The organism is Paraburkholderia dipogonis, assembly GCF_042680985.1.
Classification (GTDB): domain Bacteria; phylum Pseudomonadota; class Gammaproteobacteria; order Burkholderiales; family Burkholderiaceae; genus Paraburkholderia; species Paraburkholderia phytofirmans.
The window spans coordinates 1-348,726 of sequence record NZ_JBHUFR010000034.1; the positions used below are offsets into that span (position 1 = coordinate 1).

The window sequence follows — 348,726 nt, forward strand, 5'->3', positions numbered from 1 at the left end:
TACATGCTCCTTGAGCTACATGTTATGCCTTACACACAAAATTTATGACAGGCCCCCTTTCCGGAATTCGCGCAGGGGAAACGCCAATGGACCACCGCGAATTCAAGGAAAGGCCAACGTCGCAAGGAACAAAGAAGAGATCGCCGCGAAGGCAACAAAAACCACTAAACAGCAACACGTCCCTTAACAATATTCAAAGCGGTATCTTCGATCATATCCTCCTGCCCGCCGACAAGCCGCTGCCTCCCCAGCTCGACCAGAATATCCCTGGCGGCCACGCCGTACTTGGCTTCAGCCCGCTTGGCAAACAACAGGAACGACGAATAAACTCCAGCATACCCAAGCGTCAACGCATCCCTGTCGATGCGAACAGGCGCATCCACGATAGGCAAAACAAGATCCTCGGCCACATCCGAAATCGAAAACACATCAACCCCAGTCTCAATCCCCATCCGCTCGCAAACGGCAACAAACACCTCCATCGGCGTATTCCCAGCCCCCGCCCCAAGCCCACCCGCAGCAGCATCGATCCGGTTCGCGCCGGCGGCAACAGCAGCAATCGAATTCGCCACGCCCATCGCCAGATTGTGATGCCCGTGAAATCCCAGCTCAGTCTCCGGCTTCAACGCGGCGCGCACGCAACCAATCCGCGCGGTCACGTCATCAGGCAACATGTACCCCGCCGAGTCGGTGACATAAATACAATTCGCCCCATACGATTCCATCAACTTCGCCTGCTCGACAAGCTGCTCAGGCGGCGCCATATGCGCCATCATCAGAAAACCAACCGTATCCATCCCTAGCTTGCGAGCAAGACCAATGTGCTGCTCGGACACGTCCGCTTCAGTGCAGTGCGTCGCCACGCGAATTGTCTGTACGCCGAGCCCATGTGCCATGCGCAAATGGTCCACGGTGCCGATGCCGGGAATCAACAGCGCCGACACCTTCGCCTGCTTCAGTTCGCCCAGCACGGCGCTCAGATACGCCTCGTCTGTATGCGCGGGAAAACCATAGTTCACCGACGCGCCTCCAAGACCATCCCCATGCGTGACTTCGATCAACGGCACGCCGGCGGCATCGAGACCACGCGCGATGGTGCGCATCTGTTCCAGTGAAATCTGATGACGCTTGGGGTGCATGCCGTCGCGCAACGTCATGTCGTGCACGGTAACGCGAGTTCCTTCGAGAGACATGGTCGGCTCCTTACGCAGTGACGGGCGATGCTGCCAGCATCTGTTGAGCGAAGACTTCAGCGGTGCGCGCGGCGGCTGCGGTCATGATGTCGAGATTGCCGGCGTATTTCGGCAAATAGTCGCCGAGGCCTTCGACTTCCATGAACACGGAGACGCGCCGGCCGTCGAAAACGGGGCCGTTTTTCAGCTTATAGCCAGGCACATACTGCCGCACTTCATCCACCATTGCGTGCACTGAGGCGGTGATTGCATCGATGTCCGGATCGCCTTCGGTCAAACAGTGAATGGTGTCGCGCATGATGAGCGGCGGCTCCGCCGGATTGATCACGATGATCGCCTTGCCCACGGTTGCGCCGCCGATCTGTTCGATTGCCAGCGACGTGGTGCGCGTGAACTCGTCGATGTTCTTGCGCGTGCCGGGTCCGACCGAGCGCGACGACACGGTGGCGACGATCTCGCCGTACGCCACGCGCTGTACGCGCGACACGGCATACACCATCGGAATGGTCGCCTGGCCGCCGCATGTGACCATGTTGACGTTCATCGCCTGCTGGTCGTTCTGCGCGGCGAGATTGACCGGTGGCACGCAGAACGGACCGATCGCGGCGGGCGTCAGGTCGATCACCCGTACGCCGCGCGCGGTCAGCTTGTCGGAGTGCTCGCGGTGCACGTACGCGGACGTGGCGTCGAAGGCAATACGAATGTGGTCGGCGGCCAGGTGCGGAAGCAGTCCGTCGATGCCCTCAGCGGTTGTTTTGAGGCCCAGTTCGCGGGCCCGTGCGAGGCCTTCGGAGGCGGCGTCGACGCCGACCATCCAGACTGGTTCGAGGACCGCGCTGCGACGCAGTTTGTACAGCAGATCGGTGCCGATGTTGCCGGGCCCTATCAACGCGCATTTGATCTTGCTCATTCAATGCATCCTTAAGTGAGAGACGGTCGAGACTTCAGACGAAACGCACCGCGCAACCGCCGATGCCTTCAATATGCATTTCCAGCTCGTCGCCACGGGTCACGGGAATTAGCGCCGCGAGCGAACCGGACAGCACCACCTCGCCCGCGAGCAGGGGCATGCCGAGTTCGCCGAGCGTATTGGCGAGCCAGGCGACAGCATCGGCGGGATGGCCGAGCGCCGCGGCGCCGATACCTTCGGCAACGCGTTCGCGGTTTTTGTCGAGCGTCATGCGGCAGGCGGCCAGATCGAGCGAGTTCGTCGGCACGCGCTCGTCGCCGAGCACGTAGACGCCGCACGAGGCGTTGTCGGCGACCGTATCGCCGATGCGGATCGCCCAGTCGCGAATGCGCGAATCGACAATCTCGAAGCACGCGCCCACCGAGCCGGTGGCGGCAAGCACGTGTTCGCGCGTGACGCCGGGGCCGCGCAGATCGTGTTGCAGATAGAACGCGATCTCGCCTTCCGCGCGCGGCTGGATCAGCGTGTCGATGGGGATCGCCTCGCCGGCGGCGTAGTGCATGCCCGAAAGCAGCACGCCAAAGTCGGGCTGCCGCACGTCGAGCATGTCCTGCACGACCTGGCTGGTCACGCCGATCTTTTTGCCGACGACGGTTTCACCGGCCGCGAGCCGGCGTGCGATGAACTGCTGTTGCACACGGTAGGCGTCGGCGAGCGGCAAACCTTCCGGGCGCGCGGAGAACGGCGCGACCGGCGTGCGATCGAGCCAGGCGCGATAGAGCGTGTCGCCGAGTTTGGCGTGAAGTGTCGAGGTCATGACCGGTACGAGTTGAAAGTTACGAGCGGCGCCGCACTAACGCGGCGCCTGCTCCTGCCCGCAAAGACGAGCAAACGGGTTCAGTTGCCCGCGCCGCGAATCGCGTCAGGTGAGAAGTAGGCTTCAGTTAATTGCGAGCCACGCGTGAGCACGGGCATCGGTTCCTGATTCACGAGACGGTCGGCATAATAGGCGCCCGAGATCAGGTCGTGATAGAACACGGCGGTCGAATAGAAAGTTTTCGCATCGAATGCATAGAGCGTCGGCGCGAAGTTTGTGCGCCACAGCGTGCCGCGCGCGTCGTAGTTGTCAGCGGCCACGGCATTCCAAGTGTCTTCGTCGAGATACAGCACACGTTTCGCGTATTGATGGCGATAGCCGGACTTGAGCGTCGCCTGCAACACCCAGACGCGATGCAGTTCGAAGCGCATGTACTGCATGTTCTCGTGACCCTTGGTGAGCAGATCCGTGTACTTGATCGACGGGTCCATCAGCTTGTAGTTGTCGTACGGAACATATACCTCGCGCTTGCCGACGATTTTCCAGTCGTAACGTTCGCCCGAGCCGTTGAAGAGGCGGTCGTCGTCGACGGTGCGGAAACCCCCCGGCCCTTCGGGCTGGTCGAAGCCGAACTCCGGCGCCTGCCGCACGCGCCGCGTGCCGGGGTTATACGACCAGGTGCGGCGCGTATCCGAGCCTTCCTGATCCCACATCTCGAAGCCGGTGATGATCGTGCCGCGATCGGAGAGCGGCAGCATGGTGGTCTGGCGGAAGAAGCTCTTGCTGTTCAGTGCATTCTTCGGATCGAAGCGGTCCGCGCTGCGCGGCCCGTAGATTGCGTATTGCACCTTGCCCCACGCGATATTGCCGTCCGGATAGACGACGGCCTGATCGTAAGTCGCGGTTTCGCCTTCAATGGTGGAGGCGAAGCGCAGATTCCACATTGCCTCGACGCCGTTCTTCGGTACGGGGAACGGCGTGACCGGCGGAAACTCCTTCAGGCCGTTCTGGTCCTTCGTCATCGTCGTGGTCGGCGCGTACAGGCGGATGTCTTTGTACACGGCATCGCCGTAACTGAAATCGCGGTGGCTCGGATAGACCGGAATCTTGAAGGTGTCGGGATACTTCTTGAGCAGCGCTTTTTCGCCGTCGGTCAAGCGCGCTTCGTATTGCTGCATGTTTTGCGCGGTAATCACGAAGAGCGGCTTCTCGCCTGCATACGGATCGGGAAAGCGCTGGCCCTGCTTGTAATCGACGCCGGGCGGCGTGCCGAACCACTTGCCGCTCCATGCGGGGATCGTGCCGTCGGCGTTGGCCGCGCGCTCGGCGCCCATCGGCGTGAGCGGTCCTTCGAGTTTTGCAATATCTTCCGGGCTGGTTTTGGCGAACGATACGGCTGCGAACGCGGCGCCGGCAGCGAACACGCAGACACGCAGTGCGGGATTGAAAATTCGACTCATGACCAAATCCTCTTGCAGTAAAAAGACGGCTGATTCAAAGGGTGATGCGTGTTGCAAGGCGCCGCGGATTCACCTTCGGGTTCAGCGCGGCGCGTCGATTTAGAACGAATAGGTCGCGGTTGCGAGCACATAGTCGCGATCGGCGAGCGGGCGGTTGGTCGGGTCCGGACGGCCGAGAAACTTCGCGTAGACGAGCGCGAGTTTCAGGTTGCTCAGACGCGTGAAGTTCACGCCGACCGTCACGCGGTGATCGCCGACACCGGTCATCGAACCGAGCGCGCCGGCCAGTGCCGATTTGCCGGTAAAGTCGTCGGCGTAAGTGATTGGCACGTCGACGTCCCAGCCGCTGAAGACGTTCTTGTAGCTGAGCGTCCAGGCCACTTCGAAGGCGGCGGAATTGCGCGTGTTGGCGAGCGTCGACGAGCCGAGCAGCGGCGTGATGTTGCCCGCGTGCACGTACGACACTTCGCCCACCAGCGTTTGCGAGGCGGCGAGGAAGGTCGGGCCGATCGAATAGATCGCGGAGAGATTCGACTGCCAGATGTCGCCGCGAGTGGTCTGCGCGCCGGCTGCCGTATTCACGAGCACGGCGGCGCCTTGCCGGTACGAGGTTTCGCCCGCCACGTTCACGCCGTTCAGATCAGTGGAAAAACTCAGGCCGCTGAGCTTGATGTTGTCGAAGTACTTCTGCTGATAGCCGAGCGTTGGGAAATAGGTCGTCACGACGCTGGGGTTCATGTCGTTGTAGTGCAGGTAGTAGGCGCCGATTTCCGTATCGCCGAGCACGCGCCAGCGCGCGCCGAGACCCCATTGGCCGCTGTTGCCGGGACGAATGTCGTCACCGCGCGGAATATGAATGCCGCCAGGTCCGATGATGTATTCCGCGCCGGGGCCGACCACGTCGGAATAGCTCATGTAACTGCCGGGCGCGCTCAACTGGTTCGGCTGGAAAGAGAACTGGTAATAGCCGAGCAAACTGAAATTCGGCGCGATCTGCCATTGCGTGGAGATCTGCGGAACAGGCAGCAGAATGTCCTTCACTTCTGCGCCCGCGACGAAAGATTTGGTGGCGTCAGCAGGGCCTTGCGCCCCCGCGATGTTCGGGAAGAACACGCTCTCGCCCCACGCCACGACCTGATCGCCGATCTTCACGTTCAGGCTCGTGCCGCCTAGCTTGAATGTGTTGTACACGTAAGCCGCGAGCAATTGTGTGCGGCCGCCGGCCCAGTAATTCGCCTGCTCGGTGAAGTTGTTGTAGACGCCGCCGTGATTCACTGTGCCGGGTGCGTCGTTGTAGTTCGGATGTTGATAGGCCTGATCGTAGAACGTGTCGGCGCGCACGAACACGCCCCAGTCGTCGTGCTTCAGATTCACTTCGCCGAGCAGGCTCACCTGGTTCTGGATCAGCTTGTTTTTGGCGAAGTTGCGGTCGCCGTCATCGCCGTTGATGTTCTCCGGCGTGAGCAGGTTGCCGCTCGGCGCACGGGTGCGCATGCCGAGACCGTAGCCGAGCGTGAAGGTGTAATCGAGCGTGGTGTCCGCGCCGAGATTGAGCGTGTCGCCCGCGTGGGCCGGGGCCATCGTGAGCGTCGCCGCGGCCAGCATCGCGAGTTTGCATGCCGCGCACAGCACGCGCATCGCTGGTGCGCGCTCTCGTGTTCCGTTGATTTGCATTCTGTCTCCTCTGTGGTCACATCTGAAATTTGTTGTGCTCAGAGGTTAGGCGGCGCGTGCTGCGTGAGAATCGTCAAAACGGACTAGTCGATTGTCCTGGGGACGTGCGCACTACTGGCGTGCAGATTCGTCGGACTTCGCGGTGAAGGCTCGATGCAAGCCAGTGGCGGCGAGAAAGGCCGGCACTTCGCCGCCGCCTTCGAGAATCAGATTGCTGCCCGATGCATACGCCGCGTGCGGCGACGCCAGGAAGAGGCACGCGGACGCGATGTCGGTGGGCTGAGCGAGACGTCCTGCGGGAATCGTTGCTTCGATGCGAGCGAGCGAGGCGTCTGGCGCGTCGCTTGGCGATGAGCCGGTGTGTCCGTTGGTGGCGGCCTCGGTGTGCACGAGACTCGGACTCACCGCGCAGACGCGTACCTTCGGCGCCCATTCGACCGCCAGCGAACGCACGGCATTGAGCAGGCCCGCTTTGGCCGCACCGTAGGCGGCTGTGCCTGGCGAGGCCCGCAAGCCGCTCACACTGCCGATGAACAACAGCACGCCGCCTTCGCGCTGGCGCTGCATCAGCGCATTGGCGCGTTGCGCGAGTTGCAGCGGCGCGAGCAGGTTCAGGCGGATGACCGCGTCGGTGAAACGCGGCGAGGCATCGGCGGCGAGCGCGAACGGGGCGCCGCCCGCGTTGCTGACCACGATATCGAGGCGGCCAGTTTGGCGATCGACCTGCGCGAGCATGGCGTCGATTGCGTCGATATCGCGCACGTCTGCGGCGATGAAGCGCGGATTTGGACTTGGCGCGTGCGCGGACGGATCGCGAGGCGTGTCGTCATGAGAGCTTCCCGACTGCTCTTCACGCGGATCGTGCCGCTCGGGCGAGCCCGATGCGGCGCTCTCCGGTGGCGTCCGTCCACACACATAAACCGTCGCTCCAGCCGCGACGAACGCTTGCGCGATGCCCGCACCGATCCCCTTGGTGCCGCCCGTCACCAGCACCACCTTGCCGCTGAAATCGAATCCTGTCATTGCCGCTGTCTCCGTCAGTTCGTGTGGGCCCGATGGTAGGAGAAATGCGGCGGCGCCTCGTAGTCTGAAAGGACGATGCCGATCCGCGTGTTCGCGCCGATGATGATTGCGCTGGCGACTCACATACCATTTGTCGCGCCGAAGAGCGCGGCGCGAAAGGAGACAAGCGCGCATGACCGCAACGCCCACCGAGTTTCAGGAAGCCGCGCCGCAATCGCGCGCAGCTTTGCGGCCGCCCCCCGGCGTTTTCACCCAGGTGCCCGGCGGCCTCACGCTCCATCACTTCGAAGCCGGCAGCGGCGCGCCCGTCGTGTTCATTCACGGCAGCGGCCCTGGAGCGAGCGGCTTCAGCAATTTCAAACACAACTACCCGCAATTCGCGGCCGCCGGCCACCGGCCGATCGTGGTCGATCTGCCGGGTTACGGCGCATCGTCGAAACCTGCCGGCGCGCACTACACGCTCGATTTCTTCGTCAGCGCATTGCGTGCGCAACTCACGGCCAACGGCATCGGGCGGGCCACACTGCTCGGTAATTCGCTTGGCGGCGCGATCGCGCTGCAATACGCGCTCGACTATCCCGAGGACGTCGAGAGTCTGATCATGATGGCGCCCGGCGGCGTCGAAGAGCGCGAGACGTATTTCAGAATGGACGGCATCCAGAAGATGGTGGCGCTGTTCACGAACCGGCAGATGAACCGGCTGACCATGCGGCAACTGCTCGAAATGCTGGTGTTCGATCGCAGCCTCGTTACCGACGCGCTGGTCGACGAACGTCTGCGCGTGTGCGAGCAACAGCCGCCCGAAGTGCTCTCGACCATGCGCGTGCCGAATCTCACCGCGCGCCTCGCCGAGCTGAAGTGTCCGGTGCTCGGCTTCTGGGGCAGCGACGACCGCTTCAATCCGGCGAGCGGCGCGATGCGCTTCCTCGAACATTGTGCCGACGCGCGCTTCGTGCTGATGAATCGCTGCGGCCATTGGGTGATGGTTGAACACCGGCGGTATTTCAATCGCGAATGCCTGGAATTTCTCGCGGAACGGCGCGGCGCTTGAGGCATGCTCCAGAATACGGCGCGCTGCACCGCGTGACGTGACAACGCGTGACGCCGCGCAAGGCGGACCATCCAACTACAACATGACGGAGACGGTATGACATTTCCCTATCAGCTATTCGACATGAGCGGCAAAGTGACCGCGATCACGGGCGGCGCGCGCGGCATCGGCGCGCAGACGGCACGCACGCTGGCGGCGGCCGGCTCGGCGGTCGCCGTGCTCGACGTGCTCACCGAATCCGGCGAACAACTCGTCGCCGAGATCAACGAATCGGGCGGCAAGGCGGCGTTCTGGAAGATGGACGTGACGCAGGAAGGCAGCGTGCAAAGCGTGTTCGGTGAAATCGCCGCCCGTTTTGGACGACTCGACGCGCTGGTGAATAACGCGGGCATCGAAGGCGCGAATCTGCCGACGCATGAAATGACGCTGCAGCAGTGGCAGCAAGTCATCGAAGTCAATGTCACGGGTGTGTTCCTCTGCACCAAGTACGCGATCCCGCACATGCTGGCCGCGGGCGGCGGCTCGATCGTGAATCTGTCGTCCATGTACGGCCTTGTCGGCGGGCCGGACGTGCCGGCGTATCACGCGTCGAAAGGCGCGGTGCGCTTGATGGCGAAGACCGAGGCGATGCTGTACGCCACGCAGAACATCCGCGCGAATTCCGTACACCCCGGCTTCATTCGCACGCCGTTGCTCGAAGAAGCCTTCGCCAGGCTCGGCGACCCGGAGCAGATTTTCGCGCACATGAAAACGCTCGTGCCGCTTGCGAAGATCGGCGATCCGCAGGATATCGCCGCGGGCATTCTCTATCTGGTCTCGCCGGCCGGCCGCTACGTGACGGGCACGGAACTGGTGATCGACGGCGGCTATACCGCACGCTAGGAGCGCGAATGAACACGAGTGAAAACATGAAGGCGCGCCTCGTCGAATATATCGAGGCGTTCAACGCGGCCGACGCGGCGCGCGTGATCGCGCTGTTCGCCGATAACGCAAGTGTCGAGGATCCGGTCGGCACGCCGGTGAAAGAAGGCCGCAGCGAGATCGACGCGTTCTATGCATACGCCACTTCGGTGGGCGCGCGGCTCGAGCTGATGGCGCCGCCGCGCGGCTCGCACGGCAATAGCGCGTCGATCAGCTTTCGCGTGCATGTCGCGTCGCAAGACGGACAGCCCGCATATATCGACGTGACCGACGTGATGGATTTCGACGCCGCCGGCAAGATCGTGCGCATGCGCGCGTACTGGGGCGCCGACGACTATCACCTGTCGTCGCAGTCAGCCTGACGCGGCCGGCGTGAAGCGATGGCGCTCTACGAGTTCAACGGCAAGCGGCCGCGCGTCGATCCGTCGGCGTATGTGCATCCGAGCGCCGTGCTGATCGGCGACGTGACGGTGGGCGCGTGCTGTTACATCGGGCCGTTTGCGAGCCTGCGCGGCGATTTCGGCGCCGTGGTGGTCGAGCGCGGCAGCAACGTGCAGGACGCCTGCATGCTGCATACGGGTGTCGACAACACGTGCTGGCTCGGAGTCGACAGCCATATCGGCCATGGCGCGATCGTTCACGGCGCGACACTCGAACGGAACACCATGGTCGGCATGCACGCCGTGGTGATGGACGGCGCGGTGCTCGGCGAGGCCAGCATCGTGGCCGCCTGCGCGTTCGTAAAGAAGGATTGGCATGTGCCGCCGCGCGTGCTGGTGGCGGGCGTGCCGGGGCGGGTGGTGCGTCTGCTGGACGATGAGGAGATTCGCGCGAAGTCATCGGGTACGCGCGCGTATCAGCAGCTTGCGGCGGATTGCCTGCGCACGATGCGCAGCGTGTGAGCCTCGCGAGCGGCGCTGCGGGGCGTGAGAAATTGCCTCGGTGGAGCAGTCCAGCCGCCTGTACGACGCAGCAGGCGCGCCGAGATGATCCGATTGCGAGAGGCCCGCAGCCGACACGCGCCTGCGTGCCGGCTGCGACCTTGCCAGCCTCTACGTCACATAGGCCTGCGCGACATTGATCAACTGCACGCGGTTGCGCACGTTGAACAACTGCCTCAGGCGACGCAAGTGGTAGTCGACGTTATGCGGCGACAGCCCGAGAAAGTAGGCGATTTCCTTGTCCCGCTGACCCTGCACGACCGCCTTCAGCACCGCATGCTGCAACTCGCTCAGCGTGACGCGCTGCTGCTGCGCGGGCGCGATGCCGATCACGCTCTTCGCGTGCGTCCAGATGAATTCGTGGATCGTGTGCGCGAACATGAGCGTCTCCGCCACGATCGACTCGGTCATCCAGCGCGGATTGCCGATCTCCGAGTTGAAGCACAGGCTCGCGCTCAACTCCGGTTCCGGCAGCGGCATTTGCGTAAGAATGCCGCTTTTGCGCCCGGTCACTTCCAGCATGTCGATCAGCCCGCCGAGCCGTTCGCTGCGCATTTGCGCACGCGGCAGGTCGGCGCGCATGTCGGCCGTATTCCAGAGAAACGGCAGGCCGGTGGGCGACGCGAGCGCCACGCGCGGGTCGAGCTCGAAATAACGCTCGCGGAAATAACGCGTGAGCCAGCTCTGCGACTCGTAGCTGGTCAGCACGAACATCGTCTTGTGATGCGCCGACGTGCGCGTGGCCGAATAGCTGAACGAGTCGAAGCCCAGTTGCTTGATGCGCTGCCGCACGAATTCGATGCGGTCCTGCGCGCTGCCAAAGCGCACCAGCGGACTGATGACGGGTGCGGCGCGCCGCGCGGCGGGCGAGGGCGTGCCGATTTCCTCCTCGGTGAAGAGCGTGAGAAAGCCTGTGGGCGCCACGCCTGTTGCGGTGCGGTTGGGTGCCCTGGATGCTTCAGCCGCGTGGGCTGATTTCTCGAGTTGCCGCGTGCCGGCCGGGTAAGCCGGTTGGGCGGCAACCGCCGAGTTGTATGCTGCCGACGCGTGCCCGGCTTCACCTTGCGGCGAACCGGTCAACCAGTGCGGCAGCGTATCGCATTCGTGTTCCATGAAACGGTAGCTCCGGCGTTCGAAACGCGTGAAAGACGACAACCTGAATGATTAGCTATTTCCAGAAATTGCGGTAGCCGGTTCCTTGCTATCATTTTTCAGTTCTTGCTCCGACAGAGGATCGGCAACGCGGGCATGGCAGGGTTCACTCTTCATATGGCACCTCCCTGGGAATGGACGTGATGGGACGAATTCCAAAACTCACAACGACGCTCGCCTACGACCGCTACATGGCGGGCCAGAAACTGGTGTCGAGCGTCGATCGCCCGTGGCGGCACCTGGTGCTGCGCTCGTATCTCGAACCGGCCGAGCAGGAACTGCTGGAAGCGCCCGGCCTGCAGGACCTCACGCTGATGACCCTCGCGAGCGGCGCCGAGCATCTCGAGCGCAACCTGAACGGGCGCTGGGAAAGCGCCGATCTGCGCGTGGGCGACCTCTGGTTCGTGCCGCCCGCGCCGATCTCGTGGCGCTGGCGTTCGATCAGCGATGAGCCGCTGTCGACCGTCCATTTGCACATCGAGCGCAGCCTGATCGACAGCGTCGCCGATCAGATGGAGCTTGGCGGCTCCCGCGAGCTGTCGCTCGGCGACGCGATGCAGTTTCGTGATCCGCTGATCGCCGCCATGCTTGCCGCATTGCATCGCGCGGCCGCCGATCCGTCCGACTCGCGTCTCTATGTCGATGCGCTGGTTCACGCGCTCGCCACGCATCTGTTGCAGCACTATGCGCGCGGCCGCCCTGCGTCGGCCCGAACGCCGGCGCGCCCGCAACGCCTCGTGCCGCGCCGGATCCACCGTGTAACCGATTACATCCGCGCCAATCTCGACGGTGATCTGGCGATCAGCGAACTGGCCGCACAGGCGGGGCTAAGCAGTTTCCATTTTGCGCGGGTGTTTCGCCGCGAGACCGGCGAGACGCCGCATCAGTACGTGTCGCGATTGCGGCTCGAGGAAGCAGCGCGGCTATTGCTTGCCACCGATCAGACCGTGCTGCAGATTGCGATCGCGGTTGGTTTCGAGAATGCCAGTCATTTCTCCGTGCAGTTCAAGCGTGGCTACGGCGTGACGCCGCTCGCTTACCGGCTGCGCGGCTGAAGTACGGATTGCGCGGCTGGAAGTGGCCGGCTGGTCAGCAGGCAGTGGCGGGACGACGGTTAACGGTTTGACGCAGCCGCATGAGGGCACCGGAGCCTCGCCGTTTGCGCCGCCGGGCAGTACTGCCGCCCTGCCTCCGACCGCATGCAGGGCTGGCTCGCGGGAATGTACAGTCCGATGAGCCGCCTTGGGGGAATCACGCACATCGCGCAGTGTGCTGCGCATTGCGCGGCTTGCAAACTACGAAGTTTCGTGGCGGCCAGGCGGTTGGACCTGGCATGGACGTGCCGATGTGGCTTGCCGGGCGTTGTTCGCTCAAAACGTCGGCACTGGTCCAACTGGCCTGACCAGCGATGGCGGAACTGTATCTGTCGAAGCCTTGCATCGGACGACAGAATCATGTGTCTGCGGCCTGGCTTCCGCCCTGCGTCAAAACCTCCGACCGACCATTCCAATTCACTCTCACACTGGAAACCTGGCGATGACCCGACTCCGAATCACCTCCTGCGGCCATGTCTTTACCGCCGAAACCCATCCGGACGCGCCGCAAACCGTGGCTGCCTTCCTGAAGCTCCTGCCGTACCGGCAAAAACTCATTCACGTGCGCTGGAGCGGCGAAGGCTGCTGGGTGCCGCTCGGCGACTTCAAGCTCGAGAACGACGGCGCGGCGGTCGGCTTCGAGAATCACACGAGCCATCCGTCGGTCGGCGACATTCTGTTTTATCCCGGCGGCTACAGCGAAACCGAGATCATTCTCGCGTACGGTTCATGCTGCTTCGCGAGCAAGCTGGGGCAACTCGCGGGCAACCACTTCCTGACGATCGTCGAAGGCAAGGAGAAGCTGCGCGAGCTCGGCACCAAGGTGTTGTGGGAAGGCGCGCAGGACGTGCTGTTCGAGAAGATCTGAAGCGGCGGGCGCGGTGTCGCGCAAGGGGTTGCCAGCGGGCGGTGTTCACGCGGAGTTGTTTCTGCGGGACGCGCCGGTGCGGACAGGTCCTAACCCTGGTTAATTTTTGTTCCGTAAATCGCGCATACTGGAGGCGCCCGGGCGGCTTGCGCAGCGCTCATTCTTTGCCTCCTGAGCGCGGTTTGCAGTCCATGCGGTCGCGTTGAGTGCGTCCCGAAGGAAGTCTCCTTGGGGGCGGCGCGGAACACCTATTTTCGCCGCCATGCGGCGCCAGGTCTCCCACATGACAGACTCGCACGTACTGCCGCTCACCGCTTTCGCCAAACAGTTGCGTCTGCAACAGGTCGAACTGACCGAACGGTGGATGAAGGCTGTTTTTCACGACGCAGAATTGACCGAATCCGACCGGCTCACTTACGAGCAACTGGCCGATCACATCCCGAACATCCTCGACGAAATCTGCAGCGTGCTGGAGAGCCAGGATCTCGACCAGGCCGAGAGCGCGATCGAACACGACGCGCGCCTGCACGGCAAATTGCGCTGGAAGCAAGGCTACCGGATCGACGAACTGGTGCGCGAGCTCGATCTGTTCCGGCAGATGCTGACCGGCGCGATCGTCGAATTCAGCGAGGCGCGGCCGTTTTTCACGCGGCGTCATGAGGAGCGGGCAAGGCATTTCATCGAGGAAGCCGTGAGCTTCGTCACGCTGACCTCGATCCGCGAGGTCGTCAACGAGCGCGACCGCAAGATCGACGACTACACCGGGCGCCTCGAGCGCGCCAATCACGAACTGACGCTCAAGCAACGGCTGGTCGGCGATCTGTACGAGTCGCGCATGCAGATCACGCGCAGCGTCGTGCACGATTTGCGCAACTTTCTCAACGTGTTTTCGATGGCGCTGCAACTGATCAGCCGCGCGCCGGCCAAAGTCGAGACGGCGCTCGCGCTGGCCAACCGTCAGGCGGCCGATATGAAAACGCTGGTCGACGAACTGGTCGAATACTCGGTGGTGCTCGGCGACGACAGTCCGCTCGCGCTGGAAAACTTCGCGCTGCGGGAGTTGTTCGACGAACTGGTGATTTCGTGCGAAAGCGCGATCGAAGCGAAAGGGCTGCGGCTTCTGACCGCCTTCGACGGCGCGCTGGACGTGGTCGTCTCCAACCGTCTCAAACTCAAACAGGTCGCGCTCAATCTGTTGACCAACGCGGCCAAATACACCAAGGCGGGCCAGGTCGAATTGAGCATGACGGCGACGGAAAACGATCGCTGGCGCCTGCGCGTCTCGGACACGGGCGTCGGCATCGGCGCGTCGGACCGGGAGCGCGTATTCAAGGAGTTCGAGCGCGCCACGGATGAGGACATTCCGGGCGCGGGCCTGGGCCTCGCGATCGTCAAGGAATTGTGCCGGGTGCTGCAGGGCGAGATTCGTTTCGACTCGCAGGAGGGCAAGGGGACGATCTTCGAGATCAGTTTTCCGATGCGCCTGGAGGCCGGGAACGGCTGATCGATCTGCCTGGACGCGGCACGGTCCGCTGTATCAGTTCACATCTCTTCACGTGTAGTTCTCCTGTATGACTTCCATTTGACTGCCGAGGGTAGACTCATTTTGGTCGATGTTCGTCCTGTTTGAGGACTTCGATAGGAATTAGCACTGTCTTGTGCGCTGATTTCGGAAAAGTCAAAACTGCTGCTTAGAAATGCCTAAAAATAACGAGTGCGATATAAGACGTTTGGCATTTTAAGTCTTAAAAGGGTTATGCCTTTTTTCCAATATAAGCTAAAAAATCGCTTTACACGGTATATTTGTGTTCGGCGACTTTGTGTCGTAACGAAGTGATAACGCTGTCTTAAGTTTATGTTGGATCGCGTTAAATAATTAGGATGGCATAGTAAAAGTCCTGGTGCATGGATCTTCTAAAAAAGATTGGGAGGAATGTTGAGCAAGTTTTGTAAGATCGAATGGAGTAGCACGGCCCGCACATGCGCGGCGGCGTTCGAGGTGGCAAAAAAACGTGGTGGGCGAGGGGTTGCGGGATATAGCGCGCTGGTAGCCGCAGGCACCAGTCTGTTTGGGACGTTGGTGATGGCTTTGCCTGCGAGAGCGGCTGGCGAGTCGCCCAACCCGATCATGAACGCGCCTGTCGAATGGGATGTCGCCGATCTGGCGACTGTCAGCCAAACGCCCGAATCCAACGTGAGCCGTTCAAAAACGCTAACGCTTGCAACTGCTGCGTTGAGCGATCCAGTACCTGTCACCCAGTTCATTGCCGTCAGTCAGTTCACCACACCCGCTTTGACGACCTCCGCGTCGGGAGGCGAAAACGCAATGGCGGTCGGTGTCGGTGCGACGGCCATCGACAATAATGCGCTCGCAATCGGCACGAGTTCCGGCGCTGCGCGGGTCAATACGACCGCCGTCGGCGCGGGAGCCGCTGCGTTGGCATCCAATGCGACGGTGGTGGGCGCCGGCGCGACAAGCAACTATTTTGCGGAGAACGGGGTTGCAATCGGCTATAACGCAGCCGTCCAGAACGTCAATGCGTTGGCTATCGGGACAAACGTCCAGACGAACGCGGCGAACTCGATCGTGGCGGGCAGCGGCGCCTTTATCACGGAGGCCGCCACGAAGGCAATCGCGTTTGGTTCCGGCGCGACGGCCACGGCAGCGGGCTCGGTCGCGCTGGGTGCGGATTCCTCCGCGGACCGGTCGAATACGGTCTCGGTCGGTAGCGCCGCGCTGCAACGGCAGATCGCCAATGTCGCGGCCGGCACCCAGGGCAGCGATGCCGTTACAGTCTCGCAGTTGAAGGGCATGGCCGGCGTGCTGGGAGGCGGCACCGACGTTGCCGCTGACGGAACGATCGCGAAGCCCGTCTATAAGGTCGGAGGGAGGATATACAACGATGTCGGCTCCGCGCTCGCGGCCGTCGTCACGTCCAGCACTCAAGCCAGCGCCGATTCCGTTCAGTACGATTCGACCTCGCATGATAGCGTCACGTTGGGCAGCACTACCGCGCCGGTTCGGCTCACCAATGTGCGCGCCGCGACTCTCGCTGCCGGCAGTTCGGACGCCGTCAACGGCGCGCAGCTGTTTGCCACCAATCAGGCCGTCGCGCAGAACACCAGCAGCATCACGAACCTGGATCAGCGCGTCACTGACAACACGACGAGCATCAGCAATCTCGATCAGCGCGTCACCGACAACACGACGAACATCAGCAACCTGGATCAGCGCGTCACAGACAACACGACAAACATCAGCAACCTCGATCAGCGCGTCACCGACAACACGACAAGCATCAGCAACCTCGATCAGCGCACCACGACGATCGAAGGCGACGTGAGCAATATCACGAACCAGATCACCAACGGTGAGATCGGGCTCGTTCAGCAGGATCAGACCTCGCGTAATCTCACCGTGGCGAAAGACACGGACGGCGCTCGCGTCGATTTCACCGGCACGGGCGGCGCACGCGAGCTGACGGGGATCGCGGCGGGCACCACGGACGCATCGGCGGTCAATCTCGGTCAGTTCAAACCGATGGTGGCCGCGCTGGGCGGCGGCGCGCAGATCAACGCCGATGGTTCGCTGACCGGCCCCACCTATCACGTGCAGGGCGGCACGCAAACCACCGTCGGCGACGCGCTCGGCTCGCTCGACAATGGCCTTAGCACCTTGCAGCAGAGCATGGAGACCGGCGGTATCGGCATGGTCACGCAGGATCCCGTGTCGCGCGTCATCAATGTCGGTGCAGTGACGGACGGCAAGCTGATCAATATGGCCGGCACCGCGGGCCATCGCGTTATCACAGGCGTGGCGGCCGGCGCGCTCGGTCCGGCCAGCAGCGACGCGGTCAACGGCTCGCAACTGTATGCGCAGGCGGCGAGCACGGCGGTAGCGCTCGGCGGCGGGGCGACTGTCAACGCGGACGGTTCGGTCTCGGCGCCGTCGTATAGCGTGGGCGGCACGGTCGTGAACAATGTCGGCAGCGCGATCACCAACCTGGATGGCCGTGTGACGCAGAACAGCAGCGATATTGCCGGTTTGCAGACCACCGTCGGCAATCTTGGCGGCGCGGTCGCGAATGCGGTGCAGTACGACAGCTCGGCGCACGACAGGATCACGCTCGGCGGCGTGGCGGCCAATGCCCCGAAAGTCCAACTGACCAATCTGCAGGACGGCACGCTGTCGGCCGCCAGTACCGACGCAGTGACGGGAGCGCAACTCTGGAACACCAACCAGACTGTCAGCACGCTTAGCCAGCAGATCAACGTGGTGCGGAACAACCAGACCACCGGCAGTCCCTACGTTGCCGTCAACAGTTCGGGTACGGCGGCGCAGGCAATCGGCAACGGTTCTGTGGCGATCGGCGGCGGTGCCAAAGCATCGGCGCCGAATTCGGTGGCGATCGGCGAGGGTTCGGTGGCCGATGTGACGAACACGGTTTCGGTCGGCTCGTCCGGCAGCGAGCGCCGCATCACCAACGTCGCCGCCGGGCAGGGGCCGACCGACGCCGTCAACATGCAGCAGTTCCAGGGCGGCTTGAGCGACATGGCGCGCAATGCCTACTCCGGAACGGCATCGGCGCTGGCGCTGACGTCGATCCCCGAAGTCGACGCGACGAAGAATCTCGCCATCGGCGTCGGAACGGCCGGTTACAAGGGGTATCAAGCGGTGGCGGTGGGGCTGTCGGCGCGCGTCACGCAGAGTCTGAAGGTGAAGCTCGGCGCGGGCATCAGTTCCGCCACGACCGCGGTCACGGCCGGCGCGGCGTATCAGTGGTAGCGGGGAGGCGGGAAATCGGCGTGCTTGAAATGCGCCGGTAGACAGTCAGCGAGTGACACCCGCTGCAGCGGCACCCCGCACGTCTGAACGCGCGGGGTGCCGAACGACATTTACTTGAAGAGCTTCATCGCCTGCGAGAGCGTATTGACCACGCCCCATGCGAGCGGCAGCGTCACATACAGCCAGAAGACGGCGAGTTTGACCTTGCTGGTCTGATTCACGGCTTGAACGGTCGACATGCGTGTCTCCTTAAGCGCCTTTGGCGAGTTGTGCGTCGGACATGTGGTGCTTGTCGTCCACACGCTTGATCAGCAGGTTGCAGATGAAGCCGACTACCAGCAGCACGGCCATGATGTGAACGGTCATCGTGTAGGCGTCCGCCTTGGCGACGCCTTGTGCGACTTCGTAGGCGCGAATGTAGTTCACCAGCACCGGACCGGCGACGCCCGCCGCGGCCCACGCCGTCAGCAGCCGCCCGTGAATGCCGCCGACGAACGCCGTGCCGAACATGTCGGCGAGATAGGCCGGCACGGTGGAGAAGCCGCCGCCGTACATCGTCAGGATCACGCAGTAAGAGAGCACGAAGAGGGCGATGTGGCCCGACGCCGCGAAACCCGGCACGAGGTAATACAGCACCGCGCCGAGCGCGAAGAAGATGAAGTAGGTGTTCTTACGGCCGATCCAGTCCGACGCCGACGCCCACACGAAACGGCCGCCCATGTTGAAGAGCGACAACAGACCGACGAAACCGGCCGCCGCGGCTGCCGTCACCGTGTCCTTGAAGCTCTCCTGAATCATCACCGAGGCCTGGCCGAGAATGCCGATGCCGGCTGTCACGTTCAGAAACAGCACGAGCCAGATCAGATAGAACTGCGGCGTCTTCAGCGCCTGATCGATGTGCACGTGATTGCGCGAGATCATCTTGTTCTGGCCGGTGGCGCCCGGCGTCCAGCCGGCCGGTTTCCAGTCCGCGGGCGGCACGCGGATCGCAAGCGCGCCGATCGTCATCGAGATGAAGTAGGCGATGCCGAGCACGATGAACGTTTCAGCCACGCCGATGCTGGTCGCGGTGCGAAAGTGGTTCATCAACGCCACGGACAGCGGCGCGGCGATCATTGCGCCGCCGCCGAAGCCCATGATCGCCATGCCGGTCGCCATGCCGCGGCGGTCCGGGAACCAGCGGATCAGCGTGGACACTGGCGACACGTAGCCGAGTCCCAGTCCGATTCCGCCGATCACGCCGTAGCCCAGATAGAGCAGCACGATCTGATGCAGATACACGCCGAGCGCGGAAACCAGGAAGCCGCCGCCGAAGCAGCATGCGGCGGTAAACATCGTGCGGCGCGGGCCGACGTGTTCGAGCCATTTGCCGGCGAAGGCCGCCGACAAACCGAGGAACACGATCGCCAGCGAAAAGATCCAGCCGAGCGAGGTCAGCGACCAGTCATCCGCGCTGGATTGCGTAATGCCGATGACCTTGGTCAGCGGACCGTTGAACACGGAAAAGGCGTACGCCTGGCCGATACAGAGGTGGACGGCAAGGGCCGCGGGCGGAACCATCCAGCGCGAAAAACCTGGCTTCGCGACGGTGGCCTGTTTGGAAAAGAAGGGGGCGGAGCCTGAATTCCCGCTCGGCTCGGTGATACTGCTCATGGTCGGTCTCCGGGGTGACGAATGAGTTGTTATCGGCGCGGCACACCAATGCTTTAGGTCTAGCGGCGTAAAAAATGCGATTTTTGCTGCCGCCAATATATGTATTTCGATTGCATATGGCGTGCTCGAATCTGCGACGAAATCAACTTCGTCGAACGATAGGGCGCGATCATGCCCTTGGCAATATGAGATGCAAATACATAAGGTGTTTGCCTGGTGAAACACGACCGTAATCTGCCGAATCGCGGCTTGGCGGTGCCGTCGTCCGGAATAAACTACCGGGTGCCCAAAGCAAATCGGGCCGGCAGTGGCATCTTTCGCCACCCCGGCCCGCTTGACCGCGATCGGGAAAACTCAGGCGACGGTGCGCCCGGTCTTCATCTTCGCCGCCACGAGCACCGAGATCAGGCAGCCAATGGCCAGATAAGCCGCCACCGGATGCCACGAGCCGCCGGCAAAGCTGACCAGCGCAACCGCGATAAACGGCGTGAAGCCGCCGCCGACCACACTCGCCACCTGATAGCCCACGCCCGCACCGCTGTAGCGATACTCGGTGCCGAACAGTTCGGTGAACATGGGCTGCTGCACGCTCACCACCATGTCGTGCGCGACGTTGGCGAGCATGACGGCGAACACCACGATCCACACCGTCGAGCGTGCTTCCAGCGCGAGGAAGAACGGCACCGCGCTCAGCATGCCGACCAGCGCGCCGATGATATACACGCGGCGGCGGCCGAAGCGATCCGCCAGCAAGGCGAAGCACGGAATCGTCACGCAACTCAGCGCGCCCACCAGCAAACCGATGGTGAGGAAGAACTCGCGCGGCATGTGCAGATTCGCAGTCGAGTAGTTCAGTGCGAAGGCGGTCACGATATACATCGTGAACAACTCGGCAAGACGCAGCGCAATGATCAACAGGAACGCCTTCGGATGCCGCAGCAAGGCTTCGACGATCGGCAGGCGAACGCTGCGTTCGCCGTGCTTGCCGACTTTCTCGACGAATTCCTTCGACTCTTCCATGCTCGAGCGGATCCACAGCGCGATCAGCACCAGCACCACGCTGAACAGGAAGGGCAGGCGCCAGCCCCAGCTCAGGAACGAGGCGTTGTCCATGGAACGGCTGATCAGCGCAATCAGTCCGGTCGAGAGCACGAGGCCCACGCCGTAGCCGACCTGCACGCCGCTGCTGTAGAACGCTTTCTTTTTCTCGGGCGCACTTTCGACGGCCATCAACGCCGCGCCGCCCCATTCGCCGCCCACCGCGAAGCCCTGGATCGCGCGCAGACTGACGAGCAGCGCCGGCGCCCACCAGCCGATGCTGGCGAACGACGGCAGCAGGCCGATGGCGGCGGTCGACAGACCCATCATCATTACCGTCAGCACCAGCATGCGCTTGCGTCCGAGCCGGTCGCCGTAGTGTCCGAATACGAAGCCGCCGAGCGGGCGGAACAGGAAGCCGACGCCGAAAGTGGCGAACGCGGCGAGCGTCCCCATCGCCGGGCTGACTTTGGGGAAAAACTCGGCATTGAACACGAGCGCGGCGACGATGCCGTACAGCAGGAAGTCGTACCAGTCGACCACGGCGCCGACAAAGCTGCCGAGCGCCGCCTGGCGAGCCTGGCTGCGCGCTTTGCGGCTGTCGACCGTGGCGGCCGACGGGATGGTGGTGCTCATGAAATTGTCTCCTTGAAACGCTCGGGCTGCCGGGATCGTGCGGCGGACGCAGGACTGTGGCCGCTCGCGATCGATTGCAGAATGTGCGAAGGTTAATGATGCGGAGTCGATCCCACAATCCACATCCGCGCGAAATTGCGCGATCATCGAACATGACTGCGCGAATAGCGCGCGTTTTGCGCGTTTACACCGAGTGTCGCGTACTCGCGCATCGCAATGAACCACCCGAAAGCGGCCCGTGCTACCGTGAGAGCGTAGTCCTGAAAACAACAACGACTGATATACTACATACGGAATATTGATTTTTGCGGCATTGCAGCATATGATTGAGTCATTCCTTCACTCAATCATCCGGAGCTACAAATGGAAGTTGTTCCTCTCTCGCTGCTCGCCGTTGCTGTTGTTGGTTTAGGCTCTGCCGCCACCGTGCTGTTGACCCGCTGGATTCCGCAGCCGGTCGCGCAGCTTGCAGCGCAACATGGCCGCTTCGTCGGTCTGGGCGACCAACGCGCGGCAGTGGCAAGACCGTATCGTGCGCATGTTCAACAAGAGGCGATGAATGTCGTCAGAACTTCAAACTGAATCAGTGGCCACACCGTTGACGTTGTCATTGCAGCCGATCGGCGCGAGCGCGAGCTTGCGCGATCAGGCGTATGCCATGCTCCGCCAGGCTATCGCCGACGCGGATATCTACCAGAACCGCGAAGAAATCCGCCTCGACGAGCGGGTGCTGAGCGAGTCGCTCGGCGTGAGCCGCACGCCGGTGCGTGAGGCCATGACGCTGCTCGAACAGGAAGGTTTTCTGCGCATGGTGCCGCGCCGCGGCATCTATATCGTGCGCAAGAGCAAGCGTGAGATCGTCGAGATGATCCAGATGTGGGCCGCGCTCGAAAGCATGGCGGCGCGCCTTGCCACGCTGCACGCCACGGACGAGGAAATCGCCCGTCTGCGCCACATGTTCGACAACTTCCGCGACGCGACGCCGGCTGAACACATCGCCGAGTATTCGGACGCCAACATCGCGTTTCACCAGGCAATCGTCGAGTTGTCCAAGTCGCAGATCATTCTCGACACGATCAAGAACATCTTCATCCACGTGCGCGCGATTCGCCGCATGACCATTTCGCAGAGCGACCGCGCGTCGCGCTCGATCGTCGATCATCTGCGCATCATCGAGGCGCTGGAGAAACGCGATACGGAGCTGGCCGAGCGTCTCACGCGTCAGCATTCGCTCGATCTGGCGGCGTTCGTCGAGGCCAATTGCGATTTTCTGGATTGACGCGGCTGCCGGCCTGAGCGGCGCTCGATGGTTGGGTAGGACAGGAAGGGCCCGCGGTGGAGACACCGGCGGGCCTTTTTGTTTGCGTCGGACGCAGACGGCGCGTGGCTTTCCGGGCAGTGCGGGATAAACCTCGCTTGACGGTCTTAAAAATATGGTATGTGATATATCAAAAGACGCGAACCGAAAGTTGACGTTTTTGCCGCGAGGACGAGCCGCGTAGCCAATGCGGCGGAGCACGCACCGAATTTGCCAGGAAATTACAAGTAGACGCCCTTTCAACAACTACGTTGCTCGTGACCAGAGTACGGCGCTAAAGCGCAAGCCCTGGTCGACACAGGAGACAGGACATGAGCAAAGCACTCGACGGTGTGCGCATTCTCGACTTCACGCATGTGCAATCCGGGCCCACCTGCACGCAACTGCTTGCATGGTTCGGCGCGGATGTCATCAAGGTGGAGCGGGCGGGCGCGGGAGACATCACGCGCGAGCAATTGCGCGATATTCCCGATGTGGACAGCCTCTACTTCACGATGCTCAACCACAACAAGCGCTCCGTCACGATCGATACGAAGAATCCCGAAGGCAAGCAGGTGCTCGAGGCGCTGATCCAGAAATGCGACGTGCTGGTCGAGAACTTCGCACCTGGCGCGCTGGACCGCATGGGCTTTACGTGGGAACGGATTCAGGAACTGAATCCGCGCATGATCGTCGCGTCCGTCAAGGGTTTCGGTCCTGGGCCGTACGAGGACTGCAAGGTCTACGAGAACGTCGCGCAATGCGCGGGCGGCGCGGCCTCGACCACCGGGTTCGACGACGGCCCGCCGGTCGTGACAGGCGCGCAGATCGGCGACAGCGGCACCGGCCTGCATCTGGCGCTCGGCATCGTCACGGCGCTGTATCAGCGCACGCACAGCGGACGCGGTCAGCGAGTACTCGCCGCGATGCAGGACGGCGTGCTCAACCTGTGCCGCGTGAAACTGCGCGACCAGCAGCGGCTCGAACGCACCGGCGTGATGAAAGAGTATCCGCAATATCCGAACGGAGAGTTCGGTGAAGCGGTGCCGCGTGCGGGCAATGCGTCGGGCGGCGGTCAGCCGGGCTGGATCCTGAAGTGCAAAGGCTGGGAGACCGACCCGAACGCCTATATCTACTTCATCACGCAGGCGCCGGTGTGGGCCAAAATCTGCAACGTGATCGGCAAGGAGGAGTGGGCCACGGATCCCAACTATGCGACGCCCGCCGCGCGCCTGCCGCACCTGAAGGACATCTTCGCCGAGATCGAACGCTGGACCATGACGAAGACCAAGTTCGAGGCCATGCAGATCCTGAACAAGTACGACATTCCGTGCGGACCGATTCTGTCGATGAAGGAAATCGCCGAAGAACCGTCGCTGCGCAAAACCGGCACGATTGTCGAAGTCGATCATCCGACTCGCGGCAAGTATCTGACGGTTGGTAATCCTATCAAACTGTCCGACAGTCCGACCGAGGTCACGCGCTCGCCGTTGCTGGGTGAACATACCGACGAAGTCATGGCCGAGCTGGGCTATTCGCCCGAGCAGGTCAGTGCATTGCGCACTGCCGGCGCGATCTAGGCCCGATCCACGTAAACAGGGAGCGACGTATGGATACATGGATGCGGTTCATGTCGAGCGATGGCGGCGTCGTGTTCGGCCGTGTGGAAGGTGGCTATCTGCACGAGTATGAAGGTCTGGAGCACCCGGTGCCGACTGGCGCCGTGCTGTCGACGCGCGCGCTGACGCCGCTCGCGCCGTGCGCGCCCGGCAAGATCGTCGCGCTGTGGAACAACTTTCACGCGCTGGCGGCGAAGCTCGACAAACCGGTGCCGTCGCACCCACTTTTTCTATTGAAGCCGGCTGGTTCGGTGATCGGCTCGGGTGAGCCGATCAGGCGGCCGCTCAGCTATGCGGGCAAGATCGTCTATGAAGGCGAGCTCGGCATTGTGATCGGACGGCGCTGCTGTGATGCGAGTGTTGAAGAGGCGGCCGCAGCGATTTTCGGCTACACGCTCGTCAACGACGTCACCGCTGCCGATCTGTTGAACGAGAATCCGCACTTTCCGCAATGGTGCCGCGCAAAGGGCTTCGATACGTTCTGCTGTATCGGGCCGGCGATCGTCTCTGGTTTCGATTGGCAGCAAGCGCGTCTTGTCACCATGCTCGATGGCGTGGAGCGGCAGAATTATCCGCTCGCCGATATGGTTTTCTCGCCCGCCGAGCAGGTGAGTCTGATCTCCCAGGACCTCGCGCTCGAACCGGGCGACGTGATTGCGTGCGGCACGTCGGTCGGCGTCGGCTCGATCAAGGATGGCGCGACCGTGACGGTGACGGTCGACGGGATCGGCACGCTGAGCAACACCTTGAGCGCCGCGCGCGCGGGCGCCGCCGCGGGCGCGCAGCCGGTCGCGGCAGGCGCTGTCTGAAGGGTTGACCGATTGCGCGATCCGTTGGAACCGCGCCCTGCATTCCGGTACGGAGGAGCACGCATGCCGCTAGCGTATGACAGTATCGTCTGGTGTTCGCTGGCCGTGGTGTTTGCTTCCGTGTCGGCTGTGGCGCTTGCCGCAGTCGGGCAACTGCCGCTCGAACGGCGACCGAAGCGTCGTCCTGAATGGCACGCCGGGGCATTGGCCGCCGCGCTCGCAGGCCTTTTCGCGGCCGGCATGGGTGCAAGCGACGGCGTGGTCGGCGCCGCGGTAGCGGGCGCGGTGCTCGGCGCGTGGCTGGTGCGCCGGCGCAATCTGGCGCGGCGTCCGCGCCTCGTTGCGCTGTTGGGCAGCAGCATGGGGCTCGCTGTGATGGCGGGCGGTTTCGCGCGTTATCTGTCGGCGGCGGCGCAGGCGAATGTGGAGCGCGTCGAACTCTATGTCGCCGTGTTCATCGGCGCGTTGATCTTTGCCACCTCGACCGTTGCGTTCTGCAAACTGCGCGGTGCGCTGCAACTCGGCGTGGTCGCGCGCCCGGGGCATGGCGTCGTCAACCTGTTGGCACTGTTGCTGTGTGGCTGGCTCGGCTATGGATTCGTGACCGAGCCGGCGCAGCCATTCGGACTCGCCGCGCTCCTCGCAATGAGCGCGCTGGCTTGTGCGATGGGCGTGCATCTAATGCTCAGCCGCGAGTATTCCGACGGCCACGAACATGGTCACGCTTCAGGCACACTCGCCTTTGCCGCGCGTTGCCATAGCCTGACGATGGGCAAGCATGGGCTGTTGGCACGAATCGAATGGCGCGGTGGAGAAGAGCAGGGCTGGATGCTGCGCGACGTCACGACAGACTGTGTGCGTACGGCGGCCTACCCGTATCGTCGAAACGGCAGCAATGGCGTGAGTGCTCAAGTGCGGCAACGTGCGTGCGACCGCCACCGGCCGGCTCGCGCGACGACTCGGCGCACGCTATGAGTGCTCGCACATTCAGGTGGGCTGGTATGACGTTTCGCGGGACCGTGATCCCGCGAACACACTCACTCACCCGCCAACGCGAACTCGCTGAAGTACTGAGCCTTCTTGTGCAGAATCATTTGCGCGAGAAAGTCGGCGTCGTATGCGCTATGCAGATGGGCGTGAAAGCGCTCGATGTAGGCAGTAATTCGAGCCGCCTCGCTGTTGAATTCCTTGAGCACGTCGAGCGTGGCGCGATCCCAGCGGAAGCGCAGGCCGAGGTCGCTGAAGGCAGCGTTGTACGCGCTCAGGTGGGCGTCGTCGGGATGGATTGCGGCAACGCGAGCAGTGTGCGCGCCGGGTTGAAACTCAACCGAAGCGTGATTCATGACCGGCCTCCTGGGCAAACGAGTGATGGAACTCGCTTGCAGCATAGAAGTCCTGACGAATCCGCAATAGTTAAAGTTTCATTGGATCTCCATAGCCTACTGCTTATACACGCTCAATTCCTTGACGCGCGTGATCTTCTCGATCAGATTCGCGCCTTCCTCCATCAGGAAGCGTTTGAACGCGACAGCCACGGGCGGCAGGCGCTTGTTCTTTCGATGCACCACGTACCAGTTGAGCATGACCGGAAAGCTCTCGACATCGAGCACGACCAGGTGGCCGAGTTGCAATTCGAGGCTGATGGTGTGCGCGGACAGAAAGGCGATACCCATGCCCGCGATCACGGCCTGCTTGATCGTCTCGGTGCTCTTGATCTCCATGGCGATCTTGAGGTTGGCAAGCCGCCCGGCGAAGCCTTCTTCCATCGAATTCCACGTGTCCGAGCCGCGTTCCCGCACGATAAACGCTTCGTTCGCCAATTGGCTGAACTTGATGTTGCGCTTGTTGGCGAGCGGATGCGTTGGCGCCGCCACGATTACATACGGGTGCGGTGCAAACGGCTCGTTGGTCGCGTCGGTCTCGTGCGGCGGACGCACCATCACCGCGAGATCGGTCTGGTTGGTAGCGAGTTGATGCAGCAGTTCCTCGCGATTGTGCACGGCGAGATTCAGCACGACACCCGAATAGCGGCGCGTGAATTCGGCCAGCAGCCGCGGAAAGAAGTAGTCGCCGGCGCTGATCACCGCGACATTCAGCTTGCCGCCGGAGACGCCTTTGAGTTGACTCATTGCTTCGTCGACTTCGTGGAACTGCTGAATGATCGCGCGGCTGTAGTGAAGCATTTCGGTGCCGGCCGGCGTCAGATAGATTTTTTTGCCGAGTTGTTCGAACAGCGGCAGCCCGGCGTGTTCTTCGAGTTGCCGGACCTGAGTGGAAACGGCCGGCTGGGTGAGGTGCAATTCCTCGGCGGCGCGCGAGAAGCTCAGGTGGCGCGCCACCGTTTCGAAAACCTTCAGTTGCCGCAGAGTCGCATTCCGCATCGTCATGGCCGATGTATAAGCAAATGTGAATCAACATAATAACAAACTTTAATTATTAGTAATTCAGCAATGACCCTAGCATGGCTCTGTATAAGAAAGCGGAATTGCCGCCACAGCGCCTGGCGAAAAACTCGGGTTAACGCTTGGATTCGAGGCCTGATGGACGAAGCAGCCGGCCTCGAGGTGTAAAAGGCATTAAATGATCGGAATAAAGCACTTTCCAGAAAGCGATGATTTAAGCCGGTCTATTTTTTAAAGCAGCGAATTAAAGACGCAAATATCAAATATTACCGAAGAGCACGGCTTTTCGGGTCACAACCATAAGGTGAAACGCATACAGCGCGGCGCGTCGCCGAGACGATTTCCTTCGGGACGCTGACCGGCTGCACCAGACAAATAGTGGAGACAAAGCGAATGGACGATATCAGTCAGCAGACTACGAGCCGCGCATTTTGGGGCAACCGTTGGTGGCAACTCGTCATCGGCATGGTGTGCATGGCTCTCGTGGCCAATCTTCAATATGCGTGGACGTTGTTCGTCACGCCGATGAACGCGCGGCATCACTGGGGCGAAGCGTCCATTCAACTTGCGTTTGCAATTTTCATTCTCACGGAAACGTGGCTCGTGCCGCTCGAAGGCTGGCTCGTCGACAGGTTCGGACCCCGGCCCGTGGTGGCGGGCGGAGCGATTTGCGCGGGCATCGCGTGGGTGATGAATTCGTACATCACGACGCTGCCGATGCTGTACGTTTCCGCGGTCATCGCCGGCATCGGTGCGGGCGGTGTGTACGGCACCTGCGTGGGCAATGCGTTGAAATGGTTTCCCGACAAGCGCGGACTCGCCGCGGGTCTCACCGCCGCGGGCTTCGGCGCGGGCGCCGCGGTGACGGTGATTCCGATCGCCAACATGATCACGCGTTCGGGTTATGAGCACACGTTCTTCTTCTTCGGCATTCTGCAGGGAGGATGCATTCTCGCGCTCGCGCTGCTGTTGAAGAAGCCGAACCTGCGCTCGCAAGCGGCGCCAAAGAAGAAATTCGCCGTGTCGAAGGTCGACTTCACGCCGGGTCAGATGATCAAGACGCCGGTGTTCTGGGTGATCTACGTATCGTTCGTCGCCGTGGCCGCGGGTGGTTTGATGGCGACCGCGCAGATTGGTCCGATCGCGAAAGACTGGGGCCTCGCACGCATCCCGATGACGATCTTCGGCATGACCTTGCCGCTGCTGACAGCCACGCTTTCCATCGACAACGTCTGCAACGGTTTTACGCGTCCGCTGTGCGGCTTCATCTCCGACAAGCTCGGCCGTGAAAACACGATGTTCGTGATCTTTATCGGCGAGGGCCTGGCGTTGCTCGGCCTGATGCAATACGGCACCAACCCGTATGCTTTCATGACGTTCGCCGCATTGATCTTTTTGTTCTGGGGCGAAATCTTTTCGATCTTCCCGGCGATCTGTGCCGATACCTTTGGCAGCAAATATGCCGCGGCCAACGCGGGCACCTTGTACACCGCCAAGGGCACGGCCTCGCTACTGGTGCCGATTGCGTCGGTACTGTCGGCGACGGGCGGATGGAATCTCGTGTTCATCGTCTCAGCGGTCGTGACGATCGCCGCGGGCGTCGCCGCGAAGTTCGTACTCGCGCCGATGCGCTCGCGCTGGATCGAAACGCACAACGAGCCGCAAGGTGCGCTGGCCGTTGCCGGCAACGGTAACGGCAACGCATCCCGCTTGAGCCATTGGCCTGAGCAGACAGGAGAATAGGCGAATGGCCTACACCCGGCAGTGACGTCATGAATGTTTCGTTGCAGCAACTCAAGGTGTTTGTCGCCGTCGCGCGTGAGCGGAGTTTTACGCGCGCGGCGCGTGAGTTCGACTTGACGCAGTCGGCGGTGAGTCGTTGCGTGCGCGAACTCGAAGAAGCCGTGGAATTGAAGCTGTTCGACCGTACCACGCGCCAGGTCGAACTGACGCATGCGGGCGCGAGCCTCGAACGAAGAATCGGCCGGCTGCTCGATGAAATCGAACTCACGCTGCGTGAAGAGCGGGCCGCATACGACGGCCACACCGGCGTGGTGGTGCTCGCCAGCAATCCGGTGTTGTCGTCGAGTTGGGTGGCGCAGGGACTCGCGCGCTGCGCGGCGGCTTTTCCTGAGCTAGCCGTCTGCATCAGGGATCAGCCGCAAAGCGGCGTGCTCGCGAGCGTCGAACAAGGCGAGGTGGACTTCGGCGTGGTCTCGATGGCCGAGCCGCTAGCGGACGACCTGTTGCACGCGCAACTGGTTTTCACGACGCCACTCTATGCGGTGATGCCGCCTTCTCATCCGCTTGCCCGCCACGCGAGTGTTGCATGGAGCGAGTTGCATGAATGGGCGCTCATCACGCTGAACGCCGACACGGGTGTGCGCGCGGCGCTCGAACTTGCCTTCAACGCGAACGGCGTGAAACGACGGCCAGTGCAGGAACTCGGACATGTCGCGGCGGTGCTGCGCATGGTCGAACTCGGGCTCGGCGTCGGCATATTGCCCATCGACACGCATTGGCCGGCAGTAGGCGCATCATTGGTCAGCCGGCCGCTCGCGCCCGCGATGAATCTGGCGACACTGCTCGTGCATCGCCGCAACCGTTCCCTCCGGCCCAACGCCGCAGCAGCCTGGGCACAGTTCTCCGCCACTTCGCAGACCGCCGGCGTGTCGCCGTCCGCTTCGCAGATTCAGACGAAGCCGACCGTTGCGCGCGACGGCGCCGTTCTCCACGAGCCCTAGCGTCCTTTACCCCAAAACGGCACGCACGCACTCAGCCCACGCAACATCCAAGCAAGGAGCTTCATGATGGAAACTGAAACCGACCTCAGGCGCCATGATCTGCTGATCGACGGCAAACGCCTGCCGCCCGGCACCGGCGAATATTCCGTCGATATCAACCCCGCCACCGAAGAGCCGATCGCGCTGGTTGCGCAAGGCAGCGCCGCCGACGTGGATACCGCCGTGCGCGCCGCGCGCGCTGCGTTGAAAGTATGGAACGGCATTCGGACCGCTGAGCGAGCGCGCATTCTGATGCGCCTCGCCGGCCTGATGCGCGCGAATCTCGACGAACTCGCCGCGCTCGAAAGTCTCGACGCCGGCAAGCCGATCGCGGCCGTGATGCGCCAGGATATTCCCGCCGCGATCGATACGCTCGAATACTACGCAGGCTGGTGCGACAAGATCAACGGTCAGGTCGTGCCGGTGCGACCCGATGCATTGACTTACACATTGCGTGAACCGGTCGGCGTGGTCGCCGCGATCGTGCCGTGGAATTTCCCGCTGATGATCGGCATGTGGAAGATCGCGCCGGCGCTCGCGTGCGGTTGTACGCTGATCGTCAAGCCTGCGGAGATTACGCCGCTGACCGCGTTGCGCATCGGCGAACTCGCACTCGAAGCGGGTGTGCCGCCGGGCGTGCTGAATATCGTCACCGGCAAGGGACGGGTGGTCGGCGATGCACTGGTCGCGCATCCCGGCGTCGACAAGGTGACGTTCACGGGCTCGCCCTCCGTGGGACGCGGCATTCTGCAAGGCGCCGCCGGCAATTTCAAGCGCGTCACGCTGGAGCTCGGCGGCAAATCGGCCAACCTGATTTTCCCGGACGCCAATCTCGACAACGCGGTGCGCGCCGCGGCGTCGGGCATCTTCTTCAATACGGGGCAGGTGTGTTCGGCGGGTTCGCGGATTCTCGCTCATCGCGATGTGTACGACGAAGTGGTCGAGAGGCTGGCCGCGCGCGCGAAGTCGATCAAGGTCGGCGACCCGTCGTCGCGCGAAACGTCGATGGGGCCGCTCATCTCCGCGGCGCAGATGAAGACGGTGCTGGGCTATGTCGAGACAGGTCGCGCCGAAGGGGCGTCGCTCGTCACAGGCGGCGCGCGGGTGGGCGAGCGCGGCTTCTTTGTCGAGCCGACCGTGTTTGCCAACGTCGAGCATGAAATGCGCATTTCACAGGAGGAGATTTTCGGGCCGGTGGCAAGCGTGATTCGTTTCGACGACGAAGCCGACGCGCTACGGATCGCCAACGGCACGCTGTATAGCCTCGCGGCGGGCGTGTGGAGCGCGGACATCGGCCGGGTGCATCGGGTTGCGCGGGATCTGAAGGCGGGGACCGTGTGGATCAACACCTACGGCTACACCGATGTGCGCCTGCCTTGGGGAGGATCCGGCGACTCTGGGTTCGGCCGCGAACACGGTGACGTCGCGATCGAGAACTTCACCGAGCCTAAGGCCGTGTGGCTTGCCATTGATCAATAGCCGTAAAAAAGGATCGAACGCCTTATGGCGTTCGATCCTTTGATGTTTGCGTTTGCCGATATGCGGGAGAGCGAACGAGTTTATGATCGTTCGCTTTCCTGAGTTTCAATCTCCCTGCAATGCAATCCTTTCACGCAGTTTGATGAGCGCCAGCACGACGTCGATAGTCGGCGTCGGCTCGGCGACGAGATGACCCATTTCCTGCACGACCGTCAGCAGCGGATCGATTTCCATCGGTCGACGATTCTCGAGATCGACCAGCGTCGAGGTCTTGTGCGCGCCGACCGCGCCCGCGCCATCGATGCGCTTTTCCACGTCGACGCGAAAGTGCACGCCGAATTGCTCCGCGATGCGCTTGGCCTCGAGCATCATCGTGCGCGATACCGCGCGCGTGCCGGGGTCGCTGGTGAGCACGTCGAGCGTGGCGTGAGTCAATGCGCTGATCGGGTTAAAGCACAGGTTGCCCCATAGTTTCAGCCAGATTTCGTCGCGGATATTGTCACGGATCGGCGCCTCGAAACCTGCCGCCTGCATGATTTCGTGAAACTGTTGAATACGCGGCGTGCGTTCTCCGCTCGGCTCTCCGATAGGGAATTTCTTGCCGTACACGTGCTTGATCACGCCGGGCTCGACGATTTCGGCAGCCGGGTAGAGCACGCAGCCGATCGCCCGTTCGGGGCCGAGCTTGGTCCACTGACTGCCGTCCGGGTCGACGCTCGCGAGACGCGTGCCGGCGAAGCGGCCGCCATGCTGATAGAAGTACCAATACGGAATGCCGTTGACGCCCGTGACGACGGCCGTGTGCTTGCCGAGCAGCGGCTGCATTGCATCCACTACGCCGGGCAGCGAATGTGCCTTGAGCGTAATGATCACGAAGTCCTGCACGCCGAGCTCGCGCGGGTCCGACGTGCAGCGCACAGGCGCGCTGAACGTCTCGCCGTCCATGATCAGACGCGCGCCATGCTCGCGCATGGCCGCGAGATGCGGACCGCGCGCGACGAAACTCACATCCGCACCGGCGCGTGCGAGTTGCACACCCATTAAGCCGCCGATCGCTCCCGCTCCGAAGACACAGATCTTCATGATGCCGCTCCTCTGACGATGAATAGTCGCTTGCCCGATGCCGTGTCTTGCGGTGCACGGTTTGCGGGTCATTGTTCGAGCATACGGGGGTGCGACGATTGCAGATAGTTAAAGTTTGTGGAGAGGTGCATTAGGGATTGGTTATGGATGACACGGCGTCCGAGAAACATGGGAATAGGACTGGACTGAATTGGAGGCCAAAGTGGAAAGAGGGACGAATGCGGCGATCGATTGGGAAATGTCTCAGGCCTGCCTGATCGTCCTAGGCGCAGAATGCGGCCTCTTTAAGAAGTTACGCATACAGGCGGCATCGCAACAAGGATATTGAGAGTGGTGCCATGAAATCAAAGGTTGATGTGAGCTATCCCGTCGTGTTCTTGCGTGTGGCATCTATATGTGAGTGGCGCGGCGTCGGATCGACGGTTCCGCGCTAGGCCACACCTCATGCACACGGTGATTCGTAAAACCGCTGGCCGAGATTTGGCGGAGATGGAGAGCGTCCTGGCACGCCTGCTCGACCCGATGTTGATCGCGTTGTCGGCGGCGCTGGCCGAGCTGCTGTTCGTGCCCGGCTCAGGGCATTCGATTCTCGAAGGCGCTTTCGTCGCGCTCGATATGGCGTTCGCGGTTTTGCTGCTGCCGTGGTTCGGCGTGTATGACTCGTGGCGTGGCCGCTCGAAATGGCGTCTGAGCGTCAATCTGGTGTTCGGCTGGATCGCGGTGCAGGTCTGTGGGCTTGCCATATTGTTTTTGCTTCATCGCGCTGCGTCGGTGTCCCGCCTTTGGTGCGTAAGTTGGACCTTGATCGCGGCAGCGGCGCTCGTTTCGTCACGGTGGGCGGTGCATGCGGTACTCAGCCGGATGAGGCGCGGCGGCCGGAACTTGCGAATGGTTGCCGTGGTGGGCGCCGGCGCGCATCGCGACGCGGTGGTGGCCAACATCATGAGTTCACCGGATGCAGGCTTCCGGGCGGTCGCCACTTTTAACACGCGCCAGGATGGCGAGTCTGAGTTGCACGGCTTGCCGTCGTTCGAGAGGTTTGGCGAATTCGCGGACTGGGTGCGCCGCGAACGGATTGAGGAGGTATGGCTCGCACTGCCGATGTCCGAAGAAGACACCGTGCTGAGGGTCCTCGACGAATTTAGTCACGATCTTGTTAATTTGCGCTTCATTCCTGATGTGCGCAGTCTCGCGATGTTCGATCGCAACGTGATCGATCTGATCGGCGCGCCGGCCATCAATCTGATGGCCTCGCCGATGACGCCGTACGCGCTGGTTCAGAAAGCGGTCTTCGACCGGCTATTCGCGAGTGTGGCGCTGTTGGCTTTGTTGCCGGTGATGGTGTCGATTGCGGTTGCCGTCAAGGTGACTTCGAAGGGACCGGTGTTGTTTACCCAGCGGCGCAAGGGTGCGGATGGGCGCGTCTTTCGCATTTACAAGTTTCGTTCGATGCGTGAGCACGTGGCGCGGCCAGGTGTGGTTCTGCAGGCGAGGCGTGGAGACCCGCGTGTGACTCGTGTCGGTGCGTTTTTACGTCGCACGAGTCTCGATGAGTTGCCGCAGTTTCTGAATGTGTTGCGTGGAGAAATGTCGGTGGTTGGGCCGCGGCCGCATGCGATCGAACATGATGATCAGTATCGGGGCGTTGTAGATGGGTATATCCATCGATACCGGATCAAGCCGGGTATTACCGGGTGGGCTCAGGTGAATGGTTTTCGCGGTGAGACGGATCGGGTTGAGAAGATGCAAGCGCGGGTTGAGCACGATTTGTACTACTTGCGAAACTGGTCGTTTGGGTTGGATATGCGGATTGTGCTGGCAACGGTGGTGAAGGGGTTGCTGCATCGGAATGCGTATTGAAATGCGGTTCTATAACTGACTTCAAGCAAATCGTTTGTAAAGCAGTATTCCGCTTGAACAGGCGCATGTCCGAATGGAACACGAATCAATTTGCCCAATGTCGGGCAGCGAGAGCGTCGCTTCGGCACGTTTGCTTGAATAGGTTGAACACGATGTTAGCGGTATTTTTAACCAGGCCGACTTTCAGGCTTGGAGTGTTGATGACGGCGGTGAGTTTGTTGGCGAGTGCGTGTGCTGTGGCGCCGGGGATGAGAATGGAGACGTCTCAGGCGCAGGGCCACTCGGGTACGTATGCCACTTTGCGCACTGCTGGGGGATCCGGCGATGACGCGTCGGGCGAAAAGGGAAGTGCAACGACTGCTGCGCCAGACATCGCGATAACGGAACTCGACGCTGCGCTGCTTTCGCAGCTTGCAAAAAGCCGCAAACAGCAGCAGCTCGAGGTTTCGCAATTGCTCTCTGGCGCACCCCGGGCCTACACCGTCGGTCCCGGTGACGTGCTGCAGATCGTCGTTTGGGATCATCCGGAATTCGCTGCCGCACTCGGCTCTTCGCAAATCCAATCGTCGGCAAGGCCGGGAGATCCGCTTGCGGGATTCGTGGTCGACCAGAACGGTGGGCTGACATTTCCCTATGCGGGTACGCTGCATGTGGCGGGTCTGCGCGTCGAAGAGATTCAGCAGCGGCTAAGCAGCGCGCTCGCGACATATTTCGTCAAGCCGCAAGTCACCGTGCGAATGGCGTCTTATCGCGCGCACCAGGTCTACGTCGACGGCGAAGTGCGTAGCCCTGGTGCATTGGCCGTCAACGACGTGCCCATGACCCTTTACGAAGCAGTCAGCCGCGCGGGTGGTTTCAGTGAAACGGCCGACCAGAGTGATCTTGTTCTGGTGCGTGGCGATCACTCTTATCGCGTGAATCTGACGCAAATGCTCGCTCAGGGATTAACCCCGTCGCGTCTCTATCTGAATCCCGGCGATCTGCTGCGTGTCGTCTCGCGTGATGAAAACGACGCGTACGTGATGGGCGAAGTGAACAAACCGGTTTCGGCGATTCCGCGCCGAACGGGCCGCATGACGCTGGCTGATGCACTTTCGCAGGCGGGCAGTGTGAATGCCTCGACTGCCGATGCCGCTCAGATGTTCGTGATCCGCAGCTCACTGACCGGGACGCCGCAGGTGTTTCACCTCGATGGTCATTCACCTGTCGCGATGCTGCTCGCCAAGGATTTCGAATTGCAGCCGAAGGACGTGGTGTACGTCGACGGTAGCGGCCTGGTTCGCTTCAATCGCGTGCTGAGTTTGTTGATGCCGTTGATCAGCACGGGGCTGACTGCAGGGGTGATTGCGAAATGATCACCCGTGTGCTGGTTGTCTGCGCCGGTAACGTTTGCAGAAGCCCGATGGCGGCGGCTCTCCTGGCACGGCGTCTCCGGTCCGTGGCCATCGAGTCTGCCGGTATCACGGCGCTTGTCGGTCATGAAGCCGATCCCATCGCTGTCGATTTAATGCACGAGAGTGGCCTGGACATACGAACCCACCGTGCTAAACAACTTGTTTCATGGATGCCCGCAACTTCTGATCTCGTGCTTGTCATGGACAGTTTCCAGCGGCGGCACCTTGAACAGCGCTTTGCATCGTTGCGCGGTCGTATCTATCGACTCGGCGATTTGTCCACTACACCACATTCATGTACGGGATTCGACATACCCGACCCATACCTGAAAGGTCGTGAGTCATTCAAAGAGAGCCTGAGGCTCATTGAAGCGAGTGTCGAAGGATGGTCTGCACGCATCGCTCACATATGCGAAACGACCACAGTTCCCAGCTTGTCTGTTGGCATTTCGCCTTCCTGACAGCTTCAATAAAATCTGATCTGCCGCACAATGAAACCGTTGCAATCGCCTGAGAACGAGGCGTCAAAATATATTGATGAAATCGACCTGATCGGGTTGCTGGACGTAGTCGTCGAGTACCGATGGGCCATCCTCAAGAGTTGTCTTGCCTGCCTTCTACTGGCGGCGGCATTCGCTTTTCTGTTGCCGCCGCGCTATCAGGCGGACATTTCAGTTCAGGTGGAGGATGGCGGCGGCGCGGCGGCAGGGCAAGGTCTGTTGGGCGATGTGTCGTCGCTCTTCGACTTCAACTCTCCGACCTCCGCCGAACAACAGATCATGGCCTCGCGGCTCGTTGTGACCAGCGTAGTCGACGAGCTACATAGTTATATCGTCGTGCATCCATGCCGTTTCCCGCTTATCGGAGATTTCGTATCCCGGTTCAACGATTCGACGGTGCGCCCGGGGATTTACGGTATCGGCGGTTGGGCATGGGGTAAAGAAAGTGCCGAAATTGTCAGGTTCGACGTGCCAAAGCGCGTGGAAGGAGATCAATTCACGCTCACGGTGTTTCCGGGCGGCCGTTATCGATTTTCCGGTTGGGACCTTGATGAGCCCGGTTTCGGTCGGGTCGGCGAGACCGAGCAGTTTCGGACGAGTCATGGGGTGATAACGCTGCTCGTGAAATCGCTCAATGCAGAACCCGGAACGAAATTCAAGCTTAGCCGGAAGTCCCGCATCGACGCGATTACCGATATGCAGAGCGGTCTGGACATCCAGGAAAAAATCAAGTCGTCGGGCGTTCTCATCGCAAGCCTCAAAGGAACAGAGCCGGCGATGCTGCGAGATCAGATGCAGGCCGTCGGCCGCTATTACGTGAAACAGAATGTCGAGCGTAAAGCCGCTGAGGCCGCCCAATCTCTGGCCTTTCTGAATACTCAGGTGCCGGTTTTGAAGAAGCAACTCGAGGATGCTGAAGCGCGTTACACCGAGTTCCGTAATAAACAGCATTCTGTCGATTTGTCGGAAGAAGCCAAGATCGCTCTTCAGCAGACGGCGGATGGCAAAACACGGATGCTCGAACTGCAGCAGAAGCGTGATGAACTTGTATCTCGCTTTACCGGTTCACATCCTGATGTGATTGCGCTAAACGCGCAAATTACTACGCTTCGAGCTCAACAAAGCGTTTTCGACTTGCAGTTTAAGCGCTTGCCAGATGTCCAGCAGGAAGCGGTACGCTTGATGCTCGAGGTCAAGATCGATACCGATCTGTACACGGCGCTGTTGAACAATGTCCAACAGCTGAAACTGATCAAGGCAGGCAAGACCGGCAGTGTGCGCATTGTCGATACGCCTGTCCTGCCTGAGAGCGTCTTCTTTCCGAACCGGCCCGTGACGATCGCAGTGGGTGCATTCGTCGGATTGCTGTTGGGCTTGATCTTCGCGTTTATCCACAACTTCCTGTTCGCAGGAGTTGCGGAGGCGGCAGAGATTGAACGCCATGTCGGTTTGCACGTCTTTGCAACGATTCCAGAGACGTGCGTCCAACAACGATTTGATAGGGAGACCACTGGCGATGTAGCGCGTGTTCGTCTGCTCGTGAAAGACGCGCCTCGCGAACCGGCCGTGGAAAGCCTGCGGAGTTTGCGTACGGCTCTCCAGTTTGCGATGTTGAATGCCACAAATAACGTAATCCTGATCTCGGGTCCCACCCCCGGCGTCGGAAAATCTTTCGTGTCGGCGAATTTCGCGGCGCTCCTCGCGACGAGCGGAAAGCGGGTATTAGTTATCGACGGAGATCTTCGTAGAGGTTGTCTCCACCAGTACTTTGGCCGGCAACGCGAACAAGGCCTGACGGACGTCATAACAGGAAAGGCATCGTTCGATCGGGTTGTGCATCGGAACGTGATTCCCAATCTGGACTTTATCGCCACGGGTCCGCTGCCGACCGATGCTGCGGAAGTGCTCACGCATGAGTGTGTCGGGCGGCTTCTTGCGGACAGCGCGCATAAGTACGACGTAGTGCTTGTCGACTCGCCGCCGGTTCTTGTTGTGACCGACGCGGTCGTGTTGGCGGACCATTGCGCGACAGTGTTGATCGTTGCGCGGGCGGGTCGTACACGCGTCGCCGAACTGGCGGAATCCGTGAAACTGTTTGCGCGCGCCGGGATTGCTGTCACGGGTGTGCTTCTGAATGGCCTCGATCCAAAGTCCGGACGGCGTGCGTATGGGCGAAAAAACGGTGACTATCGGTACGTTCAGTACAGCTACGAAGAGCCGCGTCCTGCTCGCGCGTCCCGCTGGCGTCGACTGATTACCCGCCTCGGACGGGGGCGGTAATGCAGACCGAGACGTTAGATATCACCGAACGAGGTTTCGTCGGTGTCCAGGACTCGCCGCTCGTCGTACGGGCATGTCGAAACTCGCAGTCACCGGCGTTGCGAGTGGCACTGGTTGTCGAAGCTGCGGGTGGCGGCGTGGCAGTTCATATTGCGGATATGGTAAGGGGTTGCCGCGCTCACGGTGATGTCGCCATCCACCTTATCGTCCCGACTGGAGCTCGTTTCGATGGAACTGTTATCGATAAGGACGTGCTCGCGCAATGCGACACGATTCATCGCTTGCCGATGCGTCGCAGCGTCGGCAGTGCGGATACAGTCGCTTTCGCGCGACTGTTCAAATGCTTGAATCGGATCAAGCCAAACATCGTTCACAGCCATAGTTCGAAGGCGGGGGCACTCGCACGACTGTGCATCGGGCCATGGAAGCATGTTTACACGCCGCACGCCGTCTACACGCTCAATCCATATCTGCCGAGTGCGCAGCGGCGTTTTTATGGATTGATCGAAAGTTTTCTCGGGCGCTTCCGGACTGACCGCGTCATTGCGGTGTCGGTCGACGAAGCGCACCATCTGCGGCAAGTGCTGCGCATTCCGGCGGATCGCGTCGAGACGATTTTTAACGGCGTGCCAGCGACAGCGCTCCTCCCTCCCGTTATGACACGAGCTACTCTGGGGTTGCCGCTCGAGTCGGTCATCGTCGGCTTCGTGGGTCGCCTGGACTACCAGAAGGGCGTCGACCGTATCGTTCGAGTCGCACAGGAGCTGCTGGAACGCGGCGTAGATAACGTCGTTTTTGCGATCATAGGTCCTGGTGATTTTGCCGCGTGCTCTGGGCTTGGTGAAGGAAGCATTCCTGCGAATGTGCGCGTGCTCGGGCCGATTGCGGAGGCACGCCGTTATTTCTCCGCCTTCGATATTTTCGCGCTTCCCAGCCGCTACGAAGGCTTTCCCTACGTCGTCCTTGAAACCATGGCCGCTGGCGTCCCGATCGTGTCAACGCGAGTTTCCGGCGCCGCCGAATTGATCGGCGCGGAACTGATAGGCTCCGTGGTGCAAAACGACGACGACACAACTCTTTTCTCTGACGCGATTGTTGCGCTCGCACAAGACCCGATGATGCGGGAACGCATGAGCCTCAATTGCAGGCGCGCTGCCGAGCGCTTCTCTACTGCCGCTATGGTCGAGCGGACCGTAGATCTTTACAAGCGTCTGATTATGGAAACTCACTGATGCAGCACCGGACGCATGTTGTTCTTCTCCACGCGTACAGCGCCAATAACTCCGGCGACGGGTTACTTGTCGACCTCTCGGTCGAACTCCTTAAGCAGGCCTTTGGAGATACGACCCGCGTGTCGATCATCGCAGCGGATCCAGCTTCATTTCCACAATATTCTGACGTTTATCCTGCACCGGTTCTTGCTGAACATGGCATGGCGCGAATCGGCGGAGTGGCCAGCGTCGTGCTTCCTATCGGCAATAACGGACGAACACGCGAGTTGCTAAGACTTCTGAAGACGGCTGACGTTGTCGTCGGCGTAGGCGGAGGCTACCTGCGTGCTCGCAACTGCATGGAGATACTGAAGCTTGAAGCTGGTCACCTGCTGCAGATGCGGGCAGCGTGTCTGTCGGGCAGGCCTGTTGTTTATCTGCCGCAGAGCATTGGACCGTCGATGCCGGCTGAACCGTTGCGCTTGCATCTCTCCGGGATGCTCGGAAAGTTTGCCGCTGTGTTCGTTCGTGATGACCGCTCGGCGGCTTTCCTTGCACACAACGCTAACACTCATCGCGCCCCGGACATGGCGGTGCTGGACTTCGAACGGCGTGCCGCGCAGATTATGACGCGGGCGGCAAAGGCGCGTCCGGGTGTGAGACATGTCGCCTTCGTGCTGCGCCGGGCGCCTAGTTGGACAAGACGACAGCGAGAGCGTTATGAGACCGCAACACGGCGGCTGATTCAGTTGTTGCGTGAGACATGCCGGATCAGCTTTGTCGTCCAGAGTACAGGCCGCGGTAATGACGACGTTGCTTACTACCGAAGTATCGGCATCAAAGGCGATCTGATGCCGCTGAAGGAGTTGCTGGTCGCGGATACGCCCGACGTTGTGGTGTCGGTTCGCTTGCACGGCGCACTCGAGTCAGTGCTGAATGGAGTCCCTTCTTACCATCTTAGCTATGAACGCAAGGGATTTGGTGCATATGCCGATCTCGGGGTGGAAGAGTGGGTGGCGAATGCAGCTGATTTCGACCCCGACAAAGTTGTTGCAACGATCCTCGCCTCCGGTGCGATTCGTGAATTCTGGACGAAGGCGTCGTCTGGCTTTGAGCGTATCCGCGCGGGACGTCAGCGGGTAATCGCCGCTCTCCAAGCGGCGCTAAGCACATAGCGGGGGAAACACTTGCTCGCTCGTTTCACCTTTCGTGTCGCGTCTCTGTCGCTGAAATTCGCGTTGACGATCATTGTCGCCCGCACGCTCGGCTTCGCAGCGGTGGCCGTCTATGGTTTGGCGGTCGCTGCGTCGGTCGTGTCTTCGAAATTGCTTGGACTGGGTTTTAGCACCGAAATCAACCGGCGATTGAGCGCCGAGAGCCCGTCCCAGGCGATCCAAGACGCGCGCCGGTTACTCGTGCTTTATTGCGCTGTATATGTTGCGATCGCCATTGTACTTATAGTCGTATGCATTGCCGGGGGTTTCGACGCGTTCCCTCCAATCACGCGAGGCGTTTTTTTTGGCGTGATGCTCGTGGCCTTCTCCGAGCACGCTGGCCTTGAGACGACTTCGTATGTCTTTTCACTCCATCAACCGCGCGCGGGGGCTGTGCTGCTCTTCATCCGCACCGGCGCGTGGGCAGGCGTCGCGATTCTCAGTTTGCTTGCCGGTTTGGTCCACTCCATTGAGGCGGTCTTCGCCCTTTGGTGGGGGGCAAATATCATTGCCACGGTCGCGGCGTACCGGTGCATTCAGTGTCGGGGGCATCAGTCCGGTTTCGAGCAGCGAGCTCAGGCGCCGCGCGTACCAGGCAGCACACGTTCAGTGTGGATGGATGGCTTGCCCTTCTTTATAGCGACTACTGCACTTTCCGGATTGCAATACGGCGAGCGATTTCTCGCAAGCGATGTGATTTCGACCGACACGCTGGGTCGCTATGTATTCGCATGGTCTGTCGCTAACTCCGTTCAGACGATTGCCTATGCCACGATCGTTGTTACCGCTGCGCCACGGCTCGTCCGCTCGCTGAGCGCGATCAATGGCGATTTCCCGGCAACTCTGCATCGAGCAGTTCGATCGAGTGTCGCCATCACGTCTCTGGCTGCCGTCTTTATTCTGATCACGCACAAGCTTATCTTCTACACCGCCCACGAACCGGGCGGCGGTCGTGAACTCACGATGCTGTTCATACTGCTTGTCTCGTTCGTTCTGCGGTCAATTACGGATGTCTACTGGGTCGGCGCGGTTGCGCTGCGTCTAGGTAAGCAGGTTGCCGTTGCGACTGTCTGCGTGGCGGCCCTGGCCGTGCCGGTTGAATGGATGTTGATCACTCGACTCGAGGCAATCGGTGCGGCACTTTCGCATTTGACAGCAAGCGTGGCAATTATGGCTATTCTGGTGTTCATCATCAGGCACAACCGTGTGGCAAGTGTCGCCGCTCTGCTAGAGAGGAAGACGTCGCATGCTTCGTAAGATACTCTCTGCCGGTCCACGACTCAGCACGGGCGTAGTCCGATTGTTCACCGGCCTTGCAATCGTGATGTACTTCACGATGTATTGGAAAGCCAGTGCATTTCTACCTGAGTTCGTGTTTCGAGATTCGGAGAAAATTCAGTCGCAGGTTGGCGGATCGAGCACGTATCAGGACACATCTTTCGACGCGGTCGCGAAGTTGTATTCGTCACTCGGAAATACCGGAAGCAATCTTTTCGTGCTGACCGTCGGCGGCTTGTTCATTGGGCTGATGGTCGGCTATTCGAAGCGCGTCGGCGGTTTGCTGCTGAATATTGTGCTGATTGCACCGTGTGTGTTCTTCAATCTGTTCGTGGCCAGCAAAGACACGCTCGTCGTTCTGATGTCGATCGTGCTCGTTCTAATAGCGCGGAGATGGCGTGTATGGCAGGTAATGATCGCCATGATCACTATATACTCCGCATACGCCTTGACCGTGCGCATCTACTTTGAACTAATCCTTGTCATCGGCATTGGTGTCTGGTTTTTTCGACGGGCGTCGCTGCGGATAAAGACGCTTTTGATTTTCGCGGTGGTGCTCGGGCTCTACGTACTGCCGAACAGCGCGTACTTCGTGTTGCTTCATCCACGCGACATGGCGGTGGATTATCTCGTTGCAGGCTCGCCCTACGGTGCGCGTACCGGCTTCTATAACTTGGTCGAACCGCAATCGTTTACCGCGTTTTGTGCGGACTACATCTATGCGATTCTAAGGTTGACGGTGCCGGTTCTGTTTTATCCTGGTCCAAAAGAGTTTGCAATGCTGCTGTTCGTAGGGCTCGCCGTCGCGTCGGTGTTCGGTCGGAAATCTTTTCATGAGGGCAACCGTACAGACGCTGTCGATCTGCTAGCAAGCCTCGTAATAGGGCATATGGCAGTTTCAATGCTGTTCGAGCCTGATCTTGGTAGTTACATCCGACATCTGTCAAGCGTTGCGCTCTCTTGCGCTTGGCGACTCAACTACCTCGGACCGCGAAGAGTCGGCGCAAGCAGGAATGTTTTGACTGGTCGCCCGCGGATCGATTCAGGATCGCGGGAATCGATCAATCGACGAGAAAATATCCATCCCACTAAGGTTCAACACCTGTGAGCACGCAGAGCGATCGATCGAGAGTTTTTGAAAACGTCCAGGCCGCGCGTGCACTGGCTGCGTTAGCCGTTGTCGCGTACCACATTGGTGTGCTGCCGTTTGGGCAATGCGGGGTCGATATATTTTTTGTGATCAGCGGATTTATCATGTCATACGTTGCTCCGGGGGAGGGGAGGGGATTTCTGCCGAGACGTCTTGTTCGGATATTGCCGCTCTACTGGTTGTCGACGCTTGGCGTGTACTTCATCGCCATGTTTAGCCCGCACTGGCTGAACACAACGACAGCGGGCGCGGTCTATCTTGTGAAGTCGCTTCTATTCATCCCATACATGAAGGCGAATGGACACTGGGGTCCACTCAACCTTAATGGGTGGACGCTTGAATATGAGATGTTTTTCTATCTTGTCATCTCACTCGCGATGTTGCTGGTGCAGTCGCGATTTGCGACAACTGCTTCTGCTGTCTTGCTTGCCACTTACTGTGCACTCACTGCGTCGATCAAGCCCTCAAATCCGGTTGTCGATTACCTTGGGCAGCCGTTTTTGCTGGAGTTCGGCCTTGGAGTGCTTTCGTACTGGCTTTTGCAATGGGTGCGCACTGAGTGCTTGCCACAGTGGTCCTCGTTGACGCTCGCTGTATTCAGTCTCGCGACAATGCCGGCGTACTTTTATCTGCACGGTGCGCCAAACGGGTTCACTCGCACTCTTGCGTACGATATTCCGGCATTCGTATTCATCGCATCTCTGATCGCTTTGGAAATGAGAGGTTGGAGTACGCGGAGTTACCTCACAGACGGGCTTGGCGCCGCCAGTTACGCGATCTATCTGTTACATCCCTATGTCGTCGGTATTCTGGAAAAACTGTTGACGATCCAGCCGGATCTCAATTCATGGCGAGGCGCGTCGGCGACTCTCATCGTGATTGTTGTCGTATGCGTGGTCGGGGTCATATGTCATGTTTTCGTCGAGAGGCCTACGGTTGCTTACCTGAACCGCCAGTTCGGGCGACGCCGGACCCCGGCGGCCGGTCCCGCATGATTGCATTTAAAGCGCTAGTGAAAGCAGGCGTGGTCGCATTTTGTATATGCAGCGCGGCAGCGCGTGGGCAGGCACAGCCGTCCGGACAATGGAAGCTGGATAGCGAAGGGCTCGCGAAGGTGGGTACTCAAGTCAAGGTCGAACGCTTCACGTCCGCAGCGGCGACGCAGATCAAAGCTGCTGGATTTAGCTTTGTTCGCTTCGGTGTGTGGGTGAACGCGATGCAAACCGCTGCGTATCAAAAGCGCGTAGGCGCTGCGTTTGCCGCGGCTCAGGAGGCAGGCTTACCTGTTCTCGTCACTGTCCGCTCCACTATCTCGCTTGTCTTGCCTTCGTCGAATGGGTCAGCTCGTAATGCACAACTGCGCGACGCCGCAAAGCAGTTGACCTCGGTCATAGGGGGCGTCGTCAGCGCTTACGGGAATAACGTGCTTGCTATCGAACTCTGGAATGAGCCGGAGTTGACAACATATTGGCCGACCGGTAACGCCGATACGACATTTCCAATTTATATGCAGGCCGTCTGCGCTGGATTAAAAACTCTTCACAAGTCGATTCCCGTCGTTGGGTTCGGTTTCGCGACGGTTCCGGCACGGGGTACGCAGTCGGACAAGCTGCTGGAGAGTATTCGAGGGTCGTCGGCACACTGCATCGATGCCGTGTCGTACCACGCTTATGGAATGAACGAATTGCAAATTCAACAAGCGTCCAGGTACATTCGCTCGCGGTACGGCCTGCCAGCGCTGATCACAGAGTGGGGCATTTCGTCGGGAGGCAAGGGAGGACTAACCGGCCAGGCAGCGCACATCAATTCGTTTCTCATGGGTCGCCAGTCGTTGAATACACCGCTGATTTCGATCTACGAATGGCAAGATACGGTGAACGGCAAGAATGCCCGTGAGCGGAATTTTGGCTTACTCGATGCCTTGGGGGCGCGCAAGCCGGCGTTCGGTGCCGCAGCGATCGCATTGCGCAACCAATGACCGCTGATTTAGCGAGTTTTCTCCGATTTGCCGATCCGTTCCGTCAGCTTGCAGGCGAGCGCCGTCAGTAGCATGAGACAAACGAGCGTCTCGCCGACCGCGAAGGCCGGTGCAGTAGTCACATGACGTTTGGTTTCACTCATTCGTGTTTGCGCGCGTGATATGGCGTGATTCTACAGGCAGAGTTGGCTGCTTCCTTCCCCCTCACCCCCGCCTCACCATCAAAACCCCCACCCCAATCGCCGCCAGAAAACCCCCACAACACCGATTAAACCATCGCCTGACTCTCGCACGCACCAACCACTTCCCAAGATACATCCCCGCCCACGAATACAACGCGATAGCGGACCACTCCAACACCAGAAAACTCGCCCCCAGCACCGCAAACTGCGGCAACATCGGCTTCGCGATATCGACAAACTGCGGCAAAAACGCGGTGAACACCAGAATGGCTTTCGGGTTACCTGCAGCCACGAGGAACTCTCTGCGTGCAACCCGCGCAAGCGAGGCATCTTCCTGCTGCGTCGTGTCGATGGTGGGCGCATCGCTGCGCCACAACTGAATGGCCAGCCAGATCAGATAACCGGCGCCAGCCAGTTTGATCGCGAGAAAGAACCACTCCGACGCGTGCAACACGACGGCGAGACCGGTTGCGGCAAGCACGAGCATCATCGCGAATGCAACCAGACGCCCCGTGCCGCCGACGAACGCGGTCATGAAACCATGACGCGCCGCCACATTGATCGACAGCAGGTTATTGGGCCCGGGCGCGAGATTGATCGCGAAGCAGGCGGGCAAAAAGAACAGCCAGGCGGTAACGGACATGACAGCTCGCACATAGAAAGAATGCAATTGCGACGGGCCGCGCGGCAAGACGGCGCGCGCGGCACCCTCATGCGATTGTAGCGAAGCTGGTGAAGCCGATGTCGAGGGTGCGCTTAATTCACCGCTTTGACAAACCCCGGATCGCCGATCAACGCGTCGACGCTCAGCTTGACCGTATCTTCTATGGCGATAGTACTGCTGGTGAACTTCGGCGATTTTTGCTTGACCATCTTGGTGGTTGAGAACACAACCTTCTGGGTCGCGGCGTCGGTCACCACGTAGCGCATTTTCAATGTCCAGAACGCGGGCGAGCGCGTGTCGTCCACCGTGAATTTCTCGATGCTGCCGCTGAGGACCCGCTTGCCCTCGTCAAGATGAAAACCGGCGACCCGCAGGCTCTTCACAACGCCATTGCGCACGGTTTCATTGATGTCGTTCTTGAGCACGATGCCCGTCATCGCCGTGTTTTCGATGCGGTTCGGCGAAACTTGTCCGCTGCGAGCGGGCATGTAGGCGAAGTCACTCGCAGGGGCGACGCTAAGCCAGCCGGTCGGATGCGCTACCACGCGTGCCGAGCTATTCAGGCCGAACCACGACCACGAGCAGGCGGAGAGCATCAACGGCAGCGCGATCGTGCCGCATCCTTTGAGCACGGTCGAGCTTAACGGTGAACGCGTGGCATTGAGCGACTGCGGCACAGACGCGCTCCGATGCGGCGACTCAGGCGCTGTGCTGGAAAAAGCGGCGGTCGAGGTCAGAGGAGTTACCCTATTAGATTGAGTCATTCCGGAGGAATAGCCGACATGGTAACAGCGGCCGGCACTCTGGCATCTCTTAATCAGGGAGCACTCGGCTGCTCCCAGGGGCGAGGCACGCCACGCCGTCAGAAGAAGCCGGCTTTTCCCTGAGTCATATCCACCAGCGCCCGCTGCGCATCATCCACCGCGTTGATGGGCAAACGGATCGTCATCTTCACCAGCATCGCGTAGGCGCTGTCCACGAGCGCGTAGCCTTCGGCATCGATCCATCGGCGCACTTTCGCCTCGTCGGCGTAACTGACCTCGACGGTCAGCGAAACCTGCGCGATCCGCTCGACGCGCGGCGCATCCAGCAGCGCTGAAGCGATCGCATCGGTGTACGCGCGCACGAGTCCGCCGGCGCCGAGCTTCACGCCGCCGTAGTAGCGCACGACGGCGGCCAGCACGCCGTCCAGGTCGTGATGCCGCAGCACTTCGAGAATCGGCCGGCCGGCGGTGCCAGAAGGCTCGCCGTCGTCGGACATGCCGGACTGGCCGCCGGCCAGCAGCGCCCAGCAGACATGCGTCGCGGCAGGATGCTCGTCGCGCAGGCGCCGCAACTCGGCCATCGCGGCGTCGCGGTCGGCAACCGGTATCGCGTACGCTATAAATCGGCTCTTGCGAATCTCGAGTTCCGCGCTCAACGCCGCGGGCAGGGTGTAAGTGGGCAAGGCAAGGAGTTCGGTAGATAAAAAGTACGGGCCGCACGCGGCGGCGTGCCCGCCATGGTAACGGATCGGCGGCCGCCGACGGAGTGTCTCCGATACGACCCTGCACGGCCTGTGCGCCTGGTTTGCGTGCATTGTGCCGGTCCGCTCGTCGCGCGTTCATCGCGTGAGTCATGGCAATGCCCGGACGGCAGGCACGGCGCGCGCCAATCAGAAATCACACATTCGTCTACAATCTTCCGCTAAACGCGCGTGCCTGTTTGCTGAAACCAACGCGTCATCAAGGAGACAACATGCTTGACCTATCCACGTTAGGGACTTTCGTTGCCGTTGTTCTCGGGCTCTTTCTGATTCCGGGCCCGGCCGTGCTGCTGGTGTTGACGCGCACCGTGCATGGCGGCCGCAAGGCCGGCATTCTCACCGGCCTCGGCATTGCGGTTGGCGATTTCATTCATACGCTGGGCGCATCGGTCGGCCTCTCGGCGCTGCTGATGACTTCGGCGCTGGCCTTTAACGCGGTCAAGTTCGTCGGCGCCGCCTACCTGGTTTATCTGGGCGTTCGCGCGTTGCGCGAGAAACAGGCCAGCGCGCACATGCCGTCCGTCGCGCCGGTGTCCGCCTCGAAAGCGTTCTTTCAGGCCATTCCCGCTGAAGTATTGAATCCCAAGACCGCGCTGTTTTTTCTCGCGTTTCTGCCGCAGTTCGTTCGTCCCGAACACGGTTCCACGTTTCTGCAGTTCACCACGCTCGGGCTGATTTTTGTCGGCATGAGCGCGCTCTATACGACGCTGATCGTGTTGACGATTCGTCCGCTGGGCAGATTCGTCAAGCGTCTGACGTGGCTGACGCGCTGGCAGAACAAGATCATCGGCGTGCTGTTCATTTCGCTCGGCCTGCGCGTGGCCACGCAAACGCGTTGATCGAATGGCGCGGCCTCGCTTGACCGCAGCGGCAGCGAGGTTGCGTTTGCGCTAGATATTGCGGCGTTGTCGCCTGAGGCGGCCTTCGCGCGCGTATTCCATCTGGCCTTCGGTGCGAACCGCAAGCCTTTCCTGCTCGGCGCGGCTCATTTGCCGCGTATCGTCGATCTCGCCGACCCGCAGCACTTCCTGGGCGATTCTGATGCGCAGTGTCATCAACGGTTCGCCACGCTCGACCAGCGCGCGGTCCGCGGCGCGCGCCTGCTGGACGCCGCCGTCGATCAGGTTGCGCAGTTCCAGCAGCGTGAGCCGCTGCCGCTGGATTTCGAGGATGAGCCGCTGGACGGCCTGCTCGTCGCGCGTGCGCCACCAGGCGCGCAGCTCGGCGAGCGTGGGAGGTTCGAAAGGTGGAAGGCGCATTGCTCAGACTAAAAGTACTGTATGTATGTACAGTATATCTTGTCTTTTTACGGGAACGCGTAGAGCGTGTTCCCAGTTCATCGCAGTGGAAGAAGGCGTGTAGCGCTCAGGACAGCGCAAGCATGATTGACGTGGAAACCACGATGATGAAAAGACACGCGGCGGTGAGAATGTCGTACGGATAGTTCATGTTATTGAGCATCTGACGTAGCGGTGTGAAGGACCATCATAGGGATAAGCGCGCTGTCCTACTGTTAAGCTTTGCAAGACATAAGCGCGGTCCGGCGACGTATGACTGGAGGACAAAGATGAACGGAACAGCAACGCACGTGCCCACGCATGGACCGAAAATCGATTTCTGGTTCGACTTCGGCAGCAACTACAGCTATCTCAGCGTCATGCGCATCGAAGCGGAGGCGGCGGCGCGAGGCGTGCAGATTCACTGGCGTCCGTTCCTGCTGGGGCCGGTGTTTCGCGACCTCGGTTTCGACAACTCGCCGTTCGTGCTTCAGAAGGAGAAGGGCGCGTATGTGTGGAAGGACATGGAACGGCAATGCCGCAAATATGGCATTGCCCTGAAGCGTCCCACCACATTCCCGCGCGCCGCGCTTCTTGCGATGCGCGTGGCGCTGCTCGGCGCGCAGCGTGAATGGATCGCCGCCTACTGCCGCGAGATCATGCAGTTGAACTTCGCGCATGACCGCGATATCGGTTCGATGGAGGTGGTGAGCGAAGCGCTCGACGAGTTGGGTTTGCCGGCGAGAGAGATCATCGCCGAAGCGCAAAGCGACGCGAACAAACTGCGCTTGCGTGACCAGACCGCGGCGGCCGCGGCTCGCGGCATTTTTGGCGCGCCGACGTTTTTTGTCGGCGATGAAATGTTCTGGGGCAACGACCGGCTGGAAGATGCGTTGGACTACTGCGCATCGATCGCCGCGAGTGGCTAGCGTGTGGAATGCGCGGCGCCCGATCGGCGCGGCGTTGTGTTACTCGTTGCCGTCCTGGCAAAAACGGCGGCCCGGCACGTGCGACACGACAGCCTGTGCGATCTCTAACGGCGTGCTCTCGGCGGGCACCACCCGGCGGCTCGATTCGGGCGTGTGCTTCATGGTCCATTCGACGAGCCGGTACGAGCGGCCCCAAGGATGCTGGAGCGGGTCCGAGACCTTGCATGAATGAATCTGGCTGACCCACTCGTTGCCGGGCATGGCGCGCAGATGCTCGAATACCGTGTCTTCAACCATGGTTTGACTCCTTCTTCGCGGGCCTGCAGTCCGTCTTCTGGCGCGTAGTCGACATCCGGGGAAAAAGCGCCGCCGATGTTCTGGCGGCTTCAACAGGGGATGTTGTGCCTCATGGTTGCAGCAAAGAATTAAGCCAGACTTAAGAGCGCAAAAAGCGGATCGCGTAAAAGCGTAGTTGCCGCGATCAGACCCTCAAGCCCTCGCAAAATCAGCCGTTATTACAGCGATTGGGGTCGCCAACCCCGCTTCGCCTTCGGGCCCGCCCCTGATAACGTGACGAACCTCGCCCAAACGCCGCTTTCCGAGCGCCTTCGTTCGCTCGTCGATACCGTGCAGCACAACGAGCGCACGCTGCGGCGCTTCCAGAACGTCGAGTTGCGGTTGATCGGTGCTCAGGACTTCGCATCGTTTCTCGACACGCTGTTCACTCAATTGCCGCGGGAATTTTCGCTGACGGGCGTGACGCTCTGGCTCGACGACCGCGCGCCGATGCTGCGCGAACTGCTCGAGCCGGCCGCCTTGCGCGCACTCGATCAGTCGAAGCTGCTGGTCTCGCGAGAAGGCGGCCTTGCCGCGCAAGGCTTGTGCGAAGAGGGGCGGCCTTGGCTCGGCAATCTGCACGGCATGGGCGATTCGGCACGGCGCGCATTCTTCGGCGCCGGCCTGCCACCCGCGAGCGCAATCGTGCTGCCGCTTGCCGCGGGCGATGCCGTGAGCGGCTATCTCTGTCTCGGCAGCGACGACCCGGCGCGTTTCGCCGAGGGCATGGCCACCGACATTCTGGAGCGCTTCGCGAGCATCGTGACAGCGAGTCTCGACAACGTCGCGCATCGCGAGCGGCTCAAGCAACTGGGCATGACCGATTCGCTGACGGGCCTCGCCAATCGCCGCTATTTCGACGAGCGGATGCGCGAGGAGATCATGCGCGCCTGTCGCTACGGCGTGCCGGTGGCGTGTCTGTTCATCGATATCGACAGCTTCAAGCGGATCAACGACACCTACGGCCATCAGACCGGCGACCGCGCGTTGGCGGCGGTGGCGGCTTGCGTGCGGCAACAGGTGCGTCTCGGCGACACTGTAGCGCGTTATGGTGGCGAAGAATTCGCCGCGCTGCTGCAAGGCGACCGGGCCGACGCGCTGACCGTCGCCGAGCGTGTGCGGCTGGCGGTCGAACGGCTGGCTTTGCAGGACGATCATGGCGAGCGCATCGTCCTGACGGTGTCGATCGGCGTGGCGGCGCGCACGATCGGCGGCACGCCGGCCGAGTCGGCCAAACTGGGCGGCGCGATGATGGAAGAAGCCGATCGCGCGATGTATCAGGCCAAACGCAACGGCCGCAATCGCATCGAGGCGCTGGCTAAAGCGGGCGATATGGAAACGGCACGTTGATCCGAGGCGCTGAAGCTCGCGCCGAGTTCGCGTGACCGGCGCGACTGAATGACTGGCGTGATGGACGCCAGCGGTAACTCAACGCGGCAATTTTCCGCACGGCATGCGAAAAACTGCGAGCCTGGCCTTCGCATGCCACCTGAAGCTCGCGTTCAAGTACCCGGCGCATCCGGCGGCACACCCAGCAACTGCAGCGCTCCACCCGTCACGCCGCTGAACACCGGGCCGGCCACCGTCCCGCCATAAAACGCCTTGCCCGCCGGATCGTCGATCATCACCGCAACGATCAGCCGCGGGTCGCTCATCGGCGCCATGCCGACGAACAGCGCTCGGTAGCGGTTTTTCGCGTAAGTCGCGCCGACCTGTTTGCGCGCCGTGCCGGTCTTGCCGCCGATCCGGTAGCCTTCCACCGTCGCCGCGCGGCCTGTGCCGCCCACGCCGGTCGCCATTTCCAGCATCGAGCGGATGGCGCGCGCGGTGGCCGGCGCCGTGACCGCGTGGCCCTTGTCGCCGGATGGCGCGGCCGCGTCCGTTGCGTTGCGCAATAGACTCACGCGATGCATCGTGCCGTCGCCGGCATAGGCCGTGTAGACCTGCGCCATCTGCAGTAGCGACGTGGACAGCCCATAGCCATACGCCATGGTCGCCTGTTCGATCGGACGCCAGCGTTTGTACGGACGCACTTTGCCGGATGCCACGCCCGGAAACGTCAGCTCCGGACGCAACCCGAGCCCGTATTCCTGATACTTGGTCCAGATCTTTTCGGCCGGCAGATTCAAGGCGAGCTTGGCGAGCGCGATATTGCTCGACTTCTGCACGGCTTCGGCGACGGTCATCACGCCATGATTCGAGGTGTCGTGAATGACGGCCGGCCCGATCTTGTACCAGCCGGGCGCGGTATCGATCACACTCTGCGGCCGCACCTTGCCCTCGTCGATCGAGAGCGCGACGACCACCGGCTTGATCGTCGAGCCCGGCTCGAAGGTATCGACCACCGCGCGATTGCGCAACTGGCGGCCGGTCAGGCGGGCGCGGTCGTTCGGATCGAAGCTCGGGTAGTTGGCGAGCGCGAGAATTTCGCCGTTGCGCGCGTCGAGCACGACCACGCTGCCGGCTTCGGCGTGATGTCTGGCGATCGCTTCCTTGAGCTGCGCATAGGCGAGCTGCTGGATCCGCCGGTCGATCGTCAGGTGGATGGTTTCGCCGTTTTGCGCGGGCACGAGCGGCCGCGTCTCGGACACCACGCGGCCCAGCCGGTCGCGGATCACTTCGCGCTGGCCGGGCACGCCGAGCAATTGCTCGTTGGCGGCGAGTTCGACGCCCTCCTGACCGTTGTCTTCGATATCCGTGAAGCCGACCACGTGCGCCGCCGACTCGCCTTCAGGATAAAAGCGCTTCGAATCCGCGATCTGCGTGATTCCGGCGAGGCCCAGTTTCGACAGATGCCCGGCGGTCTCGGCATCCACCTGACGCTTGAGCAGGACGAACGTCTTGTTGCCGTTCAGCCGACGGCGCAGTTCCGCCAGCGGCAGATCGAGCAGCCTGGAGAGCGGCGCGACTGCCGCTTCGTCGATCAGCTTGGGCGAAGCCCAGATCTCGTAGGTTGCGAGGCTGACAGCGAGCATGGAGCCGTTGCGATCGACGATCCGCCCGCGCGTCGCGTCGAGTTCGATGGTGCGCTGATAGCGCTTTTGCCCTTGATCGACGTAGAAGTCCTGGTTCACCACCTGCACCCAGAACGCGCGTCCCGCGAGCGAGGCGAACGCGCCGAACACCAGCAGAACGATGAATTTCGAACGCCACATCGGCAGGCGTGCGGCCAGCAGCGGGTGCTTCGCGACGGGCGCGTAGGGATCGTGCGACTGCGATTTCTTCTTCTGGATCATTGGATGCGGTAACGAACAGCTCGATTAACTTGCGCCGCCTGAATCGGCGGCGGTGAACACTTTGAGTTGCCAGCGGAAACGCACGGCCAGCATGCGCACCGCGAAACCGCCCGCGAGCACGCCGACCGAAGCCGGCCCGGGCGCCACGCCGCGGGCTTGCAAGGCTACATACGCGGCGCCGGCGCCGAGCGCGATGCTGGCGTACAACTCCTGACGCAACACCAGCGGCATCTGATTGCACAGCAGGTCGCGCAACATGCCGCCGCACACGCCGGTGATCGCGCCGGCCAGCACGACGATGGCGGGGCTCACGTCCGTCGTCGCGGCCACGTCGCAGCCGATCACCGTAAAGGCGATCAGGCCGATCGCATCGACCGTGACGAAGAGCCTTTGCCAGTTGCGCAGCCACTTCGCGCACGCCGCGGCAACCGACGCCGCTCCGATTGTAATAAGAACGTAATCTGGATGCGAGATCCACGCAAGGGGATAGTGGCCGAGCAGCACGTCACGCACCGTGCCGCCGCCGAGCGCGGTGACGGTGCCGACAAAGCACAAACCGAAGCGATCCATGCCGCGACGCATGCCCATGAGCGCGCCGGACATGGCTTCCGCGACGATCGCGAGCAGATAGAGGAGATGGAGCAGCATGACGGCAAGCCTCTGGAACGGCGCTCGCGAACGGCTCCGGTGTGGAGCGCACCCGCGCGGCGTGCGTTGAAAAGCGGCCATTATCGTAAGCGTGCCGTTAGCATGAAAATGCCTTAAGCAAAATTCGGCGATGCCAAATTTGGCTTAACTTGGTTGCGGTTCGGCGCGTGGTAAGCGTTTGCTGAACAAGCCGACGCTAGATGTTGTGGAGGAGGTGGTCCGAGCTAGACCGAGGCGCGCGGGCGTAAAAAAACCGCGCGGACTTCAAAAATCCGCGCGGCTGTTTCGTTCGATTAATGCGTCGACTCCGACGCGGCGTGTTAAAGAGGCGCTCCCTGCCTGTTGAGCGCCTTCTTTTTTGTGGGCTGCTTCTGCTGCTTTCCGCTGATGATGTCAGGCCGCGCAAGAAACGCTCAAGCCGGCAGCGCGAAGCTCGAAATCGCTTCGCGCAGCACACCCACCTGATCCTTCAGCGAATGCGCCGCGGCCGCGGCCTGTTCAACCAGCGCCGCGTTCTGCTGCGTGACCTGATCCATTTCGCCGACGGCGCGATTGACCTGCTCGATCCCCGCGCTCTGTTCGCGCGAGGCGTTGCTGATTTCCTCGAGAATCTCGTTCACGCGACGCACCGACTGCACGATCTCGCCCATCGTCGAACCGGCGTTGGCGACCAGCGACGCGCCGGCTTCCACCGTGTTCGTCGAGGTTTCGATCAGCGCCTTGATTTCCTTCGCGGCGGTTGCCGAACGTTGCGCGAGGCTGCGCACTTCGGCGGCGACCACCGCGAAGCCGCGTCCCTGTTCGCCCGCGCGGGCCGCTTCGACGGCGGCGTTGAGCGCCAGGATGTTGGTCTGGAAAGCAATGCCGTCGATCACGCCGATGATGTCGCCGATCTGCCGCGAACTGTTGGTGATCTCGCCCATTGTGCGAACCACGTCGTCGACCACGCGGCTGCCGCGCGTGGCGACGTCCGCGGCCTGGCCGGCGAGATGCGCGGCCTGCAGCGCGCTGTCCGCGTTCTGCTTCACGTTGACCGTCATCTGGTCCATGCTCGACGCCGTTTCAACGAGCGCGGCGGCCTGTTCTTCCGTGCGTTGCGAGAGATCCGTGTTGCCGGCGGCGATTTCGGTCGCGCCGATGTTGATGTTCTCCGTGCCGAGACGCACGCGCGACACTGTCTCGACGAGGCCGGCCTGCATCGTCTGAAGCGCGTGCAGCAGGCTGCCGGCGTAGTCCGACTGGAGCGGCACGCGCGTGGCCAGATCGCCGCGCGCCATCAACTGCGCGTGTTCGACGGCCACTTCGAGATCGCCGCCGAGCGTGCGGCGAATACTGCGCAGCACCAGCAGCATGACGGCGGTGGCAATGGCGCCGAGCGCGACGGTAATGACGAGCCAGCGCAGCAGATTGGCGTAGAACGCGCTTTGCACGTCGTCCATGTACATGCCGGTGACGATATACCAGTCCCACGGCGTGAAGTGACGCGAGTAGCTGGTCTTGGCCACGGGTTTGTCGCTGCCCGGCTTGGCCCACAGATAGTCGACGAAGCCGCCGCCGTCGCGATTGCCCGCGTTGACGATATCGACGAACAGATGGTTGCCCGCCGGGTCGGTGAATTGCGTCAGATCCTTGCCGACCATCTCCGGCTTGAACGGATGCATCAGCATGACGGACTGTGAATTGTTGACGGAGATGTAGCCGTCGGTGCCGTAACGCATCGCCTTGAGGGAGTCGAGCGCCTGCTTTCTGGCTTCCTCTTCGGTGATGGTGTGCTGTTGGGCGAGCGTGTAGTAACGCTCGACGATGTGGTTGGCCTGGTCGATCAGCGATTTCAACTGATCGCGGCGATCCGAGATCATCGAGGCGCGGTTTTGCCATGCGCCGAAGCCGCCGATCAGGATCAGGCCGATCCAGAGGACGGCGATCATCGAGGCCAGTTTTTTGTTCAGAGTCATAGCGGTTTCTGCTTTCGCACAGTGGTCGGTCAGGGATTGGATTCGCTTGCGGCGAGTGGCTTGTCGCTGACTGTGTTTACGGCGCGGCGGCAGTGGCTGCGCAGGGCAGGGGAAACCCGCTATTGGATATTTTATTCGTCTGACTAAAGAGACTTTTTCTTCGTGAAGGCGTTTTTATGCTGCGTTCGCACTGGCTTGATTATTGAATGCTGATTAAATCGGGCTTTCCCTCTATTGCCGGTGTGAAAATGGTGCTTATTGGCGAATCGATATTAAGCGTTAAGTTTTTTGTAAATAAAAACGGATATTAAAACCTCAACATCGCCACAATCGCCTGATGACAAAAACGAGCGGATGCGCCGCTCATCGAAGCGTGGTCGTGTGGTTGCGTCAGGATTCCACAAAACGCCAATAAAATCCAAGCAATTTATCGCATTGGCGGGTTGCAAAAAACGACACATTTTTCCACTTATCCGCAAATGGAGAAAGCCGCTGTCACGCAAAAGACGAATAAATAAAAATTCCGCTATAGTCGCCATTTTCCAGACGCCAGTCGGGCAATAGAAGAGCATCAATAAGCCCGCCACCAGGAGTACATAAAATGAACGCCCGCGAACCCGCTTTCGTCTCCGCTTCCCGTAGCGCGCGCCTGCGCCAGATGCTCGTCAGCAACGAACTCGAATTCATGATGGAGGCCCATAACGGCCTGTCCGCCCGCATCGTCCGCGAAGCCGGCTTCAAGGCCATCTGGGGTTCGGGCCTCGCGATCTCCGCGCAATACGGCGTGCGCGACAACAACGAAGCAAGCTGGACGCAAGTGGTCGACACGCTCGAATTCATGGCCGACGCGAGCGATCTGCCGATCCTGCTCGACGGCGATACCGGCTACGGCAACTTCAACAACGTGCGCCGCCTCGTGCGCAAGCTCGAACAGCGCGGCATTGCCGGCGTGTGTATCGAAGACAAGCAGTTCCCCAAGACCAACAGCTTCATCAACGGCGAAGCGCAACCGCTCGCCGATATGGACGAGTTCTGCGGCAAGATCAAGGCCGGTAAAGACTCGCAGTCCGACGAGAATTTTTCGATCGTCGCGCGGGTTGAAGCGTTGATCGCCGGCTGGGGCATGGACGAAGCGCTGCGTCGCGCGGAAGCGTATCGCCAGGCCGGCGCGGACGCGATCCTGATTCACAGCAAGCTCTCGCGTCCCGACGAAATTCTCGAATTCGCGCGCGAGTGGGCCGGCCGCGGCCCGCTCGTGATCGTGCCGACCAAGTACTACAGCACGCCGACCGAAGTGTTCCGCGAAGCCGGCATCAGCACGGTGATCTGGGCGAACCATCTGATCCGCGCGGCAACCTCGGCGATGCAAGCCGTCGCCAAGGAAATCCACACGAGCGAAACGCTCGTCAATGTGGAAGACAGCATTGCCGCCGTCAACGAAATTTTCCGCCTGCAAGACGCCGACGAATACTCGGAAGCGGAAGACCGTTACCTGTCGAGCGGCCGTGCGGCCGGTTCCGTGGTCGTGCTCGCGGCAAGCCGCGGCAAGGGCCTCGAAGCCGTGACCGAAGACCGTCCGAAGGTGATGCTGCCGATCGCCGGCAAGCCGCTGCTGCGCTGGCTCGTCGATGCGTTCAAGAAGCAGGGCGTGAACGACATTACCGTGGTCGGCGGCTATCGCGCCGATGCGATCGATACGGCCGGCATCAAGCTCGTCGTCAATGAACAGCATGCGCAGACGGGCGAACTCGCGTCGCTCGCCTGCGCGGTCGACAAGCTGGCCGGCGACACGGTGGTGTCGTATGGCGATCTGCTGTTCCGCAGCTACATCCTGCGCGATCTGGTGGAGAGCGAAGCGGCGTTCAGCGTGGTGGTCGATTCGTCGTTGACCGACGCGGAAAACGCCAGCGTGCGTGACTTTGCCTGGTGTTCAGCCGCCGACGACCGCGGTCTGTTCGGCAATAAGGTCGTGCTGCGTCATGTGTCGAGCGGGCAGGACGCCACCTCGGCGATCGCGTCGCAAACGCCGCATGGCCGCTGGGTTGGTTTGCTGAATGTGCGCGGTGAAGGCCGTGAGCGCTTGCAGGCTGTGATGAAGCAGTTGCAGGCGCGCGCGGATTTCGCGTCGCTCGACATGCCCGCGTTGCTGAACGCGCTGATCGAAGCGGGCGAATCGATCGAAGTGCAATACGTGCACGGCCACTGGCGCGGCGTGAACGACCTGGAAGACTTCCGCCGCGCGGGCGACTTCGCGCATGCGCAAGCGCCGTTCGCGGCCGCTGTCGGTGCGGTCGATAAAGGGGCGACGAACGCAGCCGGCGGAGCCGCGCAATGATCGAGGCAGCGCAGTTCGTCGAGGCGGCGCGCGAGCGCGGCTTCGACTGGTATGCGGGCGTGCCGTGCTCGTATCTGACACCGTTCATCAACTACGTGTTGCAGGACGAATCGCTGCATTACGTGTCCGCGGCCAATGAAGGCGACGCCGTCGCGCTGATCGCGGGCGTGACGCTCGGCGCGCAAAACGGCCGGCGCGGCATCACCATGATGCAGAACTCTGGGCTCGGCAACGCCGTCAGCCCGCTGACCTCGCTCACGTGGACCTTCCGTTTGCCGCAATTGCTGATCGTCACGTGGCGCGGCCAGCCCGGCGTCGCCGACGAACCGCAGCACGCGCTGATGGGCCCGGTTACGCCCGCGATGCTCGACACCATGGAGATTCCATGGGAAACCTTCCCGACCGAAGCCGACGCCATTGGCCCGGCGCTCGATCGCGCCATCGCGCATATGGATGAAACCGGCCGCCCGTACGCGCTCGTGATGCAGAAGGGCAGCGTGGCGCCGTACGAATTGAAGGACAGCGGCGCCAACGAACGCCGCGCGCCCGTCATGCCGCAATCGCAGTTCACGAATGTGGCGGCGAGCGAACTGGCTTCGCGGCACGACGCGCTGAACAAGGTGATTGCCCACACGCCGCTCGAATCGACGGTGGTGCTCGCGTCGACGGGCTTTTGCGGGCGCGAACTCTACGCGATCGACGATCGTCCGAACCAGTTGTACATGGTCGGCTCGATGGGTTGCGTGACGCCGTTCGCGCTGGGTCTCGCGCTGTCGCGTCCCGACCTGCACGTGGTCGCGCTCGACGGCGACGGTGCCGCGCTGATGCGCATGGGCGCGTTCGCCACCCTCGGCGCATACGGTCCGTCGAATCTCACGCACGTGCTGCTCGATAACGGCGCGCACGATTCGACCGGCGGTCAGGCGACGGTGTCGTCGCAGGTTTCGTTTGCGGGCGTGGCCGCGGCGTGCGGTTATGCGTCGGCGGTCGAAAGCGACGACGTGAACGTGATCGACGCCGTGTTCGAAGCGGCGCCGCTCGACGGCCCGCGCTTCGTGCGTCTGGCCATTCGCCGCGGCACGCCCGACGGGCTGCCGCGTCCCACCATCACGCCGCCCGATGTGAAGACGCGTCTGATGCGCCACATCGGCGCCGCTTAAACTCAAGGAACACTTATGCTGCTGCTCAATCCCGGTCCGGTGACGCTCACCGAGCGCGTTCGCAACAGCCTGTTGCAGACGGATCTGTGCCACCGCGAAAGCGAGTTTTTCGATCTGCAGGAAGAGGCGCGCACGCGCCTCGTCGATCTGTACGGCCTCGACGCCGGCGAATGGCAGGCCGTGCTGATGACCGGCTCCGGCACGGCGGCTGTCGAAAGCATGACCGCCGCGCTGGTGCCGCAGAACGGCAAGCTGCTCGTGGTGGAAAACGGCGTGTACGGCGAGCGCATTTCGCAGATCGCCGCGCAGTACGGCATCGCGCATGAGTCGCTGAAGCACGACTGGATGCAGGCGCCCGATCTCACGAAGATCGCCGAACGCCTCGACGCGGACAAAGCGTTCACACACGTCGCCGTGATTCATCACGAAACCACCACGGGCCGTCTAAACGATCTGGCGGCGCTCGGCGCATTGTGCCGCGCGCGCGGACTGCGTCTGCTGGTGGACGGCGTGAGCAGCTTCGGCGCGGAAACGATCGATTTCGCCGACGCCAGCCTCGACGCGGTCGCCGCCACGGCGAACAAATGTCTGCATGGCGTGCCGGGCGCGTCGTTCGTGCTGGTGCGCCGCGCAGCGCTCGCGCAAGCGGCGAGCCGCACGTATTACCTGGATCTCGGCCGTCTCGCGAAGTTGCAGGACCAGCGCAATACGCCCTTCACGCCGTCGGTGCATGCGTATTACGCACTCGTCGAAGCGTTGCGCGAACTCGCCGACGAAGGCGGCTGGCGCGCGCGTCACGCACGCTACGCGGCGCTGGCCGAACAGGCGCGGGCGGGCCTTGCCGAGCGCGGCATGGGCAGCGTGTTGGCGCCGGGAGAGTCGTCGGTGGTATTGCGCGCGTACCGTTTGCCGCAAGGCATTGCGTATCCGCAATTGCACGACGCGCTGAAGTCGCGCGGCTTCGTCATCTATGCAGGGCAAGGCGGTTTGTCGGCCGAGCTGTTCCGCATCTCGACGATGGGCAACATTCACGCCGCCGACATCGACCGTCTGTTGCAAGGCTTTACCGAACTGATGCGCTGATGCACGCTTCCGGTGGCCGGCCGCGCAATGCGGTCACACCGGGTCTTTGTCCGGCGGCCCATCGGGGCGCTGCGGTTCCTCTGTGTGATGGCCGGGTGACGGCGGCACTAGCGGATCGGCTTCCGGGTCGCGATTCGGGTCGGCGTTGGGGTCGGGAATCGGACTGGTATGCATGTCGTAGCTCATGGCAGCACCTTTGGGGGGAGAAGAGGCCGGTGCGGCGACGGCGTCGAACTCACGCCGGCCGTTCTCTTCAAGCGTAGGCCTTTCCGGCGCACCGCGTCTCCTACTTTTTCAAGCGACGACCCACGCTGAGCTGCCAGTAACGCTCGGTCGCGAAGACGTCGTCGTAATTGCCCGCGCCGAATGCGCGCAACTGGCTCTCATAGGCATAGACCGCCTCGCGTTTGAGTTGCGCGCGGCGCTGTGCGTCGATGGTGTGGCCGGCGCTCGGACTGGCCGGCGTCGCGACGATGCCGCGCTGCGCGAGATCGGCGAGCCGCGCCTGCACCACGCCGGGCGTGCGCCGGTGAATCGCTTCCTCGTAGCCGAACCAGGTGAGATGCGACAGGCGCGGCAGGATTTCACAGCAGGCTTCGAACACCCGCACGTGATCGTCGTGATACAGGCCGAGCGGCATCAGCAGCGTGTTGGCGGTGGTGCGGTAGATGGTTTCTTCGAGCGCCGCCGCCATTTTGCTGATCGAGGGCGAGTCCAGATATTGACTGTCGCGAAACGGCATGCGCAGCGGAATCGCGTCGAGCACTTCGAGTGCGCGGTTGTCTTCCAGCGTTCGTTCGTGGATGGCCTGATGGGCGTCCGTGAAGCCTGCCTTTTTATCCCATTCGGTATGCATCGTGTGCTCGGGCGGCGCGGCGAATACCGTGCAGACCGCGGCGTCGGGATGGGCGGCGAGCAATGCGCCGCAACTGAAGACGGCGTCGTCGAAATGGGGCGAGACAATGAAAAGGCGTGGGCTGGTTTCGCTCATGGGGCGTGTGTTGGTTCGCGACGCGCGGGCCGTGGACGAAGCGGGTAGAGGCCGAGTGTCGCGCCGATGCTTGGAAAAATGCGGCGTCACATCAGCTTAGGCGGAATCGTCGCGGCTTGCGCGGCGGGTTTGTGATTTGCAAGCCGCGTGCCTGAGGGCGTGGCGGGTAGTGGGTCCTGCAAAGGCTCACCTTTGCTGGGGCTGAAGACACGTGGTTGTCTCGGTCCCACGGCTGTCGGAAGCAAAAATGGCACCGGGTCTCGCCTGCGCCCGGACGCTCGAGCCGGCCTTAAAGTGCTTCCAATTCGGGAGCAGGTCGGCTCAGGTTAACCGCGCACATGTGAGCGACAAAACCTCATAACCGCACACATGTGAGCGGCTATCGGTATTTCTCAACTGGTGAGCGTCGGGCCCTTCGGGGTAAAAAAGCTACGCCCCTTGCGCCGCCAACCCTGCCGCGTGCCTGAACGCCGCCACCATGCCCGCGACGATATCCTCGCGCAACCGTCCATCGGCCATTTTCAGCGCATACGACGGATGCCACGTCGGTACGATCAGCCGGCCGCCGTGATCGATGGTCTGCCCCAGATACTCCGACAGATTGACGTGCGCGCCCGTCAACGCCTTCAGCGCCGTCGCGCCGAGCGTGACGACCACGCGCGGCGCGACCTGTGCGAGCTCGTGGTCCAGCCAGTACTGGCAAGCCTCGACCTCGCGCCGCGCGGGTGTGCGGTGGACGCGTTGCTGTTCCAGCGTTTCCCATTTGTAATGCTTGACGGCATAGGTCAGATAGAGCGCCGAGCGTTCGAGGCCGGCGCGCGCCAGCACCGTGTCGAGCAGTTGACCGGCGGGGCCCGTGAAGGGCGCGCCGTGCTGGTTCTCGTGCTCACCGGGTTGTTCGCCGACCACCATGAGCGCGGCCCGAGCCGGGCCGGCGCCCGCGATGGCTTGCTTCGCGTTGCGCCACAGCGCGCAGCGTCGGCAGGTGGGCAGCGGGCCGGTGGGCTCGCGCAAGGGTGGCGTCACCGCCGAATATTCGAGCGGCGGTATCTCAGGAATGGTGACGGTGCCACGCTGCGCGCCGAGGCGGCTTCGTTCGCGCGCGAGTTGCGCGGGTAGCGGCGGACCGGCGGGGGGTGTTTTCCAGTAACGCAGCGGCATGGGCGTCGGCGTGCCATTGAATACGCTGGCGTAGTAGGCGAGCCAGAGGGCCTCGGTGGGTTCACTGGTCGTGGCTTCGCCGGCCATGGCGGCGGGGGGCAATGTCGGCGTGGTCGGGCCGTTCCGCTGACTCGGCGGCAAAGTCGGAGCAGTTGGCCCGTTCGGCTGGCCCGCCGGCAATGTCGGCGTGGTCGGCTCGCTCCGCTGACTCGGCGACAATGCTGGCGTGGCTAGCCCGTTCAACTGGCCGATCGGCAAAGCGTGCGTAACGTGCCCGCTTTCTTCCGTTGCCGGCCGACTGATTTGCAGCAGCATGCCGTTCCAGAACACCGCGCCTTGCGGCGTCGCCAGCATCCACGTGGAATCGCCCATGCGCTCGGCAAAACGCTCGGCGGCCTGCGCCAGCAGATCATGATGCGGCTCGTACCAGCCTACGAATTCCGGCGCTCCCATGGACGGATCGCGCCGCCTGAACAGAGTGAGCGCCACCAGATCACTGGTTTCATGCTCGACCGACTGGATGCGCTGATCGAGCAACGCGCCGTCGGTGTCTTGCGGATCGAGGACGTGGCGCTCGCCGTGTGTCCAACGCCACAGGATGCGATAGAGCAGCGACCAGCGGTCCGGCGCGTAATAGCAGGCCGCCGTTTTCAGCCAGGCGAGCAGTTCACGAGGAATCGCGGGCGTGGGAGTTGCCGAAGCGGTGGCGGAACCTTGTTGAGCGCTTGCGTTGCCGCTATCCGAGCGGGCCGAATCACACGAATCGCATTCAACCCACTCGATCCGCGCAGGCTCGACGCCTTGCCGCAGCAGTTCCCGCGCCGCATGGCGCCAGGCGGCAAAAGACGGTTCGATAGCAATGCGTTTCATGCGGACGCGCCGCGGCTCTGCGCTGCTGAACGCATGAATCCGTGCGGACTGAAATACTGTATGGATATACAGTATGCGCCTGAATGCCGGTCCAGATCAAGCGTGTCGCTGCAGGAGACGGAATTCGCGACCGGGGTGCTTCCACTGAGCCTAAGTCAGGGCCAATGGCGTTTCATGATCGAACCAAGCCCGATAGCGGCCGGTGGCCGATCGACCTTCTGCAAACCTTCCAATGTTCGCCAAAGCGGCGCCCACAGCCTTACACCCAATCGAGCAAGCAGCCACCGCCGCCGATTGATGATGTAATTGGCGCCCTCACTCTCTTTTCATTCACCGGGGACAATTGCATTGGCTAACGAACAAACCCTTGAACGCTGGATTGCAGAAGAACGGGACGTGCTTGTCAAAATCAATGCGGGGCCGGGACCCGGTCTGGCAAGTCTGGGGCAGATTGCGGGCAAGTCGGGACTGGAAGTACTGCAAGCGATCGTCGCGGGCGAATTGCCCTACGCCGCGATCGCAAAGACGCTCGACTTTATCCTCATGGAGGTCGCTGCAGGACACGCGGTGTTCCAGGGCACGCCACTCGCCCAGCATCTGAATCCGCTGGGCACGGTTCACGGCGGCTGGATGGCGACGCTGCTCGACTCCGCGCTTGGCTGCTCCGTGCACACAATGATGCCGCCCGGGCGCGGCTATACGACCGCCGAACTGAGCGTGAACTACGTGAAAGCGGTGACACCGCGCCTGCAGCGTGTCCGCGCCGAGGGCAAAGTGATCCACTGCGGCCGTCAACTGGCGACCGCGGAAGCGCGTCTGGTCGGCCCCGACGGCACGCTTTACGCCCATGCCACGACAACCTGCCTTGTGTTCGAGCTACCTAGCCGAGCTACCTAACCGATAAGCCGGGATCTCACGCGGGCCGCCGCCCGCGAGATCGTCGGCCGCGTAGCCCACGTCATCACCACGCTGTCCTTCGACCTTCGAGCAATCGACCGGCCTACAGCTTGCGCAAATCCTCAGGTGTATCGACGTCGCGCAAAATCCCCGCATCGTCGACGTCGAGGCGCGTCACCTGCTGAGACATGAATAAGGATCTGGCGCCGGTATCGCCGTCGAGCGCCAGCAGCGCGCCGCGGTGCTCGATGCCGAAGCCGACCGGATGCCCGCGCTGCCCCTGGTAAAACGGCGCGACCAGCGAAGCACCACCGTCCAACGCGCGCGCCACGTCTTCGATCGTGGTCGTGGCGATGCGCGGCATGTCGGCGAGCGCGACGATCCAGCCCTCGGCCTCCGCGCTGGCCTCGACGCCGGCGGCAAGGCTCGCACCCATGCCGCGTTCGGCTTCCGCCGCGAACACCACGTCGCAGCCGGCGTCGTTGAGCAGTCGCGCGAGCGCGTCCGAACCCGGCCGCACCACGGCGACCACCTGTGTCACGACCCGCAGCAGCCGATGCGCGGCTTCATGCGCCACCGGCGTGCCGTCGGGCATGCGTGCCAGCAGCTTATTGTGCAGGCCGTCCGGGTCGAAGCGCGAGCCGAACCCGGCGGCAAGCAACACGCCAGTGGCGAGCGAGGCGTAGGCCATGGGCGGGCACCGGTAGAAGGGATGAGGTCGATTGTGCGATGCAACGCGGCCACAGGCAAGCGCCAATATCAATGCGCGGCGCTTGCCGCCTTCGATTCGCGCCGCGCCGCAAAAGCGCGCCCCTCAAACCTGCATCGCGTCCATCACCCTATCGAGCGTGACGGGCAAATCGCGCACGCGCACGCCTGTGGCGTGATAGACAGCGTTGGCGATCGCCGCCGGCACGCCGGTAATGCCGATTTCGCCGATACCTCGCACCCCGAGCGAGTTGATAAACGGGTCCGGCCGGTCGATAAAGGTAATGTCGAGCGAGCCGATATCGGCATTCACCGGCACGTGATACTCGGCGAGATTCGCGTTGGTGAAGCGGCCATAGCGCGTATCGAGCGAGGTCTCTTCCTGCAGCGCCGCCCCGATGCCCCACACGATGCCGCCCATCAACTGGCTGCGCGCCGTCTTCTGGTTAAGCACGCGCCCCACGTCGTACACGCCGACCACGCGCGCCACGCGAATCGTGCCGAGATCGGCATCGACATGCACCTCCGCGAACACCGCGCCGAACGAGTGAAACGAGTACTTCTGCTTTTCGTCGCCGGGCTTGACGGTCGCGCTCGCCTCGATCGGCTTGCCGCCCGAGCGCGCGATGATCGCTGCCGCCGGATCGCGCTTGCCCGGTTGCGAGCGGCTGATCACCCAGCCGTTTTCCACGGTGATGTCGTCGAGCGCGATGCCGTGCACGGGCGAAGCCTGATCGGCGAGCGCCAGCGCGATCAGCTGGCTGCGCGCCTGGTTCGCCGCGTCGCGCACGGCTGGCGAGACGCTTGCGGCTGATTGCGATCCGCCCGACACCGGCGCTCTGGGCAGCGATGAATCGCCGAGCGCGAAGTGAATATTTTCCGGCGCGAAGCCGAGCGCGTCGGCGGCCACCTGGGTCATGACGGTGTAAGTGCCGGTGCCGATATCCTGCGTGCCGGACGCGACCATCGCGGTGCCGTCCGGCAAAATCCGCGCGATGGCGCTGGCTTCGCTGCGATTGGCCGGATAGGTCGCGGTTGCCATGCCCATGCCGATCAGCTTGCCGCCGTCGCGCATGGAGCGAGGCGCGGGCGTGCGCCGCGACCAGCCGAATTTCTCGGCGCCGATCTGATAACACTCGCGCAGGGACTTGCCCGACCACGGCTTGTTTTCCTGTGGATCGGCCTCGGCGTAATTCTTGATGCGCAGCGCGAGCGGGTCCATCTTCAAGGCCGTGGCAAGTTCGTCCATGGCCGATTCGAGCGCGAACGAACCGGTCGTTTCGCCCGGCGCGCGCGTGAAGGTCGGCGTGCCGAGGTTGAGCGGCACGATGCGGTGCGTGGTCACCTGATTCGGCACCGCGTACAGCATGCGCGTGACCATGCAGCAGGTCTCGGTCCAATCTTCGATCACCGAGGTGTTCGAGACGCTGTCGTGGCGCATGGCGGTCAGCGTACCGTCGTGGCGGGCGGCGAGCACGAAGTGCTGTTCGGTGCGCGGCCGCGCGCCGACCGGCCCGAACATCTGCGGCCGTTCGAGGACGAGCCGCACGGGGCGGCCGGTCTGCTTCGCCGCCATCGCGCACAACGACACGTGCGACCACGACGAGCCCTTGCAACCGAAACCGCCGCCCACGAACGGCGAAATTACGCGCACGTGGGACGGTGACATGCCGAACGTCTTCGCAATCGCCAGTGCCGCGCCGCTGACACCTTGCGTCGAATCGTAGAGCGTGAGTTGCGGGCCGTCCCAGCGCGCCATCGTGGCGTGCGGCTCCATCGGATTGTGATGTTCGATCGGCGTGGTGTACGTCGCGTCCACGTGCACCGCGCCGCTTCGCAAGCCATCGTCGAAGCTGCCGCGTTGCGTGTCGGTCTGCCGGCCTTGCGGTTTGTCCGGCGCATGCGCGTTCGGCTTGGCTCGCGTGAAGTCCACGGTCGCGGCGCTGCTCTGATACGTAATGCGCAATCGACGCGCGGCGTCGGTGGCGTGTTCGAGCGTGTCGGCCACCACCACGGCGACCGGTTCGTTGCTGTAGTGAATCCGATTGTCCTGCAGCAGCGACAGGCGGCGTCCGGCCGGCGGCGCCAACGCGGGCTTGCCGCCGTTCGGCAGACGCGGCGCGTTCTGATACGTCATCACGAGCAGCACGCCGGGCAGTGACTGCGAGCGGCTCGCATCGATCGAGGCGATGGTGCCGCTCGCAATCGTGCTGGTGACGAGCACCGCATGCGCGAGACGCGCTTCGGGAAATTCGGCGGCGTAGCGCGCTTCGCCGGTGACTTTGAGCAGACCGTCGGTGCGGTCGACGGGTTGACCGATCAGACTCATGCGACACCTCCCGCGCGGCCGGCGGCCTGGTTGACAGCGCGCACGATCGCGCGTTGCGCGAGCTGCACCTTGAAACGATTGTCGTGTTGCGGCCGCGCTTCGCGTAACGCGGCCGCGGCGGCGTTGCTCAGTGTCGCTTGCGTGAGCGGCTGACCGTCGAGCATCTGTTCCGCGACGCTCGCGCGCCACGGTTTATGCGCGACGCCGCCCAACGCGATGCGCGCCGTCTTCACGCGGCCGCCGTCCATCTGCAAGGCGGCGGCGACCGAGACCAGCGCGAATGCGTAACTGGCGCGGTCACGCACTTTCAGATAATGGGAGTTCGCGCTGAAGAGCGGCGGCGGCAGATCGACGGCAGTGATCAGTTCGCCGGGTTGCAACGTGGTATCGACATCGGGCCGGTCGCCGGGAAGCCGATGAAAGTCGGCGAACGCAATGGTGCGTTCGCCAGCGGGGCCGCTCACGCGCACCACGGCATCGAGCGCGGCAAGCGCCACGTTCATATCCGACGGATTCACGGCGATGCATTGCGGACTCGCGCCGAGAATCGCATGAGTGCGATTGCAGCCCTCGAGCGCCGCGCAGCCGCTGCCCGGCATGCGCTTGTTGCACTGCGTGAAGGCGGTGTCGTAGAAATAGCCGCAACGCGTGCGTTGCAGCAGATTGCCGCCGACCGTCGCCATATTGCGCAGTTGCGAAGATGCACCCGCCAGAAATGCTTGCGAGAGCAACGGGTATTGCTCGCGCACCAGCGCGTGGTTGGCCGCATCGCTATTGCGCACCAGCGCGCCGAGCCGGATACCGCCGTCAGCCAGCGTCGTGACCGTATCGAGTCCGCTGATATGCGTGATATCGATTAGCCGCATCGGCCGCGCTACGCCGCCCTTCATCAGATCGAGCAGATTGGTGCCGCCGCCGATGAATACCGCCCCCGGCTGCTGTGCCGCTCGCACTGCGCCGGCGACATCGCCGGCGCGTTCATAAGAGATCGCATCCATGCATTCGCTCCGTCAGGCGTTGGGGTTGTCGTTGCCGCTGACTGATTCGGCGCCTTCGTGCACCGCGCGTACGGCGGCCACGATATTCGCGTACGCGCCGCAGCGGCAAATGTTGCCGCTCATGCGCTCGCGGATTTCATCGTCGGAAAGTTGCGCTGGGCGGCTGCGGACATCGGCCGTGACGGTGCTGGCGGTGCCGTTGCGGAATTCGTTCAGAAGGGCAGTCGCGGAACACAACTGCCCGGGCGTACAGTAACCGCATTGAAAGGCATCGTGTTCGATGAAGGCGCGCTGTATCGGACTCAATACGCCGTTGGCGGCAAGCCCTTCGACCGTCGTGATGTTCTCGCCTTCGTGCATCACGGCGAGCGTCAGGCACGAGTTGATGCGGCGGCCATCGGCGAGCACCGTGCATGCACCGCACTGTCCGCGATCGCAGCCTTTCTTCGTGCCCATCAGGCCCGCGTATTCCCTTAATGCATCGAGCAAGGTCACGCGCGGTTCGAGTTGCAGCGTGTATGCGCGGCCATTCACGGTCAGCGTGACTGGACGCGGCGGCACGGCTTGCCGAACCTGAGCCGGCGGCGCGGTTGGGGTTTGGGTTTGCGCGCGCAGATGCGGCGCGGCGCCGACCGTGGCGGCAGCGGCAGCAGATTGAAGAAAGCGGCGGCGTGAAGGTTTGGTTGGGATGGCGGCTGGGACGTCGCCCGGATCCTGACTTTCGTTACGCGAGGACATGACGTTCTATTGACTCCATTGAAAGGTCAATGCAGGCTAGCGATGCGTCGGTATCCGAAGCGTCGCGATCCATTGGACAGCACGCAGCAATTTGGGTGCCGTTGCATTCACAACGGTATTAGCAAATATCGGAGACGAAAAACGTGAAGTCCACACTCAGAGTCGAGCCCGCGCAACAACCGGTGCCGGTGGTGCGAACCCTTGCGATCACGTTGGCCATGTCAGTCGTACTGACTGCCTGCCACGGCGGCAATGACGATAATTCGCCGCCGCAAGCGAACGCGCTACCGGGTTTCATTACCGCCTCCTCGGTAAAAACGCAGGCCTACGACGGCAATACCGACGATCTGCTTACCGCGGGCCTCGGCAAAACCGGCCTCGGGTCGGCCACGGCGCCGGCCATTGCCAACGCCGCGCAACCTACCGCCGCCGAACTGCGGCGCCTCGCCATCTGGTCGAACTATCGCGCGCTCGTCGACATGACGGCGAACGGCGGCTATGGACGCTTCTGGGGGCCGAACGTCGATCTGAACGGCAACGACACGCTCGGCGAAGGCAAGATCGCCGGCAAGGAATATCTGGCTTACGCCGACGACGGCAGCGGCACGCAGAACGTCACCATGCTGGTGCAGATACCGGCGAGCTTCAATCCGGATCAGCCGTGCATTGTCACGGCGACGTCATCCGGTTCGCGCGGCGTGTACGGCGCGATTTCGGCGGCCGGCGAGTGGGGGCTCAAGCGCGGTTGCGCGGTGGCGTACACCGATAAAGGCAGTGGCAACGGTGCGCACGAACTGTCGACCAATCGGGTCACGCTAATCGACGGCACCTTGCAGGATGCCACCGCCGCGGGCAAGGCCAGCCTCTTCACGGCCAACCTGGGCAACACCGATCTCGCGACTTACAACAGCCAGTTTCCGAATCGCTACGCGTTCAAGCATGCGCACTCGCAGCAGAATCCCGAGAAGGATTGGGGCAACGATACGTTGGAAGCGATCCAGTTCGCGTATTGGGCGCTCAACGATTCGTACGGCACGCTCAACGGTTCAACCCGCACCGTGCGTTACGCGGGCGGCAGCATCACCACGATCGCGGCTTCGGTGAGTAACGGCGGCGGCGCGTCGCTCGCGGCGGCGGAACAGGACACGTCCGGTTGGATCACGGCGGTTGTCGTCGGCGAGCCGCAGATCAATTTGCGCTTGCCCGCGCAGGTGTCGGTAGCTCAGGGCGGCGTGCCGGTCGGCGCATTCGGCAAGCCGCTCGCCGACTACATGACGCTCGCCAACCAGTTGCAACCGTGCGCGGCGCTCGCGCCCGCCGCGGCCGGCGCGCCGTATCTGACGGCGCTGCCGCTCGCCACGACCACGGCGATTCGCACCGCACGATGCGCGTCGCTGGCAAGCGCCGGCGTGATCGCGGGCGGGAACGTGACGACCCAGGCGATCAACGCGCTCGCGCTGCTGCATCAGAACGGCTACCAGACCGACTCCGATCTGCTGCAAGCGCCGATGTGGGACTCGCAAGCGGTGCCGGCCGTCGCAGTGACTTACGCGGATGCGTACGCGAAAGCGAGCGTCACCGCCAATCTTTGCGACTTCAGCTTCGGCACGACGAGCGCGACGGGAGCAGCCGGCGTCACACCGGCCGTGTCGCCGATGCTCACGGTGTTCGGCAATGGCAACGGGGTGCCGCCGACCAACGGCATCAACCTCGTCTTCAACTCGGGCGGCGGAGCGGCGGACCACCGGCTGGCGACACCCGATGGCAGTTACGCGGGCGCTTCCTGCCTGCGTACGCTGTGGACCAACGGCACGCTGACCAACAGCGTCGAGGCCATTCGCGTGAACGCGAATCTGCATGGCAAGCCCGCGATCATCGTGCAGGGCCGCGCGGATGCGCTGGTGCCGATCAACCATGCATCGCGGCCGTATCTCGGCCTGAATCAACTGAGCGAAGGTGGCGCGAGCAAGCTCTCGTTCTACGAAGTGACGAACGCCCAGCATTTCGATGCGTTCCTCGGCGTGGCGGGCTTCGATACGCGCTTCGTGCCGCTGCATTACTACAATATCCAAGCGCTCAATCTGATGTGGAGTCATCTGAAGAGCGGTACGCCGCTGCCGCCGTCGCAGGTGATTCACACGGTGCCGCGCGGCGGCACGGCGGGCGCCGCGCCCGCGCTGACCACCGCCAATCTGCCTGCGATCGCGGCGAGTCCGGGTATCAACGCGATCACCGTGACCAACGGCGCCGTGAACGTGCCGAACTGAGTCGCGCGGACTGCACGCGCCGCGCTCACAACGGCGGCCATCACGCACGCGAGCCGGCGTGCGTGAGCCGCCGCGCAGCGAGCACGGTCGTCCGGGTATAAGCGATGCTACCGCTGTTGTGTTGAAGTGAAGCGCGTTCAAAGGAGAGCGAATGCAGTTCGACTACCGGCATTTCCATATCGATTGCCGCGCCCGCCATGACGATGACGGCCTCTACTACGCGAGAGCGAAGATCACTCGCGTGCCGCGCAAAAACGAGCACGTCCAGTCGCACGATTCCGGTGACATCGACGCCTTTTCCGACTAGGCCGATGCGATTTCATGCGCGAAGTCCTGGGCGATGGAGTGGTGCGACGCGGCGGCGCAATAGCACGCATTGCAGGGAGGACATGCCGTGGCCAGGCTTCGAATCGCGACCTTCAACATCAACGGAATCCGCTCGCGCCTGCCGGCGCTGCTGCAATGGCTCGAACGCGAGGCGCCCGACATCGTCTGTTTGCAGGAACTAAAAGCAGTGGACAGCGCGTTTCCCGTCGAGCAACTGCGCGACGCGGGCTACGGTGCGATCTGGCAAGGGCAGAGCGCATGGAACGGCGTGGCGATCCTGTCGAAGGGCGAGGCACCGCTGGAGAGCCGCCGTGGCCTGCCCGGTTTCGAGGACGACACGCACAGCCGCTACCTCGAAGCAGCGGTCGGCGGCGTGCTGGTGGCGTGCCTCTATCTGCCGAACGGCAATCCGCAACCGGGCCCCAAGTTCGACTACAAACTGGCGTGGTTCGATCATTTCATCGAGCACGCGGCGAAGCTATACAAGAGCGCTCATCCGGTCGTGCTGGCCGGCGACTTCAACGTGGTGCCGACCGACGAAGACATCTACAACCCGCGCTCGTGGCTGAAGGATGCGCTGCTGCAACCCGAGAGCCGCGAACGCTACCAGCGGCTGCTCGCGCAAGGCTGGACCGACGCGCTGCGAACACATTTCGGCGACGAACGCGTCTACACCTTCTGGGACTATTTCCGCCGGCATTGGGACACGAACTCAGGCTTACGCATCGACCATCTGCTGCTGAGCGCCGACCTCGCGCCGCGCTTGCGCGACGCGGGCGTCGACCGCTGGGTGCGGGGCGAGCCGCACGCGAGCGATCATGCGCCGACGTGGGTCGAGCTGGAGATGGGCGCGGCGCGCCGCAAGAAAAGCGGCGCATAAGGGGATGGATAAGCGATAGCGCGCAAACGGTGGTGCAAAAACGCTGGTGCATAAACGCGAACCGGGCGATCGCCTGAAGCAGATCGCCCGGTGGTCAACCGCGTCGAAAATTAACGGCGATAGTCGCGTCCCGCCGCGCCATGCGCCCACAGCGCGCCGGCCACGAAACCGGCGAGCGCGACCACCGCGATCGCGGTGAACGGGCTTTCCGCCGTGGTCTCGCGCACGAGACTCGTCGTGCTCGCGGCCAGTTGCTGGGCTTTGCCGCTGAGCTCTTTCGCCTTGCCGGCCAGTTGCGTGCCGGTGTCGCCCAGCACGTCGCCGACGGCGCTCTGAACCTTGCCCGCGACTTCCTTGACCGCGCCTTCCGCTGTGTTAGCTGCCGAATTGGTGTCCATACGTTTTTGCTCCCATTGTCAAATTTACGTGTGAGCCATTGCGATCGCAACGCTGCCACACCAAGGTGTCGCGCACGCCGCGCTGAAAAGCGCGACTTACGTCCACCAGACAGCGCGCAAGAAGCGCGCCCGAGGGAGCGGGAAAAAACAGGGACGCCAGGCCGGCGTTGCTTCAGTGCCGTCGCCGGGAATTGATTCCCACGAATAGGGCCATCAACATAAGGAAGCCGCCGAACAGTAGCGCCGGATTCACCATGGCGTGTGTGAAGCCGAGCCTCTCGACATTGATGAACGGATAGGGGTAGAAATCCGACAAACGCCCGCGCCAGAAGGTCACGCCGAGGTAGGTCAGCGGATACACCAGCCACCACAGACAATGCCGCAGCTTGAGATGAAAGCGCGGCACGAACAGCACCCAGTAGAGCGCGGCGAGCATGGGCAGGACGCTATGGAGCGATTCGTTGAGCAGCATCCGGAATGCCGTGGGCGTCCAGTAACCTCGCAACAGCAGGTTGTAGGCGATCCCCACGAACGCCATGTACACCACCACGGCGGTGACGACGGTAGGCTGCCGGAAAAAGCGCGCGGGCGTCGATCTGTGTCTACGCAAGGCCACGCAGGTGAAACAGATCGCGCAGGCGAGCGCCGTGAGATTGGTGAGGTAACTGCTCATGCGGGCCAGGCCGTCGAGCACGCTGAGCCCGCTGGCGAGCGTGCGATCGATCGTCACCTCGGCTTGCGCGACGATCGAAATCCACGCAATGACGGCGATGATCGCGGCGAGTGTCACCGACGATACACTGGGCGTATGCAGCGGAAGTTCGGGCTCCCGTTGCTCGGAAAGGGCAGGGCGCATGAGTTCGATTTTATACACGCAGGCGCCGTGCAATGTGCGTTATCGAGCGCACCCGCCAAATCTATCGGACACGCGGCCGAAAAATGCTACGGCGTGCTATGCGAACCGGTCACCGGCTGCAGGCGTCCGACCACGGCGGGAATGGCCGAGCTTGCCGGCGTGGCTTCGTCGATCGCGGTGCGTCCGCCATCGTGAAAGAACGCGAGTTCCGCGGCCTTGTTCAATACGAGAATGCTGATGCGCCGATTGGTCGGCTCGTCGGCGACTTGGCTGTTCAGCGGTAATACGTCGGCCAGTCCGCGCACCTGTAGCAGCTTTTCGCCATGCATGCCGCCGGCGACGAGCGAGCGGCGCGCGGCGTTCGCGCGTTCCGACGACAGTTCCCAGTTCGAATAGCCATCCGGGCCCGCGGTGTACGGCACCGCATCCGTATGGCCGGCAATCGAAACGCGGTTGTCGACATCGTTCAGCGCTGCGCCGATCTGCGTGAGGATCGTCACCGCATACGGCTGAAGCTTCGAGCTGCCGGAAGGGAACATCGGCCGGTTCTGCGAATCGACGATCTCGATACGCAGCCCTTCGTTCGTGATCGAAATGCGGATCTGATCCTTGAACGCCTTCAATGTGGGGCTTTGCTCGATCAAGGCGGTGAGCTTCGCCTTCAGTTGTTCGAGACGCGCGGCATCGGACGGCGTCACCGACGGCGTGGCCACGGCGGGCGGCGCCAGTTCGCTCTGGCTTTTCTTGCCGACCGCGGGCCGCGTATCGGAGATGTCGCGGCCGCCGCCTTGCACCACGCTCGGACGCGCAGCGGCCGTGCTTTCATTGCCGCCGAGCAGGCTCGACAGCGGCGTGTTGAAATAATCTTCGATGCCCTGCTTGTCGAACTTCGACGTGGAGCCGAGCAGCCACATCAGCAGGAAGAACGCCATCATCGCGGTGACGAAATCGGCGTAGGCGATCTTCCATGCGCCGCCATGATGGCCGCCGTGGTCGCCGCCTTTTCTCGACCGGCGCACGATCACCGGCGCGGGTGCCTGCTCCTCCCGCGAGGCGCGCGATCTTCTTTCGCTCATCATGGCGCTCCGCGTCAGGCCGACTTCGGCATCTTGGTGGCGCGTACGGCGTCGTCGAGTTCCTGGAAGCTCGGACGGTCGGCGGTGAACAGCACCTTGCGGCCGAACTCGACAGCGATCGGCGGCGCGTAGCCGGAGAGCGACGCGAGCAGCACCGCTTTCACGCACTGGTACGGCTTGGCCTCGGCGCGGCCCTTTGCATTGAGCAAATCGGCGACCGGGCCGATGAAGCCATACGCGAGCAGAATGCCGAGGAACGTGCCTACCAGCGCGCCGGCGATCATCTCGCCGAGCACGGCGGGCGGTGCGCCGACCGAACCCATGGTGTGCACGACGCCCATGACCGCGGCGACGATACCGAAGGCGGGCAGGCCGTCGGCCATTTTCTGAATCGCATTGGCCGCGACCGACGCTTCCGCATGATGCGTGGCCAACTCCTCATCCATCAGGTCCTGCACTTCGAGTACGTTCACATTGCCGCCGGACATCATGCGCAGGTAGTCGACAATGAAGTCGAGCAGATGATGATCCTCCAGCACGTGCGAATACTTCTGGAAGATCACGCTTTCTTCCGGCGCGCCGACGTCGGCTTCGAGCGACATCATGCCTTCCTTGCGCGCCTTCTGAAGCAGTTCATAAAGTAATGCGATCAGCTCCAGGTATTTTTCCTTGGTGTAACCGCCGCCTTTAAAGCATGACGGAATCGCCTTGATGGTTTTCTTCAGCGTGGAAGTCGGATTGCTCACGACAAATGCGCCGATTGCCGCACCGAAAATACAGAGTAGTTCGAACGGCTGAAGGAGCGCCGGCAAGTGCCCACCCACGCCGACAAAACTACCGATCACGGAACCGATCACCAGAAGCCACCCGATTGCAACAAACATGCTCTCTCCGATTATCTTGCGCGGCGCACGGTCGATCAGAACAGGTCCTGTTTCAAGGACTTTTCTGGTGCGTCACAAAATTTTTTGCATGTATGGGTAAACGGCTGAATTCGCTGTTGCTGAAGTGCCAGCCCGGATGAAACACCAAAAAATTCACTAATCGGTTAGTTTTTGAATGGGTGCCGGTAAATTTGTCCGTGTTTTGCGATGGTTGCAATTGCAACCTGTATTCGCCGAGCGCGTAAAAACCTGAGCCAATATGCCGCTGATGCAAAACGGATGCGTAACCTTTTTACCGATTCGGTCTGCTAGCATGACCGACAGACTGGTCCGGCGGCATCCCGTGTGACGCCTTGCCGCGTCACGAATCTCCGTCGATCATGAACACTGGCAGCGCTAGCGACTCAACCGGAGAAGAATCCCGCATGCGGACTCTGATATCTGCTGCCCGACGCTGTCTCATTCCCAAAGCGGCAGCCTGCGTTACGGGACTCGGCCTGTTGGTCATTTCCACCCTCGGTCACGCTCAGGAATTTTCGCTATTCGGCGGTGGCTCGCGCGCGAGCAGTATTAATACCTATACGTGGGCCTTCAACTATCAGGAAGGCCTCGGGCAATATTTCGCGGCGAGCTTCACGTGGCTTAACGAAGGGCATATTCCCGATCATCATCGCGACGGCCAGATGATCCAGTTGTGGGCGCGTATTCCCGTCGGCAGCCCGCAGTTCGTCGTGCAAGCGGGCGTCGGCCCCTATCGCTACTTCGATACGACCACCTCGGAGCAAGGTGGCAGTTATTCCGACACCCACGGCTGGGGCGTGGTGTACAGCGTGCGCGGGGCGTACTACGCGTCGAACCGGTGGATCACGCAGCTTCAGTTGAATCGCGTGCATGTTCAGCGCGGGCCGGATGCGACCAGCGTGATGTTCGGCGTCGGCTACCAGCTCGACGCGCCGGGTTCGCCCGGTCCGCGCGACTGGGCAAGCGGCAGCGCGCACAAAGTCACCAAGAACGAAGTGGCGGTGTATGTGGGCAAAACCATCGTCAATTCGACCAGTTCGCCGAGTGCGCTCGGCGGCGCAGTCGAGTACCGGCGAGGCCTTGCAACGTATCTCGACGTGACGATCGGCTATCTTCACGAAGGCAGCAGCAAGGTGGCACGCCGCGACGGTTTCACGAGCCAGTTGTGGGCTACCCGCGCGTTCCTCAACGACAAGGTTGCGCTGGCGCTCGGCGTGGGTGCCTACTATGCGATCAACGAGAACGAAAACAGTGCGACGCCGGGGCCGGGCGCCGGCAAGTTCTCTGGCCTCGTCACGATTGCGGGCTCCTATCGGCTGACCGGGCACTGGAACGCGCGGCTCGCATGGAACCGTGTCGTGACCCGTTATGATCGTGACTCGGATGTGATTTTCGGCGGGCTGGGCTATCGGTGGTGAGGGCTCATGCGTCGGTTGCCGGATGTCGTCGTGCCAGAACAAGCAGTTTCTCGAACCGCCATTCAAGATCTGGAAAACGGAGAAGAGCATGAAAGCCAGCACCATCGCCGAACGGGAGGCCCGGGGCCGTGCCGCTCGCGAGCATTCGAAACGTTCGAGCCATAAGGCGGTAGGCGAACTGCATCGCAACCCGATCGAGTTGCTCAAGCAAAGCAGCGAGGATCGGGTGCACAACCTCGTGCCGCTGCGCTATGGGCGCATGGCCGTCTCTCCGTTCACGTTTTTTCGCGGCACCGCCATCCTGCAGGCGCACGACCTCAGTCAGGTGCGCGACTCCGGCCTGACCATGCCGATCTGCGGCGACGGTCATCTGATGAACTTCGGTGGCTTCGCCACGCCCGAGCGGCAACTCGTCTTCGATCTGAACGATTTCGACGAGGTGTCGGTCGGGCCGTTCGAGTGGGACCTGAAGCGTTTGACCGCAAGCCTTGTCGTCGCCGCGCGCCATATGCGCCTGAGTCGGGGCGCGGCCGAAAATCTCGTGATGACGGCGGTCACCGAATACCGCGATCGCATGTCGCAATATGCGCAATGCGGCGCGCTCGAACTCTGGTACGACCGCATCACCTTCGACCGCATGGCGGAAACCGCGCTGACGCCCGAAGGCCGCCGCGCCGTGCGGCGCGGCATGGAAAAGGCCGCGAGCCGGACGCACGAAAACCTGCTCGAGAAAATGGCGGAGCGCGACGGCGAACACTGGACGATTCGCGACGCGCCACCGGCGCTGTTCCATGTGCTCGGCGCCAACACGCTGTTCACCGAGGAAGAGACCGAAGCGTTCAGAACCGGCAACACGCGCAAGATGCTCGAGCGCATGTGGGGCGAGTATCTGAAGACGATGTCGCATGACCGGCGCGAACTGCTCAGTCATTTCACCGTGCAGGATACGGTTTTCAAGGTGGTGGGCGTGGGCAGCGTCGGCACGCGCTGCATGGTGGTGCTGATGGTCGATCACATGGGTAAGCCGCTGTTCCTGCAAATGAAGGAAGCGCGGCCTTCGGTGATCGCGCGGTTCTATAAGTCGCCAGGCAACAAGCACGAGGGCGAGCGCGTCGTGCAGGGACAGCGCATGCTGCAGGCCGCGAGCGATATTTTCCTCGGCTGGGCGACGGGGCCGCTCGGGCGGCATTTCTATTTCCGGCAGCTGCGCGACATGAAGCTCTCGGCGAACATCGAGCTGTTCGATATCGATCTGCTGGAAGGCTATGCGCGGTTATGCGGCTGGGTCATGGCGCGCGCGCATGCCAAGGCGAGCGGGCAGGCCGTCGAAGTTAGCGCATATATCGGCCGAGGCGACCAGTTCGCGGAAGCGCTCGCCGGCTATGCGGCGGCCTACGCGGATCAGGTAGAGCGCGATTACGAGGTGTTCCTGAAGGCGTGTCGCAGCGGCCAGCTCGAGGCGCGCACGGATGAAGACATGGCAGCGGATTTCCGCATGTAACGCTGGTGCTCGCTTTCTTTGCTCCGCGATGGAACTGCGCGCGAGCCGCGTGGCCTGCGCGCGTACGCGTCTATGCGCCTCAGTTGTCCACACGCGCTTCGCGTAGCGTCACGAAACGCAGATGCCGTTGCCGCGCCGCGTCGATCACACGCGGCAGCACCGCGAGGATCAACGGTGTGCCCTCGGCCGTAAGGGCGGCGTTGCCGTCGTGCAGCAGCAGAATGTCGCGTGGCGCAAGGCCGTCGAGCAGTCGCCGCGCGACCACCTGAGGATCGCGCTCACGCGTGTCGTAGCCGCGCCGCGTCCATGCCGCGAGCCGCAGATCGAGCTTGCGCAGGACCGGTTCGAGAAAGATATTGCGCAGCCCGGCCGGCGCGCGGAAGAACATCGGCCGTTCGCCGCTCAGGGCTTCGAGCGTGCATTGCGCGGCGTCGATCTCGCGTGTGAGGGCGCCCGGCAACGTCACGGAAAACGTGTGGACGTGAACCTGCGAATGGTTTTCGAGCGCATGCCCGCGCGCGACGATGTCGCGCGCGAGTTCCGGATAACGCTGCGCCATTGCGCCGATGCAGAAGAACGTGGCGCGCACGCCGAAGGCGTCGAGCAGGTCCAGCACTTGCGGCGTGACGGCCGGATCGGGACCGTCGTCGATGGTCAGCGCGATCGCGTCGGCGTTGCGCGCGTGGGCCGGCAGGCGGGTCCAGTTCGGACCGAGCAGTGAAGTGCGCGGCAACAGGCCGGCCACGGTGAAAATGGCGTGATTCACAAAAATCGCGGCGAGCCACCAGGGCCATGCGCCGGGCGCGATCAGCCATCCTGCCAGCACGATGACGTGCCATGCGGCGGTGGCGGTGAGCATCGCGGGATAGCCGGTTTGCGGCCAGCGGCGCGACGGCGCGTCGTGGACGCCATGGGGCGGCGTGGAAAGTTGTTTCATAAAGCGTGCTTCCTGTCTTCCTTCCTCCTTCCTGGGAAGGGTTTGAATCGCGCGCGTGGCGCGCAACGGCAAACGATACCATTGATGCGCGCCGCGACGCTTGCGCGGCCAGGAATAGCAAATAAATGAAAGCGCGCCGAAAGACGCGGTGTTCCAGCGACGGCGCGCTTCGCGTGCGGATGCTCTGCAGCCTGCATCGACTGACTACGAGGAGATGTGACGTGACGGATACAGGAATCAAGAAGGTCGCGCTGGTAACGGGCGCGGGCAGCGGGATCGGCCGCGCGTGCGCGCTCAAGCTGCTGGAACACGGTTATAGCGTCGTGCTGGCCGGCCGTCGTCAGGCGCCGCTCGACGCCGTCGTTCGAGAAGCGCAGCAACTCGGGGGCGACGCGCTCGCGGTGGCGTGCGACGTCACGAACGCTGATAGCGTCGCCGCGTTATTCGAGACGATCCGCGCACGCCGCGGCCGGCTCGACCTGCTGTTCAACAACGCGGGCCGCAATGGTTCGCCCGTCGATATCGACGAACTCGATATCGGCGAATGGCGCTCGGTGGTCGACACCAATCTCACCGGCGTCTTTCTGTGCACGCGCGCGGCCTTCGGTCTGATGAAAACGCAGAATCCGCGCGGCGGGCGCATCATCAATAACGGTTCCATCTCGGCGCATGCGCCGCGGCCGAACAGCATTGCCTATACCGCCACCAAGCACGCTATCACCGGGCTCACGAAAGCCGTGTCGCTGGACGGACGCAAATACGACATCGTGTGCGGGCAGATCGATATCGGCAATGCCGCGACGGAAATGGCCGAACGCATGGCGCGCGGCGTGCCGCAGGCGAACGGCGAGATCGCGGCCGAGCCGCTGATGGACGTTCAGCACGTGGCGGACGCCGTGCTGCACATGGCCGAACTGCCGCTGTCGGCGAACGTGCAGTTCATGACGATCATGGCGAGCAAGATGCCATTCGTCGGCCGGGGCTGACGGTCTCGCGCGAACAGCAGGCGGCGCGGGATCAACTTATACTGTTCGCTTCCCGCCTTGATGGAACGCGATTTGCCGTGCCCCGAGCCACACCGAAGGACGACCCGCAGCCGGTGCCGCCCGTGCAACCCGATCTCGACGACTGTTGTCATAGCGGCTGCAATCCGTGTGTGTTCGATCTCTACGACGAAGCGCTCGAACGCTATCGAACCGCGCTGGCCGAGTGGCAAGCACGGCAGGCTCAGCGCAAGACGCCAACGCGGACGGCAACGCGGCAGACCAAGCCGCGTTCGCACCGTTGAACGGCGTTCGGGATGTTGCCTCGCGACCGCCGCAGCCCTTCACCATGCCCGTCATGACCGACCTTCAGCCCGCGCCTCTCGAACCCCTGAACGACTCACACACGCTGGACGACCTGCATCGCTTCGTGCAGCGTTATCCGCGGCTGTTCGTGCTGACCGGCGCGGGCATCAGCACCGACTCCGGCATTCCCGGCTATCGCGACGACAACGGCGAATGGAAGCGCTCGCCGCCCATCACGGTGCAGGAGTTTCTCGGCACGCTGGCCATGCGCCAGCGCTACTGGGCGCGCAGCATGGTCGGCTGGCCAGTGGTGGCGCACGCGCAGCCCAACGCCGCGCATACCGCGCTGGCCCGGCTCGAAGCGGCCGGCCACGTGCCGACGCTGGTGACGCAGAATGTGGATGGCCTGCATCAGCGCGCGGGCAGCCGCGAGGTGATCGAACTGCATGGCGGCATAGACGGTGTGACGTGTCTCGACTGCGGCATGCAGCACTCGCGTGCGTCGATCCAGCAGACGCTTGAGGCGGACAATCCCGCGCTTGTCGACGTGACTGCCGAAACCGCCGCCGATGGCGACGCGCATCTCGAATGGCACGATCTTGGCGGGTTCCGCATTCCGTCGTGCTCGAACTGCGGCGGCTTGTTGAAACCCGCGGTGGTGTTCTTCGGCGAAAGCGTGCCGAAGGAGCGCGTGGAGGCGGCCTCGCACGCGCTCGACGCGGCGGACGCCGTGCTGGTGGTCGGCTCGTCGCTAATGGTTTATTCCGGCTACCGGTTTTGCGTGTGGGCGCAGAAGCAGGGCAAGCCGGTCGTCGCGATCAATCTCGGGCGTACGCGCGCCGATCCGCTGCTTTCGCTGAAAGTCACGGCGCCTTGCGCGGAGACGCTGACCGGGCTGGCCGGCCGGCTGGCGCTGGATTGAACGGCCACACCGAAAAAAGGAACGCCGATGTTGACGTCGATCGCACAGCTCGAAGCCCTCTACGGTCAACCACACGAGCGCGCCGTACGCAAAGAGATTGCCTATATCAACGAGGACTACCGCGCGTTCATCGAAGTCGCGCCGTTCGCGGTGCTCGCCACCGCCGGCCCGGAAGGCCTCGACTGTTCGCCCCGCGGCGACGCGCCGGGCTTCGTGCGTATCGTCGACGAACGCACGCTCGCGCTGCCGGACCGGCTCGGCAACAATCGGCTCGACAGTTTGCGCAATATCATCGTCGAACCGAGGCTGGCGTTGCTGTTCATCATTCCCGGCGTGGGCGAAAGTTTGCGCGTGAACGGCCGCGGCCGTATTACCGACGACCCGCAATGGCTGGACAGTTTCGCCGTCGAAGGTAAACTGCCGCGCACCGTGCTGCTGATCGACGTGGACAGCGTCTACTTTCATTGCTCGAAAGCGTTGGTGCGCTCGAAACTGTGGGACCCGGCGCATCACGTCGAACGTTCGCGGCTGCCGAGCGCGGGCGAGATTCATCGGCGCATCAATGGCGCGCATTTCGACGCGGCAACCTATGATCGCGAACTCGCCGAACGCGTACGCACGACCCTGTACTGAAACCGAAGCAGAACCAAAGCTGACCATGACCGATTCCCAACTGGCGCTGCGGCAACGTTCGCCATCCGCTGAACGCAACCGCGAACCGATCCTCGCGGTGTTGCGCGCGGCGCTGCCGGCAAACGGCCGCGTGCTCGAAATCGCGAGCGGCACCGGCCAGCACGCGATCTGGTTCGCCCGCGCGATGCCCGGACTCGACTGGCAACCGAGCGACGCCGACGCCGGCGCGCGCGATTCGATTGCCGCGTGGGTCGCGCACGAAGGGCTCACGAACGTGCGCGCGCCGCTCGCGCTCGACGTGCATCAGCCGGACTGGGGCGTGGACACGCTCGACGCCGTCGTGTGCATCAACATGATTCACATCTCGCCGTGGAGCGCGGCGCAGGCGCTGTTTGCGGGCGCGGGGCGCCGTCTCGTCGACGGCGGTGTCCTGTACCTGTACGGCCCATACAAACGCGGCGGAGCGCATACTTCTCCGAGCAACGATGCCTTCGATCAGCAGTTGCGCGGCCGCGATCCGGAATGGGGCGTGCGCGACATGGAGGAGGTCGTGGCGTTGGGCGCGTCGGTCGGACTGGTGTGCGACGAGCCCATCGCGATGCCCGCCAACAATTTCAGTCTGGTGTTCAGGAAACGCGCGGACGCGACGCGGGACTGACGCACGTTAAATGCGGTTAGGCGTGGCTGAACGTAACTAAGCGCGGCCAAGCACGGTTAAACGCCGGTTCACAACTGGTTCGACGCGATGTAAAACGCCGCTCGTTGCCCGCTAACGAGCGGCAAGCTGGCATTTCTTTTATTCTTTCACCCTCGACGTTGCGCCGACGTTCTTTCCGGCGCGGCGCTACGACATTTTTTGGACTCTGGAGAATTCACATGGGCAAACAGGCAATCGGCGTGGTGGGGCTGGCGGTCATGGGCCGCAATCTGGCGCTCAACATCGAGAGCCGCGGCCACGCGGTGTCGGTGTATAACCGTAGCCGCGAGAAAACCGACGAACTCATCGCCGAATATCCGGACAAGAAGCTGGTGCCGGCTTTCACGCTGGAAGAATTCGTGGAGTCGCTGGAAAAGCCGCGCCGCATTCTGCTGATGGTGAAAGCAGGCGAAGGCACCGACGCCACCATCAACCAGTTGAAACCGCTGCTGGACAAGGGCGACATTCTGATCGACGGCGGCAACACGCATTTCACCGACACCATCCGCCGCAATCAGGATCTCGCGAAGTCCGGACTGCACTTTATCGGCACAGGCGTGTCGGGCGGTGAAGAAGGCGCGCTGAAAGGTCCGTCGATCATGCCGGGCGGTCAGCGCGACGCGTACGACCTCGTGGCCCCGATCCTCACCGAAATCGCGGCGAAGGCGCCGGACGGCGAACCGTGCGTCGCCTACATGGGACCGGACGGCGCGGGCCACTTCGTGAAGATGGTGCACAACGGCATCGAGTACGGCGACATGCAGTTGATTGCGGAAAGCTACGCGGTGCTCAAGCAGGTGGTCGGGTTGTCGAACGAAGAGCTCGGCAAGGTCTATACCGAGTGGAATCAGGGCGAGCTCGACAGCTACCTGATCGAAATCACCTCGAAGATTTTCGGCAAGAAAGACGACGAGACCGGCAAGGATCTGGTCGACGTGATTCTCGATCGTGCCGCGCAGAAGGGCACCGGCAAGTGGACGAGCCAGAACGCGCTCGACCTCGGCGCGCCGCTGCCGCTGATCACCGAGGCTGTGTTCGCGCGCGTGCTGTCGTCGCTGAAAACCCAGCGCGTGGCCGCGAGCAAAGTGCTGGAAGGCCCGGCGGCCAAGCCGCTCGGCGTCGAGCGCGACGCCTTCATCGAATCGGTGCGCCGCGCGCTCTACTTCAGCAAGGTGATTTCGTACGCGCAAGGCTTCGCGCAACTGCGCGCGGCGTCGGAAGAGTACAAATGGGATCTGGATTACGGCACGATCGCGAAGATTTTCCGCGCGGGCTGTATCATCCGCGCCCGCTTCCTGCAAAAGATCACGGACGCCTATACGAAGGACAAGGCGATCGCCAATCTGCTGCTCGATCCGTATTTCCGCGACATCGCCAAGAATTATCAGGCGGCGTTGCGCGAAGTGGTGGTGGCCGCGGTCAATGCGGGCGTGCCGGTGCCCGCTTTCGCGTCGGCGATCGCGTATTTCGACGCGTATCGTTCGGAACGTCTGCCGGCGAACCTGGTGCAGGCGCAGCGCGATTTCTTCGGCGCGCATACGTTCGAACGCATCGACAAGCCGGGCAGCTTCCACGCGAACTGGAGCTGAGCGTTTGAATCGCGGCCCGGCGCGCCCTTGCAGCAAGGTGCGCCAGGCCGCCAAAGCGCTTCAAATTCGTGACAATCAATTATTGCTGAAAGCCAGCGGCCAGATAGGGCTTTGAGACAACCCGTCTGCTACTGTTGCGAAATTCGAAATAGAGTTTCGTCGTTTTAGGGGTTTCCCCTATGTGCCGGCCCTCCTAAACTTCTACTTAAGCGCTACGGAACAACTAATCCGCAGCGAATTACAAAACAAGTTCTGGAGGTTTACATCATGAAAGCTCTTATCTCTGCAGTCGTAGTCGCCGCCGCTCTGGCCGCTCCTGTCGCTTCTTTTGCTCAATCGAATCAGCCGGTTACGCGCGCTCAAGTTCGCGCGGAACTGGTTCAGCTGGAAAAGGCCGGCTACAACCCGGTCGGCGATCAGATCAACTACCCGGCTAACATCCAGGCCGCGCAAGCACGCGTCGATGCGCAAAACGGCAGCGCTCAAGCTGTGAACAGCGGCTATGGCGCACCGATCGCCGGCAGCTCGCAAGCTGGCCGTCCGGTGAGCGGCAACGACCGTAACTCGGTCTACTTCGGCAACTAATTTGCGCCGAAGCTGAGGGAAACGCCGCCTGATTGTTTGGCGGCAAGCAAATGAAAACGCCGTCCGGGTTGCCGGGCGGCGTTTGTCGTTTACGGCGCCATTTGGGCATCGGTATCTGAGCAGATGCCGGTGCGTGCTCGCCGACGTGCGGTTTTGACTGGACGAACCGGCATTGGCGACGCAGAAACCGGCGGGCCAAGCGGTGAGTAAGAACGCGGCACACCGAAGGTGCCGCTGAGCAGCCGCCGAAAGAGGCGCGGCGCGGAGGATGCAACCCGGATCCAACCCGCCAGTCCAGCCCTAATGCAGCGAGCGATGCCGGCGGCCTATTTCATCGAACAACGCGCGGCTGGGTTCGAGGGCGAGCAGCCAGGATTCATCGTAGCCGCTCAGATTGTCGAGCGCCTCGCGCAGCCGCTCGATCGCCAGCGCGGGAATCTCGACGCTCGCCTCCACGCCGCTCGACAATCCCGCAATGCTGGCCAGTTGGACGAGGGCGTCGGCGGCTTCGGCCACGTCGGCGGCGAACACCAGATGCGTGTTCAGCAACTCGACCAGACCGGGCGACGCCGCGACATCGTCGACGTTGAGTTGTACGGCCAGAAAAGTGGCTTTGTTCATTCTCAACTCCCTCGCAGAATTCAGACGTTTTGCTTTCGGCGCGTCGGGGCGGCAAGAACGAGTATAGGCGAGGGCCTCGTGGATTCAATGCTCACACAAATTGCCGCGTGTCCCGCCGACGGCGAGCATGCCGTCCCGGCGCACCTATAATGGGGCCAGCCGGAAGCCGGTTCGCGCGAGTTCTGGCCGCACGCCGTGCCCGACGGATGGTCCGCCATGCCGGCGCCGTTTTTTCTCAACTGCCTCGTGACGATGAAGATCATTCGCAGCAAGAATTTCACCGCGACGCGCGCCTGGGGCGCGCTCGATATCGCCAACATGGGCGGCATCACGACGCGCCTGCACTGGACCGATCAGCCTTATAAGTGGCATGTCAACGACGGCGAGGAAGTGTTCGCCGTGCTCGACGGCCGCGTCGAGATGCGTTATCGCGAAGGCGGCGTCGAACAGTCGGCCATTCTGGAGACGGGCGACGTGTTCTACGCTTCGGTCGGCACCGAGCATGTGGCTCATCCGATCGGCGCGGCGCGCATTCTCGTGGTCGAGGCGGAAGGGAGCGTCTGAATTCTGGCAGACGGCTGGCGCCAGGCCGGCGCGGTTCCCACCCCGCACGACGGCATAATGGATAACCGCTGCCACGCCCTCAAGACGAGCGGCACGGCAAATGCTACCGCATCGATTGAATCCGATTGACCGAACAAAGTGTCGAGGAAAATCAAATGACCAGACCATGGCAATTGACGGGGACCCGGTTGCTGGCAGCGGCCGCGCTCAGCATGATATTCGGCGGCTGTACGAGCATGCCGTGGGAGAGCACGCCGTTTTACAGCAGCACACCTTCCCGTCCGACCACGCTCAGCACGGTGCCGGTTCCCGCCGGTTTCTACCGGGTCAATCCGGGCGACACGATCGGCGCAATTGCATCGGCATATGGCCGCAAGCCGCAGGAGATCGCGGCGTGGAACGGCCTCGCGGCCAACGCCGCCGTCACGCCGGGACAAGTGCTGCGGGTCTCGCCGCCGATGGCCTCGGGCAGCGTCGTGACGCCGCCGGTCGCCGTCGGGCCGAACGGTTCCACCACGCCCGGCGTGCCCGGCGCGCCCGCGGCAGCCGCCGGACCGCAGCAGGGCGTGTTGCAATGGCCGCTGCGTGGACCAGTGCTGAGAGCCTTCGCGCCGGGTAGATCGAACGGCATCGTGATCGGCGGCCGGGCGGGCGATCCGGTCAAGGCGGCCGCTACCGGCCGTGTGGTGTACGCCGGCACGGGTATCGAGGCGTACGGCCCGCTCATCATCATCAAGCACGACGACTCGCTGATCACCGCTTACGGGCAGAACAGCACGCTGCTCGTCAAGGAAGGCGACGCGGTCGCGCAGGGGCAAACCATCGGCGAAGTCGGAGTGGACAGCCGCGGGGTGGCGTCGATCCAGTTCGAGGTCCGCCAGAACGGCCAGCCGGTCGATCCGCTCGCGTGGCTGCCCAAGTCGGGCGGATGAGCTTCTTGCCGCCGCGATTTCAGCGCCTCGTTAATTGAATATACTGTGTGGCTGAACTGCCGGCGCCGTTGCCGCCCGTCGATGCCGACGGTGCGGCGCGTCGACCGGCTGGCATAGGCTGTCATTCACAGACGCACAGGGACACACAATGATCGATTTGCGCAGCGATACCGTAACCCGTCCGACTCCGGCGATGCTCGCGGCCATGTCGGCCGCCGAAGTCGGCGACGACGTCTGGGGCGACGACCCCACCGTGTTGCGTTTGCAGGCCACCTTGGCCGAACGCACCGGCAAGGAAGCAGGCCTGTTCTTCCCGAGCGGCACGCAAAGCAATCTGGCGGCGTTGATGGCGCATTGCGCGCGCGGCGACGAATACATCGTCGGCCAGTTGGCGCACACCTATAAATATGAAGGCGGCGGTGCGGCGGTGCTCGGCAGCATCCAGCCGCAGCCGCTCGAAAATGCCGCGGACGGCTCGATCCCGCTGGAGAAGATCGCCGCGGCGATCAAGCCCATTGACAACCATTTCGCGCGCACGCGGCTGCTGGCGCTGGAAAATACCATCGGCGGCAAGGTGCTGCCGGCGGGGTATGTCGCCGAGGCGGTGCAGCTTGCGCGTCAGCAGGGCCTGTCGGCTCACCTCGACGGCGCGCGTGTTTATAACGCGGCAGTGGCGTCGGACAAGCCGGTCGCGGCATTGTGCGAGCCGTTCGATTCGGTTTCGGTCTGTTTTTCGAAGGGACTGGGCGCGCCGGTCGGTTCAGTGCTGGTCGGCAGCCGGGCGCTCATCGACGTGGCGCACCGCTGGCGCAAGGTGCTGGGCGGCGGCATGCGTCAGGCCGGCGTGCTGGCGGCGGCTTGTCTGTACGCGCTGGATCACAACGTCGAGCGCCTCGCCGACGACCACGCGCACGCCGCGCATCTGGCGGCGGGTCTGGAAGCAATCGATCAGGTCAAAGTGCAGTCGGTCGCCACTAACATGGTGTTCGCGCAGTTTCCGCAGCAGCATTGCGCGCCGCTCGAAGCTTGGCTCAAGGAGCGCGGCATTCTCACGCAGATGCTGTACGCGTCGCGATTCGTGACGCATAAGGACGTGTCGCGTGGGGATATCGATACGTTTATCGCCGCGGTGAAGGGGTATTTCGCGGCGCGGTAAAGCGGAACGGCGAACGCCGAATGCCAAACGCCAAGCGGCTGCGGCCAACACCGCAAAGCAACGCAGCAGCAAAAATCCGTGATCCAGCAGCAAACCAAAGCGGACGCCCTGTCACCTCAGCGCGCCCGCCTTTTTATTTCATCGACGCCTTCGCATGCACGCCTGATCGATGCGACGGCGCCAGCAACCTGAGCCCGCTCGCGAGGCTCGCCGCGCCTGCAAAGAAAGCGCCGGTGCTCAGCGCCAGCGTCGGCCCATGCCGGCCCGCAATCCCGAAACTCAGTGCGACCAGCGCCGCGCCGGTGGTTTGCCCAAGCAGCCGCGCAGTCGCGACGATGCCGCTCGCGCCGCCGCTACGCTCCGGCGGCGCGCTCGCCATCAACGCCTTCAGATTCGGCGACTGGAAGAACCCGAAGCCCGCGCCGCAAACCGCCATGCGAATGCCGATGTCGAGCACGTGCGGATGCACCGGCAGAAGCGCCAGCGAAGCCATCCCCGCCGACATCACCGCGAGACCGATCGCGCCGAGCAGTCCGGGCGGATAGCGGTCGGACAAGCTGCCGGCCAGCGGCGCGGCCAGCGCGACCACCACGGGCCACGGCGTCATCAGAAAGCCGGTCTCGACCTGGCTGCGATGCAGCACGTCCTCGAAGTAGAACGGCAGCGAGACAAACGCCAGCCCTTGCGCGGCGAACGAGCACACGGCCGTCACCGCCGACAACGCGAACACCGGCCGCTTGAACAGATCGACGGGCAGCATTGGCGCGGGATGGCCCGCTTCGCGGCGAATCAACAGGAAGCCGAACACCAGCGCAATCGCCGCCGCGCTCAGCACCAGTTGTGTCGACGCGCGCTGGGCCGCCTCGCCGAGCGCGAAGATCAACGCGGCGAAGGTGATGACGTTCAGCAGCGCCGCGACCGGATCGAAGTGGTGCTTGCCGCGCTCGGTGTGCGGCAGCGCCGGCCAGGCGAAGCCCAGGGCCAGCAGGCCGAGCGGAACGTTGACCGCGAACAGCCACGGCCACGCGGCCACCGACAGAATCAGCGAGGCCACCGTCGGCCCGACCGCAAACGACACGCCGACGATCAGCGCGTTGGTGCCGAGGCCGCGTCCGAGCCGGTGAGGCGGATACAGATAGCGGATCAGCGCGGTATTCACGCTCATGATCGCGCTCGCGCCGAGGCCTTGCAGCACGCGCGCGGCGGCCAGCAGCGGCAGCGTCGAGGCCAGCGAGCACGCCAGCGACGCCAGCGTGAAGAGCGCAATCCCGCCGATATAGATCCGCCGATGCCCGACGATATCGCCGAGCGCAGCGAGCGGCAGTAGCGTCGCGACCATCGCGAGCTGATACGCATTGATGATCCACACCGATGCCGCCGGCGCCGCATGCAGGTCGGCGGCGATGGCGGGCAGCGCGGTGTTGGCGATGGCGGTGTCGAGCGTGGCGAGCGCGACGGCGAGCATGATCGCGGCCATCGCGCGGCGGTTGGCGGCGGACATCGGGACGTCCGCGGGAAAAGGGTGGGCGGCGGGGTGGGCGGCGCTGGGTTTGTCGGACAAGGCGGTGGCTCGTCGGGTTGAGCATGCCCGCGCGCAGCCGGCCGAGTCGAGGCGCGCGGCGCGCGAGTGGCAGAAGTTGCGGGACGTGAGACGCGCGTGGCCTGAATCCAGCGTTCGAAGCATTTCAGGCGGCCGCGCGGCGAATGTAGCGATTGTTACAGAGACGCCGAAAACGTGCTGGGACCCGGGCGGGAAAGGGCGCCGATCACGCTGCCTACAATGCAACTAACGGTCAAGTCCGCGCGCGCTTCGCGAACTGATCCGCGCTCGTGTTGTCACACGCCACTCCGGCACAACCACTTAGCAGACGAGGCGCTCCGATTTGACCACGCACCGAGCCACCCGCTCATTCATCCACGCGTCACGCGGCGAAAAAATAATGGCGTTGCCTTCCATCCAGCGCGCATTGGGCGTTTCGCAATCGTTTGCCTGTTTTGCGCAACCGATGCACGCGCGCAGTGCCGCGCACACATGGCTTGCACCTCGCGCGTGCGAAAGCGTGCGAAAAAACGCCGCCTTGGCTGATGTCGGCGGGCATGGCATGTGCGTAACCAGGCGTTCGCGCCCCCCGGTGTCCGGTGGCCTTAAAATGTCCTACTCTGTTTCTTAACCCGCCTGACCGGCTCGCGCCTCCCGCCCGTCATCTGTGCGGTCCGCGTATGTCGCGTCTTTTTTCCCGGAGGCTTCGATGACAGCCGTCGATCTGGAATTCGACCAGCTCAACAGTACCGTCGACGCGCTACGGCGCTCAATTTCCAATCGCATGATGTACGGCGTCGGTAAGGACGCCGTCACCGCGCATCCGCATGACTGGCTGCACGCCGCGGCGCTCGCCGTGCGCGACCGGCTGGTCGCGCGCTGGATGAAAACCACGCGCCTGCAATACGAACAGGACGTGAAACGCGTCTACTACCTGTCGATGGAGTTCCTGATCGGCCGGACCTTTACGAACGCCTTGCTCGCGCTCGGCATCCACGATCAGATGAAGGAAGCGCTGGCGAGTCTCGGCGTGGACATGGATGCGCTGACCGATATCGAGCCGGACGCCGCGCTCGGCAACGGCGGCCTCGGCCGGCTCGCGGCGTGCTTTCTCGATTCGATGGCGACGCTCGGCATTCCGGGTTTCGGTTACGGCATTCGCTATGAATACGGCATGTTCCGTCAGCAGATCGTCAATGGCGAGCAGGTCGAAGCGCCGGACTACTGGCTGCGCGCAGGCAATCCGTGGGAGTTTCCGCGGCCCGAAGTCACCTACATGGTTCACTTCGGCGGCCGCACGGTGCAGCGCGGCGAACACGTGGAATGGATCGACACCCAGCACGTGAACGCCACCGCGTACGACACCGTCATTCCGGGTTACGCGACCGACGCGACCAACACGCTGCGCCTATGGTCGGCGCGCGCCGCCGAGGAGCTCGACCTCGGCGCGTTCAATCGTGGCGACTATCGCAACGCGGTCGACACCAAGAACATGTCTGAGAACGTCTCACGTCTGCTGTATCCGGACGACTCGACGCCGGCCGGCCGCGAACTGCGTTTGCGCCAGGAATACTTTTTCGTTTCGGCGACCATGCAGGATCTGATTCGCCGCTATCAGCGCACGCACAGCACGTTCGGGCGCTTCTCCGAAAAAGTGGCGGTGCATCTGAACGATACGCACCCCGTGCTGGCGATTCCCGAGCTGATGCGTCTGCTCGTGGACGTCCACCATCTGCAGTGGGACAAGGCGTGGAAGCATGTCACGCAGATCTTCTCGTACACGAACCACACGCTGATGCCCGAGGCGCTCGAAACATGGGACGTCGAGTTGCTCGCGCGGCTGCTGCCGCGCCATCTCGAGATCATCTTCGAGATCAACGCGCAGTTTCTCAAGCACGTCAGCGAGCAATCGGGTCATGACGCCGAGATGATCCGCCGCATTTCGCTCGTCGACGAATACGGGCAGCGGCGCGTGCGGATGGCGTATCTGGCGATCGTTGCGAGCCACAAGGTAAACGGCGTGTCGAAGCTGCACTCGCAGTTGATGACGCGCGATATCTTTGCGGACTTCGCGCGCGTCTTTCCGGACCGCTTCACCAATGTCACCAACGGCATTACGCCGCGCCGCTGGCTCGCGCAGGCGAGCCCGTCGCTGTCCTCGCTGATCGATCAGCAGATTGGCAAACACTGGCGCAGCAATCTGTTCGAACTGGAACAGCTGCGCAACCTGCGCACGGACAGCGGGTTTATCGAGGCCTTCCGTGAAGCGAAGCGGCAGAACAAACTGCGGCTCGTGCAACGTCTCGCGCATCACACCAAACTGCATTTCGATCCGGACGCGCTGTTCGATCTGCAGGTCAAGCGCATTCACGAATACAAGCGGCAACTCCTCAACGTGCTGCATGTGATCGTGCGCTACAACCAGATTCGCGCGAATCCCGAGCGCGACTGGGTGCCGCGCGTGGTGATGTTCGCCGGCAAGGCCGCGTCCGCGTATCGCATGGCGAAGACCATCATCAAGCTTATCGGCGACGTGAGCGAGAAGGTCAATCACGATCCGCTGGTCGGCGACCGTCTGAAAGTGGTGTTCGTGCCGAACTACGGCGTGAGCGTGGCGGAGCTGATCATTCCGGCCGCGGATCTGTCGGAGCAGATTTCGATGGCCGGCACGGAAGCATCGGGCACCGGCAACATGAAACTCGCGCTCAACGGCGCGCTGACGATCGGCACGATGGACGGCGCGAACATCGAAATCTGCGACGCAGTGGGCCGCGAGAACATCTTCATCTTCGGCCATACCGCGGACGAAGTAGACAACCTGCGCGCCACCGGTTACCGGCCGCGGCAAATCTACGAAGAGAACGCGGAACTGCGCACGGCGCTCGACCAGATTCGCACGGGCTTCTTTTCGCCGGACGATCCGCTGCGCTTCTCGGATATTTTCCACACGCTGGTCGATTGGGGCGATCACTACATGGTGCTCGCCGATTTCGCCGCGTTCGCCAAGGCGCAGGACGAAGTGGACGCACGCTTCGTCGACAAACGTGCATGGACGGAAAGCGCGATCGAGAATGTGGCGGGCATGGGGCAGTTTTCGTCGGATCGCACGATCGGCGAATATGCACGCAACATCTGGCATGTGAATCCGCTGAATATCGAATAGCGGAACGGTTGCTTCGTTTCAGCGCCACGTGGACATGGACGTGGAAAGGCCGTGCGATGGCTGGTGAATCGCACGGCCTTTTCATTGACTGATGCCGCAGCGGTTATTGCGCGAACTTCTCGACCTCGTTCGCGGCGCGCAGGCCAAGCTGGCTGTGCGGAAAGTCGAACAGCACGTCGATATTCTGCATGCCCATCAGGCCGATCACGATGCGGTCGGCGCCCGGTTTCGCCTTGACGATCGTCACTTGCGCGCCTTCATAGCGATGCACCCATTTACCTGTGCCGAGCGCCGCGTTGTAGTTGCCTTGATTGAGCACCTTGCCGACTTCGTCGTCACCGGTCCAGTTCGGTGCCTTGTCCATTTCAATGCGAATCATGTCGGTGCTGGCCGTGGCAAACACCAGCGGCGCGCAAAAGGTCATCTTGTCGCCGACGTTGACGCAACCTCTCGGCCATTGCGCCGTGCCGTCTTGCAAGACGGTCATCGGCGCCATCGTGTAGTCCTTCATGAGCGCGCTCGACGGACTCAGCACGAAGTAAGGCTTTGCAAAATTCGCGTGCACCAGATAGCGCTGGCCGATATTGCCGGGCAACGCGCGCAGCGGTTGCGTGCAGCAGGTGTCGTCCGGTTGCGCCGCGCCGATGCCGAGCAGACCCGAGAATGCCCACCCGAATTCGCCGGTGTAGCCGTCCATGCCCACGCAGCGCCGGGCGTTGGGTTGGCAGTTCACCAATTCGACGGCTTGCGCGTCGACTTGCGCCGGCTTCGTGCCCGCGAGACTCATCGGCAGTTTTACGGCCGCGCCGGCGACTTGTGCGCCATTTGCCAACGGCAGCGAACTCACCGGACCGGCGTTCGGATAATTCGTGGCCGGCAGCACCGACTTCAGCACGCGCACGCCCTGCGTGCCCGTGTCCAGTGCGACATACACCGCCTTGCCGTCGAGTTGGATCGGCAGGCCGAGGCGAGCGTGGCCCGCGTCGACGCGCTCCACTTGCAGCGGAATCAGCAGGCCGTCCTGGCCGCCGTTGATCAGTGAGGCAGCCGGCGCGGGCGGCGTGGGCGTGGGAAAGGTCACGGCGCAGCCGCTGAGCGCGGCGAGCGCACCGGTCACGACAAGCGTGGCCGCGCTGAAACGACGCCGGCTGAGGCGCAAATGCCGGCGCGCGGCATCGAGGGACGACAGGAACATAGATCACACGCTTTGCAAAGAGCGGGTCCCTGGCGAAGGCGAGGCATTGCAAGCGGCGAGGAGGACAACGCGAGCGGCAATCGCGCTGGATTGGCCGCGGCGTGATCGAAAAACCGGGTCGCTTGCGAAACCTGCGGGAGGGGACACGCGATAACAGGAGCGGCGACTCTACATGGCCGCTCGAGTGCATCTGCAAAGATGTGTAAAGACACGGGCGCGGCCGGCAACCGGCCCGTGCAAGTGTCGATCTACATTAATAGTCGCGCGGACGGCGGATCACAGTAGATTGCGCGCGGCCGAGCGTGGCGCGATCGAGTTTGACGGTCAGCAGGCCGATCACGTCGTCGAGCGTGCGCGACGTGACTTCGACGCGGAACGTCACGCGCTCGCGTTGCCGATCGATGGTGACGACATACAGACGCAGGTCGTCGCCGAGCGCGGCGTGCAGCGCGCGCCGCCCGTTGGCCGACGACGTGCCGGGCACGGTGACCTCGATAATGACGAGCGGCACGACGATATGCGTGCGGCGCGGCAGCCGCGGCGCGTGTGGCGTGCGCGAGGTGCGCGAGGTGCGAGTAATGGGAAGATCGGGCGTAGCGGCGGACGTGTGCATAGGGTTGCGCCGACCCGGTGGGCGGCGCGCGTTGTTGACACCCGTCCACTCTAGCGACGCGCGTCTCAAGGACGCGCAAAAGCTGCCGCGCGGCGAATCAAAATCGTGTTAACGCGCGAGTTGCGTGTGGCGTGCTATCGCGGCAACTAGCACCTGAAAGCTGCGAACCGCGTTGTCAAACCTTCGGCGCCGCGGCTGTGGCCTTCGCCTCATTCACGGCGACGGCAACGCGTTCGACGAACTCGCGATCGACGCTCATCAGCGCTTCGCGATCGCCGTTCGCCGTCTGCACCATCAGACGATGCGTGATGTCCTGGGTCAGCCAGGTGAGCCAACCGACCACGGCCAGCATCGTGCCGCACACGATGCCCACCGGCGAGCGTAATATCGCGCCGACAATAACGCCGGCGATGCCGAGCAGGGAAAGCGTGACCGGCAAGACCTTGTTTTTCGGCACGGTGACGACACGCACGTCCACGATCTCGCGCAGCGGAAAGACCTGGCCGGCGGACGAGAGTGCGTTGCGCGTGACCGACACGCCGCGATCATTGAAGGGTGTTTCCATCGAGTCGAATGCAAGCGGTGGCAAAGGGCGCAGCGTACCAGACTTCGAATGCCTGAAGTTACGGGACCTTTCCCCGTCTGACAGGCTGCGCGCGATCACCATCTATGCCGTGCGGACGAACAGCGCGCGGAGCTTGCTCGAGAATTCACCGCCCTGTCTAAAAAAGCGCCCGATGAACACGAGGTCGCCAAGCACCTGGACCTGCCAGATGTTCGGCCTGAGCCACGATGCGCGAGCCCTCGCCACTGTCAGCCGGCATATCGCCGGCGGGATCGGCCCGGCGCCGGCACAGCGACTGCGCCGCCGGTCTCAATCAAACGCCTTGTCGTTCGGCGCTGCGTACAACTTCTCCAGCGCCTCGCTCATCGGAAAATCGAAGTTGATGCCTTTGGGCGGCACCGGCTTCATGAACCACTTGTCGTACAGGGTTTTGATCTCACTGCCTTTCATGACCCGAACCATGACGTCGTCAACCAGTTTCTTGAACTCCGGATCGTCCTTGCGGAGCATGAAGCCATACGCTTCCGACGACTGAGGCGCTCCCACAATGACCCAGTCGGCGGGCCTGGCCGTCAGCGAGCGCGCGCCCGCGAGCAGCACGTCGTCCATCATGTACGCCACCGCACGGCCGGTTTCGAGCGTGACGCGGCCTTCGCCGTAATCCTTCGCGCTGATGATCTGCATGTTCATCTTTTTCTCCTCGTTCATTTTCCTGAGGAGACGCTCCGACGTGGTGCCCTGATTGGTCACGACGGTCTTGCCGGCCAGGTCCGCGAAATCCTTGATGCCTGAGTCCTTGCGCGTCAGAAGACGCGTCGTGGCAACGAAAAACGTGTCGGAAAACGCGACCTGATTTTGCCGGGAGGTCAGATTCGTCGTCACCCCGCATTCGAGGTCGACCGTGCCGTTCTGAACCAGTGGGATGCGGTTCTGCGAAGTAACTGGTATGAAGCGGACGTGCAGATCGGGGTGACCGGTTTTGGCCTTCACCGCATCGATGATCCTGTTGCAAATGTCCTGAGAAAATCCGATCACCTGGTTGTTCGTATCAACGTACGAAAACGGCACCGACGTCTCGCGGTGACCGATCGAAATCGAATCGCCGCTGCGGATTTTTGCCAGGGTCGACTGTGGCTCCTCGGCCGAAGCGCTGGTCGAAACAACGGCAAAAGTCGCGAGGGCCATCAGCAGCGTGTGTTTCATAGCAATTACCCCATCGTGGTGAGAACCAGTCTCTGCGCACCTGCGCGGCTGGCCTGATACATATGTTGCCAGAAAAATATTAAATGCAACATATGTTAACCACCGATGTGTAAAACGTTCAGCGGCTTGTTGTGGCGCAAGCCGCCGGTACGGGCATCGACGGGGGGAACGTTAAATGCTACCCCACCGGACAGAGTCGCATGGCGGCATTGATACAGCCGCACGACCTGCACATCGAACCAAGGAGACAGCACAATGACCACTCGGCCCACCAATCCGCCGGACTTTGCACGCCGGAAAATTCTCGCCGCGCTGGCAAGTTCCATCGCATTGTCGGCATGTGGTGGTGGTGGAGGCGGTGGCGGGTCAGGCGGTTCGACGAATCCTGTGATCGGTGCGATCCCGCCTGATCGCGCAAACCTTCCGCGTCCCCCATTGCCGGACCCGTCGACTTCCGGCATCGACCATATCGTGCTCGTCACGATGGAAAACCGGTCCTTCGACCATTTGCTGGGGTGGGTGCCGAACGCCGAAAGCGCACAGGCAGGGCGCACGTTCACCGATGCGTTCGGCGCGGCGCGCGGATCGTTCGCGCTCACCGCCAATGCGGCCTACGGCTTCCAGGGCTGCGCCTATGCTGACCCGAATCACGCGTACGAGGCCGGGCGCGTCCACCTGGCAAACGGCGCGATGAACGGCTTTCTGCTCACGCCGGGCACCAGTCTCACGCCCGGCGACTTGCTGCCGATCGGCTATTTCCAGGCCGCGGATCTGCAGTTCTACCAGGGGGCGGTCGCGCAGTACACCGTGTGCGACTACTACATGAGCGGCATTCTTGCCGACACCTACCCGAACCGGGTCTACCTGCATAGCGGTGAGACGGACCGTCTCAGCGACACGCTCGACATATCGTCGTTGCCGACCATCTGGGACCGGCTGGATGCAAAGAACATCTCGTCGACGTACTACTTCCACGACGTGCCGTTCACGGCGCTCTACGGAACCCGCTATGTCGGGCGTTCCAAACTGTTTGCCGATTTTCTCACCGATGCCGCCGCGGGCACGCTCCCGTCGTTCTGCATGGTCGATCCGAGTTTCGGCGGCGAATCGCAGGGAACCTCGAACGACGACCATCCGCACGCGGACGTGCGCAACGGCCAGGTGCTGTTGGGACAGATCTACGACGCGCTGCGCACGAGCCCGAACTGGAGCAAGACGCTCGTGATCATTGTCTACGACGAGTGGGGCGGCTTCATGGAACATGTCGCGCCGCCGGTGAGGACCGTGTCGGCTGCTGAAAGCGCGTTGGGCAACGACGGGCGGCTCGGGTTTCGCGTACCGTGCGTGCTGCTCGGACCACGGGTGCGTGCGAACAATGTGTCGCGCTATCCATTCGATCCCAGTTCGATCCACCAGTTGCTTGCCTGGCGCTTCGGGCTCGATCCGCTCGGCGCGCGGGGCAGCGACCCGGCAACGGTCAACCTCGCGTATGCGTTGGATCTGGCGGACGCGCCACGCACCGATGCGCCGGCCATCGCCGTCACACAGGGTGTCTTCGGCGCGGCGTGCTCGACGTCGGCGGCTACTGGCGCTTCGGGCGCGACCGGCATCGGACAGCTCGACAAGAGTCAGGTCACAGCGCAAAGCGCCGTTCCCAATACGGCGGTCAGCGCGGTGGGCGGCCGCTTTGCGGAGCTGAGAACGCAGGCCGACGCTCTCGGCTTCCCGCGTCCGCAGTAAGCAGGCGTCGAAGGCGAGGCGCCGCGTTGTCTTAACCCGCCTTCGGCACGCCGGCGTCCCGATGATGGTCGGCGGCGAGAAACATATACATGGCGGGCACCACGAACAACGTAAAGAGCGTGCCGATCGACAGCCCCGTGAAGATCACGAGGCCCATCGCATTGCGGCCCGCGGCGCCCGCGCCCGAGGCAACCACGAGCGGCAGAACGCCGAGCACCATCGCCGCCGTCGTCATCAGAATCGGGCGCAGCCGCACGCCCGCCGCTTCTTCCAGCGCTTCGCGCTTCGACCGGCCGGCGTGTTGCAGTTCGTTGGCGAACTGGACGATCAGGATGCCGTGCTTGCTGACGAGCCCCATCAGCGTGACGAGCCCGACCTGCGTGTAGATGTTCAGCGTCGTCAAACCGATGTTGATGAAGATCAGCGCGCCGAACAGCGCCATGGGTACCGAAACCAGAATCACGATCGGGTCGCGGAAACTTTCGAATTGGGCCGCAAGCGCAAGGAACACGATGATCGTCGCGAACAGCAGTGTGATGACGAAACCGCCGGACTCCTGCACGAACTGCCGCGATTGCCCCGAATAATCCGCCGAGTAACCCGCGGGCGCGGCCTGTGCGGTCGCCTTGCGCAGAAAATCGAGCACCTCGCCCTGTGACACGCCAGGCACGATCACGCCGGAGATCGTCGCCGAGTTGAGTTGCTGGAAATGGTTGATCGATTCCGGCACGACCTTGTGTTCGAGATGCGCGATCGTCGATGCCGGAATGACGCTGCCGTCCGGCGTGCGCAGATAATAATCGAGCACCTGCGAAGGATTCAGGCGGTCGGTCTGCAACACCTGCGGAATCACCTTGTAAGAGCGCCCCGCGATCGAGAAGTAGTTGACATAGCCGCCGCCGAGCGCCGACCCGAGCGCCTGCCCGACGTCGCTCTGCGAGAGCCCGAGCGAAGCGACCTTGTCGCGGTCGACAACCAGCGTGGCTTCCGGCTTGTCGAGCTTGAGATCGCTGTCGACGAAGAAAAACATCCCGCTCGCTCGCGCTTGTTGCAGAACTGCCTGCGAGACCTCGTTGAGGTTCTCGAACGGTTCGGTCGTGCTGATCACGAACTGCACCGGCAAGCCCTGCGAGCCCGGCAGCGGCGGAAACTGGAACGCCGCGACGCGCGCGCCGGCAATCTGATTCCATTTCTGCTGCAATTCCTGCTGCAGCGCGGTCGCGCCCTTGCTGCGCTGATCCCATGTCTTGAACAACACGCCGCCGATCCCCTGGTTGAGTGTCGGCGCGCCGGTGAGCTGGAACATCTGCGAGTATTCGGGCAGCGCTTTGGAGATATTGAAGACCTGGTCCGCGTACGTTTGCATCTGCTGGATGGTCGCGTTCGGCGGCCCCTGGATTTGCGACAGCACGATGCCCTGATCCTCCTGCGGCGCGAGTTCCGATTTCGACGTCATGAACAGATAGATCGTGCCGGCGAGCAGCAGCGCGCCCATCACGATGAACACGGGCCAGGTGTCGAGCGTGGCGTGCAGCAGACGGCCATAGCCGCGATGAACGCGATCGAACTGGCGGTCGACGAAGCGCGCGAAGCGCCCCGACTCCTGCTCCGCGCGGAAAAAGCGCGAGCACATCATCGGCGACAGCGTGAGCGCGATCACGCCGGACACCGTCACCGCGCCGGCCAGCGAGAAGGCGAACTCGGTGAAGAGCGCGCCCGTCAGGCCGCCCTGAAAGCCGATTGGCGCATACACGGCGATCAGCACGACGGTCATCGCGAGGATCGGCCCGCCGAGCTCGCGCGCGGCGATCAGCGCGGCATCGAGGGGCGCCTTGCCTTCCTCCTTCATGTGTCGATCCACGTTCTCCACGACGATGATCGCGTCGTCCACCACGAGTCCGATTGCAAGCACGAGCGCGAGCAGCGTCAGCAGATTGATCGAATAGCCGAGCAATTGCATGACGAAGAACGTGCCGATCAGCGACAGCGGCATCGCGATCAGCGGCACGACGACCGCGCGGAAGCTGCCGAGGAACAGGAAAATCACCGCGGTGACGATCAGCAGCGCTTCCACCAGCGTCTTGATGACTTCGACGATCGCCGTGTTGACGAAATCGGTTGCGTCGTACACGATCTCGCCCGTCATGCCGGTCGGAAACTGCTTCTGCAGGCCGGGAAAGATGGCCTTCACACGCTTGGCGACATCGAGAATATTGGCGTCCGGCGCGACCTTGATGCCGATGAACACCGAACGCTTGCCGCTGAACGCGACGTTGAAGTCGTAGCTGTCGGCGCCGAGCACGACATTGGCGACGTCTTCGAGGCGCACGATCGCGCCGTTCTTCTGCTTGATGACGAGTTGCTTGAAGTCGTCGACGGTATGGAGGTCCGTGCCCGCGTTCAGGTCGACGCTGACCATTTGCCCTTTGGTCGTGCCGAGCGTCGCGAGATAGTTGTTGTTGCCGAGCGCCGTGAAGACGTCGGCCGCCGTCACGCCGTGCGCGGCGAGCCGTGTCGCATCGAGCCACGCGCGCAGCGCGAACTGCCGCCCGCCGAGAATTTCGGCGGTCTGCACGCCTTCGATCGAATCGAGCTTGGGCTTGACCACACGCAACAGGTAATCCGTGACGTTGTTGCTCGGCAGCACGTCGCTGTAAAAGCCCATGTACATCGCGTCGGTGGTCTGCCCGGTCTGTACCGTCAGCACCGGCTGCTGCGCTTGCGGCGGCAACTGGTTGCGCACCGAGCCGATCTGCGTATTGATCTCGGTGAGCGCGCGGTTCGCATCGTAGTTCAAGCGCAGCGTGGCGATAATCGTCGATACGCCGGTGCTGCTCGTCGACGACATGTAGTCGATGCCTTGCGCCTGGGCAATCGCCGCCTCGAGCGGCTGCGTGATGAAGCCCGCAATGGTGTCGGCGTTCGCGCCGTAATAGGCCGTGGTGATCGTCACGACGGCGTTTTCGGTCTGCGGATACTGGCTGACTTTCAGGGCGGCCAGCGAGCGCAATCCGAGCACGAGGATCAGCAGGCTGACCACCGAGGCCAGCACGGGCCGCCGGATAAAGAGATCGGTGAAGGTCATCGCGCGGTCTCTCTATTGTTCCTGAGGCGTCGGGTTCGGATTGTCCGTCGGCTGCACGCTGTTATTGATGACGAGCGGCGTGCCGTTTTTCAGCTTGAGCTGCCCGCTCGTCACGACCTGCGCGCCGTCGTCGACCCCTTTGAGGATCGCGACCTGATCGCCGCGCGTCGGGCCGGGCGTGACGAACACCTGCTGCGCGACGGGCAGCGCCTTGCCCTGCGCGTTGGGTTGCGTGCCCGGCTTGACGATGAATACGGTCGCGCCATAGGGGTTGTACGTGATGGCGGTTTGCGGCAGCGTCAGATAGCGCTGGCCCGCGCCCGCGTCGATCTTCACGTTCGCGTACATGCCCGGCAGCAGCTTGCGCTCCCGGTTGTCCACGCTGGCTTCGATCTGCACGTTGCGCGTGGTGCTGTCGACCTTCGGGCTGACCGACTGGATCTTGCCCACGAACGTTCGGCCGCTGTACGCGTTGGTATCGACCACGATGGTCTGGCCGATCGCTAGCTGGCCGAGTTGCTGCTGCGGCAGATAGAAATCGGCGTAGATCGGATCGATCGCCTGCAGCGTGACGATCGCGTCGCCCGGATTGATGTATTGCCCCGGATTGATCGTGGTGATGCCGAGGCGCCCGGCAAACGGCGCGCGAATCGTCTTCTTGTCGACGAGCGCGGCCTGTTGCGCGACTTGCGCCTTCTTGACCTTCAGGTCGGCGGCGTCGGCGTCAAGCTGCGCCTTGGCGATCGCCTTGATGTCGTACTGCGCCTTGTCGCGCGTGTAGACCGTCTGCGCGAGTTCGGCGGATGCCTCTAGCGACCGCAGCAGCGCCACGTCGCTGTCGGCGTTGAGTCGGATCAGAATCTGGCCGGCTTTCGCCTCCTGTCCCGAGCTGAAGGCGACTTCACGCACGAGGCCCGCGACCTCGCTGGTGACGTCCACGCCGCGCACGGCGCGCAGGCTGCCGACCGCCGCGAGCTGCGGTTGCCACTGCTGATAGCGGGCGACGACCGCCGAGACCGTGGCGGGCGGCGCCGCGTTGCCCGACATGAATTTCGCGATCATGTGCGCGCGGAACACGTTGAAGCCGACGAGCGCGGCCAGCAGCAGGCCCACGCAGATCAGCATGATCACCATCCGTTTTGTCATCGGTTTTCGTTCGGTCATCGTGATGTCCTTGCACGGCATTGGGCGAAGCGTGTTGCAACGAGCGGTGCGGCGAGCGTCTTGCCGGGCTATGTCAATGCGCGGCTGCAGATGCGGATGCTGCTGCGGCGGCGGCCGGCACGGCGGCGTTCCACCAGCCGCCGCCGAGCGCCTGGAAGAGCGCCGCCGTGTCGGCGTAGCGGGCGGCCTGCGCCTGCGCGAGGCTCACTACCGTTTGCTGGTACTGGCGTTGCGCATCGAGAAGCGACAGGTAGCTCACTCCGCCGACGCGATATTGCCCACGCGTCAGTTCGAGCGAGTCGTTCGCGGCGCGCCACGCCTGGGTCTGCGCTTGCAGGCCGGTCGCATCGTGATCGAGCGCGCGCAGCGAATCCGCGACGTTCTGGAACGCCAGCAGCACCGTTTCGCGGTATTGCGCGTCGGCCTGCTCGTACGCCGCCTCCGCCGCGCGCTTCTGCGCGCTCAGTTGCCCGCCGTGGAAGACCGGTTGCAGCAGGCCCGCGCCGAGGCTCCAGATCGTGCTGCCCGCCTTGAACACCTGTGCCGGCGTGAGCGCTTCGGCGCCGTAGCTGGCCGACAGCGTAATCTGCGGATACATCGCGGCGGTGGCCACGCCGATTTGCGCGCTGGCCTGATGCAGCACGGCATCGGCGGCGAGAATGTCGGGCCGCTGTTGCACCAGCGCGGATGGCAGGCTGACAGGCAGCGTTTCGGGTAACGAAAACATCTCGAGCCTGAATTCGGGCAAGGCGGTGTCGCTGGGCAGCTTGCCGGCCAGCACGGCGAGCTGGTGGCGCACCTGGTCGAGTTGCTGTTGCAGTGGCGGCAGCGTCGCGCGCGTCTGCGCCAACAGGGTCTGCTGCGCGAGCACCGCCGTGCGGCCCACGCCGCCCAGTTCGAACTGCTTGCCAAGCACGGTGAATTGCTCGTCTTCTTGTGCGGCGATCTGTTCGGTCGCCTCGATCTGCGCGCGCAACGACGCTTCCTTAACGGCTGCGGTCACGATGTTCGCCGACATCGCGAGATAGGCGGCCTGCAACTGGAAGCGCTGGTAATCGACTTGTGCGTGCAACGCTTCGAGTTCGCGCCGCGTGCCGCCGAACACGTCGAGTTTGTACGACACGTTCACCGATGCGTTGTAGAGATTGAATTCCTCGACGAGTCCGGGCTCGCCGAACGCGATGCCGTTCAGTTTCTGGCGCGTGGCGCCGAGTTGCGCATCGACGCTGGGCAGAAGGGTGCCGCCGGCTTGCGCCGAGAAGTTTTCGCGCGCCTGCCGCAATGCCGCTTGCGCGGCGGCAATGTTCGGACTGTTGACTAGCGCCTGACGGATCAGCGTATCGAGCGGTTCGCAATGAAAGAGCGCCCACCAGGCGGCGGGAATGTCCTGTCCCGGCACGAAGCGCTGCGGCAAGCCGGCCGCCCCTGGCGAAGAGGCCGTTTGCTGGGGCAAAGGCGAGGCGGTGTAGGTGTCGGTAGCCGGCGCGGGGGGAGAGCGGTAGTCAGGACCAACCATGCAGCCGGCCACTGCGGCGCAGCCGCATAGCACGACGCACAGGCGCAGCTGCCGGACAATACGCTGATTGACGTCGATCATCGATCCACCTTATATCGCCCGCGTTTTGACTAAACGAGCGAGCGGACGCGGATATTCGGGCAACGTGAACTTTCGGTGTTTCCTTTCCTGCCTGACGCCGGAATTGACCATCTGGGACGATCGCTACGCGTAGCCTAGCATGGTCGATTGCTGCGCTCGCACACGAGATCACGTAGGCAGTGCGCTCGACGATCTTTCAAACGGGCACGCGTCAGCGTGCCCGGTGCCTTGCCGCGCGCAACGTTCATTCATACGCGTCGAACCTGATCAGGCGTTTCGGTCATATCTTACGGCGACCTGATCATAGAACGCAGCGTCTGCCGATCGTACATTTGAGCCACCGGAATGCCAGGTCAGCCGCCTGGTTCTGGGCCGGTAGCAACGTGACATCACGCAGACCAGGGCATGCGCATCCAGACCGCGCTCGCCACTCTGCAATGAGATTTTCCGAAGCTGAACAATCCACGTTTTGTCGAGGAGCTGGAACATGAATGCCAATGCACAGACCAAAGAATCCCATATCGTCAACGGCCTCAATGTCGACGATCTGTTCTCCCTGATCGAGGGCGTCAAGGGCGATGCATCGAAAGCGACCACCAGTTGGCGCGTGGCGACGACCTGGCAAGGCCAGGCCCATAGCCACTCTGAGATCGAGGGATTCGCGATTGGAGGGCAGGACGTGTCGCGCAGATTCACGATCGATATCGACGAGCCTCGCGAACTCGGCGGCTCAAACCAGTTCGCCAATCCTCAGGAGCATCTGATCGCGGCGCTGAACGCCTGCATGACGGTGGGCTACGTGGCGCAGTGCGCTGTGCGCGGGATCACGCTCGAGTCTCTCGAGATCGAAACGGAAGGCGACATCGACCTGAGAGGATTTCTTGGACTCGATCCGAATGTGGCCAACGGCTACGAAAGCCTGCGTTACACCGTTCGTATCAAGGGTAGCGGCACCAGGGAGCAGTTCGCTGAGATCCACAGCGCTGTGATGGCCACTTCTCCCAATTTCTACAATCTGGCGAAAGCCGTTCCTTTGAAATCGACTCTTCTGGTCGGGTGAGCTGGGCGATGCAGGGCGGCGCGAAATTTACGACGATATCGGTTGATAGATCAGTCATGCGAACTTAATTCGAGCCGTGTCGTCTCCATGCGCGTTGAGCGCAAGGCTACGACAAGGAAAAATCAGGCTAGTCGCGGTAATCGGATTTCGGGTCGTCGATCAAACGGAGCGCGGCTTGCCACGCCAGCTCCGAGATTTCCGCCGAATCCTCGCGATCGAACTGACTCGCGGTCAATTCGCAGACTTCGCGCGGCGGGATACGCAACGCACTGCCGCCCGCCAGCGCCTGAATCTGCGCCTGGCACGCACGTTCGAGGAAGTAGATCTCATCGAATGCTTCGGCGGCCGTGGCGCCCGCCGCGAGCAAGCCATGATTGCGCAGGATCATCGCCTTGCAGGTGCCGAGATCGCGAACGAGGCGTTCGCGCTCGCCGAGTTCCAGCGCGATGCCCTCGTAATCGTGATAGCCGAGCTTGCCGTAGAACTTCAACGCATGCTGACTGATCGGCAGCAGGCCTTGTTCCTGCGCGGATACAGCGGTTCCGGCTGCCGTGTGCGTGTGAATCACGAAATGCAGATCGTCCCGCGCGGCATGAATGGCCGAGTGGATCGTGAATCCCGCGGCGTTCACGCGAAACAATGCGGGCTCGGTGCGCGCGCGCTCGTCGACGACCTTGCCCTGGTGATCGATCTTCACCAGATCCGAAGCGCGCATCTCGTGGAACAGGACGCCATAGCGATTGATCAGGAACGCGGCCGGCTCACCCGATGCGCTCGGCAAACGCGCGGTGATGTGCGTGTCGATCATGTCCGTCATGCGGAAATGCGCGGCGAGCCGGTAAAGCGCGGCCAGCTCTTCGCGCACGTGCTGCTCGCTAGTGGACCGTGCGCTGCGTGCGGCACGCGCTTCCAGCGCAGAGTCGGATATTTGCGTCGTTTGCATTTGGAAAGGCTCCGGGGTTCGCACGCTGTTGTGTGCGTGGTGTTCGCGGGCGGCGAGGCTGGCAAGCGTCGCGGCTCGGTAAACAATACGCCGTTATCGTCGCGCGAATGATCCCGGGATGTAAAAGCACTCGCCCAAAAAGAAAAAACGCCCCGCAGGGCGCTTTTCCAGAACCTCGATCCAGCAGGGAACTCGCATTCCCCGCTGTGCGAGTCTCGCTTTAGAACTTGTGACGGATACCGACGCGGAACGCCAGCTGGTTGTCCGAACCCGTGCCCGACGTGCTGAAGTAGCTCGTGCTCGAACCGATCTGCGCTTGCACGTCGCCCGTTGCCGCATTGTGGCCCGAAGCGATCTGGTAGATACCCAGTGCATACACGTCCGTGCGCTTGCTCAGCGCGTAATCGACGCTCAGGTCCGCCTGGTTCCAGTGACCGCGATTCGCGTTGCTCAGGTGCATGTACGTGTAGCCCGCGCCTGCCGTCAGCGCCGGCGTGAACGCGTACTTCGCGCCCGCTTCATAGGCGGCGAACGTCGTCGTGCCGCCCGTGATCGGCTCGAAGCGCGTGTTCGTGTACAACGCCCACAGCGTGGCCGCAGCGATCGTGTAACGGCCGCCGACACCGAACGTGCGCAGATCGCGCACGGTGCCCGTCGTCACGTTGGCCATCGCCGTCGAGAACACCGGGGTCGATTGTGCCGGGAAGCGGATGTCCGTGTAAGCCGCGCCGACGCCGAACGGGCCGTTTGCGTAGTTCACGCCGAAGCTATAAGCGCGCGACGAACCCGCGGTCGTGCCGACCGTCGGCGAGCCGGCAAATGCGCCAGCCTGGTTCGAGAAGCCGTACATCGCGCCGAAGGTCAGGCCCGCGAAATTCGCGCTGCTGAACTTGACTGCGTTGTTGATACGGCTCGACGTCAACTGGTCGACGTCGTTGATGTGGTAAGCGTAGTTACCCGCGACGGTCTGGCCGCCGGTCGAGTAGTTGCCGCCCAGGTAGTCCGTCGAAAACGAGTACTGGCGACCGAACGTCAGCGAGCCGATGCCGTCCTTCGACAGACCGACATAAGCCTGACGGCCGAACAGTGCGCCGCCCTGGCCGAGCGTGCCGTTGCCGCTGTTAAAGCCGCTTTCCAGCACGAACAGCGCCTTCAGGCCGCCACCCAGATCTTCCGTGCCGCGCAGGCCCCAACGGCTGCCTTGGGCCACGCCGTCGTCGTACTTGAAGAGGTTGTCGTGACCCGTTGCGGTCTTCGAGTTGTTCACGTAGCTGATACCGGCATCGATCACACCGTACAGCGTGACGCTGCTTTGCGCGTGGGCGGCGGTGGCGAAGACGGCGAGAGTAGCGGCGGCAAATACTTTCTTGTTCAAGACTTTCTCCGATTAAAAATTAAGCGATCGCCACGCCGAACTCTTCGGCAAGGTCGTGCGATGGCCCGCAATTTAAGGGAACGCAGAGTAAGGTATGTGACAGCATCGGTTATTTTTGAAATCTGTCGCGGCTGCGCGACACTCACATAGCGCTGCCGGTGCAAATCGCGCAGGGCACGCGCGTATAAGCTTTTTCCGTAGCGTGGATATGAGTGGATGGATAACGGGGGTTTGTCGGGCGCCGCGGGCGGAGCGTGATGCGAATCCCGGGGCGCGTGCAGGGATTCCGCCTTGGGTGAAGAGGCGGATAGCGGCGCATAAAAGCAAATCGCCCGCTGCGATAGCGGGCGATTTGTGTTTCGGTTCAAGCCTTTACGGGCGCACCGCGCAAACGGCTGTGATTGGCCTCGGTTGCCTTTAGTTGCTCAACAGCGACCCGCTGCGGAACGCCTTCGCGCCGGCGATGCGCGCGAACTCTAGCCCGGCCGTCGCGAAGCGCGTCAGATGCCGTGCGTACAGCACGCCGGCCACGCTGCTTTTCAGCGTGACGACCTGCTCCGTCAACGGGTCGACGATATCGGCGATCTCATGACCGACATCGACCCAGGTGCCCACTTCGCAGCGATACACCAGCACGCCGCTCATCGGCGCGACGATCGGCTCGGCGCCCGCGAGCGGCGTGGCGGCGAATTCGAGCGGCGGCAGCGGCGCGGCCGTGCCGTCGATCACGCCACGCGAGGTCAGATATTCGATGATCGCCTGGGCATCGTGCTCCGCGTACTCGTACGACACCTCGCGCTGGCCGCGCAATTCGATCGTGACCGAGATCGAGCCGTTCGGAATCGGAAAACGGTCGCCGTAGCGGCCACGCAGATCCGACCAGCAGAAGCTGTGGATTTCGTCGAACGGGTTGCCCACCGAATTGAGCGCGAGCAGCGACGCCTTGGCGTCCAGATAGCAGGCGAGCGGCTCGACTTCCGGCCACAGATCGGGGTTCGTATAGAGGTGCATCGCGGCTTCCCAGTCGCAGTGCAGGTCGAGCACGACGTCGGCGTCGTACGAGAGTTTTTGCAGTGCGAGGCGCTGCGATTCGAGCTCGGTTGCCGGCTGCTGCGCATCGAGCGCCTCGCGCATGGCGGTGCGGATGGCGGTGCGGTTGGCGTCGAGATCGTCGCTCAGGCGCGACTCGATCACCGGCTGCACCAGCGCCGACAGATCATGGAAATTGCGGTTGAAGTTCTGCGCCGTGTTGGTTTCGAAGCGTCCAGTCAGATGGCCGAGAAAGTGCTGATTCAGGCCGATCGGATTGGCTACCGGCACGATCACGACTTCGCCGCGAATCTTGCCGGCCGCTTCCAGCGCGGCCAATTTGCGGCGCAGCGCCCATGACACCAGCATGCCGGGCAACTCGTCGGCATGCAGCGACGACTGGATATAGATCTTCTGCCCGCCGCCAGGACCGTAGTGGAAACTCGTGAGGTTGCGGGCGGTGCCGAGCGTCGGGGCAATCAGCGGATGGGTTTGGGTTTGCATGGTTTTCAAATCCGCGGCCGGGTGGGGCGCGCCGCGCTATCTCGTTGATAACAGTGGGGAAACTTGCTCGACGGCCGGTCACTCGCGGGCCGTTGGGCGGCGCCTCGTGAACGCCTCGATCGCACGATCTTAGCCGATATGACGCAGTGTGTGGTTTTATGCGGCGCTGCAAATGAAACGGGCTCCGCCTGTGGCGGAGCCCGTTTGTACAAACCGGCAGGGCGCGCCGTCAGACGCGCCTGGCTGGCTGAGTTGCCAATTAGCCGCCGTACACGTCGAAGTCGAAGTACTTCTTCTCGAGCTTCTTGTACGTGCCGTCCTTGATGATCTCGGCGATTGCCTTGTCGACCTTCGCCTTCAGATCCGTGTCTTCCTTGCGCATGCCGATGCCTGCGCCGTTGCCGAGGATCTTCGGATCGTCGAGGTTCTTGCCGACGAAGTCGAAGCCGGCGCCGCGCGGCGTCTTCAGGAAGCCGATTTCAGCTTGCACCGCGTCTTGCAGCGCTGCGTCCAGACGGCCCGACAGCAAGTCGGCATAGACCTGATCCTGGTTCTGATACGGCACGACCTTCGTGCCCTTCGGTTCCCAGTAGGTCTTCGCGTAGGTTTCCTGGATCGTGCCTTGTTCCACGCCAACCGACTTGCCCTTGAGCGAGTCGGCCGTCGGCAGAATGCCCGAACCCTTCTTCGCCACGAGGCGCGTCGGCGTGTTGAACAGCTTGTTCGAGAAGGCGATCTGCTCGGCGCGTTGCGGCGTCATGGACATCGACGACAGCACGCCGTCGAACTTCTTCGCCTTCAGGGCCGGGATCATGCCGTCGAAGTCGTTTTCCACCCACACGCACTTGGCCTTCATGCGCGCGCAGATTTCATTGCCGAGGTCGATGTCGAAGCCAACGAGCTTGCCGTCCGAGCCCTTCGACTCAAACGGGGGATAGCTGGCGTCAACGCCGAAACGGACGGTCGACCAATCTTTAGCGTGTGCGCCAATCGAGACGGTAGCAAGCAGAGCAACCGTCAAAGCCGCTAGCAGTTTTTTCACTGTTTAACTCCTCGGTGTAGTTCAAATTCGCCCGCATGCGATTGTGCCGCTGCGGGTCACCCGGCGCGACTCACGACCGGGCTTGGGTTGAAGCTGCCAGCCGGGGCGGCCAGCAGCGCGCGCCAAGCTTATCAGTTCAAAAAGATTGGGTAGCTAGTGAAACACCGGATGGCGCGTGAGGATAGCTTCTAATGCCTGAATGTGGTGGGAATTCAAAGCGGCTGCGCTGCGTATTTCCTGGGATAGGCTTCGCCTCGCATTTGTAATCGCCTGGTAATGAAGTTGGCTAATTGCGTGTGCATTGCCGGGCTTGCCCGAATCACGCGCGATTCAAGTCGCCCGAGCGCGGGCGGACCCAAGACCGGCCGCTTACTCCACTTGCTCCATTTACTCCGTTGACTCTTTGCCTGGCGATTCCGCGCGCCCGCCACCGACCTCGCCGCACCATAGTTCGCCTTTGTCCATCATCCGCGCGTCTTGCGCGGACATACCCGCGCAGGTGCCGCGCATGTCGGGCGTCTCGCGCTCGACGCGCGCGAGCGCGGCACGCTTCATTTCGCCCTGCAGCCAACTGCCGAAGCACGCAATCGATCCGGCCGCGACGGCCACCCACATCCACTCTGTTTTGCTCAAGCGCATTGTCTGTTTCTTGTCCGGCTCTTCGTTTGCCCGAAGACAGGCCGCGTTGCATCCGGCGACGCTGCCGTCGACCGCCGGCGGCGGCCTGGGCAAGAGATCGTTTATCGGCATCGGCACGGGTCTTCTTTAGAGGCGGCGGCCTCCGTTCCGGATGACGTTTATTCAGGGCGGATTGTCGCGCGGCATTACAGCATGCGGTTCTCGCATTCGCGCGTTTCGATCGATCAATGGCGAGTTAAAGTTTTCGCATAACGTGCCGTTAAATGCAGATGAGCGGGTTTGCTGCATCACGTGCGACCGGTAATTTTTTCGACTCTGGCTAAGCCAAAAACCAAAAATGGTTTTCTTAGCGCTATCATCGATGCTCCTCGCGCTCAGCCACATGCAGCATCGAGCGCATCTGTCTGAAGAAAGTCACCGGGCAACCTGTCCGCGGATCGGGTCCGCGTGTTTGCGCTCGTCAGAAAGGCCTTCTGCTAAACGGTGTTGGTTATGCACATGATGTTGACGGCAGATGCAAAGCGCTTTTTTAATCGATTCTTCCATGCACGAATCGCTGCCGTCGTGGCGCGCCCACGTTTGTTGTTTTGCGGCGTTTGTCCGGGATTTTTGACATTTCTGATCGGCACGGTTATTTGCCTGGGCCTTTTCTCGGCGTCGCCGGTTAAAGCCGACGAGAAGATTCTGCGCGTGCTGGCGTGGCCCGGCTACGCGGACGCCGACGTCGTCAAGAATTTCGAGGCGCGCTACAAAGCCAAAGTGGAAGTGACGCTGGTCGATTCCGACGAGGCGCTGTGGGCGCAGATGCACGCCAAAAACACGCCGCCTTTCGACGTGCTCGCCGCCAATACCGCGGAAATCCAGCGCTACACGCAGGCGAATCTGCTGGCGCCGCTCGATCTCGCCAGCGTGCCGAATACCAAACGACAATTGCCGCGCTTTCAGGCGCTCGCCTCGATTGGCGGCCTCACGTCGAACGGCAAGGCCTACGCCATTCCGTTTACGTATTCGTCGATGGGCCTGATCTACGACCGCAAGCAGGTCGCCGTGGCGCCGCGCTCCATGCGCGAATTGTGGAATCCGCGCTATCGCGGCAAGGTGCTCGACTTCAATAGCGCGCAGCACAACTTCTCGTTCACGGCGCTGGCGCTCGGCTATGCGCATCCATTTCAACTCGATGCCGCGCAAATGCGCGCGATTGCTCACAAGCTCGTCGACCTGCGCCGCAATCTGTTGACCTATTACACGTTGCCCGAAGAGGCGACCGCGTTTTTCATCCAGCATAAGGCCGCGCTGATGTTCGGCAACTACGGCACCCAGCAGGTCGAATTGCTGCGCCGCGCGGGCGCCGATGTCGGCTACGTGATTCCCGACGAAGGTGCGCTCGCGTGGCTGGATTGCTGGTCGATGACGCGCGCGGCGGCCGATCCGCCGCTGGCGCTCGCGTGGATCAACTACATGCTCGAACCGGACGTCAGCGCGTTGTTGACACAACGCCAGGGACTCGCCAATACGTTGACGGCACCGGCGGAAAACAGCGATAACGCGCGCATCGTGTGGATCGGCCCGGTGGAAGATATTCAGCGGCGCGAGGACCTGTGGGCCAGAATCGTGTCCGGGGACCGGTCGGAGCGCTTTTGATGATACGGCCAGGGCTGACCTTCAAACTATCCGTGCTGCTTGCGTGCATCGGCGTGCTGGCGTCCGGCGCGACCGGCTATTACGCGTATCACGCCAACCGCGCGATGCTCGTGAACGAAGCCGAGCGCAGCCTGCTCATGTCGACGGAATTGCTCGGCCAGCGCTTTTCCACCTCGATCGACGATGTCGCCGCCGACGCGCTCGTGCTCGCGAGCATGCCGTCCACGGCGGAGGTCGCGCAAACCGACGACGGCGCCGGCCCGAACGCGGCGCGCGAACGGCTGGCGCGGGTCTATTCCAGTTTCATGGTGCATCACCCGGAGTACCTGCAAGTCCGGCTGATTTCGCGTCAGCACTATGGGCTCGAACTGGTTCGCTTCGACCGCGACGCCGACGGCCTCGTGCGCGTCGAAGGGGACAAGCTGCAGGAGAAAGGCCAGTTCGCTTACGTGTTCGACACGCTGGCGTTTTCGCCGGGCCGCATCTACACCTCGCCGATCACGGTCAACCATGAATACGGTTCGCATGCCGCGCAGGGCAAGCCGACCTTGCGGCTCGGCACGCCGGTGTCGAACGGCAACGGCGCGGTGGTGGGCGTCATCGTGATCGACATCGATCTGGCGGGCTTGTTCAAGCGCGTGCAAAGCGATTTGCCGAGCGACTATCAGGTCTATCTGGCCAACGAGTGGGGCGACTTCCTCGTCAATCCGGATGCCTCGAAAACCTTCGGCTTCGATCGCGGCCGGCGCGTGCTGATGCAGGACAGTTTCTCCGTCACCAAACCGCTTTTCGAACAGACGCAAAGCGAGGTGCTGGTCAACGGCCTGGCGCGGCCGCACCAGGCCGCCGGCCAGGTGCTCGCTTTCGTGCGCCGGCCGTTCGGCGATCTGGAAGGCAACCGCTTCATCGTGCTCGGTCTCGCCAAACCGCTCGACGACGTCCTGTCCGGCGCGAACCTGCTGGGCAACCGCATCGTGCGCATGGTGCTGATTTTCAGCGTGCTCGCGCTGTTCCTCGCGGTTCTGTTCGCGCGCGCGCTGACCAAGCCGCTGCATAGTCTCGCGTACGCTGCGACGCATCTGTTCGCCGAGCACGCCATGGAGACGCTGCCGCTCAAACGCACCGACGAAATCGGCGTGCTGGCGCGCTGCTTCGACCGGCTGCGCCGCGAAATCAAATCGCAAATGGACGCGCTGCACGCCAAGCAGCGCGAGCTTGTGCATCTCGCCACGCACGACGTGCTGACCGGACTGCCGAACCGCGTGCTGTTCATGGAGAAGCTCGAAAACTCGATCGACGAAGCGACGCGGCGCGAGGAGGGCCTGGCCGTGCTGTTCGTCGACCTGGATCGCTTCAAGCAGATCAACGATCAGTTCGGCCACGCCGTCGGCGACAAGGTGCTGGTCGCGGTGGCGCGCCGTCTGAAGCAGGTGCTCTGTTCCGCGGATGTAGTGGCGCGTCTGGGCGGCGACGAGTTCATCGTGTTGATCGAGGGCCCACGTTCGGCGGAGGCGGCGCCCGCCATTGCCTCGCGCATCATGGCGGCATTGAACGAGGAACTCCAGGTGGACGGGCAAGGCATGACGGTGGGCGCGAGCATCGGCATCAGCCAGTTCCCGGACGACAGCGGCACGGCCGAGGAACTGCTGCTCAACGCGGATGCCGCGATGTACGCGGCCAAATCCGGCGGACGCTGCGCCTATATGCGTTACCACGATGTGCTCGACATGCGCCGCCGTGAACAGTTCGAACAGGCGCATGCAGCAGCGGGCGTCGGCGCAACGGAAGGGCACGAGGCCGAGCCGACGGCGTGATCCGGCCGAGCGACGCGCGCACTGCCGGCCTGGACCGGCGGCGATTCTGACCGATATCGCGGTGGCCTGCTGCATCGCTTGTCGAAGGCAACGGACTTTGCTCGCGGCTTTCCGTGTTCTTTCTAACTGCTTTCCGCCTCCGTCGCCCGCCTCTATCTTCCCGCCAAAACCGCGAGGCAAGTTTGCCTCGATCCCCGCTTCGCCGAGCGTCGAAGCAATCGTTTGCGCCGATCTTGAGGCAAGTCTTTTTGATTTTCAGCGAAGCGTTTCTGCCATATCAACTTTGCCGCGAGCCTGCCGAAAACTCCGATATAGCAACGAATTTGACGGGAGACTTCCGTGAAGCGACAGATAGGGTTATGGGCTGCCGTTTTCGCGTTCGCCGGATGCGCGCAGATGCCTCCGCCGACTGCGGCCCAGCCGGCCAAGACGCCGAACGAGGTGATCAGCTTCGACATTCCGCCCGATGCGCTCGGTGCGCGCGATCCGCAACTCTCGGCCGTGCTCGCCAAGGCGGGCGCGCTGGCGGCGGCGCAGCCGCAGTCCACGGTCGTGCTCGTGACCGCGCTGGGGCAGGACTTCGCGTATCTGAATCAGGCGGTGTGGAAGGGCGTGCCTGCACAGCGCACCGCGCGCGTGAACTTCGAGAATCGCACCGCCGGGTTGGGTCAGCCGTATAGCGTGTCCATCCGGACGGTCCAGTGAAGGAGGGCAGCGTGACGGTTCGCATCGTTTTTCTGACGCTGGCCACGCTTGTGAGCGCGCCGGCCCTCGCCGGTCAGCCGGGCGCGGACTTGCAATCCGGCGGCGCAATCCCGGCCGCATTTCCCGCCGCGGCGGACAAGGTGTATCCGCCGTTGCCGTCGCTCGCGATGCTCCCGCCGCCAGGCGCGGGCGACGACGACTTGCCGCTCAAGCCGGTTACGCATCGCAAGAAGCAACATGTGGCGGCGCAGGCGCAAGAGCGCAGAAGTCCGCCGGCGCCGGTCGTGCGCATCGTCGTATCCGACGCTTCGCATGCCTATCTCGACTCCGTGCAGCGCCAGATCGAACAGGCGTTGGCGAAGTAATCCGGCGGCGCTGCGGCGCTCGCCCCTTTATCGCTAACAAGCGGAAGGATGCAGCATGTCCTTGAAGATCTTTCTGAGCGCGCTCGCCTGCCTGTCGGTGTGCGGCGCCGCGCAAGCGGCCGACGACTGCTTCAACGAAGCCGCGGCTTATCAAGGCGTCAACCCGTGGGTGCTGCGAGCGCTGGCGTGGTACGAATCGAAGGGCGACGCGAGCGCGATACGGCAAAACGTCAACGGTTCGATCGACGTGGGCCAGTTGCAGATCAACTCGATTCACTTCGGCGATCTCGCGCGCGAAGGCGTGCCGCATCGCGCCCTGATCGATCCGTGCGTGAACGTGTACGTGGCAGCGTGGCTGCTGAAGCAGAAGATGGTCAAGCACGGCAATACGTGGCGCGCGATTGGCGCTTACCACTCGGAAACGCCAAAACAGCGCGATGCCTACGCGCGCGGAATTCAGAAGGTGCTGGTGGCGTGGGGGCAGTTGCCGTCCACGCCCTGAGGTTGTTCGCGAGGCGTGATGCACATGCCGGGCACACGCCGGTCACACGCCCCGCGTACAGAGAAAGACCCTTGAAACAAGGTCTTTTCTGCACATTTCAAACTTCAAACGATCCGTGACCCGCCGCGATACGTCGCGCGCGGCACCGGCAGCTCGTCGAGCATCGTCACGCGCACGAAGTCCGCGCGCAAGCCGCTTTCGATCGCGCCGCGATCATGCAAACCGGCGGTGCGCGCCGGCTCGGCGGAGACCGTCGACATTGCGCGCGGCAAGGTCCAGCCGGCTTTGTCGACCAGTTCGAACACGGCGGTCATCAGACTCGACGGCACATAATCCGAGGACAGGATATCGAGCAAGCCGGCCTGCGCCAATTCGAGCGCCGACACGTTGCCCGAATGCGAGCCGCCGCGCACGATGTTCGGCGCGCCCATGATGGTCGAAATGCCGTGCTCGCGCGCGGCCTCGGCGGCGATGCGGGTGGTCGGGAATTCGGCGAGCACGATGCCTTCCTGCTTGGCCTGTTCGACGTGTTCGATCAGGGTGTCGTCGTGGCTCGCCACTGGAATGCCGAGCCGGTTGCAACGCGCGACGATCTCGCGGCGGTGCGCGTCGGCGTAACGTGCCTGTTCCACCGACAGTTCGGCCAGCGCGGTCTCGACGTGTTCGTCGCTCAGCTTGCCGTTGCGTTCCTGGAAACGGCGCCATTGCTCGCGGTCGTGCCACTGGCGCTGACCCGGCGTGTGATCCATCACCGAGGCGAGCCGCAGCAGCGGATGGCCGCACAATGAATCGAACACTTCCACCACGTCGGCGGTGGCGATTTCGCAGCGCAGATGCAGGAAGTGTTCGGCGCGAAGCAGCTTGCGCTCGGAAAACCGCGTGAGCGATGCGGCGCATTGCGTCTGCAGATCGCGGCCCCGCAACCCCACGTTCGTACGCGAGCCGATGGCGAGCGCATCGAACACGGTGGTGATGCCGGCCGCGGCCACTTGCGCGTCGTGGATCACGAAGGCGGCATCGGTATTCCATTGCACGCCCGGGCGTGGCGCGAGATGCTTTTCCAGATTGTCCGTGTGCAGTTCGATCAGGCCGGGCAACAGATAGTCGCCGTCCCAATCTTCAGCTTCGCGCGCGCTGGTCGTGCCGCGCTCGACGTCGCGAATCAAGCCGTCTTCGACGCGTAGAACGCCGGTGAATACTTCGTCTCGCATCACGATGCGAGCGTTCCTGATCAACATCGACTTGCTCCGTAGTCAGTCAGACTTGAATGTGGCTGTATGGGTGTTTTTGCATCGACGCCGTATGCGTCAGTGTAGTGCGGTTTCGCGCGGCTTCGTGTGATACGTTCAGTGACGCAGCGGCGGCTGCAGTGCCAGGCGGCGCGTGGCCACCTTGCTGCGCGTATCTTCATCATGAAAGATGCCGACGATCGCCGCGCCGCGCTCGCGTGCCTCGACGATCAGATCGGCGACCACGTCGCGGTTTTCCGCATCGAGCGAGGCCGTCGGTTCGTCGAGCAGCAGCAGCGGATGCTCCGCGATCAGATCGCGCGCGATATTCACGCGCTGCTGTTCGCCGCCGGAGAACGTGGCAGGCGCGAGCGACCAGAGCCGCTCCGGCACGTTCAATCTGGCCAGCAACGCGGCGGCGCGCGAGCGCGCTTCGCCTTCCGGCACGCCGCGCGAGAGCAGCGGTTCGGCAACGAGCGTGAGTGTCGGCACGCGCGGAATCACGCGCAAGAACTGGCTCACGTAACCGACCACGCCACGGCGCAGACGCAACACATCATGGGGTTCGGCGCCGGTGATCGACACAGGCCGGCCGTCGTTCGCCGCATCGCGAATCGCAATCGAGCCGCTGCTCGCCAGGTAATTGCCGTACAGACAGCGCAGCAGCGTGCTCTTGCCCGCGCCCGACGGCCCGACCAGCACCACGCACTCGCCGCGCTCGACTTCGAGCGAGACGCCCGCGAGGGCTTCGATCCGCACGCCGCCCTGGCCATGCAACGTAAACGTCTTGCCGATGCCGACCGCGCGCAGCATCAGCGCGGCGTTGTCGATGAACGCGCGCTCGCCGGCGCGCGCTTCACTGCTTGTTTCAATGGATCGCATTGTGAGCCTCAAGCCGGCAGAACCGAGGAAACCAGCGTCTGCGTGTACGGATGCTGCGGATCGTCGAGCACCTGATCGGTCAGTCCCGCCTCGACGACTTCGCCGCCCTGCATCACCATCAACCGATGCGCGAGCAAACGCGCCACGCCGATATCGTGCGTGACGATCAGCACCGACAGATGCAGCGTGGAGGTCAGCGTGCGCAGCAGATCGAGCAGACGCGCCTGCACCGATACGTCGAGACCGGCCGTGGGTTCATCCATGAAGACGAGCCGCGGACTGGTGACGAGATTGCGCGCGATCTGCAAACGCTGCTGCATGCCGCCTGAAAACGCCGCGGGAAATTCGTCGATGCGAGAAGAGTCGAGTTCGACGCGCTCCATCCACTGCGTAGCCGCGTAACGGATATCGCCATAGTGTCGCGCGCCGACGGCCATCAACGGCTCGCCGATATTCGCGCCGGCCGAGACGCCGCTGCGCAGTCCGTCGCGCGGATTCTGCTGGACGAAGCCCCACTCGGTGCGCATCAGCAAACGGCGGCGCGGTTCGGATAACGCAAGCAGATCGAGTTGGTCGCCATGCGTGGCCGTGTAGTGAAGCGAGCCGCTATCGGCGGCGGTTTTCAGTGCGAGCGTATTGAGCAGCGTGGTCTTGCCCGAGCCGGATTCACCGACAATGCACAACACCTCTCCAGGATACAGATCGAAGCTGACGTTTCTGCAGCCGTTGCGGCCACCGTATTGTTTGGTGAGCGAGCGGGCGCTCAGAAGCGGCGTCATGCGGGCTCTCCCTTGCATGCTTCGCGCGACGGCAGGTCGAGATCCGCGTCGCCGCGGCGTTCGTGACAGTAGTCGCTATCGGAGCAGACGAACATGCGTTTGCCTGCGTCGTCCACGATCATTTCGTCGAGAAAGCTTTCCGTCGATCCGCACAGCGCGCAGGCGTGTTGCCACTTCTGCACCTCGAACGGATGATCGTCGAAGTCGAGGCTGCGCACCGGCGTGTACGGCGGAATCGCATGAATGCGCCGTTCGCGGCCGGCGCCGAACAATTGCAGCGCGGGGTTCATATGCATCTTCGGATTGTCGAACTTTGGAATCGGTGAGGGCGAAGCGAGGTAGCGATGATTGACGATCACCGGGTAGTCGTACGTGGTCGCGATGCTGCCGTGATGCACGATATCTTCGTAGAGCTTCACGCTGATCAGGCCGTAATCGGCGAGCGCATGCAGCTTCTTGCATTCGGCGACGCGCGGTTCGAGGCGAAAGAGCGGCTCGGGCATCGGCACCTGATAGACCAGAATCTGCTTTTCGGTGAGCGGCGCTTCGGGAATGCGGTGACGCGTCTGGATGATCGTCGCGTCGACGGTGCGGCGCGTGGTCGCCACACCGGTCGTGCGCGCGAAGAAGCGGCGAATGTTGACCGCGTTGGTGGTTTCGTCGGAGCCCTGATCGATCACCTTCAGCGTGTCCTGTTTGCCGATGATCGCCGCGGTGACCTGAATGCCGCCGGTGCCCCAGCCGAACGGCAACGGCATTTCACGCGAGGCGAACGGCACCTGATAACCCGGCACGGCCACGGCCTTGAGCAAGGCCCGGCGCAGCATGCGTTTGGTCTGTTCGTCGAGGTACGCGAAGTTGTAGCCGTCGGCGGCGCTGTCGTATGACGCCGTGGGCGCGGCAGCGAAAGATGTGTCGGGCGCGTTCATGCTGCCTGCTCCTGCTGACCGCTGGGTTGATCCATGCCTTCTTCCTGGCTCTGCATGGCGTGCTTCGCGCGCAAACGGCGCACGAGTTCCAGCTCCGATTGAAAGTCGACATAATGCGGCAGCTTCAGATGTTGCACGAAACCGGACGCCTCGACGTTATCGCTATGCGAGAGCATGAATTCGATATCCTGCGTCGGCGAGGCAAGCGTTTCGCCGAGTTCTTGGGCGCGCAACGCGCGGTCGACGAGCGCCATCGCCATGGCCTTGCGCTCCGAATGGCCGAACGCGAGACCGTAGCCTTGTGTGAACGTGGGCGGCACCTCGCCGCTGCCGGCAAACTGGTTGATCATCTGGCATTCGGTGATGTCGATATCGCCGATCTCGACCGTTTCGCCGAGCTCGCCGAGTTCCATTTCCACGGCGATCGTGCCGAAGCGGATCTCGCCCGCGAACGGATGAGAGTTCGCGTAGCCGCGCTGCGTCGCGTAACCCATCGCCAGCAGAAAGCCTTCGTCGCCGCGCGCGAGATTTTGCAGACGTGTAGCTCGGCTCGCGGGAAAGGCGAGCGGCTCGCGCGAGAGGTCGCCGGGTTCCGGCGCGTTCGGCGTGGGACGTTCCTGTTCGATCAACCCTTCCTTGTCGAGCAGGCTGACGACGCGCGGCATTGCTTCTGTTTCCACTGCGGCGGCTTGACTCGAAGGCGACGGCGCTGCGCTTGCTACCCCAACACCTTCAGCAAGCAACGCAAAATCCAGCAGACGTTGCGTGTAATCGTAAGTTGCGCCTAGTAACTGCCCGCCGGGCACGTCCTTGAAGGTCGCCGAAATGCGACGCTCTGTTTGCATCGCTTCGGTATCGATCGGCTGCGTGTAGCCGAAGCGCGGCAGCGTGGTGCGATACGCGCGCAGCAGAAAGATCGCCTCGACCAGATCGCCGGCAGCCTGCTTGATGGCGAGCGCGGCGAGCTCTTCGTCGTAGACCGAGCCTTCGGTCATCACGCGCGCCACCGCGAGGCGCAGTTGTTCGCGAATCTGCGCGACGCTGAGTTCGGCCAGCCGCGTGTCGCCGCGGCGCGCCTTGTCGAGCAGACGCCACGACGCTTCGATCGCACGTTCTCCACCCTTGACGGCAACGTACATCAGTTCACCTTCGCTTGAGTTGTGCGCGGCAGGCCGATCAGGCGCGCGCCGCAGATGAGATAACAATCGACACCGCAAGGAAACAGCGGCGCGAGCGCGGCGCGTTCGCGCCAGAAATGTTCGGGCAGGCCGACCGGCGCGATCGTGGCCGTGTGCTGGATACCGGGGCCGCTCAGCACGACCGGGGTGCCGCCCGTCAGCGCCTCGACGCGGATCAGCAACGTGACCGACTGCTCGGGCGATTCCGCCGCGCCGAGTGCGAAGCTTTCCAACGGCGGCATCGCGTTGGCGTCGTGGATATAGGCGAACGCGGCTGATCCCGGTTCGTCGACGAGCGGTGCGCCGGTGTGAAAGCGCAGTGCCGAGGCCAAGGCCGTATCGGATTGTGCGAGCCACACGGGCGTCGCGTAGTCGCAGAGCGCGAGCAGCGCGGCGAAGGCGGCAAGTTCTGCGCGCGTGGCCCGCACTTCGGGCAGCACGTTCTCGACCACGCCGACCGTGCCCGGCCGCGACAGCACATCGAGCAGGGTGCGGAACACCGCCTGGGTGTCATGCACCGGGTCCGCAAAACCCGGCGCTAAAGTGGACAACGCGGTAGACAACGCAATCTGTGAGTCTTCCATCAGTCGCCCCGGACCATCGTGAAGAATTCGACGCGCGTGGCCGCGGCGTCCTGTTGCCTTCCGGCGCGTTTCGCGGCCAGTTGCGCGGCAAACGGCTCGATCAGTTGCCGATGCAAGACGGCGTGATGCTCAGGCATTTGCAGGAGCGCGTCTGCTAGCGCGGCCAGTTCGGCGCGGCGGCGGTCGCGGCCGAGATGACAGGCCACGCCGACAGCGGCGGCAGCGTCGCCGGGCGCGCGCAGACGCAAGGTGGCGCGCGTGACCGTGGCTTCGCCGAGATTGAACGGGTCCCCGCTGCCGCCGACGCGCCCGCGCACCATCGCGAGCCCGATCTCGGGCGGTCGCAGCCAGTCATACTTTGGAGTGGGGATGTCGTGCAGCGCGAGTTCGAGCGCGGCTTCGAGATCGGCGCGCGGCGTGCGGGCCAGCACGGCCATCCATGCGCGCCGGGCAGCCGATGACGGAGCGGAGGAAGGTGAGGCGGACGTGGCACTCATCGAATTTCCCTGTTGATCCAGCGAGTAGACATTTGACCATCTATTCATCTAAACGTCTAGACGTTTAGGGGTATGCTTGTCGAGCCGTATAGCGCGTGACGGCCGTTTCATATTTCCATCACGGCTTGCGCACTACAATGCACGTCATAGCGAATATTTGAACCCAAGGGAATGACAGCACCATGACATCGAACGACAACGCGACGCCGGGCACGATGCTCGAACGAGGCGCGGGCGTTGCCGTGTGGCGGCAGATCGAGCAGATTCTGGCGGCGGAAATCGCCGCCAGCGGTTTCGGCGAAGAAGGGCGCCTGCCGAGCGAGGGCGAACTGGCCAAACGCTTCGACGTGAACCGGCATACCGTGCGCCGGGCCATGCTGGGCCTCGCGGCGTTGGGCCTCGTCAGCGTCGAGCAGGGGCGCGGCACCTTCGTGCAACCCGGCGCCATCGACTATACGATTGGCCGCCGCACGCGGTTTACAGAAAACTTGCGTCAGCAGCATCACGCGGCGGCGGGCACGATGTTGTCGGCCGCGCGCGTGAAGGCCGAGCCGAGCGTCGCGAAGGCGTTGAGCCTGCGGGCCGGCGCATCGGTTTATCGGATCGAATCGCTGCATGAGTCCGACGGCGTGCCGCTCACGTTCGCGCGCAACTGGTATCCGGCGGCGCGTTTCGCGGACCTGCCGGAAGTGCTGGAGCGCACCGGCGGGATCACCAAGGCGATGGCGGAATTCGGTGTGAACGACTATCTGCGCAAGTGGAGCCGCATCGGCAGCGTGCTGCCCGAGCCGGAGGTGGCGCGGCGTTTGAATATCAATCGTCAGCAGCCGGTGCTGTGGGTCGAAAATGTCGATGTCGATCTGCAAGGCACGCCGGTCAAATACGGCTTCACGCACTTCGCCGCGGACCGAGTGCAACTGCTGGTGGAGCACGACCTATGAGCGGCGGTGAATGGACCGCCGAGGCTCGTTTTGCCGTGTATTACGCGCCGTCGCGTGAATCGGCGTGGTGGCGGGCCGGCTCGGCATGGCTCGCGCGCGACGCGGAAAGCGGCGAGCGCTGCGAGGCGCCGCAACCTTCGGAACTCACACGTCCACTCTTCGAGTTGACCGAAGCACCGCGCCGCTACGGCTGGCACGGCACACTGGTCGCGCCGTTTCGACTCGCCGATGGCGTGACGCAGGCACACGTATTGCGAGCCACGCGTGAATGGGCGCGAACGCAAAGCGCATTTGCCTTGCCGGTGGAAGCGGCGACACTCGGCGACTTCGTTGCACTGAGACCGGCCGACCCGGAGGGCGAAAGCAGCATTCGTCATGTGGCCGCGAGCGCGTTGCAAACGCTCGATGCCTTGCGTGCGCGCCAGTCCGCCGCCGAGTTGGCGCGTCGTTTGGCAGCTCCGCTCAGCGAACGCCAGCGCGCGTTGCTGATGCAATGGGATTACCCATACGTGTTCGACGAATTCCGTTTTCACATGACGCTCTCCAGTTCGCTCGCCGATGCGCGGGAACGCGCCGCGCTGGTCGCATGGTGGCAGGCGCGCACACCCGCGCTCGGGCCGCTGCGTGTCGATCACGCCGCGCTCTTCGTCGAACCGGCGCCCGGCGAGCCGTTCGTGTTGTGGCAGCGTGTGCCGTTCCGGACCGACGAGGTGAAATAACGATGACAGGTCGTTTGATTTATGTAATGGGGCCGTCCGGCGCGGGCAAGGATTCGTTGCTGGAGTTCGCGCGCAAGCGTTTGATGGGTGAGCCGATTCTGTTCGCGCATCGCTATATCACGCGGCCGAGCGGCAATGGCGAGGCGCATGTGGCATTGAGCGTCGAAGAGTTCGCGGCGCGTTCCGTGCTCGGCCTGTTCGCGCTCGAGTGGTCGAGCCACTCGCTGCGCTATGGCATCGGTATCGAACTCGACGCGTGGCTTGCACGCGGCTGCACGGTGGTCGTCAACGGCTCACGGCAGCATTTGCAGCACGTGCTGGCGCGTTATCCGCACACGGAAGTCGTGCACGTGGACGCCGCGCCGCATATTCTCGAAGCGCGGCTTGGCGCGCGGGCTCGTGAGTCGGCGGAACAGGTGGCGGCGCGGCTCGCGCGCCGCGCGCCGTTCTCGTTGCCGGATGGCGTGCGCTGCACCACGATCGATAATTCCGGCGCGCTCGACGAAGCGGGACATGAGTTGATCGCGTTCTTAAAAGCGGAAGCCGACGTTCAGTAAGCCGTACTATCCGGCCGTCACCATACTCTCCCGCGTCGCATCCTGCAGGCACGATGCGAACTGCAGCACGGCCGGCGTCGGCAGCAGGCCGCGCCGCGAAATGATGCTGAGATCGTAGCTCGGCAGCACCTCTTCGATCTGCGCGATGCGAATGCCGAGCGGCGCGACCATCTGCGCAAGCGGCCGCGTGAAGCAGCCGATCACATCGGTTTGCGACACGAGGCCGAGCGTCACCGCGAACGACGACGGCGCACGTACCAATCGCTTCGGCACCGGCAAGCCGTGCGCGGCGAACATCGCCATCATCACGCTGTGCGGGAAGTGATCGGCGCCCACGGTCACGATCCACTCCGCGTCGAGCAGCTCATGCAGGCGCGTCACGTCGGCAAGCGGATGCCCGGCGCGCATGGCGACGACGAACTGCGTCGAGTAGAGCGGCGCCTGCACCAGATCGCTGTCGAGCGCCTGCACGTGATGGATCGCCGCGATATCCAGCGCGCCGTTGCGCAAACGCGCGACGGCGTCCGGAATCGTCACTTCTTCCAGATGCAGATTGACCAGCGGCATCGCGCGGCGAAACTTCGAGACCGCATGCGGCAGCGCCGTGAGCGCGATCGACGGCATGGTGCCCACGCTCACCTTGCCGGCCAGTTCTCCTTTCACCTGTTCGACCGCTTCGACCGTGCGCCGCATGTCGCCAAGCAACTGCTCGGCGCGCGGCAGCAGCGCGAGCCCGCATGCCGTCAATTCGATGCCGCGCACGCTGCGCACCATCAACTCGGCATTCAACGCGCTTTCGAGCTCGCGGATCGTGTGCGTGACGGCCGGTTGCGTCACGCCGAGTTCGCGCGCGGCGGCGCGCAGACTGCGGTGATGGGCGGCGGCGACGAACGCTTGCAACTGCTGCGGTTTCATTGGGGTAATCCCGTATATAACGCTTGTTAATCGGGGTGAAAAAAACAGCATCTTATTCGAACAAAACGGCGTGGCTATAGTGCTCGCCTGTTTGCCGCGTTTTCACGCGGCCTGAATCCATGGAGCCATAGAGATGAGCGAAGCCGCGCGTTTTACCGAAGTGTCCGACCTGGCGCCCGCCGCCGAGAGCCTGCGCGAAATTCGCCATCACATTCACCACCACCCGGAACTCGCCTACGAGGAACACCAGACGAGCGCGCTGGTTGCGCAGAAGCTCGAAGAATGGGGCTGGCAGGTCACGCGCGGCGTCGGCAAGACGGGCGTGGTGGGCACGCTGAAGGTCGGCGACGGCAAGCGCAGTATCGGCATTCGCGCCGACATGGACGCGCTGCCGATCATTGAGCAAACCGGCCTGCCGTATGCGAGCGGCACGCACGGCAAGATGCACGCATGCGGCCACGACGGCCACACCACGATGCTGCTCGGCGCCGCGCAACGTCTCGCGGCCACGCGCAATTTTTCGGGCACGGTGCATCTGTATTTTCAGCCGGCCGAGGAGAGCGGCATCGACAGCGGCGCGCTGAAGATGATCAACGACGGCCTGTTCGAGCGCTTTCCGTGCGACGCCGTGTTCGGCGTGCACAACCATCCCGGCGAAGAACCGGGCGTGCTGCTGTTCCGCAAAGGGCCGTTCATGTCGGCGGGCGACAAGGCGATCATCACGATCGAAGGCGTCGGCGGCCACGCGGCGCGTCCGCATCTGACCGTCGATCCGGTCGTGGTGGCGGCGAGCATCGTAATGGCGTTGCAGACCATCGTCGCGCGTAACGTCGATCCGTCGCAGCCGGCGGTGGTGACGGTCGGCTCGATGCATGCGGGCACCGCGAACAACGTGATTTCGAGCAGCGCGAAACTGGAGTTGAGCGTGCGTTCGTTCAGCCCCGAAGTGCGCGCGCTGCTGAAGAAGCGCATTACCGAACTCGCCGAAAGTCAAGCCGCGAGCTATGGCGGCAAGGCAGTGGTGGAGTACATAGAAGGCTATCCGGTGGTGGTCAATTCGGATGCCGAGACGGATTTCGCGGTGGAGGTGGCGCGCGAACTGGTCGGCGACGACAAGGTGGTCGCGCAGACCGATATCCTGATGGGCAGCGAAGACTTCGCCTTCATGCTGCAAAAACGGCCGGGCACGTTCCTGCGCATCGGCAACGGCGCGGGCGAGGACGGCTGCATGGTGCACAACCCGCACTACGACTTCAACGACCGCAATCTGCCGGTCGGCGCGGCGTTCTGGACGCGGCTGGTGGAGCGCTATCTGGGGCAGTGATCGGTTCGGCAATGAAAGCCGCAGTCAGCCGGCGCCCACAAGCATAACAACGAGGAAGACCACGCGATGAGCACCACGACCCATCCGAGCCGCGCCGTCGAAGCGAACCAACCCGCCGGCCGCGGCGCGATTGCCGCCGCGGTGATCGGCAACTGGCTCGAGTTCTTCGACTTCACCGTGTACGGCTTTTTTGCCGTGATCATCGGCAAGCTGTATTTTCCGTCGGCGGATCCGACTACCTCGTTGCTGCTGTCGGTGGCGACCTTCGCGGCGGGCTTTATCACGCGGCCGCTCGGCAGCGTGATGCTCGGCGTGTACGCGGACCGCAAGGGCCGTAAAGCCGCGCTCAATCTGACCATCATGCTGATGGCGGTGAGCACCGGCCTGATCGCGATCGCGCCGACTTATGCGCAGATCGGTCTCGCCGCGCCTTTGCTGATCGTCTTCGCGCGGCTCGTGCAGGGCTTCTCGCAAGGCGGAGAGTTCGGCGCGGCCACGTCCACGCTGCTCGAACAGGGCGGCGGCACGCGGCGCGGTTTTCGCGCGAGCTGGCAACTCGCCACGCAAGGCGGCGCGGCGCTGATGGGTTCGGGCATCGCGGCGGCGCTGTCCGGCGCGTTGCCGAAAGACTCGCTGGAAAGCTGGGGCTGGCGCATTCCGTTTTTGCTCGGCGTGCTGATCGCGCCGGTCGGCATGTACCTGCGCCGCCGTCTGGCCGACGACGCGGCCAGCGCGCACAGCCACGCGATCGAGCGCGGCGTGCTGCATGAACTCTTCACGCAGCACGTGCGCACGCTCATCCTGATCACGCTGACGGTGATGGGCGGCACGGTTTCGACCTATATCCTGACCTTCTACATGCCGACCTACGCGATTCACACGCTCGGCTTGCCGATGTCGCTGTCGATGCTGGTGGGCGTCGCCGCGGGCTTCGTGATGCTCGTCACGTGCCCGCTGTTCGGCATGCTGTCGGATCGCATCGGCAGCCGCAAGCGGCCGATCCTGTTCGGACGCGGCGTGCTGGTGCTGCTGCTGTTCCCAGCCTTCATGCTGATCAATCGCTTTCCGCAGTTGCCCGTCATCATGTCGCTGACCGCGCTGATGCTGCTGTTTTATTCGATGGGTTCGGCGTCGGAGTTCGCCTTGATGTGCGAGTCGTTTCCGCGGCGCGTGCGCGCCACCGGCATTTCGATCGCGTATGCGTTGAGCGTGTGCGTGTTCGGCGGGACCGCGCAGCTCGTCGCCACGTGGCTGATCAAGCTGACCGGCAGCAAGCTCGCGCCGGCCGGTTATGTGGCGGCGTGCGTGGTGGTGTCGTTGATCGCGGTCTCGATGCTGAAGGAAACCGCGGACAAGCCGATCGATTGATGGCTTGCCGGAGCAGGGCGCTGTCGCGGCGCGGCGCCCGCAATCGCCGCGCTTACCCGCGCCGTGCCACCATCTCCGAGACGGTTTGCGCGGCGTGCTGCAGCGGTTCGAGAAACGCCTTCACCATCTGCTTGCCCGAATTGCGCTGTGCATTGCCGCTGATATTCATCGCGGCGATCACGCGCCCCTGGCGATTGCGGATCGGCGCGGACAGCGAAATCAAACCGCCTTCCAGTTCCTGATCGACGATCGCCCAGCCCTGGCGGCGCACCTGCGCGATCAGTTTCTTCAACTCTTCCTTGTCGGTGACCGTGCGCGGCGTGTGTGCGTAGAGCGGCGTCGAACCCAGCGTCGCGTCGAGCGCTTCGTCGTCGAGCGAAGCCAGCAGCACGCGGCCCATCGACGTGCAATAGGCCGGCAAGCGGCTGCCGATCGACAGGTTGATCGTCATGATCTTGTGGGTCGGCACGCGCAGCACGTAGACGATCTCGGTGCGGTCGAGCACGGCTGCCGAGACGCTCTCGTGAACCTGCGCCGACAGTTGTTCCATGACCGGCTCGGCGAGGTTCCAGAACGGCATGGAGGTCAGATACGCGAAGCCGAGATCGAGGATCTTCGGCGTGAGGCGGAACAGGCGTCCTTCGGCCTCCACATAGCCGAGCGTCTGCAGGGTCAGCAAAATGCGGCGCGCGCCGGCGCGCGTGAGGCCGGTGGCGGCGGCGACGTCGGTCAGCGTCTGTTCGGGGCGCGTGGCGTCGAACGCACGGATCACCGCGAGGCCGCGAGCGAACGACTGCACATAGGAGTCGCCCGGTTTGTCCGGGGCCGGTTCGGCACTGACGGGAACGGCGGAAGACGGCGGCAGGGCTTTGCTCATGGACCTTGAAGATGCGTTCGAGGAACTGCGGACCCGCGCCGCGCCTGAATCCCGGCGCGACGCGCTAAAGGCGTGACGATAGCTTAAGCCTTCTGATTCGCCAACTTTGCAACCCGACGTACAAAAATCCCAGGGTTTGCATGGATGCAGCCGGCATCTAAAATTTGTATGATGACCCGACAACATGATCAATCGAGGCATCGATGTTCGACAAGATTCCTGCGCGAGCGCTGAGCGACACAGTCGCGCAGCAGCTTCTCAAGCAGATCGACAAAGGCACGTTCGAGCGCGGCGGCAAGCTGCCGACCGAGGCCGTGCTGGCGCAGCAGTTCGGCGTGAGCCGCACGGTGATCCGCGAGGCGATCTCGCGGCTGAAGAACGAAGGCGTGGTCGAGCCGCGCCAGGGCAGCGGCGTGTTCGTCGCCGCGCACGGCACGGTGCGGCCGCTGCGGATCGACTACGCGGAAGCGGTCGAGCCCGGCTCGGTGGTGCAGATTCTCGCGCTGCGGCGGGCCATCGAGGCGGAAGTCGCATCGGAAGCCGCGATGCGCCGCAGCGACGCCGACATGGTGTCGATCGACGCGGCGCTCGCGAAGATCGACGAGGCGGTGGCCGAAGGCGAGGACGGCGTGGCCGAAGACGTCGCGTTCCATCGCGCGATCGCGGCGGCCACCGGCAATCCGTATTTCCTTAAAACGCTCACGTTCCTGAATCAGTACCTCGAAGCCGGCACGGTCGTCACGCGCCGCAACGAAGCGTTGCGCGAGGACTTTTCGCGTCAGGTGCGCGAGGAGCATGCGGCGATCGCCGCCGCGATTCGCGCGGGCGATCCGATGGCGGCGCGCAATGCGGCGCGAACCCATATGTACAACGCGGCGCGGCGTCTCGCGGAAGCGGGGATTTGCTGAGCTTCACCGCTGAGCCTGAACGCCCAGTGTTACGCGCGAGCGTCCAACGAATTCATAGAGGTCAAGCATGTCCAGAAATGTCGGTGTCATCGGTCTTGGTGCAATGGGCCTGGGTGTCGCGCGCTCGCTGCTGCGCGCGGGTCTGAAGGTCCATGCATGCGATCTGCGCAGCGAGGTGTTGAATGCGTTCGTCGCGCAAGGTGGCGTGGGTTGCGCGACGGCCGCCGAACTCGGCGCGCAATGCGAGGTGGTCGTCACGCTGGTCGTGAATGCCGCGCAAACTGAAGCCGTGCTGTTCGGCGAGCAGGGCGCGGTCGCGGCGATGAAACCGGGCGGCGTGGTGATCGCCAGCGCGACCGTGGCGCCGGACTTCGCTATCGAACTCGGCAAGCGGATCGAGGCGGCCGGTTTGCAGATGCTCGACGCACCCGTCTCCGGCGGCGCGGCGCGCGCGGCCTCCGGTGAGATGACCATGATGACGTCCGGTCCTGCTGCGGCCTACGCCGCGTGCGAGGACGTGCTCGCCGCGATGGCCGGCAAGGTGTATCGCCTCGGCTCGGAACACGGCGCCGGGTCGAAGGTGAAAATCATCAATCAGTTGCTGGCGGGCGTGCATATCGCGGTGGCCGCCGAAGCCATGGCGCTCGGCTTGCGCGAAGGCGTCGATCCGGATGCGCTGTACGAAGTCATCACGCACAGCGCGGGCAATTCGTGGATGTTCGAGAACCGCGTGCCGCACATTCTGAACGGCGACTACACGCCGCTGTCGGCCGTCGATATTTTCGTCAAGGATCTTGGCCTCGTGCTCGATACCGCGCGCCGCTCGAAATTCCCGCTGCCGTTGTCGGCGGCGGCGCATCAGATGTTCATGATGGCGTCCACGGCCGGCCACGGCGGTGAGGACGATTCCGCGGTGATCAAGATTTTCCCCGGCATCGATGTGCCGGCGGCGAAGTGAGGAGGTCGGCGTCATGACGGCTACAAAGAAACGCGCGCTGCTCGGCTGCATCGCCGACGACTTCACCGGCGCCACCGATCTCGCCAACATGCTGGTGCGCGGCGGCATGCGCACGGTGCAGACCATCGGCGTGCCCGCATCGAATGAAACAGTGGAGGCCGACGCGCTCGTGGTCGCGCTGAAATCGCGCACGATTCCCGCCGCCGATGCGGTCGCGCAATCGCTCGCGGCGCTCGACTGGTTGCGCGCACAAGGCTGCCGGCAGTTCTTTTTCAAATACTGCTCGACCTTCGATTCGACCGACGCGGGCAATATCGGCCCGGTCACGGATGCGCTGCTCGACGCATTGTCCGCGGACGGCAACGCTAGCGCGTTCACGATCGCCTGTCCGGCATTTCCCGAGAACGGCCGCACGATCTTTCGCGGGCATCTGTTCGTCGGCGACACGTTGCTCAACGCGTCGGGCATGGAGAACCATCCGCTCACGCCGATGCGCGACGCCAACCTCGTGAGCGTGTTGCAGCGGCAGACCGGATCGAAAGTCGGGCTCGTGCGTTATGACGCCGTGGCGCAAGGCGTGTCCGCTGTGCGCGACGCTTTCGATACGTTGCGCAATGATGGCGTGCGCATGGCGATTGCCGATGCGGTGTCCGATGCCGACCTCTACGTACTCGGCGAAGCATGCGCCGATCTCACGTTGATCACAGGCGGCTCAGGTATCGCGCTGGGTTTGCCGGCCAACTTCCGCCGCGCGGGTTTGCTGAAGGAGCAGGCCGATGCCGCGCACTTGCCGCAGGTGAAGGGATTGTCGGCGGTGCTCGCCGGCAGCGCGTCCAAAGCGACCAACGCCCAGGTTGCGGAGTGGCGCTCGACACGGCCCGCGTTCCGCGTCGGTCCGCTTGCGGCTGCGCGCGGCGAGAACGTCGTCGAGCAGGCGCTGGCTTTCGCCCAGCCGTACCTGGACCAAGCCGAGCCCATGCTGATCTATGCCACTGCCACGCCCGACGAAGTCAAGGCAGTGCAGCGCCAGCTCGGCGTGAATGAAGCAGGGCATCTGGTTGAAAAAACGTTGGCGGCGATCGCGCGCGGTCTGCACGAACGCGGCGTGCGCAAGTTCGTGGTGGCGGGCGGCGAGACCTCGGGCGCCGTGGTGCAGGCGCTCGACGTGCACACGCTGCGCATCGGCGCGCAGATCGATCCCGGCGTGCCGGCCACCGCCACGACCGGCGCCGAACCGCTCGCGCTCGCATTGAAATCCGGCAACTTCGGCACGGCCGACTTCTTCGAAAAAGCGCTGCGGCATCTGAACGGAGCCGCGCAATGACCGGCGCGCCCGCACTCCATACCACGGACGAAGCGCGCGTTCGCGAGGAAATCTGCGAAACCGGCGCGAGTCTCTATCGACGCGGCTACACGGTCGGCACCGCCGGCAACATCAGCGCGCGGCTCGACGACGGCTGGCTGATCACGCCGACCGATGCCTGCCTCGGCCGGCTCGATCCCGCCGATATCGCCAAGGTCGATCTCGACGGCAACGCGGTGTCCGGCGGCCGGCCGTCGAAAACGCTGGCCTTGCATCGCGGCATCTACGCGCGCAACGGCGCGGCGCGTGGCATCGTCCACACGCATTCGACGCATCTGGTCGCGCTGACGCTTGCGGGCGTCTGGCGCGAGACTGACGTGCTGCCGCCGATCACGCCGTACTACGTGATGAAAGTGGGCCACGTCCCCCTGATTCGTTATAAGCGGCCCGGCGATCCGCAAGTCGCCGAACAGATCGCCGCGCTCGCCGACAGCGTTCGCGCGGTGCTGCTCGAACGTCTTGGTCCGGTCGTGTGGGAGCGTTCCGTGGCGCAAGCCGCGTATGCGCTCGAAGAACTCGAAGAGACCGCGCGTTTATGGTTGATGACGAATCCGCGGCCCGCACCGCTCGACGAAGCCGCCCTCGAAGAATTGCGCACCGTGTTCGGCGCGCGCTGGTAGCAAACCGACATAACAAAGCCCGGCCGCGCTCGATGCGATGCGCTGCGCCGCGCCACCCATTCAAGGAGACAATGCATGAGTTCGTATCAGCCCGCATCCAGCCGTCCAACCACGGCAGCCGCCATAGGACAACCCGGCGCAGAGGAAGTCGAGCGCACCTATAAAAAAGTATTCTGGCGCATCGTGCCGTTTCTGATGCTCTGCTATGTGGTCGCCTATCTGGATCGCGTGAATGTCGGCTTTGCCAAGCTGCAAATGTCGCAAGACCTGGCATTCAGCGAGACGGTGTTCGGGCTCGGCGCGGGCGTGTTCTTCATCGGCTATTTTCTGTTCGAGCTGCCGAGCAATATTTTGATGCACAAGCTCGGCGCGCGTATCTGGATCGCGCGGATCATGATTACCTGGGGCTTGCTCTCGGCCGTGTTCGTCTTCGTGAAGACGCCGACGCAGTTCTACATCTTGCGCTTTCTTCTCGGCCTCGCCGAAGCCGGTTTCTATCCCGGCGTGATTCTGTACCTGACCTACTGGTTCCCGTCGCATCGGCGCGCGAAGATCATTGCGGTGTTCATGTCGGCGATTCCGGTGTCGGGCATCTTCGGCAATCCGCTGTCCGGTTGGATCATGCAGACGTTCCACAACAGCTCGGGTTTCGCGGGCTGGCAATGGATGTTCCTGATCGAAGCGATCCCCGCCATCGCGATCGGCATCGCCACGATCCTGTATCTCGACAACGGCATCTCCGCCGCGAAGTGGCTTAGCGAACGCGAAAAGCGCCTGCTCACCGATGAAATCGCCGCCGCGCAGCCGCAGGAAAAAACCCAGAAGCATTCGCTCGGCGCGGTGTTCCGCGATCCGCGCACGTGGTGGATGTCGCTGATTTATTTCGCGTTCGTCACCGGGCAATACGGTCTGACGTTCTGGATGCCGACGCTCGTCAAATCGACCGGCGTGACGGGCGCATTCAATATCGGGTTGCTGAGCGCGATTCCGTTCCTGTGCGCGATCGTCGTGATGAACCTGATGGGGCACAGTGCCGACAAGCGGCGTGAGCGCCGCTGGCATCTGATCGTGCCGGCGCTGTTCGGCGCGGTCGGCTTCACGGTGGCGGCTTCGTTCGCGGACAACACGGTGGTGTCGATCGCGTTTCTTTCGCTCGCCGCCGCCGGCGTGCTGACCTGCGCGCCGCTGTTCTGGTCGCTGCCCACCGCGTTCATGTCCGGCGCGACCGCCGCGGCCGGTATCGCGATCATCAATTCGATCGGCAATCTCGCGGGTTTCGCGAGCCCGTACATGATCGGCTATCTGAAGGATCTCACGCATAGCACGCAAACCGGCATGTATGTGCTGGCCGGCATGCTCGTGATCGGCGCGGTCGCCACGTGGCTCACGCCGGCCAGATTGGTCAACCGGTAAATCGACACTCACGCGCGGCATGCATCGCTGCCGCGCGCCGCATCACACTGTTTTCAAGGAGTCGCTGCCATGCCTCGCTTCGCCGCCAATCTCTCGATGATGTACAACGAGCACGCTTTCCTCGACCGTTTCGCCGCCGCGGCGCAAGACGGCTTCGAAGCGGTCGAGTTTCTGTTCCCCTACGATTTCCCCGCCGACGAGATCAAGGCGCGCCTGAACGCGAGCGGTCTGACGCAAGCGCTTTTCAATGCGCCGCCCGGCGACTGGGCCGGCGGTGAACGCGGGATCGCCTCGCTGCCGGGCCGCGAGGACGAATTCCGCCGCGGCATCGATACCGCGCTCGACTATGCGCGCGTGCTCGGCAATCGCAAGCTGCATGTGATGGCCGGCCTGATCGGCGCGGATCAGCCGCGCGCGAAACATCGCGAGGTGTACCTGAGTAATCTCGCGCATGCCGCCAAGGCGGCGCAGGCCGAGGGCATCACGGTCGTGATCGAGCCGATCAATACACGCGACATGCCGGGCTTCTTTCTGACCCGTCAGGACGAAGCGCAAGCGATCTGCGCGGAAGTCGGCGCGGAAAATCTCAAGGTGCAGTTCGACTGCTACCACTGCCAGATCGTCGAAGGCGACCTGGCAGTGAAACTCAAACGCGATATGGCCAGCATCGACCACATTCAGATCGCCGGCGTGCCGGAGCGCCATGAACCCGATACGGGCGAACTGAACTACCCGTATCTGCTCGAGTTGATCGACTCGCTCGGCTACGACGGCTATATCGGCTGCGAATACCGGCCGCGCGCGGGCACGTCCGCCGGTCTCGGCTGGCTCAAACCGTATCTGAACGCGACCCGCTAACAAGGACGAACACATCATGAACGTACTGATTACCGGCGGCGCGGGTTTTCTCGGCCAGCGTCTGGCGCGTGAACTGCTCGCGCGGGGTTCGTTGAAGGACCCGCAAGGCACGCCGCAGCCGATCACCGAACTGGTGCTGCTCGACGTCGTGCAAGCCAATGATTTTGGCGATCAGCGCGTGCGCACCGAAGTAGGCGACATCGCCGAGCGCAGCGTGCTCGAACGCGTGATCGACGACCAGACTTCGGCGATCTTCCATCTGGCCGCGATCGTGAGCGGGCAGGCCGAAGCGGATTTCGATCTCGGCATGCGCATCAATCTGGATGCATCGCGGTTGCTGCTGGAAATTTGCCGGCAGCGTGGGCATCGGCCGCGCGTGCTGTTCACGAGTTCGGTCGCGGTCTATGGCGGCGAGTTGCCCGAGGTCGTGCAGAACGACACCGCACTGAATCCGCAGTCTTCGTATGGCGCGCAGAAGGCGATCGCGGAGTTGCTGCTCAACGATTACGCGCGGCGCGGTTTCGTCGACGGCCGCGTGCTGCGGCTGCCCACCATCAGCGTGCGGCCGGGCAAGCCGAATGCGGCGGCGTCGTCGTTCGCGAGCGGCATCATTCGCGAACCGCTGAACGGCGAAGCGGCGGTGTGCCCGGTCGCGGGCTCGACGCGCCTGTGGCTGTTGTCGCCGCGCAAGGCGATCGAGAGCCTGATCGCCGGGCTGGAACTCGATTCCGCCGCGCTCGGTAACCAGCGCGTGCTGAATTTGCCGGGCATTTCGGTGAGCGTCGACGAAATGGTCGCCGCGCTGCGCGAAGTGGCGGGCGACGCGGCCGCCGCGCGGATCGTGTTCGAGCCGGATGCGCGCGTCGAGAAAATCGTAGGTAGCTGGCCGGGACGGTGGGATACGTCGCGCGCCGAAGCGCTGGGGTTGAGCGGCGAACGCAATTTTGCCGACGTAGTCCGCAGCTATATCGAGGACGAGCATATCCAGCTCCGCTAGAAACACGCCTCACGCAGTCCTCAGCCTCGTGCCGGCGCCATGAAAACAGGGACGCCGGCACGGGCGCATCTTTCGTCTGATCCTTCGCAAAAACGCTCGCGGCCTGCACGTATTCCCTGGTGCGGGCCTGGCCGTGCTTGACATGGTTTCGCTCACACGCCTATTATCGTGTCTAGTTGTTCGATATATGACCGTATGTTCGTATCAAGAACAAATCGCGACATTCTCGAGCCCACCGTTCATCATCCTGCGCTAAGCTGAATTGACGCGGCGGCCGCCCGTTAGCCGCTTGCCGTCGCGCTTGCCGGTGCGTCCGGTTTGCGCCCGGCCGGAGTTACGGCCGCGGCGCAGCGCACGCAGCACATCAACTGGAGACATCACATGACCGAAGCATTCCTGTGCGACGCGATTCGCACCCCCATCGGCCGCTATGCGGGTTCGCTCTCGTCGGTACGCGCCGACGATCTGGGCGCCGTGCCGCTCAAGGCGCTGATGGAGCGCAACAAGGACGTCGACTGGAACGCAATCGACGACGTGATCTACGGCTGTGCGAACCAGGCCGGCGACGACAACCGCAACGTCGCGCGCATGTCGCTGTTGCTGGCGGGCTTGCCGCAGGGCGTGCCGGGCACGACGGTGAACCGCCTGTGCGGTTCGGGCATGGACGCGGTCGGCATCGCGGCGCGCGCGATCAAATCGGGCGAAGCCGCGCTGATGGTGGCAGGCGGGGTGGAAAGCATGAGCCGCGCGCCATTCGTGATGGGCAAGGCGCCCACCGCGTTTTCGCGCCAGGCCGAGATTTACGACACGACCATCGGCTGGCGTTTCGTCAATCCGCTGATGAAGAAACTGTATGGCGTCGATTCCATGCCGGAAACGGGCGAGAACGTCGCCACGGATTACAACATCAGCCGCGCGGATCAGGACGCTTTCGCGGTGCGCAGCCAGCAGAAAGCGGCGCGTGCGCAACGCGACGGCACGCTCGCGCAGGAAATCGTCGGCGTGACGATCGCGCAGAAGAAGGGCGATCCGATCACGGTGCTGCAAGACGAGCATCCGCGTGAGACGAGCCTCGAAACGCTCGCCAAACTCAAGGGCGTGGTGCGTCCGGACGGCACCGTTACGGCAGGTAACGCGTCGGGCGTGAACGACGGCGCGGCGGCCCTGCTGCTCGCAAATGAAGAGACCGCCAGGCGCTTCGGCCTGACGCCGCGCGCGCGCGTGCTGGGTATCGCCACGGCCGGCGTCGCGCCGCGCGTGATGGGCATCGGCCCGGCGCCCGCCACGCAAAAACTGCTGGCGCGCCTGAACATGACCATCGATCAATTCGACGTGATCGAACTGAACGAGGCGTTCGCTTCGCAAGGCATCGCGGTGCTGCGCGCACTCGGCGTGGCCGACGACGACGCCCGCGTCAATCCGAACGGCGGCGCGATCGCACTGGGCCATCCGCTCGGCATGAGCGGCGCGCGTCTCGTGACCACTGCGATGTATCAACTGCATCGCACGCAAGGCCGTTTTGCGCTGTGCACGATGTGTATCGGCGTCGGTCAAGGCATTGCGATCGCGATCGAGCGGGTGTGATAGTTGGGCGGCTTGGTTCGCGCCACGGTTGAAGTTTTCGGATAAAACAGCCTCGTCGCTCACGTGACGAGGCTGTTTCTTTTTGTGCCCAACGCGCATTGACCGTATAACGAATTTGCATCTGACACGGTTTGAAAGCGCCTTCGATTACGGCGGAATACCCAAAAAAATATTGATTGCCGACTCGATCGCCATACAGTATGCGCTTAATGCTGTGTGCATTTTAAAACCTGTCGTTCATTATGAGTCGCGGTGAAATTGTCACGTCGCGGCCATGTGGCAGGATGCCGCTGCGACGCCGCACCGCGGCACATTGCATAGCTGCGCGCATTTATTTGAAAATCACAATTCAATCAATTGCAGGCTGTTGTAAGGCATGTAAAATCATTTGCGCCGTAGCTTTTGAAAACTATCATCTTGAAGGCACACGGGCATTCATAAAGTTATAAATCGGCATCCCGCGGTTTCAGAGCGGCATCATGCTGGGCCAAACAATTTCTCAAGGAGCATGCATATGCAGGCAAAGACGATTGCAGCAGCGTTGATGTTCGCGGCGTTCGCCGCAGCACAACCGGCCTCGGCGCAAGATGCCATGGCCAGTGCCGCGCAAGGTGTCGTCAGCGCGGTGGAGCCGGTGCATGTGAGGGCGCAGATCGTCGGTATCGATCCGGGCACGCGTACGCTTACGCTCAAGGGGCCGGACGGCAACGTGGTGGTCGTGCTCGTGAGCCAGCAAGTGGAGGGTTTCGACAACCTGAAAGTGGGTGATCAGGTGGACGTGCTCTACAAGAATGCGCTGCTCGTGAAGGCCGAGAAGGTCACCGGCAAGGACAAGGGCCTACGCGCGCGTGTCGACACGCAGGTGTATGCCCCGGCCTCGGGTGGATTCGAATCGGCGCGCCAGATCGAGATGCTCGCCACCGTGCAGAAGATCGATCGCAAGAAGCGGCTGGTCACATTGCGCGGCGCGTATCAGACGCAAACGCTCCAGGCCGGTCCGGAGGTTGATCTGAAGGACGTCAAGGTCGGCGATACGATCCATGCGGTATTCGTTTCGGCAGCGGCGGTGCAGGTGACGCCGAAGTGAAGGTCACGAGCGGGCTCGCGTGATTGCGCGGTGATTGCACGTTCATTGGCAGCCGCCATGCGAAGCAAACACCCCTCATTGCAGGGGTGTTTGCTTTTTTCTCACCGCGTGCGATGTCTCGCTAAACCGCGCCGCGCTAACACGTGGGCCGCTAACGCGGCGCAGGCGGTCCCAAACTCAACCACGCGAGCCGCCCCAGCCAGCGCCTGAGCAGGCCGCCTCGCGCCGTTAGCGCGTAGCTCAACGACACGCGCGCAACGCATTCGCCATCCGTACTGAGCCACACACGCTCGCCGCGTTGCACCTGGAATGTGTGGCCCGGATCGAGCCAATGATCGTAAGGTGAACTGACGCGTGTGAGCCAGAGGCGCGCGCCCTGCACGGCGAGCGTGCTATCGGCTTCGACACGCCAGCTCAGCGTCGCGCCTGGCATCACTGAAAAATGCAGCACCAGCTTCGGCAGAGGCTCGTCCTGCCGATACGCCACCAGACTCGAGTCATCATCCATGCACTGCGGGCTTGCCTGATCCATCTCGTTCTCCGTCATCAAGCCGGCTGACGGAGGCGCCCACAAAACAAAAGGCCCCTTCCGTTACCGGCGGGGCCTTTGGGATGTGTTACGCAGATTCAGACTGCTAACGCGCACGTACTCCCAATGGCCAGCCGATGATGGCTCGCTTCGGGTGTGTAATCGCATTTGCGATGGAGATGTGCGTCAACATGGGATCGAGTGTGCCGTTTTGCCGCAGGTCTTGTCAATCGAAAAGATCGTGATCCATCCGAACGGGTACGCGAAATCGAATACGAAAACGCGTAGTGCTACTGGCGACCAGCGCTCCTTTTGCATACGGGCAGCGCATCACATTGACACCCAGCGCATCACCGTCGATGCGGCGCGACGATGCCCAACGACGCAATGCGCCGATACAAAGTGGCGCGCGACATACCGAGCGCTTGTGCCGCCGCATTGGGCCGCCACTGATGGCGTGTAAGCGCGTCGATAATGCGTGCACGTTCTTCGCGCGGGTCCTGCCGCGCGTCGCGCTGCCGGCCGTCATGCGGATCGATCCGCAATAACGCTGGTTTGCGCACGGCCTCGGGCGCGAGCAATACCGCTATATCCGGCGCGACATGGCGCAATTCCACGCGCGCGCTGTCGCAGATCGCACACGCGTAGCGCAGCACGTTGCGCAACTGGCGAATGTTGCCCGGCCATGCGAATCCTGCGAGACGTTCGGTGAGTTGTGGGTCCAGCGTGAGCACGTGGCCGGCCATTTGCGCTTCTTCGTCGAAGACCGCTTCGATCACGTCGCGGATATCCGCGCGCTCGCGCAGCGGCGGCATCGGCAAAGACGCGCCGCTTAGCCGGTAATAGAGGTCTTCGCGGAACGTGCCGGCCGCGATCATCTGCGTGAGATCGCGGTGCGTGGCGCAAATCACGTCGATATCCACGCGCACGGGTGCATCGCCGCCGAGCGGCGTCACTTCGCCTTCGGCCAGCACGCGCAGCAGCCGCGTTTGCAGATCGAGCGGCATGTCGCCGATTTCATCGAGAAACAGCGTACCTGTATGCGCTTGCGCAATCTTGCCGCGCGCGCCGCGGCTGCGCGCGCCGGTGAAGGCGCCGGGCGCGTAGCCGAACAATTCGCTTTCAATCAGCGATTCGGGAATCGCGCCGCAATTCACCGCGATAAACGGCCTCGCGCGCCGCGCGCCCGAATCGTGCACCGCGTGCGCGAACACCTCCTTGCCGACGCCGGTCTCGCCGAGAATCAGAATCGGCAGACGCTTGCCCATCACGCGCAACGCGACGGCCGCGTTGTGCGCGATCTGCGGCTCCGCGCTGTGCAGAAAACGTCCGAGCGCGCTGAGTTGCAGATCGTTTTGCGGCGCGCTTTGCGACGACCGCGCGGCGCCGTCGTTCAGCGTGGACGCCGCGCGCGAGATGCGCCTGAGCGGCGCGCGAATCCGCGCATATAGCGTGGTCCCGGTTGCGCGCAGGCGCAAGCCGACAATCGCATCCGTGCGCGCGATGTCGTGCAGATGCGAACCCGATGTGTCGAATACATCGTCGATGTGGCGCGGACCGTTGAGCGCCGGAATGCATTCGCGTGCCTTGCGATTGGCGGCGACGAGATTGCCGCATTCGTCGAAGGCGATCAGCACTTCGGGCTGCGCCTCGACAAAGTTGCGGCTCGAATGCCCGAACAGAACCCAGTGCTGGCTAGTTTGATTGAGGAAGTACCCGTCTTCGATCAGACCGGCGCTTTGCCGCACGAGTTGAAACACGAGCCGCTGACTATCGCGGTTATCCGGCGACTGCACGGCGGAGGCATCGAGCACGCCGATCATCTCTCCCGTCGGCGCGAAGATCGGCGCCGCGCTGCAGGTAAGCGTGGTGAATGCCGCGCGGAAATGATCGGTCTTGTGCACGATGATCGGCGCAAGATCGGTCAGCACGTTCGCCACGCCGCAGGTGCCTTCCTCGCGCTCGGACCAGCACGAACCGATATACAGGCCCGCGTGCTTGAAATCGCTGCGGCGATCGCGGTCGATGCGGTAGTCGATGGTGACGCCGTGCGCGTCGGTGAGCATCACGCAATAGTCGGCGACGCGAATCATGTCGTGCAGACGTGACAGGCATTGACCCGATGCACGCAGAAAAGCTTCTTCCTTGCCTTGCACTTCGCGCAATTCCGCCGAGCTCAGCACACGCGGTCCGATCACGGCGCCGGGGTCGAGCCGGTATTGTTCGAACGATCGCTGCCACGACGAGACGAGCCGCGGAGAATCGGCGGGCGCGGGCAGGCGTCCTTCAATGGCGCCACGCACGCGGTCGATGTGCTGGGTCTGCGAAACGTAAGGCATGGTCGGCTCCAGGCGAGCGACACACAGTGAGATCAGGGCTTCTTGTATCACATCCCGCTTGATGATTCACACTGCAATGCAGCACGCGAGACGCGTGAGACGTTTGTCTCAGTCTCAGGGTGAGACGGGGCGCCTTTGCGGTGAGGATCGCGGCGCATCAACGGTTTGTGCTGTCTCTTCGACCCGACCGTCCGGGCCGCGAATGTCGCGCACGCGAGGTGTGAGACGCCTCAAACGCTGTGTCACGCGGCTGCGGCTCACCGCATCATCTTCCGTTTCGACGCGTAATGCCCTTTAAACAAGGCACTTTCGTGCGGCGGCACGATTTTTCAGCATATTGGCACACCCTTTGCAGTGTCCTGCGCATGACAAAGCGCTGCCGTTCGACGACGGCGCAGACAGGAGACAAGCACAGTGCCATCGCCCATCACCGTCGGCGTGATCGCGAACCCGGCGTCGGGTCGCGACATTCGTCGCCTTACTTCCTACGCGTCGGTGTTTCCGACCTCCGAAAAAGCCAACATGGTGGTGCGTCTGTTAGCCGGGCTCGGCATGCTTGGCGTGACCCGCGTGCTGTGTTTGCGCGACCGGACCGGCGTGGCGGCGCTGCTGCTGCGCGCACTCGACACGCACGACGCCGTCGCCGCGCAGCAGCGCTGGCCGCAAGTCGAGTTCATCGAACAGCCGATCACCGACAGCGTCGCCGATACCCACGCTGGAGTCGCCACGATGCTGAAAGCGGGCGTCGAACTCATCGCCGTACTGGGCGGCGACGGCACGCATCGGGCAGTGGCCGCGCATTGCGCAAGCGTGCCGCTGCTGACTTTGTCCACCGGCACCAACAACGCCTTTCCAGATTTGCGCGAAGCCACCGTGGCCGGTCTTGCCGGCGCGCTGGTCGCCACGGGCGCGGTGCCGCCGGATGTCGCGCTGATGCGCAACAAGCGGCTCGTGGTGCGCTGCACGGCCGGGCCCAATCGCGGCCGCGAGGAGATCGCGCTGGTCGATGTCTGCGTGAGCCGTCAGCGCTTCGTCGGCGCGCGGGCCGTGTCCGATCCGGCCGATATCGAAGAACTCTTTCTCACGTTCGCCGCGCCGGACGGCATCGGCCTCTCGTCGATCGGCGGAGCGTGGGCGCCCGTGGAGCGCACTGCGTCGCACGGTTTGCATCTGCGCTTTGCCACACCCGGTGAATCCGGCGTGCCGCTGGTAGCGCCGATTGCGCCGGGCCGCGTCGAGCGCGTGCTGATGCGCACGTGCGAACGCTTCGAAGTCGGCGTGTGGCGTCCGCTGGAAACGGAGCACGGCACGCTCGCGTTTGACGGCGAGCGCGAAATCGAACTGGAGCGCGGCGACCGCTATGAGATCGCGCTGGATTGGGAAGGGCCGTTGACCGTCGACGTCGAACGCACGCTGCGTTTCGCGGCGTCGCGCCAACTGGTGCGGGAAGTGGCGAACGTGGTTGCGTATCAAAAGTAGGTTGTGAGCAGGCAGTGCATTCATTCAAAGGAGACACACCATGTCGGTTTCAACTGAGTTGAGCAAGGAAGATCTACTGAAGGCGTATCGCATGATGCGCACGATCCGCGAGTTCGAGGAGCGTCTGCACGTGGAATTCGCGACCGGCGAGATCCCCGGCTTCGTGCATCTGTATGCGGGCGAAGAGGCGTCGGCGGTCGGCACGATGCTGCATCTGAACGACGCCGACTACGTGGCGACCACGCACCGCGGTCACGGCCATTGCATCGCCAAGGGCGTGGACGTGCGCGGCATGATGGCCGAGATCTACGGACGCAAGACCGGCGTGTGCCATGGCAAAGGCGGCTCGATGCATATCGCCGACCTGTCGAAAGGCATGTTGGGCGCGAACGGCATCGTCGGTGCGGGCGGTCCGTTGATTTGCGGCGCGGCGCTGGCGGCGAAGTACAAGAAATCGGGCGGCGTGGGCGTGTGTTTTTTCGGCGACGGCGCGTCGAATCAGGGCGTGATTTTCGAATCGCTGAATCTGGCCTCGGTATGGCGGCTGCCGGCGATTTTCGTGGCGGAGAACAACGGCTACGCGGAAGCGACGTCGTCGACGTGGTCGGTGGCGACCGACAACATCGCGGATCGCGCGAGCGGCTTCGGCATGCCGGGCGTGATCGTGGACGGCTTCGATTTCTTCGCGGTGCATGAAGCGCTCGGTGAAGCGATCGAACGCGCGCGCCAGGGCGGTGGGCCGACGCTCGTCGAAGTGAAATTCTCGCGCTATTTCGGCCATTTCGAAGGCGACGCGCAAACCTATCGCGCGCCCGGTGAAGTGCAGAAACTGCGCGACGAGAAGGATTGCCTGAAGCGTTTCGAAGAGCGCGTGGTGCGCGCCGAAATGCTGAGCGTGGATCAGTTGCGTGGTGTGGATGCCGAGGTCAAGAGCTTGATAGACAGTGCGGTGACGGAGGCCAAAGCTGCGCCGCTGCCGACCGCGGAAGATCTATTGAGCGACGTCTACGTGTCTTATCCGTAACGCACGGCATTGCACATCTAAACGATTCTGGAGGCAGACATGGCACGCAAGATCACATTCTCTCAGGCGATCAACGAAGCACTGAGTCAGGAAATGGCCCGCGACGAAACCGTCATCGTGATGGGCGAAGACAACGCGGGGGGCGCCGGATCACCCGGTGAACAGGACGCGTGGGGCGGCGTTCTCGGCGTCACGAAGGGACTGTTTCACAAGTATCCGGGGCGCGTGCTCGACACGCCGCTCTCGGAAGGAGGCTATATCGGCGCGGCAGTCGGTGCGGCGGCCTGCGGCATGCGGCCGGTCGCGGAGTTGATGTTCATCGATTTCATGGGCGTGTGTTTCGACCAGATCTTCAACCAGGCGGCCAAATTCCGCTACATGTTCGGCGGCAAGGCGGTCACGCCCGTCGTGATCCGCGCAATGCAAGGCGCCGGCCTGCGCGCGGCGGCCCAGCACTCGCAGATGCTGACTTCGTTGTTCACGCACATTCCCGGATTGAAAGTGGTTTGTCCGTCGACACCGTATGACGCGAAGGGTCTGCTGATCCAGGCGATCCGCGATAACGATCCGGTGATTTTCTGCGAGCACAAGTTGCTATACGGCCGCGAGGGCGACGTGCCCGAAGAGTCGTATGCGATTCCGTTCGGCGAGGCGAACGTGGTGCGCGACGGCGACGACGCCACCATCGTCACCTACGGACGCATGGTGCACTACGCCACCGAAGCCGCGGAAAAACTCGCGAAGGACGGCATCCAGGTAGAAGTGATCGACTTGCGGACAACCTCGCCGCTCGACGAAGAAACGCTCCTGGAGAGCGCGAACCGTACCGGACGCGTGGTCGTGGTCGACGAAGCGAACCCGCGCTGCTCGATCGCCACCGACATTTCCGCGCTGATCGCACAGCGCGCGTTCCACTCGCTCAAGGCGCCGATCGAAATGGTCACCGCCCCGCACACGCCCGCGCCGTTTGCCGGCGTGCTCGAAGACATGTATATCCCGTCGGCCGCGCAGATCGCCAAGGCCGTACTAAAAGTGAGGGCTTGAACGATGCCGATCCATATGATCACGATGCCCAAATGGGGCTTGTCGATGGAGCAGGGACAGGTCAACGGGTGGCTCAAGGCCATCGGCGACAAGGTAGTGAAGGGCGACGAGATTCTCGACGTGGAAACGGACAAGATCTCGTCAGGCGTCGAGTGTGCGTTCGAAGGCATCTTGCGCCGGCAGATCGCGCAGGAGGGCGACACGCTGCCGATCGGCGCGTTGCTGGCCGTGGTCGCCGACGCGCAAACGCCGGACGCGCAGATCGACGCCGAGGTCGAAGCATTTCAGCGCGACTTCGTGCCGGCCACGTCGGCGGATGGCGACAGTGGGCCGCAACCGGAGAGAGCGCAGATCGGCGGACGCACGGTGCGTTATCTGAAACTCGGCGAAGGCGGCACGCCCGCGCTGCTGATTCACGGCTTTGGCGGCGATCTGAACAACTGGCTGTTCAATCACGCCGACCTCGCCGCGCATCGGGCCGTGTGGGCGCTGGATCTGCCGGGTCACGGCGAATCCGGCAAGGCGCTCGAGACGGGCAGTGCCGACGAGCTCGCGGACAGCGTGATCGCCTTCATGGACGATCGCGGCATCGACAAGGTGCAGTTGATCGGCCACTCCATGGGCGCGCTGATCGCGATGACCGTTGCCGCGAAAGCGCCGGGGCGTGTGGCGTCGCTCGCGTTGATTTCGAGTGCGGGTCTGGGCAAGGAGATCAACGGCGACTACATCCACGGTTTCACAGAAGGCAGCAATCGCAATGCGCTCAAGCCGCAGTTGGCGAAACTCTTCGCCGATCCGGGTCTCGTGACGCGTCAACTGGTGGAGGACATCGTCAAGTACAAGCGGCTCGAAGGCGTGCCCGAGGCGCTGCGCAAGATTTCTGCCTCGGCCTTCGACGGCAATGCGCAACGGGCGAGCTATCGGGACCGGCTGGCGGAACTCGCGCCGCGCGCGCTGGTGATCTGGGGCGCCGGCGATCAGATCATCCCGGCCGCGCATGCGCAGGGTCTGCCGGGCGACATCCGCGTTCATGTGCTCGAAGGTAAGGGGCATATGGTGCAGATGGAGGCTGCGTCCGACGTGAATCGTCTGCTCAACGATTTTCTGGGGCGCTGAAATGGACGCCGCATTGCATGGCGACAGCGTCACCGCGCTCGGTCAGCACGGCAAGCGCAGCGCTGACAAACTCGCGCGGATTCCGGTGAAGATCGTGCCGGCCACGGACGGCGAGGTCTTGCCGAAGCCGCCGTGGCTGCGCGCGAAGCCGATGATGAGCGAGACGGTCGCCGGCATTGCGGCGATCCTGCGCGAGCACCGTTTGCATTCGGTCTGCGAGGAGGCAATGTGTCCGAACATTGGCGAGTGTTTCGCGCGGCGCACCGCGACGTTCATGATCATGGGCGGTATCTGCACGCGGCGCTGTGCGTTCTGCGACGTCGCGCACGGCCGCCCGGCGCCGCTCGACGAAGCGGAGCCCGAGCGGCTCGCCGATGCCGTGGCGGCGCTCGGCCTGCGCTATGTCGTGGTGACGTCGGTGGATCGCGATGATCTGCGCGACGGCGGCGCGGCGCATTTTGCCCGCTGCGTCGCGTTGTTGCGCGAGCGCGTGCCGGGCATTCGGGTCGAAGTGCTGACACCGGATTTTCGTGGACGTGTCGAGCGGGCGATGCAGGCGTTTTCGGGCGCGTGGCCGGATGTGTTCAATCACAACCTCGAGACGGTGCCTGCCTTGTATCGTGCCGCGCGTGCGGGCTCGGATTATCAGGGCTCGCTGCAACTGCTCGCGCGTGTCAAGCAAGCGAACCCGACGATGCTGACCAAGTCGGGATTGATGGCCGGATTGGGGGAATCCGACGAAGCGCTGCTCGACACGATGCGTGATCTGCGCGCACATCACGTAGACATCCTGACGATCGGGCAGTATCTCGCGCCCTCGCGTTTTCACATGCCGGTACGGCGGTATGTGACGCCGCAACAGTTCGACGCGTGGCGCGAGGCGGGATTGGCGATGGGTTTTCGCGAAGTCGTGGCGGGGCCGCTGGTGCGCTCGTCGTATCAGGCCGACCAGATTGGCGATATCGCCATGGCGCGCGTGCCGCAATGATATGAAGAACGGCTGACGTCCTCGCTTGTCGTTGCGCACGACAGGCGAGGAGCGGCAGTCGCGCCGGTTACATAGCACGCGCGATCCGCGATTTGCCTGCAACAATTTATGTCGGAATATGTCACGCGGCGTGAAAAACGCCCGCAAACCCTTGTCGCGCGGGCCTTCTTCGTGGTGAAACAGGGCGACATATCTTCCGGGTCGATTATGTCGGCGTGTCCTTCTATAGTCCGTTTCGTCGCCACGCAGCAGTGACACATGTGGCCCGAATCCCAGAAGGACATATCGTGAAAAATCATTCGTTCATCGTCCCGGCCACCGCCGCTGCATCCGCTTCTGTTTCCGTAACGACCCCGTCAGCCGCTCGCGGCGCGCTGCGCAAGCTCGTGCTCTCCGCCACGGTCGCCGTGCTCGCGCTCGGCAGCGCATCGGCATTCGCCTGGTCGCAACACGGCACGGCCTACACCTCGCGAGGCACCTATAACGGCGCACGGTACGGCTCGTGCGGTGGCAACAGCTGTTCGCATGCGGGCGGTGTCGCCGGCCCCTACGGCGGACTGGCGACCAACACCGGCACTGTGACGCGCAATGCGCCGGGTCAGTTCTCCAATTCGGGCACCGCGACGGGACGCTACGGCAACTCCGTCCAGCATGCAGGCGATACCAATTGCGCCGGCGGCACGTGCTCGCACACCGGCACGCTCACGGGACCCGACGGCAAGACAGCGACCACTTCGGGTGATGTCACGAAGAACGGGGCGGGCCAGTATTCGTCGTCGGGGTCGGTGACGGGCTCGAACGGCAACACGGTCAACCACTCGGCGTCGACGAATTGCGCCGGCTCGACATGCTCGCGTTCGGGCACCGTGACCGGTTCGGATGGCGGCACCGTCAATCACTCCGGCTCCGCCACGCGTGTCGCGCCGGGCGTCGTGACGACCTCGACGAGCGTGACGGGCACGCACGGCAACACGGTGACGTCGAGCGGAACGGTGGTGGCGACGACGGGTGTCGTCGCCACGGGAGGCACGACGGTGGTCGTCGCGCCGAAACCGGTTGTGGTCGCGCCGCCGGTTGTGTATGCGCCACCGCCTCCGGTCGTGGTGACGCCGGCGCCGGTTGTGGTCGCACCGCCGCCGGTCGTGGTGACGCCCGCTCCTGTGGCGGTTGCGCCGAAGCCGGTTGTCGTGACGCCCGCACCGGTTGTGGTTGCGCCGAAACCCGTGGTGGTCGCGCCGCCGGTTGCTTATGTGCGGCCGCCAGTCGTCTACGCACCGCCGCCCCCGCCGCATGCCGTGTATGTCGCACCGCGCGTTGTCTACGTCGCTCCGGCGCCGCGTCCGGTCGTGTGGGTGCCGGGCCACTGGATCGGGCGTGTCTGGGTGCCGGCGCACTGGTCCTGATGGGTGCTGCCATGCGAGTCAAATCCCGGGTGACACTCGAGGCGTGCCGAGCGTCGCTCAATGATTCATCGACACGGCGGATTTATAAAGCAGGCGCGTTGGCAGCGATTGTCGTTGCCGCGGGCGTGGCCATTGCGATGAGCCGCTTCGTCGTGCCAACCGATACACGTGGAGCGAGTGAGTCGTCACAGGAGTGCTCTGCTCGCTACGCCGCGTTGCTCGATCTTGCGGAATTGGCGAGACGTGATGGCAAATCATCGGAGGTGGTGGTGCGCGGGCTGAGCGACAGAGGCGGCGCGATGAGCGGATGTTTGTCGAGGGGTGGCGCGAGGGCGGAGTAGCGTTGTGGTTGGTACTCGCGGCAATCGCGGCACTCACGTCATTCACAGCGCTCATGGCACTTGGGCCACGTCACGCAACGCACTCATGCTACGAAAAAAGAGCGCTTCCGGTTGCAGAACCGGAAGCGCTCTTCGCGTTGCGTGGCGTAGTGACTTGCCGGCTTAGCGGCCTTGCTGCTGCAAATACTGCCTGACGTCGCTCAGCGTCACGCTGCCTTTATGGGCTGCGTCGATCTGATCGAAGTGCTTGGCCACGAAGCCGAGACCTTGGGTCTGTGCCTGCGCTTTCGTGACCGAGGCGCCATTGCTGAGCGCCGAATTTGCCCCAAGACGTGCTTCGAGCCGTTGTTGCGCCTGCTGCTGCAATTCCGTGCCGGTCGACGGCGCGATCGGCGCCGCACGATTCTGCGGAAAGAACGGACCGTCCACGCCGTGTGCGCCGGCAGGCGGAGTCGCGGGCGCCACCGCTTGCGGCGGCAACGCGTACGCGTTGCCGACCAGGCAGCCGAGCGCGATCAATGGGGCGACACGCCGCAACTTTTCGATAAGAGACATGATGACTCGCATGGGTTGAGTGAATAGGGTAGCGCGAACGGGGTTTATCCGACCGGCTTCGCGCAGGTGTCCATGAAAGGCTCCATCAGGGCGACGTCACTTGCGCCGTGGCGGTAGCGGTCGGCTCGCTGGCGGGACTTTCGTCGGGCCATGGCGCCGGCAGCGTCCACAGCGCCAGCGCATCGGGCAACGGCGTGCCGCGATAGAAACGCACGAGATCGCGCTTCATGAGCGGACGGGCGACGTCGTCGAGATAGATCATGTGACCACCCTGGAAGAAATTGACCTGCAAATCAGGGTTCAGGCCGGGCACGGTCTGCAGTCGCGCCAACTGTTTCTCGGTATTGAAGAACGGCGTGGCCAGATCATGGAAGCCGTTTTCCGAGAGCACCCTGAGTTGCGGATTGAGCGTCAGCGCGCCGAGCAGGTCGGGAATCGTGTCGGGCAACGCTTGCCCGTCGTGCGAGAAATCCCAGAGCTCGATGATTCTGTCGTTGAGCGGCATATAGGTCGCGTTCGGCGCCGTGTAGCCGAGATAGTCCGGCATCTGGGTGGCGAGCGCCGTGGTGAACGGCTGCGAGATCAGGATGTCGGACGGATCGGAATCGCTTTGCAGACGTGGATCCGAATTGGGCAGCGACACGCGCCCGTCATAGCGGCCGATCGTCGTGCCGGGCAGCAGGCTCGTCGAGAATGGATCGCGGTTGAAGTAGCCCTGCAAGGCCTGCACGGTCAAACCCGACGGCAAGGTCCACGACTCGAGCGTGTTCGCGTTGGGGAAGACGGGCTTGCCCAACGCGCCGGGTATGCCGAGCTGGCTGAGCACCCACGACTGCGAGTAGCGCCTGAACTTCTTGTATTCCGCCGTGACGAAAAGGCTCGTTTGCAACGCATAAAGATCCAGATTGAGCGGTGCTGGCGAGGCCTGGTTGTAGTACGCCGCAACCGCCGCGTAGCCTGGGAAGTAACCTGCCAGCGTATCGGTATCGAGCGCCAGTTCCTCCGATGAACCGGTAATGGCGACGGCTTCGATCGCATCCGAGAAATAGTTCAGGATTGCAGATTGCAGGACGATGCCGGTCAGATGCACGCCGGCGGATTCGAGCGCGAGCGCCAGCATGTCGGTACGCGGCGTGCCGTACGACTCGCCATACAGATAGATCGGCGAACTGCTGCGATTGTTGACCGCCAGATACCGCTGGATGAAGTCGCGCATGATGTTGACGTCCGCGTCGGTCGTCCAGTACTGCTTGTTCCTGTTCGGCTGAATCGCTTCGGAAAGCCCGGTGCCCGGCGGGTCGATGAAGACCATGTCCGTGGTGTCGATCAGGCTGTCCTGGTTATCGACGAGCGCATAGTTCGGCCAGTTGCCGAACAGCGGGTCGGGCGTAGCCACGCGCGTCGGTGCGAATGAGCCGAGCCGCAGCCAGATCGACGAAGAGCCCGGGCCGCCGTTATAGACGAACGTGATGGGGCGCGCCGCGCCGTTCGCGCCCGGTGCGGTGTATGCCACATAAGACATCGTCGCTTCCGGGTTGCCGCTCGCGTCGGCGGCTGTCAGATGGCCGGTGGTGGTGGTGTAGTTGATCGGCGTCCTGCCGAACGTCCACTGATAGTGCATGACCGCCGCCTTTTCCGAAGCCTGCGCGGGCGCGAGGCCGTCGTTGGGCTTCGTGGAATAGGCGACGAGGTCGATCAAGGTCTGATTGGCGGTCGACGCTTGTGGCTGCGAGGCCGCTTGCGCGCTGAGTTGTTGATTCGCAGCGGTCTGCTGCATGCTCACCGCCGTGCCGGAGGACGAACCGCCGTCCCCGCCGCCGCAACCGCCGAGCAGCATGGCCGTTGCAGCAATTGTCATTGCCAGAGCTCCCGGAGCCGGCAGCCTGCGCTGACGGGAAGGGCGGTTGCCTCGAAAACGCTCGTCTCGTTTCATCTCTATCCTCGGTGGTGGATTCAGATACCTTTTTACAAAGGCCGCCCGTTGTGGATGGAGATGCATCGGAGTTCGAATTATTCTGGATGCATCGCCGCAACATGGCGGTGGAGACCAACTTGCTTAAAAATTCATTGCCATTTTGCCGGCTATGCTGGATGCGTAGAATAACTAAGTATTGTGATTGGATATACGGGTTATCTTCGGTATGTTTTTCCGCAATCGAATATTCGTATATTGGCGGCAAATAAAAAATAGATGACGTTGTCGTCTTTTGTCAAGGACGCGACGAATTTCCGTAATAAGGGCTTTGCAAAGCCATGCGTAGATTCATGCAAAAGTAAGTGCGCACGGACTTCACGGCGCAATTAATTCGCTGATTATTTATTACAGAATTAAAGTTATTGTTTGCTAAATGTAATGAGCAATCGTTGCAGCATTGGCCGATCAGCTCGATTGATTTTCCGGGCGAATCAGATTGCGCTCCAGATATATCGCGCCGGCAATCGGATTGAAGACGTAGGCCGGAATCCGTGCGAAACCTAGCGATGCGTAAAGATCGAGCGCCGCCTGCATGGTCGGCAGCGAGTCGAGACGAATGCGGTGATATCTCGCTTCTCTCGCGATATCGCAAATCCGCGTTGCCAATTGCCTGCCGGCCCCCAAACCGCGTCCCGATGGACGGACATAAAGCCGCTTCATTTCGCACGTGGTGTCGTCGAGAGGCCGCATGGCGACGCAGCCAATCAGTTCTTCCCGGTGGTACGCGAGAAGCATCCGGCCGCGCGGCGCGGCGAATTTGCCAGGCAAGCCGGCGAGTTCGGATTCGAAGTTCTGGAAGCCGAGATCGACGTCGAGGCTCCCGGCATATTCGCGGAAGATGGCCCGGACCGTTTCCAGTTGCCGCGGGAATTCGGCGGTGGTGATCTGGATCATGGGTGTTCGTTGACCGCGCGGTCCTATTGCGCTTGCGCCAGCACCAACGGGAAGCGTATTTCGAACCTGGTGCCCACACCTTCGCGCGAAACGAAATCGATGTGCCCGTTCAACACGCGGCACAATTCCTTGACGATGGCGAGACCGAGGCCCGTGCCGGGAATATCGTCGCCGGCGGCGCGCTCGAATTCGTCGAAGACGCGGTCCGCATCCGATGGCGCTATGCCCACGCCGGTATCCGCGACGCACATCGACCAATGCTCTGCACCGGCCATCGCGAAGTTCAGTTCGATTTGCCCCGACTTCGTGTACTTGGTCGCGTTGGAGAGCAGATTGACGGCGATCTGTTTGAGCTTGAGACGATTGGACGTGACGGCGGTCAACGCCGGATCGAACACCGCGCGCAATGTGAGTCCTTTTGCTTCGATCGACGGACGCGACGAGGTGACGAGTTCCTCGAACAACTCGCGCGGGTCGACCTGTTCGAGTGCGAGCGGGGCACCGTCGCCGAGCACCACGGAATACTCGACCATCTGATCGACGAGCTGTTTCATGTCCGTGGCCTGGCGGTTTGCCAGCGACAACGCCGTATCGGCTTTTGCCGGCACGCGCGCGATCAATTGCAACGCGATGGAAAACGCGTTCAGAAAGTTGCGCAGATCATGGACCACGCTGCGCGTGATCTGCATGCGCGACTCGTACAGATCGCTCACCAGCCGCTGCTTCAGCACCAGTTCGTGATTGGCGCGCTCGAGCCGGCCGGTGTACTCGTCGATCTTGCGGTCCCGTTCACTCACCACCTGCTTGATCGACGTGAGCGTCACCATGCTGAACGTTTCGGCGATCAGGCGCCGTGCCCGGCTTTCATGGCGGCGCGTGAACGTGCTGTCGAGCGCGGCGAATTCCTCGAGCGCCGCGGCGAGCACCTGATGAAAGAGATCGAGCTCGCGCACGAGTTCCTCGATGCGATAGCCTTGGCGCCAGCGCACCTCGCCATGCTTTCTCGCATTGCGCTCGATGGCTGTCTCGACCCGTTCGAGGTCTTCGACATCGAGTGCCGCGCACAGTCCGTCGAGAATTTCCGGCAAATGATCCGCGAGTTGCTGGTAAGTGAGTTTGTCCGCTTCGACGAGATCGGTGTCGCCGAATACGGCATTCATCCATTGCTCGGTCAGTCGGGTCCGCTCCGCGCGGACGAAGTCGGCAAAATTGCGCAACGGGCTAACACGTGTTTCGGTCATGATGGCGCAGTGGGATGAAGTTTCTACAACACTACAAGGGGCTCGCAGCACTCGGGCGCGCCGGACCCGACTCGCATCGCGGTCTGGCAGGCATGTAGTCGAGGCTGACGTCACTTGAAGGCCGGTCCGGCCAGCGTTTCGCCCTCACGTGCTCCGGAAGGTCGTGGCAGCCGATTATTCGCGATCATTATCGCCGGAACCGCGGGGAGTGGAACACCTTTTGCGTAGCTATCGAAAGGGTAGACAATACCGTCTACGCGGACGTTCGGCGGCCCCTGATGCACTCAATCCTGCTGGTGGACGATGAGCCGGAAATCCTCGCGGCGTGGCGCCTGATACTCGAAAACGAAGGCTATGAAGTCGGTTGCGCGAGCAACGGCGTGGAAGCGGTCGCGCAAGCCGTGGCCTGTGTACCGGCCTTGATCATCACCGACTGGATGATGCCGCTTATGGACGGCGCCGAGTTGTGCCGACGGCTGAAAGCGATACCGGCGCTCGCTAATGTGCCGATTCTCGTCCATACCTCCGTTCCGCCAAACGAGGGCGCGGGCAAGAATTGGGATGTCTGCCTGAGAAAGCCTGTTGGCGCGACACTCTTTCTGACGACGGTCGCGCAATTGTGCAAGCAACGGCATTAGCTACTGACGGCTCGCAGTGCAACGGGCAATTTATTCCGAGCCGCGTATGTCGTTTGGCTCAGCGACCGGCAATATCGCCCTGTGAGTTTCGCGTCGCTGCATCAGTCGGAATTGATCGCCTTTAAAAAATCCACGAACGCGCGCAACGGCGCCGGCAAATGACGACGCCCCGGATAGTAGAGAAACGGGCCCGAAAAACGCTGCCACCACGGCTCCAGAATCGGCTCCAGCGCGCCGCTGTCGAGATGCGGGCGCAGCAGGTCTTCGAACAGGTGAACGACACCCACGCCCGCGACGGCCGCGCTCACCGCGAGATCGATCGCCGCGCCCGGCCGCACCAGCAGCGGCCCCGATGGATTCAGCTGCAAGACTTCGCCGTCGCGCTCGAAATACCAGATCGGCATGGCGCCGCCGGCGAATTGACCGCGCAGGCACGCGTGCGAAAGCAACTCGCTCGGATGGTCGGGACGTCCGTGCGTGTCGAGATAGCCCGGCGCCGCCGCCGTGGCGAAACGTTGCACGCGCGGTCCGATCGGAATCGCGATCATGTCCTGCTCGAGCCGCTCGTCGTAGCGAATGCCGGCGTCGCAGCCGATCGACAGCACGTCGACGAAGCCATCCTCGACCACGACCTCGACGCGGATGTCGGGATACGTCTTCAGGAACGCGGCGACGATGCCCGGCAAAACGATGCGCGCGGCGCTCGACGGCACGTTGAGTTTGAGCGTGCCGGCCGGTTTGTCCCGGAACACGTTCAGCACGTCCAGCGCCGCTTCCATTTCGCTGAAGAGCGGCGTCAGCTTCTCGATGAGTCGCAAGCCGGCCTCGGTCGGCGCCACGCTGCGCGTGGTGCGGTTGAGCAGGCGCAAGCCGAGCCTGGCTTCGAGGCGGCGCACGGCGATACTCAGACTCGACGCCGACACGCCGCCCATGCGCGCCGCGTCGCGAAAGCCGCCCGCGCGGGTGACTGAGACGAAGGCAGCGAGATCATTCAGTTCCATGGCGATTGTGCAGAATGTTGAACAACCCGTACACGTTAGACGGCTTTATTCAACGGTGCAACCCGGTCCATACTTGCGTTCAACCACTTACCTAGGAGCGCGTCATGTCGAATCCCAGCACTACGGATACCTTCCCGCTCGCCGGCCACCTCGTGCGCCGCATGGGCTACGGCGCCATGCAACTGGCCGGCCCCGGCGTATTCGGTCCGCCGAAGGATCGCGACGCGGCGCTCGCGGTGCTGCGCGAAGCGGTGGCGTCGGGCGTCAATCACATCGATACGAGCGATTTTTACGGGCCGCACATTACCAACCAGTTGATCCGCGAAGCGCTGCATCCTTATCCCGGCGACCTCGTGATCGTCACCAAGGTGGGTGCGGTGCGCGGCAGCGACGGCGCGTGGCTGCCGGCGTTCGAACCAGACGACATCGAGCGCGGCGTGCACGATAACCTGCGCAATCTCGGTCTCGACGCGCTCGAAGTCGTCAACATGCGGGCCATGGGCGATATTCACGCGCCTGCCGAAGGGTCGATCGAAAAGCAGGTCACGGCGCTGGCCGAACTGCAACAACGTGGGATCGTGCGCCATATCGGCTTGAGCAACGTGACGGCGACGCAGATCGAGGAGGCGCGGCGCATCGCGGAGATCGTCTGCGTGCAGAACCACTACAACCTGGTTCATCGGCACGACGACGTATTGATCGGCCAACTCGCGGAGGCGGGCATCGCGTACGTGCCGTTTTTCCCGCTGGGCGGATTCACGCCGATTCAGTCGTCGGCGCTGTCGGAGATTGCACAAACACTCGGCGCGACGCCGATGCAAGTGGCGCTCGCCTGGCTGTTGCAGCGCTCAGCTAACATTCTGCTGATCCCCGGCACGTCGAGCGTCGGGCATCTGCGTGAAAACCTGCAGGCGTCGCAATTGAAATTGTCCGCCCAGGTGTGCGCGGAACTGGATGCGATCGGCGGTGCCACACAGTTCTAGTCGCCGATCACACAAGGAATCCTGTGCATGCGGCGTCATGATCGGCCTGTTATCCCTGACGCGACAGAACCGATGTTCCACCGGTATCAACCGGGAGATCATTTCCGCCAGGGCGCTGGATCGAAGGCTCGTTTCGCGGCTTCCAAAAACACGCGCTGACGGATCGTCAGCCCCTGCCGCGTGGGCGTGAGGGCAATGACCGGTGCGGGTTCGAGGCGCCACGCAGGCAGCACGCGCTTGAGCTTTCCCTCCGCAATCAGCCGGGCGCAATCCCATTCGGATCGCGCGACGACGCCCAGACCGTCCAGCGCCCAATCCCTTACAACGGTACCGTCGTTCGAAGACAATGCGCTGCTCAACCGAACCGCGACGGCTTTGCTCGTCCGTTTGCCCGCTGCATCGTGTTGAGTGAAACGCAGACGTGTCACGTCTTCATCGTTCTCTCGCAAGGTCAGGTAGGCGTGCAGGGTCAGCTCGGACGGGTGCTTGAGCTTCGACAGGCCGCGCGCCAAGGCGGGGCTCGCACACAGGAAGCGGTCGTTCGGCGCCAGAAAATGTCCTACCCAGGACGAACGTTTGATGTGGCCGATGGAAATGACGACGTCCGCGCCTGACGCGGCGGCGAGCGGACTCTCAACCAGGATGAGCGAAATCGCGAGGTTCGGATGCGAGCGATGCAGATCGCGAACCAGCGGCCCGACATATTCGCGACCGAACCCAAACGGCGCCACGACGCGCAACTGGCCGCTCACGCCAGCCGCCTCTCCGGAAATGCGGGAAGGAATCGACTCGATCCTCTCGAGAATGTCGATGGCCTCCTGAATAAGCCGCTGCCCCTCGTCAGTGAGGGAAATTCCCCTGGCCGCGCGCGTGGCAAGACGCACTCCCATACGCTCCTCGATGCGCTGAAGCCGCACCGTGACCGCGGGCGGCGTGAGATCCAGCAGCCTTGCGGCCGCGGCAAGCGATTGCGACGCACCGAGCGCGCGGAGCAGTTGCATGTCTTCTAATCGGAGCATTAAGCACCTGTTAATGAGGAATTCATTGAATATTAAACACGGGAAATATTATTTTTCCTATAGTGGCTCACGTAATGAGGCTTTGTAAAACCCGCCAATGCCGCCGCTATCCGGCTTTGTCCCGGCAGCGGCAGGCAGACTTCCTACCCCTATGAGCGCTCCCCATGGATAAACGTGAACGTAGTGAGCAGTGCCCGAGGACGATGAACCCCGAGGGACTGACGCCGCCTGGCGGCCACTACAGCCACGTCTCGATAGCCAACAGGATGGTTTTCGTCTCGGGGCAGTTGCCGATCGATCCGACAGGACGAAAACTCACAGACAAGCCTTTCGAAGCGCAGGCAGGGCAGGTGTTGGCCAATCTCGCTACGGCGCTGGCCGGCGCGGGCAGCGACGTCACGAAACTGGTCCAGGTTCGTGTGTATATCGTCGATATCGAGTATTGGCCGACCTTCAATGAGATTTATGCGCGCTGGGCCGGAGCGGCGAGACCCGCACGCGCGGTGGTCCCGGTTCCTGCGCTGCACTTCGGTCTGAAGATCGAGGTCGAAGCGGTGGCTTGTGTCTAGTCGGTCCGATCGAATCGGTGCGCCAGCGTTGGAGAGTGCAATGCGTTTTAGTTCTTACTGGCTGGAGACGGCCGAGCCATTTGTCGGCAATGCGCCTGATCTGCATGACGGACGCTGCGACGTGGTCGTGGTGGGCGGCGGGATCACCGGCTCGGCGGCTGCATTGGCGCTCGCCAAGAAAGGCGCGCGCGTCGTTGTCTGCGAGGCGGGCACCGTGGGGCAGGCGGCGTCGGGCCGCAACGGCGGCATGTGCAACAACGGCTTCGCACAGGATTACGCTTCGCTCTCGCAGCGGATCGGCGTGGAATTGGCCAACCGGCTGTATCTCGCGTTCGACGCAGGGGTCGACACGGTCGAGCGGCTGGTCAGGGAAGAGTCGATCGATTGCGATTTCGTTCGTAGAGGCAAGCTCAAGCTCGCGGCGAAGCCGGAGCATTTCGACAAGCTCGCGCGAAGTCAGGCGTTGCTCGCCGCGGGCGTGGACCCCGATACGCGTCTCGTGACGAAGGCGGAGCTTCGCGACGAGATCGGCTCGGACCGCTATCACGGCGGGTTGATCTTCGAGAAGAGCGCCGGGATGCATGTGGGCCGCTATGTCCGTGGTCTCGCGACGGCTGCGCAGGCGCGCGGCGCGCAGATTCTGGAGCATGCGCCGGTTCTGGATTTACGAAGAGAATCCGGCGACGCCTATGTGGCGCGAACACCGCGCGGAGAAATCCGCGCACCGCAAGTGCTGTTGGCGAGCGGCATCTCGCAACTGGGACCGTTCGGCTGGATCCGGCGCCGAATCGTGCCGGTGGGGGCGTTCATCATCGTCACCGAACCTTTGCCGACGCAACGGCTCGATCAGCTGCTGCCGACGCGCCGGATGGCCACCGACACGAAAAACTTCGTCAACTTCTTTCGCGTCACGCCCGACAACCGGATATTGTTCGGCGGTCGCGCGCGCTTCGCGGCGTCGAACCCCCGCTCGGACGAAAAAAGCGGAATGATCTTGCGGCAGCAGATGATCGCCGTGTTTCCCGAATTGGCCGACGCGCGCATCGACTATTGCTGGGGCGGCATGGTCGACATGACGGCCAATCGCCTGCCGCGCGCGGGTGAGCGAGACGGCATGTACTACTCGATGGGCTATAGCGGACACGGCACGCACATGGCCACGCTGATGGGTACGCTGATGGCGGAGATCATGGACGGACGCGCCGATCTCAATCCGTGGAAGGACTTCGACTGGCCCGCTATTCCGGGGCACTTCGGCAAGCCGTGGTTTTTGCCTTTCGTGGGCGCATGGTACCGGCTCAAGGACACGCTGCAATGACTTCACCCGGTCGCCAACGGCCGGGAGCACGGGATCGAAGGCATGGAAGAGTACATGGAGGTCAAGTCGACACTCCGGTTCTACGATTGAGGGGCCGCCGCGCCTGACGTGATAACGCTGCAAACTCGATGCCATTAGTTTGGTAAAAAGACTCGGATTGGAAACCTACGGAATCCGAAACTTAGTTGAGAACGCATCATGCGCACTGCCGTGCTCACCCTCCAGGTGGCACGACGCTTTTGCAGTAGCCGCGCCTCCCGCCCTTCTAAAAGTCAGCGACCTTGCCCCATGCCGAGTCGGCAAATCGGGCAGGCCGATAGGGGATAGGATCGACGATCGGCGCCGCAGCGGTGGCCAGATCCGCGATCAGATGTCCTGCGCCGGGCCCGATCCCGAACCCGTGACCGGAAAAGCCCGCGGCCAGGATCAATCCGGGTACGCCCGGCACTTCGCCGATACCCGGCACGCCGTCGGGTGTGCTGTCGACGAAACCTGCCCACGCGTGTGTGATTTTCGCGTTGCCAAGTTCGGGCAGCAGTTCGATGGCGCGGCGATGCGTTTCCCTCACGGTAGGCATGTCGGGTTTCGGATCCAGAATGCGTACCCGCTCCATGGGCGTGGGCGCGTCGAGCTGCCACCGCTTGAGCGTCTCATGACCGCCGCGCACGCCTTCCAGTCCGCCCGGAAGAAGGCTGCGCCAACGCTTGGCGAACATGGGCACGAATTGCGGGGCGAATCGCAGGAACTGCGGCGTCACGTCCACGCGCGCGCGTCCGCTGATCGCCAATGCGTAGCGTCCATCGGTTCGGCGAGTGATCGATACGCCGGAAGTGAACAACGCATCCGGCAAGGGAGTCTCGACAGGCGAGACGCTAAGGATAGACTGGCGGATCGATGCCTGGGGAAAGCGGATGCCGAGTTGGCGGCAGAATGCGGACGCCCACGCGCCGCCGGCAAGCACGACTGTCCGGGTCTTGATGACTCCGGCTTCCGTGACGACGCCGCAGACCCGGCCGCCCTCCAGTTCGATGCCGCGCGCCGCGCAGTGCTGGGTCACGCTGCCCCCCAGCTTCATGAGCGCGGTTGCCACGGCGGGCGCGGCTTTCGCGGGGTCCGCCGTGCCGTCGCTGGGCGAGAAGACGCCGCCTTTCCAGGGCCGCCCCGTCGCCTTCCCGCGCTCGGCGGCTTGCTTGCTATCGAGCAGGTAGGTCGTCACGCCCGCCGTCTTGGCAAAATCGCCCCAACTCGCCCAACGGGCCAGCTCCGCATCGTCATTGCTCAGATACAACAGCCCGCAGCGATGAAACCCCGTGTCCTCACCGGATTCGACGGCAAATCGTTCCCAAAGATCGAGGCTCTTGCTTGCGATCGGCAATTCACGCTCGTCGCGGTTTTGCTGTCGGCACCAGCCCCAATTGCGGCTCGACTGCTCGGCGCCAATTCTTCCCTTCTCGACCAGGGCGACTGAAACGCCGCGCTGGGCCATGTAATAGGCAGCAAAGACACCGATGATGCCGCCTCCGATCACGACCACGTCGGCGGCGGCAGGCAGCGTGGGCGATGTTTGAATGTGAGTCAGCGGAGGGGACATGATCAATTTCGTTCGACTGGAGCCTGGACGGTTTGCGTAACGTAGAACTTCGCCACGCGTTCGCTGCTTTCCCATCCGATCGACGCACCCTGCGGCACGAAGAGTGCGTCGCCGGCGCCGAGCGACAGCACGCTGCCGTCAGGCTCGGCGAATCGCACGCCGCCGGCCAGAAGATGCATGAACTCATTGACGCGATGCGGGCGGATGATCCGATGGTAAGGCGTCGAATCCCACGTACCCGCTTTGTACTGCGCGTCGTCGTCGGTGAAGACGTTATCGCTGCGGCATTCGGGAGCCGGGCCCAGCAGTACCTCTGCTGGAAGCGTTGCGGATGGCTTGAAGTCGGCTTCCGCGCGCAACGGGACAAGGCCTGTCTTCGTCGGCCTCTTGCTGGCCGCGGCGCAGAACACGAATAGCGCGCGCGATTGGGCCATGAAGCGAAGCGCGGTACCCTTGCCGATCACCGCGCCTTCTTGCGGGCCCAGCACCAGCGGCGCCATGCCGGCCGCTTCGAGTGTGAGCGAGCCTTCCATGACGACGATGGTTTCGATGTGGGGAAAACTCGCCACGTCGAGCTCGCCGATGAAGCTGACACGACCCGCGGCCATCGAGTCCGGTCCTTCCCATGCGATCTCGCGATGGCGTGCGAAGGGATCGTTCTGACCGAAACCTGCCCTGCGGAAGGAGGTCGAAACAGGCGCACCTTCAATGCGGTGCAATACGAATGCTGTGGTCACGTCTACTCCTATGAATTGCGCGGATGATGATTCGTGCCTGCAATTATGCGGCGCGAGCCTCTCCGGATGATTAACCCTCCAACAAGCGGACGTTAAATGCCGGTTAATGCAGAAACGCTTGTCGGGGACCTGGTGCACTGCCGGGACTTCTGCGCGTACAACGTGCTCGCGTGATGCCAGTTATCGGCGATCACAGTGCGGCAAGCACCGTATCCAACTCCGTCAACAGGCGGTCGGCATCGTTAGCGCCAAAGACCAGCGGCGGGCGGATCTTCAGCACACTCGCGTCCGGCCCGGTCGCGGAAATCAGCACGCGCCGCTGGCGCAAGCCGTTGACGATCTTGAGTGCCGTCGCGATGTCGGTGTCCTTCTTCGCGCGGTCACGCACGATCTCGACGCCGAAATACAGGCCCGTGCCGCGCACGTCGCCGATGCATTCGTATTTCCTCGCCAGTGCGTTCAAGCCCTCGAACAGGATCGCGCCGACCCGCTGCGCGTTGTCGGGCACGTGTTCGTCGCGCAGCACGTCGAGCGTGGCCTGCGCGGCCGCGATCGCGACCGAATTGCCGCCGAAGGTGTTGAAGTAACGCATGTCCTGCCCGAAGCCGGCGACGACCTCGGGGCGCACGACCAGGCCCGCCACCGGATAGCCGTTACCCATCGGTTTGCCGAGCGTGACGATGTCGGGCACGACGCCATGGCGCTCATGCCCCCACATATGCGTACCGCTGCGCCCGAAGCCGGACTGCACCTCGTCCGCGATGAACAGGCCGCCGGCGCGGCGCACCACCTCGGCTACCGGTGCGAGTACCTCGGTCGGGTGGGCGAACACGCCATCCGACGAGAAGAATGAATCGGCGATAAACGCCGCCAGACCGCCGCCGTGACGGCGGATGTCCTCGATCTGCATCTCAACCTGTGCGGCCATGCGCTGGCCAATCTCCGACGGCGGCACCCTGTACGAGTCGGGAGCCGGCACCGTGCGCACGTAAGGGCCTAGCAAGGCCCTGCGGCCCAGCGACGGCGAAAAGCTCGAGGTGAGATGCGAATTGCCGTGATAGGCCTCGCTGGTCACGATCACGCCGGTCTTGCCGGTGTACTGCATCGCGATGCGCGTGGCCAGGTCGTTGGCCTCGGAGCCGGTGCAGGTGAACATCATCTGGCCCGCGCGGATCGACGTGTTGAACGTCGAGAGCAGGTCCTCGGCGTAGTCGAGGATCGGCTCCTGCATGTAGCGGGTATGCGTGCAGAGCGTCGACAGCTGGCGGGTGACGGCATCGACGATGCGCGGATTGGCATGCCCGACGCAGACGACGTTGTTGTAGGCATCGAGATAGTCGTTGCCCTGGTCGTCGTACAGATAGACCTTCTCGCCGCGCACGATCTTGACGGGCTCGGCATAGAACAATCGATACGACGGACTGAGCAGCCGTAAGCGGCGCGCAATGTGCCGTTGCGTGCCGGCGTCGAGGTGATCGAGCGACGCCGGATCGAAGCCGTTCGGCATGTCGCCGCGCAGGGCGTCGTGGGATTGGCTGCTAGCGGCGGCCTCGGTTTGAGCGGCCGGCTGCGACGGGGTGGTGATATTCATAGGGCGGTCAGGATCGGTGTGGTGAGCGGTGCGATGGAAGAACTAGAGCAAGGCGTTGGAAACAGTCTCAGGGTCGCGCTGCATGTACCAGCGCAAATGCTCCCATCCCGGCCGTGTGAAACGCAGGATGTAGGCTTCGTTTTCCGGGAACAGCGTGGCGCGCCATGAGGTCAGCAACGCGCGCGCCGCGACGCGCGCCATGGCCAGGTGCGGAATCAGCAGCAGTTCGTCGCGGCTGAGTTCGGCACGCGCGAGATAGCCGCGCAGCAGGTCGCGCGCGTCGGCGAACAGGTCGTGCGGGCCGTTGGCATCGAAGTCGAGCGGAAACTGGTTCATTACCGCCGTGGCGACGTCGATCGCTACTGCCGTGTGCACGGTGTCGCCGAAGTCGATGATTCCGCTGACGAAGTTCCGGTCGCCCGGGTTGGCGACGATATTCGAGCGGTTGAAGTCGTTGTGTACGACCTGCGCGGGACATTGCCGCAGGGCCGGCTCGATCGCGGCGAAGCGTGCGAACGCCTCCGCGATAAAGGCGCGATGCGAAGGATCGGCGATATGTGTTTGCAGCCCCGTTAGATTCGCCAGATGCTTGACGTCCCACGCGAGTACGCGGTGCTGGTGCGGATGATGGAAACCGGCCATGGCCGCTTGCAGTCGCGCCAGCATCTCGCCGATCGCGTAATGATCGACCGCGGCGCTCCCGCTCAGCGCATCCAGCGGCATGCCTTCGAGGTAGCTATAGAGCCGCGCCGTACGATACGGCTGCGCGGGCGACGTCACGGGTACGACGAATTGTCCGTCGATACCCGGCAGCACGCGCGGCACCGGCAAGTCCGGCGCGACGGCGGCAACATGGCGCATTGCGGCGACCTGCAAGTCGAGTTCTTCGGGCGTCTCGCCGGGGTTCGAGATTTTCAGTACGTATCGCGCGCCGTCGCTTGCGTCGATGCGGAAGGTGTCGTCCTTCTCGGTCGCAAACCGTGTAGCCGCGCCGTCGATGCCGTAAACACTGCGGGTGATCGCGAGCGCATCGAATGTATTCAGGCGTGAAAAGCCGACCGACAGGCTGCTCCCCAACAGGGTATCGAGCGCAACGGCGGACGTTGTGCATAAGCTTGCAGAAGTGCTGGGCGTGAACATGGGCAATACGGCGCGAGAAGAGTGGGCTGCGGTAGGGCAGGACGTTTCCGACGCGCTGTCAACGTGGGGACAGGCGTCGGATCGGTCGCGCGATGCGAATCCCGGCCCGCCGTCGAACACGGCGGTCAAGGAGGCGCAAATTGCTTACAGGCCAAGCTGCTCGGCCAGTTCGACGATGCTCCGGACGGCCGTATAACCGTATTCCGGCGCTTCCGGTTCATGGCCGCGCAGCACGTGCGCCTTGTGGACGATGCCGAGATCGTGCGCGGTCATCAGGTCGTAGCGCGGGCTCGACGAGACGTGCAGGATTTCGTGAGGCTGAACGTCGAGCTTCCTGAACATGTATTCGAAGCCTTGCATGCGCGGCTTGTAGGCCTGGGCATCTTCGGCCGTGATGACGGCGTGAAACGGAGCCCCGAGCTTTTCGATGTTGCTCGCGATCTGCGCGTTGTCCGCGTTGGTCAGGCCCACCAGCTTGTATTTCTTCGCGAGGCGCGAGAGACCTTCCGGGACGTCCGGATGCGGGCCCCACGTCGGCACTGCCAGGTAGAACTTTTCGGCCTCGCTTTCGGCGAACGGCACGCCCGTGCGTTCGCAGGTGCGGCGCACGGCGTTCAGGACGACCTGGCGGTAGGGTTTCCAGGCGCCGAGCACTTCGTCGCGGCGATAGGCGGCGAACAGCTTGACGAAGTTTTCCAGCGCGTCGCCGTGGAGCCGGTTCCCGTAGATTTCGCGCGCCATGTCGGCCATGCGAAAGTTGACGAGGGTGCCGTAGCAGTCGAACGTGATGAATTTCGGCTCGAAGTCGATCATGTCTTCAGTCTCGATGAGTGACGAATCCCAAGGGACTCTTGAATGAAGGGCTTGCCGCACACCGGTTCGGGCAAGCACCGACGGAAATGTCGGTAGATGAAATTTAAACGGGAATGACTTCGCTACTACACCGAATTGATGACGGAAAAAAACAGCTTTTTACCCGTTGTTGAGGGGATTCACGGCAGTTCCTGCGGCGAGACGTGACGCGCTGCAAAATCAGGAACAAATAGCAGGATCGTCTTATCGTCGGGCGTGCGTGTCGGGCTACTATTGCGATCGTGGAGTACGCCGAGGCGCTCGTGTGGAGGCGCCTGACGGAAAGGAGGCAGGGCGGGGATGAAAACGGATTGCACACTCGACCGGCTGGACTTGCGCATTCTCGCCGAGTTGCAAATGCGCGGCCGCATGACCAACGTGGAACTGTCCGACGCTGTCGGACTGTCGCCCAGCCCGTGCCTGACGCGCGTCAAACGGCTCGAGACGGCCGGCTTCATCGCGGGTTACGGCGCGCTGTTGAAGATCGAGAAGCTCGGCGACGTCCAGATCGTGTTCGCCAAGATCACACTCGCGGATCATCGCCGCGAAGACTTCGTGCGTTTTATCGACGCCATTCGCGACATCGACGAGATCATGGAGTGCCATCACGCGACGGGCGGCTACGACTATCTGCTCAAGTTCGTGACGCGCGACGTCGGGCACTACCACAGCGTGATCGAGGGGCTGCTCGAGCGCGACATCGGGATCCAGACGTACTTCAGCTACGTGATTGTGGAGTCGCCCATCGTCAGGAAGCGCTGGCGTCTCGACGCGCTCTTTACCGCGAAGTGAGGCTCGCAATCTTTATTTTCTGAGCGACCAGTTCCGTGCAGAACGCCAGAACCTTTTCGAGCACGGGCGACTGGGTCCGCCCGGCCAGCGTGACGAAGGCATAAGGCGCGTCGATCTGGAGCGGCCGGTCCAGCTTGACCAACACCAACTCTCCTTTTTCGAGCGACGCCCGCGCGGTGCCCAACGCGCCGAGAAAAATGGCGTCGGTGGCGTTCACCGCTTCGACGAGGGCAGCCACCGAGTCGGCAGACGCTCGCAGCAGCCGGCCCGCGTGAGCCGACGGACCGAATTGCTCCACCAGGGTGCGCGTCGCCTCGTCGCTGAGCATCGTGGAGACAACCGGAAAATTGACGATCTCGTCGAAGCTAACCTTGCGACGACGCGCCAATGGGTGCCCGCGCCGGCACATGAATCCCGATTGCACTGTACCGATCAGATCTATGTGCAGATCGTCGTGAGGATGCACCGCGCGTGAATGCACCAGCAATGCGTCGAGCGCGCGCTCGCGAAGCGCGGCGAGCTGTATCTCGGGACTCGTCGTGGAGAGATGCACGCCGACTTGCGGATAGTGGCCGAGCATGTAGGTGAGCAAAGGCCCCGCGAACATCGCGTTCGGCGCGTATCCAAGCCCCAGTCTGAGCACGCCGCCATCGCCCTGACTCAACAACTCGGCGGTGCGTTTGAGATCGACAGCTTCCGACACGATCCGCCGCGCCTTTTCCGCCACCGCCACGCCGAACGGTGTCAGTTCGTTGCGCTTGCCGATCCGGTCAATCAAACGCGCGCCCAGATCCTGTTCGAGCATCTGGATGCTGCGGCTCAACGCCGGTTGTGTGAGATGCACGAGTTCAGATGCGCGGCTGAACGAACCGGTGTCCGCGACCGCCAGAAAATGCATGAGGTGGTGCAGGTTCATTTGCTGCAAGTCTCCTTTGGCAACTAGGTATCAGACAATGTAATCATAATTAGAAAAACAATGCATTGGACACATGGATTTCGGATTTTTACTCTTTGGGTCACGTTGAAACAACGAGACACAAGGAGGAGACATGAAATTCACACGCTTCAGAACAGTCATCGCCACACTGGCGGTCCATTCGCTCGTGGCATGCGGGGGCGGAGGTTCGGCCGGCGGCCTTCAGCCGTCGGCCGTCTCGACGAAACAAGGCCCGATTACAGGGACCGAAAACGGCAACTTGGTTTCCTATCTGGGCGTGCCGTACGCCCAACCGCCCGCCGGCGCCCTGCGGTGGCGTCCTCCGCAACCCGCGGTGCAGCGTGGCGGCACGCTCAACGCCACTGCGTACGGCAAAGCCTGTCCGCAGCCCGTGGCGAACAACGACATCACAGCAGACCAGATGTCGGAGGATTGCCTCTACCTGAACGTTCAGAAGCCCGTGTCAGCCACACCCGGCAGCAAGCTGCCCGTACTCGTCTATATCCACGGTGGCGCATTCGTGCAGGGCTCCGGCGCCCAGGTGGACGGTTCGACGATCGCGAGCAAGGGCAACCTCGTCTACGTGTCTTTCAACTACCGGCTGGGCGCCCTTGGTTATCTGGCGAACCCGGCGCTACAGGCAAATACTCGGGACCCCAACCTCGGCAATTTTGCTGTGCTCGATCAACAGGCAGCGCTCCAATGGGTCCACGACAATATCGCCGCGTTCGGCGGGGACCCGGACAACGTGACGATCTGGGGACTGTCGGCCGGCGCGACGTCGACCTTCACGCTGCTCGAATCGCCGGCATCGAAGGGACTATTCAATAAGGCGGTGATGGAAAGCGGCGGTGGCGGCCCTTATTCCAACCTCCAACCGAGCGACGCCGCGGCACAAGGCAACACGCTGATCGCGGCCACGGGGTGCTCGATCGCGCCGGACGTAGTGGCCTGTTTGCGCTCGCAATCCGCGACCAATATCGTCGCGGCCCAGGCGTCTGGTAAATGGCGTCCCACCGTGGACGGCCACGTCGTCACGCAGGTGCCTTCTCTCGCGTTTGCCGCGGGCAACTTCAACCGCGTGCCGGTGATGATCGGCGGCGTGTACGACGAAGGAACCCTGTTCGTTCCGCCGATCCTGCCGGCTGCGGCTTATCTTCCGGCGTTGGCCTCGCTTGCACCGGCCGGCTACGACATGACGCAGATCGACGCCGCGTATCCGCTCGCCAGCTATCCAGTCCCGGCCCAGGGTTTTGCTCGCGCGATGGGCGACGCCATGTATGGATGCGGCAACAGCTCGCGCCGTGATGAACTATCGGCCTGGGTGCCTGTGTATGGCTGGGAGTTCACCGACCCTGCGCTTTCGTTCCCCAGCAATCCAACGAGCTTTTATCCCGGTTCGCAGCATGGCCTCGATGCGACGTACTGGTTCGGTCCCACGGATGTAGCCACCGCCAGCACCAATCCGGCAATGCAGGTGCTCGGCGAAAAGATGAAGACGTATCTCGCCAACTTCGCGCGCTATGGCAATCCGAACGGAAACAGGACCGATGCCACGCTGCCCAATTGGCCGCGCTACGCGAGCCCGGCTGACCGGTCGATGGTGGAACTGACAATTCCGTCGATCACCGCATCGAACACGGCGTTCGAAACGTCGCACAAATGCAGCACGCTGTGGGGCAAAGGCGTATTCCCCGCGATCTACTGAACTTGCAGTACCAGACTGGACGACCCATGATTCAAAAAGTTATCGACTATCTGAGTGCCGGCCACGCCGGCATACTGTCCCGGCTCGACACATTGCTGCGAATTCCCAGCGTCAGTACCGATCCGGCGTTCGCGCCTCATATGCGTGAAGCCCGAGCCTTTCTGCTTGCGCGCCTCAGAGAGATGGGACTCGCGAATGTGCGCGAACTGGACGGCGGAGGCGAACCGGCCGTGTTCGGCGAGTGGCTCGGGGCACCTGGCAAGCCCACCGTGCTGATCTACGGCCATTACGACGTGCAACCCGCCGAACCTGGCGACTTGTGGCGTACTCCACCGTTCGAACCCACTCACGAGGATGGCCGCATCTATGCGCGAGGCGCGTCGGACGTCAAAGGCTCGACCACGATCGCGATGGAAGTGGTCGCCGCGTTTCTCGCAGTGTCCGGTTCGTGTCCGGTGAATGTGAAGGTTTTTCTGGAAGGCGAGGAAGAAACCGGCAGCCCGACGCTAAAGACCATCATCAAACGTCATCGCGAGTTGTTGTCGGTGGATGCGGCATTGTCCGCAGACGGTGGTCGCGCCAGCGCGGCGTTTCCCACCATCAATACGGGAGCGCGCGGGAGCGGTCAACTGGAATTTCGCCTGCGGACAGCGGACAAGGATCTCCATTCGGGACGGTATGGCGGTTGTGTGCGCAACGCCTTGCATGAAATGGCGTCGCTCGTCGCGTCGTTGCACCGGCCCGATGGTACGGTTGCGGTGCCGGGATTTTATGCGGGTGCTTGCGAGCCGAATGCGCGTGAGAAGGCCGAGACGGCAGCGTTTCCGTTCGAAGTGAACGCTTTCTTCGATGAGATTGGCGCGAGCCGTCATGGCGAGCCGGGCTACAGCGTGCGCGAGCAGATCACGCTTCGGCCCGCACTCGACGTCAATGGCATGTGGGGCGGCTATACCGGGCTCGGTGGGAAGACGATCGTTCCGCACACAGCGAGCGCGAAAATCACCGTGCGCATTGTCGAAGGGCAGACTTCAGAGCAGGTATTGAGCGCCGTCGTGCAGCATCTGCTTGAAGCATGCCCCCAGGACGTCGAGCTGGAGATAGTCAGCCAGTTTAACGGCGCGCCTGCCTCGACACTGGCGGAAAGCCATCCGCTCGTGCGAGCTGCGCAGGCCGTGTTGCAACGCGAATATGGCCGCAAGCCGGTGCATGTGCGGCTCGGCGCGAGCGTGCCGATCACGGCCGTGTTCAAGGAGATGCTAGGCGTCGATACGCTGATGTTCGGCTACAACCTGCCCGACGAAGACGTGCACGCCCCGAACGAATTCTTCCGCCTGAGTTCGATCGGAGAGGGCACGCGCGGCTGGGCCTTGTTGCTCGACGAACTGAGCCGCTTCCCGGTGGAGGCCTTCAACAAGCCATGACACCACTCGTTCGTCACTCCGATCAGGAGATGCAAATGCAAAATCAAACAACCCACATACCGGTCTATGAACCCGCTGCTACGTCACGAACGAATCTGCTGGTTGCGACCACGATCGGCAATGCGCTGGAGTTTTTCGACTTCACGGTATTCGGCTTCTTTGCGATCGTGATCGGTAAGAACTTTTTCTCGCCGCTGAATGCGCAGGGCCAGTTGTTGTTATCCGCGATGACCTTCGGTGTCGGCTTTTTAGTCCGCCCATTAGGCGGCGTGCTGATCGGCATCTATGCCGACCGCGCCGGTCGGCGAGCCGCAATGACGCTCACCTTGACTCTGATGGCGCTCGGCGCGTGCATGGTCGGCCTCGCGCCGACCTATGCCGAGGTCGGCATCGCGGCGCCGTGCATCATGATCGTCGCGCGGCTGATTCAGGGTTTCTCGGCAGGCGGGGAAGTGGGTCCCTCCACCGTCGTGTTGCTGGAAAACGCACCTCGCGGATCGCGCGCGTGGTACACGAGCTGGCAACTCGCCAGCCAGGGCATTGGCATCGCTCTCGGCGCGGCCTTCGCAACGGTGCTTTCATACGCGTTGCCTGCCGACGCACTCTACGGCTGGGGATGGCGAATTCCGTTTCTCTGCGGTGCCGCGATTTTGCCGGCCGGCGTGCTGATTCGCCGGCGTCTCAGCGAACTCGAGCCCGTTACGGAACCCGTCGGCCAACGCGCACCGCATCGTCCTTTGAGCACCTTGCTAAGTGGCCACGGCAGAAATCTGCTTGGCGGCATTCTCCTGCTGATGGGCGGCACCATCACCGCATACATGGTGATTTTCTTTATCCCCACCTATGCCGTCCATGCGTTGAAGCTTGGCGAAACTGGGTCGTACGCGTGCGCGCTCGCCAGCGGGGTTCTCCTCGCGGTGCTGTCGCCGGTGGCGGGAAAGATCGCCGATACCGTGGGACGCAGGCTTCCAATCGTCGTGGGCCGCCTGATCCTGATCGCGAGCCTCTACCCGGCGTATGCGTGGCTCAGCAGCGCGCCGAGCCTGTCGCGTCTGTTCGTGGTGATCGTCGTGTTGATCGTTCCGTACACGCTGCAGGGCTCGCCTTCGGTGACCCTGATACCCGAGCTGTTTCCGAAGTCGATCCGCGTCACGGCAACCGGCACTGTCTACAGCCTCGCGGTTGCCGTCTTCGGCGGGCTGACGCAACCGGCGGCGCTCTGGCTGGCCGACTTCACCGGCAACCGGTTTGCCCCGGCCATCGCAATCACCGCGGGTCTTCTGTTGTCCACGCTCTCGCTGCTCATCATCCGACCGCACGTCGAGGAACCGCTGAGCGGCTGAACATCCTGTCCAGTGTTCCGGCGCCGTGAGTGACGCCGGGATCGCGATCGTTCCATCAATCTGATTTTGTTAGCGCTATGCCGTCGTGTCCCCGTTGGGCACACGCGGATCAACACGTCCTTAAAAAATGGAGATCCAGTTGAACAAGAAAAGTCTGGCTTGGGTTCTGGCCGCGGCGTTGCCGGTAATGGTCCACGCACAGGGATCGGTCACGCTCTACGGCGTGATCGACGAAGGCATCAATTACCAGTCCAATGCGGGAGGAAAAGCGCTATATAACCTGTCGAGCGGGGTTATTCAGGGCAGCCGTTGGGGCTTGAAGGGCAGGGAGGATCTCGGCGGAGGCACTGCCGCTATCTTCGTGCTGGAAAATGGATTCGACATCAATACCGGCGCGTTGGGGCAAGGCGGCCGGATGTTCGGCAGGCAGGCATACGTGGGCCTGTCGTCCAACCGGTACGGTGCGTTGATGCTTGGACGACAGTACGATTCGGTGGTGACCTCGTTGGGTGAGTTTGCTGTCGGCGACCAGTGGGGCGGGTATATCACCGCTCACCCGGGCGACCTCGACAATTTCAACAATACGATTCGCACCAATAACGCGATCAAATACACCAGCAGCAGTTTCGCTGGTCTTTCGTTTAGCGGAATGTACGCGCCTGGTGGCATTGCCGGTTCGGTGACCGGCAATCAGGCCTGGTCGGTCGGCGCCAATTACGTGCGAGGCCCGCTCCGGATCGGCGCGGCATACCTGAATGCGCGTACGCCGAACGCCGGGTTTTTCAGCAACAGCAGCTCGACCGCCGTCACGCCGGCCACTGTTGCGCTGAGTTCTCCCGTGACGACCGGGTTCATCTCAGCTCACAGCTACAGTGTGGCGGCCGCGGCCGGTGCTTATACCTTTGGCGGGGCAACGGTCGGCGTAACTTATTCGAACATTCGCTATGCCGGTCTCGGCGATCTTTCGGCCGGCGCGAACCCGCACGGCTACTCGGGCACCGCGGTGTTCAACAACGTCGAAGCAAATGCTAGCTATCAGCTGACTCCCGCGTTGCTATTGGGCGCAGCCTACGACTATACGAATGGCGGCGGTGTTTCGACGCCAAAAGGAGAGAAACCGGCCGCCACTTATCATCAGGTTTCGGCGGGCGCCGACTACTCTCTCTCGAAGCGCACGGACATTTACGCGATCGCGGTTTATCAGAAGGCCTCGGGTGTCGATTCGCGCGATTCGACCGCAGTCGCCGCGGTTAATCTGCTTACGCCGTCGAGCAACGATCATGCGGCTGTCGTGCGCATGGGAGTTCGACACAAGTTCTAATTTACTGGTGTGCGTGACGCCTGAAAGCACGGGTTGCCGTCCGGTGGAAACCGGGATGTTTGCCATGTGGCTGGCTGATGGAAGCCGGATGATTCGAGAGGTTCACGTCCGATTCCGCGAGGGGCCGCGGGTGTAATTCCCGCCGTCTACTCACTCGTAGCTGACGACAGTGGAAGGTCGGGTCTATCTCGCGGCCACCATTGACGGCGCGCGCGTCGTAGATCTTTCATACAGAAAGGCGCGTCTCCTGCCGCTACGCCAAGCTGACGAGATCGTATGTTTCGCTGAAATTTGGTTGTAAGTCGCCATTGCTAGAGTCGTCGACAGAATTTTGCCGCCGTATGCCGGACAGTTTTCTTCGGACTTCTGGAAAGGGAAGCGCGACAAACCATGAATAAAGCTCGTACGTTCTGGCTCATTCTGACGCTGCTTTTTACGGCGCCTGCCTGGGCGTTCCAATCGCGGGTCGTCGTCATTCCGAGCGCGGCTATGCATAAGTCGCTCGAAGCGACCGTCGTGCTGCCCGATCAATACGCGCGCGGCAAGGCGGCCGACCGCTTTCCGGTCGTCTATCTGCTGCACGGCTCGGGCGGCGACTACACCGACTGGACTACGAATTCGCAGATCGGCAAGTTAGCCGACCGCTATCACGTGATACTCGTGATGCCCGACGGCGGCCACGAAAGCTGGTACATCGACAGTCCGGTCGATCCGCACAGCCGTTACGAAACCTATGTGGGAACCGAGGTGGTGAGTTACGTCGACGCGCATTTCCGCACGATCGCGACACGTCAGGGGCGCGCGATTACCGGCCTGAGCATGGGCGGTTTCGGCGCCTTGCATATCGCGCTGGACCGGCCGGATGAATTCGGCGCGGCGGGCAGCATCAGCGGCGCGGTGGATCCGCGTGGCTGCGAGGATGAGCCCGGCATCGACCAGGTATTTGGCGATCCGATGCGGCACGCCGACTTCTGGAACAACGAGGCGATCGTCGAGAATGCGCGCAGTTTCGGCAATGCGCATATCGCGCTCACGATCGACTGCGGGGTGAACGACTCGCTGGTGCAATCGAACCGGACGCTGCATGAGCGGCTCGTCGAACTCGGCGTGCCGCACGACTACGCGGAGCGGCCCGGCGGCCACACCTGGAAATACTGGGCCAACGCGGTGCAATACCAGGTGCTGTTTTTCGCCGGGGCGTTCAAGCGCAACGGGGCCACGGCGCCAAGCGCCGCAGCTTGATGAGGCTGTGCGCTGTGTGAAGTGGGGCGGTTTCAAAAGCCGCCCGATGATCCGTCAATCGATGCCGTGAAACACCGCGTCGTCCGGACCGAGATAGGCGGGCGGGCGCCATGCCGCATCGCGCATGGAATGCTGGACCAGTTTCTCGACCCCCAGCAGCACCGCGAAAATCGCCATCCGCACCGGAATGCCGTTGTCGGTTTGACGGAAGATCGCCAGCCGTGAGTCGTGATTCAAGTCCACGCTCAGATCGTTTGCGCCTGGCCGGCTGTCGCGCGGCAGCGGGTGCATGATCAGCGTGTCGGCGCCGCATACGCTATCCACCAGCGCCTGGTTGATCTGGAAATCCGGCGTGTAGCCTTCGAACGATTCGTCGGTGAAGCGCTCTTTCTGGATGCGCGTGGCATACACCACGTCGGCGCCACGCAGCCCGGTGCTCAGGTCGGTGGTCTGCTCGATCACGTGATCGTTACGCGAGATCTGCTCGATGATATAGCTCGGCATTTCGAGCATGGGCGGCGAGATCAGCGTGAACTTGATGCCGCGGTGCAGCGCCAGCAGCTTGACCAGCGAGTGCACGGTGCGCCCGTATTTGAGATCGCCGACCAGCGCGATATGCGCGCCGTCGACGATCTTGCCCAGGCGCGAGAACTCGCGCTGAATCGTGTACAGGTCGAGCAGCGCCTGGCTCGGATGCTCGCCCGGACCGTCGCCGCCGTTGATCACCGGCACGTTGGTGGCGCGCGCGAATTCGGCCACCGAGCCTTGCTCGGGATGGCGGATCACCAGCGCGTCCACGTAGCCGCTCATCACGCGGCTGGTGTCGTAAATCGACTCGCCCTTGGCCATCGACGAAAACGTGAAGCCGGTAGTGTCGCAAACGGAGCCGCCCAGCCGGCAGAACGCCGCGCCGAAGCTCACGCGGGTGCGCGTGCTGGCCTCGAAGAACAGGTTGCCGAGCACCGCGCCTTCCAGCACGCGGGAGATTTTGCGGCGCCGGGCGATCGGCTGCATGATGTCGGCCACGCGAAACAGCGCTTCCACCGAGTCGCGCGAGAATTGATCCACGGAGAGCAACTGTGGCTTGCCCTCGAACAGCATCTGGCTGGCGAGCGACTGCGAATCTACGCTTTGCGTATATTTTTCGCCCGGCTCGCCGTGCACCACGATTTCCGACACGAAGCGCTCGACAATCTCCGGCATGGCCCGCGATTCCTGCGAGTCGTCCGGCAGCAGCCACGTGTCGAGCGCCCGGCGCGACACGCCGATGCGGCTCGCGAACGTGTCGCGCGTCATGTTCAGGCGACGCATCGCATCGCGTAGGAAGGCTTGTTGCGGGACGCTCATGGGGCACCTGTCGGAAGAGGGAATGGCGGGCTGATGTACGCGGTGCGTATATTAGTTTTCCTGCGGCAGAAGTCAAGCAATTTCGCGATGGACTTTGCCAAGCCGCGCCGGCCGCGGTTACACTGCGTCTCATGCATTCCGGCCCTACGCTCAGACTCCGCCCGTCGACCTCCGCACGTCTCGCTCACGCGAGCGTGGTTGCCGCACGCGCGTGGGGTTCGAACGCCGGCGCCAAAGCCAAAAAACAGCCGCTCATCTGACCGGAGCTCGCTGTTCCGTCAGATGTGCGACGGAACCGCCGGTCAACGCCCGCCTGGGCAATTTCCTGTCTTTCCTCCCTCGCACCGCCTGACGGAATCGATACGGTCGTCATCGAGGTAAAGACATGTCTATTTTTTCGGGTATCTGGGTTCCGCTCATCACGCCGTTCGCCGACGGCGCCGTCGATCACGCCGCCCTGCGCGCGCTGGTGCGCCGCTATACCGGCGCGGGCATCGCCGGGCTGGTGGCGCTCGGCACGACCGGCGAACCCGCCGCGCTCGACGCCGCCGAACAGGACGCCGTGCTGGCGACGATTCTCGACGAAGCGCAGTCCGCCGCTCATCTCGCGCGGGATGGGCAAGCGCTGCCGGTGGTGGCCGGCGTGTCGGGCAATCACACGGCGAGCATGCGCGAGCGCATCGGGCAACTGGACGCGCTGCCGCTTGCCGGCGTGTTGATGGCCGCGCCGTATTACATCCGGCCTTCGCAGGCGGGCATCGTCGCGCACTTCATGGCGCTGGCCGATGCCAGCGAGAAGCCGGTCGTGCTGTACGACATTCCGTATCGAACGGGAGTGCGGCTCGAACTCGACACGTTGCTCACGCTCGCGGCGCATCCGCGGATTCAGGCGGTGAAGGACTGCGCCGGTTCGCTCGACACCACGCTCGCGCTGATCCGCGACGCTCGCTTGCAGGTGCTTGCCGGCGAGGACATCAATATTTTCAACACCCTGTGCCTGGGCGGCAGCGGGGCGATCGCGGCGTCCGCGCATGTGCGGCCCGAGCGCTTCGTCGAGATGTATCGCGCGCTCGCGGCAGGGCGGCTCGCCGACGGCCGACGCATTTTCCACGCGCTCGCGCCATTGATCGAGGCGCTGTTCGTCGAACCGAATCCCGCGCCGGTCAAGGCTCTGCTGGCCGCGCAAGGCCTGATACGCGACGAGCTGCGCATGCCGATGACGCGCGCCAGCGGTGCGCTGATCGAGCGGCTCGAAGCGCTGGCTGAACGGGAACGGAGCGAGTCGCAGGAGACCGAAGTATTGGTCTGAGCGGGCGCTCATGGCGAAACGGGGGCGTACGGTGCCCGGCATTCGCGCCGCGCGTGGCACATCGTCCTATCGTCCCGTATTTGAGATGATGCTTCGTGATGCCAGGGGATAATCGGCGCCCTCTGTCATTATCGCGGCCGGCGCGTATCCGGTCGATGGCGTATGCAGTTAGCCCCGTTCGCTGATCTTCTGTCCTGTCTGCAATCGCCCGGTCCGTGCCGCACGGTCGGCGCGCTTGGCGCGTTGCCGGTTTCGACCACGTGTCGTGCCGCGCGCGGGCGGGCGCTCGCCGCGGGCTTGGCGCGCGCTTGGAGCGGCGTGCAATCGCCTGGCACGTGTCGCACGGCCGGCGTGCCGGGCGCGTTGCCGGTTTCTTGCATGCGTCGTGCCGCGCGCGGCCGGGCGCGCGCCGCGAACCCGGCACGCGCGAGGAGCCGCTGATGGCTTCCGTGTTTCGCGCCGGCAGCCGGCTTGCCAGCGGCTCGGTCAGTTTCGTCACGCGCCGTACCGCGTTGACGCTCGCCCTGGGCGCGGCCGGCGGCACGGCCGTGCTGGCGCTCGCCGCGGGTGTCGCGATCGGTACGCACTGGTCCGCGCGCCACGGGGCCGGCGATCAGGCGGCGGTCCGCGTCGAGCACGACTATGCAATCGACCAACTCGGCAAGCTGAACGCGTCGATGGCGCAGATCGAACCGCGCATCGCGCGACTCACGGCGCAGGTCGGCGATTTGCGCGATTTCGAGGCGCGCCTGAACACGCCGCGGCCCGCGCCGCGCGCATCGGCGGCGCCCGCCGCACCATATGCGGCGTCTGCAGCGTCCGAACCGGACACCTCCGCCACCGATGGCGAAGGCGAGGGCGGCCCAGCTTTGCCGCCGCGCCGCTGTAGCGACCTCGCGCCCTTGCTGGGCCGCCATGCCGATGCCGAACGCACCGGCCAGCAACTGGATTGCCTGGCCGCGACCCTCTCGGCGCTCGAACGGCAGACCGCCGATCACGCCGTCGCATATGCCGCCTTTCCGGGCCGCATGCCCGCCGACGGCGCGCGCTTCGGGTCGCCGTTCGGCAATCGGACCGATCCATTCACGCACCGGTTGAGCTTCCATCCGGGGCTCGATCTGGTCGCTAAAACCGGCACGCCGATTCTGGCGGCGGCGGGTGGGCGCGTGGTCTTCGCCGGCGAGAAGTCGGGCTATGGCAACGCGGTTGAAATCGATCACGGCAACGGGCTCATGACTCGCTACGGCCATGCGTCACGGATCGTCGTGCATGTCGGCGATCTGGTGCTGCCGCGGCAATACATCGCCGATGTCGGCTCGACCGGCCGTTCCACTGGCCCGCATCTGCATTTCGAAGTCCTCGTCGACGGCGCGCCAGTCAATCCGGCGGCCTATCTCGCGCTCTTTGCGCCGACGGCTCATGGCTGAGCGGCGCTTTCCGCGCGACGCGGCCAGTCTGACCCACCGCGCCTACACGCTTCGACCCGCGCGCTCGCTGGTGTTTCGCGCAACGGTGTGGGCCGTGGCGTGTGTCCTGTGCGCCTGCGCGGGCGCGGCGGCGCTCACGGGCTGGCACGCGAGGCGCGCCGGCATGCCGCCGGCGCAGTGCAGTCCAGCGCCCGTCGACGAAGCAACGAAGCAGAGCGAGTTGACCCGCGCGCGGCTCGCGCTGGCGCAAGAGACGGCGGCGCGCGCCGCGGTGCAGAAAGCGGCGGACAGCGCCGCGTCCGAGGTGGCGCGGCTCAACGCGGAATTGCAGTTTCTGAGAGGTCAGAGCAAAGGCCGGACGTCGGCATCCGCCGCGGCGTTGCGCCGGTAATCGGGCGAAATAGGTTAACCGCGAACCGCGAACCGCGAACCGCGAACCGCGAACCGCGAACCGCGAACCGCGAACCGCGAACCGCGAACCGCGAACCGCGAACCGCAAACGGCAAACGGCAAACGGCAAAGCAAGCAAAGCAACCCAACCCAACCGCACCAGCCGCACCCCGCCTCGTCGCCCCGCCCAGCATCACGCGACGACCCTTTTCATTTCCAGGAAAACCAGAATGTTCAACAAGAAAAAAACCGCGGGCATCCAGCAGACCAAGCTCGCCACCCTGATCGCGCACGACGTGCGAATCACCGGCGACCTGCAGTTCAGCGACGGCCTGCGCATGGACGGCCACGTGACGGGCAACGTCAGCGGCGAGCCGGGCGGCCAGACGCTGCTGGTCCTGAGCGACCGTGGCTCGATCGAAGGCAGCGTGCACGGTTACGACGTCGTGATCAACGGCCGGATCGTCGGCGACGTGATTGCCGATCACTTCGTCGAGTTGCAGAGCAATGCGCATGTGACCGGCAACATCTACTACCAGCAGTTGCGGATGGATTGCGGCGCTTCGGTGGACGGCAAGCTCACCAAGCGCGACGCGGCGCAGGCGGCGACGCCGCATCTGGTGTCGGTGGCCGACAGCGCCTTCGAAGAGCGCAAGGCCGGTTAGGCGCCGCCGCGCCCAGCCGGCGAATCAGACCGTTCCAGGCAGCGACTGGCGTGGCGTCGGCGTGTCGTGGCCAAGCGGGTCGCCGGGCGCGGTGCGCCCATCGCGTTGCGCGCGCAATTCGCGGTTCGCGGCGAGACGCTCCAGAGCACCGCGTTCGAGCGTCGCGAGCATGTCCCGCTCGACGATCTGCAGTCTGAAAGCCAGCACGATCAGGCCGCTCGCCAGCAGCAGGTCGCCCGCGAACACCACGGCGTAGAGCGCCGACGTGGTCCGCGGATTGCCGAGCAGCAGCGACAGATTGGTGCGGTCGAGCAGCACGAGCACGAGCGGCACGATAGTGTTGAGCGTAACGATCGTGCCGCCGATCATCGCGATCAGACGAGCGGGCCCGAGGTGCGGACGGCGCCGGCGGCATACTTCATACAGCGTGGCGGCGCGAACCGGCAGAAAAAACACCACGAGCAGGGCCGCGCGCAACACGGTCGGCACTTTGAAGATGAGCGCGCCGGCATAGAGCGTGCAGAACACGGCGGTGACAGCGAGACCCGTGCGCCACCGCGCCGTCGCGCCGAACAGTTCGCGTGTGCCGGCCCAGATCAGCGTGCGGCTTTGCAGCGCGAGCGTCGCGGTGGCGATCAGCAGCGCGTCGTGACGCCAGGTGAGATGCAGGGTGAAGCAGGCCGACGACGCGGCGAGCAGATAGAAACCGACCGCCCAGAAGCGGAACGCGCTCACGCGCGTGAACATGCGCGAGAGCGCGGTCGTGAGCAAGGCGCAGCACAGAAACGTGATCAACCACAGCGAAGTAAACGTCGCCACATCGAATTTCATGAAGTCTCCAACACCTGACCTGCCTGTTATGGTTCGCTCGTAAAACGAAATTCCGCGCCGACCGCGCGGCGCGTTTCAGACGATCGCCGGGTTCACGCGGCCACCATTCTTTCGCGCAACAGGTCGGCGAAGTCGTCGGCGCCGAGCGGCTTGCCGAGCAGGAAACCCTGCATCTCATCGCACCGCATCGTCTTGAGCATGCCGAGTTGCGATTCGGTTTCGACGCCCTCGGCCACCACATCCATTTCCAGCGAATGCGCAAGCGCGATGATCGCGGACACGATCGCACTGCCTTCCGGGCCATGCGCGTCGAGACCGTTGGTGAAGAAGCGGTCGATCTTCAGTTGCTTGACGCGAAAACGCTGCAGATAGGCGAGGCTCGAATAGCCGGTGCCGAAGTCGTCGATCGCGATCTCGAAGCCGCTCGCCTGGAATTCGCGGATCATTTCGATGGTCTTGGGCGCGTCCTGCATGGCCACGGTTTCGGTGATCTCGAACATGATCTGCTCGCAGGCCACACCTTCGGCCTCGACGATCTCCAGCATGCTCGCGACGAGGTTCGGCTGCAGCAACTGGCGCGGCGACAGATTGATCGCTACTTTCATCGACGGCAGGCCCTGCGAGACCCATCGGCGAATCTGCCGGCAGGTTTCTCGCACGACCCAATAGCCGATCTGCACGATCTGCCCCGAGCGCTCGGCAATCGGAATGAACTCGAGCGGCGTCAGCGCGCCGAGTTGCGGGTGATGCAAACGGATCAGCGCTTCGGCGCCCGCCAGCGAGTTGCCGCTGCCGTGAAACTTGGGCTGGAAGTGCAGCGAGAAATGGCCGGCGGCGAGCGCGTCGTGCAACGCGTTCTGAATCTGCAGCGTGCGCGTGGCGGCCTCGTTCATGCTGCGCTCGAAGAAGCGATAAGTGCTGCGGCCCGCGCGTTTGGCCTCGTACATGGCCGCGTCGGCGTGCTTCAACAGCGTCTCGACGGAGTCGCCGTCGTGCGGATAGAGGGCGATGCCGATGCTCGGCATGACCTGCAGCGGCTGCGAGTCGGTCCACACGCCGAGGCGCATGCGCTCGAGCACGCCTTCCGCGAGCGCGCTGGCGTCTTCGCGCGAACCGAGGTTTTCAGCCAGCACCACGAATTCGTCGCCGCCCAGCCGCGCGACGGTGTCGGTCTCGCGGACACATTGCAGCAGGCGCTGCGCGAACGCCGTCAGAACCTGATCGCCGACGGAGTGGCCGAGCGAATCGTTGATGGTCTTGAAGCCGTCGAGGTCCATGAAGAGGATCGCGAACAGCGTGCGCTGCCGCCGCGCGCTGAGGATCGCGCGCTCGATGCGGTCGGTCAGCGTGCTGCGGTTCGGCAGGCCGGTCAGTGTGTCGAGCGTGGCGAGCCGGACGATCTGGCCGTTCAGCCTGGACACCGCGCCGATCAGCAAGGCGTTACGCGCGTCGAAACGCGACAGCATCAGCGTGACCGTCAGAATGGCAAAGGTGAGCAGGATCACGGAGGTCGCGAGCCACGTGGCGTTTACGCCTTTGGCCGCGCCGCAGATGGCGCCCGGCAAAAAGTCGGCGGCCGCCATGGCCGTGTAATGCATGCCGCTGATCGCCACGCCCATCACGAGCGCCGCGCCCAGACGCTTGCGCACGACGTGGCGCGTGTCGTCGTTGCTGAGCGCACGGGCCATCCACAGCGCGGCGGTCGATGCGCCGATCGCGATCGCGAGCGAGGCCGCGAACCACTCCGGCTGATAGCGGATGCCCGGCGCCATCTGCAAGGCCGCCATGCCGGTGTAGTGCATGCCGGCAATGCCGAAGCCCATCAGCACGCCGCCCGCCAGCAGGTGGCCCGCCGTGAGCCGCTGACGGGTCGTGACGTACAGGGCCAGATAGGAGGCACCGATCGCGAGCCCGAGCGACGCGGCGGTCGTCGCGAAGTCGTAGCCGAGCGGGATCGGCAGCGAAAAGGCGAGCATCGCGATGAAGTGCATCGACCAGATGCCGACGCCGAGCGCGGCGGCGCCGCCCAGCCGCCAGGCGTGCCGCAGCCGCGCCGATGCCAGCAGGAAAATGCGGCCGGTCAGGTCGAGCGCCGTGTACGACGCCAGCGTCGCGACGACGAACGAGATGGTGACCAGCCAGGGGTTGTATGAGCTCTGCATGTTTAGTCCAACCGCAAAAGGGAAGCGGCTGAACTTGTTATCGACAGTTCGAGGTTTTTATTTAATTGATTCTCAATATGTTGCGTATTGGCTTCGACCGGCTTCGACCGGCTTCGGCCGGCTCGCCGGCGCACAGGCGACCAGAAGGCCGACGCTGTCACATTTCACACATACAATTTGTTCTGGCCTACTCCGGGAGACGATGTGATGGCGCAGAACGAATATGTGCTTTTCAAGGGCAAGTTGAAACTTGGCGTCCCGTTCCTCGACGGTTACAAGGGCGATCCGCACTACGTGATCGTCAGCGAGGATTCGAGCGGCAAAGAGTTCCGCATTGTCACGAACGTCAAATCGGACAGCTCCCTGACCGGCGCAGCGGGGTATCTGGTGCTCTACGCATGGAATCAGTATTTCGACCATCCGCTGACCGCGGACCTTCAGAAGTTGTCCGCCGGAGTGAGCACCTCGGGCTTCCCGAAGCTGGATTACGTCCACGACCCAAGGCTTGTCGATCTGAGCACCATGCGTCCAATCCCGCTGGACACGGAGACGGAACACAACGACATCAACGCTTTGCTCAACGAGATGCTCAAGCTGGATATGTCCGCGGCGCCCGTCGAATTCGTCTATCCGACGCCGGGTTACAGCGACAATCGCCGGGGATGGAAGCCGACCACGGACGTGACGATTTATGGATTCGGTTTTCTCTTCGAACCGCAGAAGGACGGGCTGCACGAGACGCACATGAATCAGGGGAATCCGAAACCGCAGTCAGGCAGCAAGATGAAAGACCATTCCTCCGAAAACGGCACGTTTCAGGACGGAGCGGTCATCGTGGAGGTCGGCGGCAAGTTTCAAGCGCTGTTTGTCGCGTTTCAGACGCAACTTGTTCCGACCGATAACCGTGGCCGCCCTATACCGGGCACGTCGCATCCGATACTCGCAACTGTGTAAATCCACTGCTGCGCGGGCGCACGCTGTGACGGGTTTTAGCGCCGGCAACACCGTGGCGTGATGTTACCGGAATCTGTCATTTGCGCCGCTGGCTGACTGTGCATGAGAACGGGACAATGCCTTGCAATGATCCACGCACAAGGAGATACATATGTCCGCTGTCTCATCCGTACCCGCCGCCGACAGCGCCACGGCGCTCGCCCACTTCAGCGCGTCGCTGTCGTTCGAAACCGACTGCGCCGACGTCCATGCGGCGTTCGCGAGCGACGACCCGCGTTCAGTCGATTTCATCCTGCTCGACGTGCGCGGTCCGCAGCATTTCTCGCGCGGCCATGTGCCAGGCGCGGTGAATCTCATGCACGGCAAGATCGTGGCGTCGAAGCTCGCCACCTATCCGCCCGATACGCTCTTCGTCACCTATTGCGCGGGCCCTCATTGCAACGGAGCGACCCGCGCCGCAATCAGGCTCGCCCAGCTCGGCCGCCCCGTGAAGATAATGATCGGCGGCATTACGGGCTGGCTCGACGAGGGTTTCCAGTTGGCCAGCGTCGATGAGACGTTGCCTCGGCACGATCCGCCTGCTCTCGATTGACTTTTCGTTGTCGTAGTCTTTGCTTTCGGTCGTGCAGGCGCATCAGGCGGCTTGATCGTGGCATCGTGCGCCACGCCGGACGAGTGCGGCGGGATCATCGATCTCCGGTAACATCACGCCATGCACAATCATCTTGTCGTCGCACTCGCTTATGACCGGCTCTGCACCTTCGAATTCGGCTGTGTAACCGAACTGTTCGCGCTCGAGCGCCCTGAACTCGGCGTGGACTGGTATCGCTTCGCGGTCTGCGCAAGCGAGCCGGGGCCGATCCGGGCGGCGGGCGGCATCACGCTGGCCGCGCCTTACACGCTTAAGCTGCTGGAACGCGCCGACACGATCGTCATTCCCGGCTGGCGCGATGCCGACGAAATGCCGCCCGAACCGCTCCTGAAGAAAATCCGCGCCGCCTACGCGCGCGGCGCGCGCCTCTGTTCGATCTGCTCCGGCGTGTTCGTGCTCGCGGCGGCGGGCGTGCTCGACGGCAAGGCCGTTACGACCCACTGGCGCTATGCCGACACATTGCAGCAGCGCTATCCGCAATTGCGCGTGCAACCGGACGCGCTGTATGTCGACGAAGGGCAGATCATCACCTCGGCGGGTTCGGCGGCGGGGCTCGACATGCTGCTGCATCTGGTGCGGCGCGATCACGGCAGCGCCGTGGCGAACCGGGTCGCGCAGCGGCTCGTGGTGCCGCCGCATCGCGAGGGCGGCCAGGCGCAGTTCGTGCCGCGTCCCATGTCGCAGGACGACAGCGGCCGTCTGTCCAGACTGATGGATTGGGTGCGCGGTCATCCCGCTTTGCCGCATACGTTGCGCTCGCTCGCCGAGCGGGCGGCGATGAGCCCGCGCACCCTGCAGCGGCAGTTTCACGATGCCACCGGCATGGCGCCTTATGAATGGCTTGTGCGCGAACGCGTGGCTGTTGCGCGCGATCTGCTCGAAGCGCAGGCGCCGCTGCCCATGACGCGCGTCGCGGAACTGGCGGGCTTCGGTTCCGAGGAATCGTTGCGGCGGCACTTCCGGCGCATTGCATTGACGAGTCCGGGTGCGTACCGCAAGCGGTTCGGCGCGCGCGAAACGGCCTAGGGCGCAGGACGCGCACGACGCGCAAGCACTGTCGAAGGTCAATACCATGAGCGGGCGTCGACATGCCGCGCTGTGGTCTACTGTCGAACAGTTGGCCACCGCGCCGCGCGGCCTGCGCCCTCGGTCGCGGCAATGCGCAACTTGCCTGCATTCAAAGGAAACTCATGCTCGATATTGCCAAGACGATCGCCAGCTTTAACGCCGGTCGCGATCCCGAACGGCTCGCGATGAAATACCAAGCCATGCGCACGTCGCCGTTCGTGTTTTTGCGCGGCACGTGTCACCTGTTTTACGAGCGCCTGCCGCGCGACAAGGTGTTCGACGACGCGCCGCCGGTGTGGATCTGCGGCGACATGCATCTGGAAAATTTCGGCAGCTACAAGGGCGACAACCGGCTCATCTACTTCGACAACAACGACTTCGACGAAGCCTGCCTCGCGCCGAATTTGTACGAACTGGTGCGTCTGTTGACGAGCGTGCTGGTCGGCGCGAGCGATCTCAAGCTGAGCCGCGCGCAGGCGCTGGGGCTGTGCCACACCGCACTGGAAAAGTATGGCGCGGCGCTGGCGCATGGCAAGGCGCGCTGGATCGAAGCGGAAACCGCGACCGGCATGGTGCGCGATCTGTTCGTCGCGCTTGCAAGCCGCACGCGGGCGGCGCATCTGGACCGGCGCACGGTGCTCAAAGGCAAGACCCGCATGCTGAAAGTGGACGGCAAGAAAGCGCTGGCGGTCAGCGACGCGCAGCGTGCCGCCGTCACGCAGTTCATGCAGAAGTTCGCCGCGGGCGAGCCCAATCCTGACTTCTTCCGCATTCTCGACGTGGCGCGCCGCATTGCCGGCACGGGGAGCCTCGGCGTGGATCGCTACGTGATTCTCGTCGAAGGCAAAGGCTCGCCTGACGGCAACTATCTGATCGATCTGAAAGAGGCGCTACCTTCTTCCGTGACACCGCACGTGAGCACGCCGCAGCCGGCGTGGCAGACGGAAGCGCAACGCGTCGTCGAAATTCAGCGGCGCAATCAGGCGGTCTCGCAGGCGTTCCTGCATGCGGTCGAATTCAATCAGCGTTCGTATGTGCTGCGCAGCCTGCAACCTTCGGAAGATCGGGTGGCCTTGAGCGACTGGGACGGCAAGCTGCCGCGTCTCGAAGCGGTGGTCAGCAGCATGGCCGAGTTGAGTGCGTGGGCGCATCTGCGCAGCGGCGGGCGGCAGAAGTCGTCGATCGCCGACGATCTGATCGCGTTCGGCAATCGCCAGGACTGGCAAGTACCGTTGGTGGGAATCGCGACGCAGTGCGAAGCGCAGGTGGCGGCGGACTGGAAAACCTACTGCGATGCCTATGACAACGGTGCGTTCAATCTGAGCGCGAAGCCATGAGATCGCGTCGCGTCGGCGGCGCCTGAGAGGGCGTCGGCCACGCGTGCAACGCATGCGCGCCGCCTCTCGCCAAGGCTGTCGTAATGCCCGGCGCATCACCGTGCCGGGCGTGCCAGGCATCGCTCCAGACAAACCCTGATTGCTGCGTCGAATCCGCCGCTGCTATCGTTCGCAGGTCCTGTGGAAGCGCTTCCACCCAGCTTTCAGGCATGGGTGTTCTAGCTTCCGCCGTACCCGGTTCAACGACCTCAGCGAGGAATCCGTGGCAAACGACGCATCCGTTGTATCCGACGCTCTGTCTCCCCGTTCCCCATCACTCGCCGATCCTTTCACGCCGCCCGCGGATTCGTCGCTGTGGCGCAAGAACTTTCTGCTCGGCGCGGCTACCGCTTCGTATCAGATCGAAGGCGCGGTGAACGAAGACGGCCGCCTGCCCTCGATCTGGGACACGTTCTCGGCGAAGCCCGGCAAGGTGCTGGCCGGCGACACCGGCGCGGTGGCCTGCGATCACTATCATCGCTGGGAAGCCGACGTCGATCTGCTAACCGGCCTCGGCCTCGAAGCCTACCGGCTCTCGATCGCCTGGCCGCGCGTGATGGACGCGGCCGGCGCGCCGAACCGCAAAGGACTCGACTTCTACAAGCGCCTGCTGGCGCGGCTGAAAGAGAAGGGCATCGCGACCTTCGTCACGCTGTATCACTGGGACTTGCCGCAGCATCTGGAAGATCGCGGCGGCTGGCTCAATCGCGATACCGCCTACCGTTTCGCCGATTACGCCGACCTGATGAGCCGCGAACTGGCCGGCGGCGTCGACGCATGGATGACGCTCAACGAGCCGTGGTGCTCGGCCTATCTCGGCTACGGCAACGGCCACCACGCGCCGGGACTCGCCGACGCGCGCTACGCCACGCAGGCCATGCATCATCTGCTGCTGGCGCACGGTCTCGCGGTGCCGGTGTTGCGCGCCAACGATCCGGCGTCGCAAGTCGGCATCGTCGCCAACATTGGACGCGGCACGGCCAACAGCGAGAGCGCCGCCGATCAACGCGCTGCGCATCTGTTCGAGGTGCAGCACAACGCGTGGATTCTCGATCCGCTGCTCAAGGGCAGCTACCCGCCGGATCTGTTCGAGTTGTGGCCGGGGACCGAGCCGCTGGTGCTCGACGGCGACATGCAAACCATTGCCGCGCCGCTGGACTTTCTCGGCATCAACTATTATTTCCGCACGAATGTCGCGAGCGACGGCGCGCATGGTTTCACGGATGTGCCGCTCGAAGGCGTCGAGCGCACGCAGATGGGTTGGGAAGTGTATCCGGACGGCCTGCGCGATCTGCTGACCGGTTTCAAGGCCACGTACGCGAACCTGCCGCCGATCTACATCACCGAAAACGGCATGGCCTCGGACGACAAGGTGATCGACGGCCAGGTGGAGGACAGCCAGCGCATCGCGTTCCTCAAACGCCATCTCGCCGCGGTCGATCAGGCGATCAAGGCAGGCGTTGAGATTCGCGGCTATTTTCTCTGGTCGCTGATGGACAACTTCGAGTGGGCCTTCGGATACGAGCGGCGCTTTGGTATCGTGCATGTCGATTACGCGACTCAGAAACGCACGATCAAACGCAGCGCGAATCTGGTGTCGAAATTCCTGAAGGAGCGCAAGGCACGCACTGAATAGCAGGTGAAAGCTGGTTTGTATGTCGACTTGAAACACGGGCGCCAGGGCTTGGCGCAAGTTGGTTGCATGATCGAGAGGAGACGGAATGAACAGCAAAAAACGGGTCTTGCGAGGCGTGGTTGCGGCACTGGCGTTGTATGGCGTCGTCGCGCAGGCGGAGCCCTTGAAGGCCAACGTGATTCACTGGTGGACCTCGGGCGGCGAGTCGGCCGCGATTCGCCAGTTTGCCGATGCGTATAACAAGGCCGGCGGGCAGTGGGTCGACAACGCGGTGGCGGGCGCCGATCAGGCGCGCTCCACGGCGATCAACCGGATCGTGGGCGGAGATCCACCCACGGCTGCGCAGTTCAATACCTCCAAGCAGTTTCACGACCTGATCGATCAGGGCCTGCTCAACAATGTCGACGATGTCGCCGCGAAAGAGAACTGGAACGGCGTGTTCCCGCAGTCGATTCTCGACAGCATCAAGGTGAAGGGACATTACTACGCCGCGCCCGTCGATATTCATATGCCGGCGTGGTTCTTCTACTCGAAGCCGGTGTTCCAGAAAGCGGGCATCGCCGGCGAGCCGAAAAGCTATGACGAGTTCATCGCCGATCTCGGCAAGCTGAAATCCGCGGGCGTGATTCCGCTCGCGCTCGGCGGCCAGCCCTGGCAGGAGAAAATCACCTTCGACGCGGTGCTGGCGGACGTGGGCGGCCCCGATCTCTACATGAAGGTGTACCGCGACCGCGACATGAACGCCGTGAATTCGGACGCGTTCAAGAAAGTGCTGGCCTCGTTCAAACGCCTGCACGATTTCGTCGATCCGGGTTCGCCGGGCCGCAACTGGAACGACGCCACGGCGCTCGTGATTTCCGGCAAGGCGGGCGTGCAGATCATGGGCGACTGGGCCAAGGGCGAATTCTCGGCGGCCAATCAGAGCGCGGGCAAGGACTTCGGCTGCTTCCCGGGTTTCGGTCCGCATTCGCCGTATCTGGTCGCGGGCGACGTGTTCGTGTTCCCGAAAACAGACAATCCCACTACGATCAAGGCGCAGAATCTGCTTGCCACGGTGATGACCTCGCCGGCCGCGCAAGTCGCATTCAGCGCGAAGAAAGGCTCGATTCCGATTCGTCCCGACGTGGACGGCAGCAGTCTCGACATCTGCGCGAAGGAGGGCATTGCGATCATGAAGGACAAGTCGCGTCAGTTGCCGAATCCTGAAATGCTGCTCTCGCCTGACACGCAGGGCGCGTTGATCGACGTCGTCACCAACTTCTGGAACAAGAACCAGTCGGTCGACGACGCGCAGAAAGCGTTCGCCAGTGCGTTGAAGAGCTAGGTGCGCGGCATGCACGCGCTCAAGCTGCCGGCCGGAGGGTCGTCCAGGGCTCATCAGACGCGGCTGAAAAAGCCGCTCAAGAAGCGTTTCCCGATCGCGGCGTGGCTGGCGCTGCTGCCGATGGTCCTGACCGTCGTCTTCGCCTATCTCGGCACGATGGTCTGGACCGCGCGCGTGTCGCTTAGCAATTCGCGCACGTTTCCGTCCGGCGATTTCGCGGGCTTCACGCAATACGCGCGGCTCTTCAATAACGACCGCTGGCTTTTGTCGTTGCAGAACATCGTGATCTACGGCGCGTGCTTTATCGTGGCGTGCATGGTGATCGGTTTGCTGCTGGCGATTTTCATCGATCAGCGCGTGGTCGCCGAAGGCGCGTTGCGCACGGTGTTTCTCTATCCGTATGCAATGTCGTTCGTGGCGACGGGGCTCGTCTGGCAGTGGATCCTGAACCCGGAACTGGGCGCGCAGGCCGTACTGCACAAGCTCGGTTTCGCACACGCGCGTTTCGACTGGATCGTCGATCAGGACTGGGTGATTTACACCATCGTGATCGCGACGGTGTGGCAGGCCTCGGGTCTGGTGATGGCGTTGTTGCTGGCGGGCCTGCGCGGTATCGACGACGAGTTGTGGAAAGCCGCGCGCATCGACGGCATTCCGCGTTGGCGGGTCTACGTCAGCATCGTCGTGCCGATGCTGGGACCGTCCATCTCCACCGCTTTCGTGCTGCTGTTCGTGATGGTCGTGAAGCTCTACGACGCGGTGGTCGCGATGACGCAAGGCGGCCCCGGCACGGCGAGCGAAGTGCCGGCGAAGTTCATCATGGACTATCTGTTCGGCCGCGCCAATATCGGGCTCGCTTCGGCGGCGTCGATCGTGTTGCTGGCCACCGTGCTGGCGATTCTCGCGCCGTTCTTCTATGCCCGCAGCCGCGCGGCCCTGCGTAAGGAGGTGTGATGAACACGCTCAGCCCGCCGTTGAAAGGCGGCACGCCGCCGAGCCGCGCGCGGCCGCGTCGCCGCCGTACGGCGTTCACCCCGGCGCGCCTCGGCGTCTACGCGTTCCTGCTCACCGCGGCGCTGTTCTTCCTGCTGCCGCTCTACGTGATGCTCGTCACCTCGGTCAAGCCGATGAGCGAGATCCGCCTCGGTAATCTGCTGGCATTTCCCACGCATTTCACGCTCAGCGCGTGGAGCGCCGCGTGGCAGTCAGCCTGTACCGGGCTCGATTGCAACGGCATTCAGGTCGGTTTCTGGAACTCGGTGCGCATCGTCGTGCCGAGCACGATTCTGTCGATCGCGATCGGCGCGGTGAACGGCTACGCGTTGTCGTTCTGGCGGCCGCGTGGCGCCGGCCTGCTGTTCGGCGTCCTGCTGATGGGCGCGTTCATTCCCGTGCAGGTGATGGTCTATCCGCTCGTACGCGTGCTGGCGAGCGTGCATCTGTTCAGCTCGCTGCCGGGCATCGTGGTGATTCACACCATCTTCGGCATGCCGGTGATGACGCTGCTGTTCCGCAACTACTACGTGTCGATTCCGCAGGAGCTGTTCAAGGCGGCGCGCATCGACGGCGGCGGCTTCTGGCGTATCTTCGTGCAACTGATGCTGCCCATGTCCACGCCGATCATCGTGGTGGCCGTCATCATGCAGGTCACGGGCATCTGGAACGACTTCATTCTCGGCCTCGTGTTCGCCGGCACCAAAAATCTGCCGATGACGGTGCAGCTGAACAACATCATCAATACGACGACCGGCGAGCGCCTCTATAACGTCAATATGGCGGCGACCATTCTGACCTCCATGGTGCCGCTCGCGGTGTACTTCGTTTCGGGCCGCTGGTTCGTGCGCGGCATTGCATCCGGCGCCGTCAAGGGATAGGGCGATGACAAACGTGGCTAATATGGCGAACGCGGCGGAAATGGCGGAAATGGCGGGCGTGGCGGGTGTGGCGGGCAGTCCCGATGCGGCGGACGCCGCGGGCCTCACGAATCCGGCCAACGTGGCCGTGCGTAATCTGACGATTCAACTCGGCGCGAACACGGTGATCGAGAATCTCGATCTCGACGTGCAAGCCGGCGAATTCGTCGTGCTGCTCGGCCCGTCCGGCTGCGGCAAATCCACCTTGCTGCACAGCATTGCCGGCTTGATCGACGTGACTGACGGCAGCATCGAGATTGCCGGCGAAGACATGACCTGGGCCGATCCGAAAGACCGGCGCATCGCGCTGGTGTTCCAGTCGTACGCGCTGTATCCGACCATGAGCGTGGAGCGCAACCTGTCGTTTGCCTTGCGCATCAACGGTACGGCGAAAGCGGAAATCGCGCGGCGCGTGGCGCGGGCCTCCGAGATGCTGCAACTCGGGCCGCTGCTCAAGCGCAAACCGGCGCAGCTCTCGGGCGGACAACGGCAGCGGGTGGCGATCGGCCGCGCAATCGTGCGCGAGGCCGACGTGTTCCTGTTCGACGAGCCGCTCTCGAATCTCGACGCCAAATTGCGTACCGAACTGCGCCGCGAACTGAAGCAACTGCACCAGCGTTTGGGCGCGACGATGATCTACGTCACGCACGATCAGGTCGAGGCCATGACGCTTGCCACGCGCATGGCGGTGATGCGCGGCGGCGTGATCCAGCAGTTCGGCACGCCCGCCGAAGTTTACGCGCGCCCCGACAACCTGTTCGTCGCGACGTTTCTCGGCACGCCCGCGATGAACCTGCTCAAGGGCACGCTCGAAACACGCGACGGCGCGCTTAGCTTCTGCACCAGGCATTGGCGGCTCGACGTGTCGGCGTACCCGTTCAGGGGCACGCCGGCGAACGGCTTGCCGTGCGTGCTCGGCGTGCGGGCCGAAGACGTGCGGCTCGCCGAGGGAGCGAGCGAACACGCAAAAGTTTCGCTAGTGGAGCCGATGGGCAACCACCGCGTCATCTGGCTCGACTATCATGGAGTGCAGGTCGCATCGATCGACCAGACGAAGACGCCGTTGGCGATAGGGGACACCGCGGCGTTTTCGTTCGACAGTACCCATGTCTCTCTGTTCGACGACGCGGGCGGCGCGCGTTTATAGCGCCGGCACGCGGCGTCACTGACACTACAACATGCTTGACGGAGATCCGCGTGGCAACACTCAAAGATGTCGCGGCACTGGCCGGCGTGGGCATGTCGACCGCGTCGCGCGCCATTTCTGGTAAAGGACCCATCTCAGCCGATGCCGCCGCCCGCGTGAAAGCGGCCATCGAACAGTTGAACTTTCGTCCGTCTTCCATCGGCCGGGCCATGGCCACGCAGTCGCTGGGCATGGTCGGCATTTTCGTGCCGACGTTCTTCGGCTCCTACTACGGCACGATCCTCAAGCAGACCGACGAAGAACTGCGCGCGGTGCGCCGTCACGTGGTGGTGGCGACCGGCTGCGGAGAGGTCTCGCCGCGCGAGCAGGCGATCGAGGCGGTGCGCTTTCTGATAGGCCGCGATTGCGACGGCGTAGTGGTGATCAGCCACGATCTGCACGACGAAGACCTGATCATGCTGCACAAGATGCACCCGAAAATGGTGTTTCTGAACCGCGCGTTCAATCAGTTGCCGGAGGCGTCGTTTTGCGCCGACCACCACCGTGGCGGCGAACTGGCGGCGCGCACGCTGCTCGATCACGGGCATCGCGAGATCGTGGTGATTTCGGGGCCTTTCACTTCTTCGGACAACCAGATGCGCCTGGACGGCTTCTTCGCCGAACTGCTGCGCGAGGGCATTGCGCGCGACGACGTCACGCTGATCGAATCGGACTTCTCACCGGAAGGCGGCTACGTCGCCGCGCAAAAGCTGCTCGGCACGAAGCGCCGTTTCACGGGCCTGTTCTGCGCGAACGATACGATGGCGGTGAGTGCGCTGGCCTGTTTTCACCAGGCGGGCATCTCTGTGCCCGGCGAAGTCTCTGTGATCGGTTACGACGACGATTATTCGGCCGCGTATGCCGCGCCCGGACTCACCTCGGTGCATATTCCGACTGCGGAATTGACGCAGAATGCCGTGCGCTGGCTGGTCAATCAGTGCTACCGGACCACATGGGAGATCTTCCGCGAGTTTCCGGTGAGCGTGACGATGCGTGAGTCGGTGGGGCCGGCGCAGGGTGCGATAAAGGCGGCGCGGTTGAGCAGCACGTCGTAGCTGCTTTTCGTGCGGGAAGGCAGCGAGGCGCAGGCTGCCCCCGCCGCTCGCGCGTGCAGGTTCAGGTGCCGCTGCGCAGCGACTGCTCGTAGCGCAGGCGCGCTTCTTCGTCGAGCCGCGTATCTTCCAGTTCCTGAAGCACGGCTTCGAGATCGATCGGCGTGGTATCCAAGGCGACGCGGCCGGTCAACGCGGCGTCGACATGCAATGCGCCCGCTTCGTACAGCGACCAGATTTCCTTGCCGTAACGGGTCTCCAGTAACGCCGGTGCGAAGCGGCCGAAATACGTGGCGAGGTTGTCGACGTCGCGCTCGAGCATGGCGGGCGCTTCGAGATTGCCGGCGGCATCCACGGCCTGCGGCAGGTCGATGATGACCGGGCCGTCGGCGGCAAGCAGGATGTTGTATTCGGACAGGTCGCCGTGAATCATGCCGGCGCATAGCATGCGCACCACTTCGTTCACCAGCCGCGCATGCAGTTCGAGTGCGCGTTCCTCCGTCATCTCGACATCGTTCAGACGCGGCGCGACGTTACCGTCGGCGTCGGTCACCAACTCCATCAGCAATACGCCGTCGGTGCAGATGAAAGGTTGCGGCACGCGCACGCCCGCGTTAGCGAGCTGAAACAGCGCGTCGACTTCGGCGTTTTGCCAGGCTTGTTCCTGAACTTCGCGGCCATAGCGGCTGCCTTTTTCCATCGCGCGTTGCTGGCGGCTGTTCTTGACCTTGCGGCCTTCGCGGTAGGACGCGGCCTGACGGAAACTGCGCTGCTTCGCGTCCTTGTAGACTTTCGCGCAGCGCGTGGCGTCGCCGCTGCGCACCACGTAGACCGTGGCTTCCTTGCCGCTCATCAATTGGCAGATGACTTCGTCGATCAGGCCTTCTTCGACAAGTGGGAGCAGACGTTTCGGAGTTTTCATGCGACCGCCGAAGAGCGGTGGGAAGCGCGGCGGGGATAAGCGGCCGGCTGCGAGGGCAGGTGATGCGGGATTCGGGTCATGCGGGATTATACGGGGAGAGCGCCTAGAGCATAGAAACAGCCATGATCCGGGCGCTGAACTCGAACGCTGCTTGCCCGATGATTTCAATGCGCTTTCGAATCGCTAGAACCGTCCATCTAATTGCCGGGCGATGAAGAGGCGAGTCGATGTGCCGGTCGGAATGGAGCATGAACTCGCAAGCGTTTGCGCAATGCGTTGGCCGTTGAACATACGGCTCGCCAGAATTAATGCCGTATTTTCTGCTTATTTCTCGACGCGACCGGCTGCGGACTCACGCGAGATTGTTGTAGCTACCAACACAGTCTTTTGCTGTTTTCCCCCATTCAATTCGCATGCCGATCGCGTAGACTCGCCGGTAACAAGATGTTACGGGGTGCAAGATGTTGGCCGTGTTCTTCATTGCCTGCCCGATCTGTATCGCCGCGTTGTTTGGTTTCGCGCGGCACGTCGATCCGGTGACAGGACAGTTCAAGCGTTGAGGCAGTCAGCCGGGTGTTGTCCGCAGCGCCAACCGAGCGTGCGTGCTGCGGTGTTCGCTTTTCTTGAGCCGATCTCGCTTCAGGTCTTGCCTTTAAGTGCCGAATCGCGGCACGATGCGCGATAAACCTGGATTAGGGCAGTATCGCGTATGCGAGATTTTCTGGCGGCTATCACGGCGCGCGTCAGCGTGCTGAAGGGCGTCCTTCCTCTGAACCGTGCCGCGGCGGCGCGCGATGCGTTGGCCGGTGTGCAACTTGCGTCGATGGATATTCCGCAGGTGCTCGGCTACGCGCGTATTGCCGGCATGCCGGCTGTGACGGGCCTGTACACGGTCTTTCTGCCGCTGATCGCCTTTGCGTTTTTCGGCGCTTCGCGGCATCTGGTCGTGGCCGCCGACTCCGCGACCGCCACCATCTTCGCGAGCCGGCTTGCCACCATGGCGCCGGCCTCCAGCGCGGAATATGCCGCACTCGCCGCAATGGTCGCCTTGCTGACCGCTGCCTTGCTGTTCATCGCGCGGATTTTCAAGCTGGGCTTTCTCGCCGATTTTCTGTCGCGTACCGTGCTGGTCGGATTTCTTGCCGGCGTGGGCGTGCAGGTCGGCATTGCGATGCTCGGCGACATGTTCGGCTTGCCCGGACACGCCGCGCGCAGCGTCGATCAGCTCATGCTGGTGGTGCGCGAAGCCGCCCAGATCAATCAGCCGACGCTCGCCATTTCGCTGCTGGTGGTCGTCGCCATTCTGACGTGCAAGCGCTTTCTGCCACGCGTGCCGGTGCCGTTGATCGCGGTCGTGGCGGGCATCGCCGCGAGCGATCTCTATCGCTTTCCGGCTCACGGCATCGCCGTGCTCGGCCCGGTAGCGGGTGGGTTGCCGCCACTGCGCGTGCCGTCGGTCACATGGCAGCAGATGCTCGATCTGCTGCCCGTGGCGGCGTCCTGCTTCGTGATGATCGTCGCGCAGAGCGCTGCCGCGAGCCGCGTGTTCGCCGAGCGTCATCACGAAGCCGTCGATACCAACGCCGACTTGCTGGGCATCGCCGCGGCCAACGCGGCGGCGGCGTTTTCAGGCGCCTTCGTGGTGAACGGCAGCCCGACGCAAACCGCCATGGCCGATCTCGCCGGCACGCGCAGCCAGTTCGCGCAGTTGGTCTTCGCGGCGGTGGTGGTGGCGGTGCTGCTGTTTTTCAGCCGCTTTTTGCAGTATCTGCCGCACTGCATTCTGGCCAGCATCGTGTTTACGATCGCCATCGGCCTGATCAATCTGAAGACCTTGTTTGCGATCCGCCGCGAGAGTCCCGGCGAATTCGCGCTGGCCGTGTTCACCGCGGCGGCGGTGGTGCTGATCGGCGTCGAGCACGGCATTCTGGTGGCGGTGGCGCTCTCGCTGCTGCGTCACGTGCGCCACAGCTACCGTCCGCATACGATGATTCTCGCCCCCGGCGACGACGGCGTCTGGGTGCCGGTGCCCGCCGTGCCCGGCATCCAGACCGCGCCGGGCATGATCGTCTACCGCTTCGGCGCCGATCTGTTTTACGCGAACGACCACTTTTTCGTCGACGATACGCGGCGCCTGATCGACCTCGCCCCGAGCAAGGTGCGCTGCTTCGTGATCGACGCAAGCGCGATCACCGACATCGACTATTCGGCTTCCCGCTCCGTCGGCGAGTTGTGCCAGACGCTGAAAAGCGAAGGCATCGAGGTCCTGTTCGCGCGCGTGAATCGCTATTTGCGTTCGGATATGGACCGGCACGGCATCACGCCGATCGTCGGGGAAGGTTGCATTTTCGACACGTTGCACGAAGCGCTGCGCACGGCGGGTGTGGAGAAGCCCGACCGGCATGTGAAAGAGGCTACGTAAGCGCGGTTTTTTGCATGGGCAGCGCGACGCGCAGCTTTTGGCGTGGCGCTTATTCGTCAGCGAAGAAATAGCCGATGAAGAAACACCCACCCGCGATAACAGCGCCCAGCACCGCCACCGTATAAGCGAGCGCCGTACCGTGCCACAGCCCGTCGAACCACTGATGAAGCTGCGCCATCAGCACCGCCGCATTGCCGCCAATACGCTGCAATTCGATCTGATAGCGCGGATCGGCCACGCTATACATGGAGACGGCGCTGTCCGGCGGCGGTGTGGTCGCATAAATGATCACGGCCAGAATCACGCCGGTCACGAACGCCGTGACGCCCGCGAGGTACAGCCGCTTCTGCCATGGCGAGTGCCGTGCTGCCGGATTCGCTTCGTTGCCGCCGCTCATCGTATTCGTCTGTCCGCTTCGATTGTCACGGCGACAGTATCGCAGAGCGGCGGCCGTCTCCCGACGCGCTCAGTTTTTCGAAGTCAGCAGCTTGATGCCGGCAATGCCGAACATGATCGCGAGCGACCCGTCCAGCCAGCGCCTGATCGACGCGTAGATGCGCCGTGCGGAAGCGGTCGAAAACAGCACCGCATAGCTGCTGAACACCGATACGCCGATGCACATGCAGCCGAGCACCACCGGCGCGGTATGCGAGGTGCCACCGGCCGGCGACATGGCCAGCGAGACGATCGACAGCCACACCAGAATCGCTTTCGGATTGGTGAGATGCAGCAGCAGGCCGCGCAGATAGAGACGCTTGAGTGGTTCGTCGTCGCGCGCCGTGCCCGTGGGCAACGCCTTGGGACGGAACGCGGAGCGCGCCGATTTAAAGCCGAGCCACAGCAGATACAAGCCGCCGGCAATCTTGATCGCCACCAGACATTCCGAGTAAGTGGCGAGTACCGCCGACAAACCCAGCGACGCCAGCAGCGCCCAGAAGAACGAACCCGACACCACGCCGAGCGCGAAGGTCAACGCGGAACGGCGGCCCGAGCTCATCGCCAGTGACATGATCGCGAGATTGCTCGGCCCGGGGCTCGCCGTACCGACGAAGTAGGCGCTGTAGGCGATCAGGACATCGGCGGTGAGGAAGGTGCTGGCGATCATGGGCTGGACCTCGGCGGCGGGCAGGGCGTGCGGCTCAGAGCGCACGCGGATAAGGGGCGCGAGACGTCGCGCGAACGCAGATTTTGCGCGTGGGCGGAAGAATCCCACAGATACAGTTCGTTGCTCCGGCAACAGCACAATCGCGCGGACGCGGCGGCGCAGGCTCACGCACCGGCTGCCATGCCGATGCAATCCGCGAGCGCGCCCGCCACCGCCTGGCGGCTATGCCGCGGACGCTGCACGAGCCCGATCTCCCGTTGAAACGTCGATTCACCGAGTTCAAGCGCAACGACGCCGGCCGGCCATTTGCCGAGCCCTGCGCTATTCGGAAGCAGCGCCACGCCGATGCCACGCGCGACCAGTTGCACGATGCCTTGCAACTCGTCGAGCTCGATCACGTCGCGTACATTGACCCGCGAGCGCCGCAGAAACCGGTCGACCAGCCTGCCGCCGAACGAGGTGCGGTCGTAGCGGATAAATGGCTCGCTGCGCAGGAGTTCGCGCCAGGACCGCGCCGCGCCTTTGCCGCGCACGAGCGGCTTGGGCACGAGCAGCACGAACGGCTCGGTGACGAGCGTGCGCCATTCGAGTTCGGACGGCAGCGCGAACGGCGGTTTGATGATGACGGCCAGATCCAGCTCACCGGAATCCACTTGCCCGAGCAAGCCCAGCGACACGCCCGGCACGACCCGAATGCGCCAGCCGGGGCGGTCGTCGCGAAAGCGCGCGAGTGCGTCGGCGAGAAACGACACTTGCGCGGATGCAATCGCGCCGACTCGCAGCATGCCGCTTTCCGCCGCGACCGCGCCACGTTCGGAGAGCCGCGCGTAGAGCGTCATCATTTCTTCGGCGAGCGCGAGCGTTTCGCGGCCGGCGTCGTTGAGCGAGGCGGAACGGCCGGTGCGGTCGAATAGCGCGAAGCCCAGCTCTTCTTCGAGCCGCTGCATCTGCGCGCTCACGGCGGATTGCGTCAGGCCGATGCGCGCGCCGGCGCCCGAAAACGTGCCGTATTGGCTGACGGCGATAAAAGTCTTGAGTTCGCTCAGCATGTTCCATTGATCGAATTTGGTGATGGTGAGGTCAAATATATATCGTTTTTCACCATTTTTAGTCATGGTTAAACTTTGCCTCACGCGTGCGGCCCTTTAAGCGTCGGCACGTTCAACCCAATTTCAATCAGCGAGTTTCCCCATCATGAGCGTTGCCGATACCGTCTTGCCGCCGTTCCATCTGGCGTTCCCTGTTCATAGCCTTGCCGCCGCGCGCGAGTTTTACGGCGAATTGCTCGGCTGTCCGGAAGGGCGCAGCTCGGACGCGTGGGTCGATTTCAATTTCTACGGCCATCAGATCGTCGCGCACCTCGCGCCGGAGGAAATCGGCCACCGTCACACCAGCAAGGTCGACGGTGACGCCGTGCCGGTCCGCCACTTCGGCGCGGTGCTCTCCATGGCGCAATGGCAGGCCGCCGCGGACAAGCTGCAGGCGGCCGGTATCGACTTCATCATCGAGCCGCACGTGCGTTTCAAGGGTGAAGTGGGCGAACAGGCAACCATGTTCTTCCTGGATCCGTCGGGCAACGCGCTGGAATTCAAGGCGTTTGCGGATATGTCGGCGTTGTTTGCGAAGTAGAGCCGTTGTCGATCTGGCAAGTTGACAGCGATCGACCAGGTTTTGAATGCGCGTGAAGTATTTGCTGCGCGCAAAACAATTCATGCGATGTTTCGCGACGCGCTCGCGTGACATCGCGTGACGTCGCGTTAAAGCAGCACCTCAATTTCGGCTATCTTCCCTCATCAAACGTTTGCTTCGCGGCAAACTCCCTCGCAGTTCGAACCTCGTTCTTCCTTGCATTAACCTTCCTGACAATTCCGCCATTTTGGCGCCATGCAGGTGTTGGTGCTAGCGATCTAGCATAAGCGCTGATTCACCCATCCCTTACCTGCATTCATTCGGGCGCGTTTCATGTGGATCGTCAACGTTGCGCTTAAACGGCCATACACGTTCATCGTGATGGCCATTCTGATCTTGCTGGCGACGCCATTCGTGCTGTTCACCACGCCGGTCGACGTGCTGCCGGAAATCAATATTCCGGTTGTCAGCATCATCTGGACCTATACGGGCTTGTCGGCCGAAGACATGGCCAACCGCATTACCTCGGTCAACGAGCGCAGTCTGACCACCACGGTCAACGACATCGAGCACATCGAATCGCAATCGCTCGCGGGCATCACGATCCTGAAGGTGTTCCTGCAGCCGAATGCGAACATCCAGACCGCGATCGCGCAGACGGTGGCGGTCGAACAGGCGCAGCTCAAGCAGATGCCGCCGGGCGCCACGCCGCCGCTGGTGATCAGCTATTCGGCGTCCAGTATTCCGGTGATCCAGCTCGGCCTGTCGAGCCCGAAGCTCTCCGAACAGGCGCTCAACGATACGGCGCTGAACTTCCTGCGTCCGCAACTCGTGACGATTCCCGGCGCGGCCGTGCCGTATCCGTACGGCGGCAAGTCGCGGCTGATCTCGGTCGACCTGAACACGCGCGCGTTGCTGGCCAAAGGTCTCACGCCCTCCGATGTGGTCAGCGCGTTCAACGCGCAAAACCTGATCTTGCCCACCGGCACGGCAAAGATCGGCGCGAAGGAATACACGATCAACATGAACGGCTCGCCCCCCACGCTGGAAGGGCTCAACGATATTCCGGTGCGCACGCTCAACGGCGCGACCACGTATCTGCGTGAAGTCGCGCACGTGCGCGACGGCTTCTCGCCGCAGACCAACATCGTGCGGCAGGACGGCCATCGCGGCGTGCTGATGTCGGTGCTCAAGAACGGCAGTGCGTCGACGCTCTCCATCGTCAATACGCTGAAGGGGCTGCTGCCGAACGCGCAGGCCGCATTGCCGCCCGATCTGAAGATCACCGCGTTGTTCGACCAGTCGGTGTTCGTGAAAGCGGCGGTGCAGGGCGTGGTGCGCGAGGCGCTGGTGGCCGCCGCGCTGACCGCCGCGATGATCCTGCTTTTTCTCGGCAACTGGCGCAGCACCTGCATCATCGCGATCTCGATTCCGCTGTCGATCCTGTCCTCGCTGATCGCGTTGCACGCGCTCGGGCAGACCATCAACATCATGACGCTCGGCGGTCTCGCGCTGGCGGTTGGGATTCTGGTGGACGACGCGACGGTGACGATCGAGAACATCGAACGGCATCTGCATATGGGCACGAATCTGCACGACGCGATTCTCGACGGCGCGGGTGAAATCGCGATTCCCGCGCTGGTGTCGACACTATGTATCTGTATCGTGTTCGTGCCGATGTTCTTCCTGACCGGCGTGGCGCGTTACCTGTTCGTGCCGCTCGCCGAAGCCGTGGTGTTCGCGATGCTGGCTTCGTACATTCTCTCGCGTACGCTGGTGCCGACCCTCGCGATGCTGCTGATGGGTCACGCGCACAAGCCGAAGCCGGGCGCGAAGCCGAATCTGTTCATGCGCCTCTATCACCGCTTCGATCGTGGCTTCGAGCGCATGCGCGCCGGCTACATCATGATTCTGAGCAGCTTGCTGGTGCGTCGCGGCAGGTTCGGCAGCGTGTTCCTCGGCTTTTGCATCGTGTCGATGGGCCTGATTTTCGTGCTCGGTGAAGACTTTTTCCCGAGCGTCGACGCCGGCGACATTCGCCTGCATATGCGTGCGCCGACCGGCACCCGCATCGAGGAAACCGCGCGTCTTGCGGACCAGGTCGAAAACGTGATTCGCGAGGTCGTGCCGCACAAAGAGCTCGGCACGATTCTCGACAACCTCGGTTTGCCCTATAGCGGCATCAACCTTTCGTACAGCAACGCGGGCACGATCGGCACGCTCGACGGCGAAATCCAGGTGGCGCTCAACGAAGACCACAAGCCGACGCAAATCTACATGGACAAACTGCGCGCGCTCCTGCCGCAGCGTTTTCCGGGCGTCGAGTTTTTCTTTCAGCCGGCCGACATCGTCACGCAGATTCTCAACTTCGGCCTGCCTGCCGCCGTGGACGTGCAGATTTCCGGCGCGAATCAGGAAGGCAACTTCGACGTTGCGCGCAAGCTGCTGAAACAGGTGCGCATGATTCCCGGCACGGTGGACACGCACATCCAGCAGAAACTGGACGAACCGGCGATCAATCTCCAGATGGACCGCACGCGGCTCCAGCAACTCAATCTGAGCGCGAGCAACGTCGCGCAAAACGTGCTCATTTCGTTGTCGGGCAGTTCGCAAACCTCGCCGGGCTTCTGGTTCAACAATCGCAACGGCGTGGAATACAGCGTAGCGGTGCAAACGCCGCAGTATCAGGTGTCGTCGATCGATGAACTGTTGCGCACGCCGGTCTCCGGCGCGGCCAACGGCCCGACGCAATTGCTCGGCAACCTGGTGCGGGTTTCGCCGAAGAGCCAGTTCGCGGAAGTGACGCACTACAACATCAGGCCGGTGATCGATCTGTATGTGAGCGTCGAGAAGCGCGATCTGGGCAGTGTGGCGAATCAGGTCGACAAGCTGGTGGACAACGTGCGGGCGTCGCTGCCGCGCGGCAGCCAGATTACCGTGCGCGGCCAGGTGCAGACCATGCGCAGTTCGTTCTTCGGTTTAGGTCTCGGCGTGGCGATGGCGATCGTGCTGGTGTATCTGTTGATCGTGGTGAATTTCCAGTCGTGGGTCGATCCGCTGATTATCGTCAGCGCGTTGCCCGCGGCGCTGGCGGGGATTGTGTGGATGCTGTTCCTGACCGGCACGCACCTGAGCGTGCCCGCCTTGACCGGCGCGATCATGACGATGGGCGTGGCCACCGCCAACAGTATTCTGATGGTGTCGTTCGCGCGTCAGCGTCTGTCCGCAGGCGCGCCGCCGCTGACCGCCGCGCTCGAAGCCGGCGCGAGCCGGATCAGGCCGGTGCTGATGACGGCCTTCGCGATGATCATCGGCATGATTCCGATGGCGCTGGGTCTCGGCGAAGGCGCCGAGCAAAATGCGCCGCTCGGCCGCGCGGTGATCGGCGGCCTGCTGTTCGCCACCGTGTCCACACTGTTTTTCGTGCCGCTGGTGTTCGCGGCGATTCACTCCCGCCTCGCGCGCCGCCACCACAGCGATGGTGACAATGGTGACGACGGCGGCGCGAATCACACGGATTCCCGCGGCGACGGCCCCGCGCCCGAGCACGGCAGTGCTGGCAAGCCCGCGTAAAGTTAAATGACGGCTGACTGAGATGGCTCACTGAGATGACCGAAAAAACACATGCATCGCTAGCGATTCCCGCGCGAGAGACGGAAGGCGGCCACGCCTTGCCGCCGCGCCATCAGGAATGGAAACGCGCCAAAATCGCCATGTGGATCGTGCTGGCGCTGCTGGCCCTCGGGGCCTTGCGCACCGTGATCGCCAACATCGTGCAGAACCGTTCGGTGGCGCAGACCACCAAGCAGAACGCCACGCAGTATGTGAATGTGGTGAGTCCGACCCAGACCGAAGGCGGCGGCAACACCTTGCTGCCGGGTACGCTGCGCGGCTTCGTCGAATCGCCGATCTACGCGCGCTCCACCGGTTATCTGCTGCACTGGTACGCGGACATCGGCACGCGCGTGAAGCAGGGCCAGCTGCTCGCCGATCTCGACACGCCGGAGATCGACCAGGAACTCGCGCAGGCTTTGGCGCAGCGCCAGCAAACCAGTTCGAGCCTCGGCCTTGCGAAGAGCTCGCTGGAGCGTTGGCAGCAATTGCGTCAGCGCGATGCGGTCTCGCAGCAGGAACTCGACGAACGGCAAAGCACCTACTCGCAGGACGTGGCCAATCTCGCCGCCGCCGATGCCAATGTCAAGCGCCTGCAACAGCTCGAATCGTTCAAGCGCATCGTCGCGCCGTTCGCGGGCGTGGTCACGCAACGCAACGTGGATGTCGGCGACCTGATCGATGCGGGCAGCGGCACCAGCCGTGCGCTTTTCGCGCTCGCGCAGTCGGACCCGCTGCGCGTCTATGTGCAGTTGCCGCAGGCGTACGCGCAAAACGTGTCGGTGGGACAGAAGGTGGTGGTGACGCAGGCCGAACTGCCGGGCCAGCAATTCCACGGCACGATCACGCACATCTCCGGCGCGATCGACGTGCCCACCCGTTCGCTGCAGGTCGAAGTGACACTGCCGAATCCGGACAACAAACTGCGGCCGGGCGCGTACGTCCAGGTCGCGGTGCCGGCCGTGGCGCACGCGCAATTGACGGTGCCGGGTAACGCGCTGCTGTTTCGCGCCGAAGGCCCGCGCGTCGCGGTGGTCGATGCGAAGGGCAACGTGCAGTTGCGCAAGATCGTGATCGCGCAGGACCTCGGCCAATCGCTCGAAATCGAAAGCGGCATCGAGCCGAGCGACAGGATCATCATCAACCCTAGCGATTCGATCGCGGACGGCGATCACGTGCAGGTCCAGCAGCCGCAAGCCAACGGCAAGGGGGCGTCGTGAAGCACGTGGCCACATGCCGCGCGTTGACGACGCTCGCAGGTGCGGCGCTGCTCGCCGCGTGCACGGTCGGGCCGAATTACGAAAGGCCGCAGGCCGAAGTGCCGCCCACCTGGCAAACCGATTCGTACTGGCGCGTGGCCGTGCCATCGCATGCGCCGATCTCGCCGGACTGGTGGAACGCGTTCAGCGATCCGACGCTCGCCACGCTGGAAACGCAGGCGCTCGCGCAGAATCAGACGCTGGTAGCGGCCAGCGCGCACTACGAGCAGGCGCGGGCGACGCTCGCAAACGACCGCGCGCAGCAGATTCCCGAAGTCGATCTCGCGGCGCAGGGATCGCGCTTCCGGATTTCGCAGAACCGTCCGCGAACGAACTACGGCACGCCTACGACGTCGACCGTGCAAAACAATGTGCAGCTCGGCCCCACCATCAGCTACGACACCGATCTATTCGGCCGGATACGTCGCGAGGTGGAGGGCGCGGCGGCTTCCGCGCAGCAATCGGCGGATGATCTCGCCAACGCGCGGCTCGTGCTCACCACGGATCTCGCCAGCGACTATTTCTCGCTGCGTGAGCTCGACGCCGAGATCGACGTGCTGAATCAGTCGGTCAAACTGCAGCAGAAAGCGCTCGACTACGTCACCACGGAACACGATCTCGGTTCGGTGTCCGGCCTCGACGTGTTGCAGCAGAAGTCGCTGCTCGACTCGACGCGCGTGCAGGCGCAACTGCTGCTGAATCAGCGCGCGCAGTTCGAACATGCGATCGCCGCTTTGGTCGGCGTGCCCGCGCCGCAGTTTTCGATCGAGCCGAAGGTGCTCGCGGTGCAGGTTCCGTCGATTCCGCTTGGCGTGCCCAGCGACGTGTTGCAACGGCGGCCGGATGTCGCTTCGGCGGAACGCGCGATGGCCGCGGCGAATGCGCAGATCGGCGTCGCCAAGGCGGCGTTTTTCCCGAGTCTCACGCTGGCGCCGAGCATCGGTTGGGAAAGCACGCAATTCGCCAGTCTGCTGAGCGCGCCGACGCTGATGTGGACGCTCGGCGCGGCGGTCGGTCAGGTGTTGTTCGACGGCGGCCGCCGGGCGGCCAACGTGAAATTCGCGAGCGAAGGCTACAAGGCCACCGAGGCTAACTATCGCCAGACCGTGCTCACCGCGTTCCAGGAGGTGCAGGACGGCATCACCGGACTCTCCGTGCTGGACGGCGCGGCGAAGCAGTCGAGCGAGGCCGTCACCGATGCGCGGCATCTGCTCGCGCTCGCCAACGACCGCTATTCGGGCGGCCTCGTCGCTTACCTCGACGTGATCACCGCGCAGCAGTCGCTGCTCACCAGCGAGCGCCAGGACGTGCAGATTCACGGTCAGCAAATGACGCTGTCGGTCTCGCTCGTGAAGGCGCTCGGCGGCGGATGGGACGTCGGCGCGGACATGTCGAATACGCCCGCGGGCGTGCAGCCCAACGACGCTAAGGAGGCGATGGCTCCCGCGCGGTGAGCTGGCAGATCATGAAGCAGCAGGGCAGCAACAGGGGCAGCAGAGGAAGCACGCGGCGGTGCGCAAGACGATTGCAAGGCGTTTCGTATAATGCACATACAAGGGGACGCGCATGAAATTGCTGATTGTTGAAGACGAGCACAAGGTGGTGGACTACCTGCGCTCCGGTTTGACAGAGCAGGGCTGGGTCGTCGACGTCGCGCTTGACGGCGAGGAGGGCATGCATCTGGCCACCGAATTCGATTACGACGTGATCGTCCTCGACGTGATGCTGCCCAAGCGCGACGGCTTCAGCGTGCTGAAAGCGCTGCGTATGCGCAAGTCCACGCCGGTCATCATGCTCACCGCGCGCGATCACGTGAACGATCGCGTGCGCGGTCTGCGCGAAGGCGCGGACGACTACCTCACCAAACCCTTTTCGTTTCTCGAACTGGTCGAGCGCTTGCATGCTTTGGCGCGCCGCACGCGTTCGCAGGAGTCGACGCTGATTTCCGTCGGCGATCTGTTCGTCGATCTGATCGGCCGGCGCGCGACCCGCGACGGCGTGCGTCTCGATCTCACCGCCAAGGAATTCCAGCTGCTCAGCGTGCTGGCGCGCCGGCAAGGCGACATTCTGTCGAAGACCGCGATTACCGAACTCGTCTGGGACGTCAACTTCGACAGTCATACCAACGTGGTCGAGACCGCGATCAAACGATTGCGCGCCAAGCTCGACGGCCCGTTCCCCTCGAAACTGCTGCATACCGTGCGCGGCATGGGGTACGTGCTCGAAGTGCGCGAAGAGGCGGAGCAGTCATGAACCGCTCGATTGCCCGGCGCCTCGCATTGATGTTCGCGTTCGTCGCGCTGTTCGTGTTCACGCTGGTCGGCACGGGGCTTTTTCTGGTGCTGCGCACGCAGCTCGAACACCATCTGCGCGAGTCGCTCGACGACCGCACGCAGATCGCGCGCATCATCGTGTATCACGCCGTGACGCCGGAGAAGTGGCGCATGGCGCGCGAAAAGCTCACCGACATGACACCGCACGACGGCAGCACGGTGTATGCGGTGTCGAGCGCCGATCCGTATTTTCATTACGGCACACCGGTCGGCGGCTCGGTGGTCACGAGCTGGGCGGGTGGTTATTCGCGCGTGACGCCGGCCGGCGGCGGTCAGGACATGCTGACCTCCACGGCGACGATCCCGGCTTACGGCGCGCGTCCTGCGGTGCAATTGCAGGTGGCCGCCAGCTATTCGCCCAATGTGCGCACCATGCGCGTGTTCGGCCTGGCGCTGGCCGCATTGTCGGCGCTCGGCAGTCTCGCCGTGTTGTTGCTCAGCTATTCGGTGACGCGGCTCGGCCTCGCGCCGCTCACGCGCCTCACGCGCGACGCTTCCGCCGTGAGTCCAAACAACCGCTCGCAGCGTTTGAATACGGCCTCGCTGCCGCTCGAACTGAACGACCTGGCCAACTCCTTCAATGGTGCATTGGAGCGCCTCGACGGCGCGTATGGCCGCCTCGAATCGTTCAACGCGGACGTGGCCCACGAACTGCGCACGCCGGTGACGATTCTGATCGGCCAGACAGAAGTCGCGTTGACACGTAATCGCTCGGTCGACGATCTGCGCCATACGTTGCAATCGAACCTCGAAGAGTATGAGCGCATGCGGGCGATCATCAACGACATGTTGTTCCTCGCTCGCGCCGATCAGGGCGAACGTGCGACGGGCCTCGTCGACGTATCGCTGGCCGCGGAAGTCGCGCATACGCTGGAGTTTCTGGAGATACCGCTCGAAGAAGCGCGGGTGCGTGCGCAATTGCGCGGCGACGCCATGGCGCGCGTGAACCGCTCGCTGTTCGGCCGCGCCTGTACGAATCTATTGATGAACGCTATCCAGCATTGCGAGCCGGACGCGGAGATCAGCGTGACGATCGTGAGTGACGAGGACCAGGTGCGCGTCGCGGTGGCCAATCCCGGTGAGCCGATCTCGCCGGATGTGCTCGAACATCTGTTCGACCGGTTCTATCGCGCGGAAGTCTCGCGCACGAATAGCCGCGAAAACCACGGCCTGGGTCTTGCGATCGTGAAGGCGATCGCGGAGATGCATCGCGGCAGCGTGTCGGCGCAAAGCGCGCACGGCATCAACACCTTTGTGTTTTCGGTCGCGGCGGTTTCGCCGATCGAAGCCGGCGTGCCGGCAGCGCGCTCGAACCCGAATGCGGCTGCTGACGCAAGCGGTTATTCGTCGCTGGCGAAGAGCAAGTCGGCCTGAACCGGCAGACGCCGCAGCAGCCGGCACGTGCACTAAAAATCCAGCGTGAACTGAGCCGGCGCGTCGCTCTCAGTCGCCCCCGGACGTTGAAGGTTACCCGCCTTGACGCCCAGCAGCCTGATGGATTTAACCAGGTCGACCCGTTTCAGACACTGGGTGGCCGCATGACGCAGCGCCTTGGCGTCCGCAACCGGTTCCGGGAGCGTGACGTCGCGCGTTACTGTCTGAAAATCGTTGAAGCGAAGCTTGATCCCGATCCTGCGCGCGAGATAGCCTTTACGCTGCAAATCCAGCGCCACCTGTTCGCATAAACGGGTGAAGGCGGTGCCGAGTTCCTGCCTGTGTCGCACGGCGTGCAGGTCTTGCTCGAAAGTGGTTTCCCGGCTCATCGAGACAGGCTCGCTATGAGTCACCACGGGCCTGTCATCGAGCCCATGGGAAACTCTGCGAAGCCATGACCCATAGCTGCGTCCGAACTGTTCGATCAGCCATTGCTCGCTGCATGCGGCAATTTCGCCGATGGTCGTTATGCCTAGAGACGTGAGCTTGGCGTTGGCCTTCGGCCCAATACCGTTGATTTTTTTGGCAGCCATCGGCCAGATCCTGGCTTGCAAATCTTCAAGCCGCAAAATCGTGATTCCGTCTGGCTTTTGTATGTCCGAACACAGTTTTGCCAAGAGCTTATTGGGTGCAATGCCAACCGAACAGGTGAGATTGGTCGCCTCGAAGACGGCCGATTTCAGCTTCCGTGCGATTTGCTCCGATTCGTCGTTCAGGAGCGACAGGTCGGCGTAGACCTCGTCGATTCCCACGTCCTCGATTGTCGGACTGACGGACCGGATTGCGTCCTTGAACAGTCGCGAGTACGTTCGATAGAGATCGAAATTCACCGGAAGCAGGATGGCATCCGGCGCCAGCCGGGCCGCCTGCATCGTAGGCATGCCGGAATGAACGCCGAAGGCCCGTGCTTCGTAGGTTGCGGTCGTCAGGACGCCTCTGCCCGCATAGTCGCGTAACCGCGCGAATTCACGCGTACCGTCCGCGTTGATTCGGGGCGCGTCGGAACGCCGGCCGGCAACCACCATGGCTTGGCCCCGCAGTTCTGGATACTGCGAAAGTTCACAGGACGCAAAGAATGCGTCCATGTCGATGTGGGCTATGCGCCTGTCATCTGGCATGCCTTGATACTCAAAAATAGCGCTTATCGGAGCCCGTAGTGATGAACGTCGATATAGCGAGAAGTCGCGTTCTGCGGCGCAAATAGCTAGACTGTACATTCATACAGTGTTCTTGTCAGGTCGTGGACCCCCGGAAACTGGTTTGCGCTGCGATCCGAATGCAAAATGCTTTTTACCTCGGCCACAGGTGGCTTTCGTTAGAATCTGTTTTCGATCCTTATAGTCGTCTAAAACCGGAGACAAACGTGCCAGGCTTACTTCCCGATGTCGACCGCGAGGGACTCCTCGAATATTCAGTCGTTTACACCGACCGATCCATCAATCATATGTCGCAGCTTTTCCAGGGCGTCATGCGCGATATTTCAGGTTCTCTGAAGAAGGTCTACAACGCGAAGTCGGCGGTGGTCGTGCCGGGCAGCGGGACTTTCGGCATGGAATCCGTGGCCCGGCAGTTCGCGACGAACAGGAAGTGTCTGGTCATCCGCAATGGCTGGTTCAGCTTTCGCTGGTCGCAGATTTTCGACATGGGCGGCATTCCGTCTGAAGCGATCGTGCTGAAGGCGCGCCCGGTCGAACAGGGGAGACAAGCTGCGTATGCGCCGCCGCCGATCGAAGAGGTGGTCGCCGCTATCAGGGAACACAAGCCGGATCTGGTGTTTGCGCCGCATGTCGAAACCGCATCGGGGATCATGCTGCCGGACGCTTACATACGCGCGGTGGCCGACGCGGTGCATGCCGTCGGCGGCATGTTCGTGCTGGATTGCATTGCCTCCGGCACGGTCTGGGTCGATATGCAGGCGAGCGGCGTCGACGTGCTGATCAGCGCGCCGCAAAAGGGATGGAGCGCGTCACCGTGCTGCGGGCTGGTCATGTTGAGCCCGCTCGCCCGCGAAAGAATCGACGCGACCACGAGCACCAGCTTCGCTTGCGATCTTCGCAAATGGCTGCAGATCATGGAAGCATACGAGAACGGCGGGTTCGCGTACCACGCAACGATGCCTACGGACGGTCTCGCTACATTGCGTGACGTCATGAAGGAGACCGAGGCATACGGCTTCGACAAAGTGAGAGCGGAGCAGCTTGAACTCGGCAAGCGCGTTCGCTCGCTCCTTGCGGACAAGGGTTTCAGGAGCGTGGCGGCCCAAGGTTTCGAGGCTCCAGGCGTCGTCGTCAGCTACACGGACGATGACGGGATTCGATCCGGCAAGAAGTTCGCCGATGCAGGGTTGCAGGTCGCGGCTGGCGTTCCGCTGCAATGCGACGAGCCTGAGGATTTCAAGACCTTCCGGATTGGCTTATTTGGCCTGGACAAACTGCACGACGTTGAGGGCGCGGTGGCGAGGCTCGCGAAGGCGGTGGGCACTATTGTTTAGTCTATCTACATGGTTTCAGGGGTAGGGGCTCGCGTATTTCCCGGAGGCGCGCGCCATTTTCCTTTTATCGGATCGTGTTCGATCTAGTTCGCGGATTTGCCGGCGAGGACGGGGCGCCAGATGAGCGGAGCGTGACTTGCCGCCGGCGCCGCGCTCGCTCCAATCAAACCGTGGTTGGCTCTTTCTCCGCGAGGCAGGATCGCATCGAAACTTGCGGCCACGACTCATCAGTCGAACTTGACCAGGTCCTTGAAGATCAGTTGACCCCAGCTATTTCCCCGCCCCTGAACAAGCAGTCCACCTTCCGAAAGGCCGCCGAGTTTGATCGGCGCGAAACCGAGATTTTCCGCAAGCGCACCAATCTCCTCCGCGGCGCCCTCGTCGTCGCTTGCCAGGAACACGACTCTCCTGCCGCCCTGTACGGCCGGATCCTGGCCAAGGACGGTGGCGCCCAAATGATTGAAGCCCTTGACCAGCCGGCCACCAGTGAACGCCCGCGCGACGACCTTTGAAGAAGGTTGTTCCCCCAGTTCCTCCGGGGGCACGCCGTAGGCATTGGTCACGTCGACGATAGTCTTCCCCTGCCAGGTGGGCAGCGCCTTGGCGACATCCTGGTGCGACTTGAAGCCGACAGCCAGAAAGACGATATCCGCCTTGACCGCTTCCGCCAGTTTTTTGGGAATGATCTCAGGTCCGATCGCGGCCGCAGCGGATGCGAAGCTTTCCGGGTTGCGAGTAGTTGCAACGGATACTTCGATGCCTTTTCGGGCAAACGCCCTGGCGAGCGCCTGGCCGATCTTGCCGAAGCCAATAATTGCGTAGCTCATAGATTTTCCTTTGGTGTGCGAGGCCCTACGGGCTCCGAATATCGAATGGAGTGACCGACGGGCGCAGCGCGTCAGAGTTGCGCCAGGCCGCCGTCGACGGCAACCTCGCTGGCGGTCATGAAACTGCTGTCCGGCGACGCGAGAAAGGCGGCCGCCGCTGCGATCTCTGCCGGATCGGCCATGCGCTGAAGCGGAGTCATCGAGGCGAAGACCTTCTGGCCTTCCTCGCCTAGCGCTTCCTTCGCGAGTTCGGTCGCCGTCGCGCCGGGTGACAGCACGTTGACCCGGATACCGGTGCCCTTCAACTCCTCCGCCCAGGTCCGTGCGAGGTTGCGCACCGCCGCCTTGCTCGCGCTGTAGGCGCTCATTGCCGGGGCGCCCGTGGTGCCGGCGCTCGATCCGGTCAGGATGATCGAACCACCCTTGCCCATCAGCGGCAGCGCCTTCTGTACCGTGAAGATCGTCCCCTTTACGTTGGTGTCGAAAGTTTCGTCGATGTGCTCGGCGGTGATCTTGCCCAGCGCCAGTTGGCCTCCGGTCCCGGCGTTGGCGAAAACGATGTCGAGGGCTCCGCGCTCGGCCTTCACCGCCGCGTAGAGTCGGTCGAGGTCGGCCGGATCGGAGACCGAGCCCTTCACCGCGCGGGCATTGGGCCCGAGGTCGGCTACTGCGGTGTCGAGCGCTTTCTGCCGCCGGCCGAAGATGAAGACGAAGGCGCCTTCCTCGATGAACCGCTTTGCTGCGGCCCGGCCGATGCCGGTAGCGCCACCGGTGATCACGGCGGTCTTTCCATTCAGTCTGGTCATGTCACGCATCCTTCGAAACAAAAGCGAGAGAAACGATTCTGGACCTATTGATCCATGAGGCCAATTGACTGAATATCTATGGATACCATCTACTTTTTAGATATCTATGCTCGACAACGTCACCATCAATCAACTTCGGGCCTTCGTTGCCGTGTGTGACCAGGGAAGCTTTTCCGGGGCGGCACGGGAGCTGAGGCGTGCACAGTCGGCGATCAGTCACGCGATCAACGCGCTCGAGAGTGCCTTCGATGTGTTGCTGTTCGAACGCAACGCCCGCAAAGCCACGCTTACAGCAGCGGGCCGTAGCCTCCTGCCTGATGCTCGCGGGGTGATCTCGCGCACCGAGGAAATGAAGATGCGCGCGGTTGCGATTGCTGAAGCCGGGGTGCCACAGGTCTCGATTGCAGTGGATACCTATTTTCCGCGCGCGCACCTGATTGAATGCCTGCGCAGGCTGCAAGCGGACTTTCCGACCGTTGCGATCAATCTGCGCATGACGACCATGCAAGGCGGCGAGCGCCTGGTTCTCGAAGGAACGTGCGCATTGGCGGTGACGATCACCGACGTGCCGGAGCTGAGCCCAGGTACCATAGAAAGGCAGCATTTATGTGAAGCGCAAATGGTGACCGTCTGTGCGCCATCGCATCCGCTGGCTGCAATCGGAGGGCCGATTCCGCGGGAGGAATTTGGCCGGCACATCCAGCTCGTCGTAACAGACAATCAGCCCGATGCGGAAAAGACCCAACAGGGGGTCGCCGGTGAACGCCAGTGGCTGGTGAATGACCTCGGCGCGAAGCACGATTTGCTCAAGGGCGGCTTATGCTGGGGGCACATGCCGCATCATGTGGTTGCGCAAGACCTCGCGAACGGAACACTTGTCGAACTCCAACGACGCGCATGGCACATGCGCGCCCTCACGTTCATGATCTCGCAGCGGCGCGGCTACGCGTTTTCCGAATGCGAGACGCGGCTGGTTGCGCTTCTTGGCAATCGTCAACGCTTTGCGAAGGGGGCCGGCAAGCGCTCGGTCTCACGCGCAGGCAGAACTGCGTGAAGGCCGCTATGCGTGCCACTTGAGTGATCTGCGACGCGTTCGATGACCTGGTGCAGCTATGCAAAACATTGACGCAGGTTCTTCTCGCCGTTACCGAGTCCCCGCTACACAACGTAAAGCCAGGCGAGCAATGTGAAGACTGAAAAGAGCGTGGTCATCGAGATCACTGCACCCACTACGTTCTTTTCGACGTCGTATTCGACCGCCAGCACGTACGCACTCTTGGCCGTGGGCACGGCAGCACACACGACGGCGGCAACGGTCGCGGTCCGGTCGAGGCCAGCCGCAAGGCAAAGCCCATAGACCACGAGCGGCATGATGGCAAGCTTGAGCGACGTGAGCAACGCATAGAGACCCAGCCGCTCGCGCAGTTCGGCGATTGTCAGATCGAGTCCAATCGCGAATAGCGCGCATGGCGTCAACGCTTCACCGAGAATGGTGAGAAACGACACGACGGGTCCGTACAGCTTCAAACCGAGGATCGACCAAAGCAATCCGAAAATCGTCGCGACGATGACGGGATTGGTGGCGATCTGCCGCAACAGCGCAGCCGTCCGTATGTTGCGCGATGTATCGTAGCGGCCGATCTCGAGCAGCAGAACCAGTATCGGAAACATGACGGCGCCGACAAATACGGTCGCAATCGCCGCCGCGAGCACGCCCGCCTGGCCGAAAAGCGTCTTCAATATAGGCAGCGCGACGAATCCGGTGTTCGTCATCGACACGGCTGCAGCCAGTATTCCGCTCTTCCCGATGCCTGCGCCCCACGCGATTCGCGCGAACATCATGACCGCCACGAAGCAGATCATGGCGCCGCCGCCGAACGCGGCAAGAAAGCGCCAGTCAAGGAGCGAGTGAAGCGCCTCGTCAGCGATCGTCAGGAAGACCAGGGAAGGCATCGCCACGTAGTAGGCGAAGCGCATCAGCGGCGCGGCGAGCGCGCGCGGCATGTAGCCGGAGGCGCCGGCAGCCCACCCAGTCAGAATGATGGCGAAAATCGGAAGTATGGTGCCGGCGAGATGCATCGTGACCTCCCGTAGCGATGGGACTTGAGCACATCAACGCTCGTCCCTGACTGGCCGTCATTATCGGAGAAAACGTGGTGCAACGCGCATCGGTCGACACACTTCAGCGCGGCACGAGCGCGGGCCGCGTCCGCATTTTTTCTATTGCGCCGTTTGCTGGCGCTGGTATTCGTTCTTTTTCATCTGCAGATACTCTTGCCGGCTCACCTCGTGCAATTGGCGCGGGTACTGCTCTGTCGCATCGAACCATGTGGCAAAGCGTTGATCGACGCGTTTGTCGGCAGGCAGGGAAAGCGAACCCAGGTACGCGTCGATGGCAAGGTAATAACGCATCGTATTGCGCTCGACGAGGCCGCGCACACCGCCCACGTAATCGCCATTCGACGCCTGCGTAAAGCCCACTTTCGCGCTGCCTATGGTCGCGAGATAGGTCTTCATTGCGATGCGGCCGGCCATGCCGAATCCGTACGAATACGTGAGATGCAGGAACGTGCGTCCTTTGCCGATATCGACGGCTTCCAGCACGATGCGGTAGTCCTTCGTGCTGAGCGGCCCTTCCGCGGCGCTCAGATCGACCTGGAAGTAGTCGGGGCTCGTCGCAACTGAACGGTAGTCGAGCTGCACACGTGAGGTATCACTGAGTTCCTGTTCCGTCTTCTTGCCGACGTTCATGCTGATGGTCGCGCCAGTGCTGCCAGAAGTGGCATGACAGTACTTCGTGTTCAGATGCAGGATGAGTACGTCGCACCAGGTCGCGGGGCCTCGTTGCGGATCGTTGAATGCGCTGTTGACGGTCGCGAACGGATAATCGACGACGGCGTAGATATCGCCCTTCAACGCGTTCTGCGTTTCCTGCGAGTCGAGATGGATCGGGCGATGAAACACATTCGACTTCAGCTGCGGCGCTAGCGTGTCGTACTCGCCTTTGAGCGCCGCAGCATTGTCGTCGGCCCATGTGAGCCCGCCGGGCCAGAGACCCGATAGCGTGAGCGCAACGAGTGCGAGCCGTTTGATGATTCGCGTGATCCGTTGGATGTTCATAAAAACACGCTCCTGCTGGTTGGATAAATTTCGCGCTCCGGGCAGCGCAGCCGCTCATTGCCGCAGTGCGACCTCTCGTATGAATGTTACAGCCGAAGCGGAATTTACAGTCGTTTCGGTCCGCAGTCTGCCGGGCACGCAGAAGCGATAACTTGCGCTGCATGCCTGAAGGCCACGGGCCAGTCCTATTTCTTTTTCGCAGACGTTGTTTTGCGCACGTGCGCCGCCGTATCCGCGAACAGATCGATTACTACCCCGCGCAGCCAGCGATTCCCTTCGTCCTGCTGGACCCGTGCGTGCCAAAGCAGATGAATCGGCGCGGCGGGCAGCGCCACGGGCAACGCGCGCAGGCCGAGCGAAAACGGCTCGGCCAGTTGCAGCGCAAGTCGCTCCGGCACCGTGGCGATCAGATCCGTGCGTTGCAGGATATAGCCCACGCTCATGAAATGCGGCACCGTCAGTCGAACCTGGCGCCGCACGCCGCGCCGTTTCAGCCAGTCGTCTACCTGCCCATGCCCGGTCCCTGCCGACACCACGACGAGATGTTCAGCGTCGCGCCAGGCAGTGAGCGTCAGCGGCGCGTCCTCGAGCGGGTGGCCTCGCCGGAATACGCAAACATAGGGTTGATCGAACAGGCGGCGCTGATAAAAGCCGCCCTGCAGTTGTGGCAGCAAGCCGATGGCGAGATCGACCCGGCCGTCCGCCATCTCGTCGCGCAGATTGACGCTGGTGTTGCGGACCGTGTTAAGCGCGATGCCCGGTGCTGCGTGCGAGAGACGTTCGACCAGCGCGGGCAGGAATACGACTTCGCCGATATCGGTCATTCCGATCGTCATGGTGCGCGTGGCGACTAGCGGATCGAAACCGCTTTCGGGGTTGAGCGCAGCGTGAAGCGTCGCGAGCGCCTGCGAGACGGGTTCGGCCAGACGCAGCGCGAACGGCGTGGGTATGACACCGCCTGGCCCGCGCACGAACAACGGATCGCCGAGCCGGCGGCGCAGCTTCGCGAGTGCATTGCTGACGCCGGGTTGGCTCATGTTCATCTGCGCGGCGACGCTCGACACGCGCCGCTCCTGCATCAGCCGCTGAAAAAGCAGCAGCAGATTGAGGTCGAGATCGCTCAGTTCCATGGCTTCGACATGACGGATTCTCATTGCTTTGAGTGATGAAGCAGATTCCTGCCATTTTATTGCAGGATGAACGCCCCGTACTGAGAATACCTACATGGCGCACACATTCGATGCGACCTTGGCGCGCACCACGCCACCTCAGAGCGGTTGATCGAGATATTGGAGACACTTTCATGAAACAGATGGATCTGAAGATTGCCATCGTCGGCGCGGGTATCGGCGGCCTCACGCTTGCGCTCGCGCTGCGCGAACATGGAATCGATGTGCAGCTGTACGAGCAGACCGACGAACTGCGCGAGGTGGGAGCGGCCGTCGCGTTATCGGCCAATGCCACGCGCTTCTACGAACGCATGGGACTGCGCACGGCCTTCGACGCCGTGTGCGCCGAAATACCGGGCCTCATCTATCGCGATGGACGCAGCGGGGAAGTCATCGGACACCACCGCGGCGCGCCCAGCTATCGCGAGCAATTCGGCGGCTCGTACTGGGGTGTTCATCGCGCGGATCTGCAGGCCGTGTTGTCGAAGGCTGTCGGCCTCGATCGCATCAACTTGAGCCATCGGCTCGTCGATCTCGCACAGCAACCGGATCGCGTCAGCCTCACGTTCGACAACGGCCGGCGCATCGAGGCGGATCTGGTGATCGGTGCCGACGGAGCGCGCTCGATCACGCGGCGCTGGATGCTCGGTTACGACGACGTGCTGTATTCAGGCTGTTCAGGCTTTCGCGGCGTGGTGCCGGCCGGGCGCATGGACCTGCTGCCCGATCCCGAGACCATCCAGTTCTGGATCGGACTACAAGGCCATCTGCTGCATTATCCGATCGGCGACGAGGGCGATCAGAACTTCTTGCTTGTCGAGCGTCATCCATCGCCGTGGCCGTCGCGTGACTGGGTCATGTCAGCTAGCGAGGGCGAGCAACTGCGCCTGTTCAAGGACTGGCATCCGGCGGTAACGCAGATGATCACCGCGGTGCCGATCAGCCAGCGCTGGGGGCTTTTCCATCGTCCTCCGCTCGGCCGATGGAGCAAGGGCCGCGTGACCCTGATCGGCGACGCCGCGCATGCGCTCGTGCCACACCACGGTCAAGGCGCCAATCAGTCGATCGAGGATGCCGTCGTGCTGGCCGAACAACTCGCCAAGGCCGGCCCAGGCAATTGGCGCGAGGCGCAGGAAGCCTACGAGCGCCTGCGCCGGGGCCGCACGCGCAAGGTGCAGTACGCGTCGATTACCACTGCGGACGTGCTGCATCTGCCCGACGGGCCGGCTGCGCAGGCGCGCAACGCGCGCCTCGGCGCACGCGACAGTGTGCTAAATCATCTGGACTGGATCCACGGTTTCGACGCCCTCACAGAAGAGCCGAACGAACGTCAGGGTGGTACCTGGCTTTAACGCCACGATGCTTGCTTGCTCACCGACGGCGGCGCGAAGACTTTCTGCGCAGCGCGGGTGAGCGTAGGGTAAAAATGTGAACGCAGAAAAGCCCGCAACCGTGCCGTGAGGGTTGCGGGCTAACCAACTGCAGTTTGCAAACAGGTCCTCAGAACCGGTAGCTCACCCCGATCTGCAACACCGGATAGAGCTTGTAGCGCTCCACCTTGTCGCTGATCTTGCGCTCCTGCTCGTCGATGTTCGACTGCGGCGTGAACATCGAATAGATCGCCGGCACGTTGTAGCTGGCGCGCGGGCGTCCGTACGCCACGCCGAGATCGAACGTCATGCCGAACCCTTTCGAAACCGGCTTGTGACCGTAACCGATGCCCAGGTAAGGCATCACGCGCGGCAGCGTGACCGTCGCCGAGGGCGCGGCGCCGACGGCAGGCACGAAGTCGTCACCGATCTTATAGTTGCCTTGGGCGTTCGGCACGGCATGTGCGCTCAGTTCGTCGTCGTTGACTAGTGCGCCGGCTGTCACGCGAAAGCCACTGGAGCTGAACGGGAACAGATCGAGATACAGGCCGCCTTGCAGGAGTTTGAGATGGCCGTCGTACTGGTTGTCGTTGGCGTGGACCGAATGCGACAGGCCGAATCCCTCGATTTCCGCGTGCACGCCCGCCCATGAATTCAGCGGCAGCGCCGCTCCGACACCCGCGCCGAGCGTACCGCCATGCACATACACCTCCTGCGCCTGTGCGGCTCCCATCATCATCGTCGCTGCCATCGCGACCACAGCCGCATTTGTTACCTGTTTCACCGCACCATCTCCCGACAAGGATTGTTTCCGTGTGGCGACTGTACGGTTTAACCATGCGGTTCAAATGAACGAATAGCGGGCAGTTATGGCAGTTCCTCGCGCTCAAGTTTTATGGTTCGAAAAAAACGGAATTTATGACCTGTAATTCCTGCCGAACTGGCGATTCAATCGCAAGTGGTGCGCAGAATAGCCTTGTTTTAAAGGGCTATTCGGTGAATCGAACAGAATGCCGCGCCTGGATAATGACTCTCGCAGAAGACCCGTTCGCCACGCACACGGCACTCCAGAAATGGGTCATTCATCTGATAAAAGGAGCGCGTTGCGCTTTATTTTGCGTGTGTCGTGATGTGTGCGCGACCGGCTTTATGGATCTGGAGCAGTCATGGTTTTGTCTCAGGCGTCGCGATCGTTCGGCATCGCGGTCGTTGCAGCCGCAACGGCATTATTGAGCGCGTGCGGTGGTTCGGGCGGCAGTAGCGCCAGCACCGGCAGCAACGTGCTGAAGTTGTCTTCAGCGGTGCAAAGCGAGCATGTCGCGCGCTATGCCGGCGCGTTCGGCATGTTGTCGGGGCCGGGCGTCGCGGTGATCTATACCTCGGTGGTGCAGTCTCTGGTGACGGGTGTCACGGCCGGCACACCCAATAGCACGACCGCTTGCCCGGCCGGCGGTTCGATCAGCGTGGCGACACAGAGTGCGGGCGCGAGCGGCCTGCAAAGCGGCGAGACCGCGGCCGTCAGCTTCAATCAGTGCGTCGGCCAGGTAAAGGCGCCCGGCGTATCCGACAGCGCGTCGATTACCGGCACGGTGAGCGTGCAGATTCAGAGCTCGCAGGGCGTGGTCGGCAAGGCGTCGAACGACTGGTCTTACACCGCTGTTGAAACGGCCAACGCGTTGACGCTGGTTTCTGCGAACAGCACGACGGTGGTGAACGGCACGGTTAGCTTCACCATGAGCTACGACGCGAAGACGGGCGTCACCACCACCACCGCGAGCGCGCCGACCGTGACGCTCAGCCGCGCGCAGCCGGCGGGTTCGGGTAACATCAGCGGCACCATCACGATTACGTCGCTGAATTACTCACGCGTGCACGGCACGGATCCGGTTACAGACACGCTCACTACCAGCGGCAGCATCAGCGTGAACGTGGCCGATGCGGTGATCGCCTTCAACGTCGCGACGCCGGCACCGGTCACGATCAGCGGCGGGAATGTGCAGGCCGGGGTGATCCAGCTGTCGACGAGCGATACCGTCGAGACCATCACGCCGAAAGACGCATCAACGGTCGGCATCACGGTGACATCGAATGGGCTGACGGGGACTTACACGGAAAGCGTGGGCACGTTCCGCGCGTTGGTGAGCGGCTGAGCGAAGAAGCGCACTGACGTGGAGAGCAGGGGGCGGGTTGCGGCAACGTGACGGTCGAAGGACCGGTTGCCGCAACCGTGCGACGCATGCGCAAGAAACATGCGCGAAGACATGCGCGAAAAGTGCTTACTGCTTGATGCCTTCGGCCTGAATGTGCAGCGTGGTCTGCATCTTGAAGCCGTAGGTCTTGCCGAAGTCGACGCCGAAGTCGTCGCGATTGAACGTCGCGGTCGATTCCGTGCCGCACACTTCACGCTTGAGCATCGGGTTCATGATGCACTTGAACGATTCGATCTTCAGATTGACGGGCTTGGTGATGCCGTGCATGGTCAGCGTGCCGATCACTTCCACCGGTTTGTCGCCGTCGAAGCGGATCTGCGTGCCCTTGTAGGTCGCGGTGGGGTACTTGGCGGCGTCGAAGAACTTGTCCGTGACCAGTTCCGCGTCGAGCTTGTCGTTGCCGATATCCACCGAGCTCATGTCGATCGTCACGTCGACCGTGCCGGTCTTCGCCGCGCGATCCAGCACCACGGTGCCGCTGCTCTTCTTGAACTTGCCGCGCCAGATCGACAGGCCGCCGAAGTGGTCGGTTTCAAAGCTCGGGTAGGTGTGGGTCGGGTCGAGCTGATAGGTATCGGCTGCCATGGCGTTGAACGACAATGCGGCGGCCAGCGCGCCTGCGGCGAGCAGAAGTTGTTTCTTCAAGGTGTTCTCCAGGTTTCAGATAGTGCTGCGACGCTTCGTGTCGAATTATTTCTTCGAAGCGACGAGGTGAAATTTGATGACGACTTCGTCGGCGACTACCGACGTGTCTTTCCATTCGCCGGTGCCCACGTCGAATTGCGAGCGCTTGATCGGCAACGCGCCGTCGAAGGTCTGCGTGGCGCCCTGGCTGGCGATGGTGACGGGCACCACGACGGTTTGCGACTTGCCCTTGATGGTGAGCTTGCCGGTGATCTTGTACTGGTTGCCGCCCGCCGGCGCGATCGCGCTGGAGACGAAGGTCGCGGCGGGGAAGGTGGCGCTGTCGAACCACTCCTTGCCTTGAGCCTGCTTGTTGTAGTCGTCGGCGCCGAGGTCGTAGCTGCCGGTGTCGATCGACACGTTAGCGCTGCCGGCGGCCGGCTTGGCCGGATCGAAATTGAGTTGCGCCGAGAACTTCCTGAACTTGCCGTCGACGGGCACGTTCATCTGTTTCGTGGTGGCGATCACGCTGCTTTTGGTTGTGTCGATATCGGCATGCGCGAGACTTCCGCCGAAGAGCGAGAAAGCCGCGACGCCGGCGAGCGTGACGCGTTGAGCGGAGTGGTAAAGGTTAGTTTTCATGGTGGTACGCATCCTATCGAACCCGCGTGCGTTGATTGCGCACCGCTGGGAATTAGATTGCCAACAAGCCGTAGCCAATCGCCGGCTGTTACTTGAGGAATGGAATCATGCGGGCCAGCAATCCGTCGCGGTCGACGAATTGATGCTTGAGCGCCGCCGCCACGTGCATCGCCACCAGCGCGAGCAGCGTGTAATTGAGCAGGATGTGGACGGTGCGCAGGCTCGCCTTGAGCGCCTGATCCGGGCCGATGATGGTCGGCAGCGGCACGATGCCGAGATACACCACCTGAATGCCGGCGGCGGAACTATAGAAATAGCCGGACAGCGGAATCGCCAGCATCAGCACGTACAGCACGCCGTGCACCAAGTGCGCGGCGGCCTTCTGCCATGCGGGCGTGGCGCTGTCGAGCGCCGGCGCGCGGTGGGTGGCGCGCCACAGCACGCGGGCCACGGCGAGTGCGAACACGGTCACGCCGATCCACTTGTGCCAGGAGAAATACTTCAGCTTGGTGGGCGTGAAGCCGGGAATATCGGTCATGATCCAGCCGATATAGAAGCCGCAGATAATCAACGCCGCGATCAGCCAATGCAAGGCAATGGCGGCGCCATGGTAACGGTCTGAACGGACAGGGCTGGAATTCATGCTTTGACGTTCTTGGGTTAATTGGTATCGGGGTATGGCAGGTGAGTGCGAATGGTAGGGATGCCAATGAAAACTGAATAGCTGGGGAGAAGGGAACAGATTGTTGTAGCCGTGACGCTAATGTCGCTGGAATAAAACGGTGCAGCGGCTGTAATGGGCCGGGTGGTCGTCCGCTGTGTTAATTTGCCGGCTGAACCGCGAGGAGAGTTGAGACCGATGAACAGGCTTGAGAACAACAATATTGCGCTGGGCGCGGATTTTCTGCGGCACGAGATGACACCCGCGGCACCTGCCGCGGCCGGGGTGGAAGGCTACATGGAGCACGACGCGGCTGTCTACCGCACGTTGCTCGAATCGACCAAAGCGATTCCATGGAAGATCGACTGGGCGACCATGGAGTTCGCCTATATCGGCCCGCAGATCGAAGCCCTGCTGGGCTGGGCGCCGTCGAGCTGGAAAACCGTGCAGGACTGGGCCGCCCGCATGCATCCCGAGGACCGCGAGAAGGTGGTCGAATTCTGTGTCGCGCAATCGCAGGCGGGCACCGATCACGAAGCGGACTACCGCGCGTTGACGAGCCGGGGTGAATACGTGTGGCTGCGCGACGTGGTGCATGTGGTGCGCGACGCGCGCGGCAACGTGGAGTCGCTGGTCGGCTTCATGTTCGATATCAGCGAGCGCAAGAAGACCGAGGAGAAGCTGGCTGCGTTGCAACGCGAACTCGAGGCGCTGTCGTTCAAGGACAGCCTGACCGGCGTCGGCAATCGCCGCGCGTTCGACGCCAGCCTGGAGCGTGAATGGAGCGAGGCTTTGCGTCATGCGGCGCCGCTCTCGCTGGTCATGGTCGATATCGACTTCTTCAAGTCGTACAACGACTACTACGGCCACGTGCAGGGCGACGAATGCCTGCGGCGGGTGGCGGGCGTGCTAAGCAGCGCGGTGCGGCCGGGCGACTTTGTCGGCCGCTTCGGCGGGGAAGAGTTCGTGCTGATCCTGCCGAACACCGGCGCCGACGCCGCTCGCCAGGTAGCCGAACGCTGCCGCAACCGCATTGCGACCGAAGAGATCGCGCATGAGCGCTCGCCGTTCCGGCAGACGGTGACCGCCAGCTTCGGCGTCGGCACCACGATTCCGGCCGCGGTGGCCGATCCGGTGGCTTTCGTGAATCTGGTGGATACGCAGCTGTACCACGCGAAAGACAACGGCCGCGATTGCATTGCGGCGGTGAACCGCGTGCAATGAAGCGCGCGCACCGGCATGGCCACGGGCGCGCAACTTGCTATTTGAGCGCCTGCGGCCGCCGCCTCATCGGCAGGCTTGCCCGGCCAGGCCGAACATCGCGCTCGCGCGTCATCAACCATTCAGAGCTCGCCAAGTGAATTCCGTTTTTCTCTCCTGGGGTATCGCCGCCGCCGCCACGGCCGGCGTCATCACCCGGCCGTTCAAATGGCCCGAAGCCGTGTGGGCCGTGGCCGGCGCGCTGCTGCTGGTCTCGCTCGGGCTATTGCCGGTCGATCTGGCGCTCGAGGCGATCGGCAAGGGCACCGACGTCTATCTGTTCCTCTTCGGCATGATGCTGCTGTCGGAAGTGGGACGGCGTGAAGGTCTGTTCGACTGGGTCGCCGTGCTCGCGGTCAATCATGCCCAGGGATCGCCGCGCAAACTCTTCTTGCTGGTCTACCTGGTCGGCGTGGTGATCACCGCGTTTCTTTCGAACGACGCCACCGCCGTCGTCCTCACGCCGGCCGTGTTCGCCGCCGCCAAAAAGGCGAAGACGCATCCGCTGCCCTTGCTGTTCGTCTGCGCGTTCATCGCCAATGCGGCGAGCTTCGTGCTGCCGATCTCGAATCCCGCCAACATCGTGCTGTACGGCAATCACACGCCCGCGCTCGGCGCCTGGCTGATGCGCTTCACGCTGCCGTCGCTGCTGTCGATCGTCGCGACCTACGCGATGCTGCGCTGGAGCCAGCGCGACGCGCTCGCCGGCACCTGCGAGGCGAATCTCGATCCGGTCGAACTTTCGTCGAGCGGCCGCGTGGCGCTCGCGGGCATCGCGGTGACGGCCGCCGTGCTGCTGACAGTCTCCGCGTTCGATATTCCGCTCGGCATGCCGACCGCGATACTCGGCGCGCTGACCGCGCTGATCGTGCTGATTCTGGAGCGCAAATCGCCGCTGCCGATGATCCGCGAAATCTCGTGGAGCGTGCTGCCACTGGTCGCCGCGCTGTTCGTGCTGGTCGAAATGCTCGATCACACCGGTGTGATTACGGCGGCGGCGCAACTCACGCGGCGTGCCGCGCAGCAGCACGAACTGGCCACGGCGGGCTGGGCAGGCGCTGTCATCGCGATCGGCAGCAACCTGATGAACAACTTGCCGGCGGGTCTGATCGCCAGTTCGACCGTGATGCAGGCGCACAGTCCGGAGCGTGTGATCGATGCGCTGCTGATCGGCGTCGACCTCGGCCCGAATCTGTCCATCACCGGTTCGCTGGCGACGATCCTCTGGCTCAACGCGATTCGCCGCGAAGGCGAAGACGTGAGCTTCATGAAGTTTCTGAAGGTGGGCTCGCTGGTGATGGTGCCGGCGCTCGTGCTCGCGCTCGGCGCGCGGATTCTGACGGGTTGAGGGAGCGAATCTCGCAGCGAGGGCGGCGGCGGGTCCGGGCCGCCGCGTTGTCACCGCTTTACCACTGCGTTACCACTGCGTGCCGGTGGGACGCAGCCGCGGTTCGGCTAACGACGCATCGTCCCCTTCCGTCAGCGAGCGCAGTGTCGCCTCGAGCCGCGCGATGCGCGCGCGCTGTATCGGCATCAAGGTCGGTCTGGGCAAATTTCGCAGGCGACTGTGCCAGTAGGACAGCGGAATGCGATCGTTGGTGGAGATCATCCCGAACACTCGTTCGAGGTGGGCGATCTCCTTGTCGAGTTCCTGGTAGTTCATCTGATGTTTCCACAAAGGCTGGCGGCTTGCCCGAAATTTGCCCGGCAGGCCGCTCGCGAGTTCTATGGTTGGACGGACAGGTCCAGCGAACGGACATGCGCCAGGCCATCAACAGCATCGAGCATGCGATGTTCCACGTTCGCTGGAACGGAATCGCGCTGCGTTCGGCCTCTACGTTCGGCCTTTCTCTATAACCGCTATACCCACCGCTTTATTCCAGGGGCACATTCAGAGTTTTTCAGCACGGATTCGCGCTCCACATCGCGCCGCGGATAGTGCTCAGGACAAGGGGAATCCACCAGGCATTGCCGGCGGCCGCATGTCCTATGCTGATTCCACGGCCTAAGCCGTAGCTGGCACATCCGCCGGCGACACGCCGGGTGCGCCTAACGCGGCATCATCATGACGGGCTGGGCGTAGGTCACCGCGGGGGCGGGTACGACCGCGTAGTTGGTCGGCGCGGGAACGACGACGGTGGTGTACAGGGGAACGGGCTTCGGCGCCGTCACGACGGCCGCGACCGGAACCGCCACGGGCAGCGGCACCGGCGGGGGCGCCACCACGTACACGGGATTGACCGGCACGGAGTAGTAGACCGGGCGCGGCGGCGGGGCGTAGACCACGGCGGCGGGCAGATAGACGACCACGCGAGCGGACGCCGTCGACGAACAGACGAGGCCGATGGCGGTGACAGTGGAGGCGCAGACGAGACGGATGGTCAATTGGTACTCCTGATGCGTTGAGCAGTGCGAGGCGTCTTCAGGTGAAGAGGCGGGCCGGCTGATACGGGTCACGTGGTCACTCAGCCGTTGCGGCGAGGCGCTGTCGGCGCCGGCAGACGAAAGATACGCAAAGCGCCGTCAAAACGGCATTGCAAACTCATTTCATTCCATGTCACGCAGCGGCGGGGTTTTGGCATGAGAGCGGGTGCAGGGCGTGCCTGCTGCATTGCGGCATGGCTGTGTGGCGGTACTCGTGGTGGCTCACGGCGACGCCTCAAAAGCCATGACATAAATCGACATGATTCTGAAGTTGCCTTGCGACGGCGCTTCCCCAAGAATTCGGCCTGTCATCGAAACGGATCGCGGCAAACGGCAGGCGACGCTCGGTGGCTCAATCGAAGGAGTCAGTCATGAAGAAGTTGATCGCTATCGTGTTGCTGTGCTGCGCATCCACCGTCACGTTCGCGCAGGCCGCGCCGCAAGGCGGCAACCAGCAGCGCATGGAGCGCATGGCGCAGCAGCTGCAATCGCGCTTTGCGAATGCCAATACCACGCACGACGGCAAGCTCACCAAAGACCAGGCCGCCGCCGGCATGCCGATGGTCGCCAAGCACTTCGACGAAATCGATACGCAGAAAGCGGGCTACATCACCCTGCCGCAGATCGAGGCATTCATGCAGGAACGCGGGGCAGCGCACTGAGCCGCGCGGGCATCGGTGGGACCATGGGGCCGTGGCGCGGCGCGGTGTGCCGCCTGCGCGCGAGCCGTCCTGCCGAATCCTCAGCCGTCCTCCGAAACCAATAAAAACGCGCGATGAAACCTGCCACGTCCCGCCATCTGCGTATCGCCGGCGCGTCGATCGTCGTATCGATCAGCGCGGCGCTCAGCGGTTGCGTGAGCGTCGGCCCGGATTTCAAACAGCCAGAAGCGACGCTGGAGACCCAGTGGCTCGAAAGTCTGCCCGGCGCGGCGCAGGCAACGCCTGCCGCGCAAGCCGCCTGGTGGACCGCGTTCAACGATCCCGTGCTCACCGCGCTGGAGCAGCGCGCGTATGAGCGCAACCTGTCGCTGCAAGTGGCCGGCCTGCATATCTTCAAGGCGCGCGCGCAGCTCGCGACCAGCGCGGAGAATCTGCTGCCGCAGTCGGGCAGCGTGTCGGTGGGCGCCGACCATATCAACACGAGCGGCGTCGGCCCGATCCCGCCGGCCCATCTGTGGGCCGAGCATTTGCGCGTGAACGTGGGCTGGGAGATCGACTTCTGGGGCAAATATCGCCGGCAGATCGAATCGGACCGCGCGCAATTGCGCGTCTCGGAAGCCGCGTATGACAACTCGCTGGTGTCGCTATTCGGCGACGTCGCCAATGCCTACATCGATCTGCGTGCGCTCGAACAACGCATCGTCGTCGCGCAGCAGAATCTGAAGTCGGTCCAGCAGAGCCTCACGCTGACCCAGGCGCGCTACAAGCACGGCGCGTCGAGCCAGCTCGACGTCGAACAGGCCGCCACGCTGGTGGCGGAAACCGAGGCGCAAATTCCGCCGCTCATCAAGGCGCGCGCGCAGGATCGCGACACGTTGGCCGTGCTGCTCGCCGATCCGCCCGACGCCGTCGACGCGCAGCTCAAAGGCAGCAGCGCGATCCCCGTGCCGCCCACGCAGATCGATGTCGGCATTCCCGCCGATCTGCTGCGCCGCCGGCCCGACGTGCGCCAGGCCGCGCTCAACGCGGCGGCGCAATCGGCGCTGATCGGCGCGGCCAAGGCGAAGCTGTATCCGTCCTTGTCGTTGACGGGCCTGTTCGGGCTGTCGTCGGGCGAACAGCACGGCATTGGCTTGACGCAATGGGGCAGCAAGACCATCGGCCTGTTTTCCGCCGGCATCACGCTGCCGATCCTCGATCGCGGTCAATTGAAAAACGCCGTGCGGATTCAGGACGCGACCTTTCAGGAGGCCGTGCTCGATTATCAGAACACGGTGCTGCAGGCGCAGAAAGAAGTGGAAGACGCGATTGCCGGGCTGCGCACCTCGCTCGACGCGCTGGCCGCGTCGGCACGCGCGTCGGATGCCTCGCAGCGCGCGCTGCGGCTCGCCAACGCGCAATACCGCTCGGGCTCGGTCACTTACGACACGGTGCTCGACGCCTCGCGCTCCGCATTGCGTGACGGCGATTCGCTCGCGCAGAACCAGGGGCTCGCCGCGCTCGCCGCGGTAGCGCTGTATCGCGCGCTCGGCGGAGGCTGGGAAGTGGCGCAAGGGCAGCAGGTGGTGAGCGAACAGATTGCCGAACAGATGGCGCGGCGCACGGATTGGGGACGCCTGTTGAACCCGCCCGCGAATTCCGCGTTGGCGCGCGTGAGCGGAGGCGAGCCCGAGAATGGGAAATAACAGAATGGCAGAAAAGAGTCTGATAAGCAGACGTGTCGCGGCGGGGATGTGCATCGTGTTCGGCATGGCACTGGCCGCTTGCCGTGACGGCAACACGCCTGCCGCCCAGAATGCGCCCTTGCCGCAAGTGAGCGTGACGCGTCCGCAGCCGCGCGAGGTGCGCGAGCAGCTCGACCTGAGCGGCACGGTCGCGCCTTCCGCCACCGTCACGCTGGTGGCGCGCGTGCAGGGCGTGCTGAAGGAAATCGGTTTTACCGACGGCGCCAACGTCAAGCAGGGGCAGTTGCTGTTTCGCATCGAGCCGGACACGTACCGCGCGCAGCTCACGTACGACCAGGCCGAACTCGTCAACGCCGAACAGGAATTGACACGCCAGAAGCAGCTCACGGCCGATAACGCGACCTCGGAATCGTCGTTGCAGAAAGCGCAGACCACGCGCGACCAGGCGCTCGCCAAACGCGACATGTCGCGCATCAATCTCGGCTATACGGAGATACGCGCGCCGTTCGCCGGACGCATCGGCGCGCGTTCGTTCGACGTCGGCAATCTGGTGGGCGCGTCCGATTCCACCAAGCTCGCCACACTGGACCGCATCCAGCCGGTGTACGTGAATTTCACGCTGAACGAACGCGACGCGAACCGCATCGGCCTGTTCACGAAGCCGCCGCGCACGGTGCGGGTGAACGTGCTCGGCGCGCCGGCCGGCAAGGGCGAGGACGCCGGGCTGGAATTCGTCGATACACGGGTCGACTCCAGCAGCGGCGCGATCAGACTGCGCGCGGACATCGCCAACAAGGATGCGCATCTGATTCCGGGTATGTCGGTCGAGGTGCATATTCCCGCCGGCGCGCCGCAAAACGTCTTGCTGGTGCCCGACACCGCATTGCTGCGCGAGCAGGCCGGCGCTTTCGTGCTGGTCGTGAACAGCGCGAGTGTGATCGAGAAACGCGCGGTGGTGACGGGCGGACTGTTCGGCTCGCTGCGCGCGATCACCTCGGGCCTGAACGCCGGCGATCAGGTCGTGACGGGCGGCGCGCTGGCGGTGGCGCCGGGCACCAAGGTGCAGGTGGCGGCCGCCGCGACGCAGGGCCAGTCATGATCCGCTTCTTTGTCGAGCGGCCGGTCTTCGCCAATGTGATCGCACTGATTGTGATGCTGCTCGGCGCCGTCGCGCTGATCAATCTGCCGATCGCGCAATATCCGCCCATTACGCCGCCCACCGTGCAAGTGGTGGCGCGCTTTCCCGGCGCCAGCGCCGCGACGCTGATCGACCGCGTGGCGCTGCCGATCGAAACCCAGGTCAACGGCGTGGAAAACGCGCTGTACATGCAGTCGACCAGCACCAACGACGGCACTTACACACTCACCGTCACGTTCGCCGTCGGCACGGATGTCGACAAGGCGCAGGTGCTGGTGCAGAACCGCGTCTCGGCGGCGACCGCGCAATTGCCGCAGGCGGTGCAGCAGCAGGGCGTGACCGTGCGCAAGCGTTCGACCGCGATTCTGCAGCTCTACACGCTGCAATCGCCGGATCCGAAATACGATTCGCTGTTTCTGAGCAACTATGCGGTGATCTATCTGCGCGACACGCTCGCGCGTTTGCCGGGCGTGGGCGACGTGACCGTGTTCGGCACGGGGCAGTACAGCATGCGCGTATGGCTCGATCCGCAGAAGCTGAGCGAGCGCAATCTGACCGCCGCCGACGTGATGAACGCGATCCAGAGCCAAAGCAAGGACGTGAGCGCGGGCCAGCTCGGTTCCGAGCCGAACTCGGGCGGCCAGGCGTTCCAGCTCACGGTGACGATGCGCGGCGCGCTTTCCGACCCGCACGAATTCGACGACATCATCGTCAAGGCCGATCCGGATAACGGCGGCCATTTCGTGCGGATTCGCGATGTGGGGCGGACCGAACTCGGCTCGTCGAGTTACGGGCAGTTCTTCAATCTAGACGGCAAGCCGGCGGCGGGTATCGCCATTTATCAGTTGCCCGAAGCAAATGCGCTGGAAGTGGGCAACGCAGTGAAGGCGACCATGGCGCGTCTGGCGAAAGACATGCCGAAGGGCGTCAGTTATCAGTTGCCGTTCGACACGACCACCTTCGTGCGGCAATCGGTGATCGACGTGTACAAGACGTTGTTCGAAGCGGCCTTGCTCGTGCTCGCGGTGATCCTGCTGTTTTTGCAGAACTGGCGCGCGATGCTGGTGCCGGCCACGACGATTCCAGTGACTATCATCGGCACGTTCGGCGCGATCTATATGCTCGGCTTCTCGATCAACCTGCTGACGTTGTTCGCGATCGTGCTGGCTATCGGCATCGTGGTGGACGATGCGATCGTGGTGGTCGAAGGCATCACGCAACATATCGAACAGGGCAAGACGCCGAAGCAGGCCGCCATCGACGCGATGTATGAACTGCTCGGGCCGATCGTCGGCATCACGCTGGTGCTGATTTCGGTGTTTTTGCCCTCGGCGTTTCTCGGCGGCGTGACCGGACAGATGTACCGTCAATTCGCCCTGGTGGTGGTGGCCACCACGGTGATCAGCGCGATCAACGCGGTGACGCTTAAACCGGTGCAAAGCGTGCGCTGGCTGCGGCATGCGCGGCCCGGCAAACCGAATATCGTGTATCGCGTGTTCGACAAGGGCTACGCTCGCGTCGAAAAGGGCTACGTGCGCGTGGTGTCGTGGTTCGTCGCGCGCTGCGGGCTTGCGCTGGTGATCGCGCTGGTGCTCGGCGCGGGCTCCGCTTTCCTGTTGACGCGCATTCCCACCAGCTTCATTCCGCTCGAAGATCAGGGCTACGTGCTGATCGCCGCGCAACTCGCCGACGCCGCTTCGCTCGGACGCACGCGCGAGGCGAGCACGCAGATAGAGAAACGGATCGGCGCGATTCCGGGCGTGAGTCATGTGGTGTCGATTGGCGGCATCTCGCCGTTGGACAACAACGCCTCGCTGCCGAATTCCGCACTGATCTACGTGACGCTCGACGACTGGAGCAAACGCGGCAAAGGCGAAGACCTGCGCTCGTTATATTTGCGCATGAATAGCGAACTGGCGAAGCTGCCCGATATCCGCTCCGTGGTGATCGTGCCGCCGCCGATCCAGGGGCTCGGCAACAGTGGCGGCGTGCAGATGCAGGTCATGCTGACCGACGGCTCGCAAAACTATCAGCGCCTGCAGGACGCCACCGATGCCTTGATCGCCGGCGTATCGAAACGCCCCGAATTGCAGCGCGTGTTCAGCCCGTTCCGCGCGTCCGTGCCGACTGTCGAACTCACGCTCGACCGCGCCAAGGCGGAGTCGCTGCAAGTGCCGGTCGGCAATGTGTTCGATCTGCTGCAGGACTACGTCGGGTCGAGCTACGTGAATCAGTTCACGACCTTCAACCACACGTTCCCGGTGTTCGTGCAGGCCGACGGCGCATTTCGCCGCGAAACCGACGACATTCGCCGCTTGCAGATCCGCAGCAACAGCGGTCACATGGTGGAGTTGGGCACCTTCATCGACGCGCATACGAGCGTCGGCCCGGCCGTAGCGACGCTGTATAACCTCGCGCCGGCCGCGGCCATCAACGGCAATCCGGCGGCGGGCTACAGCACGGGCGACGCGATCAAGGCGTTCGAGCAGGAAGCCGCGCGCATTTTGCCGGCAGGCATCGGCTATGAATGGACCGCGATGTCGTATCAGGAGAAACTGGTCGGCAATTCGGCGTACTGGGTGGTCGCCGTGGGCGTATTGCTGGTGTTCTGCGTGCTGGCCGCGCAATACGAAAGCTGGCTGCTGCCGGTCGCCGTGGTGCTGGCGGTGCCGCTCGCCTTGCTCGGCACGGCGGGCACGCTCGCCGCGCTCGGCGCCGCCAATAACCTGTACACGCAGATCGGTCTCGTGCTGCTGATCGCGCTGTCGGCGAAGAACGCGATCCTGATCGTCGAATTCGCGCGGCATCTGCGCGCGCAGGGCGTCGGCATAACCGAGGCGGCGATCGAAGCCGCGCGCCTGCGGTTCCGGCCGATCATGATGACTTCGTTCGCGTTCATTCTCGGCGTGGTGCCGCTCGTGATCGCCACCGGCGCGAGCGCCAGCGCGCGACGCTCGCTCGGGATTGCGGTATTTTCGGGGATGCTCGCTTCCACCTGCATCGCCGTGCTGTTCATTCCATCGTTCTACGTGCTGTTGCAGCGCCTGGGCGAACGGCACGCGGCACGCAAAGCGCCGCCCGACGCCTAGCCTGAATCGAGGAGCTTTCGCATGGATCGCCCCGCCAAAATCATCGTGCTCGACGACGAAGTCGAATTGCGCAACATGCTGCAGCGCTTTCTGCGCGGGCACGGCTTCGACGTGCGCGTCGCCGAGGACGGCAAACGCCTCGACCGTTATCTGGAGCGCGAGCCCTTCGACCTGCTGGTGCTCGATCTGATGATCGGCGAAGAGGACGGCCTCGCGATTTGCGCCCGCTTGCGCGGGCAGGGCCAGACCTTGCCGATTCTGATGCTGACCGCGAAGGGCGACCCGCTCGACAGAGTGGTCGGGCTCGAAACCGGCGCCGACGACTACCTCGCCAAACCGTTTCTGCCGCGTGAACTGGTGGCGCGCATCAACGCGCTGCTGCGCCGCCAGAAGCTCGCCTCGGGCGATGTCACCGTTACGTCGCAAAGCGTGAGCTTCGGCGATTTCTCGCTCGATATCGTCAAGCAGCAGCTGTCGCGCGCGGGCGAATTGCTGGAGATTCACTCCGCGCAGATGCTGCTGCTGATCGCGCTGGCGTCGTCGCCGAACCGGCCGGTGAGCCGCGACAATCTGCTGGCGCGCGCACGGGGTCGCGATCACGATGCGCTCGATCGCAGCATCGACGTGCAGGTGCTGCGGCTGCGGCAGATCGTCGAGGACGATCCGTCCAAGCCGCGCTTCATCAAGACCGTGTGGGGCGTCGGCTACATGCTGGTCGCGGACGTGGACTCATGAAGCGCCCGCTATGGCATCGGTTGCTGCCGAGAACGCTGCTCGCGCGCAACATCGCGCTGCTGATCGCGCTCGTGATGTTGAGCCAGGTGTGCGCGCTCGGTGTGTTGCTGCACTATGTGCAGCGGCCGCGCGTCGAGCGTGCGGCCGCCGTGTTCGCCACGTATGTGACGACGCTCGACAATCTGCTCGCGGCCACACCGCCCGCGGCGCGTCAAGGCTTGACCGCGCGCCTCGACGCCCGCGCCGAGGCGCCGGACGAAGCCGCCGCCGCGCCGCCGCCGAATCTCATGCGCGCATACCGCACCTATCAGCGCAACGTGTTTCTTGAAAGCTTGCGCGCGCACTTGCCCGCCGACATGCCGGCGCGCTGGCAAACGCTGGGCGGCCAACGCCTGTGGATCCGCATGCACGCGCCGGCCGATGCGCCGCACACGCCGTACTGGATCGCGCTGCCGATTCCCGAAGACGCGCAGGGCAACGGACTCGACGCCGCCATCCTGCTGTCGCTCGGACTGGGCGCGCTGGCGGCGCTGACCGGCTACCTGATTCAGCGCCACCTCAACCGGCCGCTTCAGGAGTTGACGCGCGCGGCGCGCCGCGTGAGCGCCGGCGAAACGCCCGCGCCATTGCCGACCGACGGCCCCACGGAAATCGCCGCGGTGAGCGGCGCCTTCAATCAGATGACGCAGGCGTTGCAGCAAGCCGAGGCGACGCGCGCGCTGATGCTCGCGGGCATCTCGCACGACATCCGGACGCCGTTGACCAAGCTGCGTCTTTCGATGGCCATGGCGATGCCCAACGACAGCGACAGCAGCTTCGTGGTCGCCGCCGAATCGTATCTGGACCAGATCGAAACGATCTTGCAGCAGTTCATGGACTACGCCGGCAGCGGTGAGCGCGAGCAGCCGGAACCCGGCGATCTGAATGCGTTGATCGAACGGCTGGCGGGGGATTTCGCGGGGCTGGGGCACGAGTTCGAGCTGTCGCTCGCGACGTTGCCCGCCGTGCCGTACCGGCCGATCAGCATGATGCGGCTGCTGATGAACCTGATGCAGAACGCGATTGTCTACGGCGGAAGCGGACTGGCGGTGCGAAGCTGGGGGACGCGCGAGGCGGTGTACGTTGCAGTCGGCGATCGCGGTAAAGGTCTTTCAGCTCAGGAGCTGGAGCAACTCAAGGCGCCGTTTCAGCGCGGCCGCAATGCGCGTACGCACAGCGGCGGCACCGGGTTGGGACTGGCGATCGTCGAGCGCATCGCGCGTCTGCATGGCGGCAGTCTGGAGTTTCATGCGCGCGAAGGTGGTGGGCTGGAAGTGTGGGTGGTGCTGCCGACCCGGTGAGCTATCCGTCTTATCGCAACGGTGGTGGCCCAATTCGATGCAGCTAAAAGCAGCAGCCGCCCAAAATCGGAGTTCCAGGCGTTAATAATCGGCACGGTCTCGACGTCTTATCACTAACTGCGGGCAGTTAAAAGTTCGGATTTCCGCATAGCTTGTTTCAGCCAAGGTAAGGACTCGCACGCCAATAGTTATGCTGTACTGCGGCGAATGAGCGGCACCACACATATGTTGAATGTTTGCTGCATATGGATCCGCGCTTGTTCTAATGTTAATTGAATCGTATTTTTTGAAATTAATTGTTTTATCTGTGCACAGAATTGGCACTGGCGGGGTAGTGGCATAACTGCTTTGATCGGAGGGCGACATGTCAGGCTCTGACACTATAGGACTGTGTCTGGTCTCCTTTGTCACGATTGAGTGGGGTTTGCTGGATCCCATAAATCAGATAGTGAAATATCACAACTTCAAGAGCAAAAAATTTGGAAGGTTGAAGAAGGTTGTTGGCTGCATCGCCATTGATGTCACCAAATTCGAGCCGGCGAATCCTCATAGAGAGCTGTCTGTAATTGTTTCGTTTGGAATCGTTCTTTTGTTTTGTGCAATCTTCGCTTTCTTTGTCGCTCCTCTGGTTGGAATCGGTCTTTTGTGTGTATTCGGGATATTTATACGCGGACAACAATGTCGTGCTTTTAATGCAGAGTATGAAGGTTTGATTTCTGCAAAACGATGACATTTATCTGAGGCGGCGAGGCCTACCATGATGACTCAATCGCGTCGCACGGCATTGCTATTCAGGGCCGTGCTCGTCTCGCTGCCTATCTTCTGGTGCAGTTCTGTGTGGGCGCCACCGATGGCGCGTCCGGCTTTCCATCCGATTGAAGTTCGCCCAGTTGAGCCGCCAAAGCAGGTTGAATCCGTTAAGGAATCTGACAAGATTGATGTTCTTAAGGACCCCAATGCACCTCTGCCGAAGCCGACCGGTACTGCGTCGACTCAGGTAGAAAGTCCGTGGCATCGTATTACTGATTCGCTCGGTGCTCCGACTAACTCGATACAGCAGGCCTATGTGGCTCTCATTGTGCTTGTGGACGGACGCGGAGTATTGACAACCAATTACACGCAGACCGGCCAGACAGAAGCGCAAACAATTATTCTACAAAATCCGGAGCTTTTTCAGGCGGACGCGTTGGTGCCGCATGTAGCCAGGTTGCTAGGCCCCAATGTGCAGGTAAGCGATTTGCCTGTAAAAATCGTCTTGACGCAAGCAATCGATTCTGATCAATTCAATATGATTTTTGATAAAAAATTGCAGACATTCAGAATTGATATGTCGAATTTCAGAAGTGCCGAGCTCTATACGAAAGACGGTGCAAACGTTTATCTGCTTGAGAAGGTAAATCGTCCCAAACCCCCTCCGCGCTGGATGGCGAAATTAAACAAGTGCTGCGTTTTCACCGGTATCCCGCCGGACTTCACCGGCTGGAATAGGCTTCACGACATTCCTTTTAAAAAAGACTCGGCTCGGGTGATATCTCTTTTCCCGGATGCGGCGACTGCGAAAGCCTTAAAGGATATCGGCGACAGCAAGAATATCGTCCATCCTGATCAAATCAAAACAAATCCCGAAGTTGCGATTCGAGAAGCGTTCGCCTCTGGTGACGCCGGCTCCCCTGTGGTGGTAATCGGCCACGTGGCAGGAGGCGCTTTCAGGGTGGAGGGCGCGGACGGCTTCGACATCAGCTTTGAAATGCTCACAAATCTCGCGAGGGACACTGGACGTCCCTTATTCCTCATAGGATGTTATACCGCGGACCAGTTCCAGGCACCGGTAAACGGTCCTGCGAATCGCGACTACGCGGTGGGGACGGTAAATCTTCTTTATCCACGAGAAGTCGCGCCAAAAGTGGTGGCAGCGCTGAAATCGTCGTCGAACGTGCAGGCGCTGGTGGAACATATGTCTGATCCGGCTTTATACCTCTGGATATCGAGTGATTTTCTCGTTAATGCGGACAGCGCCGGCGCGAAGACGTTGCGCGCGCCTATTTATAAGGATACGACAGATGGAAAGCGGTCCATCGTCGGTTTCCTGTTTGTTTATTTGCCGTGCAAATTATTGGGGGCATGCGCATGAGCAGAACTATCGCGGGAAGAGCACCTTTTAATGAGCTTGCCTCTTTGCTCGGCCAGCTTAATCCTGATGCTTTGCAGAAGGTGGTGGGTAATTTTCCAGAGTTTGCCGGGGAAGTCAGGAGCGGCCCAGACGCGGGCGGCGAAGATGAGAGTCGCGCTTCAGCGCTCGCGCGCGGAGCATTTGCAATAAAACTTTGCGACGCGGCTTCATCTAACGCGATGGCCGTTGCGCGTTCTATTCTCGCGAGCGCAAAAAAGGTCGACACAGCGAGGTTTGCAGCGATAGTTCTCGGAGGTGTTTTCGGGGCTAGTACCCTTACCTCGCTCGGTTTGGCGAGCGGCAGCGCAACCAAAATTTCTGCGATAGCAACTTCTTTCGTAGCGCTGCTAAATTCTGGCGTAGCTTTTTTTTCGAAGAAATATTCGACGGCGAGGATCAACAGAGCCGCGGAATTGAACAAGGCGGCCTACGCTCTGTCGATCATGGGAAATCAGTTGGCTTCGGCGATCGCCGCGGATCTTCCTACGGATCAGATCGTAGAGATCATGGAGCAATGCAACAAGGTCGCGCTCGACGTCAACAAGGAGTCGGACCTGATCCCTTTTGGTTAGGTTCATTCCACAACTGCCGGAGGCGCCGATATCACTTCCGGTCGAACCACGCATCCAGCCCGACCCGGAACGCCACGCCCGCGATCACCGGCACAGTCAGCATGAGGATGATGCCGAAGTTCGGAATCTCGTCGCCGTACGTAATCGGACCGTAAAGCACCACGGTCGCGACGATCGCGAAGACCACGACGCCGACGGCGACCATCAGAAGATTGCGCGCGGCGATCGGCATGACCTTGCGCGGGGCCTTGTGCGGTGGGGTGCCGGCAGCGGGGACTTTGTCGGGTTGGACGGGCATGATGGTTCTCGTGACGAAAAGACAGGCTGCGTGAGGAGCAACGGTGAACCGGACTCCACGAAAGGCGTGCGATGGGCATCATACCAGGGTGCGTGCGTGGCGCGCATTTCACGCCGCGCTGGCCACGAGGCCCACGGCCGCGATTGCCGGCACGAGGGCGGCGATCGCGCTGAACCGGTAATCCCGTTGATGCAGGAACACGCCTAACATCAATATAAGCCGGATTACCGGCGGCGGGATAAAGAGCGCGATGCGGATGATCGCGATAGACATCTGCGGCGCCGTCGCACAAACAGGTGATCGCCGGGACGATGCCGGCGCGGATGGCGCGGATGGCGCGGATGGCGCGGATGGCGCCGATTGCACCGATCGCGACGTGGATATCGATGTGGCCGAACAGTGTCAGAACCTTCGGCCAGGCGTAGGTTCAATGGTGATCGTCCGGGAGCGGGCGCTACCCGTGACTGCCACCAGCAGCCACCCCATAAAAGGCGTAGAAGTCTTCAATAGGCGCTTCCACCGCGAGCGCCTGAAGTGGAAAGCAGCTCGCCAGATCGCGAACATTCTTCACGTTCGACAACCGCCGGATGAAATCCCCAGCGGCATCGATTCTGACTAGCCCGTTGCGATCCAGAAATTGCCCCCACAAGGGCATGTTGCGAAATCGCGCTTCAGCGACCACGGCGCTCGCGACGTAAGCTTGCGGAAAGCACCGTCGATAAGCGCGCAGGTTATAAAGCCATGAAGTTCCGGCGACGCGTGTCGCTTCCTGCTGGTTATGTGCTACGTGGTCGAAAAGCGCGCTGAGTTCGGCGAGCCGTTCAGGCAGACGATCGATGCTCAAAGGAGAGATCGCGGCCGGTTCGATATTCCGGAAGTGAATGCGCACGCATGCCGGACCTTGCGTCGCATACGAGAAGCAGCCAAACGTCTTGACTATCTGTGTCCGGAAAACTTCGGTTTTCTGCTGGAGGTAGAAGCGATATGTCCAGTCGGATATGTCGGCCGTTTGGCTCAAACCAGCCGCGTAGCACCGCCACGTCGGATGATCCCGATCAAAGGCCCGACCCAGACCAAAGCGGACGTAGATATTCGTGTAGTCGAGCAACACCTGGCCGATCGGCCTATCGGTCAGCGCGGCTACGGCCCGCGCAAAGCGGATTTGCAAAGCAAAGAACTCCTTGCTGTATCGCATCCGGGCATCCTTCATATACCAAAGTCTGTCAACGCGAGGAAGCGGCATCGGCGGCCAAAGTCCACGCCGCCTTTGTCTGTGGCCGCATCAGCAGATAGAACGCAACCGCGTGCGTCAGCATCAGCAGTGGCACGTAGATGATCGGGATCGCGTAGGTGGCGCCGAACTGCCCGGCCATGGCGGGAAGGTCGAGGCGGGTCGCATGATAATAGTCGACGATGATGTCGGCCGCGCCCACGATATTGAAGGCGAACACAAGGAAATAGAAGAGCGGACGCATCCTGAAGGTGAGCAACGCCAGCATGGCCAGCACGCCGGTTGCGAAGTCGGCATAAGCGGCGAACTGGGAGAAGCCGGCCGGCAGATTGGGGCCGACCACGCCTGGAAGGATGAACACAAGCCCGAAGAACCGGAAGCTGTGCAGCGTAGCAATGGCGCGCAGCGCGCCGGCGCGGTCCATCGACTTGAGCCGGGGCAGGGCGTACACGACGAGGCAAGGCAACCATGCGACATAGCCGAGAACGAGCTGTGTCTGGAAAAGGATTTCGGGTGACATTGCTGAGCTCCTGTCAGGTGTTGATCGGCGCGGTATCGAGCACTGCGGTCAAGAGGCCGAGCCGGCCCTGCGGAAGATTTCGTCCTGGATGCGCCGGAAGGTTGCACGAAAGTCGGGGGCCATCGCCACGCCGCGAGTCGGCGTGCCGGCGCTCCTGATCCGCAAGCAGAGTCTAAGTCCGCTTTCGGCGAGCGACTATCCGCGATAATATTCACGGGTCATGAAGCAGAACTTCACAGTCCGGCAAGGCGCGCTCGACGGCGTCGAGGCGTTTCTCAGCGTGGCCGAGCACCGCAGCTTTCGTCGTGCGGCCGCGCAGCTCGGCGTGACGCCTTCAGCCATCAGCCAGACCATACGCATGCTCGAGGCACGCGTGGGCGCCGCGCTTTTTGTGCGCACCACACGCAGCGTCGGCCTGACAGAAGCAGGCGAACGTTTCCTTTCACGGGCGAAGCCCGCCTTCGAAGAACTCATCGGTGCGAGCGAACTCGCGCGCGAACTCGGACAGAAACCGGCTGGGCTGTTGCGCCTCTCGGTGCCGAGCGCGGCAGTGCCGATCGTGTTGGAGCCGCTGATCGCATCCTTTTGCCGGGCCTATCCCGAGGTGGAAGTCGAGGTGGTCGCCAGCGCGGAGTTGGTCGATCTGGCGGCCGACGGATTCGATGCCGGCGTCCGCATGGGCCAGTTCATCGAAGCCGACATGGTCGCGGTGCGTCTGACTCCACCGTTTCCGCTCATGGTCGTTGGCAACCCTGATTATTTTCGCCGATGCGGCCGACCGGAGCGCATCGATGATCTGCGAAGCCATCATTGCCTGCGCATGCGCCGCTCGAACGGGTCCATCGCGCCGTGGCCGTTCGTCGACGGCGAAAAGACAGTCGAGGCAATCGTCTCAGGTCCGCTTATCGCGCAAGACTATCCGACACTGCTCGGAGCAGCGATTCGGGGAGTGGGGCTGGCGCACGTGCCCGGGCCGATTGCCGCGGCGCCGATTGCCGATGGCCGCCTGGAAACGGTGTTGATGCCGTTCGCCGTCACGACGCCAGGCGTTTTTCTATACCACTCGGGCAGACATCAGGTTTTGCCCAAGCTGCGCGCATTCATCGAACACGTTAAATCCAAACACTGAACCGAGTCGCCGCGCAGCGTCATTCGGCGACCATCAGGGTATGCAACCAGCCGGCGTATCGAACGCGCGTAATGAATAGCGCCGGTTAGGCGCCAACTTCGAGCGACGTTCGCACTGACTCAATGTCATGTTGCGATTGAAGCGCCTGCGCTTATTCGCGGCTGGTTGTCATCTCTCTAGAAACTATTGTTGGCAACTACTGTTGGCCGGCGGCCGGCGACACGACGCTCGGAGTCGCCAGCGTGTTGTTGGTCTTGGGAGCGCTGGTGCCGGTCGAAGTGCTGTTCCCGCTCGGCAGGCCCGAGTTCGGCGCCGGCCGGCCAGCCATGCCGCTATCCGAGTTGGTGCCGCTTGGCGTGCCGTAGCCACCGGTCGCGCCGTTCATCTGGTTCATCTGGTTTGCCGGACTGGCGGTGCTACCCGACGTACCGGCGCCGCTCGAGCCTCCGGCCGCCTGTGCGAAAGCGCCGCCCGACAGAGCGAGTGCGGCGACGGCCGCGATTAAGCTTCTGGTTGCCTTGTTCATGATCCGTCTCTCCTTGTAGAGCTGGAAAAAGACGCAGACGATTGCCGCCTGCTTGATCACGAATGGAGCACTTACCGTGCCGCGTGCTTTGATTTGCAGCTAGCGGATTTTTTTGGCATCCGCCAGGTTCATCATTCCGTTCGGTCGTGCGACTGCAACGTCGGCCAGACGTGGGATACACCGGGAGCCCGCAATCTATGCAAAGTTGAAATTCACGAAAGCACGATAACTCGTGGCTATGGCGAGGTGGCTGCGTTAACGCAAAGCCAATGGAAAAAGTCCTAATGGACCTATTTTTTAAACCGCCATTAAAACGGTTCAAGGCGCGTCCTCAATTCCCTCCAGAACGCTCATCAGAGTTCTCGCATTCCGCTGCCCCTGATCCTCGAAGCAATTGTTGAAAATGACATGCGTGCGCCCGGCACGTCGCGCGATCGCGCGGATCGGGACGGCCAGTTCCGTCAGTTCCGCCTCGCTGTAGTCATAGTCGAAGCGATCCGCCGCGCTCGCCGCGCCAGTCGCGCTCCACGTCTGCGTGTTGCGTCCATGCAGACGCACCATCGCCAAGGCAGGATTCGTCACCTCCCACACCGTATGCACACGATTGCTCACATCCGGTGGTGCGTCGACGATCACATGCACGATGCCGCGCTCGCGCAAAAATTCCAGCGACCACGCCGCGTGCTCGTCATCGAACCACGACTGATTGCGAAACTCGGCCGCCATCATGTAGCCCGCCATCCGCGCCCGGCACTCTTCGACCAGCGCGAGGCCATCCGGCGCGCGCATGATCCACGGCGCAAACTGAAACAGCACGGCGCCGAGCCGCCCGCTCGCGCGCAACGGTTCGAACGCTTCCAGATAGCGCCGCCACAATTCATCGCGGATATCGTCCGGCATGTCGCGGTAGTACACGTTCTTCTTGCGCGCGCTGGTGACGCCTTCAGGCAGCGCAGTCGCAATGTCTCGCGGCAACGCGTCGGGCGATGTCTGATGCCCGGTGAAAAGACGAAACGCCTTGAAGTTGAACGTGAAGCCTTCGGGCGTGCGCTCGAACCACAATTGTGCATTGCTCGCCGAAGGCATCGCGTAGTAGGCCGAATCTACTTCGACCAGCGGGAACTGCGAAGCGTAAAAACGCAGACGTGCCTCGGCGCTGCTGCTGCCGCGCGGATAAAATCGCTTGCAGGCAATCAGTGTCTTGTCGGTCCAGCCAGCGGTGCCGCAGCGAATGTCCATCGGCGAAGTCGGTTGAATGGGTGGCGTGCGCCGCCTAGGATGCTTCTTCGGTGTGATCGATCCAGTCCGCGAGTTCGCGCCGCAGTTCCGCGATATCGAGCGGTTTGCCGAGCAGCCGCGCGCCTGGAATCGCGTCGCCGATCTGCGCGCTCTTGCCGTAGCCCGACACCAGCAACACGCGAATGCCCGGCTGCTGCCGCAACATGGCGCGGGCGAGGCTGTCGCCGGACATGCCGGGCAACGTGAGATCGGTGAAGAGGATGTCGAAGTGCTGCGCGGGTACGAGCGGCAGCGCTTCTTCCGCGCTCCCGACCGCGGTGCAATCGAGTCCTAGCGCGTTCAGCACGTCGCTGAACGCTTCGCGTGACTCCATGTCGTCTTCGACCAGCAGTACGCGAGCCGGCGTGCCGGGTGAGCGCGCCGTCGCCAAAGAACACTTGGTTTGGGGAATGGCCTCGACCTCGGGCGGCTGGCTTTCCCGACTGGATTCCCCGGCGGAGTCGTAAGCAGCGGGCGGCACGCAGGCGGCGATCTGTCCTTCGGTCACGGACGCGGGCAACGCCGTACCGGCCGCCACGGCAGCACCGGCGCGCAACACGCCGCGCACCTTGCGGGCGAGATCGTCGCGCCGGTACGGTTTCGAGAGCAATGTAATACCGGCGTCGAGTTTGCCGTGGTGGACGATTTCGTCGCGCGCATAGCCGGAAGTGAAGAGCGTCGGCACCGCGGGCGAGCGCGCCGCGGCACGCTGCGCGAGTTCCACGCTTTTGATCTTGCCGGGCATCACCACATCCGTGAACAGCAGATCGATCGGCACGTCGCTGTCGATGAACTCGATCGCCGCGTCGCCACTCGACGCGGTCAGCACCTTGTAGCCGAGTTGCGCGAGCATTTCGACGGCGGTCAGGCGCACGTCGGCATCGTCTTCGACGACCAGAATCGTTTCGCCGCCGCCGCCGGGCGCCGCGGTGTCGTCGACCGCTTCCGAGGTTTCGGCTTCGCGGCAGCGCGGGAAAAACAGCGAGACCGTCGTGCCGCGTCCCACTTCGCTCTCGATCAAGGTATGGCCGCCGCTTTGCCTGAGAAAGCCGAACACCATGCTCAGGCCGAGGCCGGTGCCGTGGCCGTCGGGCTTGGTCGTGAAGAACGGTTCGAACACGCGTTGCAGGATCTCGGGCGGCATGCCGGCGCCGCTGTCGGTGACGGAAAACACCACGTATTCACCCGGCGACAGCTCGGGTTTGTCCTGGCAGAACGCGGCGTCCAGCACCCGGTTGGCCGCTTGCACGGTAAGCGTGCCGTCGCCCTGCATGGCGTCGCGCGCGTTGATCGCGAGATTGAGCAGCGCGTTTTCCAGTTGATTGCGATCGGCCTGCACGTTCCAGAGATCGTCGCTCAGGACCGTGTCGATGCGCACGGTTTCGCCGAGCGCGCGATGCAGCATCTCGCTCATGCCGCTCAGCAGGCGGCGCGGATTCAGCACAGTGGGAGAGAGCGGCTGGCGCCGCGCGAAGGCGAGCAGATGCGCGGCCAGTTTCGCGCCGCGCTTGACGGCGTCCGTCGCGGCGGACAGGCGGCGCAGCGTGGCCGGGTGGCCGCCGGCCTCGGCGGCGAGCATTTGCAGGTTGCCGTTGATCACCTGCAGCACGTTGTTGAAGTCGTGCGCGACGCCGCCCGTGAGGCTGCCGATCGCTTCCATCTTCTGCGCCTGGCGCAATTGTTCCTCGGCCAGAGCGCGCGCCGCGAGCGCGTCGGCGACTCGCTGTTCGAGCGTCTCGGTCAACTGGCGCAGCGACTGTTCGGCGATCTTGCGTTCGTGAATATCGATCAGCACGCCGGGAAAACGCGTCGGTTCGCCATGCTCGTCGAACTCGCACTGGCCGTTTGCCTGCACCCACATGTAGTCGCCGTCGGGCCGCCGGATTCGAAACTCGGCGCGAAACGGCTGCCGCGTGTGGATCGCCTCGGCGGTCAGTTGGTCGTTGAGCGCCTGGTCGTCCGGATGAATCATGCGGATGGCGGCGTGGCGCTCGACTCCTTTCGCGGCTTCTTCCTGCCGAAAGGAAAAGGTGCGCGCGAAACGTTCGTCGCCGCTGACCTTGCCCGTGCGCACGTCCAGCACCCATGTGCCGAGCACCGTGCCGGTATTGAGCGCGAGCTGCAGCCGTTCGTTGGTTTCGTGCAGTTCGGCTTCGGCACGCTGCCGCCAGCGTTCGGTGAGCACGCGCGTGGTGGTTTCGACGACTACCGCCAGCACGCCGGCCGGCGCGCCGCTGTCGTCGGCGACCGGGCTGTAGTAGAGATCCATCCACACGTCTTCCGGTTTGCCGTCGCGCAGCAGCACCAGTTCCTTGTCGCGATACGACAGCGTGCCGCCCGCGAGACACGTGGCCATGACATGCCGGTTGAAATCGGCGACTTCCGGCCAGCCGTGTTCGACCGGACAGCCGAGCAGATAGGGATGCCTGCCGCCCGCGAAGATCGCGTAGGCGTCGTTGTAGATCATGTAACCGGGCTTGCCCCACAGCAGCACCAGCGGCACCGGCGAGGCGAGCAGCAACTGGACGGTGGCAGTCAGGCTGCGCGGCCAGTTTTCGATGGCGCCGAGGCCGGCGGCGACCCAGTCGAATGCGCTGATGCGCTGCGCCATCTCTCCGCGCCAGCCGGAGCAGCCGTGGTCTTGTGCCGGAAAAGGCATGCTGCGCTCCACAGAGGTCACGTCGATGAAAGTGTCCCCACTCTGCCGGCGCGCGTGACGCGCTTGCACTCGCAGCAGGAGGCGGGATAAAGCTTCTGCCGTGCACCGTATGCCGGCTGATGGCTGACACGCGGTTGCGATAATTGTAGGCCACAACGCAAGGCCTGCGACTTGTCTCGCATGCGTGGTGGGGTTTAAGCGAACCTTTGTCCGCGAACGATTCGCAAGACTGTCCAGTTGATGCGCGCGGACACTTCGGCGCGCGGAATGCGGTGCACAGGTGGGCATTTTATGCAAAAAAGCTGGTACGCCTTTAGATGCCTTATTCCCCTTACAGATTGCATTCAGACGCAGGCGCGAATCCTGCTGCCCGCATGTGTTCGCGCGCGCCGACAGGCGTACCGTGGAGCTGAACACCACGCGCAATTCGAACGTAGATCAAAGCGGACCCTGCGAATGACAAAGAAAAACATCACACGAAACAAGCTGTCTAACAAGCTGCCCAAGCCGGATGCGCGTCAGGCGCTGTTGACCACACGCCGCAATGCCAGGATGGCGCGCTCGGCACACGCCTATGTTCGCGGCAACACCAGCAAGTTCTATGAATGGCTCGACGGCATCGAAGGCCATGCATTGCCGGAGGGACCCGCCATCTGGATTTGCGGCGACTGCCACACGGGCAATCTCGGACCCGTCGCCGACGCGCAAGGACGCGTCGAAATCCAGATTCGCGACCTCGATCAGACCGTGATCGGCAATCCGGCGCACGACCTGATTCGTCTTGGCCTGTCATTGGCGACCGCCGCGCGCGGTTCGGACCTGCCGGGCGTGACGACGGTACGCATGATGGAAGCGATCGCGGACGGCTACGAGCGCGCCTTCGACGAAACCGCGGAGATCGCCGACATCCACGCGGAAAAGCCCGAAGCGGTGCGCGTGGTCATGCGGGAAGCCGTGCGCCGTTCGTGGCGTCATCTGGCGGAGGAGCGCATCGAAGATCTCGAGCCGACCATTCCGCTCGGGCCGCGTTTCTGGCCGCTCGCCAAAAGCGAGCGGCGCGAGATCGAGACGCTGTTCGAGAAAGGCTCGTTGGCGCGGCTCGCCACCGTGCTGCGCGGCACCGGCGACGAGGCCGATGTGGAAGTCCTCGACGCCGCCTACTGGGTGAAAGGCTGCAGTTCGCTCGGCAGGTTGCGCTATGCGGTGCTGCTCGACATCGACGGCGCGGCGGTGGAGGGCGACGACCTGTGCCTGATCGATATCAAGGAAGCGGCGCAAGCGGCCGCGCCACGCTATCCCGGCGTGCGCATGCCGCGCGATAACGCGGAGCGCGTGGTGGAGGGCGCGCGGCATCTGTCGCCCTCGCTCGGCGAGCGGATGCGTGCGGCGCGACTGGCGGAGCGCGCAGTCGTGATTCGTGAACTGCTGCCGCAAGACATGAAACTGACCATCGAGCAGTTCACCCGCGACGAAGCGATGAAGGTAGCGCGCTTTCTGGCGATGGTGGTCGGCAAGGCGCACGCGCGGCAAATGGATAGCGCCGAGCGCAAGGCGTGGCTCACCGAGCTACGCAGAAATCGTTCGAAGACGCTCGATGCGCCGGGTTGGCTGTGGACGGGTATCGTGGAACTGGTGAGCAGTCATGCTGCCGGCTATCTCGAGCATTGCCGGCGTTACGCGACCGGGCGCGATGACGATTGACGCGTCGTGCTCGCGGCGGCGGCAGTCCAGACCGGGCCGCGCCGCCGTGAGACACGCAAAGGTCAATTCGACAACGACAGATAAGGCGAAACAAGCGGCGTGGGCGGGAACGGCTGCAAGCCGGTCTGCTTGCTGAAGCTATACCGCACATAAACCGCTGCAAGATACTCGCGATATTCATAAGCATTGCCGAGCGAAGCGGTTGCCCCGAACGCCAGTTGCGGCGCGAGTTGATATTCGCCCACCGCGCTGAGCGAATACGACACGCCGGTCTTGCTTTGGCCGGGGTACTGCTGGTTGCTCTGCACGCTCGTGCCGAATTGCGCAGCGTTCCCTACTGCCGAACTCTGCCGGTTAGAACCGTCGTTGAGCGGGAAGTAATTCGACGCATCCTGGCGGTAGTGCTGCACCCCGATCGAACCCTTCACGTCGTATGTGAACGCGCCATTGCGTCCGGTCCACTCGATCGGCAAGTTCAGAATGACGTATTCCTGCGGGCTGAAATAGCCGCCCTGGCCATACGTGAAGTAAGACAGATTTTTGTTGTAGCCCATCACCGTCGTATTCACGCCGATCGTGAAGGTCTGGTCGGCGTCTTTCAGCAGGCGTGTGTAGACGCCGCCGCCGCCCTTCACGGCGACATTGCCCTGCACGTTGTCGCCCTTGTAATACTGCACCGCTCCGTTCACGTACAGGCCGCTCGTGCCGTCGTCCCATGCGAGGCTGGCAAGGCCGCCGGTCGAGGTGACGCCACCCCATTCGAGCCCAGAGCCGGCATCGTGCGCGCCGGCGTAGGACAGCAAACTGTCGGTCACCGCGCGGCGCGCCACGGCCAGCGAATACGAGACCTTGTCGGTGATGCCGCCGTTGTACTGCGCGCCGCCCACGATGTTGGTCTCGCGGAACCCGATCGGCGTCACGCCGATGTCGCCGCTGAGGCTGCGGCCTTCGTAGCCGACCGACAGGCCCACGCCACTTGCAGTCTGGTTGCCGTAGTTGTTGGTGCCCGCTTTGGCCGCTGCGGTGGACGCGTCGTTCGACAGGCCGGCGCCGAAACGCGCGAGCGTCGACACATTACTGGCCGCAGTGCCGGCGTCGAGGGTGACAGGCGTCGCCGTGACGACAACGTGGCCGTTGCCTGCCTTGATGCGCCCCTGGATCGGCGCTTCGATATCGGTGAGGTTGGACAGGCCGTCCTCGCCGGTGCGGTTCCGGAACACGATGCCGCCCGAGATGCTGCTCGACTGCTCGCGATTGACCTGCGCCAGTTCTTCCGCGACACCGAGCGTTTGCGTGTTCGCCACGTTGGGCTGCGCGTAGGTGTTGGCGTTGCTGTTCGCGCCGGGTTGCGCCGGATAGTACGGCTGGGCGTAACCGGTGGGCGGCTGCGGAATGTACGGCTGCTGCTGCGCGTAGTAGCCCTGATTCGCGTAAGCCTGCTGCTGCGGCGGTTGCGGTTGATAAGGCTGTTGCGCGTAGCCCTGCTGTTGTTGCGGATACGCCTGCTGACCGTAGTAAGGCTGCTGCGGATAACCTTGCTGTTGCCCGTACGGCTGCTGCGCATAAGCGGTTGCTTTGCCGCTATTCTTCGATGCGCTCTGCTTCTTGCCGGCCGCACGCTTCGTGCTCGGCGTGCCATACGGTTGCGTTTGCATCGAACCGGCACTGGCCTGGGCCTGGCGTGCAGCCGGCGACATCGGCCAGGGCGTCGCCGCATAACCATCCTGCGCGGGGTATGGCTGCTGCTGGGGGTACTGCGCCGGCTGCGGATATTGAGCCTGCTGCGAATAAGGCGCCTGCTGCGGATAAGCCGGGTTGTACTGCGGAGCCTGCTGCATCGGCGGCTGTCCTTGCCCCGGATAAGGCTGCAACGGCGCGCCCGACTGGCTCGACCCGTAAGTCTCCTGGCCGTAGCCACCGGCTTCGGCGCCTGGACGCGGCGCGTTATACGGCAGGGCGGCAGGCGCACGGTTCGGCGCATAAGGCTGCGCGGGCGCTGTGTAAGGCGCGACGTAAGGCGCGGGCTGCGTAGGCGGCGGATAGTTCGGCACGGTCTGTGTCGGCAAGGAAGACTGCGAATACGGAAGCGCTGAACGCGCGGCGTTATAACTGCCGCCGGCGAGTGCGGCGTTGTCGGCGTCGGTCGGCGTGACCGTGGCGGTTTTGCCTTCGAAGGGATTGGTGCCCGGCAGCGGCGTCGCGCCGATCCGGCGCATCGCCACTTCCCAGCCGCGCGGCACGTTGCTCGCCGGACTGCGCGGCGTGTTGGCCATCAGCGGCGTGTTGGCGGCGACCAGCGAGCGCTGCAGATAAGTCGAGGCGAGCGACAGCTTGCCTTGCGCGCGATACATGCGGCCGACGGTGGCGAGCACGCCAGGATCGGCAGGCGCCGCGTTCAAGGCCTGTTTCGCGAGTGTTTCGGCGTAGCTGAACTGCTTCGCGCCGGCCGCGGCGGAGATGGTCGCTTGCAGCAGGTTCAGATCGTCGGGCTTGCGCTGCAGCGCGACGCGATAGCTGGCGAGCGCGTTGCGATCGTCGCCGGCCGTCGAATAGAGGCGGCCGAGCGCGGCTTGCAGATCGGGATTGTCGGGCATGGCCGCGAGCCACGGTGCGATCACGTCATAGGCACTGGCGAGATCGCCGCGCTGACGCACCGCATCGCACTGCTTGATGACGATGCCGAGATTCAGATTGCCGAAGTCGGTGCGTTGCTGCGGCGTCAACTGCATCGACGCGAGCCGGCGCATCACCATGCCGAGTTCGGCTTCCTGCTGCGTGGCCGACAGAATGCCCGCGTATTGCAGCAGCAGATCGGTGTTGCCGGGCGCGGCGTTCATGGCGGTGCGCACGAGTCCGAGCGCGCGGTTCGGGTCGCCGGCCTGGCTGTAAGCGGCGGCGATCACGCCGATCAGTTCGGGACTATTGCCCGCGACCGGCTCGGCTGCTTGCAGCGTGGCGAGCGCCTGTTGCGTCTGCCCGTTGCGCGCCATCCGCGTGGCGAGGTCGGCTTGCTGATGCACCCACAAGCGGTGTTGCAAGGTGGTCATCGCGTCGGTGCGCTGCGCGACCGGAATGCGCTCAAGTTGCGCGAGACCCGCCGACCAGTCCTGCGTTTCCGCCGACAGCAACGCGCTCGCGTAGAGCGCGTCGGTCATGTCGGGATGCGCGGCGAGCAGACCATCCATCATGCTGCGCGCGTTGGCGACCGCGCCCTGGCGCACGTAAATGCGCGCGAGGTCGAGACGCAGCCACGGGTCGTCGGGCGTGTTCAGCAGCGCGTCTTCGAAGAGACTGCGCGCGCTGCCGAGATCGCCGCGCGCTTCGGCCGCGCGCGCCTGCGCGGCCTGCGCTTCGCCACGCAGACGGTTGATGCCGCCGGCCTTCGACTGCTGTTCGGTGTTGAGCTGATTGGCGAATTGCAGCGCCTCGTCGCCGCGGCCTTGCGCGGCGAGCGCGCCGACCAGCCCGCGCACCGCGTCGGGATTGTCGGCCTGACGGCGCAGCGCCATCCGGTAGGCCTGTTCCGCGCCGCTCGGGTCGCCGTTCGCGAGCAGCATTTCGCCGAGCAGCACCTGCGCGGTGACGTCGGACGGATTCAGCGCGATCGCGCGTTCGAACAGCGACTTCGCCTTGGCGAATTCGCCGTTGCTGCGCGCGCCGATCGCGTCGCTCGTGTAGGTCCAGTAGCTCGCGCTGTCGAGGGCGGTTTTCCAGCGCGCCGGATTGCCGTTGCGCGACGCGCGTTCCAGATAGTTGCGGGCTTCCGCGAAGTGCTCCTGCTTCAACGCGGCGATGCCCATGCCGCCGAGCGCGTCGGTGTCGTTCGGGCTGGTGGCCAGCACCGAGGAAAACTTCGCGCGCGCCGTGGCCACGTCGTTGCGGTCGAGCGCGCTGAAACCGTCGGCGATGGTGCGGCCGCGTGCATCCACAGCCGCATTTTCCTGTGAACGCGCGCGGGCCGCGCTGTCCTGCTGCACCATCGAATCGAAGCGCGCCTTGACCGCGGCGTCGTCGGCGGCGGTTTGCAGATAGGCCTGATAGAGCGGGGCGTCGGAGGGCCGCGCGTCGAGCCACAACAGCGCCTGACGCCAGCTCTTTTTCGCCGACGCGCCGACCGTGCTGTCGCCCGCCAGTTTCTGCAGACGCGCGATGCCGTCGCGGCGCGTCACGTCGCGATAGGTCAGATGCTGCGCGTAGGCGAGGGCGTAACGCGGGTCGTCGGGGTTGTCGCGCGCGAGCTGTTCGAGACCGCGGCGTGCCTGATCCCAGCCTTGCGGCGTGGCCGAGAGCGCCTGGTAATACTCGAGCTGCAATTCGGGCGTGGCCGGTTTGCCGGTCAGCGCGCGCTGATATTCCTGCACCGCGCTCGCGCTTTGACCGCTTTGCGCGAGCCGCCGCGCGTCGTTCACGGTCTGGTCGCGCAGGCTCGATTCGCCGAGACGGCGGCCGAGTTCATCCAGATTCGGATAGTTCGGCGCGGCTGCCTTCAGACGCGCCAGATATTGCTGCGCGCCGGCGCCGTCCTTGCGGTCGGCAAGCACCATGCCCATGCCGAACAGCGCATCGGGCTGCCTGGGATCGATGCGCAGCACCTTCAGCCACGCCTGCTCGGCGAGGTCGCCGCGCTGATGCGACTGCCAGTACTTGCCCTGATCGATCAGCACGTTCAAGGGATCTTTCGACGCCTGCGCCAGCGCATCCGGCGAAACCGTCGCCACGCAGCAGACCGCCGTGAGGCTCAGCGCGAGGCGCAATGACAACGCGAGGGCGCTCAGTCGCATGCGTTTCTCCAACTCGGCACGAGACGTCCGGCTTCGTCGAAACGATATCGGCCGTCGATGAAACCCGTGCCGAACAAACCCAGCACACGATCGTAATAAACCGGCTCGCGGCCCGGCACGTTGGTGTCGAGCGCCGCTAGATGCGTGCGCGCGAGGCCGAGGCCGCGCTCGTCGCCGAGCGCCTTGAAGTACGGCGCGAGCGCAGCCCAGTAACTGAGCGGTCCTTCGCCGCTGGCCGCGCCGCTGGTCGAAGAAACCTTCTCCGGCGGAAAGCCGGTTTGCGCGACGCGCGCGCGCATGCCGCCGAGCGCCGCGAGCCAGGGCTTGGCAAGCGGATCGGCGGGCGAGGCGAGTCCGGCCCACAGATAGACGCGGATCGCGTCGTAGCTGCCGGTGTCGCCGTTTTTTGGATCGACCACGAACTGGCCGTTTTGCCAGGCCGCCCAGTCGGGCGCGAAGCCTTGCGGCGCGGTGGTCTTGATGAGCTTGTAGGCGCTGTCGGCGAGCTTGCCCCACGGGCCGTTCGGCATGTCGCGCGCGAGCGCGCGCAGCACCGGCAGCGGCAGATAGCTCGGATTCAGGCGTGTCACGCCGCCGCTCCTGAAGCCTTGCGGTCCGGGCAGCAGCATCGGCCCGACGCCCGGCAAGGTGGTCATTTCCTGACGCGCGATCTGCGCGGCCAGCGCCTCGCCCAACTGCGTGTAACCCGCTTCATGCCACAGGCGGCCCGCTTGCAGCAGATCGTAGGCGATCCACAAGTCGGAGTCCGAAGCGGAATTCGGATCGAGCACGCCGTACGAGCCGTCCGCTTTTCTGCCCCATTGCCACGACGGCAACCGCATGTTCTGCGCGTCGAACTGATTGCCCGCGAGATTGGTGCGGGTCCAGCCCAGCAGCCGGTCGAAGGTGGCGCGGTCGTTCGCGACCAGCGCGAAGAAGAGCGCGTACGACTGGCCTTCGGAAGTAGTTTGCTGCGCCGGCGTGGAGTAGTCGATCACGCGGCCGTCGGCCTGCACGAAGCGTTCGACGAACGCGCGATAGCCGCTCCAGTCGCCACAGGCGCCCGGCGCGGCGGTGGTCTGGGCCACCTTGACGAGATTGGCGAAACTCGCGGACGCCGCCAGCCCGAGCGTCAGCGCCACGCCGATTTTCTTGTTGATTCGAACCCGCATATCAGTCCTATTAGTCCCTCAGGCGGCGCGCGGCGATCGAGCGCAGCGTCCGGTAGAACAGGCCCGCGATGATCAGCGCGGCGAGCACGCCGCCCAGCATCAACAGCAGCGGATGCGACGACAGCGCCCAGCGCAGATATTCCTGCGGCGACAGATGGCCGACGTAATACGCCTCGCCGTTCGAGGTGATGGTGACGGTGCGGCCGTGGATCACGGCCATCGCGCCTTGAATCTGCGGCAGCACGTCCGAGTCGAGCAGCGCCGCGGACAGGTCGGCGTCCGACTGGCCGGCCGCGCTCACCAGCGCGACGGCGCTGCGGTTTTTTTGCAGCGGCGATTCGAAACCGGTCAGCAACGCGTCGCCGTTCGAACTCACGAGAGTCAGATCGGCGCGCGCCGGCGTGCGCTCGACGCCGCGTTCGCCATGCCACCAGTCCTCGAGTTTGAAGACGATGTCGGTGAGCTGGAAGGTGCGCGAGTCGCCGTCGCTGGAGAACGGCATCGACTTGGCCCAGCGCTGCAGCAACGGTTGCTTGCCCGGCGCGCCGAAAATCAGCAAGTCCTTGTTGGCGAACTTGTCGGCGTCGTCGGCGGTACCGACTGTGACGCCCGTTACCGGATAGCCGGTCGAGGTCCCCATGCGGCCCATGGTCAGCAGAAACAGGCTGTAGTCGCTCGAATCGGCGTCGTTCGGCAGGATCACGGCGGTCTCGGAGAGGTCCGCCATGCGCGTGAACGGGAAGCCGCTATTGGCGAACGCGGCCAGATCCGGCAGCGCCATGTAGTGGGGGAACGACGAGAGGTCGATGGTCGAGTTCGGATCGATTGCGCCGACCACGTTGTCGAGCAGACGCCCATGACATTCGCCGGTATTCGGAATGTCATAGTAGAAGTGCAGACGCACCTGGGCGCGCGGCGTCAGCAGCAGCGGCGGAATATGCAGGGTGCGGCGCGCTTCGGCGGTCTTGTCGGGCAGCACGGTGGCGAAGTAATGGCTCAGCTCGAACACGGAAGCGGATTCGGCGGGAATCGGCAGCGCCTGCACGAAGCCGTTGTTCACGCTCACGTTCAGCGACGAGCGGTCGCGCAGCGGACGCACCGTGTAACGGTAGCGCAGATCGATCGGCGCGCCCTTGGTGTGCCACATGAACAGATCGGGCGGCACGCGCAGATTGACCCGCACGGCGTCGGCGTCGTAACCGGACACGGTCAGATCGCGCGGATCGGTGAGTTCGCCGAAGCGCACCGGACGATTGGTGGGCAGCCAGTTCGGCGCGTCGTACGGCGCGCGCGGCGCAAGTTCGTTCAGTTGCGTGATGGTCGCGCTCTGGCCCGTCAAGGTGTTCTGGCCGATGCCGAGCGACTTCGCGGCGGTTTTCAGTTCGGCTTCGGTGCGTCCGAGCACGAGCAGCAGCTTGCCGCGCGCCGGCGCTTCGCGATCGACCACCGCGATGGTCGGGCCGGAGATCGCCGGAATGTTGACGCCGGCCGGGCGTTGATCGGAAGTCGCGAACACGACGGCATTGCCCGACAGCGGCGCGTTATCCAGTTGCGCCGGAAACACCGCGCCGCGATAACCGGCGAGGGCGCCGAACCACGACGCCACGATGCCGCCCGCTTCGAGCGTAGCGTTGCCCGGCTTTTGCGGGAACACGAACGGCAGCTCGAGACGGCGCACGTCGCGGCGGTCGAAGAACGGCTGCGGCAGCGCGGCCAGATCCGGCTTGCTGGCAAGCGACGCATAAGTCAGATCGAGCGAACTCGCATTGCTGACCGTGGCCCACAGCGAGGAATTCGCCGGATCTTCGCAGCTCGTCGTGTAATGGCCGATCAGCTGCACGTTCAAATGGTTGAACTCGGTGATGAAGCGCGGATCGATCGTGACGTCGCGCGCCACCAGCATGCCGGCCTGTTCGTGCGGCACGGGCAGGGTGGCGGCGACTTCGCCGTTCACCAGCACCTTGAGTTGCGAGATATTCGGCAGCAGCGCGGGCGAGTAGCTATACACCAGATGCAGGACCGCGCCCGTCACCACTTCGTCGCCGCGCACGGAAAACGCCACGCCGTTCTGGCCGTCGGTGCCGCGCAACTGCAGCGGGTCGAGCGCGCCGAGATCGGCGAAGGTCAGCGTCTGACGGCGGCCGCCCGGCACCAGCGTGCCCGGTTCGGCGGTGGTCGGCGTCTTGACGCCCAACGCTTTCACCGACGACGCGGCGAGCGCCGGCGTCGGCGTCGCCAATTGAGGCTGCGCCAGTGCGTTCGGATCGTAGGGCACGGCCGGACCCGGCGCGCTCGCAGTGCCGGCGCCGGTCGCGGTCGGCACATTCGACGCAATCGGCACATTCGGCTTGCTCTGAACGGAGCCCGCGGCGCTCTGCGCGGCATCCGTCCCGTTTGCAGCGACGCTCGCCGCCACGACTTCAGCCGCCGAGGCGAGCGGCGCGGCCAGCGCCGTCTGCAATGCCAGCCAGCAGGCCAGGCCGCGCATCAGCCGTTGCGAGCCGGGGTGCGCCACGCGATGCATGCTCGATCCGGTCCCGCTGCGCTCGTGATTCGAGCGTTCGATGTTGCCCTTCGCCATCCAGTTGCGCATAGATCAGTCTTTCGTTTTTAGCTTCTTGACGTCCATTGGACGGCTTTTCATCGAACTGCGAAGGTCGGCATAAAGATGCTCGAACAGACCCGCGATACCGCGCGCGCCTACCGTCAGCACATGCGACAGGCCGCGCAATGGGGTGTCCTGCTGCCGTCCTTCCGCCCAGCCGGTCCAGGCGTCGGCGCGTGCAAAGGTGGTCTTGACGAACTCGTACTCCTGCTCGCGCGTCATTGCGGAGAAGCGCAGGCCCACGCGGCCCGGCGCGGTAAAGCCGACGGTCGCGGGGAACGCGTATTCCTCGTCGCCGCGAAAGAGCGAGACGGTCACGCGCTCGTGCATCGGCACCTGAATCGCGGCGGGCAGCGCCACGCCGACGCCGCCTTCCGAGTAGTCGATGGTTTCGCAGGCGAGCGTGCGGCCGGTCGAGAATTTCAGCATGACGGGCATCTGCATCGCCACGCGGTGCACCGCGCGAATCTGCCGGCGCTCGCTCGCGGCGGCCACGCTTGCGCCGAGAATCAGCATGTTGTACGTGGTCCAGCCAAGGTTGAGGATGGTGGTCTGCACCACGCTGCGCACATGCCAGTTCAAGTAGATGTGCACGACGCCCACGCAAAAACCGATCAGGTTCAGCAGCAGCAGAAACAGATACGGCCGCGAGATCGCCCAGTCGAAATAGTTCTTCTCGATCTGGCCGCCCTTGGCTGTCACGTTGAACTTGCCGAGCTTCGGGTTGATCAGCGCGAGCAGGGTCGGCGCGGTGATGTACGAGGCCAGCACCGACTCGTACACTTCCGCCCAGAACGAATGGCGGAACGAGCGCTGCATGCGCGAGTTGGTGATGCTCGCGTGCATCATGTGCGGCAGCGCGTAGATCGCGATCGTGCTGGCGGCGGCTTCGATCACGTGCGCGCCGAAGAACAGATACGACAGCGGTGCGGTGAGAAACACCAGGCGCGGGATGCCGTAGAAGAAGTGCATCATCGCGTTCAGGTAGCACAGGCGCTGGCCGATTTTGAGGCCCTTGCCGGTGAGCGGATTGTCGATCCGGAAAATCTGCGTCATGCCGCGCGCCCAGCGAATCCGCTGGCCGATGTGGCCGGAGAGACTTTCGGTGGCCAGCCCCGCGGCTTGCGGAATCGCCAGATACGCGGTGGTGTAGCCGAGCCGGTGCAGCTTCAAGGCAGTGTGCGCGTCTTCGGTCACGGTCTCGACCGCGATGCCGCCGATCTCCTCGACCATGGTCCGGCGCAACAGCGCGCACGAGCCGCAGAAGAAGGTGGCGTTCCACAGATCGTTGCCGTCCTGCACGAGGCCGTAGAACAGTTCGCCTTCGTTCGGCACCTTGCGGAAGGTGCCGAGATTGCGTTCGAACGGGTCGGCGGAGAAGAAGTGGTGCGGCGTTTGCAGCATCGACAGCAGCTTGTCGCGCAGGAACCAGCCGAGGCCGATCTGCAGGAACGAGCGGGTCGGAATGTGATCGCAGTCGAAGATCGCGAGGTATTCGCCGCTGGTGATCTTCAATGCTTCGTTGATGTTGCCGGCTTTCGCGTGGCGGTTGTGCGTGCGGATCGTCCAGTTGACGCCGACCTCTTCGCAGAACGCCTTGAACTCGGGGCGGCGGCCGTCGTCGAGCACATGGATGGAAATCTTCTCGGCCGGATAGTCGAGCGCGAGCGCGGCGTAGATGGTGGGCTTCACCACCGAAAGCGGCTCGTTGTAGGTCGGAATGAACACGTCGACGCTCGGCCATTGGTCGCGCGAGGCGGGCAGCGGCATCGGCGTGCGCTTGAGCGGCCAGGCAGTCTGGAAGTAGCCGAGCAGCAGCACGACGGTCGAATAGACTTCGGCGGAGACCAGCAGCAGACCCCAGCCGGCGTCGAGCGGATGCTCCCAATAGGTGGTCGCGGTCAGCCGCCAGTACATATAGCGGCCCGACGTGACCACCGACAGCATGATCATCACCATCGTCGCGTAACGGCCTTGCAGGCGGCGGAACATCAGCGCGGTCACGAAGCAGCAGGTCGCGAACGTCAACTGTTCATAGAACGCGAGCGGCACGGTGAACACGAAGTACAGCATCACCAGCGCGAACAGCGTGACGAGTCCGGTGACGATGCGGCTGTTCCAGAAGCGCGCGTCGATGAAACGTTCGATCCGCGACGGCTCGGCGGGCTCGAGGCCCGGCGATGGAGACGTACTCATGCGACGTTCCTCGGCGAGACGGCGATCGCGTCGAGCGCCGCGAGCAGCCATGCGCCGCACGACCTGAAATCGGCGGCCGCCTGGCTGAGTGGATCGTAATGAATCAGCGTGGTGTCGCACGCGAGCGCCTCGCTCACGCCTTCGTCCAGATGGATCACGCCCGGGAACAGCTTCGTGCCGAGCATCTGGCGCAGGACCTTGAGCACGTCTTTGGTCAGCTGGCGCGACTGGTCGATCTGGTTGATCACGTAGCCTTCGCCGCCGAATTCGGCGCGCGGCGCCGCGTAGGCTGCGATCAGCCGCTCCATCTGCGGAATCGCGGCGTACGAGGCGGCATCGGCGAGCACCACGTTCAGCGTGAAGGTGGCCGCCGTCAGGGCGGTTCGCACGTACGTGGACGAACCTGGCGGCGTGTCGATGATCACGATGTCGGAGGCGTCGAGTCGCAGGTTCTGCAACGACTGCGCGAGCCAGCGCGGATCCAGGTCGATGTGCGCTTCGAAGCGGCGGCGGTCGTCTTCGAGCAATGCGCCATAGGGCAGCACGGTCACGCCGTCGATGCCGTCGAACATCACGGATTGCCACGGGTCGCCCGTCAGCGTGGCGCGCGACAGACCGTCGATGCTGTCGAGCGGCACGCCGAAGTGCAGACGCAGGGCGTTCTGCGGGTCGAGGTCGAGCGCGATCACACGCCGGCCGCCGGCGGCCAGCACGGAAGCGAGGTTGGCGGCGAGGGTGGTCTTGCCGACCCCGCCTTTGGCGGACACCACCGCGATGACTTTCATGAGCGACGAGGGCCGTTGATCAGCCACGAGTTGGAAGGGGCGGGCGTGGCGGCGCGCGCGGCGCCGGAAGGTGTTGCGGCTTGAGCGGGGGCGCCACGCAAACGGTCGAAGACCGACTGCAATGGCGCGGATGTGTCGTTGGCCTTGGCCGGTTGCGGCGGCGCGGATGCGAATGCGGGTTCCGGCGCGAAGAGCTTGCCGAGGATCGAAGCGGGTTGCGACGGGGCGGCGGGTGCGGCGGGCGCGCTGGACGCAGTCGGCACGGTCGAACTCGCGTAAGCACGCGCCTGCGCCGGGGATTGCGCCCAGCTGGGTGCGGCGGCGGACGCGACCGTTTGCATCACCGGCGGCCGCAACGGAATCGCCGGCGGCACGGACGCCGGTTGCGCGGCGTGAGGCACGGGGGCGAGCGGCGCTGTCTGTGCCGGAATCGCAGCGGAAGCGAACTGCGCCGCAGCCGGCACGCTTTGAACCGGAGCCGGTGCCGCAGTTGGCGCGGCTTGTGCAGCTACCGGCGCGACAGCATCCCCTCGAACAGCGCCAACCGCCGCTGGTGGACTCGCGTCGTTTTTCGTTTCGAGTTCGCCAAAACGCGACGCGCCTTTCGGCGCGTTCACCGGCGCGGCCACGGCAACCGGCGGAATGTCGCGCCGATGCGAACGCGTGAACAACGGCGCCTTCGCGCGCGTAACAGAGGCTGCGTCTTTTGGCGTGGTGTCCTGACGATCGACGGCCACCGGCGCTTCGACCGCCTGCGCCTGAGGCTTGGGCTCGCGATGCTGCCCGATGGCGGGAATTGTCGGCTGGGTCAGATCGAGCGTCACTAAGAGCGGCCAACGGGTGCGCGCCGAACGCGCTTCGTTTTCGCGGCCGATTTCCTGGTACGCGTTGGCGTCACCGCCAAAATGATCGAAAAGTTTTTCGATGTCGCTCGATGAGCTCATAGTGCCGCCGTCTTGTTCATGACTTGCCTTGTGCCGATCCTAACTTGTGTTCGCGGCGCTGAAACGCTGGTCCTGCCTGCCTGTCTTTTGCTTCACTGCTGCTTCACGCGCACCGGTCTGGCGCGTTCCTCTACTGCTCGTTGCTATGGTGTCCACGCACAAACGCGGCCCAGCTATCCGGCCACATGTTCATCAACGTGCGGCGTTCAAACCGGATGACGGCCCAGACGAAATTCGATCGCGGTGTTCTCGCTGTACCCACTCGTTTGCGCGACCGACAAGCCCTGCGCGCCCAACGCGCTCAACCAGGTCTGATACACGCCTTCGAGAAACGCCGGCGTCCACGTGAGCGCCGCGCCGCCGAACGCCTGCAATGGTGCGCAGTAGTGAACGATGCGCAGTGACTCGGGTTCGTCCGCCAACTCGACGTAGCCCCAATCCATTTCATGCCAGTACGAATTCAAGGTCCGTGCGAGTTCGGCGGTCGATTCGCAGGCGGGCAGCGGATGCGCCGCCGCAAACCGGCTGCCGACGCGGTGCATCAGTTGACGCAGTTCGTCGCGACCGATCTGCGCTTCGAACTCGGTGGCCAATGCGGTGAGCATGCCGCGCCACTGCGGCGAGATCTGGCGTTCCAGCAGGTAATCGAGAATTGGGACCATGTTTTCCGGGAAATGGCCGTCGCTTCAGCCGCTTAAAAAAATTAGATGCCACGACCGGGTGTAGAGAAAAAGTCTTGCGGGAAATCGCGTATTGCACGCTGCCTAGGTTAGTTTTACCGGGCTGTCTAGTCTGTCCGCCACACTTCGAAGCAGTCTACTTAAGACATTAACTTTTAGCCACTTCCCAATCGTCTGTTTATACGCGCAACTCATTGCGGCGGATGCATTTTGGATTAAGTAATTTTTGCTGCTTGATTCGCCTCATTGCTTAGCTACCTTGGATGGCCGGTAAGAATGTGTCTGCTATGACTCTGATAACGGCTGAATTCGCCAAGTGATTTAGCAGTTTTGTTTCGTGATAAATGCAACGTTTTGCGATTGCCGGACGGCAGTGATCTTTCTCCTGCGGCGAATCCTTGCTGAATCTTTCGGAGCCCTTGCGCGCCGAATTTTTGTCCGAGCCGCTAAGCTTGCGAACTTGCATCAAGATGCGCACGGAAAAAGAACGGGCGTACGCGGCAAATGCCGACGATGCCGTTTGATTCATTCACCGCAATGCTCAATCCACTCAGTATTCTTCTGGTCACCGTGTTGTCGAGCGCCATGGCGATGGCCGTGCTCGGCTCGTTGTGGCGCGCGGCGATTCCAGGCGTCGGTTACTGGATCTCGGCCAACGCGATCGCGATCGTCGCGTTGCTGGCTTTCGCGTTGCAAGGCCATGGGTCGCGCTGGCTGACCTTCGTGGCGTCCAACGTGTTGCTGGCCGTTTCGCTGCTGCTGGTGCTCGAAGGCTGTTTGCGCTTTCTGGGCCGCCGCGTGCGGCCGTGGCCGGCGTACGTCGGCCTTGTCGTCGTGCTGTTCGGCATCTCGTACTGGACCTTCGCCGCGCCGGACTTCAACGCGCGCGTCGCGCTGGTGTCGGCGTTTCACGCGGCACTTTATGCCGCGCTCGCCGCGCTCCTGCTGCGCGGCCGTCCCGCGAACCGGCCGCGCTATAGCTACTATTTCCTCGCGGTGGCGGCGATGCTGCTATGCGCGGGGCACACGTCGCGCGGGCTCATGTACGGTTTCGGTCTGCTGACGCAAACCAGCCTGCTGCAGGTGTCGCCGTCCAACATCATTTTTCTCGCGCTCGGCATTCTTGCGCCGCCCTGTCTTTCGATCGGCGTGGTGATGCTCGCGCACGACCGCCTCGCCGAGCGGCTCGAACGGCTGGCCAATGTCGACGACCTGACCGGCGCGCTGTCGCGCCGCGCGTTTCTGGCGATCGGCGACGCGCTGCTGAAAGCCTCGCTGCGTACCCGCTCGCCGGTGGCGCTGGCGATCATCGACATCGACTCGTTCAAGGCGGTCAACGACAACCACGGCCACGCCGCGGGCGACCAGGTGCTGAACCACTTCGCGACCTTTGTCGCCCGCAACCTGCGGGTCGGCGATGTGTTCGGCCGGCTGGGCGGCGAGGAATTCGGCGTGCTGTGCCCGGCCACCAGCGCCGCCGAAGCGGTGAGCCTGCTCGACCGTCTGCGGGGCCGGCTGGCCGGGGCCGCGGCGGACGAGTTGCCGCGTGGGCTGCGGTACACCTTTAGCGTTGGCGTGGACCAGCTGCGACGCGATGAATCGCTCGCCCAACTGATGGCGCGCGCGGACGGCGCGCTGTATGCGGCCAAGGCGTCGGGCCGCAATCGCGTCATGGCGGCATAGAGCGGAAGGCCGCGGAGGAGAAATCTTCGTTCGATTTGTGCGGAAGGCATAAATATTTGTCAGATCTTTGCCGATATCCATTGGCAGAGTGACCGGAACCAGGCTGATATCTATCAATATGCTTTCCACCGCAACGCAGCAACCGTTCGACGCCGGTTTGCGCGATCGCTTCCACCGGCGCTCGCTCGAGCATCAGCGTCCACTGTCCACCGTGACCATGGCGTTCACCGTGGTCGCGTTCCTGTGCTTCGTCGGGGCCCGCGATCTGGTCGACGGCCCGGCCGCGCCGCTCGGCTACCGGCTCACGTGCGCGCTGCTGCTCGCCTTGCTGGTGCTGGCGATTCCTCGCGCCAGGTCGACGTGGAGCTTCGGCCTGATCGGCGTCGCTTACTCGCAGGTGCTGGTGGCGGGACTCGCGATGAACATCGTGGGCGTCACGCAACCGTTGCTGTGGACGCTGCCCGCGATGGTCGTGATCCCGATCTGCGCCGCGCCGCTCTGGCTCACGCCGACGCACTTCGTCACCGGCAGCGTGCTTTTCTATGCGACGGCGTTCGCGCTGCTGTTCGGCGCGCCGCTGACGCACGACGTCGAGACGGTCGTGTGGATGTGGATCGTGGCGATCGGCGTGCCGACTTCCGTCGTGTTTCACTTCGGCTTCTACCGGTTTCGCCGCAACCACTTTCTGCTGGAGAGCCAGCTCGCGCAACTTGCCGCGACCGACCCGCTGACCGGCCTGCAAAACCGCCGCGCGTTCGTCAAACAGGCCGAGCGCCGCCTCGACACAGTCACGCCGGACACGCGGACGAGCGCGATCTTTCTCGACATCGACAACTTCAAATCCCTGAACGACCGCTTCGGCCATGCGATCGGCGACCACGCGCTGTACCAGGTCGCCCAGGTGCTGATGGAAGAGGCATCCACGGACGACAGCGTGAGCCGGATCGGCGGCGAGGAATTCGCGCTGCTGCTGCGCGACGGTCTCACCGGCGCGCTTCATGTGGCCGAACGGCTGCGCCATGCGATCGCCGCGATCGAGCGGCCGGACGGCCGCCTGACCGCGAGCTTCGGCGTGGCCGAGCACCGCAGCGGCGAAAGCATCATGGTGCTGCTCGATCGCGCCGACGAAGCCTTGCTGCGCGCCAAGCATTCCGGCAGAAACCGGGTGTGCGCCGAGCGCGCGCTGCCTCGCGAGGCGCTGCAGCTGCTGGCCGACGACGGGTCCGACGAGAACGGGGCGCCGGTGCGGCGGCATCGCTGGGAGGAGTACTACCTCACCTCGCATTTCCAGCCGCTCTACAGCTTGTCGCATCAGAAGCAGGTGGGCTTCGAAGCCTTGCTGCGCGGCGAGCAGGACGACGGCAGCCTTGTGCCGCCCGCGGTGCTGTTCGCGCCCAGGCCTTCGAGCGACGAAGGCGGGCTCGATCGCGCGAGTCACGTCGTGCATCTGGCCAACGCGCGCAAGTCGCTGCCGGGCGACGCGTGGCTCTTCCTGAACATTCTGCCGGCCACGTTCATCGCCGATGGCTACGCGGACCAATTGGCGATAATCGTGCGGTCCGTCGGACTCGAACCTGAGCGCGTGGTCCTGGAGATTCTCGAATCGCACGGCGGCAGCGTCGACGACATGTCGCGGGCGGCGGCGCTCTATCGCGAACACGGCTTCCTGATCGCCGTCGACGATTTCGGCGCCGGCCAGTCGAATCTCGACCGGCTGCTCAGGATTCGCCCGGACCTCGTCAAGCTCGACGGCGAACTGATTCGCGCGACCGGTCACGGCACCGAGCAGCCGATTCTGCCGAAGCTCGTTTCGCTGCTGCACCTGGCGGGGATGCTGGTGGTCGTCGAAGGCGTGGAGACCACAGAAGAACTGATTCTCGCGGTGGAATCGAATGTGGATTTCGCGCAGGGCTTTCTGCTGGGGCGGCCGGCCAAAGAGATCGCGCCGCCGGAGTCGGTGCACCGGCGCATCGACGAGGCTTTCGATGTGATCGCGCAAGGCCGGGCGCATCAGTACGCGTTGTTCGAAACCGAAGTGGAGCCTTACCGGGCCGCCTTGCGCCTTGCTGCCGATGCGTTGCTGGCCGGTGTGGCCATGGAAGAGGCGTTCGCCCGGCTCGCGAGGTTCGAGCGCTGCATCAGCTGTTTCATTCTCGACGACGCGGGCAGGCAGATCGGTCACGAGGTCCAGGGGCCCGCCTGGAGCACGGACGGGGCTTCGCTGCAACCCGTGGCGAATCCGCGCGATGCGCGCTGGGATCATCGGCCGTATTTCCGCAATGCGGTGTTGTTGCCGGGCGTGGCGGTGTCGAGTAATCCTTATCTTTCGCTGGCGAGCGGCAGGCCGTGTATCGCGGTGACGCTGGCGTTGCAATTTGCCGCCGAGCGGTCCGTGATCGGCGTGGAACTGGACTGGTCGGCGTCAGGCTTGCCTTGGCCCGCGGCGGAGTAGATTTTTTTCTTCCCTCAGTGCGGGCCTGGCTGTTCACGCCGAACAGGCCGCGTCAGTATCCGCCCTTGGGCGATGCCGCCATCGTCGCAGTCTTTTTATACGACGCCGCCAGGTCCGCCGCCGCGCGGCTCAGTAAACCCGTGTCCGTGCCGACTGCCACAAAAGTCGCGCCCGCTTCGAGGTAGTCGGCGGCAATCGCCGGGTCGGGCGCGAGTACGCCGGCCGATTTACCCGCGCGCAGCACAGTCTGGATGCCGTTGCGAATCGCTTCGCGCACGCGGGCGTCGCCGGGTTTGCCGAGCAAACCCATCGACGCGCTGAGGTCCGATGGACCGAAAAACACACCGTCGACGCCTTCCACTGCCGCGATCGCAGACAGATTCTCCATACCCTGCAAGCTTTCCACCTGTACCAGCACGCACAATTCGTCGGCGGCCGTGTTCAGGTAATCCGGTATCCGGTTCCAGCGCGATGCGCGCGCCAACGCACTGCCCACGCCGCGAATGCCTTGCGGCGGATAGCGCGTGGCCGCGACCGCGTCGGCGGCCTGTTCGGCGGTGTCGATCATCGGCAGCAACAGAGTCTGCGCGCCGATGTCGAGCAATTGCTTGATCAGCGCGCTGTCGCTGCGCACCGGACGCACCACCGGATGCGACGCATACGCGGCCACCGCCTGCAATTGCGCGAGCGTGCTGCGCACGTCGTTGGGCGCATGCTCGTTGTCGATCAGCAGCCAGTCGAAGCCGGCGGTGGCCAGCAACTCGGTCACGTAGGCGTCGGCGAGCGCGGCCCACAGGCCGAATTGCGGTTTGCCTTCGGCAAGCGCGCGCTTGAAGGTGTTGTGCGGCAGAGACATGTCGTGTCGACTCGAATAAGCTCAGATGAAATTCAAACCGATGCCGCCCAGCGGACCGTAGTCGACATGGAACGTGTCGCCCGCGCGCGCGACGATCGGGCTGGTGAACGAGCCGCTCAGGATTACGTCGTTTGCGTTGAGCGACTCATCGTATGCAGCGATCTTGTTGGCGAGCCAGGCCACACCGGTAGCCGGATGATTCAGCACGGCGGCCGCGAGACCGCTTTCTTCGACCGCGCCGTTCTTGTAGAGCAACGCGCCGACCCAGCGCAGGTCGACATCCAGCGGACGCACCGGACGGCCGCCCAGCACGATGCCAGCGTTCGCCGCGAAGTCGGAGATCGTGTCGTAGACCTTGCGCGGGGCTCTGGTTTCGCGGTCGAACTGTTCGATGCGCGCGTCGATGATTTCCACCGCCGGCGTCACGTAAGCGGTCGCGTCCAGCACATCGAACAGCGTGACGCCGGGACCCTTCAACGGCTTGCTCAACACGAACGCCAGTTCGACTTCCACGCGCGGCGCGATGAAGCGGTCCGCGCGAATGTCCTGGCCGTTTTCAATGAACATGCTGTCGAGCAGGGGCGCGTAGTCGGGCTCGTCGATCTGCGACGAGCGCTGCATCGCGCGCGAGGTGAGGCCGATTTTGCGGCCCTTGATCACGTGGCCCTCGGCGAGTTTGAGCTTGACCCACTCGCGTTGAATCGCGTAGCCGTCCTGCACGGTCATCTGCGGATAGGCGGCGGAGAAGTGGCGCAGTTGCGTGCGCGTTTTCTCCGCGTGGTCGAGTTGTGCCGCGAGGTCGCGGATCGTCTGTTCGTCTAGCATGATGGATTCTCTCAGTGCCGCTATTCAGCCTTCAGGCGTGCGTGCAGGTTGTTGTGTTTCCACGTACCGGCTTCGCTGAATTCATTGATCTCCAGCGATAAAGCGAGCCCGTGCTGTGCGAATTCAGTGGCGAAGTGCTGCTTGATCAGCGCGAATAGCGCGTCGCCGGTGGCCTTTTTTGCCGCTTCGGAGCGGCCCGCGCCGATCTTCAGGTTCGCGTGCAGGAAAGCGGCGTCGGCGCGTCCGTCGGCGATGCAGTACTGTTCGCAGCGCAACGCGCGCACGCGGATGCCGCCGAGCGGATAGATGCGCTGTTCGTTCTCGCGTTGCGCGTCGAGGCACTGCGCGAGCGCCTTGCACAGTTGGCCGATGCTTTCCGCGCCGGCGAGATTGGCGCTGTATTCGAGTGTCAGATGCGGCACGGTGAACTCCTTGTCTGGTGTTCAGGCGGGTAGCGGCGTAACGGGGAAGATCGCGTTGATCTGGCCGGTGCCCGAACTGCCGAAATACGGCGTGACGACTTCCGCCTTGCCGTCGTATCGGTCCCAGCCGAGCGCGCCGAGCAGCATCGCGGTGTCGTGCATGCCGCCTTCGCCCCAGCATTTTTCGTTGTAGAGCGGCAGCATTTCGCAGAAGGTTTTCCAGTCGCCGGCTTCCCACAACTCGACCACCTTGCGGTCCATCTGTTCGAGAAACGGACTCCACACCTTGTGCATGAACTGCTCGGCCGTGCCGTTGTTGGCGAAGTGGTGGCTGAGCGATCCGCTCGCCAGAATCGCCACGGTGCCGTCATAGCGCTCTTCGATGGCCTTGCGCACCGCGAGGCCGAAGCGCGCACTGGTGTCGAGGTCGTGCCACATGCACCAGCCCGCTACCGAGACGGTCTTGAAATGCTGATCGCCATTCATATAACGCATCGGCACCAGCGTGCCGTATTCGAGTTCGAGCGTGGTCTCGCTGTGCGCGCGGCTTTTCACGCCCATTTCGTTGGCGACTTCCGCGATCAGATTGCCGAGTTCGACATTGCCCGGATACGCGTACGGCATGTTCTTGATGAAATGCGGCAACTCGTTGCTCGTGTAGACGCCTTCGAATTTCGGCGCGCAATTGATGTGGTATTCGCTGTTCACGAGCCAATGCACGTCGAACACGACGATCGTATCGACGCCGAGTTCGCGGCAACGCCGGCCGATTTCATGATGGCCGTCGATAGCCGGCTGACGGCAGCCTTTATGCGGCCCGTCGAGTTCGGACAGATATAACGACGGCACATGAGTCACTTTTGCTGCCAGCGCGAGTTTGCCCATCGCGGTCTCCTATTCGGTGTGACTGGCTCTGCGCCAGGCACTCATGTCATAGCGCACGAAGCGTGTTGGCGACTCAAGCGCCCCAGCGCGGAATGTGATGCGAGCCCAGCGACACGCAAACATTCTTCGGTTCGAGAAACACTTCATAGCTCCACGTGCCGCCTTCGCGGCCCACGCCCGATGCCTTGGTGCCGCCGAACGGCTGGCGCAAGTCGCGCACGTTCTGGCTGTTGACGAAGCACATGCCGGCTTCGACGGCGGCGGCAACGCGCAATGCGCGGCCGCTGCTCTCGGTCCAGATGTAACTCGACAGGCCGTAAGAGATGTCGTTGGCGAGTTTGATCGCGTCGGCTTCGTCGTCGAAGGGAATCAGGCAGGCGACCGGGCCGAAGATCTCTTCCTGCGCGATGCGCATGCGGTTGTCGACATCGACGAACACGGTGGGTTGAACGAAATTGCCTTTGCGCATGGCGTCGGGCAAATCCGGCATGTCGAGGCCGCCGCACGCGAGCGTCGCGCCTTCTTTCGGGCCGAGTTCGATATAGCTGCGCACCTTCGCCAGATGGCCCTGACTGATCATGGGGCCGACAATGGTGCTGTCGGCCAGCGGATCGCCCACCGTCAAACGCTTTGCACGTTCGATGAAACGTTCGGCAAAGCGTGCGTAAATAGAGCGCTGCACGAGAATGCGCGAGCCCGCCGTGCAGCGTTCGCCGTTGTTGGAGAAGATCATGAATACGGCGGCGTCGAGCGCGCGTTCGAAATCGGCGTCGTCGAAAATCACGAATGGCGACTTGCCGCCGAGTTCCATCGAAAACTTCTTCAATCCCGCGGTTTGCACGATGCGGTTGCCGGTTGCCGTCGAGCCCGTGAACGACACGGCATGCACGTCCGGATGCGCGACCAGCGGCTCGCCGGTGTCCTTGCCGAAGCCGTGCACCACGTTCAGCACACCGGCGGGGATGCCGGCTTCGAGCGCGAGGTTGCCGAGCATCGAGGCGGTAAGCGGCGAAAGCTCGCTCATCTTCAAGACAGCGGTATTGCCGAACGCGAGACAGGGCGCGACTTTCCAGGTGGCCGTCATGAACGGCACGTTCCATGGCGAGATCAGCGCGCACACGCCGACCGGATGAAACAGCGTGTAGTTCAGATGCGTATCGGTCGGATACGTATGGCCGTCGACGCGCGTGCACATCTCGGCGAAGTAGCTGAAGTTGTCGGCGGCGCGCGGCACGAGCTGCTTGCGCGTTTGCGAGATCGTCTGGCCGGTGTCTTTCGTTTCGGTCTCGGAGATCTCCGGCACGTTCTTCGCGATCAGTTCGCCGAGCTTGCGCACCAGTTTCGCGCGTTCCGCGGCGGGCCTGGCGGCCCACGCGGGAAAGGCGTCTTTGGCGGCGCGCACGGCGGCGTCGACTTCTTGCGCACCGCCGCGCGCGACTTCGGCGAGGACTTCTTGCGTGGCCGGATTGACCGTTTCGAAGTAGTCTTTCGCCGCGCTCGCTTTACCGTTGATCAGATGTTCGATTCGCATTGCTTTGTCCTTTCGTGCTGTCGATCAGGCGCGGTTGAAGTCCGCGTCGCCCGCAATCGTATTGACGAGACGGCCCAGACCGTCGATTTCGCAGACCACTTCGTCGCCCGCGTTGACGTTGACGATGCCTTCCGGCGTGCCGGTCAGGATCACGTCGCCGGGCGCGAGGGTCATGAAGCTGCTCAGGTATTCGATCAGCGCCGGGATGTCGGTGACGAGATCGCGCGTGTTGCCGTGTTGCTGACGCGTGCCGTTCACGAACGTGCGTAATTCGAGTTGCGTCACGTCGTCGACGTCGGCGGCGTCGACGAACCAGGGGCCGAGCACCGTGCCGCCGTCGCGATTCTTTACACGCAGGTTGGGGCGGTAATAGTTTTCCAGGTAGTCGCGGATCGCGTAGTCGTTGGCGATCATGTAGCCCGCTACATGCTGCATGGCGTTGTCGCGCTTCACGTTCTCCGCGGTTTGCCCGATCACCACCGCCAGCTCGCACTCGTAGTGCATGAAGGTGACGTCGGCGGGGCGGCGTGTCACGCCGCGATGACCGATCACCGTGCCCGGTCCCTTGAGAAACACGAGCGGCTCTTCCTGCTTGTTGAACTGCAATTCCTTCGCATGCTCGGCGTAGTTCAGGCCGAGCGCGAAGATCGTGCCGACTTCGATCGGCGCGAGCCACACGACGTCATCCTCGCGACGCACGCGGCCATCGGCGAGACGCACGCCATTGGCATCGGGATAGGCTTCGTGAATCGCGCCTGCATATGCAACGCGGCCGCGGATCATGGCTGTTCCCCTTCGTGTTCTTCGGCGCCGACGAACGACACCGTGAGCGGCGGCATGGCGCCGATCGAGAGCGTGGCCGTGTCGCCGATATGCGCGACAGGCGAACCATGCGGCACGCCGAGCGTGATGACGTCGCCCGCACTGAGCGTCATGAAGTCGGTCACGTCCGCGAGCAATTGCGCGATATTGCGTACCGACGACGCGGTGCTCGCCGTGAACGCGTCTCGTGACCCGAACTGAACTCGGATCGCCAGGTTGTCCGGCGTCGCAACATGATGCGACGCAACCACGGCCGGCCCGACCACGCAGAAACCATCGCGCGCCCGGAATCGCACCGACGGCCGGTACACGTTCGCATGCGGCACGCTGAGATCGGCGACCAGCGTGTAACCGGCGATATAGTCGAACGCCTGTGCCACGCCGACCCGTGTTGCAGTGCGGCCGATCACGATGCCAAGCGACGCGCCGACTTCCACGCCCAACGCATCGTCCGGCACGACGACCCGCGCGCGATGCCCGGCGAGCGTATTGCGCGGCTTCAGATAGAGCACCGGCGCTCGTGGCGGCGCTTTATACGGCGCGGCGTGCACCGCGTCGCCCAGCGCCGCGAGCGCGGCGCGGTCGTTCAGCAAGGTTCCATAGACAGCGCCGCGAACCGGCGCGCGGCAGGCCGTGCCGCGTGCGAGCAGCGCGGCCGCCGCGCACGCATCCACGTCGCGCGGCAGCGCCTCGCCCTCGGGATGCAGCAGATGATCGGCAAGTGCGAACATAAATTAGCTGTCTCTCGGCAAAAACACTAACATGTTAGTAGTATTGCGCTTGATATGATCCATGGTCAATAGCCTGTCGGCTGATCGCGGGTTTTCCCTTAAGTTTCGACGGCTGCTTTTACCTCATCTTCCAACATGTCCGCTTCCGCCTCGACCCGAGTTTTGCATCGCAACCTGCCCATGCTGTTGCTGCGCGCCAGAGAAAAAATGATGGAGCGGTTTCGTCCGCTGATTACCGCGCATGGATTGACCGAACAGCAGTGGCGCGTGATTCGCGCGCTCAATGAGCACGGCCCGATGGAACCGCGCCACATCTCCGATATCTGCACGATTTCGAGCCCGAGCATGGCCGGCGTGCTCGCGCGCATGGAGAGCATGGAACTCGTGACCAAGGAGCGTTTCGCCGAAGACCAGCGGCGCGTGCTGGTGTCGCTCACGGACACGAGCGCGGAATTGGTGCGCGTGATTTCGAAAGATCTCGAAGCGCACTACCGCGAGCTGGAGCGCAAGGTGGGACTGGAGATCGTCGAGCGCGTGTATCGCGCGGTGGACGATCTGCTGGCGGGTCTGGAGGAAGAGGAGGAGTGAGGTAGGGGCTTAGCGGTGCGGGTTGGGGCCGCGCAACAGAAACGTCATGCGCTGGCGCCCCGGCGTCACCAGCCGTGAAAGCGTCGCCACTCCACGCTGTTGCCGTCCGGCGCCACCGCGTGATACTCGGGAAACTGCGCGCCGGTAGCGCACGCGTGATTCGGCAGAATGCGCAGTTTCATGCCGATGGGGAAGCGCTGCGTGACATCGTCGTGGGCGTCCGCGTTGTCCGCGGTCGGCGAGAGAATGCCGTGCTCCTGGTTGGCGCCGCTGACCACGTAGCCGGGCAGCGCCGTGCCGTTCAGCAGACACGGCTGGCCATAGGCGAAATCGTGCGACTGCTTCGCCGTGCCGCGATCCCGGCTCATCGCCATCCAGCCCGCGTCGAGAATCGCCCAGCCCTTTTCCGCCTGATGACCGATCACGGTGGCGAGCACGCTGAGCGCGATGTCGTCGAGCGCGCACACGCCGACGTTGTGCATGACGAGGTCGAACAGCACGTACACACCGGCGCGCACTTCCGTGACGCCCTCCAACTGCGTGGCGGCGAGGGCCGTCGGCGTCGAGCCGACGCTGACCGCCGGGCAGGCAATGCCGGCTTCGCGCAGCCGCTGCGCGGCGCGCACGCAGCCGGCGCGTTCCTGTTCGGCAAGCGCGGCGAGTGCTTCGGGCGTATCGAGCTCGTAGCTCGAACCGGCATGGGTCATCACACCGCCAACGTTGACGCCGTTCTCATGCAGAATCCGGCCGACTTCGAGCAGTGTGTCCTGTTCCGGTGTAATGCCTGAGCGGTGCCCGTCCGTATCCACTTCGATCCACACCTCGAAGGTCTCGCCGTGCTGATCGCCGAATGCGGCGATGGCCGAGGCGGCGGTCGGATTGTCGACCACCAGCTTCAGATTGCAGCCCTGGCGGCGCAGCGCGAGCGCTCGTGGCAGCTTCGACGGGACCATGCTGACGGCGTAAAGAATATCGTCGACACCGGCGGCGAAGAACGCCTCGGCTTCCTTCAATGTGGACACCGTGATGCCGCGCGCGCCGGCGGCGATCTGCGCGCGGACCACGTCGATGCATTTGGTGGTCTTCACGTGCGGACGAAACGCGACGCCAAGCGTGTTCATCCGCCCTTGCATACGCGCGATGTTCCTTTGCATCCGTGCGATGTCGATCAACGCGGCTGGAGTTTCAATCTGGTCGAGTTTCATGCTTTCACCGGGAAATGGGGTTATGCGTGGTCATGCTGGTTTGCGCCGAAGCGGGCGAGCCACGGGACGAGCTTGTCGAGCGTCGGTGACTCGAGTTCAGGCGCCTGCGCGCCGTCTACGAGCGGCAGGCCGACGCGGTTGTGCCAATACGTCCGCAAGCCGACGGCGGCGGTGCCGAACATGTCGTAGCTGGAGCCGGCCACGAACGCCGCTTCGTGAGCTTGCACGCCGAGTTTTTCGAGCGCGAGGCGGTAGGGCAGCGGGTCCGGTTTGTACACACCGGCCTCTTCGGCGGTGACGATCGCGTCCCAGCGGACCGGCAACAGATGAGCCGCCTGTTCGCCCAGACGCGTGGAGCAGTTGGTGACGACCGCCAGCTTGCAATGCGGCGCGAGCGTTTGCAGCGCGTCGAGGGCGCCGCTCCACGGCATGAGCGTCAGCCAGTCCACTTCGAGTGCGAGCGCGGCGGATTCGGGCAAGCCGACTTGTGCGGCGGCTTCGCGCACCAGTTGTTCATACGCAATGTACGAGCCGCAGCCGTAGGTCAGCCGCAGATAGGCGGCACGCCATGTCCGGCCCGCCTGTTCGGAACCGGCCGCGCGATTCCATGAGGTCCACGAGTCGAGCAGGGCGGTCAGAAGATCGAACAGGACCGCTTTGGGATAGGCGGCAGGCACGGAGGCAAGAGTCATGATTGAGTTGAGCGGCCACGGACGGTGAGCTGATTATAGAGTTGGATCAGCGGCGCGGCGTTCAGATAGGCTAACTCATAGATTCAGGCAGATTGAACAGTGCGTTTTGCGGCTGCGCGCAAGCGGGTTTTGAACGTTCATCGCCGCCAGGGCGGCTGCGGCCTGAACCTGGTTTGCAGATACTGCATGAAATGGCGCGTACGCGCCGGCAGGCCCGCGCGTTGGTGCGTCAGCGCCATGACGTCGGCATCCGGCGCTTTCCATCCGGGCAGCAGACGGACCAGCTTGCCCCTCGCGATATCGTCGGCCACGTCCCATTCGGAGCGCAGGATCACGCCGCGTCCTTCGCATGCCCACTGGCGGATCACGTCGCCGTCGTTGCAGCTCAAATGGGCGGACACGCGCACGCTGCGGCGCGTACGGCCCTTGCTGAACTGCCACAGCGAGACATCTTCGTTGTTCTCGCGCAGCACGATGCAGGGCAGTTTGCTCAACTCCTCCGGAGAATCCGGCGTGCCGATTCGCCTGATCAGCGCGGGCGCCGCGCAGACGAAGCGCGCATTCGGTGCAATCGTGTAGCCAATCAGATTCGACACCGGCAACTCGCCGATATGCACGACGATATCGAAACGATCCATCGTCTCGGTCAGCGGCTTGTCGGAGAGCGTAAGGGCGACGTCGACGTCGGGGTTGCGCTGCTGGAAATCGGCAATCACGGGCGCGAGATGCCGCCGCCCGAAGCCTAGCGGCGCATTGATTTTCAGCGTGCCGACAAGTCCGCCGCGGCGCATCTGCAAGTCTTCGAAGAGCGCGTCGAACTGCTGGACGAGGTCGGCGCCCCGTTCGCACAGCAGCGTGCCTTCTTCCGTGAATTGCAGGCGGCGTGCCGTACGGTTCACCAGCTGCGCGCCCAGCTTTTTTTCCAGTTGCTGAAGGCGCTGCGTAACCGCCGAGGGCGATAAGCCCAGCTTGCGTGCCGCGGCGACCAGACTGCCGCTTTCGCGCAGCGTCAGCAGGAAACGGATATCGGCCGAATCGTTCATTTGAGCGCCGTTTGAGTTCGGAAGTCTGGCAGCTTAAAGTGTTTGGACTCGCGGTTCCAGTTCCGTCTGGCACACGCGCCGGCGAATGCGGCGCGGCTTGCAAGGTAAAGTGATGCCTGCCTTCATGCAGTCGACAGCGCGAGCCGGTAAAGTATGCGTTTGCGCCGATTACCTGTTGCTTTCATTTGAAGAGAAGTCCACATGCCGTTGTCCAATGGGCCGTCGAATGGTCCGTCGAATGGTTCGTCAAGCGATGCCGCGCGGAACAGCGCCTTGAAACAGGCGGTGTTTCTGCATACAGGCTGGCGTAGTGCGGGAACGTGGGTCTGGTCGCGACTGCGCGAACTCGACACCGTGACCGCCTTTTATGAACCGCTTAGCAACGTGCTCGCGGATCTGAGCCTTGCCGATGTGTCCGCGTCGCGCCCCACGCTGACGTCGGGTCACCCGCCGCTCGACGCGCCGTATTTTGACGAATATCGCCCGTTTTTACGCGCCGGCGCTCGCGGCGTGGACGGTTACCGCCGGGGTTTCAGTCTCGATCGCTTCGCCGGCATACCGAATGCGGAATTTCCCGCCATGCAGGCCTATTTGCGCAATCTGTGCGAGCGCACCGCCGAACAAGGCAGCGTACCGGTCTTCAAGTTCTGCCGTTCGTCCGGCCGGCTGCCGTGGCTGAAACAGGCTTTTCCGCAGGCCATGCATGTGGGCGTGCTGCGAAATCCCGCGTCGCAGTTCGCTTCGGGGTGGCTGCTCAGCCGGCAATGGAGCAATCCATTTTTCGTTGCCGCGCCGTTTCGGGTGCTGGGGCTGAATCAGGCGGACCCGCTAGTCCGGCAGGCAATCGAGATCTGCGGCGTGAGCTTGCCGCCGTCCGCGCCCACTTCGGACGACGCTTATGCAATGGCTTGTGAGCAGTATGCGCGCACGGCGGAGGGTAATAACGCGTATCGGGCGTTCGTCGCGCTGTGGATTCTGTGTACGTTGCGTATGGCGGGAGGCGTCGATCTGCTGGTCGACATGGACCGGCTTGGAACATCGCGCGACTATGCGGCGGGTTTGCGCGCCGTGTTCGAAACGCAGAGCGGTTTGTCGCCCGACTTCGGCAGCGCACGCGATCTGGTGGAGGAGACGCGGCGTGGCGCGGCGCGCATGAGCGGCATCGACGGAAGGGCGATGCGTGCCGTGCATTCCGCCGCGCTCAAATTCCTCAAGGCACAGGGCGGCGCGGATGCCGCCTTTGTCGAAGTGATCCGCGAGAAGATGGTGTTGGCCAATGAACTGACCGACGCATGGCGCTGATGGTGCATTCGCCGCGCGACGGCAAACAACCCCGAGCGCGGCGACGCATACTCGCCGTCATTCAAGCGGCCGCTGACACGGCAGCCCGCAACCCCAGCGAATAACTGTCCACACCAAAGCCGCAAATCTGCCCTTTGACGATTTCCGCGAACACGGACACATGCCGGAATGCCTCGCGCGCGTGGATGTTCGACATATGGATTTCGACCACCGGTACCGTCAGGATCGCCAGCGCATCGCGAATACCGTAGCTGTAGTGCGTCCATGCACCGGCGTTGATCATCACGCCGTCTGCGTTGTCCGTGAAAGCCTGGTGGATGCGTTCGCACATGGCGGCTTCGCTATTGGTCTGAAAGCTCTCGACCTGCACGCCCAGTTCCTTGCCCAATGCCTGCAGGCTGCTGTCGATTTCGGCCAGCGTCACGGTGCCATATTGCGCGGGATCGCGCTTGCCGAACATATTGTGGTTGATGCCGTGAAGCATCACGAACGTTTTCATGGGGTGTCCCTGGAGCAATGAATTCAGTAAGGGCGGTGCGGCATCAGTGCGCTGCCGCGGCCGCGGACGTCGTGTCGACCACGGCACAGGTATTGGCCGCTTCGACGATCGCCTCGGTAATGCGCAGATTCTGCAGACCGTCGCGGGCGCTCACGAGCGGTTCGACTTCTTTGCGGATCACGCGCGCGAAATGTTCCAGCTGGAGCTTGAGCGGATCGTCGCGCGTCATCTCGGCGACGCCGACCTGAAACGGCTTCCACCACGAACGATCCTCGGCCTTGCCATAGGTTTTCAGGCGCATGGTGGGCACGGCAAGCGAGCCGAAGGTGCCTGCAATGACGTAACAATCTTCATCCGGATACGTCGGATAAGCCTTGTTTTCCTGCGAGGTCTGCTCCCAGCTACGCGCGCTCGCGGCCGTGTCCGACAGCATGAAGCTGCCGAGCGCGCCGCTCGCGAAGCGCAGGTTGATCGCCACTGTGTCTTCGACCGGAAAGCCGCGTGTGGCGCGCGACGAAAACGCCTGCACGGCCACGATGTCGCCGCACAGCATGCGCAGGTTGTGCACCTCGTGAATCATATTCAGCAGGATCGGACCGCCGCCCGGCTCGCGCCGCCAGGGGGCGTCGGCGTAGTACTCATCCGGTTTGAAGAAGACCGCGCTGCCCATCACCGCGACCAGTGTGCCGAGCCGGCCTTCGTCGATCAGTTGCTTCGCACGGGCCATGATCGGACTGTGTGCGCGATGATGCCCGATCAGCAACGGCACGCCGCGGCGTTCGACCTGGCCGGTCAGCATTTCGGCCTCATCGACCGTGGACGCGATCGGCTTTTCGAGCAGCGTGGGCACGCCGGCCGCGAGACAGGTCAGCGCGTGCTCCACATGCAACTGGTTCGGCGTGGCCAGGATTACGCCGTCCGGGCGATCGCGTTCGAGCAGTTCATCGAGCGTCCGGTAAAGCGGCACGCCGGCTTGGGCAGCAAGCGCCTGTGCCGCCGGCGACGGGTCGACGATCGCCGACAGCGCGCACGTGCCGCTCTGCCGCGCGACAGCCATGTGAGCGCGGCCGATATAGCCCGCGCCGGCCACGGCGATGCGGATCCTGGTCATGGATCGATTCCTTTGAAGTTCGATAAAAATGGCTTACGCAAGGGCTTTTTTGGTTTCGGCCATGGTCTCGGCGCGCATCCGGTCGTAGCTGACCTTATCGATCGGCACCGCATTCGGTTCGCCAAGATCGCTCAGCCTGACGCGGTAGTTCTCGCGGGCGGTCCATGCGGTCACCGCGGCAACGATGGTGATGGCGAACGTGATCGTGCCGATGATGAGCGGCACATTGGTCGATCCGGGCGGCGCGACATAAGCGAACAGCGCGGGCAGCAGAGCGGTGATCGTCGTGCCGATGTTCTGACCGATGGCCATCGCGGAGACGCGTGAGCGAGTCGGGAACAGCTCCGGATAGAAGCTCGGGAAGATCGCGTTATAGCCTTGATAGATGATGCCCCACATGAGGATCGACATCACGATGGCGAGCGGCACGTTGCGAACGCTGATCGCGTACAGGTAGCCGAACGACAGCAGACCCGCGCCGAGCGCGCCTACGACGATGGGCAGACGGCGGCCGACCCGGTCGGAAAGGTTGCCGACATAAGGAATCACCAGCACGGCGACGATGTTGCCGATCACCGGAATCCACAAATAGACGCTCTTGGAAAAACCGATGCCGTACGACGCCTGCACCGCATAGGCCGCGCCGAAAATGGTGGCGACGACCGGGATCACGTTCATCAACGAGCAAAGAATCACGCGCACCATATCGGGCCAGTTGTAGCGGAAGGCTTCGACAATCGGCGACTTGGGCACGCTGCCGCTCGCGTCTTCTTTGGCGAACGCGGGTGTTTCATGGACTTCGCGGCGAATGTAGTAGCCGGCGATCAGCACCACCGCGCTCATCAGGAACGGGATGCGCCAGCCCCACGAATTGAACGAGCTCTCTTCCATGAAGTAGGCGAGCGGCAGGAACACGGCGGCGGCGAGAATCTGGCCCGCCTGCACGCCTTGCAGGGTAAAACTGGCGTAGTAACCGCGCCGCCCGAACGGTGCGTGTTCGAGAATCATCGAACTCGCGCCCGAGATTTCACCAGCCACGGCGAAGCCTTGAATCAGGCGCAGCACCACCAGCAGGGCGGGTGCGAGCAGCCCGACGCTGTGATAGGTAGGCAGAAAGGCGACTGCCATCGTCGAGAAGCCCATCAGGAACATGCAGACGAGCAGTACGTTCTTGCGGCCGTGAGTGTCCCCCCAGTGGCCGAGCACCAACGCGCCGATCGGCCGCGCGACGTAACCGACGCCGTAAGTGGCGAGCGAAGCCACGATGGCGATCTTCGGATTGCCAGAGGGAAAGAATAACTGCGGAAAAATCAGGGCCGCCGCCTGAGCATAGATAAAAAAGTCGTAGTACTCGAGTGCCGAGCCGATCCAGCCGCTGGCGGTTGCTTTGCGAGCCTGCGAGCGGCGTTCGTGGCCGCCTGCCGATGTATTGGTTTCCATGGTGTCTCCAGAACAGAAATGTTTTTTGATCAGCTTCTACGGCTGATTCATTGGCGTACTGAAAGCAAAACTATGCAAGCCAGGATTTACCTGGCTCCGACCGCGCGGCCTGTTTCCTGGACGCCAGGGATGTTGCTGTGCAGCGAAACGGTCTTCCGATATATGCAGGGTTAACGAGTCCCTGGTTGTACCCAGTATTTCATCCGGCCCGCATGGCTTGCCCGATCGGCTCGTTAAGGCTAGGGTAATGTGCTTCTGCACGGACACAATGCGGCCGAATGGAAAATCAGAATGCGCTCACAGCCAGCAATGAGTCTTTCCTGCGAGATCTGCAGTTGTTCTGCAACATCGCGCGCCGGGGCAGCTTCGTCGCGGCATCGACGGAAATGGGGTTGTCGCCCTCGCATGTCAGCAAGCGCATCGCCATGCTGGAAATCAGTCTCGGCGTGAAGCTCTTTCAGCGCACCACGCGCCGGGTAAGCGTGACGAGCGACGGCGAAGCCGCTTTGCAGTGGGCGCAAAAAATACTCGACGACGTGCAGGGCATGGCCGATGCGTTCGCCGATCGCCGCACCGAATTGCGCGGCCTGCTGCGCATCAGCACCAGCCTGAGGCTCGGACGCAAACACGTGTCGCCGATTCTGGCCTTGTTGCGCCAGCGTCATCCGAATCTCGAGATCTGGCTGGAATTGCTGGACCGGCGCGCTGATCTGGTCGGCGAGAACTTCGATATCGATGTTCGCGTGGGCGAAGTGCATGAGCCGCATCTGATCGCGCACAAGATGGTGGAGAGCGCGCGGATACTCTGCGCTTCGCCGGAGTATCTGGAGCGGCGCGGCGTGCCGCGCGAACTGGCCGAACTGGCCCAGCACGACTGCCTGCTGTTTCGCGGACGCGACGACCGCTTCGGCGTCTGGCGGCTGAGCGGTCCGGACGGCGAAAAGAGCGTGAAGGTGACGGGCACCGTCGCGTCCAATCTCAGCGATATCGTCGTGCAGTGGGCGAGAGACGGCTACGGCGTGGTGATGGTTTCGATCTGGGACGTGGCCGAGAGCCTGCGCGCCGGCGAACTGGTGCGCGTGCTGCCTGATTACATGCAGTCCGCCGATGTGTGGGCGGTGACCGCGGAGCGTCTGTCGTCGTCGGCGAAGATCCAGGTGTGCATTGAATTTCTTCGGGAACAGTTGACGAGCGGTCCGTATGCGCTGGTGACGCGCGGCGTGGGCGGCTTTTGACCGAGCCGCGCAGCGACGTGCGCTAACGCCTGAACGGGGTTCGCGTCCCAATACAGTTGCCACGCAGAAAACAATACAGTGAGGCGCGGTTTTAATGGGCTGTATCGGGAATAAGACCGGCGCCGTCGATACAGTTGGCGGGTCTTGATGGAGCCTGCCAACGAGCGGATCGCCGCTCTGGCGCCGCGCGACGTAGCCTGATTTTTTGCCTATGGCCCGGTGCCGATGCGCCGCGGTTTATCCCGAACACGAGGTGAGTACATGAATGCAGCGAACGAACAAGCGAAGCTGTCGGTGCAGCAGTTGGGCCACTACATCGGCGGCGCGCCGGCCGCGCCCACCAGCGGCCGCTTCAAGGACGTGTTCAATCCGGCCACCGGCAAGGTGACTGGCTCGGTCGCGCTGGCGTCGGTCGAGGAAGTGGACGCGGCGGTGCGGGCCGCCAAGGCCGCCTTTCCCGCCTGGAGCGAAACGGCGCCAATCAAGCGCGCGCGCATTCTGTTCAGGTTCAAGGAGTTGCTGAACCAGCATCACGACGAACTGGCGATGCTGATTACGCGCGAACACGGCAAGGTGTTCACGGACGCGCAAGGTGAAGTGGTGCGCGGTATCGAAGTGGTCGAGTTCGCGTGCGGCATTCCGAACCTGCTGAAGACCGACTTCACCGATCAGATCGGCGGCGGCATCGACAACTGGAATTTGCGGCAGGCGCTGGGCGTCGTCGCGGGCATCACGCCGTTCAACTTCCCGGTCATGGTGCCGATGTGGATGTTTCCGGTCGCGCTCGCTTGCGGCAATACGTTCGTGCTCAAGCCGTCGGAACGTGACCCGTCGGCGTCGCTGCGTCTCGCCGAATTGCTGAAGGAAGCCGGTCTGCCGGACGGCGTGTTCAACGTCGTCAACGGCGACAAGGTGGCCGTCGATGCGCTGATCGATCACCCGGACGTCGCGGCGCTGTCGTTCGTTGGCTCGACGCCGATCGCGGAATACATTCACACCGAAGCGTCGAAGCGCGGCAAGCGCGTGCAGGCGCTCGGCGGCGCGAAGAATCATCTGGTGGTGATGCCGGACGCCGATCTGGATCAGGCCGTCGACGCATTGATCGGCGCGGCCTATGGTTCGGCGGGCGAGCGTTGCATGGCGATTTCGGTTGCGGTGGCGGTCGGCAACGTGGCCGACAAGCTGATCGAAAAGCTGGTGCCGCGGGTCAAATCGCTCGTCATCAAGAACGGCGAACATCTCGACGCCGAAATGGGTCCGTTGGTTACCGCTGAACATAAGGCCAAGGTGGCGGGTTATATCGCGTCGGGCGAGGCGGAAGGCGCGAAGCTGATCGTCGATGGCCGCGCGCATCCGGTGGCGAACGAAGAAGGCTTCTTTGTCGGCGGCACGCTGTTCGACCATGTCGGCACGGAAATGAAGATCTACAAGGAAGAGATTTTCGGCCCGGTGCTGGCAGTGGTGCGGGTGCCCGATTTCGCGAGCGCGGTGGATCTGATCAATGCGCACGAGTTTGGCAACGGCGTGTCGCTGTTCACCTCGGACGGTGGTGTGGCGCGCGCGTTCGGCCGGCAGATTCAGGTGGGCATGGTCGGCATCAACGTGCCGATTCCGGTGCCGATGGCGTGGCATTCGTTCGGCGGCTGGAAGCGTTCGCTGTTCGGCGATCATCACGCTTACGGCGAAGAGGGCGTGCGCTTCTACACGCGTTACAAGAGCATCATGCAGCGCTGGCCGGATAGCATCGCCAAGGGTGCTGAATTTACGATGCCGGTGGCGAAGTAATTCGTTCGGGTGGATCGTTGTAATGAAAAAGCCGCGCCTGACATTTCAGGCGCGGCTTTTTCGCTTCTGCACGCGGCAACCGTCACTTAAACGCCTGCGGACGAATCTTCTTCCGCTTCGCTCAACACAGCGTTTTGCACCGCGGCAGCAGGGCTGACATAGGCGGGCGCCTGCCGCGGATCGTCGACGCTGTAGCGCAGACGCCCCGCTTCGATATACACGCGCAACTGGCGGTACTTCACGAAATAAAGCAGGCCGACGAGTGCCGCCGCGAATCCCGAGGCCGCGCCTACCCCGAGCGCCCAGCGCGGGCCGAAACGGTCCGCGACCCAGCCGACGACAGGCGCGCCGAGCGGCGTTCCGCCCATCAAAATAGCCAGCAGAATCGCGATCACCCGTCCGCGCATGGCAGGCTCTGTGGTGACTTGAACGAGACTGTTGGTGGAGGTCGAGAAGGTCTGCGTCGAGACACCGATCGCGACGAGCATCAGGCCGAACAACAGGGTGCTTGGCATCAGCGAAGCCAGCGTACAGCCCACCCCGAACATGGCCGCCGCGCCGAGCAGCAGCACCATGCGCGGTTTCGCACGGCGCGCGGCGAGCAGCGCGCCGGTCACGGAGCCGATCGCCATGGTCGAACTCAGCACGCCGTATTCGCTGGCGCCCGCATGAAACGCGGTGACCGACATCGTCGAAATGAAGATCGGGAAGTTCAGGCCGAACGTGCCGATCAGGAACAGCATCAACAGCGCGGTCACCAGGTCGGGACGCTTCCAGACATACTTGAAGCCTTCCACGAAACTGCCGCGCGAGCGCGCCGCGTGCGGTCTCAGATGCAGTTCGTTCAGCCGCAGCATGCGCAGCGACCCGAGCACGGCGACGAAAGACAGCGCGTTGATGAGAAACACCCAACCGGTGCCGACCGATGCGATCAGCAAACCGGCGACCGCGGGCCCGACCATGCGCGCCATGTTGAACGAAGTGGAATTCAGGCCGACGGCGTTCGACAGATCTTCTTCGCCGACCAGATCGGACACGAAGGTCTGGCGCACCGGCGAATCGAACGCGGTGACGCAGCCAAGCAGCCCCGCGAACACATACACGTGCCACAACTGCACGAGGCCGGTGACGGTGAGAATGCCGAGGCCCAGTGCGCAAGTACCCATGGCCGCCTGGGTGGCGAACAGCAGCTTGCGGCGGTCGAAGTGATCGGCCGCATAGCCGGTGAGCGGCAATAGCAGCAATTGCGGGCCGAACTGCAGCGACATGACGATCCCCACGGCGGTCGCATTGTGACGCGTGAGTTCCGTGAGGACGAGCCAGTCTTGCGCCGTGCGCTGCATCCACGTGCCGATGTTGGAGACGATCGCGCCGCTCGCCCAGACCCGGTAATTGAAATTGCGCAGCGAACGGAATGTGCCTGTCACCGGACTGTTTCCATGTGCGGGATTAGCGCGGCCCGTGGGCTTCGAGCTATGGTCGAACCAGGCGTCATGCGTGCGAACGCTCGAGCAACGCGAGGAGTTCCTGCGTCGTGCCGGTCTCGCCGAGACGCGGGAAGATGCGCGTGATGCTGTTGGTGTGAGCGTCAGCATTGAGGTCGGTCATGGCGTCGACCACGAGCGTGACATTGAAGCCGAGTTCGTTGGCGAAGCGCGCGGTGGATTCCACACCGATGCTGGTCGCCACGCCCACCAGCACCACTTGCGTGATGCCTTGCTCGCGCAGATAGGCTTCCAGATCCGTGTTCGTGAATGCGCCCCAGGTGCGCTTGGTGACCCGATGATCCGACGGCTGCGCGTTGATCTCGGGCACGAGGTCCGCGAAACCGGCGGGGAAATCGCCGGAATGGCGCGCCTGTTCGGCGCGGCCCGGCGCGCCGCCGGTCACATTGACGAGCACCACGGGCAGGCCGCGGCGGCGAAACGCGTCGGCGACGAGCGCCGAGCGCTTGACCACTTCGGCGGTGGGATGCGCGGTAGGGAGCGCGACAATGCCCTGCTGTAAATCGATAACGATCAGTGCGGTTTTTGCGTCGAGCGTGGTGAGTGCCATGAGGTGCTCCGTGAGAGTTACGAGTCGATGAGGCGTTTGAGCAAGTCGACGCCGGTCGCGAGTTGCCGTTGCTCGGCCGCCGAGAAGCGCGTCTGGATGGTGCGGAACAACCAGTCTTCGCGCGCCGCGCGGCTTGCCTTGATTTTCTTTCGAAAGGCGGGGGTGAGGGAGAGGACCGTTTGGCGTCCGTCGTTCGGATCGGGTGCGCCACTGACGAGTCCGGCGGCTTTCAGAACCGAAAGCGTCTCGCCCATGGATTGCGGACGCATGCCGTGAGCACGCGCGAGCGCGGTGACCGTTGCCGGACCTTCGCGCTCCAGCAAGCCGAGAACCTGGACCTGTGAAGGGGTGAAGTCGCCCAGATGCGATTCTTCGCGCAAGCGGCGGCGCAGTTTGCCGACCAGCACGCGAAGGTTTTCCGCCATGGCGTGCAGGGCTTCGGTATCGGGCGGGAGATCGCTCTTGTTCATGCCATGACAGATGTGAAGGTTACCTGCTAAGGTTACCTTCGTATCCGGTTGAGGTCAAGATGAGGGGCGTTCTGCCGCACTAAAGTTGAAAACGAAAACAAACGCTACCCGGCAGCGCAACGGGCGGAGGTTGTTTACATCGTCCTTGCTTTTCCTATTTGTTTAACTATAGTGTTAAATATTAATCGTCACGTTTACAAAAGGAGAGAGTCATGAGCGAGCCGCTTCATCGTCCTTCGTTGGGATCCGCGGTGTACTACAAGGATCCGTTTGCCGCGCTCGACTGGCTTGAGCGGGCGTTCGGCTTCGAGCGCCAGTTGGTCGTCACGGACAACGACGGCCAGTTGGGCCACTCGGAAATGCGTTTCGGCGACAGCTACGTAATGATCTGCCGCGAATGGTCGGAAAACGCGGCCAGCCCAGCGTCGATCGGCGGCAAGAACACGCAGTCGGTGCACGTGCAATTGCGTGACGGCATCGACGAACATTGCGCCCGCGCGCGTGCTGCGGGCGCGGTGGTGACGCGCGAACCGGAAGATCAGTTTTACGGCGACCGCGTCTACGCCGTCCGCGATCCGGAGGGGCACGTGTGGAGCTTCGGCCAGACGGTGCGCACCGTGTCGCGCGAGGAAGCCGAGCGCGTCAGCGGCCTGAAGATCGAAGGATGGGTGTAACGCATGGCCCTGCCTGCCAGCGCCTCGCTCGACCGCACATTGGCCGCGCTAGCCGATCCGAACCGGCGTCAGGTGGTCGATCTGCTCAGCCGTCAGCCGATGCGCGCCGGCGAACTCGCGCAAGCCACAGGTCTTTCGCCTCAAGCGATGAGCCGGCACTTGCGCGTGCTGCGCTCGAGCCAGCTGATCGGGGAATCGCATGACGGCGTCGACGCGCGCGTCCGGCTTTACGTGTTGCGCTCGACGCCGATGAGCGAATTGAAAGCGTGGCTCGAACAGACCGAGGCCATGTGGGCCGGGCAATTGCTGTCGTTCAAAGCGCATCTGGAGGCTCAGGGATGACTTCGCGCGTGCAGGTGTCGTTGCGCGTGGCTGCCTCGCCGCAACGCGCGTTCGACGTTTTTACGCGCGAGATCGGCGCGTGGTGGCGGCCCAATCAGCTGTTTCAGTTCACGCCGCAAAGCACCGGCGTGTTGTCGTTCGAATTGGCTGAGCAAGCGGGCGGGCAGGGCCGCCTGATCGAGACGCAGGCGGACGGCAGCGTCTTCGAGATCGGTCGTGTGACAGCGTGGGAGCCGGGCGAGCGTCTTGCCTTCGGCTGGCGTCAGGCCAGTTTCAGCGACGCACAGCACACGCATGTCGAAGTGCGGTTCGAAGCGGTGGGCGAAGAAACGCGGGTGACCGTCGAGCATCGTGGTTGGGATACCGTGTCGCAGGATCATGTGGCGCGTCACCATTTCCCCGATCGCGTGTTTCTGTTGCGGCACGGCGAATGGTGGCAGGCGTTGCTGGCTTCGCTGCGAGCCGCGGTGCAGAGGTCCGGATCGACCGGTTGAAGAGTGCGAAGACGTTTAGGCGAGGAAAGCCTCAGCGCGTGGCGATGGCCGCCGCAACGCCCGCCATCATCGTCGCGCTCGCGCGGTTGGCGATTTTCACGGCGCGCCGCGTGGTGAGCAGTTTGCGCGCACGCGTGGCGAGCAGCGCCCAGCCGAAATCGACGGCCATCAGCACGATCAGCATGGTGAGCGTGAGTTCGAACCACGCCACGGTGCCTATACGCGACACGTCGATGATGGTCGGCAACAGCGCGAGATAAAACATCATGATCTTCGGATTGCCGAGCGTGACCAGAAGGCCCGCCATGAACATGCGCCACGCCGACTGTCCGCTCGGCAAGTCGTTGGCTTGCACGTTCGCCGGCGCGCGCCACATCTTCCACGCGAGAAACAGCAGATACGCCACGCCGATGAATTTGAGCACCATGAACACCGTGCCGAAGCTGCGCGCGATCACCGCCAGTCCCGCCACCGCGCAAGTGAGCCAAAGCGCCTCGCCGATCCACATGGCGGCGAGAAAGGGCAACACGTCGCGAAAGCCGTTGGTCAGCACGCGCGCGACCAGCGCGGCGACACTCGGTCCCGGCGTGCCGGCCGCGACGATCAGCGCGAGGGCGAAAACAAGCAAGGCGGACAGCGTCATGACAGTCTCCACGAACTTCAGCGCGCGCGCAGGCGCCGGTTGACGAAGCGCCACACGGCGCTCATGAGCAGCGAGCCGACGCCGAGCGAGACGCCTAACAGCACGATGGAACTCATGTGATCGCGCACCAGCGGCACGTTGCCGAACAGATAGCCGACCGCCACCAGCGACACGATCCACAGCGCCGCGCCCGCGGTGACGAACGACACGAAACGTGCGAACGTCATGCGCGAAACGCCGGCGACGAACGGCGCGAACGTGCGCACCACGGCGATGAACGGCGACAGCAGAAAGGTCAGCCCGCCGCGCGCTTCGTAAAACGCGTGCGCCTTGCGCAGCGCGTTCTTGTCGAGCCAGCGATAGTCGGCGGTATAGACTTTCTCGCCGATCGCACGCCCGATCGCGTAGTCGACGATGCTGCCGGCAACCGTCGCGGCGAACAGCACCGGAATCACGAGCCAGACATTCAGCGCGCCGGTGGCCGCGAGACCGCCACAAATGAAAATCAGCGGATCGCCGGGCAGGAAGAACAGCGGCAAAAAACCGATCTCGACGAACACGACGAGAAACAGCATCGCGTAGACGGCGGTGCCGTATTGCACGATCAGCCCGCTCAGGTGCTGGTCGAAGTGCAGGGCGACCTGCAGCACATGCATCAGTTCCATCTTGGGTCGAAGGGAAATTCGGATCTTCAGGAGTTTAGTCCCACGGCGGCGCGCTGACTTGCGTATTTCTCGGAGGTGGTGTCAATATCGGGGCGTGTCGTCGAGAATAACCCTGTGCACGAACCTGCCAGAACGCCCATGCAACACGCTACCGGTATGACCTTCCGCTTTGCCGGACAACACGATGCCCACGCGATCCGCGCGATCGAATTCGAAGCGGGGCAGCGTTTCCTCAGCGTCGATATGGCGGGTATCGCGGATGCGCCGCCGATGGATCTGGAAATCGTCGAACGCAAAATCGCGGCGCGGGAAATCATCGTGGCCGTGGCAGCCGATGCAACGTGCGCCGGTTTCGTGATGTTCGAGCCGCAACCCACGCGCATCTACGTGCAGGAGCTCGACGTGCTCACCTCGCACGCCGGGCGGCGTATCGGGGCGGCGCTGATCGAGCAGGTTGCGCACATTGCGCGCGCGCAACGGCTCACGCAACTGATTCTGTCGACGTTTCGCGAGGTGCCGTGGAACGCGCCGTATTATCGCCGGCTCGGGTTTCGCGATATCGATGAGGCGGAACTCGACGCGGCGTTGATCGCACGGCGCGACGCGCACATCGCGCGAGGACTCGACGAATCGAAGCGCGTGTTCATGCGGCGTGATCTTGCGTGACGTGTGGCGTGTGATGCGCGGGCTCGGGTGTCGAGCCATAAAAAAACGCGGCGGGTAGGACTGGAACACATCGTTCGAGTCATACCCGCCGCGCGTTTTTCGGCGCACTGCCATGCATTTGGCTGCTTTTCAATCAGCAGCTTAACCTCCGCCATCGCTTCGCATAGCTTCGCCTTTTTCCCGCCTGCTGCAAGCCTTATTCTACGGTTTCCAGCGTCGGATAGTCGACGTAGCCGGTTTCACCGCGTGCGTAGTACGTCGCCGGGTTCGGCTTGTTCAACGGTGCATTCGTGGCGAAGCGGCGCACCAGATCCGGATTGGCGATGAACAGCTGACCCCACGCCACCGCATCCGCTTCGCCCGCGTCGAGCACCTGCTGCGCGGTTTCTTTGGTGAACTTTTCATTCGCGATGTACGGGCCGCCGAAGGCTTTCTTCAGTTGCGGGCCGAGACGGTCGTCGCCGAGCGCTTCACGTGCGGCGATGAATGCGATCTTGCGCTTGCCGAGTTCGCGGGCCACATAGCCGAATGTGCCGGCCGGATCGGAATCGCCCATGGCGTGCGCGTCGCGGCGCGGCGCGAGGTGCACGCCGACACGGTTCGCGCCCCACACGCCGATACATGCGTCGGTGATTTCAAGCAGCAGACGCGCGCGATTTTCGATCGGGCCGCCGTAGGCGTCGGTGCGCTGGTTGGTACTGTCCTGCAGGAACTGGTCGATCAGGTAGCCGTTGGCGCCGTGCACTTCGACGCCGTCGAAACCGGCTGCCTTCGCGTTTTCGGCGCCTTTGCGGAAGGCTTCGACCACGCCGGCGATTTCATCGAGCTCCAGCGCGCGCGGCGTCACATACGGACGCTCCGGACGCACCAGACTCACGTTGCCGCGCGCGGCGATCGCGCTCGGCGCGACCGGCAGTTCGCCGTTCAGGAACAGCGGGTCCGAAATACGGCCCACGTGCCACAGTTGCAGAAAGATCTTGCCGCCCGCGGCGTGCACGGCGCTCGTGACGAGTTTCCAGCCTTCGACCTGCTCCTGTGACCAGATGCCAGGCGTCTCGGCATAACCCACGCCTTGCGGCGTGACCGAAGTCGCTTCGCTGATGATCAGGCCGGCGCTCGCGCGTTCAACGTAGTACTTCGCCATCAGCGCATTCGGCACGCGGATTTCTTCGGCGCGCTGGCGCGTGAGCGGCGCCATGATGATGCGGTTCGACAGCGTGATGTCGCCAATTTGCAGCGGATCGAAAAGAGTCGGCATATGAGTTCACCTTTGGCCGAGGGCACGCAGCCCGAGCCTGAAAAAACTGCTTGATGAAAGAAACGCGGCAATGCGAATCGCGGCGCCTAGAGCTTCGTGTTGATGTGCTCCAGGAACGCCTGAATGGCGGCTTCGTTGCGTTTGAAGAACACCCATTGACCCACCCGCTTCGACGTGACCAGCCCCGCGCGCTGCAAAGCCGCCAGGTGGGCCGACACGGTGGACTGCGACAAGCCGCACTGTCCCTCGATCTTGCCGGCGCACACGCCGTAATCGAGCGGCAGTTCCTGGTCGCCGAAATGCGCGTACGGCTCGCGCAGCCTGCCGAGAATCTCACGGCGGACCGGATTGGCAAGCGCTTTGTGAATCGCGTCGATATCGAGCGTCATTGGGTAGGTTTCAGGGTCGACAACAAGAACGGGAAGGCCAGGGCGCGGGTAAGCGCCTTTGTGAATGCATCGCTACAACACGAATCATATATCGTAATTTAACGATATGCTTGAAGTCACTACTGACAATGGGGGTGATAGGTGTCGAATCCGGAGAGACTGCGCCCCCGCCGCCCTCGAGGCTGACAGATAAACGTCCGCCCAGGCACCGTGTAGGCCGACAGATGCGCGGCCTCCACCTCACACCGGTTGGTCCCCTTAGGAAGCCAATCTTCAACGACCCGACGTAGTCAGGTAGGGCACAGAGTGCCGACAATCTCTCCAACGACATTGCCGTCAGCCGACGGCTATGCATCTGCTGCGACTCACCTCTACCTGGCTAAACGCGCTTCGCTCTCTGGCTCGGACGCGAGACTGATGTCGACGCCCGTGGCGCGCTCGTCTTCCTACGGCGGACACTCGAGAAACTCGACCTTCGCCCGCTAGCCGACGAACTGGGCCTAACCAGCCTCTGCCCGCAATCAGGTCAGTTTCCAGAGCGACAGCGCCCGTCACCGAGCAATCTGTTGCTTGCACGCATTGCCGCGAAGCGGACACTGCTGCGGATCATAGTGCTCTGGGGGTTGTGTACGGTTGCGCAGATGTTCGTAAGCGGTGCAGCGTCGCTTTACTTCGCGCGCTTCTTGTTGGGTGCTGCAGAGGCTGGATTCTTTCCAGGTTTGATGTTGTATCTCTCGTACTGGATCCCCGACGCGGCGCGTGCGCGCGTCAACAGCATCCTTCTGCTTGCCATGCCAATCGCTGGTATCACGGGCAGCCCACTATCTGGCTGGATCGTGAGCCAGATGCGAGGGAGCTGGGTCTTCATGGATGGTAGTGGCTGTTCTTGCTCGAGGGTCTGCCGGCAGGTGTACTCGGAGTGCTCGCGTCGTTCCTGATGAGCGATCGCCCCGAGGGTGTGACTTGGCTTTTCCGATGCCGTACAGCTCCGATCGCTACATGGAGCGGCGCTGGCATCTGGCCGATTGCTTCTTTGCCACCGCGCTGTGCCTGATGCTGCTACGGGTCACAGTGGGCGATGTCCCTGGTGCCCATCCTGTTTTGGACGATTCCAACCGCGCAACTCGACAGACGTTGTGCGCCCGCCGGCATCGCGATGATCAGCGCGTTGGGGTCGCTCGGTGGCGCGTTTAGCTCGGCGGTGATGGGCATGCTCACAAGCCGCTATGTCACGCCATATGTCGCCCGCACGGTGATGGCGAGTCTGCTGTTGCTGGAGATGCTTCTCCTGGTTCGCCTCGTGCCCGCGCGGGCCGTTGCGGTGTCGGCTAGTCACGCCACCTAGTGATGGGTCTCAATGGGAAAGTCGATGACGGAATACGAATTTCCCGCATTTAGGGATTCTTTCGTAGCTTCCTGGATATGCGACAAGATCCAACGAATCTGTCATCCATTCTATTTTTATAGCGGAAGAATTGCACCTTATCGACGAAGCCTGGCATGATTCCGACTGACAATTATGTTTGACAAATCCCTAAATACGGGATTATATTGAATGCATCAAGTCACTTTTCGCGCGTTTCTGCATGATGCCCTGACATTCGCCAATCAGTTCGCGGGTTCGGCTGATGGCATCGCAACATCTTCATGCAGCAGCTTGCGGAAAAAACGCTGCGTGACGGGCCGACGTGATATCCGAATGTTTCGTTGCGTACTTGCGAAGAAGCTGTATCGCTGCGACAGGGTTCACGGGGGGCGAGCGAATAGACGCCGTTATGGCTCACCAGCAGCCCAACGTTGGCCAGTTCACGAACGTACCGATAACACGTCGTGCGCGAAAAGCTCATGTGTTCGGCAATAGCCTCTGCGGTCATCGACATTCCCGATGCGAAAAGACATCAAGAATGGAGAGCATCTTCGTCAGGCTCGACATGGAGGTACTTGTCAGGTGGTCAAGAAAGGGGCGGTTACGACCACATGGCCTATGGGAGGAGTCGACGCCGATTCGGGATAACGCGTAGGTGAGAGCCGTATCACTATTTCCGTCCAATCAACCAGCGCTCCGGCCCGCATGCGGGCATCGACCTGACGGAGGTCGTGCGGGTGCTTTTATTCAATCCGTAATCACTATGAGCAATATGCGTCAATCTGAACATCCAATCGATCCGCTGTTTACCGAGCGGTGGTCCCCTCGTGCATTCTCGGGTGAGAGCATTCCCGAAGGCGTGCTGATGACGCTGCTGGAAGCGGCACGGTGGGCACCGTCTTCCTACAACGCTCAACCGTGGCGCTTCGTCTATGTACGCCGAGAAACGCCAGGCTGGAAGCCGGTCTTCGACACGCTGGTGGAATTCAATCAAAGTTGGGCGCAGCGTGCCGCGGCGTTGGTGGTGATTGTGTCAGCGAAGCAGGCGGTGTTTCCGGGCAGCACGGAATCGAAACCGAACCCGTGGCATTCGTTCGATACCGGTGCGGCGTGGGCGAGCCTTGCATTTCAGGCTTCGATCCTGGGTTGGGCATCGCACGGCATGGCCGGTTTCGACGCCGATCAGCTACGTCAGGCCGTGCAGGTGCCCGAGGGCTACGCTATTGAGGCTGTCGTGGCCATCGGCAAACGTGCGGATAAATCGGTGTTGCCGGAGAGGCTGCAATCGCTGGAAGCGCCCAACGGACGTCTGCCGCTGGCCCAACTTGCCGCCGAGGGATGCTTCCGTTTCGAGGTCTGAGCGAGACACCGTCTGGGCAGGTGGTGTGTGTTCCGGACGTTGGCGGTCCGGAACAGGCATCGCCTTCTGTGGACCAATCGTAAGCGCGAAATCCTCCGTACCTGGCCGGCGCGGCTGAAACCACTCACCAAGACGATGATCGTCGCGCTTGGGGGTGAGTTGATTTTCACCAGAAATTGACCTGTCGGGACTTCGCGGCGCGGCGTGCTGCAATGGACGTAATCGTCGACTGGCTTGGTTTCTATAATGCCCGCCGACCGCATGCAACATTGAACCAGGTCAGCCCCATGACAATCGAGAAGAATTGGGCGGCCGCTCAGCGAGGACAAACGGCCTGATGGCTTCAGCCGTGGGATTCGTGAAACAGGGGCAAGGCCAATTCGGCAGATCCGCTCGCCGTGGTCGTCAAACAGACTGCTCTTCAATGCGTCGACAGTAGATCGGCTCTCCGGATGAGCCGTGCTCGTCCCGCGAGCGGCTTGTAACCGTGACGCGATATCTTTTTGCGCCATTCCTATAACATTCGACGCAAAACATCGTTGCGGGGGTCCGCGTCGAGATATCGATGCTTGAGCGCACCGAGGACGTGAAGAACAACGAGCACGAGTAGCGTGTAAGCCAAGGTTCGATGCAGCCATTGGAATACGCTGAACCAATTGTCGTTTTTAGGCAGTAGCTCTGGCAGGTGAATCAGAAAGAAAGGTACGCCGTCGCTTTGGGTGTAGGTGCTCGACATGGAGTAACCCATCAGCGGCACCACGATGGCCAAGCCGTACAGCAGGTAATGAGCCGCCTTGGAGCATTTCTTTTCCCAGGTCGCGAGCCCTGCCGGCGATGCCGGTAGGGTCTTCCTCGAGCGGATCGCCAGTTGCACGAGCACGACCAATAACGTAAGAATTCCAAACTGTTTATGAGTGGGGTAGTACCAGTCAAACTTGGCGGGAAGAGCGTCGTTCAGTCTGACCATGGTCCATCCCGTCCATAACTGGGCGATGATTAGAACCGCCCGGACCCAGTGCAGCAATCGGAGTGGGAGCGGGTACTTGTCCCCTTTGTATTCGCTAGCTTGAGTATTCATATCGCCTTGCCTTCCTTGAGAATCAAAAACGCAATGTCGGGAATTCCGACTCTTGCAAGTCGAGCGCAGTACTAACTTGATACCTCGCTCTGCTCGGTGAGGATATAGCGCGTGAGTGCCCGGCGGAACGTTCGTGTACCTGCAGGGCAATCACGAGTCACCAGGCGAGCGCAGATATCAACAGCATTCCCGCAATGCTTCGCGCAAGGCCCGGGCCATTAGATCTGCCTCCTCCAGTTTCAGGGTCAGCGGGGGGGACATGACAACTTTGTTGGCGATTGCGCGTACCAATACACCGCGTTTGCGTGCGGCGTCGGCCACTTGTGCGGCAAACCCCTCGCTTGGGTTGAGCGGCGTTCGACTGGCTTTGTCGGTGACGAGGTCCAGCGCCAGCATCAGGCCCTTCCCGCGCACGTCGCCCACGGTCTCGAATTCGTTCCTCAGCGGCAGCAGCTGCTCGAGTAGATGCTTGCCCACTCGGGCCGCATTGGCGGGTAGATTTTCTGCTTCGACGATGTCGAGCACCGCGAGAGATGCCGCGCAGGCGAGCGGATGTCCGCTGTACGTATAGCCATGCATCACCATATGCGAGAATCCGCTTCCGCCTTCAATGGTTTGCGCGATGCGTTTGTTGTACATCGTGGCTCCCAGCGGAACGTACCCGGCAGAGATGCCTTTGGCCAGGCACAGAATATCTGGTGCCACGCCCCATCCACGACTTCCAAGCATGCTGCCGGTGCGGCCAAACCCCGTGACTACCTCGTCGGAAATCAGCAGGATACCGTTTCGGTCGCATACTTCCCGGACGCGCGGCCAATAAGCGGCCGGTGGCACGATCAGGCCGCCGGCGCCCTGCACAGGTTCTGCAATGAACGCAGCAATTGTCTGTGCACCGTGGAATGCAATTACTTCTTCCAGTTGCCGGATGCAGTGCGTGACGAGTTGCTCCGGATCCTCGCAGTTCCATGGGTTGCGATAGAGCCATGGCGTATCGAGTTGGACACAGCCAGGCAGTAGCGGGCCGTGGTTATAGTGATACACCCCATTGCCGCCGATCGACGTTCCGCCGATATGCACACCGTGATAGCCGTTGCGCAGCGAGATGAACTTCGTGCGCGATGGTTCGCCGGCGGCGACCCAGTACTGACGCGCCATTTTCAGTGCTGTTTCGACAGCGTCCGAACCGCCACTGCCGAACATCACCCGCTGCATATCCTCTTGTTTGAACATATCACAGAGCCGGTCGGCCAGATCGTACACGCGCGGATGAGCAACGCCATCGAAAGTCTGGTAGTAGGAGAGTTCATCCATCTGCGTCGCGATTGCCGCTTTCACTTCTGGCCGATTATGGCCGACGTTGACGTTCCATAACCCGCCGACGCCGTCGAGCAAGCGGTTGCCCTCGGCATCGACAATGTGATTGCCGTCCCCTCGGACGATAACGACGGTCGGCGTCGAGTGGCCGGCGGCGGCCGAGCTCATCGGGTGCCAGAAACGTTTTTGACGGTTTTGATAGTTCATGGTGTATTGCTCACGAAGTTTATTGATAGCGATTTAGAGTGCCGCGGTGACGACCTTTTCCTCGAGATAAGAATCCAGCGCAGCCCGCGACAGATCACGTCCGATGCCACTATGCTTGGTGCCTCCCCAAGGTAGTCGTGCATCGAGCGGACTCCAGCAGTTGATTGCAACGGCACCCACATCCAGGCGTTCCGCGACTCGGTGCGCGGTGCTGATGTTCTGCGTCCAGAGCGAAGCGGACAAGCCGAACAAGGTGTCATTGGCAATGCCGACCGCTTCGTCTTCGCTGTCGAAGGGAATGACCATGCCGACCGGGCCGAACACCTCCTCGCGGGCGATGCGCATGCCGGGGTGTACGCCACCGAGGATCGTGGGCCTCACGAACCAGCCGCGCTCGGGAACCGCTTCGTCGCCCGCCAGCCTGACCGCACCTTCAGCGAGAGCGCCGTCGATATGCGCGCGCACTCGCGCGAGGTGACGTTGATTGATGAGTGCCCCCATCTGAGACGCGGGATCCGATGGCGGCCCGACACGGATCGAGCGGGCCGCATCGGCGAGCCGTGCTTCCACGGCTTGAGCGAGGGAGCGGTGGACCAGTACCCTGGAGCCGGCGGCGCACGTCTGCCCTTGATTGACGAACATGCCGATCGCTAGGCTGGGAATGATCTGTTCGATATCGGCATCGGCAAAGACGATTTGCGCCGCCTTGCCGCCGAGCTCGAGGGTGACGCGCTTGAATGTCTTGGCCGCTTCGCACGCGATCGAGCGCCCGACTTCAGTGCTGCCGGTGAAGCTGACCTTGTTGACGAGGGGATGCGTCACCAGCGCCGGGCCGACCTCCGCTCCAATGCCATGGATGATGTTCACCACGCCGTCGGGGAAGCCGGCTTCGCAAATCAACTCTCCCAGCCTGGCCACGGAAAGCGGTGCGTCCTCCGAAGGCTTGATGACGACTGTGCAGCCGGCCGCCAGCGCCGGCGCGAGTTTCCAGGCGGCGATCATAAGCGGCGCGTTCCACGGAATGATTTGAGCCGCGACACCGACAGGCATGCGACGGGTGTAGTTCAACGTCGGGCGGCCCATGAATCCGTCAGTAGGGATCATGCGGCCTTCGAGCTTGTCGGCCCAGCCTGCGAAGTAGCGGAGCGTGTCGACGCTCATCGGAACGTCCATCATTTGCATTTCGCCTGCCGGCCGCCCCTGTTCATCGGCAAGCAAGACTGCAAGCGCGTCGGCTTCCCTCTCCACGAGGTCTGCGAGACGCTGCAGCCAGCGCGCCCGCGCCGCGCCGCCGGCGCTTGCCCAAGGACCGTGATGGAGGGCGGTGTGCGCTGCCCTCACGGCATCGTCGACGTCTTGAGTGTTCGAGGCCGGCACGTAGGCCAACAGGTTGCCGGTTGCCGGTGCGTGCTTTTCGAAGCGGCTGCCGGCTGTCGCCTTGCGGCGCTGGCCGCCGATTAGGTTTTCGAGGTTCGTCATGGTGTCTGCTTGAATCGGGGATGGGGTTTAGGCCGCGGTGAGTTCGCGCGTTTGCATGGCCTTGCGATGCATCATCGAGGGCCCCAAACGGATGTTGCTGTAACTCATGTGTCTGTGCTCCTCAGGAATGGGTTCCCAGATTGCTTTGGTTGCCGCCGATTCATGTGCGATGGCGATGGCCGGACGGCATGCGTCGAACTCGGGTCTACTGTATGTCGATGAATTGAGCGGGCTTGTCCGCTTTTGGCAATTGCTGCCGGGTCACGGTGCCAGGGGATACCCTATGGCTGTGGCGGAGGCTGAGACGGGAATGCGGCGTGGCAGCGCCCCGATTTAGGTGCTGTGCCCCAGTCAGCGGCAACCGCGAGCCGATAGCCTCCAAGGTGGGAGACGCTTGAGACTCGGATGCGAATCGTTTTAGATAATTAGAAATCCTGAGTACATGGGGTCAAGTGGATTTCCAGACATTCCGTAAGCTTTTCCAGTCCTACCAATCGAGATCCGGATCTCCCTGCCGGATAGCTATGCATCGCTGTCGGCAATTCGAAAGCTTTCCGCGGCCCTCGAATTCCCAAGCAAACCCGAGCGCGCTTGCGATTCGGTAGTGCTTATCCGACGCGCGGCTTTATTTTCGACAATTCCCATATGAGGGATTAGAGAAACTACCTACCCATAAAAATGATGCAGGAGTGTTGACGAATCTTTTATTCTGGGAATAATGAGCGCCATGCATCGAGGGTTGGGCTCTCGGGTCGTGCTTCGCTCGATGTTGGTAGGACACAGCCGATCGCTTATCCGATCGCGGGAAAGTTCATGGTTACGGGAGATCTCTCATGCAGTTTCATCTCAAGGCAGGTCTTGCGGTCGCATGCGCTGTTGCGATCACGGCTTCCTGGGCACAGTCATCAGGGGAGCTAACAATAAGTGGGGCGGAAAAGTCAGCAAGCTCGGACGGCCGTATTCCCGCATACGGAGGAGCGCAACAGACACCTGCAGGGTGGTCGTCAGGCAAAGTAAGGGGTGATTTTTCGCCCTACAAGTCCGAGAAACCGCTCTTCTCCATTACGGCGGCAAATGTCGACAAATACGCCGCGAATCTCACGCCCGGCCAGGTCGCGATGTTCAGGCAGATCAAGAACTACCGGATGGACGTGTATCCAACGCATCGCGATTGTGGCTACCCCGACTGGGTCCAGGAGAATACGAAGAAGAACGCAGGTACAGCGAAGCTCGATGCGAGTGGCGACCATTTGCAGAGCGCCGTTCTGCCGGGCTTGCCGTTTCCCGCTGCCAGGACCGGACAGGAAGCGATGTGGAACTACCTGGCGCGCTATCGTGGGGTCGGCATCAAGTGGGGGAAGCTCAATACGATGGTGTCTCCGCGGCCCGGTAGTTCCGATTGGATTTCGGTGACGAGCCATCAGGTGGTGTACATGCCGTGGGCCAGGAAGGGCGCGAATCAACTCACGGCGGACGAAGGGTTGTATTCGATCTACTTTGCCTACGAGACACCGGCAGCGCTCGCTGGACAGGCTCTTGTACAGACCGATAGTTTCGCAAACAACGACAGCCCCGCGTTCTACTACTTTCCCGGCCAGCGAAGGGTGCGTCGCATGCCGTCGTACAACTACGACGCGCCACAGATCGGATTCGAGAACCAGTACACGGTTGATGAACCGTGGCTCTTCAACGGCGACATCGATCGGTTTGGCTGGAAGCTTGTAGGCAAGAAGGATATCTACGTGCCGTACAACGACTTCGCGATGTATGACTTCAAGAAGAACATCGATGAAGTTTTCAAGCCCGATCAAATTGACCCGTCCGCGCGCCGCTACGAGCTGCATCGCGTCTATGTGGTGGAGGCGACGCTCAAACCCAATATGCGGCATATCTCTCAGAAAAAGGTCTTGTATCTCGACGAAGACACCTACCTGGCACTTGCCGGCGAGGACTACGATGCCCAAGGCAAACTCTGGAAGACCAAGGAAAGCTACCCGGTTCCCATTTGGGAGTTGGGCGGAACGTGCGATGTGGAGCCTTTCTCGCAATACAACTTGGTCACCGGTCGTTACGTGACCGATCAGAGCGTGATCGGCGATGGACAGGATGTCCAATACTTTGAGTCGTCTAGTTCTCCCATTTTCCGTTCGGACTACTACACGCCTGAAAACCTTCGTTCCATCAGCGAACGCTAACGCGGAGCGGAAAGCCTGGTGTTCGGCGACGTTTACCAGGCCACGACGACTAGAGGAAGAGCCATGAAAACAAAAGCAGTCCGCACATCGGTTTCCGTCGCGCTGATGGGACTGGGTGCCGTGTCAGTCAATTCATATGCTTATGATTTTACAACTGGGTTCGGCGATCTTACCGGCTCATGGGTTTCGAATTTGACCGCAGGTGCGGGTATTCGTACCAAAAACCCGAGCTGTTCGCTGACGGGTGACCCGAATGCTTACGGTTGCGGCAGCGCAGCCAACGTCAATCAGTGGGGCTCGGGTGACAACGGTGACCTGAATTATCGAAAGGGGCAGCCGTTCAGTACCTACGTCAGTGTGACGAGCGAGCTGTTGCTGACAATGCCGAGCGAAGGCTACAAGTTCATGATACGCGGCACTGGCATGTATGACTTTCTGGTCAGCAGCACCGCAAGAACTCCTCTCTCGAGCACGGCCTTGGCCCAGGTCGAATACCCGGTTCAATTGCTCGATTTGTGGGGTGAAAAGGACTTCACGCTCGACGGACAGGCGGCACACGTGCGTCTGGGTAACCAGGTCATCAATTGGGGCGAAAGTTATTTCGCCGCGGGAGGTATCAATCAGACCAACTCTTTCGATATTCAGAAGCTTCTGATACCAGGAACGCAGCTCAAGCAGGCCCTCTTACCTGCGCCGATGCTGAGTTTTGCAGCCGGTCTGCCAGGTGGTTTCAGCACCGAAGGCTATTACCAGTTTCAGTGGAACGGGAACCGCTATCCGCCCGTCGGTACATACTGGTCGGTCGGTAATAGCTTCGGGCGCGGCGCCGTCGCCACTACGGTTAGTTCAACGAATGCAAATGTCAACGGAGTCGATGCGGGGAGCATTGCGGGATCGAACAGTGGAAATGCCGCGACACTTTCCGCAATCAACAGTGGTCTTATCAACGGCCAGTATGCGGGGCCGCCATACAACTCCATTGGTGTGTTGACAACCACTACTTTGCCCCAGAGCTACAAGCCGCAGTTCGGCCTCAAGTTCAACTACAGGCCGAAAAGCGTCGACGTGAATATTGGCTTCTACTACGAAAACTACACGGACAAATCGCCGGTCCTTTCAACCTTGGCCAACGGCACCAGCCAGTTCTCGTATCTCGAGAACCGTCAGCTCTTTGGTGTGAGTGCCAACTTTGGGCTTGGTGACTGGGCAATCGGGACGGAACTGTCGTACCGTCCGCACGATGCCGTCGCGCTATCCGGCTGTTTCGGCGCAGGCGGGCCCCTCGACTTGAATACGAACGGCACCTCCGGCATCAATTGCAAACAATGGGCCGACATGAAGAAGTTTCAGTATGACATCAACGGGCAGCTCAGTCTTACCCAAAGCGCATACCCGTTCCTGAAGCTCATCAAGGCCGACATGGCGGTACTGACCGCGGAGCTGACCTGGATCTACTACCCGGGGCTGCGTTCGGGCGGTGTGACGCGCACGATCAACGGCGAGACCGTGCAGCAGGCACCAGCAGCAGGATATTTCACGTGGCTGAACAACGGATCGGGTGCGGGCTACCCAATCACCGCAGCGGCGGGGACCTCGAGTTCCGTGGGTGCGACCGTGGACTTTAACTGGACCTATGACGGTAGCCTGATTCCGGGCTGGCAGGTGACGCCGGGTGTGACGTTCACGGACGCGCTGTACGGCTACACGCCGACGTTCACTGCCAACTATCTGCAAGGCGCCAAGTCGCTGAACCTGTACGTTCTGTTCAATCAGAACCCGGCCGTGTGGCAGGCAGGCATTAATTACACGACGTTCTTCGGTGGTCATGGGGGTGTCGGTCAGCCATATGCAGACCGAAATTTCGTCGGCGTCTTCGCTACGCGTAATTTCTGAGCTGGCGACAGCGGCAACCGGTGCGCGGGACCGCACACCGATATTTTTGAAGGATAGATTCCGTGCTCACTCGCTTCGTTATCCGCCTCGAGACATTCTTCTTCGGTCATCGCGCAATCGTTCTGGCGGCGATTTGCATTTTCACCGCGCTCATGGCAGCGTTCGCCGTGCAGTTGCGCATGGAGGCCGGTTTCGAGAAGCAGATGCCGATCGGACACGAGTACATCAAGACTTTCCAGAAGTACCGCAACGATCTGTTTGGTGCGAACCGCATCACTGTGGTCGTGCGTGCGCGCAACGGCAATATCTGGACGCCTGAGGGACTAACGCGGCTCTACAAGGTAACTCAGGCGGTCATTTTTCTGCCCAACGTCGATCGTCAAGGCGTGCAGTCGCTGTGGACGCCGAACGCGTTCGTCAACGAGATTGCCGAAGACGGCTTTCGTGCGAGCCCGGTCATCGATGGCACGATCACGCCGGAGCAACTGACGCCTGCGATTGTCGGGCAGATCCGCAAATCGGCAACCGATGGCGGCTATATCGGCACGCTCGTCTCGCACGGACAAGACAGCGCGATGATCACCGCCGAACTCAACGAGCGCGACAGCGTGGGCAAAGTGCTCGACTACGTGGCGTTCAACCACCTGCTCGAAAAGCAGATCCGCAAGCCATTCGAAGACGCGGGTTATGAGGTTCAGATCATTGGTTTCGCGAAACAGATCGGCGATATCGCCGATGGCGCGACTGCGGTGCTTGGCTTCTGCGGTGTCGCGCTGTTGCTCACCGCGCTCGCCGTGTACTGGTACAGCCATTCGATCCGTTTTACGGTGCTGCCGATCGTCTGCTCGCTGACGTCGCTTGTCTGGCAGTTTGGCACACTCAAACTTCTCGGCTTCGGGCTTGACCCGCTAGCCGTGTTGGTGCCGTTCCTGGTATTTGCGATTGGCGTGTCACACGGCGTGCAGCAGGTCAATTACATCGTGCGCGAGCTGTCGCACGGGCATAGCTCCCTCGAAGCGGCGCGCCGCAGCTTCAGCGGTTTGCTGATACCGGGAACGCTCGCGCTGATTACGGCATTCGTGTCGTTTGTCACGCTGCTCCTTATCCCGATTCCAATGGTGCGCGAGCTCGCAATCACGGCGTCGCTAGGTGTCGGCTACAAGATCGTCACGAACCTTATTATGTTGCCGGTGGCTGCGTCGTGTTTTCACTTCACGAAGGCCTATGCAGATCGCGCGCTCGACAAGCGCGAACGCCGCTCTGCATGGCTGCGCAAGCTCGCACGCGTGGCCGAACCGCGTAACGCGTATGTGGTGCTGGCGGTGACCGCGATCGTGTTCGTGCTCGCGGTCTGGCAAAGCCGCGACCGCGTGATCGGGACGCTGCAGCCTGGCGCACCTGAGTTGCGCGTCGACGCGCAATTTAACCGCGATGCGGTGGCGATCGCGAGCAACTACGACATCGGCCTCGACTGGCTGACGGTCGTGTTCGAGTCGAAGGGAGCCGCGTGCGACAACCCGGCGGTTGGCCTCTTCGAAGACGACTTTGCCTCGACGATGCAGCATGAGCCGGGTGTGGTGTCCGTGCAATCGTACCCGGCGATGCTGCGTATCTACAATGAGGGCTATAACGAAGGCAATCCGAAAATGAACGTGGTGCCGATCGATTCCGGCAACTATGGCGGATTGTCGGCGGAGATCGGCCGGGTGAAGGGCTATATGAACAAGGATTGCAGCATGACGGCAGTCCACCTGTTCCTGACTGACCACAAGGCGCCGACGCTCAACCGCATTCTCGATGATGTGAAGCAGTATCGCGCGACACACCATCTCGATGGTGTCACGATTCGCCTCGCGGCCGGTAACGACGGTGTGCTGGCGGCGACCAACGACGAGGTCGCGCAGAGCGAATTGCCAATGATGCTCTACGTCTACGCGGCGATCCTGATCCTGGTGTTCCTCGCCTATCGTGACTTGCGCGCGATGGTGGCGTGCTGCGCGCCGCTGACGGTGGCGACGTTCATCGGCTACTGGTTCATGAAGGAGCTGCAGATCGGCCTGACAGTGGCGACTCTACCGGTGATGGTGCTCGCCGTGGGGATCGGCGTCGACTACGCGTTCTACATCTACAACCGCTTGCAACTGCACCTTGCCAACGGCCAGACGATCGTGAAGGCGGTCGAGCACGCGATGCTCGAAGTCGGCGTGGCGACGATCTTCACGGCGATCACCCTCGCGATCGGCGTCGCCACATGGAGCTTCTCCGCACTCAAGTTTCAGGCCGACATGGGCAAGCTGCTCGCGTTCATGTTCATCGTGAACCTCGTGATGGCGATGACGGCGCTGCCCGCGCTCGCTGTCGTGCTGGAACGCTGGTTTCCGCGGCGCAAGCCAGTGCGTGCCCCCGGCTTGCTTAGCCATTGAGCCTTCCGTTCTCGATATCAAAGGTCTTGCCATGATCAGGAATTTACTTGCTTGCTCCGTGCTGGCCTGCCTATGCACGGTTGGTTTTGCGCAGACCACCGGTGATGCGGCCGCTTCCATACCAATCGCATCGGCGCATGGCTGGGCGGCCCCGACGCACGCGATGCTGCTTGATGCTACGCGCGCCGGGTCTCGCATTGTCGCGGTCGGCGAGCACGGTATCGTGCTGCTGTCAGACGACGGCGGCGGCCGGTATCAGCAGGCGAAACGCGTTCCCGCTTCGTCGACCCTGACCTCGGTTTTCTTCACGGATGCGCTTCACGGCTGGGCCGTAGGGCAGTGGGGCGTGATACTCGCCACCGCTGACGGCGGCGAAACGTGGACGCTGCAGCGTTCCGACACGTCGATCGACCAGCCGCTCTTTTCGGTCTACTTCAAAGATGCTCGACATGGCTGGGCCGTGGGTCTCTGGTCACTGCTGCTGGTCACCGAAGACGGCGGTCACACGTGGAGGCTTTCGAAGCTGCCACCGCCGCCGGGCGGCGGCAAGACCGATCGCAATCTCTACCACATCTTCGCGGATCGGTCGGGCAATCTGTTCGTGTCGGCGGAGCAAGGCATCGTGCTACGTTCGCGCGACGACGGGCTCACATGGGAATATCGGCAGACGGGCAACAAGGGCAGCCTCTGGACCGGAACCGCGAGCGCGGACGGCACGATCTTCGTCGGCGGCCTTCTTGGCCACTTGTACCGCAGCCGCGACGGCGGCGATACGTGGGAAGTGATCGACTCTGCATCGGGCGGTTCGATCACGGATCTCATCGCATCGGGCGACCGGATACTTGGCGTGGGCCTCGATGGCTTCGTCATTGGCGGCACGAGCACCGCGGCGCGGTTTACCGCTACACAGCGCCGGGACCGCGCGGCACTGACGGGCGTTGCCCTTTCGACTGGCGGCAATGTGATTCTTCTTTCGAAGGACGGCATTCTCAAGCCGGAGTGATCCGAAGAAGGTGGCCGACCGAACGAGACGAGCGGCGCCTTGCCCGGGACGTGGCCCTGCTCGTTCGGGCGCGCCGCTTCGACAGCCGCGTTCAGCACGAGAGTGTTGGTCTGGAACGCGATGCCCTCGATGATGCGGGGGAGAGACCGAGAGGCCGCCCGCGGCATCCAGTTCTGCACGGGTCACCGCGATGCACCCGATGAAAACACCTATGCGATCCAAGTTGACGATCTTTTATTATGGGATTAACGTCAACAAAAAAAGCTGAAATACCAACATTCAGTTAGTTAAATCCCCGAATGTGGTATTACATAATCCATACAGGATCAATGACTTCATATGATGAATCGTTTGGGAGTTGCCATGACTGACGCGACGAATGACGACTGGACGTTCCGCCGAATCGGCTGGCGCGTTATCCCGTTTCTGTTCGCTTGCTACGTTCTGAACTTCGTCGACAGGGTCAACGTAGGCTTTGCGAAGCTGCAGTTCATGCGCGACCTCCATCTTGACGAATCCGTATTCGGGATCGCAACAGCCTGCTTTTTTGTCGCGTACGCTGCCTTCGAAGTGCCCAGCAATCTGCTGCTGGCGAGGGTCGGCGCCAGCAAGACCTTGAGGCGCATCATGGTGCTCTGGGGCACTTGTACGGTCCTGCAAATGTTCATGACGAGCGCTCCGGCACTGTACGTGCTGCGTTTTCTGCTCGGCGCCGCGGAAGCCGGTTTTTTTCCGGGGATGATCCTTTTCATGACCTACTGGTTCCCCGACCGCATCCGGGCCCGAGTCAACAGCATCCTGCTGTTGGCTGTCCCGATCGCGGGCATGCTGGGCGGGCCGCTATCCGGCTGGATTATGTCGAACCTGCACGGCAGTCTGGGGTTGCGCGGATGGCAGTGGCTATTCCTGATCGAAGGACTTCCCGCAGTGGCCCTCGGCGTGCTGGCGCCTTTCCTCCTCAGCGATTCTCCCCACCGCGCGCGGTGGCTCACGCCGCAAGAAAAAGAAACGGTTCAGCGCGCGCTGCAGGCGGATATCGATGCTTCGGCAGCAAGGCTCCACGCCAACGCCCCGCTGCGCGACATCTTTCGCGCGCCTCGTGTTCTGACGCTGTCAGCCGTCTACTTCTGCATCTTTATCGGCCTTGTCGCCGTGACTTTCTGGCTGCCGACGATCCTGCACAACGCCGGGGTGGCGAACCTGTCCACGATCGGCTGGATCGCAGGCCTCGTCTCGTTGCTGACGATGACCGGCAATCTCGCCATCGCGTACAGCTCCGACCGCTTCAACGAACGGCGTTGGCACGTCGCAGGCTGTGGGAGTGTCGCGGCTGCATGCCTGCTGGGCTTGCACGCCGCGTCGCACAGTGTCGCCGCCACGGTCGTGTTGCTCGCCGTGGCTCAAATGACGGCGTTCACGATGCCTATCATCTTCTGGACCATCCCGGTTCGCCTGCTTTCGGGCCGGTCAGCGGCGGTAGGCATTGCCTTCATCAGCATGAGCGGATCGATTGGCGGCGCCGTCAGCTCGTGGCTGATCGGATCGATATCGGCCCGCACGGGCTCGCCCTATGTCGCGATGTCGGCGGTGGCCGCCGTGCTGATGCTCGGTATGATGCTCCTGCTCGGCTGCGTGAAAGAAGCACAACGTCCGGCCGCGGGAACAGCGGTCGGTGCGACCGGGTCATAGGCGCATGGAGTTGGCAGTAAACGGTGAGATGGGTCATGAATTTATGTGCTGAAACACGGTGCTTTTCGGATGTCTTCTTGCACTCGCAAGCCATTTCGAACTGGACTCAACGGTATGACCAGATCAGCGCGGGCTCGGTGAGCACAACGCTGCGCCAGATCGCCGGCCGGCGCTTTCATGTGTTTCATGAACGGATCAATCAGCGCGTGTTGCAGCAGGGCCTTGCGCCGCGCAATCGGCTCTGCTTTGCGTTGCCCGTCTTTCACGCTGTCGCGCCGGTCGTCCAGGGGCGAGCGGTCAGTTGTCCCAGTCTGCTGATGCTGCGCGGCGGCGACGAGTTCGTCGCTCACCTGCCATGCGATTCCGAAGTGGTGGCGTTCACGTTCGAGAGCTCGCTCGTGGCGGAACGCGAACACATCACACTCTTGAATCTGCTCGAACGGATGCACGTGCAACCGGTGCGCCCCCTGTTGGCCGCGCGCTATCAAGCGGCCATGGGCGGTTTGCAGCGCTTGTTGAGCCTGGCGCTGGACCGCGAGTCGCTCATGGACCGGGATCCGTTCGACGAGAAAGCACTAGCGGACGGCCTGATGGGCATGTTGCTCGATCTTGTGCAGCCCGACGATTTCGACAACCACGCGCTGCCTCAAATGTCGACGCAGAGCTATATCGTCCGCAAGAGCGAGGAGATTGCAGCCGAAAGCATTGACGATGTCCTGACCGTTCTGGACCTGTGCCACCAACTGAAAATCAGCCGCCGGACGCTGCAATACAGTTTTCAGAACATCGCGGGTACGACTCCGACGGCGTATCTTCGATCGATTCGATTGAATGCCGTCCGCCGCTTCTTGATGACCACGCCGAGCACGCTCCGCATCGGCGATGCCGCGGCGCAGTTCGGCTTCTGCCACTTCGGCCGATTCTCTGCCTACTACCAGCAGCAGTTTCATGAATTGCCCTCTCAGACACCTCGCGCGTGACGTGAATCTGGCATCGGGCATTCGGGTAACTCCTACTCCGCTCGGGGGCACGGATTGCCAATAGCGGACAAGGCGGCCGATTTCGGCGCCGTACAGTGACCCGACTCCCGTCTTCAGGATTATCCATGAACGAACTTTCAAGCCAGCCCAACGAAGGGCTCAGCAAGGACGCTGTCGGCCTGCCCCAGATCGTCTTCTTCGTCGTCGCAGCCGCTGCGCCGCTTACGGCCATGGTGGGCGCGACACCGGCGGCGTTCTCGCTGGGCAACGGCGCCGGCGTGCCTGGCGCCTTTGCGCTGGCGGGCGTGATGTACCTGATCTTCAGTATCGGCTACGCGGCAATGAGCCGTCACATCTCGAACGCCGGGGCGTTCTACGCGTATATTGCCAACGGCCTGGGCCGCCCGCTCGGCGTGGGCGGCGCCTTTGTCGCGATCGTCGCCTATAACGCCGTGCAGATCGCGATCTACAGCATGTTCGGCTTCTTTCTCAACGACGGCATACACCAGCTCTACGGGATCGATATTCCATGGTGGGTGTTCGCGCTGGCCTGCATTGCCGTCGTCCACTTCTGCGGCGCACGGCACATCGAATTCAGCGGGCGCTTGCTAGGAATACTGATGATTTGCGAAATCACCATCGTGATGCTGCTCGATCTGGCGATCGTCGCGAAAGGCGGCGGGCCCGGCGGTTTCAGCGCGAGGCCCTTCAGTCCTGCCGCAGTATTCACCCCAGGGCTGGGAACCGCGCTCGTGTTCGTCCTCGGTTCCTATATGGGTTTCGAGGCAACCGCCATCTTCTCCGAAGAGGCCCGCGACCCGAAGCGCACGATTCCTCGCGCCACCTATCTTGCCGTGCTGCTCATCATGGCGTTCTACGCGTTCTCCTCCTGGGCGATCGTGGAGGCGTGGGGAGAAGGCAACATCGTCGCCCAGGCGAATAAAGATCCAGCCAACCTATGGTTTGCCGTGAGCGAACACCTGCTCGGCAAGGTTGCCACCGATGCGATGAACGTCCTGCTCGTCACAAGCCTCTTCGCGGCCATTCTTTCTTTCCACAACACCATCACACGCTATTTCTACGCGATGGGGCGCGAAGGCGTGCTGTGGCGGAAGCTCGGCCATACGAGCCCCGTCTATCACTGTCCCGACGTCGCCGGCAAAGTGCAGACCCTCATCGCACTGGTGGCAATCGCCGGCTCGGCGGTGCTGCACCTGGACCCGTTTGCGATCGTCTTTTCGTGGATGAGTGCGCTCGCGACGATCGGCATCATCGCCGTGCAAATTCTCGTGGCGGGATCGGTCATCGCCTTCTTCGCCCGCGATCATCGCGACGCCGGCATCGTGCATCGCATGATCGCCCCGCTGATCAGCGTGATAGCGCTCGGAGCGTGCCTCGTACTCGTCATCCGCAACCTCGCTGTCCTGAGCGGTTCGGATTCAAGGTTCGTCGCGCTGTTTCCATACCTGGTCCTCGCTATCGGCGCATCCGGCGTCTGGGCCGCGTTGCGCTTGAGACGGAAAAATCCGGTGCGCTACCGCGATCTTGGGCGCGCCGTTCAATGATCGCGAGTGACCTATGTCTGTCGAAACGACGCCGATGCTGTTGTACGCCGTCGCCGCCGTGCGGGTCGAACCGGCCGGCGAGGCGGATTGGTTCAGCCGCTGTGCCGGTGCGCATGCCGCGATCATTTCCACGTCCGAGGACGCGCTCGATATCGCCCTGCGGCTTCCGCAGGCCTGGAACGTCGTCGAGGGTGGCCGCCTGCGCGGCCTACACGACGAAGCGGACATCATGGACGGCGACGCGCGTTTCTCTAATGGCTTCGACGGTAGCGTCTTTGCGATCGTGGGATGCGACGAAAGCAACCGTTACGTTGCGCTGATGCAGGTGAACGCGGCTGAATCCGTGTTTTGGGAGCAGCGCCTCTTTAACCGAGGCGCCCCTTTCGAGACCTGCATCATCTGGTGAGAAGGCCCTCGTAAGGGGGGCGCCAGACGCAAGCCATCGCTGGCCCGACTAGGCGGCGCGAGACGCCGCCATTCAGTTTTTGGAAGGTGGGGGAGCGGCGGGGAACGCCTTTTGGCCGACCTGCCTGGCGGCAGCGGATATCGCGCCGCCCAACGCCGATTCGTTGAACAGGGCGTAGTGTTCCCGCGTGAAGACCAGCGTGACGCTCGAAGTGGCTTCGCCGTTTTCGCCTGAAGGAATGGGCGCGGAGATACCGACATGGCCTGCGTGAAGCTCTTCGTGCGAAACCCAATACCCCTGCTGGATGATTTGCTGGCAGTACCGCCACAGGGTGGGCCAGTCGTCGGTCAGCGCCGGATCTCCCGCCAGCAGATGCCGATCGAACAGGCGTTTGAGACGAGCCCGGCTCATGGTCGCGATGATGACCTTTGAGGAGGCGCCCTTCATCAGGGGCATCACCTGTCCACGGCTGAACCCTAGATTGAGCCGCTCCGCCCCGTCCTCGTGATGGATGTTGATGATCTGCTCGTCATACATCGTCGAGATCAGCCCCTCGCCGCCGGTGCTCCTCACGAGCTTCTGCAACTCCGGAATGCCTGCCTGCAGGAGCGGATCCGATTCGCGCATCTTGCGATCGAGATTGATGATTCTCGCGCCGAGCGAGTACAGGCCATTCGCGTTATTCAATAGCCCGGCTTCGGTGAGTTCCTTGACGTATCGGTAGCAGGTAGTGCGCGTGAAGCCCATGCCCTCGGCGATGGATTCCGCCGTCATCGACATCGCGGTCGAGGAGAACAGGTCAAGGATCGACAACATCCGGGTAAGACTCGACATAGCGTTTCTATGGCTCTTCTATCTGCAGGTTAGTCAATGACCGGGCGTGCGTTGGCTCTCGCGACAGCGCGCCTGGTCGTAAGTGGCACGTTGCCCCAGTCCCGCCTTTCGAGATACGCGACATTCAGCCCGGAATGATGCCTCTTTGCTTCGGTCCAGGGAAGCCCCGACGCGCCTGAGCACGACAAGCCCGTGTCGTCCGATGTTCGTTCGGCGATCTCCAGCCGAGCATCTGTGGCCGCATTTCAGCGCGATGCGGTCATACTGGTATAACTATGCAAATCCTGTTTTTGGGGATTAGTGCTTTATCGTTTACCACTAAGTTTCGATATTGTTGATTGACAATCCCTTAATTCGGGATCAACATAACTTTATCAGGTGCGGCGCGAAAACGTGCCGTACTGCCTCGAACCTGGACGAACCGATGCAAATGACCAATCCGATACGCATGCAATCCGAGTCTGCCGGCGTTGAATTGACCGGTGCAGAACGCATGCTTCAGACGGCGAGCGCCGCGGGCGCCGAAGTGTGTTTCGCCAACCCGGGCACTACAGAGATGCCGCTGGTTGCCGCGCTTGATGCCGTGCCCGGCATCCGGGCCGTGCTCGGCCTGTTCGAGGGAGTTTGCACGGGCGCTGCCGACGGCTACGGCCGCATGACCGGCAAGGCCGCGCTGACGCTGCTGCATCTCGGGCCCGGCTTTGCGAACGGCATTGCCAATCTGCACAACGCCAGGCGCGCGCGCACGCCGATCGTCAACATCGTCGGCGATCACGCCAGCTGGCACCTCGAATACGACGCGCCGCTTACTTCCGATATTCATTCGCTGGCTCGGCCTGTCAGCGGCTGGGTTCGAACCGTCGAACGCACGGCGGACATCGAGCGCGATACGCTCGACGCGTTCCGGGCTTCGCTGAAGGCGCCGGGCAGCATCTCGACCATCGTTTTTCCGGTCGACTTCCAGCAGCAAGCGACCAGGCAGCATGCCGATGAGCCGGCGCGGTTCCCGATTGCGCGCAGTTTCCAGGAGGCTCGCGTCGAGGCCGTCGAGGAAGCGCTGAAAGCAGGTAAGAAAGTGGTGTTCCTGCTTGGCGGCGGAGCGTTGTCCGAACGCGGCCAGCACGCGGCCAGCCGGATCGGCGCCGGCACGTCCGCTCGTTTTTTCAGCGAAACCTTTCCTGCACGGACCGAGCGTGGCGGCGGCCTGCCGGACATCGACCGTCTACCGTACTTCCCCGAAAAGGCTATCGAGCAGCTCGAAGCGGCAGACCTAGTCGTATTGGTCGAAACGATCGCACCAGTCGCGTATTTCGGCTACGAGGGCTTGCCGAGCCTGCTTGTCGACGAGGGCAGATTGTTGACGCTGGCCGATGTCGCGGAGAGCGGGGAGGGCGCACTCGAGAGATTGGCGCAGGCGATCGGCGAGCGTGCTTCCGATGCCGGGGTGCCGACCAGGCAATACGCGATTCCTGACTGCGCGCTCGACGCGATTCTCGTCGGCAAGGTGCTTTCGAATGCGCTGCCCGACAAGGCGATTGTGTCCGTCGAAGGCGGGACCTGCGGTTACCCATTCGTGACGGCGTCCGCCGCCGCGGCCCGCCACACGATCCTCACGAACACGGGTGGCGCGATCGGGCAGGGATTGCCCGTGGCGCTTGGCGCCGCGATCGCGTGTCCGGAGCGTCGCGTGTTTGCACTGCAATCCGACGGCAGCGCGCAGTACACGATCCAGTCGCTGTGGACGATGGCGCGCGAGCGCTTGCCCGTCGTCGTTCTGATCACGTCGAATCGCCGCTATGGAATTCTGCAAACGGAGTTGCGCCGCGCGGGAAGCGTCGAGTTCGGCCCGCAAGCGCGTGCGCTCACGGAGCTCGACGATCCCGCATTCGACTGGCAGGCGCTCGCAGCCGGATACGGCGTGCCTTCCGTGCGCGCCGCGACGACCCGCGAGCTGGTGGCTGCGCTCGCGGACGCGCTCGTCCATACGAGCGGTCCTTTTCTGATTGAAATGGCGCTCGCGTGAGCGTTGCCCACGAGCACACCTGTTCCGAGATACCAACATGTTAACTAGCGTAAGCCGCTGGAGTGATCTTGTCGGTGAAGCGGCGCGCCGCTTCGCTTTGCGCCGGCACCGACTCTTTATCGATGGCGCCTGGCGCGATGCCGCCGATGGCGCGACGTTCGAAACTTTCGATCCGGCGAGCGGCGCGGTTATCACGAGCGTCGCCGACGCGGGTCAAGCGGACGTCGATGCGGCGGTCCGCGCGGCACGGGCGGCGTTCGAATCTTCTGCTTGGCAAAGAATGACGCCGGTCGACCGCGGACGCCTGCTCAATCGCCTGGCAGATCTGATCGAATCCGATGCACAGGAGCTCGCCGAGCTGGAATCGCTCGATAACGGCAAGCCGCTTTCGGCCGCGCTGAACGGCGACATTCCCGGCACCGCGAAGCTATTCCGCTACTTCGCGGGCTGGCCGAGCAAGCTCGAAGGCGCCACGATTCCCGTGTCGCCGAGCGGAGGGAGGCAGTTCCTGAACTACACGCGCAGCGAGCCCGTCGGCGTTTGCGGCCTCATCGTGCCGTGGAATTTTCCGTTGTCGATGGCCGCGTGGAAGCTGGCGCCGGCACTGGCGGCAGGGTGCGGCTGCATCTTGAAACCCGCCGAGCAGACACCGCTCACCGCGCTGAGATTGGCCGAGCTGATCGTCGAGGCGGGCTTTCCCGCCGGTATCGTGAACGTGCTGACGGGGCGTGGCGCGACAGCGGGCGCCGCGCTCGTGGATCACCTGGGCATCGACAAGATCGCCTTTACCGGCTCGACCCAGGTGGGCAAGCAGATCGCCAGGAAGTGCGCCGATTCGCTCAAGAGGGTCACGCTCGAACTGGGTGGGAAGTCTCCCAACATCATCCTGCCGGATGCCAACCCGGCGGACGTCGCCGATGCCGCTGCGACCGCGATCTTCTATAACCAGGGGCAGGTCTGCACTGCGGGCTCCCGGCTTTATATCCACAAGAAGCACTTCGACCGCGTGATCGCGGACGTTGCCGCAAAAGCCCAGTCGATCCGGATCGGCCCGGGGCTCGAGGCCGGCACGCAGATGGGGCCGCTCGTCTCGTCGCTTCAGCATCAGCGTGTAAGCGACTACGTGAATATCGGCCGCAGCGAAGGCGGCACGACCGTCACGGGCGGCGCTCGTCCGCAAGGCAGGCCGGACGGGTACTTCTTCGAGCCGACTGTATTCGTCGACACCAGCGACAGCGCGCGTGTCGTCAAGGAGGAAATCTTCGGCCCCGTGCTGACCGCGATGCCCTGGGACGATATCGACGATCTGGTGAGCCGCGCCAACGATTCCCCGTTTGGCCTCGCCGCAGGCGTATGGACCCGTGACGTGAAAGAGGCGCATCGGATTGCCGCGCGGCTGAAAGCCGGCACGGTCTGGGTGAACTGCTACAACGTGACCGATCCGGCGTCGCCGTTCGGCGGTTTCAAAGAGTCGGGCTGGGGACGCGAGCTTGGCCGCAAAGGTCTGGAAAACTACCTCGAAACGAAAAGTGTTTGGGTCAATCTGGATTGAGAAGGGAGCGTGAAATGGATTTGGGACTGAGAGGCCAATCGGCGTTTATTACGGGCGGCAGCATGGGCATCGGCAAGGCGATCGCCGAGCAATTGGCCAGCGAGGGCGTGAACGTCGTGCTTGCGGCGCGACGCATGCAGCACCTCGAAGAGGCGGCGGCGGAAATCCGGTCGCGCTTGCCAGCGGCTTCAGGAGAGCTCGCTTGCATTTCGGTCGACACGTCCAGCACGGCGTCGGTCGAGGCGGGCGTTGACGAGGCGGTGAAGCGGTTTGGCCGTATCGACATCCTGATCAACGGCGCGGCGCATCCTGGCGGCCTTGTACGCTCCGAGCTCGAAGAGGCCGACGCGGATGGTTTGCTCGAGGACATCGATATCAAGGTCGTGGGCTATTTCCGCTGCGCAAAGGCCGTTGCGCCGATCATGAAGCGCCAGAAGTATGGCCGCATTCTAAACATCGGCGGGCTCACCGGGCGCGGCAGCAAGCAGCTCTCGGGCATGCGCAACGTGGCGATCGTGCACATGACCAAGGTGCTGTCCGATCAACTGGGGCCGTTCAACATCACTGTCAACACGATTCATCCGGGCGTCGTCGAAACGCCGCATATCCACGAGCTCTACGAAAAGGAAGCCGCGAAGCAGGGCCTGACGGCGGAGCAGGTGGAGCAGAACTACATCAAGGTCACACCCATTCGCCGGGTGTTGCAACCGGAAGAAATGGCATGGATCGCCACGTTCATGACGTCGCCGAAGGCGGGTGCGATCACAGGTGAGTCGCTCGGCGCCGACGGTGGCATCACGCGCGGCATCTTTCTTTAACGGAGAGCAGTCAGTGGAAAAAACCATTCTTGTAGCGACCGCCGGCCAAGGAATACTGCGTAGCGCAGATGATGGGAAATCGTGGAGGCGTCTCGATCTGGGCCAGGATATCGAGTTCGACGGGGTGGTGCGCAGTCTTGCCGTGCATCCGGTTGACCCGTTCGTGGTGTTCGCCGGCGCGGACGTCGGCCTTTGCAGGAGCACCGATGGCGGCGTCAACTGGAAGCGGATTGACTCCATCCTGAACGATCAGACCGTGTGGTCCATCTGTTTCGATCCGACCAATGCGCACCATATGCTTTGCGGCACGGGTGCGCCTTCGCGTGCGGGCTTCTTCCGTTCGACGGACGGCGGCGAGAGTTGGACGAAGCTACCCCCGGAAATTCCCGAGCATTGCGCCGGTGTCAGCAAACCCCGCGTGCTGACCTGCGCGATCGACCCTTCGAATTCGAGTCATCTATGGTTCGGTATCGAAGAGGGCGGCCTCTTCCGCAGCCGGGATGCGGGCGACACCTGGGAGCGTCTCGATGGCCAGCCCGGAGGAGTCGGCAATTCCGATATCCATTGCGTCACGTTCATTCCGGGGCCACCGCAGACGCTGCTAGTCGTGGTCGTCAACGCGGTCTATGTCTCGAAGGACGACGGCAAGACGTGGAAGAGCTTTCATGCCAGGCAGGAATGGACGCTGCGCTACGCGCGCACCGTCCGGGTACGGCCCAGGAGCAACGAAGCGTTCCTGGTGATCGGGGATTCCACCCCGGGGCACACGAGCAAGGTGCTGAAATCGTCGGACCTCGGCGAGTCCTGGTCTGAAGTGCCGTTGACGCAAACCCCGAACTCCGCGTTCTGGGCCGTCGGCGTCAACGAAGCGGATCCGCAACTGATGTTCGCCGGCTCGAAATACGGCCATCTGTTCCGAACCGACGACGGTGGCCAGACGTGGTTCAAGGAATGGCGAGAGTTCAGCGAAATCACCGATGTGGCCTGGACACCGGTGCTGAGCGTCGACAATCCTCCCCAGCACCACTGAGGCCGAGGATGGAAAAGCCAAACGTCAAACGCACGCATATCTCGCTCTACGTTCGCGATCCTGTCGCCTCGGGCAAATGGTACGCGGAGGTGCTCGGCATGGAGGAGACGGCGCGCGGCGAGGAATGGGTGTTCATGTCTTTCGGGACGAAGCACCACGACATAGCGCTGATCCGGACGGACGAAGTCAATCCGCCGATCAGGCGCGGCCTGCAGCATTACGGCCTCGAGATCGGCAACGACGTGACCTATCTGCGGCGTCTCTACGGAATGCTGTTGCGCAAGAACGTCGAGGTCGTCAAGACAACCGACCACAAGGTCGGCTACGGGCTGTATTTCAACGACCCGGACGGCAATCGGCTGGAGTTCTTCTGTGAACTGTGCAGCGACGACGTCGAGGGCAAGCGTCTTCTCAATCAGTACCACGCGCCGAGCGATCCAATCGATCTTCAACCTATTTTCGACTAACGTCGATCAACCGGTATCCAGTGATGAAAACATCCCCAAACTTCCAAAGTTTCCAGGTCCGAAAGTGGTACACCCATATCGAGGACACACTGACAAATGAAAGCGGCCGTCATGCCGATGGGGCGCCTTTACGCAAGATCGTCATTGCCGCGGCGATTCTCAATCCTTTCGCCGGGCGTAGCGTGGACGAGCTGAGCGAAGTGGTGAACGCATCGCCTGCGCTTGGCCACGAATTCGCGCGGCGCATCAAGCAGATTCTCGGCGACGACAAGGTGGAAAGCTACGGCAAGGCTTGCGTCGTAGGCGCCAATGGCGAGTACGAGCATGGCAACGCCTTCCTGACGAGCGTATTCGCCGATCCGGTGCGCGACGCCGTCGGTGGCGGCAAGGCGTGGGTGCCGTCCACCGGCAAGCGCGGCGGCGTCAACACGGTGATCGACATTCCGCTCGCTCACAAGGACGCGCTGTACGTGCGCTCGCACTACGACACCGTCTCGACAATGTTCGCCGACGCGCCGAACCCGGACGAGGTGGTCATTGCGTTTGCGTTCGCTTCGCGCGGCCGCCTGCATGCGCGGCTCGGCGGCATCGAGGCGTCTGGGATCAAAGGCCAGGACGGCCTGCATTGACAGCTTGCGAAACGGGTCAGCCATCATGAGCATATGTCAACCGGGCGAGGGCGAATTCCGCAGTGGAGCGCTGACCTTGCACTATGTCGAATGGGGGGCGAAAGACGCGCCCCCGGTCATTCTGCTGCACGGCTTGCGAAGCTATGCGATGACGTGGGAGCCGACCGCTTCGTTTTTCGCGAGCGGCTTGCGCCTGATCGCGCTCGATCAGCGGGGACGGGGAGACAGCGACTGGGACTCGGGGCATGACTATTTCACGTCGGCCTACGTCACGGATCTCGAGGCGTTGGTGGCTCACCTCGGTCTCGACCGCTTCATTCTGATCGGACACTCGCTTGGCGGTGCCAATGCTCTCGTATATACGGCGCGCCATCCTGAGAAAGTCAGCGCATTGGTCGTTGAAGACATCGGGCCGGGTTCGTCGAGCTCGACCGAAGGCGCAAAACGCATCGTGCGCGAAATCGAGTCGACCCCATCGCGCTTCGACGACTGGGATGCCGCACGGCAGTTCTGGAGGGACAAGCGGCCCAATATCTCGGAGGCTGCGTTGAACTCCCGGCTCAAGTACACGTTGAAAGAGAGCGAGGACGGGAGCGTGGTTTGGAAGTACGACGCTGAGGGCATCGGGCGCGCGCGGATGGAACTCGCGCGGCGGCCCGAGCTGGGCGTCGACCTGTGGCCCGTCGTCGATGGCCTCAGCTGCCCGACGCTGTTTATCCGCGGAGCGCAATCGGACTTCCTGTCGAAATCGACCGTGCAGGAAATGAGCCGCCGCAATCCGAACATTGCGTGGCGCGAAGTCGGCAACGCAGGGCACTACGTTCACGACGACAATGGCGCCGGTTTCGTCATCGCGCTCGAGGACTTCCTGCGCAAGCTGCGCGTCGGGCAAACAGAATGACTTCAGAGATCATGGAAAAGGTACGCACCAGCGTGGCGATCGTCGGCGCTGGACCCGTTGGCTGCACTGTCGCGAATCTGCTTGGCGTGTACGGTATCGAAGCCATGCTGATCGATCGCAGCGAGGACATCCTGCCGTATCCGCGAGCCGTCGGCATGGATGACGAAGCGCTGCGCGTCTTTCAGATCGCTGGTGTCGCCGAGGCGTTGCTCGACGACGTCATTCAGAACGTGTCGCTGCGGATGTTTACCGCGAAGGGCGAATTGTTCGCCGACATCCGTCCCGAGACGCGTGAGTACGGCTGGTATCGCCGCAATATCTTCATGCAGCAGCTGGCCGAGGCCACACTACGCGAACATCTGACGAATTATCCGCACGTCAGGATGCGCCTGGGCTCGGAAGTCTCGGCCCTTCGCCAGGACGAGAAGGGCGTGACGTTGACGGTGACCGATCGCGACGGCGTGCAGCGGGAAATCGAGGCGCAATACTGCGTCGCTGCCGATGGCGGCCGCAGTACCCTGCGCGATCTTGTGGGCGTCACGCTGGTCGGCAATACCCATCCCATCAAATGGCTGGTCGTCGACGTTCGCAATGCCGAGCTGGATGCGCCGTACACCGCATTGCATTGCGACCCGCGCCGGCCGAATGTCTGTATACACTTGCCGTTCGGGTACCGTCGCTGGGAGTTCATGGTGTTCCCGCACGAGGACGCCGAGCGTCTGGTCGACGACGCGTCCGTCAAGGCATTGATCGCCCCCTACGTCAAGAACGCCGACGACCTCGAGGTCGTGCGCGCCCGTATCTATACGCATCACTCGCGAGTGGCCGACCGCTTTGTCGTGGGCCGTACACTTTTCGCGGGTGACGCGGCCCACCTCAGTCCGCCGTGGATAGGCCAGGGGTTGAACCTGGGGTTGAGGGACGCGGGCAACATCGCATGGAAGCTTGCTTCCGTCATCAAAGGCCAGGCGGACCCGGGAATCCTCGTGAGCTATGAGACAGAGCGGCGGGATCATGCGAAGGCCATGATCGATCTGGCCGATACGTTCGGCCGGGTCCTCATGCCGACGAACAGCGTGAAGGCGTTTGTCCGGGACGTGTTCTTCAAGTCGATCGGTTCGCTGAGCGCCGTGCGCAACTACGTGCTGCAGATGAAGTTCAAACCCATGCCCCGATATGATCGAGGGCTGATTGTTGAAGCCGCGTCCGACACTACGCACACCGCGGTCGGCCGTATGTTCATCCAGCCTGAGGTCGAAGCCGGGTACCGGAAAAAGGTCAAGTTCGACGATGTGCTCGGCCCCTGGTTCGCCGTCGTCGGCTGGCGTACCGACCCATACGAATCGCTCGATGAAGAAACGCGGGCGTTCTGGCAGTCCCAAAAGGCGGTTTTCGTGCGCGTGGAGCGCTCGCGAAGTGGCGCATCGCGAAACGAGCGGCTCGGTGGCACCTCGACGACGCTTTGCGTGGAGGACCTCGAAAACGCACTCGAGCCCTGGTTCCAGCAACAGGGGCACACCATTGCGATCATTCGCCCCGATCGATACGTAGCGGCGCTGGCCGATCCGTTTTCGTGTGCCGATGTGACGCGCGTGTTCGCTGCGAAAGTGGGAGCGAAAGATCACGAATTGGAGGAAGCGTAGTGATACTCGAAGAACGCAGGTACACGCTGATACCCGGGGGCGTCCCGCGATATCTGGCGCAATACGAGGCGCTGGGTCGTGAAGCGCAGGAACGGCACCTCGGGCAGATGGTGGGCTGTTTCCAGTCGGAAGTCGGCGAGCTGAACCAGATCGTCTTTTTGTGGCGCTACGAGAGCCAGGCAGAGCGGGAACAGCGTCGCGCGGCGTTGATGGCCGACGAACAGTTCAGCGCATTTAGAAAGAGCGTTCGCGAGCTGCTCGTGCAGCAAAGGAATTGCATTCTCAATGCTGTCATCTTTCCTGGGGCGAATCGATGATGGAGGTCAACACGGAGATCCAGCGCATGCAGTTGAACAATCCCACGCGTTTTCGCAGCGATGCGTTCATCGCCGGCGAGTGGAGAGCAGCAAATGAGAAAGGCGTGATCAGTGTCACCAATCCGGCCACGGGGGGGCGTGGCGACGGTGTCGCGCCTCGGCGTGATGGAAACGCAAGAGGCTGTCGCCGCAGCCGGCAAAGCCGCGTGCGAATGGCGTAGGACGTCGGCCAAGGCGCGCTCCGGCATACTTCGCCGCTGGTACGGGCTGACGCTCGAGAAAGCCGACGATCTCGCCATGAGCATGACGGCCGAGCAGGGCAAACCGCTGAGCGAGGCGCTCGGCGAGGTGCGTTACGCAGCCGCATACCTGGAGTGGTACGCGGAGGAAGCGAAACGTATTGACGGAAGCGTAATACCGGGGCCGTCACCCGATAAACGGATTCTTCACCCGCGAGCCGGTCGGCGTGTGCGCGACGATCACGCCCTGGAATTTCCCGCTCGCGATGATCACGCAAGGCAGGGCCTGCCCTGGCGGCGGGCTGACGGCTGTAGTAAAGACGCTGAGAGTCGGCAACGGCGTTGAGCGTGGCGTGACGCAAGGGCCGCTGATCGATGCATCCGCAGTCGCGAGGTCAAGGAGCATGTCGCGGATGCGCTGGCGCACGGCGCTCGCGTTCTTTGCGGCGGAAACACCCATGCGCTGGCCGGAAGCTTCTTCGAACCGACGGAGCTGGCGAACGCAACACGCGAAATGAAGATCGCGCGCGAAGCGACGTTCGGTCCGGTTGCGGCGCTCTTCAGGTTCACGTCGAAGGACGAGGTTATCGCGCTTGCCAACGACACGGAGTATGGCTTGGCGAGTTACCTCTATAGCCGGGATCTCGGCCGCGTCTTCCGGGTATCGGAAGCGCTGGAATATGGCATGGCAGGTGTCAACACCGGGTTGATTTCGAACGAGATGGCGCCGTTCGGCGGGGTAAAGCAATCTGGCCTGGGCCGTGAAGGCTCGAAGTTCGGCATCGATGACTACACAACGCTGAAATACACTTGCCTCGCGGGGCTATGACTGTGTCTGGGCAAGCGCCTCGTGCGCGAACGCCATGCCGGCGACGGAGACCGTGAAGCCCGGCGTCATGGAACGACACACCGTCAGATGCGCGCGTAGATCGAACTGCCGATCGTCAGCGAAGTTGCCGTGGTCGACGCGAAACGGATCTCATAGAGGTCGCGTCCAAAATTGCCCGGCACCTTGATCGACATGCCGCCGAGCGTATCACTCACCGGCACGAACAGTTGATAGCGAAGGTCTTCGTTGCCGTACAGCACGTAGCCCGGGAGTTCGGCGAGTGTTGCGAAAAACGCCGGCGGATTGCCAAGAACGACAATCGGAACCGCGCTCGGCGAATCGTTGGTCAACGTCCATTGTGTGCCGACGCGTTGCTGCCACGCGCTGTCGAGCGCCGCCAGCGGGGCGAGTTGCTGACCGACCGGCAGCGTCAGATACGCGTAGCCCGCGCCCGGCACGACCCGCTTCATCAGGTAGCGATAGTTGAACGCATTGCCTTCGCTGTCGTTGCCCGACACGACTGCAAAGCGGTACGACGCCGTATCGGTATCGCTCCACCACCAGCCGTCGCTGCGGTACTGGTATCCGCCGATCTCCGTCCAGCCTCGCGTTGCGGCGTCCCACTGGTTGATCTGCAGACTACCGTCCGCGTTGGCGAGCACCTGATACGGCAAATCCGAACTGCCGTAGATGCCCGCGCCGCTCGCAATGCCCGGCCCCGATGCGACCGGCGGCGCCGTGGTGCCAAGCTTCGCCGGCAGCGACGAAATCGTGCCGTCTTCCTTCAACGCCGACAGCACCAGCGTCTCGGCAATCGCCCGGGCGTTGTAGCCCGCATTGCCGGTCACCAGCAGCGCGAACTGCGAGTTGGGCACAACGAAAAATTCGGTCGAGTAGAAAGCAGTGCCGCCGTCCTTTTCCCAGCCGAGCACGCCTGCGGCGTTGAGCGCCGGCTGTACCACGGTGTCCCAGCCGAGACCCCAGCGCCATTCCGGCGATGGGTTGATCGTCAGGCCTTTGGTCTGATCCATGCCCATCTGCGCGATGCCCGCCGCGGACACGATGCGCTGTCCCTGAAACACGCCACCGCCGTAAATCATCTGCGCGAGATTCATCATGTCGGTGGGCGTCGAACTCAGTCCGCCGGTCGCGTATGCATTGACGAATTCCTGATGCTGCGTGCCGTTCACGTACGGCAGTGAGAACGATCCGCCGGACGGCACGCTCGTCAGATAGCTGGACTGCGTCATCTTCAGCGGTGCAAGAATAGCCGACTGGACGAAGTCCGCGAAGCTCTGGCCCGTCATGGCGAGCACGATCTGCTCGACCATCGTGAAGCCGTCGTTGCAATAGACCGCCAGCTCACCTGGCAAATGCTTCAGGTGCGAGTTGGCGAGTTCGGCTTGCGTGTCGGCGGCGTACCCGGCGACCGGCTCGAACGTGAAGAGATTGCGCCCATTCGTGCCGGGCAGACCGGATGCATGCGACAGCAGATGACGCGTGGTGATCTTCTCGTATTCCGGCGACAGCATCGTGAAGGTCGGCAGATATTTGACGATCGGCGTGTCGAGCGTGATTAGACCGCGATCGACGAGGATCGTCGCCGCCAGTGCTGGGAACAATTTACTGACCGAGCCAATGTTAAAGCGCGTCTGCGGCGTTGCCTTGATCTGCCCCGGCACCGACGCCAACCCGAACGCCTGCTGCCAGACCACAGTGTCGCCCTTGACCATCGCGATCGAGATCGCCGCGACGGGATTCGACGGATCGCTGACGGCCTGCTGGATCATCTGTTGACCGAGGGCAATGGTCTGCTGATAGGGCGTCGACTGGATGTCGCCGCTGCCGCAGCCGGGCAGCACCGCCGCGAGCATCCCGGCGCCGGTGTAGCCGAGAAACTGCCGCCGGCCTACGCTGAAAAGAATCTCGTGATTGCGATCGCACTTGGCCACAGTATTCCCTTTGCTCTAGTTGTTAGGACCTGCAAAAAAGCGCTTTTCTTCAGCTACGGCGCCGCCAGCATGGCAATGGCGGTCTTCGCAATTTCGACGCAGCGGGGCAGCGTCTTTTGAACGGCCTCCGTGCCCCAAATCATAGGCGTGCGGGCGAACTTGAGTAGCAACGTGTCGAGATGCTACGAAGCTTTGGCTTAAGAGCGCGCCCTTAAGGTACCAAATTCTGCTCGGCGCAGCACGTGATATTGTGCTGATGCAATCGCCGCCATACGATCTGTTTGGTTTACATCGCTTCGGCCTCATTCTCCATCACGGGCACACTAGCTGGGTAAAGAGGTGGTTCGAAGGCTGCCATTGAAGAATGCAACGTCAGCTCACGAGTAAGTTCGCGGAACTGATGCACTCGGCCACTTTCAGATCATTGATCTTGTGGTTTCCGCGGGCTCTTTTGAATCTATTCGCGGTCGTTGAAAGCGGTCGATGAGCTGTTCGTCACGCTCGATGGCGCGTAGCGTGATTGCTCACGCGAAGTGCTTCCTCATGCACACGGCGGTAGACGGGTAGAGCCGCATGAACTGTGCCGTTTCACGTATTTCATCCAGCACGTCAGTCCACTTGACTGCGCTGTAGCCGTGATTTTCGAATAACCGTGGCGCGCTCGTCGTGAGTAACCACAAGCTGCCATAGTTGCTCGACCTGGCTTCCCGTTCGATGGGCAGAAGCAGAGGCTTGCCGAGGCCCGTTGCTCGAAGATGCAAGGCGACAGACAGCGATCAGAGCAACGCCTCGGCACCCAAAGGTTTCAGGCAGACGCTTCCAACTATCGCTGCTCTTTCGTGGACTGCAACGAGAAACCTCGGTAGCAGCACGGTCGTGACGTCCTGTGTTGGCAACCCGCACGTTGCCAGGAGACTTTTGATCCCAGCGAGATCGTCATCTTTGGCGGACCTTATTTTCATAGCGTGCTCCGTTCCCGTTCAGCAACCTTCCTTGATGCGTCGGCCGTCGAGCGCACGACGAACCTAAAGGCGCACGCCGATACCAGCGACACGCCCAAGCCCTCCCATTCGACGGGAAGATAGTTACCGGTCATTGTCCAGATTGCCGCTGCCGAGATCGGCGCGATGCCTTTTGCGATGTTCGACGGCATCGAAAGCAGGCCGCTTACCGCACCGTACCCTTCCGTCCAGAGGATATGCTGGACGATGGTCCCGCGCAAAATCGTCGCGCGGAGCACCGAGCGGATCGCGCTAGCGTCAACGCGCCATTCCCGGTTCGCATTGCTTCGCGGTTGCGCACATGCGGCTAGTCGAGCCGTTCGCGCTCGGCTGGCGATTCCGCCTGACGCTCGATGGGCGGCAGCCCGGCAATTTTTTCCGCCAGCATTCTTTCGTACACGCCAAAATGCAAATCGACTTCCTCCTGCGTAACCACCGTCACGAAGATGCGGACCTGCCCAGGCAGTAATCCGAGCACGACAGCGATCGCCGCTTCGAGTTGCGGCACGCACAGCCGGTCGTCCGCGAAGGTCGTGCCGACCGAGAGTTCGTACGCTTTCTCCTCCCGCACCGCCACATCCACGAGGCGGGCGCGGGCGCTCATATTGTTTTCGATGGCAAGGCGCATGACGTCTATCGCCGTGCGCATGCGCTCGGTCGGAAAACCCCTCGACGAGCGCAGACGCACGCGATGCCTGCCGAGCGTCAGCCAGTCTGAATCGAAGTCCATCGCTATCCTCCAGCGGAACAGATCTACGCGGAGAGTAGGGTCCCGGATTGTATTTTCAAGCGCCAAAAAATTTTTCACGGCACCCTTGAAATCCGTGTGGCAACGTCTATTTTTTATTTCGCTCAGGCAGTCGCGCGAACCGAGCGTCGCGCGCTGCGTGTTTCGATTTGTTTGCCCGCAGTGGGGTAGACGGACTGGAGCGCGTAGGCCCGTCCGTCTCCTCCGCCGCATTTTTCCGAGGAAACGACCATGAGTGATCTCTACTTCACGACCGATCTGTTCAGCCAGTTCGATCGTCTGCATCAGCAGATGGCGGCGCTGTTCGGCGGCAACCCTTCAAGTATCCGGACTGATCGCCTGTCGGCCTTCCCGCAGGTCAACGTCGGCACGACCGATGACACCATCGAGATCGTCGCCTTCGCGCCGGGCATCGACCCGAAGCAACTGGAAGTATCCATCGACAAGGGTCTGCTTACCATTGCCGGCGAGCGGCCCTCGGCGGCGCGCGCGGACGGCGACGCAACGCGTCACTACGCGCGGGAACGGTTCAGCGGACAGTTCCGCCGGGTGATCGAACTTCCCCAGCATGCCGACCCCGACCGTGTGGAGGCCCGCTATCTCAACGGCTGCCTGAGCATCAGTGTCGGCAAGCGCGAGTCCTCGAAACCTCGTGCGATTACCGTCCAGTAACAAAGACCAATGCAGAGGAGCTGATCATGAGCGATACCACCCAACTTACGCGCCCTGATGCCAGGACCGCAAGCACCGCAGAGCGAAGCCGCGAGGAAAAACGGCTGACGTTGAATCCGGCGGTCGATGTCATCGAGGACGTACACGGCGTGACATTATGGGCTGATTTGCCGGGCGTGGAGCGGGATAGACTGGAGATCAGGGTGCAGGATGGCAATCTGCGTATCGAAGCATCCGCTAACGTACCGACCCCGGAAGGGCTACGGCTACAGCACGCTGAAGTTCGCGTGCCGGATTTTGCACGTTCATTTACTCTTGGGCCGGAGTTCGATACGTCAAAGATCGAAGCGAATCTCAAAGACGGCGTATTGAAGCTGATCATTCCACGCCGTGAAGAGGCTCGACCGCGGCGCATTGAGGTTGCCGTAGGTTAGAGGCGCTTAGCAAGCCGGGAATTCGCAGCGTGGAGACCGGTTCTGATTGTTGGCTTCGATAAGGGGAGAATCAATGCTACGAACAGAACGGTTTCGTCTGGGTGCAAACAAGCTCCTCGAAGACATCGAAGCAAGCCTGCTTGCCGCCACGCCCAAGTGGTCGTTTGCAAAGAACCGCCGCGAGTCTTGTGAACTCGCGGCGTTTTCTCCGACCATCGTCAGTGCGATCTATACGACGATAGTTGATAGTCGATCATCCATCAGTAGTCCCACTGAACCGGCACGAAACGGAAGCTTTCACCCTTCTTTGCAATGTGACCGATAGACGGGAACGCGACATGCGCTGCGGCAAGCAGAGCGCCGGTCTCGGCGGCTTCGTTGAGCAGCCCGATACGCACATCCGCAGCCATCTCAGGCTCGTGTTCGAAGCCATTTTGCCAGCGGGGATTGTCGAAGTTGACTTCAAAAATCGCGTCGCCTACGAACGTCAGCCTCTCGCCCTTTGATGCGACGTCCACGACGCAGTGTCCCGGCGTGTGTCCACCCGTCACGCGGGCCGATACGCCCGCTGCGACTTCCACGGTCTGGTCGAACCGAACGATGTTTTCGCCATACAGTTCCACAAACTTTGCGGCAGCCTTGCGGAGTGCGGGAGGAACCGTTTCCGGCATTACCGTCTTGCTGAAATCGGGATTTTTCCAGAACTCCACTTCCGCAGCCGACACGTGAATGCGCACGTCTGGACGTAGCTTGGCCTTCACGCCGTCAACGTTCAGACCGCCGACGTGATCCATGTGCATATGCGTAACGACGATGTCGGTGATCGCAGCCAGATCGATGCCAGCCGATTCCAGTCGCATCACCGACCGGCCGGCGCGCGCGAAGTACTCGAAACCGTCGCCCACGCCCGAGTCGATCAGGATCAGGCGTTGGCCGCTGCGCACGAGCGCGACATTCAGCGCCCAGTCGAACATGTCGCGTTGCAGGAAACGCCCATCGAACCATGCGTTGCGCTCCGCTTCGCTCACGTTCGTGGACATGGTAGAGGTCGGCAGCGGCAGGACGCCATCGCTGATCAGCACGACATCGACATCACCCACGCGTACCGCATAGCGGGAAGGCACGAGTTCGCCTGAACCTTCTTTGCCAAGATTGGCGGTGACAGGCTGCACGTTACGGGTTGTTTCGCTCATGGCAATAGTCCTCTCAATCGGTGGGGTAAGCAGCACTTGGCGCCACGCTTCACGAACACGAGCACGAATTTCGCGAGCTTCGTGTCGCTTGCGTTTCGACTCGACCGTGAGAGTGATTCTAGCCAGCGGGGGTGAACGCCAGTAGCGTCGCGTGTGTGCTTAGCGTGTTGTCCGTACGGCAACAATCGACGAGTGTGAGGAGGGGTGCCGTAAATGTCAGCACGGCGCTCGACAGCCATTGAGCGATGTGTGCCGATGCCGCTCGGAGTCCTTCGAGCGGACATCGACGCACTCTATGATTCGAATGCAGACCTTTGCCGATCTGGCGTGGACGTTGGCGTCCGATTGCAAATCTGACGCGTATTCGTTGTATGCGGCGTGTAGGCAACTGCAGGCCCGCGATCGGACGCCAGGGACGGCGCCGCCAACAAGGCGAAGTAGCGGCATGAATGATGAGACGTCTCAGGCCGCCCCGGGTCAATCTACGGCCATCGCAATGACAGTCAGCTTCCGCCCGAAGCGGGGTTCGTCGCCGATGCTGGCGTGGCAACGCTGGGCTTCTTATGCATCGGCTTCTTGTGCGTTGCTGTTCCCGATGTCCCCATGCTGTTTGTTCCGGACGCACCCGAAACCGTGTCCGTTGAGCCGTTTGCATTGGGCTTACTCATGCCTGTTCCGCCTTGACCTCCGGCAGCCCCTCCGCCCGCGCCCTGTGCATAGGCACCTCCGGAGATGGCTACAAAGAGAGCCGAAATGAAAATGCCTTTTATAACTTTCATGAGAGTCTCCTCAAAGATATAGCGATTGCTGGATCGGAACGTGCATCCGCGTCTTAGTCCGCGCAATTCCCATGCCCTCGCATCGCGGCGCCTGAAGATTGCGCCTCCGCATTCATGTTCAACATTGCCTTCGTAAGCGGCGCCGGTTTGCGAGTTCCTGGGCATGTCATTGCATGGCATTCCCAACGGCGCTGGATGTCGACAAACGGATGGCTTTGCTACGCGAATCCCATGGCGGTCGAGGAGTTGCCAAGATACTTGGCGTCACAACGACATCGACTGATGGCTTGTCTGCAGACTCGTTGAGCTACTGCAGCTTCAGACGATCAACTTTGACGTCACGGGTTGCCAGCGCGAAGCCGCCCTGTCGGTTGGAATGTGTCGAGCCGTTTTTAACCGGTCGCGCGCCAGTAATAGCAAACCTACCGTCAACTCGAGATCGTCCAGGTCGACCGGCTTCCGCCGGAATTGAGTCCAAACGGGCTGTATCTGGACAGGTAAGATTTCCGCGGAAAGCAAGACCACAGGGATCTGGGCAAGTGCCGGATAGGATTTGAGACGTTGACATAACTCGACACCATTCATCCGGGGCATATTCCAGTCAGTAACGATCAAATCAGGTATCTGTCGCGCCGCGGTCTGCAGGGCGGCCAGTCCATTTCCCGTTAACAACACGCGGTATCCACGCCACTCAAGCGCGAACTGGAATAATTCCAGAAGCCCGGGTTCATCGTCGACGACAAGAATGGTTGGCATGGCGCGCTAAGTGGTTGCCTGACATCACCGCGCAACGACCGTGCCGCGAACAGATTCTTGCGGGTGAGTCTCGATACAGGAATGGTTTTGCCTGAACGCTCGTGGTCACCGATCATCGGAGTACGCATCCGCTGAACGGCGACCGGCTGGTCTCTAATGCCAGAAAAGCGCGATCAGAATAATGATTGGAATGGGTACGCCGAGCATGTAAAGAAGAATCGAGCGCATAACATCTCCTCCGGTAAGTTGAAGTTTCAATCAGAGTTGGCGTACACGGCCGCCATGCGTTGCCATCAGACTTGCTGTGAATGCACCCATCAGAAGCGAGATGAATAGCCATAAGGAAGCGCCGATCGTGACTTTGCGCGCTTTATCCGCGGCGTCCTTGGCCGCAGCATCGAGGGCGTTGATCTTCTGAAGCAGGCGCGTGTAGGTGGTCACCACGCGAGCTTGTGCCGCTGCCTGCGTCAGCCCCGTACGTTGCGCAACAAGCTGGCTCAAATAGGCGGTATCTTCCGGCGACAACTGATCTCCCGTTGCCGCGCTGTTAAGGAATATTCGCGCCGTTTCCGCACGCGACGCGTCGTTGCGGTCTTCCGCAGTGGCGGGCGCGGCAGGTGAAGCTGCCGGGGGCATCCGGAACAGCGAATCGATGAAATAGCCAAGCGGCCATGTGTTCGTCGCAAGTTCTGCATTGCCGCGTGGCATCGTTCCCATCGAAACCGGGCCGCCTGTTGCGGCTGCCGTCGTGGCGGCCTGCCCAGCAACCCGCACGATGCCCGATACGCCTGATGTCAGTATGGCAGCAGTGAGAAGCGTCGCCACTGCCCAGCTCAAGAAACCATGTGCGGTGTCGCGGAAGTGAATTTCATCAGCGTCGACTCCCAGCCAGCGGTTGCGCAGGCGCCCCGCAAGATAACCGCCTAGCCCCGACGTGAGAATCGACGTGACGCATACCCATATCACGGCGGCAAAGCCGAACGCCTTTGCATTCGAAGTCCCCGACGACCACGGGGAAATGGACGTTAGCCCGAGGCCGGTGCCCAGCGTCAGCAGGATGAGCGCGAACGCGGTCGCGCCGGCGCCGCCGGCAAACACCGCTCCCCATGAGACGGCGGCTTCGTGTTGCCGGACTGACAGCGCAGGGTCTTTCGCTGCCAGCGCGTAGTCGGCGGGTTCTCTTGTGCTGTTCATTGATAGCCTCCGTTGCCGTGTTGATCCGCCGTTGGTCGACGCCGACCCGTTCGCGGCAGCGCGATGCTGCGCGGCATGAATCGTCCGGATAGGCAGCATTTTTTGTGCCGCCGGGCTCTCGCGGCGAAGCGTGGTTGTCGGGAACAGTCGTTGCGCGCCAAGGTTCTCAGCCTGGGTGCGCTACGCGAGAAACGGATCAAACCGCCAAAACGCCATAAAAAACTGGGCATTGAGCGTGGGCAGCATGGCATGTCGATGCTGCCCTCGCGTTAAATCAATCAGAGAGGCAATCATGAAAGCAGCAAGTAGAGCGGCAGTTTGTTCGGCAATTCTGTTGGCGTTCTGCGGCACCGCGTTCGCACAGGGCACAGGCGGATCTGGAGGCGCTGGAGCCGGTGGAGGAGGCGGCACTGCCGGACAAGGTGGCGCCGGCATGAGCACGCCTAACCCCGGCGGTACGACGGGCACGAGTTCCTCGTCGAAGGGCACGACGAAAAAATCGCCCACCCGCATGCCGCAGAACGACCCGCACGCCAAGGGCGCATCGGACACGGCCGCGTCAGGCGCGCAATGAGTCGTATGGCGCCCTCGTGGCGCCCCAAGGTTCGCAATAGCGCGAAAGCTACGGGTCCGGGGACGAGTGCGCCGACGCGCGAGCACAACGGCAGGTTACGCGCGGCGCGTTTGCGAGCGCGGCGATCAGGGTGAGCGCAATAGAGTGCGCCTGTACCCGCAAAGTCGGACGCGATCGTGCAGTGCTAAATCACTGCGAGCAACGCAGCCTGGTGCGCCACGCAGAGCCGCTTGATCAGGACTGGCCCGCCGGGCGTTCGGTAGACGTGGCCATTTCTCCAGGGCGGCGCAGCATCTTGTCGACCTCTCCCGCATGCATCTCTTCGACATGAATCATCTGCCGGGCAAACTCCTCGAGTGCAACGGAGCGGTCCTCGACCAGCGCAAGCAGTTCGCGATAAAGCGCCAGCGCGAGGTTCTCCGCTTGCAGCGATTCGCGCAGGATCGACGCGATGTCGAAGGTGTGCGAGTCGAGGAGGGGACTGATCGCAAGCGACGGATAGGCGCCCAGCGTGGTAATCCACTCTCCGACTTGCTGTGCGTGCAATAACGATTCGTCGGCCTGCTCACGCAGCCACGACTGGATTGGAATCCGTCCGAATCCGAAAACAAGAAACGAGTAGTGGGTATATCGAACGACGCCGGCCAACTCCGATTCAAGAATCCGGTTCAGCACCGCAACGACGTCTTCTTTGTCTATCTCTGCCATGGGTATCTCCTTTTATGGCATCGCAGCAGACCCGTTCCGCGATTCGCCGCCTTTTCCGCTGCACATCGCCTCGGCGGATACTGGTTAAATGTAGTCCCGCAAAGCGATCTTGCAAAGCGTTAGTTCGAAACGCACCCGTTCGCGTCGTCCGGCGGCAAGGGGACGTACTTTCCATGCAGAACCTGGCAAACGCGGAGCGCGGAGTCCTAAACGTGGAGCGGGTGACATCAGGCCGAAATTCCGTCCGGTCTGAGCGTCAAGAATACGGAGCTTGTCGCCAATGGCAGGAAACTTGGGGCCGCGCGAGCGCGATCCGTTTTTAGTCGATGCGCAGTTGCACGACAATGCCTGGCTCAAGTCAGGTGATAAAGGCGAATCGGAGTGACTGGTTCCGGCAGCGGTCGCCCACACAGTTCGAGAATAGAACGTTCGATATTGCGCGACATGGCATCGAGGGCGAGCGCGTTGGGCGCGACGGTAAAGGGCTCGGCCACCTCGCTGGCGATCGCCTCGAGCGCGATCAGTGTGTAGGAAATGAAAACACACAGCAGAGGCGTAAAGAATTCAGTCGAATCAACCAGCCCGAACGGCAACATGACGCAGTAGGCATAGACCGTCCGGTGCAGCAGAACACTATAGGAAAAGGGGATTGGCGTGGAGGCGATGCGCTCGCATCCTCCAACGGCTGCACCTAGTTCGTTGATCTGTGTATCCAGCATCCAGAGCGTTGTCTCACCTGTTCGTGCTTGCCGTTCTGTTTGCGCGAGTTCCCGGCGAATGTCATTAAGAAGTGCCGTGGGTTTGTACTGTTTCGCGCGTAACAACTCGGCTTGATCTCGCCCGAGTAGGCGCACGAGATCTGGCATCGCATCCGTGTTCCGTAATTCATGTTTAAGGGCATAGATGAAGGCAATCATCGTCTGAGCGATTTGAAAGCCGTTCGCTTGCTCCGGAACGTAGCAAAGTATCTGTGACGTCAGCGCTCGTGTAGAGATGAGCAGGCTGCCCCATAAATGACGTGCTTCGTTGAAACGCCCATAGCTCGCGTTGTTGCGGAACGCGAGAAAGATAGCAAGGGCAAGGCCGAACAAAGTGAAGGGGGCGGTATTGAGCGGAATTTTTTCCCCAAAAATCCTTCCCTGTGTAAAGACCGCCAGGGTGCTGACGGCCGCCATGAAGAGAAGCTGCGGGATGATCGATTGAAGAACGGAACCGTTCCACACAAACAGCAGGCGGAACCAGTTTTCACTTGGCCTTACGATCATGATGTGCTCTTGTTATGAACAGAATAACGCATCCGTATAGCAGGCGAGTGCCTGTTCGCGCGATACGAGTCAATGGTAGCCGGGGTCTCCTTCACGTACCTTCCCACGGAATACACGATATTGCATGGCGTTATAGACCAGAATGACCGGTAGCACGATAACGGTGCCGACGAGTGCAAAGAGCTGGCTCGAATGACTCGACGAAGCATCCCAGATCGTCAGCGAGGGCGGAATGATATACGGCCAGATACTGATGACGAGACCGGTGTAGCCGAGAAAACAGATAGCTAGTGTGAGAAGGAATGGCATTGCTTCGTGTTGTAGTCGCACCGAGCGGAGAATGCCCCAGACGCAGAGAACGACAAGTATCGGCACGGGTAGAAACCACCCGAGTTGCCCGCTTCCAAACCAGCGCTTCTCCACCGCGGGCAGTCCGATTACGGTCCACAGGCTGACGATTCCAATTGTCGCCAGCAGCGCGATCACGAGGGGCCGCATCAACTCCCGCATCTTGCGCTGCAATTCCCCGTCTGTCTTGAGGATAAGCCAGCCACACCCTAGCGTCGCATAGGTCATCAGTACGCCGATGCCACAGAAGAGGCTGAACGGCGAGAGCCAGTCGAACGGTTCGCCGACGAAGCGGGAGTCGGCAATCCTGATGCCCTGCAGCAGCGAGCCTAACGTGATGCCCTGGCAGAGAGCCGCGAGTGCCGAACCGCCGATAAATGCAAGATCCCATGCGTGCTGCGTGCGCTTCGCCTTCGCCCGAAGTTCGAACGCGGCGCCGCGAAAAATCAGACCCACCACCATCAGGATCAGCGGCATGTAGTTGGCAGGCAGGAGCGTCGAATAGACAACGGGAAAGGCGCCGTAGAGTCCGGCGCCACCAAGGACCAGAAACGTTTCGTTGCCGTCCCAAACGGGGGCGACGGTATTGAGCATGACGTGCCGATCACCCTTTTCTTCAAAGAATGGAAACAGCAGACCGATACCCAGGTCGAAGCCGTCGAGCATCACATAGATAAAGACGCCAAGTCCGATAATGAACGCCCAGACAACGGGAAGATCGATTTGCATGACGTCATTCTCCTTCCAGCACGTCCAGGGCACGATTGTGCAATTCGGGGTACTTCAGCGACTCGCGTGTTTCCAACCCTGCGGAAGGACCTGCCTTCATCATCTTCAGCATGTAATAGACGCCCGTGCCAAACACAAGGAAGTAGACGATGACCAATATCAGCAAAGTGACGCCTGCTTGCTGGCTACCAATCGGCGACACGGAGTCCACGGTGCGCACTACGCCATAAACTGTCCAAGGCTGTCGGCCGACCTCCGTCGTGATCCATCCGGCTAGCAGTGCCACGATGCCGGACGGCCCCATGCACAACACGAACCACTGATACCAGCCAGCTTCGTAGAGTCTGCCGTTTCGCCTCAGCAGCAGGCCGACGACCGCGGTCAATAGCATCAGCATGCCGAGACCGGCCATGATGCGGAACGTCCAGAACACGATTGGTGAATACGGGCGATCCTCCGGCGGGAACTCTTTCATTCCGCGAATCTCCCCGTCCCAACTATGTGTCAAGATCAGGCTGCCGAGGTGAGGCACCTGGATCGCGTATCGAGTGACCTCCGCGTCCATATCGGGCAGGCCGAACAGGTTCAGTGCGGTGCCGCCATGCTCGGTTTCCCACAAACCTTCGATGGCTGCAATCTTCACTGGCTGATACTCGCGTGTGTTCAGGCCGTGTGCGTCACCGACTAATATCTGAATTGGAGTGAGTACCAGCAGCATCCACAACGCCATTGAAAAGCTACGCCTGACCGGCACGTCGCGCCTGCCATGGAGCAGATGCCACGCACCGCAAGCGGCAACGATGAAAGCTGCGACGATGAACGCAGCAATGGTCATGTGTGCAAGCCGGAAGGGAAACGATGGATTGAAAATCACCTTGAACCAATCTACAGGGACAATGCGGCCATTTTCCATGGCGAATCCCTGCGGCGTTTGCATGAAGCTGTTCGAAGCGAGAATCCAGAACGTCGAAATCAGCGTCCCCACAGCGACCATGAACGTGGCAAAGAAATGTGCACGAGGACTTACGCGGTGCCAACCAAACAGCATGATCCCGAGAAAACCGGCCTCGAGAAAGAACGCAGTGAGAACTTCATAAGTGAGTAGCGGTCCGGTGATATTGCCGGCAACCAAAGAGAATCCGCTCCAGTTTGTGCCGAATTCATAGGCCATCACGACACCGGAGACGACGCCCATTCCGAAGCCGACGGCGAAAATCCGCGACCAGAACAGGTACATGTCCTTGTAGGCTTTGTCGCCCGTCAGCAAGAAGCGCCATTCCAGCACGGCGAGGAAGCTGGCCATGCCTATACTGATCGCCGGGAAGACGATATGAAATGAAACTGTGAACGCAAACTGCAACCTGGCGAGATGAAACGCGTCGAAGATTTCCATGATCGGTCAAAAGCTCCAGCTGATGACAGCAAGCGTATAAATACGGACGACATGCGACGGTGCTACGACGCGCGGTGAATTCGAAACTCCCCGAGAAGGTATTTCCTGGAGACAGCAAAGCCAGAAGGGTGGGCTGGCGAGGCGCCTCTTTGCTCGGGCGGTCTTTATCTTTCGCCGCGCGAAGTCGCGCTCGTCATCGGGCCGCCCGATTGCCGATAGACCGGCGCAGCGCGCCGGCATACCGGATAAGCGGGACCGTATAAACTTAGTTCGTCGCCACGCGTTCTACCCGCACCGGCACCGATTTGTAGGAAGGCGTACCGCTCTCTTTGTCGATATAGTCGAGTGGAACCAGAACATTGGCTTCTGGGTAGTACGCGGCGACAGAACCTTTCGCGATGTTGTAGATGATCGCGGTAATGTTCTTCAGCTTAAGCGGTCTGCCAGAAGTGTGTGTTTCGATGTCCACCAGGTCGCCATGTTCGATGCCTTGTTCGGCCATGTCGTCCTGGTTCATAAAAAGGACATCGCGTCTGCCGAATACTCCCCGATAGCGATCGTCCATCGCATAGATGGTTGTGTTGTACTGGTCGTGGCTGCGGATCGTGATGAGGCGCAGCACGTTTTCAGCACCCAGAACGTCGGCATCTTCTTTCACGCCGCTGTATACCGAGAACATCGCCTTTCCGGTCGGCGTGTGCCACTGTCGCTCGGTGGGGGGAAGCGGCAGCCGGAACCCGCCCGGAACTCTGATGCGCGCGTTGAAATCCTCGAAGCCAGGGACGGTCTGTTCAATCAGATCCCGGATCTTGTCGTAGTCGGAGATGAGCTCCATCCACGGCAATCTGCTATTGGGCAGCGTGGCACGCGCGATACCCGCGACGATTGCAGGCTCCGAGCGCAAGTACTCAGATGCAGGCGCCAGTTTGCCTGACGACGCGTGGACCATCGACATCGAGTCCTCGACGGTGATCGATTGCCGCCCTCCAGTCTGGATATCGAGTTCTGTTCGCCCAAGACAAGGGAACAGATACGTTTCCTTCGAGACCAGCAGGTGCGTACGGTTGAGCTTGGTGCCGATATGCACGGCCAGATCGAGTTTGGCCATCGCGGGGAAGGACTGCTCGGGGTCCGGCAACGCAACGGCAAAATTTCCTCCAAGGCAAAGGAGCGCCTTCGCCGTGCCGTCGATCATGGCCTGCATGGCCTGAACCGCATCGTGTCCATGCTCGGAAGGCGGGGTGAAGCCGCATGCTGTTTCTATCAGTTTGAGGAACGCCTGTGAGGGCTTTTCGGTAATGCCGACGGTTCGGTTCCCCTGGACATTGGAGTGTCCGCGCAGCGGGCAGATGCCCGCGCCGGGTTTTCCGAAGTTGCCGCGCAGGAGTAACAGGTCGGCGATCAGACGGACGTTCGCTGTTCCCTTGTTATGCTGCGTGACGCCCATGCCGTAGGTCACGATTGTCGCATTGGATTTTGCATAGGCGATGGCCACGTGCTCAAGATCCGCGCGGGTGAGGCCGCTTGCTTTTTCTATATCGTCCCAGGACGTCGCCTCAAGATCTGCGGCGAAGGCATCGAACCCCTCCGTATGGGTCGCGATAAATTCCTGATCAAGGACGTTTCCCTGTTCAGCTTCCATCTGGAGCAACGCTTTCATGACGCCTTTTAGCGCCGCTGCGTCACCGCCGGCGTCGACCTGGAAATAGGTCGACGCAATCCGCGTCGACCCAAAGGTCGCCATTTCCAACATGCTCTGCGGGTCGGCAAAACGCTCCAGTGCGCGCTCCCGCAACGGATTGAACACGATGATCGGCACGTTTCGTCGTGCGGCTTCATGGAGTGTGCCCATCATGCGAGGGTGATTCGTGCCGGGATTGTGGCCGATCGCAATAATGAGTTCCGCCGAATCGAAATCGTCCAGCGATACCGTACCCTTGCCGATTCCGATCGACTGCGGCAATCCCACACTGGTCGGCTCGTGGCACATGTTCGAGCAATCAGGGAAATTGTTCGTGCCGTATTCGCGCGCGAACAGCTGATAAAGGTATGCAGCTTCGTTCGAAGCGCGGCCCGACGTATAAAACTCGACCTGATCCGGTGATAGCGCGCGCAGGATCTCACCGATGCGTGCGAACGCATCTTCCCATTCGACAGCGCGATATGTATCAGTCGCGCGGTTGTAAACGAGCGGATGCGTGAGCCGTCCCTTGTCCTCGAGTTCGTAGTCGGTCATTTTCAGAAGCGAGCTGACGGTATTGCTTGCGAAAAATTCCGGAGGCACACGTTTAGTGGTCGCTTCCCAGGTGACAGCTTTTGCACCGTTCTCGCAGAACTGAAACGTGGAGCGGTGTTCCTTGTCGGGCCAGGCGCAGCCCGGGCAGTCGAATCCGGTAGGCTGATTCGTTCGGAGCAGCGTAATCGGTGCCTCTATGCTCTCCATCTGATCGTGAATCGCCTGAGCGGTCGCCTTGAGTGCGCCCCAACCACCGGCGGGACCTTCGTACGGCCTGATGCCTGGCACGTCGCGTAGCTTGGCCACATGAACCTCCAATGAACGAGCGTAGTCCTGCTAGGGACGGGATAGCCTGGATGGCTTTAGGATTGCGCCGCTTCGCGGCTTACGATATGGCTGCTTCTACGATTCAGTTTAGTTAATTCAAATGCATGCGCAAGATGAAAATAACCTCGCATCCGGGTTAATAAAAGTGTCGATAGGTTTTGTCGTATATAGCGGCAATTAAATAAATGCACTGCATTTTATTTTATGAATAATTGTTATATTTATACGGATTTCAATAGGTTCGACTATCCAGAAAGTATTGCGTATTTAACGAGCGGCCTCTTGCAGATCACGTGGGCTAATTGTCTTACAAAAATACACATCGTCACCTGATGCAGCATTCAGTCCTGGATAAACCGAAGTCTCTCTTCGTCCCGCCTTCCTCAGATACGAATCCGCCGCTGTGTTGACCGTGACGTCCCTCTTCAAGGTAGTGCATACGCGCTGAAAATAGCAGGCATCAAGGCACGTGGGTGAGGGTGGCCACGGGACCGGCCTTTGATTTGATTCTATTGACAAGTCGAACCATTGTTAACGTCTGTCGGCCCGATAACATCTATTGGCGTAACCGGGCACGGAGATCGGCTTCGCCGACAAAGCTGGAAGAATGTCGTCGCCGCAACTTGCCGAATCCGCACATCGTTGGCGAGGGCGTGTCTCGCGGCCTGCAAGTACCAGGGGCGGCAAGATTTTATTTTCGCATCATCGCCGCTATTAATAGGCGAATTGGTAATACGAGGAGTGCGGTGGCTCCGACTCCCAGGCACCAGAGGATCAACATCCACTTCAGGTCGCTTAGGAAACCCGTACGCCGACTCGATGGCTCTCGCTTCATGATTGCGTTTCCCTTCACCAATTCCGTTTACGCTCGACCGCGACCATCGGAACTCATTCGACTCCGACAATTACACTGGCGCCCTTGAAGATGGCAGTCGCAGGCTTTCCGACGGCGAGACCAAGTCGATCCGCGCTGTCGTTGGTCATGATCGAAACGATTTTTGCGCCTTCTGGCACGCTGATCTCAACCTCCGCATTCACGGCGCCTTTGACCGCTGCCGAAACCGCTCCTGCAATGCAGTTCCTTGCAGATATCTTGTGGCGGTCGAAGTCGACCAGCACAAGCACCGACGACGCCTTGACGAGAGCGAATGCCGTCGAATCCCGCTCGAGTCCCAACGAGGTGGCGTCTGTTGCAAGGCGAACGCCGGTAAAAGTGAAATCGCGGATGCCAATCGAGCGGACTTCATTGCGTATAGCATAGGCGGAAATTGAAAAGCTCAGACCGGCGCCAATCACAAAATTTGGTCTCTGTCCGCGCCATTGAAAAAGCGCACGGTGGCTCGTCTGCTCACTTGGCTCGGTGTTTCGCGCTTCGCGCCTGCGCGGAACGCAGTGGGACTGCCTGCAAAATCAGCATCAGAGCGGTTTTTTCGTGCTAGTCTTTTTGGACAGCTAGCAACGGAGGCGACGATGGCCGATACCATAGAAGGCATCAGGGTCGTACATTTGGACGGACACGAAGCGGTGAAATTCGGCATCAAAGTTGACAGCGTCCATCACTTTTGCGTTGTGAGCAAGAAAGTACTGCACGAGCTATCGCCGTCGGGTGGGCATAAATCCGATCTGGTGCAGGAGTTCGAGCAGCATCGCGAGCTCATATACGAGAAGGCCGCAGCCGCGATTCGAGGCGGCTTGAAGGGCGAGCCACTGCAGCTGAACGCTGAGGTCTTCGTGTCCTGACGCAACTTGCGCTACCGGCGCGACACACGTTGCGCAGTATCGCGGCGTGGCTGCACAGTGACTGTTGGCGTGTCGCAGGCGCGATGCATTTGCCCCAATTCCTTGCATGGGGACATCGAGCGGATAATCTGACCGATTGTTATGGAGACCCTCGCGTCGCATCGCGTCCGGAAGGCATTCGCGGTCGAGCACTTTATTCTGATCCGCACCGATGGCAAAAAAATTGCCCGCCGGGAGGAGTGATCAGGCGGGCCAGAGATCGAACGAGGGCTGTGGCTGGCCGAGGTAGCCGAGACACACGCACGATGTTGGACAAAAGTAGACCGAAGGTCAATCCTCACCTCCCGATTCGTAATATCGGACTGTTCGATCGGTGCCGCGTCTCTGGCTTCAAGTCAGCGCCAATTTGGGTGGTCGACCGCTGCGCTTTGCGGCACAAGAGGATGCCGGTGAGCGCTGCATCTGCTGTTCGATCCAGGATATGCCAAGCCCTCAGAAGCTGCGGCGCGCCACTTAATGACTGACACTCGTGCCGTGGTCGTCGTCGCCCGCAGACGATAATTGGTTTGCTCGAACGTAGAACTATCACCCCGACCGCGAGCATGACGATGCCGCAGGTCGTCATGAAAACATGCGCAGAGTCACCGGTGCCATCGCGCGGGATCATGTCACGCGCAAAAGATGCCATTGCGATATAACGCGGAAATCGAACCGCTAGCGACCCGGGCGCAAGTCCCGTACCGTCATCTCGAGCACTTCGAGGTATAGGAACATCAACAGCAGATCGATCAATAGCACCTGGCCGATCGGGAAAACTTCAATGATGGTTGTCAGGTCGAGCTAGCTGCTCAATGATTAATCGTGGTCCTTTTGCGTATCTTTCGAAAGGCTGCCGCACAGCCGATAGCTCGAATCGGAGATCCCGACATGGTAGTGCGTGCTCCGAGGCGCTATGTTTGATACGTGCGATGGTTTGCAAACGGGAGCTGAGAAATGACGCAAGAATTGATTGTCGCGACCTTTAAGGATTTGGACGTGGCAGAGAGGGCCGCAAGGGATTTCAGGAATTTCGAAATAGGTGATGGCGATTTTAAGATCGAGAGCGGCGTGATGGTCCAGAAAGACGTCGCGGGCAAATTAACGGTGATCGAAAAGTACACCCAGCCTTTTTGGGGCGCAGTCATTGGCGCTATAACAGGGGGATTGATAGGCTTGCTAGGCGGGCCAGTCGGCGTGATCGCGGGGCTCACTGTCGGCGCCGGCGCGGGGCTTGCCGGGCACGCGGCCGAGGCTATTCTGGACAGCAAACTGACAAAATCCATTTCCGATGAACTCCTGCCGGGCAGCGTCGCGTTGATTCTCGAAGTGAAAGAGCCGCCGCTGTTCGAGGTCGAGAATGTCGTGCTCGGCTACGGTGGCAAGCCGTTTCACCAGTCGCTTGCCTGGTGACGCGCGTATCTCGTCGGTGACGAATCCAATTTTGATGTGCCGGATGACATTCGGCTCTCTGACGGTGGGCACGGCGATTAACGCTTGCGGTATTCGACACGTGATCTTCTCCTCATTTCGCGTGGACAGAAAAATGCTACGTCACAAAAGATCGCGATCTGATAACAGAGCGTCCTCCGCGCTCAACAGCACGCCGCAGACAGGTGAACCCCCGACTCCTTCAGCCGATGCAGATCTCGACGAGGCGCTCGAAGCGACATTCCCGGCAAGTGATCCGATTGCAGTGGGTGGGGTGAGCCGGATTGAAACCACCGATGATTCCGACCTTAAACACGACTGACGGTTACGAGCCGTACATTCGGTCCGCACACTTGACAGACGCGCACCGATGGCATTTGATGAATGGTCAGCCCGTGTTGCGCTGACCGAACAGGCATGGAGCCGGCCCGTGACTTTCACTCGCCATACAATCATGTGGGAAGCCGCCGTCGACGCGATTGAGCGCGCAGAGCGGTTGCACAGGCAATTCTTCCGGCTGGCGGGTCAGCACGCCCGGGTACCCATCTGGGAGCCGCCCATTGAGGTGTTCGAACAGGATGGACGGCTCGTGATCGTGGTGGCGCTGCCGGGCGTGCCGCCCGACGTGGTCGGTCTGAATCTCGATGGCGGTACGCTGATTGTCGAGGCCGAAAGAAAATTGCCTCGCGCCTTCGCTGCGGGCAAGGTCCATTGCCTGGAAATTCCCTATGGCCGTTTCGAGCGGCGCATCCAGCTTCCAACCGGTCGCTATCGACTCGCGCAGCGCGACGCCGAACACGGATGCCTGGTGCTGAGTTTCGAAAGGCTGGATTGAGTCCGGCAAGCGCCGGCAAATCGAGGAACGAGGATGAGCGCGGACAGCGAAAACGAGACTTCCGAGTCCAGCCCGGCGAGCGAGGCAACTGCTTCGACATCTGCATTGCCCAATGAGCCCCTGATTCTGCTGCCGGTGCGCAATGCCGTGCTGTTTCCAGGTATGGTGCTGCCGTTTACCGCGGGACGTGGCCAGGCCAAGGAGGACGTGCAGGCCGCCGTCAAACGCCAGCAGCCGTTGGGTGTTGTGTTGCAACGCGATCCGCGGGTACAGGACCCGACATTCGATGATCTGAACACGATTGGCACCGTGGCGAACGTGGTGCGCTACGTCACCAGTCCAGAAGACGGTGCGCATCACCTGATCTGTCAGGGTGTCGAGCGCTTTCGCCTGATTGCGCCGGTGGAAGGTCTCGGCTTTCGGGCAGCGCGAGTCGAGTTCCTGCCCGAGACTACCGCAAGGAACTCCGCCGTCGACGCACGGGCGCTTGTTTTAAGGCAGCGCGCGGGAGAAATGATCGGACTATTGCCCAACGCGGGTGGCGAACTCGTAAGGGCGCTGGATGCCATCGAGCTGCCTGGCCTGCTCGCCGACACCATCGCTGGTTTGCTCGACATCCCGCCGGAGCGCAAGCAGGAGATTCTGGAAACGCTCGACGTCTGCAAGCGGCTCGACAAAGTGTTGGATGCCGTTGCGGGACGCATCGAAGTACTTCGTCTGTCGCAGGAAATCGGCGAGCAGACGCGTGGCCGGCTCGACCAGCGTCAACGTGAAATGATGCTGCGCGAGCAACTCAGGACCATCCAGAACGAACTCGGCGAGAACATCGAAAGCCGAGAGGAAGTCCGCAAGCTGACGGAGGCAATCGAAGCCGCTCACATGCCACCGGAAGTCGAGTCTCATGCGCGCAAAGAACTCGGCCGGCTGGAGCGGATGCCCGAGGCGTCATCGGAATACTCCATAAGCGTGAGCTACCTTGAATGGCTGACCGAACTCCCTTGGCCGCTTCCCGCAGAAGCGCCGATCGATATCGCTCGTGCTCGTCAGATACTCGATGAAGCGCACTTCGGTCTGGATAAGGTGAAGCGCCGCATCCTCGAATATCTCGGTGTCAGAAAGCTCAATCCACGCGGCAAGGCACCTATTCTTTGCTTTCTCGGACCGCCGGGAGTCGGCAAGACATCGCTGGGCCAGAGCATCGCACGCGCGCTGGAGCGGCCGTTCGTGCGCGTCAGCCTGGGTGGCGTGCATGACGAAGCCGAAATACGTGGCCATCGGCGTACGTATATCGGCGCGATGCCGGGCAACATCATCCAGGCGATCCGCAAAGCGGGCGCGCGCAACTGCGTGATGCTGCTCGACGAACTCGACAAGCTAGGGCAGGGCGTGCACGGCGACCCGGCCGCGGCGATGCTCGAAGTTCTGGACCCCGAGCAGAACGCGTCTTTCCGGGACAATTACCTGGGCGTGCCGTTCGACCTGTCGGCAATCGTGTTTGTGGCCACTGCCAATCAGATCGAAGGTATTGCGGGTCCCTTGCGCGATCGCATGGAAATTCTCGATCTACCCGGTTACACCGAGACCGAAAAATTCCAGATCGCCCAGCGCTTTCTGGTTCCACGTCAACTGGAGGCGTGCGGCCTGACTGCCGCACAATGTGAACTTCCCGATGAAGCGCTGAGAGCCATCATCCGCGACTACACGCGCGAAGCCGGCGTGCGAAGCCTGGAGCGGCAGATCGGCGCGGTCTTTCGCTATGTCGCGTTGCGTGTGGCCGAAGACCCGTCCATACATGAACGGATCGAGCCTGATCGCCTGTCGTCGATTCTCGGGCACCGTCGCTTCGAAAGTGAGGTGGCGATGCGTACGAGCTTGCCGGGCGTAGTCACTGGGCTCGCGTGGACGCCGGTTGGCGGCGATCTGCTTTTCATCGAAGCAAGCAGCACGCCTGGCGGCGGCAGGCTTGTGCTGACGGGGCAGTTAGGCGACGTGATGAAGGAAAGTGTCCAGGCCGCGTTGACGCTGGTGAAGTCGCGCTGCGAGTCACTGCATATCGACTGCACGAGCTTCGATAAGCGCGACATTCACGTTCATGTGCCGGCGGGCGCGGTCCCCAAGGACGGCCCCAGCGCCGGCGTCGCCATGTTCATCGCGATTGCATCGCTTCTAATGGGGCGAGCGGTGCGCAGCGACTGCGCCGTGACCGGCGAAATCAGCCTGCGGGGCATTGTCTTGCCGGTAGGCGGCATCAAGGAAAAAGTGCTTGCCGCATTGCGCGGCGGCATCAAAACAGTCTTGCTGCCCGCGCGCAATGCCCCCGACCTCGAGGACATTCCTGTCGACGCACGCAACCAGATGCGATTCGTGCTGTTGGAGACCGTGGACGACGCGGTGCGCGAAATTCTCGAGAACGAATCGGTGACGTCCAGTCGAAACGTCGATACATGAGTCCGCGAGAAAGAGTGGCGCCCAGGCGGGACAGTTTTACTAGATCGGATTAGCGGTATCACCGGCGAGTAGCAATTGAGGAAGTTGCGAGAATGACCATTCATCCATCGCGCGATCGAGTATCCACACCATGTCGAACCGATCTTCCGGCCACGACGAAGGAACGATTGGAGCGTCAGGTACGAGTCCGATTAACGACGGGATTACTTTGTGTTCCCAGGCAATCAGCACGATGCCGGACTGAGCCAGCACGTCGTTCATCAGCGCTGGCCCGTCGTCCTTCAAGTGCGTGGTGACGTAGTTCACTTGCGATGCTGCCTGTAGCTGAAGCAGGGCAACCAGCGGGATGACCGTCTGCATGGCTCGTTTGCTTTTGCTGGACGGACCCGTCCCTGGCGCGTACACGGTGGCCGGCTTCAGTCGCGTGGTGTGCGTCTCCTCGATCGGACAAAAGAATCGGGCCAAAGCCCCGGCTCGCTGCCAGCCGCGAACGCTGAGACTTTCAGCGTCGGCCTTTCCGTCCGTTTCAATGCCGATCCCTTCGTTGGGGTCTGGTTTCTCAGCGTGCCGGATAAACATGATTCGATGGGGTGACATGTTGCCTCCGCGATCGGGTTGAAGAACCTTCAATGTTGGGTGTCTGTCCTTCGCGCTGAATTTGTTGCCTGATCGGATTGTAAGTTCAAGGCTCCCCAAATTTTCAAATTGTTTCGAGAAGAGAACAATGAGCGCGCGTTATCTCGATTCCGATACTAAGAATCGGAGCGATGGAGCTTAGGGATCGGGATCGTCATTGATAATGGGATAAGTACGCACAGGCCGTCTTGCATCCACTGGGGTTAGGATAGGGTTCTCTGATCGACGGTTGCGAAGGGACCCAATGGCGCAGTATTCGCGAGTGAGACACTGCTGCCGGCCATTCCGTCGTGGATAGCTTGAAAAAGATTTGGAACGTGCAATCACCGTCAGTTCATTCTCTACCCACAACAGGAGAAATCTTGAGTCCCATATCTTCGCCGATCTCCGCCGCCCAACGCGCACTCGACACGGAGCCGCAATCTATCGACGCTCCATTGTCGGCGGCAGCCGCGTTCCTGGTCCTCATTGTGAAAGACGACGACGCGTCGATCGCAGCCGCGCGCTCCGTGGTGGCAAGCACCGGTGACCTCGTCAAGAATGTCAGGATCCGAACCGACGGCGGTGTGTTCACCTGCAACGTCGGGATTTCGCATCGTGCCTGGGGACCGCTTACCGGGAAACCCGCACCCAGTGAGCTCGCGCCGTTCAAGGAGGTGCGAGGTGCAACGCATACCGCGGTGTCCACAGCGGGCGACTTGCTGTACCACATCCGTGCTGAGTCTATGGGCGTGATCATCGAGTTCGAGAGGATTCTGCTCGAGGCCTTTGGGAACTCCGTCACCGCAATCGACGACGTTGCCGGGTTCCGTTACTTCGATGGACGCGACCTGCTCGAGTTCGTTGACGGCACGGCGAATCCCGATGGCCTGGACCTGCCCGCCGCCACCATCGTTGGCGACGAGGATCCCGACTATGCGGGCGGCAGCTATGTCGTGATCCAGAAGTATCTGCACGACATGGCTGCCTGGCACTCGCAGAGTGTGGAGACGCAGGAGGCGATCATCGGCCGTACGAAGTTCAGCAACAGCGAGTTGCCGGACGCAGCGCAGGGCCAGAAATCCCACAAGACGCTTTGCACGATCGAGGACGCGGACGGGGAGCACGACATCCTGCGCGACAACATGCCATTCGCCGTCCCCGGTCGCGGCGAATACGGCACCTACTTTATCGGCTATTCCCGCCACCTGTGGGTGATCGACAAGATGCTGGAACGTATGTTCATAGGTGATCCGCCGCCGCTTCATGACCGCATTCTTGACTTCTCAAAGGCTGTCACGGGTGTCACGTTCTTTGCTCCGGCCCGCAAGTTTCTGAGCGACCTGGCTGATTGAGGGGCGTCGTGTCGTAGCTCGAGCAGTGCTGTGTCGCGTCATCCTTGAAGGGCCGCTGGCCGGCGCACACCTAGGCTGCGGCATTGGCTTGGAGCGTGTAACTCTCAAAGGAAATTGCAAAGCTTCCTAACCTTTACTGCAGGTATGCCGCTATGGCCGGGTCGAAAGAAACGATCGCGCATGACCGCAGGTCATAGTGGATGAATGCAAAGTTGCGATCGATCATTACGCAAACAATCGACGATAGCTGAATGCCTCCGCATAGAATCAGTTGCCCAGCATGCTCGCGGCAAGATTCACGCAGAGACCCAGCACTGCAACGTTGAAGTAGAAAGACAGAATTGACTGTGCCAGCACGCCGCGACGCGCGCTACGCCCGCGCAGGCTGACGTCTGCGGTCTGCGAGGCGACCGCAATGGTGAATGAGAAATACAGGAAATCCCAATAGTCCGGCTGCTGAGGGTGATCGGGGAAGGCAAGTGCGGGAGCATTGGGATCGGAACTGTAGTAAAGACGCGCATAGTGCAACGTAAAAATGGTCGGAATCAGGAACCACGCGCCGAAAAGCGTCAGACCTGTAAGGAGCGAATGCAAGACCTTCGATTCGAAGCTCAGATCTTTGGTAGTGCCGAGTTCCAACACGATCGCGAGAATGCTGGCAATGGTCGCCGCGCAGACCAAGGCCAGGACCGTGGCCGCATTCTGGTCCTCGCGCCGGGCATGGGCTCGTACGTCTTCCTCGCTAGCCATGGCCATGTGAAACCAGATGATGACAAGGTACGTCCAAACTGCAACGTCCCAGCCTAACAGCACGCGCGATCCTGCGACGATGGAGCGGGGTGCGAACAGCGCTGCGCAGAGTCCAGCGAGCAACCCGACCATCATGTGTGGCCGATTCCGAAGCACTTGGGGATAGAGACTCATTGTATTGATTCCACCGTGGAATGCATCAGTCATTCTAATTCGGCCGTGCCTTTTACGGTTTGCCGACGCTCGGTTATGGCAGGCGCGGGGAGCTCAAGGCATCGGGCGTTCGGGCCTTATGAGATCGAAAGGTCGGCTTGCAAGTTTCACCTCGGAGTTGGTAGCGTCGAAGTGCGCCGTCATGGCACTGGTGGCGATCCCAAGCTCGGGCAGGTCGCCGAGATGCTCAACCTGAAATCGACATCGGCCGGAGACGTGTAGGTGAGCAGAATCGCTGTCGAGTTTGATCCGGACTGCATTGTCGCGTGCGTCGAGTTATCCGGCTTGTCGGACGGGCGATGTTCCATCAGGGCGCATGTGGAAAGAGTGGGTCGAACATAGCGCGAGCGGGGTCGGAACCCGGCCAAACTCGCTTGGTGCACGTGGCCGACCCCGGATGACACAGACGATCTGCGCCGTCCTTAGACGTATATTAGGAACGCGAAATACCAGTACATGAAGAGTCTTCGGTTCGAGTACGTCATCCCTTGAGCAGAGAATGGCTTTTGTTCGCTGAACACATGTCGCAATGCACTGAACGCTGGCGGGAGGTACTGCACATTACCATCACATAACTATCGAATATGGAATTGAAATACAAATGTGCTGCGAATGAAAGGGTGTAACGTCATTCCTGCATGGCGAGTTCTGATCTTCTCCAATTCTTTCGACAAATCAGGGAAAACATACCCGCTTTTTCCCTTTAGCGAAGGACGTGCGCGGTCGTATACCCCTTTGTGTAGCTGGGGGACTCCCTTCTACCCGCTTTCAATCTCGAGTTCTTACACTCGGCTTTCCAAGGAAACGGAATGAACAGTTTTACGCACACTATCAAGTTCAGGGTCATTCTCGCCATGGGCGCATGCGTGTTCCTCATGGCGGCCATTGGCATGTTTGGCGCGTTCGGGATTTCAAAACTTAACGCAGCTGTCAAGCATTCCTATTTTGGAAACACTTTGCCGATCATTGACCTGAATGATATGCGCGCGGCCCAACTGGACATTCGCCTCCAGTTGAGGCGAGTCCAGGTGTTCCGTGATCCTGGAAAGACCGCTGCATCGATCAACGCGGTCCGGACCGACCTTGAACGCATGGACCGGGCATGGAACCACTACTATCCGGATAGCGTTACCAGTGACCAGGAGCGGGTCATCGCCGAAAAGATCAAGGACGCACTGCCGCAGTACAGGGACATGACGAACGGGATTTCCACGACGGTCGGGGCTGGTAACACCGATGCTGCCGGTGAAATGATCGACAGGCAGGCGGAGTTCTCGAAAGCCTTGACCGGGCTCATCGCCGAGGTCATTGTCGTGAACCAGACTCAGGCAAAGCAGTCTACCGATGACAGTGAGGCAACGTTCAGAATCATCCTCGGCGTCGCGCTGGCGCTGGTGGCTCTCGGCGTCCTGCTGGCCGTTGGCGTATCGGTCTATCTCTTGCGTTCAATTTCGCGGCCGCTCGACAAGGCCATCGGGATCGCGAACGATATCGCTGAAGGCAAGCTCGAAAATCGGGTAGTGGTTGATTCAAAGGGTGAGTTCGGACGCCTTCTGGAATCGCTGGAAAAAATGGATCGACAACTCACGGACACCGTTCGCGGAATCAAAACCACAGCGGAGTCAGTGACGGTGGCTTCGCGGGAAATCGCCAGCGGGAACATGGACCTGTCCGCCCGCACTGAAGAGCAGGCGGCATCCCTTGAGGAGACCGCGGCCAGCATGACGCAGCTGACGGAGACGGTTAAGCAGAACGCTGACAACGCACGTCAGGCGAATGGCCTGGCCACGAATGCGACTGGCCTCGCGGATTCGGGTAACGATGCGGTCCTGTCCATGGTCGGGACCATTGAAAAGATCAGCAACAGTTCAAGCAAGATTTCGGAAATCACCGGCGTGATCGAAGGCATTGCATTCCAGACGAATATTCTCGCGCTGAATGCGGCGGTCGAGGCTGCTCGTGCTGGTGAACAGGGCCGCGGGTTCGCCGTCGTCGCAAGTGAGGTGCGCAGTCTGGCTCAGCGCTCCGCGACTGCGGCAAAGGAGATCAAGGAGTTGATCGGCTCATCCGTGGCGATGATAGAGGACGGCTCGAAACAGGCTGCAGACGTTGGTGCAACCATGGGTCAGGTGAAGCAGGCGATCAAGCAGGTTTCCGATATTGTAGGCGAAATCGCAGCGGCATCGGAGGAGCAAAGCCGGGGCATCGAACAGGTTAATCAGGCGGTTGGGCAAATGGATGAGGTAACGCAGCAGAATGCAGCACTGGTCGAGCAGGCGGCAGCGGCGGCGCAGTCGCTCGAAGAACAGGCAAGCAACCTGAAAGATGCCGTCTCGGTGTTCAAGCTCGCCGATACGGGATCGCCCGCGCCACGGCCCGCGGCTTCACAAAGGCCGGTGCGCATGCCGGTGTCGAAAACGCATGCTGTTCGGCCCGCGCTCCAGAAACCCAGGCTGTTCGCCGACGCCCAGTCCGTCAGTGCTGTCAAAACGGAAGCCGACTGGCAAACCTTCTGACGGTCCAGAGTACGGAGAGCAATGCTGGCTGTTTGAACTCCAGTATTTACTGTTCTTCAAACGGCGCTCACCGTTGAGATGCCAGCTAGACCCGGGGCCCGGCGGCCACGGGTATTCGTTCTTCTGGGCGACGTAAATGAAGTCATCGTTGTCGGCCCAGACGTCAGTTTTCAATCGATTCGCTTCAGGTATTCCCACGGGTAAATCCCCTGCGCGTGCCCGTCGCTGAAGACGATCTGCATGCCGTAGCCCATCGGCTGCATGTCGATGATCGCGACATGTGGCGATTCGAGTCGGGCCTTGGCGGAATGCGCCAGACGTCGGCAGGTCGAGCAAGGGCAGCGTTCTCGCAACGTCGCGTTATCGATCGATTGCGTGCGGCCGTCGTCCCACGTGAGGGACAATCGCCCGCTCGCGGCGTGGACCGTGATCTGTTCGGGGGCGTTCATCGCTGTGTGCTTTCGATTTGCGTCAACGCGATGCGCGCCGCTTTACGGACTTCCGGATCGGGATCCGTTGCGGCTGCCCGCAAGGCCGGCAGCGACGCCGCGTCGCCCAGTTCGCCAAGCGACAAGGCCGCTTCCTTGCGTAAATTGCTGATTGCATGCGTCAACAGCGAAGCGACCGCCGTGCTCGCGCTCGCGTCGCGCAGCTTGCCCAACGCGCGGACCGCTTGCAGACGGACTTGCCAGTAGTCGTCGTCGAGCGCGTCGAGCAACGCATCGCGCGCGGCCGCCGCGCGCAATTTGCCGAGCGTCGCCGCCGCTTCTTCACGGACCTGCCACGCGGCATCGCGCAAGGCGCCGAGCAACGCGGCAACGGTGTCTTCGGTCGACGCGGCGCCGATACCCAACGCGCCGATGGCCGCGCGCCGCACGGTGGCGTTCGGATCGTGCGCGGCGATGCTGGTGAGAGGCCCAAGCGCGCGCTCGCTTTTCAGCCAGCCGAGCACGCTCACCGCTTCGAGCCGCACGAGGTCTTCGCTCGCCGTCAGCGCGTGCAGCGCCGGTTCCAGTGCGCCTGCATAGCGCAATTCGCGTAAGCCGCGCAGCACGGCCTGGCGCACGAACGGATCCTGATGCGTGGTCCATGCCGCAAGCAGCGGCCCCGATCGCGGATCCTTCAGACTGGACAGACTCTGGGCGGCCGCTTCGCGCACCTCTTCGACTGAATCCGCCAGCGCCTCGCAGAGCGCCGCCACCGCGTCGGCGCGTTCCCACGCGCCGAGTACCTGGGCGGCCTGCGCGCGTACTTCCGCAGACGTGTCCAGACGCAACGCGGCGACGATCGGTTCGAGCACGGTCTCGTCCTCGAGGTCCGCGAGCGCCAGCAGGGCGATACGGCGCACGGCGGCGTCCGTGGATGTCAAACGCGGCAGCAGTGCGGCGGCTTCCGGATCGAGAGAGTCGGGGTCGAAGGTTAGCGGAAGCGAAATATCGGTCATGAATTCGGTGATGTCTGGAGTGGAACGGATAAAGCCCGTCATGTCGCCGCGGCGTCGCGCAGCAACGCGAGACATCGGCGCTTGATGTCGACGAATTGCGCTTCGGTCGTGGTCTCGTCGTCGCGTGGACGCGGCAAGGTCACGCGCAGATCGGCGACGATGCGCGCGGGCCGCTGCGATAGCACGAGAATGCGGTCGGCGAGAAACAGCGC

At 62.5% G+C, this 348,726-nt stretch carries 310 protein-coding genes and 7 pseudogenes; 166 read left to right on the plus strand and 151 right to left on the minus strand.

What is annotated here, in order from left to right:
• Positions 1–164 precede the first annotated feature (164 nt).
• The 6 genes from dmpG to ACFSNN_RS35435 all read right to left on the minus strand — a co-directional run bounded on the left by dmpG (position 165) and on the right by ACFSNN_RS35435 (position 7,077).
• Entirely contained in the window at positions 165–1,193 is a 1,029-nt protein-coding gene (gene dmpG, locus ACFSNN_RS35410; RefSeq protein WP_134463403.1) for a 4-hydroxy-2-oxovalerate aldolase, read from the minus strand.
• A gap of 10 nt (positions 1,194–1,203) precedes the next feature.
• The gene (locus ACFSNN_RS35415) at positions 1,204–2,103 is read right to left on the minus strand and encodes an acetaldehyde dehydrogenase (acetylating) (RefSeq protein WP_377689440.1); all 900 of its coding nucleotides are present in this window, start codon (positions 2,101–2,103) and stop codon (positions 1,204–1,206) included.
• Positions 2,104–2,137: 34 nt separating this feature from the next.
• Positions 2,138–2,920: a 2-oxopent-4-enoate hydratase gene (gene dmpE, locus ACFSNN_RS35420; RefSeq protein WP_134463405.1), complete on the minus strand. Its 783-nt coding sequence runs from the start codon at positions 2,918–2,920 to the stop codon at positions 2,138–2,140.
• 80 nt (positions 2,921–3,000) lie between these two features.
• The gene (locus ACFSNN_RS35425; RefSeq protein ID WP_134463407.1) at positions 3,001–4,380 is read right to left on the minus strand and encodes a DUF1329 domain-containing protein; all 1,380 of its coding nucleotides are present in this window, start codon (positions 4,378–4,380) and stop codon (positions 3,001–3,003) included.
• A 99-nt stretch (positions 4,381–4,479) separates the two neighbouring features.
• Complete coding sequence (locus ACFSNN_RS35430; protein ID WP_134463409.1) at positions 4,480–6,054, minus strand: DUF1302 domain-containing protein; 1,575 nt, start codon at positions 6,052–6,054, stop codon at positions 4,480–4,482.
• Positions 6,055–6,165: 111 nt separating this feature from the next.
• Positions 6,166–7,077 (minus strand): SDR family oxidoreductase, encoded by a 912-nt coding sequence (locus ACFSNN_RS35435; RefSeq protein ID WP_134463411.1) that lies wholly within the window; start codon positions 7,075–7,077, stop codon positions 6,166–6,168.
• Positions 7,078–7,249: 172 nt separating this feature from the next.
• Here ACFSNN_RS35435 and ACFSNN_RS35440 point away from each other — a divergent pair, with 172 nt between their 5' ends.
• From ACFSNN_RS35440 to ACFSNN_RS35455, 4 genes are all read left to right on the plus strand, one after another.
• Entirely contained in the window at positions 7,250–8,128 is an 879-nt protein-coding gene (locus ACFSNN_RS35440) for an alpha/beta fold hydrolase (protein ID WP_134463413.1), read from the plus strand.
• 96 nt (positions 8,129–8,224) lie between these two features.
• Positions 8,225–9,010 (plus strand): SDR family NAD(P)-dependent oxidoreductase, encoded by a 786-nt coding sequence (locus ACFSNN_RS35445; protein WP_134463415.1) that lies wholly within the window; start codon positions 8,225–8,227, stop codon positions 9,008–9,010.
• 8 nt (positions 9,011–9,018) lie between these two features.
• Entirely contained in the window at positions 9,019–9,411 is a 393-nt protein-coding gene (locus ACFSNN_RS35450) for a nuclear transport factor 2 family protein (protein ID WP_134463417.1), read from the plus strand.
• An 18-nt stretch (positions 9,412–9,429) separates the two neighbouring features.
• Positions 9,430–9,951: an acyltransferase gene (locus ACFSNN_RS35455; protein WP_134463419.1), complete on the plus strand. Its 522-nt coding sequence runs from the start codon at positions 9,430–9,432 to the stop codon at positions 9,949–9,951.
• A 150-nt stretch (positions 9,952–10,101) separates the two neighbouring features.
• Here the strand turns inward: ACFSNN_RS35455 and ACFSNN_RS35460 are convergent, their stop codons facing one another.
• On the minus strand, positions 10,102–11,103 hold the full coding sequence (locus tag ACFSNN_RS35460; RefSeq protein ID WP_134463421.1) for a helix-turn-helix transcriptional regulator: 1,002 nt from the start codon (positions 11,101–11,103) through the stop codon (positions 10,102–10,104).
• Positions 11,104–11,285: 182 nt separating this feature from the next.
• On the opposite strand from ACFSNN_RS35460, the gene ACFSNN_RS35465 reads away from it, so the two are divergent.
• The 4 genes from ACFSNN_RS35465 (at position 11,286) to ACFSNN_RS35480 (ending at position 17,890) form a co-directional block, all read left to right on the plus strand.
• Complete coding sequence (locus tag ACFSNN_RS35465) at positions 11,286–12,197, plus strand: helix-turn-helix domain-containing protein (RefSeq protein WP_134463423.1); 912 nt, start codon at positions 11,286–11,288, stop codon at positions 12,195–12,197.
• A gap of 481 nt (positions 12,198–12,678) precedes the next feature.
• Complete coding sequence (locus ACFSNN_RS35470; protein WP_134463425.1) at positions 12,679–13,104, plus strand: DUF3830 family protein; 426 nt, start codon at positions 12,679–12,681, stop codon at positions 13,102–13,104.
• Positions 13,105–13,387: 283 nt separating this feature from the next.
• The gene (locus tag ACFSNN_RS35475; RefSeq protein ID WP_134463427.1) at positions 13,388–14,608 is read left to right on the plus strand and encodes a sensor histidine kinase; all 1,221 of its coding nucleotides are present in this window, start codon (positions 13,388–13,390) and stop codon (positions 14,606–14,608) included.
• A 624-nt stretch (positions 14,609–15,232) separates the two neighbouring features.
• Positions 15,233–17,890, plus strand: coding sequence for a YadA-like family protein (locus tag ACFSNN_RS35480; RefSeq protein ID WP_244322952.1), 2,658 nt, complete (start codon positions 15,233–15,235; stop codon positions 17,888–17,890).
• Between the two features lie 110 nt (positions 17,891–18,000).
• Here the strand turns inward: ACFSNN_RS35480 and ACFSNN_RS35485 are convergent, their stop codons facing one another.
• From ACFSNN_RS35485 to shiA, 3 genes are all read right to left on the minus strand, one after another.
• A complete protein-coding gene (locus tag ACFSNN_RS35485) occupies positions 18,001–18,129 on the minus strand; it encodes an MFS transporter small subunit (RefSeq protein ID WP_134463429.1) in 129 nt (42 codons plus the stop codon).
• Between the two features lie 10 nt (positions 18,130–18,139).
• On the minus strand, positions 18,140–19,543 hold the full coding sequence (locus ACFSNN_RS35490) for an L-lactate MFS transporter (protein WP_134463431.1): 1,404 nt from the start codon (positions 19,541–19,543) through the stop codon (positions 18,140–18,142).
• Between the two features lie 354 nt (positions 19,544–19,897).
• The gene (gene shiA / locus ACFSNN_RS35495) at positions 19,898–21,217 is read right to left on the minus strand and encodes a shikimate transporter (RefSeq protein ID WP_134463433.1); all 1,320 of its coding nucleotides are present in this window, start codon (positions 21,215–21,217) and stop codon (positions 19,898–19,900) included.
• Positions 21,218–21,580: 363 nt separating this feature from the next.
• Here shiA and ACFSNN_RS35500 point away from each other — a divergent pair, with 363 nt between their 5' ends.
• The 5 genes from ACFSNN_RS35500 to ACFSNN_RS35520 all read left to right on the plus strand — a co-directional run bounded on the left by ACFSNN_RS35500 (position 21,581) and on the right by ACFSNN_RS35520 (position 25,917).
• Positions 21,581–21,799, plus strand: a complete 219-nt coding sequence (locus ACFSNN_RS35500) for a hypothetical protein (protein WP_134463435.1) — start codon at positions 21,581–21,583, stop codon at positions 21,797–21,799.
• Complete coding sequence (locus tag ACFSNN_RS35505; protein WP_134463437.1) at positions 21,777–22,496, plus strand: GntR family transcriptional regulator; 720 nt, start codon at positions 21,777–21,779, stop codon at positions 22,494–22,496. Before ACFSNN_RS35500 ends, ACFSNN_RS35505 begins: the two co-directional genes overlap by 23 nt.
• A gap of 350 nt (positions 22,497–22,846) precedes the next feature.
• A complete protein-coding gene (gene frc / locus ACFSNN_RS35510) occupies positions 22,847–24,094 on the plus strand; it encodes a formyl-CoA transferase (protein WP_106282483.1) in 1,248 nt (415 codons plus the stop codon).
• A 29-nt stretch (positions 24,095–24,123) separates the two neighbouring features.
• Positions 24,124–24,942, plus strand: a complete 819-nt coding sequence (locus ACFSNN_RS35515) for a fumarylacetoacetate hydrolase family protein (RefSeq protein WP_134463439.1) — start codon at positions 24,124–24,126, stop codon at positions 24,940–24,942.
• Between the two features lie 63 nt (positions 24,943–25,005).
• Positions 25,006–25,917, plus strand: a complete 912-nt coding sequence (locus ACFSNN_RS35520) for an NAD(P)(+) transhydrogenase (Re/Si-specific) subunit beta (protein ID WP_134463441.1) — start codon at positions 25,006–25,008, stop codon at positions 25,915–25,917.
• 62 nt (positions 25,918–25,979) lie between these two features.
• Here the strand turns inward: ACFSNN_RS35520 and ACFSNN_RS35525 are convergent, their stop codons facing one another.
• Both ACFSNN_RS35525 and ACFSNN_RS35530 read right to left on the minus strand, forming a co-directional pair.
• Positions 25,980–26,285 (minus strand): hypothetical protein, encoded by a 306-nt coding sequence (locus ACFSNN_RS35525; RefSeq protein WP_134463443.1) that lies wholly within the window; start codon positions 26,283–26,285, stop codon positions 25,980–25,982.
• Positions 26,286–26,381: 96 nt separating this feature from the next.
• Positions 26,382–27,329, minus strand: coding sequence for a LysR family transcriptional regulator (locus tag ACFSNN_RS35530; RefSeq protein ID WP_012427868.1), 948 nt, complete (start codon positions 27,327–27,329; stop codon positions 26,382–26,384).
• A 408-nt stretch (positions 27,330–27,737) separates the two neighbouring features.
• On the opposite strand from ACFSNN_RS35530, the gene oxlT reads away from it, so the two are divergent.
• From oxlT to ACFSNN_RS35545, 3 genes are all read left to right on the plus strand, one after another.
• Positions 27,738–29,087, plus strand: coding sequence for an oxalate/formate MFS antiporter (gene oxlT / locus ACFSNN_RS35535; protein ID WP_134463445.1), 1,350 nt, complete (start codon positions 27,738–27,740; stop codon positions 29,085–29,087).
• A 29-nt stretch (positions 29,088–29,116) separates the two neighbouring features.
• A complete protein-coding gene (locus tag ACFSNN_RS35540) occupies positions 29,117–30,088 on the plus strand; it encodes a LysR family transcriptional regulator (protein WP_134463447.1) in 972 nt (323 codons plus the stop codon).
• 66 nt (positions 30,089–30,154) lie between these two features.
• Entirely contained in the window at positions 30,155–31,606 is a 1,452-nt protein-coding gene (locus ACFSNN_RS35545) for an aldehyde dehydrogenase family protein (protein WP_134465584.1), read from the plus strand.
• Positions 31,607–31,711: 105 nt separating this feature from the next.
• Here ACFSNN_RS35545 and ACFSNN_RS35550 read toward each other — a convergent pair whose 3' ends face one another.
• Positions 31,712–32,689, minus strand: coding sequence for a 2-dehydropantoate 2-reductase (locus ACFSNN_RS35550; RefSeq protein ID WP_134463449.1), 978 nt, complete (start codon positions 32,687–32,689; stop codon positions 31,712–31,714).
• Between the two features lie 444 nt (positions 32,690–33,133).
• On the opposite strand from ACFSNN_RS35550, the gene ACFSNN_RS35555 reads away from it, so the two are divergent.
• The 10 genes from ACFSNN_RS35555 (at position 33,134) to ACFSNN_RS35600 (ending at position 45,554) form a co-directional block, all read left to right on the plus strand.
• A complete protein-coding gene (locus ACFSNN_RS35555; RefSeq protein ID WP_134463451.1) occupies positions 33,134–34,549 on the plus strand; it encodes an undecaprenyl-phosphate glucose phosphotransferase in 1,416 nt (471 codons plus the stop codon).
• Between the two features lie 152 nt (positions 34,550–34,701).
• Complete coding sequence (locus tag ACFSNN_RS35560) at positions 34,702–35,904, plus strand: polysaccharide biosynthesis/export family protein (protein WP_455430558.1); 1,203 nt, start codon at positions 34,702–34,704, stop codon at positions 35,902–35,904.
• Positions 35,901–36,404, plus strand: coding sequence for a low molecular weight protein-tyrosine-phosphatase (locus tag ACFSNN_RS35565; RefSeq protein WP_134463455.1), 504 nt, complete (start codon positions 35,901–35,903; stop codon positions 36,402–36,404). Before ACFSNN_RS35560 ends, ACFSNN_RS35565 begins: the two co-directional genes overlap by 4 nt.
• A 30-nt stretch (positions 36,405–36,434) precedes the next feature.
• Positions 36,435–38,723, plus strand: a complete 2,289-nt coding sequence (locus ACFSNN_RS35570; RefSeq protein WP_134463457.1) for a polysaccharide biosynthesis tyrosine autokinase — start codon at positions 36,435–36,437, stop codon at positions 38,721–38,723.
• Positions 38,723–39,955 carry a glycosyltransferase gene (locus ACFSNN_RS35575; protein ID WP_134463459.1) on the plus strand — a complete coding sequence of 411 codons (1,233 nt, stop codon included), beginning with the start codon at positions 38,723–38,725 and terminating at the stop codon, positions 39,953–39,955. Before ACFSNN_RS35570 ends, ACFSNN_RS35575 begins: the two co-directional genes overlap by 1 nt.
• A complete protein-coding gene (locus ACFSNN_RS35580) occupies positions 39,955–41,109 on the plus strand; it encodes a polysaccharide pyruvyl transferase family protein (protein WP_134463461.1) in 1,155 nt (384 codons plus the stop codon). The genes ACFSNN_RS35575 and ACFSNN_RS35580 overlap by 1 nt, the downstream gene beginning before the upstream one ends.
• 12 nt (positions 41,110–41,121) lie before the next feature.
• Complete coding sequence (locus tag ACFSNN_RS35585; RefSeq protein ID WP_134463463.1) at positions 41,122–42,405, plus strand: lipopolysaccharide biosynthesis protein; 1,284 nt, start codon at positions 41,122–41,124, stop codon at positions 42,403–42,405.
• Positions 42,395–43,534, plus strand: a complete 1,140-nt coding sequence (locus ACFSNN_RS35590) for a hypothetical protein (RefSeq protein ID WP_134463465.1) — start codon at positions 42,395–42,397, stop codon at positions 43,532–43,534. The genes ACFSNN_RS35585 and ACFSNN_RS35590 overlap by 11 nt, the downstream gene beginning before the upstream one ends.
• Positions 43,531–44,571, plus strand: a complete 1,041-nt coding sequence (locus ACFSNN_RS35595; RefSeq protein ID WP_134463467.1) for an acyltransferase family protein — start codon at positions 43,531–43,533, stop codon at positions 44,569–44,571. The genes ACFSNN_RS35590 and ACFSNN_RS35595 overlap by 4 nt, the downstream gene beginning before the upstream one ends.
• Positions 44,568–45,554 carry a cellulase family glycosylhydrolase gene (locus ACFSNN_RS35600; RefSeq protein ID WP_166799360.1) on the plus strand — a complete coding sequence of 329 codons (987 nt, stop codon included), beginning with the start codon at positions 44,568–44,570 and terminating at the stop codon, positions 45,552–45,554. Before ACFSNN_RS35595 ends, ACFSNN_RS35600 begins: the two co-directional genes overlap by 4 nt.
• A gap of 8 nt (positions 45,555–45,562) precedes the next feature.
• Here the strand turns inward: ACFSNN_RS35600 and ACFSNN_RS35605 are convergent, their stop codons facing one another.
• From ACFSNN_RS35605 to ACFSNN_RS35620, 4 genes are all read right to left on the minus strand, one after another.
• Positions 45,563–45,697, minus strand: a complete 135-nt coding sequence (locus ACFSNN_RS35605; protein ID WP_279631175.1) for a hypothetical protein — start codon at positions 45,695–45,697, stop codon at positions 45,563–45,565.
• A gap of 61 nt (positions 45,698–45,758) precedes the next feature.
• Entirely contained in the window at positions 45,759–46,379 is a 621-nt protein-coding gene (locus tag ACFSNN_RS35610) for a LysE family translocator (protein ID WP_134463471.1), read from the minus strand.
• 113 nt (positions 46,380–46,492) lie between these two features.
• Complete coding sequence (locus tag ACFSNN_RS35615; RefSeq protein WP_134465585.1) at positions 46,493–47,032, minus strand: hypothetical protein; 540 nt, start codon at positions 47,030–47,032, stop codon at positions 46,493–46,495.
• Positions 47,033–47,262: 230 nt separating this feature from the next.
• Positions 47,263–47,847 carry an IMPACT family protein gene (locus tag ACFSNN_RS35620; RefSeq protein WP_116122022.1) on the minus strand — a complete coding sequence of 195 codons (585 nt, stop codon included), beginning with the start codon at positions 47,845–47,847 and terminating at the stop codon, positions 47,263–47,265.
• 290 nt (positions 47,848–48,137) lie between these two features.
• Between ACFSNN_RS35620 and ACFSNN_RS35625 the strand changes: the two genes are divergently transcribed.
• A complete protein-coding gene (locus ACFSNN_RS35625) occupies positions 48,138–48,764 on the plus strand; it encodes a LysE family translocator (protein ID WP_134463473.1) in 627 nt (208 codons plus the stop codon).
• A 51-nt stretch (positions 48,765–48,815) separates the two neighbouring features.
• Here the strand turns inward: ACFSNN_RS35625 and ACFSNN_RS35630 are convergent, their stop codons facing one another.
• Positions 48,816–49,184 (minus strand): hypothetical protein, encoded by a 369-nt coding sequence (locus tag ACFSNN_RS35630; protein ID WP_106305051.1) that lies wholly within the window; start codon positions 49,182–49,184, stop codon positions 48,816–48,818.
• Positions 49,185–49,492: 308 nt separating this feature from the next.
• Between ACFSNN_RS35630 and ACFSNN_RS35635 the strand changes: the two genes are divergently transcribed.
• A complete protein-coding gene (locus ACFSNN_RS35635) occupies positions 49,493–50,131 on the plus strand; it encodes a 2-hydroxychromene-2-carboxylate isomerase (RefSeq protein ID WP_134463475.1) in 639 nt (212 codons plus the stop codon).
• Positions 50,132–50,170: 39 nt separating this feature from the next.
• Here ACFSNN_RS35635 and ACFSNN_RS35640 read toward each other — a convergent pair whose 3' ends face one another.
• Positions 50,171–50,428, minus strand: a complete 258-nt coding sequence (locus tag ACFSNN_RS35640; protein WP_012427844.1) for a DUF2866 domain-containing protein — start codon at positions 50,426–50,428, stop codon at positions 50,171–50,173.
• A 273-nt stretch (positions 50,429–50,701) separates the two neighbouring features.
• Here ACFSNN_RS35640 and ACFSNN_RS35645 point away from each other — a divergent pair, with 273 nt between their 5' ends.
• Positions 50,702–51,817, plus strand: coding sequence for a GGDEF domain-containing protein (locus ACFSNN_RS35645; RefSeq protein WP_134463477.1), 1,116 nt, complete (start codon positions 50,702–50,704; stop codon positions 51,815–51,817).
• A 152-nt stretch (positions 51,818–51,969) separates the two neighbouring features.
• Here the strand turns inward: ACFSNN_RS35645 and ACFSNN_RS35650 are convergent, their stop codons facing one another.
• The 4 genes from ACFSNN_RS35650 to ACFSNN_RS35665 all read right to left on the minus strand — a co-directional run bounded on the left by ACFSNN_RS35650 (position 51,970) and on the right by ACFSNN_RS35665 (position 56,881).
• Positions 51,970–53,703, minus strand: coding sequence for a peptidoglycan D,D-transpeptidase FtsI family protein (locus ACFSNN_RS35650; protein ID WP_134463479.1), 1,734 nt, complete (start codon positions 53,701–53,703; stop codon positions 51,970–51,972).
• Positions 53,704–53,727: 24 nt separating this feature from the next.
• Positions 53,728–54,351, minus strand: coding sequence for a trimeric intracellular cation channel family protein (locus ACFSNN_RS35655; protein WP_134463481.1), 624 nt, complete (start codon positions 54,349–54,351; stop codon positions 53,728–53,730).
• Positions 54,352–54,764: 413 nt separating this feature from the next.
• Entirely contained in the window at positions 54,765–56,306 is a 1,542-nt protein-coding gene (locus tag ACFSNN_RS35660; protein WP_134463483.1) for a methyl-accepting chemotaxis protein, read from the minus strand.
• A 272-nt stretch (positions 56,307–56,578) separates the two neighbouring features.
• A complete protein-coding gene (locus ACFSNN_RS35665) occupies positions 56,579–56,881 on the minus strand; it encodes a hypothetical protein (RefSeq protein ID WP_134463485.1) in 303 nt (100 codons plus the stop codon).
• A gap of 26 nt (positions 56,882–56,907) precedes the next feature.
• Between ACFSNN_RS35665 and aepX the strand changes: the two genes are divergently transcribed.
• The 3 genes from aepX to ACFSNN_RS35680 are packed head-to-tail and all read left to right on the plus strand — an operon-like array spanning position 56,908 to position 60,884.
• The gene (aepX, locus tag ACFSNN_RS35670; RefSeq protein ID WP_134463487.1) at positions 56,908–58,641 is read left to right on the plus strand and encodes a phosphoenolpyruvate mutase; all 1,734 of its coding nucleotides are present in this window, start codon (positions 56,908–56,910) and stop codon (positions 58,639–58,641) included.
• Positions 58,638–59,801 (plus strand): phosphonopyruvate decarboxylase, encoded by a 1,164-nt coding sequence (gene aepY / locus ACFSNN_RS35675; RefSeq protein ID WP_134463489.1) that lies wholly within the window; start codon positions 58,638–58,640, stop codon positions 59,799–59,801. The genes aepX and aepY overlap by 4 nt, the downstream gene beginning before the upstream one ends.
• Positions 59,802–59,816: 15 nt before the next feature.
• On the plus strand, positions 59,817–60,884 hold the full coding sequence (locus tag ACFSNN_RS35680) for a 2-aminoethylphosphonate aminotransferase (RefSeq protein ID WP_134463491.1): 1,068 nt from the start codon (positions 59,817–59,819) through the stop codon (positions 60,882–60,884).
• Positions 60,885–60,917: 33 nt separating this feature from the next.
• Here the strand turns inward: ACFSNN_RS35680 and ACFSNN_RS35685 are convergent, their stop codons facing one another.
• The 3 genes from ACFSNN_RS35685 to ACFSNN_RS35695 all read right to left on the minus strand — a co-directional run bounded on the left by ACFSNN_RS35685 (position 60,918) and on the right by ACFSNN_RS35695 (position 63,906).
• Entirely contained in the window at positions 60,918–61,070 is a 153-nt protein-coding gene (locus ACFSNN_RS35685; protein ID WP_165614491.1) for a hypothetical protein, read from the minus strand.
• Between the two features lie 100 nt (positions 61,071–61,170).
• Positions 61,171–61,875 (minus strand): PIG-L family deacetylase, encoded by a 705-nt coding sequence (locus tag ACFSNN_RS35690; RefSeq protein ID WP_134463493.1) that lies wholly within the window; start codon positions 61,873–61,875, stop codon positions 61,171–61,173.
• Positions 61,876–62,304: 429 nt separating this feature from the next.
• The gene (locus ACFSNN_RS35695) at positions 62,305–63,906 is read right to left on the minus strand and encodes a UdgX family uracil-DNA binding protein (protein ID WP_134463495.1); all 1,602 of its coding nucleotides are present in this window, start codon (positions 63,904–63,906) and stop codon (positions 62,305–62,307) included.
• 348 nt (positions 63,907–64,254) lie between these two features.
• Between ACFSNN_RS35695 and ACFSNN_RS35700 the strand changes: the two genes are divergently transcribed.
• Complete coding sequence (locus tag ACFSNN_RS35700; RefSeq protein WP_134463497.1) at positions 64,255–64,803, plus strand: PaaI family thioesterase; 549 nt, start codon at positions 64,255–64,257, stop codon at positions 64,801–64,803.
• A gap of 103 nt (positions 64,804–64,906) precedes the next feature.
• Here ACFSNN_RS35700 and ACFSNN_RS35705 read toward each other — a convergent pair whose 3' ends face one another.
• The 4 genes from ACFSNN_RS35705 to ACFSNN_RS35720 form a co-directional block, all read right to left on the minus strand.
• Positions 64,907–65,494, minus strand: a complete 588-nt coding sequence (locus ACFSNN_RS35705; protein WP_134463499.1) for a nucleotidyltransferase family protein — start codon at positions 65,492–65,494, stop codon at positions 64,907–64,909.
• 123 nt (positions 65,495–65,617) lie between these two features.
• Complete coding sequence (locus tag ACFSNN_RS35710) at positions 65,618–67,840, minus strand: xanthine dehydrogenase family protein molybdopterin-binding subunit (protein WP_134463501.1); 2,223 nt, start codon at positions 67,838–67,840, stop codon at positions 65,618–65,620.
• Positions 67,837–68,838, minus strand: coding sequence for an FAD binding domain-containing protein (locus tag ACFSNN_RS35715; RefSeq protein ID WP_134463503.1), 1,002 nt, complete (start codon positions 68,836–68,838; stop codon positions 67,837–67,839). Before ACFSNN_RS35715 ends, ACFSNN_RS35710 begins: the two co-directional genes overlap by 4 nt.
• Before the next feature lie 12 nt (positions 68,839–68,850).
• Positions 68,851–69,576 (minus strand): 2Fe-2S iron-sulfur cluster-binding protein, encoded by a 726-nt coding sequence (locus ACFSNN_RS35720; protein ID WP_134463505.1) that lies wholly within the window; start codon positions 69,574–69,576, stop codon positions 68,851–68,853.
• A gap of 218 nt (positions 69,577–69,794) precedes the next feature.
• On the opposite strand from ACFSNN_RS35720, the gene ACFSNN_RS35725 reads away from it, so the two are divergent.
• From ACFSNN_RS35725 to ACFSNN_RS35735, 3 genes are all read left to right on the plus strand, one after another.
• Positions 69,795–71,843: a D-(-)-3-hydroxybutyrate oligomer hydrolase gene (locus ACFSNN_RS35725; protein WP_134465586.1), complete on the plus strand. Its 2,049-nt coding sequence runs from the start codon at positions 69,795–69,797 to the stop codon at positions 71,841–71,843.
• 151 nt (positions 71,844–71,994) lie between these two features.
• Positions 71,995–72,150, plus strand: coding sequence for a hypothetical protein (locus ACFSNN_RS35730; protein ID WP_244323101.1), 156 nt, complete (start codon positions 71,995–71,997; stop codon positions 72,148–72,150).
• Between the two features lie 87 nt (positions 72,151–72,237).
• Positions 72,238–73,050: an exodeoxyribonuclease III gene (locus tag ACFSNN_RS35735; protein WP_134463507.1), complete on the plus strand. Its 813-nt coding sequence runs from the start codon at positions 72,238–72,240 to the stop codon at positions 73,048–73,050.
• A gap of 110 nt (positions 73,051–73,160) precedes the next feature.
• On the opposite strand, the gene ACFSNN_RS35740 is transcribed toward ACFSNN_RS35735, so the two are convergent.
• The 4 genes from ACFSNN_RS35740 to motA all read right to left on the minus strand — a co-directional run bounded on the left by ACFSNN_RS35740 (position 73,161) and on the right by motA (position 76,264).
• The gene (locus tag ACFSNN_RS35740) at positions 73,161–73,448 is read right to left on the minus strand and encodes a CsbD family protein (protein WP_134463509.1); all 288 of its coding nucleotides are present in this window, start codon (positions 73,446–73,448) and stop codon (positions 73,161–73,163) included.
• A 172-nt stretch (positions 73,449–73,620) separates the two neighbouring features.
• Complete coding sequence (locus ACFSNN_RS35745) at positions 73,621–74,304, minus strand: Pr6Pr family membrane protein (RefSeq protein ID WP_134465587.1); 684 nt, start codon at positions 74,302–74,304, stop codon at positions 73,621–73,623.
• An 86-nt stretch (positions 74,305–74,390) separates the two neighbouring features.
• Positions 74,391–75,380, minus strand: coding sequence for a flagellar motor protein MotB (gene motB, locus ACFSNN_RS35750; protein WP_134463511.1), 990 nt, complete (start codon positions 75,378–75,380; stop codon positions 74,391–74,393).
• A gap of 14 nt (positions 75,381–75,394) precedes the next feature.
• Entirely contained in the window at positions 75,395–76,264 is an 870-nt protein-coding gene (gene motA / locus ACFSNN_RS35755) for a flagellar motor stator protein MotA (RefSeq protein WP_012427823.1), read from the minus strand.
• Between the two features lie 425 nt (positions 76,265–76,689).
• On the opposite strand from motA, the gene ACFSNN_RS35760 reads away from it, so the two are divergent.
• Together ACFSNN_RS35760 and ACFSNN_RS35765 are read left to right on the plus strand one after the other, a co-directional pair.
• Complete coding sequence (locus tag ACFSNN_RS35760) at positions 76,690–77,703, plus strand: hypothetical protein (protein ID WP_134463513.1); 1,014 nt, start codon at positions 76,690–76,692, stop codon at positions 77,701–77,703.
• An 88-nt stretch (positions 77,704–77,791) separates the two neighbouring features.
• Positions 77,792–79,204, plus strand: a complete 1,413-nt coding sequence (locus ACFSNN_RS35765; RefSeq protein ID WP_134463515.1) for a DUF2252 domain-containing protein — start codon at positions 77,792–77,794, stop codon at positions 79,202–79,204.
• Positions 79,205–79,283: 79 nt separating this feature from the next.
• Here ACFSNN_RS35765 and ACFSNN_RS35770 read toward each other — a convergent pair whose 3' ends face one another.
• On the minus strand, positions 79,284–80,141 hold the full coding sequence (locus ACFSNN_RS35770) for a polysaccharide deacetylase family protein (protein ID WP_134463517.1): 858 nt from the start codon (positions 80,139–80,141) through the stop codon (positions 79,284–79,286).
• A gap of 221 nt (positions 80,142–80,362) precedes the next feature.
• Here ACFSNN_RS35770 and ACFSNN_RS35775 point away from each other — a divergent pair, with 221 nt between their 5' ends.
• The 7 genes from ACFSNN_RS35775 to ACFSNN_RS35805 all read left to right on the plus strand — a co-directional run bounded on the left by ACFSNN_RS35775 (position 80,363) and on the right by ACFSNN_RS35805 (position 85,856).
• Positions 80,363–81,127 (plus strand): SDR family oxidoreductase, encoded by a 765-nt coding sequence (locus tag ACFSNN_RS35775; RefSeq protein WP_134463519.1) that lies wholly within the window; start codon positions 80,363–80,365, stop codon positions 81,125–81,127.
• 77 nt (positions 81,128–81,204) lie between these two features.
• The gene (locus ACFSNN_RS35780; RefSeq protein WP_134463521.1) at positions 81,205–81,429 is read left to right on the plus strand and encodes an oxidoreductase-like domain-containing protein; all 225 of its coding nucleotides are present in this window, start codon (positions 81,205–81,207) and stop codon (positions 81,427–81,429) included.
• 53 nt (positions 81,430–81,482) lie between these two features.
• The gene (locus ACFSNN_RS35785) at positions 81,483–82,352 is read left to right on the plus strand and encodes an NAD-dependent protein deacetylase (protein ID WP_134463523.1); all 870 of its coding nucleotides are present in this window, start codon (positions 81,483–81,485) and stop codon (positions 82,350–82,352) included.
• Positions 82,353–82,379: 27 nt separating this feature from the next.
• Entirely contained in the window at positions 82,380–82,985 is a 606-nt protein-coding gene (locus ACFSNN_RS35790; protein ID WP_134463525.1) for a pyridoxamine 5'-phosphate oxidase family protein, read from the plus strand.
• A gap of 25 nt (positions 82,986–83,010) precedes the next feature.
• Complete coding sequence (locus ACFSNN_RS35795) at positions 83,011–83,643, plus strand: DUF938 domain-containing protein (protein ID WP_134463527.1); 633 nt, start codon at positions 83,011–83,013, stop codon at positions 83,641–83,643.
• A 218-nt stretch (positions 83,644–83,861) separates the two neighbouring features.
• The gene (gene gndA, locus ACFSNN_RS35800; protein WP_012427815.1) at positions 83,862–85,271 is read left to right on the plus strand and encodes an NADP-dependent phosphogluconate dehydrogenase; all 1,410 of its coding nucleotides are present in this window, start codon (positions 83,862–83,864) and stop codon (positions 85,269–85,271) included.
• 267 nt (positions 85,272–85,538) lie between these two features.
• Positions 85,539–85,856 (plus strand): DUF4148 domain-containing protein, encoded by a 318-nt coding sequence (locus ACFSNN_RS35805; RefSeq protein WP_134463529.1) that lies wholly within the window; start codon positions 85,539–85,541, stop codon positions 85,854–85,856.
• A 300-nt stretch (positions 85,857–86,156) separates the two neighbouring features.
• Here ACFSNN_RS35805 and ACFSNN_RS35810 read toward each other — a convergent pair whose 3' ends face one another.
• Positions 86,157–86,477 (minus strand): hypothetical protein, encoded by a 321-nt coding sequence (locus ACFSNN_RS35810; protein WP_035555954.1) that lies wholly within the window; start codon positions 86,475–86,477, stop codon positions 86,157–86,159.
• Positions 86,478–86,729: 252 nt separating this feature from the next.
• Between ACFSNN_RS35810 and ACFSNN_RS35815 the strand changes: the two genes are divergently transcribed.
• The 3 genes from ACFSNN_RS35815 to ltaE all read left to right on the plus strand — a co-directional run bounded on the left by ACFSNN_RS35815 (position 86,730) and on the right by ltaE (position 89,129).
• The gene (locus tag ACFSNN_RS35815; RefSeq protein WP_012427812.1) at positions 86,730–87,041 is read left to right on the plus strand and encodes a cupin domain-containing protein; all 312 of its coding nucleotides are present in this window, start codon (positions 86,730–86,732) and stop codon (positions 87,039–87,041) included.
• Between the two features lie 155 nt (positions 87,042–87,196).
• A complete protein-coding gene (locus ACFSNN_RS35820) occupies positions 87,197–87,973 on the plus strand; it encodes a peptidoglycan DD-metalloendopeptidase family protein (RefSeq protein WP_134463531.1) in 777 nt (258 codons plus the stop codon).
• A 148-nt stretch (positions 87,974–88,121) separates the two neighbouring features.
• Positions 88,122–89,129, plus strand: a complete 1,008-nt coding sequence (gene ltaE, locus ACFSNN_RS35825; RefSeq protein WP_134463533.1) for a low-specificity L-threonine aldolase — start codon at positions 88,122–88,124, stop codon at positions 89,127–89,129.
• 133 nt (positions 89,130–89,262) lie between these two features.
• Here ltaE and ACFSNN_RS35830 read toward each other — a convergent pair whose 3' ends face one another.
• Positions 89,263–90,630 (minus strand): MFS transporter, encoded by a 1,368-nt coding sequence (locus ACFSNN_RS35830; RefSeq protein ID WP_134463535.1) that lies wholly within the window; start codon positions 90,628–90,630, stop codon positions 89,263–89,265.
• A gap of 748 nt (positions 90,631–91,378) precedes the next feature.
• On the opposite strand from ACFSNN_RS35830, the gene ACFSNN_RS35835 reads away from it, so the two are divergent.
• A complete protein-coding gene (locus ACFSNN_RS35835; protein ID WP_134463537.1) occupies positions 91,379–93,832 on the plus strand; it encodes a glycogen/starch/alpha-glucan phosphorylase in 2,454 nt (817 codons plus the stop codon).
• 103 nt (positions 93,833–93,935) lie between these two features.
• Here ACFSNN_RS35835 and ACFSNN_RS35840 read toward each other — a convergent pair whose 3' ends face one another.
• From ACFSNN_RS35840 to ACFSNN_RS35855, 4 genes are all read right to left on the minus strand, one after another.
• Positions 93,936–95,027, minus strand: coding sequence for a hypothetical protein (locus tag ACFSNN_RS35840; protein ID WP_134463539.1), 1,092 nt, complete (start codon positions 95,025–95,027; stop codon positions 93,936–93,938).
• A gap of 253 nt (positions 95,028–95,280) precedes the next feature.
• Positions 95,281–95,640, minus strand: a complete 360-nt coding sequence (locus ACFSNN_RS35845) for a hypothetical protein (RefSeq protein WP_134463541.1) — start codon at positions 95,638–95,640, stop codon at positions 95,281–95,283.
• A gap of 175 nt (positions 95,641–95,815) precedes the next feature.
• Complete coding sequence (locus ACFSNN_RS35850; protein ID WP_134463543.1) at positions 95,816–96,205, minus strand: DUF6232 family protein; 390 nt, start codon at positions 96,203–96,205, stop codon at positions 95,816–95,818.
• Positions 96,206–96,514: 309 nt separating this feature from the next.
• A complete protein-coding gene (locus tag ACFSNN_RS35855; RefSeq protein ID WP_134465588.1) occupies positions 96,515–97,390 on the minus strand; it encodes a glutamate/aspartate ABC transporter substrate-binding protein in 876 nt (291 codons plus the stop codon).
• A 273-nt stretch (positions 97,391–97,663) separates the two neighbouring features.
• Between ACFSNN_RS35855 and ACFSNN_RS35860 the strand changes: the two genes are divergently transcribed.
• Positions 97,664–99,148: an alkaline phosphatase family protein gene (locus ACFSNN_RS35860; RefSeq protein ID WP_134463545.1), complete on the plus strand. Its 1,485-nt coding sequence runs from the start codon at positions 97,664–97,666 to the stop codon at positions 99,146–99,148.
• Between the two features lie 31 nt (positions 99,149–99,179).
• Here ACFSNN_RS35860 and ACFSNN_RS35865 read toward each other — a convergent pair whose 3' ends face one another.
• The 3 genes from ACFSNN_RS35865 to ACFSNN_RS35875 all read right to left on the minus strand — a co-directional run bounded on the left by ACFSNN_RS35865 (position 99,180) and on the right by ACFSNN_RS35875 (position 104,994).
• The gene (locus ACFSNN_RS35865; RefSeq protein WP_134463547.1) at positions 99,180–102,233 is read right to left on the minus strand and encodes an efflux RND transporter permease subunit; all 3,054 of its coding nucleotides are present in this window, start codon (positions 102,231–102,233) and stop codon (positions 99,180–99,182) included.
• A 12-nt stretch (positions 102,234–102,245) separates the two neighbouring features.
• Positions 102,246–103,397 carry an efflux RND transporter periplasmic adaptor subunit gene (locus ACFSNN_RS35870; RefSeq protein WP_377689689.1) on the minus strand — a complete coding sequence of 384 codons (1,152 nt, stop codon included), beginning with the start codon at positions 103,395–103,397 and terminating at the stop codon, positions 102,246–102,248.
• 73 nt (positions 103,398–103,470) lie between these two features.
• Complete coding sequence (locus ACFSNN_RS35875) at positions 103,471–104,994, minus strand: efflux transporter outer membrane subunit (protein ID WP_377689691.1); 1,524 nt, start codon at positions 104,992–104,994, stop codon at positions 103,471–103,473.
• A gap of 487 nt (positions 104,995–105,481) precedes the next feature.
• Between ACFSNN_RS35875 and ACFSNN_RS35880 the strand changes: the two genes are divergently transcribed.
• Positions 105,482–106,054: an OsmC family protein gene (locus tag ACFSNN_RS35880; RefSeq protein ID WP_134463549.1), complete on the plus strand. Its 573-nt coding sequence runs from the start codon at positions 105,482–105,484 to the stop codon at positions 106,052–106,054.
• A gap of 127 nt (positions 106,055–106,181) precedes the next feature.
• Here the strand turns inward: ACFSNN_RS35880 and ACFSNN_RS35885 are convergent, their stop codons facing one another.
• The 6 genes from ACFSNN_RS35885 to ACFSNN_RS35910 form a co-directional block, all read right to left on the minus strand.
• Entirely contained in the window at positions 106,182–106,997 is an 816-nt protein-coding gene (locus ACFSNN_RS35885) for a class II aldolase/adducin family protein (protein WP_244322953.1), read from the minus strand.
• Positions 106,998–107,217: 220 nt separating this feature from the next.
• Entirely contained in the window at positions 107,218–108,372 is a 1,155-nt protein-coding gene (locus tag ACFSNN_RS35890) for a porin (protein ID WP_134463551.1), read from the minus strand.
• A gap of 417 nt (positions 108,373–108,789) precedes the next feature.
• On the minus strand, positions 108,790–109,905 hold the full coding sequence (locus ACFSNN_RS35895) for a succinylglutamate desuccinylase/aspartoacylase family protein (RefSeq protein WP_134463553.1): 1,116 nt from the start codon (positions 109,903–109,905) through the stop codon (positions 108,790–108,792).
• Between the two features lie 259 nt (positions 109,906–110,164).
• Positions 110,165–110,947, minus strand: a complete 783-nt coding sequence (locus ACFSNN_RS35900; RefSeq protein ID WP_134463555.1) for an ABC transporter substrate-binding protein — start codon at positions 110,945–110,947, stop codon at positions 110,165–110,167.
• A gap of 387 nt (positions 110,948–111,334) precedes the next feature.
• Positions 111,335–111,586, minus strand: coding sequence for a hypothetical protein (locus tag ACFSNN_RS35905; RefSeq protein ID WP_134465590.1), 252 nt, complete (start codon positions 111,584–111,586; stop codon positions 111,335–111,337).
• Positions 111,587–112,000: 414 nt separating this feature from the next.
• On the minus strand, positions 112,001–112,132 hold the full coding sequence (locus tag ACFSNN_RS35910) for a hypothetical protein (protein WP_377688982.1): 132 nt from the start codon (positions 112,130–112,132) through the stop codon (positions 112,001–112,003).
• Between ACFSNN_RS35910 and ACFSNN_RS35915 the strand changes: the two genes are divergently transcribed.
• The 5 genes from ACFSNN_RS35915 to ACFSNN_RS35935 all read left to right on the plus strand — a co-directional run bounded on the left by ACFSNN_RS35915 (position 112,079) and on the right by ACFSNN_RS35935 (position 116,613).
• The gene (locus ACFSNN_RS35915; protein WP_134463557.1) at positions 112,079–113,227 is read left to right on the plus strand and encodes an extracellular solute-binding protein; all 1,149 of its coding nucleotides are present in this window, start codon (positions 112,079–112,081) and stop codon (positions 113,225–113,227) included. The two genes, ACFSNN_RS35910 and ACFSNN_RS35915, sit on opposite strands and share 54 nt — an antisense overlap.
• On the plus strand, positions 113,227–115,041 hold the full coding sequence (locus ACFSNN_RS35920) for a sensor domain-containing diguanylate cyclase (protein WP_134463559.1): 1,815 nt from the start codon (positions 113,227–113,229) through the stop codon (positions 115,039–115,041). Before ACFSNN_RS35915 ends, ACFSNN_RS35920 begins: the two co-directional genes overlap by 1 nt.
• A 396-nt stretch (positions 115,042–115,437) precedes the next feature.
• Positions 115,438–115,746 carry a hypothetical protein gene (locus tag ACFSNN_RS35925; RefSeq protein WP_244322954.1) on the plus strand — a complete coding sequence of 103 codons (309 nt, stop codon included), beginning with the start codon at positions 115,438–115,440 and terminating at the stop codon, positions 115,744–115,746.
• 11 nt (positions 115,747–115,757) lie between these two features.
• Positions 115,758–116,111: a hypothetical protein gene (locus tag ACFSNN_RS35930; RefSeq protein ID WP_134463563.1), complete on the plus strand. Its 354-nt coding sequence runs from the start codon at positions 115,758–115,760 to the stop codon at positions 116,109–116,111.
• A 55-nt stretch (positions 116,112–116,166) separates the two neighbouring features.
• Positions 116,167–116,613, plus strand: a complete 447-nt coding sequence (locus tag ACFSNN_RS35935) for a lytic transglycosylase domain-containing protein (protein ID WP_134463565.1) — start codon at positions 116,167–116,169, stop codon at positions 116,611–116,613.
• A 104-nt stretch (positions 116,614–116,717) separates the two neighbouring features.
• Here ACFSNN_RS35935 and ACFSNN_RS35940 read toward each other — a convergent pair whose 3' ends face one another.
• From ACFSNN_RS35940 to phnG, 7 genes are all read right to left on the minus strand, one after another.
• On the minus strand, positions 116,718–117,851 hold the full coding sequence (locus ACFSNN_RS35940) for an alpha-D-ribose 1-methylphosphonate 5-triphosphate diphosphatase (RefSeq protein ID WP_134463567.1): 1,134 nt from the start codon (positions 117,849–117,851) through the stop codon (positions 116,718–116,720).
• A 108-nt stretch (positions 117,852–117,959) separates the two neighbouring features.
• The gene (gene phnL, locus ACFSNN_RS35945) at positions 117,960–118,724 is read right to left on the minus strand and encodes a phosphonate C-P lyase system protein PhnL (protein WP_134463569.1); all 765 of its coding nucleotides are present in this window, start codon (positions 118,722–118,724) and stop codon (positions 117,960–117,962) included.
• Between the two features lie 8 nt (positions 118,725–118,732).
• A complete protein-coding gene (gene phnK / locus ACFSNN_RS35950) occupies positions 118,733–119,503 on the minus strand; it encodes a phosphonate C-P lyase system protein PhnK (protein ID WP_134463571.1) in 771 nt (256 codons plus the stop codon).
• A complete protein-coding gene (locus ACFSNN_RS35955; protein ID WP_134463573.1) occupies positions 119,500–120,432 on the minus strand; it encodes an alpha-D-ribose 1-methylphosphonate 5-phosphate C-P-lyase PhnJ in 933 nt (310 codons plus the stop codon). Before ACFSNN_RS35955 ends, phnK begins: the two co-directional genes overlap by 4 nt.
• Positions 120,429–121,571, minus strand: coding sequence for a carbon-phosphorus lyase complex subunit (locus ACFSNN_RS35960; protein ID WP_134463575.1), 1,143 nt, complete (start codon positions 121,569–121,571; stop codon positions 120,429–120,431). Before ACFSNN_RS35960 ends, ACFSNN_RS35955 begins: the two co-directional genes overlap by 4 nt.
• A complete protein-coding gene (gene phnH / locus ACFSNN_RS35965; RefSeq protein WP_134463577.1) occupies positions 121,571–122,194 on the minus strand; it encodes a phosphonate C-P lyase system protein PhnH in 624 nt (207 codons plus the stop codon). The genes ACFSNN_RS35960 and phnH overlap by 1 nt, the downstream gene beginning before the upstream one ends.
• Positions 122,194–122,691 carry a phosphonate C-P lyase system protein PhnG gene (gene phnG, locus ACFSNN_RS35970; RefSeq protein WP_134463579.1) on the minus strand — a complete coding sequence of 166 codons (498 nt, stop codon included), beginning with the start codon at positions 122,689–122,691 and terminating at the stop codon, positions 122,194–122,196. Before phnG ends, phnH begins: the two co-directional genes overlap by 1 nt.
• Before the next feature lie 182 nt (positions 122,692–122,873).
• On the opposite strand from phnG, the gene phnF reads away from it, so the two are divergent.
• Genes phnF through phnN form a run of 3 tightly spaced genes read left to right on the plus strand, consistent with a single transcriptional unit; the run spans position 122,874 to position 124,908 of the window.
• A complete protein-coding gene (gene phnF, locus ACFSNN_RS35975; RefSeq protein WP_106304879.1) occupies positions 122,874–123,632 on the plus strand; it encodes a phosphonate metabolism transcriptional regulator PhnF in 759 nt (252 codons plus the stop codon).
• Entirely contained in the window at positions 123,629–124,351 is a 723-nt protein-coding gene (locus ACFSNN_RS35980) for a DUF1045 domain-containing protein (RefSeq protein WP_134463581.1), read from the plus strand. The genes phnF and ACFSNN_RS35980 overlap by 4 nt, the downstream gene beginning before the upstream one ends.
• A 2-nt stretch (positions 124,352–124,353) precedes the next feature.
• Entirely contained in the window at positions 124,354–124,908 is a 555-nt protein-coding gene (phnN, locus tag ACFSNN_RS35985) for a phosphonate metabolism protein/1,5-bisphosphokinase (PRPP-forming) PhnN (protein WP_134463583.1), read from the plus strand.
• A gap of 6 nt (positions 124,909–124,914) precedes the next feature.
• Here phnN and ACFSNN_RS35990 read toward each other — a convergent pair whose 3' ends face one another.
• Complete coding sequence (locus ACFSNN_RS35990; RefSeq protein ID WP_134463585.1) at positions 124,915–125,823, minus strand: LysR family transcriptional regulator; 909 nt, start codon at positions 125,821–125,823, stop codon at positions 124,915–124,917.
• 133 nt (positions 125,824–125,956) lie between these two features.
• Between ACFSNN_RS35990 and ACFSNN_RS35995 the strand changes: the two genes are divergently transcribed.
• Together ACFSNN_RS35995 and ACFSNN_RS36000 are read left to right on the plus strand one after the other, a co-directional pair.
• Positions 125,957–127,147, plus strand: a complete 1,191-nt coding sequence (locus ACFSNN_RS35995; RefSeq protein ID WP_134463587.1) for a M20 aminoacylase family protein — start codon at positions 125,957–125,959, stop codon at positions 127,145–127,147.
• Between the two features lie 66 nt (positions 127,148–127,213).
• Positions 127,214–128,515, plus strand: coding sequence for an MFS transporter (locus ACFSNN_RS36000; RefSeq protein WP_134463589.1), 1,302 nt, complete (start codon positions 127,214–127,216; stop codon positions 128,513–128,515).
• Between the two features lie 52 nt (positions 128,516–128,567).
• Here the strand turns inward: ACFSNN_RS36000 and ACFSNN_RS36005 are convergent, their stop codons facing one another.
• Entirely contained in the window at positions 128,568–129,392 is an 825-nt protein-coding gene (locus tag ACFSNN_RS36005; protein ID WP_116121971.1) for an IclR family transcriptional regulator, read from the minus strand.
• A gap of 203 nt (positions 129,393–129,595) precedes the next feature.
• Between ACFSNN_RS36005 and ACFSNN_RS36010 the strand changes: the two genes are divergently transcribed.
• From ACFSNN_RS36010 to ACFSNN_RS36050, 9 genes are all read left to right on the plus strand, one after another.
• A complete protein-coding gene (locus tag ACFSNN_RS36010) occupies positions 129,596–130,300 on the plus strand; it encodes a FadR/GntR family transcriptional regulator (protein WP_012427775.1) in 705 nt (234 codons plus the stop codon).
• A 67-nt stretch (positions 130,301–130,367) separates the two neighbouring features.
• Complete coding sequence (gene ltnD / locus ACFSNN_RS36015; RefSeq protein WP_134463591.1) at positions 130,368–131,258, plus strand: L-threonate dehydrogenase; 891 nt, start codon at positions 130,368–130,370, stop codon at positions 131,256–131,258.
• A 13-nt stretch (positions 131,259–131,271) separates the two neighbouring features.
• Positions 131,272–132,582 carry a 3-oxo-tetronate kinase gene (gene otnK, locus ACFSNN_RS36020; RefSeq protein ID WP_134463593.1) on the plus strand — a complete coding sequence of 437 codons (1,311 nt, stop codon included), beginning with the start codon at positions 131,272–131,274 and terminating at the stop codon, positions 132,580–132,582.
• On the plus strand, positions 132,579–133,241 hold the full coding sequence (gene otnC, locus ACFSNN_RS36025; protein ID WP_134463595.1) for a 3-oxo-tetronate 4-phosphate decarboxylase: 663 nt from the start codon (positions 132,579–132,581) through the stop codon (positions 133,239–133,241). Before otnK ends, otnC begins: the two co-directional genes overlap by 4 nt.
• 75 nt (positions 133,242–133,316) lie before the next feature.
• Positions 133,317–134,654 carry an MFS transporter gene (locus ACFSNN_RS36030; RefSeq protein WP_134463602.1) on the plus strand — a complete coding sequence of 446 codons (1,338 nt, stop codon included), beginning with the start codon at positions 133,317–133,319 and terminating at the stop codon, positions 134,652–134,654.
• 69 nt (positions 134,655–134,723) lie between these two features.
• Positions 134,724–135,512, plus strand: a complete 789-nt coding sequence (gene otnI, locus ACFSNN_RS36035) for a 2-oxo-tetronate isomerase (RefSeq protein ID WP_134463609.1) — start codon at positions 134,724–134,726, stop codon at positions 135,510–135,512.
• 16 nt (positions 135,513–135,528) lie between these two features.
• Positions 135,529–136,509 (plus strand): D-erythronate dehydrogenase, encoded by a 981-nt coding sequence (denD, locus tag ACFSNN_RS36040; protein WP_134463617.1) that lies wholly within the window; start codon positions 135,529–135,531, stop codon positions 136,507–136,509.
• Positions 136,510–136,890: 381 nt separating this feature from the next.
• Positions 136,891–138,093 (plus strand): 3-oxoadipyl-CoA thiolase, encoded by a 1,203-nt coding sequence (gene pcaF / locus ACFSNN_RS36045; protein ID WP_134463623.1) that lies wholly within the window; start codon positions 136,891–136,893, stop codon positions 138,091–138,093.
• A 514-nt stretch (positions 138,094–138,607) separates the two neighbouring features.
• The gene (locus tag ACFSNN_RS36050; protein ID WP_134463630.1) at positions 138,608–139,180 is read left to right on the plus strand and encodes a hypothetical protein; all 573 of its coding nucleotides are present in this window, start codon (positions 138,608–138,610) and stop codon (positions 139,178–139,180) included.
• Positions 139,181–139,331: 151 nt separating this feature from the next.
• On the opposite strand, the gene ACFSNN_RS36055 is transcribed toward ACFSNN_RS36050, so the two are convergent.
• Both ACFSNN_RS36055 and ACFSNN_RS36060 read right to left on the minus strand, forming a co-directional pair.
• A complete protein-coding gene (locus ACFSNN_RS36055; protein ID WP_134463636.1) occupies positions 139,332–139,712 on the minus strand; it encodes a DUF2917 domain-containing protein in 381 nt (126 codons plus the stop codon).
• A gap of 347 nt (positions 139,713–140,059) precedes the next feature.
• On the minus strand, positions 140,060–142,048 hold the full coding sequence (locus ACFSNN_RS36060; protein ID WP_134463642.1) for a sigma-54-dependent Fis family transcriptional regulator: 1,989 nt from the start codon (positions 142,046–142,048) through the stop codon (positions 140,060–140,062).
• A gap of 414 nt (positions 142,049–142,462) precedes the next feature.
• Here ACFSNN_RS36060 and ACFSNN_RS36065 point away from each other — a divergent pair, with 414 nt between their 5' ends.
• The 6 genes from ACFSNN_RS36065 to ACFSNN_RS36090 all read left to right on the plus strand — a co-directional run bounded on the left by ACFSNN_RS36065 (position 142,463) and on the right by ACFSNN_RS36090 (position 149,102).
• Positions 142,463–143,527, plus strand: a complete 1,065-nt coding sequence (locus ACFSNN_RS36065) for an ATP-NAD kinase family protein (protein WP_134463644.1) — start codon at positions 142,463–142,465, stop codon at positions 143,525–143,527.
• A gap of 40 nt (positions 143,528–143,567) precedes the next feature.
• Positions 143,568–144,551 carry a thiamine pyrophosphate-dependent dehydrogenase E1 component subunit alpha gene (locus ACFSNN_RS36070; protein ID WP_012427763.1) on the plus strand — a complete coding sequence of 328 codons (984 nt, stop codon included), beginning with the start codon at positions 143,568–143,570 and terminating at the stop codon, positions 144,549–144,551.
• A 39-nt stretch (positions 144,552–144,590) separates the two neighbouring features.
• The gene (locus tag ACFSNN_RS36075) at positions 144,591–145,595 is read left to right on the plus strand and encodes an alpha-ketoacid dehydrogenase subunit beta (protein WP_134463645.1); all 1,005 of its coding nucleotides are present in this window, start codon (positions 144,591–144,593) and stop codon (positions 145,593–145,595) included.
• A 3-nt stretch (positions 145,596–145,598) separates the two neighbouring features.
• Positions 145,599–146,711, plus strand: coding sequence for an acetoin dehydrogenase dihydrolipoyllysine-residue acetyltransferase subunit (locus ACFSNN_RS36080; protein WP_134463646.1), 1,113 nt, complete (start codon positions 145,599–145,601; stop codon positions 146,709–146,711).
• A 1-nt stretch (position 146,712) separates the two neighbouring features.
• Positions 146,713–147,699 (plus strand): lipoyl synthase, encoded by a 987-nt coding sequence (gene lipA / locus ACFSNN_RS36085; RefSeq protein ID WP_134463647.1) that lies wholly within the window; start codon positions 146,713–146,715, stop codon positions 147,697–147,699.
• A 287-nt stretch (positions 147,700–147,986) separates the two neighbouring features.
• Positions 147,987–149,102, plus strand: coding sequence for a hypothetical protein (locus ACFSNN_RS36090; protein WP_134463648.1), 1,116 nt, complete (start codon positions 147,987–147,989; stop codon positions 149,100–149,102).
• A gap of 503 nt (positions 149,103–149,605) precedes the next feature.
• Here the strand turns inward: ACFSNN_RS36090 and ACFSNN_RS36095 are convergent.
• The 4 genes from ACFSNN_RS36095 to ACFSNN_RS36110 form a co-directional block, all read right to left on the minus strand.
• The gene (locus ACFSNN_RS36095; protein WP_244322955.1) at positions 149,606–149,998 is read right to left on the minus strand and encodes a 2-oxoglutarate dehydrogenase; all 393 of its coding nucleotides are present in this window, start codon (positions 149,996–149,998) and stop codon (positions 149,606–149,608) included.
• A gap of 85 nt (positions 149,999–150,083) precedes the next feature.
• Positions 150,084–151,931, minus strand: a complete 1,848-nt coding sequence (locus tag ACFSNN_RS36100; RefSeq protein WP_134463654.1) for a S10 family serine carboxypeptidase-like protein — start codon at positions 151,929–151,931, stop codon at positions 150,084–150,086.
• A gap of 447 nt (positions 151,932–152,378) precedes the next feature.
• On the minus strand, positions 152,379–152,867 hold the full coding sequence (locus tag ACFSNN_RS36105) for a GNAT family N-acetyltransferase (protein ID WP_134463656.1): 489 nt from the start codon (positions 152,865–152,867) through the stop codon (positions 152,379–152,381).
• 23 nt (positions 152,868–152,890) lie between these two features.
• Positions 152,891–154,108, minus strand: a complete 1,218-nt coding sequence (locus ACFSNN_RS36110) for a sensor histidine kinase (protein WP_134463658.1) — start codon at positions 154,106–154,108, stop codon at positions 152,891–152,893.
• 278 nt (positions 154,109–154,386) lie between these two features.
• On the opposite strand from ACFSNN_RS36110, the gene ACFSNN_RS36115 reads away from it, so the two are divergent.
• Positions 154,387–154,746, plus strand: a complete 360-nt coding sequence (locus ACFSNN_RS36115; RefSeq protein ID WP_244322956.1) for a response regulator — start codon at positions 154,387–154,389, stop codon at positions 154,744–154,746.
• A gap of 101 nt (positions 154,747–154,847) precedes the next feature.
• Here ACFSNN_RS36115 and ACFSNN_RS36120 read toward each other — a convergent pair whose 3' ends face one another.
• On the minus strand, positions 154,848–155,747 hold the full coding sequence (locus ACFSNN_RS36120; RefSeq protein WP_134463662.1) for a LysR family transcriptional regulator: 900 nt from the start codon (positions 155,745–155,747) through the stop codon (positions 154,848–154,850).
• 104 nt (positions 155,748–155,851) lie between these two features.
• Here ACFSNN_RS36120 and ACFSNN_RS36125 point away from each other — a divergent pair, with 104 nt between their 5' ends.
• Positions 155,852–156,730, plus strand: a complete 879-nt coding sequence (locus ACFSNN_RS36125) for an aldo/keto reductase family oxidoreductase (RefSeq protein WP_134463664.1) — start codon at positions 155,852–155,854, stop codon at positions 156,728–156,730.
• A gap of 98 nt (positions 156,731–156,828) precedes the next feature.
• Here ACFSNN_RS36125 and ACFSNN_RS36130 read toward each other — a convergent pair whose 3' ends face one another.
• Positions 156,829–157,749: a LysR substrate-binding domain-containing protein gene (locus tag ACFSNN_RS36130; RefSeq protein ID WP_134463666.1), complete on the minus strand. Its 921-nt coding sequence runs from the start codon at positions 157,747–157,749 to the stop codon at positions 156,829–156,831.
• Between the two features lie 164 nt (positions 157,750–157,913).
• Here ACFSNN_RS36130 and ACFSNN_RS36135 point away from each other — a divergent pair, with 164 nt between their 5' ends.
• Both ACFSNN_RS36135 and ACFSNN_RS36140 read left to right on the plus strand, forming a co-directional pair.
• The gene (locus tag ACFSNN_RS36135; protein WP_134463668.1) at positions 157,914–158,318 is read left to right on the plus strand and encodes a RidA family protein; all 405 of its coding nucleotides are present in this window, start codon (positions 157,914–157,916) and stop codon (positions 158,316–158,318) included.
• 40 nt (positions 158,319–158,358) lie between these two features.
• On the plus strand, positions 158,359–159,636 hold the full coding sequence (locus ACFSNN_RS36140) for an NAD(P)/FAD-dependent oxidoreductase (RefSeq protein ID WP_134463670.1): 1,278 nt from the start codon (positions 158,359–158,361) through the stop codon (positions 159,634–159,636).
• Between the two features lie 265 nt (positions 159,637–159,901).
• Here ACFSNN_RS36140 and ACFSNN_RS36145 read toward each other — a convergent pair whose 3' ends face one another.
• The 5 genes from ACFSNN_RS36145 to ACFSNN_RS36165 form a co-directional block, all read right to left on the minus strand.
• Positions 159,902–161,227, minus strand: a complete 1,326-nt coding sequence (locus ACFSNN_RS36145) for an NAD(P)/FAD-dependent oxidoreductase (RefSeq protein ID WP_134463672.1) — start codon at positions 161,225–161,227, stop codon at positions 159,902–159,904.
• A gap of 2 nt (positions 161,228–161,229) precedes the next feature.
• Positions 161,230–161,964 carry a cupin domain-containing protein gene (locus tag ACFSNN_RS36150; RefSeq protein WP_134463674.1) on the minus strand — a complete coding sequence of 245 codons (735 nt, stop codon included), beginning with the start codon at positions 161,962–161,964 and terminating at the stop codon, positions 161,230–161,232.
• Between the two features lie 190 nt (positions 161,965–162,154).
• Entirely contained in the window at positions 162,155–163,471 is a 1,317-nt protein-coding gene (locus tag ACFSNN_RS36155) for an aspartate aminotransferase family protein (RefSeq protein ID WP_166799410.1), read from the minus strand.
• A 126-nt stretch (positions 163,472–163,597) separates the two neighbouring features.
• Positions 163,598–164,695, minus strand: a complete 1,098-nt coding sequence (locus ACFSNN_RS36160; protein WP_134463678.1) for a phosphotransferase — start codon at positions 164,693–164,695, stop codon at positions 163,598–163,600.
• A gap of 144 nt (positions 164,696–164,839) precedes the next feature.
• Positions 164,840–165,508, minus strand: coding sequence for a haloacid dehalogenase type II (locus tag ACFSNN_RS36165; RefSeq protein ID WP_134463680.1), 669 nt, complete (start codon positions 165,506–165,508; stop codon positions 164,840–164,842).
• A gap of 339 nt (positions 165,509–165,847) precedes the next feature.
• Here ACFSNN_RS36165 and ACFSNN_RS36170 point away from each other — a divergent pair, with 339 nt between their 5' ends.
• On the plus strand, positions 165,848–166,339 hold the full coding sequence (locus ACFSNN_RS36170; protein WP_134463682.1) for an Lrp/AsnC family transcriptional regulator: 492 nt from the start codon (positions 165,848–165,850) through the stop codon (positions 166,337–166,339).
• Here ACFSNN_RS36170 and ACFSNN_RS36175 read toward each other — a convergent pair.
• Complete coding sequence (locus ACFSNN_RS36175) at positions 166,326–167,255, minus strand: LysR family transcriptional regulator (RefSeq protein ID WP_134463684.1); 930 nt, start codon at positions 167,253–167,255, stop codon at positions 166,326–166,328. The genes ACFSNN_RS36170 and ACFSNN_RS36175 overlap by 14 nt on opposite strands.
• Positions 167,256–167,388: 133 nt before the next feature.
• Here ACFSNN_RS36175 and ACFSNN_RS36180 point away from each other — a divergent pair, with 133 nt between their 5' ends.
• The 5 genes from ACFSNN_RS36180 to ACFSNN_RS36200 all read left to right on the plus strand — a co-directional run bounded on the left by ACFSNN_RS36180 (position 167,389) and on the right by ACFSNN_RS36200 (position 174,311).
• Positions 167,389–168,984, plus strand: a complete 1,596-nt coding sequence (locus ACFSNN_RS36180; RefSeq protein WP_134463686.1) for a carboxylesterase/lipase family protein — start codon at positions 167,389–167,391, stop codon at positions 168,982–168,984.
• 26 nt (positions 168,985–169,010) lie between these two features.
• On the plus strand, positions 169,011–170,405 hold the full coding sequence (locus ACFSNN_RS36185; protein ID WP_134463688.1) for a M20/M25/M40 family metallo-hydrolase: 1,395 nt from the start codon (positions 169,011–169,013) through the stop codon (positions 170,403–170,405).
• 35 nt (positions 170,406–170,440) lie between these two features.
• The gene (locus ACFSNN_RS36190) at positions 170,441–171,748 is read left to right on the plus strand and encodes an MFS transporter (protein ID WP_166799361.1); all 1,308 of its coding nucleotides are present in this window, start codon (positions 170,441–170,443) and stop codon (positions 171,746–171,748) included.
• A gap of 139 nt (positions 171,749–171,887) precedes the next feature.
• Positions 171,888–173,069, plus strand: a complete 1,182-nt coding sequence (locus tag ACFSNN_RS36195; protein ID WP_377690099.1) for a porin — start codon at positions 171,888–171,890, stop codon at positions 173,067–173,069.
• A 390-nt stretch (positions 173,070–173,459) separates the two neighbouring features.
• Complete coding sequence (locus tag ACFSNN_RS36200; RefSeq protein WP_134463694.1) at positions 173,460–174,311, plus strand: alpha/beta hydrolase; 852 nt, start codon at positions 173,460–173,462, stop codon at positions 174,309–174,311.
• Positions 174,312–174,365: 54 nt separating this feature from the next.
• Here the strand turns inward: ACFSNN_RS36200 and ACFSNN_RS36205 are convergent, their stop codons facing one another.
• Positions 174,366–175,658 (minus strand): aspartate carbamoyltransferase, encoded by a 1,293-nt coding sequence (locus ACFSNN_RS36205; RefSeq protein WP_134463696.1) that lies wholly within the window; start codon positions 175,656–175,658, stop codon positions 174,366–174,368.
• 385 nt (positions 175,659–176,043) lie between these two features.
• On the opposite strand from ACFSNN_RS36205, the gene dapA reads away from it, so the two are divergent.
• The 4 genes from dapA (at position 176,044) to ACFSNN_RS36225 (ending at position 179,449) form a co-directional block, all read left to right on the plus strand.
• Positions 176,044–176,967, plus strand: coding sequence for a 4-hydroxy-tetrahydrodipicolinate synthase (dapA, locus tag ACFSNN_RS36210; protein ID WP_134463698.1), 924 nt, complete (start codon positions 176,044–176,046; stop codon positions 176,965–176,967).
• Between the two features lie 440 nt (positions 176,968–177,407).
• Positions 177,408–178,394, plus strand: coding sequence for a M23 family metallopeptidase (locus ACFSNN_RS36215; RefSeq protein WP_134463700.1), 987 nt, complete (start codon positions 177,408–177,410; stop codon positions 178,392–178,394).
• Positions 178,387–178,785 carry a hypothetical protein gene (locus ACFSNN_RS36220; protein WP_134463702.1) on the plus strand — a complete coding sequence of 133 codons (399 nt, stop codon included), beginning with the start codon at positions 178,387–178,389 and terminating at the stop codon, positions 178,783–178,785. The genes ACFSNN_RS36215 and ACFSNN_RS36220 overlap by 8 nt, the downstream gene beginning before the upstream one ends.
• 229 nt (positions 178,786–179,014) lie before the next feature.
• Positions 179,015–179,449 (plus strand): bactofilin family protein, encoded by a 435-nt coding sequence (locus ACFSNN_RS36225; protein ID WP_134463704.1) that lies wholly within the window; start codon positions 179,015–179,017, stop codon positions 179,447–179,449.
• A 24-nt stretch (positions 179,450–179,473) separates the two neighbouring features.
• Here ACFSNN_RS36225 and ACFSNN_RS36230 read toward each other — a convergent pair whose 3' ends face one another.
• Positions 179,474–180,280: a hypothetical protein gene (locus tag ACFSNN_RS36230; RefSeq protein ID WP_134463706.1), complete on the minus strand. Its 807-nt coding sequence runs from the start codon at positions 180,278–180,280 to the stop codon at positions 179,474–179,476.
• A gap of 92 nt (positions 180,281–180,372) precedes the next feature.
• Positions 180,373–182,445, minus strand: a pseudogene (locus ACFSNN_RS36235) (putative bifunctional diguanylate cyclase/phosphodiesterase); the annotation flags it as partial.
• Between the two features lie 204 nt (positions 182,446–182,649).
• On the opposite strand from ACFSNN_RS36235, the gene ACFSNN_RS36240 reads away from it, so the two are divergent.
• The 10 genes from ACFSNN_RS36240 (at position 182,650) to ACFSNN_RS36285 (ending at position 193,606) form a co-directional block, all read left to right on the plus strand.
• Positions 182,650–183,396 carry a YukJ family protein gene (locus ACFSNN_RS36240; protein WP_208949580.1) on the plus strand — a complete coding sequence of 249 codons (747 nt, stop codon included), beginning with the start codon at positions 182,650–182,652 and terminating at the stop codon, positions 183,394–183,396.
• 151 nt (positions 183,397–183,547) lie between these two features.
• Entirely contained in the window at positions 183,548–183,988 is a 441-nt protein-coding gene (locus ACFSNN_RS36245; protein ID WP_134463712.1) for a rhodanese-like domain-containing protein, read from the plus strand.
• 120 nt (positions 183,989–184,108) lie between these two features.
• Positions 184,109–185,074: a transcriptional regulator FtrA gene (ftrA, locus tag ACFSNN_RS36250; RefSeq protein WP_134463714.1), complete on the plus strand. Its 966-nt coding sequence runs from the start codon at positions 184,109–184,111 to the stop codon at positions 185,072–185,074.
• 164 nt (positions 185,075–185,238) lie between these two features.
• Positions 185,239–186,453 carry a DUF2252 domain-containing protein gene (locus tag ACFSNN_RS36255; protein WP_134463716.1) on the plus strand — a complete coding sequence of 405 codons (1,215 nt, stop codon included), beginning with the start codon at positions 185,239–185,241 and terminating at the stop codon, positions 186,451–186,453.
• A 262-nt stretch (positions 186,454–186,715) separates the two neighbouring features.
• Positions 186,716–188,128, plus strand: a complete 1,413-nt coding sequence (locus tag ACFSNN_RS36260) for a GH1 family beta-glucosidase (RefSeq protein ID WP_134463718.1) — start codon at positions 186,716–186,718, stop codon at positions 188,126–188,128.
• An 85-nt stretch (positions 188,129–188,213) separates the two neighbouring features.
• Complete coding sequence (locus ACFSNN_RS36265; RefSeq protein ID WP_134463720.1) at positions 188,214–189,452, plus strand: ABC transporter substrate-binding protein; 1,239 nt, start codon at positions 188,214–188,216, stop codon at positions 189,450–189,452.
• Positions 189,453–189,461: 9 nt separating this feature from the next.
• Positions 189,462–190,406: a carbohydrate ABC transporter permease gene (locus ACFSNN_RS36270; protein WP_134463722.1), complete on the plus strand. Its 945-nt coding sequence runs from the start codon at positions 189,462–189,464 to the stop codon at positions 190,404–190,406.
• On the plus strand, positions 190,406–191,326 hold the full coding sequence (locus ACFSNN_RS36275) for a carbohydrate ABC transporter permease (RefSeq protein ID WP_134463724.1): 921 nt from the start codon (positions 190,406–190,408) through the stop codon (positions 191,324–191,326). The genes ACFSNN_RS36270 and ACFSNN_RS36275 overlap by 1 nt, the downstream gene beginning before the upstream one ends.
• A gap of 4 nt (positions 191,327–191,330) precedes the next feature.
• Positions 191,331–192,512 carry an ABC transporter ATP-binding protein gene (locus ACFSNN_RS36280; protein WP_377765247.1) on the plus strand — a complete coding sequence of 394 codons (1,182 nt, stop codon included), beginning with the start codon at positions 191,331–191,333 and terminating at the stop codon, positions 192,510–192,512.
• Positions 192,513–192,562: 50 nt separating this feature from the next.
• Positions 192,563–193,606, plus strand: coding sequence for a LacI family DNA-binding transcriptional regulator (locus tag ACFSNN_RS36285; protein WP_134463726.1), 1,044 nt, complete (start codon positions 192,563–192,565; stop codon positions 193,604–193,606).
• Between the two features lie 61 nt (positions 193,607–193,667).
• Here the strand turns inward: ACFSNN_RS36285 and ACFSNN_RS36290 are convergent, their stop codons facing one another.
• On the minus strand, positions 193,668–194,525 hold the full coding sequence (locus tag ACFSNN_RS36290; protein ID WP_134463728.1) for a PA4780 family RIO1-like protein kinase: 858 nt from the start codon (positions 194,523–194,525) through the stop codon (positions 193,668–193,670).
• A 709-nt stretch (positions 194,526–195,234) separates the two neighbouring features.
• Between ACFSNN_RS36290 and ACFSNN_RS36295 the strand changes: the two genes are divergently transcribed.
• Positions 195,235–196,947, plus strand: a complete 1,713-nt coding sequence (locus tag ACFSNN_RS36295) for a SulP family inorganic anion transporter (protein WP_134463730.1) — start codon at positions 195,235–195,237, stop codon at positions 196,945–196,947.
• 49 nt (positions 196,948–196,996) lie between these two features.
• Here ACFSNN_RS36295 and ACFSNN_RS36300 read toward each other — a convergent pair whose 3' ends face one another.
• From ACFSNN_RS36300 to ACFSNN_RS36310, 3 genes are all read right to left on the minus strand, one after another.
• Positions 196,997–197,344, minus strand: coding sequence for a hypothetical protein (locus ACFSNN_RS36300; RefSeq protein ID WP_134463732.1), 348 nt, complete (start codon positions 197,342–197,344; stop codon positions 196,997–196,999).
• A 69-nt stretch (positions 197,345–197,413) separates the two neighbouring features.
• Positions 197,414–198,052: a LysE family translocator gene (locus ACFSNN_RS36305; protein ID WP_134463734.1), complete on the minus strand. Its 639-nt coding sequence runs from the start codon at positions 198,050–198,052 to the stop codon at positions 197,414–197,416.
• 164 nt (positions 198,053–198,216) lie between these two features.
• Positions 198,217–199,101, minus strand: coding sequence for a LysR family transcriptional regulator (locus ACFSNN_RS36310; protein WP_134465592.1), 885 nt, complete (start codon positions 199,099–199,101; stop codon positions 198,217–198,219).
• A gap of 145 nt (positions 199,102–199,246) precedes the next feature.
• On the opposite strand from ACFSNN_RS36310, the gene ACFSNN_RS36315 reads away from it, so the two are divergent.
• The 6 genes from ACFSNN_RS36315 to ACFSNN_RS36340 all read left to right on the plus strand — a co-directional run bounded on the left by ACFSNN_RS36315 (position 199,247) and on the right by ACFSNN_RS36340 (position 208,259).
• Positions 199,247–199,681 (plus strand): VOC family protein, encoded by a 435-nt coding sequence (locus ACFSNN_RS36315; protein ID WP_012427720.1) that lies wholly within the window; start codon positions 199,247–199,249, stop codon positions 199,679–199,681.
• Between the two features lie 333 nt (positions 199,682–200,014).
• Positions 200,015–203,254: an efflux RND transporter permease subunit gene (locus ACFSNN_RS36320; RefSeq protein ID WP_134463736.1), complete on the plus strand. Its 3,240-nt coding sequence runs from the start codon at positions 200,015–200,017 to the stop codon at positions 203,252–203,254.
• A gap of 35 nt (positions 203,255–203,289) precedes the next feature.
• A complete protein-coding gene (locus ACFSNN_RS36325) occupies positions 203,290–204,513 on the plus strand; it encodes an efflux RND transporter periplasmic adaptor subunit (protein WP_134463738.1) in 1,224 nt (407 codons plus the stop codon).
• Complete coding sequence (locus ACFSNN_RS36330) at positions 204,510–206,006, plus strand: efflux transporter outer membrane subunit (protein WP_134463740.1); 1,497 nt, start codon at positions 204,510–204,512, stop codon at positions 206,004–206,006. The genes ACFSNN_RS36325 and ACFSNN_RS36330 overlap by 4 nt, the downstream gene beginning before the upstream one ends.
• A gap of 112 nt (positions 206,007–206,118) precedes the next feature.
• Positions 206,119–206,805 (plus strand): heavy metal response regulator transcription factor, encoded by a 687-nt coding sequence (locus ACFSNN_RS36335; protein WP_007176723.1) that lies wholly within the window; start codon positions 206,119–206,121, stop codon positions 206,803–206,805.
• Positions 206,802–208,259: a heavy metal sensor histidine kinase gene (locus ACFSNN_RS36340; RefSeq protein ID WP_134463742.1), complete on the plus strand. Its 1,458-nt coding sequence runs from the start codon at positions 206,802–206,804 to the stop codon at positions 208,257–208,259. Before ACFSNN_RS36335 ends, ACFSNN_RS36340 begins: the two co-directional genes overlap by 4 nt.
• 32 nt (positions 208,260–208,291) lie before the next feature.
• Here ACFSNN_RS36340 and dinB read toward each other — a convergent pair whose 3' ends face one another.
• The gene (dinB, locus tag ACFSNN_RS36345; RefSeq protein WP_134465593.1) at positions 208,292–209,437 is read right to left on the minus strand and encodes a DNA polymerase IV; all 1,146 of its coding nucleotides are present in this window, start codon (positions 209,435–209,437) and stop codon (positions 208,292–208,294) included.
• A gap of 245 nt (positions 209,438–209,682) precedes the next feature.
• Here dinB and ACFSNN_RS36350 point away from each other — a divergent pair, with 245 nt between their 5' ends.
• The gene (locus ACFSNN_RS36350) at positions 209,683–210,810 is read left to right on the plus strand and encodes an aminotransferase class V-fold PLP-dependent enzyme (protein WP_134463744.1); all 1,128 of its coding nucleotides are present in this window, start codon (positions 209,683–209,685) and stop codon (positions 210,808–210,810) included.
• A gap of 227 nt (positions 210,811–211,037) precedes the next feature.
• Here ACFSNN_RS36350 and ACFSNN_RS36355 read toward each other — a convergent pair whose 3' ends face one another.
• Both ACFSNN_RS36355 and ACFSNN_RS36360 read right to left on the minus strand, forming a co-directional pair.
• A complete protein-coding gene (locus ACFSNN_RS36355) occupies positions 211,038–211,637 on the minus strand; it encodes an NADPH-dependent F420 reductase (protein ID WP_134463746.1) in 600 nt (199 codons plus the stop codon).
• Positions 211,638–211,708: 71 nt separating this feature from the next.
• Positions 211,709–212,443, minus strand: a complete 735-nt coding sequence (locus ACFSNN_RS36360) for an SDR family NAD(P)-dependent oxidoreductase (protein ID WP_134463748.1) — start codon at positions 212,441–212,443, stop codon at positions 211,709–211,711.
• A gap of 106 nt (positions 212,444–212,549) precedes the next feature.
• Between ACFSNN_RS36360 and ACFSNN_RS36365 the strand changes: the two genes are divergently transcribed.
• Positions 212,550–213,497 carry a LysR family transcriptional regulator gene (locus ACFSNN_RS36365; RefSeq protein WP_134463750.1) on the plus strand — a complete coding sequence of 316 codons (948 nt, stop codon included), beginning with the start codon at positions 212,550–212,552 and terminating at the stop codon, positions 213,495–213,497.
• 104 nt (positions 213,498–213,601) lie between these two features.
• On the opposite strand, the gene ACFSNN_RS36370 is transcribed toward ACFSNN_RS36365, so the two are convergent.
• The 3 genes from ACFSNN_RS36370 to ACFSNN_RS36380 all read right to left on the minus strand — a co-directional run bounded on the left by ACFSNN_RS36370 (position 213,602) and on the right by ACFSNN_RS36380 (position 216,693).
• Positions 213,602–214,522 carry an AEC family transporter gene (locus tag ACFSNN_RS36370; RefSeq protein ID WP_134463752.1) on the minus strand — a complete coding sequence of 307 codons (921 nt, stop codon included), beginning with the start codon at positions 214,520–214,522 and terminating at the stop codon, positions 213,602–213,604.
• Between the two features lie 141 nt (positions 214,523–214,663).
• Positions 214,664–215,563, minus strand: a complete 900-nt coding sequence (locus tag ACFSNN_RS36375; protein WP_134463754.1) for a hypothetical protein — start codon at positions 215,561–215,563, stop codon at positions 214,664–214,666.
• A 185-nt stretch (positions 215,564–215,748) separates the two neighbouring features.
• The gene (locus ACFSNN_RS36380) at positions 215,749–216,693 is read right to left on the minus strand and encodes a LysR family transcriptional regulator (protein ID WP_134465594.1); all 945 of its coding nucleotides are present in this window, start codon (positions 216,691–216,693) and stop codon (positions 215,749–215,751) included.
• A gap of 173 nt (positions 216,694–216,866) precedes the next feature.
• Between ACFSNN_RS36380 and ACFSNN_RS36385 the strand changes: the two genes are divergently transcribed.
• Positions 216,867–218,084, plus strand: coding sequence for an FAD-dependent monooxygenase (locus tag ACFSNN_RS36385; RefSeq protein ID WP_134463756.1), 1,218 nt, complete (start codon positions 216,867–216,869; stop codon positions 218,082–218,084).
• A 148-nt stretch (positions 218,085–218,232) separates the two neighbouring features.
• Here ACFSNN_RS36385 and ACFSNN_RS36390 read toward each other — a convergent pair whose 3' ends face one another.
• On the minus strand, positions 218,233–218,853 hold the full coding sequence (locus ACFSNN_RS36390) for a hypothetical protein (protein WP_134465595.1): 621 nt from the start codon (positions 218,851–218,853) through the stop codon (positions 218,233–218,235).
• Positions 218,854–219,268: 415 nt separating this feature from the next.
• Between ACFSNN_RS36390 and ACFSNN_RS36395 the strand changes: the two genes are divergently transcribed.
• Positions 219,269–220,252 carry a hypothetical protein gene (locus ACFSNN_RS36395; protein ID WP_134463758.1) on the plus strand — a complete coding sequence of 328 codons (984 nt, stop codon included), beginning with the start codon at positions 219,269–219,271 and terminating at the stop codon, positions 220,250–220,252.
• A 126-nt stretch (positions 220,253–220,378) separates the two neighbouring features.
• On the opposite strand, the gene ACFSNN_RS36400 is transcribed toward ACFSNN_RS36395, so the two are convergent.
• The 3 genes from ACFSNN_RS36400 to ACFSNN_RS36410 form a co-directional block, all read right to left on the minus strand.
• Positions 220,379–220,957: a YceI family protein gene (locus ACFSNN_RS36400; protein WP_106304667.1), complete on the minus strand. Its 579-nt coding sequence runs from the start codon at positions 220,955–220,957 to the stop codon at positions 220,379–220,381.
• Between the two features lie 45 nt (positions 220,958–221,002).
• Positions 221,003–221,578 carry a YceI family protein gene (locus ACFSNN_RS36405; protein WP_134463760.1) on the minus strand — a complete coding sequence of 192 codons (576 nt, stop codon included), beginning with the start codon at positions 221,576–221,578 and terminating at the stop codon, positions 221,003–221,005.
• Between the two features lie 88 nt (positions 221,579–221,666).
• Entirely contained in the window at positions 221,667–222,221 is a 555-nt protein-coding gene (locus tag ACFSNN_RS36410; protein ID WP_012427703.1) for a cytochrome b, read from the minus strand.
• 216 nt (positions 222,222–222,437) lie between these two features.
• Between ACFSNN_RS36410 and ACFSNN_RS36415 the strand changes: the two genes are divergently transcribed.
• Positions 222,438–223,463: a GGDEF domain-containing protein gene (locus tag ACFSNN_RS36415; protein WP_134463762.1), complete on the plus strand. Its 1,026-nt coding sequence runs from the start codon at positions 222,438–222,440 to the stop codon at positions 223,461–223,463.
• A 133-nt stretch (positions 223,464–223,596) separates the two neighbouring features.
• Positions 223,597–224,847, plus strand: coding sequence for an arsenic transporter (locus ACFSNN_RS36420; protein WP_134463764.1), 1,251 nt, complete (start codon positions 223,597–223,599; stop codon positions 224,845–224,847).
• A 69-nt stretch (positions 224,848–224,916) separates the two neighbouring features.
• On the opposite strand, the gene ACFSNN_RS36425 is transcribed toward ACFSNN_RS36420, so the two are convergent.
• Positions 224,917–225,162 carry a hypothetical protein gene (locus ACFSNN_RS36425; protein ID WP_134463766.1) on the minus strand — a complete coding sequence of 82 codons (246 nt, stop codon included), beginning with the start codon at positions 225,160–225,162 and terminating at the stop codon, positions 224,917–224,919.
• Between the two features lie 386 nt (positions 225,163–225,548).
• Entirely contained in the window at positions 225,549–225,884 is a 336-nt protein-coding gene (locus tag ACFSNN_RS36430; RefSeq protein ID WP_134463768.1) for a hypothetical protein, read from the minus strand.
• 410 nt (positions 225,885–226,294) lie between these two features.
• Here ACFSNN_RS36430 and ACFSNN_RS36435 point away from each other — a divergent pair, with 410 nt between their 5' ends.
• From ACFSNN_RS36435 to ACFSNN_RS36475, 9 genes are all read left to right on the plus strand, one after another.
• Positions 226,295–226,585, plus strand: coding sequence for an EF-hand domain-containing protein (locus tag ACFSNN_RS36435; protein WP_134463770.1), 291 nt, complete (start codon positions 226,295–226,297; stop codon positions 226,583–226,585).
• 113 nt (positions 226,586–226,698) lie between these two features.
• A complete protein-coding gene (locus ACFSNN_RS36440; RefSeq protein WP_134463772.1) occupies positions 226,699–228,270 on the plus strand; it encodes an efflux transporter outer membrane subunit in 1,572 nt (523 codons plus the stop codon).
• Positions 228,271–228,274: 4 nt separating this feature from the next.
• Positions 228,275–229,369 carry an efflux RND transporter periplasmic adaptor subunit gene (locus tag ACFSNN_RS36445; RefSeq protein WP_244322959.1) on the plus strand — a complete coding sequence of 365 codons (1,095 nt, stop codon included), beginning with the start codon at positions 228,275–228,277 and terminating at the stop codon, positions 229,367–229,369.
• Complete coding sequence (locus ACFSNN_RS36450; RefSeq protein ID WP_134463776.1) at positions 229,366–232,497, plus strand: efflux RND transporter permease subunit; 3,132 nt, start codon at positions 229,366–229,368, stop codon at positions 232,495–232,497. The genes ACFSNN_RS36445 and ACFSNN_RS36450 overlap by 4 nt, the downstream gene beginning before the upstream one ends.
• 21 nt (positions 232,498–232,518) lie before the next feature.
• Positions 232,519–233,232, plus strand: coding sequence for a response regulator (locus ACFSNN_RS36455; RefSeq protein ID WP_134463778.1), 714 nt, complete (start codon positions 232,519–232,521; stop codon positions 233,230–233,232).
• A complete protein-coding gene (locus ACFSNN_RS36460) occupies positions 233,229–234,572 on the plus strand; it encodes an ATP-binding protein (RefSeq protein ID WP_134463780.1) in 1,344 nt (447 codons plus the stop codon). Before ACFSNN_RS36455 ends, ACFSNN_RS36460 begins: the two co-directional genes overlap by 4 nt.
• A gap of 364 nt (positions 234,573–234,936) precedes the next feature.
• Positions 234,937–235,302 carry a hypothetical protein gene (locus ACFSNN_RS36465; RefSeq protein ID WP_134463782.1) on the plus strand — a complete coding sequence of 122 codons (366 nt, stop codon included), beginning with the start codon at positions 234,937–234,939 and terminating at the stop codon, positions 235,300–235,302.
• A gap of 27 nt (positions 235,303–235,329) precedes the next feature.
• Positions 235,330–236,703 carry a hypothetical protein gene (locus ACFSNN_RS36470; protein WP_134463784.1) on the plus strand — a complete coding sequence of 458 codons (1,374 nt, stop codon included), beginning with the start codon at positions 235,330–235,332 and terminating at the stop codon, positions 236,701–236,703.
• Positions 236,700–237,314, plus strand: coding sequence for a hypothetical protein (locus tag ACFSNN_RS36475; protein ID WP_134463786.1), 615 nt, complete (start codon positions 236,700–236,702; stop codon positions 237,312–237,314). The genes ACFSNN_RS36470 and ACFSNN_RS36475 overlap by 4 nt, the downstream gene beginning before the upstream one ends.
• Positions 237,315–237,345: 31 nt before the next feature.
• Here the strand turns inward: ACFSNN_RS36475 and ACFSNN_RS36480 are convergent, their stop codons facing one another.
• From ACFSNN_RS36480 to ACFSNN_RS36495, 4 genes are all read right to left on the minus strand, one after another.
• On the minus strand, positions 237,346–237,612 hold the full coding sequence (locus tag ACFSNN_RS36480; protein WP_134463788.1) for a hypothetical protein: 267 nt from the start codon (positions 237,610–237,612) through the stop codon (positions 237,346–237,348).
• 108 nt (positions 237,613–237,720) lie between these two features.
• Complete coding sequence (locus ACFSNN_RS36485; protein ID WP_166799362.1) at positions 237,721–237,885, minus strand: hypothetical protein; 165 nt, start codon at positions 237,883–237,885, stop codon at positions 237,721–237,723.
• A 181-nt stretch (positions 237,886–238,066) separates the two neighbouring features.
• Positions 238,067–238,822: a hypothetical protein gene (locus tag ACFSNN_RS36490; protein WP_377765375.1), complete on the minus strand. Its 756-nt coding sequence runs from the start codon at positions 238,820–238,822 to the stop codon at positions 238,067–238,069.
• Positions 238,823–238,835: 13 nt separating this feature from the next.
• Entirely contained in the window at positions 238,836–239,363 is a 528-nt protein-coding gene (locus tag ACFSNN_RS36495) for a hypothetical protein (RefSeq protein WP_134463792.1), read from the minus strand.
• 220 nt (positions 239,364–239,583) lie between these two features.
• Here ACFSNN_RS36495 and ACFSNN_RS36500 point away from each other — a divergent pair, with 220 nt between their 5' ends.
• On the plus strand, positions 239,584–240,492 hold the full coding sequence (locus tag ACFSNN_RS36500; RefSeq protein WP_134463794.1) for a LysR family transcriptional regulator: 909 nt from the start codon (positions 239,584–239,586) through the stop codon (positions 240,490–240,492).
• Positions 240,493–240,688: 196 nt separating this feature from the next.
• On the opposite strand, the gene ACFSNN_RS36505 is transcribed toward ACFSNN_RS36500, so the two are convergent.
• The 3 genes from ACFSNN_RS36505 to ACFSNN_RS36515 all read right to left on the minus strand — a co-directional run bounded on the left by ACFSNN_RS36505 (position 240,689) and on the right by ACFSNN_RS36515 (position 244,955).
• Positions 240,689–241,018, minus strand: a complete 330-nt coding sequence (locus ACFSNN_RS36505; RefSeq protein WP_134463796.1) for a hypothetical protein — start codon at positions 241,016–241,018, stop codon at positions 240,689–240,691.
• A gap of 318 nt (positions 241,019–241,336) precedes the next feature.
• Positions 241,337–242,257: a DUF72 domain-containing protein gene (locus tag ACFSNN_RS36510; protein ID WP_134463798.1), complete on the minus strand. Its 921-nt coding sequence runs from the start codon at positions 242,255–242,257 to the stop codon at positions 241,337–241,339.
• A 34-nt stretch (positions 242,258–242,291) separates the two neighbouring features.
• Positions 242,292–244,955, minus strand: a complete 2,664-nt coding sequence (locus ACFSNN_RS36515; RefSeq protein ID WP_134463800.1) for a hybrid sensor histidine kinase/response regulator — start codon at positions 244,953–244,955, stop codon at positions 242,292–242,294.
• A gap of 456 nt (positions 244,956–245,411) precedes the next feature.
• On the opposite strand from ACFSNN_RS36515, the gene ACFSNN_RS36520 reads away from it, so the two are divergent.
• The gene (locus ACFSNN_RS36520) at positions 245,412–246,656 is read left to right on the plus strand and encodes a DUF2252 domain-containing protein (protein WP_134463802.1); all 1,245 of its coding nucleotides are present in this window, start codon (positions 245,412–245,414) and stop codon (positions 246,654–246,656) included.
• Between the two features lie 62 nt (positions 246,657–246,718).
• Here ACFSNN_RS36520 and ACFSNN_RS36525 read toward each other — a convergent pair whose 3' ends face one another.
• From ACFSNN_RS36525 to bcsD, 7 genes are all read right to left on the minus strand, one after another.
• Positions 246,719–251,437: a cellulose synthase subunit BcsC-related outer membrane protein gene (locus tag ACFSNN_RS36525; RefSeq protein ID WP_134463804.1), complete on the minus strand. Its 4,719-nt coding sequence runs from the start codon at positions 251,435–251,437 to the stop codon at positions 246,719–246,721.
• Positions 251,428–252,609 carry a cellulose synthase complex periplasmic endoglucanase BcsZ gene (gene bcsZ / locus ACFSNN_RS36530; RefSeq protein WP_134463806.1) on the minus strand — a complete coding sequence of 394 codons (1,182 nt, stop codon included), beginning with the start codon at positions 252,607–252,609 and terminating at the stop codon, positions 251,428–251,430. Before bcsZ ends, ACFSNN_RS36525 begins: the two co-directional genes overlap by 10 nt.
• 10 nt (positions 252,610–252,619) lie before the next feature.
• Positions 252,620–255,202 (minus strand): cellulose biosynthesis cyclic di-GMP-binding regulatory protein BcsB, encoded by a 2,583-nt coding sequence (gene bcsB, locus ACFSNN_RS36535; protein WP_134463808.1) that lies wholly within the window; start codon positions 255,200–255,202, stop codon positions 252,620–252,622.
• A gap of 3 nt (positions 255,203–255,205) precedes the next feature.
• Positions 255,206–257,410 carry a UDP-forming cellulose synthase catalytic subunit gene (bcsA, locus tag ACFSNN_RS36540; RefSeq protein ID WP_134463810.1) on the minus strand — a complete coding sequence of 735 codons (2,205 nt, stop codon included), beginning with the start codon at positions 257,408–257,410 and terminating at the stop codon, positions 255,206–255,208.
• A complete protein-coding gene (gene bcsQ / locus ACFSNN_RS36545; RefSeq protein ID WP_134463812.1) occupies positions 257,407–258,195 on the minus strand; it encodes a cellulose biosynthesis protein BcsQ in 789 nt (262 codons plus the stop codon). The genes bcsA and bcsQ overlap by 4 nt, the downstream gene beginning before the upstream one ends.
• A complete protein-coding gene (gene bcsP / locus ACFSNN_RS36550; protein WP_134463814.1) occupies positions 258,192–259,139 on the minus strand; it encodes a cellulose biosynthesis protein BcsP in 948 nt (315 codons plus the stop codon). Before bcsP ends, bcsQ begins: the two co-directional genes overlap by 4 nt.
• 206 nt (positions 259,140–259,345) lie before the next feature.
• Positions 259,346–259,801, minus strand: coding sequence for a cellulose biosynthesis protein BcsD (gene bcsD / locus ACFSNN_RS36555; RefSeq protein ID WP_134463816.1), 456 nt, complete (start codon positions 259,799–259,801; stop codon positions 259,346–259,348).
• Positions 259,802–260,356: 555 nt separating this feature from the next.
• Between bcsD and ACFSNN_RS36560 the strand changes: the two genes are divergently transcribed.
• Positions 260,357–261,502, plus strand: a complete 1,146-nt coding sequence (locus tag ACFSNN_RS36560; RefSeq protein WP_134465596.1) for a GGDEF domain-containing protein — start codon at positions 260,357–260,359, stop codon at positions 261,500–261,502.
• Positions 261,503–261,620: 118 nt separating this feature from the next.
• Positions 261,621–263,954, plus strand: a complete 2,334-nt coding sequence (locus ACFSNN_RS36565; RefSeq protein ID WP_134463818.1) for a bifunctional diguanylate cyclase/phosphodiesterase — start codon at positions 261,621–261,623, stop codon at positions 263,952–263,954.
• 52 nt (positions 263,955–264,006) lie between these two features.
• Here ACFSNN_RS36565 and hpaI read toward each other — a convergent pair whose 3' ends face one another.
• The 7 genes from hpaI to ACFSNN_RS36600 form a co-directional block, all read right to left on the minus strand.
• Positions 264,007–264,810: a 4-hydroxy-2-oxoheptanedioate aldolase gene (gene hpaI / locus ACFSNN_RS36570; protein WP_134463820.1), complete on the minus strand. Its 804-nt coding sequence runs from the start codon at positions 264,808–264,810 to the stop codon at positions 264,007–264,009.
• 21 nt (positions 264,811–264,831) lie between these two features.
• Complete coding sequence (gene hpaH / locus ACFSNN_RS36575; protein WP_134463822.1) at positions 264,832–265,635, minus strand: 2-oxo-hept-4-ene-1,7-dioate hydratase; 804 nt, start codon at positions 265,633–265,635, stop codon at positions 264,832–264,834.
• A gap of 20 nt (positions 265,636–265,655) precedes the next feature.
• The gene (locus ACFSNN_RS36580; RefSeq protein ID WP_134463824.1) at positions 265,656–266,057 is read right to left on the minus strand and encodes a 5-carboxymethyl-2-hydroxymuconate Delta-isomerase; all 402 of its coding nucleotides are present in this window, start codon (positions 266,055–266,057) and stop codon (positions 265,656–265,658) included.
• 21 nt (positions 266,058–266,078) lie between these two features.
• Positions 266,079–266,942 (minus strand): 3,4-dihydroxyphenylacetate 2,3-dioxygenase, encoded by an 864-nt coding sequence (hpaD, locus tag ACFSNN_RS36585; RefSeq protein WP_012427672.1) that lies wholly within the window; start codon positions 266,940–266,942, stop codon positions 266,079–266,081.
• Between the two features lie 73 nt (positions 266,943–267,015).
• A complete protein-coding gene (gene hpaE, locus ACFSNN_RS36590; RefSeq protein ID WP_134463826.1) occupies positions 267,016–268,473 on the minus strand; it encodes a 5-carboxymethyl-2-hydroxymuconate semialdehyde dehydrogenase in 1,458 nt (485 codons plus the stop codon).
• A gap of 24 nt (positions 268,474–268,497) precedes the next feature.
• Positions 268,498–269,256: a fumarylacetoacetate hydrolase family protein gene (locus ACFSNN_RS36595; RefSeq protein WP_134463828.1), complete on the minus strand. Its 759-nt coding sequence runs from the start codon at positions 269,254–269,256 to the stop codon at positions 268,498–268,500.
• Positions 269,253–270,026 carry a fumarylacetoacetate hydrolase family protein gene (locus ACFSNN_RS36600; protein WP_134463830.1) on the minus strand — a complete coding sequence of 258 codons (774 nt, stop codon included), beginning with the start codon at positions 270,024–270,026 and terminating at the stop codon, positions 269,253–269,255. Before ACFSNN_RS36600 ends, ACFSNN_RS36595 begins: the two co-directional genes overlap by 4 nt.
• A gap of 180 nt (positions 270,027–270,206) precedes the next feature.
• On the opposite strand from ACFSNN_RS36600, the gene hpaR reads away from it, so the two are divergent.
• Positions 270,207–270,614 carry a homoprotocatechuate degradation operon regulator HpaR gene (gene hpaR / locus ACFSNN_RS36605; RefSeq protein ID WP_134465597.1) on the plus strand — a complete coding sequence of 136 codons (408 nt, stop codon included), beginning with the start codon at positions 270,207–270,209 and terminating at the stop codon, positions 270,612–270,614.
• A gap of 65 nt (positions 270,615–270,679) precedes the next feature.
• Here the strand turns inward: hpaR and ACFSNN_RS36610 are convergent, their stop codons facing one another.
• The 3 genes from ACFSNN_RS36610 to ACFSNN_RS36620 form a co-directional block, all read right to left on the minus strand.
• Complete coding sequence (locus ACFSNN_RS36610) at positions 270,680–271,819, minus strand: DSD1 family PLP-dependent enzyme (RefSeq protein ID WP_134463832.1); 1,140 nt, start codon at positions 271,817–271,819, stop codon at positions 270,680–270,682.
• 20 nt (positions 271,820–271,839) lie between these two features.
• The gene (locus ACFSNN_RS36615; protein ID WP_134463834.1) at positions 271,840–272,511 is read right to left on the minus strand and encodes an HAD family hydrolase; all 672 of its coding nucleotides are present in this window, start codon (positions 272,509–272,511) and stop codon (positions 271,840–271,842) included.
• Positions 272,512–272,648: 137 nt separating this feature from the next.
• Entirely contained in the window at positions 272,649–273,554 is a 906-nt protein-coding gene (locus tag ACFSNN_RS36620) for a LysR family transcriptional regulator (RefSeq protein ID WP_134463836.1), read from the minus strand.
• Positions 273,555–273,755: 201 nt separating this feature from the next.
• Between ACFSNN_RS36620 and ACFSNN_RS36625 the strand changes: the two genes are divergently transcribed.
• Entirely contained in the window at positions 273,756–274,856 is a 1,101-nt protein-coding gene (locus ACFSNN_RS36625) for a hypothetical protein (RefSeq protein ID WP_134463838.1), read from the plus strand.
• Positions 274,857–274,917: 61 nt separating this feature from the next.
• On the opposite strand, the gene aroQ is transcribed toward ACFSNN_RS36625, so the two are convergent.
• The 3 genes from aroQ to ACFSNN_RS36640 are packed head-to-tail and all read right to left on the minus strand — an operon-like array spanning position 274,918 to position 277,906.
• Positions 274,918–275,355, minus strand: coding sequence for a type II 3-dehydroquinate dehydratase (gene aroQ, locus ACFSNN_RS36630; protein WP_134463840.1), 438 nt, complete (start codon positions 275,353–275,355; stop codon positions 274,918–274,920).
• 43 nt (positions 275,356–275,398) lie between these two features.
• Entirely contained in the window at positions 275,399–276,466 is a 1,068-nt protein-coding gene (locus ACFSNN_RS36635) for a Gfo/Idh/MocA family protein (protein WP_134463842.1), read from the minus strand.
• Positions 276,467–276,499: 33 nt separating this feature from the next.
• On the minus strand, positions 276,500–277,906 hold the full coding sequence (locus ACFSNN_RS36640; protein ID WP_134463844.1) for an MFS transporter: 1,407 nt from the start codon (positions 277,904–277,906) through the stop codon (positions 276,500–276,502).
• Positions 277,907–278,184: 278 nt separating this feature from the next.
• Between ACFSNN_RS36640 and ACFSNN_RS36645 the strand changes: the two genes are divergently transcribed.
• A complete protein-coding gene (locus ACFSNN_RS36645; RefSeq protein ID WP_134463846.1) occupies positions 278,185–279,141 on the plus strand; it encodes a LysR family transcriptional regulator in 957 nt (318 codons plus the stop codon).
• 261 nt (positions 279,142–279,402) lie between these two features.
• The gene (locus ACFSNN_RS36650) at positions 279,403–280,926 is read left to right on the plus strand and encodes a CoA-acylating methylmalonate-semialdehyde dehydrogenase (RefSeq protein ID WP_134463848.1); all 1,524 of its coding nucleotides are present in this window, start codon (positions 279,403–279,405) and stop codon (positions 280,924–280,926) included.
• Positions 280,927–281,012: 86 nt separating this feature from the next.
• Here ACFSNN_RS36650 and ACFSNN_RS36655 read toward each other — a convergent pair whose 3' ends face one another.
• The 3 genes from ACFSNN_RS36655 to ACFSNN_RS36665 all read right to left on the minus strand — a co-directional run bounded on the left by ACFSNN_RS36655 (position 281,013) and on the right by ACFSNN_RS36665 (position 283,451).
• Complete coding sequence (locus tag ACFSNN_RS36655) at positions 281,013–282,353, minus strand: MFS transporter (protein ID WP_134463850.1); 1,341 nt, start codon at positions 282,351–282,353, stop codon at positions 281,013–281,015.
• 64 nt (positions 282,354–282,417) lie between these two features.
• Positions 282,418–282,981 (minus strand): isochorismatase family protein, encoded by a 564-nt coding sequence (locus tag ACFSNN_RS36660; RefSeq protein ID WP_134463852.1) that lies wholly within the window; start codon positions 282,979–282,981, stop codon positions 282,418–282,420.
• 17 nt (positions 282,982–282,998) lie between these two features.
• On the minus strand, positions 282,999–283,451 hold the full coding sequence (locus ACFSNN_RS36665; RefSeq protein WP_134463854.1) for a MarR family winged helix-turn-helix transcriptional regulator: 453 nt from the start codon (positions 283,449–283,451) through the stop codon (positions 282,999–283,001).
• A gap of 212 nt (positions 283,452–283,663) precedes the next feature.
• On the opposite strand from ACFSNN_RS36665, the gene ACFSNN_RS36670 reads away from it, so the two are divergent.
• The 3 genes from ACFSNN_RS36670 to ACFSNN_RS36680 are packed head-to-tail and all read left to right on the plus strand — an operon-like array spanning position 283,664 to position 284,961.
• Positions 283,664–284,125, plus strand: coding sequence for a VOC family protein (locus tag ACFSNN_RS36670; RefSeq protein WP_134463856.1), 462 nt, complete (start codon positions 283,664–283,666; stop codon positions 284,123–284,125).
• 3 nt (positions 284,126–284,128) lie between these two features.
• Positions 284,129–284,467, plus strand: coding sequence for an ArsR/SmtB family transcription factor (locus ACFSNN_RS36675; RefSeq protein WP_134463858.1), 339 nt, complete (start codon positions 284,129–284,131; stop codon positions 284,465–284,467).
• Positions 284,464–284,961, plus strand: a complete 498-nt coding sequence (locus ACFSNN_RS36680) for an SRPBCC family protein (protein WP_134463860.1) — start codon at positions 284,464–284,466, stop codon at positions 284,959–284,961. Before ACFSNN_RS36675 ends, ACFSNN_RS36680 begins: the two co-directional genes overlap by 4 nt.
• A gap of 31 nt (positions 284,962–284,992) precedes the next feature.
• Here ACFSNN_RS36680 and ACFSNN_RS36685 read toward each other — a convergent pair whose 3' ends face one another.
• Positions 284,993–285,604, minus strand: a complete 612-nt coding sequence (locus tag ACFSNN_RS36685; RefSeq protein ID WP_134463862.1) for a LysE family translocator — start codon at positions 285,602–285,604, stop codon at positions 284,993–284,995.
• A 17-nt stretch (positions 285,605–285,621) separates the two neighbouring features.
• A complete protein-coding gene (locus ACFSNN_RS36690) occupies positions 285,622–286,269 on the minus strand; it encodes a VTT domain-containing protein (RefSeq protein WP_134463864.1) in 648 nt (215 codons plus the stop codon).
• A 138-nt stretch (positions 286,270–286,407) separates the two neighbouring features.
• Here ACFSNN_RS36690 and ACFSNN_RS36695 point away from each other — a divergent pair, with 138 nt between their 5' ends.
• Positions 286,408–286,935, plus strand: coding sequence for a GNAT family N-acetyltransferase (locus ACFSNN_RS36695; RefSeq protein WP_134463866.1), 528 nt, complete (start codon positions 286,408–286,410; stop codon positions 286,933–286,935).
• A 196-nt stretch (positions 286,936–287,131) separates the two neighbouring features.
• Here the strand turns inward: ACFSNN_RS36695 and ACFSNN_RS36700 are convergent, their stop codons facing one another.
• Complete coding sequence (locus tag ACFSNN_RS36700) at positions 287,132–288,193, minus strand: alkene reductase (protein WP_134463868.1); 1,062 nt, start codon at positions 288,191–288,193, stop codon at positions 287,132–287,134.
• Between the two features lie 86 nt (positions 288,194–288,279).
• A complete protein-coding gene (locus ACFSNN_RS36705) occupies positions 288,280–288,582 on the minus strand; it encodes an ArsR/SmtB family transcription factor (protein ID WP_134463870.1) in 303 nt (100 codons plus the stop codon).
• A gap of 611 nt (positions 288,583–289,193) precedes the next feature.
• On the opposite strand from ACFSNN_RS36705, the gene ACFSNN_RS36710 reads away from it, so the two are divergent.
• The 4 genes and pseudogenes from ACFSNN_RS36710 to ACFSNN_RS36725 form a co-directional block, all read left to right on the plus strand.
• The gene (locus ACFSNN_RS36710) at positions 289,194–289,520 is read left to right on the plus strand and encodes an MFS transporter (RefSeq protein ID WP_244323079.1); all 327 of its coding nucleotides are present in this window, start codon (positions 289,194–289,196) and stop codon (positions 289,518–289,520) included.
• A 149-nt stretch (positions 289,521–289,669) separates the two neighbouring features.
• Positions 289,670–289,927: a hypothetical protein gene (locus tag ACFSNN_RS36715; RefSeq protein WP_244322964.1), complete on the plus strand. Its 258-nt coding sequence runs from the start codon at positions 289,670–289,672 to the stop codon at positions 289,925–289,927.
• A 784-nt stretch (positions 289,928–290,711) separates the two neighbouring features.
• On the plus strand, positions 290,712–291,308 hold the full coding sequence (locus ACFSNN_RS36720) for a nitroreductase family protein (protein ID WP_134463872.1): 597 nt from the start codon (positions 290,712–290,714) through the stop codon (positions 291,306–291,308).
• A 173-nt stretch (positions 291,309–291,481) separates the two neighbouring features.
• Positions 291,482–291,646, plus strand: a pseudogene (locus tag ACFSNN_RS36725) (IS3 family transposase); the annotation flags it as partial.
• A gap of 176 nt (positions 291,647–291,822) precedes the next feature.
• Here ACFSNN_RS36725 and ACFSNN_RS36730 read toward each other — a convergent pair.
• The 3 genes from ACFSNN_RS36730 to ACFSNN_RS36740 form a co-directional block, all read right to left on the minus strand.
• Entirely contained in the window at positions 291,823–292,386 is a 564-nt protein-coding gene (locus ACFSNN_RS36730) for a cytochrome b (protein ID WP_134463874.1), read from the minus strand.
• A 177-nt stretch (positions 292,387–292,563) separates the two neighbouring features.
• Positions 292,564–293,907, minus strand: a complete 1,344-nt coding sequence (locus tag ACFSNN_RS36735; protein ID WP_377689119.1) for an aspartate aminotransferase family protein — start codon at positions 293,905–293,907, stop codon at positions 292,564–292,566.
• Positions 293,908–293,940: 33 nt separating this feature from the next.
• Positions 293,941–295,386, minus strand: a complete 1,446-nt coding sequence (locus tag ACFSNN_RS36740; RefSeq protein ID WP_134463876.1) for an aldehyde dehydrogenase family protein — start codon at positions 295,384–295,386, stop codon at positions 293,941–293,943.
• Positions 295,387–296,219: 833 nt separating this feature from the next.
• On the opposite strand from ACFSNN_RS36740, the gene ACFSNN_RS36745 reads away from it, so the two are divergent.
• From ACFSNN_RS36745 to ACFSNN_RS36760, 4 genes are all read left to right on the plus strand, one after another.
• The gene (locus ACFSNN_RS36745; protein WP_134463878.1) at positions 296,220–297,581 is read left to right on the plus strand and encodes a DUF1329 domain-containing protein; all 1,362 of its coding nucleotides are present in this window, start codon (positions 296,220–296,222) and stop codon (positions 297,579–297,581) included.
• Positions 297,582–297,644: 63 nt separating this feature from the next.
• The gene (locus ACFSNN_RS36750; RefSeq protein WP_134463880.1) at positions 297,645–299,474 is read left to right on the plus strand and encodes a DUF1302 domain-containing protein; all 1,830 of its coding nucleotides are present in this window, start codon (positions 297,645–297,647) and stop codon (positions 299,472–299,474) included.
• A gap of 62 nt (positions 299,475–299,536) precedes the next feature.
• Positions 299,537–301,897, plus strand: a complete 2,361-nt coding sequence (locus ACFSNN_RS36755; protein ID WP_134463882.1) for an efflux RND transporter permease subunit — start codon at positions 299,537–299,539, stop codon at positions 301,895–301,897.
• 31 nt (positions 301,898–301,928) lie between these two features.
• Positions 301,929–302,900, plus strand: coding sequence for a WD40/YVTN/BNR-like repeat-containing protein (locus tag ACFSNN_RS36760; RefSeq protein ID WP_134463884.1), 972 nt, complete (start codon positions 301,929–301,931; stop codon positions 302,898–302,900).
• 53 nt (positions 302,901–302,953) lie between these two features.
• On the opposite strand, the pseudogene ACFSNN_RS36765 reads toward ACFSNN_RS36760, so the two are convergent.
• Positions 302,954–303,034, minus strand: a pseudogene (locus ACFSNN_RS36765) (methyl-accepting chemotaxis protein); the annotation flags it as partial.
• Between the two features lie 205 nt (positions 303,035–303,239).
• On the opposite strand from ACFSNN_RS36765, the gene ACFSNN_RS36770 reads away from it, so the two are divergent.
• Positions 303,240–304,589, plus strand: coding sequence for an MFS transporter (locus ACFSNN_RS36770; protein WP_377779212.1), 1,350 nt, complete (start codon positions 303,240–303,242; stop codon positions 304,587–304,589).
• Positions 304,590–304,630: 41 nt separating this feature from the next.
• Here the strand turns inward: ACFSNN_RS36770 and ACFSNN_RS36775 are convergent, their stop codons facing one another.
• Positions 304,631–304,939: a hypothetical protein gene (locus ACFSNN_RS36775; protein ID WP_244322968.1), complete on the minus strand. Its 309-nt coding sequence runs from the start codon at positions 304,937–304,939 to the stop codon at positions 304,631–304,633.
• On the opposite strand from ACFSNN_RS36775, the gene ACFSNN_RS36780 reads away from it, so the two are divergent.
• The 3 genes from ACFSNN_RS36780 to ACFSNN_RS36790 all read left to right on the plus strand — a co-directional run bounded on the left by ACFSNN_RS36780 (position 304,907) and on the right by ACFSNN_RS36790 (position 307,540).
• On the plus strand, positions 304,907–305,569 hold the full coding sequence (locus ACFSNN_RS36780) for a helix-turn-helix domain-containing protein (protein WP_244322970.1): 663 nt from the start codon (positions 304,907–304,909) through the stop codon (positions 305,567–305,569). The two genes, ACFSNN_RS36775 and ACFSNN_RS36780, sit on opposite strands and share 33 nt — an antisense overlap.
• Before the next feature lie 125 nt (positions 305,570–305,694).
• A complete protein-coding gene (locus tag ACFSNN_RS36785) occupies positions 305,695–307,134 on the plus strand; it encodes an APC family permease (protein ID WP_134463890.1) in 1,440 nt (479 codons plus the stop codon).
• A 13-nt stretch (positions 307,135–307,147) separates the two neighbouring features.
• Positions 307,148–307,540, plus strand: a complete 393-nt coding sequence (locus ACFSNN_RS36790) for a hypothetical protein (RefSeq protein ID WP_134463892.1) — start codon at positions 307,148–307,150, stop codon at positions 307,538–307,540.
• A 72-nt stretch (positions 307,541–307,612) separates the two neighbouring features.
• Here the strand turns inward: ACFSNN_RS36790 and ACFSNN_RS36795 are convergent, their stop codons facing one another.
• Positions 307,613–308,374 (minus strand): IclR family transcriptional regulator, encoded by a 762-nt coding sequence (locus ACFSNN_RS36795; RefSeq protein ID WP_134463894.1) that lies wholly within the window; start codon positions 308,372–308,374, stop codon positions 307,613–307,615.
• A gap of 424 nt (positions 308,375–308,798) precedes the next feature.
• Here ACFSNN_RS36795 and ACFSNN_RS36800 point away from each other — a divergent pair, with 424 nt between their 5' ends.
• The 10 genes and pseudogenes from ACFSNN_RS36800 to ACFSNN_RS36845 all read left to right on the plus strand — a co-directional run bounded on the left by ACFSNN_RS36800 (position 308,799) and on the right by ACFSNN_RS36845 (position 318,822).
• Complete coding sequence (locus tag ACFSNN_RS36800; protein ID WP_377779213.1) at positions 308,799–310,397, plus strand: acetolactate synthase large subunit; 1,599 nt, start codon at positions 308,799–308,801, stop codon at positions 310,395–310,397.
• A gap of 37 nt (positions 310,398–310,434) precedes the next feature.
• Complete coding sequence (locus ACFSNN_RS36805) at positions 310,435–311,949, plus strand: aldehyde dehydrogenase family protein (RefSeq protein WP_134463896.1); 1,515 nt, start codon at positions 310,435–310,437, stop codon at positions 311,947–311,949.
• 14 nt (positions 311,950–311,963) lie between these two features.
• Positions 311,964–312,767: an SDR family NAD(P)-dependent oxidoreductase gene (locus ACFSNN_RS36810; protein ID WP_134463898.1), complete on the plus strand. Its 804-nt coding sequence runs from the start codon at positions 311,964–311,966 to the stop codon at positions 312,765–312,767.
• A 13-nt stretch (positions 312,768–312,780) separates the two neighbouring features.
• Positions 312,781–313,797: a WD40/YVTN/BNR-like repeat-containing protein gene (locus ACFSNN_RS36815; protein ID WP_134463900.1), complete on the plus strand. Its 1,017-nt coding sequence runs from the start codon at positions 312,781–312,783 to the stop codon at positions 313,795–313,797.
• 8 nt (positions 313,798–313,805) lie between these two features.
• The gene (locus tag ACFSNN_RS36820; protein ID WP_134463901.1) at positions 313,806–314,264 is read left to right on the plus strand and encodes a VOC family protein; all 459 of its coding nucleotides are present in this window, start codon (positions 313,806–313,808) and stop codon (positions 314,262–314,264) included.
• A gap of 23 nt (positions 314,265–314,287) precedes the next feature.
• The gene (locus tag ACFSNN_RS36825) at positions 314,288–314,893 is read left to right on the plus strand and encodes an amino acid synthesis family protein (protein WP_134463903.1); all 606 of its coding nucleotides are present in this window, start codon (positions 314,288–314,290) and stop codon (positions 314,891–314,893) included.
• Between the two features lie 25 nt (positions 314,894–314,918).
• Positions 314,919–315,794 (plus strand): alpha/beta fold hydrolase, encoded by an 876-nt coding sequence (locus tag ACFSNN_RS36830; protein WP_134463905.1) that lies wholly within the window; start codon positions 314,919–314,921, stop codon positions 315,792–315,794.
• 11 nt (positions 315,795–315,805) lie between these two features.
• Positions 315,806–317,437 carry a bifunctional 3-(3-hydroxy-phenyl)propionate/3-hydroxycinnamic acid hydroxylase gene (locus tag ACFSNN_RS36835; RefSeq protein WP_134465599.1) on the plus strand — a complete coding sequence of 544 codons (1,632 nt, stop codon included), beginning with the start codon at positions 315,806–315,808 and terminating at the stop codon, positions 317,435–317,437.
• The gene (locus ACFSNN_RS36840) at positions 317,437–317,754 is read left to right on the plus strand and encodes an NIPSNAP family protein (protein WP_134463907.1); all 318 of its coding nucleotides are present in this window, start codon (positions 317,437–317,439) and stop codon (positions 317,752–317,754) included. The genes ACFSNN_RS36835 and ACFSNN_RS36840 overlap by 1 nt, the downstream gene beginning before the upstream one ends.
• Before the next feature lie 26 nt (positions 317,755–317,780).
• Positions 317,781–318,822 (plus strand): annotated as a pseudogene (locus tag ACFSNN_RS36845) (aldehyde dehydrogenase family protein).
• Between the two features lie 83 nt (positions 318,823–318,905).
• Here the strand turns inward: ACFSNN_RS36845 and ACFSNN_RS36850 are convergent.
• The 3 genes and pseudogenes from ACFSNN_RS36850 to ACFSNN_RS36860 form a co-directional block, all read right to left on the minus strand.
• Entirely contained in the window at positions 318,906–320,774 is a 1,869-nt protein-coding gene (locus tag ACFSNN_RS36850) for a serine hydrolase domain-containing protein (protein ID WP_134463909.1), read from the minus strand.
• A 958-nt stretch (positions 320,775–321,732) separates the two neighbouring features.
• Positions 321,733–322,002 (minus strand): annotated as a pseudogene (locus ACFSNN_RS36855) (MFS transporter); the annotation flags it as partial.
• Between the two features lie 80 nt (positions 322,003–322,082).
• Entirely contained in the window at positions 322,083–322,505 is a 423-nt protein-coding gene (locus tag ACFSNN_RS36860; RefSeq protein ID WP_134463911.1) for a hypothetical protein, read from the minus strand.
• 249 nt (positions 322,506–322,754) lie between these two features.
• On the opposite strand from ACFSNN_RS36860, the gene ACFSNN_RS36865 reads away from it, so the two are divergent.
• Both ACFSNN_RS36865 and ACFSNN_RS36870 read left to right on the plus strand, forming a co-directional pair.
• The gene (locus ACFSNN_RS36865; RefSeq protein WP_134463913.1) at positions 322,755–323,195 is read left to right on the plus strand and encodes an Hsp20/alpha crystallin family protein; all 441 of its coding nucleotides are present in this window, start codon (positions 322,755–322,757) and stop codon (positions 323,193–323,195) included.
• A gap of 26 nt (positions 323,196–323,221) precedes the next feature.
• Entirely contained in the window at positions 323,222–323,629 is a 408-nt protein-coding gene (locus tag ACFSNN_RS36870) for an Hsp20/alpha crystallin family protein (protein WP_134463915.1), read from the plus strand.
• 260 nt (positions 323,630–323,889) lie between these two features.
• Here the strand turns inward: ACFSNN_RS36870 and ACFSNN_RS36875 are convergent, their stop codons facing one another.
• The 4 genes from ACFSNN_RS36875 to ACFSNN_RS36890 all read right to left on the minus strand — a co-directional run bounded on the left by ACFSNN_RS36875 (position 323,890) and on the right by ACFSNN_RS36890 (position 327,551).
• Positions 323,890–324,822 (minus strand): MBL fold metallo-hydrolase, encoded by a 933-nt coding sequence (locus tag ACFSNN_RS36875; RefSeq protein WP_134463917.1) that lies wholly within the window; start codon positions 324,820–324,822, stop codon positions 323,890–323,892.
• Between the two features lie 503 nt (positions 324,823–325,325).
• Complete coding sequence (locus tag ACFSNN_RS36880) at positions 325,326–325,601, minus strand: hypothetical protein (protein ID WP_134463919.1); 276 nt, start codon at positions 325,599–325,601, stop codon at positions 325,326–325,328.
• 318 nt (positions 325,602–325,919) lie between these two features.
• A complete protein-coding gene (locus ACFSNN_RS36885) occupies positions 325,920–326,357 on the minus strand; it encodes a response regulator (RefSeq protein WP_134463921.1) in 438 nt (145 codons plus the stop codon).
• A 258-nt stretch (positions 326,358–326,615) separates the two neighbouring features.
• The gene (locus ACFSNN_RS36890) at positions 326,616–327,551 is read right to left on the minus strand and encodes a hypothetical protein (RefSeq protein WP_208949581.1); all 936 of its coding nucleotides are present in this window, start codon (positions 327,549–327,551) and stop codon (positions 326,616–326,618) included.
• 433 nt (positions 327,552–327,984) lie between these two features.
• On the opposite strand from ACFSNN_RS36890, the gene ACFSNN_RS36895 reads away from it, so the two are divergent.
• On the plus strand, positions 327,985–328,125 hold the full coding sequence (locus tag ACFSNN_RS36895; protein ID WP_244322974.1) for a hypothetical protein: 141 nt from the start codon (positions 327,985–327,987) through the stop codon (positions 328,123–328,125).
• A 234-nt stretch (positions 328,126–328,359) separates the two neighbouring features.
• Here ACFSNN_RS36895 and ACFSNN_RS36900 read toward each other — a convergent pair whose 3' ends face one another.
• From ACFSNN_RS36900 to ACFSNN_RS36925, 6 genes are all read right to left on the minus strand, one after another.
• On the minus strand, positions 328,360–328,833 hold the full coding sequence (locus ACFSNN_RS36900) for a ferritin-like domain-containing protein (RefSeq protein ID WP_134463925.1): 474 nt from the start codon (positions 328,831–328,833) through the stop codon (positions 328,360–328,362).
• 353 nt (positions 328,834–329,186) lie between these two features.
• On the minus strand, positions 329,187–330,098 hold the full coding sequence (locus ACFSNN_RS36905) for a bestrophin family protein (RefSeq protein ID WP_134463927.1): 912 nt from the start codon (positions 330,096–330,098) through the stop codon (positions 329,187–329,189).
• A gap of 69 nt (positions 330,099–330,167) precedes the next feature.
• The gene (cydB, locus tag ACFSNN_RS36910) at positions 330,168–331,175 is read right to left on the minus strand and encodes a cytochrome d ubiquinol oxidase subunit II (protein WP_134463929.1); all 1,008 of its coding nucleotides are present in this window, start codon (positions 331,173–331,175) and stop codon (positions 330,168–330,170) included.
• Between the two features lie 4 nt (positions 331,176–331,179).
• Positions 331,180–332,568: a cytochrome ubiquinol oxidase subunit I gene (locus ACFSNN_RS36915; protein WP_134463931.1), complete on the minus strand. Its 1,389-nt coding sequence runs from the start codon at positions 332,566–332,568 to the stop codon at positions 331,180–331,182.
• Positions 332,569–332,833: 265 nt separating this feature from the next.
• A complete protein-coding gene (locus tag ACFSNN_RS36920; RefSeq protein WP_134463933.1) occupies positions 332,834–335,110 on the minus strand; it encodes an FdhF/YdeP family oxidoreductase in 2,277 nt (758 codons plus the stop codon).
• A gap of 909 nt (positions 335,111–336,019) precedes the next feature.
• Entirely contained in the window at positions 336,020–336,427 is a 408-nt protein-coding gene (locus ACFSNN_RS36925) for a TOBE domain-containing protein (protein ID WP_134463935.1), read from the minus strand.
• 174 nt (positions 336,428–336,601) lie between these two features.
• Between ACFSNN_RS36925 and ACFSNN_RS36930 the strand changes: the two genes are divergently transcribed.
• On the plus strand, positions 336,602–336,871 hold the full coding sequence (locus ACFSNN_RS36930) for a DUF1488 family protein (protein ID WP_134463937.1): 270 nt from the start codon (positions 336,602–336,604) through the stop codon (positions 336,869–336,871).
• A gap of 577 nt (positions 336,872–337,448) precedes the next feature.
• On the opposite strand, the pseudogene ACFSNN_RS36935 reads toward ACFSNN_RS36930, so the two are convergent.
• A pseudogene (locus ACFSNN_RS36935) lies at positions 337,449–337,675 on the minus strand (phosphate-starvation-inducible PsiE family protein); the annotation flags it as partial.
• A 189-nt stretch (positions 337,676–337,864) separates the two neighbouring features.
• Here ACFSNN_RS36935 and ACFSNN_RS36940 point away from each other — a divergent pair.
• From ACFSNN_RS36940 to lon, 4 genes are read left to right on the plus strand one after another with little or no spacing between them, the layout of a single operon-like run.
• On the plus strand, positions 337,865–338,320 hold the full coding sequence (locus ACFSNN_RS36940) for a DUF1269 domain-containing protein (protein ID WP_134463939.1): 456 nt from the start codon (positions 337,865–337,867) through the stop codon (positions 338,318–338,320).
• Between the two features lie 43 nt (positions 338,321–338,363).
• Positions 338,364–338,660, plus strand: a complete 297-nt coding sequence (locus ACFSNN_RS36945; RefSeq protein WP_134463941.1) for a hypothetical protein — start codon at positions 338,364–338,366, stop codon at positions 338,658–338,660.
• Positions 338,661–338,708: 48 nt separating this feature from the next.
• Entirely contained in the window at positions 338,709–339,173 is a 465-nt protein-coding gene (locus ACFSNN_RS36950; protein WP_377765175.1) for an Hsp20/alpha crystallin family protein, read from the plus strand.
• Between the two features lie 33 nt (positions 339,174–339,206).
• Complete coding sequence (gene lon, locus ACFSNN_RS36955; RefSeq protein ID WP_134463945.1) at positions 339,207–341,621, plus strand: endopeptidase La; 2,415 nt, start codon at positions 339,207–339,209, stop codon at positions 341,619–341,621.
• Between the two features lie 39 nt (positions 341,622–341,660).
• Here lon and ACFSNN_RS36960 read toward each other — a convergent pair whose 3' ends face one another.
• Positions 341,661–342,218, minus strand: a complete 558-nt coding sequence (locus ACFSNN_RS36960) for a phosphoglycerate mutase family protein (RefSeq protein ID WP_134463947.1) — start codon at positions 342,216–342,218, stop codon at positions 341,661–341,663.
• Between the two features lie 401 nt (positions 342,219–342,619).
• On the opposite strand from ACFSNN_RS36960, the gene ACFSNN_RS36965 reads away from it, so the two are divergent.
• Positions 342,620–343,591: a Dyp-type peroxidase gene (locus ACFSNN_RS36965; protein ID WP_134465601.1), complete on the plus strand. Its 972-nt coding sequence runs from the start codon at positions 342,620–342,622 to the stop codon at positions 343,589–343,591.
• A gap of 267 nt (positions 343,592–343,858) precedes the next feature.
• Here the strand turns inward: ACFSNN_RS36965 and ACFSNN_RS36970 are convergent, their stop codons facing one another.
• Positions 343,859–344,515 carry a DUF1345 domain-containing protein gene (locus ACFSNN_RS36970; protein WP_134463949.1) on the minus strand — a complete coding sequence of 219 codons (657 nt, stop codon included), beginning with the start codon at positions 344,513–344,515 and terminating at the stop codon, positions 343,859–343,861.
• Positions 344,516–345,363: 848 nt separating this feature from the next.
• On the opposite strand from ACFSNN_RS36970, the gene ACFSNN_RS36975 reads away from it, so the two are divergent.
• The gene (locus tag ACFSNN_RS36975; protein WP_134463951.1) at positions 345,364–347,070 is read left to right on the plus strand and encodes a methyl-accepting chemotaxis protein; all 1,707 of its coding nucleotides are present in this window, start codon (positions 345,364–345,366) and stop codon (positions 347,068–347,070) included.
• 170 nt (positions 347,071–347,240) lie between these two features.
• Here ACFSNN_RS36975 and ACFSNN_RS36980 read toward each other — a convergent pair whose 3' ends face one another.
• From ACFSNN_RS36980 to ACFSNN_RS36990, 3 genes and pseudogenes are all read right to left on the minus strand, one after another.
• Positions 347,241–347,519, minus strand: coding sequence for a DUF971 domain-containing protein (locus tag ACFSNN_RS36980; RefSeq protein ID WP_134463953.1), 279 nt, complete (start codon positions 347,517–347,519; stop codon positions 347,241–347,243).
• On the minus strand, positions 347,516–348,514 hold the full coding sequence (locus ACFSNN_RS36985) for a HEAT repeat domain-containing protein (RefSeq protein ID WP_134465602.1): 999 nt from the start codon (positions 348,512–348,514) through the stop codon (positions 347,516–347,518). The genes ACFSNN_RS36980 and ACFSNN_RS36985 overlap by 4 nt, the downstream gene beginning before the upstream one ends.
• A gap of 38 nt (positions 348,515–348,552) precedes the next feature.
• A pseudogene (locus ACFSNN_RS36990) lies at positions 348,553–348,726 on the minus strand (ABC transporter ATP-binding protein); the annotation flags it as partial.

What these genes read in the sequence shown, in the direction of transcription:
- ACFSNN_RS35505 (WP_134463437.1), top strand. Translation starts at nt 21,777, where the DNA reads ATGTCGTCAGAACTTCAAACTGAATCAGTGGCCACACCGTTGACGTTG.
- ACFSNN_RS35885 (WP_244322953.1), bottom strand. Translation starts at nt 106,997, where the DNA reads ATGCAAACGACGCAAATATCCGACTCTGCGCTGGAAGCGCGTGCCGCA.
- ACFSNN_RS36495 (WP_134463792.1), bottom strand. Translation starts at nt 239,363, where the DNA reads ATGTCACCCGAAATCCTTTTCCAGACACAGCTCGTTCTCGGCTATGTC.
- ACFSNN_RS36865 (WP_134463913.1), top strand. Translation starts at nt 322,755, where the DNA reads ATGAGTGATCTCTACTTCACGACCGATCTGTTCAGCCAGTTCGATCGT.
- ACFSNN_RS36940 (WP_134463939.1), top strand. Translation starts at nt 337,865, where the DNA reads ATGACGCAAGAATTGATTGTCGCGACCTTTAAGGATTTGGACGTGGCA.
- ACFSNN_RS36365 (WP_134463750.1), top strand. Translation starts at nt 212,550, where the DNA reads ATGCTCGACAACGTCACCATCAATCAACTTCGGGCCTTCGTTGCCGTG.
- ACFSNN_RS35705 (WP_134463499.1), bottom strand. Translation starts at nt 65,494, where the DNA reads ATGGCCTACGCCTCGCTCGCCACTGGCGTGTTGCTTGCCGCCGGGTTC.
- bcsA (WP_134463810.1), bottom strand. Translation starts at nt 257,410, where the DNA reads ATGAGTACGTCTCCATCGCCGGGCCTCGAGCCCGCCGAGCCGTCGCGG.
- ACFSNN_RS36105 (WP_134463656.1), bottom strand. Translation starts at nt 152,867, where the DNA reads ATGATCCAGATCACCACCGCCGAATTCCCGCGGCAACTGGAAACGGTC.
- ACFSNN_RS36750 (WP_134463880.1), top strand. Translation starts at nt 297,645, where the DNA reads ATGAAAACAAAAGCAGTCCGCACATCGGTTTCCGTCGCGCTGATGGGA.
- ACFSNN_RS36230 (WP_134463706.1), bottom strand. Translation starts at nt 180,280, where the DNA reads ATGAAATTCGATGTGGCGACGTTTACTTCGCTGTGGTTGATCACGTTT.
- ACFSNN_RS36315 (WP_012427720.1), top strand. Translation starts at nt 199,247, where the DNA reads ATGAGCGTTGCCGATACCGTCTTGCCGCCGTTCCATCTGGCGTTCCCT.
- ACFSNN_RS35685 (WP_165614491.1), bottom strand. Translation starts at nt 61,070, where the DNA reads ATGAGCTACGACATGCATACCAGTCCGATTCCCGACCCCAACGCCGAC.
- ACFSNN_RS36155 (WP_166799410.1), bottom strand. Translation starts at nt 163,471, where the DNA reads ATGCCGAACGGCTTCGATCCGGCGTCGCTCGATCACCTCGACGCCGGC.
- ACFSNN_RS36340 (WP_134463742.1), top strand. Translation starts at nt 206,802, where the DNA reads ATGAACCGCTCGATTGCCCGGCGCCTCGCATTGATGTTCGCGTTCGTC.
- ACFSNN_RS36080 (WP_134463646.1), top strand. Translation starts at nt 145,599, where the DNA reads ATGCCGATCCATATGATCACGATGCCCAAATGGGGCTTGTCGATGGAG.
- ACFSNN_RS35935 (WP_134463565.1), top strand. Translation starts at nt 116,167, where the DNA reads ATGTCCTTGAAGATCTTTCTGAGCGCGCTCGCCTGCCTGTCGGTGTGC.
- ACFSNN_RS35895 (WP_134463553.1), bottom strand. Translation starts at nt 109,905, where the DNA reads ATGCAAACCCAAACCCATCCGCTGATTGCCCCGACGCTCGGCACCGCC.
- ftrA (WP_134463714.1), top strand. Translation starts at nt 184,109, where the DNA reads ATGCACAATCATCTTGTCGTCGCACTCGCTTATGACCGGCTCTGCACC.
- ACFSNN_RS35640 (WP_012427844.1), bottom strand. Translation starts at nt 50,428, where the DNA reads ATGGTTGAAGACACGGTATTCGAGCATCTGCGCGCCATGCCCGGCAAC.
- ACFSNN_RS36470 (WP_134463784.1), top strand. Translation starts at nt 235,330, where the DNA reads ATGATGACTCAATCGCGTCGCACGGCATTGCTATTCAGGGCCGTGCTC.
- ACFSNN_RS36890 (WP_208949581.1), bottom strand. Translation starts at nt 327,551, where the DNA reads ATGAACAGCACAAGAGAACCCGCCGACTACGCGCTGGCAGCGAAAGAC.
- ACFSNN_RS36100 (WP_134463654.1), bottom strand. Translation starts at nt 151,931, where the DNA reads ATGAAACGAGACGAGCGTTTTCGAGGCAACCGCCCTTCCCGTCAGCGC.
- hpaR (WP_134465597.1), top strand. Translation starts at nt 270,207, where the DNA reads ATGCTGTTGCTGCGCGCCAGAGAAAAAATGATGGAGCGGTTTCGTCCG.
- ACFSNN_RS35925 (WP_244322954.1), top strand. Translation starts at nt 115,438, where the DNA reads ATGCCTCCGCCGACTGCGGCCCAGCCGGCCAAGACGCCGAACGAGGTG.
- ACFSNN_RS36355 (WP_134463746.1), bottom strand. Translation starts at nt 211,637, where the DNA reads ATGAGCTACGCAATTATTGGCTTCGGCAAGATCGGCCAGGCGCTCGCC.
- ACFSNN_RS35695 (WP_134463495.1), bottom strand. Translation starts at nt 63,906, where the DNA reads ATGAAACGCATTGCTATCGAACCGTCTTTTGCCGCCTGGCGCCATGCG.
- ACFSNN_RS35805 (WP_134463529.1), top strand. Translation starts at nt 85,539, where the DNA reads ATGAAAGCTCTTATCTCTGCAGTCGTAGTCGCCGCCGCTCTGGCCGCT.
- ACFSNN_RS36565 (WP_134463818.1), top strand. Translation starts at nt 261,621, where the DNA reads ATGCTTTCCACCGCAACGCAGCAACCGTTCGACGCCGGTTTGCGCGAT.
- ACFSNN_RS36645 (WP_134463846.1), top strand. Translation starts at nt 278,185, where the DNA reads ATGGAAAATCAGAATGCGCTCACAGCCAGCAATGAGTCTTTCCTGCGA.
- ACFSNN_RS36760 (WP_134463884.1), top strand. Translation starts at nt 301,929, where the DNA reads ATGATCAGGAATTTACTTGCTTGCTCCGTGCTGGCCTGCCTATGCACG.
- ACFSNN_RS36190 (WP_166799361.1), top strand. Translation starts at nt 170,441, where the DNA reads ATGCAAAATCAAACAACCCACATACCGGTCTATGAACCCGCTGCTACG.
- ACFSNN_RS36300 (WP_134463732.1), bottom strand. Translation starts at nt 197,344, where the DNA reads ATGAGCGGCGGCAACGAAGCGAATCCGGCAGCACGGCACTCGCCATGG.
- ACFSNN_RS36730 (WP_134463874.1), bottom strand. Translation starts at nt 292,386, where the DNA reads ATGAATACTCAAGCTAGCGAATACAAAGGGGACAAGTACCCGCTCCCA.
- ACFSNN_RS36075 (WP_134463645.1), top strand. Translation starts at nt 144,591, where the DNA reads ATGGCACGCAAGATCACATTCTCTCAGGCGATCAACGAAGCACTGAGT.
- ACFSNN_RS35565 (WP_134463455.1), top strand. Translation starts at nt 35,901, where the DNA reads ATGATCACCCGTGTGCTGGTTGTCTGCGCCGGTAACGTTTGCAGAAGC.
- ACFSNN_RS36680 (WP_134463860.1), top strand. Translation starts at nt 284,464, where the DNA reads ATGACTTCGCGCGTGCAGGTGTCGTTGCGCGTGGCTGCCTCGCCGCAA.
- ACFSNN_RS36820 (WP_134463901.1), top strand. Translation starts at nt 313,806, where the DNA reads ATGGAAAAGCCAAACGTCAAACGCACGCATATCTCGCTCTACGTTCGC.
- ACFSNN_RS36665 (WP_134463854.1), bottom strand. Translation starts at nt 283,451, where the DNA reads ATGAACAAGAGCGATCTCCCGCCCGATACCGAAGCCCTGCACGCCATG.
- otnI (WP_134463609.1), top strand. Translation starts at nt 134,724, where the DNA reads ATGCCTCGCTTCGCCGCCAATCTCTCGATGATGTACAACGAGCACGCT.
- otnK (WP_134463593.1), top strand. Translation starts at nt 131,272, where the DNA reads ATGACGGCTACAAAGAAACGCGCGCTGCTCGGCTGCATCGCCGACGAC.
- ACFSNN_RS36825 (WP_134463903.1), top strand. Translation starts at nt 314,288, where the DNA reads ATGAAAACATCCCCAAACTTCCAAAGTTTCCAGGTCCGAAAGTGGTAC.
- ACFSNN_RS35730 (WP_244323101.1), top strand. Translation starts at nt 71,995, where the DNA reads ATGCAGTTCGACTACCGGCATTTCCATATCGATTGCCGCGCCCGCCAT.
- ACFSNN_RS36900 (WP_134463925.1), bottom strand. Translation starts at nt 328,833, where the DNA reads ATGGCAGAGATAGACAAAGAAGACGTCGTTGCGGTGCTGAACCGGATT.
- ACFSNN_RS35590 (WP_134463465.1), top strand. Translation starts at nt 42,395, where the DNA reads ATGCTTCGTAAGATACTCTCTGCCGGTCCACGACTCAGCACGGGCGTA.
- ACFSNN_RS35485 (WP_134463429.1), bottom strand. Translation starts at nt 18,129, where the DNA reads ATGTCGACCGTTCAAGCCGTGAATCAGACCAGCAAGGTCAAACTCGCC.
- ACFSNN_RS36650 (WP_134463848.1), top strand. Translation starts at nt 279,403, where the DNA reads ATGAATGCAGCGAACGAACAAGCGAAGCTGTCGGTGCAGCAGTTGGGC.
- ACFSNN_RS36245 (WP_134463712.1), top strand. Translation starts at nt 183,548, where the DNA reads ATGTCCGCTGTCTCATCCGTACCCGCCGCCGACAGCGCCACGGCGCTC.
- ACFSNN_RS36135 (WP_134463668.1), top strand. Translation starts at nt 157,914, where the DNA reads ATGGATAAACGTGAACGTAGTGAGCAGTGCCCGAGGACGATGAACCCC.
- ACFSNN_RS36255 (WP_134463716.1), top strand. Translation starts at nt 185,239, where the DNA reads ATGCTCGATATTGCCAAGACGATCGCCAGCTTTAACGCCGGTCGCGAT.
- ACFSNN_RS35980 (WP_134463581.1), top strand. Translation starts at nt 123,629, where the DNA reads ATGAGCGGCGGTGAATGGACCGCCGAGGCTCGTTTTGCCGTGTATTAC.
- ACFSNN_RS36360 (WP_134463748.1), bottom strand. Translation starts at nt 212,443, where the DNA reads ATGACCAGACTGAATGGAAAGACCGCCGTGATCACCGGTGGCGCTACC.
- ACFSNN_RS35425 (WP_134463407.1), bottom strand. Translation starts at nt 4,380, where the DNA reads ATGAGTCGAATTTTCAATCCCGCACTGCGTGTCTGCGTGTTCGCTGCC.
- ACFSNN_RS35450 (WP_134463417.1), top strand. Translation starts at nt 9,019, where the DNA reads ATGAACACGAGTGAAAACATGAAGGCGCGCCTCGTCGAATATATCGAG.
- ACFSNN_RS35415 (WP_377689440.1), bottom strand. Translation starts at nt 2,103, where the DNA reads ATGAGCAAGATCAAATGCGCGTTGATAGGGCCCGGCAACATCGGCACC.
- motA (WP_012427823.1), bottom strand. Translation starts at nt 76,264, where the DNA reads ATGTTTGTTGCAATCGGGTGGCTTCTGGTGATCGGTTCCGTGATCGGT.
- ACFSNN_RS35525 (WP_134463443.1), bottom strand. Translation starts at nt 26,285, where the DNA reads ATGAATCACGCTTCGGTTGAGTTTCAACCCGGCGCGCACACTGCTCGC.
- ACFSNN_RS35610 (WP_134463471.1), bottom strand. Translation starts at nt 46,379, where the DNA reads ATGTCCGTTACCGCCTGGCTGTTCTTTTTGCCCGCCTGCTTCGCGATC.
- ACFSNN_RS36290 (WP_134463728.1), bottom strand. Translation starts at nt 194,525, where the DNA reads ATGAAAACTCCGAAACGTCTGCTCCCACTTGTCGAAGAAGGCCTGATC.
- aepX (WP_134463487.1), top strand. Translation starts at nt 56,908, where the DNA reads ATGAACGCCCGCGAACCCGCTTTCGTCTCCGCTTCCCGTAGCGCGCGC.
- ACFSNN_RS35745 (WP_134465587.1), bottom strand. Translation starts at nt 74,304, where the DNA reads ATGCGCCCTGCCCTTTCCGAGCAACGGGAGCCCGAACTTCCGCTGCAT.
- aroQ (WP_134463840.1), bottom strand. Translation starts at nt 275,355, where the DNA reads ATGAAAACGTTCGTGATGCTTCACGGCATCAACCACAATATGTTCGGC.
- ACFSNN_RS36225 (WP_134463704.1), top strand. Translation starts at nt 179,015, where the DNA reads ATGTTCAACAAGAAAAAAACCGCGGGCATCCAGCAGACCAAGCTCGCC.
- ACFSNN_RS36115 (WP_244322956.1), top strand. Translation starts at nt 154,387, where the DNA reads ATGCACTCAATCCTGCTGGTGGACGATGAGCCGGAAATCCTCGCGGCG.
- ACFSNN_RS36870 (WP_134463915.1), top strand. Translation starts at nt 323,222, where the DNA reads ATGAGCGATACCACCCAACTTACGCGCCCTGATGCCAGGACCGCAAGC.
- bcsD (WP_134463816.1), bottom strand. Translation starts at nt 259,801, where the DNA reads ATGGTCCCAATTCTCGATTACCTGCTGGAACGCCAGATCTCGCCGCAG.
- ACFSNN_RS36685 (WP_134463862.1), bottom strand. Translation starts at nt 285,604, where the DNA reads ATGACGCTGTCCGCCTTGCTTGTTTTCGCCCTCGCGCTGATCGTCGCG.
- ltaE (WP_134463533.1), top strand. Translation starts at nt 88,122, where the DNA reads ATGATCGATTTGCGCAGCGATACCGTAACCCGTCCGACTCCGGCGATG.
- ACFSNN_RS36415 (WP_134463762.1), top strand. Translation starts at nt 222,438, where the DNA reads ATGAACAGGCTTGAGAACAACAATATTGCGCTGGGCGCGGATTTTCTG.
- dinB (WP_134465593.1), bottom strand. Translation starts at nt 209,437, where the DNA reads ATGCCAGATGACAGGCGCATAGCCCACATCGACATGGACGCATTCTTT.
- ACFSNN_RS36600 (WP_134463830.1), bottom strand. Translation starts at nt 270,026, where the DNA reads ATGTTCGCACTTGCCGATCATCTGCTGCATCCCGAGGGCGAGGCGCTG.
- ACFSNN_RS35715 (WP_134463503.1), bottom strand. Translation starts at nt 68,838, where the DNA reads ATGGATGCGATCTCTTATGAACGCGCCGGCGATGTCGCCGGCGCAGTG.
- ACFSNN_RS36525 (WP_134463804.1), bottom strand. Translation starts at nt 251,437, where the DNA reads ATGCGACTGAGCGCCCTCGCGTTGTCATTGCGCCTCGCGCTGAGCCTC.
- ACFSNN_RS35850 (WP_134463543.1), bottom strand. Translation starts at nt 96,205, where the DNA reads ATGGAAACACCCTTCAATGATCGCGGCGTGTCGGTCACGCGCAACGCA.
- ACFSNN_RS36970 (WP_134463949.1), bottom strand. Translation starts at nt 344,515, where the DNA reads ATGAGTCTCTATCCCCAAGTGCTTCGGAATCGGCCACACATGATGGTC.
- shiA (WP_134463433.1), bottom strand. Translation starts at nt 21,217, where the DNA reads ATGAGCACCACCATCCCGTCGGCCGCCACGGTCGACAGCCGCAAAGCG.
- ACFSNN_RS36445 (WP_244322959.1), top strand. Translation starts at nt 228,275, where the DNA reads ATGGCAGAAAAGAGTCTGATAAGCAGACGTGTCGCGGCGGGGATGTGC.
- ACFSNN_RS36635 (WP_134463842.1), bottom strand. Translation starts at nt 276,466, where the DNA reads ATGACCAGGATCCGCATCGCCGTGGCCGGCGCGGGCTATATCGGCCGC.
- ACFSNN_RS36460 (WP_134463780.1), top strand. Translation starts at nt 233,229, where the DNA reads ATGAAGCGCCCGCTATGGCATCGGTTGCTGCCGAGAACGCTGCTCGCG.
- ACFSNN_RS35550 (WP_134463449.1), bottom strand. Translation starts at nt 32,689, where the DNA reads ATGAAGATCTGTGTCTTCGGAGCGGGAGCGATCGGCGGCTTAATGGGT.
- ACFSNN_RS36145 (WP_134463672.1), bottom strand. Translation starts at nt 161,227, where the DNA reads ATGTCCCCTCCGCTGACTCACATTCAAACATCGCCCACGCTGCCTGCC.
- ACFSNN_RS35770 (WP_134463517.1), bottom strand. Translation starts at nt 80,141, where the DNA reads ATGAAACAACTTTCCACGCCGCCCCATGGCGTCCACGACGCGCCGTCG.
- ACFSNN_RS36325 (WP_134463738.1), top strand. Translation starts at nt 203,290, where the DNA reads ATGACCGAAAAAACACATGCATCGCTAGCGATTCCCGCGCGAGAGACG.
- ACFSNN_RS36385 (WP_134463756.1), top strand. Translation starts at nt 216,867, where the DNA reads ATGAAACAGATGGATCTGAAGATTGCCATCGTCGGCGCGGGTATCGGC.
- ACFSNN_RS35435 (WP_134463411.1), bottom strand. Translation starts at nt 7,077, where the DNA reads ATGACAGGATTCGATTTCAGCGGCAAGGTGGTGCTGGTGACGGGCGGC.
- ACFSNN_RS35465 (WP_134463423.1), top strand. Translation starts at nt 11,286, where the DNA reads ATGGGACGAATTCCAAAACTCACAACGACGCTCGCCTACGACCGCTAC.
- cydB (WP_134463929.1), bottom strand. Translation starts at nt 331,175, where the DNA reads ATGCAAATCGATCTTCCCGTTGTCTGGGCGTTCATTATCGGACTTGGC.
- ACFSNN_RS35915 (WP_134463557.1), top strand. Translation starts at nt 112,079, where the DNA reads ATGCACATGATGTTGACGGCAGATGCAAAGCGCTTTTTTAATCGATTC.
- ACFSNN_RS35760 (WP_134463513.1), top strand. Translation starts at nt 76,690, where the DNA reads ATGCGGACTCTGATATCTGCTGCCCGACGCTGTCTCATTCCCAAAGCG.
- gndA (WP_012427815.1), top strand. Translation starts at nt 83,862, where the DNA reads ATGGGCAAACAGGCAATCGGCGTGGTGGGGCTGGCGGTCATGGGCCGC.
- phnG (WP_134463579.1), bottom strand. Translation starts at nt 122,691, where the DNA reads ATGAGTGCCACGTCCGCCTCACCTTCCTCCGCTCCGTCATCGGCTGCC.
- ACFSNN_RS35815 (WP_012427812.1), top strand. Translation starts at nt 86,730, where the DNA reads ATGAAGATCATTCGCAGCAAGAATTTCACCGCGACGCGCGCCTGGGGC.
- ACFSNN_RS36220 (WP_134463702.1), top strand. Translation starts at nt 178,387, where the DNA reads ATGGCTGAGCGGCGCTTTCCGCGCGACGCGGCCAGTCTGACCCACCGC.
- ACFSNN_RS36215 (WP_134463700.1), top strand. Translation starts at nt 177,408, where the DNA reads ATGGCTTCCGTGTTTCGCGCCGGCAGCCGGCTTGCCAGCGGCTCGGTC.
- lipA (WP_134463647.1), top strand. Translation starts at nt 146,713, where the DNA reads ATGGACGCCGCATTGCATGGCGACAGCGTCACCGCGCTCGGTCAGCAC.
- frc (WP_106282483.1), top strand. Translation starts at nt 22,847, where the DNA reads ATGAGCAAAGCACTCGACGGTGTGCGCATTCTCGACTTCACGCATGTG.
- ACFSNN_RS36455 (WP_134463778.1), top strand. Translation starts at nt 232,519, where the DNA reads ATGGATCGCCCCGCCAAAATCATCGTGCTCGACGACGAAGTCGAATTG.
- ACFSNN_RS36000 (WP_134463589.1), top strand. Translation starts at nt 127,214, where the DNA reads ATGAGCACCACGACCCATCCGAGCCGCGCCGTCGAAGCGAACCAACCC.
- bcsQ (WP_134463812.1), bottom strand. Translation starts at nt 258,195, where the DNA reads ATGAAAGTCATCGCGGTGGTGTCCGCCAAAGGCGGGGTCGGCAAGACC.
- ACFSNN_RS36165 (WP_134463680.1), bottom strand. Translation starts at nt 165,508, where the DNA reads ATGATCGACTTCGAGCCGAAATTCATCACGTTCGACTGCTACGGCACC.
- ltnD (WP_134463591.1), top strand. Translation starts at nt 130,368, where the DNA reads ATGTCCAGAAATGTCGGTGTCATCGGTCTTGGTGCAATGGGCCTGGGT.
- ACFSNN_RS35530 (WP_012427868.1), bottom strand. Translation starts at nt 27,329, where the DNA reads ATGACGATGCGGAATGCGACTCTGCGGCAACTGAAGGTTTTCGAAACG.
- ACFSNN_RS36740 (WP_134463876.1), bottom strand. Translation starts at nt 295,386, where the DNA reads ATGACGAACCTCGAAAACCTAATCGGCGGCCAGCGCCGCAAGGCGACA.
- ACFSNN_RS35680 (WP_134463491.1), top strand. Translation starts at nt 59,817, where the DNA reads ATGCTGCTGCTCAATCCCGGTCCGGTGACGCTCACCGAGCGCGTTCGC.
- ACFSNN_RS36520 (WP_134463802.1), top strand. Translation starts at nt 245,412, where the DNA reads ATGACAAAGAAAAACATCACACGAAACAAGCTGTCTAACAAGCTGCCC.
- ACFSNN_RS36160 (WP_134463678.1), bottom strand. Translation starts at nt 164,695, where the DNA reads ATGTTCACGCCCAGCACTTCTGCAAGCTTATGCACAACGTCCGCCGTT.
- ACFSNN_RS35630 (WP_106305051.1), bottom strand. Translation starts at nt 49,184, where the DNA reads ATGCGCCTTCCACCTTTCGAACCTCCCACGCTCGCCGAGCTGCGCGCC.
- ACFSNN_RS35655 (WP_134463481.1), bottom strand. Translation starts at nt 54,351, where the DNA reads ATGCTGCTCCATCTCCTCTATCTGCTCGCGATCGTCGCGGAAGCCATG.
- ACFSNN_RS35545 (WP_134465584.1), top strand. Translation starts at nt 30,155, where the DNA reads ATGGAAACTGAAACCGACCTCAGGCGCCATGATCTGCTGATCGACGGC.
- ACFSNN_RS36695 (WP_134463866.1), top strand. Translation starts at nt 286,408, where the DNA reads ATGCAACACGCTACCGGTATGACCTTCCGCTTTGCCGGACAACACGAT.
- ACFSNN_RS36735 (WP_377689119.1), bottom strand. Translation starts at nt 293,907, where the DNA reads ATGAACTATCAAAACCGTCAAAAACGTTTCTGGCACCCGATGAGCTCG.
- ACFSNN_RS36130 (WP_134463666.1), bottom strand. Translation starts at nt 157,749, where the DNA reads ATGCTCCGATTAGAAGACATGCAACTGCTCCGCGCGCTCGGTGCGTCG.
- ACFSNN_RS35690 (WP_134463493.1), bottom strand. Translation starts at nt 61,875, where the DNA reads ATGAGCGAAACCAGCCCACGCCTTTTCATTGTCTCGCCCCATTTCGAC.
- ACFSNN_RS35555 (WP_134463451.1), top strand. Translation starts at nt 33,134, where the DNA reads ATGCACACGGTGATTCGTAAAACCGCTGGCCGAGATTTGGCGGAGATG.
- ACFSNN_RS36435 (WP_134463770.1), top strand. Translation starts at nt 226,295, where the DNA reads ATGAAGAAGTTGATCGCTATCGTGTTGCTGTGCTGCGCATCCACCGTC.
- ACFSNN_RS36615 (WP_134463834.1), bottom strand. Translation starts at nt 272,511, where the DNA reads ATGACTCTTGCCTCCGTGCCTGCCGCCTATCCCAAAGCGGTCCTGTTC.
- ACFSNN_RS35830 (WP_134463535.1), bottom strand. Translation starts at nt 90,630, where the DNA reads ATGTCCGCCGCCAACCGCCGCGCGATGGCCGCGATCATGCTCGCCGTC.
- ACFSNN_RS36010 (WP_012427775.1), top strand. Translation starts at nt 129,596, where the DNA reads ATGTTCGACAAGATTCCTGCGCGAGCGCTGAGCGACACAGTCGCGCAG.
- ACFSNN_RS36720 (WP_134463872.1), top strand. Translation starts at nt 290,712, where the DNA reads ATGAGCAATATGCGTCAATCTGAACATCCAATCGATCCGCTGTTTACC.
- dmpE (WP_134463405.1), bottom strand. Translation starts at nt 2,920, where the DNA reads ATGACCTCGACACTTCACGCCAAACTCGGCGACACGCTCTATCGCGCC.
- ACFSNN_RS35845 (WP_134463541.1), bottom strand. Translation starts at nt 95,640, where the DNA reads ATGCACACGTCCGCCGCTACGCCCGATCTTCCCATTACTCGCACCTCG.
- ACFSNN_RS36450 (WP_134463776.1), top strand. Translation starts at nt 229,366, where the DNA reads ATGATCCGCTTCTTTGTCGAGCGGCCGGTCTTCGCCAATGTGATCGCA.
- ACFSNN_RS36280 (WP_377765247.1), top strand. Translation starts at nt 191,331, where the DNA reads ATGACAAACGTGGCTAATATGGCGAACGCGGCGGAAATGGCGGAAATG.
- ACFSNN_RS35635 (WP_134463475.1), top strand. Translation starts at nt 49,493, where the DNA reads ATGAACGGAACAGCAACGCACGTGCCCACGCATGGACCGAAAATCGAT.
- ACFSNN_RS36335 (WP_007176723.1), top strand. Translation starts at nt 206,119, where the DNA reads ATGAAATTGCTGATTGTTGAAGACGAGCACAAGGTGGTGGACTACCTG.
- ACFSNN_RS36640 (WP_134463844.1), bottom strand. Translation starts at nt 277,906, where the DNA reads ATGGAAACCAATACATCGGCAGGCGGCCACGAACGCCGCTCGCAGGCT.
- ACFSNN_RS35570 (WP_134463457.1), top strand. Translation starts at nt 36,435, where the DNA reads ATGAAACCGTTGCAATCGCCTGAGAACGAGGCGTCAAAATATATTGAT.
- ACFSNN_RS36830 (WP_134463905.1), top strand. Translation starts at nt 314,919, where the DNA reads ATGAGCATATGTCAACCGGGCGAGGGCGAATTCCGCAGTGGAGCGCTG.
- ACFSNN_RS35880 (WP_134463549.1), top strand. Translation starts at nt 105,482, where the DNA reads ATGAATGCCAATGCACAGACCAAAGAATCCCATATCGTCAACGGCCTC.
- ACFSNN_RS35740 (WP_134463509.1), bottom strand. Translation starts at nt 73,448, where the DNA reads ATGGACACCAATTCGGCAGCTAACACAGCGGAAGGCGCGGTCAAGGAA.
- ACFSNN_RS35490 (WP_134463431.1), bottom strand. Translation starts at nt 19,543, where the DNA reads ATGAGCAGTATCACCGAGCCGAGCGGGAATTCAGGCTCCGCCCCCTTC.
- phnN (WP_134463583.1), top strand. Translation starts at nt 124,354, where the DNA reads ATGACAGGTCGTTTGATTTATGTAATGGGGCCGTCCGGCGCGGGCAAG.
- ACFSNN_RS35580 (WP_134463461.1), top strand. Translation starts at nt 39,955, where the DNA reads ATGCAGCACCGGACGCATGTTGTTCTTCTCCACGCGTACAGCGCCAAT.
- ACFSNN_RS36205 (WP_134463696.1), bottom strand. Translation starts at nt 175,658, where the DNA reads ATGAGCGTCCCGCAACAAGCCTTCCTACGCGATGCGATGCGTCGCCTG.
- ACFSNN_RS35625 (WP_134463473.1), top strand. Translation starts at nt 48,138, where the DNA reads ATGCTTGACCTATCCACGTTAGGGACTTTCGTTGCCGTTGTTCTCGGG.
- ACFSNN_RS35920 (WP_134463559.1), top strand. Translation starts at nt 113,227, where the DNA reads ATGATACGGCCAGGGCTGACCTTCAAACTATCCGTGCTGCTTGCGTGC.
- denD (WP_134463617.1), top strand. Translation starts at nt 135,529, where the DNA reads ATGAACGTACTGATTACCGGCGGCGCGGGTTTTCTCGGCCAGCGTCTG.
- ACFSNN_RS36320 (WP_134463736.1), top strand. Translation starts at nt 200,015, where the DNA reads ATGTGGATCGTCAACGTTGCGCTTAAACGGCCATACACGTTCATCGTG.
- ACFSNN_RS36505 (WP_134463796.1), bottom strand. Translation starts at nt 241,018, where the DNA reads ATGAACAAGGCAACCAGAAGCTTAATCGCGGCCGTCGCCGCACTCGCT.
- ACFSNN_RS35835 (WP_134463537.1), top strand. Translation starts at nt 91,379, where the DNA reads ATGACAGCCGTCGATCTGGAATTCGACCAGCTCAACAGTACCGTCGAC.
- ACFSNN_RS36745 (WP_134463878.1), top strand. Translation starts at nt 296,220, where the DNA reads ATGCAGTTTCATCTCAAGGCAGGTCTTGCGGTCGCATGCGCTGTTGCG.
- ACFSNN_RS36240 (WP_208949580.1), top strand. Translation starts at nt 182,650, where the DNA reads ATGGCGCAGAACGAATATGTGCTTTTCAAGGGCAAGTTGAAACTTGGC.
- ACFSNN_RS35430 (WP_134463409.1), bottom strand. Translation starts at nt 6,054, where the DNA reads ATGCAAATCAACGGAACACGAGAGCGCGCACCAGCGATGCGCGTGCTG.
- ACFSNN_RS36410 (WP_012427703.1), bottom strand. Translation starts at nt 222,221, where the DNA reads ATGAATTCCAGCCCTGTCCGTTCAGACCGTTACCATGGCGCCGCCATT.
- ACFSNN_RS36125 (WP_134463664.1), top strand. Translation starts at nt 155,852, where the DNA reads ATGTCGAATCCCAGCACTACGGATACCTTCCCGCTCGCCGGCCACCTC.
- ACFSNN_RS36200 (WP_134463694.1), top strand. Translation starts at nt 173,460, where the DNA reads ATGAATAAAGCTCGTACGTTCTGGCTCATTCTGACGCTGCTTTTTACG.
- ACFSNN_RS35720 (WP_134463505.1), bottom strand. Translation starts at nt 69,576, where the DNA reads ATGTCCTCGCGTAACGAAAGTCAGGATCCGGGCGACGTCCCAGCCGCC.
- dapA (WP_134463698.1), top strand. Translation starts at nt 176,044, where the DNA reads ATGTCTATTTTTTCGGGTATCTGGGTTCCGCTCATCACGCCGTTCGCC.
- hpaD (WP_012427672.1), bottom strand. Translation starts at nt 266,942, where the DNA reads ATGGGCAAACTCGCGCTGGCAGCAAAAGTGACTCATGTGCCGTCGTTA.
- ACFSNN_RS35960 (WP_134463575.1), bottom strand. Translation starts at nt 121,571, where the DNA reads ATGTACGTTGCCGTCAAGGGTGGAGAACGTGCGATCGAAGCGTCGTGG.
- phnF (WP_106304879.1), top strand. Translation starts at nt 122,874, where the DNA reads ATGACATCGAACGACAACGCGACGCCGGGCACGATGCTCGAACGAGGC.
- ACFSNN_RS35855 (WP_134465588.1), bottom strand. Translation starts at nt 97,390, where the DNA reads ATGGCCCTCGCGACTTTTGCCGTTGTTTCGACCAGCGCTTCGGCCGAG.
- ACFSNN_RS36095 (WP_244322955.1), bottom strand. Translation starts at nt 149,998, where the DNA reads ATGTCTCTTATCGAAAAGTTGCGGCGTGTCGCCCCATTGATCGCGCTC.
- ACFSNN_RS35875 (WP_377689691.1), bottom strand. Translation starts at nt 104,994, where the DNA reads ATGATCGACGTCAATCAGCGTATTGTCCGGCAGCTGCGCCTGTGCGTC.
- phnH (WP_134463577.1), bottom strand. Translation starts at nt 122,194, where the DNA reads ATGGAAGACTCACAGATTGCGTTGTCTACCGCGTTGTCCACTTTAGCG.
- otnC (WP_134463595.1), top strand. Translation starts at nt 132,579, where the DNA reads ATGACCGGCGCGCCCGCACTCCATACCACGGACGAAGCGCGCGTTCGC.
- ACFSNN_RS36770 (WP_377779212.1), top strand. Translation starts at nt 303,240, where the DNA reads ATGATGAATCGTTTGGGAGTTGCCATGACTGACGCGACGAATGACGAC.
- ACFSNN_RS35785 (WP_134463523.1), top strand. Translation starts at nt 81,483, where the DNA reads ATGACCGACCTTCAGCCCGCGCCTCTCGAACCCCTGAACGACTCACAC.
- ACFSNN_RS36370 (WP_134463752.1), bottom strand. Translation starts at nt 214,522, where the DNA reads ATGCATCTCGCCGGCACCATACTTCCGATTTTCGCCATCATTCTGACT.
- ACFSNN_RS35990 (WP_134463585.1), bottom strand. Translation starts at nt 125,823, where the DNA reads ATGAAACCGCAGCAGTTGCAAGCGTTCGTCGCCGCCGCCCATCACCGC.
- ACFSNN_RS36660 (WP_134463852.1), bottom strand. Translation starts at nt 282,981, where the DNA reads ATGGCACTCACCACGCTCGACGCAAAAACCGCACTGATCGTTATCGAT.
- aepY (WP_134463489.1), top strand. Translation starts at nt 58,638, where the DNA reads ATGATCGAGGCAGCGCAGTTCGTCGAGGCGGCGCGCGAGCGCGGCTTC.
- ACFSNN_RS36030 (WP_134463602.1), top strand. Translation starts at nt 133,317, where the DNA reads ATGAGTTCGTATCAGCCCGCATCCAGCCGTCCAACCACGGCAGCCGCC.
- ACFSNN_RS36050 (WP_134463630.1), top strand. Translation starts at nt 138,608, where the DNA reads ATGCAGGCAAAGACGATTGCAGCAGCGTTGATGTTCGCGGCGTTCGCC.
- ACFSNN_RS35455 (WP_134463419.1), top strand. Translation starts at nt 9,430, where the DNA reads ATGGCGCTCTACGAGTTCAACGGCAAGCGGCCGCGCGTCGATCCGTCG.
- ACFSNN_RS35515 (WP_134463439.1), top strand. Translation starts at nt 24,124, where the DNA reads ATGGATACATGGATGCGGTTCATGTCGAGCGATGGCGGCGTCGTGTTC.
- ACFSNN_RS35470 (WP_134463425.1), top strand. Translation starts at nt 12,679, where the DNA reads ATGACCCGACTCCGAATCACCTCCTGCGGCCATGTCTTTACCGCCGAA.
- ACFSNN_RS35905 (WP_134465590.1), bottom strand. Translation starts at nt 111,586, where the DNA reads ATGCGCTTGAGCAAAACAGAGTGGATGTGGGTGGCCGTCGCGGCCGGA.
- ACFSNN_RS36425 (WP_134463766.1), bottom strand. Translation starts at nt 225,162, where the DNA reads ATGAACTACCAGGAACTCGACAAGGAGATCGCCCACCTCGAACGAGTG.
- ACFSNN_RS35560 (WP_455430558.1), top strand. Translation starts at nt 34,702, where the DNA reads ATGTTAGCGGTATTTTTAACCAGGCCGACTTTCAGGCTTGGAGTGTTG.
- ACFSNN_RS36180 (WP_134463686.1), top strand. Translation starts at nt 167,389, where the DNA reads ATGAAATTCACACGCTTCAGAACAGTCATCGCCACACTGGCGGTCCAT.
- ACFSNN_RS36805 (WP_134463896.1), top strand. Translation starts at nt 310,435, where the DNA reads ATGTTAACTAGCGTAAGCCGCTGGAGTGATCTTGTCGGTGAAGCGGCG.
- ACFSNN_RS36185 (WP_134463688.1), top strand. Translation starts at nt 169,011, where the DNA reads ATGATTCAAAAAGTTATCGACTATCTGAGTGCCGGCCACGCCGGCATA.
- ACFSNN_RS35445 (WP_134463415.1), top strand. Translation starts at nt 8,225, where the DNA reads ATGACATTTCCCTATCAGCTATTCGACATGAGCGGCAAAGTGACCGCG.
- ACFSNN_RS35440 (WP_134463413.1), top strand. Translation starts at nt 7,250, where the DNA reads ATGACCGCAACGCCCACCGAGTTTCAGGAAGCCGCGCCGCAATCGCGC.
- ACFSNN_RS36980 (WP_134463953.1), bottom strand. Translation starts at nt 347,519, where the DNA reads ATGAACGCCCCCGAACAGATCACGGTCCACGCCGCGAGCGGGCGATTG.
- ACFSNN_RS36625 (WP_134463838.1), top strand. Translation starts at nt 273,756, where the DNA reads ATGCCGTTGTCCAATGGGCCGTCGAATGGTCCGTCGAATGGTTCGTCA.
- ACFSNN_RS35650 (WP_134463479.1), bottom strand. Translation starts at nt 53,703, where the DNA reads ATGATCCAGAAGAAGAAATCGCAGTCGCACGATCCCTACGCGCCCGTC.
- hpaE (WP_134463826.1), bottom strand. Translation starts at nt 268,473, where the DNA reads ATGCGAATCGAACATCTGATCAACGGTAAAGCGAGCGCGGCGAAAGAC.
- ACFSNN_RS35870 (WP_377689689.1), bottom strand. Translation starts at nt 103,397, where the DNA reads ATGACCGAACGAAAACCGATGACAAAACGGATGGTGATCATGCTGATC.
- ACFSNN_RS36060 (WP_134463642.1), bottom strand. Translation starts at nt 142,048, where the DNA reads ATGCCTTACGTTTCGCAGACCCAGCACATCGACCGCGTGCGTGGCGCC.
- ACFSNN_RS35910 (WP_377688982.1), bottom strand. Translation starts at nt 112,132, where the DNA reads ATGGAAGAATCGATTAAAAAAGCGCTTTGCATCTGCCGTCAACATCAT.
- ACFSNN_RS36700 (WP_134463868.1), bottom strand. Translation starts at nt 288,193, where the DNA reads ATGCCGACTCTTTTCGATCCGCTGCAAATTGGCGACATCACGCTGTCG.
- ACFSNN_RS36175 (WP_134463684.1), bottom strand. Translation starts at nt 167,255, where the DNA reads ATGAACCTGCACCACCTCATGCATTTTCTGGCGGTCGCGGACACCGGT.
- ACFSNN_RS36620 (WP_134463836.1), bottom strand. Translation starts at nt 273,554, where the DNA reads ATGAACGATTCGGCCGATATCCGTTTCCTGCTGACGCTGCGCGAAAGC.
- ACFSNN_RS36875 (WP_134463917.1), bottom strand. Translation starts at nt 324,822, where the DNA reads ATGAGCGAAACAACCCGTAACGTGCAGCCTGTCACCGCCAATCTTGGC.
- ACFSNN_RS36110 (WP_134463658.1), bottom strand. Translation starts at nt 154,108, where the DNA reads ATGACCGAAACACGTGTTAGCCCGTTGCGCAATTTTGCCGACTTCGTC.
- ACFSNN_RS35790 (WP_134463525.1), top strand. Translation starts at nt 82,380, where the DNA reads ATGTTGACGTCGATCGCACAGCTCGAAGCCCTCTACGGTCAACCACAC.
- ACFSNN_RS36560 (WP_134465596.1), top strand. Translation starts at nt 260,357, where the DNA reads ATGCTCAATCCACTCAGTATTCTTCTGGTCACCGTGTTGTCGAGCGCC.
- ACFSNN_RS35725 (WP_134465586.1), top strand. Translation starts at nt 69,795, where the DNA reads ATGTCAGTCGTACTGACTGCCTGCCACGGCGGCAATGACGATAATTCG.
- ACFSNN_RS35540 (WP_134463447.1), top strand. Translation starts at nt 29,117, where the DNA reads ATGAATGTTTCGTTGCAGCAACTCAAGGTGTTTGTCGCCGTCGCGCGT.
- ACFSNN_RS36055 (WP_134463636.1), bottom strand. Translation starts at nt 139,712, where the DNA reads ATGGATCAGGCAAGCCCGCAGTGCATGGATGATGACTCGAGTCTGGTG.
- ACFSNN_RS35500 (WP_134463435.1), top strand. Translation starts at nt 21,581, where the DNA reads ATGGAAGTTGTTCCTCTCTCGCTGCTCGCCGTTGCTGTTGTTGGTTTA.
- pcaF (WP_134463623.1), top strand. Translation starts at nt 136,891, where the DNA reads ATGACCGAAGCATTCCTGTGCGACGCGATTCGCACCCCCATCGGCCGC.
- lon (WP_134463945.1), top strand. Translation starts at nt 339,207, where the DNA reads ATGAGCGCGGACAGCGAAAACGAGACTTCCGAGTCCAGCCCGGCGAGC.
- ACFSNN_RS36705 (WP_134463870.1), bottom strand. Translation starts at nt 288,582, where the DNA reads ATGACGCTCGATATCGACGCGATTCACAAAGCGCTTGCCAATCCGGTC.
- ACFSNN_RS36510 (WP_134463798.1), bottom strand. Translation starts at nt 242,257, where the DNA reads ATGGACATTCGCTGCGGCACCGCTGGCTGGACCGACAAGACACTGATT.
- oxlT (WP_134463445.1), top strand. Translation starts at nt 27,738, where the DNA reads ATGGACGATATCAGTCAGCAGACTACGAGCCGCGCATTTTGGGGCAAC.
- ACFSNN_RS36810 (WP_134463898.1), top strand. Translation starts at nt 311,964, where the DNA reads ATGGATTTGGGACTGAGAGGCCAATCGGCGTTTATTACGGGCGGCAGC.
- ACFSNN_RS36795 (WP_134463894.1), bottom strand. Translation starts at nt 308,374, where the DNA reads ATGTCGAGTCTTACCCGGATGTTGTCGATCCTTGACCTGTTCTCCTCG.
- ACFSNN_RS35860 (WP_134463545.1), top strand. Translation starts at nt 97,664, where the DNA reads ATGACCACTCGGCCCACCAATCCGCCGGACTTTGCACGCCGGAAAATT.
- ACFSNN_RS35480 (WP_244322952.1), top strand. Translation starts at nt 15,233, where the DNA reads ATGAACGCGCCTGTCGAATGGGATGTCGCCGATCTGGCGACTGTCAGC.
- hpaH (WP_134463822.1), bottom strand. Translation starts at nt 265,635, where the DNA reads ATGCTAGACGAACAGACGATCCGCGACCTCGCGGCACAACTCGACCAC.
- ACFSNN_RS36375 (WP_134463754.1), bottom strand. Translation starts at nt 215,563, where the DNA reads ATGAACATCCAACGGATCACGCGAATCATCAAACGGCTCGCACTCGTT.
- ACFSNN_RS36480 (WP_134463788.1), bottom strand. Translation starts at nt 237,612, where the DNA reads ATGCCCGTCCAACCCGACAAAGTCCCCGCTGCCGGCACCCCACCGCAC.
- ACFSNN_RS36380 (WP_134465594.1), bottom strand. Translation starts at nt 216,693, where the DNA reads ATGGAACTGAGCGATCTCGACCTCAATCTGCTGCTGCTTTTTCAGCGG.
- ACFSNN_RS35520 (WP_134463441.1), top strand. Translation starts at nt 25,006, where the DNA reads ATGCCGCTAGCGTATGACAGTATCGTCTGGTGTTCGCTGGCCGTGGTG.
- ACFSNN_RS36275 (WP_134463724.1), top strand. Translation starts at nt 190,406, where the DNA reads ATGAACACGCTCAGCCCGCCGTTGAAAGGCGGCACGCCGCCGAGCCGC.
- dmpG (WP_134463403.1), bottom strand. Translation starts at nt 1,193, where the DNA reads ATGTCTCTCGAAGGAACTCGCGTTACCGTGCACGACATGACGTTGCGC.
- ACFSNN_RS36170 (WP_134463682.1), top strand. Translation starts at nt 165,848, where the DNA reads ATGAAAACGGATTGCACACTCGACCGGCTGGACTTGCGCATTCTCGCC.
- ACFSNN_RS35995 (WP_134463587.1), top strand. Translation starts at nt 125,957, where the DNA reads ATGAGCGAAGCCGCGCGTTTTACCGAAGTGTCCGACCTGGCGCCCGCC.
- ACFSNN_RS35765 (WP_134463515.1), top strand. Translation starts at nt 77,792, where the DNA reads ATGAAAGCCAGCACCATCGCCGAACGGGAGGCCCGGGGCCGTGCCGCT.
- ACFSNN_RS35600 (WP_166799360.1), top strand. Translation starts at nt 44,568, where the DNA reads ATGATTGCATTTAAAGCGCTAGTGAAAGCAGGCGTGGTCGCATTTTGT.
- phnK (WP_134463571.1), bottom strand. Translation starts at nt 119,503, where the DNA reads ATGACGCCGCTTCTGAGCGCCCGCTCGCTCACCAAACAATACGGTGGC.
- ACFSNN_RS36945 (WP_134463941.1), top strand. Translation starts at nt 338,364, where the DNA reads ATGACATTCGGCTCTCTGACGGTGGGCACGGCGATTAACGCTTGCGGT.
- ACFSNN_RS35660 (WP_134463483.1), bottom strand. Translation starts at nt 56,306, where the DNA reads ATGACTCTGAACAAAAAACTGGCCTCGATGATCGCCGTCCTCTGGATC.
- ACFSNN_RS36675 (WP_134463858.1), top strand. Translation starts at nt 284,129, where the DNA reads ATGGCCCTGCCTGCCAGCGCCTCGCTCGACCGCACATTGGCCGCGCTA.
- ACFSNN_RS36305 (WP_134463734.1), bottom strand. Translation starts at nt 198,052, where the DNA reads ATGATCGCCAGCACCTTCCTCACCGCCGATGTCCTGATCGCCTACAGC.
- ACFSNN_RS36310 (WP_134465592.1), bottom strand. Translation starts at nt 199,101, where the DNA reads ATGCTGAGCGAACTCAAGACTTTTATCGCCGTCAGCCAATACGGCACG.
- ACFSNN_RS36880 (WP_134463919.1), bottom strand. Translation starts at nt 325,601, where the DNA reads ATGAAAGTTATAAAAGGCATTTTCATTTCGGCTCTCTTTGTAGCCATC.
- ACFSNN_RS36690 (WP_134463864.1), bottom strand. Translation starts at nt 286,269, where the DNA reads ATGGAACTGATGCATGTGCTGCAGGTCGCCCTGCACTTCGACCAGCAC.
- ACFSNN_RS36440 (WP_134463772.1), top strand. Translation starts at nt 226,699, where the DNA reads ATGAAACCTGCCACGTCCCGCCATCTGCGTATCGCCGGCGCGTCGATC.
- ACFSNN_RS36120 (WP_134463662.1), bottom strand. Translation starts at nt 155,747, where the DNA reads ATGGAACTGAATGATCTCGCTGCCTTCGTCTCAGTCACCCGCGCGGGC.
- ACFSNN_RS36140 (WP_134463670.1), top strand. Translation starts at nt 158,359, where the DNA reads ATGCGTTTTAGTTCTTACTGGCTGGAGACGGCCGAGCCATTTGTCGGC.
- ACFSNN_RS36975 (WP_134463951.1), top strand. Translation starts at nt 345,364, where the DNA reads ATGAACAGTTTTACGCACACTATCAAGTTCAGGGTCATTCTCGCCATG.
- ACFSNN_RS36960 (WP_134463947.1), bottom strand. Translation starts at nt 342,218, where the DNA reads ATGTCACCCCATCGAATCATGTTTATCCGGCACGCTGAGAAACCAGAC.
- ACFSNN_RS36950 (WP_377765175.1), top strand. Translation starts at nt 338,709, where the DNA reads ATGGCATTTGATGAATGGTCAGCCCGTGTTGCGCTGACCGAACAGGCA.
- ACFSNN_RS35955 (WP_134463573.1), bottom strand. Translation starts at nt 120,432, where the DNA reads ATGAACGCGCCCGACACATCTTTCGCTGCCGCGCCCACGGCGTCATAC.
- ACFSNN_RS36070 (WP_012427763.1), top strand. Translation starts at nt 143,568, where the DNA reads ATGTCGGTTTCAACTGAGTTGAGCAAGGAAGATCTACTGAAGGCGTAT.
- ACFSNN_RS36915 (WP_134463931.1), bottom strand. Translation starts at nt 332,568, where the DNA reads ATGGAAATCTTCGACGCGTTTCATCTCGCCAGGTTGCAGTTTGCGTTC.
- ACFSNN_RS36905 (WP_134463927.1), bottom strand. Translation starts at nt 330,098, where the DNA reads ATGATCGTAAGGCCAAGTGAAAACTGGTTCCGCCTGCTGTTTGTGTGG.
- ACFSNN_RS36800 (WP_377779213.1), top strand. Translation starts at nt 308,799, where the DNA reads ATGCAAATGACCAATCCGATACGCATGCAATCCGAGTCTGCCGGCGTT.
- ACFSNN_RS35460 (WP_134463421.1), bottom strand. Translation starts at nt 11,103, where the DNA reads ATGGAACACGAATGCGATACGCTGCCGCACTGGTTGACCGGTTCGCCG.
- ACFSNN_RS35575 (WP_134463459.1), top strand. Translation starts at nt 38,723, where the DNA reads ATGCAGACCGAGACGTTAGATATCACCGAACGAGGTTTCGTCGGTGTC.
- ACFSNN_RS36500 (WP_134463794.1), top strand. Translation starts at nt 239,584, where the DNA reads ATGAAGCAGAACTTCACAGTCCGGCAAGGCGCGCTCGACGGCGTCGAG.
- ACFSNN_RS36595 (WP_134463828.1), bottom strand. Translation starts at nt 269,256, where the DNA reads ATGATCCGCGGCCGCGTTGCATATGCAGGCGCGATTCACGAAGCCTAT.
- hpaI (WP_134463820.1), bottom strand. Translation starts at nt 264,810, where the DNA reads ATGTCTCTGCCGCACAACACCTTCAAGCGCGCGCTTGCCGAAGGCAAA.
- ACFSNN_RS35810 (WP_035555954.1), bottom strand. Translation starts at nt 86,477, where the DNA reads ATGAACAAAGCCACTTTTCTGGCCGTACAACTCAACGTCGACGATGTC.
- ACFSNN_RS36465 (WP_134463782.1), top strand. Translation starts at nt 234,937, where the DNA reads ATGTCAGGCTCTGACACTATAGGACTGTGTCTGGTCTCCTTTGTCACG.
- ACFSNN_RS36475 (WP_134463786.1), top strand. Translation starts at nt 236,700, where the DNA reads ATGAGCAGAACTATCGCGGGAAGAGCACCTTTTAATGAGCTTGCCTCT.
- ACFSNN_RS36485 (WP_166799362.1), bottom strand. Translation starts at nt 237,885, where the DNA reads ATGTCTATCGCGATCATCCGCATCGCGCTCTTTATCCCGCCGCCGGTA.
- ACFSNN_RS36860 (WP_134463911.1), bottom strand. Translation starts at nt 322,505, where the DNA reads ATGGACTTCGATTCAGACTGGCTGACGCTCGGCAGGCATCGCGTGCGT.
- ACFSNN_RS36985 (WP_134465602.1), bottom strand. Translation starts at nt 348,514, where the DNA reads ATGACCGATATTTCGCTTCCGCTAACCTTCGACCCCGACTCTCTCGAT.
- ACFSNN_RS35605 (WP_279631175.1), bottom strand. Translation starts at nt 45,697, where the DNA reads ATGAGTGAAACCAAACGTCATGTGACTACTGCACCGGCCTTCGCGGTC.
- ACFSNN_RS36610 (WP_134463832.1), bottom strand. Translation starts at nt 271,819, where the DNA reads ATGAAACTCGACCAGATTGAAACTCCAGCCGCGTTGATCGACATCGCA.
- ACFSNN_RS36405 (WP_134463760.1), bottom strand. Translation starts at nt 221,578, where the DNA reads ATGAAAACTAACCTTTACCACTCCGCTCAACGCGTCACGCTCGCCGGC.
- bcsZ (WP_134463806.1), bottom strand. Translation starts at nt 252,609, where the DNA reads ATGCGGGTTCGAATCAACAAGAAAATCGGCGTGGCGCTGACGCTCGGG.
- ACFSNN_RS35940 (WP_134463567.1), bottom strand. Translation starts at nt 117,851, where the DNA reads ATGTTGATCAGGAACGCTCGCATCGTGATGCGAGACGAAGTATTCACC.
- motB (WP_134463511.1), bottom strand. Translation starts at nt 75,380, where the DNA reads ATGAGCGAAAGAAGATCGCGCGCCTCGCGGGAGGAGCAGGCACCCGCG.
- ACFSNN_RS35795 (WP_134463527.1), top strand. Translation starts at nt 83,011, where the DNA reads ATGACCGATTCCCAACTGGCGCTGCGGCAACGTTCGCCATCCGCTGAA.
- ACFSNN_RS36780 (WP_244322970.1), top strand. Translation starts at nt 304,907, where the DNA reads ATGCTGCGCGGCGGCGACGAGTTCGTCGCTCACCTGCCATGCGATTCC.
- bcsB (WP_134463808.1), bottom strand. Translation starts at nt 255,202, where the DNA reads ATGCGCAACTGGATGGCGAAGGGCAACATCGAACGCTCGAATCACGAG.
- phnL (WP_134463569.1), bottom strand. Translation starts at nt 118,724, where the DNA reads ATGCGATCCATTGAAACAAGCAGTGAAGCGCGCGCCGGCGAGCGCGCG.
- ACFSNN_RS35475 (WP_134463427.1), top strand. Translation starts at nt 13,388, where the DNA reads ATGACAGACTCGCACGTACTGCCGCTCACCGCTTTCGCCAAACAGTTG.
- ACFSNN_RS36785 (WP_134463890.1), top strand. Translation starts at nt 305,695, where the DNA reads ATGAACGAACTTTCAAGCCAGCCCAACGAAGGGCTCAGCAAGGACGCT.
- ACFSNN_RS36270 (WP_134463722.1), top strand. Translation starts at nt 189,462, where the DNA reads ATGCACGCGCTCAAGCTGCCGGCCGGAGGGTCGTCCAGGGCTCATCAG.
- ACFSNN_RS36390 (WP_134465595.1), bottom strand. Translation starts at nt 218,853, where the DNA reads ATGGCAGCGACGATGATGATGGGAGCCGCACAGGCGCAGGAGGTGTAT.
- ACFSNN_RS36835 (WP_134465599.1), top strand. Translation starts at nt 315,806, where the DNA reads ATGGAAAAGGTACGCACCAGCGTGGCGATCGTCGGCGCTGGACCCGTT.
- bcsP (WP_134463814.1), bottom strand. Translation starts at nt 259,139, where the DNA reads ATGAGCTCATCGAGCGACATCGAAAAACTTTTCGATCATTTTGGCGGT.
- ACFSNN_RS35840 (WP_134463539.1), bottom strand. Translation starts at nt 95,027, where the DNA reads ATGTTCCTGTCGTCCCTCGATGCCGCGCGCCGGCATTTGCGCCTCAGC.
- ACFSNN_RS36005 (WP_116121971.1), bottom strand. Translation starts at nt 129,392, where the DNA reads ATGAGCAAAGCCCTGCCGCCGTCTTCCGCCGTTCCCGTCAGTGCCGAA.
- ACFSNN_RS35710 (WP_134463501.1), bottom strand. Translation starts at nt 67,840, where the DNA reads ATGAGTCTGATCGGTCAACCCGTCGACCGCACCGACGGTCTGCTCAAA.
- ACFSNN_RS36265 (WP_134463720.1), top strand. Translation starts at nt 188,214, where the DNA reads ATGAACAGCAAAAAACGGGTCTTGCGAGGCGTGGTTGCGGCACTGGCG.
- ACFSNN_RS36885 (WP_134463921.1), bottom strand. Translation starts at nt 326,357, where the DNA reads ATGCCAACCATTCTTGTCGTCGACGATGAACCCGGGCTTCTGGAATTA.
- ACFSNN_RS36295 (WP_134463730.1), top strand. Translation starts at nt 195,235, where the DNA reads ATGCGAGATTTTCTGGCGGCTATCACGGCGCGCGTCAGCGTGCTGAAG.
- ACFSNN_RS36515 (WP_134463800.1), bottom strand. Translation starts at nt 244,955, where the DNA reads ATGCCTTTTCCGGCACAAGACCACGGCTGCTCCGGCTGGCGCGGAGAG.
- ACFSNN_RS36895 (WP_244322974.1), top strand. Translation starts at nt 327,985, where the DNA reads ATGAGCACGCCTAACCCCGGCGGTACGACGGGCACGAGTTCCTCGTCG.
- ACFSNN_RS35865 (WP_134463547.1), bottom strand. Translation starts at nt 102,233, where the DNA reads ATGACCTTCACCGATCTCTTTATCCGGCGGCCCGTGCTGGCCTCGGTG.
- ACFSNN_RS36490 (WP_377765375.1), bottom strand. Translation starts at nt 238,822, where the DNA reads ATGAAGGATGCCCGGATGCGATACAGCAAGGAGTTCTTTGCTTTGCAA.
- ACFSNN_RS36395 (WP_134463758.1), top strand. Translation starts at nt 219,269, where the DNA reads ATGGTTTTGTCTCAGGCGTCGCGATCGTTCGGCATCGCGGTCGTTGCA.
- ACFSNN_RS36930 (WP_134463937.1), top strand. Translation starts at nt 336,602, where the DNA reads ATGGCCGATACCATAGAAGGCATCAGGGTCGTACATTTGGACGGACAC.
- ACFSNN_RS35820 (WP_134463531.1), top strand. Translation starts at nt 87,197, where the DNA reads ATGACCAGACCATGGCAATTGACGGGGACCCGGTTGCTGGCAGCGGCC.
- ACFSNN_RS36790 (WP_134463892.1), top strand. Translation starts at nt 307,148, where the DNA reads ATGTCTGTCGAAACGACGCCGATGCTGTTGTACGCCGTCGCCGCCGTG.
- ACFSNN_RS36670 (WP_134463856.1), top strand. Translation starts at nt 283,664, where the DNA reads ATGAGCGAGCCGCTTCATCGTCCTTCGTTGGGATCCGCGGTGTACTAC.